Annotated in this window: 405 protein-coding genes, 16 tRNA genes, 3 rRNA genes, 1 other RNA gene, 6 pseudogenes, 4 riboswitches and 3 other annotated features (1 of these 438 running past the window's edge); of the genes and pseudogenes, 106 read left to right on the forward strand and 325 right to left on the reverse strand. The window is 53.5% G+C overall.

Annotated elements, in window-relative coordinates; all coding sequences use genetic code 11:
* The first annotated feature begins 95 nt into the window (after positions 1 to 95).
* The 5 genes from ACI48J_RS23425 to ACI48J_RS23445 all read left to right on the forward strand — a co-directional run bounded on the left by ACI48J_RS23425 (position 96) and on the right by ACI48J_RS23445 (position 4268).
* Positions 96 to 617: a DUF2179 domain-containing protein gene (locus ACI48J_RS23425; protein WP_326050931.1), complete on the forward strand. Its 522-nt coding sequence runs from the start codon at positions 96 to 98 to the stop codon at positions 615 to 617.
* A gap of 99 nt (positions 618 to 716) precedes the next feature.
* The gene (locus ACI48J_RS23430) at positions 717 to 1940 is read left to right on the forward strand and encodes an ABC transporter ATP-binding protein (protein ID WP_405080446.1); all 1224 of its coding nucleotides are present in this window, start codon (positions 717 to 719) and stop codon (positions 1938 to 1940) included.
* Complete coding sequence (locus tag ACI48J_RS23435; protein WP_009675169.1) at positions 1941 to 2609, forward strand: ABC transporter permease; 669 nt, start codon at positions 1941 to 1943, stop codon at positions 2607 to 2609. It begins immediately after the preceding gene.
* A 97-nt stretch (positions 2610 to 2706) separates the two neighbouring features.
* A complete protein-coding gene (locus ACI48J_RS23440; protein WP_326050929.1) occupies positions 2707 to 3606 on the forward strand; it encodes a glycine betaine ABC transporter substrate-binding protein in 900 nt (299 codons plus the stop codon).
* 32 nt (positions 3607 to 3638) lie between these two features.
* The gene (locus ACI48J_RS23445) at positions 3639 to 4268 is read left to right on the forward strand and encodes an ABC transporter permease (protein ID WP_009675182.1); all 630 of its coding nucleotides are present in this window, start codon (positions 3639 to 3641) and stop codon (positions 4266 to 4268) included.
* A 268-nt stretch (positions 4269 to 4536) separates the two neighbouring features.
* On the opposite strand, the gene ACI48J_RS23450 is transcribed toward ACI48J_RS23445, so the two are convergent.
* The 8 genes from ACI48J_RS23450 to ACI48J_RS23485 all read right to left on the reverse strand — a co-directional run bounded on the left by ACI48J_RS23450 (position 4537) and on the right by ACI48J_RS23485 (position 8215).
* Positions 4537 to 4956: a pyridoxamine 5'-phosphate oxidase family protein gene (locus tag ACI48J_RS23450; RefSeq protein ID WP_405080447.1), complete on the reverse strand. Its 420-nt coding sequence runs from the start codon at positions 4954 to 4956 to the stop codon at positions 4537 to 4539.
* A 106-nt stretch (positions 4957 to 5062) separates the two neighbouring features.
* A complete protein-coding gene (locus ACI48J_RS23455; protein ID WP_326050924.1) occupies positions 5063 to 6676 on the reverse strand; it encodes an alpha/beta hydrolase in 1614 nt (537 codons plus the stop codon).
* Between the two features lie 429 nt (positions 6677 to 7105).
* Positions 7106 to 7187 (reverse strand) — tRNA-Leu (locus ACI48J_RS23460).
* Positions 7188 to 7204: 17 nt separating this feature from the next.
* Positions 7205 to 7277: transfer RNA gene (locus ACI48J_RS23465), tRNA-Lys, on the reverse strand.
* A gap of 3 nt (positions 7278 to 7280) precedes the next feature.
* Positions 7281 to 7355, reverse strand: a tRNA-Glu gene (locus ACI48J_RS23470).
* Between the two features lie 196 nt (positions 7356 to 7551).
* Positions 7552 to 7642: transfer RNA gene (locus ACI48J_RS23475), tRNA-Ser, on the reverse strand.
* Positions 7643 to 7647: 5 nt separating this feature from the next.
* Positions 7648 to 7723: transfer RNA gene (locus ACI48J_RS23480), tRNA-Asn, on the reverse strand.
* A gap of 18 nt (positions 7724 to 7741) precedes the next feature.
* Positions 7742 to 8215 carry a SprT family protein gene (locus ACI48J_RS23485; protein ID WP_405080449.1) on the reverse strand — a complete coding sequence of 158 codons (474 nt, stop codon included), beginning with the start codon at positions 8213 to 8215 and terminating at the stop codon, positions 7742 to 7744.
* A 142-nt stretch (positions 8216 to 8357) separates the two neighbouring features.
* Between ACI48J_RS23485 and ACI48J_RS23490 the strand changes: the two genes are divergently transcribed.
* Positions 8358 to 8723, forward strand: coding sequence for a hydrolase/acyltransferase (locus ACI48J_RS23490; protein WP_405080451.1), 366 nt, complete (start codon positions 8358 to 8360; stop codon positions 8721 to 8723).
* 96 nt (positions 8724 to 8819) lie between these two features.
* A complete protein-coding gene (gene cmpA, locus ACI48J_RS23495; protein ID WP_085981306.1) occupies positions 8820 to 8966 on the forward strand; it encodes a cortex morphogenetic protein CmpA in 147 nt (48 codons plus the stop codon).
* Positions 8967 to 9012: 46 nt separating this feature from the next.
* Here cmpA and nagZ read toward each other — a convergent pair whose 3' ends face one another.
* The 7 genes from nagZ to ACI48J_RS23530 all read right to left on the reverse strand — a co-directional run bounded on the left by nagZ (position 9013) and on the right by ACI48J_RS23530 (position 17799).
* Positions 9013 to 10272 carry a beta-N-acetylhexosaminidase gene (nagZ, locus tag ACI48J_RS23500; RefSeq protein WP_405080453.1) on the reverse strand — a complete coding sequence of 420 codons (1260 nt, stop codon included), beginning with the start codon at positions 10270 to 10272 and terminating at the stop codon, positions 9013 to 9015.
* 192 nt (positions 10273 to 10464) lie between these two features.
* Positions 10465 to 12696 carry a Tex family protein gene (locus ACI48J_RS23505; protein WP_405080454.1) on the reverse strand — a complete coding sequence of 744 codons (2232 nt, stop codon included), beginning with the start codon at positions 12694 to 12696 and terminating at the stop codon, positions 10465 to 10467.
* Positions 12697 to 12874: 178 nt separating this feature from the next.
* Positions 12875 to 13225 carry a type II toxin-antitoxin system PemK/MazF family toxin gene (locus ACI48J_RS23510; RefSeq protein ID WP_009675190.1) on the reverse strand — a complete coding sequence of 117 codons (351 nt, stop codon included), beginning with the start codon at positions 13223 to 13225 and terminating at the stop codon, positions 12875 to 12877.
* Positions 13226 to 13229: 4 nt separating this feature from the next.
* Positions 13230 to 13511: a CopG family ribbon-helix-helix protein gene (locus tag ACI48J_RS23515; RefSeq protein WP_036740450.1), complete on the reverse strand. Its 282-nt coding sequence runs from the start codon at positions 13509 to 13511 to the stop codon at positions 13230 to 13232.
* Positions 13512 to 13726: 215 nt separating this feature from the next.
* A complete protein-coding gene (alr, locus tag ACI48J_RS23520; protein WP_405080456.1) occupies positions 13727 to 14926 on the reverse strand; it encodes an alanine racemase in 1200 nt (399 codons plus the stop codon).
* A gap of 182 nt (positions 14927 to 15108) precedes the next feature.
* Positions 15109 to 16536 carry a DUF4367 domain-containing protein gene (locus ACI48J_RS23525; protein ID WP_405080457.1) on the reverse strand — a complete coding sequence of 476 codons (1428 nt, stop codon included), beginning with the start codon at positions 16534 to 16536 and terminating at the stop codon, positions 15109 to 15111.
* 261 nt (positions 16537 to 16797) lie between these two features.
* Complete coding sequence (locus ACI48J_RS23530) at positions 16798 to 17799, reverse strand: serine hydrolase domain-containing protein (protein WP_405080458.1); 1002 nt, start codon at positions 17797 to 17799, stop codon at positions 16798 to 16800.
* Between the two features lie 241 nt (positions 17800 to 18040).
* Here ACI48J_RS23530 and ACI48J_RS23535 point away from each other — a divergent pair, with 241 nt between their 5' ends.
* Positions 18041 to 18502, forward strand: coding sequence for a MarR family winged helix-turn-helix transcriptional regulator (locus tag ACI48J_RS23535; protein ID WP_405080459.1), 462 nt, complete (start codon positions 18041 to 18043; stop codon positions 18500 to 18502).
* A gap of 48 nt (positions 18503 to 18550) precedes the next feature.
* Here ACI48J_RS23535 and ACI48J_RS23540 read toward each other — a convergent pair whose 3' ends face one another.
* Complete coding sequence (locus ACI48J_RS23540; protein WP_326051210.1) at positions 18551 to 19171, reverse strand: TetR/AcrR family transcriptional regulator; 621 nt, start codon at positions 19169 to 19171, stop codon at positions 18551 to 18553.
* A 229-nt stretch (positions 19172 to 19400) separates the two neighbouring features.
* Between ACI48J_RS23540 and ACI48J_RS23545 the strand changes: the two genes are divergently transcribed.
* Positions 19401 to 20150: a glucose 1-dehydrogenase gene (locus ACI48J_RS23545; protein ID WP_326051209.1), complete on the forward strand. Its 750-nt coding sequence runs from the start codon at positions 19401 to 19403 to the stop codon at positions 20148 to 20150.
* 226 nt (positions 20151 to 20376) lie between these two features.
* Here the strand turns inward: ACI48J_RS23545 and ACI48J_RS23550 are convergent, their stop codons facing one another.
* The 14 genes from ACI48J_RS23550 to ACI48J_RS23615 all read right to left on the reverse strand — a co-directional run bounded on the left by ACI48J_RS23550 (position 20377) and on the right by ACI48J_RS23615 (position 34957).
* On the reverse strand, positions 20377 to 20505 hold the full coding sequence (locus tag ACI48J_RS23550; protein WP_009675220.1) for a hypothetical protein: 129 nt from the start codon (positions 20503 to 20505) through the stop codon (positions 20377 to 20379).
* A gap of 62 nt (positions 20506 to 20567) precedes the next feature.
* Positions 20568 to 21989 (reverse strand): undecaprenyl-phosphate glucose phosphotransferase, encoded by a 1422-nt coding sequence (locus ACI48J_RS23555; RefSeq protein ID WP_405080460.1) that lies wholly within the window; start codon positions 21987 to 21989, stop codon positions 20568 to 20570.
* 140 nt (positions 21990 to 22129) lie between these two features.
* Positions 22130 to 23026, reverse strand: coding sequence for a glycosyltransferase family 2 protein (locus ACI48J_RS23560; protein ID WP_405080462.1), 897 nt, complete (start codon positions 23024 to 23026; stop codon positions 22130 to 22132).
* A 97-nt stretch (positions 23027 to 23123) separates the two neighbouring features.
* A complete protein-coding gene (locus tag ACI48J_RS23565; RefSeq protein WP_405080463.1) occupies positions 23124 to 24065 on the reverse strand; it encodes a glycosyltransferase family 2 protein in 942 nt (313 codons plus the stop codon).
* On the reverse strand, positions 24055 to 24906 hold the full coding sequence (gene rfbD / locus ACI48J_RS23570) for a dTDP-4-dehydrorhamnose reductase (protein ID WP_405080464.1): 852 nt from the start codon (positions 24904 to 24906) through the stop codon (positions 24055 to 24057). Before rfbD ends, ACI48J_RS23565 begins: the two co-directional genes overlap by 11 nt.
* 17 nt (positions 24907 to 24923) lie before the next feature.
* Positions 24924 to 25928, reverse strand: a complete 1005-nt coding sequence (gene rfbB / locus ACI48J_RS23575) for a dTDP-glucose 4,6-dehydratase (RefSeq protein WP_405080465.1) — start codon at positions 25926 to 25928, stop codon at positions 24924 to 24926.
* Positions 25925 to 26488, reverse strand: coding sequence for a dTDP-4-dehydrorhamnose 3,5-epimerase (gene rfbC / locus ACI48J_RS23580; RefSeq protein ID WP_405080467.1), 564 nt, complete (start codon positions 26486 to 26488; stop codon positions 25925 to 25927). Before rfbC ends, rfbB begins: the two co-directional genes overlap by 4 nt.
* 16 nt (positions 26489 to 26504) lie before the next feature.
* Complete coding sequence (locus tag ACI48J_RS23585) at positions 26505 to 27248, reverse strand: sugar phosphate nucleotidyltransferase (RefSeq protein ID WP_405080469.1); 744 nt, start codon at positions 27246 to 27248, stop codon at positions 26505 to 26507.
* Between the two features lie 74 nt (positions 27249 to 27322).
* Positions 27323 to 27805, reverse strand: coding sequence for a hypothetical protein (locus ACI48J_RS23590; protein WP_405080470.1), 483 nt, complete (start codon positions 27803 to 27805; stop codon positions 27323 to 27325).
* Positions 27802 to 28995: a glycosyltransferase family 39 protein gene (locus ACI48J_RS23595; protein WP_405080472.1), complete on the reverse strand. Its 1194-nt coding sequence runs from the start codon at positions 28993 to 28995 to the stop codon at positions 27802 to 27804. Before ACI48J_RS23595 ends, ACI48J_RS23590 begins: the two co-directional genes overlap by 4 nt.
* 34 nt (positions 28996 to 29029) lie before the next feature.
* Positions 29030 to 30109: a glycosyltransferase gene (locus ACI48J_RS23600; RefSeq protein WP_405080474.1), complete on the reverse strand. Its 1080-nt coding sequence runs from the start codon at positions 30107 to 30109 to the stop codon at positions 29030 to 29032.
* 16 nt (positions 30110 to 30125) lie between these two features.
* Positions 30126 to 32900, reverse strand: coding sequence for a methyltransferase domain-containing protein (locus ACI48J_RS23605; RefSeq protein WP_405080476.1), 2775 nt, complete (start codon positions 32898 to 32900; stop codon positions 30126 to 30128).
* Positions 32884 to 34110, reverse strand: a complete 1227-nt coding sequence (locus ACI48J_RS23610) for an ABC transporter ATP-binding protein (protein ID WP_405080478.1) — start codon at positions 34108 to 34110, stop codon at positions 32884 to 32886. Before ACI48J_RS23610 ends, ACI48J_RS23605 begins: the two co-directional genes overlap by 17 nt.
* Positions 34100 to 34957 (reverse strand): ABC transporter permease, encoded by an 858-nt coding sequence (locus tag ACI48J_RS23615; RefSeq protein ID WP_405080479.1) that lies wholly within the window; start codon positions 34955 to 34957, stop codon positions 34100 to 34102. Before ACI48J_RS23615 ends, ACI48J_RS23610 begins: the two co-directional genes overlap by 11 nt.
* Positions 34958 to 35085: 128 nt before the next feature.
* Here ACI48J_RS23615 and ACI48J_RS23620 point away from each other — a divergent pair, with 128 nt between their 5' ends.
* Both ACI48J_RS23620 and ACI48J_RS23625 read left to right on the forward strand, forming a co-directional pair.
* On the forward strand, positions 35086 to 37539 hold the full coding sequence (locus ACI48J_RS23620; RefSeq protein ID WP_405080481.1) for an O-antigen ligase family protein: 2454 nt from the start codon (positions 35086 to 35088) through the stop codon (positions 37537 to 37539).
* Positions 37540 to 37759: 220 nt separating this feature from the next.
* On the forward strand, positions 37760 to 39460 hold the full coding sequence (locus tag ACI48J_RS23625; protein WP_405080482.1) for an S-layer homology domain-containing protein: 1701 nt from the start codon (positions 37760 to 37762) through the stop codon (positions 39458 to 39460).
* A 53-nt stretch (positions 39461 to 39513) separates the two neighbouring features.
* Here ACI48J_RS23625 and ACI48J_RS23630 read toward each other — a convergent pair whose 3' ends face one another.
* The 4 genes and pseudogenes from ACI48J_RS23630 to ACI48J_RS23645 all read right to left on the reverse strand — a co-directional run bounded on the left by ACI48J_RS23630 (position 39514) and on the right by ACI48J_RS23645 (position 41702).
* On the reverse strand, positions 39514 to 40158 hold the full coding sequence (locus ACI48J_RS23630) for a DUF4352 domain-containing protein (RefSeq protein ID WP_405080483.1): 645 nt from the start codon (positions 40156 to 40158) through the stop codon (positions 39514 to 39516).
* Between the two features lie 166 nt (positions 40159 to 40324).
* On the reverse strand, positions 40325 to 40456 hold the full coding sequence (locus tag ACI48J_RS23635) for a hypothetical protein (RefSeq protein ID WP_405080484.1): 132 nt from the start codon (positions 40454 to 40456) through the stop codon (positions 40325 to 40327).
* Between the two features lie 170 nt (positions 40457 to 40626).
* Positions 40627 to 40946, reverse strand: a pseudogene (locus ACI48J_RS23640) (MFS transporter); the annotation flags it as partial.
* A gap of 14 nt (positions 40947 to 40960) precedes the next feature.
* A pseudogene (locus ACI48J_RS23645) lies at positions 40961 to 41702 on the reverse strand (glucose 1-dehydrogenase).
* 149 nt (positions 41703 to 41851) lie between these two features.
* Between ACI48J_RS23645 and ACI48J_RS23650 the strand changes: the two are divergent.
* Positions 41852 to 42070, forward strand: coding sequence for a MarR family winged helix-turn-helix transcriptional regulator (locus ACI48J_RS23650; protein WP_405080485.1), 219 nt, complete (start codon positions 41852 to 41854; stop codon positions 42068 to 42070).
* Between the two features lie 151 nt (positions 42071 to 42221).
* Here ACI48J_RS23650 and ACI48J_RS23655 read toward each other — a convergent pair whose 3' ends face one another.
* Positions 42222 to 42500 carry a hypothetical protein gene (locus ACI48J_RS23655; protein ID WP_405080487.1) on the reverse strand — a complete coding sequence of 93 codons (279 nt, stop codon included), beginning with the start codon at positions 42498 to 42500 and terminating at the stop codon, positions 42222 to 42224.
* Between the two features lie 214 nt (positions 42501 to 42714).
* On the opposite strand from ACI48J_RS23655, the gene ACI48J_RS23660 reads away from it, so the two are divergent.
* Both ACI48J_RS23660 and ACI48J_RS23665 read left to right on the forward strand, forming a co-directional pair.
* On the forward strand, positions 42715 to 44055 hold the full coding sequence (locus tag ACI48J_RS23660) for an S-layer homology domain-containing protein (protein WP_405080488.1): 1341 nt from the start codon (positions 42715 to 42717) through the stop codon (positions 44053 to 44055).
* Between the two features lie 216 nt (positions 44056 to 44271).
* Positions 44272 to 44733 carry a hypothetical protein gene (locus ACI48J_RS23665; protein ID WP_405080490.1) on the forward strand — a complete coding sequence of 154 codons (462 nt, stop codon included), beginning with the start codon at positions 44272 to 44274 and terminating at the stop codon, positions 44731 to 44733.
* 287 nt (positions 44734 to 45020) lie between these two features.
* Here ACI48J_RS23665 and groL read toward each other — a convergent pair whose 3' ends face one another.
* The 8 genes from groL to ACI48J_RS23705 form a co-directional block, all read right to left on the reverse strand.
* Positions 45021 to 46649, reverse strand: coding sequence for a chaperonin GroEL (groL, locus tag ACI48J_RS23670; protein ID WP_103997446.1), 1629 nt, complete (start codon positions 46647 to 46649; stop codon positions 45021 to 45023).
* Positions 46650 to 46786: 137 nt separating this feature from the next.
* Positions 46787 to 47068, reverse strand: a complete 282-nt coding sequence (groES, locus tag ACI48J_RS23675; protein WP_009675186.1) for a co-chaperone GroES — start codon at positions 47066 to 47068, stop codon at positions 46787 to 46789.
* A 406-nt stretch (positions 47069 to 47474) separates the two neighbouring features.
* Complete coding sequence (tatC, locus tag ACI48J_RS23680) at positions 47475 to 48230, reverse strand: twin-arginine translocase subunit TatC (RefSeq protein ID WP_326051171.1); 756 nt, start codon at positions 48228 to 48230, stop codon at positions 47475 to 47477.
* Between the two features lie 43 nt (positions 48231 to 48273).
* A complete protein-coding gene (locus ACI48J_RS23685; RefSeq protein WP_009675193.1) occupies positions 48274 to 48579 on the reverse strand; it encodes a twin-arginine translocase TatA/TatE family subunit in 306 nt (101 codons plus the stop codon).
* A 30-nt stretch (positions 48580 to 48609) separates the two neighbouring features.
* The gene (locus tag ACI48J_RS23690) at positions 48610 to 49698 is read right to left on the reverse strand and encodes a molybdopterin-binding protein (RefSeq protein WP_405083277.1); all 1089 of its coding nucleotides are present in this window, start codon (positions 49696 to 49698) and stop codon (positions 48610 to 48612) included.
* The gene (gene mog / locus ACI48J_RS23695; protein ID WP_405080492.1) at positions 49688 to 50188 is read right to left on the reverse strand and encodes a molybdopterin adenylyltransferase; all 501 of its coding nucleotides are present in this window, start codon (positions 50186 to 50188) and stop codon (positions 49688 to 49690) included. Before mog ends, ACI48J_RS23690 begins: the two co-directional genes overlap by 11 nt.
* A 36-nt stretch (positions 50189 to 50224) precedes the next feature.
* Complete coding sequence (gene moaC / locus ACI48J_RS23700) at positions 50225 to 50719, reverse strand: cyclic pyranopterin monophosphate synthase MoaC (RefSeq protein WP_405080494.1); 495 nt, start codon at positions 50717 to 50719, stop codon at positions 50225 to 50227.
* The gene (locus ACI48J_RS23705; protein WP_405080495.1) at positions 50703 to 51527 is read right to left on the reverse strand and encodes a 5-formyltetrahydrofolate cyclo-ligase; all 825 of its coding nucleotides are present in this window, start codon (positions 51525 to 51527) and stop codon (positions 50703 to 50705) included. The genes moaC and ACI48J_RS23705 overlap by 17 nt, the downstream gene beginning before the upstream one ends.
* Positions 51528 to 51857: 330 nt before the next feature.
* Here ACI48J_RS23705 and ACI48J_RS23710 point away from each other — a divergent pair, with 330 nt between their 5' ends.
* Positions 51858 to 53813 carry an ABC-F family ATP-binding cassette domain-containing protein gene (locus tag ACI48J_RS23710; RefSeq protein WP_405080497.1) on the forward strand — a complete coding sequence of 652 codons (1956 nt, stop codon included), beginning with the start codon at positions 51858 to 51860 and terminating at the stop codon, positions 53811 to 53813.
* A 189-nt stretch (positions 53814 to 54002) separates the two neighbouring features.
* Here the strand turns inward: ACI48J_RS23710 and ACI48J_RS23715 are convergent, their stop codons facing one another.
* From ACI48J_RS23715 to ACI48J_RS23760, 10 genes are all read right to left on the reverse strand, one after another.
* Complete coding sequence (locus ACI48J_RS23715) at positions 54003 to 55754, reverse strand: methyl-accepting chemotaxis protein (RefSeq protein WP_405080499.1); 1752 nt, start codon at positions 55752 to 55754, stop codon at positions 54003 to 54005.
* A gap of 46 nt (positions 55755 to 55800) precedes the next feature.
* The gene (locus ACI48J_RS23720; protein WP_405080500.1) at positions 55801 to 57552 is read right to left on the reverse strand and encodes an alpha-glycosidase; all 1752 of its coding nucleotides are present in this window, start codon (positions 57550 to 57552) and stop codon (positions 55801 to 55803) included.
* A 304-nt stretch (positions 57553 to 57856) separates the two neighbouring features.
* Positions 57857 to 59407, reverse strand: coding sequence for a 2-isopropylmalate synthase (locus ACI48J_RS23725; RefSeq protein WP_405080502.1), 1551 nt, complete (start codon positions 59405 to 59407; stop codon positions 57857 to 57859).
* A gap of 111 nt (positions 59408 to 59518) precedes the next feature.
* Positions 59519 to 59805, reverse strand: a binding site (T-box leader).
* A 246-nt stretch (positions 59806 to 60051) separates the two neighbouring features.
* Positions 60052 to 60398, reverse strand: a binding site (T-box leader).
* 237 nt (positions 60399 to 60635) lie between these two features.
* Entirely contained in the window at positions 60636 to 61682 is a 1047-nt protein-coding gene (locus ACI48J_RS23730) for a hypothetical protein (RefSeq protein ID WP_405080504.1), read from the reverse strand.
* Between the two features lie 193 nt (positions 61683 to 61875).
* Positions 61876 to 62901 carry a tRNA (adenosine(37)-N6)-threonylcarbamoyltransferase complex transferase subunit TsaD gene (gene tsaD / locus ACI48J_RS23735; RefSeq protein ID WP_009675233.1) on the reverse strand — a complete coding sequence of 342 codons (1026 nt, stop codon included), beginning with the start codon at positions 62899 to 62901 and terminating at the stop codon, positions 61876 to 61878.
* 52 nt (positions 62902 to 62953) lie between these two features.
* The gene (gene rimI, locus ACI48J_RS23740; RefSeq protein WP_231392150.1) at positions 62954 to 63397 is read right to left on the reverse strand and encodes a ribosomal protein S18-alanine N-acetyltransferase; all 444 of its coding nucleotides are present in this window, start codon (positions 63395 to 63397) and stop codon (positions 62954 to 62956) included.
* Positions 63398 to 63467: 70 nt separating this feature from the next.
* Complete coding sequence (gene tsaB / locus ACI48J_RS23745) at positions 63468 to 64472, reverse strand: tRNA (adenosine(37)-N6)-threonylcarbamoyltransferase complex dimerization subunit type 1 TsaB (RefSeq protein ID WP_405080506.1); 1005 nt, start codon at positions 64470 to 64472, stop codon at positions 63468 to 63470.
* Positions 64469 to 64942 (reverse strand): tRNA (adenosine(37)-N6)-threonylcarbamoyltransferase complex ATPase subunit type 1 TsaE, encoded by a 474-nt coding sequence (gene tsaE / locus ACI48J_RS23750; protein ID WP_405080508.1) that lies wholly within the window; start codon positions 64940 to 64942, stop codon positions 64469 to 64471. Before tsaE ends, tsaB begins: the two co-directional genes overlap by 4 nt.
* 15 nt (positions 64943 to 64957) lie before the next feature.
* Entirely contained in the window at positions 64958 to 65989 is a 1032-nt protein-coding gene (gene thiL, locus ACI48J_RS23755; RefSeq protein ID WP_405080510.1) for a thiamine-phosphate kinase, read from the reverse strand.
* A 165-nt stretch (positions 65990 to 66154) separates the two neighbouring features.
* On the reverse strand, positions 66155 to 66352 hold the full coding sequence (locus tag ACI48J_RS23760) for a hypothetical protein (protein ID WP_326053277.1): 198 nt from the start codon (positions 66350 to 66352) through the stop codon (positions 66155 to 66157).
* A gap of 191 nt (positions 66353 to 66543) precedes the next feature.
* Between ACI48J_RS23760 and ACI48J_RS23765 the strand changes: the two genes are divergently transcribed.
* A complete protein-coding gene (locus tag ACI48J_RS23765) occupies positions 66544 to 67410 on the forward strand; it encodes a Ku protein (RefSeq protein WP_405080512.1) in 867 nt (288 codons plus the stop codon).
* An 83-nt stretch (positions 67411 to 67493) separates the two neighbouring features.
* Here ACI48J_RS23765 and ACI48J_RS23770 read toward each other — a convergent pair whose 3' ends face one another.
* Positions 67494 to 68441, reverse strand: a complete 948-nt coding sequence (locus ACI48J_RS23770; RefSeq protein ID WP_405080514.1) for a DNA ligase — start codon at positions 68439 to 68441, stop codon at positions 67494 to 67496.
* Positions 68442 to 68624: 183 nt separating this feature from the next.
* Here ACI48J_RS23770 and ligD point away from each other — a divergent pair, with 183 nt between their 5' ends.
* Positions 68625 to 69518 carry a non-homologous end-joining DNA ligase gene (gene ligD / locus ACI48J_RS23775; protein ID WP_405080516.1) on the forward strand — a complete coding sequence of 298 codons (894 nt, stop codon included), beginning with the start codon at positions 68625 to 68627 and terminating at the stop codon, positions 69516 to 69518.
* A 193-nt stretch (positions 69519 to 69711) separates the two neighbouring features.
* A complete protein-coding gene (locus ACI48J_RS23780; RefSeq protein WP_405080517.1) occupies positions 69712 to 70128 on the forward strand; it encodes a hypothetical protein in 417 nt (138 codons plus the stop codon).
* A 78-nt stretch (positions 70129 to 70206) separates the two neighbouring features.
* Here the strand turns inward: ACI48J_RS23780 and cls are convergent, their stop codons facing one another.
* Entirely contained in the window at positions 70207 to 71637 is a 1431-nt protein-coding gene (gene cls / locus ACI48J_RS23785) for a cardiolipin synthase (protein ID WP_405080518.1), read from the reverse strand.
* 203 nt (positions 71638 to 71840) lie between these two features.
* On the opposite strand from cls, the gene ACI48J_RS23790 reads away from it, so the two are divergent.
* A complete protein-coding gene (locus ACI48J_RS23790; RefSeq protein ID WP_326053285.1) occupies positions 71841 to 72587 on the forward strand; it encodes an HAD family hydrolase in 747 nt (248 codons plus the stop codon).
* A 253-nt stretch (positions 72588 to 72840) separates the two neighbouring features.
* Here ACI48J_RS23790 and ACI48J_RS23795 read toward each other — a convergent pair whose 3' ends face one another.
* From ACI48J_RS23795 to ACI48J_RS23805, 3 genes are all read right to left on the reverse strand, one after another.
* On the reverse strand, positions 72841 to 74325 hold the full coding sequence (locus ACI48J_RS23795; RefSeq protein ID WP_405080520.1) for a glutamate synthase subunit beta: 1485 nt from the start codon (positions 74323 to 74325) through the stop codon (positions 72841 to 72843).
* Between the two features lie 43 nt (positions 74326 to 74368).
* Positions 74369 to 78958: a glutamate synthase large subunit gene (gene gltB, locus ACI48J_RS23800; RefSeq protein ID WP_405080521.1), complete on the reverse strand. Its 4590-nt coding sequence runs from the start codon at positions 78956 to 78958 to the stop codon at positions 74369 to 74371.
* A gap of 382 nt (positions 78959 to 79340) precedes the next feature.
* On the reverse strand, positions 79341 to 79970 hold the full coding sequence (locus ACI48J_RS23805; RefSeq protein WP_405080522.1) for a YdcF family protein: 630 nt from the start codon (positions 79968 to 79970) through the stop codon (positions 79341 to 79343).
* A gap of 247 nt (positions 79971 to 80217) precedes the next feature.
* On the opposite strand from ACI48J_RS23805, the gene ACI48J_RS23810 reads away from it, so the two are divergent.
* The 6 genes from ACI48J_RS23810 (at position 80218) to ACI48J_RS23835 (ending at position 86080) form a co-directional block, all read left to right on the forward strand.
* Positions 80218 to 80796, forward strand: coding sequence for a thymidine kinase (locus ACI48J_RS23810; RefSeq protein WP_009674701.1), 579 nt, complete (start codon positions 80218 to 80220; stop codon positions 80794 to 80796).
* 106 nt (positions 80797 to 80902) lie between these two features.
* Positions 80903 to 82009, forward strand: a complete 1107-nt coding sequence (locus ACI48J_RS23815; protein WP_326053290.1) for an MGDG synthase family glycosyltransferase — start codon at positions 80903 to 80905, stop codon at positions 82007 to 82009.
* Positions 82010 to 82257: 248 nt separating this feature from the next.
* A complete protein-coding gene (locus ACI48J_RS23820; RefSeq protein ID WP_405080524.1) occupies positions 82258 to 83241 on the forward strand; it encodes a M23 family metallopeptidase in 984 nt (327 codons plus the stop codon).
* Position 83242: 1 nt separating this feature from the next.
* Complete coding sequence (locus tag ACI48J_RS23825; RefSeq protein WP_405080525.1) at positions 83243 to 83683, forward strand: polymer-forming cytoskeletal protein; 441 nt, start codon at positions 83243 to 83245, stop codon at positions 83681 to 83683.
* Positions 83684 to 83767: 84 nt separating this feature from the next.
* A complete protein-coding gene (locus ACI48J_RS23830; RefSeq protein WP_326053294.1) occupies positions 83768 to 84646 on the forward strand; it encodes a DUF2935 domain-containing protein in 879 nt (292 codons plus the stop codon).
* An 84-nt stretch (positions 84647 to 84730) separates the two neighbouring features.
* Positions 84731 to 86080, forward strand: a complete 1350-nt coding sequence (locus ACI48J_RS23835; protein WP_405080526.1) for an FAD-dependent oxidoreductase — start codon at positions 84731 to 84733, stop codon at positions 86078 to 86080.
* A gap of 351 nt (positions 86081 to 86431) precedes the next feature.
* On the opposite strand, the gene ACI48J_RS23840 is transcribed toward ACI48J_RS23835, so the two are convergent.
* From ACI48J_RS23840 to ACI48J_RS23880, 9 genes are all read right to left on the reverse strand, one after another.
* Positions 86432 to 87481, reverse strand: a complete 1050-nt coding sequence (locus ACI48J_RS23840; protein WP_405080528.1) for an ABC transporter substrate-binding protein — start codon at positions 87479 to 87481, stop codon at positions 86432 to 86434.
* A 36-nt stretch (positions 87482 to 87517) separates the two neighbouring features.
* Positions 87518 to 88282: an ABC transporter permease gene (locus ACI48J_RS23845; protein ID WP_231392098.1), complete on the reverse strand. Its 765-nt coding sequence runs from the start codon at positions 88280 to 88282 to the stop codon at positions 87518 to 87520.
* On the reverse strand, positions 88215 to 89054 hold the full coding sequence (locus ACI48J_RS23850; RefSeq protein ID WP_009674680.1) for an ABC transporter ATP-binding protein: 840 nt from the start codon (positions 89052 to 89054) through the stop codon (positions 88215 to 88217). The genes ACI48J_RS23845 and ACI48J_RS23850 overlap by 68 nt, the downstream gene beginning before the upstream one ends.
* A gap of 308 nt (positions 89055 to 89362) precedes the next feature.
* Positions 89363 to 91717, reverse strand: coding sequence for a histidine kinase (locus tag ACI48J_RS23855; protein WP_405080529.1), 2355 nt, complete (start codon positions 91715 to 91717; stop codon positions 89363 to 89365).
* Between the two features lie 369 nt (positions 91718 to 92086).
* Positions 92087 to 92704, reverse strand: coding sequence for a potassium-transporting ATPase subunit KdpC (gene kdpC, locus ACI48J_RS23860; protein WP_405080531.1), 618 nt, complete (start codon positions 92702 to 92704; stop codon positions 92087 to 92089).
* 134 nt (positions 92705 to 92838) lie between these two features.
* Complete coding sequence (kdpB, locus tag ACI48J_RS23865) at positions 92839 to 94884, reverse strand: potassium-transporting ATPase subunit KdpB (protein ID WP_405080532.1); 2046 nt, start codon at positions 94882 to 94884, stop codon at positions 92839 to 92841.
* 20 nt (positions 94885 to 94904) lie between these two features.
* Positions 94905 to 96584, reverse strand: a complete 1680-nt coding sequence (kdpA, locus tag ACI48J_RS23870) for a potassium-transporting ATPase subunit KdpA (protein ID WP_405080534.1) — start codon at positions 96582 to 96584, stop codon at positions 94905 to 94907.
* Positions 96585 to 96644: 60 nt separating this feature from the next.
* A complete protein-coding gene (gene kdpF / locus ACI48J_RS23875) occupies positions 96645 to 96722 on the reverse strand; it encodes a K(+)-transporting ATPase subunit F (protein ID WP_103997486.1) in 78 nt (25 codons plus the stop codon).
* Between the two features lie 174 nt (positions 96723 to 96896).
* Positions 96897 to 97337 (reverse strand): hypothetical protein, encoded by a 441-nt coding sequence (locus ACI48J_RS23880; protein ID WP_405080535.1) that lies wholly within the window; start codon positions 97335 to 97337, stop codon positions 96897 to 96899.
* Positions 97338 to 97454: 117 nt separating this feature from the next.
* Positions 97455 to 97633: riboswitch (cyclic di-AMP (ydaO/yuaA leader) on the reverse strand.
* A gap of 108 nt (positions 97634 to 97741) precedes the next feature.
* Positions 97742 to 97936, reverse strand: a riboswitch (cyclic di-AMP (ydaO/yuaA leader).
* A 262-nt stretch (positions 97937 to 98198) separates the two neighbouring features.
* On the opposite strand from ACI48J_RS23880, the gene ACI48J_RS23885 reads away from it, so the two are divergent.
* The gene (locus ACI48J_RS23885) at positions 98199 to 100289 is read left to right on the forward strand and encodes a carbon starvation CstA family protein (protein WP_405080536.1); all 2091 of its coding nucleotides are present in this window, start codon (positions 98199 to 98201) and stop codon (positions 100287 to 100289) included.
* The gene (locus ACI48J_RS23890; protein ID WP_405080537.1) at positions 100282 to 100485 is read left to right on the forward strand and encodes a YbdD/YjiX family protein; all 204 of its coding nucleotides are present in this window, start codon (positions 100282 to 100284) and stop codon (positions 100483 to 100485) included. Before ACI48J_RS23885 ends, ACI48J_RS23890 begins: the two co-directional genes overlap by 8 nt.
* A gap of 173 nt (positions 100486 to 100658) precedes the next feature.
* Here ACI48J_RS23890 and ACI48J_RS23895 read toward each other — a convergent pair whose 3' ends face one another.
* The 17 genes from ACI48J_RS23895 to ACI48J_RS23975 all read right to left on the reverse strand — a co-directional run bounded on the left by ACI48J_RS23895 (position 100659) and on the right by ACI48J_RS23975 (position 120677).
* A complete protein-coding gene (locus ACI48J_RS23895; protein ID WP_326053306.1) occupies positions 100659 to 101555 on the reverse strand; it encodes a YitT family protein in 897 nt (298 codons plus the stop codon).
* Positions 101556 to 101879: 324 nt separating this feature from the next.
* Entirely contained in the window at positions 101880 to 102269 is a 390-nt protein-coding gene (locus ACI48J_RS23900) for an MmcQ/YjbR family DNA-binding protein (protein ID WP_405080538.1), read from the reverse strand.
* Between the two features lie 223 nt (positions 102270 to 102492).
* Positions 102493 to 104211, reverse strand: a complete 1719-nt coding sequence (gene ptsP, locus ACI48J_RS23905; protein ID WP_405080539.1) for a phosphoenolpyruvate--protein phosphotransferase — start codon at positions 104209 to 104211, stop codon at positions 102493 to 102495.
* Positions 104204 to 104476: a phosphocarrier protein HPr gene (locus ACI48J_RS23910; RefSeq protein WP_009674656.1), complete on the reverse strand. Its 273-nt coding sequence runs from the start codon at positions 104474 to 104476 to the stop codon at positions 104204 to 104206. The genes ptsP and ACI48J_RS23910 overlap by 8 nt, the downstream gene beginning before the upstream one ends.
* 97 nt (positions 104477 to 104573) lie before the next feature.
* Entirely contained in the window at positions 104574 to 106634 is a 2061-nt protein-coding gene (gene ptsG, locus ACI48J_RS23915; protein ID WP_405080541.1) for a glucose-specific PTS transporter subunit IIBC, read from the reverse strand.
* A 554-nt stretch (positions 106635 to 107188) separates the two neighbouring features.
* Positions 107189 to 107590, reverse strand: coding sequence for a 4Fe-4S binding protein (locus tag ACI48J_RS23920; RefSeq protein WP_405080542.1), 402 nt, complete (start codon positions 107588 to 107590; stop codon positions 107189 to 107191).
* On the reverse strand, positions 107587 to 109284 hold the full coding sequence (locus ACI48J_RS23925) for an FAD-dependent oxidoreductase (RefSeq protein WP_405080544.1): 1698 nt from the start codon (positions 109282 to 109284) through the stop codon (positions 107587 to 107589). The genes ACI48J_RS23920 and ACI48J_RS23925 overlap by 4 nt, the downstream gene beginning before the upstream one ends.
* Positions 109285 to 109353: 69 nt before the next feature.
* Positions 109354 to 110370, reverse strand: a complete 1017-nt coding sequence (locus ACI48J_RS23930; protein WP_405080545.1) for an ABC transporter substrate-binding protein — start codon at positions 110368 to 110370, stop codon at positions 109354 to 109356.
* Between the two features lie 77 nt (positions 110371 to 110447).
* Positions 110448 to 111299: an ABC transporter permease gene (locus ACI48J_RS23935; RefSeq protein WP_405080547.1), complete on the reverse strand. Its 852-nt coding sequence runs from the start codon at positions 111297 to 111299 to the stop codon at positions 110448 to 110450.
* A 15-nt stretch (positions 111300 to 111314) separates the two neighbouring features.
* Positions 111315 to 112187: an ABC transporter permease gene (locus tag ACI48J_RS23940; RefSeq protein ID WP_405080549.1), complete on the reverse strand. Its 873-nt coding sequence runs from the start codon at positions 112185 to 112187 to the stop codon at positions 111315 to 111317.
* Between the two features lie 18 nt (positions 112188 to 112205).
* Entirely contained in the window at positions 112206 to 112982 is a 777-nt protein-coding gene (locus tag ACI48J_RS23945; protein ID WP_326057184.1) for an ABC transporter ATP-binding protein, read from the reverse strand.
* A 302-nt stretch (positions 112983 to 113284) separates the two neighbouring features.
* Positions 113285 to 114187: a glucose PTS transporter transcription antiterminator GlcT gene (glcT, locus tag ACI48J_RS23950; protein ID WP_405080551.1), complete on the reverse strand. Its 903-nt coding sequence runs from the start codon at positions 114185 to 114187 to the stop codon at positions 113285 to 113287.
* A gap of 88 nt (positions 114188 to 114275) precedes the next feature.
* A complete protein-coding gene (locus ACI48J_RS23955) occupies positions 114276 to 115931 on the reverse strand; it encodes a polysaccharide deacetylase family protein (protein WP_405080552.1) in 1656 nt (551 codons plus the stop codon).
* Complete coding sequence (locus tag ACI48J_RS23960) at positions 115924 to 117138, reverse strand: MFS transporter (RefSeq protein WP_405080553.1); 1215 nt, start codon at positions 117136 to 117138, stop codon at positions 115924 to 115926. Before ACI48J_RS23960 ends, ACI48J_RS23955 begins: the two co-directional genes overlap by 8 nt.
* A gap of 5 nt (positions 117139 to 117143) precedes the next feature.
* Entirely contained in the window at positions 117144 to 118292 is a 1149-nt protein-coding gene (locus ACI48J_RS23965; protein ID WP_405080554.1) for an MGDG synthase family glycosyltransferase, read from the reverse strand.
* A gap of 64 nt (positions 118293 to 118356) precedes the next feature.
* Positions 118357 to 119526, reverse strand: a complete 1170-nt coding sequence (locus ACI48J_RS23970) for an MGDG synthase family glycosyltransferase (RefSeq protein ID WP_326054731.1) — start codon at positions 119524 to 119526, stop codon at positions 118357 to 118359.
* A 293-nt stretch (positions 119527 to 119819) separates the two neighbouring features.
* Positions 119820 to 120677 (reverse strand): glycosyltransferase family 2 protein, encoded by an 858-nt coding sequence (locus ACI48J_RS23975; RefSeq protein WP_326054733.1) that lies wholly within the window; start codon positions 120675 to 120677, stop codon positions 119820 to 119822.
* A 337-nt stretch (positions 120678 to 121014) separates the two neighbouring features.
* On the opposite strand from ACI48J_RS23975, the gene ACI48J_RS23980 reads away from it, so the two are divergent.
* Positions 121015 to 121713, forward strand: a complete 699-nt coding sequence (locus ACI48J_RS23980; protein ID WP_326054735.1) for a response regulator transcription factor — start codon at positions 121015 to 121017, stop codon at positions 121711 to 121713.
* 109 nt (positions 121714 to 121822) lie between these two features.
* Here the strand turns inward: ACI48J_RS23980 and ACI48J_RS23985 are convergent, their stop codons facing one another.
* On the reverse strand, positions 121823 to 123673 hold the full coding sequence (locus tag ACI48J_RS23985) for an ATP-binding protein (RefSeq protein ID WP_405080556.1): 1851 nt from the start codon (positions 123671 to 123673) through the stop codon (positions 121823 to 121825).
* A gap of 234 nt (positions 123674 to 123907) precedes the next feature.
* Between ACI48J_RS23985 and ACI48J_RS23990 the strand changes: the two genes are divergently transcribed.
* Positions 123908 to 124147 (forward strand): hypothetical protein, encoded by a 240-nt coding sequence (locus ACI48J_RS23990; RefSeq protein WP_326054739.1) that lies wholly within the window; start codon positions 123908 to 123910, stop codon positions 124145 to 124147.
* A 344-nt stretch (positions 124148 to 124491) separates the two neighbouring features.
* Positions 124492 to 125151 (forward strand): thiamine diphosphokinase, encoded by a 660-nt coding sequence (locus ACI48J_RS23995; RefSeq protein WP_405080557.1) that lies wholly within the window; start codon positions 124492 to 124494, stop codon positions 125149 to 125151.
* Between the two features lie 327 nt (positions 125152 to 125478).
* Here ACI48J_RS23995 and ACI48J_RS24000 read toward each other — a convergent pair whose 3' ends face one another.
* Positions 125479 to 126009, reverse strand: a complete 531-nt coding sequence (locus ACI48J_RS24000) for a YfiT family bacillithiol transferase (RefSeq protein ID WP_405080558.1) — start codon at positions 126007 to 126009, stop codon at positions 125479 to 125481.
* A 239-nt stretch (positions 126010 to 126248) separates the two neighbouring features.
* Positions 126249 to 126349: riboswitch (purine riboswitch) on the forward strand.
* A gap of 186 nt (positions 126350 to 126535) precedes the next feature.
* On the opposite strand from ACI48J_RS24000, the gene ACI48J_RS24005 reads away from it, so the two are divergent.
* The 3 genes from ACI48J_RS24005 to ACI48J_RS24015 all read left to right on the forward strand — a co-directional run bounded on the left by ACI48J_RS24005 (position 126536) and on the right by ACI48J_RS24015 (position 130410).
* The gene (locus ACI48J_RS24005) at positions 126536 to 127147 is read left to right on the forward strand and encodes a xanthine phosphoribosyltransferase (RefSeq protein WP_405080559.1); all 612 of its coding nucleotides are present in this window, start codon (positions 126536 to 126538) and stop codon (positions 127145 to 127147) included.
* Entirely contained in the window at positions 127131 to 128450 is a 1320-nt protein-coding gene (locus ACI48J_RS24010; protein ID WP_326054747.1) for a nucleobase:cation symporter-2 family protein, read from the forward strand. Before ACI48J_RS24005 ends, ACI48J_RS24010 begins: the two co-directional genes overlap by 17 nt.
* Positions 128451 to 128826: 376 nt before the next feature.
* Positions 128827 to 130410: an S-layer homology domain-containing protein gene (locus tag ACI48J_RS24015; protein WP_405080561.1), complete on the forward strand. Its 1584-nt coding sequence runs from the start codon at positions 128827 to 128829 to the stop codon at positions 130408 to 130410.
* 249 nt (positions 130411 to 130659) lie between these two features.
* Here ACI48J_RS24015 and ACI48J_RS24020 read toward each other — a convergent pair whose 3' ends face one another.
* The 4 genes from ACI48J_RS24020 to ACI48J_RS24035 form a co-directional block, all read right to left on the reverse strand.
* A complete protein-coding gene (locus tag ACI48J_RS24020; protein ID WP_326054751.1) occupies positions 130660 to 131115 on the reverse strand; it encodes a MarR family transcriptional regulator in 456 nt (151 codons plus the stop codon).
* 22 nt (positions 131116 to 131137) lie between these two features.
* A complete protein-coding gene (locus ACI48J_RS24025; RefSeq protein WP_326054753.1) occupies positions 131138 to 131617 on the reverse strand; it encodes a glutathione peroxidase in 480 nt (159 codons plus the stop codon).
* Between the two features lie 250 nt (positions 131618 to 131867).
* Positions 131868 to 132605, reverse strand: a complete 738-nt coding sequence (pyrH, locus tag ACI48J_RS24030) for a UMP kinase (protein WP_326054755.1) — start codon at positions 132603 to 132605, stop codon at positions 131868 to 131870.
* Positions 132606 to 132814: 209 nt separating this feature from the next.
* A complete protein-coding gene (locus ACI48J_RS24035; protein ID WP_405080562.1) occupies positions 132815 to 133258 on the reverse strand; it encodes an Lrp/AsnC family transcriptional regulator in 444 nt (147 codons plus the stop codon).
* Between the two features lie 159 nt (positions 133259 to 133417).
* Here ACI48J_RS24035 and ACI48J_RS24040 point away from each other — a divergent pair, with 159 nt between their 5' ends.
* Positions 133418 to 133972, forward strand: coding sequence for a cysteine hydrolase family protein (locus ACI48J_RS24040; protein WP_326054764.1), 555 nt, complete (start codon positions 133418 to 133420; stop codon positions 133970 to 133972).
* Positions 133973 to 134181: 209 nt separating this feature from the next.
* Positions 134182 to 134649 (forward strand): DUF2691 family protein, encoded by a 468-nt coding sequence (locus ACI48J_RS24045; RefSeq protein ID WP_405080564.1) that lies wholly within the window; start codon positions 134182 to 134184, stop codon positions 134647 to 134649.
* Positions 134650 to 134818: 169 nt separating this feature from the next.
* Here the strand turns inward: ACI48J_RS24045 and ACI48J_RS24050 are convergent, their stop codons facing one another.
* Positions 134819 to 136015: an MFS transporter gene (locus ACI48J_RS24050; protein ID WP_405080565.1), complete on the reverse strand. Its 1197-nt coding sequence runs from the start codon at positions 136013 to 136015 to the stop codon at positions 134819 to 134821.
* 144 nt (positions 136016 to 136159) lie between these two features.
* Positions 136160 to 136231: transfer RNA gene (locus ACI48J_RS24055), tRNA-Thr, on the reverse strand.
* Positions 136232 to 136480: 249 nt separating this feature from the next.
* Between ACI48J_RS24055 and ACI48J_RS24060 the strand changes: the two genes are divergently transcribed.
* From ACI48J_RS24060 to ACI48J_RS24075, 4 genes are all read left to right on the forward strand, one after another.
* Entirely contained in the window at positions 136481 to 137761 is a 1281-nt protein-coding gene (locus ACI48J_RS24060) for a radical SAM protein (RefSeq protein WP_405080567.1), read from the forward strand.
* Between the two features lie 313 nt (positions 137762 to 138074).
* Positions 138075 to 138737 (forward strand): NUDIX domain-containing protein, encoded by a 663-nt coding sequence (locus ACI48J_RS24065; RefSeq protein WP_405080569.1) that lies wholly within the window; start codon positions 138075 to 138077, stop codon positions 138735 to 138737.
* Between the two features lie 72 nt (positions 138738 to 138809).
* Positions 138810 to 139709, forward strand: a complete 900-nt coding sequence (locus ACI48J_RS24070; RefSeq protein ID WP_326052260.1) for an SDR family oxidoreductase — start codon at positions 138810 to 138812, stop codon at positions 139707 to 139709.
* A 143-nt stretch (positions 139710 to 139852) separates the two neighbouring features.
* Positions 139853 to 141325 (forward strand): basic amino acid/polyamine antiporter, encoded by a 1473-nt coding sequence (locus ACI48J_RS24075; protein ID WP_405080571.1) that lies wholly within the window; start codon positions 139853 to 139855, stop codon positions 141323 to 141325.
* 326 nt (positions 141326 to 141651) lie between these two features.
* On the opposite strand, the gene ACI48J_RS24080 is transcribed toward ACI48J_RS24075, so the two are convergent.
* The 3 genes from ACI48J_RS24080 to ACI48J_RS24090 form a co-directional block, all read right to left on the reverse strand.
* Complete coding sequence (locus ACI48J_RS24080) at positions 141652 to 143655, reverse strand: methyl-accepting chemotaxis protein (RefSeq protein ID WP_405080573.1); 2004 nt, start codon at positions 143653 to 143655, stop codon at positions 141652 to 141654.
* A gap of 199 nt (positions 143656 to 143854) precedes the next feature.
* Complete coding sequence (locus ACI48J_RS24085) at positions 143855 to 144181, reverse strand: multidrug efflux SMR transporter (RefSeq protein WP_326052257.1); 327 nt, start codon at positions 144179 to 144181, stop codon at positions 143855 to 143857.
* Between the two features lie 136 nt (positions 144182 to 144317).
* Positions 144318 to 145313: a metallophosphoesterase gene (locus tag ACI48J_RS24090; protein WP_326052256.1), complete on the reverse strand. Its 996-nt coding sequence runs from the start codon at positions 145311 to 145313 to the stop codon at positions 144318 to 144320.
* Positions 145314 to 146172: 859 nt separating this feature from the next.
* On the opposite strand from ACI48J_RS24090, the gene ACI48J_RS24095 reads away from it, so the two are divergent.
* Positions 146173 to 146373, forward strand: a complete 201-nt coding sequence (locus ACI48J_RS24095; RefSeq protein WP_016423801.1) for a cold-shock protein — start codon at positions 146173 to 146175, stop codon at positions 146371 to 146373.
* A gap of 128 nt (positions 146374 to 146501) precedes the next feature.
* Positions 146502 to 146708 carry a cold-shock protein gene (locus tag ACI48J_RS24100; RefSeq protein ID WP_009674668.1) on the forward strand — a complete coding sequence of 69 codons (207 nt, stop codon included), beginning with the start codon at positions 146502 to 146504 and terminating at the stop codon, positions 146706 to 146708.
* 322 nt (positions 146709 to 147030) lie between these two features.
* Here the strand turns inward: ACI48J_RS24100 and ACI48J_RS24105 are convergent, their stop codons facing one another.
* From ACI48J_RS24105 to ACI48J_RS24120, 4 genes are all read right to left on the reverse strand, one after another.
* On the reverse strand, positions 147031 to 148224 hold the full coding sequence (locus ACI48J_RS24105) for a cytochrome P450 (RefSeq protein WP_405080575.1): 1194 nt from the start codon (positions 148222 to 148224) through the stop codon (positions 147031 to 147033).
* Positions 148225 to 148340: 116 nt separating this feature from the next.
* Positions 148341 to 149282, reverse strand: coding sequence for an alpha/beta hydrolase (locus ACI48J_RS24110; protein WP_405080577.1), 942 nt, complete (start codon positions 149280 to 149282; stop codon positions 148341 to 148343).
* Between the two features lie 395 nt (positions 149283 to 149677).
* Positions 149678 to 150229 carry a DNA-3-methyladenine glycosylase gene (locus ACI48J_RS24115; RefSeq protein ID WP_405080578.1) on the reverse strand — a complete coding sequence of 184 codons (552 nt, stop codon included), beginning with the start codon at positions 150227 to 150229 and terminating at the stop codon, positions 149678 to 149680.
* 14 nt (positions 150230 to 150243) lie between these two features.
* Entirely contained in the window at positions 150244 to 150720 is a 477-nt protein-coding gene (locus tag ACI48J_RS24120) for a hypothetical protein (protein WP_405080580.1), read from the reverse strand.
* A 176-nt stretch (positions 150721 to 150896) separates the two neighbouring features.
* Here ACI48J_RS24120 and ACI48J_RS24125 point away from each other — a divergent pair, with 176 nt between their 5' ends.
* The gene (locus tag ACI48J_RS24125) at positions 150897 to 151283 is read left to right on the forward strand and encodes a DUF4183 domain-containing protein (protein WP_326052251.1); all 387 of its coding nucleotides are present in this window, start codon (positions 150897 to 150899) and stop codon (positions 151281 to 151283) included.
* A 22-nt stretch (positions 151284 to 151305) separates the two neighbouring features.
* Positions 151306 to 151734, forward strand: coding sequence for a DUF4183 domain-containing protein (locus ACI48J_RS24130; protein ID WP_405080582.1), 429 nt, complete (start codon positions 151306 to 151308; stop codon positions 151732 to 151734).
* 67 nt (positions 151735 to 151801) lie between these two features.
* On the opposite strand, the gene ACI48J_RS24135 is transcribed toward ACI48J_RS24130, so the two are convergent.
* Complete coding sequence (locus ACI48J_RS24135; RefSeq protein ID WP_405080583.1) at positions 151802 to 152707, reverse strand: polysaccharide deacetylase family protein; 906 nt, start codon at positions 152705 to 152707, stop codon at positions 151802 to 151804.
* Between the two features lie 64 nt (positions 152708 to 152771).
* Between ACI48J_RS24135 and ACI48J_RS24140 the strand changes: the two genes are divergently transcribed.
* Positions 152772 to 153014 (forward strand): TetR/AcrR family transcriptional regulator, encoded by a 243-nt coding sequence (locus tag ACI48J_RS24140; RefSeq protein WP_405080584.1) that lies wholly within the window; start codon positions 152772 to 152774, stop codon positions 153012 to 153014.
* 18 nt (positions 153015 to 153032) lie between these two features.
* On the opposite strand, the gene ACI48J_RS24145 is transcribed toward ACI48J_RS24140, so the two are convergent.
* Together ACI48J_RS24145 and ACI48J_RS24150 are read right to left on the reverse strand one after the other, a co-directional pair.
* A complete protein-coding gene (locus ACI48J_RS24145) occupies positions 153033 to 153338 on the reverse strand; it encodes a hypothetical protein (RefSeq protein ID WP_326052248.1) in 306 nt (101 codons plus the stop codon).
* A 142-nt stretch (positions 153339 to 153480) separates the two neighbouring features.
* Positions 153481 to 154242 carry a MerR family transcriptional regulator gene (locus ACI48J_RS24150; protein WP_405080586.1) on the reverse strand — a complete coding sequence of 254 codons (762 nt, stop codon included), beginning with the start codon at positions 154240 to 154242 and terminating at the stop codon, positions 153481 to 153483.
* 139 nt (positions 154243 to 154381) lie between these two features.
* On the opposite strand from ACI48J_RS24150, the gene ACI48J_RS24155 reads away from it, so the two are divergent.
* Positions 154382 to 155611 (forward strand): cation:proton antiporter, encoded by a 1230-nt coding sequence (locus ACI48J_RS24155; RefSeq protein ID WP_405080587.1) that lies wholly within the window; start codon positions 154382 to 154384, stop codon positions 155609 to 155611.
* Between the two features lie 87 nt (positions 155612 to 155698).
* Here ACI48J_RS24155 and ACI48J_RS24160 read toward each other — a convergent pair whose 3' ends face one another.
* Entirely contained in the window at positions 155699 to 156289 is a 591-nt protein-coding gene (locus ACI48J_RS24160; protein WP_405080588.1) for a DedA family protein, read from the reverse strand.
* A gap of 540 nt (positions 156290 to 156829) precedes the next feature.
* On the reverse strand, positions 156830 to 157849 hold the full coding sequence (locus tag ACI48J_RS24165; RefSeq protein WP_405080589.1) for an alkaline phosphatase family protein: 1020 nt from the start codon (positions 157847 to 157849) through the stop codon (positions 156830 to 156832).
* Positions 157850 to 158132: 283 nt separating this feature from the next.
* Here ACI48J_RS24165 and ACI48J_RS24170 point away from each other — a divergent pair, with 283 nt between their 5' ends.
* Genes ACI48J_RS24170 through ACI48J_RS24180 form a run of 3 tightly spaced genes read left to right on the forward strand, consistent with a single transcriptional unit; the run spans position 158133 to position 161687 of the window.
* Entirely contained in the window at positions 158133 to 159887 is a 1755-nt protein-coding gene (locus tag ACI48J_RS24170; RefSeq protein WP_405080590.1) for an ABC transporter ATP-binding protein, read from the forward strand.
* Positions 159888 to 159939: 52 nt separating this feature from the next.
* Complete coding sequence (locus ACI48J_RS24175; RefSeq protein ID WP_326052242.1) at positions 159940 to 160617, forward strand: response regulator transcription factor; 678 nt, start codon at positions 159940 to 159942, stop codon at positions 160615 to 160617.
* Entirely contained in the window at positions 160614 to 161687 is a 1074-nt protein-coding gene (locus tag ACI48J_RS24180; protein ID WP_405080592.1) for an ATP-binding protein, read from the forward strand. The genes ACI48J_RS24175 and ACI48J_RS24180 overlap by 4 nt, the downstream gene beginning before the upstream one ends.
* Before the next feature lie 265 nt (positions 161688 to 161952).
* Here the strand turns inward: ACI48J_RS24180 and ACI48J_RS24185 are convergent, their stop codons facing one another.
* The 9 genes from ACI48J_RS24185 to ACI48J_RS24225 form a co-directional block, all read right to left on the reverse strand.
* Positions 161953 to 162864, reverse strand: a complete 912-nt coding sequence (locus ACI48J_RS24185) for a winged helix-turn-helix domain-containing protein (protein ID WP_405080594.1) — start codon at positions 162862 to 162864, stop codon at positions 161953 to 161955.
* Positions 162865 to 163029: 165 nt separating this feature from the next.
* The gene (locus ACI48J_RS24190) at positions 163030 to 163995 is read right to left on the reverse strand and encodes an ABC transporter ATP-binding protein (protein ID WP_405080595.1); all 966 of its coding nucleotides are present in this window, start codon (positions 163993 to 163995) and stop codon (positions 163030 to 163032) included.
* Positions 163992 to 164972: an ABC transporter ATP-binding protein gene (locus ACI48J_RS24195; protein ID WP_326052237.1), complete on the reverse strand. Its 981-nt coding sequence runs from the start codon at positions 164970 to 164972 to the stop codon at positions 163992 to 163994. Before ACI48J_RS24195 ends, ACI48J_RS24190 begins: the two co-directional genes overlap by 4 nt.
* Positions 164973 to 164977: 5 nt before the next feature.
* Positions 164978 to 165907, reverse strand: coding sequence for an oligopeptide ABC transporter permease (opp4C, locus tag ACI48J_RS24200; RefSeq protein WP_326052236.1), 930 nt, complete (start codon positions 165905 to 165907; stop codon positions 164978 to 164980).
* Positions 165908 to 165919: 12 nt separating this feature from the next.
* Entirely contained in the window at positions 165920 to 166876 is a 957-nt protein-coding gene (locus tag ACI48J_RS24205) for an ABC transporter permease (protein ID WP_405080597.1), read from the reverse strand.
* Between the two features lie 75 nt (positions 166877 to 166951).
* Entirely contained in the window at positions 166952 to 168676 is a 1725-nt protein-coding gene (locus ACI48J_RS24210) for an ABC transporter substrate-binding protein (RefSeq protein ID WP_405080599.1), read from the reverse strand.
* Between the two features lie 386 nt (positions 168677 to 169062).
* Positions 169063 to 169542 (reverse strand): hypothetical protein, encoded by a 480-nt coding sequence (locus tag ACI48J_RS24215; protein ID WP_405080600.1) that lies wholly within the window; start codon positions 169540 to 169542, stop codon positions 169063 to 169065.
* A gap of 100 nt (positions 169543 to 169642) precedes the next feature.
* A complete protein-coding gene (locus tag ACI48J_RS24220) occupies positions 169643 to 169813 on the reverse strand; it encodes a hypothetical protein (protein ID WP_326052232.1) in 171 nt (56 codons plus the stop codon).
* A gap of 222 nt (positions 169814 to 170035) precedes the next feature.
* Entirely contained in the window at positions 170036 to 170938 is a 903-nt protein-coding gene (locus ACI48J_RS24225; RefSeq protein WP_405080602.1) for a LysR substrate-binding domain-containing protein, read from the reverse strand.
* Between the two features lie 177 nt (positions 170939 to 171115).
* On the opposite strand from ACI48J_RS24225, the gene ACI48J_RS24230 reads away from it, so the two are divergent.
* Entirely contained in the window at positions 171116 to 171859 is a 744-nt protein-coding gene (locus tag ACI48J_RS24230; protein WP_009675721.1) for an SDR family NAD(P)-dependent oxidoreductase, read from the forward strand.
* A gap of 416 nt (positions 171860 to 172275) precedes the next feature.
* Here the strand turns inward: ACI48J_RS24230 and ACI48J_RS24235 are convergent, their stop codons facing one another.
* On the reverse strand, positions 172276 to 173067 hold the full coding sequence (locus ACI48J_RS24235; RefSeq protein WP_016423796.1) for a formate/nitrite transporter family protein: 792 nt from the start codon (positions 173065 to 173067) through the stop codon (positions 172276 to 172278).
* Positions 173068 to 173238: 171 nt separating this feature from the next.
* Between ACI48J_RS24235 and ACI48J_RS24240 the strand changes: the two genes are divergently transcribed.
* Entirely contained in the window at positions 173239 to 173841 is a 603-nt protein-coding gene (locus ACI48J_RS24240) for a hypothetical protein (RefSeq protein WP_405080603.1), read from the forward strand.
* Between the two features lie 201 nt (positions 173842 to 174042).
* Here ACI48J_RS24240 and ACI48J_RS24245 read toward each other — a convergent pair whose 3' ends face one another.
* The 8 genes from ACI48J_RS24245 to ACI48J_RS24280 all read right to left on the reverse strand — a co-directional run bounded on the left by ACI48J_RS24245 (position 174043) and on the right by ACI48J_RS24280 (position 185154).
* Entirely contained in the window at positions 174043 to 174933 is an 891-nt protein-coding gene (locus tag ACI48J_RS24245; protein ID WP_326052228.1) for a transporter substrate-binding domain-containing protein, read from the reverse strand.
* 71 nt (positions 174934 to 175004) lie between these two features.
* Positions 175005 to 176993 (reverse strand): methyl-accepting chemotaxis protein, encoded by a 1989-nt coding sequence (locus ACI48J_RS24250; protein ID WP_326052263.1) that lies wholly within the window; start codon positions 176991 to 176993, stop codon positions 175005 to 175007.
* 346 nt (positions 176994 to 177339) lie between these two features.
* Positions 177340 to 178371: a Gfo/Idh/MocA family protein gene (locus tag ACI48J_RS24255; protein ID WP_405080605.1), complete on the reverse strand. Its 1032-nt coding sequence runs from the start codon at positions 178369 to 178371 to the stop codon at positions 177340 to 177342.
* Between the two features lie 29 nt (positions 178372 to 178400).
* The gene (locus ACI48J_RS24260) at positions 178401 to 179372 is read right to left on the reverse strand and encodes a sugar phosphate isomerase/epimerase family protein (RefSeq protein WP_405080607.1); all 972 of its coding nucleotides are present in this window, start codon (positions 179370 to 179372) and stop codon (positions 178401 to 178403) included.
* Between the two features lie 17 nt (positions 179373 to 179389).
* Entirely contained in the window at positions 179390 to 180214 is an 825-nt protein-coding gene (locus ACI48J_RS24265; protein WP_326052225.1) for a carbohydrate ABC transporter permease, read from the reverse strand.
* A gap of 57 nt (positions 180215 to 180271) precedes the next feature.
* Positions 180272 to 181225, reverse strand: a complete 954-nt coding sequence (locus ACI48J_RS24270; RefSeq protein ID WP_405080609.1) for a carbohydrate ABC transporter permease — start codon at positions 181223 to 181225, stop codon at positions 180272 to 180274.
* A 33-nt stretch (positions 181226 to 181258) separates the two neighbouring features.
* On the reverse strand, positions 181259 to 182614 hold the full coding sequence (locus ACI48J_RS24275) for an ABC transporter substrate-binding protein (RefSeq protein ID WP_405080610.1): 1356 nt from the start codon (positions 182612 to 182614) through the stop codon (positions 181259 to 181261).
* Positions 182615 to 182880: 266 nt separating this feature from the next.
* Positions 182881 to 185154, reverse strand: coding sequence for an Ig-like domain-containing protein (locus tag ACI48J_RS24280; RefSeq protein ID WP_405080612.1), 2274 nt, complete (start codon positions 185152 to 185154; stop codon positions 182881 to 182883).
* 238 nt (positions 185155 to 185392) lie between these two features.
* Between ACI48J_RS24280 and ACI48J_RS24285 the strand changes: the two genes are divergently transcribed.
* The 4 genes from ACI48J_RS24285 to ACI48J_RS24300 all read left to right on the forward strand — a co-directional run bounded on the left by ACI48J_RS24285 (position 185393) and on the right by ACI48J_RS24300 (position 190774).
* Positions 185393 to 187510 (forward strand): histidine kinase, encoded by a 2118-nt coding sequence (locus tag ACI48J_RS24285; protein WP_405080613.1) that lies wholly within the window; start codon positions 185393 to 185395, stop codon positions 187508 to 187510.
* Positions 187511 to 187529: 19 nt separating this feature from the next.
* On the forward strand, positions 187530 to 188588 hold the full coding sequence (locus tag ACI48J_RS24290; protein ID WP_326052219.1) for a helix-turn-helix domain-containing protein: 1059 nt from the start codon (positions 187530 to 187532) through the stop codon (positions 188586 to 188588).
* A 237-nt stretch (positions 188589 to 188825) separates the two neighbouring features.
* Positions 188826 to 189854 (forward strand): hypothetical protein, encoded by a 1029-nt coding sequence (locus tag ACI48J_RS24295; protein ID WP_405083278.1) that lies wholly within the window; start codon positions 188826 to 188828, stop codon positions 189852 to 189854.
* Between the two features lie 458 nt (positions 189855 to 190312).
* On the forward strand, positions 190313 to 190774 hold the full coding sequence (locus ACI48J_RS24300) for a hypothetical protein (RefSeq protein WP_405080615.1): 462 nt from the start codon (positions 190313 to 190315) through the stop codon (positions 190772 to 190774).
* A gap of 226 nt (positions 190775 to 191000) precedes the next feature.
* On the opposite strand, the gene ACI48J_RS24305 is transcribed toward ACI48J_RS24300, so the two are convergent.
* From ACI48J_RS24305 to ACI48J_RS24420, 24 genes and pseudogenes are all read right to left on the reverse strand, one after another.
* On the reverse strand, positions 191001 to 191456 hold the full coding sequence (locus ACI48J_RS24305; protein ID WP_405080617.1) for a DinB family protein: 456 nt from the start codon (positions 191454 to 191456) through the stop codon (positions 191001 to 191003).
* A gap of 900 nt (positions 191457 to 192356) precedes the next feature.
* On the reverse strand, positions 192357 to 192824 hold the full coding sequence (locus ACI48J_RS24310) for a DUF6985 domain-containing protein (RefSeq protein WP_405080618.1): 468 nt from the start codon (positions 192822 to 192824) through the stop codon (positions 192357 to 192359).
* A gap of 17 nt (positions 192825 to 192841) precedes the next feature.
* A complete protein-coding gene (locus ACI48J_RS24315; protein WP_405083279.1) occupies positions 192842 to 193579 on the reverse strand; it encodes an HNH endonuclease in 738 nt (245 codons plus the stop codon).
* Between the two features lie 1426 nt (positions 193580 to 195005).
* A pseudogene (locus ACI48J_RS24320) lies at positions 195006 to 195460 on the reverse strand (SMI1/KNR4 family protein).
* Positions 195461 to 195744: 284 nt separating this feature from the next.
* Complete coding sequence (locus ACI48J_RS24325; protein WP_405080620.1) at positions 195745 to 196338, reverse strand: hypothetical protein; 594 nt, start codon at positions 196336 to 196338, stop codon at positions 195745 to 195747.
* 3 nt (positions 196339 to 196341) lie between these two features.
* Positions 196342 to 197169: a hypothetical protein gene (locus ACI48J_RS24330; RefSeq protein WP_405080621.1), complete on the reverse strand. Its 828-nt coding sequence runs from the start codon at positions 197167 to 197169 to the stop codon at positions 196342 to 196344.
* A 16-nt stretch (positions 197170 to 197185) separates the two neighbouring features.
* Positions 197186 to 199909: a contractile injection system protein, VgrG/Pvc8 family gene (locus ACI48J_RS24335; protein WP_405080622.1), complete on the reverse strand. Its 2724-nt coding sequence runs from the start codon at positions 199907 to 199909 to the stop codon at positions 197186 to 197188.
* A 21-nt stretch (positions 199910 to 199930) separates the two neighbouring features.
* Positions 199931 to 200320 carry a DUF4280 domain-containing protein gene (locus ACI48J_RS24340; protein WP_405080623.1) on the reverse strand — a complete coding sequence of 130 codons (390 nt, stop codon included), beginning with the start codon at positions 200318 to 200320 and terminating at the stop codon, positions 199931 to 199933.
* Between the two features lie 28 nt (positions 200321 to 200348).
* Positions 200349 to 200885: a hypothetical protein gene (locus ACI48J_RS24345; protein WP_405080625.1), complete on the reverse strand. Its 537-nt coding sequence runs from the start codon at positions 200883 to 200885 to the stop codon at positions 200349 to 200351.
* A gap of 37 nt (positions 200886 to 200922) precedes the next feature.
* Positions 200923 to 201471: a hypothetical protein gene (locus tag ACI48J_RS24350; RefSeq protein ID WP_405080626.1), complete on the reverse strand. Its 549-nt coding sequence runs from the start codon at positions 201469 to 201471 to the stop codon at positions 200923 to 200925.
* The gene (locus tag ACI48J_RS24355) at positions 201468 to 202103 is read right to left on the reverse strand and encodes a hypothetical protein (RefSeq protein ID WP_405080628.1); all 636 of its coding nucleotides are present in this window, start codon (positions 202101 to 202103) and stop codon (positions 201468 to 201470) included. The genes ACI48J_RS24350 and ACI48J_RS24355 overlap by 4 nt, the downstream gene beginning before the upstream one ends.
* The gene (locus ACI48J_RS24360; protein WP_405080629.1) at positions 202100 to 203512 is read right to left on the reverse strand and encodes a contractile injection system protein, VgrG/Pvc8 family; all 1413 of its coding nucleotides are present in this window, start codon (positions 203510 to 203512) and stop codon (positions 202100 to 202102) included. The genes ACI48J_RS24355 and ACI48J_RS24360 overlap by 4 nt, the downstream gene beginning before the upstream one ends.
* A complete protein-coding gene (locus ACI48J_RS24365) occupies positions 203509 to 204108 on the reverse strand; it encodes a hypothetical protein (RefSeq protein WP_405080630.1) in 600 nt (199 codons plus the stop codon). The genes ACI48J_RS24360 and ACI48J_RS24365 overlap by 4 nt, the downstream gene beginning before the upstream one ends.
* Before the next feature lie 29 nt (positions 204109 to 204137).
* Entirely contained in the window at positions 204138 to 204914 is a 777-nt protein-coding gene (locus tag ACI48J_RS24370) for a DNA and RNA helicase (protein WP_326052205.1), read from the reverse strand.
* A 26-nt stretch (positions 204915 to 204940) separates the two neighbouring features.
* The gene (locus ACI48J_RS24375) at positions 204941 to 207592 is read right to left on the reverse strand and encodes a molecular chaperone (RefSeq protein WP_405080631.1); all 2652 of its coding nucleotides are present in this window, start codon (positions 207590 to 207592) and stop codon (positions 204941 to 204943) included.
* A 22-nt stretch (positions 207593 to 207614) separates the two neighbouring features.
* Positions 207615 to 208310 (reverse strand): iron-dependent peroxidase, encoded by a 696-nt coding sequence (locus ACI48J_RS24380; RefSeq protein WP_405080633.1) that lies wholly within the window; start codon positions 208308 to 208310, stop codon positions 207615 to 207617.
* Positions 208301 to 209587, reverse strand: coding sequence for a normocyte-binding protein (locus tag ACI48J_RS24385; RefSeq protein ID WP_405080634.1), 1287 nt, complete (start codon positions 209585 to 209587; stop codon positions 208301 to 208303). Before ACI48J_RS24385 ends, ACI48J_RS24380 begins: the two co-directional genes overlap by 10 nt.
* Positions 209584 to 211347 (reverse strand): serine/threonine protein phosphatase, encoded by a 1764-nt coding sequence (locus ACI48J_RS24390; protein ID WP_405080636.1) that lies wholly within the window; start codon positions 211345 to 211347, stop codon positions 209584 to 209586. The genes ACI48J_RS24385 and ACI48J_RS24390 overlap by 4 nt, the downstream gene beginning before the upstream one ends.
* A gap of 47 nt (positions 211348 to 211394) precedes the next feature.
* Positions 211395 to 212240 (reverse strand): PP2C family protein-serine/threonine phosphatase, encoded by an 846-nt coding sequence (locus ACI48J_RS24395; protein WP_405080638.1) that lies wholly within the window; start codon positions 212238 to 212240, stop codon positions 211395 to 211397.
* Positions 212240 to 212776, reverse strand: coding sequence for an FHA domain-containing protein (locus ACI48J_RS24400; RefSeq protein WP_326052198.1), 537 nt, complete (start codon positions 212774 to 212776; stop codon positions 212240 to 212242). The genes ACI48J_RS24395 and ACI48J_RS24400 overlap by 1 nt, the downstream gene beginning before the upstream one ends.
* 60 nt (positions 212777 to 212836) lie before the next feature.
* Positions 212837 to 213415 carry an FHA domain-containing protein gene (locus ACI48J_RS24405; RefSeq protein ID WP_405080639.1) on the reverse strand — a complete coding sequence of 193 codons (579 nt, stop codon included), beginning with the start codon at positions 213413 to 213415 and terminating at the stop codon, positions 212837 to 212839.
* A gap of 169 nt (positions 213416 to 213584) precedes the next feature.
* On the reverse strand, positions 213585 to 214016 hold the full coding sequence (locus tag ACI48J_RS24410; RefSeq protein WP_326052196.1) for a DnaJ domain-containing protein: 432 nt from the start codon (positions 214014 to 214016) through the stop codon (positions 213585 to 213587).
* A 196-nt stretch (positions 214017 to 214212) separates the two neighbouring features.
* A complete protein-coding gene (locus ACI48J_RS24415; RefSeq protein ID WP_009675650.1) occupies positions 214213 to 214638 on the reverse strand; it encodes a hypothetical protein in 426 nt (141 codons plus the stop codon).
* Positions 214639 to 214757: 119 nt separating this feature from the next.
* Positions 214758 to 216926 carry a transcriptional regulator gene (locus ACI48J_RS24420; protein ID WP_326052195.1) on the reverse strand — a complete coding sequence of 723 codons (2169 nt, stop codon included), beginning with the start codon at positions 216924 to 216926 and terminating at the stop codon, positions 214758 to 214760.
* 431 nt (positions 216927 to 217357) lie between these two features.
* Here ACI48J_RS24420 and ACI48J_RS24425 point away from each other — a divergent pair, with 431 nt between their 5' ends.
* Positions 217358 to 219412 carry a vWA domain-containing protein gene (locus ACI48J_RS24425; RefSeq protein ID WP_405080641.1) on the forward strand — a complete coding sequence of 685 codons (2055 nt, stop codon included), beginning with the start codon at positions 217358 to 217360 and terminating at the stop codon, positions 219410 to 219412.
* 92 nt (positions 219413 to 219504) lie between these two features.
* Here the strand turns inward: ACI48J_RS24425 and ACI48J_RS24430 are convergent, their stop codons facing one another.
* The 6 genes from ACI48J_RS24430 to ACI48J_RS24455 all read right to left on the reverse strand — a co-directional run bounded on the left by ACI48J_RS24430 (position 219505) and on the right by ACI48J_RS24455 (position 227310).
* Positions 219505 to 220494, reverse strand: coding sequence for a serine/threonine protein kinase (locus ACI48J_RS24430; protein ID WP_405080643.1), 990 nt, complete (start codon positions 220492 to 220494; stop codon positions 219505 to 219507).
* A 214-nt stretch (positions 220495 to 220708) separates the two neighbouring features.
* Entirely contained in the window at positions 220709 to 221887 is a 1179-nt protein-coding gene (locus ACI48J_RS24435; RefSeq protein WP_405080644.1) for a response regulator, read from the reverse strand.
* On the reverse strand, positions 221884 to 224067 hold the full coding sequence (locus ACI48J_RS24440) for a histidine kinase (protein ID WP_405080646.1): 2184 nt from the start codon (positions 224065 to 224067) through the stop codon (positions 221884 to 221886). The genes ACI48J_RS24435 and ACI48J_RS24440 overlap by 4 nt, the downstream gene beginning before the upstream one ends.
* A 52-nt stretch (positions 224068 to 224119) precedes the next feature.
* Positions 224120 to 224944 (reverse strand): carbohydrate ABC transporter permease, encoded by an 825-nt coding sequence (locus tag ACI48J_RS24445; protein ID WP_405080648.1) that lies wholly within the window; start codon positions 224942 to 224944, stop codon positions 224120 to 224122.
* A 14-nt stretch (positions 224945 to 224958) separates the two neighbouring features.
* Complete coding sequence (locus tag ACI48J_RS24450; protein ID WP_326053905.1) at positions 224959 to 225849, reverse strand: sugar ABC transporter permease; 891 nt, start codon at positions 225847 to 225849, stop codon at positions 224959 to 224961.
* Positions 225850 to 225969: 120 nt separating this feature from the next.
* Entirely contained in the window at positions 225970 to 227310 is a 1341-nt protein-coding gene (locus ACI48J_RS24455) for an extracellular solute-binding protein (protein ID WP_326053903.1), read from the reverse strand.
* 240 nt (positions 227311 to 227550) lie between these two features.
* Between ACI48J_RS24455 and ACI48J_RS24460 the strand changes: the two genes are divergently transcribed.
* The 5 genes and pseudogenes from ACI48J_RS24460 (at position 227551) to ACI48J_RS24480 (ending at position 233007) form a co-directional block, all read left to right on the forward strand.
* Positions 227551 to 228711 carry a Gfo/Idh/MocA family protein gene (locus tag ACI48J_RS24460; protein WP_405080650.1) on the forward strand — a complete coding sequence of 387 codons (1161 nt, stop codon included), beginning with the start codon at positions 227551 to 227553 and terminating at the stop codon, positions 228709 to 228711.
* Between the two features lie 299 nt (positions 228712 to 229010).
* Positions 229011 to 229868, forward strand: coding sequence for an AraC family transcriptional regulator (locus ACI48J_RS24465; protein ID WP_405080652.1), 858 nt, complete (start codon positions 229011 to 229013; stop codon positions 229866 to 229868).
* A gap of 342 nt (positions 229869 to 230210) precedes the next feature.
* Positions 230211 to 230903: pseudogene (locus ACI48J_RS24470) on the forward strand (Gfo/Idh/MocA family protein); the annotation flags it as partial.
* 105 nt (positions 230904 to 231008) lie between these two features.
* Positions 231009 to 231441: a sequence feature (23S ribosomal RNA rRNA prediction is too short), on the reverse strand.
* A gap of 73 nt (positions 231442 to 231514) precedes the next feature.
* Positions 231515 to 232375, forward strand: coding sequence for a sugar phosphate isomerase/epimerase family protein (locus ACI48J_RS24475; protein ID WP_405083281.1), 861 nt, complete (start codon positions 231515 to 231517; stop codon positions 232373 to 232375).
* 362 nt (positions 232376 to 232737) lie between these two features.
* Complete coding sequence (locus ACI48J_RS24480; RefSeq protein WP_405080654.1) at positions 232738 to 233007, forward strand: hypothetical protein; 270 nt, start codon at positions 232738 to 232740, stop codon at positions 233005 to 233007.
* 45 nt (positions 233008 to 233052) lie between these two features.
* On the opposite strand, the gene ACI48J_RS24485 is transcribed toward ACI48J_RS24480, so the two are convergent.
* Positions 233053 to 234318, reverse strand: a complete 1266-nt coding sequence (locus ACI48J_RS24485) for a glucuronate isomerase (protein ID WP_405080655.1) — start codon at positions 234316 to 234318, stop codon at positions 233053 to 233055.
* A 70-nt stretch (positions 234319 to 234388) separates the two neighbouring features.
* On the reverse strand, positions 234389 to 235156 hold the full coding sequence (locus tag ACI48J_RS24490) for an SDR family oxidoreductase (RefSeq protein WP_405080656.1): 768 nt from the start codon (positions 235154 to 235156) through the stop codon (positions 234389 to 234391).
* Between the two features lie 309 nt (positions 235157 to 235465).
* Here ACI48J_RS24490 and ACI48J_RS24495 point away from each other — a divergent pair, with 309 nt between their 5' ends.
* Complete coding sequence (locus ACI48J_RS24495; protein WP_405080657.1) at positions 235466 to 236320, forward strand: AraC family transcriptional regulator; 855 nt, start codon at positions 235466 to 235468, stop codon at positions 236318 to 236320.
* Positions 236321 to 236466: 146 nt separating this feature from the next.
* Here ACI48J_RS24495 and ACI48J_RS24500 read toward each other — a convergent pair whose 3' ends face one another.
* The 4 genes from ACI48J_RS24500 to ACI48J_RS24515 form a co-directional block, all read right to left on the reverse strand.
* Complete coding sequence (locus ACI48J_RS24500) at positions 236467 to 237567, reverse strand: YitT family protein (RefSeq protein ID WP_405080659.1); 1101 nt, start codon at positions 237565 to 237567, stop codon at positions 236467 to 236469.
* 82 nt (positions 237568 to 237649) lie between these two features.
* Entirely contained in the window at positions 237650 to 238891 is a 1242-nt protein-coding gene (locus ACI48J_RS24505) for a cation:proton antiporter (protein ID WP_405080661.1), read from the reverse strand.
* Between the two features lie 4 nt (positions 238892 to 238895).
* Entirely contained in the window at positions 238896 to 239390 is a 495-nt protein-coding gene (locus ACI48J_RS24510; RefSeq protein ID WP_326053874.1) for a cation:proton antiporter regulatory subunit, read from the reverse strand.
* Positions 239391 to 239718: 328 nt separating this feature from the next.
* Complete coding sequence (locus ACI48J_RS24515) at positions 239719 to 240078, reverse strand: hypothetical protein (RefSeq protein WP_326053873.1); 360 nt, start codon at positions 240076 to 240078, stop codon at positions 239719 to 239721.
* Positions 240079 to 240303: 225 nt separating this feature from the next.
* Between ACI48J_RS24515 and ACI48J_RS24520 the strand changes: the two genes are divergently transcribed.
* A complete protein-coding gene (locus ACI48J_RS24520) occupies positions 240304 to 240996 on the forward strand; it encodes a M24 family metallopeptidase (protein ID WP_405080662.1) in 693 nt (230 codons plus the stop codon).
* A gap of 32 nt (positions 240997 to 241028) precedes the next feature.
* Here ACI48J_RS24520 and ACI48J_RS24525 read toward each other — a convergent pair whose 3' ends face one another.
* Together ACI48J_RS24525 and ACI48J_RS24530 are read right to left on the reverse strand one after the other, a co-directional pair.
* Positions 241029 to 241790 (reverse strand): HAD-IIB family hydrolase, encoded by a 762-nt coding sequence (locus tag ACI48J_RS24525; RefSeq protein ID WP_405080663.1) that lies wholly within the window; start codon positions 241788 to 241790, stop codon positions 241029 to 241031.
* 451 nt (positions 241791 to 242241) lie between these two features.
* Positions 242242 to 243621: a PLP-dependent aminotransferase family protein gene (locus ACI48J_RS24530; RefSeq protein WP_405080664.1), complete on the reverse strand. Its 1380-nt coding sequence runs from the start codon at positions 243619 to 243621 to the stop codon at positions 242242 to 242244.
* 264 nt (positions 243622 to 243885) lie between these two features.
* Here ACI48J_RS24530 and ACI48J_RS24535 point away from each other — a divergent pair, with 264 nt between their 5' ends.
* Together ACI48J_RS24535 and ACI48J_RS24540 are read left to right on the forward strand one after the other, a co-directional pair.
* Positions 243886 to 244527: an iron-containing redox enzyme family protein gene (locus tag ACI48J_RS24535; protein ID WP_326053866.1), complete on the forward strand. Its 642-nt coding sequence runs from the start codon at positions 243886 to 243888 to the stop codon at positions 244525 to 244527.
* Between the two features lie 19 nt (positions 244528 to 244546).
* Positions 244547 to 244996, forward strand: a complete 450-nt coding sequence (locus ACI48J_RS24540) for a hypothetical protein (protein WP_405080665.1) — start codon at positions 244547 to 244549, stop codon at positions 244994 to 244996.
* 168 nt (positions 244997 to 245164) lie between these two features.
* Here the strand turns inward: ACI48J_RS24540 and ACI48J_RS24545 are convergent, their stop codons facing one another.
* The 3 genes from ACI48J_RS24545 to ACI48J_RS24555 all read right to left on the reverse strand — a co-directional run bounded on the left by ACI48J_RS24545 (position 245165) and on the right by ACI48J_RS24555 (position 249851).
* Positions 245165 to 247219 carry a glycerophosphodiester phosphodiesterase family protein gene (locus ACI48J_RS24545; protein ID WP_405080666.1) on the reverse strand — a complete coding sequence of 685 codons (2055 nt, stop codon included), beginning with the start codon at positions 247217 to 247219 and terminating at the stop codon, positions 245165 to 245167.
* Between the two features lie 230 nt (positions 247220 to 247449).
* The gene (locus ACI48J_RS24550) at positions 247450 to 249210 is read right to left on the reverse strand and encodes a fibronectin type III domain-containing protein (RefSeq protein WP_405080667.1); all 1761 of its coding nucleotides are present in this window, start codon (positions 249208 to 249210) and stop codon (positions 247450 to 247452) included.
* Between the two features lie 356 nt (positions 249211 to 249566).
* Positions 249567 to 249851: a GNAT family N-acetyltransferase gene (locus ACI48J_RS24555; protein WP_405080668.1), complete on the reverse strand. Its 285-nt coding sequence runs from the start codon at positions 249849 to 249851 to the stop codon at positions 249567 to 249569.
* Positions 249852 to 249959: 108 nt separating this feature from the next.
* Here ACI48J_RS24555 and ACI48J_RS24560 point away from each other — a divergent pair, with 108 nt between their 5' ends.
* Positions 249960 to 250409 (forward strand): GNAT family N-acetyltransferase, encoded by a 450-nt coding sequence (locus ACI48J_RS24560; RefSeq protein WP_405080669.1) that lies wholly within the window; start codon positions 249960 to 249962, stop codon positions 250407 to 250409.
* Positions 250410 to 250472: 63 nt separating this feature from the next.
* Here the strand turns inward: ACI48J_RS24560 and ACI48J_RS24565 are convergent, their stop codons facing one another.
* Positions 250473 to 251435: a DUF4097 family beta strand repeat-containing protein gene (locus ACI48J_RS24565; RefSeq protein ID WP_405080670.1), complete on the reverse strand. Its 963-nt coding sequence runs from the start codon at positions 251433 to 251435 to the stop codon at positions 250473 to 250475.
* Between the two features lie 210 nt (positions 251436 to 251645).
* Between ACI48J_RS24565 and ACI48J_RS24570 the strand changes: the two genes are divergently transcribed.
* Positions 251646 to 252062, forward strand: coding sequence for a hypothetical protein (locus ACI48J_RS24570; protein ID WP_405080672.1), 417 nt, complete (start codon positions 251646 to 251648; stop codon positions 252060 to 252062).
* A gap of 358 nt (positions 252063 to 252420) precedes the next feature.
* Here ACI48J_RS24570 and ACI48J_RS24575 read toward each other — a convergent pair whose 3' ends face one another.
* Together ACI48J_RS24575 and ACI48J_RS24580 are read right to left on the reverse strand one after the other, a co-directional pair.
* The gene (locus ACI48J_RS24575) at positions 252421 to 253284 is read right to left on the reverse strand and encodes an NAD-dependent epimerase/dehydratase family protein (protein ID WP_405080673.1); all 864 of its coding nucleotides are present in this window, start codon (positions 253282 to 253284) and stop codon (positions 252421 to 252423) included.
* A gap of 160 nt (positions 253285 to 253444) precedes the next feature.
* Complete coding sequence (locus ACI48J_RS24580) at positions 253445 to 255064, reverse strand: alpha-glucosidase (protein ID WP_405080674.1); 1620 nt, start codon at positions 255062 to 255064, stop codon at positions 253445 to 253447.
* A 568-nt stretch (positions 255065 to 255632) separates the two neighbouring features.
* On the opposite strand from ACI48J_RS24580, the gene ACI48J_RS24585 reads away from it, so the two are divergent.
* The gene (locus ACI48J_RS24585) at positions 255633 to 257210 is read left to right on the forward strand and encodes a M4 family metallopeptidase (RefSeq protein ID WP_405080675.1); all 1578 of its coding nucleotides are present in this window, start codon (positions 255633 to 255635) and stop codon (positions 257208 to 257210) included.
* A 176-nt stretch (positions 257211 to 257386) separates the two neighbouring features.
* Here ACI48J_RS24585 and ACI48J_RS24590 read toward each other — a convergent pair whose 3' ends face one another.
* From ACI48J_RS24590 to ACI48J_RS24600, 3 genes are all read right to left on the reverse strand, one after another.
* On the reverse strand, positions 257387 to 257758 hold the full coding sequence (locus ACI48J_RS24590; RefSeq protein ID WP_405080676.1) for a DUF898 family protein: 372 nt from the start codon (positions 257756 to 257758) through the stop codon (positions 257387 to 257389).
* A 45-nt stretch (positions 257759 to 257803) separates the two neighbouring features.
* Complete coding sequence (locus tag ACI48J_RS24595; protein WP_405080677.1) at positions 257804 to 258544, reverse strand: copper amine oxidase N-terminal domain-containing protein; 741 nt, start codon at positions 258542 to 258544, stop codon at positions 257804 to 257806.
* 263 nt (positions 258545 to 258807) lie between these two features.
* Positions 258808 to 264249, reverse strand: coding sequence for a glycerophosphodiester phosphodiesterase family protein (locus tag ACI48J_RS24600; protein WP_405080678.1), 5442 nt, complete (start codon positions 264247 to 264249; stop codon positions 258808 to 258810).
* A 380-nt stretch (positions 264250 to 264629) separates the two neighbouring features.
* Between ACI48J_RS24600 and ACI48J_RS24605 the strand changes: the two genes are divergently transcribed.
* On the forward strand, positions 264630 to 265025 hold the full coding sequence (locus ACI48J_RS24605; RefSeq protein WP_405080680.1) for a DUF4395 family protein: 396 nt from the start codon (positions 264630 to 264632) through the stop codon (positions 265023 to 265025).
* 133 nt (positions 265026 to 265158) lie between these two features.
* On the opposite strand, the gene ACI48J_RS24610 is transcribed toward ACI48J_RS24605, so the two are convergent.
* Both ACI48J_RS24610 and ACI48J_RS24615 read right to left on the reverse strand, forming a co-directional pair.
* Positions 265159 to 265647, reverse strand: a complete 489-nt coding sequence (locus ACI48J_RS24610) for a DinB family protein (RefSeq protein WP_405080682.1) — start codon at positions 265645 to 265647, stop codon at positions 265159 to 265161.
* Positions 265648 to 265709: 62 nt separating this feature from the next.
* On the reverse strand, positions 265710 to 266579 hold the full coding sequence (locus tag ACI48J_RS24615) for a DUF6597 domain-containing transcriptional factor (protein WP_405080684.1): 870 nt from the start codon (positions 266577 to 266579) through the stop codon (positions 265710 to 265712).
* 279 nt (positions 266580 to 266858) lie between these two features.
* On the opposite strand from ACI48J_RS24615, the gene ACI48J_RS24620 reads away from it, so the two are divergent.
* Positions 266859 to 270131 carry a S8 family serine peptidase gene (locus ACI48J_RS24620; RefSeq protein ID WP_405080685.1) on the forward strand — a complete coding sequence of 1091 codons (3273 nt, stop codon included), beginning with the start codon at positions 266859 to 266861 and terminating at the stop codon, positions 270129 to 270131.
* A gap of 340 nt (positions 270132 to 270471) precedes the next feature.
* Here the strand turns inward: ACI48J_RS24620 and ACI48J_RS24625 are convergent, their stop codons facing one another.
* From ACI48J_RS24625 to ACI48J_RS24645, 5 genes are all read right to left on the reverse strand, one after another.
* Positions 270472 to 271050 (reverse strand): TetR/AcrR family transcriptional regulator, encoded by a 579-nt coding sequence (locus ACI48J_RS24625; protein ID WP_405080686.1) that lies wholly within the window; start codon positions 271048 to 271050, stop codon positions 270472 to 270474.
* Between the two features lie 138 nt (positions 271051 to 271188).
* Positions 271189 to 272769 carry a copper amine oxidase N-terminal domain-containing protein gene (locus ACI48J_RS24630; protein ID WP_405080688.1) on the reverse strand — a complete coding sequence of 527 codons (1581 nt, stop codon included), beginning with the start codon at positions 272767 to 272769 and terminating at the stop codon, positions 271189 to 271191.
* Between the two features lie 152 nt (positions 272770 to 272921).
* A complete protein-coding gene (locus ACI48J_RS24635) occupies positions 272922 to 273887 on the reverse strand; it encodes a LacI family DNA-binding transcriptional regulator (RefSeq protein WP_405080690.1) in 966 nt (321 codons plus the stop codon).
* 159 nt (positions 273888 to 274046) lie between these two features.
* Positions 274047 to 277502, reverse strand: coding sequence for a GH36-type glycosyl hydrolase domain-containing protein (locus ACI48J_RS24640; protein ID WP_405083283.1), 3456 nt, complete (start codon positions 277500 to 277502; stop codon positions 274047 to 274049).
* Between the two features lie 21 nt (positions 277503 to 277523).
* Complete coding sequence (locus tag ACI48J_RS24645) at positions 277524 to 279683, reverse strand: glycoside hydrolase family 3 N-terminal domain-containing protein (protein WP_405080692.1); 2160 nt, start codon at positions 279681 to 279683, stop codon at positions 277524 to 277526.
* Between the two features lie 347 nt (positions 279684 to 280030).
* Between ACI48J_RS24645 and ACI48J_RS24650 the strand changes: the two genes are divergently transcribed.
* The 4 genes from ACI48J_RS24650 to ACI48J_RS24665 all read left to right on the forward strand — a co-directional run bounded on the left by ACI48J_RS24650 (position 280031) and on the right by ACI48J_RS24665 (position 283888).
* Positions 280031 to 281293, forward strand: a complete 1263-nt coding sequence (locus ACI48J_RS24650; protein WP_326056825.1) for a sugar ABC transporter substrate-binding protein — start codon at positions 280031 to 280033, stop codon at positions 281291 to 281293.
* A gap of 110 nt (positions 281294 to 281403) precedes the next feature.
* The gene (locus tag ACI48J_RS24655; RefSeq protein ID WP_405080694.1) at positions 281404 to 282291 is read left to right on the forward strand and encodes a carbohydrate ABC transporter permease; all 888 of its coding nucleotides are present in this window, start codon (positions 281404 to 281406) and stop codon (positions 282289 to 282291) included.
* 20 nt (positions 282292 to 282311) lie between these two features.
* Complete coding sequence (locus tag ACI48J_RS24660; protein ID WP_326056820.1) at positions 282312 to 283175, forward strand: carbohydrate ABC transporter permease; 864 nt, start codon at positions 282312 to 282314, stop codon at positions 283173 to 283175.
* A 134-nt stretch (positions 283176 to 283309) separates the two neighbouring features.
* Positions 283310 to 283888: a hypothetical protein gene (locus ACI48J_RS24665; RefSeq protein ID WP_405080696.1), complete on the forward strand. Its 579-nt coding sequence runs from the start codon at positions 283310 to 283312 to the stop codon at positions 283886 to 283888.
* A 178-nt stretch (positions 283889 to 284066) separates the two neighbouring features.
* Here the strand turns inward: ACI48J_RS24665 and ACI48J_RS24670 are convergent, their stop codons facing one another.
* The 8 genes from ACI48J_RS24670 to ACI48J_RS24705 all read right to left on the reverse strand — a co-directional run bounded on the left by ACI48J_RS24670 (position 284067) and on the right by ACI48J_RS24705 (position 292133).
* On the reverse strand, positions 284067 to 284678 hold the full coding sequence (locus tag ACI48J_RS24670) for a hypothetical protein (protein WP_405080698.1): 612 nt from the start codon (positions 284676 to 284678) through the stop codon (positions 284067 to 284069).
* Positions 284679 to 284889: 211 nt separating this feature from the next.
* Entirely contained in the window at positions 284890 to 285627 is a 738-nt protein-coding gene (locus ACI48J_RS24675) for a hypothetical protein (protein ID WP_326056815.1), read from the reverse strand.
* Positions 285624 to 286211: an anti-sigma factor family protein gene (locus ACI48J_RS24680; RefSeq protein WP_405080700.1), complete on the reverse strand. Its 588-nt coding sequence runs from the start codon at positions 286209 to 286211 to the stop codon at positions 285624 to 285626. Before ACI48J_RS24680 ends, ACI48J_RS24675 begins: the two co-directional genes overlap by 4 nt.
* Positions 286201 to 286695, reverse strand: coding sequence for an RNA polymerase sigma factor (locus ACI48J_RS24685; protein WP_405080702.1), 495 nt, complete (start codon positions 286693 to 286695; stop codon positions 286201 to 286203). Before ACI48J_RS24685 ends, ACI48J_RS24680 begins: the two co-directional genes overlap by 11 nt.
* A 179-nt stretch (positions 286696 to 286874) precedes the next feature.
* Entirely contained in the window at positions 286875 to 287705 is an 831-nt protein-coding gene (locus tag ACI48J_RS24690) for a carbohydrate ABC transporter permease (protein WP_405080704.1), read from the reverse strand.
* 12 nt (positions 287706 to 287717) lie between these two features.
* On the reverse strand, positions 287718 to 288614 hold the full coding sequence (locus ACI48J_RS24695) for a carbohydrate ABC transporter permease (protein ID WP_317954515.1): 897 nt from the start codon (positions 288612 to 288614) through the stop codon (positions 287718 to 287720).
* Between the two features lie 81 nt (positions 288615 to 288695).
* Positions 288696 to 289997, reverse strand: a complete 1302-nt coding sequence (locus ACI48J_RS24700; RefSeq protein ID WP_405080706.1) for an ABC transporter substrate-binding protein — start codon at positions 289995 to 289997, stop codon at positions 288696 to 288698.
* Between the two features lie 42 nt (positions 289998 to 290039).
* On the reverse strand, positions 290040 to 292133 hold the full coding sequence (locus tag ACI48J_RS24705) for a glycogen debranching N-terminal domain-containing protein (protein ID WP_405080708.1): 2094 nt from the start codon (positions 292131 to 292133) through the stop codon (positions 290040 to 290042).
* 247 nt (positions 292134 to 292380) lie between these two features.
* On the opposite strand from ACI48J_RS24705, the gene ACI48J_RS24710 reads away from it, so the two are divergent.
* A complete protein-coding gene (locus ACI48J_RS24710) occupies positions 292381 to 293397 on the forward strand; it encodes a LacI family DNA-binding transcriptional regulator (RefSeq protein ID WP_326056801.1) in 1017 nt (338 codons plus the stop codon).
* 231 nt (positions 293398 to 293628) lie between these two features.
* Here the strand turns inward: ACI48J_RS24710 and ACI48J_RS24715 are convergent, their stop codons facing one another.
* From ACI48J_RS24715 to ACI48J_RS24730, 4 genes are read right to left on the reverse strand one after another with little or no spacing between them, the layout of a single operon-like run.
* A complete protein-coding gene (locus ACI48J_RS24715; RefSeq protein WP_405080710.1) occupies positions 293629 to 294477 on the reverse strand; it encodes a MurR/RpiR family transcriptional regulator in 849 nt (282 codons plus the stop codon).
* 30 nt (positions 294478 to 294507) lie between these two features.
* Entirely contained in the window at positions 294508 to 295212 is a 705-nt protein-coding gene (locus ACI48J_RS24720) for a PIG-L deacetylase family protein (protein WP_405080712.1), read from the reverse strand.
* A 44-nt stretch (positions 295213 to 295256) separates the two neighbouring features.
* Positions 295257 to 296429, reverse strand: coding sequence for a serine hydrolase domain-containing protein (locus tag ACI48J_RS24725; protein ID WP_405080713.1), 1173 nt, complete (start codon positions 296427 to 296429; stop codon positions 295257 to 295259).
* On the reverse strand, positions 296419 to 297639 hold the full coding sequence (locus ACI48J_RS24730; protein WP_405080714.1) for an exo-beta-N-acetylmuramidase NamZ domain-containing protein: 1221 nt from the start codon (positions 297637 to 297639) through the stop codon (positions 296419 to 296421). The genes ACI48J_RS24725 and ACI48J_RS24730 overlap by 11 nt, the downstream gene beginning before the upstream one ends.
* Before the next feature lie 522 nt (positions 297640 to 298161).
* Here ACI48J_RS24730 and ACI48J_RS24735 point away from each other — a divergent pair.
* The 6 genes from ACI48J_RS24735 (at position 298162) to ACI48J_RS24760 (ending at position 305443) form a co-directional block, all read left to right on the forward strand.
* Complete coding sequence (locus ACI48J_RS24735) at positions 298162 to 299103, forward strand: N-acetylglucosamine kinase (protein WP_405080716.1); 942 nt, start codon at positions 298162 to 298164, stop codon at positions 299101 to 299103.
* A 65-nt stretch (positions 299104 to 299168) separates the two neighbouring features.
* Positions 299169 to 300083, forward strand: coding sequence for an N-acetylmuramic acid 6-phosphate etherase (gene murQ / locus ACI48J_RS24740; RefSeq protein WP_326057334.1), 915 nt, complete (start codon positions 299169 to 299171; stop codon positions 300081 to 300083).
* 32 nt (positions 300084 to 300115) lie between these two features.
* Complete coding sequence (locus ACI48J_RS24745; protein WP_405080717.1) at positions 300116 to 301429, forward strand: GNAT family N-acetyltransferase; 1314 nt, start codon at positions 300116 to 300118, stop codon at positions 301427 to 301429.
* Positions 301430 to 301744: 315 nt separating this feature from the next.
* Positions 301745 to 304354 carry a LuxR C-terminal-related transcriptional regulator gene (locus ACI48J_RS24750; protein ID WP_405080718.1) on the forward strand — a complete coding sequence of 870 codons (2610 nt, stop codon included), beginning with the start codon at positions 301745 to 301747 and terminating at the stop codon, positions 304352 to 304354.
* 9 nt (positions 304355 to 304363) lie between these two features.
* Complete coding sequence (locus ACI48J_RS24755; protein ID WP_405080719.1) at positions 304364 to 304771, forward strand: hypothetical protein; 408 nt, start codon at positions 304364 to 304366, stop codon at positions 304769 to 304771.
* A 243-nt stretch (positions 304772 to 305014) separates the two neighbouring features.
* Complete coding sequence (locus tag ACI48J_RS24760) at positions 305015 to 305443, forward strand: hypothetical protein (protein WP_405080721.1); 429 nt, start codon at positions 305015 to 305017, stop codon at positions 305441 to 305443.
* Positions 305444 to 305656: 213 nt separating this feature from the next.
* Here the strand turns inward: ACI48J_RS24760 and ACI48J_RS24765 are convergent, their stop codons facing one another.
* The 4 genes from ACI48J_RS24765 to ACI48J_RS24780 form a co-directional block, all read right to left on the reverse strand.
* On the reverse strand, positions 305657 to 306937 hold the full coding sequence (locus ACI48J_RS24765; RefSeq protein WP_405080722.1) for a DUF1963 domain-containing protein: 1281 nt from the start codon (positions 306935 to 306937) through the stop codon (positions 305657 to 305659).
* Between the two features lie 121 nt (positions 306938 to 307058).
* Positions 307059 to 308972, reverse strand: coding sequence for a threonine--tRNA ligase (gene thrS, locus ACI48J_RS24770; protein ID WP_405080723.1), 1914 nt, complete (start codon positions 308970 to 308972; stop codon positions 307059 to 307061).
* 376 nt (positions 308973 to 309348) lie between these two features.
* Entirely contained in the window at positions 309349 to 311949 is a 2601-nt protein-coding gene (locus ACI48J_RS24775) for a metallophosphoesterase (RefSeq protein ID WP_405080724.1), read from the reverse strand.
* A gap of 276 nt (positions 311950 to 312225) precedes the next feature.
* Positions 312226 to 312633 carry a GNAT family N-acetyltransferase gene (locus tag ACI48J_RS24780; RefSeq protein WP_405080725.1) on the reverse strand — a complete coding sequence of 136 codons (408 nt, stop codon included), beginning with the start codon at positions 312631 to 312633 and terminating at the stop codon, positions 312226 to 312228.
* A 430-nt stretch (positions 312634 to 313063) separates the two neighbouring features.
* On the opposite strand from ACI48J_RS24780, the gene ACI48J_RS24785 reads away from it, so the two are divergent.
* A complete protein-coding gene (locus ACI48J_RS24785; RefSeq protein ID WP_405080727.1) occupies positions 313064 to 314038 on the forward strand; it encodes a hypothetical protein in 975 nt (324 codons plus the stop codon).
* Between the two features lie 97 nt (positions 314039 to 314135).
* Here the strand turns inward: ACI48J_RS24785 and ACI48J_RS24790 are convergent, their stop codons facing one another.
* The 3 genes from ACI48J_RS24790 to ACI48J_RS24800 form a co-directional block, all read right to left on the reverse strand.
* Complete coding sequence (locus tag ACI48J_RS24790; RefSeq protein WP_405080729.1) at positions 314136 to 314786, reverse strand: hypothetical protein; 651 nt, start codon at positions 314784 to 314786, stop codon at positions 314136 to 314138.
* A 212-nt stretch (positions 314787 to 314998) separates the two neighbouring features.
* Positions 314999 to 316186, reverse strand: coding sequence for an MFS transporter (locus ACI48J_RS24795; protein WP_405080731.1), 1188 nt, complete (start codon positions 316184 to 316186; stop codon positions 314999 to 315001).
* 138 nt (positions 316187 to 316324) lie between these two features.
* Entirely contained in the window at positions 316325 to 316636 is a 312-nt protein-coding gene (locus tag ACI48J_RS24800) for a helix-turn-helix transcriptional regulator (protein ID WP_009675357.1), read from the reverse strand.
* 128 nt (positions 316637 to 316764) lie between these two features.
* On the opposite strand from ACI48J_RS24800, the gene ACI48J_RS24805 reads away from it, so the two are divergent.
* Positions 316765 to 317295 carry a cysteine hydrolase family protein gene (locus ACI48J_RS24805; protein ID WP_405080733.1) on the forward strand — a complete coding sequence of 177 codons (531 nt, stop codon included), beginning with the start codon at positions 316765 to 316767 and terminating at the stop codon, positions 317293 to 317295.
* 149 nt (positions 317296 to 317444) lie between these two features.
* On the opposite strand, the gene ACI48J_RS24810 is transcribed toward ACI48J_RS24805, so the two are convergent.
* The 3 genes from ACI48J_RS24810 to ACI48J_RS24820 all read right to left on the reverse strand — a co-directional run bounded on the left by ACI48J_RS24810 (position 317445) and on the right by ACI48J_RS24820 (position 319940).
* Positions 317445 to 318743, reverse strand: coding sequence for an arsenic transporter (locus tag ACI48J_RS24810; protein WP_405080735.1), 1299 nt, complete (start codon positions 318741 to 318743; stop codon positions 317445 to 317447).
* 195 nt (positions 318744 to 318938) lie between these two features.
* Entirely contained in the window at positions 318939 to 319622 is a 684-nt protein-coding gene (gene msrA, locus ACI48J_RS24815; RefSeq protein WP_405080736.1) for a peptide-methionine (S)-S-oxide reductase MsrA, read from the reverse strand.
* Between the two features lie 93 nt (positions 319623 to 319715).
* Entirely contained in the window at positions 319716 to 319940 is a 225-nt protein-coding gene (locus tag ACI48J_RS24820; protein WP_009672945.1) for a helix-turn-helix domain-containing protein, read from the reverse strand.
* A 277-nt stretch (positions 319941 to 320217) separates the two neighbouring features.
* Here ACI48J_RS24820 and ACI48J_RS24825 point away from each other — a divergent pair, with 277 nt between their 5' ends.
* Complete coding sequence (locus ACI48J_RS24825) at positions 320218 to 320544, forward strand: hypothetical protein (RefSeq protein ID WP_405080737.1); 327 nt, start codon at positions 320218 to 320220, stop codon at positions 320542 to 320544.
* Here ACI48J_RS24825 and ACI48J_RS24830 read toward each other — a convergent pair.
* The 10 genes from ACI48J_RS24830 to ACI48J_RS24875 all read right to left on the reverse strand — a co-directional run bounded on the left by ACI48J_RS24830 (position 320541) and on the right by ACI48J_RS24875 (position 327345).
* Positions 320541 to 320855 carry a DMT family transporter gene (locus ACI48J_RS24830; RefSeq protein ID WP_405080738.1) on the reverse strand — a complete coding sequence of 105 codons (315 nt, stop codon included), beginning with the start codon at positions 320853 to 320855 and terminating at the stop codon, positions 320541 to 320543. The genes ACI48J_RS24825 and ACI48J_RS24830 overlap by 4 nt on opposite strands.
* The gene (locus tag ACI48J_RS24835) at positions 320855 to 321205 is read right to left on the reverse strand and encodes an SMR family transporter (protein ID WP_326052118.1); all 351 of its coding nucleotides are present in this window, start codon (positions 321203 to 321205) and stop codon (positions 320855 to 320857) included. Before ACI48J_RS24835 ends, ACI48J_RS24830 begins: the two co-directional genes overlap by 1 nt.
* Positions 321206 to 321463: 258 nt before the next feature.
* Positions 321464 to 322927, reverse strand: coding sequence for a M56 family metallopeptidase (locus ACI48J_RS24840; protein ID WP_405080739.1), 1464 nt, complete (start codon positions 322925 to 322927; stop codon positions 321464 to 321466).
* On the reverse strand, positions 322924 to 323283 hold the full coding sequence (locus ACI48J_RS24845) for a BlaI/MecI/CopY family transcriptional regulator (RefSeq protein WP_405080741.1): 360 nt from the start codon (positions 323281 to 323283) through the stop codon (positions 322924 to 322926). The genes ACI48J_RS24840 and ACI48J_RS24845 overlap by 4 nt, the downstream gene beginning before the upstream one ends.
* A gap of 196 nt (positions 323284 to 323479) precedes the next feature.
* Positions 323480 to 323863: a retropepsin-like aspartic protease gene (locus ACI48J_RS24850; RefSeq protein WP_405080742.1), complete on the reverse strand. Its 384-nt coding sequence runs from the start codon at positions 323861 to 323863 to the stop codon at positions 323480 to 323482.
* Positions 323860 to 324117, reverse strand: coding sequence for a hypothetical protein (locus ACI48J_RS24855; protein WP_217560223.1), 258 nt, complete (start codon positions 324115 to 324117; stop codon positions 323860 to 323862). The genes ACI48J_RS24850 and ACI48J_RS24855 overlap by 4 nt, the downstream gene beginning before the upstream one ends.
* A gap of 228 nt (positions 324118 to 324345) precedes the next feature.
* Positions 324346 to 324708 (reverse strand): hypothetical protein, encoded by a 363-nt coding sequence (locus ACI48J_RS24860; protein ID WP_405080743.1) that lies wholly within the window; start codon positions 324706 to 324708, stop codon positions 324346 to 324348.
* A 302-nt stretch (positions 324709 to 325010) separates the two neighbouring features.
* Positions 325011 to 325937: a hypothetical protein gene (locus ACI48J_RS24865; RefSeq protein WP_405080745.1), complete on the reverse strand. Its 927-nt coding sequence runs from the start codon at positions 325935 to 325937 to the stop codon at positions 325011 to 325013.
* On the reverse strand, positions 325927 to 326466 hold the full coding sequence (locus ACI48J_RS24870; RefSeq protein WP_405080746.1) for an RNA polymerase sigma factor: 540 nt from the start codon (positions 326464 to 326466) through the stop codon (positions 325927 to 325929). Before ACI48J_RS24870 ends, ACI48J_RS24865 begins: the two co-directional genes overlap by 11 nt.
* A gap of 261 nt (positions 326467 to 326727) precedes the next feature.
* A complete protein-coding gene (locus tag ACI48J_RS24875) occupies positions 326728 to 327345 on the reverse strand; it encodes a TetR/AcrR family transcriptional regulator (RefSeq protein WP_405080747.1) in 618 nt (205 codons plus the stop codon).
* A 257-nt stretch (positions 327346 to 327602) separates the two neighbouring features.
* Here ACI48J_RS24875 and ACI48J_RS24880 point away from each other — a divergent pair, with 257 nt between their 5' ends.
* The 4 genes from ACI48J_RS24880 (at position 327603) to ACI48J_RS24895 (ending at position 331467) form a co-directional block, all read left to right on the forward strand.
* The gene (locus ACI48J_RS24880) at positions 327603 to 328559 is read left to right on the forward strand and encodes an ABC transporter ATP-binding protein (protein WP_405080748.1); all 957 of its coding nucleotides are present in this window, start codon (positions 327603 to 327605) and stop codon (positions 328557 to 328559) included.
* Positions 328525 to 329418: an ABC transporter ATP-binding protein gene (locus tag ACI48J_RS24885; protein WP_405080750.1), complete on the forward strand. Its 894-nt coding sequence runs from the start codon at positions 328525 to 328527 to the stop codon at positions 329416 to 329418. The genes ACI48J_RS24880 and ACI48J_RS24885 overlap by 35 nt, the downstream gene beginning before the upstream one ends.
* Before the next feature lie 13 nt (positions 329419 to 329431).
* The gene (locus tag ACI48J_RS24890; protein ID WP_405080752.1) at positions 329432 to 330217 is read left to right on the forward strand and encodes an ABC transporter permease subunit; all 786 of its coding nucleotides are present in this window, start codon (positions 329432 to 329434) and stop codon (positions 330215 to 330217) included.
* 65 nt (positions 330218 to 330282) lie between these two features.
* Entirely contained in the window at positions 330283 to 331467 is a 1185-nt protein-coding gene (locus ACI48J_RS24895; RefSeq protein ID WP_405083284.1) for a YhgE/Pip domain-containing protein, read from the forward strand.
* A gap of 220 nt (positions 331468 to 331687) precedes the next feature.
* Here ACI48J_RS24895 and ACI48J_RS24900 read toward each other — a convergent pair whose 3' ends face one another.
* The 4 genes from ACI48J_RS24900 to ACI48J_RS24915 form a co-directional block, all read right to left on the reverse strand.
* Complete coding sequence (locus ACI48J_RS24900; RefSeq protein WP_405080753.1) at positions 331688 to 333268, reverse strand: SagB family peptide dehydrogenase; 1581 nt, start codon at positions 333266 to 333268, stop codon at positions 331688 to 331690.
* A gap of 54 nt (positions 333269 to 333322) precedes the next feature.
* Entirely contained in the window at positions 333323 to 335266 is a 1944-nt protein-coding gene (locus tag ACI48J_RS24905; RefSeq protein WP_405080754.1) for a TOMM precursor leader peptide-binding protein, read from the reverse strand.
* Positions 335263 to 337221, reverse strand: a complete 1959-nt coding sequence (locus ACI48J_RS24910) for a putative thiazole-containing bacteriocin maturation protein (RefSeq protein ID WP_405080755.1) — start codon at positions 337219 to 337221, stop codon at positions 335263 to 335265. The genes ACI48J_RS24905 and ACI48J_RS24910 overlap by 4 nt, the downstream gene beginning before the upstream one ends.
* A gap of 297 nt (positions 337222 to 337518) precedes the next feature.
* Complete coding sequence (locus tag ACI48J_RS24915) at positions 337519 to 337803, reverse strand: heterocycloanthracin/sonorensin family bacteriocin (protein ID WP_405083285.1); 285 nt, start codon at positions 337801 to 337803, stop codon at positions 337519 to 337521.
* 609 nt (positions 337804 to 338412) lie between these two features.
* Here ACI48J_RS24915 and ACI48J_RS24920 point away from each other — a divergent pair.
* The 5 genes and pseudogenes from ACI48J_RS24920 to ACI48J_RS24940 all read left to right on the forward strand — a co-directional run bounded on the left by ACI48J_RS24920 (position 338413) and on the right by ACI48J_RS24940 (position 342246).
* A complete protein-coding gene (locus ACI48J_RS24920) occupies positions 338413 to 338787 on the forward strand; it encodes a DUF3888 domain-containing protein (protein ID WP_326052130.1) in 375 nt (124 codons plus the stop codon).
* Positions 338788 to 338908: 121 nt separating this feature from the next.
* Positions 338909 to 339307 carry a transposase gene (locus ACI48J_RS24925; RefSeq protein WP_405080756.1) on the forward strand — a complete coding sequence of 133 codons (399 nt, stop codon included), beginning with the start codon at positions 338909 to 338911 and terminating at the stop codon, positions 339305 to 339307.
* Positions 339262 to 340062 (forward strand): annotated as a pseudogene (locus ACI48J_RS24930) (IS3 family transposase); the annotation flags it as partial. The gene ACI48J_RS24925 and the pseudogene ACI48J_RS24930, both read left to right, overlap by 46 nt.
* A 653-nt stretch (positions 340063 to 340715) precedes the next feature.
* Positions 340716 to 341243, forward strand: coding sequence for a sigma-70 family RNA polymerase sigma factor (locus ACI48J_RS24935; RefSeq protein ID WP_326052131.1), 528 nt, complete (start codon positions 340716 to 340718; stop codon positions 341241 to 341243).
* Positions 341233 to 342246 (forward strand): DUF4179 domain-containing protein, encoded by a 1014-nt coding sequence (locus tag ACI48J_RS24940; protein WP_405080757.1) that lies wholly within the window; start codon positions 341233 to 341235, stop codon positions 342244 to 342246. The genes ACI48J_RS24935 and ACI48J_RS24940 overlap by 11 nt, the downstream gene beginning before the upstream one ends.
* Before the next feature lie 211 nt (positions 342247 to 342457).
* On the opposite strand, the gene ACI48J_RS24945 is transcribed toward ACI48J_RS24940, so the two are convergent.
* From ACI48J_RS24945 to ACI48J_RS24965, 5 genes are all read right to left on the reverse strand, one after another.
* Complete coding sequence (locus ACI48J_RS24945; RefSeq protein WP_326052133.1) at positions 342458 to 343033, reverse strand: zeta toxin family protein; 576 nt, start codon at positions 343031 to 343033, stop codon at positions 342458 to 342460.
* Positions 343026 to 343223, reverse strand: a complete 198-nt coding sequence (locus ACI48J_RS24950; RefSeq protein WP_054403700.1) for a hypothetical protein — start codon at positions 343221 to 343223, stop codon at positions 343026 to 343028. The genes ACI48J_RS24945 and ACI48J_RS24950 overlap by 8 nt, the downstream gene beginning before the upstream one ends.
* A gap of 157 nt (positions 343224 to 343380) precedes the next feature.
* Positions 343381 to 344043 carry a hypothetical protein gene (locus ACI48J_RS24955; protein ID WP_405080759.1) on the reverse strand — a complete coding sequence of 221 codons (663 nt, stop codon included), beginning with the start codon at positions 344041 to 344043 and terminating at the stop codon, positions 343381 to 343383.
* 467 nt (positions 344044 to 344510) lie between these two features.
* On the reverse strand, positions 344511 to 345926 hold the full coding sequence (locus tag ACI48J_RS24960) for a HAMP domain-containing sensor histidine kinase (protein ID WP_326052135.1): 1416 nt from the start codon (positions 345924 to 345926) through the stop codon (positions 344511 to 344513).
* Positions 345926 to 346639: a response regulator transcription factor gene (locus ACI48J_RS24965; protein ID WP_405080760.1), complete on the reverse strand. Its 714-nt coding sequence runs from the start codon at positions 346637 to 346639 to the stop codon at positions 345926 to 345928. The genes ACI48J_RS24960 and ACI48J_RS24965 overlap by 1 nt, the downstream gene beginning before the upstream one ends.
* A gap of 167 nt (positions 346640 to 346806) precedes the next feature.
* Between ACI48J_RS24965 and ACI48J_RS24970 the strand changes: the two genes are divergently transcribed.
* From ACI48J_RS24970 to ACI48J_RS24985, 4 genes and pseudogenes are all read left to right on the forward strand, one after another.
* The gene (locus tag ACI48J_RS24970; RefSeq protein WP_405080761.1) at positions 346807 to 347724 is read left to right on the forward strand and encodes an ATP-binding cassette domain-containing protein; all 918 of its coding nucleotides are present in this window, start codon (positions 346807 to 346809) and stop codon (positions 347722 to 347724) included.
* Positions 347721 to 348473: an ABC transporter permease gene (locus ACI48J_RS24975; RefSeq protein WP_326052138.1), complete on the forward strand. Its 753-nt coding sequence runs from the start codon at positions 347721 to 347723 to the stop codon at positions 348471 to 348473. Before ACI48J_RS24970 ends, ACI48J_RS24975 begins: the two co-directional genes overlap by 4 nt.
* Before the next feature lie 12 nt (positions 348474 to 348485).
* On the forward strand, positions 348486 to 349217 hold the full coding sequence (locus tag ACI48J_RS24980) for an ABC transporter permease (protein WP_405080762.1): 732 nt from the start codon (positions 348486 to 348488) through the stop codon (positions 349215 to 349217).
* 22 nt (positions 349218 to 349239) lie between these two features.
* Positions 349240 to 349589: pseudogene (locus tag ACI48J_RS24985) on the forward strand (YxeA family protein).
* 82 nt (positions 349590 to 349671) lie between these two features.
* On the opposite strand, the gene ssrA reads toward ACI48J_RS24985, so the two are convergent.
* From ssrA to ACI48J_RS25040, 11 genes are all read right to left on the reverse strand, one after another.
* Positions 349672 to 350037: a transfer-messenger RNA gene (gene ssrA / locus ACI48J_RS24990) on the reverse strand.
* Between the two features lie 165 nt (positions 350038 to 350202).
* Positions 350203 to 350682, reverse strand: coding sequence for an SsrA-binding protein SmpB (smpB, locus tag ACI48J_RS24995; RefSeq protein ID WP_405080763.1), 480 nt, complete (start codon positions 350680 to 350682; stop codon positions 350203 to 350205).
* A gap of 425 nt (positions 350683 to 351107) precedes the next feature.
* A complete protein-coding gene (gene rnr, locus ACI48J_RS25000) occupies positions 351108 to 354026 on the reverse strand; it encodes a ribonuclease R (protein WP_405080765.1) in 2919 nt (972 codons plus the stop codon).
* A 515-nt stretch (positions 354027 to 354541) separates the two neighbouring features.
* Entirely contained in the window at positions 354542 to 354778 is a 237-nt protein-coding gene (gene secG / locus ACI48J_RS25005; protein WP_326050983.1) for a preprotein translocase subunit SecG, read from the reverse strand.
* 182 nt (positions 354779 to 354960) lie between these two features.
* Positions 354961 to 355686, reverse strand: a complete 726-nt coding sequence (locus tag ACI48J_RS25010) for a M50 family metallopeptidase (RefSeq protein WP_405080766.1) — start codon at positions 355684 to 355686, stop codon at positions 354961 to 354963.
* A 58-nt stretch (positions 355687 to 355744) separates the two neighbouring features.
* Complete coding sequence (eno, locus tag ACI48J_RS25015; RefSeq protein WP_009674533.1) at positions 355745 to 357037, reverse strand: phosphopyruvate hydratase; 1293 nt, start codon at positions 357035 to 357037, stop codon at positions 355745 to 355747.
* 159 nt (positions 357038 to 357196) lie between these two features.
* A complete protein-coding gene (gene gpmI, locus ACI48J_RS25020; RefSeq protein WP_326050979.1) occupies positions 357197 to 358738 on the reverse strand; it encodes a 2,3-bisphosphoglycerate-independent phosphoglycerate mutase in 1542 nt (513 codons plus the stop codon).
* A gap of 1 nt (position 358739) precedes the next feature.
* On the reverse strand, positions 358740 to 359492 hold the full coding sequence (gene tpiA, locus ACI48J_RS25025; RefSeq protein WP_326050977.1) for a triose-phosphate isomerase: 753 nt from the start codon (positions 359490 to 359492) through the stop codon (positions 358740 to 358742).
* A 27-nt stretch (positions 359493 to 359519) separates the two neighbouring features.
* Positions 359520 to 360701, reverse strand: coding sequence for a phosphoglycerate kinase (locus tag ACI48J_RS25030; protein WP_405080768.1), 1182 nt, complete (start codon positions 360699 to 360701; stop codon positions 359520 to 359522).
* A gap of 362 nt (positions 360702 to 361063) precedes the next feature.
* Positions 361064 to 362068, reverse strand: a complete 1005-nt coding sequence (gene gap / locus ACI48J_RS25035) for a type I glyceraldehyde-3-phosphate dehydrogenase (RefSeq protein ID WP_326050973.1) — start codon at positions 362066 to 362068, stop codon at positions 361064 to 361066.
* Positions 362069 to 362119: 51 nt separating this feature from the next.
* Positions 362120 to 363148: a sugar-binding transcriptional regulator gene (locus tag ACI48J_RS25040; protein ID WP_317954467.1), complete on the reverse strand. Its 1029-nt coding sequence runs from the start codon at positions 363146 to 363148 to the stop codon at positions 362120 to 362122.
* 241 nt (positions 363149 to 363389) lie between these two features.
* Between ACI48J_RS25040 and ACI48J_RS25045 the strand changes: the two genes are divergently transcribed.
* A tRNA-Arg gene (locus ACI48J_RS25045) sits at positions 363390 to 363461 on the forward strand.
* Positions 363462 to 363534: 73 nt separating this feature from the next.
* Here ACI48J_RS25045 and ACI48J_RS25050 read toward each other — a convergent pair.
* Positions 363535 to 364185 carry a DedA family protein gene (locus ACI48J_RS25050; RefSeq protein ID WP_405080770.1) on the reverse strand — a complete coding sequence of 217 codons (651 nt, stop codon included), beginning with the start codon at positions 364183 to 364185 and terminating at the stop codon, positions 363535 to 363537.
* A gap of 353 nt (positions 364186 to 364538) precedes the next feature.
* On the opposite strand from ACI48J_RS25050, the gene clpP reads away from it, so the two are divergent.
* Complete coding sequence (clpP, locus tag ACI48J_RS25055; RefSeq protein WP_009676841.1) at positions 364539 to 365141, forward strand: ATP-dependent Clp endopeptidase proteolytic subunit ClpP; 603 nt, start codon at positions 364539 to 364541, stop codon at positions 365139 to 365141.
* A gap of 84 nt (positions 365142 to 365225) precedes the next feature.
* Here clpP and ACI48J_RS25060 read toward each other — a convergent pair whose 3' ends face one another.
* The 24 genes from ACI48J_RS25060 to ACI48J_RS25175 all read right to left on the reverse strand — a co-directional run bounded on the left by ACI48J_RS25060 (position 365226) and on the right by ACI48J_RS25175 (position 389955).
* Positions 365226 to 366983, reverse strand: coding sequence for a copper amine oxidase N-terminal domain-containing protein (locus tag ACI48J_RS25060; protein ID WP_326050969.1), 1758 nt, complete (start codon positions 366981 to 366983; stop codon positions 365226 to 365228).
* Between the two features lie 150 nt (positions 366984 to 367133).
* Positions 367134 to 367403 (reverse strand): HPr family phosphocarrier protein, encoded by a 270-nt coding sequence (locus tag ACI48J_RS25065; protein WP_016423762.1) that lies wholly within the window; start codon positions 367401 to 367403, stop codon positions 367134 to 367136.
* A gap of 269 nt (positions 367404 to 367672) precedes the next feature.
* Positions 367673 to 368614 (reverse strand): DNA-binding protein WhiA, encoded by a 942-nt coding sequence (gene whiA / locus ACI48J_RS25070; protein ID WP_405080771.1) that lies wholly within the window; start codon positions 368612 to 368614, stop codon positions 367673 to 367675.
* Positions 368615 to 368620: 6 nt separating this feature from the next.
* Entirely contained in the window at positions 368621 to 369607 is a 987-nt protein-coding gene (locus ACI48J_RS25075; RefSeq protein WP_326050964.1) for a YvcK family protein, read from the reverse strand.
* A 12-nt stretch (positions 369608 to 369619) separates the two neighbouring features.
* Positions 369620 to 370507, reverse strand: a complete 888-nt coding sequence (rapZ, locus tag ACI48J_RS25080; RefSeq protein ID WP_405080772.1) for an RNase adapter RapZ — start codon at positions 370505 to 370507, stop codon at positions 369620 to 369622.
* Between the two features lie 67 nt (positions 370508 to 370574).
* On the reverse strand, positions 370575 to 371522 hold the full coding sequence (locus tag ACI48J_RS25085) for an ROK family glucokinase (RefSeq protein WP_218230951.1): 948 nt from the start codon (positions 371520 to 371522) through the stop codon (positions 370575 to 370577).
* A 172-nt stretch (positions 371523 to 371694) separates the two neighbouring features.
* Positions 371695 to 372642, reverse strand: coding sequence for a thioredoxin-disulfide reductase (gene trxB / locus ACI48J_RS25090; RefSeq protein ID WP_326050959.1), 948 nt, complete (start codon positions 372640 to 372642; stop codon positions 371695 to 371697).
* Positions 372643 to 372774: 132 nt separating this feature from the next.
* The gene (locus tag ACI48J_RS25095; protein ID WP_405080773.1) at positions 372775 to 374526 is read right to left on the reverse strand and encodes a tetratricopeptide repeat protein; all 1752 of its coding nucleotides are present in this window, start codon (positions 374524 to 374526) and stop codon (positions 372775 to 372777) included.
* 72 nt (positions 374527 to 374598) lie between these two features.
* A complete protein-coding gene (locus ACI48J_RS25100; RefSeq protein WP_009676852.1) occupies positions 374599 to 375549 on the reverse strand; it encodes a ribose-phosphate pyrophosphokinase in 951 nt (316 codons plus the stop codon).
* A 319-nt stretch (positions 375550 to 375868) separates the two neighbouring features.
* Positions 375869 to 376546 (reverse strand): bifunctional phosphoribosyl-AMP cyclohydrolase/phosphoribosyl-ATP diphosphatase HisIE, encoded by a 678-nt coding sequence (gene hisIE, locus ACI48J_RS25105; protein ID WP_405080775.1) that lies wholly within the window; start codon positions 376544 to 376546, stop codon positions 375869 to 375871.
* Complete coding sequence (hisF, locus tag ACI48J_RS25110; RefSeq protein WP_042232324.1) at positions 376543 to 377301, reverse strand: imidazole glycerol phosphate synthase subunit HisF; 759 nt, start codon at positions 377299 to 377301, stop codon at positions 376543 to 376545. The genes hisIE and hisF overlap by 4 nt, the downstream gene beginning before the upstream one ends.
* Before the next feature lie 98 nt (positions 377302 to 377399).
* Positions 377400 to 378125 (reverse strand): 1-(5-phosphoribosyl)-5-[(5-phosphoribosylamino)methylideneamino]imidazole-4-carboxamide isomerase, encoded by a 726-nt coding sequence (gene hisA / locus ACI48J_RS25115; RefSeq protein WP_009676848.1) that lies wholly within the window; start codon positions 378123 to 378125, stop codon positions 377400 to 377402.
* A 42-nt stretch (positions 378126 to 378167) separates the two neighbouring features.
* The gene (gene hisH, locus ACI48J_RS25120) at positions 378168 to 378785 is read right to left on the reverse strand and encodes an imidazole glycerol phosphate synthase subunit HisH (protein ID WP_405080776.1); all 618 of its coding nucleotides are present in this window, start codon (positions 378783 to 378785) and stop codon (positions 378168 to 378170) included.
* Between the two features lie 2 nt (positions 378786 to 378787).
* Positions 378788 to 379519, reverse strand: a complete 732-nt coding sequence (gene hisB / locus ACI48J_RS25125) for an imidazoleglycerol-phosphate dehydratase HisB (protein WP_405080777.1) — start codon at positions 379517 to 379519, stop codon at positions 378788 to 378790.
* Positions 379512 to 380801 (reverse strand): histidinol dehydrogenase, encoded by a 1290-nt coding sequence (gene hisD, locus ACI48J_RS25130; RefSeq protein WP_405080778.1) that lies wholly within the window; start codon positions 380799 to 380801, stop codon positions 379512 to 379514. Before hisD ends, hisB begins: the two co-directional genes overlap by 8 nt.
* Before the next feature lie 90 nt (positions 380802 to 380891).
* Positions 380892 to 381527, reverse strand: coding sequence for an ATP phosphoribosyltransferase (hisG, locus tag ACI48J_RS25135; protein ID WP_217560189.1), 636 nt, complete (start codon positions 381525 to 381527; stop codon positions 380892 to 380894).
* A 219-nt stretch (positions 381528 to 381746) separates the two neighbouring features.
* Positions 381747 to 382970, reverse strand: coding sequence for an ATP phosphoribosyltransferase regulatory subunit (locus ACI48J_RS25140; RefSeq protein ID WP_405080779.1), 1224 nt, complete (start codon positions 382968 to 382970; stop codon positions 381747 to 381749).
* 191 nt (positions 382971 to 383161) lie between these two features.
* Positions 383162 to 383746 carry an acyltransferase gene (locus tag ACI48J_RS25145; protein WP_326050945.1) on the reverse strand — a complete coding sequence of 195 codons (585 nt, stop codon included), beginning with the start codon at positions 383744 to 383746 and terminating at the stop codon, positions 383162 to 383164.
* The gene (ppaX, locus tag ACI48J_RS25150; RefSeq protein ID WP_405080781.1) at positions 383743 to 384396 is read right to left on the reverse strand and encodes a pyrophosphatase PpaX; all 654 of its coding nucleotides are present in this window, start codon (positions 384394 to 384396) and stop codon (positions 383743 to 383745) included. The genes ACI48J_RS25145 and ppaX overlap by 4 nt, the downstream gene beginning before the upstream one ends.
* A 36-nt stretch (positions 384397 to 384432) precedes the next feature.
* Positions 384433 to 385365, reverse strand: coding sequence for a prolipoprotein diacylglyceryl transferase (gene lgt / locus ACI48J_RS25155; RefSeq protein WP_405080783.1), 933 nt, complete (start codon positions 385363 to 385365; stop codon positions 384433 to 384435).
* 48 nt (positions 385366 to 385413) lie between these two features.
* Positions 385414 to 386355, reverse strand: coding sequence for an HPr(Ser) kinase/phosphatase (gene hprK / locus ACI48J_RS25160; RefSeq protein ID WP_009676857.1), 942 nt, complete (start codon positions 386353 to 386355; stop codon positions 385414 to 385416).
* A gap of 189 nt (positions 386356 to 386544) precedes the next feature.
* The gene (locus ACI48J_RS25165) at positions 386545 to 387669 is read right to left on the reverse strand and encodes an ABC transporter ATP-binding protein (protein ID WP_405080785.1); all 1125 of its coding nucleotides are present in this window, start codon (positions 387667 to 387669) and stop codon (positions 386545 to 386547) included.
* Positions 387670 to 387770: 101 nt separating this feature from the next.
* Positions 387771 to 388886 (reverse strand): helix-turn-helix domain-containing protein, encoded by a 1116-nt coding sequence (locus tag ACI48J_RS25170; protein ID WP_326050938.1) that lies wholly within the window; start codon positions 388884 to 388886, stop codon positions 387771 to 387773.
* Between the two features lie 121 nt (positions 388887 to 389007).
* A complete protein-coding gene (locus ACI48J_RS25175) occupies positions 389008 to 389955 on the reverse strand; it encodes an MraY family glycosyltransferase (protein ID WP_405080787.1) in 948 nt (315 codons plus the stop codon).
* Positions 389956 to 390214: 259 nt separating this feature from the next.
* On the opposite strand from ACI48J_RS25175, the gene ACI48J_RS25180 reads away from it, so the two are divergent.
* The 4 genes from ACI48J_RS25180 (at position 390215) to ACI48J_RS25195 (ending at position 393410) form a co-directional block, all read left to right on the forward strand.
* Positions 390215 to 390607 carry a hypothetical protein gene (locus ACI48J_RS25180; RefSeq protein ID WP_326050936.1) on the forward strand — a complete coding sequence of 131 codons (393 nt, stop codon included), beginning with the start codon at positions 390215 to 390217 and terminating at the stop codon, positions 390605 to 390607.
* A gap of 5 nt (positions 390608 to 390612) precedes the next feature.
* A complete protein-coding gene (locus ACI48J_RS25185; protein ID WP_405080788.1) occupies positions 390613 to 391209 on the forward strand; it encodes a gluconate 2-dehydrogenase subunit 3 family protein in 597 nt (198 codons plus the stop codon).
* Positions 391206 to 392765 (forward strand): GMC family oxidoreductase, encoded by a 1560-nt coding sequence (locus tag ACI48J_RS25190; RefSeq protein WP_405080789.1) that lies wholly within the window; start codon positions 391206 to 391208, stop codon positions 392763 to 392765. Before ACI48J_RS25185 ends, ACI48J_RS25190 begins: the two co-directional genes overlap by 4 nt.
* Positions 392766 to 393101: 336 nt before the next feature.
* Positions 393102 to 393410: an MTH1187 family thiamine-binding protein gene (locus ACI48J_RS25195; RefSeq protein WP_405080790.1), complete on the forward strand. Its 309-nt coding sequence runs from the start codon at positions 393102 to 393104 to the stop codon at positions 393408 to 393410.
* Positions 393411 to 393658: 248 nt separating this feature from the next.
* On the opposite strand, the gene ACI48J_RS25200 is transcribed toward ACI48J_RS25195, so the two are convergent.
* The 49 genes from ACI48J_RS25200 to pth all read right to left on the reverse strand — a co-directional run bounded on the left by ACI48J_RS25200 (position 393659) and on the right by pth (position 438477).
* A tRNA-Lys gene (locus ACI48J_RS25200) sits at positions 393659 to 393731 on the reverse strand.
* Positions 393732 to 393741: 10 nt separating this feature from the next.
* A tRNA-Tyr gene (locus tag ACI48J_RS25205) sits at positions 393742 to 393827 on the reverse strand.
* 42 nt (positions 393828 to 393869) lie between these two features.
* Positions 393870 to 393945: transfer RNA gene (locus tag ACI48J_RS25210), tRNA-Phe, on the reverse strand.
* Between the two features lie 29 nt (positions 393946 to 393974).
* A tRNA-Asp gene (locus ACI48J_RS25215) sits at positions 393975 to 394051 on the reverse strand.
* Between the two features lie 15 nt (positions 394052 to 394066).
* Positions 394067 to 394142: transfer RNA gene (locus tag ACI48J_RS25220), tRNA-Val, on the reverse strand.
* A gap of 14 nt (positions 394143 to 394156) precedes the next feature.
* Positions 394157 to 394233 (reverse strand) — tRNA-Met (locus ACI48J_RS25225).
* Between the two features lie 7 nt (positions 394234 to 394240).
* A tRNA-Ser gene (locus ACI48J_RS25230) sits at positions 394241 to 394331 on the reverse strand.
* Between the two features lie 179 nt (positions 394332 to 394510).
* A 23S ribosomal RNA gene (locus tag ACI48J_RS25235) occupies positions 394511 to 397432 on the reverse strand.
* Between the two features lie 248 nt (positions 397433 to 397680).
* A tRNA-Ala gene (locus tag ACI48J_RS25240) sits at positions 397681 to 397756 on the reverse strand.
* A 31-nt stretch (positions 397757 to 397787) separates the two neighbouring features.
* A tRNA-Ile gene (locus ACI48J_RS25245) sits at positions 397788 to 397864 on the reverse strand.
* Between the two features lie 91 nt (positions 397865 to 397955).
* Positions 397956 to 398072, reverse strand: a 5S ribosomal RNA gene (rrf, locus tag ACI48J_RS25250).
* A gap of 148 nt (positions 398073 to 398220) precedes the next feature.
* A 16S ribosomal RNA gene (locus ACI48J_RS25255) occupies positions 398221 to 399774 on the reverse strand.
* The 16S, 23S and 5S rRNA genes sit together here with 9 tRNA genes alongside, the layout of an rRNA operon.
* A 288-nt stretch (positions 399775 to 400062) precedes the next feature.
* On the reverse strand, positions 400063 to 401559 hold the full coding sequence (gene lysS / locus ACI48J_RS25260) for a lysine--tRNA ligase (protein ID WP_405080791.1): 1497 nt from the start codon (positions 401557 to 401559) through the stop codon (positions 400063 to 400065).
* A 203-nt stretch (positions 401560 to 401762) separates the two neighbouring features.
* Positions 401763 to 402239 (reverse strand): transcription elongation factor GreA, encoded by a 477-nt coding sequence (gene greA, locus ACI48J_RS25265; RefSeq protein WP_042235239.1) that lies wholly within the window; start codon positions 402237 to 402239, stop codon positions 401763 to 401765.
* Positions 402240 to 402386: 147 nt separating this feature from the next.
* A complete protein-coding gene (gene dusB, locus ACI48J_RS25270; protein ID WP_326053465.1) occupies positions 402387 to 403397 on the reverse strand; it encodes a tRNA dihydrouridine synthase DusB in 1011 nt (336 codons plus the stop codon).
* A gap of 11 nt (positions 403398 to 403408) precedes the next feature.
* Complete coding sequence (locus ACI48J_RS25275; protein WP_009671865.1) at positions 403409 to 403621, reverse strand: helix-turn-helix domain-containing protein; 213 nt, start codon at positions 403619 to 403621, stop codon at positions 403409 to 403411.
* On the reverse strand, positions 403573 to 404109 hold the full coding sequence (gene folK / locus ACI48J_RS25280) for a 2-amino-4-hydroxy-6-hydroxymethyldihydropteridine diphosphokinase (RefSeq protein WP_405080793.1): 537 nt from the start codon (positions 404107 to 404109) through the stop codon (positions 403573 to 403575). The genes ACI48J_RS25275 and folK overlap by 49 nt, the downstream gene beginning before the upstream one ends.
* Positions 404106 to 404474 (reverse strand): dihydroneopterin aldolase, encoded by a 369-nt coding sequence (gene folB, locus ACI48J_RS25285; protein ID WP_326053460.1) that lies wholly within the window; start codon positions 404472 to 404474, stop codon positions 404106 to 404108. The genes folK and folB overlap by 4 nt, the downstream gene beginning before the upstream one ends.
* 89 nt (positions 404475 to 404563) lie before the next feature.
* Positions 404564 to 405394 (reverse strand): dihydropteroate synthase, encoded by an 831-nt coding sequence (gene folP / locus ACI48J_RS25290; protein ID WP_405080795.1) that lies wholly within the window; start codon positions 405392 to 405394, stop codon positions 404564 to 404566.
* 21 nt (positions 405395 to 405415) lie between these two features.
* Positions 405416 to 406294: an aminodeoxychorismate lyase gene (pabC, locus tag ACI48J_RS25295; protein ID WP_405080797.1), complete on the reverse strand. Its 879-nt coding sequence runs from the start codon at positions 406292 to 406294 to the stop codon at positions 405416 to 405418.
* Positions 406295 to 406882 carry an aminodeoxychorismate/anthranilate synthase component II gene (pabA, locus tag ACI48J_RS25300; protein WP_405080798.1) on the reverse strand — a complete coding sequence of 196 codons (588 nt, stop codon included), beginning with the start codon at positions 406880 to 406882 and terminating at the stop codon, positions 406295 to 406297.
* A 23-nt stretch (positions 406883 to 406905) separates the two neighbouring features.
* A complete protein-coding gene (locus tag ACI48J_RS25305; protein ID WP_405080799.1) occupies positions 406906 to 408504 on the reverse strand; it encodes an anthranilate synthase component I family protein in 1599 nt (532 codons plus the stop codon).
* A 293-nt stretch (positions 408505 to 408797) separates the two neighbouring features.
* Positions 408798 to 409736: a cysteine synthase A gene (cysK, locus tag ACI48J_RS25310; protein ID WP_326053449.1), complete on the reverse strand. Its 939-nt coding sequence runs from the start codon at positions 409734 to 409736 to the stop codon at positions 408798 to 408800.
* A 112-nt stretch (positions 409737 to 409848) separates the two neighbouring features.
* Positions 409849 to 410799 (reverse strand): peptidylprolyl isomerase, encoded by a 951-nt coding sequence (locus ACI48J_RS25315; protein ID WP_405080800.1) that lies wholly within the window; start codon positions 410797 to 410799, stop codon positions 409849 to 409851.
* 18 nt (positions 410800 to 410817) lie between these two features.
* On the reverse strand, positions 410818 to 411693 hold the full coding sequence (gene hslO / locus ACI48J_RS25320) for an Hsp33 family molecular chaperone HslO (protein WP_326053445.1): 876 nt from the start codon (positions 411691 to 411693) through the stop codon (positions 410818 to 410820).
* 23 nt (positions 411694 to 411716) lie between these two features.
* Positions 411717 to 412490 carry a type III pantothenate kinase gene (locus ACI48J_RS25325; protein WP_326053443.1) on the reverse strand — a complete coding sequence of 258 codons (774 nt, stop codon included), beginning with the start codon at positions 412488 to 412490 and terminating at the stop codon, positions 411717 to 411719.
* Positions 412487 to 413356 (reverse strand): carboxylating nicotinate-nucleotide diphosphorylase, encoded by an 870-nt coding sequence (nadC, locus tag ACI48J_RS25330; RefSeq protein ID WP_405080801.1) that lies wholly within the window; start codon positions 413354 to 413356, stop codon positions 412487 to 412489. Before nadC ends, ACI48J_RS25325 begins: the two co-directional genes overlap by 4 nt.
* Entirely contained in the window at positions 413337 to 414968 is a 1632-nt protein-coding gene (gene nadB, locus ACI48J_RS25335) for an L-aspartate oxidase (protein WP_326053439.1), read from the reverse strand. Before nadB ends, nadC begins: the two co-directional genes overlap by 20 nt.
* A gap of 40 nt (positions 414969 to 415008) precedes the next feature.
* Complete coding sequence (gene nadA, locus ACI48J_RS25340; protein WP_009671902.1) at positions 415009 to 415947, reverse strand: quinolinate synthase NadA; 939 nt, start codon at positions 415945 to 415947, stop codon at positions 415009 to 415011.
* Positions 415948 to 416160: 213 nt separating this feature from the next.
* Positions 416161 to 418137: an ATP-dependent zinc metalloprotease FtsH gene (ftsH, locus tag ACI48J_RS25345; RefSeq protein ID WP_326053436.1), complete on the reverse strand. Its 1977-nt coding sequence runs from the start codon at positions 418135 to 418137 to the stop codon at positions 416161 to 416163.
* Positions 418138 to 418232: 95 nt separating this feature from the next.
* Positions 418233 to 418772 (reverse strand): hypoxanthine phosphoribosyltransferase, encoded by a 540-nt coding sequence (gene hpt / locus ACI48J_RS25350; RefSeq protein WP_009671909.1) that lies wholly within the window; start codon positions 418770 to 418772, stop codon positions 418233 to 418235.
* Positions 418773 to 418812: 40 nt separating this feature from the next.
* On the reverse strand, positions 418813 to 420333 hold the full coding sequence (tilS, locus tag ACI48J_RS25355; protein WP_405080802.1) for a tRNA lysidine(34) synthetase TilS: 1521 nt from the start codon (positions 420331 to 420333) through the stop codon (positions 418813 to 418815).
* Between the two features lie 85 nt (positions 420334 to 420418).
* Positions 420419 to 421339 (reverse strand): protein kinase domain-containing protein, encoded by a 921-nt coding sequence (locus tag ACI48J_RS25360; RefSeq protein WP_405080803.1) that lies wholly within the window; start codon positions 421337 to 421339, stop codon positions 420419 to 420421.
* On the reverse strand, positions 421323 to 422042 hold the full coding sequence (locus ACI48J_RS25365; RefSeq protein WP_405080804.1) for a hypothetical protein: 720 nt from the start codon (positions 422040 to 422042) through the stop codon (positions 421323 to 421325). The genes ACI48J_RS25360 and ACI48J_RS25365 overlap by 17 nt, the downstream gene beginning before the upstream one ends.
* 263 nt (positions 422043 to 422305) lie before the next feature.
* On the reverse strand, positions 422306 to 424798 hold the full coding sequence (spoIIE, locus tag ACI48J_RS25370) for a stage II sporulation protein E (protein WP_405080805.1): 2493 nt from the start codon (positions 424796 to 424798) through the stop codon (positions 422306 to 422308).
* A 331-nt stretch (positions 424799 to 425129) separates the two neighbouring features.
* A complete protein-coding gene (locus tag ACI48J_RS25375) occupies positions 425130 to 425612 on the reverse strand; it encodes a S1 domain-containing RNA-binding protein (protein ID WP_016424266.1) in 483 nt (160 codons plus the stop codon).
* Between the two features lie 106 nt (positions 425613 to 425718).
* The gene (locus ACI48J_RS25380; protein ID WP_326053425.1) at positions 425719 to 426093 is read right to left on the reverse strand and encodes a septum formation initiator family protein; all 375 of its coding nucleotides are present in this window, start codon (positions 426091 to 426093) and stop codon (positions 425719 to 425721) included.
* 22 nt (positions 426094 to 426115) lie between these two features.
* The gene (gene yabQ / locus ACI48J_RS25385; protein ID WP_218231776.1) at positions 426116 to 426697 is read right to left on the reverse strand and encodes a spore cortex biosynthesis protein YabQ; all 582 of its coding nucleotides are present in this window, start codon (positions 426695 to 426697) and stop codon (positions 426116 to 426118) included.
* Entirely contained in the window at positions 426694 to 426975 is a 282-nt protein-coding gene (gene yabP, locus ACI48J_RS25390; RefSeq protein ID WP_009671862.1) for a sporulation protein YabP, read from the reverse strand. Before yabP ends, yabQ begins: the two co-directional genes overlap by 4 nt.
* A 120-nt stretch (positions 426976 to 427095) precedes the next feature.
* Positions 427096 to 427356 (reverse strand): RNA-binding S4 domain-containing protein, encoded by a 261-nt coding sequence (locus tag ACI48J_RS25395; RefSeq protein ID WP_326053421.1) that lies wholly within the window; start codon positions 427354 to 427356, stop codon positions 427096 to 427098.
* Positions 427356 to 427628, reverse strand: coding sequence for an HU family DNA-binding protein (locus tag ACI48J_RS25400; protein WP_326053419.1), 273 nt, complete (start codon positions 427626 to 427628; stop codon positions 427356 to 427358). Before ACI48J_RS25400 ends, ACI48J_RS25395 begins: the two co-directional genes overlap by 1 nt.
* A gap of 115 nt (positions 427629 to 427743) precedes the next feature.
* Positions 427744 to 429225, reverse strand: coding sequence for a nucleoside triphosphate pyrophosphohydrolase (gene mazG / locus ACI48J_RS25405; RefSeq protein ID WP_405080806.1), 1482 nt, complete (start codon positions 429223 to 429225; stop codon positions 427744 to 427746).
* Positions 429226 to 429346: 121 nt separating this feature from the next.
* A complete protein-coding gene (locus tag ACI48J_RS25410) occupies positions 429347 to 431146 on the reverse strand; it encodes an oligosaccharide flippase family protein (RefSeq protein ID WP_405080808.1) in 1800 nt (599 codons plus the stop codon).
* 43 nt (positions 431147 to 431189) lie between these two features.
* On the reverse strand, positions 431190 to 431732 hold the full coding sequence (gene spoVT / locus ACI48J_RS25415; RefSeq protein WP_405080809.1) for a stage V sporulation protein T: 543 nt from the start codon (positions 431730 to 431732) through the stop codon (positions 431190 to 431192).
* A gap of 158 nt (positions 431733 to 431890) precedes the next feature.
* Positions 431891 to 432433 carry a stage V sporulation protein T gene (spoVT, locus tag ACI48J_RS25420; RefSeq protein WP_009671922.1) on the reverse strand — a complete coding sequence of 181 codons (543 nt, stop codon included), beginning with the start codon at positions 432431 to 432433 and terminating at the stop codon, positions 431891 to 431893.
* A 232-nt stretch (positions 432434 to 432665) separates the two neighbouring features.
* Positions 432666 to 433826 carry a peptidylprolyl isomerase gene (locus ACI48J_RS25425; RefSeq protein WP_405080810.1) on the reverse strand — a complete coding sequence of 387 codons (1161 nt, stop codon included), beginning with the start codon at positions 433824 to 433826 and terminating at the stop codon, positions 432666 to 432668.
* Complete coding sequence (gene mfd, locus ACI48J_RS25430) at positions 433813 to 437334, reverse strand: transcription-repair coupling factor (protein WP_405080811.1); 3522 nt, start codon at positions 437332 to 437334, stop codon at positions 433813 to 433815. The genes ACI48J_RS25425 and mfd overlap by 14 nt, the downstream gene beginning before the upstream one ends.
* A gap of 127 nt (positions 437335 to 437461) precedes the next feature.
* The gene (locus ACI48J_RS25435; protein ID WP_405080812.1) at positions 437462 to 437692 is read right to left on the reverse strand and encodes an anti-sigma-F factor Fin; all 231 of its coding nucleotides are present in this window, start codon (positions 437690 to 437692) and stop codon (positions 437462 to 437464) included.
* A 215-nt stretch (positions 437693 to 437907) separates the two neighbouring features.
* Complete coding sequence (gene pth / locus ACI48J_RS25440; protein WP_405080813.1) at positions 437908 to 438477, reverse strand: aminoacyl-tRNA hydrolase; 570 nt, start codon at positions 438475 to 438477, stop codon at positions 437908 to 437910.
* Between the two features lie 230 nt (positions 438478 to 438707).
* Between pth and ACI48J_RS25445 the strand changes: the two genes are divergently transcribed.
* Entirely contained in the window at positions 438708 to 438908 is a 201-nt protein-coding gene (locus ACI48J_RS25445; protein WP_009671908.1) for a hypothetical protein, read from the forward strand.
* A 114-nt stretch (positions 438909 to 439022) separates the two neighbouring features.
* Here ACI48J_RS25445 and ACI48J_RS25450 read toward each other — a convergent pair whose 3' ends face one another.
* The 12 genes from ACI48J_RS25450 to ACI48J_RS25505 form a co-directional block, all read right to left on the reverse strand.
* Positions 439023 to 439652: a 50S ribosomal protein L25/general stress protein Ctc gene (locus ACI48J_RS25450; RefSeq protein WP_405080815.1), complete on the reverse strand. Its 630-nt coding sequence runs from the start codon at positions 439650 to 439652 to the stop codon at positions 439023 to 439025.
* 81 nt (positions 439653 to 439733) lie between these two features.
* Entirely contained in the window at positions 439734 to 441131 is a 1398-nt protein-coding gene (gene glmU, locus ACI48J_RS25455; protein ID WP_405083287.1) for a bifunctional UDP-N-acetylglucosamine diphosphorylase/glucosamine-1-phosphate N-acetyltransferase GlmU, read from the reverse strand.
* 115 nt (positions 441132 to 441246) lie between these two features.
* A complete protein-coding gene (spoVG, locus tag ACI48J_RS25460) occupies positions 441247 to 441531 on the reverse strand; it encodes a septation regulator SpoVG (RefSeq protein ID WP_009671859.1) in 285 nt (94 codons plus the stop codon).
* A 114-nt stretch (positions 441532 to 441645) separates the two neighbouring features.
* Positions 441646 to 442032 carry a RidA family protein gene (locus ACI48J_RS25465; RefSeq protein ID WP_009671871.1) on the reverse strand — a complete coding sequence of 129 codons (387 nt, stop codon included), beginning with the start codon at positions 442030 to 442032 and terminating at the stop codon, positions 441646 to 441648.
* 16 nt (positions 442033 to 442048) lie between these two features.
* Positions 442049 to 442873, reverse strand: a complete 825-nt coding sequence (gene purR, locus ACI48J_RS25470; RefSeq protein ID WP_009671872.1) for a pur operon repressor — start codon at positions 442871 to 442873, stop codon at positions 442049 to 442051.
* Between the two features lie 173 nt (positions 442874 to 443046).
* Positions 443047 to 443901, reverse strand: coding sequence for a 4-(cytidine 5'-diphospho)-2-C-methyl-D-erythritol kinase (ispE, locus tag ACI48J_RS25475; RefSeq protein ID WP_042235306.1), 855 nt, complete (start codon positions 443899 to 443901; stop codon positions 443047 to 443049).
* A 351-nt stretch (positions 443902 to 444252) separates the two neighbouring features.
* On the reverse strand, positions 444253 to 444432 hold the full coding sequence (locus ACI48J_RS25480; protein WP_009671894.1) for a small, acid-soluble spore protein, alpha/beta type: 180 nt from the start codon (positions 444430 to 444432) through the stop codon (positions 444253 to 444255).
* Between the two features lie 181 nt (positions 444433 to 444613).
* Complete coding sequence (gene veg, locus ACI48J_RS25485) at positions 444614 to 444895, reverse strand: biofilm formation stimulator Veg (protein ID WP_009671869.1); 282 nt, start codon at positions 444893 to 444895, stop codon at positions 444614 to 444616.
* 379 nt (positions 444896 to 445274) lie between these two features.
* Positions 445275 to 446153: a sporulation peptidase YabG gene (yabG, locus tag ACI48J_RS25490; RefSeq protein WP_326055263.1), complete on the reverse strand. Its 879-nt coding sequence runs from the start codon at positions 446151 to 446153 to the stop codon at positions 445275 to 445277.
* A gap of 62 nt (positions 446154 to 446215) precedes the next feature.
* The gene (gene rsmA / locus ACI48J_RS25495; protein ID WP_326055262.1) at positions 446216 to 447136 is read right to left on the reverse strand and encodes a 16S rRNA (adenine(1518)-N(6)/adenine(1519)-N(6))-dimethyltransferase RsmA; all 921 of its coding nucleotides are present in this window, start codon (positions 447134 to 447136) and stop codon (positions 446216 to 446218) included.
* A 48-nt stretch (positions 447137 to 447184) separates the two neighbouring features.
* Positions 447185 to 447730, reverse strand: a complete 546-nt coding sequence (gene rnmV, locus ACI48J_RS25500) for a ribonuclease M5 (protein ID WP_009671863.1) — start codon at positions 447728 to 447730, stop codon at positions 447185 to 447187.
* 106 nt (positions 447731 to 447836) lie between these two features.
* Entirely contained in the window at positions 447837 to 448958 is a 1122-nt protein-coding gene (locus ACI48J_RS25505) for a ubiquitin-like domain-containing protein (protein WP_326055260.1), read from the reverse strand.
* A 284-nt stretch (positions 448959 to 449242) separates the two neighbouring features.
* Positions 449243 to 449438, reverse strand: a riboswitch (cyclic di-AMP (ydaO/yuaA leader).
* A gap of 288 nt (positions 449439 to 449726) precedes the next feature.
* Between ACI48J_RS25505 and ACI48J_RS25510 the strand changes: the two genes are divergently transcribed.
* Positions 449727 to 450470, forward strand: a complete 744-nt coding sequence (locus ACI48J_RS25510; protein ID WP_405080817.1) for an ABC transporter ATP-binding protein — start codon at positions 449727 to 449729, stop codon at positions 450468 to 450470.
* On the forward strand, positions 450467 to 451729 hold the full coding sequence (locus ACI48J_RS25515; protein ID WP_405080819.1) for an ABC transporter permease: 1263 nt from the start codon (positions 450467 to 450469) through the stop codon (positions 451727 to 451729). Before ACI48J_RS25510 ends, ACI48J_RS25515 begins: the two co-directional genes overlap by 4 nt.
* Here ACI48J_RS25515 and ACI48J_RS25520 read toward each other — a convergent pair.
* Positions 451712 to 452479 carry a TatD family hydrolase gene (locus ACI48J_RS25520; RefSeq protein WP_405080821.1) on the reverse strand — a complete coding sequence of 256 codons (768 nt, stop codon included), beginning with the start codon at positions 452477 to 452479 and terminating at the stop codon, positions 451712 to 451714. The genes ACI48J_RS25515 and ACI48J_RS25520 overlap by 18 nt on opposite strands.
* 36 nt (positions 452480 to 452515) lie before the next feature.
* Complete coding sequence (locus tag ACI48J_RS25525) at positions 452516 to 453790, reverse strand: HD domain-containing protein (RefSeq protein WP_326055254.1); 1275 nt, start codon at positions 453788 to 453790, stop codon at positions 452516 to 452518.
* A 340-nt stretch (positions 453791 to 454130) separates the two neighbouring features.
* Between ACI48J_RS25525 and ACI48J_RS25530 the strand changes: the two genes are divergently transcribed.
* Entirely contained in the window at positions 454131 to 454385 is a 255-nt protein-coding gene (locus ACI48J_RS25530) for an AbrB/MazE/SpoVT family DNA-binding domain-containing protein (protein ID WP_009671874.1), read from the forward strand.
* Positions 454386 to 454753: 368 nt separating this feature from the next.
* On the opposite strand, the gene rsmI is transcribed toward ACI48J_RS25530, so the two are convergent.
* The 9 genes from rsmI to ACI48J_RS25575 all read right to left on the reverse strand — a co-directional run.
* Positions 454754 to 455587: a 16S rRNA (cytidine(1402)-2'-O)-methyltransferase gene (gene rsmI, locus ACI48J_RS25535; protein ID WP_326055278.1), complete on the reverse strand. Its 834-nt coding sequence runs from the start codon at positions 455585 to 455587 to the stop codon at positions 454754 to 454756.
* Positions 455588 to 455874: 287 nt separating this feature from the next.
* A complete protein-coding gene (locus ACI48J_RS25540; protein WP_326055253.1) occupies positions 455875 to 456672 on the reverse strand; it encodes a tRNA1(Val) (adenine(37)-N6)-methyltransferase in 798 nt (265 codons plus the stop codon).
* Between the two features lie 74 nt (positions 456673 to 456746).
* Positions 456747 to 457085: a DNA replication initiation control protein YabA gene (gene yabA / locus ACI48J_RS25545; protein ID WP_326055251.1), complete on the reverse strand. Its 339-nt coding sequence runs from the start codon at positions 457083 to 457085 to the stop codon at positions 456747 to 456749.
* A gap of 36 nt (positions 457086 to 457121) precedes the next feature.
* Positions 457122 to 457925, reverse strand: coding sequence for a stage 0 sporulation family protein (locus ACI48J_RS25550; protein ID WP_016424270.1), 804 nt, complete (start codon positions 457923 to 457925; stop codon positions 457122 to 457124).
* A gap of 1 nt (position 457926) precedes the next feature.
* The gene (gene holB / locus ACI48J_RS25555; RefSeq protein WP_218231789.1) at positions 457927 to 458904 is read right to left on the reverse strand and encodes a DNA polymerase III subunit delta'; all 978 of its coding nucleotides are present in this window, start codon (positions 458902 to 458904) and stop codon (positions 457927 to 457929) included.
* A gap of 20 nt (positions 458905 to 458924) precedes the next feature.
* Positions 458925 to 459371, reverse strand: a complete 447-nt coding sequence (locus ACI48J_RS25560) for a YaaR family protein (protein WP_326055248.1) — start codon at positions 459369 to 459371, stop codon at positions 458925 to 458927.
* 58 nt (positions 459372 to 459429) lie between these two features.
* Entirely contained in the window at positions 459430 to 459759 is a 330-nt protein-coding gene (locus tag ACI48J_RS25565; RefSeq protein WP_009671881.1) for a cyclic-di-AMP receptor, read from the reverse strand.
* A gap of 19 nt (positions 459760 to 459778) precedes the next feature.
* Complete coding sequence (gene tmk / locus ACI48J_RS25570; protein WP_009671873.1) at positions 459779 to 460444, reverse strand: dTMP kinase; 666 nt, start codon at positions 460442 to 460444, stop codon at positions 459779 to 459781.
* Between the two features lie 46 nt (positions 460445 to 460490).
* On the reverse strand, positions 460491 to 461373 hold the 3' portion of the coding sequence (locus ACI48J_RS25575) for an aminotransferase class I/II-fold pyridoxal phosphate-dependent enzyme (protein ID WP_405080822.1). It continues 641 nt past the right edge of the window; the window shows 883 of its 1524 coding nt (coding positions 642–1524); its start codon lies off the right edge, out of view; its stop codon occupies positions 460491 to 460493.

Genomic DNA, 461373 nt, shown 5'->3' on the forward strand with positions numbered 1-461373 from the left:
CCTTCTCTCTCCTGTTCCTGTTCGGCTGCGGCGATTGTGGGTAATACCTTTTTATAAGTTGAAAGCGCCAAACTCACATCGAAAGGAGCATCAGCATGATAAGCGCGCAAACCATTCTTACCATTATCGTCATCAATATCGCTTATGTCTCTCTCTCCACGATCCGCATGATTTTGGTGATGAAAGCACGAAGGCTGCTCGCAGCAAGTATAAGTACGGTGGAAATCTTCATTTATCTAATGGGTCTTAATATTGTGCTCAAGAACATCGACGATCCTGTCAATATTATCGCTTACTGCGTAGGCTGGGGGGCCGGCGTCTGGCTGGGGATCCGCATTGAAGGCTGGCTTGCGCTCGGATACACCACTCTGCAGATTGTCGTCGATTATACGGAAACGACTCTGCCTGATACCCTGCGGAGCAAAGGCTACGGAGTCACCCATTGGGTGGCGGAAGGACGTGACGGTCCCCGTCTGGTCATGCAGGTGCTAGCCAAGCGTTCTCTGGAAAAAAAGCTTCTGAGCACTCTTCATGAACTTGCTCCGAAAGCTTTTGTAATCTCTTATGAACCGCGTTTTTTCCGCGGCGGTTTCTGGACGAGGAGGCTGAACCCTTAACCGGTTGGTGATTCACTTTGTCTCCTCCTGTTTATATAAAAGGTTACATAAGTAAATTCCACGTTGTTACTTAGAGAAAAAAAAGGGGTGCTGCATAGGATGATTCGTCTGGAAGGTGTTATCAAAAGATACGACGATGGATTCGTCGCACTAAAAAATCTTAATTTAGAGTTTGCCGAAGGCCAGCTCCATGTCCTGATCGGACCAAGCGGATGCGGTAAATCCACCACGATGAAACTGATCAACCGCTTGATCAATCCCTCCGAAGGGAAGGTTACCATTAAAGGGAAGGATATTTCCCAAATGGATCCGGTCGAGCTGAGACGCAACATCGGCTATGTGATACAAAATATCGGCCTGTTCCCCCAGATGACGATCGCCAAAAATGTAGCGGTTGTTCCAAAGCTTCTGAAATGGGACCAGCAGCGCATAGATACACGGGTCGATGAACTGCTTCGCTTGGTATCCCTTGACCCGGACACGTTCCGCAACCGCTATCCATCCGAACTTAGCGGAGGACAGCAGCAGCGTATCGGCGTTATCCGCGCTCTGGCCGCGGAACCCGATATCATTTTGATGGATGAGCCTTTCAGCGCGCTCGACCCCATCTCCCGGGAACAGCTGCAGGATGAACTGGTACGGCTTCAACAGGATTTGAAGAAGACGATAATTTTCGTTACCCATGACATGGACGAGGCCGTGAAAATCGCGGACAATATTGTGCTTATGAAGGACGGCGAGATCATTCAGCACGGCAGTCCGGAGCATATCCTCCGTTATCCGGCCAATGAGTTTGTAAAGTCTTTCGTCGGTAAAAAGAGGCTGCAGGCGGATACCGGATTCGAGGAAATCCCTACCGTCGATGAGGTTATGGCCGAACATCCGATCACAGCCTATCCTTCACGCGGTCTTGCCGAAGCCATTAAAATCATGGAGAAAAACCGGGTCGATTCCCTCCTGATCGTAGATAGGCAGAATCGTCTGATCGGTACGACGTCCATCTTCCAGGTGCTCGATAAGTATAAACAGGAAAATATCACACTCGCCGATATCGCCAAGCCTTTTCATCATACGGTCGAGACAGGCACTTCCTTATCCGTGGCAATCCAGCTTATGAACGAGCATAACCTTCCTTATATTCCGGTTGTCCGCGAGAACAACACGTTCGCCGGGCTCGTTACCAAAGGAAGTGTAGTCCGTCATATCGCGGATGTGTATACGCCGACCGAGTCTGACGAATTTGCCGAAACGGCCGAAGCGGCGCTCCAAGCTTCAGCGGAAGACGGGACGCAAGTACCGGTCGGCGGCAGCGGAGGTGCTTAAATGGACTTCCTGAACAGCTACGGTCAATTTCTTAGCGACCGGTTGCCGGATATCCTGGTCGCTTTCCGGGAGCATCTGATCATTTCGTTCCTGTCTATCCTTTTCGGCTGTATTGTCGCCATTCCTATAGGCGTATATTTGGCCGGAAACCGGATTAAATGGATCAATTCGCTTGTTTTCGCATTATCGAATCTACTCCAGACCATTCCCAGCCTTGCGCTGCTCGCTATCCTGATCCCGCTGATCGGGGTTGGTATGAAGCCGGCCATCATCGCCCTGTTCCTGTATTCCCTGATGCCTATCATGCGGAATACGTTCACGGGTTTCCAAGCGGTTAACCCGCATCTGATCGAGGCCGCAAGAGGCATGGGCTACAGCTCCATCCAGCGGTTAGTGCGCATCCAGCTTCCCCTGGCTCTTCCCTACATCATGTCCGGCGTCCGCGTGACAACGGTTTATATTATCAGCTGGGCTACACTGGCGACCCTTATCGGAGCCGGCGGTCTGGGCCAGTTGATTGTAGCGGGGATGGGCGTGAACAAGAAGGAGCTTATTTTCACGGGCGCCATTCTGGCCGTCATCTTGGCTCTGATCGCCGATTTCGTGCTGGGGGCCTTGGAGAAATGGCTCACCTCCCGCACCAAAACATCAAGCGCTAAAGCGGCTTAACTTTTTTTGAAGACTATCATTAAACGAGCTGAATAAAAGCTTATCACTCACTATAAAAAACGGCCGCGCTGTGAAGGTCGTCTAAAGGGGATTTCGAATGAAACGTGTGAGAAGACGCTTACTGGCAGCAAGCCTTCTCGCTGCGGTTGTTGTGTCAGCAAGCGGCTGCGGACGGGGAGATACCATTCTGATCGGAACGCAGACTTTTTCGGAGCCGAAAATTTTGGCCCAAATGTACAAGCTGCTGATCGAGGACCGCACCGACCTGAAGGTGGATGTGCTCCCGGATCTTGCGTCAAGCGGAGTGATCATCGATGCCATGAAGAAGGGCGACATTCAGATGTCCACCCTTTATTCCGGCGAACTGCTCAACAAGCATTTCCCGATCGAAGACAAGAAAAGAAACCGGGAAGAAGTGCTTGCGGAAGCACAGGCCGGTTTCGATAAATATTTTAACTTTAAATGGTTTAATCCTTATGGATTTGAAAATACGTATGCCTTTACGGTACGCAAAGAATTGGCGGACGAGAAGGGCTGGAAGAAGATTTCGGACATTACTCCGGAAGCCGGCTCTATCAAGCTTGGCGTGGACACTACCTGGCTGGAAAGAGAAAGCGACGGGTACAAGGCATTCGCCAAACATTACGGGCTTCAATTCGGGGATACGCTCCCCATGGAGGTCGCACTCGTGTACAGTGCCGTAGCCAGCAAAAAAGTGGATATCGTATTGGCTTACTCAACGGACGCCCGGTTAAAAGAATACAATTTGGTGACACTGGAGGACGACAAACAGTTCTTCCCTCCTTACGATGCCTCACCGGTCGTGAAAAAAGAACTGCTGGCCGCTCATCCGGAGCTGAACGATATCATCGGACTGCTTATCGGGAAAATCGATGCCAAAACCATGATTGATTTGAACTATGAAGTTGACGTGAAAAAACGCAATGAGAAAAAAGTTGCGGAAGACTATTTAAAACAAATCGGACTGCTGAAATAAAGGTCCTGCAGGCCTTCTAAGGGGACATGAATATGGAGCTTTTCTTTCAATACGTTAGTGAAAACTGGCTTGATTTGCTGGGACTGACTTACGATCATATCGTAATGGTTCTCCTTGCCATTCTCATGGCGCTAATAGTCGGGGTGCCGCTGGGTATTCTGGCCGCGCGTTACCGCCGCCTCGGTTCCGTCATTCTTACGGCCGCGAACATTATCCAGGTGTTTCCGAGTCTGGCGCTGCTCGTGCTGCTGATGATCGTGTTCGGGCTCGGCTTCAAGACAGTGGTCATCGGCCTCTTCCTCTATTCCCTGATGCCGATCATCCGCAACACCTTTGTCGGGCTCACCCAGGTAAATCCGGCGATTACGGAAGCCGGACGCGGAGTCGGCATGAGCCAGCTTCAGCTGATGTGGAAGGTGCAGCTTCCGCTGTCGCTGCCTTTCATCGCGACAGGCGTACGGGTGGCCGCGGTCATTGCCATCGGCGTGGCTACCATCGCTCCGCTGATCGGGGGCGGGGGTCTGGGCCGGGAGATTTATTCCGGCATCAACATGGACAACTCCGCCCGTTTGTATGCGGGAGCTATCCCGGCGGCGCTTCTCGCGCTGCTGACGGATTTTGTCCTCGGCCAGGTGCAGAAGCGCATGCACATCAGCCGGTAGTGTAAAAGAACGCGGAAGACTGCCTTTGCAGCCTCCGCGTTCTTTTGATTTTCCGGCCGTGCTCCACCGCCCGTGTGTGGAGCACGCCCAACACGGCGGCGGCATATCGGGACGGAGCCGGTATCTTCCTGACGAACCGCTCTGTCGTTCGAGCTGGCCGAGCCGGGAAGATCCGGAAACAGACCGGATTCCCGTTCCTTCCGTTTAATTAAAAAGCCGAAAGGGTCCAGAGCGGACTCCTTTCGGCTTTGTGCTTTTATTCGCGGCGTTATTGCGCCTGCCATACCTGCCGCTCGGATTTACCGCTGTAATACTCGATACGGCCGGGAACAATCTTCAAGATGACATATTCCGGATCGTGCGGACCGTCAAACCATTCCTTGAAGTCGTCGCGCCATACTTTTTCGCGCAAGTTTTCATCGGTACTCACGCTGCCTTCCGCTTCGATTTGAAGGATATCGGAAGAAGGCTTGCCGTCAAAGCCCACCAGAATATGTACATGGGGATTGTCCCGCAGCTCTTCCACCTTATCGGTTTTACGGTTGGTCGCCAGATAAATCGTCAGGTCATCGTGAAATAAAGCCATATAGCGTACACGCGGTTTCCCATTCTCAACAGTACCGAACGAACAGAACTCGTTTTTATCCAGAACGCTTACGATCTGCTGTTCCAAAGACGGATTCGACATGCTCTCTCCAGCTCCTTTCGAGTAAACACGCTTCTCTTTCTCTTTTTAGATTACCCGAAATGATGAAGCCCCAAACGAAGGAGAGCCCCGCTTTGGCGAAGCGGGCTTATTCGACTTTTCCCGCCTCATTCGTCACGGCGAAATTGTAGTTCACGGAACGTGTAAAAGGTTCCTGCCGCTCGTTCACTCCGTTGATGTCGAATGAGATATTATAGACCCCGGGCTCCGTCGGCGCTTTGAAGTTTAAGAGAACTTCGTTCTTCGCGGTTTGCAGATTAACTTCTCCCGCTTGCTGGAGGCTCTTCACCTTTCCTTTGCCTCCGGAACGGGTCAGCTTCGCCTTCTTCGCTTTAGTGTCTTCCAGCTTGCCCGCTCCGTCGAACGAAACGGCAATTTGTGCATCCTCACCTTGTTTGTATTGTTTGCGGGCGTTCTTGATTTGTCCTTTTACACGGCCTTCCGGACGGGCCAGCATAAAGTATGCATCCCCTTGTCCCGACAGTTCCAGGGTCCAGTTCCCCTTCTCCGGGTTCTCAAGCGTCAGCGTATGATGAACGGCATCGGAGAACAGAACGGCATCGTCTTTCTCCGCACTTTTAGCCGGGTTAAGCGGGATCTTTTTGCCGGATGGGCTTGTCAATGTGACTTGCGTCGTTTCTTTAGCCGTCAATACATCCAGCGAGATCGTGCCCAGACCGCTTTCAAGCGGGAACACCTCTTTTGCGGATCCTTTGGCGAGACTGCCCCCTTTCATAATGAAAGAAGAATTCTCGGAAACCGCGGGAGCCGCTTGGGGAACTGCGGAAAGGTTCTCTTCTTGAAGCGCCGCCGCTGCAGCCGCCGTTTTGCCGAGTGCCAGTTTAGGCTGAACCAGGCTCCAAGTCTGGGAAGCCGTCGTCATCGCGCTGTGGGAGATGTTTTTTGTAAAGCTTTTAATGCCATAAGGCAGTCCAAGCGCGGAAGCTACGCTGACCGCACCGTCATCCTCGCCCGGAAGGACGGCATGAGCGAACCAGTAGGCAGTGAACCAGCCGTCATCGCCTTCTCCGCCGGACATGTAGGTCTTAGTAGCGGAGACTCCGGGCTTGCTGTCTGTCTGTGTCCGGAAATTGGCCATGTAGGAAGTTTGCAGCGAATAGACCGCATCATCTTTCTTGCCGAGAATGTCGGCCAGCCAGCTTGTCCAGTCGCTGTAAGCCATGTCAGCCAGCTCGGAGCCCTTATTCGGCGTAGAAAGCTGATGAACGACGTTCACATACGGCGCGGCGCCGTAATGCAGGAGAGCGGCTTGCGTGTCGATTCCGCCCTTGGAGTGAGCGATGATGTTAATCTGGGAGACACCATAATATTGGGCGACCTTCTTGATGACCTCGGCCAGCTTCGGACCGTTGGTCCACATGTCCCCGCCCGTACCGTCCGCATCTTTCAGTTGTACGAAAGCCGTGCGGTATCCGGCCTTATAAGCCGCCTCGTAGTATCCGTCCGTTTTGAGCCAGGTGTTATAGTTCGAGTGAAGACCCTGAACGAAAAGAATCACGGGCTTGTCATTGGAAGCCTGCGGCGGCACCGCTCCCGTGTACCAGTCCCCGAAATTGCCGGACGGGTTGTCGTCATGCAGAGCCGGAGCCGGCGGCTGAGCGGCTTGGACCACCGAAGAACACGCAAGAACGGCGGTAAGACCTAACAAGGGGATCATACGGGCACGAACTTTTTGAATCATTTAATTCCCTCCTCTGAATGGATAATAGCTTACTCCACCATTATATGGAAGGAATTACAATTCAGCATTAGCTGGATGTTAATTTTAAGAAAATAAAAAAACCCGGAACTATTTCCGGACTAAAGTAATTAGGACCAACCTATTTGACCGTCCGCCAACACAAATCTCCTTTTTCGGACTTCCTCTCCTATTCAAAAAGGAACAGTTCATCGACATCGGCTCCTTACTGCGTCCGGCTGGCGGTATATTTGTCTTAATTTCCTAAGCTTCCGGCCTTTCGACATCCGCATGATGTACTTGAATCCTTTGTCGATGAATCATCCGGCACAAATAGACACCCGTCTCACGGTTCGATATTTCTCGGGAAATATTTCTAAAAAAAATAAGAGACCCCGCTGTACTCAGCAAGGTCTCTTATTTAATGAGGTATGCGGTCGGAGGGATTTGAACCCTCACGCCCATTGGGCACTACCCCCTCAAGATAGCGTGTCTGCCGTTCCACCACGACCGCATGTGAGGTAAAGAATGTGAGCCATGAAGGACTCGAACCTTCGACACCCTGATTAAAAGTCAGGTGCTCTACCAACTGAGCTAATGGCTCTCATGGTGACCCGTAGGGGATTCGAACCCCTGTTACCTCCGTGAAAGGGAGGTGTCTTAACCCCTTGACCAACGGGCCATGTCAACTCTTAGAACATGATGTCGTTTTTGACGACAAGTGTTATTATAGCTTAACCTATTCAAAATGACAAGCCTAATTTGCAATGAATTTTCTGGCACAAAATCGTATTGCCCGGCACCCGTGCCGCTTGCGCAAAGGCCCTTAAAAAGCAAAAAAGCCGCTGTATCTAAGCGACTTTCTTCACAATACTTAATGGCGGAGAGAGAGGGATTCGAACCCTCGCACCACTTACGCAGTCTAACCCCTTAGCAGAGGGTCCCCTTGAGCCACTTGGGTATCTCTCCAGATATGGCTCCCCGAACAGGACTCGAACCTGTGACAACTCGATTAACAGTCGAGTGCTCTACCAACTGAGCTATCAGGGAAAGACAATAATTAATTTATCATGAACGTTTGGGAAAGTCAAGCGTGTAAAGTTCCAGCTTTCCCCGGCATTTTCCGCACGAGTATTTACGCACATCCATCTTTCTTTTCCGGTAATATTCGGTGCCGCAGGCCACGCACCGGAGCTTGTACTTGTAAGGCGCCGGTTCCTTGCGCTGAGGCAAAGCCCGGCAAAATCGCGTCCCGCCCACCTGCTTGAGCAGAAGTTTAAAGTCGGCGTCACGGTGCTGATAACCTCTTCTCTGCAAATGGAGATGATAGTGGCACAGCTCGTGCTTAATGATTTTTTCGACATCGTCCCTGCCGTAAGTCTCCCACTGGTGCCAGCTGATTTCAATATCGTGGGACTTCGTAAAATACCGACCGCCCGTGGCACGAAGCCTGCGGTTAAACCGCGCACGGTGACGAAACGGCCATCCGAACGCCTGCAGAGAAATCTGCTCCACCCACTCCTGAAGCTGCCCGTCGTCCATAGCAAGCGACTCCTTTCCCCGCTTCGGCACGGGATTTCCCGTATGCTCCCGCGGATAAGTCTCTCTTGAATTTGTACCTAATGAAGGGCTATACTGTCAAGTAGAAAACGAGAACGTGATGCGCGAGAGGAGCACCGCCGCTATGCCGACCAGCGTTATGAAATATGCCGTATTGAAACTGAAAGACCAGCTTGAATTTGTCGAAATGCCCGCTACGCACATGTACCAGCTTACGGCTTTGAACGGCCGGCTGCACAAAGAAATCGAGAAGCTGACCGCACACAATGTGCCTGAACTGCCGGTCGTCATCGCCGAATGCGACAACCTGGAGCCGGTGGGTACCGCTTATCCGGTAACCGGAGGCCTGGACTATATCAATAAGCTGGAAGCATCCTTTGCTTCCATTCAGGAATCCGCCTACCCGCTCGTATCGCTGCTCACCGAAATCCGGGCGCTGCAGGCCCAACTGGAGCAATGGTACGAAGAGTACGAGGAAGATCAGCAGTAAATCTCCGCTATTCCGATAAAAAAAGTTGCAGGACCTGCACGCCGGCCGCCTCTTCCCCATATGCTGTAAGTAGTCAGTCAGGAAGGGGATGGCGTTATGCCGCAATGGCTCTGCAACCAGCTGATGCGAGCGTTTCAGAACAAAAACCCTCGGCAGATTCGTTTACTTAACGACAGTTGGTTTTTTTACCGGACACGGAGATCACCCGACGAGCTGTCGGGATCCTTTGAAAAAAGCAGGTAGCTCCGCAGAGGCGGAATTACCTGCTTTTTTTGTGAGCTCCGGGCCGTTAAGGCAGACGGGCGTCCAGGACCCGGCCGATCTGCTCGTTGATCTTGCCGACGTCCGGCTGCGGAGCCGGGCGATCGGCTAACGTGTACTTGTATTTCAGCTTCAGAATCCGGTAAACGCTCTCGTCGATTCTCCGCTCCGAGAGAACGCCGGTTTCGGCGGCTTGCTTCAGCGCTTTTACGACCCGGACCGTGTTGTCGAATTCATGACAGACGAGGGCTACGTCCGTGCCTGCTTTCACGGCTTGAACGGCCGCCTCGCCGATTCCGTAGCTTTTGACGATGGCGCCCATTGTCAGATCGTCCGTAAACACGACACCGCCGAAATTCAGCTCTTTGCGCAGCAAATCGGTAATGACCGCCGGGGATAGGGAAGCCGGATAAGTGGAATCCAGCTTCGGAAGCAGAATGTGCGCAACCATGACCGCATCCGCCCCGCTCTGAAAGGCTTTGACGAAAGGGACAAGCTCAAAAGAACGCAGACGGCTCGCATCGTGCTCCACGACAGGCAGCCCGATATGCGAATCTACCGCGGTATCGCCATGTCCCGGGAAATGTTTCACGACGGGGATCACTTTCTGCGCGGCGATGGCTTTCATCATCTCGACGCCGAGATTGCCTACAAGCTCGGGCGTCGACCCGAAAGAACGGTCCCCGATGACCGGATTCTTCGGGTTGCTGTTGATATCGAGCACCGGAGCGAAATCCGTGTTAAATCCGAGGGAAGCCACTTCCCGGGCCAGAATATCCCCGATCTCCGCAGCGAAACGCAGGTTCTTCGTACTGCCGATCACCTGGCTCGCGGGTACGTTCATATACTCGTCCGGCATGCGGCTGACGCGTCCGCCTTCCTCGTCCACGCTCAGCATAAGCGGTATTTTGCTGCCCGTGCGGGCATTCTCTTCTTTCAGCGAATTCAGGAGTCCTGTCGCCTGGACCGCGCTTTTTACGTTCGGCTTGAATAAAATGAAGCCTCCGACCTTATAAGTATCTATCAGCTGCCGCGCGTGCTCGTCCATCTCCAGTCCGTCGACTCCGCTGATGACCATCTGCCCGATTTTCTGATCCAGCGTCATCCTTGCAATCTGATCCTTCAGCGGATCCTCGACCGTAGGAGTCGGACTCGGCTGCGAATCCTTGCCGCCGCTTTGACTCTTGCCCGGACCTGCTTGCGGTCCCGACGTGCTGCATCCGGCCGAAATAAACAGCAGAACGGCAAGCGCCAGCGTTCCTCCCTTGCGTAACCATGTGTGAAGCATGGACCTTCCCTCCGCTCTGATCGTCTGCCGGATTCCAGCGGCAGCTATCTTTTCTGTTTTTGCCCATTCGGGTAAGAGTTATTCCTGCCCTGCCTGATTGAGATGTCAGGACGGTACTAAGATGCCAAATTCGGAGTAAAAAAGAAACCTCAAGCTCTTTGGGATCTTGAGGTTCTTTATGGTCCGTTCCGTTTATTGCGGCTGTTTCATCGTCAGGCCGACACGGCCCTTCTTCACATCTACGTTCAATACCCAGACCGTTACGTTGTCACCGACGGATACCACATCCATCGGATGTTTCACGAACTTGTCGCTGAGCTGGGAAATATGGACGAGACCGTCGCTTTTGATCCCGATATCGACAAAAGCGCCGAAATCGATCACGTTGCGCACGGTACCCTGAAGCTCCATCCCGGGCTTCAGATCTTCGATCTGCAGGACGTCGGTCCGGAAGATCGGCGTTCCGAGTTCCTCGCGGGGATCGCGGCCAGGACGCTGCAGGCTGTCCAGGATGTCGCGCAGCGTAGGAACGCCGATGCCGAGCTTGGGCGCAAGCTCATCGGGCTCCTGGCGCTGAAGCAGTTCCTTCAGTTGCTGGGAGCCGATCCCGGCAAGCTCGACTCTCAGCTCGGCCAGCAGCTTGTCCACCACGTCGTATGTCTCCGGGTGGATCGGCGTGTTGTCGAGCGGGTTGCCGCTTCCGGGTACCCGTAGGAAGCCGATGCACTGCTCGAACGTCTTGGCGCCTAGGCGGGGAACCTTCTGCAGCTCCTTGCGGCTGCCGAACTTCCCGTTCTCCTCGCGGAACTTCACGATATTTTTCGCGATCGTGCTGTTGATTCCGGAGACGTAGGAAAGCAGGGACGGCGATGCCGTGTTCACGTCGACGCCGACATGGTTAACGGCGGATTCGACAACCGCTTTTAGGCTCTCGTCGAGATGCTTCTGCGAGACGTCGTGCTGGTATTGGCCGACGCCGATCGCCTTCGGCTCGATTTTGACAAGCTCCGCGAGCGGGTCCTGCAGGCGGCGCGCAATCGAGATGGCGCTGCGCTCCGCCACGTCGAGATCCGGGAACTCCGTCTGAGCAAGTTTCGATGCGGAGTACACGCTTGCGCCGGCCTCGTTCACGATGAGGTACTGGAGCTTGCGCGCTTTAAGTTCGGCGATCAGATCCGCCACGAACTGCTCGGTTTCGCGCGAAGCGGTACCGTTGCCGATAACGATGAGGCTGACATCGTATGTGTCGATCAGGCGCTTGAAGGCGGCCTTCGCTTCGGCGACTTTGTTGTTCGGCGGCGTCGGATACGTCACCGTGACCTCCAGCATCTTGCCCGTCTCATCCACGACGGCCAGCTTGCAACCGGTCCGGTAAGCCGGGTCGACGCCGAGCACGGTTTGGCCCTTAACGGGCGCCTGGAGAAGCAGATTCCGCAGATTGCCGGCGAAAATCTGGATCGCGTGCGTCTCCGCCCGTTCCGTCAGCTCTCCGCGGACTTCCCGCTCGATGGATGGCGCGATCAGACGCTTGTAGGCGTCTTCCACAGCCGATTGCAGCGCGTCGCGCGTCACGGACGGCCCCTGGATAACCTGACGGCCGATGAATTCGTGAATCCGCTCAACGGGAACGTCGAGCGCCACTTTCAGCACGTCCTCGCGCTCGCCCCGGTTAATCGCCAGCGTCCGGTGCGGCGGCATTTTTTTCAGCGGTTCCTGGTAGCTGTAGTACATCTCGTAAACGGACTCTTCTTCCCGCTTCTTCGCTTCCGTACGCAGAATCCCGTTGTCGTGCGTAAATTTGCGGACCCAAGCCCGGATTTTCGCATCGTCCGCGAGCTGCTCGGCGACGATATCCTGCGCGCCTTGAAGAGCTTCTTCGACGGTGGCGACGCCTTTGTCTTCACGGACATACTTCTCGGCTTCTTCCTGAAGAGAACCTTTCTGAGGCTGTTTCAGTATAAACTTCGCCAGCGGCTCCAGCCCTTTTTCCTTTGCGACGCTCGCGCGTGTTTTGCGTTTCTGGCGGTATGGACGGTATAGATCCTCCAGCTCCTGGAGCTTTACCGCTTTTTCAATGGAAGCCTGAAGCTCGCCGGTGAGCTTGTCCTGTTCGTCGATAAGACGCAGCACTTCCAGCTTGCGGTCTTCCAGGTTGCGGAGGTAATTCAGCCGCTCCTCGATATCCCGCAGGAAATTCTCGTCTAGTTCTCCCGTCATTTCCTTCCGGTACCGCGCGATAAACGGGATGGTGTTGCCTTCATCCAGCAGATTTACGGTCGTTTGGACCTGCGAAGCCTTGAGCTGAAGCTCGCCGGCGATTTGTTTGACGATCCGGGCAGCCGTAGCCGCCGTTTTTTCCTCGGTCCGTTCGTAGCTCTTAGGTGCTTGCTGCTTGTCTGCGTGCTGGACATCCGTGTTTGCCATCGTTATTCCCCCATGCGTTTTGTAGCTTTCATCCGGGCAGACTTGTACTTGGCCCGATTTTTCCCCGTAGATACCGGGTCCCGCCGCGCTCGCGCGCCTGAACTCCTCTTCCGTGCCGCCTTTGTAAAAGAAACGAAAAAACGAGGGCTGTTAGGGCCCCTCGCTCCTCATTTCATCGCTAAAAATCAATCAGTCCCACGCTGACCTGCAGCGCTTCGTCCACCTTGCGCATTGATTCTTCATCCAGATGCGTAATTTTGTCGGTCAGCCGCTGCTTGTCGATCGTACGGATCTGTTCCAGCAAAATGACGGAGTCCCGGTCAAAACCGTGCGTTTCCGCATCGATTTCCACGTGCGTCGGTAGCTTCGCTTTCTGAATCTGCGCCGTAATTGCGGCGACGATGACCGTCGGGCTGAAGCGATTGCCGATGTCGTTCTGGATAATCAGCACCGGACGGACGCCGCCCTGTTCGGAACCGACAACCGGTGAAAGATCTGCGAAGTACACATCGCCACGTTTTACAATCAAATTATTACACCCCGCTTACTAAGCGTACCAGCGTATTGTCCGCCTCTTCCTCCGCTTGAAAAGCTTCGTCCGCTATCGTTAGGTTGATTTTAGCCATCTCCATGTAGCCTTTCTGCATGGATTCGCGAAGGCTGCGTTTTTTGCGTTCAAGCAAATACAGCTTCATGGCCTGGCGAATAAACTCGCTTCGGTTGGAGTTCTCCTTCTCCACAATGCCGTCGACCTCCTGTAATAGGTTGTCTGGCAAACTGATCATGATCCTCTTCGTGTTATGAGCATTATTCACCGATTTCGCACCCCCAAGAAACATCCGAAAACACTTTACTACCATTATGTCGATGCCGTAGTAAATTTATACTACTTCAGTATATATGCGTGTGGTATATCATTTATGCCATACGCATCGTCAAGCTCCCTTGTAATCTATTCGAGGGCATACCCTGAAATCCTGTTTTTCCTTCGGGAAAAATTGTGGAATTTTGATTAAGTCCTGTCGATCCGTTAAAAAAGATGTCTGAACAGGGAGTTGACCGCCTTCACTCTGCGGCCGCCGCTTACGTAAACGCGGGGAACCCGGTGAGAGATCATGCAGGTTACTTCGTAATTGATCGTGCCCAGCTTAGCGGCGATTTCCTCCGCGGTTATTCGCTCTTCGCCCTGCTCGCCGAGCAGGACAACCTCGTCCCCGAACGCCGCCTCCGGAATATCGCTCGTATTCAACATACATTGATCCATGCAAATCCGGCCTACGACCGGAGCCCTTCTGCCCCGGACCAGTGCTTCGGCCTTGCCCGTCAGCAGACGCGAGAAGCCGTCGGCATAGCCGATCGGCAGTGTGGCGATTTGTTCATCGCCTTGCGTGTGATAAATGGTGCCGTAGCTGACGCCCGATCTGGGTGGAAGAGTCTTCAGATGGACAATCCCCGTTTTGAGGCTCAGGACGGGTTTCAGTCTGATCTGCTCTTTGTTTACCTCTTCGGAAGGATACAGGCCATACATCGCAATGCCCAGACGTACCATGTTGTAAGTAAGTTCGGGCAGATCAATGGCCGTCGCGCTGTTGCCGGCGTGAACGAAAGGAAAACGGGCTCCCGGCAGCTCACCGGCCTTCCGGACGATCCCGGCGAATTTCGCGTGCTGTTCGTACGTATACGCTTTGTCGGTTTCATCCGCATTGGCATAGTGGGTAAACAGCCCCTCTACCCGGATTCCCTGCGTCTGCAGCGCTTTCGCGATAAACGCGACCGCTTCGTCCTCGTCGTGCAGGCCGATCCGTCCCATTCCGCTGTCGATTTTAATATGAATGTTAAGCGGCGGTTTGTTCCCGCCCGCTGCGGCGTCACGCTGCGCGTACCCGGAAGCCGCTTCAAGCAGCTCTTCCGTATAAACGGTCAGCGTAATGTCGTGTTCCAGCGCAAGTCCGATCCCTTCCGGCGGCGTGTAGCCCAGAACCAGGATAGGCGCCGTGATGCCGGCGTTCCTCAGCTCCATCGCTTCGTCGAGAAAAGCTACGGCCAGATAGGTCGCGCCGCATTCCATTGCCACTTTCGAAACCTCTACGGCACCGTGGCCGTAGGCATCGGCTTTCAGAACCGCCATCATGTGTACGCTCCCCGGCAGCACGCGCCTGAAAGTCTCCAGGTTGCTGCGGAGCGCATCCAATGAAATTTCTACGTAAGTCGGACGGTAAAAAGCATCCACGTCAAAGTTCACCTTCTTCAAGACTGTACACGGGACAAGGGAGATCCCGAATAAGCAGGGTCTCCCTTCCCTAATTGGCCGGCACTTCCGCCGTCCTCCGATACACCCATGTTAAAGGCTCCGCCGGATGAAGTCAATGCATTGTCCCGGGCAAAATTCCCCAATCCATGAGGCTTTGCGGGTTATTTGCCCGCTTCTTCGGCAACGGACTGGGCGATTTTGACAAGCTCGTTGTGCGGCAGGTCGGCGGTCGCCAGCCGGAATTCGATGCCCTCGTACGTCCATGTCAGCGTCTTCTTCTCGTCGCCGGTGACCACGCCGAGCGTGTAGCCCAGGTCGACGATATCGCCGGGCAGGACGGATACGGTCTGCGTCTGCGGCGCTACCTCAAGCAGCGTGTAGTTGTAGGTCCCCTGGTAGCGGACCATGATGCCCGTGTTCTCGCCGAGCTTCACGTCCCGGATGTCCTGCTGCGCGACACCCTTGGGCATGTAGGACGGCTCGATGAGGCCGAAGCCCGCGCTGCTGTTGGCCGCGGCGGTTTTGTCCGCGCCGGCCGTACCGGTCGCGGCTGTGCCAGCCGCCGCTGGCGCTGGCTGCTTGGCGCCGGTGCCGCCGGCGGAGGCTGCGCCGCCCGCGGGAGCGCCTGCCGCGGCGGGCGTCTTGCCGGCGTCGGCCGCCGTGCCGCCGGAGCCCGGCGCCGCTGCCGGAGCCTTCGCGGAGCCGTCCGCGGCTTTGCCGGCAGCCGCCGCGTCTTGAGCGGGCGACGCGGCCGGGGCTTTGCCGCCGTCGGCGGTGGCGGTGGCGCTTGTGCCGCTCGCTGGAGCGCCGGCAGCCGCGTCCTTGCCTGCGGCGCCTGCCGCGTTCGGCGCAGTCCCGGCTGCGGCCGCTTTGCCGTCCGGAGACGCTGCGCCCGCGGCCGGCTGGGTTACTGCGCCGGAGACAGGCGCGTCCTTATCCAGCGATTTCAGATCCCAGCTGGTCATGTTGCGCTGCATGTCGAAGCTATCTTTTTCCAGTTTTTTGCCAAATTCGAACTGCGTGAAATCAAGCTTGACGAGTACGTTCGAGCTGCTGTCGGAAACTTCGACCTTCTGCGGCGCGAGGTTTTTTTGATCCAGCCATATCTTCTGTCTCGCCATCTGTCCGCTGTTGGCATAATTCGCCGCCACGTCGAAGACGAACGAATTGCCCTCTTTCGTAAACTGGCGCTCCGTGTCCAGCAGAATGCTTTGAGCCAAGGACTGGAACAGGTAGACCTGACCCTGATTCTCCGGCCAGTCGCTCTGGAACCGGAAGCTTTTATGCAGATGAGGCGTCAAAACAAAAACCCCGTCATCGTTTCGCAGCACAACCTGCGTGATGTCTTTTTTCTCATTGGTCAAGGAAATGCGGTAATAATGCGGCTGCTGGTACCACACTTCCACTTGGTATTCCTGCGGTTCCTGCCCGGTTTGAAGAACCATGCGTCCCGTGCCCTGATAACTTTCGAGCTTGCCGATCACATGATCCAAATCTTTTACTACCGATCCTGCATCCTTTTTTCCACAACCGGCCAGAAGCAATGCTGCACTCATCACGATGGCGAGTATCCATGTGACCCGACGCATGTCATCATCCCCTCATCCTTAAGTAAAATGTACTGATACATGTCTATGAAGGGACTTGGCCGATTATGCGGACTAGTTTGACAAGCCGTGATCCTGTCCTTTGCCGGCCTTAGTTTTTTTGGGGGGAGGAATCCTGCACCGGAACGGCGGGAAGTTTTCATGCGGAAAAGGAGGCCTTCTATAAGAAGACCTCCTTTTGTTACCCGGCTGCGGCCGCCATGTGTGTCAGGCTGAGCATAGAGCATATTCTAATCCTACTAATTAGGAAGCTTCGGCCCGGGCGGCAAGCTTGTGAAGCTCACCGGGCAGGACGGAAGGAGTTATAGAGGCCGTATTGCTGAGCACGATGACCGTGATCCCCCGCTTTAAGTCGCGGACGAACGAAGACGTGAATCCGTTAATTCCGCCGTGATGATACACGGTCCCGTCCGGCTCCGTCTGATTGAACCAGCCATACCCGTACCCGGTCGGATTGTGCAGCTGATACATGTCGGACTGGATGTCTTCCGGCAGAAGCCGATTTTCGCGCAGCGCCTTGTCCCACCGGTACAGATCTGCTGCCGTAGAGTATAAACCGCCTGCCGCAAACGCATTCGACATGTCGATATGGGAAGCGTTGCAAAGCATTCCGGATGCATCGAATTCATAACCGGCGGCGCGTTTTTTTAGCAGACTTCTATTATCATCAAGGCCGGTGGCGGTCATTCCCGCAGGTTCAAACACATGCTCCTTCATATAAGAAGAGTAGCTGTGCCCGCTTGCCGCTTCGATCGCTTTTCCCAGCAGGATATAGCCTGAATTGGAGTACTTAAACCGGGAACCCGGTTCGAATTCGATCGGCTTTCCACGGAATAAAGCGATAAGCTCATCCACGTTCCGGCGGGCCTTCGCCTGCTCCGCAAACGCGGGCTGCTCCGTGAGATTCGGGATTCCGGAGGTGTGCATCAAAAGGTGCCGCAGCGTGATCCGGTCCCCCGACGGAAATCCGGGCACGTATTCCGCCACGGGGTCGCCGGTGCGGAGTGCTCCTTTTGCCGCAAGCCGCATAACGGCCGCTGCCGTCAGAGGCTTCGTAACGGAACCGATCCGGTAGACCGTGTCCGGCCTGCTCGCCGCCTCCAGTTCACGGTTGGCCCAACCGTAGGCCTCGTGAAACAAAATGTCGCCGTTTACGGCCACAAGCACCGTTCCGTCAAAGCCTTCTCCACTTGCGGATAATCGTACTTTTTCATCCAATAGCCGGTTCAAGGTATTGCTTTTCATCCTAACCACCTCTTATCTTTGATTTCAGTAGACAAAAGGCATACGATTAGGTTGGGTTTCTATCATAAATTATTCACTCCCTAATTAGTAAATAATTATGTACTATTATTGAAACTAACATAACCGCCTTGGCCTGTCAAACGGGCGTAGGGCGGTATGATATACGGTTCGCACTCTTCGCTTCGCAACGACATCTGAATCCGTATCGGCCGCAACCGTTAAAGGAGGTTCAAACGAACTTATGAACGACAATAAGCATGAACAGCAACAACTCACAGATGAATTAATCGCCAGCTGGGCTTTGCTGATGCCTCTGCTGGAGAAAAAAATGATGAGATTGTTTGAGCGGCAGGTGAAACAAACCCTCGGTCCCCAGCAATTCTACGCCTTGGTCATGGTGGAGGAAAAAAAGACGCTCCGCCTGTCCGGACTCGCCGCCGAGCTGGGCGTTTCCAAACAGCAGTTGACGCCTATCGTGGACAAGCTGCTTCACTTGGGTTATATCGAACGCGTGCCCGATCCTCAGGACAGGCGGGCGTCTCTTCTCCATGCGACGGCGGAGGGAAAGGCTTTTATCGGCGCTTACAAGCGGGAGATCGGAAACCTGCTGCGGGCAAAAGCGGACGCTTTCAGCCATGAACAGCTTGTCCGGTTAAACGAGGCCTTGAAAGATCTCCATGACGTACTGGGCGCCATGGATTGAACCGCCACAATACAGGGTTTTGTTATCGTCGTCTGCCGGGAAACCGGCTTATTCTTTTGCCCCGGTAAAAGGATCGTCCACGTAAGGACCGCGGGTCGCCAGGCGCATTAAATTCTCCGCCATATAGGAGGCCGTATACGGCATGCCGCTTTGAAGCCACCACAGGATGACGCCGAGGATAGCCGAGACCACGTAGCTCACGAGCATCTCCCGGGGCACCGCAAGCTGCCGCTCTTCCGGAGCTATCGTTCCGACCCCTTTGGTCACAAACCCGGTAATCACGTCCGTCAACCCGCGGGTAAAATAAGGCATCCGCCGTTCCCCCAGAACCACTTGATAAAACTGCGCATGCCTGGCAATTTCCTCGAACAGCCAGACAAAGGTAGGGTGCGGCTTCCCGCCGTCAAAACGAAACTCCGACGCATCTTCGAATAGAGGCTGGAGTCCGTCCACCAGCTCCTTTAATGTATCATCCATGCTCTGTTCCATGAGATCCTGCTTGTCCCGGTAATGGAGGTAAAAGGTCGCCCGGTTCAGTGCAGCGCGGTTCGCTATATCCTGGACTGTAATTTTCTCGTACCCTTGCTCCCCGATCAAAGCAATCAGCGCATCCCGCAGCATCAGGCGAGTCCTTACCACTCTCGGGTCCAATTTATTTTTTATCGACATAACCGCTCTCCTTGTATAAGATGTCGCGTTTTTACAACAATGCGCCAGGCTTTGTCCACTAAGCGACAAATCCGCCAAAGCTGTTGGTTGAGCCTTCATGGCGAGCTCGTTATTATTATAATTAACAGGATGTCAATTAAACAACATCTTGTCGATAAGAGTTTGCGGGCATGGAAGTTCATCGCGATGAATGCGCTTCCAAATTTAGCCGGAAGGATGGTTATCCAAAATGGGACGCTTACAGGATAAAGTGGTCATTATAACGGGAGCCGCGATGGGGCAAGGGGAAACCGAAGCCAAGCTGTTCGCCGCGGAAGGTGCGAGAGTCGTCGCAACCGATCTGCAAGAAGAGCAGTTGAACCGGGTGGTGGATGAAATACGCCGTGCGGGCGGCCAGGCCATCGGCCTTAAGCATAACGTGGCTTTGGAAGAAGACTGGAAGCGAGTGGTCGGGAAGGCTGTCGAGCAGTTCGGCAAGGTCGATGTCCTCGTCAATAATGCGGGCATCAGCACAGACAGCACGCTTGATACGTTCACGATCGAAAACTGGGACAAGGTCATGTCGATTAACTTGACGGGCTGCGTCATCGGAATGAAATACGTCGTACCCGAAATGCGGAAAGCCGGCGGAGGCTCCATTGTCAACATCTCCTCCATCGCCGGCATTGTCGCCCTTAATTTCACCAACGGCTATACCGCGGCAAAAGGAGCTCTCCGCTCCTTATCGAAAGCCTCGGCTGTCGAGCTGGCTCCGGATAAAATCCGCGTGAACTCCGTTCATCCGGGCATTATCGTGACGCCGATGATCCAGGAAGCCCTCGATCAGGGCGCGGGACACATGTTCGAAGCGGGTACTCCGCTGCCCCGCCTGGGCAAGCCCGAGGACATCGCGTACGGAGTCCTTTATCTGGCTTCGGACGAGTCTTCGTTCGTTACCGGCACGGAGCTGATCATTGACGGCGGCTGGACGGCGAGATAAGACATGCTTGGGAGGTGGGAGTTTACACATAGGATTGAGCCGGGCTGGCCTTCTTCCTTTCCGGATCAAGCCCTGCCCTCCTATTCTCCCCCGCCTCCTTTTGGTCAGTGCCTTAGTCTGACCCGGCGCCGTAATGCACGAATAGCCTGCAGCAGACCTTGTCAAATGGAAAGCAGCCGAAACCGGGAAGACCCGCTCGGCGGCTTTTCTTTTATTTTTCCCCTCATTAGTTCACCAGGTAAAGAAACCCGCCGATAATGACCGCCCACATGACGGCTCCCATCAGCACTCCGATGATCAGGCCGCGCCCCATTGGCATTTGATCATCCCGGTAAGCGTCTTCATGATCGATCATAAAAAAACCTCCCCGTTACCAAGATATGATCCTAGTATCGGGAAGATGCGGGCGGAATATACTTAATAGGCATTTTTGTTCGTAAAGCCGTTTACGATCGTTTTCCAGATAATCTTGATGTCGAAGAGAAACGACCAATTTTCGATATAGAAAATATCGTGCTGAATCCGATCCGAAATCGAGGTGTCCCCACGGAGACCGTTGCTCTGCGCCCAGCCTGTAATCCCCGGACGAATATGGTGCTTCACCATATATTTCGGAATCTCTTCTTTAAACTGCTCCACGAAAAACGGCCGTTCCGGACGCGGTCCGACTACACTCATATGCCCGAAAAGCACATTGAAAAACTGCGGCAGCTCATCGAGGCTCGTTTTACGGAGAAAGGCGCCCAGCTTCGTTTTGCGCGGATCGTCGGCCGTCGTCCAGCCTGTGTCGGACGTGTTCGCCGTCTCCTGGCGCATCGAACGGAATTTGTACATATAAAATTTCCGCCGGTTTAACCCTACCCGTTCCTGCTTGAAAATCACCGGGCCGGGCGACGTCAGTTTGATTGCCGCGGCAATCACGATCATCACCGGCAGGGTGATCAGGATGGCCGTGAGCGAAAACGCGAGGTCGAAAGCCCGTTTGATCACGCGGTTGCTGATCATATCGAGCGGAATATCGCGCACATTGATGAGCGGCATGCCCGCGAAATTATCGAAAAACGGCCGCGCCGGCAAATAATCGAAGAAGTCGGGAATGATGAGCGTCCGCACGCCCGCCTTCTCGCAAGCCGCAATGATATGCGGGAACTTGTGATGAACGTCCAGCGGCAGCGCGATAATGACTTCATCGATCAATTTGTCCTGGAGGATTTCGTCCAGCTCATCCAGCCTGCCGATGACGGGCTTGTAGGGAGCCGCAGCCGCAAGAAGCTCTTTGTGCTCCGAATGCTCCCCATGATCATCGAGAAACCCGATAATTTCATAGCCGAGCTCCGGGTGCTGCAGCAGATTATCGTGAAAACGCCGGCCCAGCGTACCCGCTCCCAGAATGAGCACAAACTGCTTGTTGTACCCTTTCTCGCGAAGACGCTTGAGGCTTTCCTTCAAGACGTAGCGGTATACGGTGATGAGCACAATATCCAGCACGATATACATCGCCAGAAATTCACGCGAAATATGCACTTCTTTGAAGAAGAAGAGCAAGCTGAGCTGGATGAACAAGCTGATCAGATGCGTCTGGACGATTTTGATCAGCGCATCGGCAAACCGTTTCTTGCGGTTTGGCCCGTACAGCCCGACGAAAAAGCCGACCGCTACGGCGACCGCACCGTAAACCGCACTCCAAGCGGCATATACGGAGATGGGGATCGGCTGGTTGGCATCCAGCCAACCGCTCTCGAATTTAACCCACCAGGCGATCAGGAAGGCGGTCTGAATCACGGCGAAATCAAAAATCGCATAGACCTGGGTTAGAAATTGTTGATTTCTGCGAAGCATGGAAGATTCACCTCAAAAATCGTTGGTAGGAGACAACGCAATCGTTGCCGCATGATGAATACGATTGACTAAATCGGCACAGTTACCGGGGCCCTTTTATAACATCCTAACCCCATGCCGCTGTACGGCCTTCTTGTACGTTACGCTCCGACATCCGTTTGGTTCAAGGACTTCTTGACCGGCCGCGCCTTGTTTTTCAGCAGCGCCAGCCCGAACTTGACCGCTACCCCCATATAAACGGCGGCATTCGTCACGAACGAATAGTTACGCTTGTAATGTTTACGGTGGAACAGAATCATGGCCCTGTGAAATTCATAGATGATTTTATACGGCTTACGCCTGCTGCTGGCGCCTTTATAATGGATAATCTTAGTGCGAGGGTAATAATAAATTTGCCAGCCGGCTTCCTTGATCCGGTAGCACCAGTCCACGTCTTCCCCATACATGAAAAACTCTTCGTCGAGCATTCCGACTTCCTCGATCGCTTTCCTGCGGACCATCATAAAAGCTCCGACCAAACAATCGACTTCGTATTCCTCATCGGGATTCAAATACCCCAGCTGGTATTGATTGAACCGCGGACGATCCGGAAACAGCTTCGAAAACCCGAACGCATAGTAAAAAGACGCCGACGGCGTCGGAAACCCGCGTTTGCACGCTTTATCGAGAGAACCATCAGGCAGCACAACCTTGCAGCCGGAGGCGCCGATCTGAAGATGTTCGTTCATATAATCCAGCATGATTTGGAACGTATCCGGCTCCACAATCGTATCCGAGTTTAACAATAGAATATATTGGCCCTGCGCTATTCTTATGCCCTGATTGTTCGCCCGGGAAAAACCGACGTTTTCCTGGTTTGCGATCAAATCTACCTGCGGAAACTCGCTTCGAATGGAAGAAACGGAATCATCCGAGGAGTTGTTATCAATTAAAAGTACTTCGTATGTATACCCCGTAACGGAAGCATAAACCGAGTGCAGACAGTCAAGCGTCAGCCGGCGGGTGTTGTAATTGACGATGATTATGCTTAAGTCCATCTGAGTCTCCATCCGAATTTACTAGATATTCCTAGTATACCATGCAAGAATGGGAATGGGCTAAAACTAGCTTAAAATAAAAAAGACCTTTGCTGATTCAAGGTCTCTTAGACTTCCAATTGAGAAATAACCCCATATTCCGCGCAAATCCTATTTTATAAAACCCGTTCTTAAGGAGAGAAAACCGGCCCCTTACAAAAGAGCTATTCTCCAGCTCGATAAACTTCTTCAAGAGTATGCGCTTTTCTTCCGGGAGCCTTTTGGAAAACTGTTCTTCAAAAGCCCTCGCTTGACGTATATTCTTTTCCAGATAAACCGGTTCTAAAAGCTTAGTCTTGATGTAAGACATACCGAACCGCTTAGCTCCTACGCTGTTTTCACCGTGCTGCCTGTACAAAATCGTCGGCTCCGTCAAATAGCCGATGCTGCCGAACGCGCTGGCGGCCAAACCGATCCACCAATCATGCATAATAGCGTCCGCATGTACGGGAAGGCTGAGCTCGGCCAGCCGGCGGTTTATCATCATGGTGCAGCCCGTAATGACATTCTGCATGAGCAGGCGCGGAAACGAATCCTCAGCGGGATCCAGCTTCTGATAGTTCCAGAAAGACGGGTTAAGCTCCCGCTGTAGCTCGTTCACTACTTTTAAATCCGTGTGAATCAATAAGGGCCGCTGCTCATGTGTCTTTTCCAGCTGCTTCATTTTTGCCAAAGTCTTTTCAATTTTATCCGGAAGCCAGACATCGTCCTGGTCCGCGAACATAAAATAATTTGCCTTAGATCCTGAGAGGCCTTCCTGAAGCAGCCGGCCAAAGCTTAATTTCGACCCTTTGTTATCTTCTTGCGGCATCAATTGGACACAATCATATTGCGTTTCGTACTGCGTTAAAATATGTAAAGTCTTATCGCTTGATCCGTCATCCCTCACCAGGATGCTCGTATTTGAGTGGGTCTGGGATAATATCGAATCCAGTTGGCTTTCGAGATAGTTAGCCCCGTTATACGTAGATAAAAGAACAACGACCGAGTCATTCCCCATTCCGGTATTCCTTAAGAAATTCTCTCAGTCCTTCCTTCCAGCCTCTTAAATCCTGAAAGCCGTTGGAGCGAATCCCCATGTGATCCATAACAGAAAACTGCGGCCGTTCGGCAGGGCGCGGAAATTCATCCGTGGTGCAGGGATTCACGGCCACTTTCATGTCCGCTCCCTCGAATATCGCTTTGGCAAATTCGTACCATGTACACGTTCCGGCGTTGGAAGCATGGTAAATTCCGTACTTCTCCGTTTGTACAAGTTCCAGAAGAAAGGAAGCCAGATCCGCCGCATAAGTCGGGGAGCCCGTTTGATCGTGGACTACATTCAAGGAAATTTTCTCTCCGCCCAGCTTGAGCATGGTCTTTACAAAATTTTGCCCGGTCCGGCCGTATACCCACGATGTCCGCACAATAAAATATCGGCTGCTTAATGTCTGGGTAAGAACTTCTCCGGCCCTTTTGGACTTCCCGTAAATACTTTGCGGATTGGTATTGTCATACTCGTTGTAAGGTTTGTTTCCTCTGCCGTCGAATACGTAATCCGTGCTGACATAACAAAACTTCACGTTATATTTTTCCGCTTCCACAGCCAAATTACGCGTCCCGCTTGCATTCACCCGGTATGCCTCGTCGGGTTCGCTTTCCGCTTTATCTACGGCCGTATAGGCGCCGCAGTGAATCAGAACGTCCGGCATGATTTCCCGAATGATCCGTCCGCACGCCGTCTGATTCGTAAAATCCAGCTTTTCACGTCCGTATCCGTAGACTTCGTGCCCCTCAGCTTCAAACAGCCTGCAAACTTCGCTTCCAAGCTGTCCTTTTGCTCCGGTAACTAAGATTTTCATAGAAACCTCCCTATATCTTAAGAACCGTACTGCTGTTCATAATAGGATTGATAGGCCCCGGAACGTATCCGTTCCCACCACTCTTTATTGTCCAGATACCATCGTATGGTCTCCTGGATACCGGACTCGAAGTTATGCTTGGGCTGCCAGCCCAGCTCCGCCGTTATTTTGCTTGCATCAATTCCATATCTGCGGTCATGTCCGGGACGATCCTGAATAAACGTAATTAATTGTTCGGATTTGCCAAGTGCGGCCAAGATCGTTTGGATGATAACAAGATTGGTGCGCTCATTGTTCCCTCCGATATTGTACACTTCCCCATTTCGCCCGCTGTGCAGAACCAGATCAATCGCCGAGCAATGATCTTCCACGTAAAGCCAGTCCCGTATGTTTAGGCCGTCTCCATAAACCGGAAGAGATTTCCCATCCAGGGCATTGGCAATCATAAGAGGTATTAGCTTCTCCGGAAACTGATACGGCCCGTAATTGTTGGAACAGCGGGTAATATTAACCGGCAGCCCGAATGTTTCGTGATAAGCGCGAACCAGCATGTCTCCACCGGCTTTACTAGCCGAATAAGGACTGTTAGGAGCCAGCGGAGTTGTTTCCGAGAATAGTCCCGTCTCGCCAAGAGAGCCGTACACTTCATCTGTGGAAACCTGTACAAATTTAGTAATCCCACGGGCTTTGGCGGCATCAAGCAGCACTTGAGTCCCCATAACATTGGCTTGAACAAAAATACCGGGATCCAAAATACTGCGATCCACGTGAGACTCGGCCGCAAAGTTCACGACGACGTCAACGCCGTAGTCGAAAGCCTGCTCAACAGCATTCCAGTCGGAAATATCTCCTTTTAAGAACCGGTAGTTGGGATGGTTCTCCACTGTTTTTAGATTCTCTAGATTTCCGGCATAGGTTAAAGCGTCCAAATTGATGATCTGGTAGTCCGGGTATTTCTTAAGCATATACAGAACGAAGTTACTTCCGATAAAACCCGCTCCGCCTGTTACGAGAATTTTCATGACCCGACCTCCTCGTCAAAGTTGTTATCCGCATCCGCCAAGCGCGGGTGTTTTTCATCTTTTGCGGAAAGGATAGGGCTGGATGCGGGCCAATCGATCGCAAGTGCGGGATCATTCCACATGATCCCCCTATCATTTTCAGGAGAATAATACTCGTCTACCTTATACAGTACTTCCGTGTTGGGCACCAGCGTGCAAAAACCGTGAGCGAAGCCTTTCGGCACCAGAAGCTGACGCTTATTCTCCGAGCTTAGGATAAACCCCTGCCACTGGCCGTACGTCGGCGATTTTTTGCGTATGTCTACGATAACGTCGTAAATGACACCCGCAAGGACACGGATAAGCTTGGTTTGCGCTTTAGGATTGAGCTGATAGTGAAGGCCGCGAAGAACTCCTGTTTCGGCAGACAACGAGTGATTATCTTGGATGAAGCTGTAGGCGATACCCAGTTCTTCAAATCTTTTTTGGTTATAGCTTTCCATGAAAAAGCCACGGCTGTCGCCATGGACTGTAGGTTCGATTATTAGCGCTTCAGAAAACTTGGATTTGGTTAATTTCATTGTCCAAGCTCCTTTCTTACAGTTTTAGTTTTCCGAATTCATCACCGAAGGTAATTTCCTTAGCCAATTCGTTAGCTAACGCAAGAGATGAATGAGTTCCCGCATCCGTCCACCATCCCTGAAGGACATCATACGCCAGCTGCTTTTTAGCAATATACGCATTGTTCACATCGGTTATTTCCAACTCACCACGATTAGAAGGTTTCAGAGTTTTAATAATATCGAAAACTTGGCTGTCATACATATAGATTCCCGTGACAGCGTAATTACTTTTTGGAAGAATCGGCTTTTCTTCGATGGAAACGATCTGGTTACCGTCCAACTCGGGCACCCCGTATCTTTGGGGATCATGAACTTTCTGAATTAAAATTTTTGCGCCTTCGGATTGTATCTTAAAATTACTAACATATGCTGAGATATCGTCTTGAAATACGTTATCTCCCAAAATGACGACAATTTGTTCACCGGCAGCAAATTGCTCCGCTAATCCCAACGCTTGAGCGATACCTCCTGCATCGTCTTGAACTTTATACGTAAAAGAAATTTCCAAATCAGAACCGCTGCCGAGCAAATTGACTACATCTCCCATATGATCCTTACCCGTTACAACTAAAATATCCGAAATCCCCGCTTTTTTTAGCTTCTGTACGGAATAAAAAATCATGGGATATTTACCTACAGGCAGTAAATGTTTATTGGTGACTTTCGTCAAGGGAAATAGTCTGGATCCTGTTCCACCAGCTAGAATAACACCTTTCATATAAAGCACCTCTCTATCTTAAGATACAGGTAGAATTTTATGTTATTAAATATAGGAACCTTACAGAAGAAATTTTAATTATTGTAATACTTTTTTATCTTCACTTCTTTAATTTTAAATACGGCGTTAGGAACATTTCCGGGATCAATCCGAATTTGCTTTACATCTCCATCAGCTGCAAATTTTATGGGATCACGACTGTTGAAAGTTTTACTTCTTTGCTCTGAAAAATTTTCCTCGTCATTGCTTCTCCAAAAAATCTGTACTTGACTACTGGTGGAGTCAATTTCAATTTCTATAAGCGTTTGCTTCGCGCCCATATCATTTAATAGTGGACTAATTAAGATAGGATCATCATTGGTGGAAATCCATTGTTCCTTTTTATTGATGTTATAAGTGGTCCAGTTATCCATATTGTTGAAGCTTGATTCACCTGCAAGAAGCCATTGTTTTTGCTTCCATTTTAATTCTTCACTATCTCTACTAAAAAACAACAAACTGAATAAAATTAAACCCGCGTATAAGAAGAAAATAATTTTATAGAAAAAATGCATCATTTAACAGACCTCTTTCTAAATGTCTCCACAACAACAGAAAGAACAAAAGCAAACAAAATAATAATATATGGCATAATTGGAAAGGCATATCGAGGAATGGCAAGCATTATTTGATGCAAAAAGGTATAAACTATGATTATAATCGATAGAATTTGAATAGGATGCTTACGAGTTATACTTATACATATACCAATCCATCCTCCTATTACTAGTAGAAGATGCAGAGGTTTTCTAAGCCACTCAAAGAGGTGTGCAATTTCCCCATTTTCAACCCAAGGTAGCCTCCAAAAATAATTTAATTTTCCAATAACAAACCACTTAACAAATTCAGGTTGGTTAATCTGCGCAAAAAACATTTCTTTTGATTTTTCAGCCCACATGTTATTTCTAGTGATTTCGTCAGGATTAGTTTTATAGATAGCTTCGAATGTTTCTATTACCCCTACAAAATATGGGTGCATTCCCCAAAGTAAGGGATTAGACCCAGAAGTAGAAAATAGCACAACCTTATCGAACAGAAAGTAATTTCTAATCCACCATGGCAGCACTAGAATAAATGAGAAAAAGCCTATATAAGTCAAGGCACGTACATAGTTTTTTTTCGACTTTAGATGAAAAAAATAATAGATAATTATTGGTAAAACCAGTGTAGCCGGTGTCGGACGTATTAAAACACTTACACCAAGAAACAAGCCACTTAAAATAAATATAAATTTTCGATTATTTTCAATTCCCTCGAATAAAGTTAATAGGAATAAAGAAAAAAATAGTGTGAATGAGACTTCAGTGAGCAATAATCCATTTGCATAAATAAAACTTGGATAAATTGTCATTAAAACCGCAACAAACAATGAAGAGTTAAGACCCAGAAACTTTAAAGAAATTTGGTAAATAACCCAAATGGTTATCACACTAAAAATAACTTGAACCAGTTGAAAAGCAATCATCTTTGAACCAAAAATTAAATAGGTAAGACTAAGCAGGATTGGAAAACCAGGTGTTACAAATGCGTTAGGCTCCGTTTGGTTATAGCCTAAAACCCCCGTTTCCAGAAACTGTTTTGCCATTTTGTCATAAAATAAAGCATCTCCGGCAAGCGGGGGAAAAGAGATGCTGAAAATATAATAGGTCCTGATAATTAAAGCAACACCTAAAATTATGTATATCCAGTTATTTCGCTTATTCTGCATAACCTCAAGCCTTCCCTAATTTATCCACATTAATTTACTTATTAATCAATATACTTTTAACAACCTTTTTTATCCCTTTAACGAAATTTTCTTTTTTAACTATTTGTTCTGAAGTTGCATTTAACTCGGCATTACTATTGGTAAACGGGTCTTGAAACTTGTAAGGCATCTCCAGATTGTCTCTGTAGGCAATCCTTGTAGCTCTATCGATCTTTTCACCACTATTAAAATAATCATAAGACCACGGAATCGCGCCCAATTCCTCTTGACCCATAATGTTCATCTCATTAACATACTCATCTCTCAATGTATAGATAGCATTCTTTTTATCGGGTACGTATTTATTTATCATCCCTTCATTTGCACCGGAATCAAATCCTGAGAAGTGGAAAAATCTAAGAAACTTATCATTCACCCTGTACTCATCATTAGAATCTAAATGAATTTTTCTTTTGGATACATTCCACGGAGCTGCATTGTAACCAGGATGCTTTAATATATAGACATCAAAGAAGCACGGGGCTAAGTCCATCCATTTTTGATCCGTAAAAATCCCACGCGGAATGTCATCATAACAGAACATATTCAACCTCGAAGCCCACCATTCAATGAATCTTTTCGACTCTTCCGATCTACTGACGGCTAAAAACCCTAAATTGAACGCACCATGCTTTAATGCACTAAGTTCATTATCCATAACAGCATCCATTATATCCTCAGGGGTTGTTAAATGAGGAGTTAAAACAATAGGATTTGATTCTAGGGCTTCTTCTAGCTCGGTCAAAGGACTTAATACTTGGATATCTGGATCTAAATAAACAAATTTTGATTCTTCCTGATAATTTTCCATAAGATATAAGAACAATTGCCCTTTAACCGCTGTAGAGGCTTCAACTATAGAATGTTTAAAAATGAATTTTTCAAAATTTTCAAAACCCAAATCTTTCCCCAGAACAATATCATCAAAATATTCAAATGCCTGTGCTTCAGGGGTTACTTCTCTTTCCAACAAACTAACAACCACTTTTATAGTGGGATCAGCTTTTTTTATAGACTTTGCCAGCACCATAGCTTTGGGCAAGTAATTGGCACAAATAGAAGTAGTTATGATCATGCTTATCTTCTCCTTTTTAATCCAACTCATTATATTCTAGTTCATATAAGTTCCTTGTTCTATTCAATAAATTTAACATGCTATTATTATCTGATAGTAAACCCCATAGTTCTTTTTCACTATTAAGAACAATACCGATACTGTCAGAGCTATTCTGTACACTAAAGGCTATGTTGCCACTATTTTTATTAGTGATAATCGGAATACCGGCTGCTATGGACTCATAAAGAGTATACGAGTAACTTTCAGGCACAATGGACCATAAAAGAACTATATCTATGTTCTCTTTTTTTAAAAGATTTGTGGCTGCCATTCGCCCGTCCTTTATAAAAGAATATTCATGTGAACGTACATTTGTACTATAGTGCTCAGACGAACCGATATGATGAAATTCGTAAAAATCGGCAAATTGTTCGTTATTAATCATCTTTAGCCATGTAGACCATCCCTTGTTCTCCATCTTGTACCCAAGATAGGCGATTTTGATTTTCTCATTACTTCTTTCTCTTTTTATAGTTCCATCTTTTATGAGACGCAGGTGGCCATGCACAAGAAATTTATCTTCCCATTTGGGGTATATTAGCTTAAAAACCTCAAGCACGTATTGAGACGGCAAGACTATTTTTTCACATACGTTAAAGATATCGTTAAATATTTCTTTCCGCTTCTCCAAGTCCGTATAATGATCACATTTGATACAGACATTTTCAGTGCCGTGTATCATTAAATCAGGTATGCAACCTTTATGGCCATTCGAATCAGAATACATCATATGGTAACTGGAGCAACATGCGAAAAAATCATGTGCGACAAAAAAGGAAGGAATCCCCTTCGAACTAACTGCCTCAAATATATTTTTGAAATCAGAATATATCCAAAACAATAAATGATGTATATACGTTTTTTGGTATTTATAAGCGCTATCTTGAATGAATTCGACTATTTCTTGAGCTGTCAAATATCCCAGAAATGTATCTCCAACATTAATACCATAAAAACTCTCTTCTTCAGCATAAAAATCATATCTATTAGAAGGAAAAATTTGAACAGTCCCTATACCACTTCTTGCATTATAGCTGGCTTGCTCATAAATATACTTCTCGGTTCCGCCCATGGAATTTAAATAATTCGTATGAGAGAACACTAAAATATACCTTTCTTTATCCAATAGATTGATCATTTCTTTCTTATTGCTTTTTTTTTTATACTTTACGATCATGTTCTTGACTCTATGCTTTGCACTGTTTTTTAATTCTCTTAAGGCGTTCATACCTGCTCTAAAAAATCGGGTATATTTCCATGAAGTAGAATTCAGCAAAACTTGTAATTCATTTAAAACTTTTTCTGTAGCTTCTTCTCTCTTTTGTATCTCGCTCTCATAGTATATCTGTTGTGTTGTTATGTTCTTTCTGTGCTCCTCCAGGGTCACGTTCATTACTTCAAGTCGGGCTTCTAATTGCAATACTTTATTTTTAGATGTCTCTACATCTTTCGTATATTTTTCCTGCAAAAACTGCTTAATATGTTCTACCTCAAACAGTAATTTATCTTGTTTTCTCTGTTCTTCTTCCATACTCATATTGAGTAGCCCTAAGCGCTCTGCTTCTCTCTTTATCTTAAAATATTGTTGGTTCATTTCTTCGATAAGATCACTCATTTTAACAGAAACACTCATTTTAACTCTTATAAAATATGTTTTATCTTTTTTTATTTTAGTGGTAGGATTTAGTATAATATAAGGATCATTGTTTAAAGTTATAAGAGGTTCTCCGTCTCCATAATTCACAAGATTATAAAAGTGGCATCCTTCAAAATTATTTTCATTTGACCATTTGTGTATGTACGAAGGAGTGCCATTTTCAGTATCACACACGGTCTCTAATAAATAGATTTCAGATAGTTTTATTAAAGCTATTTCTGAAATGGGATCCAATCTTAATTTGTTTATCTCTTTATTAAGTGGAAGCGGTACGTCATATGTTATAGTGCTGCCGTCTATATGTAACGGCAAATAAGCCGAGTCATACTCTGTAAATTCTTCATTCTCGGACCAAAATAATTGAAGATAGTAATTAGATAACCTGTATCTTTGTTTTATCATTCCTTGGTTAAGTTTTCCTACATCCTCATTCTTTTTACCGACCGTTATATATTGGTAAACTTCCCCATCCGTTCGTTGTTGTAAGAAGTCCCTCACCAAAGGGTAATTTTCATAACTTTGCTTGAACTCTGTCTGCTCTGGCAGCATGTACGTCGCATACCATTCAATCGGTTGCAATCCGGCATGTTCATATAACTCAAGAATACTTGACTTTGTAAAGAATCTTAAATGGGTATTATCCAGCAAACCTAAAGTCTTATATTCAAATCTACCGGAAAGAAGTTCCATAATAACAGCGTTGTTTGAAATATTGGGTATTGAAGTGATTAAAGTGCCTTCCTCTTTAAGAAACTCAACAGCAATTTTCAATACTCTCCAGGGGTCTTTTAAGTGTTCAAGGACATCTACAAAAATGATATGATCAAATTTAATATCCTTAAATTTAGTTGCCCATGTTAAGCTTTCAACATCCCCTATTTCCATATCGACTGTAAATGCACTAGCTACTGTAGCCGCACTTTCTTCTATTTCTACCCCGTACACTTGACAATTAAGTTCATTGAACATGTACTCTGTCATATATCCGGTAGCCGTTCCAAATTCGAGGACCGTCGTTTCAGGCCTGATATGCTGGAGAACTATGGTGTGTGCATTCTGAATAGAAGTATTTATTTTAAAGTCGTATTTCATCGTACGCTTCCTTTCTTGAATTCCAGTTATGGGGAATACAAGTTATTCCTTCGGCAAAATATTCAGAAGTACTGATAGTGAAAAAATCCATTTTCTTTTTAAAATCAAGTCTTACAATTCCCGAACTTTCAAAGAAACCGACATCAACAAAGTAAGAACCAGGTAACAAATTCATTTGTTCATAGTTGAGAACCAACTGATAATCACCAGGTTCAGACGGTAAGGGATACTTATCTAATTTTGTATTTAATCCACAGATATAATTATCTTGGGAATCATAGAGAGCGATTCCTCCTACTATCCCTTCTACTTTTTTCTTTAACGTGTAATTAACTACAATAGAAAGCTTTTCGCCATAATTGAATCTTTTCTTATCCGAAAATTGTGTATCATAAAATTCAATTCCATTAATATTTAGCACATCATCTTGCTGATTTTCTTCAATTTCCTCTTCTTCTGTATGTTGGGATGGACTTGTTTTCATGAAATTTTCGTAGCTATTAGAAACTGAATGAACATCGCCGCGCATATGAATTTGTCCATCCATCATCCAAATGGCTTGATCACAAAAATTCTTTATAGAATACAAGTCATGGCTGACAAAGATAATAGTTTTTCCTTGTTTCTTAAACTCTTTCATTTTTTCAATACATTTTAGTTGAAATTGTATATCTCCAACAGCGAGCGCCTCATCGATAATTAAAATATCGGGATTCACATTTATAGCACACGCAAAGGCCAGACGTACAAACATACCGGATGAATAGGATTTAACCGGCTGATCAATGAACTTTTCAATTCCGGAAAAACTTATGATATCGGGTAATTTTTCTTTTATTTCTTCTGCATTCAATCCTAATATAGCTGAGTTCATAATTATGTTTTCTCTACCGGTAAAATCAGGATTAAATCCACTTCCAAGTTCCAGTAGCGCCGATATCCTTCCATTCACATCTACACTACCACTACTGGGTTGCAATGTGCCGACAATAATTTGAAGCAAAGTACTTTTTCCTGACCCGTTCTTACCGATTAGCCCTATCGTTTCGCCTCTGTTAACCGTTAGATCGACATTTTTCAGAGCCCAAAATTCCTTGTTAAATTTATTCTTGTTTGATGAAAAAAATTGTTTCAACCTGTCTTCAGGGCGATCGTAAAGTTTATACAATTTACTGACATCAGTAATTTTAACTGCCAAATCATAAGACATCAGCGAATCCTCCTTTGGTCTTAACAAACCAGATATACCCCAAAACAACCATTACTGTACTGAGGAGCAGGCTGGTGCCCATGAAGCTCCAATCGGGCATTTGTCCCCAAATCAAAATTTTTCGGATGTCTTCAACAACGTAGCTCATGGGGTTTAAGAATAGCAAAGCTCTAAATTTTTCGGGTACAGAAGAAACAGGATAAAAAATTGGACTTAGGAACATTAAACCCTGCATGAATAAAGTAATAATATGTCCTATGTCCCTAATGAATACTCCTAATGAAGCTAGGAACCAAGACAAACCAAGTGCAACCAATAATAAAGGCAATAAAACAAGTGGAAGAAAAATAATAGTCCAATGTATCGTTGAATAAGTAAACAAAATACCCAACAAGAGGATTAACAACTGGATCACGTAATGAAACAATGCGCTTCCAATCAAGGTTAAAGGAAGAATTTCAAGTGGAAACAATACTTTTTTAACATAATTTACGTTTCCTATAATTAAGCGTGGAGATTGAATTATAATCTCTGAAAACAAATTAAAAACACTAATGCCACAAAATAAAATAAGCGCAAACTCAATGTTATTGTCATTTGATGTTCCCCATCTTGCCTTAAAGACAATACTAAACACAAATGTATAGATGACTAGCATAAGTATCGGAGTTAAAAAAGACCAAAGCATTCCTAGTTTAGAGCCGCGATATCGAACAGCTATTTCTCTTTTGATTAATTGATAAATTAATAACTTGTTTAATTTTAATAGCGAAGCTAGTTTCTTAATCTGTAATTTTAAGTTCCTCATTAGAGGATTCGATTTTAAAAAAACATCTTGTTTGGACATAATATTTATTTCTTTCCTCTCGTTAATAAAAATCTCGTCCTCTAACTGTACCCCATCCAATCATAAATTGGAATATTTTCTCCGCTATGATAAAATATTGTCGAGATTTATCGGAGAGGGAGACTGTGATGTACGCGTATAAAAAGCCAAAGCTAGACGAAAGAGAACAGGCTGACAAGAGTTCCATCATCTTCTGGCTGTTGATCGGATTCGTAACCCTGTTTTTATTTTGGGCCCCTTTTCAGAAGGCCTTGTTTAACGGAAATTCGCTGAATTTCGAAAGACCTATTTATTCCGCCGTGATATGGGCTTCCATTTTTCTGTTCCTGACGGGAATCTACTTCTTCTACTTCTGGAAGCTGCGGGAACGCAAAGATCTTTTGAGTTTGTTAATCTTTTTAATTCCGCTCAGTTACCTGATTTCCTTGCTTCCGGCCGCTTCCAAATATTCGGCGGTAAACCTATTGCTTATTCAGATCGTGCTCGTAACGTTGTTCCTGATCGGGGCCTATCTGACTAAATCGGCATTGGGCAACAAAATTATTCATATCGGGCTCCTGACCAGCGGTTATGTCATTGTAATCTTCGGCCTCATGAACTGGCTTGGAAACGGCAAGCTGGCGGGCGCGATCGTGGGATGGTTCTCTACTATTGACGCTACCGGCATTTACAAAGACGCTGTCATGTCCGATTCCAACGGGCTGCGTTTAACATCCGTATTCCAGTACGCCAATACTTACGCGGGCTTCTTGGTCGCACTGTGGGGCACAGGATTGTTCCTGGTATCGAAGAACCGCGGTTGGTCCAAGGTTCTAGTACACGCACTGTTCCTCGTACCGGTCCTAGTGTCCTTTATGCTGACACTATCACGCGGCGCGATTGTCTTTCTGCCCATTATTTTCTTTCTTATTCTAATCTTTCAAAAGCCATCTAGGCAAATCTTGCTGCTTATCCATGCGGTATTGTCAACTCTAGCCTCCTTTGCCGTTTTAAGCAAGATTACAGCGATCGGTATCGATGTGAACAAGGAATTTTCAGCATCCCTTTCGGGAAAGGGATGGATGCTGCTTATCGGAGCCAGCGTGATTTACGGTATCCTTGCCTTGTTTGTTCAGCGATTCCTTGCTTCAGCTTTGGAAAGCAAGCTGGAGAACTTCTCGGCCAGAAAGTGGGCACCTTTTGCTATTCCGGCGGGCTCCATCATTCTGGGCCTTTTGGGCTTCTTAGTGATAATGGCCACTTCACTTAAAAACCTGCTTCCCGAAAATGTGCGGATCCGGCTGGAGACGATCAATTTCGGCCAGCACAGCGTGCTTGAGAGGATCACTTTTTACAAAGACGCTTCCAAGCTTTTTGCGGATTACCCGCTATTCGGTGCAGGCGGCGGCGCTTGGTCGAGCTTGTACGAGCAATACCAGAACAACCCTTACACAAGCCGCCAAGCGCATAACTTCTTCATGCAGTATCTGGTTGAAGTCGGGGTTGTCGGCATCCTGATCCTGGCTGTACTGCTTATTGCCATTTTTGCGATTTACATTCGTAACTATATCCGCAGCACAGAACAGGAACGCGACAAACATTTCGTTTATTTCATCTTTGTCATTGCTATCCTGGGACACAGCGTGCTCGACTTTGATATGAGCTATGTGTACATTGGCGCGCTTGTGTTCCTTTGCCTGGGGGCCATGATTGCAGACGCCAAAACAAAAGAATTTACCAAACAAGCTTCAACGGTAAGGTACGTGTATCCTTCGGCTATACTTGTTCTTTCAATCGTCACCCTCTTTGTTTCCGCACGCTACCTGAGTGCAAATAGTTCTTATAATAAAGCGCTGGAAGTGGCGAAAACTTCTCAAGATTATACACAGATCGTTGCACCCTTAAATAATGCTTTGGAGTTAAGACCAACCCATCCGGAATTTGCTTTATTGAAGGTTGATCTTCTCTCTCAGATTTATGAGCAGACCAAGGATGAACAATTTTATAAAGAAGAGCTCTCCTTAATTGAACAAGTACGCCAAAAGGAGCCTTACAATAAGTATTTGCTGGATAGACAAATCAACGCTTATGAAATCAAGAATCAGCGTGACAAAGCTTATGAGTTGATCCAGCTAGGACTGAAGCAGTATTCTTGGGATATCGATTTTTATGAAAAGAGCATTCAATACAGTGCCTCAGCCGGTTTTAAAAGCTATGCTGCCAAGGATAAGGCCGGTTCGGAAGATCATTGGGCTCAATCTCTTCAGGTCTATCACCAAGTTGAAGCAAAAATACAAGAGCTAGCCAAGCTGCCTGAAGGCCAACTGCAGGGAAGGGAATTCAATTTGTCGAATTCCATGAGGCTGAATATCGGCCAGATCGAATTAACTCAAGGCAAGTATAAAGAAGCTGAAGAGACATTAAAACCATTTGCTGCCTCTGAATTAAAGGACGGTACGGAACAAACCGGAATCCGCTATTATCTGGCTTCTCTAAAAATGCAGAATAAGCAAGATCCAGCTGCTTTTGATAAAGCCAAAGCGCTTAATACTTCGATCAACGAAGAAATTGATCAAATCATCTCTACTTCTAAGCCTCTTTAAGATATACCACAAAAAAGCCGCATTTTAATGTGGCTTTTTTATTTTTTCTAGTTCATTTTGCTTAGATCCGTTGCTTTTATCAGTGTCATGAACTTCATACTTATAGATTCTGGTACTTTAAGAGCATTTTTTGTTTCAGATAACTAGTAGATGGATAATTATTCTTGTTAATTACTTTCATAATATTATCCAATCTCTAAAGAATGGAGGTGAACAAAGATTGTTGCCAAACTTGACCCGTAAAAAAAAGAAAACTCTGAAAGAATGGAGCGTTGTCCAGATGAATCAAAGGTTCACTAAAACCGCACAGGTGCTGTGCTTATCTTTAATGCTTTCTGCTTTTTCCCCGGTACTTGCTTCTGCCGCTTCAACGTTTTCCCAAACTACTTACAACAATGGTACAGTTCAAGGCTCTGTATATCTAGACAACAAGACTGGAGATCATACGGAAGTTAGAATCTATGCCCCTAATGGTGACCTGATTAAGGTAGTTAGCGCTACATACGCAAACTATTATGACGAGTCATCCAAACAATATAAATATGATTTCTCTGCCGTAATGCCCGCGACCTATCAATATGTAGATGTCCAATCGGTAGTGGATTCCGTTTATACACGAACTAACAATGCCAACTATGACAGCAACAATAACGATGATACCAACACTGGTACGACACCTGGCGGAAGCACAGGCGGAACGGGTGGAGGTAATGGAAACGATAACGGCGGAGTAACCACTCCTAGTGACGGAAGCACAGCCGTGAATTCCATTAAAGCCGGCGCTGAAGGCTCTCTTGATGCGCAGGCGCTGAAAGATGCTCTTGCTAAAGGCGACACACTGGAGATTGTTCTAAGCGGAGACATGGTGAATATCCCGGCATGGGTGCTCAAGGAGAACAGTGACAATAAGCAACTTACAGTCAGAAACGGCAATGCCGTTTACTATGTACCGCTTGCTACGATTAACTATGACTCCCTTGCATCCTCTCTAAGCGTTGGAGCAAGTGACCTTTACATCCGTGTTACCGTGAAATTCGTTTCCGAAAGTATGCGCAGCACAATGCAAACTGAAGCGGCCGCAATGGGCGGCAAAATCATCGGTACACCGGCTGATTTTAATCTTGAAGCAGCTACTTCCGCCGGTAAAACAAGCATGATCAACACCGGCAATGTGTACGTGCCTCGCAGCCTGAACTTTGACACTGTTCTTAACCAGGCGAAAACAACGGCTTTCCTGTATAACGAAACGACTAAGACCATGACGTTCGTTCCCGCTTTCTACACGTTTAGCGACGGCAAAACTGACGTGATGGTGAAGCGTCAAGGCAACAGCATTTACGGTGTACTTGAGCTTAACAAGACCTTCTCGGATATCAAGGGACACTGGGCAGAATCCAACATTACGATGCTCGCCAATAAGCTCGTTGTCGACGGTGTAACTAACACAACCTTCCAGCCGGATCGCAGTGTAACCCGCGCTGAATTCGCAGCTATGCTCGTCCGTTCTCTGGGCATTCAGAACACCGGCGGAACATCTACGTTTAAAGACGTCGCTTCCAACCAGTGGTATGCGGATGTAGTAGCAACGGCAGCCAAACTGAAGCTGGTAGACGGCTATGAAGACGGAACGTTCCGTCCGAACAACCAGATTACCCGTGAAGAGCTTTCGGCCATGGTCGTTCGTGCTCTTAACTACGCGGGTGTAAATACCAGCATGGAGATCAGCAAGGGACAGGGTATGCTCACCAAGTTCAACGACTCCAACAAGATCGTCTGGGCTAAAGATGAGATTGCCGCAGCACTCAGCCTCGGTATCATCGATGGCATGACTTCGACTACTATCGAGCCTCTTCAGCAGGCTACACGCGCACAAAGCGCAACGATGCTGAAGCGTTTCCTGACGGCGGCTAAATTTATTTAAACAACCCAAAAAGACAGTTCCTGAAAAGGAACTGTCTTTTACTTTTTCTACGACTACTCCACTTTCAACTTGATCTTCTTGCCGGTAAACCCGCCGCTTGCTTCCAGAACAAAACCTTTGGCGTCCGCAGGTACGTCAAACACTACGTAACCGGTAGCGGATAGACCCGGATTCAACTTTTTCAAAAAAAATGAGTCTTTTTTATCTTTAATGGAAGATTCCAGAGCGATCTGTGCTTCCGTGGAGTAAGAAAATTCACGTTTTTGATCATCCATCAGTTTAAAACTGTTGCCATCGATCGTAATCGCGTCTTTTTGATTATTTGTAAGGGTAACTTTCACAATTTTAAAAGCACCTTGCGCTTTAGCTTTACTGAATTGGTTATCTCCAACTTCGGCTTTCGATTCGAAACCGTCTACTACGATTTTGACGTCAGACGAAACGCCCTCTTTGGACAATTCCTGCTGAACCGGTGCAGCATCCTTTTTAACATCTGTGCCCGCTTTCGTAGAGGCTTCCGTAGCCGGCTTATCCTTACCCATGTTTGCAATAATAGCTATCACGATAATAAAACCAACTACACCGAGAATAGCCTTTTTAAAAAAACCGGCCTTCAATTTTGCACCGCATCCCGGACAAACCTTCGCCGACTTTGCGACTTCTTTCGAACATGTCTTGCAAGTAACCATCTTTGCCATTTCTTTGCTCCCCTTTTGTACAGTTAAAATTTACCTCCTTCATTATATCACTTACATAATATTACACAATTCTTTTTTTTACGACTTAAGGGCACATAACAGGTCCTCAAAAATCATTTTTAATAGGTCTATAGTCACAAAAAAAGACCACCTCTATTCCGGCAGTCTAATTCATATTCTCTTCCCGCTGGGGCACCTTCCACTTGGTCTTGTCAATCTTCTTCTGCAAAAAGAAATGGCCTACGGCTAGCAGCAGATTGCTGATCAAGGGAATTATTCCTTTGATGATTTCCGTCATCCCTAGGCGCCTCCTCGACTTTCTTACTCCTTTTATTGTACCAGAAAAACCCATATAGGATGTAACCAAGCTGCAGCGTCACTTTATCTTTTTTACTCCCTACGCGAAATCTTCCGTTATCGTTTCACTTTGGGCGACAGAGAACCGCAAACTCAACAAAAAAGGCAGATTTCTATCAGCAGCCCAGATAAGGATGGGGCGATGGCAGGCGCGAACATGATGACGAGGCCGACGGAGCCCATCGCCGCGATCAAAGTGCCGGTTATCGAACTCACAAGCGAGATGATGAACAACTGCCTGGAGGTGAACCACTGCAGCAACAATCCGGTCATCGGCATAAGCATGCCGAGCGTCAGAAGGTAGCCTGTCGCTAGCCATTGCGCGGAGAGGCCGATATGTGGAAGACCTCCATCAGATGGCTGATGGCGATATTCAGCGCCGTCTCACTGAACATGCCGACGAAGCCGCAGACGAGCAAGGACGTCATCATAAGGTTTCGATGGTTTAATTCATTCCGCCGTTAACATGGATGGTCTGACCGGTTATCCAATCGGCTTTATCGCTCACTAGGTATTCAATGGCATTGGCGATATCCACAGGAGTACCCATGCGGGCCAAGGGAGTTCATGCCCTTCATGAACTCAATTTCTTCTTCTGACTTGCTGACGAAGAATTGCTCGGTTTGTATCGGGCCAGGTGCTACTGCATTGACGGTAATTTGTTTGGAACCGAATTCCTTGGCGAACTGACGAGTAAGGTGTTCAACCGCACCCTTGGTGCTCGCATAGACACTCATATCAGGGAAGGTTAGTTTCGTCCCTGCTGCAGAGATATTCACAATTCTCCCGTTGCTCTCCATATGCTTCCATGCTTGCTGACAAGCAAAGAAGACCCCTTTGACGTTAACCGAGAATTGATGTTCGAACTCCCTCTCAGTCACCTCGGACAGAGGGTTGTTCGTGATCACCGCCGCATTGTTGATCAGAATATCCACTTGGCCGAACTCAGCCATCGTCTTGGCGAACATCTCCTCAGTCTCATTTATTCTGCTGAGATCGGCGCGAACCGCCAACGCTTTTCTTCCATTGCTCAAGATCGTATCCACCAAAGCTAACGCATCCTCTGCGCTATTCGAATAATTGATGACCACCTTGGCCCCCAATTCCGATAACCGCTCGGCAATGCCGCGTCCAATTCCTCTAGAAGATCCGGTGATCAACGCTACTTTTCCATTCAACGAATTCATGTCTAATTCCCCGATGAGAGCATTAAAGAACTGGGCTTGAATTCTCAGCAGGGAAAATTAATAGCCTTCATCCATAAACATCAGGATCAAGGCCTTATTCAGAAAGACCTCTCCGAACGTTCCATGTGCGCGGAGCAAGCATCACAAGCATGCTTCAGGGACTTGAGAAGAAGGGATATATCGAACGGAAGATCCCCGCTCACAACGAAAGGCAGAAGAACATCTACGTTCTGCCCAAGGGACTTGCCTTGATCAAAGACTTCGAACTATCCTTCCAACGGGTAGAAGAGAAGATTGTTCAGAATCTCAGCGAAGACGATCAGCAAGTTCTTCAACAACTTTTGACGAAGATCAATCAAAATCTGTAGTCAATATTGAGATTATCCCCAGACAAATGCAACTTGAATATAAATTTCGCTGGGAGATGACGCGCCCGAAAGCAATAGCCTGTTTTTTTCATTATATGCATGTGATTTCCGTGTCCGCCCAACTCCCTTCGATTCCATCTAACGCAGCATTTCATAACAAGTGCTTCGTTGTGGTCGGGAAAGAGCGGGTTTCGGCGGTTGGCGTTTCATCGGGTAAACCGATCATGACACAAACCACAATGTTTTTTTGATGCACGTCCATACCTGCACAATGGGTAACAATCGCTTCCCAAATCAATCCACCTCTCAAATGGTTGTACCAAAGATAGGTGGATTTGCTTAAAGAGAACCATTTTTCCGTGCATGATCTTTGCTGTCCTCTCGGACAGGAGTCAACATGGAGGGCTTTCGACCCGTAGCGTACTTCCATCGTACAGAGGCGCTCCTTTTTTTACAAAGCTGAAATTGATCCATCTACAGGAATCTAACGCAGAACGCTAGTTAAACAGTGAAGGGCTGCCGCGTGGCAGCCATTCACCCCGCTAACGGGCAGGTTAGTTGAGTCGGAATTCCTAACTAAACTCGATTCATTAACTTGTCGATACATTCGTAGATACCTAAATTTACCGGATGGGGTGGCAGAATTGAAGGCAAAAATTATTATCACTTTTTTATTTATTTTTTCACTAGCATCCATGCCAAATGTAGGAGCAGCGAACACAGGAAACTTAAAAGACATTTCCGGGCATTGGGCTGAAGCGCAAATCAAATCAGCAGTCGTTAAAGGTTATGTAAATGGTTATCAAGATGGAACTTTCAAGCCTGAAGCTCCTGTGAGTGGAGAAGAGTTTTTGGCTATGATGGTGCGAGCGTTAAAAATCCCCACCGAATCCCAGCTCTCGGAGGAATCTTGGTTTTCCCCAATTTACAAATCGGCAGGTACAAGCGGTATTTATCAGGGGGATTATCAGAAAGGATGGGATCAACCACTCACCCGTGGTGACATGGCATTGACTTTAGAGAGGGCTACTCGACAAAGGAGTTTTAAGCAATTGGTTGAATCGTCCCCACAAAGTAGGATACAGGACATCGATTCGATGCACAAAAATATGGAATCCAAACAAATGGTGTATGAATCGGTAAGGCGAGGGCTGATGACGGGCACAAGCTCTACCGAATTATCACTTGATTCCGCCACAACTCGTGCTCAGGCTGTAGTAGTTATTGAACGAGTCATTTCTTATAATGCGGGGAAAAGTTTACCGATTGACCGACATACTTTGGAAGTCGCAGAAGTATTCTGGCATTCAACTAATCTGTTCACTGTTTGGTCGAATTTTCTCGGCATAGAAAATGCCAATAAATTTGATACGACAAAGTTACATATAGAGACCGATTTTTTCGTCGGTGACATTACCGGACTTTATATCATCGACGCTAATGACCCAGACTCACCATACTGGGATAAAATACAATATCCATTAAGTGAATTGTATAGAAATTCGTACAAAGAAGCTTATCCGGTAGAAGATATTAAAGATGCTTATTATATTGTTCACAGTATTTCTGAAAATGAAATAGAAAATTCTCAACATCGTGCACCTATAAATATCAACATACATGGGGTAGGAGAGGATCCTCTAACTTATTTCAATGCTGGGGACGTATCTGCCATGCGGGAAAGACTTGAGAAAGGGTCTTTTGAAGTAAAGGAAGTGCTCCTTTTAAGAAAACATACTGTACCCAAGGCTGGCGAAGCGCAGCATCACATAAACGGCAAATATTTTGATTCAAAGGCAGCTGTTCGCATCTACATAGTGCCCAAATACAACGTTCTTGTAGACAAAATAACGATCGATGTTTCTTCAACTATGATTGGCGATCGTAAAAATCAACGAGTCTTGAATATATGGCCTACTGGCATTCGTACTTTGAAACCAAATGCTAGTGATGTTGAGCTATACATGTTGGAGGAATTAAATTAAGGATTTGAATGACGTAACGCTTACTTACCCTTTCACACTCATTACCATTTAATACCATATTGTATGGGAGTATATCTAATAATGATAGTTGTTTTGTTACTTACAATGCCGAAAAATAAAAAGAAACTATTGGCCATTCTACTAGAAAATAGGCAATTTCGAAGCGAATTTGCTTGAAGCTTTGAAAGAGTGGATCAAGTTTAGGAGGTGATTTTTTTGTTAAGAAAAATCTGTATCATTCTCGTATTAGTTTTAAGCTCCTTGACTCTCGGGTGTTCACAAGAGGAATCAAAACCATTAGTTATACCAAGCGAATATCAACATGCTAAGGAGATGCTCGATCATTTATACAATGAGGGGCTCAACATTCAAGAAATTCATAACTCTAAGTACACTGCATTCTTTAATACAAATCCTAATAACTCGATGTACATTAAAACAGATATGGGAATATTCGAACTTGTACATCTTGAACGTAAGAACGGCAAGGAAATAGATATTGTAGTACAGGAAGCTACTGATAATGGGGAATATAAATATGTAGTTTCAGAAAGTGGTGTGGACCGACTATTAATCCTAGGCGCAGAAAACTATTTTAATAAATCGGACGAATACATTACTATTGCGAGAAATAAAGATTTAAATGAGAAAATTAAACAAGCTCTAAAAGCTCAATAAACCTAATTGTATATTCGGGAATCGTGTGCATTGGCTCAGTCCAAGCAAGTCTGTGCTCCCCTCTCCATGATTAAAGTTTGTTACGCTAACGAGAAACGATAGTGCAATCACCGCCCGTTCAAGAGGCGGTTTTCTTTTGCACAAAAATCAACACTTAACAATAACAGAGCCTAAATAATAGAAGACACCTTAGAGCGATTTCCATCACTCTAAGGTGTCTTCGTTTTACACAATGTGGGCAAACCTCCAAGGAGAAATCCTTGCCACTACAGGCTTTGCAGCCTATCTTACATCATGCCGCCCATTCCCCCCATGCCGCCCATGTCAGGCATAGCAGGTTTGTCTTTTTCAGGCTTGTCGGCGATAACCGCTTCGGTTGTCAGGAACATAGCCGCAACGGATGCCGCGTTTTGCAGGGCGGAACGCGTTACTTTCGCCGGATCGACGATACCGGCTTCGATCATGTTCACCCACTCGCCAGTAGCGGCGTTGTAGCCGATACCGGTCGTTTCTTTCTTCAGACGCTCAACGATTACGGAGCCTTCTTGGCCAGCGTTCGCGGCGATCGTGCGAACCGGCTCTTCCAGAGCGCGCAGAACGATGTTCACGCCTGTTTTCTCGTCGCCGTCGGAACCTACAGCGGCAACTGCATTGTACACGCTCACGAGGGCTGTACCGCCGCCTGCTACGATGCCTTCCTCAACCGCAGCGCGAGTAGCATTCAGTGCGTCTTCGATACGCAGTTTGCGCTCTTTCAGCTCGGTTTCGGTAGCGGCGCCGACTTTAATTACGGCTACGCCGCCGGCAAGTTTAGCCAGACGCTCTTGCAGTTTTTCTTTATCGAACTCGGAAGTGGTTTCTTCCAGCTGCGCTTTGATTTGGGAAACACGCGCATCGATGTCTTCTTTAGCGCCGGCGCCATCGACAACGATCGTGTTTTCTTTGGTTACACGGATTTGACGAGCCGTACCCAGTTGTTGCACCGTAGCGGATTTCAGCTCAAGGCCGAGTTCCTCGGTGATCACTTGGCCGCCTGTCAGGGCAGCGATATCCTGCAGCATAGCTTTGCGGCGGTCGCCGAAGCCAGGAGCTTTGACAGCCACGCAAGTGAACGTACCGCGCAGACGGTTAACGACCAGCGTAGCCAGCGCTTCGCCTTCTACGTCTTCAGCGATGATCAGGAGCTGCTTGCCTTGTTGAACCACTTTTTCAAGGACCGGAAGGATTTCTTGGATGTTCGTGATCTTCTTGTCGGTGATCAGAACGTAAGGGTTCTCCAGAACGGCTTCCATTTTGTCCGTGTCCGTAATCATGTACGGGGAGATGTATCCGCGGTCGAACTGCATGCCTTCAACCACTTCAAGCTCAGTCGCGAATCCTTTGGATTCTTCAACGGTGATAACGCCGTCTTTGCCGACTTTCTCCATCGCTTCGGCGATCAGTTCGCCAACTTCGTCGTCAGCAGCGGAGATGGCCGCTACTTGAGCGATGCTTTGCTTGCCTTCGATAGGCTTCGCAATGCTTGCAAGCTCTTCGACAGCCGCGCGAACGGCTTTGTCGATACCTTTGCGGATAACCATCGGGTTAGCGCCCGCGGTTACGTTTTTCAGACCTTCGCGAATCATCGCTTGAGCCAGAACCGTAGCCGTAGTCGTACCGTCACCGGCAACATCGTTAGTTTTGGTCGCGACTTCTTTTACAAGCTGTGCGCCCATGTTCTCGAAAGCGTCTTCGAGTTCGATTTCTTTCGCGATCGTCACACCGTCATTGGTGATGAGCGGGCTTCCGAATTTTTTCTCAAGTACTACGTTGCGGCCTTTAGGTCCAAGTGTTACTTTAACTGCGTTCGCCAGAGCGTCCACACCGCGAAGCATTGCACGGCGCGCGTCTTCACTAAACATAATGTCTTTTGCCATCGTTAAAACCCTCCCTGAAATGGTTGATTCTGCTTACAGGTTCATGTGCATCTATATCGATTCCGATAACCGGCCTTGGCCGAGGCTTCAGGCGGTAAGTATTCAAATGAGTGGCTTAAGTATGTGAATCCGCTAAATTAGGCTAAGATAGCGAGGATATCGCTCTCACGCATAATCAACAGCTCGCGGCCCTCGTATTTCACTTCAGTCCCTGCGTATTTGGAGAAAATAACGCGGTCGCCTTCTTTAACTTCCAGCTCAACGCGCTCGCCGTCTTTCAGCGTGCCGCTTCCAACTGCTACAACTTTGCCTTCCTGCGGCTTTTCTTTAGCTGTGTCCGGAAGCACGATGCCACTAGCAGTCGTCTCCTCTTTCGCAATGGCTTCAATGATAACGCGATCACCCAACGGTTTGATCATGGATAAATAGCCTCCTTCAGTTTAGTTTGTAGTCAATGGATTTTTAGATTTTAGCACTCAAACATCTCAAGTGCTAACAACACTTTTAATGATAATGATTTTGCCATCGTTTTGCAAGTGGGTTTTGTTAAATTTTATTGTTTTGCCGCAAAAAGCCGAATGGAAGCTGTTCCCAAGGAAACGCCTCCCCCATTGTTCCCCGACTGCCGGAATTTCATTCGTCTTGTAATCCGATTTTACCGGCCCGGGCGAAAAAACGGTTCCAACTTCGTATCCTATGCGCTGCCGGCTCTCTTAAGAAGAGGAATACGGCACTTTTCCGGCAGCATCGCGGTCATTCCAAGGAACGCTACCCCTTCCTCTTTGGCCCCGATCCGAAAAAAACGGGCCGTCTTCCGACAGCCCGTTACTTTTGTGCCCCGTATTCCGCTTCCCAGGCCGCGTCCTGGACAAGCTGTTTGCGATAAATAAAACCCGAAAGCAGGACGCTGAACTCATACAGCACAATCATCGGCAGCGCCACAAGAATAGCGGAGATTGCGTCCGGCGGCGTGATGACGGTCGAGAGGATGACCAGAACCATATAAGCGTAACGGCGCATTTTGGCCAGCCGCTTGGGGTTCAGAATGCGCAGTTTTGTCAGAAACATCACCACGATCGGAAGCTCGAACAGAACCGAAAGTGGCAAAATAATGTTAAACATGAACGAAAAATACTGAGCTGCCCCATAGAGCTCGGTAATTCCCATGGAGTGGCTGATCGCCGTCGTAAAGTAAAAAGCCATCGGAAACACGACAAAATATCCGAAAGCAAGACCAGCCAGGAACAGGACAACCGCTCCCGGAATGTAGAGAATCGACGCTTTCTGCTCGCTTTCCCGGAGCCCCGGACTTACAAACGCCCAGATATGGTAAAGGATCACCGGCAGTGTAATGAGCAGAGCCACGACAAAGCCGAAGTTCATGTATAAACGGAGCGCATCCCACGGTGAAAATACATGCCACGCGATTTTATCGGCCGGAGGCACGGATTTCAGAAAAAGGATGACGTTCTTGGCGAAAACAAGGCCGATGACGAGGCCGATGACCAGGACTCCCAGCACCCAGAAGATCCGCTTGCGCAGCTCCGCCAGATGCTCGACCAGAGGTTGTTCTTTATCCATGCAGCACCAACCTATCTACGTATAGCTTCACTGAACCGGAACCTTAGTCGGGAAGCCGGCGGGGGTTGTCCGAAACCGCCCGTTCACTGCTCGCCGCCGGTGCGGGAGCGGCTTGCGTTAAAGAGGCTGGCGCCGGAACTTCTTCGGGCGCTGCAGCGGCTGACTTGACCTCGGCCGCTTTCTTGTCCGCCTGGTCATGCTCGGACATCATATCGCGCGCGCCCTTCTTGAACTCGCTCAAGGTACGTCCGAAAGCTCTCCCGAGCTCGGGAAGCTTGTTCGGTCCGAACAACAGCAGACACACGACGGCAACCAGCAAAATTTCGGTAAAGCCTATATTTTGAAACATCCGGAATGTTTCCTCCTTCAAAATGTGTAATCAGCAGCCGAGCAGGCCGCCGTATCCCATCTCCGTAATATCTTCGCGGAAAATCTCTTCCCCGGCGCAGATACGCGGGAGAAGCACGTCGAAGGACGTGTACGGATCGTGCATCACGCAGCCCGGCAGTCCCATTACCGGGACGCTGCCGATGTAAGCCATCATCAGCATCGAGCCGGGCAGCATCGGCGTCCCGTAGCTGACGATGCGGGCACCCGCCCGGGATATGGCTCCGGGCGTGCGGTCGTCGGGATCGACCGACATGCCGCCGGTGACCAGGATGAGATCCGCACCGAGTCCGAGGAAATGCCGGATCTCGGTTACGATCGCATCCATGTCGTCCGGCGTGAACCGCTGGTCGATCACTTTCGAGCCAAGCGCTTCGACTTTGGCTCGCACGACAGGGCCGAATTTGTCCCCGATTCGGCCTTTGAACACTTCGCTGCCGGTGGTGATCAGACCCACCCGCAGGCTGCGGAACGGCTTCACGGCGACAAGCCCCGCCGCTGCCGCCGGAAGCGGCACCCTCGCCGCATCCGCCGGGCCGCCGCTCAGCGGCTCCAAACTCACGGCGTTCGAAGCCGGAGCGCTTCTCCGCTGCGCAGCAAGCCGTTCCACGCGGGCGACAGGCTCCTCCTCGATGACGAGCGGAATGACCCGGGTCCCCGCGAGAGGCTGCCCGGGCTTAACGACCGTATTCGTGCGGATGGTCGACATTACGATGCGGCCTATGCCGTTGACTTGATCGACGAACGCTTTGTCGATCTTGGCAAGCCCGTGAATCGCCGATTTCAGCGTCACCTTGCCTTCGTGCGGTTCCGTCCGTTCGGTATTCGCTCCCCGCACGGCGCTCGCCAGACGAAGAGCCGCCTCATCCTCGTGAAGGTAGCCTTCGGCAAGCTCAAGCACGTAAATATGCTCCTTGCCGATGCTTAGCAAAGCGGGAATATCTTCTTCCGAAATCTGGTGGCCTTTGCGGAACAAGCTCCCCTTGAACTCTCCCGGGATAATCCGGGTCAAGTCGTGAGCGAGGACCAGACCGACCGCATCCTCCACTTTTACTTCACGAAGCATCGGGTCAGCTTTCATCCGCATGCTCCTGCTCCCGGCCCGTTAGGATCGACAAGGCATGAGGGAGCACGTCAATAACGGCCATGAGACTTTCATGGACACCCTTGGGGCTTCCCGGCAGGTTAATGATCAGCGTAGAGCCCCGGATTCCGGTCACCGCTCGCGAAAGCATAGCCCGAGGAGACTTCTCGATCGATTTCATCCGCATGGCTTCGGCAAAACCGGGTGCCGAACGGTCGATGACGCTCAAGGTCGCCTCCGGGGTAACGTCCCGGGCCGCAAGACCCGTTCCGCCTGTCGTCAAGATGAGATCCGCCTGAAAGTAGTCGGTCATTTCTATAAGAGCCGCCATAATTTCGTCCATTTCATCCGGTACGACGCGGTATTCAATGATATCTCCTTGAATCTCTTCCTCTACCAGCTCGCGGATGACTTGGGCGCTCGTATCTTCCCGTTCTCCCCTCGATCCGCGGTCACTGGCAGTTAGAATCGCAACTTTCCAGCGCATTCCTCTCACCTCTTCCTCTACTGTAACAAAATTTGATTAAGAATGGGTATCAAATCTGTGAAAATCTCCATTTTTACCGCCGGTTTTGGTTACGAGCATCGTAGGCCCGATCACCATGTCCTTCTGGAGTGCTTTGCACATATCATACACGGTCAGGGCCGCGGCCGATACGGCCGTCAGCGCCTCCATTTCCACGCCGGTAGGCCCGGTTGTGCGAACTTCGGCTTCAATGCCGAGTTCCGTCCCGCTTTCGTATACGAAGCGGATGTCCACCCCGGACAGAGCGAGCGGGTGGCACATCGGAATCCAGTCGGCCGTTTTCTTCGCCGCCATGATGCCGGCCACCTGGGCGACAGCAAGCACATCGCCTTTGGCAAGCCGCCCTTCACGGATGCGCAGCAGCGTTTCCGGCAGCATCGTAACGCTCGTACGGGCAACGGCTGTCCGCTTGGTCTCCTTTTTATCGCTGATGTCGACCATTTTGGCGCGCCCTTGTTCATTAAAATGAGTCAGTTTATCCGTCTGCTCCATCCGATTCCTCTCCCCTCTTCCGGTCCGCTGCCGGATCCCGGGTATATGCGGCGCTCTCCGTAATCAGCACATCCAAACGGATATCGTGCGGTTCCACGGGAAGGCGCTCTACAAGCTGCACGTCAAAGGCTGCCGCCGCAAAGAGCGGAGCATCCCGTCCTTCCTCGCGAGCGGCCTGCAGCAGCTTTTCAAGAAAGCGGTCGTAATAGCCGCCCCCGTATCCGAGCCTTCCGCAAGCGGTATCAAAAGCAAGACCGGGTACGAGAACAGCGAAAGCGGCGAGGGGATCCTGCAAAGCGGGGCTCAGGGGGTCTGGCTCCATTATGCCGTGCATCCCTTTCTGCAGGTCTTTCCACTGCGTGATTTCGTGAAAAAGAAGCTCTCTCGATGCATGCAGCGAACGAGGCACAAAAACGCGGATGCCCGCTTCCCAGCAGGCTTCGATGGTCCTGTGAATCCCGCATTCCGTGCGGAAGGGGACATAAGCCAGAACGATCGGAATGTCCGGCAGACGGGTAGAGCCGCAGCTTCCGGCCGTATCCCGGCCCGCGGACAATTTTGTGCCGGAGTACTCGCGACTCGGACAATCTTCTTCCGAAAGAGCCGTTTCTTGCGGCTGCTTCAACGGCAAAGGCGCCGTACCGCCGAAGGTATCGGGTGAACGTTTCCGGCTGGCGATTACGCCTTTCAACCAGGCGGTCAGCCTTTCGTTAACGCGGAGCTCACGGCTTGCTCTCTCCGTAGGCGTCAATTCCGCCCGGAGCGTTTCGACGTGACGGCGGATTTTTTTTTTATCGGAACCGTTCATGTATTAAGCTGCAACTTCTTTCCGGCTGGGGCTGTTATTTTGGACTGACTGGCAGGATTTCGTAGATGGTTGTCTGCCTGCGGGGCAAAGGAGCTTATTTTAGATAGAAGGCATATGCAGACAGTCGTATACATTATTTTATCACATTGCCGGGAAGTTTGAAAAAAATGTGTTCAGTTTTCCTCGAGGCGTTTTTCCTGTACACTAAAAAGAGTCATTCTTATCCGCGGCAGAGCCTGCTTGCAAATCTCGCCAGGTTAATCCCCGGGACTTTGCAAAGCAGCCGTATTAATGAAGAAAATCGTGCAATCATGGAGGTAATAACGAAAGATGCTTCTCCAAGTAAACGGAATCGGCAAAAGCTACGGCACTTCGTCCGTGCTTTCTAACATATCCCTGCAAATCGAAGACCGCGAAAGAATCGGACTGGTCGGTGTGAACGGAGCCGGCAAGTCGACTCTGCTGCAAATTATTGCAGGCGACCTTTCTTATGATGAAGGCGACATTTTTAAAGCCAAAGAAACCCGGATCGGCTATCTCCGACAGAATGGCGGTCTGCAGACGGACAAAACGATCATCGAGGAAATGCGCACGGTCTTTACGGCGCTTTATGCCGTCGAGAGAGAGCTGCGCGAGCTGGAACGGCAGATGGCGGATCCGAAGCTGATCGATAACGCCAAGGCGTACGAGGACACGATGAACCGGTATTCCGCCAGATCCGAGTGGTTCCGTGAGCGGGGCGGTTACGAAATCGAAGCCAGAATACGCGGCATCCTGCACGGTATGGGGTTTGGGGAGTTCCCCCCCGATACGCTGATCCAGACGCTCAGCGGCGGGCAGAAAACCCGTCTCGCCCTGGCCAAAATGCTCCTGGAAGAGCCGGACCTGCTTCTTCTCGACGAGCCGACCAACCATCTGGACATCCGCACGCTGACGTGGCTGGAGTCCTACCTGCGCGGGTATCCCGGCGCTATTCTGGTCGTATCCCACGACCGCTATTTCCTCGACTCGCTCGTTACGGCGATCTACGAAATCGAGCGCACGTCGTCCAAGCGCTACACGGGCAACTATTCCCGCTTCGTCGAACTGAAGGAAGCGGACTATGAAATCCGCATGAAGCAGTTTGAGAAGCAGCAGGAAGAGATTGCCCGCATGGAGGACTTCGTGCAGAAAAATATCGTCCGCGCCACGACGACCAAGCGCGCGCAGAGCCGCCGCAAAGCGCTGGAGCGGATGGAACGGATCGATAAGCCTCTCGGCGATCTCAAGCGCGCCAGCTTCTCCTTCCAGATCGATCAGACCTCCGGCAAGGAGGTTTTGCAGGTGAAGGATCTGGCGCTGTCCGTGGGAGAAGGCAAACGCCTTCTCGATTCCGTCTCTTTCGAGCTGAGGCGCGGCGAAACGGCCGCCCTGATCGGCCCGAACGGTATCGGCAAGACGACCCTGCTGAAAACCCTGATCGGCAAGCTGTCCCCCGATACCGGCGCCATCCGCTGGGGAACCAACGTCAAGATCGGCTACTACGATCAGGAACAAACGACCCTGAACCCGCAGAAAACGATCCTGGAAGAGGTCTGGGACACGTTCCCTACTATAGAAGAAGCGCGCATCCGCTCCGTGCTCGGCAATTTTCTTTTCAGCGGCGAGGACGTGTTCAAAAAAATCGCGTCCCTAAGCGGCGGTGAGAAGGCGCGCGTAGCGCTCGCCAAGCTTATGCTGCTTAATGCGAATATGCTCATCCTCGATGAGCCGACCAACCATCTGGACTTGTACAGCAAGGAAGTGCTCGAATCGGCTCTGCTCGATTACGAAGGCACCTTGCTCTTCATTTCCCATGACCGTTATTTCCTGAACAAAATGGCGGAAAGCATGCTGGAACTGGAACGCCACGGCGTGACTCATTATCTCGGCAATTACGACGATTATCTCGAGAAAAAAGCGGAGCTCGCCGAAATGGAAGCCGAACGCGCCCGTGAACAGGCGGCCCGCGACAGCAAGGCCAAGGCCTCCTCGGCGTCTTCCACGGCGCAGCAGGCGGATAAACCTTCGTCTTACGAAGCGGACAAGCAGGCCAAGCGGGAAGAGCGCAACCGCCAGCGGCGGATCGAGCAGCTCGAGCAGGATATCGCCCGGCTGGAAGAGGAAGTGACCGCTCTGGAGGAGGAGCTGGCCGATCCGGCGGTCTACAACGATTATGTGCTTGTCCAGGAGAAGAACGCCCTCATCGAGCAGAAAAAAGGAAGCCTGCAAGCGTGTTACGAGGAGTGGGAGACTCTTGTGGGCTGAAATCAGCCCAGCCCGACAAAATAAACGCAAAAAAAGAGGCCTGACGGGCCTCTTTTTGTTATACCTGCGGTTATCCCGCTTCAAGCGATAATCAGGCTAACCGGAGCGGAATAATCAGCTTAGCCTGGTTAGTCCGACGGACCGGACGACAGGCCCTCTAGGGCCTCCTGTCGTTCGGAATTTCGCCGATTACAGCTTAAAGCGGCTGATGCTCTGCTTAAGCTCCCGGGACATATCGCTCAGCGCACCGGCCGAAGCGGAAATATCCTCCATGGAAGCGAGCTGCTCTTCCGAAGAAGCGGCGACGGTCTGGGAGCTTTCCACGGTCTGCTGGTTCATATGAGACAGCTCCGAGATGGACGCGGCTACTTCTTCCGTTCCGGCGGACATCTGCTGGGAGGACGAAGAAACCTCCAGTATCTGCTTCGCAAGCTCGTCCATATGATTCACGATGCGCTGGAAGGCTTCCCCGCTCTCGGAAACGAACTTGGTCATCTCCGTCACTTCTTCGGCCGTCTGGCTCATCGTGCCCACGGCCTGACCCGTACCGGCGCGGATCGTGACGACCAGCTCGGCGATTTTGTCCGAGGACTGCCTGGACTGCTCGGCAAGCTTGCGGATTTCATCGGATACGACCGAGAAGCCGCGTCCGTGTTCCCCTGCGCGTGCAGCCTCGATAGCCGCATTCAGCGCCAGCAGATTCGTCTGGTTCGCAATATCCGAGATCAGCGCCGTAATGCCGCCGATTTCCTCGGACAGCTGCGCAAGCTGGTTGATCGATTCCACGGAACGCTGCACCGTATCGTTCATCCGGCTCATCTGCTTCACATTGTGCTGAATCATCCCGTTGCCCCGGGCCGCCTCTTCGGAAGCGGATTCCGAGGATTGCGCCGCATAACCCGCGGATTCGGCAATCCGCTGGATACCCGTCGCCATCTCTTCCATGGCGTTCGAGCTTTCCTGCGTGCTCTGCAGCTGGCGTTCCGCTCCGGACGCTACCTGCTCGATTGCCGTCGCGATTTGATGCGTGGCCTGCGTCGTCTGTTTCGCGTTGGTATCCAGCACCTCCGCGGCATGACTCACCTGGTCGGAAGACTCCCGGATGCCCAGAATAAGGCTGTGGATGCTCGCCGTCATCGCGTTGAAATTCCGGGCCAGAGTTCCGAACTCGTCTTCGCTGCGGACCGGAATGGCCACGGCCAGATTTCCTTCCGCCACTTCCAGCGACAGGCGGGAAAGCTCCCCGATGGGCTTGAGAATTCTGCGGGAGAATATACCCAGAAGCCAGGCGAACAGCAGAGCAACGCCCACGTAAAAAGCCAAGCTCATCAGCAGCCTTTTGTTCAAATCCCAGGATAGCGTGCCGTAGTCAAAGTCGATGGCGACATAAGCCATTGTTTTGCCGGCCTCGTCCGTAACCGGGCTCAGAATGGTCACCCATTCCCCCGCCTGATCGGTATATACCGACGTTACGCCCTGGCCTCCGGTCTTTTTAACCGTTTCGAAAGCTTGGGTGTACTGATCGGAGAAGGTGTAGTCCGTCAATGGCTTGAGCCCCGCCTTATCCAGTGTCTCATTGGCCGCGACAACGGTCAGAGCCGTCTTGCCGTCCGCCGTCTTTTCCTCCGGATAGTATAGAGCGACGTTGGACATATCTCCGTCTTTTACATAATGCTCCATCATCGTGCGAATCGCTTCCAGCTCGGCTGCCGCGGCGTCCGGTTTCCCCGTGCTTTTCATCTGATCCATTGCTTTTGTAAGGAAAGGAAGCTGCTGCTCCCATCCCAATTCTACGACCCGCTCAATCGATTTGAGTCGGCTGTAGTAATCGCCTCTCTGCTGCAAATAAGTCAAGGTCATGATCAACGCGCAAAGAACCACCACCAGTGCTGCCATCATCGTGATCATTTTCGCCGTCACGCTTCGTTTTAAGTATTTCATAGTTCCCCCCAAATAATTAGATAGGAACTATATCGACAACATTCGACTATTTTTTTAACGATCTATATAAAATTCTGTAGCCCAGCTCCTCCAGCTCGATATGCATCACGCCGTCCACCGGTTTGACTTCTTCCTGCGACAGCGCATCGCGCCAATCTTCCGCCACCATAGGATGCTGCAGCGTAACCCGCTCCTCGGTATTGTTCATCCAGATCGTAAAATGCGTATGGGCGTCGATCCGCTCGTAAATGATGCAGGGATCGCCGTGGTCCGCTTTCAGAAACCGGAAACTCCCTTCACGCAGCGCCCGGTTTTCCTTGCGGAGATGGATCAGAAGCTTATAGAAATCCAGCAGCTCGCGGTCCTGCATATCGGGATGCCATTCCATGCACTGGCGGCAATCCGGGTCGCCTTCTCCTTGAAGCCCCACTTCGTCCCCGTAAAAAATACACGGCGTCCCCATGTACGTCATCAGGAAGACCACGCACAGCTTCAGTCTTCTTTTGTCGCCGCCTACTCTCGTCAATACACGCGGAGTGTCGTGGCTGCACAGCAGGTTGAAGACGACCTCGTTGGCCTGTTTCGGATACCGCATGAGCAGGAAACCCATGCTGCTCGCGAAGGAGTGGCCGTCCATGCCCGGCCCCGAGAAGAACTCCAGTACTTTGTCCGAGAACGGATAGTTCATGACGGAATCGAACTGGTCGCCCAGCAGCCACATCAAGGAGTCGTTCCATACCTCCCCGACAATGTAAGCTTCCGGATTGGCCGCCTTGACCACCTGCCTGAATTCACGCCAGAAGCGGTGGTCGATTTCATCGGCGACATCCAGCCGCCAGCCGTCGATTCCGATCTCCTCGATCCAGTACTTGGCTACGTCGAGCAGATACTTTCTCACTTCGGGGTTGGCTGTATTGAACTTCGGCATGCCTTCGAAAAAACCGAATGTATCGTAAGTGGGAATTCCGTTTTTTACGGCAATCGGATATTCGTTGATATGGAACCAGTCGGCAAAGGCGGACTCCTCCCCTTTCTCCTTCACATCCTGAAAAGCCGGAAACTCCAGTGCGCTGTGGTTGAAAACCGCATCCAGCATGACCCGGATTCCGCGCTCGTGGCAGGTCGCGACCACTTTCTTCAGCAGAGCGTTATCGCCGAAATGAGGGTCTACCTGCGTGTAGTCCAGCGTATCGTACTTGTGGTTCGAAGGAGACTTGAATACCGGGGTGAAATAGATCGCATTGATGCCCAGATCCACGAGATAGTCGAGATGATCGAGCACCCCCTGCAGGTCCCCGCCGAAAAAGTTCTCGCGCTCCGGCTTTCCGCCCCACGGCTGTACGCCTTCGGGATCGTTCCCCGGATCTCCGTTGGCAAAGCGCTCCGGGAAGATCTGATAAAAGATCGCATCCTTGGCCCAGGCCGGGGGACTGAAAAGGTCGATTTCATGAATATACGGGAATGCGTAATAGCCGCCGGGCGGATGAGGCTGTTCGGAATGAATACCCGTTTCCGTCATCCACAGCCGCTCGCTTCCTGCACTAAGCCTGAAGCAGTAGGACAGGCGTTTGTAGTCGGGCACGACTTCCGCCTCCCAGTAATCGAACAGCGAATCCGAAGCGGTATTAGTCATGGATATTTCCTGATAAAAAGTGTCCCAATCGTATTTATCGCTGGCGATCACCGTGATTTCTTCCACGTCATCCCTTTGTGTACGGACTCTCAAATGAATCGTTTGGTTATCATACGCATAAGCCCAGTTGCTTCTCGTTCCGTGATAAAAGGCTTCTTTATTCATTCAGGCTCACTCCCTGCGAATCGGTTTTTCCTTTTATATACACCTTTTTTTCCACGGCCGAACCACGTTTTTTATCCACATTTTCATCCACAGTCAAAATATAAAAAAGCGCCGGATTTTCGGCGCTTTAAGCACTTATAAACAGATTTATCCACATTATCCACAGATTCTGTTGAAAATGTTATCCGAGAGTTATACGGAAAAGGAACAAAAAGCGGAAGCCTGAAAAATACGGGGTTTTTCAAGTTATGCACATTATCCACAGGGGGTGTGAATAAGTTCTTCACATCATCCTGTTAATAATTTAAGCCATTAAGGTTACACCTTGTGAAGCACTCGGGTTGGCCCGCACGGCCTGGTTGCAGGCCGACAGGAAAGCTTTGGCGGCCGCGAACAGAATGTCGACATCCAAGCCGGAGCTTTTGTAGGTCTGCGTCCCGCAGGATACCGTCACGGTCGCTTCGCCGGTCGCCTTTTCGCTGGCGGACAAGGAGTACAGCTCCAGATCGGCGAACGTCACATCCATCGGAATCGCTTGACGGATGCAGTTGACGATCGCTTCGATCGGTCCGTCGCCGGTGCCCGACCAGGTCGCCTCTGCGCCGCTCTCGTTATCGCGGATGGTCGCCGATGCCACGCGGCTGCGGTCGCTGGAGCTGACGACTTGAAGCTGTACCAGCGAGAAGCGCTCCGCCGCGGAAGCCCCCGCGTCACCGACCAGACTCATCAGCTCGTCGTCCGTGACGTGCTTCTGCTCGTCGGCCATGTCCTTGAAGCGTGCGTACACTTCTTCTAAGGACCGGGCGTCCAGATCGACACCGTACTGGCCGATCCGGTGCTTCAAAGCGTGGCGTCCGGAATGCTTGCCCAGAATGATCATCGAACGCGGAATGCCAAGCTTTTCAGGCTCCATGATTTCGTAGGTATTGCGGTTTTTCAGCAAACCGTCCTGATGGATGCCCGACTCGTGCTGGAAGGCATTGCGGCCGACGACCGGCTTGTTGAACGCGATCGGCATATTCATCATCCGGCTGACCATCGTCGACGTATTGTAGATTTCCTCCAGAGCGATGCCGGTTTCCATGTTCAGCGTGTCTTTGTGCGTCTCGATCGCCATAACGATCTCTTCCAGGGAGCAGTTGCCCGCCCGCTCTCCGATGCCGTTCACGGATACTTCCACATAGTTCGCCCCGTTGCGGATGGCCGCCAGGCTGTTCGCAACCGCAAGCCCCAGGTCGTTGTGGCAGTGGGTGCTGAATTCCACTTTGTCGGCGCCCCTCGCATGCTTCCGTACATCCGAGAACATTTTGCCGTAATCTTCCGGCATCGCGTAACCGACGGTATCCGGCAGGTTGATGATCGTCGCGCCCTCGGCGATGACCGCTTCCACCAGCTCATACAAATACTCCCGGCCCGTGCGGCTGGAATCCATGGCCGTGAATTCGATCCGCTCGCAGAACTGCTTCGCGTAGGCAACCATCTGGCGCGCTTCCGCCAGCACCTGCTCGCGCGATTTGCGCAGCTGGAAGTCGAGATGAATATCCGACGAGGAGATAAACATGTGGATGCGCCGCAAAGCCGCGTCCTGAGTCGCCTTCACCGCCGCGTCGATGTCGATCTTGACCGCACGCGCGAAGCCGCAGATTTCCACCCCTTGCAGCTCACGGGAAATCTGCTGCACGGCGGCGAAATCGCCGGGACTAGAGATCGGGAAGCCCGGCTCGATCGTATCCACGCCCATTTTCACAAGCTGGCGCGCGATGCGGACCTTTTCTTCCGGATATAAGGAACATCCCGGTGCCTGCTCGCCGTCTCTCAAAGTCGTATCAAAAATTTTAATTTGCCGTTTTGTCATTTTCGTTATCCTCCTGATTACCCGTTTCGGGTTTATTTAAAACTCCGGTTGAAAGTTTTCGTGACAGCCTTTCTCAGCCGCCCCGAGCATGCAAAAAAGCCGCCGTCTCCAGAAAGAGACGACGGCTGTGCCGGCGCGGTACCACTCTTGTTGACCTTCCCCACGGGAAAGTCCGCTTACGGCAGCGAATGCGGAAGGGATGGAAGCTTAACATTCGCTGCGCGCCCGTTAACGGAGGCCAACCGTTTGTAAGCTTGAGTCACGGCCGCTCATACGGCATTCGTAACGTTCGGCTCCCGGCTCCCAAGCGAGTTCAGATCCCTTACGGACTGCGTCGCACCTTCCCGCAGCTCTCTGTACCGTTACCGGATCGTACTACTCTTGTTCATTGCCTTTTTGGATATGCATGTTGTTCGATGTTTCCCGGACAACCGCTCCTGCCTGAATGTCCGCTCGGTTATATTTGCGGTGATCGCAGGCTGTGCCCGCCCCGTTCTTGTTTCGCTTGTATGATCGACCGGTGGTCACCACCGTTCCGCCTTGCTTAGCCTATGCCCATCTATCTCACTGTTGTTTGTTTATCGATGCTGTCTGTTCATTTCCTTCTGCTGAAGAGGATGCAAAAAAGACCTGCCGTCTCTAACTTAAGAGACGACAGGCCGTTAGCCTTCCGCGTTACCACTCTCATTGACCCGCCGTAAGGCGAATCCACTCGATGCTTTCGGAAACAGGTCGGCCGGTATCCGGATACCGGGACGTTCCAATCGCTGCCCGATCACGGGGGCCAGCCGTTAAAACTTACTTCGCCGGGTGCTTCGAAGACTTCTGACCCGACCATGGGACATCTGTCTCACGGGTTCAGGACGGCTTGCCGGCGTTGTTCAGTTTTACCGCTCCCGGGCGAGTTCAGGGTTCATTCGGCTGCGTTGCACCAACCCGCAGCTCTCTGTGCGACATGAATGACCTTACTTTTCCCGTTCGTTGCGTGTACGTTTTGAACTTGTTGTGATTATAATATGCGCAAAAACGCAAAGTCAATACAAAATGTCAAAATGTTCAAAATTTTAAGCGAAAGCGGAAAAAATTCATTAAGGGAACCCGCCCGTTGCCGTAGTTTTCTCTCCTGCGTAAAAAACAAACAAAGACAGCCCCGGTAGCTTAAAGCTTCCCGGAAGTTGTCTTTGTTTGTTCGGCATCTTCACGTCATTCCCGAGTGTCTACCCTCGGGTTACTTGGAAAATAGCATAAATTGATTGATAAACCCTGCCTTTTGAATGAAAATTTCGTCCATTTTCTTGCTTCCAAAATCATAATAATAAATCCCTCTGGCCGATTTCGATTCGTCCGTACTACTGGAACCGAGCAGATAAATTCCTTTCGCCTCTTGGCTGAGAAAAGCACCGCTTCGCGCTTTTACCTGCAAATCCAGCTTTTCTCTTTTTCCCGATTTTAAATCGAGCATACTGTAATCCAACGGTTCTTTATTAAAATAAGGAGAAGTAGCCAAAAAAAGTTTATCTCCCCGCGCAGATAGAGTGAGTACATCCTCTTTTTCCAGTTCAATGACTTTCTTCGTTTCCTTTGTTACGTTATCGATCTCGAAGATGGTTCGCTTGGATGCAGTCATGGGGGTTTGGGACTGATTTGCAGACAAAAGATTGTTTCGGTCCTCTTCGTCCGAGAATCGGACTACGTAGGTCTTGTTGGTCTCCGGATTAACAGAGATTCTCGAGTTCTGGGTATTTTGATCGTCATCGTCCAGAACGGTCAATTTTTTACTCTCTTTATCGTAAAACATGGTTTTTAGCATTCGTTCCCCGTTCTTTACAGCCAGAAGTACCAAAGATCGATTGTCGGGAGTCGGCAAAATAAAATTGATGGCAAACAAATTGGAAGATAGTTGTTCGGTCGCAGCGGTTGATAAACGATAAACCGTTAATTGATCACCTTTTTGCGTATTTGAAGAAGCCGGGTAGTAGATCGAGCCATCGGTTAAAGAAAGAAAAGAGAGGGGTGATTGGGACGTATAAGGAAGATTGCCGGCGTTAGTCAACTTCTTATCCGCAATCCCATACGAGTAAATTTTCATGACCATCCCGTCTTTCGAATCCACACCGTTTACGTATTCCGTGTTTGTTAGGTTGATATAGTCATCCTGAGCTGTTTTTTCTTTACTTGAGGGTGTCGAAATAGCTTTTGGTGAATGTGGAGGTTGGCCGTCATCCGGTCTTTCAGCTGTACAACCTACCATTATTGCACTGGCAATTGTAAACAATGCGAAGCACGTCTTCGCGCGGTTCAACCGGATAAAAAGCATAATCATATCTGCCGTTTAAATTCAAACAACATTTCCCCTTCCTCTACCTTTTATGAAATAGTATAGCTGCATTTTTTCACAAAAAAAACCAGTCTTAAAAACGTGTATCGTTTTTAAGACTGGTTTTTCAATCTTTTATTACTTTCGGCAATCAGTATCCCCACTTCTCCAGGCTCAGCACCGGCTCCGCCTTAAACTCCGGCCCCGTGATATCCCCGCGGTTCCATTTCAGGAAAGCCGCGGCGCCGATCATGGCGGCATTGTCGGAGCAGAGATCCATCGGCGGCAGCAGCAGAGGCACGCCAAGCTCCGCGCAGCGCTTCGTCAGCTCTTCGCGCAGTCCGCGGTTAGCCGCCACTCCTCCCGCGAGCAGAAGCTGCTTGGCGCCGTATTCCCGGACGGCCCGTGCGGCTTTCTCCACCAGCACGTCCACCACGGAGGACTGGAAGCCTTTGGCGACATGGGCCGCCACCGGCTCCTCTCCGCGCATACGCGACTGGTTAAGGACGTTAAGCACCGCAGATTTCAAACCGCTGAAGCTGAAATCGTAGGAGTCGTCCAGCCAGGCACGGGGCATCGGAATTTCCCCGTCCGCTTCCTGGGCGAGGCGGTCAATATGAGGACCTCCCGGGTAAGGCAGTTTCAAGGCGCGCGCCACTTTGTCGTACGCCTCCCCGGCCGCGTCGTCACGCGTCTGTCCGATGATCTTGAAGCTTCCTTCGCTCTCCATATACACAAGTTCGGTGTGCCCGCCGGAGACGACAAGCGAAATCAGCGGATATTCCAGCTTGTGGACAAGCTGATTCGCATAAATATGCCCGGCAATATGATGCACGCCGATCAGAGGCAGGCCGAGCGAGAAAGCCAGCGCTTTGGCCGCCACTACGCCGACAAGCAGCGAGCCGACCAGACCGGGCCCTTGGGTGACCGCAATAGCGGACATGTCTTTCATCGCAAGGCCCGCCTGATCGAGCGCTTCCTGCAAAATCCAAGTAATGCTCTCGACATGCTGGCGGGATGCGATTTCGGGCACAACGCCGCCGAAGCGCCGGTGGGTTTCGATCTGGCTTGAAACCACGTTGGACCGGATAACGGTCCCGTTCTCTATCACGGCTGCGGACGTCTCGTCGCAGCTTGTTTCAATGGCCAGAATGTACACAGGCTTTGTAGTGTTCATGACTTTTTTTTCATTCCCTTTTATCGAATGCGAACAGGACGCTGCCGCCGCTTTAGGCGGGTTGATTCGTGTCGGGCAAATCCGCCCACATAATGATCGCGTCTTCGTTATTGTCGGTGTAATAGCCTTTGCGGACGCCGACGTACCGGAAGCCCATTTTGTCGTAGAGGCGCTGAGCCACGTAATTCGACGCGCGGACCTCCAGGGTCATGCGGACCGCCCCCAGCGATCTTGCCTTGGATTGCAGCTGGTGGACGAGCGAAACGCCCAGCTTGCGGCCGCGGAACCGGCCGGATATCGCGATGTTGGTTACATGGGCCTCATCCATAATGAGCCACATGCCCCCGTACCCCGCAATGACCCCGTCTACCATCATGACCGTATAATGGGCAAAATGATTGCTCGTCAGCTCGTTGTGAAAAGCTCCCGCCGACCAGGGTGTCGTAAAGGCTTCCTGCTCGATTTCGCAAATGTGGGGGATGTCGTCCAGCCTCATTACACGGAAAATCGGGGTTGAAACAGGCTGCTCCCATCTTCGTTCGTCCAAAGAGCCCCTCCCCTTTCCGTCAGGATTTGGCCTTAGCCATCAGATTCACTTCAGCTTCCGTAAGCTGCGTATAGTTCGGAACGAACGTATACTTGTCTATCGTTTCCCCGCGTTTTAAGCGGGACAAGCCAAGCAGACCCACTTCGGCCGCCGTCAAATCGTACGGAAGAACACGCACAGGGATGTTCAGTTCAGCCGAGGCCTGCCCGATCGTTTCTTCAAAAAAAGAAGTCTCGCCGACGAAAACGATTTCCTGGGGTTTTGCAAATCCGGAAGGCACGGCAAAAGTTCCGGCGTTGCCTACGGACTGCACCCCCGTCGTCCCGGCGGCTTCGGTTCCCGCCGCAGCGTCTCCAACGTGCCGCGTAAAATCCGCCACGAGGCGGATGCCGTCCGGCTGAAGGCGGGTCCATCTGCCGGTGTTATCCGGCGACGCCGCACCGCTGATGTCTTCAGCGCCCAAAAGCTCAACGGCCGGTTCATTCCCGGCCGATGCATAAAGCGCGGTAAATGCCTGTCCCCGCCGGGCATTCATCAGGGGCACGAACCAGCGCACGGCACCGTCCGAACCGGCATCCGCCGGTTCTGCGAGCAAAGCCGTCCGCGCACCCAGCGCCAGCGCCTCCAGACTGGAGACGGCCGCAGCCGGAATGCCGAGCGACCAGGCGAACGTTTTCGCTGCGGTAACCGCAATCCGTACGCCGGTATAGGAACCCGGCCCCTGGCCCGCCACGACGGCGCTAAGGTCGTTCGGCCGGATGCCGCGGGAAGCAAGCAGCTCCTGCAAATGAGGCATGAGGTGAATGGAATGATTGCGCTCCACGATCGTGTGCTTTTCGGCGACTACGCGGCCGTCCTGAAGCAGGGCAACGGCCAGCGAAGCCGTGGACGTATCCAGTGCAAGCACATACCCGTTTCCGTCGAATCCGGACCGGCTGCTTTCACGACCTTCACTATCCCCGGCAAGCGGAGAGTCCTTCACCTTTTCCCGCTCCTGCGTATTATTTCCGTTCCCGCTGCTCATACCAACCATCCGTTCTCTTTCAAATTTGCGCACCAGCTCTCGTAAGGCTGTCCGGACGGATTCAAGCGGAACACCCGCTCGTCTCCCCCGCTGTGCTCGATATAAATTTCAAGCCGGTTCGGCGGCAAAAGCTCCTCCACCAGACTCGCCCATTCAATCAAAGTCAGACCTTCCCCGTAAAAATATTCGTCCAGCCCCAAATCCTCGGCTTCTTCCAATGAAATCCGGTAAACGTCCATATGATAGAGAGGGAACTCTCGTCCCTCGTATTCTTTAATCAGCGTAAAAGTCGGGGAGTTGACAACGCCCTGCACCCCGATAAATTTAGCCACCGCCTGCGAAAAACGCGTTTTGCCCGCGCCAAGATCGCCGTCCAGCGCGATTACGGCGCCGGGACCGGCAAACATGGCAAGCTGGGCTGCCAAAGCTTCCGTGTCCCGTTCGTCTGCGGCTTTATATTGGTAAGCCATTTCCGTCGCTTCCTCTCATTTCGCAGCAAAGTGATTGTAGCCCCGCTTCGGCAGCGGCTGCACCGTCCCGTCCGGGCGCTGCAGCCGCACCCCTTCATCCGCGGCCGTCACACGTCCGATGACGTGCAAGGGCAGCCCCTCGCCCGCGAACGCCTCGCGCAGGGCTGCCAGATCCGCTTCTGCGGCCGTGCCCAGAAGCTGGTAGTCCTCGCCGCCGTACAGCACCCACTCCAGCGGGTCGGCGGCCAGCTTCTCCGCGCAGGCGCGAAGCCCTTCCGCCAGCGGCAGCTTTTCCTCCGCGATGAGGAGCCCGACTCCCGAAGCCTCGGCGATTTCGCCGGCTTCGCTCGCGAGCCCGTCGCTGATGTCGTTCAGCGCCCGGCACAAGCCCGTGCGCTGTAGCAGCTCCCCGGCCGCAGCCTGCGGCAGAGGCCGGGTGTGGGCGCGGACGAGCTCCGCGGCCTCCGCGGGCAGCTCGCCCCAATGATCCGCGTCCGTGCCGCGGTGCAGGAGGTAGCTCAGCCCCGCGGCCGAGCCGCCGAGCGGCCCCGTCACGAAGACGGCGTCGCCCGGCTTCGCGCCGCTGCGCAGCAGCGCCCGGCCTGCGGGGACTTCGCCCAGAATCGTGACGGTCAGCACGATTCCGCCGCGCGTGGACGTCGTGTCGCCGCCGATGACGGCCACTCCGAACAAGTCCGCGCACTCATACAATCCGGCGTAAATGCGCCGGATCTGTTCCGTGTCGGCATCCTTCGGCAAAGACAGCGCGACAAGCGCATAACGCGCCTTCGCGCCCATCGCGGCCATGTCGCTGATATTCGAAGCCATCGCCTTGAATCCGATGTCCTCATCCCGCATCGTTACAGGCAGGAAATGAATCCCTTCGGTCATCGTGTCGCAAGAGGCGACAAGCTGCATGCCGGGAGACAAAGCGGTAACGGCCGCATCGTCACCGATGCCGACCACCACTCCTTGCGAACGCATTCCGTCCGCCTGTTGTCTGTCCCCCGTCAGCAGGCGGATCAGGCCGAATTCGTCATGCTGCATAGATGCCGCTCCTCCGGTTTGGTTTGCCTCCTATTATAGCCCTCTATCCTCCCTCTAGCAACCGGGATATGCGTGCTGCGGCAAGGCGCGGGCGCTCTTCCGGCTCCTTCCCCGGCCCAACAAAAAAAGCGCCTGCATGTGCTTTCCTTCATGCAGGCGCCGTCCTTACAAGTCCTCATCCTCTATTACGGATTCGGGGTATCCCATCGTATCCGTGGTGGACTCCTCAATCAGACCGTTATGAACCGTAACCTGGCCGCCCCCGAGCCCTTCATTGATCATCCGGTCGATGTCCATGTAATAGTCGTCCCGGCCTTGATGGGTGCCGTCTTTGACTTCTTTTTGCCGCTTGTCGTCTCCCATTTCATTCACCTCCACTCCCCGGAGTAAACCTGGCTCCGGTTAGCGTGGCACAAATCCGCCAAAAGCATTCATATCCGGCGAATTTTTTGGACATACTGATGCTAAAAAGAAGTTTGGTCACAGAGCCGCCGGTCCCATGCGGATTCAATAAAATAAACCCGTTACGCGGGCTCCCCAGGAGGTTTTCCTTCATGCATACGGTCTGGAAAGGCGCCATCAGCTTCGGTCTGGTGCACGTTCCCGTCAAAATGTTCTCGGCTACGGAAGAGAAAGACATCTCCATGCGTTACATTCATAAACGCTGCACCACCCCGCTTTCTTACGTAAGAAAATGCACCACCTGCGACACGGAAGTCGAGTGGGCGGAAATCACGAAGGGCTATGAATACGAGCCTGGCCGCTTCGTTCTTTTTGAGAAAGAAGAACTGGAGAAAATATCCGGTGAAGCGACTAAAGAAATTAAAATCTTGGATTTTGTCAACTTGACCGACATCGACCCGATTTATTTTCAGAAGACGTATTACCTCTCCCCGGGAGATACGGGTGCCAACGCCTATAACTTGCTGCTGGAATCCATTAAGCAGACCGGCAAAATCGGGATCGCCACCATTTCCATCCGTTCCAAAAGCAGTCTGGCCGCCGTCCGGGTAATCGATAACTGCATCGCTCTGGAAACGATTTTCTACCCGGACGAGATTCGCGCGATCAGTCAGGTCCCCAATCTTCCGGAAGCCTCGAACGTGAATGACAAAGAGCTTACGATGGCCAAAATGCTGATCGAACAGCTGTCCACTCCGTTCGAGCCGGAGAAATACCAGGACGAATACCGCAGCGCGCTGATGGAAGCGATCCAGCAGAAAGTGGCCGGCGAAGAGGTCCAGGTCGCTCCGGAACAGAAACGCACCAACGTGATCGACCTGATGTCCGCGCTGCAAGCGAGCCTCGAAGCGGTCAAACCCGTGGCGGCGGACAAGTCGGACGCCAAGGCCAAAGCGAAGCCCAAAGCCGCGGCCAAACCGCGGAAGCCGAAAGAGAAGGCGAAGGAAACGGTATCCTGAGGACGCCTTCTTCAAGAAAACGACAGCAGAAACGAGCCCCGGCATCGGAGGCTCGTTTTTTTCGGGCTGTTTTCAGACTGTCTTCACTTTTCGCGCAAAAAGGTACATTCCTCGGGAGCGACGGATAGAAAAGCCTGGATACTCGGCTGCCTCAGGGTCAGATACCGGGTCCATTCCATGAACCGGATCTTCACGGTAAGCCGCGGCTGCAGCCAGGCGGCCTCCCTGCTCCGTTCCGGTTCGTTGATAAACGGCCTGTCCGGCACGATAAGAGGCTTCGTTAAAGCCGTCAGGTCGATCCAATCCTGGCGGCTCAGCTTGCCTGTCCCCGCGTGTCCGATGTACACAAGCCGCCCCTCTTCGTTATACAGACCGAGCAGAATCGCATTCACGACCCCTGACCGGTACGTCACTCCGCCGATAACGGCGTTCACGTCCAGATAGTTTTTATGCTTGCGCCAGCGGTGATCTTTGCCTTTGAGCGCGTAAGTGCTTCCCAAGTCCTTGTACACGACTCCTTCCAGACCGTGCGCCCGGGCAATGCCGAACAGTTCTTCCGTCTGCGTGAAGCTTTGGACGATTTGGACCCGGTCATCCGGGATGATCAGTTCTTCAAGAAGCGCCTGCCTTTCCGAAAGCGGCTTGTCGATGACCCATTCGTCGTTACAATACAAAATGTCAAACAGCATGTACACGACCGGTACCTTCTGTACCGAGCCCGCCAGGGATTTGCCGCTTCGCAGGCCGTCCCTTTTCATGACTTGATGAAAGGAAGGTTTCCCGTTTTCCAGCGCGATGATTTCCCCGTCCAGGATGACATTCCTCGCTTGGCAATAACCCGTGACGGCCTGATACTCCGGGTACTGGAGCGTTCTTTCGTTGAGCTTCCGGTTAAACAGCTGCACGCCCGTTCCGTCATAGTAGGTTAGCACGCGGACCCCGTCCCATTTGAACTGGGCAATCCATTCCTCGCCCGAAGGCGCCCGATCCGTGGAAACCGGCTCGAATGGAACAACCGGTGGTAGATTCATGTAAGGTGCCTCGCTTCCGGTACTTTTTATGTTCCATTATTGCCAAAAGCTCCACGCGGAATCCCGCTTAGGGCCTTGTTCTTCGGCCTCCTCCGGAAAGACGGCGCTGCCGCGAAGAATAGCCCGGCTCTTTTTCGTCCACAATGGGTATAAATGCTTGTACGTCCGGAAGGAGTGCACAGGATGCCCGCAGGGTACAAAAAAACGCAAGGCACAATCATGGTCGAAGGGCAGGAACTGACCATCACGAACCCCGAGAAGCCTCTCTGGCCTGAGGCGGGAATTACGAAGCTTGATTTCCTCCAAAAGCTGATTGAGCTGTCCCCCTATTTGCTGCGCTACTGCCGGGACCGGCATTTGACGACGATCCGTTTTCCTCACGGCATTCACGACAAATCGTTTTACCAGAAAAATACCCCGGAGCCCGTTCCGAATTTCGTGAATCTCGCTCCGCTGGACGGCATCCGGTACGTCAATCTGGATTCGCTTCCGACGCTGATCTGGCTCGGCAACTTGGCCTGTCTGGAATTTCATCCCTCGTTCCACCGCATCGGGGAGACACTGCCGGCCGAGTGGCTCATTGATATCGACCCCAGCCTGGAAGTCGAACCGCGGATTATGGAAGCGGCTCACCTGATCGGAGAGGTGCTCGATTCCCTTCATATCCAGTCCGTGCCCAAAACGTCCGGAGCGACCGGCGTGCAAATTTACGTGCCCATCCAGCACGGGTACACTTTCGAGCAGCTTCGCAAAATCGGCTATTTTATCGGCTCCTTCGTCGTTAAAAAATATCCGAAGCTGTTTACGATTGAGCGCCTTAAAAAGAACCGCGGCGATCTCATTTACTTCGACTACCTGCAGCACTGGTACGGCAAAACGCTTTCCGCTCCCTACACGCCGAGGGCCAAAATCCACGGAACTGTCTCCACCCCGCTGCTTTGGGAGGAAGTCGAGCGCCGCTGCGATCCGAGAGATTTTACCCTTCACGTCATCGTGGAACGGATCAAAAAGATGGGCGATCTGATCGAGAAGGTGCCTCCTCAGAACCTCGATGCCGTTTTGTCTCATCTGGAGTAGCATGGCCCGCCCCTTAGCCCCAGTAAGATCTTTCACTTTCCAGTGGGAGGTCTTTTTAGCATGAATTCTGTAAAGTTCTAAAATTTCTTTTCCAATGACTGCATATATGAGGTAAACTAACAACAACCATTAAATTACATTTATGGATTGTAAAAGTGCGGTTTATTGATTTATAAAATTTTATAGGGAGGCGATGAGTGCCTTGAACTTTAAAGAGGTATTGAGAGGCAGGACGTTCATGCTGCTCGGTTTGCTGTTTCTGATGTTCATTTTGTTTAAAATGGTTCCGCTGCCGGATGCCGGTCAGCCTGCCTTTTGGCCCACCCTAATCTTCGTGGTATGCATTCTAATGAACATGTCATGCGACATTTATTTATCCCCGCTCCTTAAAAAACCGGATGAACGGATGAAGGCAATCCGGGCTAAAGCTTATTTCTATTCCTATTTTGCCACTCTGCTTTATATTGCGGCGGCCGCGGTTCTTGTTCTCATGGAAATGACTCCAATTCCCATTCCCCTGATTCTCTTGGATCTGATCGCTTTTGCCGGCCTGACTCCCAACCTCCTCCTGATTCTGTTTTACAAACGGTCCGCAAAGCTCACATCGTGACGCTTCCGGATCTATGCACCAAAAAGCCCCGCTTCGCTTTTTCAAGGAAACAGGGCTTTGTTACATTTGCTTTGCCTCTTAAAACAAAGGCGACAGCAACCTTCCCAGCACTTCTTTGCCGCGCTGGAAGCGGGAGCGTTTTTCGAACTCCGACAGGATGATCCGCTTGCTGTTTTTCAGATCCTCCAGGAAATCATGCTCCAGCCGCTCGATCGATACTTTGTCGTACAGGATGGCGTTCAGCTCGAAGTTGCTGTAGAAGCTGCGCATGTCCATATTGGCCGTCCCTACGGTAGCGAACAAATCGTCAATGATGGTCACCTTCGCATGCACGAATCCGGGCTGGTACTGATAGAACCTCACCCCCGTCTGCATGAGCTCATGAATATAGGACAACGAAGCGTAATGAACGATCCAGGAATCGGGAATTTGCGGAAAAATGATTTTCACATCGACGCCGCTTATGGCTGCCGTTTTGAGCCCCATGATGAGACTCGCGTCGGGGATAAAGTACGGGGTCGTAATATAGATCCGCTTCTTTGCCGTCGTAATGCCCCCGAAATAGGATTCTAAAATCGAGTCCCAATGGGCGTCGGGGCCGCTCGCCACGATTTGAACGGGTTTGTGGCCCTCACACTCGTGCTCGGGAAAAAAGTTCGTGTCCACCAGCTTCTGCCGGCATACGAATTCCCAATCGGACAGGAACGTACTTTGCAAATAATACACGGAATCCCCTACCAGCTTCAGGTGGGTATCCCTCCAAAACCCGAGGACCGGATGCTTCCCGAGGTATTCGTCTCCTATGTTGATCCCGCCCACGAAACCGACCGTCCCGTCTACCACAATGATTTTGCGGTGATTGCGGTAGTTCATCCGCTTATCGAAAAAAGCGATAAAGGCCGGAAGAAAACAGTAGGTATCTATTCCGGCTTCGACCAATTCGCGTATGTAAGAAGAGGCAAGCTTGTAACTGCCGATTCCGTCATAAATGACGCGGACTTTAACGCCTTCGCGCGCTTTCCGGATAAGCAGTTCCTGAAACTTTTTACCGGTGTCGTCGTGCCGAACGATATAAAACTCAAAATGAATATGGTGCTTCGCATTCTCCATCGCTTCGAACATAGACTCGTAAGCCGCCTCAGCGTTGGTCAGCACTTCCACCTCGTTGTTACGGGTAATCGGCGAGCTGGGAATGTTGCTCAGCAGCCCGAACAGACGCGGTTCTTTGACAATGCTGGGGACGGGATAATCCCGGCCTTTTTTCGTGTTCTCCAGCTCCCGGCGCATTTCCCGCTGCATTTCACCGAGCACCCGCCGGTTTTTACGCTTTACGTGGCGCCTTTGCGAGTATTCTTTGGCCAGAAAATAGTACATAATAAATCCGATGACCGGCAGGATAAACAATATCATAAGCCAAGCGACCGTCTTGGTCGGGTTCCGGAATTCCACCACTACGATCGTGACGATTTGGAAAATAAATAACAGCAGCGCAATGACAAGCCACAGCATCGGCCGGTTCTCCCCCTTCTCTACTCCATGGTCGGCCCTTGCCGGCCGGGATTGCCGTATCTTTAGGTTTTACGTACTTTTAATCCACTATTCGGATCCTATAAACATAAGCCGATCACGTTGTCTTGTAAAGCTGGGTTATCTAAACCGGACATGGTATAATAATCGTTAAACCTATCTACAGAGACCAGGAGAGAAAGCACATGAGACAAACCATTTTGTTCGATCTGGATGACACCCTCATTCACTGCAACAAATATTTTAATGTCGTGATTCAGCAGTTCGTGGATACGATGCTGACCTGGTTCGCGGGTCACCGTCTTACGGATGAAGACATTAAACACAAACAGCTTGAAATAGATTTGGCGGGTGTGGAAATCCACGGCTTCAAAGCGGAGCGTTTTCCGCAGTCGTTTATCGAAACGTATCATTTTTATTCCGATTTTTATGAAAGAACTCCTCGGAAAGACGAGGAACAGTGGCTTTATCAGCTCGGTAACAGCGTCTACGAACATTCGATTGAACCGTATCCGATGATGGACACGACTCTTCAGTCCCTGACGGACCAGGGGCATGAGCTGTACCTGTACACGGGCGGCGACGCAACGATCCAGATGCGTAAAATCCAGGAAGCCGGGCTTCACCGCTATTTCGGCGAACGGATTTTCGTCGCGCTGCACAAAACCCGTGAATTTATGGAAACTCTTATCCATACCCAGCAGTTTGAGCGCGCCCGCACCTGGATGATCGGCAACTCCGTACGGACCGACGTCCTCCCGGCCATCGAGGCGGGAATCAATGCGATACACATTCCGGCTCAGCTGGAGTGGAAGTACAACATCGTCGATATTACCGCTACACCAAAAGGCGCCTTCTTCACGCTGCCTTCCCTGACGGAAGTTCCGAAGGTCATATCCGACTACAGCGGCAAACAGGCCGTCAGCCTGTAAAAAAGCAAACGCCCGCAAAGCAGCTTGATCACGCTGCCTTGCGGGCGTTTGTGCCGCTTAGGGGATGGAGCTTGGGCTGGCCACCGTCATGTGACGCCGAGCACGGCTCGCTGGGAGCTTTGCGGGAGACGGAAGAATCGTTTCCGTCAGGTAAGGCTGCGGAAACGGGTAGTGTCGCTTCCCGGACCGTTTCACGCCTATCCACCTTTCTTGCACGCAAAAAGGAGCCGTTCGGCTCCTTTTTTATTTTTCCTTACGGAAGGTTCGAGCTGCCCATCAGGAAACGGTCCACTTCGCGTGCCGCTTCCCGTCCTTCGTTAATGGCCCAGACGACCAGGCTCTGTCCGCGGCGTACGTCACCTGCGGCGAAGATGCCTTCCACGTTCGTCTTGTACTTGCCGTACTGCGCTTTCGCATTCGAACGCACGTCTCTTTCAATGCCAAGCTGGTCAAGCAAGTTCTGCTCGGGACCCGCAAAGCCCATGGCCAGGAAGACCAGCTGAGCCGGATAAACCTTCTCGCTGCCTTCCACTTCCTCAGGCACGAGACGGCCCTGGTCATCGCTTTTCCAGCGGACCTTAACGGTTTTGAGCCCCGTCAGGTTGCCGTTCTCGTCGCCGACAAAGTTTTCGCTTAGCGTCAGGTACTCACGCGGATCTTGTCCGTGGACGGCTTTCGCTTCCTCGTGACCGTACTCCAGCTTGTAAACCTTCGGCCACTCCGGCCAAGGATTGCTCACCGCGCGCGTTTCAGGCGGCTTCTCGCGGTATTGGAACTGCACGACGCTTTTCGCTTTGTGACGCACAGCGGTCGCCACGCAGTCGGTACCGGTATCGCCGCCGCCGATGACGATGACGTCTTTGCCTTCGGCGTTGATATACTCGCCGTCGGCCAGGTTGGAATCGAGCAAGCTCTTGGTGTTCTTATACAGGAACTCCATCGCCGGGTAGATGCCTTTAAGCTCGCGTCCTTTAATGTCCAGTTCACGCGGACGTGTGGCGCCGATAGCCAGAACAACGGCATCGAACTCGTCCTTCAACTGATCGACCGGCACGTTTTTGCCGATTTCCGCATTTGTAACGAAGTTAACGCCTTCCGCCGCCAGCAGATCGACCCGGCGCTGCACGAGATGCTTCTCGAGCTTCATGTTCGGGATGCCGTAGGTCAGCAGTCCGCCGATCCGGTCGTCACGCTCGTAAACGGTCACGGTGTGACCCGCTTTGTTGAGCTGTGCCGCCGCCGCAAGCCCAGTCGGACCGGAGCCGATGACGGCGACTTTCTTGCCCGTACGCGTTTTCGGCGGTTCGGGTACGATCCAGCCTTCTTCGAAACCGCGGTCAACGATCGCTTTCTCGATGTCCTTGATCGTAACCGGAGAATCGATCAGCCCCACCGTACAAGAGCCTTCGCATGGAGCGGGACAGACCCGGCCGGTGAATTCCGGGAAGTTGTTCGTCTTGTGGAGCCGGTCAAGGGCTTCGCGCCATTGACCGCGGTAGACGAGGTCATTCCATTCCGGAATGAGGTTGTTTACCGGACAACCAGTCGTTGATCCGGCAATAATTTTGCCTGTATGACAATACGGAATGCCGCAGTCCATACAGCGTGCTCCCTGAACCTGCAGTTTCTCTTCGGAATTTTTATTGTAAAATTCCTTCCAGTCCTGAATCCGCTGCAGAGGGGCGCGCTCGGTGGGCAGCTCGCGTTGAAACTCGATAAATCCGGTAGGTTTTCCCATTGCGCTTCCTCCATCGTATAGAATCTGTCCTGCTCGTTATGAATTAGTTGCCGCCGACACGGGCCAGATCGCGCGTGTTTTCCTCGAATGCCTTCATAACGGCATCCTGCTGGCTCAGTCCGGATCTCTTCATCCGCTCGATAGCATCGAACATCCGTTTATAATCCTTCGGAATGACTTTCACGAATTTCCAGATATATTCATCCCAACGGCTCAGCACGCGGTGTGCGATCGAGCTGTCGGTAAAGGTTGCATGATGCTGAATCATCAGCTTGAGTTCATTGATTTCGTAGATTTCTTCCACCTGCTCCAGCGACACCATCTCGGTGTTGCAGCGGCTGGCCATCGTGCCGTCCTCGTCGAGAACGTAAGCCACGCCGCCCGACATGCCCGCCGCGAAGTTGCGGCCGGTCTTGCCGAGGATGACGACGCGTCCGCCCGTCATGTACTCGCAGCCGTGGTCGCCCACGCCTTCGACAACGACGCGCACGCCGGAGTTGCGGACAGCGAAGCGTTCGCCCGCGATACCGCGGATATACGCTTCCCCGTCGGTAGCGCCGTAGAAGCCCACGTTGCCGATGACGATGTTGTCTTCCGGCACGAACGTCGATTCGCTCGGCGGGAAGATGACGACTTTACCGCCGGACAATCCCTTGCCGACGTAATCGTTGGCGTCGCCTTCCAGCGACAGCGTCACGCCCTTCGGCACGAATGCGCCGAAGCTTTGACCGGCGGAGCCGGTGAAATGCAGGCGGATCGTGTCGTGCGGGAGCCCTTTCGCGCCGTAACGGCGGGTCACTTCGCTGCCGAGAATCGTGCCGACAACCCGGTTCGTGTTGTTGATCGGCAGTTCGATGCGGACGTGATCCTGATATTCCAGCGCAGGTTTGCAGAGCGGAAGAATCTCGCGCATGTCGAGCGATTTCTCCAGCCCGTGATCCTGCCGCATCTGGTTGTAGCGGCCGACCTCTTCCGGCATTTCCGGCTGGTGAAGCAGCGGGCTCAGATCGAGGCCTTCGAGCTTCCAGTGGCCCGCCACTTCTTCCTGGACCAGGAATTCGGTGCGGCCGATCATCTCTTCCAGCGTGCGGAAGCCGAGCTCCGCCATCGTTTCGCGGACATCCTGCGCGATGAAGTGCATGAAGTTCACGACATGCTCCGGCTCGCCCATGAAATGCTTGCGAAGCTCCGGATTTTGCGTCGCTACGCCGACCGGACACGTGTCGAGGTGACACACGCGCATCATGATGCAGCCAAGCGAGATGAGCGGAGCCGTGGAGAAGCCGTATTCCTCGGCTCCCAGCAACGCTGCGACGATCACGTCGCGGCCGGTCATCATTTTGCCGTCGGATTCCAGCACGACGCGGCTTCTCAGGTTGTTCAGGATGAGCGTCTGGTGAGCTTCGGCCAGGCCCAGCTCCCATGGCAGTCCCGCGTGGCGGATACTCGTCTGCGGCGAAGCGCCCGTACCGCCGTCGTAGCCGCTGATCAGGATAACGTCCGCCTTGCCCTTGGCCACGCCGGCCGCGATCGTGCCGACACCGACTTCGGAGACGAGCTTCACGCTGATGCGGGCCTGAGGGTTCGCATTCTTGAGATCGTGGATCAGTTCCGCCAGATCCTCGATGGAATAGATGTCATGGTGCGGAGGCGGGGAGATCAGGCCGACGCCGGCCGTCGTACCGCGCACTTCCGCTACCCAAGGATATACTTTCTTGCCCGGCAGCTGCCCGCCTTCTCCCGGCTTGGCGCCTTGGGCCATCTTGATCTGAATCTCGTCGGCATTGACGAGGTAATTGCTCGTCACGCCGAACCGGCCGGAAGCTACCTGCTTGATGGAGCTTCTGCGCAGATCGCCGTTCTCATCCGGCGTGAAGCGGTTCGGATGCTCCCCGCCCTCGCCGGTATTGCTGCGGCCGCCGATACGGTTCATGGCGATGGCAAGCGCTTCGTGCGCTTCCTTGCTGATGGAACCGAAAGACATGGCCCCGGTCTTGAACCGCTTGAAAATCGCTTCGATCGGCTCGACTTCCGACACCGGAACCGGCGAGCGATCCGATTTCAGCTTAAGCAGGCCGCGCAGCGAAGCCGCTTTCTTCGATTGGCGATTGATAAGCTCGGCGAACTTTTTGTACATGGAATAGTCATTGTTCCGCACCGCGGTCTGCAGCGAGTGGATCGTCTCCGGCGTGAACACGTGATCCTCGCCGTCCTGACGCCATTGCAGTTCGCCGCCGGCATCCAGGACGCGGTCGCGTCCGTCGCGCGGAGAGTAAGCCCGCTGATGGCGCTGCAGCGTCTCCTGGGCCACTCCGTCGAGGCCGATGCCTTCGACAGGCGTGTAGGTCCAGGTGAAGTAACGGTCCACGAATTCCTGGCTGAGGCCGACCGCTTCGAAAATCTGCGCGCCCCGGTAACTCTGGATGGTCGAAATCCCCATTTTCGCCAGGACTTTGACAACCCCTTTGGTTGATGCCTTGATGTAGTTATAGGAAGCTTTCTCTTCCGTGATGTCTCTAATTTGACCGTTGCCGATCATATCTTTAAGCGTCTCGAAAGCGAGATACGGATTGATCGCTCCCGCTCCATAGCCAAGCAGCAGAGCAAAATGATGCACTTCGCGCGGTTCCCCGGACTCGACGATCAGGCTCGCTTTGGTTCTTGTTCCCTGACGGATCAAATGATGATGCAGGCCGGCAACGGCCAGCAGGGCCGGAATAGCCGCCTGTTCCCCGTCCATGCCTCTATCGGAGAGGATCAGGAATGTAGCTCCGTCTGCAATCGCTTCATCGGCAGCCGTATAGAGCTCCTCCATCGCCTGCTCAAGCCCTTCGCTTCCCGACGATGCCTGGAAGAGAGTCTTGAGCGTGACGGATTTAAAGCCTTCACGCTTGATGTGGCGCAGCTTCGCCAATTCCTCGTTGGAGATAACCGGAGTCGGAATACGGATCTGTCGACAGCTTTCCGCTTCCGGACGGATCAGGTTGCGCTCCGGTCCGATCGTCGTTTCCTGCGCGGTGACGATCTCCTCGAAGTTGGAGTCGATCGGCGGGTTCGTTACTTGCGCGAACAGCTGCTTGAAGTAGCTGTAAAGAAGCTGCGGGCGTTCCGAAAGAACGGCCAGAGGCGCGTCATAGCCCATGGAACCGATCGGATCGACGCCGGTTTTGGCCATCGGCTCAAGGAATTTGCGGAGATACTCGAAAGTGTATCCGAATGCCTGCTGGCGCTGAACGAGCAGATCGTGATCCGGCTGCGGCTCGGAAGCGGCTTCCGGCAGTTCCCCGATGGAAACGAGATGTTTCTTGAGCCATTCCTGGTAAGGCTGTTCGTTAATGATCTGTCCTTTGATCTCTTCATCGGTCAGAATGCGCCCCGCCACCGTATCGACGACGAGCATGCGTCCCGGCTGCAGACGTTCTTTGCGCGCAATGCGCTCCGGCTCGATGCTGAGAACGCCGACTTCGGACGATAGGACGATAAGATCGTCATGCGTGACATAATAACGGGCCGGGCGAAGACCGTTGCGGTCAAGCAGAGCGCCGATAATGCGGCCGTCCGTGAACGAAATCGCGGCAGGACCGTCCCAAGGCTCCATCAGGGTGCTGTGGTATTCGTAAAAGGCGCGTTTGGCCGGATCCATCGTTTCGTGCTTGGACCACGGCTCCGGAACCATCATCATGGCCGCGTGCGGCAATGAACGTCCGGAAAGCGTAAGAAATTCGAGCGTGTTATCGAGAATTTGAGAATCCGATCCGTCGGTATCGACGATCGGGAGCAGACTTTGGAAATTTTCACCGAACAAATCCGTTTGGATCATAGCTTGACGGGCGTGCATCCAGTTAACGTTGCCCCGCAGGGTATTGATTTCACCGTTGTGGATGACGTAGCGGTAAGGGTGGGCGCGTTCCCAGCTTGGAAAAGTGTTGGTACTGAAACGGGAGTGAACGAGGGCCATAGCTGTCTCGAAGGACGGGTCTTGCAATTCCGTGTAATAAGCGTCTACCTGCTCGGGAGTGAGCATGCCTTTGTATACGATGGTACGGCTGGATAAGCTGGGGAAGTAAAGCGGCGCGTTATCCAGGGCGCGGGTTTCATTCTCGATCCGCTTGCGGATGACATACAGTTTGCGTTCGAAGTTCAGTTCGTCCTGAATATCTCCGCTGCGGGCGATAAACAACTGACGCACGAAAGGCTCGGAAGCTTTGGCCGATTCGCCGAGGGTGGCATTGTCGGTAGGCACCGTTCTCCAGCCCAGGAACTGCTGGCCTTCTTCCTTGATAATCCGCTCCGCGATGCGCTCGCACTGCTGTCTGGCTTCCAGCTCCTGCGGGAGGAAAGCCATGCCGACGCCGTAAGTACCGGCTTCCGGCAGAGATATGTTTTCTTCGGCGCAAACCTTGCTGAGAAATCCGTGCGGAATCTGCAGCAGGATACCGGCGCCGTCACCCGTATTGGCTTCGCTGCCCTGGCCACCCCGGTGGTCCAGATTGCAAAGCACATTCAACGCCTGCCCGACGATTTCGTGGGAAGGCCTGCCTTTCATATTCGCAACAAAACCAATCCCGCAGGCATCATGCTCGAACCGCGGATCGTACAAACCTTGTTTGGAAGGGGAAGCGTTTCTGTTCATGATTGTGCAACCTTTCCTCTTGTTTATTTGGGTAGAGCAACGTTTCATGCCTGCATTAAAGGGGTGAAGTCCCGAAATACGCGCGTAACTTGCCAAATTCGCTTGTATTTGCCCAAAAACCGAATCTTTTAGCGATTCGCCTCGATATTTTTCTATTATATTAACATTAGACTTTCTAGAGTGCAATTTAAAAAAAGGTTATGGGTTGAAAAAAAATTTTAATGGGAAACCCTGGACAGGGCTTGAAACTCAGAGATTCCGGGGAAAAATATCGTTTTTTTCGAATCTACAAATCTACCATTTAATGTTAGTTTACAATATTTTCAAATCCGAAAGTTAACATGGACTTACCCTTCAAATGTTTGTGTTTGGACAAGGAGACTTATCCGATTCCGATCGTCTTTAAAAGGCGTTCGCCCGTAAAATATGTAATTCCGGCGCATTCGCGCAGCGTATAATAGTAGATCGCCACGGGTTTGATCCGGACCGGCTCAGCCGTTACGTTCATGTTTAGGCTCTTTGCCATAAGCAGGGAACGGTACGTATGAAAGCCGTGCGTTACGATAATCGCCGTCTCCCACTTCTCCCTCTCCATGATCTTACGGCTGTTGTCCAGATTCTCTATCGTGGATGTAGACTCATCCTCCAGAAAGACCGCCGACTCCGGGATGCCTTTGCCGACGAGGTAGCTCCGCATCACACTGGCTTCCGTCGGTTCGCTTGTCGTCGTTCCGCCCGTTGCGATGATGTTCTTGGCCAGCCCGCTCCGATAGGCCTCGACCGCGATATCCAGCCGCTCTTTCATCGCGTTGCTGGGCTTTCCGTTCCAGACGGCCGCGCCCAGAATAATGATCGTATCGCTCTCGGTTCCGCGGGAATTCTCTCCCACATAATAAATCCATCCGCTCATTCCTACTATATATAATAGGATAGCTCCCATGCAGGACAAAAATCCGTACAACCGTCGTTTCCACCGTTTGTTCATCCGTCTGCCTTCCCGTACGGCCTTCATTCCGCCTTCATCCTGCCTCTCTCCTCCGGTACCGCTCCAACCGAACGGAGGCCCGTCCCAAGCGGCCGTGTCTTTATTCTTCTATCATAACTTGCCGTGAGGAAGTTAGCTACACAAAAAGGCAGGTTTTGCCACTTTCCTCCAGAGCTTGGATCCCGCTTCCATCCATGCCCTTTTTTCCGACGCATAAAACATGCTATGATAGCATATACCTGATGGTTTATTGGTAACAGAGAGGACGACACCTGTGGCTAAATTATATTTCCGATACGGAACCATGAACAGCGGCAAATCCATCGAAGTGCTCCGCACTGTTCACAACTACGAAGAACAGGGTAAGAAAGTATTACTCTTCACCCCCTCGGTGGATGACCGGAGCGGAGTCGGTATCGTTGCCTCCCGCATCGGCATGCAGAAAAGCGCCATCGTCATTCAAGACGGGGTCAATATGAAAGAACTGGCGGCCAAAGAGCGGCCCAACTGCATTTTGATCGACGAAGCTCAATTTCTTAACGCCGGACAGATCGAGCAGCTTGCCGAAATCGCGGACGACCTTAATATACCGGTTATCGCCTACGGGCTGCGGGCGGATTTTATGGGACAGCTTTTCGAAGGAAGCGCCAGCTTGTTCGCCATCGCCGATAAAATCGAGGAAATCAAAACCGTGTGCTGGTATTGCGATAAAAAAGCTACGATGAACATGCGCTGCAAGGACGGCGTTCCTATTTTTCACGGGGAGCAGATCCAGATCGGCGGCAACGAGAGCTACATTCCCGTCTGCCGGAAATGCTACACAGATAAGAAAAGAGAGGCGGAGCAGCACTGACCGCCGAACACAGAATGCCCGATCCGGCGCCAGACCTCCATCCAGAATTCAGAGCCTGCACGCGCGCTTCCCGGCTATTTTGTCGATTAAGGAAAGGTGAGGTTTCTTGAGAAAAAAACGAATTCTGCTCCTTTCGGAGGGATTCGGATCCGGACATACCCAGGCGGCTCACGCATTAGCGTCCGCTCTGCGCAGGACGAATCCCGGGCTGATCATCCGCGTGCTGGAACTCGGTGCGTTTCTTCATCCGACGATAGCACCCTGGATCTTTACAGCTTATCGCAAAACAGTCGTTTCCCAGCCGAAGCTGTACGGGAAGCTTTACCGCTCCCAATCGAAAAAGCCGCTGAACGGTTTTTTGCAGCTTGCCCTGCACCGGATTTTCTACCGCAAGGCGGAAGCCGTGATCGAACAGCTGCGGCCGGACATTATTATCTGTACCCATCCTTTTCCGAACCTGATCGTGTCGCGCCTGAAAAAACAGCATGGGCTCCATATTCCGCTCTGCACGCTGCTGACGGACTATGATGCCCACGGGTCGTGGATCAACGATGAAGTGGACAGGTATTTCGTCTCGGCCCCCGACGTCAAACGCAGACTGGTGGCGAAAGGCGTTTCTTCCCGCAGAATTAAAGTGACGGGCCTGCCCGTCCACCCCAGTATCAGCGAGCAGTACTCGGTCGATGAGATTTACCTGGAGTTCGGACTCCGGGACATGCCGACCGTGATGCTGATGGGCGGCGGCTGGGGGCTGCTCGACGAGAAGCTGCTGAAGCGCATCGTGCATTGGCGCGACCGCGTCCAGCTGCTCTTCTGCCTCGGCACGAACGAGAAGGCGCGCCAACAGCTTCAGTCGAGCGAGCTGTACCGGCATCCGAACATTCATCTGTTCGGGTACACCCGGGAGATCGGCAAGCTCATGGAGGTGTCCGACCTTCTGATCACCAAGCCGGGCGGCATGACCTGCACGGAGGCTATGATCAAAGGCGTGCCGATGCTCTTCTATAATCCGATTCCGGGCCAGGAGGAAGAGAACTGCCAATACTTCACGGAGCACGGCTACGGGGAGGAATTGACTTCTTTGAGTGAGCTGGACGGCTATTTTACCCGCTTTATGGAAAATAGACGCGATAAAAATAAAAACACCCGTAAAAGCAGCAGCCGGCGCCTGTCCAGCCTGTTCGCCAAAAGTGTCATGCAGATGCTGCGCTGACGTACTTGTGTCTTGGAATTCACACTATACTCACATCATATGGAAGAGCTATGACCACTCCTTCAAAAGGGAGAAGTCAGGGCTCTTTTTCGTTTATTTTCCTTTTTTTCAGGTTCCGTTTCTAGCGTAAGAACAGGCATTTCCGTCTCTTTGCCCGTTATTTGTCCGAATTTATGCGGCATGTACGCCAAAAGTCCTGAATACAATTCGTTAGGGGTTCGGTTTCGCGCGAAAGGAAGGTTCATCGCATGAAGACCAAAGAGGACAAGAAAGAACTGACGCTTATGTTCATTCCCGGCGCCGACAAGCGGGTCGTCCGTTTCCGGATCCCCCGCATCAGCCTGTATGCCGTTCCATCCGCCGCCGCCCTTGTCATCCTCGGCTTCTCCCTGACCATCTACGTCCAGAACACCAGCCACCGGAGCACAACGGAGCAGCTTACCGAAACGTTTACCGGTCAGGAAAAGCAGCTTACCGAACAGTTGATGCTGAAAGATTCGGAGCTTGAAAAGCTTCAGATCGAACTGATCGATTTATCGAAGCAGGCCGAGCAGTTCAAAAGCAAGCTGGAGGAAATCCGCAAGCTGGAGAATAAGATAAGTCCGGGTACTGCGGCTTCTTCCGGAAAAGGTGCCGCTCCCCCGCCTTCGCCCGCCCCCGATGTCGGCGGCACGGAAGCGCCGGCCGGTACCCGCGAAATGAATGAACTGGCGGCGCAAACGCGGTCCAGCCTCTCCGGAATGATCGGCGATATCGACGGTCTGCTTGTCCAGCTGACGGAGAGCGAGCGAAAGCTGCAGGAAGCACGCCGGCTGAAACGAATCACCCCCACCATCTGGCCGTCGGATTCCCGCACGGTCACCTCGGGTTTCGGGGTGAGGCAGGATCCTTTCACCGGGAAGCCCAATGTGCACACCGGCCTTGACATCGACGGCGAGCTGAACGATCCCGTCTATGCCGCTGCCGACGGCACGGTCATTGCGGCCGATTACGACTCCCAGCACGGGAATCATATCCGCATCGACCATACGAGAGGCATCGAAACCGAATACCTCCATCTGAACAAAATGGAGGTACAGACAGGCGGCACCGTACGCAAGGGCCAAATTATCGGACGCGTCGGAACGACCGGACGAAGCACGGGAACTCATCTGCATTACGAAGTCCACAAAAACGGCACGAAAATCAACCCCTCTCCTTACCTTATTTCCGATCGAAAGGATGATAACTGACATGGTATTCGATAAAAAACGGAACACGGACAACAAAACGACCGACACGATCATCGGAGAAAGCACGGTCTGTGAAGGAAAGATTTTTTCGGAAGCCAGTCTTCGTATCGAAGGACAGGTGCTTGGCGACATCGAATGCGCGGGCGATATTGTTATCGGGGAAAATGCGGTCGTTCATTCGTCCATCCAAGGAAGAGACGTCATGATAGCGGGTAAAGTCAAAGGCAACGTGGCGACCAAAGGCAAGCTGACCGTAATGAGTACCGGAGAGCTGATCGGGAATATTCAGGTCCGGGCTTTCATCGTTCAGGAAGGCGGCGTTTTCCAGGGAACAAGCGCCATGACGGCTTCCGGACAGGACGACAAAGCGCCCAGTCCGATTTCCAGCGCTCCTTCGGCCAAAAACCGCAAAGAAGAGCAGTCAATGGCCAGCGCCAATTAATAGAAGAACCGCATCTCAACCGCACCGCCGCGCGCGAACCCTGCAATTACCGATCAGGCATACTTAAGAACGGGAGGTTTTACGGTGGCCCCAACACCCAAGCTCAGCGTATGGACGGAGCACCGTTTCTGGCTAGGCATTCTTTATGATCATGCGACCTTCGTATGGCAGGCCCTCGCACCGAGCGAGCAGCCCCTTATTCAGACGGCAAACGGATTCCGTCAGGCTTTCGCCGCCCTTGTCAAGCAAGTCGAGCTGACTCCGCAGGATCTGCCGGTATCTTCACCGGCGATGATCCAACTAGCCCGGGATATCCTTCCGGCCGCAAGCGGCTACTATCAGTTCGAAGGACATATCCAAAGCCTGCGGATAAGCAACAAAATCGTACTGGATCTGACTCCCTCCTACTTTAACGGAACGTTAATCGAGAACGAGGAATATCTCCGGCTGCTGTCGTTCTGGACCCGGGGCGTCGAGGCGGAAGAATTGACGCTGTACGGACTGCTGGATATGTGGCTGGAGGATCAGCTCGGCCATGCCGTTCTGCTCTGGGACCACCTGGACCCCGTAGAAATCGAATTGTCGGAGCAAGCCCGCCGGTATTCCAATACCTTTCAGGCATACATGGTCAAAAATCGCGCCATAGGCGGCTATCTCCGCTTCACCCCTCCGGGTTTCCCGGCCCAGCGCCGTTTCGCGGCGGATGTGGCGGTAGCCATCATCAAGTTCTATGACTTTGTCGTGCAAGTCATCGACATGTATGTCGATGAAGAACTTCTCAGCCGCCTGACGCTGCGGTTCCTGGACCATCACCTGCCGGAAAGCTGCTATTTCCTCAATAAACTGGCCGTCTATGAACCCAATCTGAAGATTCCGGGCAACTGCTTTCTCTACAAGCCGATAGCGCCCAACGAAAATATCCCGTATCCGGAGCTTACGCCTCCGCAGCCCCGGGAGGATTAATCCGTACTTCCCCCGGGTAAAGGGGTATAGATGCGGGTTAGGCAGGGGCCCCCGCTTACTTAGAGAAAAGAGGCGGTGGAGAAAGTGAACGATTCACAATTCGATACGCTTATTGTCGGCTCGGGCCTGGCGGGTCTCAGCTGCGCGTTTGAGCTCTCCGAACAAGGACAACGGGTACATATTATAGAAGCGGCGCCTTTCGCCGGAGGCCGCACATCGAACTGGTCGGATGCCGGCATGGATGTCGAATCGGGCTTTCATAAATTTATCGGATTTTATGAAGCGCTCCCGAATCTGCTGAAAAGAGCAAGGATTAAACCGAACAGCATGCTGACTTGGGAAAAAACGTTCGAAATCCGGCTCCCCGACGGGGAAACGGCCGGAGAATTCGGAATCGCTCCTTTGAAATCCCCCATTAAAACGATTACGGGAGCTTTCACCAACAACGATATTATTTCTCCGGCCGACAAAGCTTCCCTGATGCCCTTTGTGGCAGAGGGCCTCAAGCTGCTGTCGGAGAACCGGATGGAGCTGGATACGTACAGCGTGGCCGAATTCGCCCGCAAGCACGGCGTCAAGGACGAGGCGCTGCGTCATGTGCTGGGGCCGCTTACGTCCGGCGTGCTCTTCCTCCCGCCGGAGGACTATTCCGCGCTCGTTTTCTTCGGGCTTTTTGCGCCGGGGGTGCCGAAGTTTTACAAGATGCAGATCGGCGGGTTTAACGGCGGTATGACCGACGTGATGATCAACCCTCTGCTCGCGGCGCTTGAAAAGAGAGGCTGCCGGATCAGCCTGAGCACTCCGGCCGAGGGACTCAGCCTTGAAGACGGCCGGGTCACGGGCGTCTCTCTGCAGGAAGGCGGGACCGTGAGCGCCGCTCACGTCGTCATCGCCACGGAAATCTCGGCGGCCAAGCGGCTGCTCCAGCCGCCGTTCGGAGGAGAGGCATGGTATCAGCCTCTCCGGGAACTGCCGACGATGCCCGACGTGACGATTCAGCTGGAGCTCAGCGAGCCGCTCCTTCCGCAGGACTGGGTAACCTTCGGTCCCGGCACGTGCATCGGCAGCTTCAGCGAACAGTCGCGCACGACGTTCCCGCACGTACCCGGCCGCGTCTCCATGATCCTCTCACCCCCGGACGAATTCATCGAAATGCCCGATGATCTCGTCTTCGAGCGGGTGTGCGCGGATGCGGACAAGCTCGGCCTCGACCTGCGCGCGAAGGCCAAGGATTACCGGGTGATCCGCAGACCGGATCACTTCTATTCCGTCCGGCCCGGAAGCGAGAAGCTCCGCCCCGAGCAGCGCACGCCTGTGCCGGGCCTCGCCCTTGCCGGCGACTATACGCGCCAGCCGATGTTCGCGACGATGGAAGGCGCGGTCATTTCGGGGCGCAAGGCGGCCGAGGCCGTGCTGGGCCGGGAGCTGGGCTGAGCTTGGTTGGCCCGCCCGAGCTTGCCCTTGGCGGACTGAGCTTAGTTGGCCGAGCTTAGTTGACGATCGGCTTGGTTGGCTGACCGAGCTTGATGGCGGACCAAGCTGATTTACGCGCCGAGCTTGGCGGCTTCCGGGCTTGCCGCCGTTGTGCCCGGCTGTGTTGTGCGATGCTCTCAGCACGGCTAATTAGCCCGGCATCGTGCTGCTTATTGCCTGGCTACGCCCATTCTCCGCTGAGCATTGCTCAACCGGAGGGCAGTCTAAACGCTGCGGAGAGGACTACGCCCTCATATCAAAAAGGACAGCCGGATAACCGGCTGTCCTTTTTCCAACTCTTTTTCACAAGAATTATTTTTTCTCTTTTTTCACTTCGTCCAGAAGCGACAGATCCAGGAACTTGCTCAGATCCAGTTCTTCTTTCTTCACGTTCTTGATGAAACCGGCATCGATCGACACTTTTGCCATTTCTTCAATCGCTTCCTTGCTCACATCCGGCGTCAGATTGAGTCGGGAGAGCGCCGCTTTGATCAGCTCGTTATCCAGCCCTTTGCCGCTCAACTTTTTAAGCTGATTGTTGATCAAGTCGTATGACTTATCGGGATTGCTTTTAATGAAGTTAATGGCATCGATATTCGCCTGGATCGCGCCTTTGGCCAAATCGCGGTGATCATTCAGGAATTTATCGCTCGCGACCAGGATCGTCAGCGGGTAGTTGCCGTTGTTCGGCGGGATTTTGTCCCAATCTACCAGAATTTGTCCGATGCCTTCCTTCTCCATCTGGGTTCCCCACGGTTCAGGGATAAGCGTAGCGTCGACTTCTTTCTGGCGCATCGCTACCAGCGTATCCGCCGGAGCGCGGGCGATAATTTCCACGCCGGATTTATCCGTCGTCACTTTCAGCCCTTCCTGCTGGAGAAGCAGCCGCAGCGAAATTTCGTTCGTGCTGCCGCGTGTCGGGATGGCGACGGTTTTGCCGACAAGATCTTTTACGCTTGAGATCCCCGCGTCTTTACGGACAGCCAGTACGGCGCCGCCGTTGTTGGAACCGGAAATCACTTTGAAGTTTTTGCTTTTCAGGTATTGGTTGGTGGATGGCCCGGGACCGACGAAGCCAAGGTCAATCTGATCCGTAGCCAGAGCGGTCGAAAAGTCCGAGCCGTTATCGAAAGCCGTGACTTCCACTTTGACGCCCTCGCCCCAATATTTCTCGAAATATTTATTTTCGAGCGCCACATAACCGGCGGCATGCGTAACGTTTTTGAAAATACCGACGCGGACTGTTTCCGGCTTCTTGCCGTCGCCGCTTCCGCCGGAGCTTTTGGAATCCCCGCCGCCGCATGCGGTGAGCACCGTACCGACCAGCAGAATGAGCGCAAGCAGCCAAGCTGTTTTTTTCATCGTAAACTCCCCTTTATCTGTTCGTCTGTTTTTTGCTTATTTACCGCTTGAGGCAAGACCGTAGCGGAGCAGGATTTTATCCTCGAGTTTTTTGAAGCAGAGATGATCGGAAATCGTGCCGAGCACCGCAATGATAATGACGATGCAAAGCATAAGAGCCGTGTCCGCAATATCGCGGCCCTGCTGAAGCAGTTGGCCCAAGCCGACGCCTTTGGCGATGAGTTCCCCGGCTACCAGCGCCCGCCAGGCGAACGCCCAGGCTACCCGCACCCCGTTGATGAGATGAGGGAAGGCGGCCGGAACCATGATCTGCCAGAACATCCGCAGCCCGTTGCCCGTGCCCATCGTCTGGGCCGCTTTCAGATAGATCGGCGGAATGTTCATGATGCCCGTGCGGCTCGACATGGCCATCGTCCAGGTGGCCCCGAGGGCCGTAATGAAAATAACGGAAGTGTCCGTCAATCCGAACCAGATGATCGCGAACGGCAGCCAGGCGATGCTCGGAACCGTCTGCAGGGCAACGACGACAAAACCGAGCGTATCGTCCAGAAACCGGAAGCGGGCAAAAAGAAAACCGAGCAGAGTCCCTACAACGAGGGAGATACAGAAGCCGGTCAGCAGCCGTCCGAGCGATCTCAGCGTCGCTTCCACAAGCTGCCCGTCCGTAAGACCGAGGCGGAAAGCATCAAGGGTCTGGAACAGAGACGGGAATTTCCATCCCCAGTCGAAGATTCTATATCCCGCCTCCCACGCTATCAGCAGAATCACGAGAAAAATCGTTCTTCTTAAGGCTGTACTCATCGCCCATCTCCTCCTTTACCACTTTCTCGAGTTCCTCGGCAAGAACGTCCATGATCGCACTCTCGACATGATGGATAACGGAGTCGGCATTATCGCGCGGACGCGCGGCTTGTACGGCGAATTCCTTTTTGATTGTTCCCGGACGGGTCGACATCACGACGACGCGGTCGGACAGGATAACGGCTTCACGGATGTTATGGGTAATAAACAGGATCGTTTTGCCGGTTTTCATCCAGATTTCTTCGAGTTCTTTATGCAAAATGAGACGCGTCTGCTCATCTAGCGCCGCGAAGGGCTCATCCATGAGAAGAATTTCCGGGTCCATGGCAAGCGCGCGTGCAATAGCGGCACGCTGCTTCATACCTCCGGACAGCTCGTGCGGATAACGGTCCGCAAATTTGCTGAGGTGGACCGTCTTGATCTGCTCCATCGCTTTCTCGTACCGTTCTTTCTTCGGAATGCCCTTCTGCTTAAGGCCGAAGGCGACATTGTCGAGCACGGTCAGCCACGGAAACAGCGCATGTTCCTGAAAAACGACGACGCGGTCGGAGCCCGGTCCGGTCACTTTCGTCCCGTTCACTTCAATCGTACCTTCATCATAGCCTTCCAACCCCGCCACCATGTTAAGCACCGTCGACTTGCCGCAGCCCGAGGGACCGAGCAGAGACACGAACTCGCCTTTCCTGATGGTCAGCGAAACATCGTCAATAGCGGTAAATGATCCGCTGCTGCGCTGCTTGAAGGTTTTGCGAACATGCTTGATTTGTATCATCGCTTGATCTCTCCTTCAGGCTCGGACAAAAGCAAAAGCTTCGTATGTCCCGTTCCTATTCTTATACCAACTTATTTTATCGGAATTATGTTATTTGTCAACCTTTAATTGCATAAAGTCTAATAAAAAAAGCCCTTATTAAGGGCTTACAGGACTACTGTTAATAGGACACAGGCGGTTAACCCGCATGACGAGGGGCGGAGCATTGTGCAACTATCCGGGCCGCCTGTTGCCGACGGAGCCTACACCGCCGGCCCCGCCCGGCATCCTAAGCGCGGGACCTGCAGCCGCGGACGCGGAAGGCGCGCTTACCCGCGGGCTTGCCGCCCCCGCCGGGCTTTGGCGGACTCGGACTCCGCCACGACGAGCACGTCCATGCTGCGCGCCCCGCGCATGATCCGTTTCACGATGGACCCGTGAAACAGGCGCTCCCACAGCGACTCGCGCGCCTGGCCGATGATGAGCTGCGTAGCGCTCAGCTCCAAGGCCCGCGCGAGCAGCCCGTCCGCGGTGCGTCTCCGTCCCGCGGCGCCCAGCACTTCGAAGCGGCCGCCGAGCCGCTCCGTCAAGGTCTGCAGCGCGGCGATCCGCGCTTCCTCATCGCCGGCGGCCGGGCCGCTCCGGATGTAAGCGACGTGCCAGCGCGCCTTCAGCCGGTAAGCGATGCGGAAGCCGCGGCGGATGATGCGCTCCGCGTGCTGGTTCAGCTTCACGCAGACGAAGATCACTTCCTCGCGCCGCCAGGGGCCGCGCAAGGAGCCGACGCGTTCCCACGCCTCCAGGCGTTCGTCCACGTCGTCGGCGATTTCGCGCAGCGCGAGTTCCCGCAGGGCAATCAGATTGACGGTTTTGAAAAAGTGGCCGAGCGCCTGGTCCACTTTGTCCATTCCGTAAATCTTGCCCTCCTTCATGCGCTGCCGCAGCGTTTGCGGCGTGACGTCGATGAGCTCCACCTCATCGGCCAGCCGCAGGATGCTGTCCGGGACCGTTTCCCGGACCCGCACGCCCGTCAGCTGCTCGACGGAATCGTTCAAGCTCTCGAGATGCTGGACGTTCACCGTTGAGATGACCGAAATGCCCGCATTGAGAATCTCCAGAATATCCTCGTATCTCTTCTTGTTGACACTCTGCGGCACATTCGTGTGAGCCAGCTCATCCACAAGAACCAGATCCGGCATCCGGCGGATCACCGCCTCGGTATCCATTTCCTGCAGTTCGGTTCCCCGGTAGGTAATGATTTTGCGCGGAATCAGCTCCAGATCGCCGACCTGATCCGCCGTTTCTTTACGGCCGTGCAATTCGAGAAGTCCGATGACCACATCGATATTTTTACGCAGCAGATCGTTTCCTTCCCGCAGCATGCTGTAAGTTTTGCCTACGCCCGGCGCGGCCCCGATATAAACCTTGAAGCGTCCGCGCCGCGCTTTACGGATTTGACGTTCCATCTCCTGGGGACTCGGGCGCCGGTAAAGCTCCACCGGCTGCCGGGCATCGCTCTTCCGTTTAACCGGAAGAATCCGCTCTCCGTCCCGCTCCGCCCGGTCGGCAACCACGAACAAATCAATCCCTTGCAGGCGGCTCACCGCATCGTTAAGCACCGAGCCCTGCCAAAACTCCTGCCAGCGGCTGTGCTTGGAGTGGCCCAGCACGATCCGGGTCACTTTGCGGTCGATTCCGTAACGGATGAGCGCCTGGGCAAGCTTCCGCCTCCCCGGGAAAGGAAGCTCATCGAAAGTGCCGCCCACTTTCTCGACCAGTTTGATGATCGAACGGCGGAACGTAGCCGCATCCTTGGATAGAGCTTTCCCCGGGGCGGTAAAAGAAACGACGAACAAATCGCCGCTCAGCCGGTCCGCTATCTGCTGCCCCCGCCGGACATAAATCGACCCGTTCCAATGGTACTGGGCGGAAACCAATATCCGCTCGTCGGCCCCAGAAGGTCCGGTCATCCCCATTTCTCCCCGATGCTTCTCCAGAGATTCGTTGACTCCTTCCGCCACGAGCCGAAGGGCCAGCTCACGCAGCACGCCGATGTTCCCCCGTTCCAGTACCTTGCGCTCGTGCCACTGGCAGCCCCTCATCCCTCCCTCTTCGAGACGGTTAAGGATCGTTTCGGGCGTGGCGTCGATTAGCCTCACTTCATCGGCCAGCTCCAGGGTATCCGCGGGCACCGTATGTTCCACTACGATGCCCGTCATTTTACGGGCAAGCTCACGCACACCCTCCAATTCATACACGTTCACGGTTGCCAGCACGCTGATCCCTTTGCTTAGCAGAAATTTGATATCCTCCAGCCTCGTCGGGTAGAGAGCCCCCGGCCGGTTGCGATGGGCAAGTCCATCGGTCAGCACCACTTCCGGATTGCGGGCGGCAAGGTCATCAAGCGGCAAATCCTGCTGCCTCACCCCGTCCTTCATCCATTCGATGCTTTCAATCCGTTCCAGCCCGCCGGCCTGTTCCATCGTCTCGGGACGTCCCTCCATGGAAACCGCGCACAGCACGACATCAATTCCCTGTTCTCGGAGCGTCTGCCCTTCCCGCAGCATGTGATACGTTTTCCCCGAACCGCTGACGGCCCCGATATAGATTTTCAGCCGGCCCCGGTGGATTTCCGAAATCGACAGCAAAATTTCTTCGGGCGTTTTTCTCCGGAAATTGTCCATCCTCCGGCTCCTTTCCCGTTCTACGTCCCTTATACCTCACATTATTCCCCCACGGAATTCCCGTTGCCTTGTAAGCATCATGCAATCTTTTAGAGAGACAGAAACTTGATCCGGATGCGTGTTCGGTATGGCTACGCGTAGTTCCCTTCCGCCATCGTCACTCTGCCCCAAAGAAGGTATTTGTAATAGTAGAAACACAATTTTCCATTAGAGCCAATCCCGCTTTTCCGCACTCCGAAAACCCGCAAAACGCATGCCCTCCTTACCGGAACGAGCATGCGTTAATGATTGGCTGCCGGTTTCTGGAATCCTGCCCGGTCTGGCGCTTTTTTAGTTACCGTATAATGGCTCCCGATTTAGCGGTACCGTTTATTGCCCGGCTAATTTCTTCACATCCAGGTTCAATTCCAGCACATTCACACGAGGTTCGCCGAATAGGCCCAGATCGCGGCCGTCCGTGTTCTTTTTCACCAGTTCCTGAAGCTGGGCTGTTGATACTCCCGTTACTTTGGCAATGCGGGGGATCTGGACCAGCGCCGATTCCGGCGTAATATGAGGATCGAGACCCGAAGCGGAGTTCGTGAGCAAGGAAATCGGCACCTGATTGACGGGCACGTCCGGATTTTCCTTTTTCCATGAATCGATGGATTCCTGTGTGCGTTTTACCAGTTCCGGGTTGGACGGGGCATAGTTGTTAGAGCCCGAAGCTTCCGCTTTATATTCAATGGAAGAAACGCGGCCGTGGAAATACTTCGGGTCCGCAAACAATTGCCCGATCAGCTCCGAGCCGACGACTTCACCCTGTTCGTTCTTGATGACGCTGCCGTTGGCCTGTTTGGGGAAAATGACCTGGGCCAGCCCTGTAGATACGAGCGGGTATATAATTCCGCACAGGACGATTAACAATATGCTGATACGGACGGCGATAGTCAAGACCGATCCGTTCCACTCGCCGTTTTCTTTAGGTACCGAAGCGCCTGGATTCATCCTTTTTCAATCCTCTCTCTTGTACCGGGAGGAGCCTGCTAGAGGCATTCCCGGCTGTGGTTGCTTTGTTTACAGGGCATTTTCATGCCGTTTGCTTAAGCGTTTATGTGCTTCCGTTTCCACGAAACGGGTTCCTAGATCCAGACATGAACGACCAGATCAATGATTTTGATTCCGATAAAAGGAACGACTACCCCGCCCAGCCCGTAAACAAAAAGATTGCGGCTGAGCAGCTTTGTCGAGCTCATCGGGCGGTATTTAACGCCCTTCATCGCAAGTGGGATGAGCAACGGAATAATAACCGCGTTAAAGATGAGAGCGGACAGCACCGCCGACAGGGGCGACCCCAGCTTCATGATATTGAGGGCTTCCATCTGCGGGATCGCCAGCATGAACATCGCCGGAATGATCGCGAAATATTTGGCGATATCGTTCGCGATCGAGAAGGTCGTGAGCGCCCCCCGTGTCATCAGCAGCTGCTTGCCGATGCCGACCACTTCAATGATCTTGGACGGATCGGAGTCCAGATCGACCATGTTGGCCGCCTCTTTGGCGGCGATGGTTCCGCTGTTCATCGCCAGACCCACGTCGGCCTGGGCAAGCGCCGGGGCGTCGTTCGTGCCGTCGCCGGTCATCGCGACCAGCTTGCCCTCCGCCTGCTCTTTGCGGATCACGGCGATTTTATCCTCCGGCTTGCTCTCGGCGATAAAGCCGTCCACGCCGGCTTCTTTGGCGATTGTAGCCGCCGTCAGCGGGTTGTCGCCCGTGCACATGATCGTTTTGATGCCCATTTGACGCAAGGTATCGAACCGTTCCTTCATGCCGGGCTTCACGGTATCCTTCAAGTAGATCAGGCCGTATACCTTGCCGTCCACGGCTACGGCGAGCGGGGTCCCGCCTTCCGTAGCGATCGCGTCCCCGTTGGCCTTAAGATCGGCGGGAACCGTTCCGCCCTGCTCCTGCACCCAGCGGACGACGGCGTCTACGGCGCCTTTGCGCACTTTTCTGCCGTCTTTCAGGTCGATGCCGCTCATCCGGGTTTCCGCTTTAAAGTCGATGAACTCCCCGCCTTCCGCGAGTGAGGCTTCATAAACCAGGTTCTGCTTCTTCATCAGCTCCAGCACGGAGCGTCCTTCCGGCGTTTCGTCTTTGACCGAGCTGACGGCCGCCCAGGCAGCCGCTTCACCCGTGGAGGCACCGCCTACCGGGATAAATTCGCTGGCCATCCGGTTTCCGAACGTGATGGTCCCCGTTTTATCCAGAATGATCGTATTGATGTCTCCGGCCGCTTCGACCGCTTTCCCCGACATCGCCAGAACGTTGAACTGAGTGACCCGGTCCATCCCGGCGATCCCGATTGCGGACAACAGAGCGCCGATCGTCGTCGGAATGAGGCAGACGAGCAGGGCGATCAGAACGGCCGTATCCAGCTCGACATTCACGAAGCCCGCGATGGGCTTCAGCGTAACGACCACGATCAGAAAAATAAGCGTCAGCGTAATAAGCAGCGTGTTCAGCGCGATTTCGTTCGGCGTCTTCTGCCGGGACGCTCCCTCGACGAGAGAAATCATCCGGTCGATGAACGATTCGCCGGGATCGCTCGTAATCCGTACCCGGATCGCGTCGCTCACGACCCGCGTGCCGCCCGTAACGGAGCTGAAATCGCCGCCCGCCTCTTTAATGACCGGCGCGGATTCCCCCGTGATCGCCGATTCATCGACAGAGGCCAGCCCTTCTATCACTTCCCCGTCGCCGGGGATCATTTCTCCCTGGGCGACGGTAACGATATCGCCCTTGCGAAGCTCCGTGGACGGAACGACTTTAATGCCGCTGCCGACCACTTTGTTAGCCTGGATTTCTTGTTTGGACTTCTTAAGCGAGTCCGCCTGGGCTTTCCCCCTGCCTTCCGCCAGCGCCTCGGCAAAGTTCGCGAACAGCACCGTGAAGAGCAGAATCAGAAACACCGTCAGGTTGAATCCGATCCGGTCCTGAGTTCCGAAGTAGCCGGGAAGGACCGTCATCAGAAGTACGATGAAGGTTCCGATTTCTACCACGAACATAACGGGATTTTTCATCATCGTAACCGGATTTAATTTAAGAAAGCTTTGCGTGACCGCCTGTTTGACGATATCCCCGCTCAGCATCGATTTACGTTTCGCTTGAGAAGCATTTGAACTCATCCGTTTTCACCCCATCGTTTCTAACGCAATGTCAAATATTCGGCCACCGGACCCAGCACGATTACCGGCAGGAAGGTGAGCGCCCCAATGATGACGACCGTACCTACCACGATTCCGGTAAACAAGGCATTGTCCGTACGGAACGTACCGATTGTTTCCGGGACCCATTGTTTACGGCCCAGCGAGCCGGCCACACCCAGCAGGGCGATGATCGACACGTAACGGCCCAGCAGCATCACAATCCCCGTGGAAATGTTCCAGAACGGCGTATTGTCTGCCAGCCCCTCGAAGCCGGAGCCGTTATTGGCCGCCGACGACGTGAACTCGTACAGCACCTGAGAGATTCCGTGGAATCCCGGATTGGTGACGGCTCCTTTGCCAAGCTCCGTCATGAAGGCGATCGCTGTCGGAGCCAGGATGATAAGCGGATGCGCCAGAATCGCAACGGCGATCAGTTTCATCTCGCGGGACTCGATTTTGCGTCCCAGAAACTCCGGAGTCCGACCGACCATGAGGCCCGCCAGAAAAACCGCCAGAATCGCATACATGAGCATATTGACCAGCCCGACTCCGTCCCCGCCGAATACGCAGTTCAGCATCATTTGAGCGAGCGGAACCATTCCGCCCAGCGGGGTGAGCGTGTCGTGCATATTGTTGACGGTTCCCGTCGTCGCCGCCGTCGTTACCGTAGTGAACAGCGCGGACTGGGCGATGCCGAACCGCACCTCTTTGCCTTCCATACTGCCGATGGACGAATCCGCGCCAAGGGCATTCAAGGCAGGGTTACCGGCCTTTTCCGAGAAGAAAGCGACCGACAGAAAGACCAGGAACAAGGTCATCATCGCGGTGAAAATGACCCATCCCTGCTTCCGGTTCTTCGCAAACCTGCCGAAGGTATAGGTCAACGAGGCCGGAATGCACCACATGGACAGCATTTCGATCACGTTAGTCAGCGGAGACGGATTTTCAAACGGATGGGAAGAATTCACCCCGAAGAAGCCGCCGCCGTTCGTGCCCAGATGCTTGATGGACACAAGCGAGGCTACCGGTCCGATGGCGATTTGCTGTTCTCCGCCTTCAAGCGTCTTCGCGGCCACGGCCGGGTCCAGCGTCTGCGGCACCTTCAGGCCGACAAGCACCAGCGTGACCACGATAGCCAGCGGCAGCAGCAGGCGGGTGTGTCCTTTTACAAAATCCGTAAAAAAGTTGCCGATAGTATTGCCTCTGGACGTCAGTCCGCGGATAAACGCAATCGCAACAACGATTCCCGTTACGGCGGACGTGAACATCATCATCATGATGACCGCCATCTGCGAGAAATAGGACAAGCCCGTTTCCCCGCTGTAGTGCTGCAGGTTGGTGTTCGTCATAAAACTGATGATCGTATTAAACGACAGCGTCGCTTCCATATTGTCGATCCCGTTCGGGTTCAAAGGAAGAGCACGCTGCAGACGGAGGATCAGATACCCGGCCGCCACAAGCACAATGTTGGTCAGCACAAGACTTCCCGCATACTTCTTCCATGTCATGCCGTTCTCGCTGCGGATACCCGCAAGCTTATAAATGGGACGTTCCAGCCAGCCGAACCATTTGTCCGTCCGGTTTCTCTCATTCGAAAAAACATGATAGATATAAGTTCCAAGCGGCTTCACCAGCAGGCAAAGCACCGCGATTACGATTAAAATTTGCACAATCTCCATGGATTCCTATCCTCCTCAAGCAACTCCGCGCTAGTAGTTCACCGGCCGCCCGCAGGCGCCTTAAAATTTCTCGGGATGAATAAGCGCGTATATCAGATACAGGAAAAGCCCTGCCGTAAAAAGCGCGATAATCATCATGAACGGCCGCCTTCCGAGCCATCCACAACATGGTGGCACCAGATCAGAAAACCGTAAAAGATGAGATAAATAAATGCCAGCAGCAGAATCATATAAAGGTCCGTCATGCGGGTCGGCTCCTTTCTTTCCTATTTATAGGTTCATTCATTCTCGAACGCACAGCGAATTTAAATGTTAGCGCAAAACTTCCTCGGGCACTGGGCCCGGTGCTGCTCCAAGCAGGAAAGAGACCTGACGGGTATTCGTATGCACCACATGGTCGGCGCCGAGCGCTTTATAAATCAACCGCGGTGTGGCATTCGTTTTCACCACGAAAATCGTTCCGGTTGTCCAGCTGCGGACCATCTGAAGATACCGGCAGCAGAGCGGCAGGCTGTCTTCGAAAAGGTAAACGTCACCGATCGGAAGCTCGGGAACTTCCCAGGCTTCGTGGCGCACGGTATCCACTTCCACGATGTGCCGGACTCCCAGCTTCTTCATCCGCTGTCCTTCCGCGGGGTTGTTCACAAGAGCCGCGAAGGGTCTGCGGTAAATATTCAGCAGTTTAATAAAGTTCTCGCCGGTGACATTCGGTGCGGAAACCAACGTATAGGTTTGGATCTTTCTCTCGTCCACTTTTTATCCCTCTTTCATGTTTTGGGCAGCAAAAAAAGAAGCCTGCGGAAGAGGAACTCTTCACGCGGCTTCTTGACGGTCACAGCCTAAAAAGACTATAGCCGAAGCGCGATAGCAGTCGCCTCTCTCGGTACGCTTACGAGGTTAGCTGTCGGATTCGGGCGTGAGAGTCGCCCTACCATAACGGCACGGATGCCGCTTCTGGATTCACCCCATGAGGACCGGCCGTCAGGCCTGCAAGTCCTCGTTGGTTCCCCCGTTCTCCGCTTCACACGGAAACTCAGCGATAAAAACGCATGTTCATTTGTTTGGCACATTTTTCATTTTCGGATGTTTTTGAACATAACAAAACCACAGCGAAACGAAGTCCCTGTGGTCGATGCCGATCACAAGCTTCTTCAACCCCTCCCGAACTCATGCGCTTACGAGGTTAGCTGTCGGATTCGGGCGGTGAGAGTCGCCCTACCTGATTGCCGGGTCCATGGGTTCCGGCGCTTCAGGATTCACCCCTGCAGACACGGCTCCGGCTCTCACACCGGATCAATGCTGCGATGGTTCCCCCGCTTTCCCCGGATGGGGAAATTCAGCGAAAGCAAGAAACTGTTTTTTTCAATTGATGGAATGAATGTTACACCTCCGCACGTGCTTTGTAAAGATATGGAGAGATTGTTTTTAAACCGATTTAAGCCAAAGAAATCCCCTAATGCGCTTACATTTCTTCTTTTTATGCCCTAGCTTGTTAATGCGTCGAAAATCTCGCGTTTTTGAAAACGGTTTGGACATCCAGGCTCTTCCCTCAGCGGAAAAACCTGCTATACTACTTGTAAACGTTCCCATATTAACCAGTAAGGAGGCATGTTTATGAAAATCGGATGGAAATCAATCTTGCTCTGGGGGGTGATTTCCATTGTCGGCGCGTTCGCTTTCGGGCTTGTCGCACTTAATCGGGGGGAAACGATCAATGCCGCCTGGCTCGTAATCGCAGCCGTCAGCTGCTATGCGGTCGCCTACCGGTTCTACAGCCGTTTTCTCGCCCGCAAAGTCTTCGTGCTCGACGACAACCGGAAAACACCCGCAGAGCTGAACAACGACGGCAAGGACTATGTGCCGACGAACAAATGGGTGCTGTTCGGGCATCATTTCGCGGCCATTGCCGGCGCGGGCCCTCTCGTAGGCCCCGTACTTGCCGCCCAAATGGGCTATCTGCCCGGAACGCTGTGGATTATTCTCGGCGTTATTCTGGGAGGCGCCGTCCAGGATTTCGTGATACTTTTCGCTTCAACACGCAGAAACGGTAAATCGCTTGGCGATATGATCAAGGACGAAATCGGCAAGGTGACGGGCACGATTGCCATGCTCGGCATTCTGGGCATTATGATCATTCTTCTCGCCGTCCTCGGACTCGTCGTCGTCAAAGCGCTGATCGGCAGCCCGTGGGGCATGTTCACGATTGCCGCCACCATTCCGATCGCCCTCCTGATGGGCGTGTATATGCGCTACATACGTCCCGGCCGGGTCGGAGAAGCATCGCTCATCGGCGTCGTGCTGCTCGTTCTGTCGCTGATCGGAGGCAAATTCGTCGCCGAGAGCGCCGCTCTGGCCCCGCTTTTCTCCTTCAGCGGGGAAACCATCGCTCTGATGATGATCGCCTACGGCTTTTTCGCTTCGGTGATGCCGGTCTGGCTGCTTCTGGCGCCCCGCGACTATCTCAGCACGTTCCTCAAAGTCGGAACAATTATCGGCCTCGCGCTGGGTATTATTTTCGTTCTGCCGGACCTGTCCATGCCGGCCACGACCCGTTTCATCGACGGAACCGGTCCCGTCTTCGCAGGGAATTTGTTCCCGTTCCTGTTCATCACCATCGCCTGCGGCTCCGTTTCGGGCTTCCATGCGCTGATCTCCTCCGGGACGACGCCCAAAATGCTGGAGCGCGAATCGCACGCGCGTCCGATCGGCTACGGCGCGATGCTGGTCGAATCGTTCGTCGCCATCATGGCGCTGATCGCCGCCTGCATCATCACGCCCGGCACCTACTTCGCGATTAACTCGTCGGCGGCGGCCCTGGGCGGTACCGATGTGGCGACCGCGGCGGCAACCATCACGAGCTGGGGCTTCACCATCACGCCGGAGCAATTGACTACGCTGTCCAAGGATATCGGCGAGAGTACCATCCTCTCGCGGACGGGCGGCGCGCCGACCTTCGCCATCGGCATGGCGCAAATCTTGTCCGGCGTGATCGGCGGCAAAACGATGATGGCGTTCTGGTACCATTTCGCCATCCTGTTCGAAGCGTTGTTCATCCTGACGACGATCGACGCCGGCACCCGCGTGGGGCGTTTCCTCATCCAGGATCTGCTCGGCTATGCCAGCAAGTCGCTGGGGGATACCCGGTCCACGGTAGGCAATCTTATCGCCACGGCTCTCTGCGTAGCGGGCTGGGGCTATTTCCTCTACCAAGGCGTTGTGGACCCTCTGGGGGGCATCAACTCCTTGTGGGCGCTCTTCGGCATCGCCAACCAGATGCTGGCCGGCATCGCGCTTGTGCTGGGGACGACCATTTTGTTCAAAATGGGCAAGAAGGCGTACGCCTGGGTCACGCTTCTGCCCACGACGTGGCTGCTTATCGTGACCATGTCCGCCGGCTGGCAGAAGCTGTTCCACGAGAAAGCGAACATCGGCTTTCTTTCTCACACCAAACAGTTCCAGAACGCGCTGGACAGCGGCAAAATCGTCGCTCCGGCCAAAACGGCCGCGCAGATGAAGCAGATTGTGATGAACGATTACATCGACGCGGCCTTGTGCGGATTTTTCATGATCGTGGTGCTGATCGTGTTTATCTCGGCCATCCGCGTCTGGTTGAGGGCGATTTCGAACAAACCGCTGGATCTATACGAAGCCCCGTATATTCCGCGCGGCGGGCAGGGCAGATCCGAGGCCACGAAATATGTTTAAGCGCCTGAAACTCATCTGGAGCTACCGCAATCAGTTTATCCATCTGATGGTGGGCGTGCCTCACTACGAGACCTATGTGGCTCATATGAAAAGCGCCCACAAAGACCAACCCGTCATGAGCCGTGCGGAGTTTTTCCGGCAGGCTCAGGACAACCGATATGACGCCAAGGACGGGAAAATCTCCCGCTGCTGCTAGGTGTTTACGGCGGCACGCTGCGGCGGCACGCTGCGGCGGCACGCTGCGGCGGCACGCTGCGGCGGCACGCTGCGGCGGCACGCTGCGGCGGCACAAAAAAAACCAGCAGCCCCTTTGGGCCGCTGGTTTTTTCCTTTATCCCTGTATCTGCAGGGAAAGCTTTTTTGCAAGGATCAGTGAATATCCTTCTTCTTGAATTGTCCGCCCTTCACATCGTGAATATTGCCGACGGCAATAAAGGCGTTTTCGTCCCATTCTTCGACGATGGATTTCAGCTTCGCTTCTTCCAGACGCGTAATGACGGTGAAAATCACCTTCTTGTCGTCGCCGGTATAAGCGCCTTCTCCATGAAGGTAAGTAACGCCACGGCCCAGACGCTGAGTCAGCGCATCGCCGATTTCTTTATATTTTTCACTGATGATCCATACGGATTTCGACTGATCGAGACCTTCGATCGTCACATCAATCATTTTCATCGCAATGTAATACGCAATCAGGGAATACATCGCATGATCCCAACCGAACACGAATCCGGCGCTGCCGAGAATGAACAGATTGACGAACAAGACGATTTCACCGACGGAAAACGGTGATTTTTTATTGATCAGAATAGCTACGATCTCCGTACCGTCCAGGGAACCTCCCGAACGGATAACGAGACCGATCCCGACGCCGAGGATAACCCCGCCGAAAACGGCCGCCAGCAGCGGATCGATGGTAAAAGCCGGAACCGGATGAAGCAGAGAAGTGCCGACTGACATTGCGATAACACCGAACAACGTCGAAAAAGCGAACGTTTTACCGATTTGTTTGTAGCCCAGAAACAGGAAAGGAAGATTTAAAAGGGTTAAGAAAATACCGAGAGGGAGATGGAAGAAGTGGGACAGCATAATCGAAATACCGGTGATACCGCCGTCGATAATATTATTGGGAACGAGGAAAACTTCCAACCCGACCGAAAATAAAGCCGCACCTATCGAAATAAATACGATTCGTTGCAGCAGCTTTGCCGCAGTAGCCGTACGTTTACCTGATTTTTCGCCTTGAAAAGTCGATTTTTCTACACTCAATGGCCGACACCCCTTTTATTTGTATGTATCTAAAGTCTGCCTTAATCCGAAAAAGGAGCCTGTTTGCAACAGACTCCAGAATAGCGGCCGGCAAACAAACATCGAATACATGTATTATACCATATTATTCGCCTAGGATCACTGAATTTACCGAAATACGGTCAAAAACGGCAATCGACGTCCTTGACAAGCGTGCCCGGACCTCTCCTAATCCGCTTTAATTCTTCCGAAAAACAGAAAATACCGGGCAGGCGAATCATGCGTAACACCTGTTACATGGCCGCATGTAAGCTTTTGCAAGCTGAGCTTAGTTTTCCCGCCGTTCTAACTTTCATTCCACTCGGCGTCGCCGTATTGCAGAATGTGCTGCTGCATTTTCTTGCTTAGACTCCCTCGTACGAGCTGGTAGGAAACGTCCACCATATCCATGATTTCCTGCGGGTCCAAGCTTCCGTCCAGCCGGACGGTATTCCAGTGGCGTTTGTTCATGTGATAACCCGGCTTTACGGCCTCCGGGTACTGCATGCGCAGCAGCTCCGCTTCCTCCGGCGGACATTTTAACGTTACACTTCCTTCACCCGGAGCCGCTCCCGAAGGCAGCAGAGCGAACATTTTGCCTCCTACGCGCAGCACATCGGTCTCATTGTCGAAGGGACGGTCCGCGACAGCCCCCGGTTTGGATAAAGCATATTCCATAACCTCATTTGTATTCATAGCAGAAAAGCCCCTTTCGCGATAAAAGTTTTGTTTAACACCGGATTCGCTTCGTAAAGCGGAATTCCTTTTCGGCCAAACAAAAGAACACCCCTCGTCAGCCTCAGGCCTATTGCCTTTCGACGTGTCAGGGGTGTTCTTGCCGTTGACTTTCATCCTATCCTTGCGGATGTTATTTCAAATGCAGGCGCCGTTATAAGCTAGCCGTCTGCCGATCTTGGCATTACGCTTTCGGCTGATGCCCGTTTACGAGCGCCACGACTTCCTCCGCCGTCGAAAGCTCAATCGCGCGGGCGGCGAGCTCCCGCATCTCCGACAGGGAGAGCTTCACGATCTGGCTGCGTGCAGGCAGAATGGAAGTGGCGCTCATGCTGAACTCGTCGAGACCGAGTCCGAGCAGAAGCGGAATCGCGGTCGTATCCCCCGCCATCTCGCCGCACATGCCGGCCCATTTGCCTTCGCGGTGTGCCGCGTCGATCACCATTTTAACCAGGCGCAGAATGGCCGGATTGTAAGGCTGATACAGATAAGAGACACGCTCGTTCATCCGGTCGGCCGCCATCGTATATTGAATGAGGTCATTCGTCCCGATGCTGAAGAAATCCACTTCTTTGGCAAACTGGTCGGCCATAACAGCCGTCGACGGGATTTCCACCATGATACCGAGCTGAATCTCGTCGGATGCCGGTGTTCCCTCCTCCGCAAGTTTCGCCTTCTCTTCGAGTAGAAGCGCCTTCGCCTGGCGGAACTCGTCCAACGTAGCGATCATCGGGAACATGATCCGAAGCGAGCCGTGCACGCTGGCACGCAGCAGGGCGCGCAGCTGGGTGCGGAAGATATCTTCGCGCTCCAGACACAAGCGGATTGCCCGAAAGCCGAGGAACGGGTTCATCTCCTTCGGAAGCTGCAGGTAAGGCAGCTCCTTGTCGCCGCCGATGTCGAGCGTGCGGACCACAACCGGCTTGCCCTCCATTTTCTCGAGGACCGCCTTGTAGGCCTTGTACTGTTCTTCCTCCGTCGGCAGCTGGTCGCGCCCCATGTACAGGAACTCGGTCCGGTACAGGCCGACAGCCTCGCCGCCGTTCTCCAGCACGCCTGCCACGTCGGCAGGCGTGCCGATGTTCGCCGCAAGTTCGACATGGTGACCGTCCGGGGTCACCGTCGGCTCGTTGCGCAGCTTGGCCCATTCGGCGCGCTGCTCCGCGTAGCGCTGCTGCTTCGCGCGGTATTCTTCGACCACCGCAGGCTCCGGATTGATCAGAACGTCGCCGTCCAATCCGTCCACAATCAGCAGGTCGCCGTCCTTGACAAGATCCAGCACGTTTTTCGTCCCGACGACGGCCGGGATTTCAAGCGAGCGCGCCATGATCGCGGAATGGGACGTGCGTCCGCCGATATTGGTCGTAAAGCCTTTCACGTACGTGCGGTTAAGCTGGGCCGTATCCGACGGAGTCAAATCCTCCGCCACGACAACAGTCTCCTCCGAAATCGACGACGGGCTCACGAATTTGACGCCGAGCAGATGAGCAAGCACCCGCTTCGTCACATCCCGCATATCCGACGCGCGTTCTTTCAGATAATCACTGTTCATGTTCTCGAACATTTCGACGAATGTCATCGCCACTTCGTTCATCGCAAATTCCGCGTTGACCTTCTCGTCGCGGATTTTCGCTTTCACCGGATCGACCAGCTCGGGATCGCCGAGCACAAGCAGGTGAGATTCGAAAATCTCCGCTTTCTCTTCTCCCATCTCCCGGAGCGTCTGTTCCTTGATAGCCTCGAGTTCGGCGCTGGATTTCTCAAGAGCCTGCTCGAATTTGGCAACCTCGGCTTCCGTGTCCTCCACGGTTTTGCGGACGACGGTCAAGTCGGGGTGTTCCAGACGGAACGCACGGGCGATGGCAATTCCCGCCGAAGCGGCAATGCCACGTATATTAGCCATGAAGCTCGCCCAGCCCTTCTTTAGTCATAATTGCTTCCAAAGCCGCGATCGCTTCCGCCGCATCTTCACCTTCTGCGGAGAAAGTAATTACGTCGTTTTCTTCCAGCCCCAGAGAAAGCACGCCTAGAATCGATTTCATAGTCACTTTCTTGCCTTTGCTTTCGGCGAATACGTCCGCTTTAAATTTATTGGATGTATTGACAAGTGCTGTAGCCGGACGTGCGTGAATTCCTGTATCGCTGGTCACTTTAAATGTTTTTTGCATAGTTGGTCATCTCCACTCGTTAAATTAGTTTTGCTTATGTCTATCTTAACCGAAAAGGAGGGGAATAGAAAAATACAGCTCTATCCCCCGTTTCTTTTTACTTAATCGTAATGATATGTTTATCGCCCGATTTCACGTCGCCCTGCTTGTTCAGGAGAATTTCCGTACCTTCCGGCAGATTCGTGAAAATGACCGGCGAGATAATGGAAGGAGCGTGCTCTTTCACATAATCGAGATCGACTTTCATGATCGGCTGACCCGCTTCCACGATATCTCCTTCGGAAACAAGCACTTCAAAGCCTTGTCCTTTCAGTTTTACCGTGTTCACTCCGATATGAACCAGCAGTTCTTTGCCGGCGTCGGATTGGATGCCGATGGCATGCTTGCTCGGGAATACGTTGAAAATTTTGCCGTTTACCGGAGATACAATTGTTCCGTTTTTCGGCAGGATGGCAAATCCGTCGCCCGTCATTTTCTGGGAAAAGACTTCGTCCGGAACGAGCGTGATATCCATCAGTTCACCGTCTGCGGGAGCTACGATCGTTTCTTCCTTCATCAGCTCACTGCCCCCGACATCGGGAGATTCAACTGCCGGAACGCTCGCGGTGGAAGGAATGCGGCCCGCCATTACGTCCTGGATCTGATTTTTCAAAGAATCGGAACGGGTCCCGAAAATAGCTTGTACATTGTTGCCGACTTCAAGAACGCCGGAAGCGCCCAGTTTCTTGAGACGCTCTTTATCCACGGCGCCTTTATCCTTCACCTGAACACGCAGACGCGTGATACATGCGTCAAGGTTCGAAATGTTCGGCGCTCCGCCCAACGCCGCGAGAATGCTGCTCGGCAGGTCGCCCGTACCGCTTGCATTGCTTGCGCCGCTCACGGGAGCATCATCCGTGTCGGCTTCCGTTTGAACTTCTTCGCGTCCGGGCGTTCTCAGATTGAACTTCGTAATCGCGAAGCGGAACACCACATAGTAGATGACCGCGAAGACCAGACCGACCAGAATCGCGAGCCACCATGGCGTACGGTTCGGGAGGACTCCCAGCAGCAGGAAGTCGATCGCGCCGCCGGAGAACGTAAAGCCGAGCTTAACCTGCAGCAGCGTCATGATCGCAAACGACAGACCTGCCAGCAGAGCATGGAATACGTAGAGAAGCGGTGCCACGAACAGGAACGAGAACTCGATCGGCTCCGTAATCCCCGTGAGGAATGCCGTCAGAGCGGCGGAGCCCATAATACCGGCTACCAGCTTTTTGTTCTCGGGACGCGCCGTATGGTAAATCGCCAGACAAGCAGCCGGAAGACCGAACATCATGAACGGGAAGTTCCCGCTCATAAACGTACCTGCCGTAAGCGGTACGCCGTCTTTCAGCTGAGCGAAGAAAATTTTCATGTCTCCGCGGACCAGAACGCCCGACTTGTCGATATATTCGCCGAACTCGTACCAGAACGGCGCATTCCAGATGTGATGCAGACCGAACGGAATGAGGGAACGGACCCCGACTCCGAATACGAAGGAAGCCAGAACCGGATTCGCATCGAGTACGGAACGGGAGAAAGCGCTCAGTCCATGCTGAACCGGAGGCCAGATAAAGATCAGAATAAACCCGGTCAAGAGCGCGGCAAGGGAGGTGATAATCGGTACGAACCGCTTACCCGCAAAAAATCCGAGGTACGACGGCAGTTCGATTTTATGGTACCTCTTGTAGAGAAGCGCCGCTATGACCCCCATTATAATCCCGCCGAAAACGCCCGTTTGCAAGGTAGGAATGCCCAGCACGCTTGCGTAAGCAGGGTCTTTAAGCGTAAGCGAGAAAGGGGTTACACCCGCCAAAACGCCCATCGTGACGTTCATGATCAAATAACCGATCGTGGCCGCGATACCCGCGACGCCGTCTCCGCCCGCCAGACCGATCGCTACCCCGATTGCGAAAAGCAAAGCCAGGTTGGCGAAAATAATGTCGCCTGCGCTCGACATGAGGTGAGCCGCTACCTGAAACCCGTTTCCGCTGAGGAAAGGCATAAGCTCAATCGTATCCGGGTTTTGCATGGCCGAACCGAACGCCAGCAGAAGACCCGCGGCAGGAAGAATGGAAACCGGAAGCATGAGCGCCTTGCCTACTTGCTGGAGAGCGCCGAAAGTGCTTTTTAACATGTGCTTCACTTCCTTTATCTGGTCATAGTGTCTATGGATTATTCAACCCCACAGGCAAGGCCGAAACAGCAAAAAAGGCATAAGCAATCAAGGAATGCCGGAAATAGCTGCCGGATAAGGGTTAATATAACCCAACTCGGAGCGTTTCCATTCATTCTCTTTCTTGCTCATGCCTGATCGTATCAGTCACACGCGCATATCGCCTGTTCAGTTGTATAATTCCTAAGCTCCGTCATTATAGCATGACAAAACTCAACAGACAATACCATTTTTCGCACGTTCATCCCGTCAAAAAGGAGACCTCCCGAACGGGAAATCTCCGGTTATAAAACGGAAGTGGGTGCGTTCCGGGAAAGGAACGTCGCCCCTTCCAAAAGGGATATCGTTCCTATAAGATACTGCAAGATACCTGCAAGATACCTGCAAGATATCTGAAAGGCAGCTAATTAAGTCGTCTATGGAAGATAACTCGCGCAATGGCAAAAGCTTCGGTTCGGACAGGGCAACCCCGGCACCGGACCATTGACGGTTCGGCGGATTCGGACGGCATGAGCCTACCCGGCCGGTTTCGGAGGATAGTCCGGGTTCAGAATAAACGCCGTCTCCTCCGCATCCAAAGGGGGCTGCAGGGGAAGTACACGGTCGATAAACGGGGTCGTATCCAGCTTGGCAAGCTTGACGCGCCCGGGTCCCCAGCCGATCTTCTCTCTCCAGCTGCCGAGCACACCGGATTCCGCAAGGTCCCGCTCATCGACGCTTACCGCCTCGTCGCCGTATGGAGACACGTAAAGCGCGTCAACCGGGCAGTAAACCTCGCAGATAAAGCAGGTCTGACAGTCGTCCTGCCGGGCGATAACCGGTATCCGGTCCGGTCCTTCGTCGAATACGTTCGTGGGGCAGACCTTGACGCACATGCCGCAGCCTACGCAGCGGGCGGTACTGACCAGCTCGATCATGCCGGCGTCACCTCCTTCCGCACGGCTTCTCCGCCGGACGGCCGAAGCGGTTCATGTGCCCGCTGCCCCGGAGGCCCGGAATGCGCCGTCGGGGCAGCCGCCGTCAGGGGCGGGACTTCCCCGCCGCCCTCGAACTTGACGCGGATGTCGTCCAGCCCCGACACGAGCAGACGGCGCTGGTAGGCCGGATCGGTATGCGGGTATTCCGCGAGCGTGTGCATACCGCGGGTTTCCCGCCTCGCCAGTCCGGCGGTATGAATCCAGCGGGCCGCCGCCACCATGGCGGCCGCTTCCCTGGCACGGACGCGCTCCCTCGCATCGCCGCCGGGAATACCGCCCTGGACGAGGGGCCACAGTCCGTGCAGTCTTTGAAGAGACTCCCTGAGCACGGGCTCGCTCCGGAAGTAGTTGATCTCCAGCGGAAACACTTCCCGCTGGACAGCCTCGATAATCCCCGGGACATCCCTCATTGCGGATGTCCCCGGCGTTCCTGCGAGCCCGGCACCGCCTGCCGGGCGGAGATGGCGCTGCCCGGCCCGGCTGCCCAGGGCCAGCGCATACCCCGCGGCGGCTCTGCCGGACCAGGTCCCGGACGAGATCGCCCACGAGGCGTTGAAAGCGCCGCCTCCGGATTGAGCGCCCGCGACTCTCTCCCGGGTAGCCGCATCGCCGGCGGCATAGAGCCCGGCCACGGTCGTCGAGCAGTCTTCGCCGACGAGCCGGATGCCGCCCGTTCCCCGCACGGTTCCCTCGTACCGGAGGGTCAGCGGGAACGGCTGCGTAAACGGGTCGATGCCGGCCCGGTCGAGCGGCAGGAAGAAGATCGCGTGCGAGCTGCGGAGGATCGCCCGCTTCTCCGGGGTGTCCGCCTTGTCCATGACGGCGTACACGGGTCCTTTGCTCAGCATCTTCGGCAGGAAATCGTGCGGCCGGGGCCCTTCGGAGTGCAGAGGCGTGCCGTCCTCGGCATAGAAAGTCGCCCAGTTCAGCAGACGTCCGCGCGTGTTCGTGCCGAAGGCCGCGCTCGGCGCGTACTGACGGCTGAACTCCATGCCGGAAAGCTCCACGCCGAGCTCGGCGGCCATCAGCAGGCCGTCGCCGGTCAGAACGTTGCAGCCGAGGCCCTTGCTCAGGAAGGCGCAGCCTCCCGTGGCGATCACGACGGCTCCCGCCCGCACTTCCCAATCCCGGTTATCGAGCCGGGATATGCCTCTCGCTCCGCCGACACCGTGCTCGTCGACGAGAAGCTCCAGGGCCGGAGACTGGTCCAGGATGCGGGCTCCCGCCTTGATGACGGCCCGGCGCATAAGCCTCATGTACTCCGGCCCCTGGAGGTGATCCCTCATGGGCACTCCGTTCTCGTCCCTGCGGAACGGGTAGCCCCAGGATTCCACCAGTTCCAGGCTTTCGTATACCTGATCGAGCACGCCGTGAATCCAGGAAGGTTCCGACAGGAAGCCGCCTCCCTTCATCCGCTTTCTGACCGCTTCTTCCCTCAAAGCGGGATCGGGCGGCAGGTAAAGCAGATTGGTTCCTCCCGGCGCCGTCGCCCCGCTGGAACCGAGAAAGCCCTTGTCGGCCACGATTACCCTGGCACCGCGTGAAGCCGCGCTCCATGCGGCCCAGGCGCCTGCGGGTCCGCCGCCGATCACCAGGACATCGGCCGTCAATTGAAGCGGCTGTTTCTGACTCATGGTTCTCCCTCCCTGTTCTGCCGCTTATTTTGCCGCAACCGGTTTTCGTGCCCGGTTTCGATGACCGGTTTATTTCACCAGCCATTCGTCGACGCTGAAATCCGTATCGGCCAATTTATCCTGGACCAGAAAGTCTTTGGTCGCCTTTAAAGCTTGAATGCCGCTGTCCGTGAACGACTCCCTCTGAATACGGGAGACGGCGCTCGTTTTTTTAACCAAATCCAGAGAAGTTCCGGTATTCTCGACGACAAACGCATAATAAGCGTCTTCCTGCGTTTTCAGATCGTCCAGCGCTTTAATCCTCAGGTCATTCCACACTTTTGCGATATCCGGCACTTTCTTCAAATAGCTCTCCGATACCACCGTTACCCCCGCGCCTACGAGACCGGGATGATCCTTGGCCGCTTCGTCCAGAACGGGAAAGCCTTGCGGAATCATCTTGAGCCCGCGCACTTCCGTGGTGGCGATAGCGTCCACTTCTCCTCTGACCAGAGCGGCATCCGCGTCTTCATCCAGCAGATGAATCAGCTGAACGTCTTTAATGCCCTGCTCTTTGAGCAGACCCGCCAGATAGCGGTGCATGTACGAGCCTTTTTTCACGGAGACTTTCTTGCCTTTCAATTCGGCCAACGTTGCGGGACCGTTCTTCTTCCCGAGAATAAACGCATTGCTCCCGGAGGAATTCAGGGTGATGACTTTGGACGGCGCTCCTGCGGAACGGGCCAATATGGCCGGCGTATCACCCAGCGAGCCGATATCGATTCGTCCGCTGATCAGCGATTCGCTCAAATCCGGGCCGTTGGGAAAACCGACAAACTGCACGTCCGTGATCCCCCGTTTTTTCAGTTCCTCCTTCGCTCCGCCTTTATAGAACCCCCAGCCTTCGGCGCCGCTCGGAAGGTTCAGCTTGTTCGCGCCGATATAGCCCACGCGCAGCACGGAAGGCGTCTTGCCTCCCGGGTCCGCTCCCCCGGTCGGATCGGCTTCCGCCCGGCCGCAGGCCGAAGCCAGCAGGACCAGCGCTGCCAGAAGCAGAACAAAACCGATGAGATGCGTGTATTTTTTCGTGTGTGCCGGATGTGTCATGCTTATCCCCCTCTCTATGTAGAAATCCTTTCCGTCATGCTTTTTACCCCCACCCGGCTTTAAGCCCAAACGGCATTTCAGCCTTCAAAACTGTCTCTCCACTGCAGCAGCTTCGCCTCCAGCAGCCGGACGAACGTATCCACAAGCTTGCCGACGACCGCAAACAGAATGACCCCGACAAAAATTATTTCCGTCGCCGAGTTCTGTTTCGCGAAATTGATTAGGAAGCCGATGCCCGATTGGGAGCCGATCAGCTCCGCTACGACGAGCCCCAGCCACGAAACGGCCAACGAAAGCCGCAGCCCGAGCAGGATGTTCGGCAGGGAAGCGGGAACGATCAGCCGGAGCAGCTGTTTGTACGGACTGAACCGCAGCACCTTGGCTACGTCGAACAGTTTGTTGTCCACGCTCCGGATGCCGAGATACGTGTGGACATAGAGCGGGAAGAAAGCTCCGTTCGCGATAATGAGCGTTTTGGACGTCTCTCCGAATCCGAACCAGAGGATAATGAGCGGAGCCGCCGCCAGATGCGGCACGAGACGGATCATCTGCAGCGTCGGATCGAGCAATTGCTCGGCTTTGCGGAAATACCCGGTCAACAAGCCGAAAAACAGCCCGAGACTGCCGCCGAGCAGGAAGCCCGTCATAGCCCGCCAGAGCGAAATACCCACATGTTCCGTCAGTTCGCCGCTCGCGGCCAGTTCTTTGAATGCGGCGCCGATCATCAGCGGAGTCGGCAGAAAAAACGTCGAAATCCAGCCGAGGTCGCCTGCCGCCTGCCACACTATGAGCACAAGCACCGGAAGAACGGCACCCAGGGCAAAATCGCCCGTCTTGGCTTTCAGCAGCGTTTGCCCGTATTTGCGCAAGCTTCCGGGCTGTTCACGTGTCCCGGCGAGCCGTCGGAGCGCTTCCCCGCCACCGTTCATAGTCGCTCCCTCCTTTTATTTGCCTCCATAACTGTCCTGCCATTGCAGAAGGCGCCTTTCCAGCAGCCGGACCCCTGAATCCGCCGCCTTGCCGATCACGGCAAACAAGATAATGCCCACATACACCACGGCGGTTTTGTTGAACTGCCGGGCTTCCGACATCAGATAACCGAGCCCGGACGATGCCCCCATCAATTCGGCGACGACCAGTCCGAGCCAGGAGATGCCGAGCGAAACTCTTATGCCTAGGAAAATATTCGGGAGCGCCGACGGCACAATAAGACGCGCCAGTTGTTTGTACGTGCTGAATCCCAGCACCCTCGTCACTTCAAACAATTTTTTGTCCGCGCCCCGTATCCCCAGAAAGGTATTGATATAGAGCGGGAAAAAAGCCCCTTTGGCAATCAGCAGCACTTTCGAGGGCTCGCCGAATCCGAACCAGAGAATAAACAAGGGCGCAATCGCCAAATGGGGAATCATCCGGATCATCTGCACGGAGGGATCGAGCACTTTTTCCGTTCTGCGGAAAAATCCGACCAGCATGCCCAGCAGAAGACCGAGTCCTCCTCCGAGCGCAAAACCTGCGGCCGCCCGCAGCATGCTGATGCCCACATTCTCCGCAAGCGCGCCTGATCCCAGCAGACTGCGAAAAGACTTGGCGATGGTCCAGGGTGTCGGAAAAAGCAGCCGGGAGATGTAGCCCGCGTCACCCAGCACCTGCCACAAGATGAGCGCGGCCGCAGGCACGATCGCTCCCAGCAAGAACGATTCCAGCCGCTTCCTCCGTTTGGAAGAGCCGGCAGGAGCAGGTTCTGCCGGGACAGAATCAGGAGAAGCGGCCAATAAAGCCGAGCCTGTACCTTGCAGCAGATTTGAAGGCTTGCTCACGATACCGCACCTCCTTCGTCAGATTCCTGCGCTTTCAACGAGCTCGAGCTCATCCAGCTTCTCGAATTCGTTTAAAATTTTGTAGCGGATTTCCTGAAACGACGTGCTCGTTTTCTTCCTCGGAAAAGGCAGATCCACCGGAACGATATTCCGGATCGCGCCGGGGCGCGGTTTGAGAATCACGACGCGGTTCGCAAGGAAAATCGCTTCATCAATGTCGTGGGTGACGAACACCATAGTCGTCCGGTTGGCCTGCCAGATATCGAGCAGCACCTCCTGCATATGCGCTCTCGTAAAAGCATCCAGCGCCCCGAAAGGTTCATCCAGCAGCAAAATTTTCGGATTTCGGAGCAGGGCCCGGGCAATGGAAACACGCTGGGCCATTCCGCCCGAAAGCTCCCTCGGATAAGACTTTTCGAAGCCCTGAAGCTTAACCAGCCCGATCAGGTTATCCACCTTGGCGCGTACCTGCGGGTCTTTGAGCGAAAGATCGGCCGCGATATTCTTCTCGACCGTCAGCCACGGGAACAAGCGCGGTTCCTGAAAAATGAACCCTTTATCAATGCCGGGCCCCGTCACTTCCTCGCCTCCAAGCCGGACGTTCCCGTCGTGATCGGTATCCAGACCCGCCACGATTTTCAGCAATGTGCTTTTTCCGCATCCGCTCGGGCCGATGACCGTTATAAACTCGCCCTCTTTTATATCCAGATTGATATCGTGCAAGGCATGGACAAGCCCCTTCTTCGTCTCAAAAGCCTTGTTCAGCCTTCCGACTTCGAGCAGCAAATTTCCCATCGTGATCCCCCTTCGTTTTAAGAAAAAAAATAAAAAAAGCGCATGCCGTACGGACGATATCTCGCATCCGGATCGCAGGCGCTTCTAGTTGACTAGTCAGCAGGTTTCAATTGTTTTTTTATTTCATACTATTCTTATAGGATTAGACAAATATTATCACTATCGCCCGGATCGGTCAAGACTGTTTTTCAAATAAAAATGAACGCAAAAAACAGGCCGCACGCTGCCGCGCCAACCCGTTTTACTAACTCCGGTCTTTTAGGGAAAACAATTTTGCCCGAAAAATGCAGGCGCTCCGGGAATCAACTGTCTCCTGCAGGTGTTTCTTTCTCCAGGGATTCGTCTTTCTGCATCAGGCGGATCAGGTGCATGGTCAGGTAAACCGCCTCCGCTTCGTAAACCGGCTGACGCAGCCGGCGCTGCATGACTTTCATCAAAGTCCAGGCGATGGAGTAGATCTCCGGGTACTGCTGCTTAAGCAGTTCGCCGAGCTTGTCCGGCTCGTGAACCGCTTCTTTGCGCTTCACCCGTTCGATGGCGAAACGGAGATGACGCAGAAGCCGGGAGTACGCGATGGTGCTGCGGTCGATCGTAATATGCATTTGCCGTTCGATCAGGCCGATGAGCTCGCCGATCAGGCGGGAGTATTCATTGACCTCCGATACCGGCCGGTTCGTGATCGCGCCATGAATATGAAGCGTTACGAAACCGACCTCCGCCGGCGGCAGATGCACGTTCATTTTATCGTTAATCGTACGGATGACGTAGTCGGCTATAGCGTATTCCTGCGGATAGAGCTCGCGGGTTTCGAGCAGAAACGGATTCTGCAGCACGATGCCCTGCTCCAGCCGCTTAATCGCAAACGCGATATGGTCCGTCAGAGCAATATGAATATGTTCGTTCAGCGGCGCCCCGGCATGCTCCGAGATGTACAAAATCACCTCGTTCATGACCTCGATCAGCTTCTCGTCGATTTGGGGAATCAGCTGCTGGTATTGTTCTTTTTCTTTTTCATTGGTCAAAATGAAAAGCTTCTCGACCGCTTCCGAAGGAATGCGATCTTTGGCCTTCCGGTTAAACCCGATGCCTTTGCCGATCACCACAACTTCTCGATAGACGGGATGCGCTGCAATGATCACATTGTTATTCAGCACCTTGACCACTTCTATGCTGCTGTTCTTCACTTCCGCACCTCTTCCGTGCACCCTGTTGATTCCTCCAGATTACTAGAAAAAGGCGCTTACATCAAGTTGCCGGAACAAAAGCAGGCAGGCAATCCCCGGACTCCCGGAATTACCCGCCTTTTCCCGCCATTCCTTCCGGAAGCTCTTGAAGAACCGCACCGTAAGCTTCCTCCGGGTAATAGGCGCCGGAGGAAGGCTCTGCCGCGCTCAATCCGGGAGCATAACGTTTCTTCATCTGGCTGACCGACATCGCGATAATGCGCGGATTCAGCCGGGCCTTGTTCTCCTGCAGGCGTCCGAATCCTCCGGGATGAAGCATCCCGAGCAGAACACGCAGGTACAGCGTCGAGGACCAGCGCCACAGGCGGTTTTGCAGCGGCAGGACGGTAAATCCGAACTGCCTGGTGCCGCGGTGGATCATGGAAATGCCGTACACGCCCTTAAGATCGGCAAGGGCCGGGTCCGTCAGCAGTCGGTGCGCCAGTCTGGGCATGGAATTATCCATGGCCCGGATCATCTGCACGGCCAGCTTCATCATGGAGGAGCTTTGCGATCCGGCACGGCGCAGCCATTCGTTGTCGAGATGAAGCTCCGCCACTTTGTCGCCCGGGCGGATGATCTCCCCGTCCTCGAGAATCAGCTCCTGCCCGTGGTACGCCCGGATGCGGTAGTGGAGGAAGCGGTGCTCGGGATCTCCCGGCTGTACCCGGTACAGCCAGTGGAACAGCCGCTCCCACAGCATCCAAGCGCGCAGGGCCAGGCCCCGGCGCTTCTCTGGCGGCGGAGGCTGGCTTTGCGGCGCTTCGAGGGCGGGCGCCGCTTCCATCGCGGGCTGCGGGAGCTGCGAGCTCTCGCCCTCGCCCGCGGCCCGCGGGCTGTGCAGGGCCGCCTCGCCGGCAGCCTGCGGGTCCTGTACGGTCGCAGCCGCTTCGCCTGCGGTTGAGCCCCGCGCGGCAGCGGCTGCTCCGGCTGCTGCCTGCGATGCCTGAGCGCCCGGCAAGGACGCTGCCGGCAGAGCGGTCCGCTTCTCCGCGCTGCGGCGGACGAGCCGCTCCGGAAGCCTCCGGCCCGGGAAATGCTCGTCAATACGCGCAAAACGGATGCCCCGCCGGCGGGCATCCTCCAGCACATCCGCGAGTGCCTCGATCATATAACCCGGCGCGTCGGGGTTCGCGCCCAGTGTGTCCCCGCTGTCGTGCAGGAGAATGACGGCGCCGTCTTTCACTTTGCCGATCAGCTTCCGCTTGATCTTGTCGGTCCCCCCTCTGCTACGCCAGTCAAAAGCCGCCATGGACCACAAGACGATACGGAATTTGCGGATCAGCAAAAAATCGAACACGTTGAAAACGCCCCACGGGGGACGGTAATGAACCGGCCGTATCCCAGTTATGCGTTCGATCACGTCTGCCGAATGTTCCAAGGTGCGGCGCACCTTCCAGGGTGTCATGAGAGCATTGGAATGGTGCATATAGTTATGCAGCCCGACCAGATGCCCTTCCTCGTGCATACGCCGGATCAGATCCGGGTAGTGCTCCGCCTTGGCGCCCAGCACGAAAAAAGTGGCTCTCGTGCCTTTCCGGGCAAGCAGATCCAGCAGCTGCGGCGTATACTGCGGATCGGGGCCGTCGTCAAAAGTCAATGCGGCGCAGGGGCTCTCGCTTCTGCTTTTAAACACGCCGTATCCGAGGCGCCGGATCAGGAAGGTAGGCACAAGTGTGTAGATCAGGTAAAAAATAAAGACGATCCAGATAATTCCCTCAACCACGGTAGGTCACCCCCTTTACGGCGGTTTTGCCGTCTGTCTTAACTGCAGGCTGAAGCGGTACCAGTATGTACCAGAGGGCGATGGCTCCCAGCAGGACCGCGCTTGCCGAGATCACGAAAACCTCGCCGTACCGGTCGGCCAGCCAGCCCCCGAGAACCGGGCCTATAAAAGCGCCAAGTCCTTCGACACTGGAAAGCGTCCCCCAGCCCATCTCCTGGTGCCCTTTGGGAACGTAGAGAGCCATCAGGGCATTCCAGGCCGGCAGCACGCAGGCGTAGGAAACGCCAAGCAGCGCAGCCGTCAGCAGCGCAAACTCCAGTTCTTTTAGGAACGTCATGGCATACAAGGCCGCCGCCAGAAACGCAAACCCGAAAATCAGAAATCCGCGGAGCCCGAAGTGGTCGGAGAGTTTTCCCATCGGCATTAAACAAATGACCGTGCACAGCCCGCCGGCCAGCAGAACCATGGAATATTGCGCATACTGCAGGCCCATGACTCCGGAGGCGAACCCCGGAAGAACGGGGACAAGCAGACCCGCCGCAAGAGTCTGGAGCATCATCGGAGGCAGGAGCGGTTTCGCCGCGCCGAGCTGTTTTTTGAGTACGCCCGCCTGAACTTTCCACGTGACGGTTTTCCTCCGGGTCCCTTCGGCCCTGCCCCCCATTCCCATAGAAAGCAGGCACCCCAGTCCCCACAGTCCGAGCAGGATAAAATACGTGACCGATAGACTGTAATCCAGCACAAAATTGATAACGACGGGGCCGGCACCGAGTCCGGTGAGCCAGACGGTATACAGGACCCCCATTTGAAAAGCGCGCTGTTCGGCCGTTACGCGGCTCAGACAAACGAGCCAGATCGGGGAAATTCCGACCCCGAATAAAGCAGCCGACAGGAGAAAAATAAACACGTTGTGCGGTCCCTGCAGCAGAATAAGCCCGATCAGAGAGAAGAACATCCCTCCGCCGACGATAACCCGGGCGGGAAACCGGTCGAGAAGAAGCCCCGCCAGCCCTTTTACAATCATATCGACTACATAGTGAATGGAAATCGCCAGACCGACAACCGTAACGGGATAATGAAGAACATTCCCCGCATATACGGGCAAATAGGACAGCAGGTAAGCGCCACGGACGAATTCCACGACAAATAGAATGAATGCGTACCCGATTAATCGGGCGGAAAGCCGGCGCTGTTTGTTCTCATCCATCGTTCTCACCTCGCTTGTTCGCTGCTGCGGGCAGGATGATGCCCGATCTCTTCTAGAATATGCGAGACAATCGTCTGGCCCGCATTTTTTTTGTGCAGATTGCGGGCGGACGTGCGGGCCGACTCCGGCGGCCATTCTCCGCGGATCACCCGTCCGACCTGCCGGACAAGCTCATCCGGGTTAAAAGCGGCCAGCGCCGCACCCTTTTTCACGAAATAATCGGCGTTTTCTTTCTCCTGGCCCAAAAACGGGCGGTAAACGATAACGGGTACATCCAGCGCAAGCGCCTCGGACAAAGTAACGCCGCCCGCTTTCGTAATCATGCAGGCGGAAGCCGCCATCAGCCGGTGGATGTCCTCCACAAAACCGTGCACGCACACGCGCTCCTGTCCGGCGAAAGTCGTTTCAAAATACCGCTTCAAGCGCTCATTGCGGCCGCATACGAGAACGATCCTCACGTCAGGGACGTCCCGGAGGAGTTTGGCGCAGAGCCCGCGCAGACCCCTCAGCACGCCGTACGCGCCGGCCATCAAAAGCACAAAGGGAGCCGCCTGTTCGGCCTCTCCGCTTGTTAACGCGGCATTCCCGTCTCCTGCGGCCTGAAAGGAAGGCCGCAGCGGGATACCGCTGACTTTGATGTTATCCGCCGATACGCCCTTCGCGACCAGCAGCGTTTTCAGTTCCTCCGAAGGAACGAAATAATGCTGTACATCCGGGTGAATCCACCGGGAATGAAGATCGTAATCCGTCACGATCGAGAAAGTCGGAATCGTCTCCCCGGAGTGCCGCCCCGTATCCGGCATCCCTTTGAGGGGGAAGGTGTTCACCACCGCCGCCGGCTGATGTTCGCGGATCATTTGGCGGAGCTTGCGGTCTCCCAGGGAGTGAAGCCATCTGGAAAGCAGGGCGTCCGCCCGCATATCTTGGGTCAGGTAATAGCTGAGGCCATACAGGCCGATGGAAGATGTTTTCAGATACACGAAGCGGGTGAAGGAATTGAACCAGGGATGCGCCTGAGCGAACAAGTCCACAAGCTCTACGTTGCTGACGCCTTGAGTTTCAAAGCTCTGCCGCAGGGCCCGGGATACTTGCAGATGGCCGTCTCCGTAACTGGCATAGAGGATGAGTATTTTCGCATCGGGGTTCATGAGCATAACCACGCTTCCTGTTATGGAATAGGGTTATTATACGAAGTTTGCGTAAACATTATTGTCGCTTTTACCAAATTTCTTGTAAAGCCGCCGCATAGCGCCGTTCGCTGCGGGTTTCCAGCACGATTCGCACCGCCTCGGCCGATGCGTTGGACCGGCGCGTTCTGCCCAGGTTCTCCCGCATGGTATACAGCAGCGACGGACTTCTCAGCAGAATGCCCAACTGTCCGATCAAATCGTTCATGTTCTTCGCTTTTACGGCGATTCCTGCCTGCAGAAGGAAACGGGCATTGTCCTCTTCCTGGCCGGGAAGGGATTTGTAGATCACGATCGGCAGCTTCATGGCCATCGCTTCCGAGATGGTAAGGCCCCCCGGCTTCGTAACGAGTAAATCCGCCGCGGCCATCCATTCGTGTACGTTGTTCACGTAACCGGTGGCGAGAATCCGATGGCGGGAATAAGCCGCCAGCTCCGTAATCTGCGCGCGGAGCTTCTCGTTGTTCCCGCACACGACGACCAGCTGCGTCCGGACCGGCAGCTCCTCGAAGGCTTCGAGCCGGTTCGCCAGCTCGCCGCCCATCATCCCGCAGCCTCCTCCCATGAACAGGATCGTCGGCAGCTCGGGATCGAGTCCGAGCAGGCGGCGTGTCTGGGCGCTCTCGTAGGTGCCTTGGAATTCCGGCCGGATGGGAATGCCCGTTACTTCGATGCGCCCTGCGGGCACGCCCGCCTGGATCAGACCGTCCCGGACGGTGTCGGAGCCGACCAGATACTTGTCGGTCTCCGGGTAAACCCAGTAGCTGTGGTCCGTATGGTCCGTAATGACCGTGGCCGTAGGCACATCGTACAGCCCGTAAGCCCGTACTGCGGACATCGCTCCCGCAGCCGGAGGGAAGGTGGACACAACCACCGTCGGCTCCACTTCGCGGAGCAGCTTCATCATGCGGCCTAGGCCGAACCGGTTGAACTGTTTCAAAATGTACGAGAAAAAGTTGGCTTCTCTCGTTTTATTGTATACATATCCGTACGCCGACGGGAACGTCTGGAGTCCTTTCAAAAACATGTACCGCCCGATGGAATTCATGAAGGGATGCGTCCACTCCATAAAATCGAGCAGGACCGTCTCCGCTCCCGGATACCTCTGAGCGATCTCGCGGCGGATCGCTTCCGCCGCCTGTTTATGCCCGTCTCCATAGCTTCCCGAGAGAATCAATACTTTATGTCCGTTCTTTTTCATGGTCCGCAACCCTTTCCGTTAACCTTGTTCTTGTCACTATTCTACTCGGTCGGGAGGGGGAATCAGAACCGACTCACGACGGTTTTTATACCTGGTCTTAGGTCCAGGTAGCCCAGACAGCCCAATTCCCGTCCCGTCTCTTCGGACATCCGGCAAGACCGGACAACAAAAAGCCTTCCGGGCAGCAGCGGCTGCAGAAGGCTTCTGTTCTAAGAGGTTTCGCCTGGTTGAGTAAGCTTCTGTGCCTTCCATCCCTTATCCGTACCGTACGGGGATAACACGGATGCTTCCGGTTAAACAGACTCGGTTTGTTCCGCTAGACGCGAGATCACCGGCTCGCCGTCCCATATAATCGTGGACGGGGCTTCTCTTTGACGCATGTGCGGTTTGTCCAGCAGGGTGAAAAAGTTTTCGGAAGGCAGCTCACCCAGACCGTGCTTGGCACACAGCCTGCCGAGGTACGGGTTCCCTTCCTGCCGGTTTCCCGAAACGTTATCCCCTTTAGGCGAAAAAGCGTAGAGTACGCTCGCGGCGGGAACTCTGACGATTTTATAAGAACCGGCGGTGCGGAGGAAAAAGTCCCAGTCCCAATAATGGTGCACATCGGGGTCGTACTCGCCCAGGGTGTCGTGGATGGCCCTCCGGTACAGGGTGCCTGACGGCACAAACGTCGAAAATTTTCTCATCTCCGCTAGATCGAACTCGTAAGCGAACAACCGGCGGCTGACCGGAATACGCGTGCGGCCCTCCACCCGGTAATCAAACAGCTCCGCATCGGAATAGGCAAAGTCCGCTCCGGTCTCTTCGAGAGCGGCAAGCATGCGCCTGATATGCCCCGGCGTCAAGAGATCGTCGTCGTCGCAGAGCAGAATCAGCTCGCCCCGGGCAATCCGGAGCGCTTCGTTGCGGGCATGCACATGCTTTAAATTAACCGGCTGGTTAATGACCGTAACAGCCAGCTCCGGGTAAGCTTCCTTCACAAAATCCACGGACACGCCGGCATCGTTCACAACCAGCACTTCCAGATTCGGGTAGCTCTGTGCCGCCAGCGTCTCCAGCAGCTCGCCCAATACGTAAGGGCGGTTATATGTAGGGACAATAGCCGATATAAGCGGCTCTTTGGGTGTTGTCGGTGATTGCGGTTCTCTCACTCGGAATCCGTTCCTTTCCGTTACAGCAGGAGTCATCAATTCGTTTCCTCTTTACTATACATGATGAAGCCCGTCCGCGTCTGTATGTTCATATGCCTGTTGATAAGTATGCCGTTCTATGTCATTATGAATAAAGATTTTCGAAAATAGGACTTAGTGCCTATATATGATACCTAGTCATTTGCGAAACCAAGGATTTTTTCTTTCATTTTAGGCAAAAAAAGGATAGAATGTAGGGTATAAACCTTTTTTGTTAGGAAAAAAGTAACGGCTTGTCAAGTTACACTTGGAGTTTTTTTCCTTTTTCAAGCACGGGCAGCAGCTAGGAGGTTTCTTCATGCAGGCAAGTAAAATTCTTGTTGTCGACGATGATCACCATATTTTGGAGATCGTTTCCCTGTATTTACGGCGCGAAGGCTTCGAAGTCATTACCGCCGATCACGGGGATCATGTGCTTCAACTGGTTACGGAACAACGACCCGACCTTATTCTTTTGGACATTCTGCTTCCCGGCATGGACGGTATAGAATTGTGCCGCCAACTGCGGAAAACAAGCGACATCCCGGTTATTTTCCTGTCGGCGAAGAGCGAAGACATCGACATCATACTCGGTCTGAGCATAGGAGGAGACGACTACGTCACGAAGCCGTTCAGCCCCGCACAGCTTGTCGCCCGCGTGAAAGCGCTGCTTCGGAGATGCTCTTCTTCCCGCAATCCGGCGGACCAGCACGTGCTGAATTTTCCCGATCTGGAGATTGACCTGCACAGTCATATCGTGAAGGTTCAGGAGCGGCCTATCGCCCTGTCCGCCAAAGAATTCGATCTGCTCAGCCTGCTCGCGCAAAATCCGAACCGCGTCTACCGGATCGAGCAGCTTTTCGAACAGGTCTGGAGCCTGGAGAGCTTCGGCGATCCCCGGACTCTCATCGTTCACATCAGCAACCTCCGCAAAAAAATCGAACCGAACCCGTCGGATCCCCGGTATATCATTACCGTACGCGGAGTCGGTTACAAATTCAACGGAAGTCCCGTCTGACCGGACGCCGGTACGTTAACGGAGGGCACGACGGAAAGGTGCTCCACGGCGGTACGCCAAAGCGGTACGGCTTGGCACCACGGCACGACAAAGCGGCGTAACCGGACGGTTACGCCGTTTTTATATGGACAGGCAGTATGATATCAATGGTCGTCCCAAGACCCAAACGGCTGGAAACCCGCAGAATGCCCGCATGGTTCTCGATAATTTTATTGCTGACCATGAGGCCGAGCCCCGTCCCGTTTTCTTTCGTCGTAAAGAACGGTTCGCCGATCCTGGCAAGGTGGCCGGGCTCGATTCCTTTTCCCTGATCGGCGAAACGGATACCCACCTTGTTCTTGGGCAGCGCGGACACCGTAATGTGCAGCAGCCCGCCCTCCGGCATCGCTTCGATCGCATTTTTCACCATATTAATGAAGACCTGCTTAAGCTGGTTCGGATCGCAGTCTATCTTCGGAATCGCACCTTCTTCCTCAAGAATGGCGCTCACCCCCGCCTCTTTGCGCTGGTTATCGAAAAGCTGGAGCGTTTCCCTGAGCAGAGGTAGCACTTCGTGCCGGTCGAAACGGCTGTTTACAGGCTTGGACAGCAGCAGAAAATCGTCGATGATCTCGTTCATCCGGTTGACTTCGGAGCTCATCATGCCTAGGTAAGGCGCATCCGGCGCCTGTTTCCGCGAAAGCTGCAGAAAGCCGGAGATAATCGTCAGCGGATTGCGGAGTTCATGAGCCATTCCCGCGGCCATCTGACCGACGAGCGAAAGTTTCTCCGAGCGTTTGAGCTGAAGCATGATGTCCGCAAACTGGCGGATGAGCAGGACGATCAGCAGAAGGATAAAGACCGAGACGCCCAGATACGTCATGGGCGAGAACCGGATCATGATGTTCAGCCGGTTCTGGAAAATATCGATCAGGCCGGTCAGGCAGATGACCCCGATTCCGACCAGAAGCAGTTTCGCCCCCCGGTTTCCCTTCATTGCGCAGGCTGCCGCCCGGACGATCACCAGCGGCATGCTTAAAACGAGCAGCAGCTGGTACCAATCGACGATTTCCACGACGGAGACGACGCGGCATGCGTGCAAAAGCAAGACCCCCGCGCTGTATGCGAGATGCAGCTGCCAGGCTCTTCTTATGTATGCGCCCCTGCCGGAGCCGAGCAGATGCTCCACAAACATCAGGATGCCGATGACGCCTCCGAAGAGGGCGATCAGCTCCGCGTAGGTCAGTATGGCCGGGTGGTCGAAAACGAGATAAACGACCGACGAGCGGCAGATGCTGTAAATGCCGAAACAGAAGGAAAATAAGCTGAAATCGAGAAAAACTTTATGGCTCCGCAAACCGAGAAAAACACAAAAAGCCACGATTCCGGCCAGGATGTAGCTAACCCCCAGCACGGCCCGGAAAAATTCCTGCCGGACCATCTCCTTGATAAAACCGCTTTCGGAGCCGTACATGGCTCCGTCCTCTATCCCGATATTCCGCGACTCCGACTGGAGATGAACATATAGCATCCCCTGCGAATTTTCCGGCAGCGGGACAATTCTTCTGGGCGTTCCGTAATAACGGTATTTCCGCCCTTCCTGCCAATCCCCGAAGCGGTAGGCGAGCCCTTGTTCCGTGTACACTTCGACGTTGTCGAAGGCGCGGATAAGCAAGCTCGGATCAGCCGCCGGATGAGAAGGGAGCGGAACCCGCAGCCACAAATGGCTTCGGCCCATCCGGTCCTGCGGATTCAGCAGCTGAGCGGCCGTTTTCCAATTTCCGCCGCTGTGCGGCGGCTCTTCCGTTCGTCCGGCCCCCTCGTCCTCCGCCCAGCAGTACTCCCAGTTCTCCAGCAGGACGGGCGGGGCATTCACGCGCATAAGCGGAGAAGTTTCGGCCAGGACGTCTTTTACCCCGATGAATAAGAAAAGAGCCGCAAATACGAGCCCTATTCCAATAGCTTGAATGAGCTTAGTCATGTTCTACCCTCTTGCCAACCTCAATTGCCGAATTTTCGACAATTCTTGGTTTTTCTGTAAGTAGATGTGGTTCTTTACCTACTTTTCGATTCGAAAGGACGGTTTCCTGTCCCTCTATCAAATTTTTATGATTTTCAACAATTATCGACATATTATGCGAAAAAGATTAGCGTTCTCCCGAATTTTTTTGTCGAAATAAGGACCATATTATATGAAGAGAAAGGAGGGTGAGTCATGTCCAAAGACAAAACCATGGACCCTATGAGCCACGAAACGGTTGAAACGGACGGCATTTATGCGGATGAAGCCGGCCGGGAAGTCACGTTGAAACGGGGCGACAAGTTCCCTGCCGATCTTGTACTGGGCGAAACGACCTGGGAGATGAAAGGCTTTTCCCTGAACGAAGCGGAAATCGATCACCAGCAGAAAGAAAATACGCCGCCGCGCCTACATGTCAAAACCGGCGACCGGTAATTGCCGAACAGCGGGCCTCCGGGCCCGTTTTTTTGCATGCCTCTACCCAATACGGGCCAAAGCAAAATAGGTCGCAAGCGTCCGTGTACGCATTGCCCTACAGGAGTAAGCCCGACCGAAAGATTCGGCTGCCGCTCCGTTTGAGCCCAGGACTGCCGCTGGCCGTCCCCTTCCGCCATGCTCTGCCGGTACGCACTGCGCCAGTTGCGCGTCCCTGCGAATTTTGCCGCCGTGCCGCTGATTCCTTCAGGTGCTTCACGTGCTTCGCGTTCGTTTCCGGTTATCGGCCGCTGTGGTATAATAAAACTTCCATTTCAAAGAACGGAAGGAGCCGTTGTGCCGTTATGACGCTTACGCAGCAGCGGATTTTCATTGTCACCGGGGGAGCATTCGGCCCTTGGGCGGACGAGCATCTGAATACGCTGAATCCCGGGACGGATCTTCTCGTCGGAGCCGACCGCGGCGCTCTCCATCTGGTCCGCAGCGGTTACCGTCCCCGGCTGTCGCTCGGGGATTTCGACTCCGTCACACCGGAGGAACTCGCCGAAATCCGCCGCGGCAGCGAGGAATTAATGGCCTGCGACCCCGTGGACAAAAACTGGACGGATACGGAGCTGGCTTATACCTGGGCGCTTGACCGCAATCCGTCGGAAATCATTCTTCTCGGCGCGCTGGGCACCCGTCTCGATCATACCCTGGCGAATATCCACCTGCTCCGCAAAGGAGCGGAGGCCGGAATTCGCTCCCGCATCATCGATGATCACAACGATATCGAGCTGGTACGGGACCGCATTGAGATTACAGCCGGGCCTTATGCGCAGGTTTCGCTTCTCCCCTTAACGACGGAAGTAACCGGCATTACGCTGACCGGCTTTCAGTATCCGCTGGAAAATGCGACTCTCCAGATCGGACAGTCGCTCGGAATCAGCAATGTGCTTCAAGCCGGGCAGGGGTCGATCTCCATCCGCTCGGGGCTTCTCCTCGTAATCAGAAGCAGGGATTAAAGTCCCGGCCGGACCGTCAATGAACTCGCAGGCCCGCGATTGGTATCATATGTAATCTATTTGAAGGCAATCCGTCCTCAAATACTTATATAGCAAGCCTTCGGGCAGCATCCCAATTGGAACATTTTAGTACGTACCGGCTTAAAAATCAAACAAGCCCCGTAAGCGGCAGGGATTTTACCGCCGCTTACGGGGCTTGTTTAGGCAGGCTGCGCCCGGGTTTGTACACTTTCTTTGAAGAATGTGTCGTTTTCTTGAATGTGCGCAGGCCCGCAATTATCTTCCTATTAGGAAAAGAGCCCGCCTGTGCTTGCCTGCCGAGAACCGTCAGTGCCAGCTCATCCGCTCTCTGAGCGAGGTGATATGAGCGATGTGATGCTTGCCGTGCCAGACATACAAGCCGAGACCGCGCGCCAGTGTAGTCGGCCCGTTCTCCGGGTGCAGGAACGTCCGGGCCCAGACCGCTTCATCCAGAGTCCGGAGCCACCGCACCCAGCGGTCGTGCAGCGCGTCCAGCAGCACCAGCGAAATCTCCGGCGGAGCCGTCTTCCCGTCAGCGAGTTCCGCCCACAGCTGCTCTTCATAGGGCTTAATGACCGGCTCATTCTCCGTCGCGCCCAGCTTGAAGCGGACATAGCTGTTCATATGGCTGTCCGCCACATGGTGGATCACCTGGCGAACGGTCCAGCCGCCGGGGCGGTACGGCGCATCGAGCTGCTCCTCGGTCAATCCGGAAACGGCTCTGCGCAGCCGAGAAGGAGCGGACGCAAGTTCTTCGAGCCAGTCCTGAATTTGTTCCGCGGAAATCTCTCCCTCATAAGTATAAGTTCCAATCGGATAACGCAAATCTTCTCCCATGTGGTTAACGCCTCCTCCGCTTTTGGGCCATTATAGCACAAGCCCCTGCCCCTGCCCCCGCCGAACCATTTCCCCCTTTTCCCTGGACATTACAAGGGTCAATTCCCTCCTTGTCTGCCATGAACTGGCATATAAACGAACAAAGAAATCCCGTTTCCATCAAAAAGTTCGGCTTTTCGACATTTTCTTCTTTTCAACCCTCCGCTCACTGGAGTATAATGAAGCCATCATTCAACAAGCCAACCGAAAATCAGCCAGCTCGTATAAAGGCAGGAATAGGCCTGCCAGTCTCTACCCGGTCACCGTAAATGACCGGACTACGGGTGATGACAAATTCCGGATCCACGGACGGTTTTTATCCGCAGGAAGGCCTTTGCGCCCTCTCTGGGAGACTACCCGCTTCCGCGGCATTTGCGGTTATTTGCCTTTGTCACTCGATGAACACGGCCCTCCGGGGTCCGGTGCAGATTCGGGTTTTTTGCGTTTTTCGATTCAACTCATTATTTCATTTATGGGGGATGCCAGCATGGAGCTTTTAAAAAGAAAAATCGAAGATGAAGGAACGGTTCTGTCCGGACAAGTTCTGAAAGTGGACGCTTTCCTGAATCACCAGATCGACCCGGTTCTGATGTTTGAAATCGGCAAAGAATTCAGCCGTCTTTTCGCCGACGAAGGCGTAACCAAAGTTCTGACGCTGGAATCCTCCGGCATTGCCCCGTCCGTGATGGCGGCGCTCGAAATGAAAGTGCCCGTCGTGTTCGCCCGCAAGCAGAAATCGCTCACGCTGACCGACAACCTGTATGTGGAGCGTGTCTATTCCTTTACCAAACAGCAAACGAACGAAGTCACTGTCGCCAAAAAGTTCCTGTCCGCCGATGACCGCGTTCTCATTATCGACGATTTCCTCGCCAACGGCGAAGCCGCTCTCGGTCTGGCCAACATCGTCAAAGCGGCCGGCGCCGAAGTAGCCGGTATCGGCATCGTGATTGAAAAGTCGTTCCAGCCGGGCGCGGACAAGCTTAAAGCCGCCGGCTACCGCGTCGAGTCGCTCGCTCGCGTAGCTTCGCTGGATAACGGGAAAGTAACCTTCCTGAATAGCGGCGTCTCCGAGGAGGATACTCATGTTCAACTGGTTTAAGACCGGCTCTCTGGGACTCCAGCACGTTCTCGCCATGTACGCGGGCGCCGTGATCGTACCGATCATCGTGGCAGGCCAGCTTCATCTCCCGCCCGAGCAGCTCTCCTACCTGATCTCGATCGACCTGCTCACCTGCGGGATCGCGACTCTCCTCCAGGTGTGGGGCAACCGCATCTTCGGCATTAAGCTGCCCGTGATGCTCGGCTGCGCGTTCCAGGCCGTCGCTCCGATGATCGCCATAGGCGGCCAGCACGGCATGACGGCGATTTACGGCTCCATCATCGCGTCGGGCCTGATCATCTTCGTGTTCGGCGGCCTGCTCGGCAAGCTCGCCCGCTTCTTCCCGCCGGTCGTCACCGGGTCCGTTGTCACGATTATCGGCCTGACGCTCATTCCCGTCGCCATTCAGGACATGGGCGGCGGCCAGAACACCGCCGATTTCGGCAGCCTGCAAAATCTGGCCCTGTCTTTCGGGGTTCTGCTCTTCATCCTGATTATGAACCGCTTCTTCGGCGGCTTCATCCGGGCGGTTTCCATTCTGCTCGGCCTGATCTTCGGCACGATTGCCGCCGCCTTCATGGGCAAGGTCAGCTTCCAGGGCGTGCTTGACGCTTCGTGGTTCCACATGGTCCAGCCGTTTTATTTCGGCGTCCCGACCTTCCATCTCACGTCCATTCTGACCATGACGCTCGTGGCCATCGTTTCCGTCATGGAATCGACCGGCGTGTTCATGGCGCTCAGCAAAATTTGCGACAAAGACCTGACGGACCGGGACCTCGCAAGAGGCTACCGCGCGGAAGGGCTCGCAAGCATTATCGGCGGCCTGTTCAACTCCTTTCCTTACACGACTTACTCGCAAAACGTCGGGCTTGTCCAACTGACGAAAGTCAAAAAGAGAAGCGTGATCGCTGCCGCGGGCGTGATTCTGATCCTGCTCGGCTCCGTGCCTAAAATCGCGGCGCTCACCATGCTTATCCCGACCGCCGTACTCGGCGGAGCAACGATTGCCATGTTCGGCATGGTCGTGTCCTCCGGTATCAAACTGCTTAGCTCGGTAGACCTGAACCAGCATGAAAACCTGCTGATCGTCGCCTGCTCCGTAGGCATGGGCCTCGGCGTAACGGTAGCCCCGACGCTGTTCAGCCACCTTCCCGAGAGCGTGCAGATTCTGACCGGCAACGGCATCGTAGCCGGAAGCTTCACGGCGATTGTACTGAACCTGATTTTTTCCATCGGCAAATCCCGTTCCAAAGCTCCGGCAGCCCACAGCGCTCCCGATCGGGAAAAGCATGAATTCGCCTGAATCGTCCGGCTGATTGGAATAAATTAAACCCGATCCGGGAGTTCCGCGAACTTGCGAACTTCCAACGTGATCGATCAGAAACCGCTTCGCTCCACAGAGCCGAAGCGGTTTTTTTGGCGCTTAATCCGACGTCCGCCCCTCTGCTGCGGCTTTAGCGTCCGGTCCCGGCTGCTTCCCTCTGCTGAGGTTTTTGGCGTCCGGTCCGGGCTCCGTCCCTCATCGGCGGGGATTGGGTCCAGCCGGCGGCTCCCCTTTTCTAATAATTGCGGGCGCTGCGGCCGATATAAACGATAGTGAAACGAACCGCCGTGTCCGACGCTTATACGTATGTATACGTTTATACGCACCCATCACTCGATATGAAGAGGAACCCGATATGAAAACTAAACTTTTAACTTTGAAAATCATCCTGGCTATTTTACTCATTCTGCCGCTGTTTCCGGCAGGACCCGCGAGGGCGGGCTTAACCTCCACCCCGTTCCCGGATGTGGACAGCGCGAAATACAGCTGGGCCGTTCAGTCCATTACGTTTATGGCCCAAAGCGGGATTCTGCAGGGCTATCCGGACGGAACCTTCAAGCCGGGACGTTACGTAAACAAAGAGGAATGGGCGGTTATGGTCTACCGGCTGTTCGACAAATACCGGCCGAGCCTCAGATCGGACGCATTGAATTACAGCCGGCCGTCGTATGTCGATGTCCCTTCTTCCCACTGGGCTTACCGGGAAATCAGCGATACGTTCGTCGCGGTAGGAGATACGACCGTAACCGCACGCAACGGCAAATCTCTGTTCAATCCCGAATATGCGTTTACGCGCTGGGATTTGGCCATGATGCTGTACGGACTTTACGGGATAGACGGGGGACCGGAATCCACCAACGTATGCGGCGACATGAACCGGTTCAAGGATATTACGACCCGGCTGTTTAATACCGAGAACGAGCTGGAAGCTTTCCGGGGGACGGACAACCGCTACAATTCGGAACTCCCTCCGGGCACTATTTATCCGATTCTTTTCCTGAAGGAAGCGGACGGCACGTGCGACGCCAATTACGACGACTACAGCGCACTCGCCGCCGGCGCGCTGATTGAGATGAACAAAACGGGCATCCTGACGGCCGACGCGGCCGGAAAGTTCTATCCTTCGGCCAAACTGACGCGAGCCGAGGCGGTGACGGTACTCCACCGGATTCTCGACCACCTGAAGACGCGGGGAGTGCTCGGCAATTATTCCAGCATCAACCCGTCCGGCATTCTCCGTCCGGTTCCCATGCCGGCCCCCAAGCCCGGCGAAGCGGCGGAAGGACCGGGACCGTTCGACCGCGATCTCCAGCGGGACGGCGAGTTCAACACGATCGTTTACCCGAACGGGAAAAAATATATGCGGCTCGAGCTGACATCCAAAGATGCCGCAGATCTGTACCTGTACATGAACGGAGACATTGCGTTCCTCCGTCAGGAAGAGCTGCCCCGGTACGTCCAGGTAGACCGCGTCAGCCAGATCGGGATCAAGTCCCAGAGCCGCAATCCCGAGAAACGGTCCCCGCTGGCCGCCTACCCGGCTACGCTTAAGGTGACGTTCCACGACGAGATTCCCTCGGCGGGGACCGGAACCGGCACGGGCAAGCCGGGCAAAGACAGCGGCGGACAAACCGGCGGCGTAACGGCACCGCCCGGGGCGGCCGCCGTGCAGGACTTGAAGAGCCAAGGCGAGATCAATCAGACTTTTGCCCCGAACGGCTCGAAGTACATGAATATTAACCTGATCTCTCAGGATAAAGTCGATCTTTATGTGCAGCTAGGGACAGGCACCGCTTTCCTTAAGCAGGAGGAACTGCCGGGCAAGATCAACGTGCAAGGCATGTCTTCCGTTACGGTCAGAACCCAGAGCCGTAATCCGGAGAAACGCACCAGCCAGCAGACGTACAACGCTTACTTGTATGTGACTTTTTCCAACTGACAGCAGGTCCCCGAGGAGCGCGTGCCGGAACGAAAAGGCTCCCCCCTCCCGGCAAGAGGCAGGGGCAGTCATAAGAACTTAAAAAAGCCGTAAAACCCAAAAAAACGCAAGGTTCTCGAGAAGAGAGCCTTGCGTTTGTCATAGGTGGATTCGGGTTTGCCTCTAGTGTGGAGCGGCAGATTAAATGCCGTTCCGTTTTCGTTATGACAGGGAAGCCGCGGATTCCTGCCGGCGTTCAGCCTCATCCGCCTACTCCCCGCTGTTGCGGTTAGCGTGGTTCACCGCCGCCAGCAGCTCCTTCACCTGTTCCAGCAGTTCGCCGACCTGTTCTTCCGTTCCGCCCGCGCGGGTCATAAGCTGTGCCGGTATGCACGTGCTGGGCTGCTCCAGCGCGCGTCCTTTGTCCGTCAGCGAGATGACGACACTCCGCTCGTCGCGGCTGGATCGGGTACGCTTCAGGAGGCCGGAAGCTTCCATTCTTTTGAGCATAGGGGTCAGGGTGCCCGAATCGAGGAAGAGCCGTTCGCCGAGCTCTTTTACGGTCGATTCCTCTTTTTCCCACAGCACGAGCATCACCAGATACTGAGGGTACGTCAAGCCCAGCTCTTCGAGCATGGGATGGTACATCCGCGTAATTTCACGCGAACAGGCATATAGCGCAAAGCAAAGCTGATTCTCAAGCCTAAGCTTAGATGGTGAATTCATAGGGCCTCAATCCTTATTCTGCTTATTCCGCCAGCAGCTTCTCGATATCTCCGGAAATTTTGGACGGTGCGGTCGTCGGCGCATACCGGCTGACCACGTCGCCCGAACGGTTAACGAGAAACTTGGAGAAATTCCATTTGACCTCTTTGGACAAAATTCCTGCCGTATGGCGGGTTAAATATTGGAACAGCGGATGCGCACCGCTTCCTTTGACATCGATTTTAGAGTACATCGGAAACGTTACGCCGTAATTGACCTGGCAGAACTGCTCGATCTCCTCATCGGACCCCGGTTCCTGCTCCATAAACTGGTTGCTGGGAAAACCGAGTACGACAAGACCTTGGTCCTTGTAGGCGTCATACAGCTCCTGCAGTCCTTGATACTGCGGGGTAAAGCCGCACTTGCTCGCCGTGTTGACGATGAGCAGCACTTTACCCTTATAGTCTTCAAGCGATTGTTCTTCTCCGTTAATCCGTTGAGCCGTAAACTCATACACACCCATCTTCATAACCTCCCGGGTTCATTCGACTGTTCCATTTATTAGATTGTGCAAAATTAAAACATCTAAAATTAATATACGTCTGCGGGAAGAAAAAGTCAAATTCCCTTGGGAATGGATGTGCCTGGAGCGGGTGCCGGCTTTCCTTTCCTCGCGGGGTGCTGTTTCATTCAGAGAAAGAGACCCGGACCCGTGCCGTTCATATAAGTCCGGCGTGCCCCTGCCGTGCTCCGGCGACGCGTCAGCTCGTCAGCTATACGCTGAAAGTCAGCTTCGCGGCTTCATGGATCGTGGTGCCCGAATGAATGCCGGTCACGATCTTTTTCATGGAACCCGGCTTATCGAAGTTAAACACGTGAATGGGCATCCCGTAATCCCTTGCGAGGATAAAAGCGGACTGGTCCATTACCCGCAGATCGTTCTGAAGCACATCGTTGTAATGCAGCGATTCGTACATGCGGGCATCCCCGTATACGTTCGGGTCCTTGTCGTAAACGCCGTCCGCCCCCTGCTTCGCCACCAGAATGGCATCGCAGTTAACTTCGATGGCCCTCTGGACCGAGGGATAGTCCGTCGTAACGAAGGGTTGGCCGTTGCCGCCCGCGAAGATGACGATGTAGCCTTTTTCCAGATGGTGAATCGCTCTCAAACGTATATAAGGCTCCGCCACCGACGTAACGGGAATCGCGGTCATCACGCGCACCTCGGCATTCGTTCTCGCTTTCAGTACGCCGCGCAGCATAAGGCTGTTAATGACCGTAGCCAGCGTGCCGATGTTATCGGCCTCCGCCCGCTCGATGCCCCAGTTCTCTCCCATATTGCCGCGGAAAATATTCCCTCCGCCAATCACCAGCGACACTTCCACGCCGAGCTCCAGCACCGACAAAATTTCACGGGCGATATGCTCCAGCCTCTCCGGGTCGAATCCGAAATCGCCGCTGCCGGCTACCGCTCCTCCGCTCAGCTTGATCAATACGCGTCTGTACTTCATCCCTTCACCTCCGGAAAAATAAAAAACACCAAAGCCTGAACGGCCTCAGTGTTCCAAATAGGAAATAGGAAACGATGCTTGCTTCTGAACATTCCGGTTCCACCGCTTCATATCCCCACACCTTTCCCAATGTCTCAAGAAACTATTATAAACGTATGAGCTAAGATTGCAAACATGAACACGACCCGCCGGATTTCTTCATGAATTCTTTACAGGACCGACTCCTTCACAGGCAGAATCAGAGCCTGAGCGAGCGGCGAGGATAAGACCACAAGCGTGGACGGCTTCCCGAACTCCATAGACGCGTCGATAAAAGTCTCCAGCTCGCGGACGGAGCTTGTCACCAGCTTGGTCAAATAACTGTACGGTCCCGCGATGCGGTGACATTCGGCAACCTCCGGAACCTGACGGACAAATTCCACGTACCGGCGGCAGTGTTCCGTTTCCATCAGGATATAAGCGATGACCGCTTTACCTACGGCTTCCGGGGATACGACGGCGCGGTACCCCGTCAAAACTCCCTTATCCTCCAATCGCCGAACCCGTTCGGCGGCAGCCGGCGAAGTAAGACCCACCTGCTTGCCGAGCTCCGTCATGCTCATTCTCCCGTTCTCCTGAAGCAGCGCGAGTATGCTGCGGTCTGTCTGATCCAACTCTTTCTCCCCCAGTTCTTTCTTTTTTAAAATACGCCCGTTCAAAAGCTTTCAAAGTCAAGGCGAACGAACACTTTTCCTTTCAGTATACCCTGTAACCCGAGCGCATCGGCAAGTAAAATGAATAGCAACGACGAAAGGAGCTGTCAACCGATGCAACTGAACGATAAAGCGGTTCTGTTAGTTATTGATGTCCAGAAGGCGTTTGACGATCCGCGCTGGGGCAGGAGAAACAACCCCGAAGCGGAGAGCAACATCGCCCTTCTGCTGAAAGCCTGGAGAGAGACCGGACGGCCGGTTATCCATGTGCAGCATATCGGAGTGACACCGCAGTCCTTGTTCCAAGCCGGCAGCGCTTCGGTAGAGCCTAAGCCCGAGGCGCTGCCTATGCCTTACGAAGCCGTCATCCGCAAGTCGGTAAACAGCGCCTTCATCGGAACGGACCTGGAGGCGCGTCTCCGCGTGCTCGGCTGCACCGAGGTGGTCGTCACCGGCCTCACGACCAACCACTGCGTGGAAACGACCGCACGCATGTCCGGGAACCTCGGGTTCCGTACGATTCTCGCAGCCGACGCTGCGGCGACCTTCGATCGTACGGGTCCCGACGGACGCGTCCATGCGGCCGAGGACATCCACGCGATGACGCTGGCGAACCTGCACGGCGAGTTCGCCGAGATCGCGGACACACGCACCCTGCTAGAAGCGGTGAAGTGAGCGGGGCTGCGGCGGACGGACAGCGGAGCCCGTTCTTCTTTTAGGTGACAAAAAGTCAGCGGCGTGTATGATTAAAGCAGCAAATGTTTGGCGGGGCTGATGACTTGCATCTTCAACCATTTACAGGGTGAGATAGAAACACGCGATTCCCGAGTAAATACCGGTTCTTACAACCCGATGCATCTTTTTATTCCAAAGAAGGTGAACGTATGACAAGAGGGATCAGCTTTCTGCTGCCCGATCCTTACGGGACTCCGCTTGCCGACTTGCTGTCTCCCGTTGAGCTTACCGCGTACAATTGGCTGGTTGATGGCGTAGAATCGTATGTCCTTGAAGAAGACGGATTGGGGCCTCCCCTCTTCCCGAATCCCGTCGAAACGATGGACGGCGGCCGTTTCAAGGAACGGATCGGCGCCGGGAGGCATTACCTGATTTTCGTGGACATCAAGGCTTTCCCCGCAGGCTCAACGGTGCAGGAGGTTAGGAATTACGGGCAGTTTACGTCCTCCGGCTGTGAGCTTGCCCTGATTATCGCGGATTCGGTTTATGCCGATCTCTACTGTAAAGATCAGGAGCTTCTGGCGAGGCTAGAGGCAAACGCCGTGGAGCGGGGCTATGAAAATGTCGTCTCTATAACGGACGACAACGATTTCCGGACCAGATTGGCGGCGTTGTAATTCCGGAAGGTTCTTTCGATTGGCCGTGATACAGGAAAACGGCGGCAGGGCCGCTGTTCGTCGAAGAGGCAGTGTGCCGGATATTCTCGGCCGACGGCCGCCACCCGTACAGAAAAGAGGTTCCGGATAAACCGGAACCTCTTTTTCTTTTATATGAAGAGCACATGCACTATGCCGTATGGACAGTATTGGCCGTTTTGCCGCCCATTGCCTGAAGCGCCTGGAGGCCGATAAATCCGCAGAGCCCGATGAGCCCGTATATGACCCACGGCCAAACCGTGCCGCCATACTCGCCGATGAGCCACGTGCCCAAATAATTGCCGATCGTCCCGCCGACCGCGTAAGAGAGCCCGAAAGCCCCGTAGAAGGCACCCGTATCCTCGTTCATGCTGTACTCCGCAATGGCGATGTCCACCCCCGGCAGCACAAGCGTTTCGCCCGAAGTAAACAGCAGCACGCAAAGCAGGACCCAGAATACCGAGGGAACCCACGGAACCGCGAGAAGGCCGAGCCCGATAATAAGCATCCCGTATTTGACGATCACACCGGCCGGATTTCTCTGAAAAACGCCCCGTAGCAGAAACATAAACAGAACCGCATACAATCCGTTGAAAATTACGACGCTGCTGACCAGGCGCCCGTTTTCGCTCAGCCGGTAAACTTCGAGCGGCAGCGAGACGGATAACTGTGTGAACATGATCCAGAACATCACCATCGCACCGGAAAACGCGAGAAACGGTCGGTTTCGCAGCACTTTTTTGTAGCTGTCGAGCATTTTGGCCGAATGCCGGCCTTTCGGAAAGCTTTTGGCTTGGGTCAGAAGCAGCACCGAAACCAGGAGAAACAATATGCTTCCGAAAAGCATCGGGTACGACGTATGAAAACTGACAAGAATGCCTCCCGTTACGGCCCCCAGAACCGCACCCGCGTTCAGCGCCTGATTGAAGTAGGTGAACGCGCGTCTTCTCAGAACAGGCGGCAGGTTGCCGAACAGCGATTTGATGGACGGCTCGTACATGGCCGGGCCAATGCCGATAAAACAAGCGGCGAGCACAAGTCCGCCAAAGCTGTCCAGCGCATAAATTCCCAGATACCCCAGCGCAGCCAGAAACGTCCCGGCTACCAGCATCGTGCTGTAGCCGATCCGGTCCCCGATCATGCCGGAAAAGAGCGGGACCGCCTGGTTGATCAGCAGAGCGACCGTCAGGACGGTGCCGGACTGCCAGGCGGGGAATTGCAGCGTATGGGTCAAGTAGACGGCCAGAAACGTAAATACGGAAAACCGGCCCATATTGATGAAGACGGTAGCCGCTATGATTTTCCGGGCGAAACCGGGCAGGGTCATGTTGTTCTTGTCTTCTGGCATCGTGATCGTGTCTCCTTCCGGCTGATCGTGGAAATCCGGCTTACCGAGGTCGTGGGGCCCGTGAAACCGGCAAGTATCCGGACAATATAAAAACGCGACCCCTCGAAAGCGAGAAACCGCGTTATTCCAATGGTTGTATAAAGATGCTGGTGAAGGGAATTGAACCCCCGGCCTACGCATTACGAGTGCGTTGCTCTACCCCTGAGCTACACCAGCATATTCCGAAGCGAATCGTGCCGGGCAAAACCGACATGTATAAGAATATACCCGCCCGCAAAAATTGTCAAGACTCTTTCCGACCTCTTTCGGCTGACAAAAACAAGATCCGACAAAGCTTGTCCCGCTCCGGTAAACCAAGGAAAAAACAGCCATGTTCCTTCCCGTATGAAGACCGGTTCAGATATGCTATACTAAATACAAACATATGTTCTGTATTGCTATTCTAAAACGGGAAGGTAACCTGCTATGAACCCTGTCCACTATGAAAAGATTACGGCCAAACAAGTGCTGAATCCGGTGAAAACTCCGGCGATGCCTTTCGAACATTCCATCAATCCGTACCGCGGCTGCCAGCACGGGTGCAGCTTCTGTTACGCACGGGCGATGCACGCCTTCCTCGGGCTGAACGGCGATGATACCTTCCAGACGAATATCCTGATGAAAGAGAACGCGCCCGAGGCGCTGCGGGAGCAGCTCCGCAAAGCCGCGCGCTCCCGCAAAGGCCTGGCCGGGATCGGCCGCATCGCCATCGGAACGGCGACCGATCCGTACCAGCAGGCGGAAGGCCGCGCCAAGCTGACGCGCGGCTGCCTCGAGGCGCTCACGGAGTACCCCGTGCCGCTGACGATTACGACCCGATCTCCGCTGATTCTGCGGGATCTGGATCTGCTCCGGAAGCTGCCCGTTTACGCCGTGAACATCAGCCTGAACACGCTGAACCGGACGACCTGGCGCAACTTCGAGCCGGGCGCCCCTTCTCCGGCGAAGCGGCTGGAGACGGTGCGCGCATTGACCGATGCCGGGATACCGACCGGCATCTTCATGGCTCCCATGCTCCCTTACATTACGGACGGCCGGGATGAGCTCGAAGAGCTTGTTGCGGCCGCGGCGGAGCATGGCGCGCAGTTTGTGATGGCGTCGTACCTGCGCCTGAGCGCCTCGGACGTCAAGGTGTGGTTTTTCGAGACGATCCGGCGGCATTACCCGCAGCTCGTCGGCAAGTACGCCGGGCTGTATGCGGCCTCCGCATACGCGCCTCGCGAGTACCGCGATCCCGTCCGCCGGTTCGTCGACGAACTGCTGGAGCGGTACGGGCTGCGCGACATGGACGAGGAGGAAGAGGCGCCTCGTCCGGGGGAGCGGACTGCCGCCGGCGCCGCAGCCTCCGGCCGTTCAAGCGGGAAGCCGCTTGAAGTCGCCTGGGAGCCGCCCGCGTCCGTTCCCGGCGGCGGCTGCTGCGCTGCGGCCAACGCGGGTGCTGCCGCCGGCGATGCGGCTGCCGCCGTGGCCGGCGCGGGCTCCGCGGCAGCGGACGGCGCGGCAGCGGACGGCGGATTCACCGGTGCGGCCGGAGCCAGCGCAGGCCGCGGGGAATCCGCCGGCGGCTCGGGCACGGCGCGGCAGAACGCCGGAATTCCCGGCGCAGCCCAGGCAGGCGCCGCCGCGGCCGGCACGGAAGCCCAGGGGGGAACGTCGCTGGCGCCAGAGCCCGACTCGCCTCCGGCCCAGCTCGTGTTCTCCTTTTGAGCGCTGCCCTCTGAAGGGGCTTTACTTTTGTCGGCGGCGCTTTACAGTCCGGGTTGCTCCGGGCTCTTTTTTCGTTTACGCTTCAAGATATGACAACGGCTAAAGCCGCCATTCCGGGTAAAACCGGCCCGATACTCCCTCCGAAACACGGAGCTTATTTTACTGCCAAACGGGGCGGGTCCGCCCGACTGCCTCCCACAACCTGACGTGACCTGCCGAACCTTACGGACATCCCCAGCCCGCCTGGGAGCAGATAACACGGTTGTGCTCAGCGGCTTTAGCCTGCCTACTTTTTATAGAAAGAAGGAATTCCATGACGCCCGAGATGTTCGATATTTACGACGAAGACGCCAACCGGATCGGGACCGCTTCACGCGAGGAGGTCCATACGGCCGGATACTGGCATCAGACCTTTCACTGCTGGCTTGTCCGCCCTGAGGGAGAGCGCCGCATGGTGCTGTTCCAGCTTCGTTCGTCTTCCAAGGATACGTTCCCGGACAAGTTCGATATTACGGCGGCGGGCCATTTGACCGCAGGCGAAACGATCCAGGGAGCGTCCCGCGAGCTTCAGGAAGAGCTGGGCCTCTGCGTTCCGTTCGACAGGCTTTCCCTTCTGTTTACCGTGCGCACCGATGAGCGGGGAACCGTGCGCGGCAGAACGTTTATCGACCGCGAAATCAGCCATGTATTCGGCTATGCAAGCGATTGGCCCCTGGATGCGTACACGCTTCAGGAGGAAGAAGTCTCCGGGCTGTACGAGGCCGAGCTCCACGAACTGGCCGCTCTTTTCGAAGGCACGGCCGACTCCCTGGAAGTCCGCGGCGTTCTGGCGCAGCATAAGGACGGGGTCGGGATCGGGGGCTTGTCTCAAGCCGATTCGGGCGCCGTATCGGTCCGGACTGTCGCCAAGGAGGATTTCGTTCCCCATCCGGACGACTACTATCTGCGCGTATTAGAGCTGCTCGCGAAGATCTAGGCACTCGAACGGGCACGGAGGAATACGATGGAGCATGATAATCGCCTATCCTTATTATTCAGGAGGTTCAACATGCATCCCATCTATCCTTATGTAGGCAAAGAAACGAAATGCGAGGAACAGCCGATCGCGTTTCCCGCGCAGCATCAGCCCCGTCAGCCAGGCATCGAATCCGAAATGGTTCCCCGGCCGATCGCCGAGAATCCTTATTACACCGGCAGCGGCAAGCTGCTGGACCGCGTGGCCCTCATCACGGGCGGAGACAGCGGTATCGGCCGCGCAACGGCCATTTCTTTCGCCAAAGAAGGCGCTGCGGTAGCTATCGTATTTCTGTACGAATGGAGCGACGCCGAAGAGACGCGCGCCCGGATCGAGCAGCTCGGCGGACGCTGTCTCCTGATTCAAGCGGACCTGCGGGAGAAAGCCGCCAGCTGCGAAGTCGTTGCCAGAACGTTATCGGCGTTCGGCAGACTGGATATTCTGGTGAATAACCATGGAGTTCAATTCCCGCAGCAGAGCATCCTGGATATTTCCGAGGAGCAGCTTTACGATACGTACCGGACCAATATTTTTCCGTTCTTCTTCATGACCCAGGCGGCTCTGCCTCATCTGTGCTGCGGGTCTTCCATCATCAACACCGCCTCCATCACGGCTTACAGAGGCGAGAAGGATCTGATCGATTATTCGTCCACTAAAGGCGCCATCGTCTCCTTCACACGCTCTCTGGCACTGTCGCTCGTGGACGAAGGCATCCGGGTAAACGCGGTCGCTCCGGGTCCTATCTGGACGCCCCTCATTCCTTCCAGCTACTCGGCGGAAAAAGTCCGGACTTTCGGGACGGATGTGCCGATGAAGCGGGCCGGGCAGCCTTTCGAACTGGCTCCCGCCTACGTGTATCTGGCCAGTGACGACTCCAGCTACGTAACCGGGCAGACCATTCACGTCAACGGCGGAGGGATGGTCACATCGTAAGCCGGTAAAGCCGCCTCACCCTAATGGCGACGCGGCGGCTCCTAATCATCCAGGAATCCTTTATTGCTTTATCAGAGTAAAAGATCTATAATACTTCCCTACACTAAATTTCATGCACATAAGCAATAAAGGAGTCCTTATTTATGTCTAACGAGCCGCGCAAACTCGGTTTGCTCCCTCTCATTTCCCTTGTCGTAGGTTCCATGATCGGCGGAGGGATTTTCAGCATGCCTGCCGATATGGCGCAGGATGCGGGAAGCGGCGCCGCCCTGATCGGCTGGGCGCTGACCGGCATCGGAGTCATCATGCTCGCCCTGACCTTCCAGAGTCTCGCCAATCGGCTGCCAAGCCTGGACAACGGCATCGTCCGTTACGCCGAAACCGGCTTCGGCCGCTTCGTCGGTTTTATAAGCGCCTGGGGCTACTGGCTCGCCAATATGATTACAATCGTGGCAAGCTCGGTTCTGCTGTTCGGCGCCCTTGATTATTTCATTCCCGTATTCGACGGCGGCAACAATGTGCTTGCCATCGTATGCGCTTCGCTGCTCATATGGCTGCTCCATAGTTTACAGCTCTCGGGAATCCGGGAAGCGACTCTCGTCCATATCGTAACGACGATGGCCAAGCTTATCCCGATCCTGGTCTTCATAGCGGCGCTGGCGACCGTCTTTCATTCGCCGACTTTTATTGCGGACCTGTGGAAAACCGCAGCCGAAACCGCCCGTTCTCCCATCGGGTTATCGGACATAGGAAGCCAGGTCAAACAGGCCATGTTTATTACCGTCTGGGCGTTCCTCGGCGTAGAAGGCGCCGTCGTGCTTTCCGGCCGGGCCAAGCGCAAATCGGACGTAGGCAAAGCAACGGTCATCGGCCTCATCGGTACGCTTGTCCTGTATATGCTCGTGTCGCTGCTATCTTACGGGGCGATGAGCAGGGCGGCTCTCGCCTCCCTTCCTACCCCGTCGGCCGCCTACGTACTGGAAGCGGCCGTCGGCAAGTGGGGCGCCGTCCTGATCAACGCCGGCCTCATCGTCTCTCTGCTCGGGCTTCTGCTCGGCATGTCTCTTCTTTCCGCGGAAACGCTCTACGTAGCCGGGAAGCAGAAGCTCATGCCCGCCTGGCTGTCCGGCGAGAACAAGAACGGCGCCCCCAAAGGCGCCCTCTGGATGACGACGGGAGCGGTGCAGCTTTTTCTGCTCCTGGTCGTCACCGCCTCGTCCACCTACCATGCGCTTTACCTTGTCGCGACAACGGCGGCGCTTATGCCTTACCTGCTGTCTTCGCTCTTCCTCGTTAAAACGGCGATAAGCGGAAAAGCTTACGCTCCGCAGGATTCGACCGGCGAATCCCCCCTCTGGAACGGACCGCGCAAGCGCGAGCTGGCTTACGGGACGGCAGCTACGCTCTACTCGCTGTTTCTGCTCTATGCGGCAGGACTGACGAATCTGCTCTATGTGTGCATGCTGTACACGCTGGGTCTTGCCTTCTATTCCTTCTCCGGAAGGGAAAAGGGCATCCGGGCGATGTACGAGCCCGCCGAAGCTTTCGCCGCGGCGGCTATCGTAGTGCTGGGGCTCTACTCGGCTCTCCAGTTCATATCCGGAAATGCCGGATAAGCTCTTGCGGCGTGCATTCGGAGAAGAAAGGCTCTAATCGCGGCGCATAACCGGACAAACAACAGCAGGCCCCTTAATCGGGGCCTTATTTTTTTGAAGCGGCAGCTTACGGAAGAGATTTGCGGCGTCCCCTCATGTGACGCCAAGCGCACCGGAAGGTTTCGCGCGGAGCAAGCTTCTTGGTTCCGGTACGGATCGCACGGCTCTAAAACGCGATATTCCGACCGCGTGGCGTCAGCTAATCACATGCAAAAACCGCGCGGCCTCCGTAGAAGCTCGCGCGGTTTTTTCGGCAGGCCGCTTCGGCCCGCTTTTTTTGTAAGCGTCTATTTGATTGTAAAAGCGGAAGCCAGCTTCTGCATCTCTTCCGCCATGGAGCTTAGCGATTCGGCCGACGAGGAAATGTCGTTCATCGAATGAAGCTGCCCGTTCATGCTCTGGGCGACCTGCCGCATCTGATTCAGCGTCTGCTTCGAAATATCGACCATTTCCTGCGAAGAAGCGGACACTTCTTCCGTGCCTGCCGAGATTTCCTGGGTGGCTGCGGACACTTCCTCGATCTGAGCGGATACATCCAGGATTGCCGTCCGAATGGAACGGAACGACTGCTCCATCGCGTTCATCAGGTCCTCGCCCTGGGCCACCTCTTCCAGGCTGCTTTCGATGGACTGCGTGCTTTTGCCCGTTGCGGCGACGATCTCATCCAGAATCTCCTGGATCTCTACGGTAGAATGGCTCGTTTGTTCCGCAAGCTTCTTGACCTCGCCCGCCACGACGGCAAAACCCCGGCCATGTTCACCGGCTCTGGCCGCTTCGATGGACGCGTTAAGGGCAAGCAGATTCGTCTGGCGGGCAATGTCGGAAATCGTGCTTGCAATCTTCTGGATTTCCGCGGATTTCTCCCGCAGCGAATAAATCGTACCCGCCGAATCCCGCACATTGCTTCCCACGGCTTTCATCTGGTTCAGCGTCCGTTCGACCGTTTCGCTGCCCCGGTTTACCTCGGAGCGTACGCTGTCCGTCGTTTCGGCCACCTGGGTCGAGGAAGCCGCGATTTTCTGGATGCCGATCGCCATCTCCTCCATTGCCTGAGCGGTTTGCTGCGCCGCGTCATGCTGGGTTTCGGCCCCCACGGCCGTGGAGTTGGCCGTCTGGGACGTGCGGGAAGCCACGCCGGCCGATTCGGCGGAAATAGCCGTCAACTCTTCGCTGGACGACGCCATATGATCGATCGCGGTTTTCATCCGGTCCAGGATGGAGCTGAACGAATCCATCATGCCGTTGATATCCGCATTGAGCAGGCCCATTTCGTCCTTCCCCTTCACGTCCAGCCTTCCGGTCAAATCGCCGCCGGCGGCTTTGCGCATCATCCCGGAAATGTTCATCAGCGGGCGCAGGATAGCCCGGGAAGCGAAGATCGAAATCAGAATAACGAAAAGGACGGATACCGCGAGAATGACGACGGCCAGTGTTTTCGCCTTGGACACCGTACTGTAAACCTCGGTTTTCGGAGCGCTTATTAACAGCTTCCAGCCGGTTTTCTTCACTTCGGAGTAAGCCAGAGCAGCCTCTCCTACCTTCCCGTCGCCGGCGTACAAATAGCCTGTCTGGTCCGCGGAGGCCGCGAGTTTATTGTCCAGATCCGGCGCGATATCCTTGACGGGTTTTCCGATATCCGCCGGGTCCGGATGGAGCAGAATATTGCGGTTGCCGGACAGCAGGAAGGCATAGCCTTTTTCCCCGAAATGAATCCGCGACACGAGCGAAACGATCTGCTTCGGACTCACGATCGCTTGAATAATTCCGGCGTATTCGCCGTTCTTATCCACAATCGGCTGGTCGATAATGATAATATCCTCTTTGGAGCCGACATCTTTCAGAATATCCGAGACGGCCAGCTTTTTGGACGATTTCGCGTTTTTAATGTTCTGGAAAGCGGACACGTCCGTTACCCCGCCTTTTGTATCGTGGGAAACGTCTTTGCGGTCGATGTAGGCAAAAAAGAACATTTCCGGATCGCTGTCCTGCAAATATTTCAGATAAGGCAGCACTTCTTTCTCCGAAGACGCGGTCGCAAATTCAGGATGGGCCTTTACGAGTCCTTCCACGGCGTTTATTTTCTGTCCCATCCACAAGTCGATATCGGCAGCCCCCATTTCCGCCCGTATTCTCATGTTTTCTTCCGTTTGCTTGGATATGTAGCTATTGGAGTTCGACATCAGGATCAGGGTCGCCGCTATTAAGGGAACCGAGGTAATCACGAGCAAAAGCAGGGAAATCTTGATCCGCAAAGACAAATCGCGGAATTTGAAGGTTAAACCGGGTTTCATTAATTTCACTCCTTGACAGGTTTAATAATCTATGTCTCTCTGTCACCATTTTCGACAGTATTCTACACGCTTCCTCTCCAATAAGCTCCATTCCGTAAATTCGGATAAATTTTTCCGGCCACATCCGCCCCGCAGGCATACAAAAAACGGAAAGCCCTACAGGCCTCCCGTTTCGTAATCAAACTCGATTCGCCCGGTTTCAGGCATGCCCCTTGTTAGTCAAGTTAAGCAGCGCCACCCCGGCAATAATGAGAATGATGCCGATGACACCGGCTACGCTCAGTTTCTCTTTCCAGACCAGAAAACCGAGAATGGCGGTAAAAGCGGTCCCGACTCCCGACCATATCGCGTAGCTGAGGCCAAGCGGCAATGTTTTGAGCGCCAGAGACAAGCAATAAAACGCCGTTCCGTAGCCGAGAATGACACCCGCGCTCGGGAGCCATTTTGTAAAGCCTTCTGAAGATTTCAGCAGGCTGGTCGCAAAAATTTCCCCTATGATGGCAATGGCCAAGTACACATATCCCATTCCGGTCAAACTCCCCTGTCAAATTTATCTAACCGCTAATCCCCTTCATTATACCGTAAAATCGCGCAAAAAATGAAAACGGCACCAGCCGTGGTGGCCGATGCCGGTTCAATCCGTATTAATTCCGGTCTGTCCTTTATTTCCGGACGGGTATTTTAAATTGCGCTTCCGGAATCCACTTCTTGGCGTAAAAATCACGGCCTTGAATCGATACCCGGTCTTCATACACTTCTACGTACAAGCCTTCGCTTTCCTTGGCGTCCTTAAGTTTTTCTCCCCCTTGACCGTCGGAAGTCCACGGACGTTCCACGGAAGAGGAATTGACCATCGTAAACTTGTCCCTCACGAGGGTGTCCGGCTGCCTAAGCTCCCAATGCGTGTGACCGCTGAAAAAGATCACTTGCGGGTACTTCGACAAAATGCTTTTCAGCTCCTCATGCTGGACGACCGGACGCTTGTTGGAAGCCACCGACGTTCCCGCTACCGTTCCGGGAAGCGGCTGATGCAGGAAGACGAAAATCGGCTTCCCCGACTCTTGTCCATGCCTGGCGAGCGACTGCTCCAGCCAGTTCAGCTGCTCCTTGGAAAGATAAGCGTCCTCCATGTTGTCGGGATTGGTCTGCCGGTACTGCTCCGAGCCCAGAAATATAAACGGGTATCCCTTGACTTCCTCTTCATAGTAAACCTTCTTCTCCCCGGTAAAGGACAAAAACCTGCCGATGGACGCCGCTTCGGTTTCTTTATTGGGGAAGCTGTTCGGACTCCAGTTTCCTTTGGCGTTCAGCCAGGCGGAATAAAATTCATGATTGCCGATGGTTGCGAATGTTTTTTGCGGATGCGGAGTGCTCTTCATCAGTTCCTTAAGCCGCGTATAATCGCGGGCGGAACCGCCGGTCAAATCCCCGTTGATCACCAGAGCGTCGGCACCCGGATTGATCCGGTTGAGATCTTCCAGAGCTTCCGTAAATTTACGCTGGGAATCCTTCTTGGCGGCGTCGACATGCACATCGCTGATCACCGGAAAAGTCAGTACCGGCTTGTCCGCTCTCTCCTGTATCGCACCCGCGGGAACGGTGGAAAGTACGAGCAAACTCGCCGACAACAGAAGCGTCAAACCTGCTTTATTCTTCATACACATTCCCTCCATTTCATCTCTGGACGGGGAGAAAAGGTCAAGTCAGGAGGGGCGGAAACGTTTTTACGGCGGAAAAGAAAGAAGCACGTTCAAAAAAGACCGTGCCCCCATCCGGTTTTGTGCCGACGGCGTCTAAACAGCCTTGCAGGAATAGTCCTCGCCGTCTTCTATATCGTGAGACAATCTTTCTCTCTGACTCCGGTCCTGGTTCGTTTCTCTTTATTTCTCTCCAGCCGTCCGACTCGTCCATTCTGGTTAAGGTCTCTCTCCTACGAAACAACAGCGGCAGATCCGCTAAAATCGTGTCAGGCCTGACCTTTTCTCCCTTGTAATTGGAAAATCATAACTTTTAATACCCGCTTGGAATGAAAGATAAACCCTTCTATTCCGCGGGATGCGCACTTTCTCGCATCCAAATTGTTCCTTTTTCTGATTATATAGATTCCAGACAAAAAAAGACACCCTTGCGGGTGACTCTCAGAAAAGAATCTTTTCAAGAGCCGATCAACCTCCGAATCATACAAAGGTGAATCGCTGTCAGGAACATTAACCCCACTTTGTTAATCGGGATAATCGACCGCCTATTTTTCCAGCTCAAAAAAGCGCTGTTTCCGGGAAGGAAAACCGGCGCCGGCAAGCCGTAAACCGCCAAATATCAGGTTGGTCACCCAGCATTTGGGTCCCCCTAAAGTTGCTATAGAGGAAAATATATGGTAAAATGAATTATTCGTATATTTTTAGTTCTTAGTTCACATATTACAAAGGATATCACGGAATGGGTGCACTTTGTAATGTGTGAACTTTTTTCCTAAAAGGATATGGGTAAATCTTTAAATTTCCGGGAGGTTTTACAAGCATGGAAACAGGAACAGTTAAGTGGTTTAACGCAGAGAAAGGTTTCGGCTTCATTGAAGTTGAAGGCGGCAAAGACGTTTTCGTCCATTTCTCCGCGATCCAAGGCGATGGCTTCAAGTCCCTTGACGAAGGCCAACGCGTCCAATTCGACATCGCTCAAGGCAACCGTGGTCCACAAGCCGAGAACGTTGTAAAACTTTAAGCAACTACACAAACTTATAGAAGGAACTGCCTTTCCTAGGATCAGGCAGTTCTTTTTCATGAACTTCTATAACCTATACGGTCTTGCGTAGACTATAGAGAAGGCCGACTATCTGAAGGAGGGTCACTATGCATTATTCCAAGAAGAACATGGAACCTGTTCCAGAAGAAGAGATTACCGTTTGGGCGTGCAGCCAAGAAAGCTGCGTATGCTGGATGCGGGAAAATTTCTCGTTTAATCAAGTCCCTCTCTGTCCGATTTGCAAATCCGAAATGGTTAAGCAAGTCAAGATGCTTCCTGTGCTTACAAACCACAACCATAACGCCCTGGGTTAACACCGTCCCGTTTCATTAGAATCAGCCAAAAAAAGCCGAGACCTTGAGGTCTGGGCTTTTTTTGCGTCGTTTGGGCTGCTGCTCGATTTCGGCCGTTGCGATCAGGCCGTGACGTAGGCCGGGCCAGCCGGGCGGCCGTCAGTGCGGACAAGCACGCAAGCGGCCAGCCGGGTATGAACGGTCCCGGCTTACCGAACGCCGTGCGGGGCCGTAACGCGCGTCCGAATTCGCGCGCGCTGGGAAGCGAGTCCGTCCGGGCTGCTCGGCGTCACATGACGGTGGTCAACCCGGCAGGCCGGCTCCGATACGGCCTTCGGCCGGACTAGCCCAGCCGCTTCGTCGGCGTAAACGTGAGCGGCAGGCTGCTCACGCCGTGGACGATAAACCCGCGGGCGGGCGTCAGCGGATCTTGATCCGCCCGGGCCAGATCCGGCAGGCGCCCCAGGATAGCCTGAAGCGCTACACGCGCTTCCAGGCGGGCCAGCGGAGCGCCGAGGCAGAAGTGCATGCCGTGGCCGAAGGCGATGTGCGGGTTCGATTCGCGCGCGATATCGAACTTGTCGGCATCGGCGAATTTGGCGGCGTCGCGGTTCGCCGAGCCCATCCAGGCCACGACACGGCTGCCGGCCGGGATGACCTGGCCGCCGATCTCCACGTCCCGCGCGGCGGTGCGGAACATCGCCTGCAGCGGCGACCGGTAGCGCAGCACCTCCTCGATCGCGGACGGCAGAAGCTCCGGCCGAGCGCGCAGCTTCGCCAGCTGGTCCGGGCTCTCCAGCAGCGACAGCACGGCGTTGCCGATCAGGTTCGTTGTCGTTTCGTTGCCGGCCACCAGCAGAAGCGCGCAGAAGGAGAGAATATCGCCTTCGGACAAATGCGTGTTGGACTCCTCGGCGGCAAGCAGCGCGCTGATCAGATCGTTGCGGGGCTCTTCGCGGCGGAGGGCGATGATTTTACGGAAATAAGCGTTCATTTCCTCTTGCGCTTGCTGGGATTCGCTATTCGTCGCTCCGACGACGGAGTCGGCCGACGCGACAACCTCATCCGACCAGTGCTTGAACTGCTCGCGGTCCTCGCTCGGGATGCCGAGCATCTCCGCGATGACAATGACGGGAAGCGGATATGAGAAATCGCGGATCAAATCGATGCGTCCCGTTTCGGAAACTTGATCGAGCAGCTCGTGAGTAATCGCGGCAATACGTGATTCCAATGCCGCGACCGCCTTGGGCGTGAACGCCTTGCTCACCAGGGTCCGCAATTGGGTATGCCGGGGCGGGTCCATCGTAATGAGGCTGAATCCGGCTTCCCGGCTCTCCTGCTCCGTCCCTCCCTCAAACTTCGGGCGATGCTCGGAAGAAAATTGGGCATGGTCGAAAAGCACCTGCTTGACGTGTTCATAATCGAAAACGGACCAGATCCCGAGCGGTTCCATAAACATGACCGGCTGATTTTGGCGAAGCTGGGCGTACAGAGGATAAGGATTTCTCAAAAAATCGGGCGAAAAGAGCGTATTCATTGATTATACCGCCTCCAAATAAGGGTTAAAGAGAGCGACTCGCTCTCCCGAACGGGATCAAGAATGAACCAGCCGGACTTTACCGGTCTGCTTCCGCTTGTTGTCTTCCTATCTTGCTACCGATTGTCCGTGCCCAAGGCAAGCCGCAGCTGCGAGGCCATTTCATCCAGCGCTTCCTGCACTGCGGGAACGAATTTATGAAAGTTGGCGAAGCCGTGAATCAGGGTCTCGTAATTCTTGTACACCACTTCGACTCCCGCCTGGATAAGCTTGTCCGCATATGCCTTGCCGCTGTCCCGCAGCGGGTCGTACTGGGCAGTCACGATCATCGCGGGCGGCAGCCCGCTTAGATCTTTATGGTGGATGGGGTAAGCATACGGATTGCTCGCTTCTTCCTCCGTGTTCAAATACTGCTTCGAAAACCATTCCATCATTCCCGCGGTCAGCAGGTACCCTTCCTTGTTCTCGCGCAGCGATGCCGGGTCCTCCTCGAGAAAACCTGCAGCAGGATAACATAGCAGCTGGTAAACGATCTCCGGTCCGCCCGCTTCCTTCAACTTGATGCAGCTTACGGCCGCGAGCGTTCCTCCGGCGCTGTCGCCGCCGACGGCGATTCGTTCGGGATCGATGCCGAACTCGTCCGGATGGGAAGCGATCCATTGAAGGGCATCGTAAGCGTCGTCCACCGCCGCCGGGAACTTGTTTTCCGGAGCTAGGCGGTAATCCACGGAAATCACCCGGGCATGAACCGAGTTCGCCAAGTTCCGGCAGATGGAGTCATGCGATTCCAAATCTCCAACTACAAAGCCGCCCCCGTGAAAAAAAACGAACGCCGGCCACGGCCCCTGACCTTCAGGCGTATAAATCCGGACGGGAATATCCCGCCCCTTCAGCGGAAGCTTCCGGTCCTCCACCCGTTTGACCTCCTCCACCCCGAAGGTGAGGGCCGCATTCCCCGTACCTTTGCGGAGATCCTCCGGCTTCAGGTCCTCCAAAGACGGCAGCGGGTGTGAATTCATCTGTTTAAGCATCATAGCAATACGCGGTTCCACCGGCATAACACGACGTCCTTTCGAATTAAGCGTTCCCCCTTGAAACGGAAACTCTAGAGAGGGGGACAAAAAGGAACAAGGGTTCAATCGGATACGGCGTACGAAAATTAGTTTCATAGTGAAATATTTAAACACGAAACATTTCACTTATCTAAATGGTAAATGGCGGGGAACCGAAAGTCAAATTTAGCCGGCTTTCCTAGTTTCCAAAGGACTTTACATATTTTGGCGCCTACGCAAAACAACCCGCCTCCGCTTGTTCGGGACGGGCTCTATAGATTTCGGTGCGTATTCGCGGAAATATGCTTGCCGGGTATACGGGTAAAGCAGGGCTTCGCTGTAAGAATTCGTGTGAAGCAGCCGTGCTTCCTTCGCCCCTCCATCCAAGTCTTCACCGGGTGTTATTCGGCGACAAAACGCCACGGATAGTCCACCGCCTTGGTGATGCCGATCCGCGGCGTGACGAGAATCGGGCCCGCAGGAGGGGCTCCGGGCTCCAGCGCCAGTCCTTGCGGCGGTTCCGCAAGCAGATCGCAGCCGTTCTGCTCCCGGGTGATCCCGAGGCCCTGCGCCAGCTTGCCGGGACCGTTCAGCAGGTTCCGGTCCGGGGCGCCCCCGCGGTTTCCGCGGATCAGCTCCAGCCCCTCGAGGGGCCTGGCCGCACGCAGCAGCACCGCGCCCACTCCGCCGGGCTCGTGGGCCACGACGTTGATGCACAGGTGCATCCCGTAGATGAGGTACACGTACAACCGGCCGACCTCTCCGAACATAAGCCGGTTGCGCGGAGTGACGGCCCGGCTGGCATGGCTGGCCGGATCGTCGGAGCCTTTGTAGGCTTCCGTTTCCGTAATCGCCACACGAATAAGCCCCGCCTCTGTCTGCCGGACGAGCTCGCATCCGAGCAGTTCTTTCGCTACCGTAACAGTATCGCGTTCCAGAAATGACGCGTCCATTTTTCCGCCCCCTCTTAATTGCCGTATTTCTCCCGCCACGCCTCACTCCAATCCGGATAAGAAACGGAATGGACTTCTTCCAGCGTTTTACCGTCCAGCGACCAGCCTCCGCCGGCCGATCCGTATTGATCCTGAGGAAACGAGGTCCCGCCGAACGGCTGCCCTTCCGTCTCGTACACATAAACGTCGACCTTTCCTTTGGAAAGAGGATGTCCCTTGACGACGAATTTCCGGACACGGATCGTTTTACCCAAATACCGTTCCGGATCTACGGTTTGAAGGCCCCAGTACATCATCCCGGGCAATTGATTGAGTATATCCTTCGTCAGCTCGTAGCTTTGGACTTCGCCCTCGTAAGACAAAATGCGGTAGCCTTTGTCCTCCAGATAGCTTTTGGCCAAACTTTGTTCCCGCGGGACCTGGACTTCCCTGCCGTCTTGACATCCCGTCAGCAAAAGGAGAATCAAGAGCGCAGCCCATCCAGCTTTCATCGTGGTTCCTCCTTTCAACACTTTATGACCTTGACCGGCCTTCTTTTAGCGCTGCAAAAGTCAGCCCGCTGCACGACGGCGGCTCGCGGCCCGGCAGACGCCCGGTTTACGGCGGCCTCCCCTTTGCATATATAAACAGGAAGAAGAGTTTTCCTCTGAGGAAGGAGGCGGGCGCGGTGCGGCTAAAACGGAAGAAACGGATCCGCAAAACGAAACATTCGGGCTCCCTGCGCGTTCTTAAGGCAAAAACGGCCGTTTTTGTCACGTTTTCCGACGGAATCCGGCGCATTTACAGAAACCGCGACCAGGACCCCTCCTACGGCCGGGTACGAATACCGGATCCCCGCACCGTGTCCTACATGAACCTGTTCGTAAACGCGGTTCTCCAGCCGTCCAGCGTCTACCGGGTAAGCCGGGGGAAACTGAAACTCCGCTCGCCTGAATTGCCGGAAAAAGGCGTGCCGATCATGCTGCAATTCGTCACGATTTTGGGAAAGCACTCCCGCGGATGCCGGGGGCGAAAGACCGCGACAACCTGCCGTTCACCGCATAAGGTAAGGTAAACAAGCAAAGAGGTGATCACGCATGCCCCCATCTTTAATCAAACTGTTCGTTGCGGCGAGCAGCGTCATTACGGGAACCGTCACCACGACGACCACGACGGCCGTGGACGACAACGTCAGACGGTTCGATGCGGTCGTGACCGCGCCGATGATCGACGCGGGCGCAGGCACGACGACGATTCCGGACACAAGCTTCCGGGACGATTCCGGCACTGCCTTGGCCGCAGGCGCGCTCCCCGTTCCGCCGGCGGGCGGTTACTATAACCTGTATGCGAACGGAGTGCTGCAGGAAGGAGGCCTCTCTACGCTGTCCGCGACAAATCTTGTCATCACTACGGCCGCGCTGCTTCCCGGAACGCCCGTTATCGTGGAAATTCACGATTATACCGGCACGACGTCCGCTTCCGCTTCGACGCCGAACCTGACCGTAACGACGACGGTGAACACATAAACGGTTCCCCCTCTTCAGCGGGAAATATCGGTCCAGCAGTGGCCGTCCCCCGGATAGGGGGATTTTTTTAACGGGACGACCTCTGCAATCTTTGAAGCTCCGACCAGCCGATGAGACGGATTCCTTCGACGGCAAGCACTCCTTTTATTTCGGAATCGCGGAAAAGACGGAATTCCCACTCGCGCTTTTGCCAATGAGGGTTGATCGCTTTCAATTCCTCGGCGGGCAGAGCCGGATGTAGGATGAACTCCGAGACCCCGGGCTTAAGAGCCCTCAAAAGCCGTATGACGGTCCCCCGGAAGCTCTCGTAGGTCTCCCCTTTTTCCGTATGAAAAGAAAGACCCAGCAAATAATCCGGAATCACCACGCCTTTGGCGTCGGCCTGGGCCGCGCGCAGCCGGGCCATCTTGGCCGCTTCGGCCGGCACCTCCAGTCCCATATCCACGTACCGGGGAATCCGGAAAGGCAGCCCGTAGGCCGCGCAAATGTCAAACACGATGCCGAGAAAATCGCGGCCGGTGCCGAGGCCGTACAAACTTCCCATGTGATTGTCCAGATGAGTCGGCATAACGCCCATCCGCATCGCCAGCTCGATCTGGCTCACGATTTCCGTCCGCACCTCTTCGGGGTCGGCTCTGCGCTCGAATGACGCGGAATCCGCAGGGAAGTAACCTTCCTGCGTGACGAGCGACGCTACGCTTCCATGCCGGGTAACCGGCCCCCATTTGTAAGGGGACCATTCGCTCGTAAACGTCAGATGGACGCCCACATCCGTCTGGGGATGGGCCGCCGCCCAATCCGCGGCTTCTTTCGCCCAGCCGCACGGCATCATGACGGTCGCCGACGAGACCGCCCCTTCGGTCAGAAGCTGCGCGATTCCCTCGTTCGCGGCATGACACATGCCGTAATCGTCCGCATTGACGATAAGCAGTTTTTCGTCCGGGCGGCAGCCCAGCGCTTCCGCAAGACTCATCTTTTCCCCTTCTTTCCGAGAGTAATGACTGACCAGTCCATTTTTAGTACTATACAGTACTAGTATGAAAACGACTAAACGAACTTCCAACCGGGAGAAAGCCCTGAATACCGCCGAACACCTTTTTCTGACAAAAGGGTTTCTCTTTACCAGTATGGACGAAATTGTAGCCGAGAGCAAAGTATCCAAAACGAGTATCGTACTGGAGGGCTCGATCCGTAAAAGAACCGAAGCGGACCGGGTTGCGGAGGAGCTTGAGAACATCAGTGTCGCAAAGCTTTTAGAAGCGTTAATGCGGAGAGGTTAAGACTGCGGGTATATCGCTTTAATCAAGGAGCCTAAACCGCTCCAACTGATCGTGAATGCCTTCTTTCCGTAAGATTTCTTTCTGCTTGGGGCCGATCAGGTCAAAATGCGGAAACGGGGCCCGGTTATGAATGTACCGGGGATTCAGCCCGTGGGAGATGCACCAGTCGGACAAGCGGCCGAGGTCAGAACAGCCGACTTTCGTGACCGTCGTGATTCCGGGAAAGCGCGGTTCCAGCCAGTAATGCGTCAGGTAAGCGATGTCTCCCCGGGAAACCGCCGCTTTCCAGCGCTGCAGTTCCTCTCTTTTCACTCCAAAAGCCACCGGTTCTCCCCCTTTCCGGGTAATGATGTGTTTAAAGCGGCTAATAAGCGCCGGTCGCATGCCGCCGGCCAAGAAACTAATTATACCGCAAAAAACCGCCGGGCAACATACGCCCGGCGGTTGTCCGCAATCCATTGCGCCGTTATTGCGCAGCTGCCCATGATTCGGCGGCGGCGCGCAAATAATAAGCCAAACCGGTCTGCTGGCTCTCCAGCATCTGACGGTGAAAATCGTCTTCCATAAAAAACTTCGCCTGGTTGACGTAGTCTTGGGGTCCGAATGCGTGCCCCGCTTTGTTCAGGAAATCCAGATGGTCCCGGAGCAGCGTCCGCACGTCTTCGTGATCGAACTTCACTCCGTTTTTGAGGGCGCCGGCCATCCCGTCCGTAAACCGCTTTGCCTCCGCAGCCTGTTCGTTCAATGCCTCCACGTCGATCGTTTCTTTCTCCAGAAGATCGTACCCGTACGTTTCTTTCAAATACTCGTTCTGCTCCGTCAGCGCCTCTTTCCATTCCTCTTCTCTGCCGAATCCCTTGAACATGTCTGCCATTTCCATTCTTTCTCCCTCCGAGGCGTACCGGATGGACTGCCGCAGCGTCCGGAGAAGCTGTTCCAGCCTCACCTTCCGCGCCGTAAGAAGCTCCTCCTGCTCCGATAAAACAGCTGTCCGCTGCGGTTTTTCTTCCAGCACCCTCCCGATTTTTTCCAGCGGTACATCCAGTTCCCGGTAAAACAAAATCTCCTGCAAGCGCTGAAGCTCCTCCATCCCGTACAGCCGGTAGCCCGCTTCACTGATCTTCCGGGGCGGAAGAAGACCGATTTTGTGGTAATGATGCAGGGTCTTTACCGTTACACCCGACACCCGCGCGGTTTCTTTGACGGTCAAGAGCTTGTCGCCGAGCATGGTATTCCTCCTTTCCATTCAAAGTCTAAAGGCTCCTCCAAGAGGAGGGTCAAGACGAATCCGCAAAAAAATTTATACACTTTAACGGCAACCGGGTAATATTAGGGAATACTGATCAAAACGGAAAGTGAGGCGGATTATGCACCATTTTAACGAAATCTTTATCCAAATTCTTGTTCTTCTCGCAGTTTCCATGGCCGTTATTGCCGTCGCCAAAAAAGTAAACCAGCCTTACTCCATCGCGCTCGTCCTGACAGGGCTGCTGCTCGGACTTATCCGCGTACCCTTCCTGGAAGCGGCCGAATCCTTCATTACACAATCCCATGTGTTTCAGGCGATTATCATTTCCCTGTTTCTGCCGATTCTCCTGGGGGACGCAACGCTCAAGCTGCCCTTCTCCCATTTAAAAGAACAAAGCAAGCCCGTTCTCGCACTGGCCTTCGGCGGTACCCTGCTGTCCTTTCTGCTGATCGCCTTCGCTTCTTATTACCTGCTCGGACTGCCTCTCGTCGTGGCTTTTACCTTTGGCGCATTAATGAGCGCAACGGACCCGATAAGCGTCATCTCCATTTTCAAGTCCCTGGGAGTTCCTAAACAGGTCGTGACCATCATCGAAGGAGAGTCGCTGTTTAACGACGGGATTGCCGTTGTACTGTTTCAGATTTCTTCGGTGTACCTGCTGTCCTACATCGAAATGGGCTGGGCCGGAGCGGGGAACGGTCTGCTTCTGTTCCTTCAATTTGCACTCGGCGGCATAGCGGTAGGTGCCTTGATGGGCTTCGTTTTCTCCCAGCTCATCCGTTTTTACGACGACTATCCCCTGGAAATCGCCTTCTCCATGCTGCTTTTCTTCGGAAGTTACTTCATCGCGGAGCATTTCCACGTGTCCGGAGTAATCGCGGTCGTTGTTGCCGGGCTCATTTTCGGGAGCTACGGAGCCAAGATCGGCATGTCGGACAAGACCTTCATGAACATTCATTCCTTCTGGGATGTCATCACGCTCATTGCGAATTCGCTCATTTTCCTCATGATCGGGCTGGAAATCCGGAACATAAATTTTGCCGATAAATGGGGCATGATTGCCGCGGCTGTGATTCTCGTTCTGCTCGGCAGAACAATTGCCCTCTATGCGAGCGTCTTCTTCCTGAAAGATTTCCCGAGGGCGTGGAAAAGCGTGCTGAACTGGGGCGGGTTAAAAGGAAGCTTGTCCATCGCGCTCGCTTTAAGTCTTCCGCAGGATTTCGCGGGGCGGGACGACGTGCTCGTCCTTACTTTCAGTATCGTCCTCTTCTCCCTTCTTGTCCAAGGCTTGACGATCAAGCCCCTTGTCGTCAAACTGGGGCTGAGCCGGCAGAAGAATTCGTCCTGATACGGCGGCCGGCTGAGATGCCGGCCTCTTTTCTAATTGGATATTCTTCGCTTCTATGCAAAAAAAGCCGCCCTTCCACGGGCGGTTCTAAGTTTGTGACTTCTTCGCTCTGTTTCTCCAGAAGAGGAATAAAACCGCCGCGGCACAGCCGATAACGAGGACAAGCTTCGTTTCCGGAACGACCAGAAGCTGGGACAAATTGTAGCCCCACTGCCGCCCGATTCCGTAAAAAATGAGCGTCCATACCCAGGCTCCGCTATATGCGTACAGAGCGAATTTGGCATAGCGTGTGCCGTATGCGCCCATAAAAATCGGCACGATATACCGGACACACGGGATAAAACAGCTGATGCAGAGCGCTGCCGTGCCGTACTTATCGAGAAGCTGCTCGGAAGACGCGAAATACCTCGCGAATCTTTCCTTGCCGCGCAGCCGGTTAATCAGACGTTTGCCGAATACCCGGCCGATCACAAACCCGATCGTAACTGCCGTGATCAGCCCCAGAAAAATACACAGATAAACGAGCCAGGGATTAAGCAGCCCTTCGGCTCCGATAGCGCCGCCTGTCATCACGGTCACTTCATTGGGTACCGGAATGCCGAAAGGCCCCAGCGCCAGAGCCGCATAAAAAAACGTATATCCGTACTGGTCCACCAGCTCCAGGATGAGATCCCCCATCGCCCTCCGACCTCCTTCGTGTATATATTAGGTACCTTTACGACTCCGATTTTAATCTAAAATTGTTACGTTTTTTTGATGGAGGACCTGAGAAATACCGGGAATACCTCTGCCCGCAAAAAAAAGGATACAAATAAGCGAAACGTCACCTTGGGACAAGGATCGGATTCGCTTTGTTGTCGTTGTGATATAACCGAAAGCGGCCCGCTCCCGGAGATGCCATCCGAACGATGCCGCATTGGCCGTCTCAAGCCGCCGCAGCCGTTCATTCCACGTGTGAAAGCCTCAAGCTTCCGGTTAAGGGATCGCTCCGCAGGGACAGGCCCCGGACCGCCGTTCAAGGGGTCGGTCCGAACGGCTAGCGTCTAAGCGGTCACGTCCTTAGTCCGCTCCGTACCGATGTGGAAAATGATAAATTTTCCGTTTTTTGAGCAGATGTCCGCGGACATAAAAAAGATCGGGGATTCCTCCCCGACCTTGCTTCCACATCTTGTTCCTCATCGCGGTTTCGGCCGCTTTACTTCACTGCTTGAGCCGTTCTTACTGGATCAGCCCGACCGCGCGGCCGTCCAGGTTCCAGCTGCTGCTGATCGGCACGCCGAGATGTTTAAGAGCCGTTACCATAACGTCGGCCTGGTAGGTCGCTCCCGTCAGTTGTCCTTTAACGGTGCTTTCTCCGCTCGCGATCAGGAAAATGGTCGTTTCTTCACTGCTGCTGCCGCCGTGGGAAGTGCCCTTGCCTCCGTGATCGGTACTGACGAGAATGAGCCAGTCTTCCTGGACGTAAGTACTGCGGGCTTTGACCGCGTCCAGAATGGTGCCGATCTGGGCGTCCACGCCTTCGATCGCTTTTGTGTACTGGGACACTTTCGGACTAAAGCCGTACGTATGACCGGCGTGATCTATGTCGTCGAAATGAAGGAAAAGAAAGTCCGGATTACCGGTTTTCAGCAGATTTACCGTATCCGAAACCACTTCGGCATCGGTAGCGACGGTTTTCTCCAAGTCAATGCCTTCCACCAGCTTATCGTTGATCGGGCCCCAGTGTACGATGGACGCCGTCGACAGAGCCGGGTTGTAAAGCTCCGCGCGCTTCATCAGGGAAGGATACTGGCCGAATTTGCTGCCCGCCCACGTGTTGTCCTTAACGCCGTGCTTCTGGTACCAGACGCCCGTATGGATGGTGGACCAGCCGGTCGCACTCCACGTATAGTTGGAGTTCGCCTTCGTCGTCCAACTGTAAGCGCCGTTTGCGGCCAGCGCATCCAGATTGACCGCGTTGGCGGCTTGCAGAGCGTCCGGACGCGTGCCGTCCAGCCCGATCACGAGAACTTTCTTCTTCTTGGCCGTCGCCTCAAGAGCAGCCTGTCCGGCTTCCGGCTTCAACGAGTCATGCTGTACCACGCTGCTTTCCGGTCCTCCGGCGGCGTTCCCGGCGACGGAAGGCGCAGCATTCGTCTCCGGCGAAGCGGCGGCTCCGGCAAGCGATGCCGGAAGAAGCAGGCCCGCAAGCAGGGCGGCGCTCACCGTTTTTTTCCAATCGTTCAGTACGTTAAACATAAATTCCACTCCTTTATTCTTTTCATTTTTAACAAGAAAAAACATATCATTTTCCGGTTTTTTAATGGAATTACGTGTTTTTACTTGTTATTACCAGTATATGGACTTATTGTTAGCCCCGTGTTAGCCGGGTTTTAATCTTTCATGTAGTTGAGAAGGAGTCCCCTATTCAATTCCCAGTTAATATGGAGTTCATAAATGCATGATAAATTTACGGCATGGAACACAAACCACAGAAAAAGATTGTGTGGCCACACAGTTTTGCGGGAGGAGAACATTTGAGATGAAAGAAACTATACAAGACAAGAAACAAATGGGGAACTGGCGGCTGTTTCTCCGCATGATCCAGGATACCCATCCTTCGAAGCTGCTTTTGATCGCCGCTCTCGTAATGAGCGTGGCAACGACCGGGGTCGGCTTTATCGTTCCCCTATTTACGAAGAAGCTCGTGGACGGCTTCTCGATTCAATCGCTCGATCCGTGGCAGATCGGCCTGCTTGTGCTGGCATTCGTTCTGCAGGCGGTGGCCAGCGGCCTGTCCATTTACCTGCTTAACCGGGTCGGTCATCATGTGGTGGCGAATTTGCGCGACCGTTTGTGGAAGAAGCTGCTCCACCTGCCGATCTCGTTTTACGACACGAATGAATCCGGCGAAATGTTAAGCCGGGTAACGAACGATACCGCTGTCGTCAAAGAAGTCATCACGGAGCATCTCGCCAACTGTATCACCGGCATTTTATCCATTATCGGCTCGATCATCATCCTGCTTTTCCTCGATTGGAAAATGACGCTGGTCATGCTGCTGGCGGTGCCGCTGGCCATGGTCGTGCTCATGCTGCTCGGCAAAAAAATGTTCACCATTTCCCGCGGTATGCAGGAAGAAACCGCCAAGTTTACGGCGGTGCTCAACCAGGTTCTGCCCGAAACGCGTCTGGTCAAAGCGTCCAATGCCGAGGAAATCGAATACGAGCGTGGAAAAACGGGCATCACCAACCTGTTCCAGTTCGGCCTGCGCGAGGCGAAAATCCATGCGCTGATCAGTCCGCTCATTTCCTTCGTCCTGATGGCCGTGCTTGTCGCCATTATCGGATACGGCGGCGTCCGCGTATCGTCCGGAGCGCTGACGGCGGGTGATATGGTCGCCTTCATTCTGTATCTGATCCAGATCATTATTCCGGTCACCCAGCTGACCATGTTCTTTACCCATCTTCAGAAAGCGATGGGCGCTACGGAGAGAATGATGTCCGTCCTGAAGCAGGACGAAGAGAAACTTTACGACGGAGCGGTTTTGAAAGACGTCTCCCGGCCGATTCACGTCAAGGACGTCGATTTCGCTTACGGGGACGAGCGCATTTTAACCGGGCTGAACTTTACGATCGAGCCGGGCAAAGTAACGGCCATCGTCGGTCCGAGCGGCGGCGGCAAAACGACGACGTTCTCGCTGCTGGAGCGCTACTATAAGCCGACGGGCGGCGCCATTACGCTGGGAGACACGCCGATCGAGCAGTTCTCGCTGAATTCCTGGAGAAGCCATATCGGCTACGTCGCCCAGGAAAGCGCCCTGATCTCGGGAACGATCCGCGATAATATCTGCTACGGGGTCGACCGGGAGGTGACCGACGCCGAGCTGAACAAGGTCGTGGAAATGGCGTACGCGGGCGAATTCATCGCCGAACTGCCGCAGAAATTCGACACCGAAGTCGGCGAACGGGGCATCAAGCTGTCCGGCGGCCAGCGCCAGCGGATCGCCATCGCCCGTGCCCTGCTCCGGGACCCGCAGATTCTGATGCTGGACGAAGCGACATCGAGTCTCGACAGCCAGTCCGAGATTTACGTCCAGAAAGCGCTGGACAATCTGATGAAGGGCCGGACGACGCTCGTCATCGCCCACCGGCTCTCCACCGTCGTGGACGCCGACAATATCCTTTTTATCGAAAAAGGACATATTACCGGAAGCGGCACGCATGAGCAGTTGTTCCAGACCCACTCAATGTACAAGGAGTTCGCTTCGCAGCAGCTGAGGCTTCAGGAAGCGTAAATCCCCTTAAAACCATAAGGATAAAAAGTCTATTCAAAAGGAGGCACAGCCGATGGCAAACATTCTGGTGGTCGACGACGACGCGCATATCCGGGAGCTTGTGCTGATCTTTTTGCAGGCGGAGGGGCTTCAGGTGTTCGAGGCCGTCGACGGGATCGACGCGCTCTCCAAGCTCGAAACTAACAAGATCGACATGGTCATTCTCGATATTATGATGCCGAAGATGGACGGATGGCAGCTCTGCCGCGAAATCCGTTCCCATTACGGCGATCTTCCTCTGCTTATGCTGACCGCCAAGGGCGAAACGAGCCAGAAGGTCAAAGGCTTCAATCTGGGGACCGACGACTATCTCGTCAAGCCGTTCGAGCCGGCCGAGCTGGTGGTCCGGGTAAAATCGCTGCTGAAACGGTACCGGATTTCGGTCTCGCAGGCGGTGGAAGTCGGCTCGGTGACCATGAGGCGCAGCACCTACGAGCTTCTATGGAATAACGAGAGCCTGACGCTGCCCTTGAAAGAATTCGAGCTGCTGTTCAAACTGGGAAGCTATCCGGGCAAAACCTTCTCGCGCGACCAGCTTATCGAGGAGATTTGGGGCTACGATTACGCGGGCGACGAGCGAACCGTAGACGTGCATATCCGCCGGCTCCGGGAGCGGTTTCCCGAGGAGGACTGCGGCTTTAGAATCCGCACGATACGGGGGCTGGGCTATCGCCTGGAAACGGCGGAATGAGGAAAAGCTTCCTCGCCCGGACCCGTACGGTCGTTCTCATTCTGCTTGCCGCCGCGGCCATCATGCTGCTCTGCACCTACGCGGCTTACACCGCCTTGCCCTTCCTGTATTCCCTGCTCGGCGCAGAACCCGGCCCGTACTGGAAGCAGGCGGTATTCGCCACTGTCGTTTTCATTCTCTTCATCGGCTGTGTCGGCGCAATCTCTTCCTTAATGAGCAAAAAGCACATGCTCGTCTGGGATATGATCCAGGACGCCATGCGCCGCATGGCCAAAGGGGATTTTTCCGTCAGCATCGATTTGCCGATGGATGAGAAGGACCGGCTCCGCACCATCGTATCCAATGTCAATCTGATGGCGGCCGAGCTCGGAGCGCTGGAAAAAATGCGCCAGGAGTTCATCTCCAACGTGTCGCACGAAATCCAGTCTCCCCTGACTTCTATCCAGGGCTTCGCCAAGGCGATCAAGCAGGAAAATCTCTCGGCGGAAGCACGGCTGCGCTATATTACCATTATCGAGACGGAGAGCGAGCGCTTATCCAAAATCAGCGACAACCTGCTCAAGCTGACATCGCTGGAATCGAAGCATCACCCGTTCGAACAGGTTGCGTACAGGCTCGATAAGCAGCTTCGCAGCGTCGTGCTGGCCAACGAACCGAAATGGCTGGAACAGAAGCTCGACATGGAGGTCGAGCTGGAGCCGGTAACGTTCCGGGGAGACCGGGATCTGATGAGCCAGGTGTGGATCAACCTCCTGTCCAACGCCATCAAATTTACGCCGGACGGCGGTACGATCCGTATCGGGCTTTCCACCCGGGAAGGCCGTGCCCGCGTGACCGTAGCCGACACCGGGATCGGGCTGACGGAGGAAGACCGGCAGCATGTGTTCGAGCGCTTCTACAAAGCCGACAAATCCAGAACCGCCTCCGGCGGAGGAAGCGGGCTGGGCTTGTCGATCGTGCAGAAGATCATTGAGATGCACGGCGGCAAGATTTCGGTGGAAAGCCGGCCGGGCGAAGGCACCGTCTTCTTAGTGGAGCTGCCGTTGGAGACTCGGGAGCCGGACGCGTGAAAGCGCGAAGCTTGACGCCCGTGTCCTCGTGCCGCCCGGCTCCGGTTACCGGTCACGACAAGAAGCCACGACCCCGAAAAGAGCAAAAAAAGCCGAGACTCCCTAAAAGGAAACTTCGGCTTCTTTGCTTTTAATTTGGACTTCCGGGCTTTTCGCGGCGCATTTTACAGGCCTGGTTCGCGGTTGGCTCCAAGGCAAACGGCTCGCTCCAAAGCAGCCCGTTTGCTCTATGCCCCATACCGCACCCGTCATTCGGCGGCTCCGGCTAGTCTTCGAGGTACTCCAGCAGCAGCTCCTGCAGCTCGCCCACGGCCGATGTCCGCAGGCTGTAACCCGTGACGGTTTCCCCCGTCACATGGGCTTTGAGCAGACCCGCGCACCGCAGGCTGAACAGATGCTCGTGGGTAATCCCTTTGGATATGCCCAAGTAACGCACCACCTCGATAAAGCTATGGGGTTCGCTGCGCAAAAAACGGAGAATCCGCAGACGGCTTTTCTCGCTCAGGCTGCGGAGCATCCGGTACAATTTCGGCGACGGCCCTTCCTCGTGGTCGTGTCCGGGCAAACTGGCCGGATACTGGCAGAGCGTAACGGGCCCGAAGCTGTAAAACACATTCCCCGGCACAAAGTGAAACTGCGGGGTCAACACGACCTTCTCGAGGCTGCTTCCCGGCTCGAAATACATGCCGCTTGTCGTCCGCTCCGCCAGTTCTACGGCAGGCATCCGTCCGATGAGGGCGCGGTTCTTCTCCGCGTCCTCTTCGAGAGCGGTTACGAGGCCGGGCTCCACCTTGGCGAAGTACTGGCTGTTCCACTCCGACAGGAGATGGACAAACTTGTCCCGCACCGCCTGCATGTCGGCGGGAAAGTTCTGGATGTATGGCGACAGGAGAACGTACAGATCCCCGAGGGACAAGCCTTCAAGCCACCGCAGGAAGCCGGGCACGCTTTTCTTTTCGGGAGACAAATAGGCGAAAAGAAAGATCAGCCGCCACTCCGGCGATAAATCCGTCGAATCGAGCTCCCGCCGGAAATCGTCCGTGAGTCCCGTACGGATTTCGGGGGCCCAGTCCGGGCCGAGATCGATTCTTTTATACCAGATCTTGCACAAATACGTATGCAGACTGACGATCAGTTCGTTCGCAGGCTGAAACGAAAATTCAACTTCATAGGCCAATGCTGTTCACGCTTCCCTTCGAACCCAGGCTATAGCTGTCTGGTTGCCTGTACGGTATGCTCCGTTCAGAGGAGGGCGGTCAGACAGCTTGCACGAGATACCCGGCGGATAATCCAATCGAATTCCGCTCAAGTATACGGACTGCTAGAAGAAGTGTACATGGCGTCAAACCAAATGGCAAGCGACATAATGCTCGCCCCCCACATTGCGGTATTCCGGAACGGCCTCCTTGCATACCGCCTTCGCGAACGGACACCGGGTATGGAATTTGCAGCCGGAGGGCGGGTCTACCGGGCTTGGAATATCTCCGGTCAGCACGATTCTCTCCCGGCGGATCTCCGGATCGGGAATCGGAATGGCCGAAAGCAGCGCCCGCGTATACGGGTGAAACGGATTCGCAAACAGCTCGTCGCGCGGAGCCAGCTCCATCAGCGAGCCGAGATACATGACGCCGATCCGGTTGCACAAATGCTCCACGACACTGAGGTCGTGGGAAATAAAGAGATAAGTCAGATCCTTCTGATCCCGCAAATCGCTGAACAGATTAATAATCTGGGCCTGAATGGACACATCCAGGGCGGATACCGGTTCATCGGCGACGATGAAATCCGGGTTTAGAATAAGCGCCCTCGCAATACCGATCCGCTGTCTCTGCCCGCCCGAGAACTCGTGCGGAAACCGGTCGATATGATGCGGAGCCAGCCCGCATACCGACATGATCTCCAGCACCCGTTCCCGGATCTCCGCCTTGGAGGCAAGCCCGTGGTCAAGCACCGCTTCCCCGATGGCGTCCCCCACCCGGATGCGGGGGTTCAGGGAGCTGTACGGGTCCTGGAAAATGATCTGCATGTCGGTGCGGAGCGTGCGCATCTCCGGCTTGGACAGCGAAAAGATATCGCGGTCCTTGTAGATCACTTCACCGGCGGTTTTGTCCGTCAGACGGAGGATGGCCCTGCCGGTGGTGCTTTTGCCGCTTCCGGATTCTCCGACCAGGCCGAAGGCGTCGCCCTTGTTGATCGTGAAGCTGATATCGTCGACCGCCTTGACGTGGTTCACCGTCCGGTTAAGAAAGCCGCCGGAAACCGGGAAATATTTTTTCAAGCCTTTCACTTCAAGCAGTTTCGTACTCACCGGACTCCCTCCTCGTATAACCAGCAGGCCGTTTTGTGACCTGTGCCCGTATCGATCATCGGAGGCTGTTTCGTGCGGCAGATTTCCATACAGTGCTCGCAGCGGTCGCTGAAATAGCACGATTCCTGCAGATCCACCAGCTTCGGCACCTGCCCCGGTATCGTGTACAGCCGTTCCTTGCGCTGGTTGACGACGGGCTTGGCCCGCAGAAGCCCCTGCGTATACGGATGCTTCGGATTGCGGAACAGATCCAGCACCGGAGATTCCTCGATGACCTGACCGGCGTACATGACGACGACATGGTCGGCCATCTCCGCCACGACCCCCAGATCGTGCGTGATCAGCAGGATCGAGGTGCGACGTTCTTCCTTGATCTTGCGCAGCAGATCGAGAATCTGCGCCTGAATCGTCACATCGAGCGCCGTCGTCGGTTCGTCGGCGACGAGCAGGCGCGGGTTGCAGGAGAGCGCGATGGCGATCATGATGCGCTGCAGCATACCGCCGCTCAGCTCGTGCGGGTAGCTGTCGTAGATGGACTCGGCGCGTGCGATGCCGACCATCGCGATCAGCTCCAGCGCCTGCTTCTTCGCCTCCTTCCGGGAGACGAGCTGGTGCTCGATAATAGGCTCGATCATCTGCTCGCCTACTGTGAGCACCGGGTTGAGCGACGTCATCGGCTCCTGGAAGATCATCGCGATCTCATTGCCGCGCAGATGGCGGATGTCTTTGGGGCCCGCCTTCAGCAGGTCCTTGTCGTCGAACCAGACTTCCCCCGCGACCGTCTTCCCGCCCGGCTCCTGAACGAGCCTCATCAGCGACATGGCGGTGACGCTCTTGCCGCAGCCGGATTCTCCCACGATGCAAAGCGTCTCTCCTTCTTTCAGGCTCAGACTGACGTTGTCTACGGCTTTCACCGTTCCTTCATCGGTAAAGAAATGCGTACTCATTTGTTTAATTTCAAGCAATGGTTTGTTCATTGCGCTCACCTGCTTTTCATTTTCGGATCCATGGCGTCTCTCAGTCCGTCACCCAGCAAATTCACGGCAATAACCGTGATAAAGATCGCGAAGCCCGGAGGCGCCCACAGCCACGGCCGCTTCTGGAAATCGATCAGCGAATTGGCCGCGTCGATCATGTTCCCCCAGGAGGCCGTCGGAGGCACGACGCCAAGCCCGAAGTAGCTCAGCGTCGACTCGCCGATGATGGCCCCGCCTACCCGCAGCGTCGCGACGACAATCAGCAGCGGAACCGTATTCGGCAGCAAATGGTTAAACAGTTTGCGCCGGTCCCTCAGGCCGAGGGCATCGGCGGCCTGGATGAATTCACGTTCGCGCAGGCCCAGAATCTGGCTGCGCACCATCCGGGCGAGTCCCGGCCAGCCCACCAGACTGAGCATGATCATAACGATATACAGCCGGTAATCGGACGGCACTTTCCATTCCGACAGGACGGCGCCCATAATGAACAGCATCGGCAGTTCGGGAATCGTCATCAGCACATCGGCCACGCGCATAATGACTTGATCGACTACTCCCCGGTAAAAGCCCGCGAGGATACCGAGCACCGATCCGATCAGGACGGACAGCACCATGGACGCGAGGCCGACCGTAAGCGAGATGCGGCCCGCCTGCATAAGCCGGGTCAGAATGTCGCGGCCCAACTGGTCCGTACCGAGCCAGTGCTTCAGGCTTGGCGGCGCTTTAATCAGACCGGCATCCACTTTGCCGGAGCTGTACGGCGAGAAAAACGGGCCGATGAAGCAGAGCAGAAATATAAAAATAAGAACGCCCAGACCGAGCATGGCCATCTTGTTCTTCCTGAGCCTCAGAAACGACTGTTTCCACAAAGAAGACTTAGGAGCCGACGGCTGTCCTGCGGCCGGGTTTATCGTATGTTGAGCGCTGACTGGCATGCAAGAGCCCTCCTATTTCAATCTTACGCGCGGGTCCGCCACGCGGTAGAGCAGATCGGCGATCAGGTTGCTGATCACGGTCAAGGTCGCGATAAAGATCGTGAACCCCATCAGGACCGGATAATCCCGTACGGAAAAAGCTTGCATATACACCTGCCCGATCCCCGGCCAGTTAAAGATTTTCTCCGTGATGATCGCTCCTCCGAACAAGGAAGGGATCTCGAAGCCGAGCAGGGTGATGGCGGGCAGCAGCGCATTGCGCAGCGCGTGTTTGTAGACGACCGTCTTCTCCTTGAGCCCCTTGGCCCTTGCGGTCCGGATAAAATCCTGCTTGATGACCTCCAGCAGATTCGTCCGGAAATACCGGGTCAGCGAGCCGACGCTCAGCATCGTCAATACGGCAACCGGCAGAGCCATATGTCGAACGACCTCCCACGCGTAAGCCAGACCGGTCGACGTGCTGCCGGTCGTGGTTTTGCCTCCGGGCGGAAACCAGCCGAGGTCGACCGCGAGCAGCTTAATTATGAGCAGCCCCACGAAGAAGGCCGGAAGCGACATGGCGGCGAAGACCAGAAACGTAATCAGGGCGTCAAACCAGGAATACTGCTTCGTAGCCGAGAAAACCCCGACCGCTATCGCGATCAGCCACGTGAAAATCATGGAGGTGAACGCGATCAGAAAGGAATTGCCGATAAAGCTGACGACCAGCGAGGTCACCGACTGCTGGTACTGCAGCGAGAAGCCCAGATCACCCTTCAGCAGATTGCCGAGCCAGATAAAATAACGCTCGACGACCGGCTTATCCAGCCCGTACAGCTCTTTCAGCTCGATCTTGCGCTCCATGGACAGCTTCGGATTGGAATCGACGAAGTCGCCGGGCGTCAGCGCATACAGCATAAAAATGAGCATGGATGCCCCGATCAGGGTGATCAGCATATAAATCAATCGTTTGATTACGTAAGACTTCATTGTGTACCTCCCAAGAAAGATGCCCAGCCTGTAAGCTGGGCATGACTCTTTCCGCTATTGATAGGATAGAAAAGACTACTCGATCTTCAGCTTAGGCAGGCTGGAGGAAATGCCCGTGTAGCCGTTCGGTTTGAAGCCTTCGATTCTCGCGTTATGCGCGGAAATGATTTTCCGGTACGTCAGCAGAATAAACGGCGGATCGTCGGACAGTTCCTTGTACAGCTCTTTATAAGTCGCTTTTCTCTGCTCGATGTCAAAGGAAGAGATTCCTTTCTCGATCAGCTCATCCACTTTCGGATTCGCATAGCCGTTCGTATCGGTGAAGCTGCTTTTGTTCTTGGAGTAGAAGCTGATGACACCGTCGGACGGATCGGGCAGCATCGTGGTCGAGAAGGAAGCCAGATCGTGATCGCCTTTGCTTGTTCTCGCGAGCAGGGCATTGTAGTCCATCAGTTCCGTTTCGAGCTGGATGCCGATGTCCTTGTAATTTTCTTTGGCAATCGGTACGAGCACGTCGCTGAGCGGGCCTTTCGTCGTGAAGTAATGGACAACCAGCTTCGCGCCGTCTTTCTCCCGGATGCCGCCCTCTCCCGGTTTCCAGCCCGCATCGTCGAGAAGCTTCTTCGCTTTTTCCTGATTGAACTTGAATGTATTGACGCCTTCTTCGGTATAAGCCCAGGAAGCGGGAGAAATCGGTACGTTCGCTACCTGGCCGTAGCCCTGGTAAGCGGCTGCGACGATTTTGTCGCGGTCCAGGCCGTAAATAAACGCCTGACGGACGTTTTTGTCTTTAAAAATCGGCTTGCTGTGGTTGAACTTGATAAAGCTGTAAGCCGTCGAAGTATAAATGTTTACGTTCGCGTAGCCGAGACCTTTGAGAAGCTCCAGGCTGTCGTCGTTGGCCGGATAAGCGCTGTAATCCACTTCTCCGGTCTGGAAGAATTGCGTCGCGTCGCCGGAGGTCGTTTTATAAATGAAATGTTCCACGGACGGCTTGCCGCCGAAGTAGTGCTCGTTCGCGATAAAGCGGACTTCCTGTCCCGGAATGAATTTCTCCAGTTTGTAAGGACCCGTTCCTACCGGCTTGGTATGAAGCGTTTTTATGTATTCGAGATTGCCCGGCGTGTAATTTTTGCCGTAGTAGGCTTTGGAAAGAACCTGGCCGCCCAGCAGCTGAAGCGCTCTGGCGTTAGCTTTCTCCGTCGTGATTTCGATCGTTTGCGGATCGGTAACCTTGATGCCTTCGATTGTGGAGGCTTTGCCCTCTTTATAAGCCTGGCCGCCTTTCACGGCCGTTTCCGTAATATCCGTTTCGCCGTCGTAAGCTTTGTCGTAGAGCACGCTCAGGGTGAACGCTACGTCATCTGCGGTCAGCGGGGAACCGTCGCTGAATTTCAGGTCTTTTTTAAGATGGAACGTATACTTCAGCCCATCCTGGGAGATGTCCCATTTCTCGGCCAAAGCCGGGATCGGCTTACCGGTTTCGTCGATGTCGACCAGCGGCGAGAACATGACCGAGGTTACATTGCCGTCATAGCCGTTGTGATAGAAATAAGGATTGAACACCCCGCCGGGTTCCGTGAGCGTAACCACGACCGTATCCTTCCTTGCGGTAGCGGCGGCCGGCGACTTGGATTTGTCGGTTGCGGCAATAAATTGATCCGCACCCGTCTGCTGTTTGGCCTGGTCGTCCGTTTTCGGCGCTTCCGATGCGCCGGGTGTCCCGGAGCTGCTGCAAGCCGACAAGGCCAGTGAAGCGGCCAAAATCAGACTAACCGCGTATGAAGCTCTTTTTTTCATGATAGTTCCTCCCCGTTTTTTAGCTGCATCCCATCCGAATGCTAAATTCTTAATATCCCATTGGTAAACTAGGAATTAATCTTATCGCCATTATAGGAGGATTTTTCAGTTCTGTAAATAGGGAACTTAAAAATTTTTCTCCGAAAACAGTACCAATAAACCGTTTTCACATTTTATGACCGTTTGCGGCGGATGATGCCCCTATAAAAGCGCGCAAAAAAGACGCCCGGCCGGGCAAGCCGGGCGCCTTTGTATTGTCGTCAGGCGGTCTTGAAAGAGATCGCCTGCTTATTCAATTTGCGGATTCGGGGGGTCTGGGTAAACGTTCGGGCCGGTATTCCTCCCGGTATTCCTCCCGGGTTTCCGTCCCTGCCCCCGGTCAGCCGTTATCCCGCGGCCTCTTCCGAGCCGGGTGCAAGCTTGTTCCCGCCGCGCAAAAAGGCCGGCAGCCGCTTATCAACGAACTCTGCGGCCAGCAGCGTTACGGACAGCCCTGCCAGGGACAAGGCTACCGCGAGCGGAATATCCCAGATGCGGGGAGTCACCGTAAAAAAGGGAATTAGCGAAACGGCGAGAATCGGCGGCGCGTTCCACTTGGCCCTATTTAGCCAGATGATGACCAGCGTATTGACGAAAAGTGCGAAGATGCCGGGAATGAGGTGGTAAATGAGGGTGCCGATAACCGAGGCCAGCACCGCCCCCGCCGAAATGGAACTCTTGGCTTTCGCGGTGAAGGGCCGGGAAATAAACAGGAAGCTGAAAGCCCCCAGCGCCGGAAAAAACAGTCCGTGCATAGCCGGGTAGTGCTTCGAAATTCCGTAAACGAGCATGATGTAGAGCGCTACACCGATTATTTTTACATTCATGACGGACAGTTCCTCTCTCAAGCGAAAAACACCAAGTCCCCGAAGCGGGCTTGGTGTCTTCCTCTCCTTTATTGGCCATTTGCAAGGATTTCCGGAAGGTTCACGAGTTTCTTTGAAGTTCATATTCATTCTGATGCAGCTCTTTGATCATGGTTCTCAGAAAGCTGCTTTCCTGCATACCGAGACCTTTCGTATTGTCTTTTGCAATCATGTCTCCGATGGTACGCTTTAAAATCTCACTGCGTCTTCCCAACATTTTCGCATACGTCAATCCAAGTCAACTCCCGGTTCGTTTATTTCGTGTGTAAAAACACTCTTCTAAGTATATAGAATGAAGCCGGTTATGGAAAACGGACTCAGCCCCGCTGACGCAGGCTCACCCGCGCTCACCCCCGAAGAGCCGTACTGAGCCATGACGTTCGGAAACATCCTCCGGTATCCTCCCCTATCCTGCCACGAATCCCCAGATCCGGGATGCAAAGCGAGCCGGGTTTTACTCTAGACCGCTTCTCAGCCGTTCCACGAACGTTCTGGAAACCCGCGAGAAATGGCGCCCTTCCGAACGTACCCAGCCCAGGTAAACCGGCTGCCCCGCCTTGAATTCCAGCTCCGCCGTCATCATGTTGACTTCCGTGTACAAGGGAGCCCATTCCCGCCGGAAGGAATAATCCATCCCCACGGTGACCGCGTTCTGTTCTTCCACCGCCTTGCGGATGGCGTCCGTGTTGTTCGTCGTGAATAAAATGTCCACCTCGCCGTGCTCCGCGGCAAACCGGTTCATAAACCACCGCACATACTCGTCGTTATACAGTACGACCGGCTGGGTGCGGAGCATGTCGGGCGTAACGGCTCCCCTGTAAGCCAAGGGAGATTTATCGCTCATGCCGACGACCATCTTTCCTTCCAGCAATCGCTCGAAGGCCAGGCCCTCGCTTTTTTTCAGCAGACTCTCGAACAAAATGATAAACCCGATGTCCAGCCGGTTATGGCGGATGTCATCGAGAATTTCCTGCGAGCCTTTCTCCGCGATTTCCATCCGCACCAGCGGGTAATCTTTCTTGAACCCCGCGACGGCATCGACCAGAAGGGACATCGGCCCCGGAATGGTGCCCATGCGCAGCTCCCCGCTCAGCGTCTCGCCCCAGCCCCGCGCGGCTTCTTTGAGCTCGTCCAGCTTGCTGAGCACTTCGAACGCCTTGCGGATGATGACCTTGCCTTCGGCTGTCGGAACCGCGCCCATCCGCGAGCGTACGTACAGAACGACTCCGAGTTCGCCTTCCAGGTGAGCGATGGACTGGCTGACCGCGGACAAGGACACGTGCAGATTGCGTGCGGCGCTAGTGATCGATCCCGTTTTCGCCACTTCGACGATGTATTCCAGCTGCTCCAGATGCAAAATTCCGCCCCCTTCCTTAAGCACGGCTTAAGTATAGCTTACTAAGTTTAAATAGTTCTATAGGAATAAAAGCGATACAATAAAAGCAAGATGATGAGGACTTGCCCCAGGCAGGACCTCCTGGATTACACGGCCGAAACGACCGTTCACCCTACTTGAGAAACGGAGAGATACCTCATGAGATTTACGGACAAAGTAGCCATCGTAACCGGCGGCGCCAGCGGGATCGGGGAAGCGACGGTCCGCCTGTTCGCCCAGGAAGGCGCCAAAGTCGTAATCGCGGACTTTTCCGACCGCGGTCAGACCGTAGCGGACGAGCTGAAAGCGGAGGGCCGCGAAGCTCTGTTCGTCAAAACCGACGTCACCAAGGAAGACGACGTTAAACATATGGTTGCCGAAACGGTCAAACAATACGGCAAGCTGGATATTTTATTTGCCAATGCGGGCATTGCCAAAGACGGCCCAGCCGACAAGCTGAGCTGGGAAGCCTGGCAGAAGACCATCGACATCAACTTGTCGGGCGTGTTCCTCAGCGACAAATACGCGCTGGAGCAGATGCTCGCCCAGGGAACCGGCGGCGCGATCGTCAACTGCGGCTCCATCCACAGCCACGTCGGCAAAGCGGGCGTCACCGCGTACGCTTCCGCGAAAGGCGGCGTGAAGCTGCTTACGCAAACGCTGGGCATCGACTACGCGCAGCACGGCATCCGTGTGAACGCCGTCTGCCCCGGCTATATCGACACGCCGCTGATCGCCGGACGCACCCAGGCCATCACGGACCACCTGACGGCCCTGCATCCGATGGGACGTCTCGGCAAGCCGGAAGAGGTCGCGAAAGCCGTGCTGTTCCTGGCCAGCGACGACGCCTCCTTCGTGACCGGCACGACCCTGCTCGTGGACGGCGGATACACCGCGCAGTAACGCGCCGCGCGATTCACCGTATGGATATTTCCTGACGTTAACTATCCATACGGCTCAGTTAACCTTCAACCTCCTTAACCGTTTACCCGGTTAAGGAGGTTTTTTTGCGGGCGGGCCGGGTTCGCCCTCCCGGCTCGTGCACGCTCTCCCGGCGGGGCCGATTCAGCCGCGCCAAAAAAGGGCTCTCTCCCGCCAAAGCGGGGCGAGCCCCGGAAAGCGCCGGAGACAGCCGACGTATAAGAGCCCGGGCATTAGCCCCGGGCTTGCGATAAGGCGACTGCCTCCGGACATCCGCCCCGGCTTGCGGCGAGGCGGCAGGCCCTGACCTGCGGGAAGCTGTCGCATGACGGCGATGAGCCCGGGCTCCACCAAGCCTGCGCATGAAGGCTGGCGGCCCCATGGCCTTTTTTTGACGGCTAAGCTTCTTCGTGCTCGTCCATAAACGGTTTGTTCACGTAATGATACATAACCGCCATCAGAACACCGCCCCCGATAAGATTGCCGAACGTCACCGGAATCAGATTATGGAGAACCCCGCCCCACGAAATCGTATCCGGATGCTCGACCACCAGCGCAATCGCGAACGTACACATGTTGGCAATGCTGTGCTCGTAACCGGAAATGAAAAAACAGAAGACAAACAGCATCATGGCGAACAGTTTCGCCCCGTCCCCTTTGAGCGACATCGGAATAAAAAAGGCCAGACACACGAGCCAGTTACAAAGAATGGCCCTGAAAAAAAGCTCTAGCGAAGGCGCATTCATCTTCTTGGCCGCCACGCTCAGCAGGAATCCGTTCACGTCGTGCTCCCTGAAAAGCCCCGTCGCCAGAATGAGCAGCGCGAACGCCACGGCTCCGAGAATATTGCCTCCGTAGCTGGTCAGCCATAACCGGATGACCTCCGGCCAGCGCAGCTTCCGTCTTAACGCGGCAAACGTATAGTAGAACGTATTTCCCGTAAAAAGATCCCCGCCGCCGTACGAGATCAGAATGATCGCGGCGCCGAAAGTGATCGCGGCCATCGGATAGGTGAACGGGGAATGCTCCAAGTAGAAGAAACTTCCCGTCTTGAACGCGACGATCACTCCGAACCCGATAAACATGCTCGCCAGCGCGGAACGGGATAAATAGCGGAGCTTGCTCTGCTTATAAATTTTCATTTTTTTCATAGCCAGCTTCTCTACCTGCAGCAGCGGCTGTACTTCCATAGCCCGGTCTCTCCCTCCACGTCGAATCCACCCGTTGTGCATATTTTCCATTCCTAAGTAGCTTATTACGAATCCCGTTTTTAATAAAGCTCTTAATTAAATTTGTGTTGAGTCCGGTACGGCAGTATAGTCGGTTAAGTAATAAATTCCAGGAAATAGGAGACTATGTTTATGAAGCTTCTGCCTTTAGCTAAAGCGCCCCGCTTTCGAACTGTTTTTGCGTGTTTATTTTTGCTTTTTGCTTGTTATTATTTCTTTGTATACAGTTCGGTCAAAAACACGACTATCCGCACTTCCGGTAGTTATGTGGCTTTCGAATCGGCAGAGGACTTATACAAAGCCGCCGACCTTGTTGTATCCGGTTTTACTACCCAAAGCTTTGAGCAGAGAAAAAAGACGGTTACCACATTCTTAACCACAAATGCCATCCAAGACTTCTATACCACAACCGAATTTCGAACGGAACACGTATTTAAAGGGAATCTCGCTTCCGGAACAACGATCCAGGTCGGTGAACCGGTCAGCTACCATCAAAGTTTGACAGGACAAAGTAAAATAACCAGGGAGGATTATTCGGAATTAAAAAAATCCAGTAACTATCTTCTGTTTCTGAAAAAGAACAGCGCGGGCCTCTATTTCATCATGAATGCAGAGTTCGGAAAATATAACACGGACCATACGGATGCGGACGACGAGAAGTATGCCCCCAAACAAAAATTCAGAGAGCAAATGATTCAGGACAAAACGTACGCGCCGCTGAAGCTTGACCGCTAGACCCGGGCGCTTAAAACCTTTGGGTCATCCAGCAGAATGCGCGTAAACAGAGTGTAAAAAAAGAAAAAAGAGACCTTCGAAGGAAGGTCTCTTTCTCTCGTTCTCTGGGCTCTGCAAGGCCAGCGAAGCAGTCTTAGGGCACACGCCGCCGCACTGATTCGTCGGACCTTTTGCAGACAGGATCAACTGCTTAGCTGCCGCTTACTCTACCCAAGTTTTGCGAAGCTCGTCAAATTTGCCCTGCAGCTTCATTTCGTCCATCCATACGTCGAGGTAGTTCTCGAAGATGGTGTCGCCGCGCTGGATCATGAACGCTTTCTCGCTCTTCGTGAACGTATTGTCGGACAGAGCGGCATACAGACGCTTGTCCTTTTTCGCGTAGGTCAGCGCTTCGATGTTGTCGGTGATCATTACGTCATAGGTGCCGTCGGCAACCAGACCAGGGATGTCGAGGTTGTTTTGAACGACGGTCACGTTGGCGTTTTTCAGATGTTCGCGTACGAACACTTCGTTCGTGCCGCCCGGGTTAACGCCGATTCTTACCGTCGGTTTGTTGATATCTTCAACGGATTTGTACTTGTCTTTGTCTTCCAGACGGATCAGCGGGGACTTGCCGAACGTGATGTAGCCTTCCGTCATTTGAGCTTTCTTCTGACGATCGGTGTTGCGCGTTACGCCGCCTACGGCGATATCGAATTTGTCCGCCAGCATATCGGCCATCATGTTCGGCCAGGAAGTCTGTACGAAACGAACTTCAACGCCCAGGCTTTTCGCCAGCTGCTTCGCCGCGTCGATGTCATAGCCTTCGTACTGCTTCGTTTCCGGGTTCAGGTAAGTGAACGGACGATAGTCGCCTGTCGTACCTACACGGATATATCCTTGAGCCACGATTTGGTCGAGGCGGGATTCGTATTTTTTCTTGTGGTCTTTTTTGAGCTCTTTCGCTTCATTGTTGTCCTGTGCCGCGGCCGTTACCGGAGCTACCGCATGAGACACGCTGATCGTCGAACCGACGGCAATTCCTCCCGCAAGCAGAGATACCGCCAATGCCCCTTTTACCCATACGCCTGTCATGCTCTTCAACTGTTTCATCGTTTATCGTCTCCAATTCTATTAGATGTGTAAAAAAATGTGCAGCCGGAGATTTTCCGCAGCCGGGAGTTTTACAGCGTAAACTTGCGCAATTCCTCCCGCAGTTGCTTCATCATGCTGTCGAGTGAATGCATGGAACGGGCCATGTCCTCCATCGCCTGGAGCTGATCTCGCGTCGCGACGGCGACCTTCTGCGAATCGTCCGACGTATGCTTCGCGATTCCCTGCATCTCGTCTACGGATGCGGAAACCTCTTCCGCACCTGCGGACATTTCCTCCGAAGCCGCCGACACTTCCTGGATATTGGCCGCTACGTGCCGGGACGAGGACAGAATGTGCTGGAACTTCTCGCGCACTTCTTCAATCAGCTTAAGCCCGCCCTGAACGTTGCGGTCGCCGGCCGACATCGCATCGACGACGCGGTCGGTCTGGCTGCGGATATCGCCGAGAAGAACGGAAATCCGGCCTGCGGAGTCTTTCGACGCCTCGGCGAGCTTCTTCACTTCCTCGGCGACGACCGCAAAGCCGCGGCCGTGTTCGCCGGCCCGGGCCGCTTCGATGGACGCGTTCAGCGAGAGCAGGTTGATCTGCCCGGCCAGCTCCGTAATCGTGTCCACGATGCCGGAGATTTCGCCGGAGCGCTCATGCCACTGCTCCGCCGCCTGCAGGGCACGGGTCGTGCCGCTGCTGATCTCGTTCATCTGGCGCACCGTCTGCTCGACGACCTCGGCGCCCTCTTCGGCCTCGCGGGCCGCATCGGTAGCGGCTTCGGCCACAGTCGCGGACGTTTCCGCGATGCGGACGATCCCGCGCGACATCTCGCCCATGGAGAGCGTCACTTCGTGCGAGCTGCCGGCCTGCGCTTCCGCGCCCTGCGCGATCTGGGTGATCGCTTCGTTGGTCAGGCGGCTGGAATCCGCCGCAAGGTCGATCCGCTTGGCAAGATCGCTGCCCAGCTGAAGCACTTCGTTCGACGATTTCGACACGCCTTCGATCAACTGCTTGAGGTGACCGACCGTCTGATTGAAATCTTGAGACAGAACCGCGATTTCATCATTTCCGAGTACCTCGACGGCATTGCTGAGATTGCCTTCCGCCACCAGCTTAACGGCTTTGTTAAGACGCGTGATCGGACGGACCAGCCGTGCGGCGAAGAGGTAAATCAGCCCCACCGCGATAACGAGCGTACCGAGCGAAATCAGCACAAGCTTGGTGGACAATTGGGTAACCGGAGCAAACAGTTCGGATTCGGGAGCGGTGATGAAGATCCCCCATTTCAGCCCGGTAGGAGCATAGGAAACGTATTTCTTGTCTCCGTCCGTCGTGTAAGTGGCCGTTCCGCTTTCACCGGCGATGATTTTTTTATAAGCGTTTTGAAGCTCCGGGATCGGGATGTCCGATACGGATGTCTTCAGAATCATTTCTTTGTCCGGGTGCCATAAAAATTTGCCGGTTTTGCTGATCAGATAAGCGTAACCCGTCTGTCCGAACTTCTCCTCCGAGACGTACGTCTGGATTTCGTTGATCGGGATGGTCGAGCCCGCGTAGCCGATCTGCTTCTTGTCCTTCATGATCGGCACGATCAGCGTCACGATGTTATTGCCTGTCCGTTTGGAAACGATCGGCTCGGAAACGACGATCTTGCCTTCGCCCTTGCCCGCTTCCTGGTAGTGGACGCGGTCGCTGACGTCCGTAACTTCCCCTTTGAAGTTGATGACGTTCTTGCCCGTCAAATCATGAGAAAAGAAAAACGTCTCAAACTCGGGATATTGTTTCTGCGCCTGCTGGATCACTTTAAGATCCTGCTCCCGGCTTGCATCTTCCGAAAGCAGCTTGGTGACCGTTTCCACAATCGCGATTTTGTTCTCGAAAAACTTGTCGAGCTTCATGGCCAGTTGTTTGGATTGCAGGGCGGATTCCCTGTCCAGACTCGTGCTCAGCATCCTGGAAGCCGTCAAATAACTCGCCGTATACACGGCAGCCAAACTGACAATCAGAATCAGGCACATCAACCAAATCAGTTTTTGCTTAAGGCTGTTAAACTTCAGTAGAGCCTTCATATTCACCGTCTCCCCTCCTCTTCCGTTATGTCGTACCCATCCGTTATCCGGTATGATCCAAAAAGATCGTTGTCGGCCCGCCAACTCTCCAGTCGTCTCCGGATTTGTCGGTCTCCCCGCAAAGGAAGCCCTCTTTTTATATCGGCTAAAAGTCCTGGTTTTTTATACCTAATTTCGACATTAATTAAGAAATCTTTGTTGATATTTGTTGAACAATGATTGTTTATAACCATTTATTTGCATTAAAACGCCAACATTTCCTAATCCATCTTCTTCCACATGTAAAAAAATGAGACACCTCTTTCCGCCTTTTACGGCAGAAAAAAGGTGTCTCTTTAAGTAAAGCTTACCCGACCGGAGTGCCCTGGCACATGATTTCCTTGCCGGAACGGGAGGATTCGTAGGTTCCCAATATGATCTCCAGCGAATGCCTTCCCTCCGTTCCGGGCACGATGGACTCTCTGCCCTCCCGGACAGCGAGCGCCATGTCCCGGATCTGGATCCGATGGCCGTCGGGAATGACCTTGAACGGTTCGAATTCCGGGAGTTCCACAGGCTCCCCGTCGATTTTAAGCGCCACGATGTCGTCGTCTTCGATCACCAGGGAGCCCCTCTCCCCGTGAATTTCGATCCGGTGCACAGGCCCCAGATGCGCGGTGGTCGTAATTTCAAGCAGTCCCAGCGCGCCATTCTCGAACTGAAGCACCGATACCGCGGTATCTTCGACTTCGATATTTCTCAGAACGGCTTTGGCTTTGCCGTACAGGGAAGCCACGGGGCCCGCCAGCCACTGGAGGAGGTCCACCGTATGAATCCCCTGATTCATCATGGCCCCGCCCCCGTCCATCGCCCAAGTGCCGCGCCAGCCCGCGCTGTCGTAATACTCCTGGCTGCGGTAAATATTCACATAGCCCGAGCATAGGCTGAGCTTGCCCAGCCGGCCCTCCCGGATCAGCTCCCTGGCATACCGGGCAGCCGGAGACATCCGGCGGGGGAATACCGTCGAGAGGAGAACGCCGTTCTCGCGGCTTACCCGGATCATGTCGTCGAGGTCTGCCATCGTAATGGCCATCGGCTTTTCGACGAAGACATGCTTGCCCGCTTTGGCCGCCTGCACGGCCTGCCCGGCATGAAGCCCGCTCGGCGTACAGATGCAGACCACGTCCAGATCGTCGCGGGCCAGCATCTCTTCGAGGCTCTCGTAGACCGCGGCCGAGTAGGTCTGTCCGAAACGGGCCGCGGTTTCCGGCACGAAGTCGTACACCGCGGTCAATTCCGCTTCCGGTGTCTCCTGGATTCCCTTGGCGTGAATGTCGGCGATGATGCCGCATCCGATAAGGCCGAACCGGACTGGCTGCGCCGTAACCGGTGTTGTCATAAGAAAGTCACTTCCCTTTCGATGGTAGGCTAATTTCCGCCGGGAGCGGACACGGATGAAGAGGACGAAGATGCCGGTGTCGGCGATGCTGGCGATGCGGTCGGGGATGCCGGTACTGTTCTCGGTACCGTCGTCGGTGCCGCTGCCCACGCCGTCTCCCGGAGCAGCTGCCGGACCGCGTCGCGGTCATGGGCAAGCTGCTCCAGGGGCGGGTACGGGGCGAAGCATTCGAGCGTCACCCAGCCCCCGTATCCCGTCTCAGCCAGCGCCTCGAAGAGCTCCCGGTGGTCCACTTCCCCCTCGCCGAGGCGGCACTGGAGGAAATGCTCTTCCCCGTGGCGGGTGACGTTGCGGAACGTTCCCGGCCCGCCCGCCTCGGGGATTCTTTTCTCGTCCTTCACATGGACATGGAGCAAGCGGTTGCCCAGCCCCGTAACGGAAGCGCGGCCGAAATCGGTGTCGCTGATGTACATGTTGCCCGCGTCGTGAATCAGTCCGACATTGTCTTCGCCGATCATCTCCAGCAGACGCAGGGAGCTCTCTACGGTCTCGATCAGGCTCACATTGTGAATCTCCAGCAAAATTTTCTTCTCGTGCCTGCGGGCTTCCGCCGCACATTTTTTCAGCCAGTGGGCCGCCTTCTCATAATGGTAATCGGCAGCCAGGAAAGCGTTGGGCCCTCCCGGAAAAATACGGATCATGTCCGTCTCCAGATAATCCGCCCGCTCCAGCAAGCCGAGAAACTCGTCGTAAGCGGCTGCGCATTCGGGATCGCCCGATTCGGAAAACCGCCCCATGTAGCCTCCGAGCACGGGGATCTCCAGCACATGCTCGTCCGCGAGCATGCGGATCTCTTTAACTCTTGCAAGAGAGGTCTGAGGCGAAAGATGGGGCTCCCGGCACGCGATTTCGATCCCGTCAAAACCGAGATTCGCCGTGATTTTCATCGCTTCCTGAATACTGTACTCCATGAGAGCCCCGCTAAATGCCGCAATTTTCATAAGGGAGCCGTCTCCTTTCACTTAATGCCCGAGGCACTGTGGTTCTGCACGAAATATTTTTCCGCGAACAGGAAAACAATCAGAATCGGCACCAGGCTTAGCAGTGCGGCCGCAACCATCAGCTGCTCGTTGCCGAACCACTGGCCCCCGAGGGAAAGAATGCCGATCGGAAGCGTAAACTTATCGTTCGAGGTCAAATAAATGACCGGCGTCAAAATTTCGTTCCATTTGCCCATAAACGTAAAGATCGCCAGCGTGGCCAGAGTCGGCCTCGCCATCGGCATGAAGATCCGCCAGTACACCTGGATCGGGTTGCAGCCCTCCAGCTTCGCGGACTCCTCGTACTCCTTCGGAATGTTCATGAACGCCTGCCTCATCAGGAAAATGCCGAACGGCTGCGCGAGCCATTCGATCACCCACAGAGGCGTCAATGTATCGAGCAGTTGCAGCTTATTGAAAATAATAAAATGCGGGATGATGATGACGACCGGCGGGATCATCATCGTTCCGAGCACCATGACGAACAGCGCGTTCTTAAGCGGAAACCGGAGTCTGGCGAACGCATAGCCGACCATGGAGCACGAGAGCAGCGCCCCTATCACCGACAGCAGGGCAACGGTAAAGCTGTTCAGCGTGTACCCGCCGATATTGCCCAGCTTCAGCACCTCCGCGTAATTCGACCATTGGAAAATTTCCGGTATCCATTTCGGAGGCACGGCCGTGTACTCTTTATACGTTTTGAGCGAGTTCATCAGGGCCGTCGCAAACGGGACGATCATCACCAGCGACGACAAAATAATGGCCGTGTAACGGAGAATCGTCGGCAGCCTTTTATGTTTCATACGGGGTTCTCCTTTCCGGCGGCGGAATCGCGCCAGAGTCTATTCCGCAAGGCACGGTCAATCGTAGTGGACCCATTTTTTCTGCACCTTCATTTGAATCAGGGTGAGCGTGAACAGGATCATGAACAGCACCCAGGCGATAGCCGAGGCATAGCCCATCCGCATGAAGGTGAAGCCCTCGCGGTACAGATACAGCATCAGAACGAGGCTCGAATTGTTCGGACCGCCCGCGGAGCTCATTTCCCCGCCCCCCGTCAGAACATACACCTGCTCAAAAGCCTGGAACGTGCTGATCGTGCTCATAATGATGACCAGGAACGTGGTCGAGGAAATGAGCGGAAACGTAATCGACAGAAATTTACGCAGTGTACCCGCTCCGTCTATTTCGGCCGCCTCGTATAAATCTTGGGGCACGCTCTGCAGACCGGCCAGATAAATGACCATGATGTAGCCGATCCCCTTCCAGACGGCGATCAGAACCAGCAGCGGGATCACGAGCTTCCCGTCCTGCAGCCAGCGCTGCGGATCGAGTCCCAGCGAAGCCAGAATCGAGTTGGCGAAGCCGAAACGGGGATTGAAGATGGCGTCCGACACATACAAAATGACCGTCCACGAAGAGATCACGGGGATGAAATGGGCCATCCGGAACAGCTTCAGCCCTTTCAGCTTCTGGTTCAGCACGACGGCCAGGATCAGCGCCAGAATCGTCTGGGCCGGCACGAACAGAACCGCGAAATACAGTGTGTTCCACAGCGATTTCCAGAAGAGAGCGTCTCCGAACAGACGCCCGTAGTTGTCCAGTCCCGTCCATTTCGGAGGGTTCATCATGTCGTACTGCGAGAAGCTGAAATAGAGCGAAGCGATAAGAGGCCCGGCGACGAATACGATAAAGTGAAGCAGGTAAGGGGAGACGAGCAGCAGTCCCCACTTCCCCTCCTGATCAAGTTTTCCAAGCTTTCTTGCCGGGGTCTGAGCTTTCGCATAGGCTTTGCCGCTTACGGTCTCGTTCATAGAAAGCCCGACCTCCCTTCCGTAAATTGCGGTTTACTTCTTATAAAAATCATCCAGCACCTTCTGCACCGCCTTGTCGGCATCCGCCAGCGCGGCGTCTATCGGGGCGTCTCCGAGGAAAGCCCGCTGCGCGTTCTCGTTGAACTTCCCGACCCACTCTTCCCATACGGCGTTGTTGTCGAGCGTCTTGGCGAAGTCCAGGCTCTCCAGGAACGCCTTGCGGTTAGCCGGCTTCTCGCCCGCTTTCAGGAATACGTCGGAATTCGCGACGGATTTCTTCACCGGAATCGCTTCGCCGAGCGCCGCCCATTCTTTCTGGACGTCGTCTTCCGTCGCCCAGTATTTGATCCACTCCCAGGCTGCCTGCGCCTTGGCGTCCGCCGACTTCTGGTTCACGACCCAGGAGTTCGCGATAACCGGCGACACCCGCTTGCCGTCGGGCCCTTTGGGAAGCAGCGTGACATCGTAGTTCAGCTTCGCTTCGTTGGCGGCCAGCACGCGGGCGTAGATGCCGATGCGCATCGCAGCGGAACCGCTCGGGAATACCGCCATGGAGCTCTGGAAGCTTTTCAGATCCACCGGATCGGTAATAATGCCCTTCTTCATGCCGTCCACCATCCACTCGAACGCCTGCTTGTTCTGCGGGCTGTTAATGATCGACTTTTGTGCCGTCTCGTCCAGAACGCCGCCCCCGTAGGATTTCATCACGGAGAACCAGCCTTCCGTAATGCTGAAGAAGGTCAGCCCGAACTGGTTGACGTTCTTCGGATCGAAGCCGGATTCGTCCGCCTTCTTGCCCTTGGCGTCAAGCGTTAGGAGGGCCGCATTCTTCTTCAAGTCTTCCCACGTCCAATTCTCATTGGGGTAGGCCACTCCGGCTTTATCGAACAAGTCCTTGTTGTAGAAAAGCGCTCCCACCTGAATGCCCTGCGGCACGGCCCAGTACTTCCCTTTGGCGTCTTTGTTGAAATCCAGCCCGTAGTAATCGTCCTTCTTCAAATCTTTGCCGATCCATTCGGTGAGGTCTTTAACCGCGCCCCGCTCCGCGTATTTCATGACATAGACTCCGTCCGATAGCCATACGTCCGGCGCCTGGCCGGCCGCGATCTGCGTATCGAGCTTCTGGTAAAACTGCCCGTAAGGCGCGCTCTGGGTGTTTACTTTGATGTCCGGGTGCTTCTTCATAAACTTATCGATCAGTTCTTTCATCTTCGCATCCGACTTCCCGTCGGAATAATAACCGAGCAGAATTTCGACCGGCTTGCCGCCGTTGTCTTTGGAACCTCCGCCCGCCCCCGTCGTTTCCGCCGTTCCTTTCGAGCAGCCGGAACTTACCACAGCCAGTGTCAATGCCGATAGAAGCACGGTCGTCCAAGTCTTTCTTCTCATCTCTCGTTCAGCCCCTTGTCTCTTCAAAATGAAGTTGCTCAATCGGTGGTTGACCACCGTCATGTGACGCCAAGCACCGCGGGTCGGAAGGCTTCGCGCGGTAGTGTGGCATTCGCGCGCTGAAAGCAGTCCAATGGAACCTCCCGTCGTTTAGGTTCGTTCGTCAGCTCAATCGGCCTTAGGGAGTAGACCGTCCGCCGCGCAGTGCCGCAGCACACGCCCGGGATTCGCGCGGCGCTTAACGCCGGAAACCCGGCCCGCCTGCCCTACTCCTCCGCGCCGCCCCAGACGGCCGAAGCTTCACGGGGCTTATCGTAGGCATGCGCCCAGTAATAGCCGCCCGCCATCACCCGACGGGGCGCGAAGCCGATCTCGCCGGACGCCGCCTGGACAAGCTCCGACACCGCGGTGAAAGTTCCGTCGCCGGCGGACCGGCCGTCCACGTACTTGCCGCCCATCCGCGTGAATCGCCCGTGGACCGCGGCCGCGACGGGTTCACCCGTCCGCATGTCCGCCGTCTTCAGCCGGACCGTGGCTTTCGCGCCGTCATACGTCACCTGCATGCCGGCCACGATCATCGGCTTCAGGCCGGTGACGCCCGTCTTCGCGGAAACTTCCGGCGAGGCCGGACCTTCGTTGCCCGACGCGTCGACCGCCGCCACACGGTAGTAGTACACCGTGTCCGACAGGAGGCCGTCGTCCTTGAATGTCAGCCCGCGCGCGGTGCCGGCCAGCAGCTCCCGCGACGGCTTAAAGCCGCGCACGGTGCTCCGGTAAATCTTGTACCCCTCGATTTCCATGTCATCGGAAGCCCGGCCGTAGGTCAGATCGATCCGCTGGTAGTCGAAAGCGGCCGCTTGGGGCTTGCCCTTCACTGCCGAAGGAGGCCGTTTGTCGGCCGGAGGCTGCCAGAAGCGGGCGCCGGGCCCCCAGGCGGAAGGCAGCGCGCGCAGCGTATCGTAGTGATGCAGCGCGATTCCGCCGAAGGCGGCGTTCCCCTCGAACGCGGCGTACACTTTGTCCAGCTCCCGCTCCATATAGGAGCGCCCTTCTTCGCTGAAGGAGATCGTTTCCGGATCTCCTCCGTCCGCGATGTCTTTGGTCTCTACGCCGAGGATGACGGAGTTCGGCTTACCGATTTTATTGGCATAGTCGATCTCTCCCTGCGCCTGCTGGATGATGCCGACACTGCCCTCGGCCTGATCCCGGTAATCCATGATGGCGATATAGTCCGCCGTATCCTGGATATGCTCGGACAGCCATTTCGTCGAGCCGTTCCATGTAATGCTTTTCGCCGTGTCCGACGAATCGTACCATCTCGGGATAGCGGGACCGACCGGCAGAGACAGGCCCGACGCCTCTTTGCGCTCCATCAGCGCAGCGAGCATATCGAGGTATTGAATCTGAACGTCCGGATAGCCCGTTTTAAAATCCGGCAGCGAATACGGCTCCGTGTCCACGTTCACTCCGTCAAACTGTTCCTCAGACTCGGAAGCCAGGTTATAATTCAGCACTTTCTCGAATTCCCGGAGCGCTTCTTCCCTATACCTCGGATAAGTTCCGAAATACGGCGGAACCGTGCCTCCCGCTATCAGCGCCTGCACGCGGTAGCCCCGGGCATGAGCCCATCGCACGAAATCCCGCACCTCGGGTCTCTCGTCCTCCAGCATGTCCGTGCCCCCTAATTTGTCGACCCCGAGATAAAGCGTCGTAACGGGGTCCTGTCCGAACGTCTTCGTATCCTTCGCCATCGCATCGAGCACTTGGCGGGAACCCGGCGTCTGGATGAGGTTGTAGGACGCGTTCTCCCAGATCCACATGGAGCGGTCCTGGCGGGGCAGTACCGTGACCGGCTTCGTTCCTTCCCCGCCGCCCGTCTGAACGTAGGTCGTCAGGCTCCGGCCCGTATGGCCGCGGACGTCCGTTGCCCGGGCCTCGATGCTGTGCGTGCGGCTCCCCGCTTTCTTCGTGTCCCATTTGTAGATATAGCCGCTTCCCTTCTTCTCGGCCCGCTTCCAATTCCCGCCGTTTATGCGCACCTCCACGGATTTAACCGGACTCGCGCCGTAAACGTTCACTGCTACGTCGGCAGTGCCGCTCACCTTGTCACGATCCGCAGGGCTCAAGATCGTTACCTGCGGGACACCCGCGGCCGGATTATGCACCGTCAGCCGGGTGAAGGCCGACCAGGCGTTGTACCGGGTCGCCGTATCCTTCGCCCTGGCGATCAGCTCGACTTCCCCGTCGTAGGCGGTCGTATCCAGGTCATAATACCAGGTACCCGCATCATCTCCGTCGGGATCGTCCATGTGCGCATCCGCCACTTTTTGCCCGTTGATCACCAGCTCGACCTCGTAAGCTCCCGCATAAGAGCCGCCGATTCTTACCGTACCGACCTCCAGCCGGCCTCCGTCCCTGTGGGAATCGATCGTCAGCAGTGAAGCCGCATTCCCCCTGGACACCGGAAACGTCATTAAACCAAGCAGAAGAACCAGTGCGAAAAGAGAACCTTTTTTCCAGCCGTTCCATACGGATGTCACGGGATCAACCTCCTTGTCGGATTCATGTTCGTTTTATGGCCCCGGCAGGCGTATATCTTGTTTCGCGCATACCGGCAGTCTCTTTTTTAACGGGCCGATAAAAAATAAAGCGTTTTCAATGTGTAGTTGTAGTATACGAGATCAAAAAGCGGCCCCGCATGGTTTTTTATTTACAATTGGTGTTTTTTTGCTACACTATTTTTAACTTGGACTATGAAATCGGAAAAGGGGTGTGACGATGAAGACCCGGAATTCCCAACGCAAAATCATTTCGATCCACCGGCGGCTGTTTATTCTGATCATTTTCTTCATCGCTCTGCCCGTCTTGGTAATGGGCTGGCTCTGGTACGAATCCTCCACCCGCACGATCGAGCAGTCCGCCATCGAAACGAACCGGCGCTTTATCGAACAAACAGGTAAAAACCTGGACTTGTATATCAATAACCTGGAAAACTCCACCTATCCCATCGTAACCAGTCCCTTGACCCAGCAGTTTCTGGCGCCCGTTCTGCCCTCCGCTTACCCTTACTACCAGCTTACGGAAAAAGTCGAAAACGATCTGTTCGCGCAAATGATCTACGGGCGCTCCGATATTGTCGGTATTTCCCTGGTCGGCAAAAACAGCCTGCAGATCAACGATTTCAGCGAGGCGAAAGAAATTCTGGATATGAACACGATCCGCAGCCGCAACGCGGACCTGCTGAAAAGGCTGGACACCCTCGGCAATTTCGAGGTCCTCGGTTTAAACCGGGTCGGCTCCAGCCCCGTTCTGACCGTTGCGCGCAAGCTGCACAGCAGCTCGACCTATTTGTACGAGGGACTTCTGATCGTCGATCTCAATCTGGAGCAGATCGAAAATATATGCAAAGACGAATCGCAGGGAAGCTTCAGCGCCTGGATCTCCTCCGCGGACGGAGAGCTTGTTTACCACCCGGACGCCTGGAAAATCGGTACACGCATTTCCGGGGAGCAGCTGCTCCGGTTTCAGGGAGGGGAACACGCCCCCGCTTCCTTTTCCTTCCGGACGGAGACGCCTCAGGGAGAGGAGCTCGTCATTTATGAAACCTCCCGGGTGACCGATTGGATCGTCGGGGCCAACATTCCGATGGAGACCATTATCGGGAATCTGATCCGCCTGCGGAACATCTCTCTTGCGGCTGCGCTGCTGTTGTTCATGATTGCGCTTTCAATCGTGGGCGGCTACTCGCTCTCCATCACACGCTCCCTGACTTATTTGCAGCGATTGATGGCAAAAGTCGAGAACGGCGATTTTAATGTCCGGCTCACCTCCACGCGGGAGCGCAAAGACGAGATCGGGCTTGTGTTCCGCAGCTTTTCCAAGATGGTCAGTGAGCTGAACCGGCTTGTGAGGGAGGTTCATTCTTCCAAGCTGAAGGAGCAGGAGCTCATTATCAAGCAGAAGGAATCGGCCCTGCAATCCATGCAAGCGCATATCAACCCTCATTTTCTGTATAATTCGCTGGAAATCATCAATTCTCATGCGATTCTCGAAAATAACCGCAGCATCAGCAAAATGACGGCGGCCCTGGCGCATATTTTCCGCTACAACACGGGAAACGCCGGACCTCTCGTATCGCTCGGCGAGGAAACGGCGCATATCCGCTCCTATCTGGAGATCCAGACTTCCCGCTTCCGCAATCTCGAGGTGGAAATTGACGTCGAGGAACCGTGGACCCGCACCGTCCCGGCCGTCCGGCTGACGCTGCAGCCTCTGGTGGAAAACGCGTTTATTCACGGCTACCGCGACAAAAAGCCTACGTATATCGGCATTGTCGGCAAGCCCCGCGAAACGTACTACGCCGTCGAAATATCCGACCACGGCAGGGGCATGAGCGCGGAGGCGGCCGGGAGGCTCGTCTCGCTGCTTGCCGGTGTCTCCGGGGAGGGGCCGGCATACCCGGAACCGGGCGGCGCTGCTCCGGTTGGCCCGCGCGATGCTCCGACGGCCGCTCCCGTCCATGCCTCTGACGCAGCCCGGGAAGCGGGTGCGTCTTTCGCTGGCCGGGGAACGGGTGCCGCTCACGGGAGCGGCCCTGGAGCAGCCCCCGTCCCCGTAGACGATCCGGAGGCGCCGCAGAGACCTGCCGCCGGGAACGACCCGGCTGCCGAATCCTTGGGCGTCCCCGGGACGCCGCAGCAGCCTTCCGCCGGAAAGGCATGGCCGGATGCGGGCGGGACGCAGCCGGACGACGGCGCGCGCCAAGGCGGAATCGGCCTGCTCAATGTGCATCAGCGCATCCGGCTTACGTTCGGGAAGGAGTACGGAGTCTTCCTCCTCTCTTCCTCTCCCGGCGCCGGAACCTGCTTCGAAATCCGCCTGCCGTATACCAATTAAAAATCAGGGAGGTCTTGCCATGTACCGGATGATGATTGTCGACGACGAATACATGATCCATTTGAGCGTCCGCAAAATGGTGGAAATGTCCGGACTGGACATTATCATCGCGGGCGAAGCGGAAGACGGAGAGGAAGCGCTCCGGCTGCTCGGGAGCTGCTCCCCGGACATCGTCCTGACGGATATCCGCATGCCCGAGCTGGACGGGCTCTCCTTCATCGAAGCGGCGAAAAAGCGGAATGAACGGACCCAGTTCATTATTTTGTCGGGCTACAGCGATTTCGAGTACGCCCGGCAGGCGATCCGCTTCGGCGTTTCGGATTTTCTGCTGAAGCCCGTCGATCCCGACCAGTTCCGCGAAGCGCTCGGACGGGTGTACGATCAGCTCGCGAGTAGCGAGACGAAGCTGTCCCGCCAGCATGAATGGCTGCTGACGCTGCAGGGGCTGAGCGAGGAGCTGCTGGAGCAAATCTGGGCCGCCTGCGAGGACAAAGCGCAGCTTCTGGCCGGAGAGGCGCTCCGGCATTACATGAGCTCGGGCCCCGCCGAGCTCAGTCCCCCGCAGTTTGCCCACCATTTCACGGGCATGCTGGAGACGGAGCTGGGCAAACGGGATTTCCGGTTTGCCCGCTCCTACGCAGACCGCGAATGGCCGGGCCGTGCGGCGGATCTCGGGGAGGCCCTGCGCGATGCCTTGAGCGCCATGATCCGTGAAATCAAAGGGACCCGCAACCTCGGGTCCCGGCAGAACATCCACCGGGCGATGCAGTACATGCAGGAGCACTTTGCCCGCGAAGATCTCTCGCTGAGCGAGGTGGCGGAGGCCATCGGCATGTCCGATGCGTATTTGAGCCGCACGTTCAAGGAGGAGACGAACGTGAACTTCGTGAAATACCTCATCCGGCTGCGGATGGAGAAAGCCAGGGACCTCCTGGAGCATACGGATTGTCCGACGACGGATGCCGCGTACCAGGTCGGTTTCTCCGACTACTCCCATTTCAGCAAAACGTTCAAAAAAACGTACGGGCTTACGCCTTCCGAGCTTAGGAAACAAAGCCGGCAGCATCCGAACGGATAGTCCCGCATAAACAGAAGCCGCAAACGGACCCCGTCGCTTGCGGTTTTTTTGCATGGTTATACAGTGGGAACATCCAAAGAGAACGTCCCATTTCCTGGTATTTTGATTACATTTTCTGGTATATTCATTATTACTTTCTAATTAATTAGATGAAATTATTTACATTTTTACTAGAAGTGTTAAGCTTTTTTTGTAAGAACCCATAAAACTATAAAGGATGTGTGCCGTTTGAAGAAAATGAAGACCGCTCTCGCTTCCAGTCTCACTCTGCTGTCCCTTGTAGTCTCTCTCGCCCCCGTGTCCGCTTCGTCAAATAACCGGGACCTGGAGAAAGAAGTCGCCGCCGGAATTACCGGTCAGGAGCGTCAGATCATGATCGACGTCATGAAGAACCTTCCCAAAGAAGAGCGCGAAAATGTCATTTACATCGACGATAACGGGCAAATTCATGCCAACAAGACTGAATTGAAAGATGTCTTCGGCAAAGCAGCGGTATCGGAAGAGAATACCATAACCGTCAACAACAATGAAACCTTCACCCTGCCGAAAAGCACCGACTCGCCAACATTGAATAAGAGCGCTTCCATCACCCCGCTGGCGGGTTATGCCTGCGGAGAAGCGGGCGGCCCGTATAGACGCGTTTTCTCGAATCCCGGTTATTCCTGGTGGTCCGGCAATGTATACCTGCCTTCCAGCGCCAACAATGAAGTCTACGTGAACAACGCTTCTTCCAACGATACTCCTTACATTTATACGGGTGGACACGCCAGCAGCGGAGCCTCCGAAGTCGATGCCGGATTCCAGTACAGCAAAACGTACAACAACTGGGCCCACTCGATCTTTACCGGCGGCGTCTACTACCATAACAACTCGTTCCGCTTCAAGGCCGGACAAAATCTTACGTTTAAATTCTACGTACCGGCAGACGGACAAGTCGCTCTATATGCCGCAGGTATCCGGTATGACACGAACACGGCGGACAACTACACCGTTGTAACCAATGTGGCCGGCTGGAAAAAAAGCGGTGCCGGCAACGAACTCAAACGGATTACGGCCATCGCGAGCAACGCCTCTAAGCCATACAACACCGGCACCTATCTGAAAAACGTCAAATGGTCGAACTCCATGATCGGCACCAGCTCGACCAGCAATCATCAATGGCTCGCGGCAGATACGGGCGGCTACTGCACCTATCCGAACTCCACCCAGGTCAGCGTGAACTATGTCAACGCGGGTGAAGAGACCGTCAGCATCAACATGAACTAGCCTGATTATTTTCGTTTCCATTCGTTCCCGCACTCGTTCCCATAAATTAATCGCTTCAAACAGGGCTTAAATAAGATAATCGGCCCTCCGTACGTAAAGAGAAAAGGTATATCCCCCGTCTTGAGGAGGATGTACCTTTTTGCTGTTCGGCTGCGGCTAACACCTCAGCGAATGCGGATGCCTGTCCCGGCTCTTGCCCGTTGAATTGCGCCACGACAAGCGATTTGCATTCCTCTTCGTTGATACGACGCCAAGCTTTGCCGATATCTTTCGCTCCGGATACTCATCTGACTTTTCGGATAGCGGCCCGTTAATGAACGAAAGGCACCTCCGCAAAAAAATTATTTCTCTATTTGAGACCACCACGCGTATCTCCGCAGAATACCGCCCTCCCTATTCCCATATAGTGTAAACGCAACCTGATTTTAAATCCCACTAAAAACAGAGGAGATGAATTGATGAGAGTAAAAAAATGGGTGCTTGGTTTAATGACAGCCGTCCTGCTGTCGTTAACGCTGTTGATCAGCGGAGCAGCCGCAGCGCCGGTAACGAGCGTACACAGTATCTGGTCTACGAAACCTATTCAGGTCATAGACAACGGTACGGCTTACAAAACTAAAGCGGGAAATGTCATCATCAGTTGGACGAATGACCCCTTGTCCTCGGGTGATAGCGGTTTCTTCAACGCTATCGTTCAAGCGGGCGGCAGCCAGTATGAGTTCCGGCTTGTGTCGTTCGGCTCCAGCACAAACGATGAGATTGTAGGCAAATTCGACATTTACAAAAATTCCACCCTAGTCGCCTCCGTGGCCGGAACCGCTTACGGATTGAGCCAGCCGGTCGGAAGCTACTTCAAGTTCTACGACACGACCCAGCAGTGGCATGTCTCGGCTTATATTACGAGCCGGTTCGATTATTAAAATCCTGGTGAAAAAGGGAGCCGTGTAAGCCAGGCTCCCGTCACCGAAACAAGGACTGCCGTGAAAAAAGGTACACTTCCCTTCGTTTTAAGGGAGATGTACCTTTTTAAAATCGCGACATCTTGATAACCGGCTTCCGTTACTTGTTCATTTAATAAACGGAGTCCCCATCCGTTTCCACGTCCCATGTCCATTTAAAAAGCCTTTTAATTCTATCCGTTTCATCTTAGAGCCTCGCGAACGTGATGTAATCGACTTGGACAGGCTCTGCCGATTCGATCCGAAGTGCCCGGTTAATCTGTCCCCGGTGATATTGCCCATGTAAGAGGACCTGCAACAGGATGTCCCGGACGGACGTTCGGAACGGAACCCCGCTCTGGTTCGCATAGTCGATCATCTCGTCCAACTCGGATTCCTCGAGCCCTTCGATATAGACGCGATATTGCTCGGCGTTTTCTTCGAACATCGTCCGGATCACCGTCAGGTCTTCCGCTTCCTCCCACAACGAATATGGCGCGCTGCCCTTGCCCTGCAATCGGGACAGCCAGACTCGTTCCGCGACCGCGACGTGCCGAACCAGCTTCAGGAGTTCCTTGTTCTTCGTCTCACTCTCCTCGAGTGCGTCCAAGATGCGTCCGTCCGCCCAGTACAAGTGGTCCATCATGCACTTGATCGTCTTCATTTCGGCTTCCCCCTCTTCGTCTCATCGATTACTTGAACCTGCTGTTATCCGTTAGTTTAATCATTTGAATGAACTAAAACAACCTTTTTGGGGTGGATTCCTTGTTGCTGTAACATTTCCAAGGAGAAGCGTGCATTCTCAATTTATCAGGGTCAATCATGGTGGTATCTGACCATAATCAACCTGTTCAATGTAACGGAATAGCGATAATTAACGCTTCTCCAAACAACACCCCTTTCAAAAACTTCTTACCTGTTTGCTGAAGACTCGGTGGAAACAAAGAAAAAAACAGGTCAATCATAGCAGCAACTCACCATAACCGACCTGTATATTTTTGGTGTAGAGATTACTGGATTACTGGCAAGAATTTATTACACGTATTCGTTCAGAAATTAATTCAAAATTTGTTGATTAGGTACACTTTTCAAGCATTACTGTGCGTACAAACAAAATGACGAAATCTTTATACGGGCATTGTATGGGTTAAATGTGCTATTGGTTGAATGATGGTTTCTTTCGGCACTGGGTAGCCCCTATATTATGCTCATAAGTTGCGTTTGTTTTGGAAAATCCGCAAGGAAACGAAGATACCGAAAACAGGTCAATCACGGTAGTATCTGACCATAATCAACCTGTTTAATGTAATGAAATAGTGTTATTTAGGTTATAAGATTAAAGCATTTGATGTGCCTACAACCGAAACGGAGAAATATTTATACAGATATTACATGGGTTACATGTGTTATTGGTTGAATGATGAGTTCATTCCACACTGGGTAGCCCCACCTAATTGAATCCTGAAAACATGAAACTTCTAACTTATCGGGAATTTATTTATAAAAACTTGGTTTACTGGGTAAATCCATGTGATTACAGCAGATAGCAAACTTACTAAAAACTCTAAAGGGCAACATCTTGGTACCCTACCCTAGCAACTTCTTCATCGATTAGACGAATGCCAACCCCATTTTCCACGTCCCATCTACAGTCAAACGTTAGTCCAATATATCTGCCTTCAAATCGTCTCGCAGAAGGTACATAAATCCCTACTAGCCTAATATTTTTCAAAAGTTCGTCGATGTTTTCAATTAATGGGTAATTCTCATTGTATGAAACATCATATCCAAGCTCAAACCGTTTTTGTTTGTAATAATCTAATATCGGTTGCAAAATACTTTTTTGAAGATGCCCCCAGTTTTCTATTAAAGAATTATACGAAGCATACTGTTTCTCACTAAATTCACCATCGTCGTCTCCGTCTACCATCAAAGCAATATTGGCTTCTGTTCCACAAAATTCAATGGTAGTATCCCTGCTCCACACATAATCATATTCAAGTTCACCGAAAACCGCATCATTAATTTTCACTTCGAGAAAGCTCCTTTCTAATTGTTTGCAAATCCGCCTGGCTTAAACGCTCCTGCGTTTATCTCTCCTACGCCACCTAGATGTCCGAATTTGCTATTAATTTCTGATGGCACAAGTTGTATCGTTTTCCCATCATTTAATTCGTGCCATGTTAACTTAAATTCTTCACGAATATCTGCGATGTCTCCTGCTTCAATTTTTCCAGGGGTCAACCCAAATTGATTAGCCAGCTCAGGCGAGTTATTAAGTTGTTCAGCCAATTTTATATCTGCTTGTTTAAAATTAGCAGTTCTAGCTTTAGTTCCATTACTGCCAATTCCACCTACCATGTGGTCAATTTCCAACTGTGCTTTTGCTACAGGTGAAAAATCAGGTACAGCATTCCTATAATTTATACCATCAATACCAGCTTCGTCTAATATTTTCTTCAACTCAGGGTCAGGAGGTGGTTTTAAAATACATTTAGATTCTCCCCTTTGTCCTTCAAAACCAACCTTTGGATTCCCATGTGCAGGTGTTTGATTAAATCTTGCCTCATATGAACTGGCAAATTCAGTTTGCTTGAAGGCAGACGGAGTATCATCGATTTTACCCGTCCCCCCAGTTCCCCCGCCGCCAACCGCACGAGTCACAGCCTTCGAAGAACTTTGTAAGACATTCGCATTGTTTATAATGGATTTCCCTAAATGATTGCCTGTTTGATTGGCAAGCACTCGTGGACCATCAAAAGCCAATTCATAACCGAACCTTGGCATCTGGACACTATTCTTAATCTTCTGGCCCAGTTCTTTGCCCATCTGGCCTAAATCGGCAATGTCCTTGGTTAATCTGTTGACGGATTTATTCAGTGTTCCGGTTACCGAACCCGCTATACTTTGAGCAAATTGCTGGGTTTCCTTCATGTAGCCCTTGCCCAAGTTTGTACCCCAATCATTTAAATTCCCTACAAATTTTCCAAAACCTTCTCCTATTTTGCCAAATCCGTCCGCTATCCACTTAGGAGCTATTTTAGTGGCTCCCTGTGAGATATATTCGCCTATCGTCTTCTGAGCTATCTTGGCATCCAGCAGACCTGCCGTTCCAAACCCGACTCCTGCAGTGAACAGCACTTGTCCCCAGCTGAATCCCGGATCGCCGTCGGTAAGTTGACTGACGATACTTTCGGCGGCGCCTGAGACGCCCCCCACAACCATCTTGCCCAGTATCGGGGCGCCTGCGCCCAACGGTCCGAATACGGCTCCGGATACGGCTCCGATAACGGATTCTCGGAAAGCATCCGCCGCATAATCCCCAAAGTCACTGACTTCCCCGCGTGAGATATCCGAGATGGCCTTAGCCGCTACCGCCGCTGTTCCGGCCGCCACCGCTCCGGCCGCCACGGCGGCAATGACAACGGTACCTGCCCCTAATGTCGCTACCGTTACGGCCGCTACAACAGCTACGACCGCTACAATGGCTAGGGCACCGACAACATTTCCAAGGAGCTTCCCCCAACTGAACTTCTTCTCCGGCGGCGGAGGTGGCGGAGGTGGCGGCGTCCCCTTCTGCGGCTCATCGTTGTACGGCGGATACGCGGTTTGGTCCCTTCCCTCCGCAAGTACGTTCTCGCTGAGGAAGTGGTACTCGCCTTCAATGGCAAATCCGCTCTGCGCCGCCAGCTTCTTCGCCATCAACTGGCTCGTCGCCTTGATCACGATCCTTTTGGGCGTATACAGCGAGATGTCTTCTCCGGCATTCAGCGTCAGCTTCTTGTGGCTCGTAATGGTGACGCCGCTCGCATCGGTGCCGAATTTCGGCATGCAGTATTGTAAGGAAACGGACAAACAAAAAAACAGGTCAATCATGGTGGTATCTGACCATAATCGACCTGTTCAACGTATCAGAATAACATTATTTAGGATATAAAATTAAAGCATTGATGTGCGTACAACCATATTTAGTAAAATTTCTTATGGGGCTGGTAAGGGGTTACGTCTGATTGAGCATTCCCACCCGTTTCACTCGGCACAGTGTGGAGTCTACTCATTAACCGCTGATACAGAGAGAAGGGCAAAAACGACAACAATACGAGCGGCTAACTCGTATTGTTGTCGTTTTTGATTGTATTGTACGATCCTGTTATTGGAGTTGTAAATGGACTTACACAAAAACTCGATAGATCCTTTTTAGTTGATCCAGCATCTATTCAGTTAATATATATAGGAATTCTTCAAAACTGTCACTAGTAAAGTAAGTTACTGGATCTAAATCAGAGGACTCCTCGTGGTTCCAAACGCATACAGATGGCTCTGCTTTATCCGTATTTCGATAGTCTAAGCATACGAAATCACCTGCAAATAGAGCAGCAATTGGTAGCAACTCAGTACCTACTAAATTTTCGTCCGAAACAATTCTCTCGTCTAATTGAGTTCTAACAACACCAATATCTTAGAATTCATCATCCCTTTCCCCGGTTACTTTTAATATACATAAAAACCTATCAATTGCATAACTGTGGTTATTGCAATTAAAGCTATCTTTTACAAGAGAAGCACCGTTATAATTTTTTATAAATTCTTTATATGCATCTGGCAATTTAATTCTCCACTTTTCTCTTTTTCAGTTAACAAAGTATTATCTGGCAATGGATAAATTATGCTGGTTCTTCAACTCTTCTGCCCCTACTTGTTCACGTTTTACCATTCGTTTCATCCTCCTTTGATTTTGGCACGCAAAAAAAGCTCAATCCTACTCATGGTTCAAGTGGGAAAGAGCTTTGAAAGTTTATCAAGTGTTTGAATTATTTAGTGTTTGATTTCTTGGTTGTATTGTACGATTCTGTTGTTGGGATTGAAATCTGATTACACAAAATTTTAGGCAGACCCTGACAGACCCAGCTAACCCTAGAAATATTAAATTGAGATTTAGTTTGTCAAATCTGTTAAAACGTCATTAATAAACCTCGCTTCGCTTCTGTTGCATCTTTATAAAGGATTACGAGTTCGTCATAAGCCTCTATTAATTCTGAAAAAGATGCATGATATACTAAATCATTTGACGGCAAACCATTACTTATTAGGTTTCGTTTTAATTCAAGTAGTTCGTTATACATACTAGGTACGTCTTCAGCGTACACAAATCCCAGCCCCATTCCTCCTGGATCAAGAATAAACATTTCTGATTCTAATGGACGCCCGAGAATATAATAATTAGGATCAAATTTAGTAGGTAGCTTAATTAGTGCTTCAATCAGTGCATCCCACAAATAAGATAATCCCTGTTCTTCATCTGGAGAATAGTAACATGTCATAGCAAAATCAGCTAGTTCTTGAACCTCACCATTTTCTAATTCTTGTTCCCACTCTTTATCTAGCAGTTCCCCTGTGTATACAGATCTAACAATTCCCAAATGGTTAAAAATAAACTCCTTCAATAATTTAATATTATTCGTAGTACCCGAAGTAATGATAGTCTCACTTAATTCTTTCATAAAACCATTTGTATCAAATAAATAAGCTTTATGTTCCATACCCATCTTCTATTCGATTCCCCTTTCATTTTGGCGGAGAATCTGAATTGATTTTTCTAGTTCCTTTTTGACATCACCCTTTGCACGTCCATTCATAATAGGTTCTAACATTAAATAGGCATACTCAGGTGACAATGCTTTTGCAAATATTGCAATGATTTCTCTTGCATAAGAATCTATCTTCATTTTCAACACGTGAGTCCCTACTTCAACTAACTTTTCATTGTATTCAGGACCTAAACTCCTTAACAAGGAGCTATCTTCGGCTGCTGTCCAAAGTGCCTCTAATCCTTTAATTATCACATCTTCATATTCATCTTTTTTCATTTTTGCCATCCAGAATTCACTCTTATGAACATACGCTTTCAGTGCATTAATGATAAATTGCACATCATTCATAGTTAAAACTAAGTTGCTAGAATAATTATATAACAACCCTGTCTTAACAAGAGGAAGGATATCTCCCTTGAAAAATGCTTCTTCAGTGCCATTTGGCCCTTTTTCAAGACGTATGAGAACGGACTGGAGAATTGCCTTTTCACTTATCGGAGCGTTAAAATCATCCTCTAAGATCGCTTTCTCCTTTTCTGAAAGTATAGAGACACAGCCAATATCATTTAGACTTAGCAAACTATACATTGCCTCAATTCGTATCCGTTGTGTTTGATGAGAGAGAGCTTCAAGTAGTCTCGGAATATACTTTGTATCGTGTGAAGCACCCATAGCAATTATTATCTCAACAGGTAACTCTACCCCGTTTTTATGAAAAGCTTCATTCAATTGTTCATCTGTAACAATGACCTTATAATTGTTTTCGTTATAAACCTGATACTCCATAAGTTCCTCCTATACTTTATGGGATCTTAAAATCATTAGGATCATAGGTTTCACGACCAGCTGGAGCTCCTGTTTTTGGATCATATCGTTCTATTATTATCTGTTTAGGTGGTTCACCATACTTGATCTTATACGCATCAATAAACCTTCTTATTTCTTGTTTGTCTTTAGAAATTGGTCTACCTAGTGGCTTATCATCAATGATATTTCCTTTTGGTGGTCCTTGTACAGCATCGGGTATAGCTTTTTGAGTTTTCTTCGAAGGTCTGCCCTGCTTGTCTATTCTTTTTGGTACTTCAATTGTTCTTCCATCTTTATCTTTTAAAGGTTCATTAACCAAATCGTAATCGCCACTAGCACGACGCTCATCTGCCGTTTGCTTATGGACTTTCTTACCGGTTTTAGTGCTGCTAGTTTCACCAGTTATGTTTTTCTTCTCTTCACCCGGCCCCTCAGACTTAATGCCTGTTGCTTCTTTCGCCGCCTTATCCTGCGTTTCCTTCATGTAGGCCTTGTAATTTTCGTGTGTGTCCGAATAATAAGGTTTTGGACCTTGTTCTGCTTTGGATAATTGAATATTGGGTGTTGAGCCGATGCCAACTAACGCTGGTTGTCTCTGTCCAAACGAAATGCCGCTGAGTCCATCTATATAACTCTTGGCTTCTTGCAAATACTTTTTCCCGAGATTACTTCCTGCTTGGGCCAGATCGCCCATCTTTAGGTACAATTTTGTTCCAACTGAAAGAGCACCATCTTTCACCCACTTAACAGCTGGTCCAGCCGCTGCAAAAATACCTCCAAACAGGACCCCGTCTTTAAATGCGCCCATACCTCCTGCTAAGGTTGGCTCCCGGCCCTCCATAAGTTCAGATGCCATATAGCTTGTATAATTGTCTACACCGCCTATAAATAGCATGGCTCCAAGCCTCTGCGCGACCTGTCCGCCAGTCTGTGGCAATAGCGACCCACCGGCTCCCCCAAGGCTTCCAAAGGGACCGAATATCGCACCGCATACAGCTCCTATTGTAGCTCCCTTTAAGGCATTAAAGAGGTAATCGCCAACGCCACTGAACTCGCCTTTAGCAATATCGGAAGCAGCAGTACTTGCTATTGCTCCGACTGCTCCAATAGCAGCACCTATCGCTGCGCCTACAAGAACAGCTCCTACACCGAAGGTTGCAACGGATACAGCCACGACGGCCACGACCGCCACAACTGCAACAGCGGCCATAAGCAAGCCTCCCCAACTGAACTTCTTCTCCGGCGGCGGAGGTGGCGGGGGTGGCGGCGTCCCCTTCTGCGGCTCATCGTTGTACGGCGGATACGCGGTTTGGTCCCTTCCCTCCGCAAGTACGTTCTCGCTGAGGAAGTGGTACTCGCCTTCAATCGCAAATCCGCTCTGCGCCGCCAGCTTCTTCGCCATCAACTGGCTCGTCGCCTTGATCACGATCCTTTTGGGCGTATACAGCGAGATGTCCTCTCCGGCATTCAGCGTCAGCTTCTTGTGGCTCGTGATGGTGACGCCGCTTGCATCGTCGAAGCTCAGCTTCAGCGGCTCTTTGCTGCCGCCTGCCACGTTGACGGCCGTCGGCGTCAGCTCGACTTCGCTTCCGTGTTCCGTGCCGAAATACCGGTTGCTCGGATTACCCGTTTTGGCGCAGCTGTCTCCGTTCTTGCGCACGCAGTCGAGCACCTTCGCATTGCTGCAGCTGTCGTCGGGCAAATACAGGCTCGCATCGGTGCCGGCCTTCGGCATGCAGTACATTGCATTGCCCGTCGGCGGCGCAAAAGCGAACCAGTGAGCCGAGGCTTTCGGCTGCTCCTTGTCGATCGTCAGGTGAAGCTTGACGAGCTCCCCTTTCACGTCGAGCACTTTGCCCTCCAGCGAGATACCGGTCAGCTTGTCGTTATGCAGGCTCGGCTGGTACATGCCTTCCAGACGTGAAAGACGGTACGTGTATTTCAGCTGTCCCGCTTCCAGGCGGCCGGATGCCTCGCTGACCCGCATCGGTTTGTCCTTGAAGCGAAGCTCTTCCCCTATGGCATAGCGGATGCCGCTTTCGAACTCATAGCCGAAAAAATCCGTATCGTGCAGCCCCGCTCCGCTGCCGCCCGCTTTCTGATACGCCAGCAAATCCTTAAAGGCTTTATAGGATGTATCGGAAGGCAGCGTACGGCTTTTGAGCTTCGGGATGCCGAAACTGAATTTGGGCTGAACGCTCCAAATATCGCTGATCAGCACCGTGTGAAAACGGCTCGCCAGCCGCTTAAGCAGATCCCAATCCGTCTCATCGTACTGGATAACCGGAGCGCCGATAGGCACGCCCGCACCCGCTTCGCAAATGACATCGTGGCCGGGATAATCCGCCAGAATGGCGGCAATCAGAGCGGGATAATCCATATCCGCCTGCTGAAAAGAACGCCGTTTCCTGCGGACATCCAGCAGATAGCTGCCGGCCATCGCCTCGATTTCGAGGGTGTACACACCCTGGGTAAACGCGGCCTGAACGTCCGTGATTAAACCTTTGAAGATAGGCTCTTCCCCATCTTCGCCGTTTTCAACTACTTGTATTTCATCCTTTAAGGAAGCTTCGAGTACCGCGCCGACATGATCCGCATCATCCACGATGCCGCGCAGTTTCATCCGCCCATGCTCGCCCGGCTTCCAGGTAATCTCCACATGATCAATCCGCTTCATCCGGTAGGGAGATGTTACTCTGATTTGGTCGTACCCTATCATACTCCGTCAGCTCCGATCGGATTAATTGTCATGCTGTCCGTCGTTTAAGAATTTAATGACTCCCTGTAACTCGCAGTGCAGCTCGGAGTCTGTCGTTAAGGCCGGTTTGCCGGCCACCTTTGTAGTTTCTTTGGAGTGGGTCCATTTGGCCAAAATAGACGGCAGACACGGTTTCCCGGAGATGGTCTCCCCGCTCTCGCTGATCAAATAAATCGTTTCTCCGCTCTGATTGAGCGGACTTGTGCAAATGCCGAAATGGGAAATGTTATCCGGCTTAAAATCCTCTTCGTTCATCATAGGTTTCTCGTTCACGTAAGAGCCGTGGCTGTTAGGCAGATTGATGTGCCTTTTATGAGTTCCGTACTGGCATTGGATGTACGCTCCCCTGACCACATACCGGGGTCCTGTCATGACGTGCCGCCTCCTCGGTCAACATGGTTTATAACCGTTCTATCTGTAGTTTTTGCTTGGCTAAGGCCTCTACAGCCGCCCCGGCCCGTTCCCTGCCGAGCTTCTCGCTCAGCTTGTCCACAAATTCCGCGGACCCCACGCTCATTAGGGGAATCTTGATGGCTTGGCTCGTCCCCTGCAAAATAAAGCGGCCGCCGAAAAAACGGGAGTAGCCGACCTTCTCAATATCCGAAAAGGAGATCGTTTTACTTGCGAACCAGCTATGAGAACGTACTTCATGATCGGTCACGATCGTTTTAGACAACAGCAGGAAAATAGCAAAGAATCCGAGAATGAACGCACACGCCCCGATAATCGCTATGAACTGCCCGCTTTCTTCCGCATCCATTTCCATAGACGGCATCAGAAGCAGAGCACTTACCGCACATAAGAAACCAAGGCTCACCAGCCAGCGAAACATTCCCAATCTGACTAGTTTCAGGTCTCCTGCGGAGTTTCTTTTCGCGGGTCCGAACATGGGATTGAGCATTTTTTCTGTCATTTTTCTTACAATTGAGATATACATGGTCCCAAATTTCCCGCTTTCTATGAATAATTTTCGGTTATCCCAAGTTTTCCGTATCCTCTTCAACCGCCGCGCGCTCTAGCCGGATTCCGGCGAAATCTCTTCGCAGCAGGCTTTCGGCCACATCCAGACGGACGATGATCAGCGGCTTGGCGCTTTCTTTGATCTTGAAAATTTTGCGTCCCGCCAGCTTGCTTCTCTGAAGGACCAGCTTCTTGATCACGGTTCCGTCCCGGTTGAGCTCGCTGGAGGGGCTCAATACCTCCGCCTCTTCAAAGAGAGGCAGATAGTAATTGCTCTGCTTCCGCTGGACCCTGTCCATCAAGGGAATGAGCTTGACCGGCAGATCCGGCTCATAGGCGGCCGCGATTCGTTTCAGCCGGTCGGAGATCAGATACAACTGCCCGTCCAGCACATCCGGGTACTCGGTTTCCGGGGTCGACTTTACCTGCATCACAACGGTGTCGGCAATCCGGTGCGCTCTATCCGGACGAATATCCCGGAGATCGATCCGGCTTCTCACATCAAGAAGAACCGGCGCGTCCGTGCAGCGCTCGTCCTGCTTCAGCACAAAGTAATCCATCATCCGCTGAGAGCCTCCCCGCTCGCGCCGCTTTGCGATTCCAGCGAACCGTGCAGAAGCTGGCACTCATCCCGGTATTCACCGGCCAGTAAGGCGATTTCCGGAACCTTGTTCATCTGTCGATAGCTCTTGCAAGCAAGAAGCTGCGGCACCATATTCCTCATGAATTCCACGGTCAGCAGATGATATTTCACGGCTTCGATCTGCTTGATCCGGTCCAGATCTGCGGAAGTGACACGCCTTGCATAAGATTTCTTCGTCTCCTCCAGCTCTTCCATGCGCCGGAATAACGGAGTAAATATAAAATCCGCCCTCCACTCCGAGCGGCAATCCGCCGTATCCGTCAACCAGTTCTCATCGTAGGCCTCAATCCGGTAACAAGGGCTGTTCTCCATTACGCTTGTCCGCATAAGGGAAAAATAAATGTACCGGATAGTTCCCTTACATCCTCTGGCTTGAAGCTCGGCCGCTTGTCCGCAAACCGCTTCGAAAGCGGCAAGAAACTCCTCTTCTATGCGCTGCCGGTGTTCTTGATAGACGGCATCGACCGTCATCAGATCTTCCTGCCACTTGCCGAATATATGCTTCTCCAGGAAGTCCTCCAGCGCCGCCTCTTTATCCATCCGTCCGCTCATTCGATGTTAACCTTGGCGCCGCTGATTTTGACCTCATCCATGATGCTCAGGCTTGCGTCGGCCTGCTTCAGGTCAATGCCTTCTTCCCCTTGAATGAGCACCTTGCCGCCCCCGGTAATCTCGATGTCTTCCATCGCCGATATGGATATTTTTTTGTGGCTGTTGATCTCGATTCCGCCGTCGTCGGTAAGCCGCATCAAGAGGCTGCCGCTGCCGATAATTTCAACGGAGCCGGGCTTGAATACAATTTGCTTGCCGTATTTGGTGCTGATGCTCTTAACCGAGGGATCGCTGCGCTTCTGGGGATCGGAGGAATCGGTATCCACGGAACTGGCGGCATAAGCATTCTTCTCCTGCTCGTCCGGGAAGTACAGCCGGACCTCGTCCCCGACCTCGGGCATGCAGTACCAGCCGCTGCCGTCGGGAGACGAATAGACCGTCGAGTACGGGAACCACAAGGCTTCATCGGAAGATGATTTCCCGTCGATATGAAGCTTGACCTTCACCTTGTCTTTGGATACGTCCTTAATCGACCCGAACAGGGAGGTTCCGGCCAGCTTATAGGCATACAAAGTCGGGCAGCTGAAGCCCTGCTTGTCTCTTAATTCATACCGGCTGGTCAGCGTGCCGCCTTCCATCCGCGTGCTGGCACGGTATACATACAGCTTTCTCCGCTGAAACGCAACCGGACTGCCCAGCTCCAAAATCGCGCTGCTGCTGACCTCGTAGCTGATGCTGTTCTGTTCGTCGATGCCGGAGACGCCGTTCTCCGACTTCCGCTTGAAGTCCTTCAAATTTTTGCGGATGCTGTAGTTGTAGGCGTCGAGCTTATGGGGCTCTCCCAGGTCCGGCACGCCGACATAGCATTTCATGCCCTTCTGGGAACAAAGCGGAATCAGAGGCAGATGCAGACGGGAAGCCAGTCTCCTGGCGAATTCCCAGTCCGTTTCCTTGTATTGGACGACCAGTCCGCCAATGCTTGTTCCTCCGGCAGCCTCCACGACTACATCCGAATTCGGATAAGAACCCGCGATGCGGTCTAACAGCCCGCGATAGGTCATCTGCTTATTTTGAAAAGAACGGGTGACCTTCCGGATATCCATCAACAGTGTCGAGCTTTGGGCTTCGATGGTTAGAGTGCGGACATTGTGTACGGCCTTTACGGCCATATTCGTTACGATCCCTTGAAAAACGACCGTCGTACGCTCTCCGTCACGCACCGAAACGGCAATCTGTTCATTCTCATCGGCCTGCTCCACGTACCGGTCCAGCATCTCTTCCGGAACGATCCCGCTGATCGTCAGCTTGGCATGCTCATTGACTGCTTTCTCCAGATGGAGATCCATAATCCTCTCGAATTTGTACGGCGCAACGGAAATGTCGGCCAATGAAAACACCGTTTGGCTCATGCCGGATCCGCCCCTTCCTCGACTTGAACGACCCGGACGGCCCGCACGATCTGAAAAGCTACGTCCCTCCAGGCCTCATACTCGTCGTATTTGCAGCTGAAAGTTCCCATAAGGGTCTTGCCTCCCAGTTCCAGAAAAAACATCAGATTATAGAGAAAAGCATCCAGCGCCGGACTCTTGAACTCGAAATAGCCGACCTGTTTTCCGTGGATTTCCTCGATACCGTCCGTAAAAAACACGTTGGAGGGATTCACTTTTTTAAGGATCGTTTTCATCCCCTGAGTCAGTTCCTCGACCCATCCCTCCTCCAGGTCTTGATCGATCCGGTTAAGCGTAATATTGATGCTGCCGTCTTCATTGGTTTTGATCGTTTCCGGCCGCTGGGAATGAGGATATTTGATAGCACTTATCGCTTCGGGCATGTCTGTGAAATCTTTCGGGATAAATACCAGAAGCTTGTCATCGTAAAAAGCCTGCCGCTCAAACTCGTAATAACGTTGTCCGATCCGCACAGGCCCTTCTTCAATGGTGTTTGTTTTTTGGGATTCTTCCATCTTGTTCAGCATCGCAATAATCTTCTCGTCCGAAAACGCCACGGCACTTCCCGCCCTTTCTTCTTTCTGGATTAATCCACGATCATCCGCTGAGGGGCCCCGAATCTTCCCCCCGGTACCGGCCGGCCTCCGCTCCCCGCTTCCTCCAGAATGCGGGACAAATGGGTGTGGATCTGTTCATTGGTATAGGCTTTGTATTCCCTGCCCAGCCGTACCGCCAAGTAATGAAGAATCGCCTCCCGGTCAACGGGCCGCATATTCAGGCACTGCATGGCGAAGGCGAAATCTTGGGTGCCGGCTGCCCGGCTTTTCAACATCTCAGCCGCAAAATGCCGCATGATCTCCGGAAGAAGCGTACTCTGCCGGAAGCCGGCATATTGTGCATGAAGCCGGTTAAGCGTGTTGTACTCGGTCGCCAAGTCCGCGAAATTGCGGTAGTCCGAGCGCAGCCTCGCTCCTTCCTTCAGCTTGAACCGCGCCAGCTCCAGTTCCCCGGAAGAGACGGATACGTGCTCGTCCAGCAAGAGCTCGGCCCGGCAGACGGTAAAATCGCCCTCGGTTTCGGCAGGATGGAACCGGATTTTCAATACGGTCTCCCGTCCCGAAGCCTCGTAGGGAAGCTCAACCTCGCGAATCAGCGTGTAGATAAGCCCTCCGTGCTTAATAATTCCGGGTCCGATGCACAGGCTGTCTTCGCCAACCCCGATTTCGGTCCCGGCCACGATACCGTCTGAATAATCCCTTAGAAACAAATCCGTCAGCTCGCGAGGGTAATCCCTCAAATTTTCGAGCATCTCCGTTTTCAAAATCCGCCCTTTGGCGAAATTCGGATAGGTACGGGTAAACATGAACACCCCCCTTTCGTCCGCGCTTCTTACTTCAAGCCGTCGAAGAAATCAATTTCCGACAGATCATTTTCAAAGGCAAAAAATCGTTTGGCGCCCAAATACAGCTGTTCCTGGCGGCGCGCTACCGGCACGACGTGGAACCCCCAATTTTGGCCCCCTCCGAAGACGAAAAATTTCACTTCTTCATTGACGATGGAATCGGTCTCGTCCTGCGGTATGTTGCGGCCGTATGTCTCCGCGATGTCTTCATAAAGTACGGGTTGGAAACTGTCGGGCCGGCTCGGGTAGCTATATTTCTGCCGGAGCTTCCCGTTCATATCTTTGAGGCAGAACTCGATCTCGGCGGCTCCCCAAGGTCTGGAAATCGAGCCTTGCGCGGTATTGACGCGATCCAGTGTGCTGATCAGCACCTTCTCGCTGCGGCTGTGCGTATAAGCCGTGACCGCGTATGGGATAACGGCGGCCTGATGCGTCACATGAGTCTGGATGATTCCGGCCTTCTTGTCCCCCAGATAACGGATAGCGCCTCTCAGACAAGCCAGCTTCAAATCCGGTACTCGATCGGTTTCGCCTGCCTTTTGCGTAAATTGAATGGTTCTGCCAGGGACAAATTCTTTCAGCGCTTCCCGGAAGACATCGATCCGGCAGGACTGGCCCGTCAGCTTGATGATGGAGTAAGTCTGCAGCTCGCCGCTTTGGTAGAAATCTTCCAGAAACTTGCGTACAATTTCATAAATATCCGCTTTGATCAAATGGTTAATTTCCTGAATAGTGAACACCACATCGGGGAATTCATACCGGTCCTTGAACCTCCCCTGCTCACGCACGGACAAATACCACCGGTCCACTCCCGTGATTTTGAGATCGTGCTCGCGGACATCTCCGCTGCCGGAGTGAAACCGGTTCCTCAAGATGCCGGTTTTGCGGAAAAACTCCGTCTTCATGTTCTCCGCCATTTCCCACAGGAAATGAAAATTGTTACGAACCCGGTTGTAGTCCTCCCGGGTATGGCTGCCATACTCCCGAAAACGGGTAGGAAGCAGCAGTTCCGCTTCCCTGTACCGTTCTTCCAGCCGTTCGTATACCGACGCCACCCCAAGTTCATCGACATGCCGGAACACGTCTCCGCTCGGAACCCCGATAAGATTGTCGATGTCCGTCACCGTTTCTCCGCAGCTGTAATACTCGGCGAACACGATTTTCATGTACTGCATGATGCGGTAAGTCAGGTTATTGCCCCCGAAGTTGGTGTCGCCGTTCTCATACGTCGTCTGGACGTCAAGCCTGTAAGACATATGGCCGTCCTCGATACGGAACCGGCAGGAAGACAGGTCCGTCGTGCCTCCGCCGCAATCGATAACGAGAGCTTTGTAGGTTTCTCCGTCTTCAAAACGGTTCTGCTGGAAGCGGTCCGCGATCGTGTTATAAAGGACCGCCATCCCTTCATCCAGCGAATCTTCCGTTTCCAGGCGGTATTCCGGCAAAATATCCGTATACATGTCCAGAAACTGGGCTTTGAGCTTGACCGGGCTGGACATGTGCAGATTCCGGAAGCGGCATTTGAACTGATGCTCGGCGGTCTCGATAATATACGCGAGGTAGGCGCGGATAATATCGCTTCTGCGCACGTGCGTGCTGTTGCCGCTCGCATCGCTTACTTCCTCGGATCTCGCGTAATCGTTCACCCACCGTTTGATCCCGTGAAATACGGTCGCCTGCGTGCCGGATCCGAGTTTCTTCCGGTATAGGAGGGCTTCGTGTCCGAACTGGTACCGGGGATTCAAAGGATCGGAACAATCCGCCACGCGGACGACCGTCGGCAGAAGCTCGATCCATTGACCGTCCGGGGCGGCCGGATCGGGGAACGCCGCGTAGTTAATCGCATCGAGCCGGACCGTTCCGTTCAATAGGTCTTGGCTGCATGGCGTTTGAACATAGGCAGCGTCGAGATAAACCCCCGCCGTCGTATTGGAGGTGCCGAAATCAATGGCCAATACGGCTTCCGTCAGCTCCGGCTCCCGGATTTCCAGATCGGCTGCCGGCAGGCGGCAGTAATGCAGATTAACCGGGGGAAGGGGCTTGTTCTGGTGATAGATCCGGTACAGATAATCGGAGTCGTGCCGGTTGAAGAAGAGCAGGCTGTAGTTGCGGTTGGCCGAGCGCTTCAGATAGGCATCCCGGTTCCTCGTCAGACAGAGTGTGCCTGGCTTCGATACGCTTTCGACCACATTCAGTATGCCGCACAGCTCCATCTGCTCATTTACAAGGAGGGCGTTCGTTCCCGAGAAAGCGGCAGCCCCCTCCAGCCTGCAGCCGTCCCGCTCGTCGAGACGAAGTCCCTCATAGAGCGTGATTCTGGCCGGTACTTTGGTGCCCCTCTCTCCTAAAGGCGTACGCAAATAGCGCCGGATTGCCGTTTGCAGCCGTTCTTCGCCGCCCGGAACCGGGCTTTCGATCAACAGGCGTTCTTCCGTCCCCCTGTATTTGAGGATGGTGGCGATGAAGCCTTCACGGTCCAGCGTATTGGCAAACCCTTCAATCAGTTTCTCTTTACTGCAAATGGTCCGGAGCTGGTACGTCGTCATTTCCGTCAGCTCCTCGCGGCTGTAGCGTACGGCGCCCGGATCGGCCATTCTATCCTCCGGATGTTGATACAGCCTGTATGAGTATCCGTTCATCGTTGTCCTCCTTCACGGCTGGTCAATACATCGCAATGCGGTCCAGCCGCATAGTCTCTTCTACGCCCAATATGCCGAAATGCCGGTTCCAATACAGCTCGGTGTGAAAACGGACGGGGAGTAGCAGATCCAGCAGCAAGCTGATCTTGGCCCGGCCGGACTCGCTCTCCTCCTGGTTGATGTAGAAGAGAAGCTCATTCTTCTCCTCGCAATTTGCATAAATAGTGGACCCGGGAAACAAAAGGCGGGCTGTCCGCTTCAAGGTAAAAAGCGCATCCCCGGTCTGAACCGTCTGCAGGACGCTTGCCGCCACAATATCCTGCTCCTCCTTGCCGCAACTCTGAAAATTCCGCCGTACCTTGTTCCCGAAAATCCCGGCTTCTATGTCACGGCGGACAAACCGGATGTAAAATTCCCTTTTGTTCATTCCCTGGAGCAGATCGATCTCGCCCAGAAAATGAATGAGAATATCGAACAAGGCACGTCTGAATTCCGGGTACTCCGTGTAATTAATATCGAGCATCCCACGGAACATCTCGTCAAAACGATAGAACGGATTAATTTCAACCTGTTTCTCGACCTGACTTGCGTTCATATGTTCCAGGCTCAGTTCCATATACGGGGAGTACACGGAAGCGGCGGAGAATTGAATGTCTTTCTTGTCCAGACCGCACTGCTCGGCCCGGATCAACAGATCCCATATGTAATTCAAACCCATACCCCTTCGCATATGTATTCGGGCAGGTACATTTGAACCTCCGACACGACAAAGCTCATGAAGTCGTTTCTTATAAACTCATCCTTTCCGAACGAACGGCCGGGCCGAAAGCTCAGACACAGCGCGGCCCTGCCGCTTGACGCCCGCACCTGGTCGCTGATGAAAGGATTCATTTCGTACGTAACTGCCGTTGAATCCGCTTTGTCCACGATCCGGATATCCTCGAGCGTCAAATATTCGGAAGCTTCAAGGGAATGCACAATCCGCGCCACTTCCCCTTTGGAGCGCACAATCACGGCCTGCTTTCGTGCATACTTGCCGACAAAACTGCTGGCGCAGCGGTTTGAGACAAGTGCGTATTGAAGTCTCCCGATCTGGATATCAACCGGTTGTACAACCTTCAACACGTTCCAGACTCCCGCTTTCTCTTGCGGAGAAACGATCGTCAGCTCTTCGCCGGATCGTTTGATGTACCGGATATCGTCCGTGTGTCCGTCCACCAGATACCCATGCTCCATCCCCGTTTTTCTCAGTGACAGAACATGTTCGAAATTAACCTTGTCCGAAGCGGGGACCGGAAATCCGCTGTTCTTGATCTCAAGCCGTTCCATATTCCAAAGCGGAATCCGGTCTGTTCGCTTGTAAGCTTCGAACTCTTCCAAATTCACTGAAATTTCCGTAACGGTCTCATCTTCCCCGGGTATTCCGGCGCATTCCGTCAAGACGACGTCGATAAATTTATAGGCAAACGGATGGTTGATGGTCCGCCATGGAATTCCGTTTTTCAGGAATATCTGATACAGATTCTCGATCTCTTTGATGTACTTCTCGCAAGGCCGGAGTGCTACTTTAATCGGATAAGTTCCCGAAAGCGTCTTGAGATGCCCGTCGAACAGCCTGCCGCTCTTCGTCAGTTCCCGGATCCGCACGGAATCACATTCCAGGAACAGAGAGATCAGCCGCGCTTCTCTGCCGTCCCTCAGCCCTTCGATGACGTGAAGCATATCAATCAAAGTATTCTCCACATCCTCCGGGCACATGGGATACAAAAATTCATGGAGAGGGTCCCATTCATCCCGCGAACACAAGCTGGCATAAATATCAAACCGCCCTTCCCAATCTTCAATCTCGTCGAAAACCCGCTTTTCCAGCTGCCGGTTCATTTGCTCCTGATAGTCCACCAGATTCAGAAAAAGCCCCGTCATCAACTGCTTGAGCATACGGCGCTGCTCCAAATCCTCCATTTTGTTCAGCCGGTCCAAAATAATATCCTTCATGCGGGGGAATTCCCTCCTTCGCCCTTAGCGGGCCGAGCCTGCCCTTCTCCGCCGGTCGGTGACCCGGGTGCTCCCGCCGAAGAAGGCGAAGATTGTCCTCCTGCGGAGGGTGGCGTCTGCGGCTGAGCCAGCTGATTCGGTCCGGACGGATGATCTCCCGATCCTTGGCCCGGAAGAGCTTGTCCCCCTTGAGCCGCAGAAGCTGGGGGCGGTGCCGCCGGGACGGGATTTTGCTTTTCCTCGGCTTTGGTAATCTTCCTCTCCATGCCAAGCACCCGCTCCAGCATCTTGATTTCCTGATAAATCTCCTGGGCCGAAGCAAAAGCCGCGATCGCCCCGGCGTAGTCCTGGGCGGCCATGCTGCGGTCTCCCTTCTTGTCCAGCTTGTCCGCTTCAAGAAGCTTCGTCTCTTTCTCAAGGCCGGCGATCTTTTCCTGAGTCTCATCCAGCTTTCCCTTAATGAGCTTGTCCCCGTCCGGGAACGAAGCTTCCGCGGATGCCTGCTTCGCTTTCTGGTAAATCTCGAGAGCGCCTATGTAATCGAGAGCGGTAAACTTCTGGTCTCCTTCTTTGACCGTATTCATGACAGCCGAATAAGCCTGGACACGCCCTATGCGCTCTTCCAGATGCTGAGGATTAAAATCAGCCTGATTTTTGATCTCGGACTGGGCTTTAGTAAAACTCGCCGCGGCTTTATCGTAGTCCCCTTCCTTGAGGAAGGTGTCCCCGTCCACGATATACTGGGCCGCACGTTGTTTTTTGGTAAAGAGCACGGTGTGCACCTTATCTTTGATCTTCTGGGAATCGCTTCGCGCTTCGCTGTATTCCTTGAGCGCCTTGGCATAATCCCCCTCGGCCGCATAGTCGTCCCCGCTCTTGCCGTGCTCCAGCATGCCCTGGGCCGCTTCCGCTTTACGTGCGGCTTCTTTGGCCATGTACACATAAGCTCCGCCCCCGACCAGCAGCAGAGGAATGAGAATCAACGCGATCCGTTTGGCCCACTTCCGCTTTTTTCCCTTCACTTCTTTGTAGACTTTATTGACATAAACAGCCGCCGCCGTATAGTTCGGAACCATCCGCTTTTGCCTGCTCAGAAGAACTTCTTCCAGCAGATCCGTAAGCTCCGCCGGCCCTTTCGCTTCCTCGACGGCGTCCACCATCTCGGCGGATGCGACGTTTTCCCACATACCCGGAGTGCTCATCAAGAGCACATCCCCGTCTTCCAGCATGAATTTCGGAGAGACGTACGGCTCGAACACATCCGGCTTGCCTGCATAATTCAGCAGGTTATGCCTTTCTTCATGACGGTCCACCGCTTCAAGCGGAATACGTTCTTCATCCGCCCAGGATTGGGCCAGGCTCTGATCGCGGCTCCGTTCCACGAGCCTGCCTCCCCGGATCACATACAATCGCGCGCTGCCCGCAACGGCCCATACGATTCTTGTGTAATCCGTCACGACGATCAGCACGCTCGCCTTAAGGCGGACCCGGCGGCTTTCCTCATTCAGCCACTCGCTGGCTTCCTGCATGTATCGTTTAAGCCGGGCGGCCGACAAGGCGGGCTTATTCAAAAAGCGGGACAAAATACTGCGGACAACCATTTCCGCACTGTTTACCTCGCTGTCCGAATCAAGACCGTCCGCCAGCACCCAGCAAGCCATATCTTCAAGCTCGACAAAGGCAAAGTAGTCCCTGTTCTGCACAAAGGTCCCCGCTTCGGTAACGAAACCGGTCTTGAAATCGCTGTTTTCTTTTCTCATTCGTCCCCCCGCTCCCTTTGGTCCAAACCGGTTTCCTTCATCCGGCTCTACCAGCCCTTCTCCAGAATGATGACCGTTGCATTATCCTGCTTATGAAGCCCCTTGGCTTCGATCGCATCGATCATGCCCTGTGCGGATTCCTCCGGCGAGCTGCCGCCTGTCAAGATTTGCTCCATTTCAACCTCTGTTAACGTGTTATACACCCCGTCGCTGCAGAAAATGATTTTGTCCCCTGTCTTTAGCCGGAACGGCGTCTCACTGATTTCCATGTTCTGAAACTGTTCATACCCTAGGTAGTTAACCAGCTGTCTTCTCTTGGGGTTCGCGGCCATTTCATCCTTTGTAATCTCACCCGACAAATATTTCTGCTCCAGTACGTTCTCATACGTATGTTTAGGATTAACGGGAAGAAACTCCCCCTGCCGGAAAATCAGAATCACGCTGTCACCGACAGCGCCCCAATACAGGTTATCCCCGTTGATGATTCCCGCCACAAGAGTCGTACCGCCCTGAGCCCCTCTAAGCTGTTCCACTATCTCGGAATTCACCCGGCGAGCCGTTTCGCTTAAAAAATAGGGGATGTGCCGCACATGCTCCACATTCAAGAACTCCTTCAGGAACGTGGACACCGCAAGGGTACTGCACATTCTGCCGTTCGCCAGTCCGCTGATTCCATCTGCCAGTACGGCCAAAGTTCCGATAACCGTCGTGGTGCTGGCGAAATAATCATCCTGCTCGTTCCTGGCTCCGATGGTCTGCCCGTTCCCTATCCGTACCGCGGGCACTTCAGGCTTCCGCTTATTCAGCCGGCTCCGTACATACAGCATCAGCAAAATGAGGAGAATGGCGGCCCCGACCAAGAGATACGGTGTTCCATATGATCCCGCCGGCATTAGCCGATCCCCGCAGCGGCCGTATTATTCCACTCGAAATGCGCTCCGCACAGCGGAATGAAAACAAATTTGCTCCGCCCGAGCTGGAGCAGATCGTAAGCGGTTAATTCCACCGGCGAATAGACCGCCTCGTTATTGTGGTACGCCAGTCCCGATGCATCTCCGGGCAGCAGGTAAAAATTCCGCTTCTTCGGGTCATAGACAATGACCGCATGGTTCCGTCTGGAAATCGCGTTGTCTCCGATAATCCGGATGTGCATTTCTTCCGAACGGCCAATGAAATTTTTCTCGGCCATGATGCGGTAATCTTGTCCCATTTGAGGCCCTTCGATGCAAACCAGCCATCCCGCAACCGGTTCGATGCCGGTCGTCTCCCCCAGAAACGGCATCGTCTTATCGTCTTCCTGCATTCTCTGCGGCCTTGATTCCTCGGCTCGTGAAGCCGGCGGCTCGACCACAACGCTGCAGTAAGGGCACGTATTGCCATGTTTTCTGGTGCTGAACATGTGTCCGTTGGCGCATCTTGTCAAACTCATCCTGTTCATTCCTCCGTTTGTCCTATCGGATCGGCTGTCGGCTTCTTCTCCGCTTGCCCCTTATTTGACCAAAAGCCTCGTATTGGCTATGTATACAATATCTCCGACATCCAGCTTGTGAGGCTCCTCGACTTCTTGTTTATCTCTGGGACCCCTGCCGCTTTTCTGGATGCCCACACCGCTTTCGGAATCGACGTCCTCAATAAACCACTCCCTGCCGCTGCGGTTTAACACGGCATGTTCGCTTTGGATCAGCGATGCGTATTCGGCATCGGCCAGATCTATATCAACCTCGTTTTGACCGGAGCTTTTGCCGATCAGCAAGGACGTTTCCCCCTGGATATACCACTCCTTCACGCTTTCCCCGTCCTCATTAAGCAGAACAAGCTTCGCGATCGCCTCCCGTTCCGGCCTTTCTACCGGCATACGGTAGTATACGAACCCCAGAACGGACAGCCCTATCGCCATCAGAAGACTGACGAACATTTTCAGCGTATTGTCGGTATTGATAAAATAGACATAAATCAAGACGGCTGCCGCCAGTCCTGCAATGAGAACGTCTAGTAGAGTAATCCATCCGGATTTTCTGCCTTTCACGCCGATTTCCCCCATGTCCTTCGCATTATTGCGTAACACCATTCACGCCATCGGGAACGCAAAAAAAATTCCCTTCCTGACGGCAAGATGTCCCCGACACATCCCGTACACCGTAGAAGTGGAACCTACTGCTTCATTGGCACCCGCCAGCTTCTTCACCAGAGGGGCATCCCGCAAGCCGACTTTGCTTACGCGTTGTTACCGAAGCAGACTACTTCTTCTTCGCATCGAAGAACCGGTTAAAGAGGTCTGTCGTATCCATCGGATTTTTCTGAGATGGTTTGGCTTCCCCGCCTCCGGCTTTGCCGGCAAAACCGAAAAAGCGCTCAAAATTCTTTCTTACGTCGCTTGGATCAAATTCAGCCTGCTGCGCTCCGGCACGGCTGCCTGCCGCTTTTTCATTCGAGCCCTTGCCGCCGCCACCCCGCCGATCCTGCCCGTCAAGCTTATGATCGTAAGCGTTACGCGACGTTTCATCCTCCAGCGTCTGGAACGCTTCATAGATCTGCTTGAACTTGCGCTCCGCATCCGGATTGCCCGGATTGAGGTCCGGATGGTGCTTCTTGGCCAGCAGCCTGTACGCCTTCTTGATCTCCGCTTGCGGAGCGTTCCTTGCCACGCCAAGCACCTGGTAATAATCCATTCTGTCCTCGTCCCTGCACATATGAGATAAACCTCTGCCAAGGTCTTCCGAAAATAAACGACCGCGGTGTAGAGGTAGGTTTATTCGCCAATCAGGATCGCTTTCCGATGCATACATTTTACATGTAGGAAAATTCCGGAACAGAATTCAAGAGGCATAACGCCTCTAAAATTCTGTTCCGATGAACGGCCGGAATTTATACGGAGTAGCCGCCTTCGACTTTCGCGAATTCGGTTTTGTCCTTCTTCTGCTTAATAAACAGGCTGAAACTTCCAACGCCTTCGGTGTCTCCGAAATTCTCGGTGTAGTCCACTACGAAAGCATTCGGGAAATAAATCTTACGGACAACTTGGTCAGCCGCAATGACTTCAAGCGTCACTTTTCTGTAGCAGTCCGCTTTCTCGGCCGGAACCAGCGACCACAGACCCAGCTTCAGCGTGTCATCCGCGCTGTCCCCGTCCGTAGCCGTAATAATTTTGCCCGAGATTCGGAGCGTTGCCCCTACATCGGTCGATCTTGCATTGGAATCGTTTGGCGTGTCGGTATCGTAAGTTACCGTTTGAATATTATCCATGCCCAATTCGAATGTTTCTGCGCCTTCTACTTTAAGTCTGAAACCCATTTGTATTACCTCCTTGAAATTGGTTGATAAGGTTCCCTTCGGCAAGGATTGCTTACGGGATTTATGTATAAAGGCAGGTATGGGAAACCATGCCTTTACCATACGCTTTAGCGCACCGATCATACTTTGACCGGCGACGTACCCTTCGTAATCGTCACTTCCAGGTTCTTCACGTTGCCGTTAAACACAAGATCGATATGGCACAAGTTGCTCTTGTCGTCGATGATGTAGCTCATATCGTCTCCATCCTGAATGATCGAGTTTACGAATCCCCGGGTGCCGAGCCATTTGCTCTTCTGGCTGCTCGGATTGTTGCTGAAAAATTTAACGATATTCTCATGCTTGAAATCACCGGTCTGGAAACGAAGAATCCGCTCTATGTAAGTGCTGACCAATGTTTTATAAATGGAATCGAATCCGTCTTCCGCCATCGCAAGACTGCGGGCCTTATACACGGTAATTCGTTTGATATCCCGGTCCTGAAGCTGGGCATTCTCCGAAGAGAAAATGAAGCCGAAGTTTTTGCGGTTAATGGCATCCTTGATGTTGTTGGTGAAGCCGGATATTTCCTTGGCCATAGTGGATACGGCCCTCAGACTGTGGTCTCCCGCCTCGATATCGAAGCGTACGCCCGGATAGTCTCTGCTGACGCTCTTAAACTGCTCCCGCAAATATTCCGGGCACTGGTAAGCGGATACCAGACCGGCCGCCACGTAACTCGCGCCGATATAAACGCCTTCGATCCACAGCTTCAGAATGTCTTCCTTCTCCTGGGACAGACGCGCTCCGTCTTCGGTATGCAGCATACGGCTGTCGATCACCACCCCCGATTTGTCTTTCGGGATAATGGTGAAGTTCGGCACGCACGGGACAGCAAACTCGCTGTACTCTTTGCGGACAAGCACACCGCATTTATCGATATATTTATCGATTCCAGCTGTCGCCATGCTGTTGAAGGTGGTATCTTCGCCCGATTCGAAGCTGAAGAACAGCTGTACTTTATACTCCTTGAGAACTTGGAGCAGCATGGACAGCGATTCCATCGTGTTTCCGTCAGGCTTCATGACCTTCTCGTTGCCCTTGAAACGCTCCCGGCTGACTTTCACTTTACCGGCCGTTTCGAGTTCAACGGAAGGGACGATACCGAACCAGATCGTATCGCTGAAATCGTTCTTGGAGTTGACGGTGTTGAGATAGGTCTCCAGACGCGGAATATTGCTGCTCTTCACCGTCATGTCCAGCTTGCTGTTCGTCACGAGCAAAGTAGGCTGCATGCCTTTGTTCTTCGTGGCGTACTGTTCGAAAAACATTTTGACGCCCAGTATTTTCTCAACGAGAGGTTTTACCGTTTTGACGAAGTCGTCCTTGGCGTTTTTGTAGAATTCCAGATAGGTGTTGTAGTTCTGTACTTCCGTCTCCACATCCACGGTGCTCTGCACAGCGGGAAGCGGGCAGAACGTGCGGACAACCAGATCTTTCACATATCCCGACGGCGTTTCCGTGATGGATTCGTAATCTTCCTCGAACACGGAAACGAGCTCGTTAGAGCTGCTATCGTCGAGCAGCATAAGTTCCGTGCTTCCGCTCTTCGGCGCCTCGATAATTTTGAGCTCGCCGTTATTGCCGATCGTCAGCATGCCGATCTGGAAAGCCTCCGACTTATTCTCCTCTTGCGCGCTGCCGAGCAGAAGCCGGGTTTTGATATCCTCGATAGCAAGCGGAAGCATCGCCATGACGTTGTTGTAATTCTTGCTCGCATCCTCGAACATCCCGTTGAGCTTGTCGCCCAGATCGAATTTCTTCGGATCTCCTTCATCCAGCTTTTCGTACTGCCCGTATAAATAATGGATTTCTTTCCGGACCTGGCGGATATCGTCCATCACTTTTTTGGGGGAAATCATATCGAGCAAGTTCTCGAATTTAAAATCCACATTGGGGATACCCTGGCTGCGTTTGGTGTCGATCAGGGTGAAGAGCATTTTAAGAAAGTCGTTGTTCTGGTCGATCCTGATTTCAGAGATGGCGTCATCCGCCAATCCTTCCGGCTTCTTTAACGTGTACATCACTTTCTGATTAGCCGCATTGTAGAAGGAGTAGACCGTGGGAGAAAATTTGTCGAGAAACTCATCGAAATTACGTACAAGCAAATGTCTGTTAATTTCCTTGATTTTGTCATCGCTCAAGCTGTCAATGGCTTTGACATCTCCTACGATGGTCACTAGGTCTAATTTCTCAGGATTAATTTCCTCAAAAAGCATCGTTCGGTTCGTTTGATTGATAATGTCCATAGCGGTCGGCGGAAAGTTTACCCGATCAAGGCCTTAGGCAAGGCTTGTGTAATGGCGAAACAGTAAACCTGCCGCCCCCTCCTTCCTGTGAGTTTTGAACTAGTTTCTTCTAATTAAGTAGTAGTCATAAAGAACTATTTATGTAAAAACATGACTTCACAATCCGAGAATGGAAAAATATCCGGTTTGTGACTTTAGAAGTATCATAATGATCGATGTTTGAATTTGTCAATATTTATGAAAATAGGGATAGAACACCTTTTATATAAGTAAAAACGTAGGTTAAAAATAAAAATTTACTTTTTTTATCCACGATCTAACAAATTTTATTTCTAAAGCCGATGAACTATTTTGTGGAATAAAAGAAATTTTACCAATTATTTGTAACTTATTCGTAGTACAGTGCGATATCTCTACAAAAAGGTGATGTCATGTCTCTCGTCAGCAAGCTTATTCACTCTAAAAAATGGCTCCAGGCCGCACTGCTCATGTCTCTGGTTGCGGGTCTGTTGATTTATCCCCGGCCGCTTTCCGCCGCAAAAGTGGAAACCCCTCAAGGACTCGATGCCATGTTTGTGCTGGATACGAGTTTTTCCATGAATGAAACAGACAAAGACGGCATTGCCGCCGAAGTCGTCAAGATGTTCATGGATCTCGAGGGAACCGGCCATTCCCGGGTCGGCTACGTGGCCTACAACGATAAAATTGTCTCTTCGCTTCCGCTTTCGGACTTCGGATCGAGCGAACGCTCCAACGCCTGGAAATCAACACTGGACGGAATCAAACGCCGCGGGTATTCCGATATGGGTCTTGGTCTGCGCAAAGCGGCCGAGCTGATGGAAACCGGTTACGATTCCGCCCGGAAACCGTTCCTTATTCTGCTGTCCGACGGGGGAACCGACTTCGGCAAGCAACCGGGCGGCAGAAACGCGGACATTTCGGGCCGGGACGTTGAAGACTCTATCGGCATCGCCAGAAAGCTCGGCATCCCGATTTATACCGTGGGATTAAACCGGGACGGGTCCGCCCGTAAATCGGAACTGGAGAACATTGCCGCCGAAACCGGAGGCACCTCCTTCATGGCGGGCAGTGCGGATGATTTGCCGGAGATTTTCAATCTCATCTTCGCCAAACAACTGCAATCGTCCCTTATTTCCGTATCTGCCGTCTCGGCAACAGGCGAGCTTCAGGAAGTAACGGTACCCGTTGCGAACTCGAGCATAAGCGAGGCAAACCTTATTCTTTTGTCTCCGAATCCATTAACAGAGGCGCAAGTCTACTCCACCTCCAAAAATGTGCGGCTTTACAAGTCGGACAATTATACGCTTATGAAGGTGATCGAACCCCAGAAGGGCAGTATGCGGGTTATTTTCCGGGGGAAGCCGGGCGATCTTGTGAAGGTGAACCTCCTCGCCGGCTATAAGCTCCAAGCAGGGGTCGAACTACCGGAGGAAGCGCAAAAGGGAGTCGCCTCCCCCTTCACGGCGCGTCTATATCATCCCGACGGCAAGCCTCTTGGGGATTCCGACCTATACGGTTCTATGAAAACGGAACTAGTCGTGACAGATCCGCAAAAGAAAACAGAGGAGCGTTTTCCGCTTAAGCAGGAAGGAAACGGCTTCGAGCTTGCGCATATTTTCCCGGCAACAGGTACTTATCCGTGGAAAATCGTCATGACCGCTCCCGATTTTTACCGGGAAACCACGACGGCCGAGCTTAAAGTGCTCAATACTCCGCCTGAAGCGAAACCCGGAACGATCAAAATCAGCCGGGAGGACGGCGAGCAGAAGATTGACCTCGGGGAATATTTCCATGACGCGAACGGGGATAAACTTACGTATTCCGTTGCCGCTGGCGACGGCCGGAATTCTGTGGAAGCAAAATTCCAAGACGGCTTCCTGCTCCTGAACCCGCTGAATACCGGAGACAGCGAACTGCAGGTTACGGCTACCGACGAAGAGGGTGCGAGCGCAATGGTAACCCTGGCTGTGACCGTCGTTTCGATATGGACACTTATTACGAAAGTCCTGCTCGGAGCTGCGGCCGCGGCAGCCTTAGGCGCGATTCTTTACTTCACTCTTCGTCCGAAACCCAAATTCTCGGGACGCCTGGAAGGTTACTTTCTGCAAACCGCCAGCGGCAATGACATCCCGGTAAAATACTGGCCGTTGACTTCTTTTGATACGCGGAGCATCAGTCTCCAAGAGCTGTTCCACAGCCTGAATGTGAACGAATCGCTGCCCGAGGCCGACCGCATTTTCTTCGAGGCACGTAAAGACGGCAGCCTCCTGTTCCGTCACAGCACACGCTGTGCGGTGCAGAAAGGCTCGTCTCCGCTGGGCAAGAAGCAGAAAGACAAGCTGGAATACGGGGATAAACTCTACATCACTTTCGAAGACGGTGTTACGGAGATCGAGCTTCGTTATAAAGCCGTCAAGGCCAGTTACCGGCCGCAAACACAAGAAGCGCAGACCGTCCGGACATAACCGGACGGTTTGCGCTTCTACAAATTCGGGAGCAGGCGGCGAGTCACAAGGATCGTCTTTCATTGATAAAACCAGGCGGGCGTTAAGAAGAACTAGACATCTGACTTAACCAGATCCTTCTTCTTACCGGAGGCGGCAGCATCTCCCGGCGGGGAATTTCGCCCCGGGCGAAAGTTTGCACGTAAGCCCTCTACCGCTTTCCACAAAAGCGACTCCGCTTTTAACGCGGTTCTCAAACGCCGCACGCTCCCCCTCTGTCCCGCATCCATGGACAAGCAGTTTATAATGCGGCGGGACAGCAAAGGTGTCACTCTGCCGCCCCGCTTACGTAAAACTTGTTCAACCGGGTCATGGAACAATCTCCGACCAGCCTCAACCGGCGCTTCTCCGCACAGGCAGTAATACAGGGTTGCACCCGTGCTGTACAGGTCGGAGAAAGGACCTTGGCGGGATGCGGCCGAATAAAACTCCAAAGGAGAATATCCCGCCGATGTAAAAATAGGCTTGTCCTCACTCAGCGAGTGGACGGCCGATCCGAAATCAAGCAGCTTAGCCTGACCGTCCGGGCCGACGATAATATTGGAAGGTTTGATATCGCGGTGCAGCACGCCCTGCTCATGAATATACTCAAGAGCATCAAGGAGACTCGGGACCGTTGTCGCGTAAAACCGGTTTTTCGAGCGTAAACGGTTTTTACGGATACAGCGTTCCAACGACACTCCGCGGCATCGTTCGAGAATGATATAGGCCGTGCCGTTTTCCTCCACATGTCCGGTAAGCCTCACAATGTTCGGGTGCCGCAAGCGTCCCAGAATCACCGCTTCATTCAAAAAGACGGACTTCAATGTCTCGTATTTGCTTCTTAAAGAAGGAGTCCGGCACAGCACGGACCTTCCGTCCACATCTCTCAAAGCCAAACTTTTAGGAAAAAATTCTTTTACGACGCACGCCTCGCCTGTTCCGGTTTCCCGTGCCGCATAGACAATGGACAGCTCGCTGCAAGCAAGAACTCTGCCAATCCGGTAGGCTCCACCGTGAAGAAATGTCTTCGACGCCAGCCCGCAATCAATTCTTACCGACATACTCCCCGCTTCCCCGCTCCCCTGCCAATACGGCAGCATTCTAATCGATGCCATAAAGTCTCAAATAATATGCTCATATTAACATATAGCCCACCATCTGGATAATACTAATTTTGTTAAAAGAGCTGTCTGCCTAAAAAGGCTCCCTCCGGAAGAAGGGAACCCGTTAGATCGTCTAAAGTCCGGACTTGCTTGCCAACCCGCGAATCCCCGCTCATACCACCGTAACATTATGCTCCTGCCGGTATTCCGTAGGCGTCTGCATAAATTTCTTGCGGAACACCTGCGTAAAATGCCGCACATCCTGGTAGCCCACCCGCTCGGCGATTTCCGCCAGTTTCAGCTGCGGGTTGCACAAAAGCTGCTTGGCCTGATCCAGCCTCAGGCCCGTTACATACTCCTTGTAGCCCTGGCCGGTCTTCTGCTTGAACAGCTGGCTGAAATAGACCGGGTTCAGGAAAACGACGGACGCCATCTTCTCCAGGGACAAGTCCTCGGAATAATGCGCCTTGATGTATTGAAGCGCAACCTCGATGGATTTGTCCCCGCTTACTTTGATGCTGTCGTACTCGACCGCGGCGGAAGCCTGCCTCAGCCGGGTGACGATTTGCGGTACGCTTTTAAAATCATGATGCTGTCCCGAGTTCAAAATCTGGAACGGTACCTTCAGATAGTGCTTGAGATGACTTTTCAGCGCGTCCAGCAGGGTATCGATCCGGATTCCGCCGTTCAGCGCCACGAGGCCGAGCAGGCTCTGACGGTCGTAGCTGACGACAAACCCCTGGCCATGCGTCTCGATCATCTCGGAGAGGACATTTTCCACGATAAAATGCTCCAGATGAACGCTCTTGCTCCCGGCATCCATCTGGACGAACACGAGGTAATAGTCCGGGAAATCCTCCACGAACGACTGGATATCGAGGTTGCCGGTATCCAGCCCCGCCGCCAGCCGGAGAAAAACCGCTTCGCGCAAATATTTCAGGCTCGACTTCAGTCTCACGCTCTCTTTGCTTTGGAGGTTTTCGCGTCTGATCTCGCCGGTGAGGCTCTCGATCAACTCGATCAGCTTAGGCTTGCCGATCGGTTTCAGAAGATAGTCGCGGGCGCCGAGCCGGACCGCCTCCTGCGCATAAGCGAATTCGGAGTGGGCCGAAATGACGACCCACTTGATGGCCGGATGCTTCCGCTTCGAAATCCGCATAAATTCGAGGCCGGTCATGCCCGGCATAATAATATCGGTAAGCACGATGTCTATATGCTGTCCACCGAGGATCTTAACCGCTTCCTCGGTAGAAGCCGCCAAGAAAACGCCGTACCCGGGGTAAGCGTGCTCGATGGTGCGCTTGACCCCTTCCCGGATGACGCTTTCATCGTCCGCAACCAGTATATTCATCCGTTTCTCTCCTCCTTCGGAAGCGGGACCCTCACAATGACGGTCGTCCCCTCGCCCGCTGCACTTTCAACGGTGACGCCGTATGCTTCGCCGTACATGTGCTGCACGCGCCGGTGCAGATTCTGCAGTCCGATGCCTCCCTGGGACGACGCATCTTCCTCGCTGCGGCTTATGTCCGGCCGGGAAGGGAAACCCGCATCGGGCGTGGGAACCGGGGGCCCGGCATGTGCCGTAGCCTGCGCCGGGCCGGAAGCACCGGCGGCGGCGACAGTTCCGCAGGCGGACGCACCGGCGCCTGAGGCGGCCTTAGCGCCGCTGCCCGAGCCTGCTGCGCCGGCACCGCAGGCCGCTGCGCTGGCCGCTCCGCCCCCGGCTCCAGTGACGGCGGGTGCCTCAAAGGCTGCGCCATCGCCGTGACCTCCGGCGGCTCCGGCTCCGGCAGCTTCCCGGCCGTCCGGCTCACCTGCCGCAGCGGACGCGGCCGCTTGCGCCGCACCGCCGCCTGCGCCCGGACCGCCCGCGCTCTCGGCAGCGCCCGGCGCGCCTCCCCCGCTCCGCCTGCCTCCCGCGGCGCATTCGCCGTACAGCGATTCGCGCAGCCCGCGCAGCTTCTCCTCTTCGATGCCGACTCCGTTGTCCTCGATTCGGATCGCCAGCTCCCGGCCGCCCGCAAACGTCGAGATGGTGAGCATCCCCGGCCGGTTAAGCGGCTCCAGGCCGTGCTTCACGGCATTCTCGATAATGGGCTGGAGCGTCATCTTCGGGATGCGGATGTCCATGTACCGTTCATCCGTCTTCAGCTCCACTTCCAGACGTCCTTCGAGCCGGACGAGAATAATGGTCAGATAGTGGTGAATCTGCCGGAATTCTTCCCGCAGCGTAACCTCCGCTCCTTCTTCCCATTGGCTGCTGTAGCGGAACATATGGGAGAGGGAGAGCACGACTTCGCCCAGCTTGTCGTTGCCTTTCTCGTCCAGCATCCAATAAATCATATCCAGCGTATTGTACAGGAAATGGGGATTGACCTGGGACTGGAGCGCATGAAGCTCCGCGTTCTTTTCGCTGACCGACGAAATCTTCACCCGTTCGATAAGCTCCTCGATCCGGTTCACCATATGATTAAACGATCCGACCAGAATGTTGATCTCCCGGTAGGACGTCACATTCACGATTCCTTTGAAGTTGCCCTGCTCCACCTGCTTCATCTGGCGGATAAGCCGGATAAGCGGCATCGAAATCCGTTTGGATACGATGGACGCGATAAAAGCCGAGACGAGAACGAGAATCGTTCCGATCAGGATAATATAACGCTGCATCTGCACCAGCTCGACGTTCAGGTCTTTGTAGGGCGTAAGACTGACCACCAGCCAGTCGGCGAAAGGCAGCTTGGAAGCTACCGCCAGCCGCCCGTTCTTCTGATCGACGGTCATTTCCTGGGAATCGTCCGGCAGAGGGACGTCTTGGAGAGAAGGCAGCGCTTCGGCCGAAGCGGTGGAAGACACGAAACGCCCCTTGTCCGAGACGAGATATACCTCGCTGTGTTCGCTGAGCTTCAAATTATTCAATGCCGACAAAATCGCCTGCGGATTCGCCTCGTAAAGCACAATCCCGATCGGCTTATGCTCGTTGAGATCGTAAATCTGGCGGCCGAAGGCAAACACGGTCCGTTTCTCGTTCTGGTCGATCAGGGAATGCGGAAACACGCCCAGCCAGACCATTTTGCCCGAAGATTGACGGACGTCCCGGTACCAGTCGGAACTGCGGTATTCGGGATCGACCACATTCATGTAGTTGCCGTAGTTGTAGATCTTTCCCTTGTCCATGATGACATGGATGCCGATCAAATCTTCCCGGGAGTAGAAAATCGCCCCGATCATGTTAGTGACGGAGCGAGTGTTAATATAATCGAGCGCAGACTCTTGCGGCGATTCCGTCAGCAGACGGACCAGATCGAAATTGTTGCCGATCGTTTTGGACAAGCTGTCGTAGCCTTTGAGCAGCAGGTCGAAGAGGTCGACGGTCTGCGAGACGTTTTTCCGGGAAAGGTCGCTGATCTTCGTCTGAAACTGCTCGGTCGTGCGGCTGTAGAACAGCAGGGAGATGATGATCAAAATGCCGGACATGCAGAACAGGAACAGAAAAAACAACCGGTGGTGGATGGATTGGAAGCCGCGTCTCAAGGATTTATCCCCTTTCGTTGTTCGCCCGTTCCCGAAGCCGCTTCAGGGCCGCTTACCCTTTTACCGCCCCGGCCACCATGCCCTTCGTAATTTTTTCCGAAAGAATGAAATAAAGGAGAATGACGGGCACCGCCCCCATGACGAGAAAAGCTCCGATGTTGCCGTAGTTGACGGAATACTGGCTCACAAAGGTGTACACGCCGAACGGAAGCGTCTTCAGCTTCTCCGAGGAGATGAAAGTCGCCGCCAGGATGTATTCGTTCCAGATGTTGATGAACGTCAGGATGCAGACTGTCATGACCGGAGGAACGGAAATCGGGAGGATGATGCTCCGGAAAATGCGGTACACGCTCGCCCCGTCCATATAAGCGGACTCTTCGATTTCGTGCGGAACGGATTTCATAAAGCCGCTCAGGATAAAGACGGCAACCGGCGTCTGGAACGCGATATAAGGCAGAATCAGCGACAAGTGCGTGTTGAGTATGTTCATGTTTTTAAAAATAATCATTAAAGGCAGCAGCGTAGCCTGCAGCGGAATCATCAGCCCGATCAGGAAAACGAGCATGACCGCGGGGGCCAGCTTCCAGCGCAGCCGTGAAATGGCATAGGCCGCCATGGAGCTCAGCAGAATGACGCAAACCATCGTAACGACGGTGACGAACACGCTGTTGAACAAATATTGCAGATAGTGTCCCGCTTCGTACGCTTCTTTGTAGTTGCCCCACCTCGGCGATGCGGGCAGGGAGAAAAAGCTGCTGCCTAGAATCTCTTCGTTGGTCTTCAGGGAATACGTAAACAGCCAGAGAAGAGGATACATTTGAGTGACGATCAGAATCGCGAAAAGCGTATAGACGATTCCTTTTTTGACAGATTTCACAGGTGGTCCTCCTCCTAGCTTACCTTATTTTCCAGACGTTTGAAAACTACGTTAATCAACACCGTAAACGCCAGGCACAGGATGACCAGGAAGGTGGCAATCGCGCTGCCGTACCCGTATTTCTGGGACAGGAACGACATGTTGTACATATGCGTCGAGATGACGTCCGTGGAGTGTGCGGGCCCTCCGCCCGTCATGACCATCACGAGATCGAACGCCTGCAGGGAGCCGATAAACGCGAGCACGAGCGAGATTTTCAGAATAGGCACGATCATCGGGAACGTGATGTAGCGGTCGGCCGTGAAACCTTCCGCGCCGTCGATGCGGGCCGCCTCGTAGATCTCGGCCGGAATGTTCTGCACCCCGGTGAACTGGATCAGCAGATGGTAGCCGAAATACTGCCAGAGAGACACGATGTACAGACAGAACATGGCAATGGCGGGCTCGGTCAGCCAGCTGTGCGTCCATTCGGTCAAGCCAAACGCGGTCAGCATCCCGTTGATCATCCCGCCCATCGAAGCCGGATTGTAGACGGTTTTCCAGAGCTGCCCGATAATGACGACCGACAATATAACCGGCAGAAAGTAGATCGATACGAGTGAGTTGGCTTTCTTCACGTACCGGTTCAGCAAAATCGCCACCATCAGGCAAATCGGAATCTCGATCATGGAAAAGACCGCGTAAAGCAGCGTCCGGCGGACTGACGGCCAGAAAACCGGGTCGTCGAAAAACATCGTCTTGAAATTGGCCAGGCCCACGAATTTGGAGCCGGATATGCCGTTCCAGTCCAGCAGCCCGGTATAGAACGAGACCAGGATAGGGACGAACACCATGCAGACGTACAGCAGCAGGCTTGGAAGCACGAAGACGGCAATGGTTCGCGCAGGTACTTTTAACACATTCACTCTAGTACGCCTCCTGTAGACAAACGGCCGCTTGCTCTTTCTCTCTCCGCTGCGGCCCTTGCAAAAAAATGTCGATGAAAAAGGGGTCCGGTCCGAACCCCTCCATCGCAATGCCTCGTTTTATTTGATGTTGGCCTCGAAAGCGCTCTGATGTTCCTGTGCGACCTGTTTCGGATCGGCCTTCTGGATGAACAGATTCTGAATGCTGCCCAAGTGAACCTGAGCGGTGGCCGGGTTCATCGTGTTGTCGAACGCGAGGTCGCCGCCTTTGACGTTTTTGAACAGATCGAGGATGGAAATGGCCAGATCGGAGTAACCCGCGGCTTTAAAATCTCCCTCTACCTTCTGCCCGATGCCCACCGCGTTCTTCAATTCAAACTGGACTTTCGGCAGATTCAGCGTGAAGTAATTCAGGAAGTCTTTCGTCTCCTGCAGGTGCTTGCTGTTGGCCGAGATAGCGAAGGCGCTGCCCGGTGCGATCATGTACTGGTTCACGTCGCCCTTGCCGCCTACCGTCGGGAACTGGAACACGCCGACCTTGCCGCCCACGGAAGAAGCGTCGATGGCGCCCGTTTCCCATGTGCCTATGATGTGCATGGCCGCTTTGCCCGTTTTGAAAATGTTGCCGCCCGCGTTGTAATCGACGGACGTCGCGCCTTCGTTAAACGCTCCGGCCTGCACCAGCTCCTGGAACTTCGAAACGGCCTCCGTAAACGCCGGATCGTTGAACGTCTTCTTCTTGTCGAGCACGTCCTGGAGGAAGCCCGGACCGCCGTTTGTGCGGAGCAGCATATTCATAAACAGGAACGAACCCGTCCAGGAATCCTTCTCCCCGATGGCGATCGGCGTGATGCCTTTGGATTTCAGCAGCTTCACGTCTTCCAGCAGTTCCTCGAACGTCTTCGGCGTATCTTTGATGCCTGCCTGGGCGAACAAGTCCTTGTTATAGTAAACGACCTGAATGTTATTGCCGTCCGGCAGGGCGTACACGTTGTTGTTAAAGCTGTAGTAATCGAGCAGCCCGTCCTGGTAAGTCCCTTTCAGGCCGTTCTTGTCCAGCATGTCGTTCAGCGGGGCGAGCAGCCCGGCATCGACGAAAGGTTTCATCTGGGCCGCCGGGTTCACGATCGTGATGTCCGGGATCTCTTTGGAAGCGGCCTGGGTTTTCAGCTTCATTTTCTGCTGGTCGGTGTTCATGGAATCAAGCTCGATGTGAATGTTAGGGTTTTCCTTCTCATACTGTTCTACGATTTTATGAAGCATTTTGTACGTAGGCGTCGTCGGATCGGGGTAAATGTTCTGGAAGGTGATGGTGACTTTCTTGTCCCCTCCCTTTGACCCCGTATTCGTATCCTGCGTGTTCGTACCCGCGGATTGATCGGTGCGTCCGCAAGCCGTCAAGCCGACCGCCAAGACACCGACCAGAGCCGCGGCGGAGATGCGAGCTGTTTTTCTGCCCATTTTTCCTGACCCCCATTAAGTTCGAAATGTAAGTTTATTATCATCGTTTAGAGCGCTTTCAACAATGCAAGAAATTAAGGTTTGTGGTTTACTTTTTCAAGATTGTTAACTTTTTCAACTGAACAACCAGAGTCAAATCCTCCGGCCAACTGGCAAAGCGCAGTAAAACGTTCCCCGGTACAGCCGTGCTAAACTAATACAAAACGGCCTGGATCTATGCCGGGGAGGATGGTTATACAGATGGAAGTTGTCCGTATCGGAATCATCGGATTAGGCAATATGGGCTCTGCACACGCGAAATATTTGATTGAGAACAAAGTAAAAGGCGCGGTATTGGCCGCCGTGTGCGACCCGCGTACCGAGCGGCTGGAATGGGCGGCCCGGGAATTCGGGAACGCCGTGGCGCACTTCACCGGGATCGAAGAGATGTACGCCTCCGGCACAATCGACGGCGTGATCGTCTGCACGCCGCATTACGGCCACCCGGCGGAAGCCGTCGCGGCTTTCCGGCACGGCCTGCACGTGCTGACGGAGAAGCCGGCCGGCGTCTACACGAAGCAGGTCCGCGAAATGAACGAAGCGGCCGCGGCGTCCGGCAAAGTGTTCGGCATCATGTACAACCAGCGCACGCAGCCGCTTTACAAGAAGCTCCGGGAGCTGATCAGGCAGGGCGAGCTCGGGGAAATCCGCCGGATCAACTGGATCATCACCCTCTGGTACCGGTCCCAGAGCTATTATGATTCCGGCGGATGGCGGGCCACATGGGCCGGAGAAGGCGGCGGGGTGCTCATCAACCAGTCGCCTCATCAGCTCGACTTGTGGCAGTGGGTGACCGGCATGATGCCCAAGCGGCTGCGCGCCTTCTGCGCTTTCGGCAAGCACCGGGACATCGAGGTCGAGAACGAAGTGACCGCTTACGCGGAGTACGAGAACGGAGCGACGGGCGTATTTATCACGTCCGCCTGCGAAACGCCGGGTACGAACCGGCTTGAAGTGGTGGGTGACCTGGGCAGAATGGTCATCGAAAACGACAAGCTGACCTTCTACCGGCTGCGGCAGTCCGAGACGGAATTCAACCGTACCTATAAGGGCGGCTTCGGGGAGCCGGAGGTGTGGAAAATCGACATTCCCGTCGGAGGCGAACGCGGGCAGCATCACCTCATCACCCAAGATTGGGTGAACGGCATTCTTCACGGCACTCCCCTGATCGCTCCGGGCGAAGAGGGCTTGAAGGGGCTCACACTCTCGAACGCCATGCTGCTGTCCGCATGGACGGACGAATGGGCGGAGCTGCCGCTGGATGAAGACCGGTTCTACGGGCTGCTTCAGCAGAAAATACAGGCCTCCGGAGCCGTGAAAAAGGCGGAAGAGAAGACGCTCGATACGACGGGTTCGTACTGACAGGACGAATCGCAGAGTTTATCTATAAGCGTCGGCATGAGGAGCACACTCCGGCTTCGGGATTCATAGCGGGCTGTCGCTATGTGCAATACGGTTGCGGGCACCTGTCCCGTGCCCTGTGATTGTCCGTCGTCATAAAGGACGGCGCTTCATGGACACACCGTGTGCCGCAAACGTGCGAAGCTCTGGACGCGCATCGTCTGCGAATAGAAACGGGAAGCGCTTGCATGCTACACTGAAGACAGAAAGGCCGCTTCCGGGCGGCCCTTACATCCCGATAAAGCGTGGTGCTCTCCCGCATGTTCATGAACCTGCACGATCGCGAAGATATGCTCGGCCTGAGCTACCGCAACGAGGGGAAGGTCGATTCCGTTTTTCATTCCCATGCGTATTACGAAATTTATTACTTCCACGGCGGAAGCTGCAATTATCTGATCGGCGGCAACATCTATATGCTTCAGCCCGGGGATCTCATCCTCATGAACGGCATGACGCTCCACTGCCCCAAGGTCGACACTGCCGTTCCTTATATCCGAACGACCGTGCATTTTGAACCGGCGGCCCTCAAACCGTATCTGGAGCTGCCTCATGCGATCAATGTTCTCCAGCCTTTTCAGGAATTAAAAAACTGCCGCCTCACTCTCCGCGGCCCCGAGAAGGAAGAAGCCGAGCGCATCCTGCACGAAATGAGCGTCCACTGCAAAACGGACGGTTTGACCGCCTACAACCGCCTCCACCTCTCATTCCTGGACCTGCTGTATTTCGTTCACGAGCAGTGCCAGCGAACGCTGCGTACGGGGCGCGAATTCTCTTCCGAGAAAGAAAAACACGTCCAGCGCATCGTCAGCTTTCTCGAAGGGCACTTTGCGGACGATCTGCACTTGGAGCATCTTCAGGAGCATCTAAACTTCAGTAAATTTTATTTATCTAAAATCTTCAAAGAAATCACGGGACTGACCATCTTTCAGTTCGTGTACCGCCGCAGAATCAACGAGGCCAAAACACTGTTCCTGCACAATCCCGGCCACTCCGTTACCGATGTGTGCCTGCAGGTCGGCTTCAAGCATCTCGCTCATTTCAGCCGCTTGTTCAAGCAGCAGGTCGGACTGACGCCGGAAAAATACAAGAAAACGGTCCGCGATCAGCTTTCTTCTTAACGGCCGGTCACAGGGGATCGACTAGCGTCAATTCATTCGTCGTGAAGGTTGTCACAAGAGCCCCAGTCTCCGGTCGCCCATCATTCGAGAAGGGCTCTCATTGCGGCAGCAGAAGGATACGTCGCTCCACAACATCTCATACGGAACCTTTTCGTAAGGGGTAATCCTACCATTATCCTGAAAGGAGCATCTCTTTTGCACAAAAAAGACGGCATGAACTACGCCCCCGAAGGAAAACCGGCGCCGGTCGTCGCGCGGGGCGACTTTATTTTCGCCGCTGCGGGATTGGAGCACGGCCATATTTACGGCATGTGCAACGGACTGCGTGAAGCCGGGGGCGAGATGAAATGGGTCTACGACCCCGATCCGGTAAAAGTAAAAGCTTTCCTCGCGGCCTATCCCGGCGTACGCCCCGCCACGTCGCTGGAAGAGATTTTGCAGGACGAAGAAGTAAAGCTGGTAGCCGCCGCCGCGATTCCGTGCGACCGCGGGCCCCTCGGCGAGAAAGTCATGCGCAGCGGTAAGGACTACTTCACCGACAAAACGCCGTTTACCTCGCTGGACCAGCTTCATTCGGCCAAAAGGACGGCAGCCGAGACCGGCCGCAAATACGCGGTCTATTTCAGCGAGCGGCTGCATGTCGAGAGCGCCGTCTTCGCGGGGCAGCTCGTCCGCGACGGGGCGATCGGGCGTGTCGTGCAGGTGCTCGGCCTAGGCCCTCACCGGCTTAACGCCGCTTCGCGGCCCGGCTGGTTCTTCGAGCGCGCCAGATACGGCGGCATCCTGTGCGATATCGGCAGCCACCAGATCGAACAGTTTCTGTTCTTTGCCGGCTGCCGGGATGCACAGGTGCTGCACAGCAAGGTCGCCAACTACAACAACCGGGAGTATCCGGAGCTGGAGGATTTCGGCGACGCGACCCTGCTCGGAGACAACGGGGCGACCCAGTATTTCCGCGTCGATTGGCTGACGCCGGACGGCCTGTCCACCTGGGGAGACGGCCGCACGGTTCTCCTCGGCACGGACGGCTACATCGAGCTGAGGAAATACGTCGATATCGCCCGCAGCGCGCAGGGCGACAACCTGTACCTCGTGAACGGCGAGGGCGAACGCCGGCTTGAGCTGAGCGGCAAAGTCGGCTATCCGTTCTTCGGCGAGCTGATTCTCGACTTTCTGAACCGTACGGAGCATGCGATGACCCAGGAGCATACTTTCAAAGCGGCCGAGCTCTGCCTGCTCGCCCAGCAGAAAGCGGTAAGGGTCGAATAGCGGCACGGTTCCGGCCTTTTACGGACGTTGCATTTTCGGCGCAGAATCACTCGACCAGTAAAGCTATTGCCCTCTTTAATAATGGCTGCTTTTAAGTCCGCATCCCTGTTGTCTGTGCAACTCCACATTTTTCCCGCTTCAAACACACTTGGGGACAGCAGATGATCTGGGCTGTTTCCCTCTTAACTGTAGAGCTTAGCACTCACTGTGCGATTCCCCGGTACTGTGTGAGGCACCCAGAGTTTGACTGGACCTGGCAGCCCTCATTTCTAAATTCCATGATCAAAGACATGCGATGCCGCATCGAACGCTGGGAACGGCACGCGGTATGGCGTTTTACTCATAACCAACCTATCCGACCGGAGGTGTCCTACCGAATGAAACTGTCCGTGTTTACCGTCGCTACACCCGAGCTGTCCCCGGAACAACTGGCCGCCGCCGCAAAAGAAGCCGGAATCTCCGGCATTGAGTGGCGATACAAGGAGATTCCGCCCGAGATGGCCGGCGAAGCCCCTTCATTCTGGCGCAACAATCTCTGCTCCATTCCGCCGAACTGGGACGAGGCGGAGCTGAGCCGCTTCCGGGACGCCGCCGCGCGTCACGGGCTGCGTTCCCTCAGCGTGACGCCTTACCTCGACGCCGGGGATCTGGAAGGCACGGAGCGCGTGCTCGACGCCGCCCGGCGGCTCGGCGCTTCCTTCATCCGGCTCGGCGTGCACCGCTATGACCGGACGCGGAACTTCCGCGAACTGTTCGGACTGCAGCGGGCCTATCTGCGCGAGGCGGAAGCCTTGTGCCGGGAGTACGGCGTGAAAGGGCTTGTCGAGACGCACCACGTGACGCTTGCGCCGAGCGCCTCCGCCGCCTATCGCCTCGTGGAAGGGCTGCGGCCCGAGCATATCGGCGTGCTGTACGACCCCGGCAACATGGTCTACGAAGGCTTCGAGAATTACCGGATGGGGATGGAAATTCTCGGCCCTTACCTCGCCCACGTTCACGTCAAGAACGGGGGCTGGACGCCGGGTGCCGAAGAGGACGGCATGACCCGCTGGGTTTCCTCCGCCCGCCCCATGAACCGGGGGATGGCCGATTGGCGGCAGGTCGTCGCGGATCTGCAGGCGGTCGGCTATACGGGCTGGCTGGGCGTCGAGGATTTCAGCGGCGAACTGCCCGGCCCCGAGATGCTGAAGAAGTTCAGCGCTTTTATGAACGGGCTGATGCAGCCTTCCGAGGCGTAGAGCACCGTTCGAGCGATAAAAAAACCAGCCGGATTTTCAGGCTGGTTTTGCTTTTTCGGGGGCGGGAAAACAGGCGGCTTTATTCTTGCGGACCGCCCTGCTCTTTTTATCCAAACCATTTAAACTCCATTATTATCTATGTAAAATGAAGATAGCTCGATGCCTCTTTTGACGCTTATCGACCCGATACAATTCAATGTCATTAAAATTTTCCTAGGGAGGATCCCCGTGAAGAAAATTTTTTTATTAATCGTGCTATCTTTATTAGTAGTAGGGTGTGAAAAATCGAGAAAGTCATAAATCCGGAAATTGAAATGTCCCCAAAACCATTAGCGAATTATTTCCAAGGTGAGTGGGACAAAATGGATCGGATCGATATCCATAACGGTTCCACCGGTGAACTTAGAACATTTACCGAGAAAGAAATCGTTCGAAAATGGATCGACGAGGCCCGCACCATAGAGATAACCCCCGATCCTAACCAGGAACAGAGAACGGGTTTTAGATATTCAGCAAATTTATATGAAGGCGATCAGCAAAAGTTCGGCTTTACGGATGGCCACATCGGGAACGTGTACATACTCTCTTCGGAGCAGCTTTATAATCAGCTCAAGAATTTGTACGAGTCCTAAAATTTTCGGGCTCTAAAAATTACAGCACATCCGTTATGGATGCCCCTACCTCGCCTCCCTGCCCAAAAACCGCCAGAAATTGCGATGATACAGGTCGTCGAAGTCGCGCTGTATCTCTTCCTCCGTCACGTACCAGCCGCTGCCGTACAGCTTTTCGTACTTGTCCGCAAGAACCCTGCCGATGATGGAACGGGAATGCTCCCACTTGTAAATAAGCTGCTCGAGAACGCGGCAGTCCGAATGCTGCGGGATGACGGAGGTTCCGAGCAGCTCCACCCGGAAGCGGGTCATCTCCTCCACGATGGATTCCACGTGAAGGAACCACCAGCAGCCGAAAATCATCAGGTTGCGGAATTTGCGCGCAAGCACCGCAAGCTCATGCTGATTCTCGCGGGCCAGCATCGTGACGAGGAATTTCTGGTCCGGATAGCGCCGGCAGAGAGCTTCCACCGCGGTCACGTCCGAGTGCATGCTCATGTCGCCCGCCAGACGTAGGCCCGGATTGACCGAACGCCGCACCCCGATCATGAGCGCAAAAGGAATGCCGTGCTCGCGGCACACCGGGACCAGCGCTTCGTCGATCATCCGGCTGCGGTGATCGTCCGACGGATACACAAAGTCCCCAGGCATGGAGACCGCCAGATAGAGCGCATCCATCCGCCGGGTCCATTCCGACAGGAAGCGGCGGACTTCCCCACGCGTCTCCTCCGTCCATGCCTCCTCCACGCGGTATCCGAGCCGCTTCAGCTCACCCACTGCCTGCGGCCAGTTGTTCAGCAGCGCATCTACACGCAGAGCCGCGGAGAAACGCGGATCCGTATTGCCTCCGCGGTCCAGCCACACCGCCCGCTCGGCCGCATCGAACGGGTCGTTCGTCATGACGATGTGCTCCACCTTGGCGAGCTTCATGACCGTGTCGAGCTGTCCGCGCAAGCCCCGACCTTCCAGGCTGCGGCGGTAATCTTCCAGGTTCCGGCTGGAAACATCCAGTCCGAGCCGGTTCAAAATCGTGATCAGTCCGCTTGCCGCCTCGCTCACCGGAGAATGATCGACGAACAGATTTTTCCAGATTAGATCCGCCTGTTCCCTTTTCGACATCTCCCAGAAAGCATCGTATGAATCTTCCGACCAGCGGAAAGACTCCGAAATCAGATAATGATAAGTCAGCAATTCATCGATTCCCCAAAGCAGAGAGACTTCAAAATCCGCTGAATACAGATGGGTATGCATGTCGGTGACCGGGGTGGAAGCGGCCAGCCGACCGACGATTTTTCTCAGCTCCGCCGCGTTTTGGATCGTTTGTGCCTTCATCGTTCCACATCCTTTTTGATAGAGGGATAGTTTATGCAAAAAAACCTGCCAAGGAGCGCCAGGCCCGGTTCTAAATCGTCATGGCCCCGAATCCCCCGTCGACCCGCAGGATAGAGCCGGTTACGAAACCCGACGCCGCGGATGAGGACAAGTACACGGCGGCGCCTTGAAGCTCGCGCGCTTCACCGAACCGGTTCATCGGCGTATGGCTCATAATGGAGGAAATCCGTTCCTCCGAAAGAATTTTGCGGTTCTGTTCCGCAGGGAAAAACCCCGGCACGATCGCATTCACACGCACTCCGGCCGGAGCGAACTCCCTTGCCAAATATTTGGTCACGCTGTTCACACCGGCTTTCGAAGCGGAATAAGTGAATACCTTCGACAACGGCGGATCGGCCGATACGCTCGAAATGTTGACGATGCTGCCGCCGCGGCCGCTTTCCACCATATATTTGCCGAAGACCTGGCAGGCCAGCATGACGCTTTTCAGATTGACGCTCATGATGCTGTCCCACTCCTCTTCCGTGATCTCGAAAAAAGGAGTCGCGCTGTTTTTGCCCGGACAGTTGAGCAGGATATCCGCCCTGCCCGTCCAGTCCAGCACTTCGTCCAGAACACGCCGCAAATCTCCCGAGGATGTCGCGTCCGCCTGGAAGCAGCGGGCCTCGCCTCCCCCTTGCTCTATGCGGTCCCGGACCGCAGCGGAGGTATCCGGATTGCGGCCCACAACGGCCACCCGCGCTCCGTGACCCGCCAGTCCGGCCGCCATCTCCCCGCCCAGCGTGCTGTTGCCGCCGATGACGACGGCCGTTTTGCCCGTTAAATCGAATAGGTTCATATGAGTGTGACTCCTTTGGGGTGCTCCGGCTGTGACGGATTGTCCGATTACATATAATAAGGACACTAACTATCCTCTCCCACAATAAGCCGGGCCTTTTAGTGAGACAAACGGATTCGCTTTATGCATCTGCTTCTACCGTACCATGAGATGCTGTAGAACGCTTTCTTCTCGTTATGCGCTTGCCTTTACTTATTTATATGTGGTTGGTGTGATTTTCGGAGAGGGCATGCTAAACTGTGTGTAAGATTAGGTGGATTAATTAATTAACTAACTGAACAGATACCCGCAAACCCGGAGGACAGCCGTATGAGCCTGATGGAAACCTTTACGAGGCCGATAGAAGCCCTGTATAACACATCCCGCATTCCCGCCGGGTTTCATTCCCATCTTTATTATGAACTATATTATTTTCACAGCGGACAATGCAGCTACCTGGTCGGGGACCGGATTTATGATCTTTCTCCGGGCGATCTCCTTCTGATGAACGGCATGACTTTGCATTATCCCAAAATCAATCCGGCTTTCGAGTACTGCCGCACCATTGTGCATTTCGATCCGGCCTATGCCGGGGGGCTGTTCCGCGCGCCCTTTCACACTCCGGTGCTGAACCCGTTTAAAAGAACGGATAACCGGCTGATTTCTCTGGAGCCTGGCGAACGGGCGATTTTGGAACCCATGCTGGAAGAATTGTGCTCCCTGTCCGGAGAAAGCGATTGTTTATACCGCGACCGGTTCCTCGCTTCCTTTATGCGGGTTCTGCTTCAAGTGTATGAAATCGCCGACAAACCCCGTAACCGGAGCCACGAGCCCGCCGGACCCAGACAGCAGCATGTGCAGCAGCTCATTTCTTTTGTGGAAGCGCATTACACCGAGGATTTGTGCCTGGATGACATCGCCGCCGCCGTCCATTTGAACAAGCACTACCTCGTCAAAATGTTTAAGGAAACGACCGGTATCACCTTATTTCATTACTTGTACCGGCGCCGCATCAACCAGGCGAAAGTTCTTTTCACCCTGGAACCCGAAAAAAGCATCACCGAGACCGCCTATGAGGTCGGCTTCAAGCATTTGTCGCACTTCAGTCAGACGTTTAAAAAATTTACCGGCCTGACGGCGGACGAATACCGCAAACAGGTGCTGAACACCGATCCGAAGGAGTGAGGTGCCGTTTAGGGTCTGCTTCGCGTTAAAACACGAGAAGACACCGCAGTTCTTGCTGCGGTGCCTTCTTGTTCCGGCGGGTAAACCTCCCGGCAAAGGTTTTGCTCTTGCTCTTGCTTGCACAATTCAAAAACTCCCGCCGCCCGCTATTCCGCCAAGCTTCCGTCCCTTCTTCGCCCCCGCGAATCCGTCACGATACCGGCAGCCGGGTCGATCGCTTTCACAATCGCCTTCAAGCGGGCTTCCTCCATAAAATGAATGGTATAAGAAAGACTGCGCCCCCTGCTGCGACTTAAGTCTTCGCTCATCGCTTCATTCGGCGCTCCTTCGACCGGCCCGAGGCCGCTCCCGTTCGCCCCTTCCCCCTCAGACTCACGAGGCTCGATAGGCCGGAAGTTTGCCATGACCCGCCTGGATCGCCTGCTGAAAAAACGTTCGGCGGCCCGCTCCAGCCCGTAAGCGTGACGTTCTTCCGGCATCGCTCTTTTTGCAGCCGCCTCATGTTCTTCCGCCCTTTTAGCTTCGCAGTCAAATGCCTTTCGTCCCAGTCGGGCTTCCATCTCTTTCTCGATTTCGGCGCAGTGCCCGCTTACAATCGTAATCCGGCGGTGGACGGAAAACCCCCGCAGGCTGAAATGCACCGTTTCATACGCGAGCAGGTAAGCGAGAATAGAATACATCGCCTGCTCCCAGCCGTAAATAAAGCCCGCGCCCGCCAAAATCAAGCAGTTCAGCAGCATGAAATCCTGGTCTTTGAAGCCGAATTTCTGCAGTTTCTCGGTATGGTCCCGCGTTTCCAGCGTATCCAGGGTACCCCCGTAGCGGATGACCAGACCGATCCCCAGCCCCAGAGCGACTCCTCCGCAGAAGGCGGCCGTCATCGGATTTTCGATCAGAGCCGGTACCGGATGCAATATAAGGGCGCTGAGCGAAAATACGAGCAAGCCGAGAACCGTGAGCACCGCGAAATTTCGCCGGACCTGCCGGTACGAAAGCAGAATAAGCGGCAGGTTCAGCACGAACAGAAACAGGCCGAGCCTCATCTCCGTAAAATGGGCCGCCAAAGCGGAAAGGCCCGTCATTCCCCCGACCAGCATGCGGTTCGGGATCAGGAACAGCTCCAGCCCGACTGCGGCCAGCACGCTCCCGCAAATCACCATCAAGAGCTTGAAACACCACTGCGCCAAGGACCAGCCGCCCATTGTTTCTCCGGCCGGACCGATGCGGACATTTTGCAAAAGTTTCATCGGCATTCCTCCTCATCGCTTAGATTCCGTCCTTACAAGACCGTACAATCAGCCAGCGTCCGAGTGCGAATATCCGGCGGCATCACCCGCTTCCTTCCTTTTGCAGAACGGTCTTGCCCTCCTTCTTGCCGGACGCGTCTTTGAAAGGGATCACTTTATTCATCCACTTGTAAATGGTTTTGCTTTCCTTGGTAAGCAGCGGTCCGAGAATCGCCATAATGAGCACGTACAAAGCCGCGAAGGGCTGTAAAACCGCCAGCAGTCCGCCCGCTTTGCCCAGATTGGCCATAATAATGGAAAATTCGCCGCGCGATACGATGGTCAGGCCGATGTTGGCCGAAGCCTTCGAAGGCAGACCAGCGCTTCGCCCCGCCAGCAGTCCGGCGGCCAAGTTGCCGATCAGTGTAATCGCGACGGCTCCCAGCGACATCCAGACGGCTCCGCCGAGCGCCAGGGGATCGATGGTCAGCCCGAAGCTGAAGAAGAAAATAGCGCCGAAGAAGTCCCGGAACGGCATGATCAAATGCTCGATCCGCTTGGCGTGCTCCGTCTCCGCCAGGACAAGCCCGACGAGCAAAGCCCCGATCGCTTCCGCTACATGAATCGTTTCGGAGAATCCCGCTACGAGGAACAGCGCCGCGAAGATCACGAGCGCGAACAGCTCGTTGGAGCGGATGTTCAGCAGCCGGTTCAGGAGCGGAACGGCTTTTCTGCCCGCTACGAGCAGCACCAGCATAAATCCGAGCGCGATGAGCGCGGAGAGCAGCACGCCTCCCAGCGTTGTGGAACCGCTTAGGACGAGTCCTGACAGGATAGAGATATAGACGGCGAGGAAAACGTCTTCGAACATGATAATGCCGAGGATCATTTCGGTTTCGGGATTGGCCGTTCTTTTCAGATCGACCAGCACTTTGGCCACGATGGCACTGGAGGAAATCGTCGTAATTCCGGCAATCACCAGAATTTCAGCTAGAGGAAAACCGAGCGCCCAAGCGAATAAGACGCCCAGCGTAAAATTAATGAGGATATAAATCGTGCCGCCCACGGCGATGGAACGCCCCGACTTGATAAGCCGGCCTACCGAGAACTCCAGTCCCAGATAGAATAGAAGGAACAGGACCCCGATCCGGCCCATAAACTCGATCAGCGGCGCGCTTTCAATGAACCGGAAATCAAAATGCCAGAACTCCAGCGCGTGCGGACCTACGGCCATCCCGATCAGAATATAGAAAGGAATGACCGAGAAACGGAGTTTGGCCGACAACAACCCGGCCGCCGCAATAAGCGCGATGGCCAGACCTACCTCAAAAACCATGTGATTCATCTATTCAACCACTTCCATTCTTTAAAATGTGCCGGAACAATTTTTGCTGCTGTCTTTCCCCGACCACGATCAGAGTCGAGTCGGCGGACAAGACATAATCCGGTCCCGGATTGATCTGCTTGCCGTGATTTTTGTCGACCACCGCAATGATGGTCGCTCCCGAATTTTGCCGGACGTCCAGCTCGCCGATCGATTGGCCGATGCACGCATACTCCGGATCCATCTTGTACCATTCGATGATCAAATCGTCCAGAGCCACTTCAATCGACTCCAGCGCCTTCGGTTTATACGTCAATCCGCCTACGATTGCGGCAAGCTGACGGGCTTCATCGTCGTCAAGGGTAACCATGGACAAGCTCTCGTCGGGATCGTCATAATGAAAATGGTACATTTCACGTCTGCCGTCGTCATGAAGGATAACGACGATCTTATCTCCGCCGCGGGTATTTATCAGGAACTTCTTTCCTATCCCCGGCAAATCGGATTCTCTTACGTACATAGCGGAATAGCCTCCTATAAATGAGTGTAATCGGGGACCGTTCGGTCCTGCTTCAGACTGCCCGCGCGCTTAGCTCCCACAAGGAGTCAAGGAATTCGGGCAGACGGGGGCCTTGCCGCCCGGCTTATTTTTTCGCCGAGGCTCATCATCGTTTTCAATATCATCCACGTTATTTTTATACATGTTTATGCAATATTTATGCATTCAAGCAATAGTAGACAGACTCAAAGAAACCCTCAACAAGCGGCCGAAAAATTTGACAGCAGGTATTTTCGTTCAACATTCGGATGAATGGGACTCTACGTTGTGCCGGATAACGGCAGAGAACTTAAGCCACGTAATTCGACGTGAATTTGATGGGTAGAAGAAGTTGTTGGCGCCTTAACAGGCAGAAGAAGGGTTTGTACCGGAGCCCCGGAACGGGCGCTTTAAAGAGGGTAAACAGGCATAGCACGAATAAAACGACGAGGGTATTGGCCGCCTTCACCATTTTGGCAAAATGATGGGTAACGGCTTTGCGGATCACAAACTTGGATTTGTGTTCGCTAAGCGGAGGGACAGACTCATACGTAGAGGATGACTGGCTGGCCGCGGCCTCCTGAGTCAGAGGCACGGGCGCGGAGAAGCCCAGCAGGAAGGACAGCGCAAGAAACAGGCAGCAGCGAATGATCGCGTTCCTTTGCTTCATCGTCTCCCCCCTTTTGTAATCTGTTACAACTATGATAACACATTTCGCGCAATTACGAAACAGTCCGGCGCTTATTTTATGCACTTTTTTGTTTGATTATGCAAAATCTCCGGTGAACTGTCCTTAGTCTCCTGCCGGATCTGTAACTTCCCAACTTGTCCCTCAGCCCGTACAATAGAGAAGGAGATAATTGGAAACCTGTTAGAGAGAGAGGAGCAAACCACAGTGGCAGCAACAGAACAAGAGCGTCATACAAATTTACGCGAGGCGGAAAAGAAAGCCCTTGCGCTTTTCGAAACGGCCGAAGCAAACGGAATTCTGCGCAGCGGCATTACGGAAAAAGAATTGAACCGGGAAATTTATCAGCTCGCCTTCGAGCTTTACGGAATCAAGAAGTACTGGCACAAGCGGATCGTGCGTGCGGGAAGCAATACGCTTCACCCGTACCGGGAAAATCCGCCGGACAGGATGGTAGAGCCGGGAGACATTCTCTTTATCGATTTCGGCCCGATCTTCGAAGACTGGGAAGCCGATTTCGGGCGCACGTACGTGTTTGGGGACGACTCTCTCAAAAATAAACTGCGGCGGGACGTCGAACTCGCCTGGCATGACGGCAAAGCCTTCTTCGATTCTCGTCCGGACATAACGGGCAGCGAACTTTACGATTTTATGACCGCTTTGGCCCGCGATTACGGCTGGGAGTATGGCGGCCCTCACGCCGGTCATCTTATCGGGGAATTCCCTCACGAGATCGTACAAGGCGAAGAGGTCGAGAATTATATCCATCCCGACAATCACATCAAGATGCGGGATAACGATAAAAACGGCCTCCCCCGCGACTGGATCCTGGAAATCCATTTTGTGGACCGCGAGCGCGAAATCGGCGGCTTTTTCGAGCAGCTGCTGACTGTGGACTAATCATCCGCAAAAAAAAGGAGCCTGCACGGCACTCAAACGAGTACTGTGCCGAGCTCCTTTAATTTTTGCAGGATATTCTCCTCCGTCCGGTCGTCGACGGCGATTTTCTCCTTGGCGAGTTCAGCCAGCGCGTCATGGTCCCCGATCAACACCGAATGCTTCGCTTTCCGGAAAAGCGGCAGATCGTTGTTGTCGTTGCCGAAACAAATGAACTCCTCCAGCGGGAGCCCGCAGCCCCTCAAGGCCGCCATCTTATTGACGCCTTGGCTGGTTATATCGAGAATGCCCTCCGAGGAGTGATGATGGATCGTAACGTCCAAGGCTCTCAGTTTCGCTGACAGCTCCTCAAACCGGCTGCAGGAAAGCACAACGATTTTGACAAACGATTGAATGTCGTCCGGCTCCACGCGTCTCGCCAGCCCATGGGGGTCCACATTAGCCAGGAACGGGTGCCCGGGACTCAGACGGTAAGCATAGTTCCATGTATCGTCGATAAGATATTCGGCCTCATAATCATTCAGCAGGTTAACGATTTGTCCGGCTAACGGCCCGGGAATCGGCTGGTACGCCAGCGGCTGCTTGCGGTAAAACGTCATCGCGCCGTTCGCCCCGATCAGCAGATGTCCGCCGAATCTTTCGTCCAGGACGGGAAGCATATCCCGGCAGGGCCGCGCCGATGCGAAGCCCACAAAGTGCCCGGCATCCTCCAGCTCCAGCAAAACATCCAGAATACGCTTCGAAATCGGCTGTCCTTTGAAGCAAATCGTTCCATCCAGGTCAAAAATAAAGTTCATGTTCACGCCCACCTTACTCGGTTGATGTCCTAATCGTAACGGGTACGGTCCGTCCGTTAAAGGGACAGAACGCGCAAAGTGAGCAGGACACCCGGCAAGCTAGCGGGGCAGGTTCCGCCCGCCATGTAATGAACGTTCAGGCCCGTGAGCCGTAAGGGGCGTTACAGGTTTCGGGCAGTACGGCACAGCTGTGCCTTCCCGTAATGCGGTGTGAGGCCGGACGTACCGTGGACAGCCAAGCCCCTCCCGCAATGCGGTGCGAGGCCCGGTATGCGGTACAGCCGCCCCCCGCAAGGCGGTGCGAGGCCCGGTATGCGGTACAGCCGCCCCCGCAAGGCGGTGCGGTGCGAGGCCGAACGTTCCCCTGCCGCGCGTAAAGGGCGCAGCCCCGCCTTCCCGCCCAGAGCCTGCGCGGCGGGAACAAGCGTCCGCCGCCGTACAATCCGGCGGCTCAGAACCACGCTTCCGCCAGCGCCTTCACGCCGGCGGCAATTTCCTCCCGGCCCAGCGCCCCGTATCCGAGCAGCACTGTCGGATACTCGTCTCCGGGCCGCAGCCAGTACCGGGCGGTGCCGTACACCCGCACGCCCTTTTCCAGGGCCGCTTCGATCAGCTCGTCCTCCGACCGGTCCGCCCGTACGGTCAAGAAGGCGTGCAGCCCCGTATCTTTTCCCTCGGCCCACGCTTTTCCCGGCATATACCGTTCGAGGGCCTCCGCGAAATACCTCTGCTTCTCCTCGTAAAGCAGCCGCATCTGCTGCAGATGCTTGTACCAGTAGCCGTCGGACAAGTACCGCGCGAAGGTGAGCTGGTCCAGTCTGGAAACCGGCTGGTCGTACTCCGGGACCTTCGAGCGAAACTCGGAAAGAAGTCCGGAGGGCAGCACCATGTAGCTGAGATTGAATACCGGCAGCAGCGCTTTGGAGATCCGACCGATGTAAACCGCCTTGTCCGGGATCATGCTCTGAATCGCGGGAAGAATTCCTTCCTCGTATTTGAACTCCCACTCGTAATCGTCCTCGATGAGATATTCGCGGGAGCGGGCCCAATCCGCCAGCTCCGTTCTTTTATCGGCAGACATCGTCATCCGGTTCCTGAACTGCTGGGAGGGGCTTACATACATCACGTTGGCGCCGCTCCCCGTCAGCTCACGAAGGGAGACGCCGCTGCCGGTCAACGGAATCGGGTGGACACGAAACCCCAGATTCAAAAACGTATTCCGGGCCCCGTCGTATCCGGGATTCTCGACGCCGATCCTGTGCTTCTTCACGTCGAGAAGCTGGCTTAACAGCATCACGAGCTGCTGGGGGGCCGCTCCCACGACGATCTGGTCCGGTGTAGACAGAACGCCCCTGGATTCATACAAAAGCCTGGAGAGCTCCTTGCGGAGCGGATATTCCCCCTGATTCGTTCCTTCGACGGCATAACGGCTCTGATACTGCGAGACCAGGAGATTCCTCACCTTGTTCCAATGCCGGAAGGGGAACGTCCCCAGCTCAATATTGCCGTAACGGAAATCCGTCGCGACCGTCCGTTCGGAGATATTTGCCGCTTCCGCCCGGATAACCTCGCGCGAGGACGCATCCGGCTCGTACGTCACGCAGTAGCCTTTTTTGGGAATATTCCGCAGATACCCTTCCGATATCAGCAGCTGATATGCGTTTTCCACGCTATTTTTACTGACGCCGAATGACCGGGCACTGCTGCGAAGCGAAGGAAGATAGTCTCCGCTGCGCAGCCTCCCTTCCCGGATCCCGTTTTTGAAATAGGTATATAACTGGTGAAAAATCGGCTTTTTGCTGGCCGAAAAATCAAGTGTAAATTCACGCATGACGCGACGCACCTCCTAAGCTTGGATGCTTCCTCCGGCTAAATCGGAGAACGTTCGGCATACGGCATCCTTATCGTTAACGAGTGCCGCACCTCCTAATTTTTATCGTGCCTATCCTGCCTGTCCCGCCCACGATTTTCTCATATCTTCCCAAACTTCACTTGAATTTTCAAGCGAACATAATTTAACAGAATTTTGTCGTTATTTGTCTTAAAAATTTACATTATTTTACCGATATACTTGTAGAAAGGGGAGATTACCTGAATGACAAACGTAACCACCACCAAAGAGGAAGTCGTCGAAAGAATCAGCGGGATCATTTCATCTGAGCTTGAGCGTGTTAAGACACAAAATCCGTTCTTTTTGAATTTCCCGGCGGAGAAAGATCCGCAGTATTTTGTCTGGTGTAACAACCTCTATCATTTATCCAAACATTTTGGCGAGCTGCTGAAGCTCAGATGGGAACGGTTCCCGGATGTGGACCACGATGTTTTCTCCACTCACTATGACGAAGAGAAAGACCATGCCGAGATGCTCCGCAAATGGATGATCGGCATCGGCCTGGACGATCCCGAAAACCACACGGCCAATTACGAGACGGAACATTTCATCTCTCTTCAATACCGCGCCGTTGCGGCCATGGATGAGAATATGTCGCTGCTGATCATTAACAGCACGAGCGAAGGCTTCGCTCACGCCGTCTATCTTCACGCCTACAAAATTTTGCAGGAGACCGGCTTTACGGATCTCGAATACTGGGCGATTCACTGCGAGGCGGACGAGGAACACAGCCAGGTTTATCACCTCATCCAAAACATGACCGAAAAACAGCTGCAGGAAGCCGAACATCTCGTGAAGTATACCTGCAACACGCTGGACGTCATGCTTGCGTCTTGGTTTAAATAATTCGCGAAGGGGTATGTAAATGAGCGTTCAACTAAAAGATAAATTCAGCTCCAGCATGGATAAGGCCAACCTGGTTTTCGCCTGGCAGGTCGTTGACAATCTGACGGTCGAGGAAGCCCAGGAAGCGGCTCGCATCATTACCGAAACTGTGGCAAACAGCGCCAAAGCGGGCAAAGTCAAGCTGCTCGTCGACAACCGCTTTATGGAGCGCGACGGACGCCCGATCGTGTTCACACCAGAGGTCAACAGCATTTGGGAAGAAGCGCAAAGAACCGTATTCCCTCATGTTTCCCACATTGCCGTGCTGTGCAGCGGTTCGATCATGAAGATGCAGATGGACCGCATCTCCAGAAACTCGAACATTTCCGATATTCAAAAAAGCTTCTGGAATAAAGAAGATCAGGCTATGCTTAAAGAAGCTTTCGATTTCCTCGGCATAAGCTCCAACGATCTTGTCAAAAACAAGTAACGGCCGAACGGCCCGAGTCCCGCGTTTCCTCCCGAGGAAACCGGGGCTTTTTTCGTGCATCGTGCTTCCGTCGTCTCCGATGAAAAAAAAGCGCACAGATCCCGCAGGATTGTGCGCTTTTCCCCTAGCGTAAGCTTCCAACGCGCGGTTCGAAAGAACAGGTTCCGGTCAGCCCGGTTCTTTAATTTCCCGAACTTCCAGCGTGATGGGCTGTGTGTACAAGTCGTACTTGCTGCCGCCGTCGATGACCGCCGTATATCTCAGCAGCGCGTGAGCTTTGCCCGGTCTTTTTGCCGTAATCCGGCTTCCGTAAGCCTCCACGCTGCTTTCGCCGTCGAGCAGAATCACATCGGCCGCCTTCTCCAGCCGGTCGCCTTTGAACGTTTCCATCAGCACGGACAGGTCCTTGCTTTCGTAGTTGCCGATGACGATATGGTCCTGTACCGGTTTAACGTAGGCCGCCCAGTCCGAAGCCCAGAACGCATAGTCCGTCGTAATGCCGAACGCGCCGTAACAGAAAAATTTCGCAAAATTGCTTTTGTCGTTAAACGTCCAAGGAGAGATCAGAACTCCCCGGTGCTTGGCGGCTTCCATAAAGTTCGGCCCCAGCCCTTTGTAAGTGGTATTGAACGTCGTATTTCTCAGCTGCATCAGCCGCAGCGTGTTGGTTAGCGACCCGTCGATATTCGCCTCGTTGGCGGTTTCCCCGGTCAGCAGCCCCATCGGCATCTCGGGCATCAGCTCGGAGAGACGCTGTAGCTGGTCCGGATTGAAAGACATCGTGTTGATCATATCTTCGGCGCCTTTATCTTTAACCACCTTAACAAAAACATCCATCGCCATCGGGTTCTTCGATTTCATCTCGGCCATAATCATCTTGCCCTGGCTGCGGGCCAGATCGATCTGCTCTTCAAGCGTCGGCATCTGGACGTACGGGAATCCCGCCGGATGCGGTTTGTTGGCGTTCAGCTTTTTCAGCTGGGCCAGTGTAAAGTCCTCGACCTTGCCTTTGCCGTTGGTCGTGCTTTCGAGCAAAGGGTCGTGAATGATCACAAGCCGGCCGTCTTTTGTCAGGTACATATCGTTCTCGATAAAATCCGCTCCCGCCTCCAGGCCGAGACGGTTGGAAACGATCGTGTTCTCGGGAGCCTTCGACGGCATTCCCCGGTGACCGATAATGTAAGGCTTGCGGATCAGCGTGTTTCCGTGGGAATACACTTTAAGCGCTTTGTAGGCCGCCTTGGGCGAATCGGTCACAATCCCGTTAACCCCCGCCGTAATCAGCGTATGCAGACCCAGCTCCGGGCCGGCCTTCGTCCCCGCCTCCTTCGTCCAGACGACGATCAGCCTTTGCTGAAGGTACGCGACGGAGGAACGGGATGCCGAGGCCCCGGGCAGAATGGCGATCTTGGCCAGACTGGCCGTCGTTTTGCGGCGGATGTTCAGCAGATCGTCCGCCGACAAATTCCCGGCCGAGCTGAAATCCACGATGCCGCGCACGGCCGGGTACAGCGTTCTCGCCCGCTTGACGAGCTCGCCTTGGTCGGACACGACGAAAGCGTCCTCGATGCCGCTCTTCTTAAGCAGGCCGGCCACGCGATCCGCCGTCTCTCCGTCCCGGACGTAGAAAGCCGGGATCATCCGGCGGCCCAGCCCGTCCAGGACGGCCTCGAGCGTACCGAGCTCCGTTTTGCCGGAAGGGTCCGTAATGCGGAGTCCGCTGCTCACATGGAGAATGACCGTGGCGGGCTTCGCCGGACCGGACAGCTCCTCCAGCTGCTCCTTGCTGCGCAGCTCCGTCACGATAGTTGGCGCGATGGCGATGCCCGTCTCCGGCTCCGTGACCTGCACGAGCTTGCTTCCGGGTACCGGGGGCTGCTTCGCCGGCTGAGCAGCCGCTCCGGCCCCTGCCCCGGAGGATTGAGACGCCCCGCCTCCTCCGGTGGAGGCTGCCGCTGCCGCAGCTCCGGTTTGTTTCGTTTTATCTAACAGGATATTCGGGTGATCCGGGGTTCCGCCTGCAATCGTCGTGCCGTTTCCAAGCGCCTGACTTCCTGCATCGGCCATGTGAGCCTGCGGCATCCCCGCACGAAACGGAACCGCCATGCCCACCAGAGCCAACGTAACTCCCACATAGAAAATGTTCCAACGACGTGTCGACTGTTTGCGCTCTTTCCCTGTGGAAGGTTTCAGGTACTTGAAAAATCTTGCCGGTTGCTGCACGGCTCTCCCCCTTACATGCGGTGAACTATTCCCCACCCCGATAATCCCAAGTATATTTGCAGATTATGGTGGATACACCTCATTGTATCAAGTTCTCATTAGCGGGTAATCAATTCTTTATAAAGAATGTTTGAATTTTCCTTAAACTTTTCTTACAAAAATAAAAGACTTCCCGACGTGGATCGTCGGGAAGTCTTTAGAGCAAATCCGCGCTTACCTGAAAGCGGACATTAAGGCAGCTGGTTAAGGAAAGGTTTGACCGTTTTCGCGAAGTTGTAGCCGTTCATGCCGTCCCAGTTGATGGACCAGGTCATGGCGCCGCGAATGTCCGGATATTTCGCCACCGGCTTGTAGCTTCCGCAGCTGTTGCCGGTTGCCAGGCAGTTCAGCGCGTTGTTCACGACCGATGCGGATACATAACCGCCGCCCGCAGCCGAAGAGGTTGCCGGAACGCCGATACCGAGCTGGCTAGGCTGTACCCACTGGATAGCGAGGTCCGTAAGAGCCGTCAGGAAGTCGACGGTTCCCTGCGAGTAGCACTTGCCGTCACGGCCGAGCATACAGCCGGAATTGTAGAACTGGGTGTTGATAACCGTCGTAATGTCTTTCACATTGTTGTAGAACTGGATGTAGCTCGTCTGGTTGTTCTGCATGTCGATCGTTTGCGGAGCCATGGTCAGGACGAAGCCGGAGCCGACTTTCGCCTGAATCTGGCGAACCGCCGTGGTCAGATTCGGCACGTTGAAGCCGTGCTCCAAATCCACGTCGAGGCCGTCAAATCCATATTCCGTAACAAGGCCGGACATGGTGCTGACAAAGTTGGACACGTTCGGCGAAGCGCTGCTGAGATCGATGTTGCCTTTCTCGCCCCCGATGGAGAGGATGACTTTCTTGCCCTGCGCCTTTTTCGCTTTGATATCGTTAATCAGATCCGCGTTGGTGTAACCGCCGAGAGCTTTGGACAGATCGGGATCAATGCCGAAGGTGACGCCGCCCGGCTTGGTGCGGTCCATCTCCGCGAACGATACGGCAATGATGTCGTACTCGGCCGGCACTTCGCTCAGCTTGAGGTTCTTCGCTCCGTTAACGAAATTCTGCCAGTAACCGGTCACGATGTGCTTCGGCAGCTGACCGCCTCCGCCTCCTCCGGTCGGCTGGGTTTTGGCCGTAACTGCCGCACTGGCCGGAGATACGTTGCCTGCCGCGTCCTTCGCCTTCACTGTGAAGGTGTAGGAAGTATCGGCCGACAAACCCGTTACGGTAGCGGTCAAGCCCGTTACCGTCTGCGCCAGGGCGCCGTTGCTGTACACTTCGTACTGGGTGACGCCGACGTTATCCGTTGCAGCACTCCAGGACAAGGAGACGCTGGACGTGGTCGAGCCGGTCGCAGCCAGGTTGCCCGGTGCTGTCGGAGCCTGTGTATCGGAGCCTCCGCTCGAAGGCAGGGTGGTCACGCTGAGCGCGCTGCTTGCCGCCGACACGTTGCCTGCCGCGTCTTTCGCTTTCACTGTGTACGAGTAAGCCGTATTCGGCGTCAATCCCGTGTTCGTGTAAGTCAGCGTACTGCCGGAAACGCTTCCAACAAGCGTAGCGTTTCTGTAAATATCGTAGCCCGCAACACCGACATTATCGGTGGACGGATTCCAGGCCAGCGTGATACTGGTGGAAGTCGTCGTTCCGGAAACCTTCAGGCCTGTCGGCGCTGTAGGAGCCTGGTTGTCGACTGTTCCTCCGCCTTGAACTTCTTTCCACAGGGCGGGGACGTTAGGCGGTTCCCAGCCGTTTAACGACGTATGAGGCTGTACGACCTGATAAGTTTTGCCGCTGTATGTGACCGTATCGCCCACCGCGTAGGAAATCGATGCCGCCCAAGCTCCGCGATCGGCCGCCGAAGCCATTGCGGGTATTAAAGAGGCGAACAAAGTCGCGGTCAGCAGAAAACCGGCGGTTTTCTTCACAACCGATTTTGGACCGGTTAAAATCTTTTTCATAAATGAGATCCCTCCTGAATTGGTTGATCTGCGTTCCCGGGAACGCGGAATGGAATGCATGCTGCATCCGAAGTGCGGAGCGTCTTCCCACCTCCTCATGGATATAAAAAGCAGTTGGCGAAAGGAATGAAAGCCCTTTCCTACTTCCATTTAAACACGGGTAGATACCCAAAAGTAGGGATAAATCTATTGAATTTAGGGAGAAGATTAAAGAATCGGCCCACAAAAAAAGCGCCATTCCATCTGGAATGAACGCTTGCGTCAAATTGCCCGGGAACCATTCCCAAGGCTCCGTTCCAAATCCTGTCCCCAGGTGCAAAGTGCCCGACGGGTACCCATGCTTTCGCCGCTAAAGTCTACTCTTCTTCACGCCGCCAAATATCGTGATATTCCTTGTGCCGCTTGAAAAGCGCATGCGCGTACGAACAGGCCGGAACGACCGTTTTGTTCTCTTTCCTTGCCTGATCGACGACAGCCCGGACCAGCTCTTCGCCGACTTTCTGGCCCCGCAGGGATTCGGATACGAAAGTGTGGTCGATCACCAGCGACTTTTCGCCCAGGGGCTGATACGTAATTTCGGCGACCGCTTCCCCGTTTTCTATCACCGCGTAGCCGTTGCCTTGTTTGATAGTTTCTCTCATCGTATTGGCCTCCTCCTGATCTGTTCTTTTTATTATTAACCATTTTTTTGCCTTTCTATTTTCCGAGAATCCTGGCAAACTCAAATGAGAACGGGAGGCGGCGAAAAAATGAAAGAAAAAAAGGTCAGGGAGATCCGATTATCCGATTATCCGGCTATTTATTTGTTAAACCGAGACTTCAATCCGAACCTGCATTCATTTTCCGAACAAAAGGTAAAAGAAAAAATTGAAATCATCACCAAAAAAACAAACGATATCATTTTTGTTTGTGAACAAGACGAGGAAGTTATCGGATATATTCATGGAAGCCCCTATGAACTGCTTTTTTCCGATTCATTAGTCAACGTCTTGGGATTTGTAGTGAAAGAAACGTTCCGAAATCAGGGCGCAGGCAATATGTTGATCGAGAGTCTCGAAGCCTGGGGAAAGACCAACGGATTTTGTGGAATCAAATTATTATCCCATCCGAGCCGGACAGCGGCTCACAGATTCTATGAAAACCGCGGCTATGCGTTTACAAAGGACCAAAAGAATTTTATAAAAACGTTCGACTGCTAGCAAAAAAGCCTTAACCCATTTCCGGGTCAAGGCCTTTTTTTCGTGAATTATTAATGCCCCAAATCATTTCGCCAGCTGAAAATCGCCGGAACCGGTTCTTACTTTGAGCTTCACTTCGCCGCTGCCGAATTTACCTTTCAGCCGGTCTTTCTTGTCGTTCTTCTCTTCATAAGAGAAGGCTTCCCAGTCGACGCTTCCGTTTCCGCTGCCGCCCTCGAAGTCGACGGCCAGCGATTTGGGCTCCTCGGTCAGTTCTATCTTCACGCTGCCGCTGCCGGATTTGAGATCCGCGTCCCGCAGCAGCTCGCCCGCTTCCACGCGGATGTCGCCGGAATGCGTCTCCCCTTGCAGAGCGGCCTTGCCCTGCTTAAGCTCGACATTGCCGCTGTGCCCTTCGAATTTCAGGTCGTTCGCCGCATACTGTTCGGCTCTGATATCGCCGGAGCCCGCTTTTAGCGTAATAGCGTCTCCTTGAACGTCGGACACGTTAATACTGCCGCTTCCCGCATTCGCAACCAGCTTGGTGGATTTAATCTCACGGAAAGAGGTGTCCCCGCTTCCCGCTTTGGTTTCAACGGAATCTCCTTTCAGAGATTCGAGGTCGATATTGCCGCTCCCGGATTGTACCCGGATGGACTTCCAGTTTTTCTCGGGCAATTCCACAACCAACTCTACGTTGATAATCGTCACGCCTACTCCGATTTCGTTAGGTTCCTCGATTCCGACCGACAACGTATCACCTTTGGCATCGACCTTGAGCTGAAATTTCTCCGCCTGTTTTTTGCTGATACTCCCGTCCAGGCGTACGTTCACTTGGTCCCCTTCGCCTTTGACGATTCTGGTATCGGCGCTTCCTGTCTCTACGGTAATATTTTGTAAGGAAGCCGCTTCCGCCGTTTTTTCCAGATGTATGTCCTGCGTTTTGAAAGAAAGTCCGTTCCAGGAGAACACACCCACCGGATTAAAGTAATACAGCAGCGCCAGCACCCCAGCGCCAATCAGCAGAAAACCCATATTTCTTCTCATGTAATCGTTCCACTCCAATCAACCGACATTGTTCTTGAATCCAGCCGAGCCTTACCTCGCATTCCAAGTATATCACCAGATATTGACTGCCCGCATTGGACCTGCGAAGGTAATTGTTCCCCGTCTGAGGTCCAGGGGTAAGGCGGGACACCAACCCCCCCGATTTTTCATAAACTGAACAAAAGAACGACCGAAAAGGAGTCTGTAATCATGTACAGCCCCCCTTATCCTGTCCCGTATCCCTTCTATCCACCCGCGTTCGTAGCGGCCGTTCACGGGTTGCCTGCCGGACCGGGCCCATATCCCCGGTTTCCGGAAAATCCCGCTCCCGGATACCCGCCCGTCGAACCGAAGCAGCTGATCTCGTCAGCCGCTTCTTTGCGCAAGCTGCTCGCCGACGGCAATGTGGTCCTCGCCCGGCTGTCCGACGAGCCGTTCGCCCGCCGACTGATGACAGCGGCGCAGGCCGGCCGCAAGCAGGAGGTCGACCGGCTTATGAAGAGCATCGCCATTTCCTCCGTCCTGGCTGCCCGCTACACCCCGAGCGGACTTGTCATGACCGTGACTCCCGGCGATCAAGACCTCGCATGCTGCGTCCTTACGATGTCCCTAAAGTGGGGACAGTAAGGCTCTACCAGCATGAAGGCAAAGCGGGCCGGAGGGTTTCCGCGGACTTGGATGCGCCTGCACTCTCGCATCCCCGTCCGGACGCTCCGGCGGCTTTGACCGGGCGGCTCGAGTCGGTCCGGGCAGCTTTCAGCCCGGGCAAGCGGGGCTTGGCAGCTTTCGGACGGACCGGCAGCTTGCGGACCGGGCTAGTGCCGGGCCTGGCACGGCCTCCCGCCTGCGGACCGGACCGCCGAAACGCGGCGCCGCACGCTGTGTGCCCCGGGCCGGACGCGGTGCGGACACGGACCGCACCGCCGCACAAACCAAAAAGACCGGAGGCGCACACTCCTCCGGTCCTTCCTTCATCTGGCGCTGCTTAATTCCCTTGCGCCAGACTGGCTTTAAACCCTTCGCGCCAGCTCGGGTACACGGGCTCCCAGCCGTATTCGCGCCGGGCCTTGGCATTGGACGCTCCACGTTCGCCCCGGCCCTGGTCCGGCCGGAACTCCGGCTCGGGGGCTCCGAGCGCAGAAGCGTAAGCGGGCAGCCAGAGCGTGCCCGGGGCCGGCTCGTCGTCCACGATGTTGACCGCCCCCGAGGGCCACCCCAGCGCAGCCAAAGCGGCTCTTGCCGCATCTTCCACGTGAAGCAGGGAGCTGACGCCTTCGGTCGCTTTCACTTCGCCGCCGCGGACCTTGCCGGCGACGGCGCCGTCCCGGGCATACCAGGTTCCGGGGCCGTACAGCAGCCCGTAACGCAGAATGACGGACTCCGGCATCTCCGCCGCCGCACGCTCCAGGGCGGCTACGCCGTCCACCGTCGTTTTTCTCGGCTCCGGCGCCTCCAGATCAAGAGGCACATCTTCCCCGGCAGGCCCCTCCCCCGGCCCATACATCCACGAAATGCTCTGGGCAATCATTTTCCTGGCGCCCGCCTCCCTTGCGGCGTCCACCAGATTGCGCGTGCCCTGCTTCCTGATCCGGGCGTTCTCTTCCAGATTATAGCCGCTAAGCGCTGTAAGCTGATGAATCACGACCTCGGGCCGTACCCTCCGAAGCTGCGCAACCAATCCTTCCCGGTCGAAGGCATCCGCCTCCACCGGTACGCCCCCTTGCGCCAGCACAGCATCCTTCCCCGCCTCGCTGCGAACCATGGCGTATACGGTATGCCCTTCCTTTACCAAGAGCGGAAGCAAGAGGCGTCCGATTACTCCCGTAGCGCCTGCAACAAAAATTTTCATCTCCAGCCCTCCTGATACGAGTTCCCTAAACGGGACTCTTTTCCCTTGTTAGACAAAGGAAGGAGCGTTTTCGTGACAAGGCCGGACCTTTTAAGGTCATCAATCATTGAGCGGATGAAAAATCGGCCGCACATCGGCTATCGCGGTTTTAGCGACTCCGTTAGCTCTTTACCCGGTAAATCCGGGCCTCGTACGGCTTCATTTCGCCAAAAGAACCGTCCGGACCGTTCACCTTGTAATTCGCAAGAATCAGCTCTTTTTCCGCCGAAGCTACGGACCCCGGCAGCGCGCAAACCGTACTCTGATCCGAAATATTCAGCAGGACCAGCCATTTCTCGCCGTCCAACTCGCGCAGGAAAGCATAAATCCGGTCATCCTCTTCCAGAAGGGGCTCGTAAGTTCCGTAGATCATCACCGGGTTTTCCTTGCGGAGGCGGATCAGCTTCTGGTACGTGTAAAAAACGGAATCCGGATCGGCGAGCGCCTGCTCCACATTGATTTCCCGGAAATTCGGGTTCACCTTGATCCACGGGGTGCCCTCCGTAAAGCCGCCGTTGGCCGAGCCGTCCCACTGCACGGGAGTTCTCGAATTGTCTCTCGCCAGATGCAGCAGGCTCCGGAAAACTTCCTGCGGCTCGCGGCCTTTTTCCACTTCTTCCTTATACTTGTTCTTTAGCGCGATATCGTTGTAATCCTCGATCGAATCGAACCGCACTCCGGTCATGCCGATCTCTTCCCCCTGGTAAACGTAAGGCATGCCGGGAAGGGTGTGAAGCAGCACGGCAAAGCATTTGGCCGATTGTACGCGGTACTCCTTGTCGTTGCCGAACCGGGTGACAAGCCGGGTATGGTCATGATTGTTCAGGAACTGGGAGTTCCAGCCCCGGCCCCACATGCCGTCATACCACCTTTTCTGAATCGCCTTGAACTTGTCCATCTCCCAATGAGCCATATAATCGCAAACCTCGAAATGAAACAGGGTATTGAGCTCGCCGCGGTCCTCGCCTACATAAAGCAGGCCGTCCTCCGGCGTCACAAACGGGATTTCTCCTACCGTAAAAACGTCGTAATGCTTCAGAACCCGCTCGTGCATTTCCTGCAAATACTCGTGTATCCCCGGATTATTTCCCAGATAGGAGATATTCTCCGGATGCTCCGCATCGGGAAAACCCGCCTGCTTCGCGAGCAGATTAATGACGTCCATCCGGAAGCCGTCGATGCCTTTGTCGAGCCAGAAGCGCATCATTCCGTAAATTTCCTCGCGCACCTGAGGATTTTCCCAGTTCAAATCAGGCTGCTCCGTTGCGAAGGAATGAAAATAATACTCGCCCGTCCGTTCGTCGTATTCCCAGGCGGAAGGCGTGAAATAGGATCTCCAGTTGTTCGCTTCCCGACGCCAGATGTAATAGTCCCTTTTAGGGTTGTCTGCGGACGAGCGGGCTTCCGTGAACCAGGGGTGCTGATCGGACGTGTGGTTGACCACCAGGTCCATGATCAGCTTCATGCCGCGGGCATGAACTTCCCGGAGCAGTCTCTCGAACGTCTCCATCGTGCCGGCCTTGGCCATGACGGTCCGGTAATCCGATATATCGTACCCGTTGTCGACGTCCGGCGATCCGTAGATGGGATTGAGCCAGATTACGTCCGCACCGAGCTCTTTTATATAATCCAGTTTCCGGATAACGCCTTCCAAATCCCCGTACCCGTCTCCGTCCGTATCGTAAAAACTTCTCCAGTACACTTGATAGACAACCGCTTCTTTCCACCATGTTTTTTGCATGCACTCGCACTCCTCGCTGATAAAGGTCGGTTTCCAAATCTATAATTCGGCGCCGGGACACTCCACCCCTTCAAAAGCCGCCGGATGCCTTGCTCAATAAAGCGCCATCCCAACCAAATCCTTCCGGATTTATCATAAAAAAATATATTTATTGCGTAAAGCGTGACAGATGTGTGAACGGCGCTGTCAATATTATACCCGTGGTCAATAACCTTCGGTCCATTTTCAACTGCTTTATTTCGCCCACCTTTCACGGTTATTCCATCGTTAAAAATTGCTAATTTTAGTTAAATTTTATAAAAAATGTTTGACAAGATTGTGAACCCATTCTATACTACAGATACAAAAACAAGTTTTCCTACCCGTTTACTTGTATATTGATTTCGCCGGTCCCTTCAGAGTCCCGTCGTTTCCCGGACGGCAGCTTTTTCGATCCACTTGGAAAGGGGTGATGCCACTCGGTTTGTAAGGCTGTTTGCAAGGCCGCAGCTTAGATTAACCGGCTAACGCGTTTTGCCCAGGCGCCGCACAGCGGCCATCAACCATTTCCTAGGAGGGATTTTTTATTATGAAAAAGAAGCTGACTTCGCTCGTACTCGGAGGAACACTCCTGATTGCATCCGCTCTGCCTGCAAGTGCAGCAACCGCCGAGGTTGCAACGCCGAAATCCGTAACCCCTAAATTTATCGGGGAAACTTGGAAAGCGCCGGCAGGACTTTCAAACGATGAGAAAGTGTGGGGCTTCCTCGATCACAAGAAAGAAGCGTTAAGCCTTAGCGGCAGCTTGAAAGACAATCTGAAGATTGTCTCCAAGCAGACCGACGCTGCGAGCGGAACGAATCACTATCGCCTGAAGCAATACGTCAAAGGAATCCCGGTTTACGGAGCGGAGCAGACGGTGCATCTGGATAAGAGCGGAAACGTGACTTCTTATCTCGGAAGCCTGCTTGCGGATTCGGAGCAAGAAGTGGCTAACGGCGTTAAAGCCAAAATCAGCGCTTCCGATGCGATCAAAACCGCTATTGCGGACACCGAGAAAGCCGTCGGCAAGATCGGCCAGCAGCAGAAGCCCGCACAGGCGGAGCTGACGATCTATCCGCTGGAAGGCAAGAACGTGCTCACCTATGCGACAGAGGTGAACGTATTGGAGCCATCCCCGATCCGTACCCGTTACTTTATCGATGCGGTTGACGGCTCTATCGTGAAGAAGTACGACCTGCTCGATCATGCGGTCGGTACGGGCACAGGCGTGCTGGGTGATACCAAACAGTTCATTACGACACAGAGCGGCTCGACTTTCCAGCTGAAGGATACCACGCGCGGCAACGGCATTGAAACATACAGCGCCAACAACGGTTCCTCTCTGCCTGGAGTACTTAAAACAAGCACCAACAATACCAACTGGACCGACCGGGCGGCCGTAGACGCTCACGCTTACGCGGAGAAAGTCTACGACTTCTACAAAACCAAGTTCGGACGCAACAGCCTGGACGGCAACGGTAAGCTGATCAAATCAACCGTTCACTACGGACAAAACTATAACAACGCCTTCTGGAACGGCGTACAGATCGTGTACGGCGACGGCGACGGGGTCAACTTCCTGGCATTCTCCGGCGATCCGGATATCATCGGCCACGAGCTGACGCACGCCGTAACCGAATATACGGCCGGCCTTGAGTATTACGGCGAGTCCGGCGCCCTGAACGAATCGATTTCCGACATTTTCGGAAATACGATCCAAGGGACCAACTGGCTGCTCGGAGACGATATTTACACGCCGGGCAAACCGGGCGACGCGATCCGCTCCCTGTCCAATCCGGAGCAGTTCAACCAGCCTAACCACTACAGCAAACGGTACACGGGCACTTCCGATAACGGGGGCGTTCACACGAACAGCGGCATCAACAACAAAGCGTTCTACCTGATCGCGCAAGGCGGCACTCATTATAACGTTACCGTAGCGGGCATCGGCCGTGACAAAGCCATCAACATTTACTACCATGCCCTGACGTACTACCTGTCTCCGTACTCCAACTTCTCCAACATCCGCGCCGCCGCCGTACAATCCGCGGTAGACCTGTACGGAGCCGGCTCCGCCGAAGCCGTATCCGTGGGCAAAGCCTACGACGCGGTCGGCGTGAATTAAGCGGGCGGCTTAGCCTCAAAATTCAGCCCGCCGGGGGCATGACCGCGAAGTTTGCGGCTGCCGCACCGCCGGTCATAAAGAAACCGCAGTCCTCCTTAGGAGACGACTGCGGTTTTTCTTTTTCTGCGAAAGCAGCTGTACGACGGACAGGTAACGCCCGGCGCACCTGTTCTTTTTTACCGGAAATACGTGTGCTTGGTTTTCCACTGTTCCAGCTTGATGCCCGCCCAGAAGAAATAAATGCCGAACGTGACAATGCCGAGCAGGAACCACTTGATCCACGAACCGAAAAGTCCGACCGCCGTTCCTTCAAAGCGAAGACGGTGTCCTTCAATGACCGTGTGCTCAATCTTCCAGCGATAAATGATAACGAGGCTCCACGGATAACAAATCCCTGCGGTTAGAGCTGTGATGATGGCTCCCAGCAGATACAGGCCTATCAATTCCAGCAGGCCTCCGTCAAAATAAGATGCCCCGCCCTGCGGCTTCCGGTTGGACCCGAAATCGAAATCCTTCGGAAGAGTTACGTTGATCGTCGTATTGGCCATGTCTTTTGCGTTCTTCCCTTCTTAATATTCAGTTAAAAAAACCGTTTATTTGCCGGACTTCCACTTGTCAACTTCAGCGTTGGGCACTTCACCTGCAGGAACTTCTCCGATGTAAGCGGTAGACGTAGGTCCGTAGTAGTTGACCGGAAGCTCAAGAATGTCGCAGGCGGCTCTCATCGGAACATACGTCGTACCGTCGTAAAGAAACGTACTATCGACGATGCGCTCCCCATGCACCTTCACCTGCACACGATCCAGATAAACGTCGATGGTTCCGCCGCCCCGCACGAGCGTTCCGGCTGCCGCATCCGTACTCTCATCCGAGCCCTTCTTCTCCCATTCGTCGATAACCTCGTCGGGCACTTCTCCGGCGGGCAGTTGGCCGATGTAGGCCGTCTGGGCGGCCCCGTAATAGTTAACGCTTAATTCGAGCAGATTAGCCAAATCCCTTATAGGCAGATATGTAGTCCCCTCATACAAAATATTAGGCGCCACGAACTCTTTGCCGTTCACCTTGATGTTCATCCGGTTAAACTGGACATCGAGTCTTGCCTGCACGGCATTCTCTGCCGTCTCTTGCCCTCCGCTCCCTTGTCCGGAACAAACCGGCGTGTCCGGAAAGTCTTCGCAGAAATTTTGGCACAGCTGATCACCGGGATCTTCTTCGCAGATCTCGATATAAGCGCTGTGAGGCAGAAGATAATCTCTCGCCATTGCCGCCCCCGAGAAGCTTACCACGACAATCGCCAAAAGAAGCGCGGCCAAAAAAGATGTTTTTTTCAACAAGTTGTAATCCTCCTTTTTCGTTTCATAAACATTCCCCCACAAATCTTACAGTGGTTATAACAGGATTTTTCTCCTGTATTTATCGGTTTTTCCATTCTTATTTATGAGTCTTTAGGCCTAAATTTTTGAACTAAACATTTAACTAAATTCCTCCAGACAGTCCTTGTAACGTATAAGTCCCGTTAAGGGGAGAAAAAGCCCGTGAACACCAAAAACCTGCGCAGAAGTTCTGCGCAGGTTTGGGATCGGTGCTTTCGCTTGCGTTAGTTGATGAAGCCGGCGGTGACAAGGAACCGCCGCAGCATCACCGCGGACTGAGCGCGGGTCGCTTCGCTTGCCGGCGCCAGCGCGCCGTCCGTCATGCCGTTCATGAGACCGGCATGAACGGCTGCGGCTACTTCCGCCTGCGCCCAGCCGATCTTGCCCGAATCGGTGTACCGGGCAAGAATCTCTTCCTGCTGCGGCTTAGTGACAGCCGCAGCGGATGCCGCGCCCGCATAAGGCAGGGCGCGGACGAGCATGGCCGCCTGCTCCTCGCGGGTGATCGGGCGCTGCGGACGGAACGTGCCGTCCTCATAGCCGCCGATCAGACCCGCAGCCGCGGCGGCGGCCACATCTCCGGCGAACCAGTCGGCGGAGCCGACGTCGCCGAAGGCTGCCGGCCCGGCCGCTTCAGGCAGGCCGAGTGCCCGGACAAGCAGCGCCGCAAACTCGGCGCGCGTAACGCTGCGCTCGGCGTCGAACCGCCCGCCGCCGCTGCCTTCCACGACGAGCTTCGCCGCAAGCAGCTCGACATCGGCCTGCGCCCAGTGGCCGGCCATGTCGGCGAAGACCGGCGCGCCGCTTACGACCGCGTAGAAGCCGCTGCCGCTGCGCTTAAACGTCACGGCCGTCTTGGCCGTGCCTACCGGCGCGAAGAGGGATGGCGCGAATGAGAGTTTCTTCTCATTCGGGTAGGCGCGCACGCCGGTCGCTCTCTTCGCGTCGAATGTCCCGTCCAGGGTCAGCTCCAGCTGTCCCTGTGTCTCCAGCGCCGCAGAACCGCCGGACTGGACCTTTGCGGCGATTTCGAGCTGCACCGGCGTTCCAGCCGCCTGCAAACCTGCCGCTTTCACGGCCGCTCCGATCGCGGCCGCACCGCTTTCCGCCGCATAGCGGAGGGTGTAGCCCACAGTCATGCTGCCGCTTTCGCCTCCCAGCTTGCGCGCAGCTTCGTCCAGCTTCAAATCCGCGAGCTGTACGGTGTACTTGCCTGCCGGACCCGCGATGACGAGTGTCCGGCTGCCTTGAGCGTCGTCCCTCAGTGCGGACGCCGGGATTTCGACCGTATCGCCCGTGTAGGCGATTTCTACGGTCGAGTGGGTTGCGAGCGCTTCTCGCAGGGCCGAAGCGTCCACTTTACCCTCGAGGGCCGTCACCTTACCGGTAGAACCGCCATTGTTTCCACTTCCGTTGTTACCGTTGTTACCGTTGTTTCCGTTGTTACCGTTATTTCCTTCGCTTCCGTTGCCGCCGCTGCTGCCTCCATCGTTTCCGCCGCTGCCGCCTTTTACTTCCAGGGTAACCGGCTGAGTGTAGAGGTCATATTTGTTATTGGCATCCATAGAAGCCGTGTACCGCAGGAGAACATGAGCTTTTCCCGCCTTCTTGCCCGTTATTTTGCTGCCGCTTACGCTAACGACATCCTGTCCGTCCAGCAGGACGATATCCGGCGCCGCATTCGTTTTCGTCCCTCTGTAGGACTCCACTTCCAAGGACAGCGCCACGTTTTCGCCCGGAGACAGGGTGTACGCGCTCTTCCCCGGTTTAACGGAGGCCGCCCAATCCGCGGCCCAGGACGCATAGTCGGTCGTAATGCCGAAGGCGCCGAGTCCGAAAAACTTCATAAAATCGTTCTTGTTGTTAAATGTCCACGGAGAGATAATAACCCCCCGGTGTTTGGCGGCTTCCATAAAGTTTTTGCCGAGTCCGCCGTAGCTTGTGTTGAAGGTCGCGTTCAAAGGCTGAAGCACCTTGAGCGTTTCCCTCAGCGATTTGTTGACGCCGGCTTCGTTGGCATAGCCGCTAGTCAGCAGACCCGAAGGCATTTCGGGCATCAGCTCGGCAAGCCGCTTCAGCTGATTCGTGTCGAAAGACATCGCATCGACGAGATCTTCGGCTTTCTTTTCCTTGATGATTCTTACAAAAGCATCGACCGCGGCGGGCGTATTGGTTTTGATTTCGGCCATTACCATGCGGCCCTTCGATCTGGCCAGGTCGATCTGTTCATCCAGTGTCGGTATCTTCACATCGGGATACCCGGTCGGGAACGGTTTGTTCGCGTTGAGCTTTTTGAGCTCGGCGAGGGTAAAGTCTTCGACTTTTCCTTTACCGTTCGTCGTGTTTTCCAAGACAGAATCATGAACGATGACAAGATGGCCGTCTTTGGTCAAGTACATATCGTTTTCGATAAAATCCGCTCCGTATTCGAGGGAGAGCGCATTGCTTTCGATGGTATTCTCCGGAGCCTCGGAAGGAATGCCCCGGTGGCCGATAATATACGGTTTACGGATCAGAGTCGTTCCGTTGGAATACAGCTTCAGCGCCCCGATAGCCGCTTCCGGCGCATCCGTCACGATGCCGTTCGCTCCGCCCGTAATCAGATTGTGCAGGGACACGGTTTTGTCCGCTTGAGCGGACTGGTCCTGCGCCCATACCACTAAAGTCCGCTGCTGGAGATAAGCCATATGCTCGCGCGTAGCCCCTTTCTGGGAAAGCAGCGCGATTTTGGCGAGATTAACGGTCGTTTTGCGGCGTATTTCCATCAAGTCTTCGTTCGTATCCGCTTTGGCCTGGCGGAAATCCAGAATGCCGCGGATGATCGGATAGGCCAGACGCGCTTTTTTGACCAGCTCGCCTTTGTCGGACACGATGAACGCGTCTTCGATTCCTCTCGTTTTCAGCGCCTCGATAAGCTTGTCGGTGCTCGGCTCATCCCGGACATAGAAAGCCGGAATCACTTTGTTGTTCAACGCTCCCAAGATTTCATCCAGGGTGCCGATTTCGGCGCCACCGGGAGCGGTGATTTTCAGATTGCCGTTCACGTACAGCATGGCCGTCGCAGGCAGGGAAGTTCCCTGCAGCTTAACCAGGTCTGCGGAGGATTTCAGCTCCGTAACCACAGTAGGGGCCAGGGAAATCTTCGTCTCCGGCTCCACGACCTGTACGAAACGCTCGGAAGGCAGCGGAGGAAGCGCATCCTGCTGCAGGGTGACGCGGATATTGTCTACCTTCATGCGGCTTCCGTTCGCCTGGAGACCGATGCGGCCCTTCTTGTAAGCGCCGGCGTTATCGGTATCGACGAGAAGCTTGTCGCCTATCCATTCCTGTACCCGGTCGCCGTAGGCTTTGACGGTGTAATGGTACATTTTCGCAGGGTCGATCGCTTCGGTGTAAGAGCCGCGGTCCATGACGTTCCACTCGTTGGCTGAGGTCCGCTCCGCGAATTCAACCCCGTTGACGGCTGTCGCATTTTGCCGGACGGCCATCTGGTAATAGGGGACATTGTCATTTTGGATGCGGAACATAATCGAATGCCATCTCGCTGCATCGTTTGCGGAGAGATGTGTAATATCCGCCTCGATTTTGTAGTTCCCGAACAGTCCCAGATACTCGGGAAGCAGTACGCGTGAAGGGTTATCCGGAGCGGCGGAGGCGTTCAGTTCAAATGCGCCCGACTTGACGGCCGCCGCGGAAGCGGTCGTTCCTTCTTTACGCGTCCAATCCTTGGGAAGAGTGCCTTCGGCCGTTTGATCGAAGTTTTCCTCATAGAGGGTGTATTCCTTCTCCCCCGGATTTTTGGCAATGATCATCACGGTAAGCGACGCGTTATCCTTCTGAACCGTAACCGGATAAGCGCCTTTTTTATTCACCTGCAGAGTACCGTTTGCGATTGAAACCTCTTGACCTGCCGGTTTCCAGAGAAGATCTCCGCCTTTCAGCGTCCCTTTGGAGAAATCGCTGAATTCGGCCTGGAAGCTGAGCGTATTAAGGTCCAGCTGCCTACCGGTATCCGTCAGCACGTAGCCCTCCGCATGCTGCAGCTTAACGGCTTGCGCACCCGTCGCCGAAGGAGTGACGGTGATTTCACGCGCCGTTTCCGCATTGGCGTAGACGGCTTTTACGGACGCTTTGCCCGCTTTTACCGGGTAGAGCTGGTTATTCACGATTTTCACAATCGTCTCATCGGAAGAGTACAGGCGAATAGCGCCCTGGGCCGGCACTTCCGTTAACCCGTCCGAATAATACACGCTTCCCGTAACGGTCACAGGACCCGTCAAAGCTTCCAGCGTGCCCGGCATTGTCACATCCAGCCGGTCGGCCGTTACCCGCGTCACCTTCAGGTTATCGAACGAAACTTTGCTCTGATCGGCCTGAAAGCCGACTTTTCCTTTTTCCAGTAGATTGGAAGGGAAATTCTGATCCATGAGAAGCGTAAAATCCGCCTCGTCCTTGGCTTTGATGTATTCTTTGACGTTGTTTCCGACTGAGCGGACCTTCAACGTATAGTCCTTATTGAACTCCAGCGGTTTCCACATACCGCTTACGGGCGTAGGCGAAGCCCAGTTGTTATTGGGCATCCGGTAAGCCAGCTCGAAGGTTCCGTTGCGGCGGACCGCCATTTGGTTGTACGGATTTTTCCCGTCGGCCGCTCCCCTGAACATCAGGGCCGCCCAACGCGCATCGTTAAGCACCTCTTCAAACCGCATGTCCGCTTCGACGATATAATCGTCCCACTGGACGGGCGCGGTGATGCGGGACTGCTGCCCGGAGGCTTTGCCGTCGAATGCCATGCGGCCGTTGCCGTATGTATCCTGAACGACGGTAAAGGGAGCGCTTCCCGCATTCACATCGGAGATCCATCCGGCCGGAATTTGCCCCGGTGCATAGCCGTCGAAATTATCCTGAAGGAGCACGGGATCGATTTGAGCCGAAACCGGGTTCTCGTCTTTCAAGTTGAGAATTCCGTAGCCGGCCGTGTCGTTCCAGAACGATTTGGAGTTAAACGCGCTCCAGTAGCTTGTCCGCTGCTTGCTCGTGTCTGCTTCGTAACGGTCCGTTAAACCGATCTCGAATCCGAGCTGCTTCTTTAAGCCCGCGTCAAAATGGAGCATGTCCCACGGAATCGCGGTTTCCAGCGTCCATCCGCCCTGGTCGGTGCCGACTGCCCTCAAGATTTTCTTCTCGTCTTTGCCGCTGTGGTTGCCCAGCGCCGCCCCGAAATGAAATTCCGGCGTAGAGCCGGGTTTGTACACGAATCCCACCTGCATATCGTCGGCTGCAAAAGGCGCCGACTGATGCAGGGTCGGATCGAAGAACAAATTGATATTGTCCTGCTCGAACCAGTACCCCGTTCCGTTGTGGATCAGCGTGTCGTCCTCGGCTTTCACGCCGATATACAAATACTTGTTATCCCACAACAACCCGAACCGGGCGTTTTTGAACGTGCCCTCGCCTGTCCGGACATTCATCGTTTCGCTGATATTCCAGAGCGACTCGTCGAGCCTGCCGTCGATTACGGGCGGAGTCAGCGTCTTGCGGACATCCAGCGCCTTCCTCCCCGGGTCGGCAGCATATGCCGCCGCATCGAACAGGCCAAGCGGAGCCGTACCGCACAGTAAAGCGGCGGTTAGAAACAGGCTCAAAAACCGGGAGAATCTTCTCATTTCTGATCCATTCCTTTCGAATGAGATATCCGGATCGGTTCCGGACGGCCAATGGGCGAGAACAACAAAAAAACCCTCTATCCATCAAACCGGAAAATGCCGAAGCAAGACATTTATCGTTTGTGCATAAAGGGTTTTCTCCTGGACTCTTACCCTTGGATATTCAGTTGTTCCTGCATGTCCCTTACTCTACCAGTACTATGTCAGCGCTGCGTTAAGTATGCTTGAAGATTTTGTAAGCGTACGGAGCGGAAACGACGGGAAACACACTTGCACCGAAGGAATGGAAAGGATTGCGAATTGACTTCTTAAAACCTATCGGTTAAGTTGGTTATAAATCTTTGAAAACCCGTGAGGTGATCTTCTTGAAGGAAATCCCTATGTCCTATATCAAAGCGAATCAGGCCGGCATCGTCCTGTTCGTGGCGCTTACCTTCGCTGCCCGTCAGCCTTGGCTGCTCGGCCTGCTTCTTGCCGTACAGCTGGCGGGGCTGCTGCTTCGGTGGAACTTGTTCGTGCAGGCGGCCAAGCCTTTCCTCCGGACGGACGGCGAAACCCAGGCGGCGGAGCTTCAGCGCTTCAACAACGTGCTCGCCGTGCTGTTCCTCCTCCTGTCCGTGCTTTCGTTCGCTGTCGGCTGGACGGCTGCGGGCTACGTATTTGCCGGCATGCTGCTCGCGGCCGCCGGCACCGCTCTGCTCGGCTACTGCATCGGCTGCACGGTTTACTTCCAGTACAAGCAGTTCCTCGCGAGAAGACGGCTGAACCGCTCCTGATCCCCATAGCTGCCCAAAAGAAAGAACCCGCCGGTCAACCGGCGGGTCCCGCAATAAGACTTGACGATCCTTCCGCCGGTCTAACGGCGGCCGGACTGCAGGAAGGAGTGCGGCTCCTTCCTGTTTTTTTATTTTAAGCGTACAGCATAAAGAAGTTCAATTCATGACCGTTCTGCTTCAAATAATTGTACAGCTGCGAACGATGGTGGAAAAGATGCGTCACGATTTCGATCAGCCATTTGATTTGAGGCATGCCGTGCTCCAAATAGAAGGCTTTCGTCTCTTTGTTCAAAAGCTCGTCTTCGCTCAGCGAAACCATATATGCTTTCAGCGTATCGAAGTGAGTCCGCAGCCGCTTCGCCAGCTGTTCAGGGTCCGTTATGTCCTGCGCGCCGTTCTCGACAAGTTCAACCTCCGGCTGCGATTTTTCCTGCAAAATGGCCAGGTCCGAGGCGGGCAAAGCGGCAATATGATGGACGAGCTGCAGAAGCGTCCGCATGTTTTCTCCCGGGGCGAACCCCCACTCCTCCGGTCCGATCCGCCGGATCAGCGCCTCGCTTGTCCGGACCGACAGCTCCAGCTCGTCCAGAAGATGATCCCTGATTTGCATAACTCCGCTCATAGGTAATCCCATCCTTTCTTGTTCCATCCGAGATAGATATCAGTATAACCAAACCCGACCGCTTACAGATAGGATAAATCGGACATGCCCCGGTATTCCGCTGCCGCCTTTATCGGCGATGCCCCGTAAAATCTTTTGAACTCGCGGATCATATGAGCCTGATCGAAAAATCCGCGCTCTGCGGCCGCAGCCGCCCAATCGGTGACGGAACCGGCCTGAATGTCCCTGAGGAGCGTTTGAAACCGCACCACTTCAGCGAACTTTTTCGGGCTGAGGCCCACCCATTGATTGAACGAACGGTGAAGCTGTCTCGTGCTGATGGTTTCGGACCGCGCCAGCTCGCTTACCGTCTCCACGCCGCCCGAAATAAAAACGCGGTACAGCACGTTCTTCATCCGGACGTCCCCGTCCGTTCCCTTGTCACTCAGCTGCCGCACCAGACACGCTTCGACCGCTCCGATTCTTTCCCCGAAAGATCGGGCTTCCCGCACACGTTCCTCGGTCTCCGCCCCGATAACCGGGCCGATTTGCCCGGCCGCAACCGCCTGATCGTGAAACTCGGATACCGCCGTCTTCAGAAACGGATACGCCCCGCCGGGCAGAAAACGGATTCCGAACTTTCTCACAGGTGCCCCGTCCGCGTAGGAAATGGTAAAAGCTTGCTGGAAAGTCCCACAGTACTTTACATCCAGTTCACCCGTTATCAGATTCTCCGTAAATATGATATCCGTACATCCGTCGGGAAGAACCCTGTCCACCGCACCCGGCTGAAGGAGCAGCTGCTTCCCCCCGGTTCCGCGCGGTTCGGACTGCCAATAGCAGCATACGTACGGCTTGATAACGGGGGACGGCCCTTTTTCTTCATATATATAGGTAGAAACTCTTCCATTCGCCTGAACGGGCCGGAATAAGTCGTGCAGTCTCGCATCCATCTTCCCCCAGAGCCCCCCTCACCCTTGTATCCTCTATCTCCCACTATAAGCCCGCAAGAAAAGCCGAGCAAGGCTCATTTTAAAGGCAATTTCCAACCCATTTCTCACGAAAATAAAATATTTTCTGTAAAAAAACTAAAATTAGCCAGTTTTTATGGAATACACGACCTTTAGGAACTGTCTAACATATTGTACAGGCCTAATTTTGAAAAGAGAGGAGGTTCCGGATCGTTCACTAGCTCGTTTATTGTTCAAATATGAATGAAAAGAGGGAACTAGTTGAAAAATCGCCATCTCATCCAAAAATTATCCGTGATGTCGCTCGCGTTTGCATTCGTTGCAGGCACGGCGCTGCCTCATGCCAGTGCAGCCCAGTCCGGCAAAAGCATCCATCCGCGTACCCAGCTCAATGGTTCTCTGAATCCCGGTACAAACTCGCTCCCGGGCCAGGTCAAGGGGTATATTTCCCCGAAACTGAATACGGCCTCCACGAATTCCGTTCGTGTTATTGTCCAGCTGCAAAATCAGCCGGTCGCCGTAGGCAAATACGCCGCCAAGCTGGGCATGTCCGCTCTGGCAGCCGAATCTACCGAATCGGCCATCACGCAGGAGCAGACCGCTCTCGTAAGCGCTGCCAAAAGCAGCGGAATTAACCTTCAGGTCAATTACCAGTATAATACAGTGTTGAACGGACTGGAAGTAACCGTTCCGGCCAACAAAATTCCCGCGCTGGCAAAACTGGCCGGCGTTAAATCGATTCACCCCAGCGCCAACTATTTCCCTATCCCCGTAGACGAACCGAAAGGGCTCGATGTCAGCAGCCCCAATTTTGACATTACCCCGCTGAAACAGATCGGCGCGGATGTCGCCTGGGCCAAAGGCCTCACCGGCAAAGGCCTCAAAGTCGGCGTTATCGATACCGGAGTCGACTATCTTCACCCCGACTTGAAGGATGCCTACAAAGGCGGCTACGATTCCTTCGAGAAGGATAACGACCCATACGAAGAACCTCCGCTTACTCCGGAGGAAGACCCTTACGGCACCGGATTTGAAGGGACCTCTCACGGTACCCACGTATCCGGAACGATCGTAGGAAGAGCATCCAACCCAAGCTCGGACATCGTTCAAAAAGGCGTCGCTTACGAGGCCGATTTGTATGTATATAAAGTGCTCGGCCGGAATCCCGAAACGGGCAAATCGTCCGGCTCCTCGGCTCAGGTCATCGACGGCATCGAGCATGCGGTTAAAGACGGCATGAACGTCATTAACCTGTCGCTCGGCTCCGACGCCGAGAAAGATCCTAACTCTCCCGATGTCGTGGCTATCAACAACGCCGTGCTCGGCGGCGTAACCGCCGTTATCGCGAACGGCAACGCGGCGGACAAAGGGCCTTACTACTATTCGCTGGGCTCGCCCGCCACTTCGCAGCTCGCTATCTCCGTCGGCGCCGTAACCAGCCCGAAAACGCAGTACACGGCATCCGTAACGGAGGCGGTCTACACAGCGCCCGTCAGCGCCGGTGCGGCCGCAACTTCGCCGGTAACGCCATCGGCCTCCGGATACAGTCTCAACGTGATGGCCTGGGAAACCGGCCAGGAAAACTTCGCCTCCATTCTGGGCACCAATCCTAGGGACGTCGTATACGTCAACCTGGGTCAGCCTCAGGATTATGAAGGCAAAGACGTAACCGGCAAAGTCGTGCTGATTTCACGCGGCAATCTTGCCTTCGTGGACAAAATCGCCAACGCCAAGCAAAGAGGCGCGAAAGCGGCGATTATTTTCAACGGCAACACCGAACGCGGAGACGCGACTAAAGCCGATCTTTCTGAATCGGTCATCGGCCGGGACGGCTTCATCGGGTCCGCCGCTTACCTGGGCGACGGCTTCGAGTACATTCCGACCTTCGATATGAAAGGCACGGAAGGCCGCGCTCTCGCCAGAAAAGCCCTTGCCGCTCAAGGCCAGACGCTGAAGCTCGCTTTCGGGGCCAACTATCCGAAGAGCGAAATCCCGGGCGATACGATGGCGACGTTCAGCTCCCGCGGTCCGAATGTGGACGGCGACCTGAGCATCAAGCCGGATATCAGCGCGCCGGGTGTGAGCATTCTGTCCACATGGCCTGCCTACGGCAAGCAAAAACCGAACGCGAACTACAATACCGCCTACAGCCGCATCAGCGGTACCAGCATGGCCACTCCGCACGTAGCCGGACTTGCGCTGCTGCTGAAACAGCAGCATCCGGACTGGTCGCCGCTGGATATCCGCGCTGCGCTGGCTAACACGTCGGACAAGATCAGCGACCTGGACGGCAAGCTGTACGACGTCTACTCGCAGGGCGCAGGCCGTGCTAACGTGGGTACTGCCGTGAAGACGCAGGCGCTGCTCCAATCCGTGGAGCCGATCACCATTCTCGATAAGTACTGGCAGCCGCAAGCCGTGACGAACTACAACCCGTCCGTCAGCTTCGGCCTTCTGGCTCCGGGAACGAACGCCCAGAAGGAGCTTCAGCTGAAGAACGTATCGAAGCAAAGCGTGACATACTCGGCCAAAGTCGTGCTGCATCCGAACGTAACGTCGGATCCGAACGCTCCGACCAAAACACCGGATGTCAACAACCTGACCGCCCAGCTGCTCGGTCTGCAAAACGGTAAACTGACCGTTGCAGCCGGCGCTTCCAAAGGTTTTTATTTGTCCGTAACACCGAAGAACAATGCGGTTAAGGGCGTTTATGAAGGCGAAGTGCTTCTGGAAAGAAGCGGCCAGCCTTCGCTGCACCTGCCTTTCGCCGTTCACGTCGGCCAAGATAAGCCGGAAACCGGATTCGGTCTGCAGGAACTGGAGCAAACGGAAAATGCCATTTATCCCGATAATCGTGACGGCTCCCCGACCGCAACCGACCTTTCCTTCCGCCTGACGGCCAAGGACGTGAACGCGATTTCCCTCTGGGCTGTAGGACTCGATGACAAAGAAATCGGCATCCTGGACGAAATCACACAGACCGACGCTAACGGCCGCCTCAAGCTGATCGAGCCGGGCGTTTACTCGTTCGAAGGCATCGACGGTTCTTATGTGGACGGAGAATTGGATGCAAACGGCGACCTGAAGGTGAAACAGCTTGCGGAAGGCACCTACAAGCTCGCCGTAATCGCTCAGAAGATCGACGAGTTCGGCAACAACGTGGACGGCATCTCCTACACGGCTTACAGCTCCCTGCGTATCGCCAACCTGGAGAGCGACCGCGTCGCCAAAGCGAAGGACGATTTTAAAGCCAAAATCGTCAATACGCGCAAAATCAACCAGCCGGTTCTGCAGCTCCCTAAAACGGACGGAATCGTGTACAAGGTAACGAACAGCTCCAACAAAGCTTATGTCGACAACAACGGTGTTCTGAAGTTCGTTCCGAACAGCGGGGTCGTCAACGTCGAGCTGACCGTCACCATCTCATCCGCCAAGAACCCGGCCATCAAAACCACGGTCAAAGTTCCTGTCGTGCTGAGCAAATCGTCCATTCCGCAGCGTCAGACAGCCGATGAAGGCGTGCTCGGCGAATAAGGCGGATCGGCGCTTCAACGGAATAAGCTGGGCGTAGCGGCGTCAGCGGCGTCAGCGGCGTCAGCGGCGTCAGCGGCGTCAGCGGCGTCAGCGGCGTCAGCGGCGTCAGCGGCGTCAGCGGCGTCAGCGGCGTCAGCGGCGTCAGCAAAAAAAGCCATCTTCCGGTGCCTCAGGGCAGCCGGAAAGATGGCTTTTTTATAATTCGGCATGTGCCGCAGGCTGACTGCTTCAGCAAGGTCAGCTTTAGCGGCAGACGTCTTTTAGCGACATAGCCGTCAAATTTAACTTATGGAAAAGGGGCTGCCGGAACTCCGCGGTTCCTTGAGACGGGTACCCCGGTTCATTTAGTCAGAGGATTCCCTCCGCCGTTCCACCAGAGGCCAAAAAGCATGTCCGCCCATTCCTCGGTCGGCACATTCAGCCAATTCGGCGTGTCGATCGCATGAAAAAAAACCGCCGTGATCACCGGAAGAGGAATGTCCGCTCTCAGCGTGCCCGCTTCCTGGGCTTTTTGGAACAGAGCGGTCAGCTTTTTTTTCAAGTCCGCATGGCCTTCATTCAAAAATTCAAGATCCCGTCTCGCTTTGTCCGAGGCCGTTTCGTCGATTTTGGGGGCCGCCAGCATCAGCGTATGGAAGTTCGACAGCTCCAGAAAAATAAGCAGCACTTTTTTTATGGCCGCTACCGGTTCGAGCTGCTCGATCCCTTCGCAAGCCTCGATCGTCTGCTCCATCGTTCTGCGCATACAGGCCGCGACGATTTCTTCCTTGTTGGCGTAATATTCGTAGATTGTGCTTCTTGCGCCCGATAGCATTTCGGACAAGGCTTTCAGATGAAAGCCGTTATAGCCGCGCTCCATCAATAAGCGCTCGGTCGCGTCCAGCAGCTCCGATTTAGTAAACGCCCGTTGTCTCGCCATAACCCTCTTCCCCTTCCTCCCCCTATCTTATCACCGCGCGGGTAGCCAGACAAACCGGAAAGAGGTGTTCTCATAAATTAAAGAAGCGAACCTTTCATCATTCAAAAGGTTCGCCTTCAAAGAGGGTGGCAGGGCTATTTATTCTGGATATATATTAATCCGTTTCAGCAGTCTTTCCTTCGCATCGAAAAGAATAATATTCCCCTTGGCGGTGACAGTGAATTCCACCCCTCTTTTCAATTCCTTCAGCTCCGTCAGTTTCTCGCCGGTCCTTGAAGTATTCTCCGAGGGAAAGTCTTCCCAGCCGTCGACGCCGGGAACCATTTTTACATATGTTTTCGTTTTAGGGTCATACAAACCCTGATTAATCATTACGTCGTCCAATTTTACGTAATCCTCTGCTTTGCCGTTGATGTCTACCTTATAAAAGCCCTTGTCGTCGGCAATATAAAAGTACCCGCCTCTCGCAGCCGCCCCGTATATGTTATCGATCTTGACTTTGGCGACTTCATCCGCGTAACCGTCTTCTCTCAGACGGGAGATGGTTTTACTCTCCTGGTCCAGCAAATAGATCGAACCGTTGTGTATGGACGAGACGAGCTTCTGCACATAGCCTTCTTTTAAATAGCCGGTTGTTACGGCTTCTTTACCCGGCTCCACTTTGTATATTCTTTCCTTAAATGTGTTGCTGTAGAAGAACTCTTTTCCATTCAAAGTAGCAAAGAAATTGTTGGCATTATCCGTAACAACCTCATCATGATAGGTGATCAACTTTACATCAGGCATGATCTCGTAAAACACTGTGGTGATATCTTTTCTCTCCACATTGGCTATTAAATATAATTTGCCACTTGCCGCGTCGTAATACAGCTTCTTAGGGATGAGATTGCGGTAACTAATCGTTTCCGTCACATTCGTCTTATTCTTATATTGGATGTTGAACCTATCGTCTATCTTAACGGCCTGTTTCAGGCTCCGGTTGTCACCGTCTTTGGTATTGATTACGGAAACACCGTACTCTTCTCCCATGTTACGTTCCAAGTCCACATCAATGAGGTAGATATTGTCCGCGTTATCGGCTGTAAACCCCGATAAACTCTCCATCGAAAATGTGGTGGTTATTCCATTGGGGTCGTTTATAAATATAAACCGCTTTACGATTCCGGCCTTTAATGTGTCCACGGACGCATAATCCAATCTTTTAACTGCCTGCTCCGCGGGTTTTGGCACGCCCGGCAAATCACTTTCACCTTTGGCCGTAATCGTAATTCCTTTCGTATCCGGATCATACATGACAAGGCGGTCCAAACTCTCAGCTATAAAACGAAGCGGAACTAATGTGGTGTCTTCCACAATGGCCGCCGGGTGGTCCAGCGGACGGCTCGTCTCATTAACTGTTGCGGAAGGCTGGCCTACGGACAGCTTTACGCTTCGTCCCGGAACGGTAAGAGTGACCGTTCGGGTCGGCTGCTCCCATTTCACTTCCGCTCCCAACAATTCGCCGATAAAACGAAAAGGAACCATTGTAGTGTCCTTCATCAGTACCGGAGCAGTCGGCATGATAGCTTCTTTACCGTCTATGTAAGCCTTAGGATCGTTTACTTTCAAATAAATCTTCGTCGCTTGCTCGTTGGTCGCCGCAGAAGCTCGTTCATTCTCGAACAAACCCACCGTACATAATCCGAATACTAACATTTTTAATAAATTTCTAACTTTCATCCTGTAACCCCTTTTAAATCATAATATTCCCATAATTATATGACACTTTTGTTTTTTTCTCTATAATCTAAAGAAAATTTATGGAGGTTAGTGACTATAAAAAAAGCCCGGCTTTATAGCCAGGGCTTTTACATAAGCATCTTTCTCTCTTTCTACACATCCCCCACCGACTCGCCCTTCACCAGCGTGACGTAGATCCGTTCGTGTTCGACCTTCTCGCCGGCGATCAACTTCAAAAGCTGTTCCGCCGCCAGCGCGCCCCACTTGTGCTTGGAATAGTCGATCGTAGCCAGCCGCGGGCTGACGTAAGCCGACAGCTCGATATTATCGAAGCCGATAATATGGATGTGCTCGCCGATGCGGTAATCCGTTTCCGCCACGGTGTTATAGACGCCAACCGCCATCTCGTCGTTGAGACAAAGAACGGCGGCCGGCTCCTTGTATTCTTCCAGAATGCGACGTGCGGCTTTCTCTCCCGACTCTTTATCGAAGCTGCCCGGCAGCTCGCTGCAATCCACATCCTTGTAGCGCCCTACGGTTTGCCGGACGGCATGTAAGCGCTTGTCGGAATCGTAAGAATCTTGCGGCCCCGCTACCACATATAGCTTACGGTGACCTTTTTCCAGGACGTAATCGGTAGCCAGATTGGCCCCCGCCTTGTTGTCCAGAAGCACCTGATTGATGTTCGGGTGAATCAACTCGCGGTCGAGCACGACGATTTTATGGCCCCGGTCCGCATGCTGCAGCAGTTCTTCGTCGGTAAAAGCGGCATCCAGGATAATGGCCCCGTCGATCATCCGTTCCGGCAGGAAACGGTGGGACTGGGACCCGCTGCAGACGATAAGCTCGTAATCGTGCCCGTTTAAATACTCCTTGATTCCCTGCAAAAGATGTCCGTAGAAAGGTCCGCTGAAATCGGTCAGAAAGACGCCGATAATTTTACTTTCCCGCTTTTTTAGCGTACGGGCTGCCGCATTCGGAGTATAGTTCAGTTCTTTGGCGATCGCCAAAATCCGGGCGCACGTCTCGTCGGTTACCTTGGGGCTGCCGTTCAGCGCGTAAGATACCGTCGAAATGGATACGCCGGCTTTTTTTGCGATATCTTTAATGCTTACCACTATTCTCGCTCCTAACCTTGTTGCATTCGCTGTTTTCTCTGGTTTTGTTTACCCTTCCACACTCCGTACTCACGCTTCTATTTATTTACTATACCATTAAATGAACCGGTAAAAGAGATGCAAAAGGGCGATCCGTGAAGATCGCCTTTCGCTTCGCCTTTAGCTGTAAATTTCGATCACGTTCGGCCCTTCCTCGGTCAGGCTTTTCAACTGCTCGCCGCTCAGACGGAGTCCTCCCGTCCGGTAACGGTTTGGCAGTCTCTCGGCGGACGCTTCGTGTCCGTTTAGCGTGACGCGGGAAACTTCACGGCCGCTCAGGTGGTACACGAAGGTCACCGGCTGGTCCAGAATGCGGAACTGGAAGCAAAGACCGTCCAGCTCTTCGCCCAGCACAGGGTCCACGATGAGACTTCCGGCGTCCATCCGGATGCCGAGACCGTTCGAAATGAGCTGGTTCATGTAAATTCCCGGGCCGCTGGAGTAAATTCTCCAGCCGCCTTTGACCGGCACGCTGCCGTCGCGCAGCTCGTTAAAGCGCTTCTGCGCCTCATAGCGCGTGTTGAACTTCCCGTCGGAGCTGCTGAAATACGCGTTGCTCTGGCGGAGTTCCGCATTCGGTACCACGTCCTGCAGGCGGACAGGGTTGATCATCTGGAGCCCGCGCCATACTTCGCCGGTCTTGCCCAGCTTCGCCATCGCTTCGACGAAGCGGATGTGCGCGTGCACGTACTGGAGGCCGACTTCGCGGCCGAAGTTCGCGGCCTGCTCCGCACGCTTGAAGTTCGTGCTGACGCCCCCCGCGTAATTCGCGGGCCGGTTCATGAGCCGGACGCCGTCCGGACAGTACATTTCCGCCTTGATGAGGCGGTAATGGGCTTCCGCCTGCTCCGGCGTCAGGAGCTCGCTGATCATGCTGCGCGTCATCGGCAGCAGCCGGTAGGTGATCCCCGTCTTCTCATCCTCTGGATGGAGCATTTTCTCGGCTTTGCCGGGCTCCTCCATATACAAGAAGCCGGGGATCACGGATGCTTCGGACGGCAGCATATAGCGCATGTAATCGGCCTGGATGCCGTCCGCCATGCCGCGCAGCTCCGCCGCCAGCGCGCTGCGGCTGTCCGCCAGCACGCCGGAAAGCTGGCGGAAGACCTGATAGGTCAGCGACACGGTCCAGGAGCTGACCATAAACCGCTTCAGCTGGGCGTTAGCCGGCTGAAGGGTGTCGTCCCAATCTCCGTCCCCGTAGGAGGACAGATGGGTGTCGTGCAGGAAATGGCTGCGGATGTAGCCGATTTCCTTGACGGCATGCTCCAGCAGGGAAGCGGTCTCTTCCGTAAAGTCCCCTCCGTGGCGCTGCGTATACGGAAGCTGCTCGTCCAGGACGGAGAAATCCCCGGTGGCGCTCAAATAATCGGCTAGCACCTTAAGCGGCCAGACAATGACGTCGCCGTGGCTTTCTTCCTGCTGGATGCGGGAATACCGGTCGAACATGAACCACTGCGGCCAGCTGCCGTCGTCTTCGAACTGATGGGAAAACACGGTCCGGAGAATGTCCCGGACCTCGCCGTATTTCCCCGTCGCCAGGAAGTATTCGGACGGGCCTTGGCATACGTCGCGCGTTCCCCAAGCGGCTCCGCCGTACTGTTCCAGGCCGTGCGGAACGGAGTAATGAACGAGCATGTTGTGGGTGTACCACCAGGCCAGCACGTTCATTTTCGCCAGCTCCGGATCGTTTTCGCCGCCTGCCCGGTACAGGTGGAAGCCGTTCATGACAGAGCCGAGGAACGCACGGTAACGCTCCGCTTCCGCATCCGCTTCCCGGTCAGCAAACGCCCTCTCCTCCCCGCGCAAAAGACCTTGGACGATCATGCTCCAGGAGGCGCTTTTTCCCAGTTCCAGCACGGCCAGGGAAGCGGAGCCCGGCTCAGCCCTCGGGGCAAGACGCGTTTCGTCGGTCAAGCGCACCGGAGCGCCCGCGATCTGCATGCGGTAGGTAAGATCCGGCCATACCTGTGCACTGTCCGAGGCCGCATCCGCCGTAAATAGGAGCGTTTGACCGTCTTCTTGTACCGACAGATGAAACGGAGCTTCATATTCGTTGTTGTTCATCGAAACCTGATGAGTGACCAGGTAACGGTAGGTTTTGCCCTGGAAGGAACGAAGCTGGAGACGGATCTCCGGCGCGTCCGCCGCCGTAAAGACGGTTACGACGACCGTGTCATCGGCCAGCTTATAATACCAGCGGGTATAGTTGAACCCGATTTCGAACAGGGACGGCATCGTCAGCAGACGAAATTTCCCGCCGGTTTCGATATAGATGCGCTGCCCCGATGTTTTGGAGACGTTGAGAGCATTGCGGGCGTTCGTCAGCATTTTGTTAAACGAAGTATTGCCCACGGTCAGCTGGGAATTGAACAGGCCGTACATGTAGGCGGTCGATGTCAAAACGGATTCCCGGAGACGGGCGTTATCCCCGCTCATCAGAATATGGCCGTGGGGACGCTCGACGCGGAGCTCCTTGGCTTTCAGGACGACGTGCTCGTTAGTTTCCGTGAAAAAAGAAAGCAGCTCGCCCTCCAGTGATTCTTCCAGACGGCGGACGGGAAAATATCCGGCCACTTCTTCCGCAGTCATCGTCAAACCGGTAAGCGGAGGTCCGATGTCATCCGACAAACGCACCGGTTCCCGGGCGGTGGAGCCGCTTATGGTGCCGATGCCAGTTTCGGTGCCAGTGCCAGTGCCAGTGCCACTGCCGGTTCCGCTGACACTGTCGCCGTTGCCGCCGGCAACCGCGTTCAAAGCCTCGGCCTGCTCCCAGGCTGCGGAAACTTCCGAGCCGAACTCGAGAGCGGTAACGGCTTCCGGGTGATTCTCTTTGAATAGCCCGTAAAAAACGAACCGAACCGGCTCCACACCCGGAACGACACGAACGGATTGCAGCGCCGTATAAGCAAACTCGTACTGGTAAATCTCATTGGCGAGATGAGGACGGGCTAACGCTTCGGGCTTATCCGTTTCTTTATAGGAAAGCCCGTAAAATTGGAAGCCGTCGGTGGAGTATCCTTCCGCTCCGGTCAACGAACCCTGCTGCACATACGGAAAAGCCCCGCCCTGCGGCTGGTTCTGTCTGGAACAGACGGCATACCCGCGCTTTTCGTCCCGGTAAACGCTGTGGTCGATATATTGGGACATGTACGCTTCGTTGCTCCGGACCGCTCCTTTGTCCGCTAGACCGAGATCCTGCCCGTACAGGATATCAACCGGGGTATCCCCGGTTCCTCTCGTCAACAGCACGTCCCAAAACCAAATATCTTGCGGAGTCAGCGTAAACGTGACTTCGTAGGAAATGCCTTCGACCTCTCCGTTCCAAACGATGCCGGACTCCTTCCGGCTTATAAGGCTGGCCGAGCGGACTCCGAGCAGAGGATACGCCCGAATGCCTTCTTTACGGTGAAGACGCAGATACAGGTTGTTCATGGAGCCGTCCAGCGGATTTCCGATCCACTGGTTGATCAGGGTAGAACCGGATACAATTTCCGCGATATCCCCGCTGTTCAGGAAGGAGAAATGCAGGCTGCCCGATTTAAGTTGTAACGACCGATCCTTCAACTGGGTCATGGTGATGTTCACTCGCTTTCTTTACTTCGTTAGTCGGAACCGGAGCTCTGCGGCATCACGGCTGTTCGGGCCGACGAAGACGGCAAACTCTCCCGGATCGCTTGCAAAACTCAAGTCGGAATGATGGTAACGGAGCTGTTTTTCGGTCAGGTCGAACCGAACCTCGGCCGTTTCGCCCGGCTTCAGGAATAATTTCCGGTACGCCTTCAATTCCTTGACCGGACGGACAACCTCACCCGATATGTCACGTATATAGAGCTGTACGACTTCTTCTCCTGCGGTCTCTCCCGTATTGGTCACATTGACCCGTACCGTCAGAGGCCGCTCCGCCGTCATGCCCGGCGAGTCAAGTGCCGGAGTGTCGTAGGCGAAGGTCGTGTAGCTTAAACCGAAGCCGAAAGGAAGCAAAGGCTCGTTGGGAATATCCAGATATTTGGAAACGTAATGCTCCTGGGCGTCCTGCGCATCTTTGGGCCGTCCCGTATTAAAGTGATTGTAATAGACCGGCACCTGTCCGACGCTGTAAGGAAAGCTCATGGACAGCCTTCCGGACGGGTTTGCCCGGCCGAAGAGCAGATCGGCGATCGCCGCGCCGCCTTCGGTGCCCGGGAACCAGGCCTCCAGCACGGCGTCCGTCTGATCGATCAGGCCGTGCAGGTCGAGCGGGCGGCCGTTGAACAGCACGGCCGCCATCGGCTTGCCGAGCGTCCGCAGCTCGGCGACAAGCCTCAGCTGCGCTTCCGGCAGCCGGATGTCTCCGCGGCTGCAAGCCTCGCCGCTCATGCCGGAGTGCTCGCCCAGCGCCAGCACGATCACATCGGCGCCGCGCGCCGCTTCCAGCGCGGCCGCGGTTTGCTCCGGCGTGCCGCTCTCGATGCCGCAGCCTTCCGCAACCGTGATCCGGGACGGATCGGTGTGCGCGGCCAGGCCGTCGTACAGCGGCACCGCTTCGTCCTGCGAGCCGAGCCACGACCACGGCCCGAGAATGTCGCCGCTCTTGGCGAACGGGCCGATCAGGGCGATGCTGCGGTCCGGCTTCAGCGGCAGGACGCCTTCGTTCTTGAGCAGAACGCACGATTTCTGCGCCAGTTCTCTTGCCGCGCGGCGGTGATCGGCGCAGAGCACCACTTCCTGCTCGCGCTCTTCATCCGCGCCGCGGTACGGATCGTCAAACAAGCCGAGCTTCTGTTTGAGCCGCAGAATGCGGAGCACGCCTTCGTCGATGAGGGCTTCGTCGACTTCCCGCGAAGCGACTAATGCCGGGAGATGATGCACGTAGCACGCGGTCATCATCTCGATATCGACGCCCGCCTCGATTGCCCGGCGGGCGGCTTCGGCTTCATCCGCGGCGGTCCCGTGCGGAATCAGCTCCTTGACGGCTCCCCAGTCGGAGATCAGGACGCCGTCGAAGTTCCATTCCCCGCGCAGCAGATCGCGCATGAGGCGTTTGTTGCCGCTGGCCGGAATGCCGTCCACCGTATTAAAGGACGTCATAACCATCTCGCAGCCTTCCTCCAGGGCGGCCTTGTAAGCCGGCAGATACTGCTCCCGGAGCTGGCGTTCCGACATGTCCACCGTATTGTAATCGCGGCCGCCTTCCCCGGCGCCATAGGCGGCAAAATGCTTGACGCAGGCCGCCACCCGCTCCTTGTCGCCGGTCAGGTCCGCGCCCTGGAATCCGCGCACGAAAGCCCGCGCGAATTCCCCGTTCAGGTACGGGTCTTCGCCCGTCGACTCCATTACGCGTCCCCAGCGGGGATCGCGCACCAGGTCGGCCATCGGGGCGAAGGTCACGTGCACGCCGGATACGGCGGCTTCTCTCGCCGCGATTTCCGCGCTTTTCTCGGCCAGCTCCATATCCCAGGAGCAGCCGGTCGCCAGCGGTACCGGGAAGATTGTCCGGTATCCGTGCACGACGTCCGCCATAAACAACAGCGGAATCGCTTTCGGTCTGCGGCGCAGGTGAGCGTCCTGGACGGCCTTGACCTGCCCGGCACCGGCTACGCCCAGGACGGAGCCCGCGTTTGCCGTCATCTCGCCGGTAATGCCCATGGAAGCCATAGGGCCGGTAATCTGCCCGTCCGCCCCTTCAAAAAAAGGACCCGCCAGCTGCAGCAGCTGAGCGATTTTTTCCTCCAGCGTCATTTCCTTTATCCTAGCCAGCAGCTCTTGTTCCGTCATTCCGCCGCCTCCTCGCGCAGATTTTTTTGCTTTTAGTTGTAGAAGTTTTAATGGACACGAGTGCCGAAGCAATTCGCAAAATGCTTACATAGAACGTTAAGTGAAACGTTTCGATTTTCTTTGATTTGAATTATAACCCTCCTTTTCTAATGAAGTCAAACGGAATTTGACAAGAAATCGGGGATTTGTAAGCGGTTTACACTTCTCCAAAATAGAACTTGAATACGGTTCCAGGATGTTTTATAATGATTTCGAAACGTTTCGATTGCTTTTCAGCTAACATTTAACCTTTTACGATTAAGGGTAAACTATCACCATAATAAGGATTCCTACGGGAGGCAGACAGTATGAAACGGAAAAATTGGGCGGCGGGCATTGCGACTACGGTTCTTTTGACAAGCGTTCTATCGGGTTGCGGAGGAAGCGGCGCGGGCAGCAGCGATAAAGGCAGCGGAGAGTCCGGAGGAAAGGTGACGCTGAACGTATGGGGAATGGGCGAAGAAGCGAAATCCCTTCCGAAAATCGCGGAGCAGTTCGAGAAGGATAATCCGAACATCAAAATCAACGTGCAGGCGCTGCCTTGGGCCTCGGCTCACGACAAGCTGCTTACGGCGGTCGCTTCCAAGAAGGGTCCGGACGTTCTGCAGATGGGAACGACCTGGATCCCGGAATTCGCGGCGGCAGGCGCTCTGATGGACCTCAAACCGATGACGGACAAATATCCCGAAATCAAAGAAGACAATTTCTATCCGGGTTCGATCCAAACGACCAAATATGAAGATAAAACGGTAGGCGTACCGTGGTACATCGACACCCGCGTTCTCTACTACCGCACGGACCTTCTTAAAGAGGCGGGCTATAACGAGGCGCCGAAAACGTGGGAAGAGCTTCAGGACGCAGCCCAGAAGCTGACCAAACGCGGCAGCGGCAAGTACGGTATCTCGCTCGATCCGAAGGAGCAGTCCCTGACCTTCATGTTCGCCCGTCAAAACGGCTCCAAGCTGCTGGACGGCAAACAGCCTTTGTTCGATCAGCCGCAGTTCGTTGAAGCCGTGGATTATCTCAACAGCTTCTTCAAGAACGGCTCTGCACCGAAGGATCTCGGTATCGACGCCGTGCAGGGCTTGAGCGGAGACGGCATCGTGCCGATGTTCATCAGCGGCCCGTGGATGGTTAAGCTCATTAACGACAAAGCACCCGACCTGAAGGGCAAGTGGGCCACGGCCGTTCTTCCGAAGAAAGAAAACAACATTTCCGCGCTGGGCGGCTCCAACTTGTCGGTATTCCAGCATACGGAGCATAAAGAAGAAGCGATGAAATTCATTGCCTATATGAGCAAGCCGGAAACCCAGCTGAAATGGCTCGAAATGACGCAGTCGATGCCGGCCGCGAAGAAGGCCTGGGAAGATCCGATCCTGAAGGAAGATCCGAACTATAAAGTGATCGGCGAGCAGATGAAGGCTTCCGAGCCGATGCCGATGATCAAACCTTGGGAAGAAATCGCCCAGGCTTACCTGAAAAGCTTTGAACGCATCTACCGCGGCCAGGCGGAAGTCAAACCGGAGCTGGATGCCTTCAACAAGCAGGCTCAGCAAATCTTGAACAAGTAACCGCACGGAAGGAAAATAACCCGAAGCTGACCGGCCCGCAGGGGCCGGTCCGGCTATTAACGGTCCATCCTTTTTACCGGACTGGACGACAGTGAAAGAAGGGACATGAGATGAAGGGCTTCAGCAACAGCAAAGCACCGTACTTTTTTATCGCGCCGACTCTGATCCTGCTTACGGTTTTCTCGCTGCTGCCGATCTTTATTGCGCTCGTTATCAGTTTCACCGATATGGATCTCGCGGGTCTTGCCGATTATTCCACTATCAACTTCATCGGCTTCAAAAACTATATCAGTGTCCTTCAGGACCCGATTTTTATTAAATCGATTACCAACACGCTTTTTTACGTGATTATCGGGGTTCCGTGCGTCGTGATTTTATCGCTCGGTATCGCGCTGCTGATCAATTACGGAGCCTCCCGTGTTTTCAAAGTATTCCGGGTCATTTACTACCTCCCTTCCGTTACCAACGTAGTCGCGGTAGCTGTCGTCTGGAGCTATTTGTACAACCCGGCGTTCGGTCTGTTCAACTACGTGCTGGAATCGGCCGGTTTCGATAAGGTTCCGTGGCTGACCGATCCCCTGATCGCGAAAGTCTCCCTGATCCTTCTCGCCTTGTGGCGGGCGGTGGGTCTGAACATGATTATTTTCGTCGCCGCTCTTCAGGGCATTCCGAAAACGTACTACGAAGCGGCCCAGCTCGACGGAGCCAGCACCTGGAAGCAAATGATCCATATTACGGTTCCCATGCTGCGTTTCGCCATTTTCTTCGTGTCCATCACGACTATGATCGGCTGGCTGCAATTCTTCGAAGAACCGTTCGTCATGACGCAGGGCGGACCGCTGGACGGCACTACGTCCGTGGCTCTGTTCATCTATAACAACGGCTTCAAGCTTAGCAACTTCGGTTACGCCGCGGCGGGCTCGTTCGTCCTGTTCGTCGCTATCATCATTATTACGCTCATTCAATTCCGGCTTCAGAATAAAGATACGGACATGTAAAAAGAACGGAGGAAAAGCTTATGGCTGCAAAAGCTGCAAAATTACGTCCGGCTGGCGCAGGGACATCGGGATCGAGCCCCTTTTTCCAAGGACTCGTGTTTGTCCTGCTCGCCTTGGGCGGCATCGTCTTCCTCATTCCGTTCGTTTGGATGATTCTGTCGGCGTTCAAACCGGAAAGTGAAGTGCTGCGTATCCCGCCCACCCTGTTTCCCGAGACGTTTACGATGGAAAACTTCAAAAACCTGTTCGAACGGATGAACTTCGGCGTCTATCTGAAAAATACCCTGATCGTCGTGCTGTTCTCCTTCGTCGGCCTGTTCCTGAACGCAATGGCGGGCTTCGGCTTCGCCAAATACCGCTTCAAGGGACGCGAGGGTCTTTTCTACCTCGTGCTCGCCACGATGATGATTCCCGGACAGGTCACGATGATTCCCGTGTATCTGATCCTGAACTCCATCGAGCTGACGAACACGCTGGTCGGCGTCGTGCTTCCCGGCCTCGTCGGAGCGTTCGGCGTCTTCCTGTTCCGCCAGTTTATGTCCACGATTCCGGACGAACTGCTGGAAGCGACCCGGCTCGACGGCGCCAGCGAGCTGCGCACCTTCGCCCAGATCGTGCTGCCGATCTCCAAGCCGATTCTGTCGGTGCAGGCGATCCTGACCTTCATCGCGGGCTGGAACAGCTTCCTCTGGCCGCTCATTATCGCCAACGACGAGAAGCTGTACACGCTGTCCGTCGGCTTGTCGCTGCTGAAAGGCCAGTATGACAGCAACTTCGCCTTGCAGATGGCCGGTTCGGCCTTCATGGTCGTGCCGATTCTGATCATCTTCGCGATCTTCCAGAAGTACATCATCGACAACTATACGATATCGGGGATGAAATAAGCGGAGCCACTGAAAAAACACATATATTCGAAGATATAGCCGGTGCTGCTTGCAGTATCGGTTTTTCTTTTACCATTTTCTTGATGAATGCAGTAAAATTAGGTATGACTGTTTATGAGAAAGCGAGAACCGAAATGAAATTAATTAAATGGAGCATCTTATCCTTCTTTTTAATGGCCGTTTCCTGTTCATTTGTAGAGAAGCAGCCTTTCAAAATTGAAAAGAGGATGGAAGAGAACGAACTCACTCTTCTTTTAAAACAGGATGTGGAAAAAAGCCAAGGGCTTACCCTTGCGGAGTTTGAACCACAAGAGATTAAGCACGAAGGCGAGGATACGTTTGTTTATTTCTTTTTTACCAAAGACAATCAACTCCACGAGGGGCTGTCCTATCTCACGTTTAAGGATAATGCATGGAATATCATTCGTACGGAAACGGCCCTATCTCTTCCCGATATGGAAATAACCAATTTTCAAATAGGCGGAGCAACGGCGGGAGATGCAAAAAAGCCCTACTTCGTCATGGCAGGTTATTGCACCAATGATAAAATAAATGAAATTAAACTAACCGATTTCAAAAATGATTTGTTCGTTTTTAAGCTGAATACGGACAAAAGAACCTTTATACAGGTCAATATGAACAGCACAGTCGGGTTAAAAGAAATCCAAGGCCTTGACGCCGCCGGCAAAGTCATTTATCACAGAGGATATTGAATCGTTACAAGTTGCTTCAGCTTCAATCTTAACCAACAAAAAGGCCGATACCGCGGAGCATATATCCGCGATACTGGCCTTTTTACGTGCATAATTAAAACGGTTAACAGATTGGCTCCTTACCTTGCCGGATCGGCAGCTCAACACTGCGCGTCCAAGTTCCTTGGTTTAAGCTTCCTTACATAGAGCTTTTATGGATAGAGACTCCCGAAGCGCGCCCGCTGCGCTCCTTCACCGTGCCCGGCTCTTCCTGCTTCCCATCTTCCTGCTTCATTTCCCGCTCCAGCAGCAGGAGGAAGTACATCGCAAGCGTCATGAGCAGCCCGATCACCGCATGCCCGTGGAGAGGCAATTGAACCGGAGCGTGAAAAACCGCGCTCAACCAGGCCGTACCGGCCGCCGTCAGCAGAGTGTTCAGCAGTCCGCAGCTTATCCGCAGAACGGCTTCCTCCCCGGACACCGCCCTCCTGATCAGGGGACTAAGAAGCACCGTGATTCCAATCGAAGCGGAACCGTACCAGACGAGAGCTTCTTTGGATTCGGGCAACCCCAGCACCGGAAACGATTTGGCCAGAATAGTCCCGACGAACAAGAACTTGCCCAGCACGACCGCTACCGACAAAAGAGCGATCCCTGCCGCCTTTGCCGTTTGCATGAGCGGAATCGGCCCTTCCTCCCGCAAGCTCCCTTTTTTCCAGGCTTCCACTAACTCGCCCAGCATAACCAGCACAACGGCCGCCCCTATCCAAATCAAAGTACCGGCGGGCATTTCTCCGCGTACCAAACTCACAAAAAAAGCTCCTACCATTCCTATCGCTGCACTTAACATACTTCATTCCCCCTTAAGCTGTAACCGGATCGTATCGGGTGAACTCAGTATACCAAGGGAGACAGGACGAGTTTTGACCGTTCTTGCTTTTTCATAGGATTTTGGCGCCAAACACGGCAGCGGAATCGGCAGTACAGCGGGTTGTTCAATTGCCTATGCAAATCCGGGTCCGCTATTTCGTCACTTCCTCCACGTCCTTCGCGCTGACCTTCCCGCCTTTATCGAAGCGCGCGACGTATTTTACATAGCCGTACTTGTCTTTGCCCCCCTTGTCGACCATCACGTTCGCGTTAATCGTCACATGCCCGTAATCGTACCCTCCGGCATCCAGAACGGCCCCGAACTCACCCGCCGCTTCGGCAACCTGCTGCTTGGAAGCGCCCGCCGCATCCGTCATCACGTGGATGTACAGCGGTTCATCCAGCTTCAGGGACGGAGTCCAGGCGGCATTCTCCGCCAGCTGTCCTTTGACGACCTCAAGCTGGACAGTGACCTCCCTGACCGCAGGAACCCGCCGGGCAAAAGCAGCTTGAAGCTCCGCGGCCGCCTCCCCGCTCAGCCGCTCCATCAGAGCCGTATCGAGGCTGGCGGTTCGGATGCCGTCCACCCTCACCTTAGGAATCCAGCCTCCTACGGAAAATTCATACTCCGCCGGCTCTCCTTTGTCCGCGTCTGCTCCGATTTCCCTCACTCTGTACTCGTAATTCTTGAATTTGAAGTTATAAAATCCTTTCTCGATTCTCAGCCGTTTCTCCGGATAACGCTCCGCCAGGAAGTGCTGCAGCTCCCGTCCGGCCAGCCATTTGCTAAGCGGATTCCCGTTCAGCGAGTTATACAGCGAACCGACGAGCAGGGCAAGAAGCACCAGCAGCGCGATGTACATTCCCTTTTTCTTCTTACGTGTCTTCATTCGGACTCTTCCCCCGTCTTTCTGATCTTTAACACCAGCAGTCCCATCAAGCTTCCGATAAAGGCAAACAGGCTGTGAATGAAAGCCGTCACGACAGCCCCAAATATAGGCGCAACGACGATCATGCCTATCCCCCCGTCTCCCGAACCGTTTACGGCCGAGTAAATACTGTCCCCCAGCGACCATAGAAAAACAGGCGCAAACGAGAGAAAAAACACGATTTTCATCTGTTTATAAAACAGATACGTGACGAAGCCGAGCACGGCATACCACAAAACAAAGCCGAAGCTTTCGTTAAGCAGCGACGTGCGGATAGCCAGCACGAACGAAATCGCCATAAACAACAGCTGATAAAGAGACAGCTTCCGGTTGATCTTCGCCATCATCTTCGCATAGTCCTCGGACGGCTCCGGCAGTTCCGGTTTCGGCAGACTCTGTCCCGACAAGCGGACGAGCTTCTCGCAATCGGCGTCGTCCGCGGTCTGAGCTTCCAGCCACCTGGCCGTCTCTTCGCTCAGCAGACCTTCCTCGTAAAGCGGCAGCAGATCCTCGATAATGTGCCGTACCGTATGTTTATCGTTCATAATATCCCTCCAGCTCTTTGTGCAGTTGGAGCTTGATCCGGTGGAATCGTACCCGGACGCTGTTTTCCGTAGCGCCGATAATCTGTCCGATCTCCCGGAAGGACAATTCGGCATACATGCGCAGCGTGACGATTTCCTGAGAAACCTCATCCAACCGGAAAATTCGTTCGAGCAAAATATCGCGGTCCTCGCGGTCCAGCACCTGCTTCTCCGGCGTGACGGATTCGCGGCTTTCCGCCGCCAGTTTTGCCGCCAGTTCCTGCCCGTATTTTTTGGACCGGTAATATTTGCCCAGCTTATTTTTCGCGATGCCGAACAGCCAGGTCCGGACCGTCGAATCCCCCCTGAAGGAGCCGTGCCCCCTGACCGCCTCGTAGAACACTTCCTGGGTCAGGTCTTCGGCGGCCTCTCTGCTTTGCGTTTTCACATAGAAAAATGCGTACATTTGCGGTTGAATCTCTCGATAAAGCTCTTCAAGCCCCATGCGCCCTCCCTTATCCGAAGCCTCATCCGACGGGCGTGCTTTTGCCGTTCTTCTTATTTGTACCAGACAGCGTCCGTTCGTTACAGGATTCCGGAACTTTTTTCATTTTTGCGCAAAAAAAGCCCCGGAATCCGAATTCAAATTCGGTCCCTGAGGCTTTTAAAAGAAAGCGGAGGCTGTTATTTCCCGCCGGTAAACGTGACGCCTTTGATGAAAAAGCGGTTGAACACCGCGTAAATCAACAGGGCCGGAAGCGTGAAAACCATGGAAGCCGCCATGATGTAGTTCCAGTTGCTGATGTATTGGCCCTTGAACGTGTTCAGGCCCAGCGTCAGCGTGAACATCTTCGCATCCGAGATGAACATGAGCGGCTTCAGGAATTCGTTCCAGGCGCCCATGAAGACGAAGATCGTCTGGGCGGCCAGGGCCGGAAGGGCCAGCGGGAGCGCGATCCGGAAGAAGATGCCGAACCGGCTGAGACCGTCGAGCTGCGCGGCCTCCTCCAGCTCCTTCGGAAAGCTGACGAAGAACTGGCGCATCATGAAGATGAACGTGGCGTTCGCCATCATCGGCAGCGTGAGCGACGAATAGGTATTGAGCAGGTTCAGGTTCTTCATGATCAGATACGCTGGGACGATCGTCAGCTGCGCCGGAATCATCTGGACGGCCAGAATGAGCACGAACATCAGCTTGTTCCCGAAGAAATCGATCCGCGCCAGCGAGTAGCCGGCCATGGAATTGAACAGGATGTTGCAGACAGTGGCAATGACGGCGACGAGCGCACTGTTTAACATCCACCGGCCGAACAAAGGCTCTTTGACGAAGATGTCGTAATAATTTTGCAGGGTAAAATTTTTCGGTATGAAGTTAATGCTCCCCGACACGATCTCGCCCAGTGTCTTGAAGGACGAAGAGAGCGCCCACAGAAACGGAATGAGCGTAATGCACGCGTAGACGAACAAGATGGCGTACAGCAGCACCTTCATGGATTTGGATGATGAAGTCGTCATGAGTACGCCTCCCTAGTTTTTGTCTTCGGTGAACAGCCTGCGCTGGATCAGCGTAATGATCAGGATGACGGCCGCCAGGACGACCGCAAGCGCGGAGGCGTAGCCGAAGTCCAGATTTTTGAACGCGTACTGGTAAATGAGAAGCGCAACCGTCAGTGTGGAGTTATTCGGGCCTCCCGAACCGGCCGAGAAAATGTACGACTGGTCGAAAAGCTGGAACGTTCCGATAATGCCCATCACCACGGTAAAAAAAGTCGCCGGCTTCAGCAGCGGCAGCGTAATGGACCAGAACTGGCGCCATTTGCCCGCGCCGTCAAGCATAGCGGATTCATACAGCGCGTCGGGAATGTCCTGAAGCGCCGCCAGGAATACGACCATAAAGAACGGAGCCGTGGACCAGATGTTCATCATCATGATCGCTTTCAGCGCTACGGCGGGGTCCCCCAGCCAGTTGTAGCCGTGCAGGCCGACAGCTTCCAAGATTTTGTTCAGCAGGCCGTTCGTATTGAAAATCCACATGAAAATCAGCGTCAAAACCGCTGAGGATGTAACGGTCGGCACGAAAAATACGACCCGGAAGAAGTTCTTAAACTTGAGTTTGGCGTTCAGCACAACGGCAAGCAAGATCGCGAAAGCCGTCTGGACCGGCACGACGAAGAGCACGAACGAAGCCGTATTTTTTAGCGCGATCCAGGCCCGCTCGTCGTGAGCCATACGCGTGAAATTATCGAACCCGACCCACTTGTAGCTGACCTGGCCGAGCAGGCTGACTTTGTGGACGGATAAATACATCGAATAAAAGACCGGCAAAAATAAAAAGGTTCCCAGCACGAGCAGAGTGGGAAGCAGAAACAGATAACCGGTCACCGTGTTGCGGAGTTTCCGTTTCCAGGCCGCGTGAACGGTCATGAGCCTTACCTTCCTTTCGCGGAAAAGTGAAAGGGCGAGCAAGAAGGAGCATCGCGGCTCCTCCTCTCTTCCCTTCTTGCTTTACTTGGCGGCCGAGATTTCCTTGTTGGCCGTATCCTGGGCTTTCTTCATCGCGTCCTCCAGCTTCGCCTTGCCGGAATACGCTTCGATGAACTGGTTGTTGAAGTTGTTCATGATCGTCGGCAGGGTCGCTTTATCCACCCAAGGCGTAGCGTAAGAGGCGCCCGCCACGATAGCCGCGCGGAGCGGATCCTTGTCGTAGCCGAGCTCGGCCGCGACCGATTTGCGCGTCGGAAGCGCGAAACCTTTGCTGGTCCACGTTTTCATGCCTTCTTTTCCCGTCAGGTAGGAGAGCAGCTTCCAGGAAGCGTCCTTCTGCTTGGAATCCTTGTTCATCACGTAAGCGACCGGGAACGCCATCGTGCCTTTTTTGCCGTTTACCGTCGGAAGCTCGGCCGTGCCGTATTCAAGGTCCTTGTAGTTGGTTTGCAGGAACGGAATCGCCCAGTTGCCTTCGAATACGATGGACGCTTTGCCCTGGCCGAACATTTCGCCGGTCCACCCTGCGCCGACTTCTTTCGGCTCGCCGGACGTTTTCTCGACATTGTGCATATCGGTTACGAGCTGAAGACCTTTAAGCGCTTCGGGGGAAGCGAACGTCGCGTTGCCTTTGTCGTCCGAAACCTGGCCGCCGAACGCTTTCATCATGTACATTTGGCGGGCGATCTCCGGAGCGGCTCCGAAACCGTAACGGACCACTTTGCCGTTTTCGGTTTTGGTCAGCTTTTTGGCGGCGTCCTGAAGCTCTTCCCACGTCTTCGGCGGATTCGCTATGCCCGCTTCTTTAAAATCTTTCTTGTTGTAAAACATCGCCAGCGTCGAGAAATCCTTCGGGAAGCCGTACGTTTTGCCGCCGTTCTGGAAAGCCGCGAGAAGCGGCTGCTCGAAGTCGGCCGTATCGAAATCGGCCGTTACGTAGCCGTCCAGCGGTTCGACGACACCGGTCTGGATCAGGCCGGGCGCTTCGAAAGCGTCCAGATAGAACACGTCCGGTCCGTTTCCTCCGATCAGGCGGGTTTTCATGACGTCCATATACTGGTCCGCGATGACCTCGTAGTTGACTTTAATGTTCGGATTTTTCTTCTCGAACTCGTTTAGAGTCTGCTGCAAAAGCTCTTTCTCGTCCGCGCTGGACGTCCAGCCCGCCAGGGTAACGGTTACTTTCTCGCCGGAAGCGCCGCCGGACGGCGTTCCGCCCGGTGCGGGCGTTCCCGTGGAAGAATCGCCGCTGCCGCAGGCGGAAAGCACGACGACGGAACCGAGGAGCACGGACGTTAAGGTTGCGAAAGATTTTTTCATCATAAACAATAAACCTCCCTAATGTTCTGTAGGTATCTATTCGTTTTACAAGATTTCCAGCTCGTAGCCCGTATCGTTGCCCAGCACGCTCACATCCACGCGGCCTGTTTTCGCATCCCGCTTCAGCAGCAGATGCAGGCGGCCGCCGCCGATGCGCAGCCGGTCCACTTCCAGCTCGCTCATGTCAGGCAGAAGCGCCGGTTTCAGCGTCACGCGCCGGTTCAGCGCATCCGGTACGATACCGAGCATCGCCTGCACGAACGTCAGCGAGGTGCCCGCTGCCCAGGCCTGCGGCGAACAGGCGACCGGATACTTCACCGGGTATCCGAGCGAGTCGTCATAGCCGCAGAACAGCTCCGGCAGGCGGGCGTACTCGAAAGCCTGCGAGGCTTTCAGCAGCCCCTGCATGACGGTGAGCGCTTCCTCCCGGAAGCCGCTGCGGCTCATGCCGAGCAGGCAGAGGGAGTTATCGTGCGGCCAGACGCTGCCGTCATGGTAGCTCATCGGGTTGTAGCCCGCCGCCCCCGTGCTCATCGTGCGGATGCCGTAGCCGCTGAACATGTCGGCTGCCACAAGCCGCTTCGCGACCGCTGCGGCTCTCGCTTCCGATGCTATGCCGCTCATCAGGATGTGTCCGGCATTCGAAGTCACCGAATGCACCCGGCTCTTCGCTCCGTCCAGCGCGATCGCGTAGAACTGCTCGTCGTCCATCCAGAAATCGCGCTCGAAGCGCTCTTTAAGCTCAGCGGCCTGCGCTTCCAGCCGCTCCGCCCCGGCCTCCCGGCCAAGCGCGCGGAACAAAGGAGCCAGACGCGTCTTCGCCTGGTACACATAACCCTGTACCTCCACCAGCGCAATCGGAGCCTTCGCATACTCCCCGTCGGCATGAACCACGGAATCCGCCGAGTCTTTCCAGCCTTGATTCGCTATGCCTTTGGACGATTTCTGGACGTATTCGATGAAGCCGTCGCCGTCCTCGTCCCCATAGGAGTCCACCCATTCCAGCGCCGCCTCGATATGCGGCATCAGCTCTTCGATAAGCGGCGTATCTTCAGTCCAGTGGAAGTATTCCGCCGCAAGCAGCAGAAACAGGGGCGTGGCGTCGATCGTGCCGTAATACGGCGTAAACGGTACTTGGTTCGTTCCCGCCAGCTCGCCGTAGCGGATCTCGTGCATGATTTTGCCCGGCTGCTCGTCGCGCCATTCGTCTTCCTTCGTCCCCTGGTAGGAAGCCATCGTCAGCAGCGTTCCCTTGGCGATGGCCGGATTAAGCGGCAGCATCTGAAGTGCCGCGATCAGGCTGTCGCGTCCGAACGGAACCGCGAACAACGGCAGGCCCGCCACCGGAAACGGCCCGTGGCCCAAGTCCGTCAGCAGGACGCGCAGGTCCTGGACACTCCGGCCGTACAGCTTGTCGAAGGCCGGAAGGTCGCTGCGCACGCCGGTGCTTCCGCCGTTCCACTCCGCATAAGACGCGTCCAGTTTCGCCATCGCTTCGAGCGGATCGTGGAGCCGGGGCTGCCCGCCGTTAATCGAAGGACTCACGGTAAAGGCGATTTTACAGGATTCCCCGTGGTTAAGCTTGACGGGAAAGTGCAGACGTCCGTCGCCATCCACCGTATGGGCCGGGCCTTGCCAGCCAATCCGGGTTTCCCGCTCCACATTGTCCGCTCCCCGGTATGTGATGACCCGCCCGTTCGAAGAGAAACTGTCGCCGGTTTTGTGCCCGATCTCCCCATATTGGAAGCCTCGGACCACAAACATGTCTGTAAAATCGGCGTCCATCGCCACGGAAAAAACAAATTCAACCGCCTTCGGATAGTAGCTTGTGATCCGAAACGTTTCGTATAAAGATTCATCGTATATAAAGCGCTTTCTTTCAATTTCTACCGATTCTCTCCATAAAATCAGTTCTCCGTCCCGCTCCATATGCGGATTCGTAAGCCGGATGACGGCAATGTAATTTTCATCCGCGGCCGACGATAGCAGGATCGGCTTCTCCCCGTTGATTCCGATCTCGAAACGGCTTAAAAACCGCGTATCGGAAGTATACAAGCCGTGTCCCGTCTCGGGATTTATATCTCCGTTTATATCGGTAATCAGAAACAGATTGTTTTCTTTAATCACCCGGTAATCCAAAATATGACCTCATTTCTCTCGTTGACTTCGTGCCGTTTTGATTATCCGAAGCGTTTCGGATAATCGGCAAAAAAATACGAGGCCGCTGCCTCTTTTTCCTAATAAAGTCTTTCCAAAACGTTTCGGATCAACTATAATTGCATTATAAGCGAACATGTAAGCATTTACAACCCCAATTTTTAGTTGCCGGTTAATAATGTCCACCCGATAACGTCCAAAACGTTTCTGAATAAAAGGAGAACAACCATTGGTCACCATCAAAGATATTGCCAAAGCCGCACAGGTTTCCGTCACCACCGTATCCCGCGCGTTAAACGGCTATGACGATGTAAACGAAGAGACGCGCAAGAAGATCAAGCGTTTCGCCGACCAGCTCGGCTACAGCCCCAACATGGCGGCCCGCTCCCTCGTATCCAAGAAAACCAAGACGCTCGGCCTTCTGCTTTCCAATGTCACCCGGGCGAGCTCCAAAGATAATATCGCCTTCGAAGTGCTCTGCGGAATGAACGACCGGGCCGGAGAGCTGGATTACGATCTCGTGCTGTTCAGCACGACTCCCCAGAAGCAGAAAATCAAATCTTACAAGAACTTGTGCCAGGAACGGGGCGTCGACGGCGTCATTATTATGGGTATCCGGCTGGACGATCCCTATCTGGAAGAGATCGTTTCCTCGGACATTCCCTGCGTTCTGATCGATATTCCGCTCCAGGGCCCGAATGTCGGCTATGTTACCTCGGATAACATCAAAGGCGCCTATACCGCCGTGAAGCATCTGATCGAGAACGGCCACAGCCGCATCGGCATGATCAACGGCCACGCCCAGGCGGACGTCAGCATCCAGCGGCTGAAAGGCTACACGGACGCGCTGGAAAGCAGCGGCATTCCGTTCGATCCGACCCGCGTCCTGGACGGCTCTTTCTCCGAAGCGGGCGGCAAAGAAGCGATGTACAGGCTCCTGTCCATGCATCCGGAAACAACCGCCGTGTTCTGCTCCAGCGACCTTATGGCGCTCGGGGCGGTGCAGGCGGTCAAAGGGCTGGGACGGCGTGTGCCCGACGATATTTCGATCATCGGCTTTGACAATATCGACCTGACCGCGTACACGTCGCCCTCCCTCACTACCGTCAACCAGCACAAGTACGAGTCCGGCTATCAGGCCGCGCAGCTCCTGGTCGATTTGCTGGAAGGCCGGAATGTGAGCCACCATATCGTCCTGAATACGGAGCTGGTAAAAAGAGAAAGCGTCAAGCGCCTGCCGCTCTAAGGGAATGGGAGGCAAACACAAAACCCCCTTGAGGACCGATAAAGCATGAAGCTTTCATCGGTCCTCAAGGGGATTTTTGCTGCGGCCCGCCGGATCTTGCCGCTGTACTTTTAGCGCGCCGCGAGCGGTAACGGCTTCGGCGGATCGCCCGTATGTCAGGCGGCCCGCCGGCCGGCCGCTTGCAGCCGCACTCCGCGTAATTCACGCCGCCGATTCCACGGCCGGCGGCATTCAGCGGCCGGTCATGCGCCGGATGATATCGCGGCTTTTTTCCAGATAGCCCACGGATTTGTCGTACTCCCGGCTGGCTACGCCCAGATACAAAATATCAATGACATTCAGCTGCGTCATCCGTGATGACATGGCTCCGCTGCGGATTTCGTTCTCCGTCGAGGAGGTATACAGCGGATAATCCGCATGCGAGCTGACCGAATTGTTGCCGTATTTCGTGATGGAAATCGTTTTTGCCCCGCATAGACGCGCTTCTTTCAAACATTCGATGACATGATCCGTTTCGCCGGAATAAGAAATGCCGACCGCCACATCGTCCTCGTTCAGCATCACGGCGGAAGTCAGCTCAAGATGCGGATCGGTAAACGAGTAGCTGGTCTTGTTGATCCGCAAAAACTTGTGCTGGGCATCCTGGGCGATCAGATTCGAAGCGCCGAGGCCGTAGAAGTACGTCCGATTCGCCCGGCTGAGGGCCTCGACCGCTTTTCTCACCGTGTCCGCATCCAGAATGGTCACCGTATCGCGAATGGACTGGATGTTGTTGGCCGATACCGTATGGATAATCCGGTCGATGGAATCGTTCGGACGAATTTCCCGGTACTCGTATCTTTCCTCGTTCTGGTTCAAGTCACCGGCTACTTTGAGCTTCAGCTCCGGATAGCCTTTCACGCCCATCGACTTGCACAAACGGATAATCGCCGCCTGGCTGCCGCCGCTTTCGGCCGCTAATTGCGCTACGGACATTTCCAGCATTCGATGCGGATGACTGAGCACAAATTCCGCCACCTTGCGCTCCGATGGCGTGATATCGTCCAGAATCTCGCGCAGCCTGACTAATCCTCCGTTCATAATTCCTCTCCTTTGCCTGCGTGCCGCGCTTTAGAAAAATTGTACGCGTTTCGAAAGCGCGCCCGTCGGTACCGCGAACGCTTGAGCCCGCTTGAAGTTAGCCGGTGCGCCGCGCACGATCGTCAACGCTTTATAGTATTCGATGAACGGAAATCCGTAAGTTTCACCGCGTGCGTAGGCATACACATTCATCGCTTTAACCCAAGTCTCGTATGCTTCTTCAGGAATGTCAATAAAAATTTCAGGGTTGAAATCGTACGGATCTTCCCAGTTATCCGCGTAGTACAGATGGTTCGCATAGTGGGACGGAAGCTCGCGCTCGATCGTCTTCAATCCGGCGTAAAAACGCGCGTCATTGACAATATAATGCGTATTCGCGTGGTCTTTATGAATGCTGCCCTTCCAGTGGGTGAGAATGATATCCGGTTTCACTTCGCGGATCACATCCGCCACCTGATATTTCACTTCTTCATCGACGGGAAGCTCGGCATCTTTGTAAGCCAGAAATTTGACGTCGGCACCGACGATATCGGCGAATTTATGGGCTTCCTCGATTTTCTGCTTCGCATATTCTTCCGGAGTCAGGCGGGGATGCCCTTTCTCTCCCGGCGTCAGATGCAGGAAGGTGGCTTTATGGCCGGCCTGCGTATATTTCGCGATAACGGCGCCCGCCGTCAGATCCAAGTCGCCGGCGTGACCGCCGATCGCCAAAATATGATGCTTTTGCTCTGTCATGTGAAATCGCTCCTTTGGGTTGGACTACTCGGTTTACCGTCCGATCAAAATCTTTGCTTCGTCATGACCGCAGCCGCAAGCGCGTTATGCACGCAAGCGCGAAGCGCCTTCACCGTTTTGCCCCGTCCGTAGTAGACCCGGTTCGTCAGCAGCACGACGGCCAGATCCCGCTCGGGGTCCAGCCACAGGCTGGTGCCCGTGAAGCCCGTATGGCCGAAGCTGCGCGGCCCCATCCAGTCACCCGAGGCATCCAGCGGGTCGCCCTTGAGCGCCCAGCCGAGGCCGCGGCTCGCGCCGGGGATGCTCTCCGTGAAGCTGCGCACGGAGGCAAGGACCGCCGCCCGCGAGAGGAGACGCGGCCGGGGCGTTTCCTCTCGCGCCGCGCCGTGACGCGCTCCGGCGGCCGGGGCGGGGACGAGCCCGCAGCCCAGCCACATGCGAGCATAGCGGACCAGGTCGCCGGCCGCCGCGAACAGCCCGGCGTGGCCGCTTACGCCGCCGAGGGCGCGGGCGTTCTCGTCGTGGACGACGCCGTGCAGGCGGACTCCTGCGGAGGCGTCGTACTCCGTCGGCGCGATGTCCGCCTCCCGCCCGGCAGGCGGGCAAAAGAGGGCGCCGTCCATGCCCAGCGGCCCGAAGATTTTGGCGCGCGCCGCCTCGTTCAGCGGCACGCCCAGCATCTCCTCGGCTATGCGGCCGAGGATCATGTAGCCGACGTCGCTGTATGCCATCCGCGTACCGGGTTTGGCCTGGAGCGGTGTCCGGTACACCGTCTGCCACATCTCTTCCCGCGTCAGATGAGACGAGTACAGATTGACGAGCGGCGGCAGTCCCGACGTATGCGTCAGGAGCTGGCCTACCGTGACTTCTTCTTTGCCGCCGCTTGCAAACTCAGGCAGCAGGGATGCCGCCGGTGTATCCAGGGTCAGCCTGCCCTCGTCGATGAGCCCGAGCACCAGCGGAAGCGTTACCGTCACCTTGGTAAGCGAGGCGCAGTCGTACAGGGTCCCCGCATGTACCGGCGCCGGACCGTTACCGTCCGGATCGGCAGCTCCGGCCGCGTATACGAGTTCCTCGTCTCCGCGTACGATGGCCAGCACCGCTCCGGGAGTAACGCCTGCCGCAATCTCGCGGTCAACAGCCCGGCAGGCGGCGATTACCCCTTCCGGCGACAGGCCCAGTGCCGAAGCTCCGGTTGCGGCCGCCTCATACCCCATTGCCGCGGGCCTCCGTGGCGGAAGCCGCCGCGGCCGCTTCCGGTCCATAGAGTAGATACTGCCTGCGAATGCCGGCCCATTCCTTCCCGTCGCGTTCCCAGGAAGCGATAATCGCTTCCAGAGCGCCGGGCTCATGCAGGGTCAGGCGAATCCGGTCGCTGCCGCTCAGCAGGTCGATGAAGGTGGACTGGCCTTCCTTGAAAGGCGCCAGCCATTCGAATTCATCGGGATGAAGCCTTTGGATCCTACTCAACAAGTGAAGGCCGGCGATGGCCGATTTGTACACTTTCGGGTCCGTAACGAACGTCATCACGCCGTTGCACAGCTGACCGGCATGTTTCGAGAAGGTCGGCGTAAACGTGACCGGATGGAACCGGACGCCGGGAAGGTTCAAAGCATTCAGCTCGCGGCAGGTTTCCTCCGCCTTCAGCCACGGTGCCCCCACCTGCTCGAAAGGCTTGGTCGTACCGCGTCCTTCCGACAGGTTTGTTCCTTCGAACAGACAGTGTCCCGCATAGATCCGGACCGTATCCATGGTCGGCATGTTCGGGGACGGCGGAAGCCACGGCAGCCCCGTATCGGGATATTCCATCTCCCGCTCCCAGCCCTCCATTTTAACGACATACAGCTCGCAAGGCGTCTTCATTTGATCGGCCGCCAGCAGAGCGAATTCGCCGATGGTCATACCGGTACGGGCGGGCATTCTCCACGCGCCTACCATCGACAGCAGGCTTTCGTCCAGAAGGCCGCCTTCCCATTCAAGTCCGCCCAGCGGATTGGGACGGTCCAGCACAATCACGCGGACACCGGCTTCGGCGCAGGCTTCGAGCGTATAGATCAGCGTGCTGAGATACGTGTAAAACCGGACGCCGAGATCCTGGATGTCAAATACCATCGCCTGAAGCCCCGACAGCATATCGGCCGTCGGTTTTTTATGCTTGCCGTACAGGCTGTAGACCGGAATTCCCAGCTCCGGATCGGTTTCATCCTCGAACCGAACGCCTGCCTGGCGCTCTCCCCGGATACCGTGCTCGCAAGCGAACAAAGCGCCGAGCTCCGCTTCTTCCAAGGAAGCGCAAACTTGAATGGTGGACTGAAAGTCGCGGTTGATCCCCGTCGGGTTTGTCAGCAGTCCGAATTTACGGCCCTTGAGCAGCGCGGGCGCCATTTCCGGAAACCGGTCGGCTCCCGTTTTCACCTTCCCTTGCATGAGGTTCCCTCCCCTGTTGGATAATAAAATAGGGTCTTCTTTTTCCAATGATCTGTAACCGCTTTCTATGTGTCATTATAGCGTTTACGAAATTTTATTTCAATTATTTTTTACAATATAAAATTTTGTTCCCTTCCCGTTTTAACCCGTTTTAAAGAAACTTCCTTTTATTAAGCGATGATTTAGGGCCTTCGGAAAATGACCTGCCGGGCTCTTTTTGATCAAAATTTTATTTCAGAAATTTTAAAAATATATAAACTTTTATTTTACAATCTTCCCGTGCTTCCGCTATACTATTGTCAGGGACTCCAACTGCATTCCCTTTTTTTCCTCCAGTTTCCATGCCACGCATTTCTTTGACGGCTGGAACTTCTTTTTTATGTTTGCCTTACAGCCGTTCTCAACAGCGAATACCCCGAACCCGCCCGGCACTGACCGAGGCAGGCAATCGGGCTGAGTTTTATACATCATACTGGCATTCTTACAGTTTCTACAAAAATAACGGAAGAAAAGGTGACTCCCATGGATTATGTCATCGGCCTTGACGGCGGCGGCACCAAAACCGAAGCCCTCGCAATCGGCTTGAACGGCGCAGAGCTCGGCACTTGGACGGGCGGCCCGGGAAATCCTCACGCCGTTACTTTCGCAACCGCTTCGACGGAGCTCGGCCGCCTTCTCACCACGGTCAAAGATGCTCTGCCGGGGCGCAGATGCCTGGCCGTTTGCGCCGGCCTTGCCGGAGTAGACACCGCCGAGGAACGGAGCACAATGGAGCGGTATCTGAACCAAACCCTTACGGGAAGTGCTTACGAGGGTGTATCTCTTCTGATTAAAAACGACGCCGAAATCGCGCTGAAAGCCGCCCTTGGCTCCAGCAAAGGCATCATCGCCATTGCAGGCACCGGTTCCATCATTTACGCCTTCGATTCCGAAGGGAACAAGTACCGCGCCGGAGGCTGGGGGCATCTGCTCGGCGATCAAGGCAGCGGCTACGATATCGGGCTCTCCGTTCTTCAAACCGTCATGAAAAGCTACGACGGCGTACTTCCCGCGACCGTGCTTACAGAAGCCGTCCTTCAAAAACACGGCATCCGGGACGCGGCGGAGCTGCGCGGAGTCGTTTATCGGCCCGGCGTGCAGAAAGCGCAGATTGCCGAGCACGCGGAGCTCGCTGTCCGTGCTGCGGCGGCGGGAGACACACTTGCCCGGCAAATCATCGTGCGCTCGGCCGAAGATCTCGCCGACCTCGTCGTTGCGCTCCGGAACCGCCACCCCGGGCTTGACCGTCTGAAAATCGGCGCGGCCGGGTCGATTTTCGCGCACTGTCCGCTCTTCTACGATACCTTCCGGGTGAACGTATCGCGGGAAGACGATTTATCCGACGTCGTCTTGTCCGGCCGCCGCTCATCTGCAGGTGCCGCCGATTATGCCAGGGAGCTTGCGGCCTCCCAAGGGGTGAAGTAAGCGGCCGCCTAATATGCCGCGTTGCGACCGCATTTATATCCCTTTTTAACTACCGGAGGTACCTTATGAAAGAAAATATACACAGTCTCACGACCGAGCAGCAAAATCCCCGGACCCGCCAATTGGACCAGAGATCTGCTTTGGATATCGTCACGCTGATCAACCAGGAGGATTTAACCGTCGCTGAAACGGTCCGGCAGGTGCTGCCGGCCGTGGCCGAAGCGGTTGATTGGATCACGCAGCGGCTTTCCGCGGGCGGCAGACTCTTTTACTTCGGGGCGGGAACAAGCGGCAGGCTCGGAATTCTTGACGCATCCGAATGTCCGCCCACTTACGGAACCGATCCCAAGCTGATTCAAGGAATCATTGCCGGGGGACCCGATGCGATTTTGAAAGCCGTGGAGGGAGCGGAAGACAGCGAGCAGCTCGGACGCGACGATGCGGACGCCTGCGGCGTCAGCTCCAAGGATGTCGTTATCGGCATCGCGGCAAGCGGCAGAACGCCCTACGTGATCGGCGCCATGAAGCGCGCCCGCGAACAAGGGGCGAAAGTTATCGCCTTGTGCAATAATCACGGCACCCCGATGGCAGCAATCGCCGATCTGGCCATTGAGCCTGTTGTCGGTCCGGAAGTCGTGCTCGGGTCGACCCGCATGAAAGCGGGCACCGCCCAGAAAATGGTGCTGAACATGCTCACAACGGCCTCTATGGTACGTCTAGGCAAAGTTTATGATAATCTGATGGTGGACGTTCAGCCTTCCAATTACAAACTGGTCGAACGCGCCAAACGCCTCATTGCGATGGCAACGGGCTCGGACAGCGAAGAAATTTCCCGGGCTTACGCGGAATCGCAAGGACACGTCAAAACCGCTATCGTTATGATTCTGGCTAAAATGTCCTATGAAGAGGCTTCACGCAGATTACAGGAAACCGGCGGCAAAGTCCGCATGGCGGTTGAATCGTCCGAAAGTGCCTCATAAGCGTTTATTTCTCAGCGAAAGGTTGCATGCACATGAATGTCCGCTTAGTGAAACCTGATGAAATGACCGAAGCCGCGGCGCTTGCCGACTCGATTTTCCGGGACGGCGAGCAGGTATCGATGGCCGTCGGCTTCCCTTATTTGTTCTCCGCCGTCACTTCCTCCTCGTTCGGAGCTTATGGAGAAGACAGCCGCATGACGGCTTTTATGGGACTGCTCCCGTCCGCCGTCCGGATCGGCGCCTCGCGGCTGAACGTGTTCTCCGTCGGCGCGGTCTGCACGGCCCCCGAAGCGCGGGGCCACGGGGTTGCCGGCCAACTGCTCGATGCCGTGAAGGATCAAGTCGCCGCATCGGACGGCGACCTGATCCTCGTGTCCGGCACGAGAAGCTTGTACACGCGCGCAGGCTGCCGCGAGTTTGGGACGATCCGGCGCTACACGCTTACGCCGGCAATGGCCCCGGCGCTGCGGGAAACGGCGGCCGAGGCTGCGCAAGCCGGCGTAAGCGAGGGCCGCACGGCCTCGCTCACGGGTGCGGGAGCCTCTGCCCGTGCGGCCTCGCAGGTCGCCGCCGGCGCTTCCCGCGGCACGGATGCGGCCGGACCGCTCCGCTGCCGGGAATGGACGCGCAGCGACTTGCCCGCTCTGGCCAAGCTGGCCGCTTCCCGCGAAGTCGCCTTCGAGCAGAGCCAGTGGGACCTGGCCGTGCTCATTGACGCGCAGGCTTACGCGAGATGCGTGAAGCTGGGGCACCGCGTCTACGTTGCGGAACGCGGCGGCGTCCCCGCCGCGTTCCTGGTCGCCGCGCTTCCGGGAAGCCTCCGGCCGAAGATGACGCCGTTCGCCATCGAATGGGCGGGCGAGCCTTCGGCCGTGGCCGCTCTGCTATCGCATGCGCTGGAGACGGCGGCCACGGAAAAGCTGGACGTGCTCGCTTCCCGGCACGATGCCGGACTGGCCGCTCTGCTGCAGAAGCACGCTCCGTACGCGGACGAGCGGATTCTGGGCACCGTCTATGTGCCCGATGCGGCCCGCCTTTTCCACCGGCTGAAGCCGTACTTGGCTGCGTTTCAGCCGGAAAAAGCTCCCCTGCTGGAAGGCAGCTCCGGCGCGGCCGAACGCGGCATCCGGCTGTCTTATCCGGGGCTGAACGACCTGGAGCTGGATGCGGACGCGTGGATCGCGCTTCTGTTCGACGGTCCGTTCTTGCTGCCGGGAGAGGAGGCTGCCGCGGACGCGAATGCGGTGCCGGTCCTTCCCGAAGGTACACCGGCACAATGGCGCGAGGCGCTGACAGGTCTGTTCCCTGTCCCGTTTCCGTCGACCTCCGGCCTCAATTACATCTGACGCGCACTTTATCGCCTCCCTGCCGATACCGCAGTTTTCATTGGAGCGGCAGCGGGATATGCGTATTGTGCCGCCAATATAAAAAAGCGCCATCCCTTAACGGGCAGGCGCTTTTTTCCGTTCTTAACGTTCGGCACAAACATGTACAGGCGCTCGCCTTTTGTCCAATTTCCCCAACCGAAAGAGTTTTTTCGTGAACACATGTTTTGACGGCACTGCTTGTAGTGCTCCTTGTTAACTTGGAGCTTGTTTTTTAATATAATGATACAAAACAGATTGGAAACGACAGCGGCTGCTGCCGCTTCTGGAGGACTTATGACCGATACGGCTTCCGATGCCCCCGTCATTTTAAAAACCAAAATAGTCGTGCCTCTTCCAAAGGCGAATCTGGTTGCCCGCGAGCGGTTGACCGATTCTTTGTCCCGGGGAATAAACGGGCGGCTTACGCTTGTGTGCGCCCCCGCCGGATTCGGCAAAACGACCCTGCTTACCCAGTGGGTCCACAGCAGCGGGCATACCTGCGCCTGGCTGTCCCTGGACGCCAGAGATAACGATTTTATCCGCTTCTGGCGCACGCTCGTCCGCTCCCTGGCCGATAAGGCCGGAGACCCGGCCGGACAGCGGCTTGCGGGGCTTACGCTATCGCTGCAGGATATTTCCTCGTCCACTTTTCTGGATGCGCTTTTAAACGAGCTTTACGAGCTTCCCGGAAAAACGGTGCTTGTTCTCGACGACTACCACCTGATCGGAGACGCGCGGATTCACGACAGCCTGGCTTATTTTATCGAACACCTGCCGCCTGTGCTTCATGTGCTGATCGCAAGCCGCAGCGAACTTCCTTTTTCGACTGTAAAATGGACCGCCAAGCAGGAACAAAACGAACTGCACACGGCCACTCTTCAATTTACGGCCGATGAAACCGCGGCATTTTATCGGGATATCCACAATCACCCTTTGACCGATGAACAGATCCGGCGCCTCGCCGCACAGACGGAAGGCTGGGTAACCGGCCTGCAGCTGGCGCTGCTGTCTCTTCAATCCGGGGCGGACGCGGCCCGTTTTCCCGAGGAATTCCGCGTAGACCACCGGGTTATCTCGGATTATTTATTCGAAGAAGTTGCCTCGAAATTGCCGCCGGATCTCTATTCCTTCGTGCTGAAAACGTCCGTTCTTCAAGAGATGGATGCGGATCTGTGCGATGGGGTCACGGAAAGCGCCGACTCCGGGTTACTGCTCGAACGGGCTAAAAAATCAAACCTCTTCCTGGTGCCCCTGGACGAGCGCGGCGCCTGGTTCCGGTACCATCATCTGTTTGCCGGATTTCTGCAGGAGCTGCTTAAACGCAAGCAGCCGGAGGAATGGCGGCGGCTGAACCGGCTGGCAAGCGCGGGCTGCATTTCGCGCGGTTTTATGAATGAAGCGGTGGAATACGCCATAGCCGGCGAAGATTATCCTCTGCTGGAAAGCTGTCTGAGGACCCACATGCCCGCCGTATTGGAAAGCGGAGAACTGGGCAACCTCCTGCGCTGGTTCCGCAGCTTTCCTCCGGACTATGCCGTACCGCCCGCGTTGTCTTTGCGCCATGCTTTCGTCCTGCTCATGACGGGTCATGCGGAGCGGGCCGAGCGGCTGCTTAACCGGTTGGAGTCGTCTCCGGACGCTTCCATGGAGCCGGAAGAACGGAAAGAATTCCAGAGCGGGCTGCTCTTCGTGCGTTCGAATCTGATGTTTATGACAGGCATCTTCGATAAATGGTTCACTCACATCGGGACTCTGCTGCAAGAGATTTTACCGGCCGATCCGGCTTTTTACACGTTTAACTATAACCGGACCGAACCGCTGGTCAGACGGACCCCGCTCGGACTCAAAGGCGTCCTCTCGCCCGAGACGGAAAGGATCGGCACCTTGTTTACCAGTCTGCTGGAAGCCAGGGGATGGCACGGTTCCTACATTTATCTATACGTCATGCAGTCGCTCAGCGAGGGCTACTACGAGTGGAACCGGCTGGAAGACAGCCGCAGACTGGCAGTCCTGGTCTCCCGTTCCGCCCCAGCCAGGGAGCTGCCGGGCTTGTATGTGCCGATGCATTTGACGCAGGCCATGCTGGATGCGGCGGAGGGGCGCTTCGAGCTGGCCCATGCCGCTGTCGACGAAGCTCTCGAAGCAGCTTCCGGGCTGAGAGACAGCCGCTGGCGGCAGCTTTTGCAGGCGGCCAGAATCCGCCTGTATCTTAAAGAACACCGCTCCGCAGACGTGAAAAAGGCGCTGCCGCAGCTCGGTTTGTCCAGGAGGGACAAGCCCGGTTTCCGGCAGGAGTTCGAATACGTCACGCTGGCGCGCGCGCTCGGCAGCCAGCGCAAGGAGAAAGAAGCGCTGCGCCTGCTGGAGCTGCTTAAACCCCAGTGCGAGCGGGAGCGGCTTCTGTCCGGCATCATCGAAATCGGCATTTTGCAGGCGCTCCTGGAAAATCAGCGGGGTCAGCGTACGTCCGCTCTGCGCCATCTTCACGAAGCGCTGGAGCTGGGTGCCCGGAACGGCTACATCCGGAGTTTCCTCGATGAAGGCAAAGCCATGGAAACCCTGCTGCGGGCTTATGCCAGACAATACCGCTCTGCCCCGGATACGGCCGGCCAGGGAGGCGGGCCGCAGGCTTATGCTTTGAAGCTGCTCAGCCTGTTCATGCCCGCCTCTCCCCAGCGCAAAACTGCGGCCCCGGGGCTCGCGGACGAACTAAGCCGCAGCGAAATCAGCCTGCTCCGGCTTATCCGCCAGGGCGCTACCAACAAGCAGATGGCGGAGCAGTTGACGCTTTCCGAGGGGACGGTCAAGGTCTACCTCTCCCGCTTGTACGAGAAGCTGGGCGTCTCCTCCCGTACCCAGGCGCTCGTTGCCGCGCAGGAGCTTAAGCTGCTGGATGCGGAATAGCATGCCGGCTTGGCTGAAACGATGCTTGTTTCAGCTCTTCCCGGCCCCGCTGTGCGCCAAGGCCGCTGCGCCGTCAAACCCCTCCGGGTCATATCCGGAGGGGTTTTTGTGTGGCTCTTGGTTCTGCTCTTGGTTCTGCTCTTAGTTCTGCTCTTGCTCCTGCTCTTGCTCCTGCTCTTGCTCCTGCTCTTGCTCCTGCTCTCGCTTCTGCTCTCGCTTCTGTTCTCGCTTCTGCTCTTGGTTCTGCTCTTGCTTCTGCTCCCTCTGCCATTCGTCAGCCCGTTCTTGCCTCGCTCTTCTATCCGCACCTCACTCCCGTTCTCGAATTTACTTTCCCCGCTGCCCTATACTGCTTTTTGCGTTGCAGTCTCCCCTCAGATTTCAGAGCAGATTCAGGTTGATTTAATCCCGTTTTAAGAAGTGCCGGGTACAATAGGTTTAGAACAGCGGATCAAACGTTTGCCTTAAACCGTTTTAGAAGGAAATTTGCCGGGTAATAATTCCGGCCGCAACGGAAACCCGTGTGCTACGTATAAGACTTAGAAGACGTCCTTTCAACTTACATACGAATTACTCCATTCGCTTATCGCCTACTTATGCTTATAGATACCGTTGTTCGTCTGATCCCACCTATTCGTTTACAGAAAAGAGGAAATACACATGAGACCCAAACATATTTTAATCGCAGGCACTGTCGCTTTTGCCATCACAATCGGTGCGGGATTTTGGAATGAAGAAAGCACCGCGGAAGTACAAATTATGATCCCGGATAACCCGGCCGCCTTCGATAAAGCGAAGACAGCCGCCACGCAAACCGCAGCCGCGCCCGTCCGGGACGAACTGCATCAGGCCCTGGGCGTCGCTTCCGACGAAGAGATTTACGACGCTTTGTATAACGGGCAGTCTCTGGCTGAGGTAGCGGCCGGCCATTCGCGGGATGTGCAGGATGTCATTGCCCTGCAAACGGCGCAATTGTCCGCGCAGCTGGATGACCGTCTCGCCGGCGGAAGCTTGTCCCGGGAAGCTTATGAAGCCCACAAGGCAGAGCTGGTCGAGGTCATCACCCGAAGCGTCACGAGCGTAACTTGACCGGTCTTTGCCGGTTCACCGCCGCCCCTCAAGCATCACGCTGTTAAAAAGAAAAAAAGGCGCCCTCCGATTTTACGGGGGCGCCCTTTTTGATTCTGCCGCATGCCTCATCGGCACTTGCGGTTAATATTTCTCGCTGGCACGCGATTGATCCTGCACCGACGTAACCGCCCGGCAAAAACAGAGCCCGCCGCAGCAGCTTGACCACGAGACTTACGTCTGCTGGAAATGGGTTGCGGCGACTTGGCATTCCTTGCATACGAACGCATAGGTAATCCCTTCGCCGTAATCATCCGCATCCTCCCAGGAGAATTGGGCCAGGAAGGTCATTTTCCCCGAGCACCCGGGACAATCCGGGTACTCCACATCCTGAATCCACGTGGGATGGCCCCCCACCTGCGAAGCCGCCGCCGGCTCCTGAGTCCAGACGGCGGCGTAGTACGTTCCCCGCTCCTTCCCCGAGAACCGCAGAGCGGGCCGCCTTCCGGCCTCCAACGGCCCATCCTCTTCCAGCACCGGGGAAACCGCGGGGGCGGCATTGTACCGGCTCCACCGGCTCCCTCCCTTACCGTCTATATCGGTAAAAAGAAAGCCATAGCAGGTGCAGCTCAAGCAGGTCGCGATCTTCAACCTCTCGCCTTCCATACCCAGGAACCGAAGCGAAGAATGTCTGAGGTCCAGATCGAACAAAACAGTCATTTCGCGGCCGCAGCCTCTGCAAAGCTCTTCGGTTTCACCGAAAAGGGATACAGGCTCGCCGCCGGAGGCTGTGCCTTTTTCAAAAGTCCGGCACTCCTTGTAAAACAAGTCGCTTCTCAAACCCTTTCCGTTCAGCATCCATCCGGCCTCCAGCGAGTACTGGTGCGGAGGCACATACAGTTCTCCGGCCCAGACAGGCGGAGTTTCCCGCCATTGGTTAAAGCGGGCCGCCACCGCCTCATCCCCGATCCAGGCCAGCGCGAGCAGCAGGAAATTGCGGTTGTCCGCATCTTTTTCCACTTGGTCCAGCAGAAAGTCCCGGATAGCGGCGGGAGCCTGCTTGTAGAGAATTCCCGGGTAGTAACGCTTCTTCCGGATAAGCTCGGGCAGGCAATCGTGCACCGGTATTCCCGTGAAACATGCCAGCGATAACAGAATGTCTTCCGCGATATCCGGCTCGTCTTCCGATATCAGCGCCGCCGCGTAAGCTTTCATCCTCTCGGCATCCGGTGCGGACAAAGAGGCATACAGATCCTCGGCCGTTTTCTCGTATGCCGTATAGCGGATAAGAGGGTTCGGAACTCTCGGCTCGCACATGATTTTCAAAATCTCCACGGGGTCCGTTATCCCCTCGTAGAGATTCACATCCCTACGGTTGCGGCGGATGAACTCCTCCCGTTCCAGCCGCTGCCGGTTCTGTACGCAGGGCATACAGTAACCGCCCGTCTTCTCGGCTGTCCGGGGAAGAATCGTCGCCCGGCAATCCGCGCTTTTGCACGGAATACGCTCCGTCATCGCACTTCATCCTTTCACCGTCCGGCGGACTTACATGAAGAGCACCGCCGGATTTTTCGCTTGAAATTCTTCCCGGGAACAGGAAACTGCCTTCGGCGCTCCTATTCTTTCTCCCGGGCTCCTAAGCTTTACTGCGGATTTCTTCGAGAATCCGCCCGCAGATTTCCTCAATCGACTGCGGGCCCAAGTCCCCTTCTCCGCGCTTGCGGACGGCTGCCGTGCCCGAATTTTTCTCGTTTTCGCCGAGGACGAACATGTACGGCACTTTTTCCAGCTGCGCTTCACGGATCTTGTAGCCCAGTTTCTCGTTTCTCAGCTCGGCTTCCGCGCGGATGCCCGCTTCGTCCAGCGATTTCTTCACGAGCATGGCGTAATCGGCGTAATGGTCGGACACCGGCAGAAGCTTCACCTGCACCGGCGCCAGCCAGAGCGGGAAAGCGCCGCTGTAATGCTCGGTGATGATGCCGATGAAGCGGTCGACCGAACCGTACACGGCCCGGTGGATAACGACCGGCCGGTGCTTCAGGCTGTCCTCGCCGATGTACGTGAGGTCGAATTTCTCCGGCATTTGAAAGTCGAGCTGGATCGTGCCGCACTGCCAGCTGCGCTTGAGCGCGTCGAGAATATGGAAGTCGATTTTCGGCCCGTAGAACGCTCCGTCGCCTTCGTTCACGCGGTATTCGATGCCCCGGTTATCGAGCACGTTTTTCAGGGAAGCTTCCGCCTGATCCCACAGCTCCTGGGAGCCCATGGAGTCTTCGGGGCGCGTGGACAGCTCGATTTTGTACTCGAAGCCGAAGACGCCGTAAATATGGTCGATCAGTTCGATCACCCGGCCGATTTCTTCTTCGATCTGGTCGGGGCGGACGAACAGATGCGCATCGTCCTGACAGAACGTGCGCACACGCATCATGCCGTTCAGCGCACCCGACATCTCGTGCCGGTGCACCTGCCCGTACTCGGCAAGGCGGATCGGAAGTTCCCGGTAGGAATGCAGGCTGTTTTTATAAATCAGCATGTGGCCCGGACAGTTCATAGGCTTCAGCGCAAAACTCGTATCGTCCACATCGGTAAAATACATGTTGTCCTTGTAATGGTCCCAGTGGCCCGACTGCTCCCAGAGGCGTCTGTTCATCATGAACGGCGTACGCACTTCGTCATATTCCCGCTGCCGCTGCAGTCCGCGCGCGAAGCTTTCCAGCTCTGTGCGGATCGTCATCCCTTTGGGCAGGTAGAACGGCATGCCGGGGGCTTCTTCGGAGAACATGAACAGGCCGAGTTCCCTGCCCAGCTTGCGGTGGTCGCGTTTCTTGGCTTCCTCCAGCAGATGCAGATGCTCGTCAAGCTGCGCTTTTTTCGGGAAAGCCGTGCCGTAGATGCGCTGGAGCATCTTGTTGGCGGAATCCCCGCGCCAGTAAGCGCCTGCCACGTTCAGCAGCTTGAACGCTTTGATCCGCCCCGTCGAAGGCAGATGCGGTCCCCTGCACAGGTCGATAAACTCCCCCTGTTCGTAGACGGAAATTTCCGCATCCTCCGGAAGGTCGCGGATCAGCTCCAGCTTCAGGGGATCTTCCATGTCGCCGAAAATGCGGAGAGCCTCCTCCCGGCTTACGACCCGGCGGACGATCGGCAGGTTTTCGCCCGCGATCTTCTCCATCTCCTTCTCGATGGCGGCGAGGTCTTCGGTCGACAGGGGCTTTTCGAGATCCAGGTCGTAATAGAACCCGTCCTCGATTACCGGGCCGATGCCCAGTTTCACGGCTTTGGCGCCGTAAATCCGCTTGATGGCCTGCGCCATGAGGTGAGCCGTGCTGTGCCGGTAAATGTTCAGCCCATCGGCGCTATCCGGCGTGATAATCTCGACCGCGCTGTCCCGGTCGATAGACGTGTTCAGATCGACCGGTTTGCCGTTTAGTTTGCCGCCGAATGCGTTCTTACGAAGTCCCGGACTGATGGACTGGGCCACCTCTTCAATCGTCGTCCCTCTGGAATACTCCCGGACCGATCCGTCTGGCAAGGTTACTTGAATATTCATCGTCTATCCCTCCACGAGCAATTTTGTTGAACGCAAAAAAACGCAGCTCATCCACAAAGGGACGAGTGCGTTCAGCTCGTGGTTCCACCCTCATTTGATCTGCCTCGAAGCGCGCAGAATCCTCATTTGGCATCCGGTAACGGAGATGATCCGGTGTCATCTACTGCCGCTCGGACTACTTTGTGCGGGTTCAATGCCACGGCTGCAAAGGGGTAATTCCGCATCCGTCGGCAGGAGAAGCTTTCAGCATGCGCTTCTCTCTCTGGGCAGCCCGTGAAGGGAATCGTGTCTTTGGTCAATGCCTGTATGGGTAGAAATTATAGAATCGGCCGGGAAGGATGTCAAGCCGCCGATTTCTATTTTTCTCCATGCCAGGTCACTTCGTGCCGCTTGCCGTGCTGATTTCGACCGGTTCGGAATTATTTCTTCCCCCGACGGCTTTAACGACAAACTCATAGGTTTGCGAGGAGTCGGTGCCGCTCAGCGTATAGCTGTAGGCGGTCTGCCCGCTGACGGCCGGAACGTAGGCGCTCCAGTTGATGCCCGCCCTGCCGTTCTTCTCGTAAATGCGGTAGCCTCTAACCGGCTCGGATGTGCTGGCGGGAGCTTTCCAGGAAATAACCGCCTTGCCCGACTGTTTGACGGCACTCGCATTTTCCACCTTGGCGGGCTTGCCGTCCGTCCGCTTAATGCTGTAGGACTCATAAACAGCGATGGGTTTGTCTTTTACAGCCGTATAGGACGTGAATTTGAGCACATCGCCGGTGATCGACACATCCACGAACATCTTCTTGTTCGGCTGCTCGTTCTTGGCTGCGAAGAACGTATCCGCTTTCGGGTTCAGATCGTAGAACTTCGACGCGCCTGAGTTGCCCATCAGGTATACGGTGCCTTTCGGATTCACAACGTTGCCCTGCTCGTCGATAATGACATTTTTGATGGGAACGTTATTCAGCATCTGGTAGGATCTCATGTACATATGGTCATGTCCTTCGAAAACCATGTCCACGCCCAGCTCATCGAATACCGGAATCAGGTACTTGCGGTAAAACTTCACCCGGTCGTCTTCCGCCGTGGCGTTGTCTCCCGAGGAATAAGGTCCTTTATGCATGGAAACGAATTTCCATTTTTTATCCGACTTGGCCACCTGATTCCTCATCCATTCCAGCTGTTTCGTGAATTCGGGATCGGCTTTATACGGGGAAACCTCCCCTTCGTACTGGGAATTGATTTGCATAAAGAGCGCATCGCCGTATTCAAACGCATATACCGATCCGTCATGGGCGCCTGTCCCGACATCTTTGGGCAAATTGAAGTGGTTGTAAAAATTGTTGTTGGGATAGTCCTCCACCTCATGATTGCCGATAATCGGGGCGAACGGCACGTTGGCGAACTCTTTTTTCGGAACGCCCAGGAACCACTGCCACAGCTGCTCCAGATCCCCGTCATCCGTCAAATCCCCCGTCAGCAGGACGAATTTGGGATCTACCGTCTTCTCGATGGCCCTCTTGAACGTATCCTGCCACAGCTCGAAGTTGGATTTGCTGGAGCCCTGCGTGTCGGTCACGTACAGGAAGTGAAAGTCCTGATTGTCGGCCCGGTCCGTCGTAAAAGATCCGGTCTCGCTCCAGCCGTCCGCATCCCCGTTGCCGGCCCTGTAGACGTACTTCGTACCCGGCTTAAGCCCGCTTGCGGTCGCTTTGTGGCTGGCGAATTTCTTGTATTTCTTCGAGCTTCTGTCGCCCGCGGTCATCAGCGTGTCAATAACGGTGACACTGCCCGTGTAGCTCTGCGCCAAGTCAGCCGGGAAGGTGCCGCCCAGGGCTTTGGATGCTTCCACCACCTGGACAACCGTGCCCTTCACCGTTTCGGCCGTATACCAGTCGAACGAGAGGCTTGTTTTCGGGTCGCCGTTGAACGTCATGTTCAGTAAAGACGGCGTTTTGTTGCCGGAGTCCGGCAGCCTCGTCGTGAAGCTCCACGTAATGTCGGCGGACGGGGCCGCGCCGTCCTGGGCGCCTTTTACGAGTCCCTTGGGAACGGTGACCGTGTAAGTTTTTCCGGCCGCCAGATCGGGATGGCTGATTTTGAGGGTGCTGCCGCTCACCGCCGACGAGACGCCGGAAAGCGAAGCGCCGCCGCTGTCCGTGACCGCCGCTTTATACGCGTTGTCCTGCACCACGGCTTTGTTGAAGATCACGCTGATTTCGGTGTTCACAGCCGCGTCGGCCGCTCCCGGAGCGGGAGTTCTGCTTACAGCCGTCGTCGGCTGTTCCCCGGGTTCGCCGCTGCCGCGTTCGCCGGTCACGAGCACATCCTTGATCCGGCTGGAACCCGAGCTGGATACCGTGCCGCCGCTTACACTGGCGGTCGAGCTTACGACCCAGCGGATGTAAAGCACATCCTGATCGCCGGCCCCTTGCGGCAAGGAGAGATTCGTTAATTTGCAGGCATTGTTCGGACAGCTGAAATTATTTTGGGCCAGGACCAGCTTCCCGTTCGGAATGTCCGTCCACGTCTGCTGATCGGTGCTGAATTGAACTTTGAAGTCTCGCGGACCGGTGCTTGAGGAAGTCTGCTGCGATGACAGGGTAATGTTCTGGTACCCTTTGGTGGAGAGTGCCGCGAGCCAGTATTTCTTGCCGCTGCCGTCGTGCCATCCCTGATTGCGGATGCTGTTTTCGCCGGATTCGTATGTGTACTGGTCGGTATTGGTGCCTATGTCGCGGATCGAAGAAGCCGATTGGAACACACCGCCCGTGGCGGGAAATACACCGTTACTGCCTTTGTCCTTGAAAATCCACTGCGCCAGCGTTTCTTTAACCGCCGCCGCTTCCGTCCGTACGCCATTGCTTGCTCCCGCCGTACCGCTTGCCGAAACGGCTCCGGCCAAGTCTAGCGCCAGCAGCAGGAACACGACGAACAGACTGATGGAACGCGTCATTCTTTTGCCGGGAAAAGCTCGATCCTTCCGCATTTCGCTTCCTCTCCTCATGTGATCAGATGGGTAAAGCGGTGCATCCACAAAATTAAAGCGCTTTAATTTTGCTTTATTTATCTTATCACGTATTCCATTTTTTTGTAAATTATCAAAGATAAGCGAGTATATAAACAAAAGGGCGCCGACATGTTCGTACTCACAATGACGCAGCACAAAAAGCACGGGTCCTCGCGGACTCGCGCTTTCGACAAAACCGTGCAGGCCGTAAGGCTCCTCGTTCCTTCCCCTAAAACGAGCGGGCCGCCCGAGTCGTCAGCCTTTCATAACACTGTCGGAACTGTACGTATCCGAGTATTGCGTCTCGCCTTCCTTCAGCCACACATCCGCAAATTCGTCCGGATTTTGCTTAAATTGCTCCAATACGTACGAGCAGGCGGGAATAATTTTTCTGCCGTTCTCACGGGCCTCCGCAACGACATAATCCAGCAGCATTCGACCCAGGTTGCGGCCCCGGTACTTGGGCTCGATAAACGTATGGTTGACGATCCATGTGTCCACATCGACCATATGGTACGTCATTTCTCCCACTGTGCCGCCTATGCCTGTCAGGATATAGCTGGTTCCCTGCTTCTGGACCACAATGTCCACATATCCCTCTTCGCCCGTCTCGCGAGGGGCGGAATTCTTTTCCTCCGGCAGGTTCCGGTTCAATTCGCTCATTTTATCGCACCTCCTGAAAAGAGTTATCGTTCTAGGCAAGCGGATGAAACCGCGCTATAGGACCTCTTTACCCGAAGAGCGGGGTTGTGAAGCTGATTTGAACCGGTGACAGCCTTCCAAAACCTCTCTTCAACGCTATGAATGAAAGGGGGTTTTTGGCGAAAAAACGAAGGTTCCGCGCCTCTATTCCGCATTCCGTGTCGAATGGAGATAATTTCTACAAATAAGGACAAAAACTGAACAAAAATTGTCGATTACTTTTTTAATTGGTTATGGTACTATAATTTGTAAAATACTTTATCTAAGTAAAGTTTTAGGATTCTTGATTTTTGCAAGCGCTTCGATTATCTGAAAATCACGACTCTCCCCAATTAACTGTGAAAATGGATGAATGGACATCTTATTTTAGCAAGGAGGTGAAAACAGGACTATGTACCTTCCAAAATGGAGCGGCTTGTACGTCCACGTCAAATGGTTTACCGAAGACCACGTCTGGAATCCGCAGCCCATGACCAAAGTCATCACGCCCGCTTTTCTGCTTTGGCTCGGGGTTACGCTGGCCGCCCTGCTCGTCTGTGTCCTCTTCAGCGAATCGTTGGAGCGGATCGGTCTTGTGCGCCGGGTTCATCAGTTTTTGAACCGATTAAAGCGCTATCAATTGCTTATTCTGCGCGTCGGTGTCGGTTTGGGCCTGCTGATGCAGTTGTTTACGGGCACATATCTCGCGCCGGCTTTCGTATCGGACCACGTCTGGGTGTACGCCGTGCTGATTCTGGCTATCGCCGGGCTTCTCCACCGCAGGCTGTTGGTCGTGAGCGGTGCCGCTCTCGCTGTCCTGTATGGGTATTCCCTCGTTACATACGGGCTCTTCCACGGGCTTGATTATTTTTTCTACGCCGGCGTTATTTATTACCTGCTCGTCACCGAGAGCCGCTGGAAGCAATCGGCTACACCCGTTCTCTACCTATGCACGGGGCTGTCCCTCGCCTGGCTTTCCATGGAAAAAATGACACTGGCCAAGCTCGCCTGCTCGCTTATGCACGAGTACGGACTCCCTACGCTCGGCTTCACGGTTGAGGATTTCGTGCTGATCAGCGCGTTTATCGAAATGGGGCTCGCCTGGGCGTTTATCATGGGAATCATGAACCGCTTCACCGCTCTCCTGCTTACCGGCGTTTTTCTCATGACGACCACCTTTTTCGGGTTCAAAGAAATCGTGGGCCACACCATTATGCATACGATTCTTATTTTGTTCATTATCGAAGGGAGCGGTGCCGCCAAAACGTTATATCAGTTCCACCGTACACCCGTCATGCGATGCTTGTTCGTTGCCGTTAACTTCTGCATCGTCGTGTTTGGTCTGATGGGCCTTTACATCTGGCTGGGACAATTTAATCCACTCTAATTTTCGGAAAGAAGGAAACTGATAACTACTTCTCCCTCAACAAAGAAAGGACGCAGGCTGATCGGTTGGAACAGCCCCGTCCTCTTTTATATGTCCGTTATCGGCCTCGGTTGGCACGCAGCCCCAGACTCTCCAGCTCCGCCAGGGCGTCTTTCGCGCTCCGCTGCGGATTTAGCGCCGCTATAAGCTCTTCCGTAACAGCCGCACCCGCGAATAGCCCGCGTACCGCTTCAAGATCGACCGGTTTCTCGTAGTAGGACACGGCCCACTCCGCATGTTCTTCCGGTGTATTCATCAGATAGCCGAGCAGAAAATCGGACCCGTCGTCCTCCCCTTCGGCCTCCAGAAGATCTCCGGTCTTCCACGCGGAATCGCCGGCCTGCCGCCAGATGCAGAACGTAACGTCCTCCCGTTCGAACAGGTCGTTGTCCAGATAGGCCAACAGTCCGGCAGGTGCCGTCTCATACATGCCCGGCCATACGCCATACTCCTCGCGGGCATGCGGACTGAGAGGCGACATGTGGTCAAAGCCCTTAATGATGACCCCCTCTTCCGCGAAAACCACGTACACGTCATCGCCCGCCCCGTTCTCGACGATCCCTAGAGCGGCGTCTGCTTTCCAGTCCGGCACGTACCGGTACACTCTCAGCCATTCTTCCCCGTTCATGATGACATCCAAAGCGGCCATATGCAGCAGCTGTCTTTGCAGCTCAGCCGGTTCCGGCAGCGGACGTTCCCAGTTTTTCATTCGTTCTCCCCCTGTCGTCGATAAGGTTTCTCGGCTCCCCGCGCGAGCCTTGTGCATCCGAATCCTATTCCTCATTCTCTGTGCGGATCATCCTTATCGTACAAAAGTCTTCCTGCCTGTACAAGCCGCGAGGTCCCGTTGTGTTTATCCCCGTCCTATCACACCCCAGACGATCACTTCCAGACCTACACATTTAACGCTTGAAAAGCGCGTTATTCGGCCGCAGCCCGGTGTTCCGCCGATTCCGCCCGAGCACGGAATACGCTCATTTTAATCAGGATCAGGAAGAACGCCAAGGCAGCGAACAAGACCCCGCTCCAGACAAGCTGATGCACACCGAGCCGGGAAATAAACCAGCCTCCGGCCGCGCTTCCTATCGTAATCCCCAGATTCGAAAACGATACGAAAAGACTGTTCCCGAACTCGGGAGCTTCCCCTGATTCCTCCATCAGCCATGTCTGGCTGATAATGAGCCCGCCTGAGTGCACAATCCCCCACAAGACAATCATTCCGATCATCGGAACCAGGTACGGCCCGAGCCAGTAGTTCATCAAATAAATGACGGCGTACAGAAACGGAAACAACAGCACCGTCTTCGTTACGCTCTTCTGCAGCAGAACACCGAACAGAAAATTTCCCATAATCATAACGATACCGAACACCATCAGCATCGCGCTGATTAACGAACCTGTCATCCGGCTCACTTGGCCCAGATACTCCGCAAAGTAGCTGTACACCGAGAACATAGCCGCAAACAAGCACATAACGGCAGCAATATTCAGCCATAAACCCGGTTTCCGTAAAATACCGAGCTGTTTGCCGTACGACATTCTTTCCTTAACCGGCATGGACGGCAGCCAGAAAAGGATGCCCGTAAATGCGGCCCCGTTCACAAGGGCCCCGAACAGAAATGCCGCTTCCAGCGAAAGCTGCTCCGCCAAATAAGAAGTGAGGGGAACGCCGAAAGCGAACCCGACCGTAATGCCGGCAAAAACTTTAGTCACCGCTTGGCCGCTCTTTTCCGGGGGAACGAGCTTGGCTGCAGTCACCAGCGCTACCGAGAAAAACACCGGATGGAAAAACGCCGGGAGGATGCGGAACAGCAGCATTACATTGTAGCTGGTCGTCATCATGTAAACGAGGTTGGAAATCGTGAAGACAAGGACGGAAAGAAGCAAAATCCGTTTGCGATTTATTCCCGAGGCAAGCAGTGTCAGGAACGGTCCAGACACAGCCACCACGAGGGCAAACAAGCTGACCAGCAGGCCGGATTGGGAGGCCGTTACCCCGAATTTCTCCGTAATTTGGGGAAGCACTCCGACCACGCCTATTTCTGTCGTAATAATGCCGAAAACGCCCAAGGCGAGAATCACAATGAGCAGCGTGTTTCTCTGTTTCATGCAGCAAACACTCCTGTCTGACTCGTATTTTGTATCTATGTGGAATGAGAAGTGAATTCTCATGAATAAGTCGAATTCATACTTTTATTCAAATATCTAAATATATAGATTTATTTGAGCAAAAAAAAGCGCTCCCTCCTACAGTTCATTCCGGATATAATCGGCAAACTCCCGGATTGTTTTTTCATTGCGTCTGTAAAACGTCCACTTGCCTATCCGTTCCGATTCGACTAAACCTGCCTTCTGCATAGTAGCTAAATAGCTGGAGATTACCGATTGCGCGAGACCCGTCTTCCCCTGCATATCCGCTACGCAGACCCCCGTCTTGAATTCGATGCCGTGCTGGATATATGGCGCCGGGTCGAAATGCTCGGCAGGATTTTTGAGCCAGTCGAGAATTTGCCGCCTAGTTTCGTTGGCCAGTGCTTTGTAGATCAATAAAGGTTCCATGTTCCCTATTATATCTAGAATTATAGATTTGTAAACCGCCACTCCTTCCTAAGCCGCCAAAAACCCACTGTTCACCGGCTCCGCTGCGGGCTATACTTAGGAAAAAAGTGGTGAAGGAGCAATCTACGTTGAAAAAAGCACTTGTGATCGTCGACATGCAGGAAGTGTTCTACACATTGCCGGAGAATCACCTGTACCGGAAAGACGAGCTGGCCGACCGGATTAACGTCCTCATTGGCAAAGCCCGCTCCGCCTCGGTTCCCGTCGTATTCATCCAGCACACCAGTTCCGATCCCGGCGATGAATTTTATCCGGGCAGCCCGGATTGGCAGCTTTATCATGGATTGGCGCGGCATGAAAATGACACGGTGATCCGCAAAACGACGTGGGACGCTTTTCACGAAACGGAGCTGCCGGACTTTTTGCAGAAGCAAGGGGTCGAACAGCTCGTGTTTGCGGGCGCCCAGACCGAATTTTGCCTGGATACCACCATTCGTGCGGCTTACAGCCACGGGTACAAGCGCAATCTAGTCGCAAAAGATTGCCACAGCACCCTGGACAGCTCCGTTCTGCCCGCATCCAAAATTATTGAGCATCATGAAAATATTTGGAACGGGAGATTTGCTTCACTCCAGCCTATGGAAGCCATCGCTTTTTGAGCGCCTGCAAAAAGCAAAAAACCGCCGGCAGGTCAGCTTCGCGCTGGTCCGTTTCGGCGGTTTTGCTTTATTCGCCTATGGCGGGCGGCGATCCGCCCAATACGCTCCCCGATCTCTTTACGCATCCGCCGGAAAACATCCCGCTTCATTCACGCCAGAATTCTTAACCAGAAGTACAGGCCCAGTAGAGTAATAAACAACGTAGGAACGGTAAGAAGAATGCCCGTTTTAAAATAAGTGCCCCAGGAGATCTTCACTCCTTTGGAATTCAGGACATGAAGCCAGAGCAGCGTCGCCAGGGAACCGATTGGGGTAATTTTGGGTCCCAGGTCGGAGCCGATCACATTCGCATAGATCAACGCTTCTTTCGTGGCACCCGCCGCGCTGGTTGCGTCAATGGCGAGGGCGTCAATCATGACGGTAGGCAGGTTGTTCATGAGCGACGATATCAAAGCGGCCAGAAAGCCCATCCCCATCGTCGCCGCGAACATCCCCCGGTCAGCCGCCGCCTGAATAACACCGGCCAGCAGATCCGTTAAGCCTGCATTGCGCAGCCCGTATACGACCACATACATCCCGACGGAAAAAAAGACGATCGCCCACGGAGCGCCTTTTACCACTTCCCGGGCCGGAACGGCAGAGCTTTTACGCGCCATCAGCAGGAAGAAAACGGCGATAGCACCGGCGATAACCGACACGGGAATGTTCAGAAACCCGCTGACGAAATACCCGGCCAGCAGAACTCCCAGCACCGCCCACGACAACCGGAACATGGCGGGATCTTTAAGCGCATCCGCCGGTTTTTTCACCTGCTCCGCGTCAAAATGCCGGGGAATACTTTTCCGGAAGAAAAGATACAGCACCAGAATGCTGGCAGCCAGCGAAAATAAATTCGGCACGATCATCCGCCCGGCGTATTCCATGAAACCGATCCCGAAATAGTCTGCCGAAACGATATTCACCAGATTACTGACGACCAGCGGAAGCGACGTCGTGTCCGCAATAAAACCGCCTGCGATAATGAAAGGGAACACTTTCTTCTCGTCGAAACGAAGCGCCCGCACCATGGCCAGCACAATCGGAGTCAAAATCAACGCGGCTCCGTCATTGGCAAAAAACGCCGAGACAAACGCTCCGAGCACCGAGACATATATAAACATGCGAAGACCGCTGCCTTTGGCCGCTTTGGCCATGTGCAGCGCCGCCCACTCAAAAAAGCCGATCCGGTCCAGAATCAGCGAGATCAGAATAATCGCCACGAATGTCAGCGTTGCGTTCCAGACGATATTCGTGACATCCCACACATCCTGAAAGGTGACCACACCCACAAGAAGAGCCGCCGCAGCTCCGCCGCAAGCCGACCAACCGATAGACAAATTTCGGGGCTGCCAAATAATCAGCGTCAACGTAATCAAAAAAATGAGACAAGCCCACAGTACGGTACTCACTGCTCCAACCTCCACTTTAACGCTTCGTTCACGGATATCGCTACTTTTCGTTATATGAGCCCTATAATCCGGAATATTCTAAAACAATCTCGGGCCGACATTATTATATAACCATATACTTATATATACAACCTCTTTTTCTTGATCCCTGCCGAACCCGGAACTTTGCCTGCCTGGGCTTGCCCCGAAAGCTGCCTACCACCGGATCCGCCGGATCAGATCGAGAATCTTCTGCCGGGCCTCCGGTTCAACCGGCCACTGCTTGATCTCTCCGGCAACCCGCTCCAGGCTCGTGTAGCCTTTGGCCAGTCCGTTCAGCCGCGCCGCCAAAGTCGAATTCACCAGCTCGCGGTGAGAAGGATACAATGTGCCAAGCTTGTCGACGGCATCGGGAAATCTTTTCAAATAATATTTCTGATGCCGTTCCTCAGCCGGATAGAAAACCGAGTAGGGAGCCGCTTCCGTCTCCGTCTCCGTCTCCGTGCCTCCCTGCTTCTTACGCCGGGAAATCACCGCTTGTATGGCCTCCTGCTGCTCCCTGTTATGATACAAAATCAGCGACAAATACTGCCGCCCTTTATACCCGTTAATGTTGACGGGATTGTGGTTGTCCCAAAACACGTCCAGAATATCCTCAAACGTAATCACCGCGGGGTCAAACTCCAGCTCTACCGTCTCCGAATGGTCTCCCATTTCGCGATACGTCGGCTGTTCGGTCCTTCCTCCGGCATAACCTGTCCTTGTGCGGATTACACCGGGCAAATGACCGAACAAGGCATCCGGGCTCCAAAAACAGCCCATTCCGAGCGTTGCCGTTTGCAGATCGTTGTGCGGAAGCGTAAGCTCCGCCGTTTCCTTTCCGGCATGACAATCGTTCATTCAACCCGGCCTCCTTCGTATGATTAAGCTTATCCGGACTATTGTTCCCCACCCCGGGTGCAGCTAATAAAAAAACACCTATCCAGGTGTTTTTTACCGCTCCAACAGCTCGTCTATTTCCTTTTTCAATAAAAGGTACCTATGAACGCTTCTCATGATCGGCACCTTGGTCAGCGTGCTTTTATCTACATAAGTCTTCATCTGATCTTTGGACAGCCCCAGTAAATTTCCCGCTTCCGTGACCGTCAAAACAACCTCGTTACTCGTCGCATTGAACGTCTTTTTTACCTTTTGATTCCAATCCTGGAACGCTTGCATAGGATGGCAACCTTCCTAATCTTAGCCAGTACATTTCTTGACTGATTGTTTAAGTATACCACAAGAAAGGAGGTTTACCTAAGCTCATCGGAATTTGGCAAAGCCTATTTTACCTCTAGCCGGGCACCGTTTATGACAGAAGCCCATACAATACCAGGGTCAAATACCTAACCATTAGACAGGGAGGCAGCACATATGAGTTTTCACGGAGGTTTCGGGCACGGCGGCTTTGGACACGGGGGTTTTGGGCACGGAGGTTTTGGAGGCCCGTTCGGGTTTGGAAGTCCTTTCGGATTTGGAGGCTTTGGAGGATTTGGCACTCCGTTTGGGTTCGGGGGTTTTGGCACTCCGTTTGGGTTTGGAGGATTTGATGGCTTTGGAGGCTTTGGGACCCCCTTCGTTAGTCCTTTCTTTTTCCGCGAAAATAATCAAGGAACAGCTAATCCGTATTTCGCTGAACAATCAACCCCATCCTACCCAGGAGCTTCTCCCTACACATACCCCGGGCAGCAAACGGCCCCTCAATTTTATAACCATCAACTATGATCGCTTAGTGGAGAAAACAAAAAAAGGAGCTGCCGCCCCAGCTCCTCTAATCATTTAACCGGCCAATTTCAACCCGCAGACAGAAAATATAACGCCGAGAATACAACCGACCCGCATCCAGCCTCCCGGTTCCTTGAAAAATAACATCCCCACTACGGCGGCCCCGACCGTTCCGATTCCCGTCCATACCGCGTAAGCCGTCGCCAGAGGAATCGTTTCCATCGCCCGGACAAGCAGCTGGAAGCTTACGAGAAATCCCCCGATAAGGATAATGTTGTTGGTGACATTGTTATTTTGGGCGACCCGTTTAATCCCGATCACCCCGATCACTTCCAGCAGTCCAGCCGAAATGAGCAGCAGCCAATCCATCACGCCTCACTTCCTTTACCCGACAGTTTCAAACCGACGATACACGCCAGCAGAAGAAGTATAAAAACAATCCGTACCATGCTGACACCCCCTCCGGACATGACGATTTCCACAATCGTAGTCCCGAGCGTCCCCATACCTGCAAACACGGCATACACCGTCCCCACCGGTAAAACCTTGGCCGCTCTTATGATTAAATCGAAGCTCGTCAACAGGGCGATGAGGACGACAATACCGGGAACATTTTCATATTTGAATCCGCTTGCCCACACAATCTCCAGCAGTCCCCCCAGTATCACATAGGTCCATGCTCTGGCCTCACTCATCCGTACTTCCGATTTGGCTCCCATTCTACAACTGTCCCTCCTCCAAATGCTGTAAATGCCAGTCGACTATCCCGTTCTTATCGATTATGTTCATCTTCTTGGACAACTGTCCGATACTGTACATCCAAGTCCCTCCTTACCCCATAATTATAAGTCTCCAATATATGGGAGAGTCAAGGAGAGATTCGTACCTGTACAGCCTCTATATTGAAAAAACAGAACAACAAAAAGGCCCCGGCTTCTCTGCAGGGACCTTCCGGGTTGTCTCGCTTCGTCTTATGATTAAACCGTAAGCCCGGTTTCCTTGAAGTTCAGACGTTCCAACCGATCAATGAGCTGCCGCAGGCTTGTTTGGTCCTTGCCGTAGGACCTGACGTCCTCTCCCAGCATTTTTTCGGCCTGTTCTCTTGTGAGCGTAAAGCTGTACGCCGGGTCATCATTCGGACCAGAAGGATCCGCAATCGAATAGGTGATCCAATCGACGTTATCAATCAAACTTAACATCAGAATGGAATTCCGGTAAAAAGCTTCTCCACTGCTTGTCCCGTCTTTTAACACAGCCGTATCGTCGTTCACGACATAATAGACCGTAACTCCGTAAGGCTGCGCCTTCGTTTGAAGCTCTATGCCCCTGCCTTCCAAGCCGTTTGGCCTCGGCATTCCGCCGATGAGGCCGCCTACTTTTATATGGTTGCCGACGTAGAGCGTTTTGTTCTTCATAAGCTTTTCCATATCATACCCGGAATAGAGCGGCTGCGAGGATAGCTGGGGCGCATGCGCTAAAGGCTTGGGATTGGCTGAACAACCCAGCACCAAGGCTGCAATAACGAGCATAGAGCCTGCGGCCATCCAGGGGGAGGGCTGACGGTAGGCGAGAATATTTTTAATCCTTGCCTTAATATTCCCCTCTCCAAAAGCAAGCGGACTACCGGTCCCGAGCCCGCTCCTCCTTACCGCAAGTGAAAGCAAGGTCGCAGAGTAGCTTCCTTTAATCCGATCGCCCATCTCGCGCACCACACTCTCGTCACAGGACATCTCCATGTCCTTGCTCATGAGTGCATAAGACAGCCACATAAGGGGATTGAACCAATGGAGAGTCAGAATCACGAACGCCAGAGGTTTTATCCAATAATCCCGTCTCCGGATATGTGTCTCTTCATGCAGTAAAACGTACGACAGCTCTTGCTCACTAAGACCCGTCGGAATGTATATTCTCGGCTTCAGAAAACCGCATACAAACGGTGTGGTGATTTGGTCCGTCTCAAATAGTCGGTCTCTGACGAGAGTTGCCGTTCGGATTCTGGCTCGTATTCTCAAATAAGACAGGACACTGTAAAAGAGAAGAACGACGATGCCCGTTATCCAGATTATACTTGCAATCCACAGGATGATTTGTATGGGATTCGCGCTTGATGCCGGTACGGCAGCCGGAAGAGTCGAGTTAATAAAACGGCTTATTCCGCTTATTCCGGCATCCACCATAGGATTTTTTTGCATCCCCATGCTCTGCGGCACAAACTCCATGAAACCCGTTCCGGCTTTGCCTTGGGGCTCTACTAGCCCTAACAGGCTAAAGCTTGAAGTGAAGCTGACAGGGATGAGCAGTCTTACAGCTACGGCCGACCATAGGATGTAAGAGAATATTTTGGGAACCCGTTTCAAAAGAAATCTCGCAATCATAACCGCAAGAGCGACATAACTGGCCGTAATGCTCATAGTAAGGATCGTAAGAAATAGGCTCGTCATCGGGTCGCCTCCTCAATAATCCGCTTCAGCTCCTCAGCCTCCTTCTCCGACAATTTCTTTTCACCCAGAAAAGCGGTTAAAAACTGCGGCAAAGATCCGTTGAAGGCTTTATCTACAACCGTCCGGCTTTCGTATTTCTGCGCATCCGTTTTCTTAATGATTGCAGTGACCGTCGCTTCCTCGTTTCTGAGGATTCCCCGCTCACAAAGCTTTCTTAACACGGTATAGGTTGTGGACTTCTTCCAGCCAAGCTTTGTTTGGCTTAGCTTTACAAGATCGGTAGAATTGACCGGTTCATGATCCCAAACCAGACAGGCAAATTTGTATTCGGCGTCAAACAATTTGTACGGTTCCAATCAGATCGCCTCCTTGGGGGTTTACCAAGATAAACCTTGATGTAATGAGTTTATTGCAGTAAACCTCTGTTGTCAAGGTTCGGGGCAGCAAAAAGACCCGGCCGTCGGCTGGGTCTCTTGTATGTGGGGCGTTTCGTGAATTATAAATTCAAAATCCTTCGCCGCGTAAGGTTTGGGATATTCTGGGATAATGTAGCTAAACCCTCGCGCCTAAAGTCAATTCTTTAGAATTGATTACTAAGCCCGCTGCCCGGATGAAATCGAAACCAATGATTCCATCGATCTCCAATCCATAATTCATTTCTCCTATCTCTACTTCAAAAACTTCCAAAGAAACCTCGCCTGTCTTCACGAAGTCAAAATATTTGGAGTAAACAATTTCTACTCCCCCTACGCCCCTTATCTTATTCAGCACATCCTCAGGCTCAACCTTAACTCCGATGGCATCTACTACATCTGCGCTGAAAATCGTTCCCGCTGAACCAGTATCGAGCAAAACGTGCTTCAAATGAAGTTGTTCGCCCCGATAGCAAACCACAACTTCTACAAAAGGCAACCCGTACTTTATTTCAATATTCATCTAGGCCCTCTAACTCCCGCCCACTTCTCTCGAAGTTTCAGTTCTTCACGAGATGTGTGAAAGAACCCATACTCCCGGTAAGGCTGTTCCCGATGCAATTCATAATAACGCTTCATTGCCACTGTTGAGTCGGCAAAACGATCAATAAGTGCCACTTCATCAATGAACCAGTATCCGTCTTCTGAATGAGACTTTAAAGCCTCACAGACCACCCATTCGTCTGGAAATTGCTCTCTAACCTCTTCCCAACGCATCTTCGTCACCTCTGAAAGTTAGTACTTTTTTTACTGTCAGTATAGCACACAAAAGCTTTTGCCATAAAACAAGAGCATCTCCTTGCCAATTGTTTCATCATAAGGGGTGAACCTAAGAAGTTGGACAAGGCGGAAAGGGTGCTATTTTTGATCAAAGGAGCGTCTAAAGAGAGCATAAACTCCAGTCTTTTTGTGGCCAATACCACTTTATTTTTTGCCTTCCTCCCCTCATAACGAAAAATCGGTCACGCCCTTCTTGTAAGCATACTTCAGTGTGTAGGCGTCTCCGTTCTCATAGGGCATGGATGCAATTTTTATTCGGGTATAATCCAGCCTGTATTCTCTTAAAACTTTTTTGATCAAAGCGATACCGCGTGCTTCATCCGCAACGACGCAAAATATGTTAAGAGCATACGAAGTCGGGTCGGAAACACACTTTCCCATATCGAACCCGTCCACATGGCCAAGCCCCTCATCCGCTAAAAAAATCTCCAAGTACTCCATCACTTTGTCTTTTAACCAGTGGTCACGCTGGCTGCCTTTTACGCTTTTTAAGGGAAACTGCACGACCAGCCAACTTTTTTCACTCATCAAAGTCACCGCCTAAACGTTAAGTTAATTATCCCGCCTTACGCGGGAAAATACTTTCACCGAAGATTTCTATATTTTAACAAGGCTTATAGTCCAGTTTACACTCAAGCTATATTCAATGCGACCCGTTTTTCGAGTTTAAAAGATTTTGATCTCGCGCGTACTCCTCCCGACATTCCTTAAGAACAAAAAAAGGTCCCGCTTAATCGCTGAGACCTTTTACATGCTGTCAAAACGAGCCGCAACTCGGCAAGTCCATAAATTCGCCCCAGCCATGGCAAATGTCGAACTTCATCCGTTCCCTATTCGTGCACTTGACGGAACATGTCCGCTCCTGTGACATAGCGATATTTTTTCGTTCCACCCTTACCTGTGATCTGAAAAACTTGATTATCCGGATTATAAGTTACCGTATCTCCATATCCGGCCTTCAACGCCGCTTGGACATCGACCGATTGGATCTGGCCTTTTATGTTTTTGTAAATATAGATTTCTTTCGCATAGGTCGATGCGATAACCTCGGTTACTCCATCCTTATCCAAGTCTTGCTCGTTAATGGTCCATGCATCCATTTGTTCGTAGGCCATAACCTTATCTTCTTTTAAAGCAATCCAATACACACATCTTCTTTCGGGCCCGCATTTTCCATCCAGACGTAGATCCATCAAGCCAAAGGCATTACTCTTATGAAGTTTCGCTTCGGTCATTTTGCCATAGCCAATTTCATAAAATTCATCCTCGGCTGAGCCGGGATGGTTGAAAAGCTGAAATCCGAAATAAGAGATCGGATCCTCGTCCGGTTTAATGTAATCCATATACGTGCCGATACCCGCAATAGACACCGTTTCTTTTACATGCACAGACGCTAACGGCAGCCGCGACAAAGTATAACCCCTAATCCCCTTATCTGTATCAGGGATGGCAGACAGTTCCTTTGCAGGCTCGTAATTCAGGGTGATATCTTCGCTGGAAGCTCCGTTGGTTCCCATTATCCCCTTCTCCATTGTTTGAAAGGCAGCCGGCCAATTATCAAAGACAGGAAAGAGCAGGAGGCAGATCAGAAGACCTGTCAGCGGAGCAGCCATATAGACGAATGGTTTTTTCAGTTTCTTTCTTTGGTTCTGTTCAACCCGTGTAAGGACCGTCTGCTTCATCTGTTCAGTGAATATGCCCCTTCCAATAGAGCTTTCCTTAACCATTGCCGCCCAGTTCGTTTTCTCAGGATTCATGGTTTAGATTCCTCCATCTTCTTTCCACTTCTTTGCGTGCTCTGCTCATTCTTGACTTTACCGTTCCTTCAGAGATATGAAGCAATTCCGCTATTTCTTGAATAGTCAACTCATGCTCCAGATTCAGAACAAGAACCTCTCTTAGTTTTCGGGATAAACCCATAATAATTTTGCGGAGATCAGCAACCGCCTGATTCGCCATATAGTCACCCTCGGCTGACTGTGCTACTTGAGTACTTTTCACATTTCCAAACAACAGAATCCTCCGAAAATAACCGGATCTCAATTCATTAATCGCAATATTTCTCGTAATGGAAAAAAGCCAGGTTTTGAAAGAGGATTGTCCTCGAAAGGTAGACATTTTCAAATGGACTTTAAGAAATACTTCCTGCGCAATATCGTTGGATTGTTCGTAATTTCCGGTCAATGCATAGGCATACCTCCACACATCGTCCCCATATTGAGTCATCAAATTGTACAATTCCGTACTATCGACCTCTTGAAAATATTTCAGGTACTCTGTTTCCAATTTTTGACCCCCTCCCAACCTATTAGACAAGATACCGTCTTCAAAGTTCCCTTAATTTCGTTGGCACCAAATAAATATTTCCGAAATTAATTGGGTTAATAAGAATGCAAACGAAACTTATATGCACAGAAAAAAGGCCCAAGCCTATCTGCTTGGGACCTTCTAGCCAAGATTATTGTTGCTTCTCTGCCATGGCCCCAGTCTGCTTGAACACGAAATTAGCGGGGCATGAAACCTGTCGCTGTGGGTTTAAGAACACATTTACTTTTTCAAACCGGCTGCAACGAAAGGTCCCTTTACCGTTAATGTAGAGAGGATTAGAGCCATCTCTTCGGGAGATTCTTTCCCGTCACCATTCAACCATTGCTGTACAACCCCCATATGTGCCGAAGCGATATAAGAAACTAAATACTCACTAGGAACAAGCAGAGTCTCCTGTTTAATAAGTGGAAATTCATTTCTTACAAACAGTGTATTCCACATGAAATCCTTCAATTTAGTCAGGAAATTCAGATCCCCTTTGGGCCCCGAGACCGCTCTCATAAATTTCCGGTTCAGATTTAGATATTCAAAGATCGAAACCATAACGGTAAAAGGCGCCGTCGGGGAAACATTTGAGTCAAGGTCCGCAATAATATTGACCAAGTTCTGTTTTACGATTTGGGACAACCCGATCATAAACTCCTCTTGGCATTTGGCTATTAGGTCATATTTATCTTGATAATGGGCATAAAAGGTCCCCCGATTAATTCTCGCTTTCGTCGTAATATCCTTGACTGTAACGGCTTCGAAACCCTTCTCCTCTATTAAATCGATTAACGCTTCCCGGATAGACTCCTTCGTGCGAATGATTCGTAAATCCGTACTCGTTTCCCGCAAAGCCAGTCATCTCCTTTATTAATGATATCGGACACATTCCTAAGTTGTGTTGGATAACCGTCACATCGGCTATTTCTGATCATTGTTCCCTGTGTATTTTGTAATTATAATTGAATCAATAAACAACACGTTGTCCTTTTTCTTCAATTATATCTGGAAATGAAGAAGGGTTCAACATCCTGTTGGCACCCCATCATTTAAAGGTTTTGAAACAGAAGATGTTCCGAAAATGAGGGAAGCGGAAAGGGGAATGATAGATGCCGCTTATTGAGATTGAACATTTGACAAAGGATTATGGTCATAATCGCGGGATTTTCGACGTTTCCTTTAGTATTGAAAAAGGGGAAGTTTACGGATACTTAGGGCCCAATGGAGCGGGTAAGACGTCTACCATTCGCCATATTATGGGCTTTTCCCGCCCGCAGAAGGGGCACAGCTTAGTCAACGGACTTAATAGCTGGGAGCATGCCAGCGAGATCCAAAAGAACCTTGGTTATCTGCCGGGTGAAATCGCTCTGCCCGAGTCACTGACCGGCAATCAATTTATCAAAATGATGGCCGAATTACGGGGCATCACGGATATGACCCATACGAAAAACCTGATCAGGAAGTTTGAACTGGACCCGGCCGGCAGCTTGAAACGGATGTCTCTTGGGATGAAACGGAAGCTCGCTATCGTCACCGCTTTCATGCATGACCCCGCTGTACTTGTGCTTGATGAGCCTACAAGCGGATTAGACCCGATTATGCAGGCCCTCTTTATCGAGTTTATTAAGGAGGAGAAAGAGAAGGGCAAAACGATTTTAATATCGAGTCATATTTTTTCCGAAATCGACGCGACTTGCGACAAGATATCCATCATCAAGGATGGCCGATTAATCTCTTCATTCGTGGCAGATGATTTGCGCCATAACGAGATCAAAACATTTAAGATCGAATTCAAAACCGAAGAATCGTTTAATCGTTTTGACCGTGAAGGAAAGGCACATGAAAAATGGGAGGCCCTGTCTTTAACGCCTCACAAACATCAAGCCCTGCTGCGTATTCACGATAATGACATCAATGCTTTTATCTCTTTTATTGCCGACTATGAAGTAAAGTTCTTTTCGGAAATAAAGTTTACGCTTGAAGACTATTTCATGAAGTTTTATGACCGTCGTAACATCCAAGCAGCGGGAGGTGCCGAACCTGATGCCGTCTATCCAAATCAATAATTTAACAAAAAACTTTGGCGATGGAAAAGGTGTGTTCAACCTCAACCTAACGATCGAGAAGGGCGAGGTTTTTGGATTCGTAGGAACGAATGGAGCCGGTAAAACAACAACTATTCGCCATATGATGGGTTTCTTGAAACCCGAAAGCGGCACTGCGACGATCAAAGGAATGGATTGTTGGACCGATTCTGCCGAGATCAAAAAGTGGATCGGTTATATTCCGGGAGAAATTGCATTTCCCGATGCACCGACCGGTTCTGAATTTTTAAGAAGGCAAGCGGAATTATTGGGATTAAAGGATATGTCCTATGCGGAGAGCATAATTAAAAAACTGCAGCTTGATCCTACGGCCAACTTGAAAAGAATGTCCAAGGGGATGAAACAGAAAACGGCGATTGTCGCGGCTCTGATGGCCGATCCCGACATTTTGATTTTGGATGAGCCGACTACGGGATTAGACCCGCTCATGAGGGCCGAGTTCGTAGACATTTTGAAGGAAGAAAAGAAGAAAGGCAAAACGATTTTCATGTCGAGTCACATGTTTGAGGAAGTGGAGCACACGTGTGATAAGGTCGCGTTAATCAAAGGCGGGAAGTTGATTGCGGTCAAGCCGACAGCCGAGATAATGCACAACGAGAACAAAGTGTACAAAATCGAGTTCCTTTCCAGCAAGGATTACCGGCGCTTTTTGTCCGAGCCGTTTGATTTTGCCGAGAAACGGGAGAGCCGGAATCAGGTACTTGTCCGGATTAACGACCGTGACATCAATTTGTTATTTGGGACATTGAAGGGGTATCCAATCAGATTTATTGCGGAAAAGAAGTTTACGCTTGCCGACTATTTCAAGGAATTACTATAAGGAGGAAGCACCGATGCTCAGCAAACCGATTTTCAAACAAACATTGAAGGCGAATTTTAAATTATGGCTGATCTTTACCCTCATCATGACGGTGTTTCACATGGTTTTAATTGCCGTGTTCGATCCAAAAACCTTATCCGACATGTCGGGTATGGTCAAGGACACCCCGCTTGCCAATTTGCTCGGAGAAGCTTCGTTTCTCGGCATGCTGGCCAAAACCTTCTACGGCATTCAGGGTATCCTGCTGCCGGTCGTCTTCATTATTATGACCGCCAACAGTCTCATCGCCTCGCAAGTCGACAGAGGTTCAATGGCATACTTGCTCTCTACACCGACGAAAAGGAGCACGGTCGTTCTTACTCAAGCGGTCTACCTGATTACATCGCTTTTCGTTATGGTCCTGATCGTTAACTTGGCCGGTCTTGCTTCCATCCGTATTTTTCAAGGGGATCTCGACTTAAACAAGATGGATTATCTGAAGCTTAACATAGGTTTGTTTCTTTTAATGTTTGCAACCAGCGGTATTTCATTCTTTTTCTCCTGCTTATTCAATCTGTCTAAAAACTCTTTGGCGTGGGGAGCGGGAATACCGATGGCTTTTTTTCTCCTTAAATTGATGGGAGACGTGGACAGCAGCCTGGAAGGGTTAAAATATGTATCCATGAACGCTCTGTTCGATACGCATGCGATTTTAAACGGCGGCACTTACACGCTTCAATTTGTTGCGCTTGCTGTTGCAGGATCTGTGCTTTACATGCTGGGCATACGCGTCTTTAAACAAAAGGATTTGCCGTTATGATGAATTGGAAAAACAACTTTCGACAATTACGGGTTTGATTAAAAAAGGAGTGGTTTATTATGAACATGTTAAAAAACAAGCTCGCCTTATTAGCGCCAATTATTGCTTTCGTGGTCCTATTTATTTTTTCCCTTGCCCTTTTTCCATCCGTTCAAGTCCAGCCAAAGAACTTGCCCGTCGCCATTGTCAACGAAGACCAGGGAGTGGAAATTCCGAATCAACCCAAGATGAACATGGGGCAGAATATCGTGGATATGATACAGAAAACCCCTTCCTCAACAACCGGCGAGACCCCGGCCGTAAAATGGGTGACAGTCAATAATATCGAAGACGTACAACACGGCTTAAACGACCAAAACTATTACGCCGCCCTTGTGATTCCAAAAGATTTTAGTGCAAAGCAAGCTTCATTGCGCACCCCAACACCCACTTCGCCGGAAGTGCAAATCTTTATTAATCAGGGAATGAATACGGCAGCATCCACAATGGCAGGGCAAATCTTGAACGGAGTCGTCGATAATATGAACAACAATGTTCGTGCCCAGCTCCTTGCAGGATTTAAAAACCAAGGAGCGACGCTGACGACGGAGCAGGCTTCCGGCTTGGTAACCCCTATTGCCAAGAAGGTTACGAATGTCAATGAAATCGGCACGAATAGCGCAAACGGCAACGCCCCCATTTCATTGTTCCAGCCGCTTTGGATGGCAAGTATGGCGAGCGCGGCGATAATTTTCATGGCCGTCAGCAAGACAGCTTCTAAAACCCGAAAAGAGAACCTTGCCGTGAAACTAACGCAAATTGTATGGGGCGCTGTGGTTGCGGTAATCGCCGGCTTCGGATTAACTTGGCTTGCAGGGAGTATGGTAGGACTTCATATTCCACAATTTGCGGATACAGCACTTTTCTTAACCATTACCTTTTTCAGCTTTTTTCTTCTGATATCGGCCGTAATGTCATGGCTAGGCATTAAAGGAATTTCTCTCTTTGCCTTAATGCTCTTTTTTGGCGCTCCCTTACTCGCCTTGGCTCCAGAAATGATGTCCTCTTTCTATCGGGATTGGGTCTATTCTTGGCTGCCGATGCGTTATATGGTGGAAGGACTTAGAGAGTTGTTCTTCTTCGGTAAAGGGATAAGCTGGAATCATGCGGTATCCTCGCTTACTTGGATTGGGTTAGTGAGCGCCGTCGTTATCCTTGCTTCCGTTTTGAAGCCTCGTGCCGTACAAGAACAACAAAAACTTGAAGTCTAAACTAAAGCTGTGCGGATTGCGAAGTGGTCATTGTCCCGCTTCCTCGAACAACAAAAAGACCCGGTCTCTCGGCCGGGTCTTTTTGCTGTTGTATGGAGGCGACCGCGGCTTGTAAAGCCACAATTCGCCGCAACATGCTGAATTGGATGTTTTTCTAACGGGATCTCATTGGCTGTCTCTAAACGACTACCGGCATCACAGGAGCGTTACCCATGCTCTGCTAGCCATGCAACCCTCCCGTTAAGCGGGGGCTATGACGATAGGGTCCTATCGGGATTTGGATTAGGCTCGTTAATCCTTGCGAAGTCATCTTGTAGATCTCATCACATAATCGTGCATCGAATCCGAGGAGCGGATGTCCCCCTAATCCGACAGCCGTTGCCGCTAACAGCAGTCGCTGCAGCAGCATCCCCGCTTCCATCTGTTGGATGCGGTATCCCCTATACCCCATCTCTGCTACAAGATGATCCTTGTCTCCTGCAATATGAAAGCATAGCGGTACTTGGAACAGGTTCACATTATCCGAAGGCATTCCTTCCTGCAGTTGGAGCCGGTGATCCCCATGACGTACCAACCGTAACGCATGAGCAGCACTGTCATAATGGTAAGCGCCCTCCGGAATGCCTTCAACGTTATACAAACAGACGTACAGTGATACGCGGGAAACGGGGTTCTCACGGGCCCCATCCAAATCATTCCGATATCTGAAAGAAGCCGTGGCCTCCCGCAGCAGCAAGGCCAGCTGCTCTTGGCTTACCTTGCTCATCCTAAAATCACTGTCCGGTGAATACCGCCTCCGGCTTACTGACGCCAGATCATACAACAATCGCTTCACGTAGGGCAGCACCACCACATGACCCCCGCGGTGAGCGATCTTCTTCTCCCCTGCTCGCGGTATCGATCGAAGCGATTCCAATAGGGAGGCTTCGTTCATTTTGATCAGCATCGGAAATTCCTTAACCCTCCGGGAGCGGACGTAATGATGATGCCGAACCGTTGGCAGCTCCCGGCATAATTCGGCAGCGGAGACGCTCCCCTCTCCCTCTTTTCCATGGGCAAACCAAGGGATCGCCGGCTCCACCGACAGCGGAATCACCGCGTAAACACTCTCCTCTTGTTCGGATATTCCGAGAAGATGATTTGCGGCCCGATCAAGAAATTGGAAATACACTCGCGATGCAAAACCAAACCGTTTGGCCACCTCCAAGAGCTGTCCGATCAGCGCGCCTGCATCCAGTCCTTGCAGGCGGTAGGAAAAACTATGGTATTTAAAAAAGTTTTTCCAAAACATGGTCGATATAAAAACCGTCCCAAAGCAAGCCGAAGCGTCATAGCGATTACCCGTAGCCCCGGCTAAATATGAATCGAAGTCGCCTTCGCGCAGCAGCACCAAGCGGTGGTGTGCCGCATCATAATGATAGACCCCTGCAGGCAAATCCTCTATCTTCAAATACACGTATAATTCATTCGGATATAACGCTCCCCCGGAGGGAGCAAACCGTCGGTACAGCTGCAGCAGGCCCATGGTTTGTACCATGGAATTCGAGGCAAGAACGGACTGGGACAATTGAGTGAGCCCGAATACGTACCAGAGAAAATGACCCGTTCGACGAAGGTCGGGCTTCATTGGAGCCTCGCCGCCATCGAGCGTCAGCGGTATTTCCGGAGATAACGGAACCACAGGCAAGCCGCGATAGAGCTTATAGGCAAGCGGTCCGTCTTCCCAATCCACCTCCAAGTCCGGTGGTTTGGTCTCGTCAATGTCATAATGTAAATTGTACAGAAACGCCTCCAGACTCATCCTTGTCCCTCCTTATATGAACGAGGGTGGTCCACCACGTCCACGTTTTTACACCTATGGAAACGGATGCGGATATGGATTGAGATCTTCCAGTCTCAGCGGCTTCTCCGCATACCCGAGTTCCGCAGGTACCCGGAGCACCCGCTCCAGCCCTGCTAAACGGGTAAAGTGATGTCCGAATGTCATCGGCAGCATCCCGGGGATCAGCACCTTTACGCAATGCAGTCCATTTCGCATGATTTCCGGCGCTGTCACATCCACCACGATCACATCGAGATTCAGTCGGTGGAATGCCTTGAGAATATCCTTCAGATCATCCGTTAAATCGGCATGCCTTGCCTCCCGCTTGAATTCCTCTTCAAACGTTCGCAGCGGGCGATTGTCGTCTAGCAGAAATTGCAGGCGCTCCTCCGCTTGCGGCAATCCGTAAAGCAGTGAATGATCCTCCATCTGCTGGACCAAGGATGAATCATGGAACATTCGAACATACGTCTCTCGGTTCGCATCAAACTTCTCGTCAAGGGACAGCACCATGCCGGCCAGCTCGTGCACCGCGCTTTTCACGGCCCGTAACGGATCGGGATGAGCGCCGGCCGCACAGATGAGATTCACTCCGGTTTGTTTCCTGTTTTTCGCCACTCCCCATACACTTGGAATCCCGTTCTCCATCGTCGAGTTAAAGAAATGCACATCAAACCCCGCCACCGCCCGCAAACGATCGATCATCAACTGCAATTCTTGGTCGTTAGCGGAATAAAGGTCAAGGCGCGGGAGAGGCAGCTGCGCATACCAGGTCATCAGAAACGAATCCCGTTCCACCACTTCCAATATGCCGTAAAAGATAGCCTCCTCCAAACTTCCGCCTAACGCGCAACCGTTGGAAGTTTCAAACACAAAGCTGTGCCCGCAGCCCATACTGTAATAGGCAAGCTGTTCCGGAACTAGAATCGGACGCTCTTGCAAAAACGAATACCCCCATACCCAATTGATTGGGTGATCGGGATCAAACGTTGTATACGGAGCCCCCGGCTGAGCATACTGTTCCTCCGTGTGCGCCCCCACCTTGACGGGATCGAGCGCTTGATCTTTCAGATTGCGGAAGCTATCACGGACTACCGTCCGTTTGCTTCGGGGCGCCAGACCGCAGTACCGCTCCAACCCTTCCAATATGGCGGTCAGCTCGCTCACCGCATAGGAATGCGTCCGACCTGCCGTTCCCACGTCTTCTGCAAGCAGCGGCAGATTCACACTCACATCAGCAAACGGCGACTTGAGGTCAACCATTTTCCCGTTCAGAAAGCCGGTCCGGTAATCGAGATAGTCTTGGGCCAGAACTTTATTCAGCTCCTCCACCCTGCGGCAGCGGTAACTGTCTGCGCTGATCTTCGGACTTGGCTGCAACGAGATATGGGCTGCCGCCGGTGAATCGTCAAGCAATTGACTGCAAATCGGACACAGCGGGTCAGGGAGAACGAGGTGAAGTGTACTCTCCAGCGTTTTCAGGTTGATCAAAAACAACCTCTCTGCCGAGTGAACCGTTTGGCCTTGTAACACCTTCCGAGTTTCTACTGCCAGCAAGTGAGCCACCTGCAAAAGTCCCGTACGTGACGCCCATGCATCACGCTCTACTCCCCCGAGTGTCACCAGTCTCCGCTGCAGCTCCCGCATTTCCTTGCGCTCGCGTCCCGCCATGAGGCGCCGCGTGTCTGCACACCGGGAGCATCCACGTGTACCCGGACGAACCAGCGGTCCGATCACGCCCTCACCAAACGAAACGAAGCCACGCAGCCAAGGGATGCCGGCTGGCTGCAGCAGCTCTTCCGCCTTTTGATGAATATTTGGGTTCCAAGCATCGTCCAACACCAGAACCAAATCCACCGCTTCCGGTACTCCTGCCTCGAAATCGTTCTGACGAACGACCTCAAATTGGGTTAACAGTTCTCCGCACACGCAGTCCGCCAACACCCCTTCTCCAACAATCACAACGGCAGCGCTCACCGGGATCCCTCCTCTCGCAGCACTACACCAAATACCCCTGCCGCTCCCTCTTTCAAGAACGGTTCTACCGCCAGATCGAAGACCAGGAGCCTCTTACGGTTTCGATTCAAAACCTGCAAGGCGGATTGCAGAACCGCTGGTTGTGACATTCCTTCACATGCGGGGATCTCGAGATTTAGCGGCGCCTGTTCTTCCAAAAGCACGGACGAAAACTCCACTGCTTGCGATTTGAAGCCATCCGGTTGATTTTGTGCCTCCAGCAGAGCCTGTTGTAACGCCTTTCGCAACGCCAAGGTCACATTTAAGCCTACACCGCGATACCAGCAATCACTCGTACGGACCCACACCACAGGAAATCCGGATACTTCCTCTCCCAAGGCGATCACCGGCGTTCCCTTCATCGTCGTCAATGCTTCCAAATAAAAAAGACAGTGTTTATCTTCTACCGTACGCAGCTGTATCCGGGAGGCCAAAGGCAATTGAGACGCCTGCTGCTTGCCCAGCGCATCCTCCAAACACTTTTGCAGCCCTCGGCAGATACCTTCCGCAGACACCTCACCCGCTCCGATACCGATAAATTCCCGCGGTTCTATCCTGCCGGCCTCTTCGCCCTGATGGGCAGGAAGCATCGAAACGAGCAAACCGGCCATTCGCGACACATATGCTTCAATCCCGGCCAGTCCCGCTTCCCGCCGCGCCTCCTCATGCGTCAGATCGGCACAAATCATATCTGGCAGCAGCACAGCGGGTCCTTCCGATAGCGGATCGATGGCCTGAACGCGGCACTGAGAGAGCGGCAGCTGCGTTAAATCGCCCTCCTCCCAAACATGAAAAATCCCTGATTCCGCCGATGTCAGCCGGCTAAAATAAGGAATCGATCCATTCTCGCTTTTGTTTGGTCCCCGTTCGAGCTGAAGATCTAAATCATGAATCCATTCGGGTGCGCTAAGTCCGGTCACAAGCGGATGGGGCAGGAACGAATGCCATTTTCCTTCCAAAGTCTCCAGGTTAAGCAGAAAAAACCGGTTATTCTGTTCCGAATCGTCCGCTCCCGTAATCTTTTTAAACAGCTCAAACACGCTCACATTGGCCAACATGGCTCCCGCTGTCGAAGAAAAGGTGTGCAGCTGCGGGTCTTTAGAAATTGCGGATTGGTGCAGGCGGCGCCACGCCGACTCCCAGCACCCCTCGAAATCCGGGTGAACCAACGGTCCCGCCAGACCCGCCTGCTGCAGGCATACGGCAGGAAGAAACAACTTCTGCTCCTCCCGGCAAGCTGCATGAAGAATTCGAAGCTCCCGGGCATCGCCCTCCCGTGCCACAAACACAATCGAATCAAACGGTCTCACAGCCTGCCGCCACCAGCTCCCATCCCCCTTCGGCAAAGCAACCTCCTCTACTGCCACCTCGGAGTCTGTTATACGCGCATGTGCCACCAGCTCTGCCATCCGCTGCCGATCAGTCGACTCTGTGCCCGAGACCAGTACATGAAACTTGGGCAATCCGGATTCAAGCAGCGCGGAAATCGCCGAGATCAAAAATGGACCCGAACCGACCACCAATACTTTGGTCTGACGATAGCACTGAAACCGATAAGCGCCCGAATCACCGAAATGATCCAAAAATTCAATTTGAGAAGCATACTTTGTAAGAACCTCTTCCGGCAGTTGATGTGGTGTATCCTGGCTCACATCTCTGGCAAAGCCGTTACGATAAAAAACTTCCGCAATTTCATATACCTGGTTCCGGTGCTGGTCCGGCAGTCCGGCAGTCAAATCCTCCAATTTATGCTCCCCATTGAATATAGGTATCAGTGTTTCAATCCACTGATCGATCGCCTCCCCTTCCATGCGGAACGAACTTACATTATTTCGAAAATACACACCGCTTACATCAGGAAGAAAAAAGGTATCCCTTTTAACTTTTAGACGCATCGAAGGGTTCAAATTTGCCATTCTACTCCTCCTCCGTAGGCTGCTCTCCATCTGCTCCGACACTTCACAAGTAATCTTATGTACAGCTATTTGTCCCTCATGACTGTAACGTTGAGCTTTTGTCTTTTCGTCGTCAGGGCAAAACACCCCTAAATTAGATGAGATTAACCCAAGGGTTTTTCTAACATCTATTCTAGGGGTGCACATCAACATGATTCAGGGCCTTTCTCTTCTCATTAGACAACCGCTCTTTCAATGGAGAAATAAGTAATATTGGACCCAACTATTTACTTATCGGCAATAAATACCTTATTGTGCTCAACGGTGACAATTGGAGCACCTGAAGCAGCTGGAGCATCTGAAACAACTAGAACACCTGAAACAGCTGGAGCAATTGAAACAATTCGTACAATTGAAACAACTAGAACAACCAAAACAATTGAAGCAGTTGAAGAAGCACAAACGAGCCGATTCTTCGTTTTGAGCGTTCCAAGGAGTCACCTCACTCGCCGTAAATTGGGAAACATTCAATTTCGTTAAATCATTTTTGAAATCGTTCATAACCTTACCTCCATTTTTCATAAAAAATTTGATTGGCAGCATAACTCGCACTGGCAAGAAAAACTGAACCAAGATTATCAAGTAAAAAAGCTTCGGCGTCCTTTTCAAAGGGCGACGGTGTTTCTGCGAGAAACAATTGCCCTGACGTGATCCGCCAATTCTAATACTTCATGACAACATATGAATCGGGCTCCGCTCTTGTTACTGATCCAAATGCCTATATTTTATTTAATTTCGTCCATTCAAGTTTGAAAATCGCCTCTTAGCATTAGCTGAGACAGCAATATCAAAAAAGCTTGCCGGCTGAACAGCGTCATGCCGGGAAAATACAAAAAGAAGCTTCCCACCATTACAGTGACAAAGCTCCTTTGACTGGAACCATATCGTTGCCGCGAGCCCATGCGAATTCAAAGATTGATCGGTGTAGTGTTTACATCTTAGTGATCACTGGAAAGACATTTTGGACACAATGAATTTTGTATCCTTATTTTACTTACTAAATTGACCTGAAGATCTTGTTTTACTATAGTCTAAAGGGGTTGTTTAATGACTATCGGTGAAGCAACAAACTATTTTGCGGGAAATCCTATAGAAGTTAATAAACTGGGAATTATATTATAGCGGAGATCTTATATTGGGAATGATTAGAGCGTGAAAAAAATATCCAAGCTTCTATTGATGTGCGTTCTCAGCATTATGTTTTTGCCTTCACCAATTTCTGCGGAACCGCTAAAGGCTTCAGAACATAATATTACCGATGCATTTTTAGCAACTATTGCACCTGCAATTGGCAATGCTCTGACTGGTTATTATGGCGAACTTAAACAGTTCGAACTTTACGATGCAAAAGTCGTGAGTCTGGAAAGAAAAACACAAGGTGGGTTCGACTTCATTTGTAAAGTTGCAGTGACTACCTTTGAAGGAGCCCACAACCCTCCATATGGAGACGACATTCTTACATTGGATATTTCGGGAGGGAAAATACATGTAATAAAATTTGAGCATAAAGATAAAAGAAAAGGTTGACCAATATGCAATTAAATACAATACACAAAAAAACCTCCAAAAATCTGAAGTGCACCCCTTAGAATGGACATTGGATGAAACCCCTGGTTTATCCGATGTCCATTCTAAGGGGTGCATTTTTATGCCATTGAAAAAGGGGCAAAAGCTTCAAACGTACAGTTTCGAGACGAAGAAGCAAGCAATCGAGATGCGATTGCAAGGGATGACGAAGCAAAAAGTAGCGGAATTGCTGGGGATTGCAGACGTTGGAAGGTTAAAAGTGTGGATGCGGCGTTACAATCAGATGGGTGACTTTTGGCTTATGGATGGGCGTGGGAAACCAGAGGAATATTCTGATGCCAATCGCTATGTTAAACGATTAGAAATGGAGAATGCCGTTCTAAAAAAGTGGTTGGCGATTACGAAGGCGGAGGTGTACCAGAGAAATATAGGCTCGTCCATGAGCTCCGTGAAAGCTTTAGCGTTGCAGAGCTCTGTAAAGAGGTCGGCGTCTCCCGAAGTGGATACTACACTTACTTAAAGCGGATCGGTGAAGATAAGAATGCAGCGGATAAGCAACTCATCCGTGCCACATACGAACGTTACAACGGAATTTACGGCTACCGACAAGTTCAGTTGTTCTTATGGCAAGATGAGAAGGTCTGGATGAATCACAAGAAAGTTCAACGATTCATGCAAGCGATGGGGCTACGCTCCACCATACGTCGTAAATACCGCACTCAAGGTCGGATCTGGAACGTAGGCGATCGGGTCGTTAAGAACAGCTTGGATCGACAATTTCGAGCGGATAGCCCCAAACAAAAATGGGTCACGGACATCACCCAATATCGAATTGGGGAGGTATGGCTCTATCTCTCCGCGATTAAAGACCTCTGTCAGAACGAAGTCGTAAGTTACCATATGAGCCTTCGAAATGATACGGAGCTTGTCCTACAGACGTTTTCGAAAGCATTTGAAAAGGAGAAGGACGTGACCGGGATGATCGTACACAGCGATCAGGGAACCCAGTACACGTCCTACAAATACCACGACATGCTGCAGAAGGTTGGCGCCCAAATCAGCATGTCTCGCCGAGGCAATTGTTATGACAATGCCTCGATGGAGAGCTTCTTCTCGCATCTCAAAACGGAAGGGCTCTACCCCTATGATATTCGATCCGTCGAAGAAGCACAAAGACGAATTGAAGACTATATTCACTTTTACAACAACCGTCGACCGCAACGAAAATTAAACAAGCTGTCACCGGTCGAGTACCGGAAACAGCTTGTTGGATAGGGTTTTTCTTTAGTGTCCACTAATTGGGGGCTTGACCAATCGTTATAAACGATCATGGAGGTTTTTTCTCACTCTAAGTCGCGAGTGATTGGAAGCATCTCCTTGCTGCAGTGGCAAAATTATGTTTCAAGTCACACAGCCTCTCGGCTAGCACCTTTTGCTGTATGATGGAGACGAGGGGAGTACTGCAATCCTATCTAACCTGCTCACGCAGCACATCCTTCTGCCGACAACCCTAGCGGTAGATTGCAATCCCGTGCTCCTCCGCTTCGCTCCGTCCGCGCGGACTGAACCCGCGGGGTTCCCCTCCGGCCTCCCGGAACAGCAAAAAGGCCCCAGCCTCTCGGCTGGGACCTTGCTGTGTGTATGGAGGCGAGCCGTTGTGTAGTAAATCCACAATTTACTTGATTATAATTGTCGATTCCTTAATTTCGTTCATCATTGTTTCCACTCTTTCCCTGCGAAGCACCTTCACGCTTTCCTGCCCAGCCTCCAAAAAAACGAGGATAGGCAGCGGCTTTAATACTTGCAGGATGTACAACTCAATCTTTTTTTTGGAGTAATTATTCTTTTTAAAACTGAAACCAAATCCAACCTATGAGCATCTAACCATATATAAAACTTGCAAGTCGAAACTAAGGAGGTTCCTCCATATGGACATTGAGAAAATCCAAAAAGCAAGGAAGGGAGACGATCGCAGTTTTTACGAGTTGATTTCAGAGCGAAAAGAGCTTTTGTACAAAACGGCTTTTCTGTACGTCAAAAATGAACAGGATGCGATGGACATCGTAGGTGAAACGGTATTTCATGCTTACCGATCGATTAGAAAGCTTAACCACCCCGAATATTTTTCCACCTGGCTCATTAAAATATTAATCAACCAAGCACTAGTCTCACTGAGAAAAGCTAAGCCCACTCTTTCGCTTGAGCGAGAAAACGAATTGGCTCTGGGTATACCCGGTCCCTCGGTGGAAGACAAGCTTGATCTTCTAGGAGCTGTTGAGAAACTCAGCGATCCTTATAAGACCGTCATCATACTGAAGTACATACATGATCTGCCGAACCATCAAATAGCAGAGGTATTAGCAACCCCGATTGGGACCATCAAAACTCATTTACATCGAGCGATCAAGCAATTAAGAATGAGCATGCTGAGAGGAGAAATAAACAATGAATCTTGATATCAAAGTACCTGATAACTTGGACGCCGTCATCCTTGATGCAATGAGTCGAGCGCGCCGTAAAAAGCGCAATCGATTAAATATGGCGGTATCGGTAGCATCTGTTGTGGTAGTCGTTCTGCTAAGCTTGAATACGTCTTCTGTTTTCGCTTCTTTTTTTAAAAATCCTCTGAATTTCATTCATACGATCAATACTGAAATGTATAACAAACTTTCACAGTCCGTTAACCTGAGTCAAACCAAGGATAACCTGACCTTCACGATCAAGGAAATTGTATCGGATCCGCACCGTTTATATATCCCTTTTACAATGGAGACGAAAGCAGGTATGGAAAACAAACTCCGCTATAAGTTCACCGATGCTAACGGAAACGTGTTGTTTGAAGAAATAGGGTTTGACGATAAAGGGAATCATATCAGCGGACTTCAAAGCAATCATTTTATTGCCGGAGGGAGTAGCAGTATCGATGAGGAACAGCCTGGTGTGTACAGTGGTCATTTTGATCTACAGGCGTCTATGCACTATCAGTTTACGGAGAATATCAAACTGGAAATCGCTTTCTCTGACAATCCCGTCAAGACTTGGACATTTGATTTGATCAACAAGCCCAAAGACATTGAAATTTATGAGTATGCAATTAAACAGGATATCAATCTCCGTGTGAATGACAAGACATATAATCTGCGTGCCGAAAACCTGGTCTTTTATCCGACCACGACTACACTTTACTTGACGACAGTCAAGGACGGACATAATGTAGAGTTCATAGAAAAAATGCACTTGGAAGATGAGCAAGGAAACCGTGCGGAATATAGAGGAGACTTTACGGAATTGGACTCTAAAGGGGACTACGTGACTCGAAAGACCTTTGACAGTTTGCATATGTTCAAACCCAAAGAACTTTATCTGGTGATTGAAGAGATTAGGGACTTAAATTGGATTTCCAAAATCGGAGAAGCGGAACCAACCTTTAAAGTAATGAAACGCGTGAAGCTTCAATAATTTTGGGGTGATCTCGATACACCATAAACTGTTATTTCGACAATGATCGCTAGAATTACAAAAAGAGTCCTAGTCATGTTAAAACATTGGCTAGAACTCTTTTTCATTGTTGTGGATTTACCATATGGAGGTGAAGGGAGTCGAACCCCTGTCCGCAGATAACGACACATAAGCTTCTACGGGTGTAGTCACGGGTTTGATGTCAACCCGGTCATCTGTGCTCGGTAATAGCATTCTCAGACCAAGCAGGTATTGACTTTACACAAAAAATTAGCTTACCGTGCATCATTTCCGCAATAATCGAGGGTACATATGTATTATCAATGATGATAACCTGATCTGCGATGGCTAAAGCAGGTTTTAGATTTTGTAAAGACTGACCGTATCGAAAGCGAATGTCCTCTTCTGCGATCCAATGCCCACCCTGCTCGACACGAGAAGCTACACGGTCTATATGCATCTGGACGTCTTGGAGACCGATATAGTACATGACAATATCATATCCGTTTTCTTTAGCAATTTGCATATGTTTCAGAACAAATGTACCTGATAACGTCGTTTCAATAGCAAAATGTTGACCTCTTTGAATGAGAGACCGGATTCTTCTAACAGCTTCCCTTCCAGCAGACAGGTCGGCACCTCTGGGATCATCGGGCTTTAATTCCCGTGCAATCTGGTCTGGGTCAATCAGTTCACCTAACCATTCTCTCATTTGCAAGCTGATTGTGCTTTTGCCAGCTCCATTGGTACCAGCAAAAACGGTCATGATTGGTTTGGTGTCACTCATGATATTCAAATTCCTGTCGTTTTCCGGTTGCATCAAAAACGATCTCGAACTTATTTCCTTCTGCGTCTTCACGAACACGTTTGTTATTCTTTATATAATAGATAGATGCACCTGACTCTCTGGCTTGCTTCCGTGCATGTTGATTCGCTTTTTTCAAAACTTCTTGGAGTTGTTCTCGATTTGCAAACATCTTCAATCCCCCTCCAGTTTTAAAATTATGCTTATTATATCACAAATTGAAATGCCACCAACCAGAACACTGGTTGGTGGTTTTAAGTACCTTAATGTAAGCGAGAGAACGAAGCTTATGCAAAAACAGCAACTTCTTTCGTCAATCCCAACCTAATTTAATCGCCCTTTGAAACTTCATCCAGTGTGTAGATCTTTGCATTCTCAATTTGAATAAAAGCTGATTGAAGTTCCTCATCCTTTTTCCATTGTTTTATTAACCCTTTTGAGTAGTCCCAGTAACTCTTCACTTCCTCCGCTTCAAAGATTTGATAGCCATTAATCCATAATTCAGGACGCATCTCTTTATTATCGTATATATAAAGAAGTGCCTTCTTAGGTAAATAACTAAGTCGATAACTTATCGTGAATCCCCTAGACCTTTTCCTTAAATTATCTACTTCTCCCCAAGCCTCGAAATTAAAATATGTTACATGACTCCTCTTCTCCGAATGGGTAAAACAATCACCACATCCATTACAAGTTAGCTCAATTGCATTATCTTTTTCATAACTTCGCCCAGTGCAAATCCTAAAATTATATGGTTGATGGCATTTCGTGCATGTTAAGCAATCATCAGTTACCTCTTTTAATAGGCTCAGAATGTCAACAATTCTCTTTTGTGTGAAGTCTGGTTCATCATCAGCAGTTAACTCTCGTATCATTTCAGTTTGAAGTTTGAATAAAGTAAATAAAGATCCCTTCTTAATTAGTTTTTTTAATAAATCCTTATAATCTGCAATTTGAATTTCCTCTTCCTTTTCAGTAGCCATTAAGGTCATTATTCTCACTCCAAATCTAATATTATAGTAATTAGTTTTACCAAAATAATAGATTCATATACAAAAAGACACCATGATGGTGTCTTTTTTAGGAGTCATGGGAGCTAGGGGAGTATTGCAATCCTCATTCAATCTGCTCACGCAGTACCCCTCCGCCAACAACCCGTTGATTGCAATCCCGTGCTCCTTCGCTACCGCTCCGTCCGCGCGGACTAAAGATCAGGGTGTTGAAATTCCTCTGCCATTTCCTCAGAATCGCCCACTGCTGGAAGCTCTCTGTGAACGGAGGCTTGCCGATAGACTCAAGTTCTTTCAAAACCTTGTCGTTCCCTCGCCGTTTCGCCTCTTTCTTAATCCATTCAAGAGAAAGCTTATCGTTCACCGTCCAGCTTACAATCTGAGAGAAAGCCAGTGTAAGAGTAAAACTTATCCTGGGATCTGGCTGCTAGATTAACCCTACCACCTGATCAGATCTTCTCTTTGTATAATTTCTTGTGCTGTGGCAGTACAGGGAATTCCATAACTGTTTCTAGACCTCTGTGGTCCGCGCCACTTACAAGATTAAGGCGACCATGATGTGCCTGCGCAATCCTTGCCACCATCGGAAGCCCCAGACCGTGACCTTGTTGGACAGACCTTCTTCTCCTTGATGAATAAGGCAATTCGGTAATCTCCGCCAATTGCTCCTGCGGGATTCCCCGTCCATTATCCCTTACGATAAAGCGGTATTGGGAACGATCCTTGGATAGAGAGGTTTCCAGTATGATTTCGCAACCCTGCGGGTTATGACGCATACTGTTTTGGACAAGATTACTGATTGCCCGAAGCAGCAATTTCTCGTCTCCATTGATCTGAACCGCTTCATCGGTCAGTTTCAATTCAATGACATACCGGCCATCCAATCCGTTATTTAAAAATTCCGTGGCAACCTGTCTCGCCAGAACAGTAAGCCGGATATTCTTTAGATGTACAGGTTGCATTTCATATTCGAGCATGGAGACCAGATTCAAATCACTTACAAGTGAGCGCAGCTTCTCGCCTTGGCGACGGATGATGCTGGCCTGATGCCTCTGCTCCTCCGGCAAGTCCGAATTATCTTCCATTTCACTTGCATAGCCGAGAACCATCGAAAGCGGAGTTCGGATATCATGAGAAATTCCAGCAATCCAGTTGGAGCGTGCTTCATCTCGTGCCTTCAACGCGGCAGTCTTCTTCTGAAGTATAGCGGATGCGGAGTTAATGCTCCGGGCTAAATCACCGAATATATTTTTGGAGTCCAACTGGACCGCTTCCTCCCTGGCAATGTTGTGGACTCCAGCCACAAGAGGACGTATCCCTCTCATAAGACGCGTTCCAATCACGACAGAGATCAGCAGGGCAACTGCTACATTAAGGAGCAACAGCATCACAAGCCGCAGGGGCAAAGAACTTATCCAGTCAGAAAGAAAATCAAATTGATATTTCCAGTGGCTTTTCTTAGGATACCCTACCACAACTAGGCCATCCTCATGCTCCCAAATATAGACCGGATATTCCATGAGATAATAACGTGAAAACAAGGCTACCTCGACTAGATTATAGGTTCGCGGAACATCATTAGGCAAATGGTAGTCCCATTGTACTTGGCCATCTTCACCGAGTAGCATGGCCCAGACTTGATTGTGTTGCAGAAGTCCGGCGACGTGCTCGTCCAGATTATAACTTTCGTCCTGTCTGCTCAAGCCTTGAGCCACTTGCTTAAGCACGCCTTCCGGAGACGGACGCTGGTTAATCTCCTTGAATACCAGCGTGCCTAGTACTACGAAGTTAAAAATAACTAGAAATATCGAGACGAAGATGGTTGTCGCGACAAACCCGCGTAATAGACGAATAATCCCCCCCATCAACGTATCTCCTTCACCAGCAGCTTATATCCCAGTCCCCTGACCGTTAGAAGGTGGATCGGGTTGGAGGGATCCGGCTCGATTTTTTCACGTATTCGCCTGATATGGACCATTAATGTATTTTCGTAGCCATAGCTGTCATCTCCCCAGACGGCCTGGCATAAGGCATCGCTTGTGACGATTCGGCCCTGGTTCTCGTACAACTTCACAAGAATGGCATGCTCCTTTGCCGTCAATGGCAGCTCTTTCTGATTCCTGTGAACTACAGCACTATCCAGATCAATGGTATGTTCCCCTAATTGGAAGGCAGATAGACGCTCTGCCATGGGGGAGGAGTAGACTCGCTTTAAAATGGCCATCAGCCGTAGTACCAACTCACGCGGCAGGAACGGCTTCACAATGTAGTCATCTGCCCCCAAACCCAATCCGAGTAACCGGTCTTCATCCTCGCCCCGGGCGGATAGAAATAGAATCGGCGTGTCCAAGAACTGTTTAATAGAAGAGAGAAGTGAGAATCCGTCACCATCAGGCAGCATGACATCGAGAATCGCGATATCCGGCTTGCCCGTACGGCAGATCGATAGAGCTGAAGTGCAGTCGGCGGCTGTGTAAATACGGAAAAAACCCTCTTTTCTTAAAAAGCTTTCAATCATTATTCTGATTTCAGGTTCATCATCCACAATTAATATTTTTTTGTTTTTTAAATTGTCCATATCGCATCACCTGACTTTTATTATACATGAACTAGAGAATTACCTGTGTTCCCCAGTTCTATTTAAGGTTGATGTAAGGTTCTCTTTAGACTGGAGAAAGATGGATTCATTACCATTGAAACAGAGGAGAAATACCTAAAAAAACTTGAATGGAGCTGAATTTTCATATGAGTGTTTCGACTATTGTGCAAACGCAAAACCTGTCCAAAACGTATGAGGCTGTTAACCGTGTAAATAAAGTTGATCTTCATGTTCAGGAAGGAGAAATCTACGGGTTTCTGGGTCCAAACGGTGCGGGGAAAACGACCACGCTAAAAATGTTGCTCGGACTCATCAAACCTTCTGAAGGGACAATCAAAATTTTCGGGGAAAGCCTGAGCAAACATCGCCCTGCCATTCTGCAACGTACCGGATCGCTGATAGAGTCTCCCTCCTACTATGGACATCTAACGGGGCTTGAGAATATGAAGGTTATGCAGCGCCTGCGTAACGTGCCAGATAAAAATGTAGATGAGGCGCTTCGTATCGTACGATTGGAAAATCAGAAAAACAAAAAAGCTGAACAATATTCGCTAGGAATGAAGCAGCGGCTGGGGATCGCAATGGCCCTGCTCGCCTTCCCCAAGCTGCTGATCCTTGATGAGCCGACGAACGGTCTAGATCCCGCAGGCATTGGTGAAATCCGGGAGCTCATCAAATCATTACCTGCACGTTATGGAATAACTATATTGCTCTCCAGCCACCTGCTCTCGGAGATCGAACAAATCGCTACCTCGGTTGGCATTATCAGTGAAGGGAATCTGCTGTTCCAGGGAAGTATGGCAAGCCTGCAGCAAAAAAGCAGAACCTCCATCTTTCTAACAACCGGAGACAATACTAGAGCAGAGAAGCTACTTCTCACTCAAGCCTACAGTCCGGGCCAAATCGGCAGCCGGCTTAAGTTCGACAATATTGAGGACACGGCGGTGGCGGAAATGAACAGACTGCTTGTTGAACATCATATTCCAGTCACCCGAATCGAGGAGCAGAAGAAAAGTCTGGAGGATATTTTTCTGGAGCTGACGGGGAAGGAGCGGAGCTTGTGATTAAAACATTAGGATTGGAATACTTCAAAATCCGCCGCAAAAAAATATGGACTATGATTATATTATTTCTTGTCGTGGAGATGTTGTGGGCCTTCATGTCCATCAGTCGGTCTATTGCCGGTAATCCGGATCTAGCCGTCTGGGAATCTGTCTTTTTTAGTATATCCTCCATGAATGGACTTTTTATGCCGATTATTTCGGCCATTGTCGTCTCCCGGATCTGTGATATGGAGCATAAAGGAGCGACCTGGAAAATGCTTGTTGCTACCAATGTGGGCCGCGGCCATCTCTACGCAGTGAAGTATATTTGCGCGAATAGTCTTCTCCTGTATGGCATCCTTGCCCAGGCCGTACTTATGATCGTGTTCGGTTTGATAAAGGATTTTCCCGGCGCTCCCCCTATCGAATTGTTGATCCGGTTCATTGGCGGTAGCCTGCTGACGACTCTCGCGGTTACGGCTCTTCAGCAATGGATTTCTATGGCCATCAAAAATCAAGCCTTTGCGCTGTGCCTGGGCATGCTGGGCGGTTTCATCGGAATGACCGCCGGTCTGTTCCCGGATGCTGTCAGACGGATTTTTATCTGGTCTTATTATTTGGATCTCAGCCCGGTTACTTATCTATACGCTGAGCCTTCGGGCAGCTATATGGCGCAGCTTGTAAGCCCTGGAATCGTAGTGGCTGCGCTGATTATGACCATCTTGTTCTATATCGCCGGAAGCATCCATGTCACCCGGCAGGAAATTTGAGGAGGGAATCTGATGAAACGAAGTATTTCTGCTGAATTGCTCAAATTGCGGCATTCCCGGATAGGTTTTGTACTCGCTGTACTTCCTATCATAAGCCTGCTGATTGGATGTGCAAATTATTATGCTAACCAGGGTGTCCTGCAAAACGGCTGGTACAGTTTGTGGACCCAGGTCAGCCTTTTTTACGGTGAGTTTTTCCTGCCTATCCTGATTGCCATCTGCTGTTCCTATGTATGCAGACTGGAGCATCAGAATCGAAATTGGAATATGGTTTTGTCTTCTCCTGTATCGGTCGCTAGTGTGTATTTTGCCAAATTGATTGTCGTTAGCATTTTAATCTTGCTCGCACAAGCGCTATTCATGGGACTTTATTGGCTTGCAGGCACCCTGTTCTCCTTACCCGGTCCTTTCCCTCTAGAGACTGTAGGCTGGACGTTACGCGGATGGTATGCTTGTATATCCATTGGCGCTTTGCAATTGGGGCTGTCGCTGCGGATCCGCAGCTTCGCTACGCCTATCGGCATTAGTCTGTGCGCAGTTTTTATCGGTCTGGGCATGTATATTGTTAAAGTGGGTATATTTTTCCCGTTCTCGCTACTCACCATTGGCATGAGCGTGCTGAGCCAAGATAAGTTGACTATCGTACAAAACATTCTGTTTTGGGTGATGAATATGGCTTTCATACTTATTTTTGCGTCGATGTCTATTCGACGGTTAAAGAACAAAGATATTGTCACATCCTGATTGCTCTTAGGAGGAACTTTTGATGAAAAAAATATGGCTAGTGTTGGGGCTTATTATCGTTATTGTAGCATGCTTGTGGATGTTCTTCTTCACCCCGGAGAAGCTGACACCTGGAAATCCTGCAGGAAAAACCGTCTATTATTCGATGATTATCGGCCCCGGCGTACATGATGGTAATGGACGTTACGACTATGAGTTGACCGCCTATAATGGGAAGGAAAGGAAAAGAAGCTTGGTTTTTCGGCTGGGAAACAATTGAGAGAAGGAGCTTATGTCCAGCTGTATAACACGCTGATTCGAGGCGTCACGCACTGGCAAGAGGTTTCCATCGAGGATCTTCCGGAGGCGGTGCAACAGCAATATCAAAAATAAACTTTTCGAACTTTGGCCGACAGTTCACTGTAACTATCGTGGAAAAGCAAAATCCACAACCTCTTGCGGTTGTGGATTTACATGGTGGAGGCGAGGGGAGTCGAACCCCTGTCCGAAGATAACGACACATAAGCTTCTACGGGTGTAGTCACGGGTTTGATGTCACCCAAGCAAGCGCCCCGTAACCGGCTCTCGCTAAGGTCAGCCTGATTGTCTTCTTCAGCACACCCCAGGCGGAGATGTGACAGCGTATCCCACTAAAGGTTAGCCCCTACATCCGGCACATGGGCGATACAGGAGAGGAGCACGCTCACAGGTTATTAAGCTGCGAAAGCGTAGTTTTGTTGTTGTTTGCCGTTTAATAGGCTTTAGCGTTGATGAAGCGGACGCGTCCCCACTACCCGCTACCCATGCTCGAACTACCCCCGTCGAATCCAAAAACGCCCCCGTAATAGAAAAGGAACTCGGATGCAACGGCTCATCGAGCCGGATGCTGTGTTCTTCTTACTCTTTTATTATACCACATTTCCCGTCAAAAGCAGGTGCTGATCCATGGAAGTCCAGGTTCAGTTTCCCACCCGCTCCGCAAGGAGCAGTTAATAAACATAATCCGTTACCTGGCGACCTTCTGCTTCTCACGCAGAGCCCGCTGAATATCGCGCTGAGCATCGCGTTTAGCGGCCGTATCGCGCTTGTCGTACTGTTTCTTACCTTTACCGAGTCCGACCAGCAGCTTCGCATAGCCGTTGCGGATATAAATCTTAAGCGGGACCAGTGTATAGCCTTCCTGTTTGGAAGCGCCGATCAGCTTGTTGATTTCCGCTTTCTTCAAGAGCAGCTTTCTCGCTCTCGTCGGATCGGTCGGATTGTTCCGGTTTCCTTGTTCAAAAGGACTGATGTGCATGTTGTGCACGAATGCTTCGGCATTGCGAATGGTTGCGAACGAATCCGAAAGATTCGCCCGGCCGTTCCGCAGGGATTTGATTTCCGTACCCGTCAGCACAAGCCCGCACTCGTAAGTGTCTTCAATAAAATAGTCATGCGAAGCTTTCTTATTCTGTGCCAGCACCTTGCCGTCCGCTTTCTTGGTCACGGTCATCCCTCCAGTCGTCCATGCTATTAATACCCCATCCGAGCCTTTTTGAAAAGGCGGAGTGTTCTTTATTGTAGCAATTTCCCTGCCAAAAATCAAGAAACGCCCAAGCCATGGCATGTCCGATAAAAAGACGTGCGCACGGTTAGGCCGTTTCCTTGATTCCCATTTATTTATTTGCCGTTGTAAGTATTTAACGGACCAAATTTTTAGGCATCTCAAGCTCTGTTTATGCAAAAGGTAAATCTCACCGGCGGCGTACGACCCGCCCATTGGTTGTAGGCTATACCGTACCGCCCGGCGTGTGGATTTCGCCTAGATTCCGCGTGCATCCTGCGTCGCCCTAAGCCCACTGCAAATCACAGCGGGCTTAAGACCAGCTGCGCCGCGATGCGCAAGCTCCTACGCGCCGCTCCTCGCGCCTGCTACCGGCGCGGACGTCCCCGCCGGCCGCCCGGCTCGGACGGATCGCGCCCGTCCGGCGTGTGCCGGTCGCCGCGGACCGTCTTCGTCAGCGCGTTCACGGACGACGCCCAGTTGCCGGAGTACGTCGACTCCGTCCGCGCGCCGCCGCTCTCGCGGCCCGATCCCTCGCCCGCATCGCGTCCCCGCCGTCCGCGGCCGCCTTGGCCGCCGCCTTCGCCGGACTCGCCGCGCAGCGATACGCCGCGGGCCGGAGCGGCACCTTTACGGCGTTTGCCGCCGCCCTCGGTGCTTGCAGCCGGCGTTACAGCCGCTTCGCCTTCGCCGCCCTTGCGCTTCCGGCGCCGGCCGCCGCCATCCTCGCCGGATTCGGTCACGAGTCCGTTCTCGCGGCCTGTATCGGGCGCTGCAGCCGGATTGCCTCCCTTGCGGCGCTTACGTCCTCCGCCGGCTCCCGGAGCCTCCTGCGACAAGCTGCCGCCCTCAGACGGCGTGCCGCCCGTTGCCGCTGCCGGCGTGATTCCAAGCGGCGCTTCACCCGATGCGCCTTTCTTCTTCCGTCTGCGGCGCTTGGTTCCGCCGCCCTCGGGTGCTCCTGCCGCATCGGCGGCACCGGCTGTTCCACCCGGCGAACCGGGCTTCACGATGACATCCCGCACCCGGCCGCGGTCTTTACCGCGTCCGCCTTTGACAGGACGTCCGCCCGCAACGCGCTTCTTCTGGCCGCCGCGGCCGCCGGACTTGCTGCGGTCAAGCATGCTGAACTTATTGGACCGAGGCTTCATATCCACCATTTCGAAGTCGATGGTTTTCTCGTCCATATTGACCCGGCCTACACGGACTTTAACTTCGTCGCCGATCCGGTATATTTTCGAAGTGCGTTCTCCGATAAGGGCATGCTGCATTTCGTGATAGTGATAGTAATCGTCCGTCATATCGCTCAGGCGGATCAGGCCCTCGACCGTGTTCTCCAGCTCCACAAAGATACCGAAGCTCGTCACGCTCGAAATAATGCCCTCGAATTCCTCGCCGACTTTATCCAGCATGAACTCCGCCTTCTTCAGCGCATCGGTTTCACGCTCGGCATCAACGGCCACACGCTCCCGCTGGGAGGACTGCTCGGCAATATCGTCCATCCGTCCGCGCAAATATTCGCTGCGCTTATCGGTTAAAGCGCCATTGTTCTCCAGCACTTCCCGGATCACACGGTGTATGATCAAATCAGGATAACGCCGAATCGGAGACGTAAAGTGGGAATAGAACTCAGCCGCCAGACCGAAATGCCCGATGCTGTTGGAATCGTAACGGGCCTGCTTCATGGAACGGAGCATCACCGTGCTGATGACGGTCTCTTCCTTCGTCCCTTTGATCTCTTCAAGAAGAGACTGGAGCGCGCGCGGGTGCACGCTATTGCCGCGTCCGCGTACCACGTAACCGAAATTCGTAATGAATTCCATGAAATGCGCCAGCTTCTCCGCATCCGGGTCTTCGTGAATCCGGTACAGGAACGGCACCTTCAACCAATGGAAATGTTCGGCAACCGTTTCGTTGGCCGCCAGCATAAACTCTTCGATGATCATTTCCGCGATGGAACGCTCACGCTTGACGATATCGACCGGGGTTCCGTCCTTGTCGACAATGATTTTCGATTCCTGGAAATCGAAATCGATCGCTCCGCGCTGAATACGCCGGTTGCGCAGCTTCATGGCGAGCTCTTCCATCAGCTTGAAATCGTCCACCAGGTAGCCGTAACGCTCCAGAAGGTCCGCATCGGGCTCTTCCTCAGTCAGCAGCTTACGGACGTTGTTATAGGTCATTCTTTCGCTTGTTTTGATGACGCTCGTAAAAATGTCGTGTCTCACCACGTTAAGCTCGGCATCGAACTCCATCTCGCAGGACATAGTCAGGCGGTCTACCTGCGGGTTGAGCGAGCAGATTCCATTGGACAACCGGTGCGGCAGCATCGGTATGACGCGGTCCACCAGATAAACCGAACAGCCGCGGTTGTATGCTTCGCGGTCCAGTGCGGAATTTTCCGTCACATAGTAGCTTACGTCCGCAATGTGGACGCCCAGCAGGTAGTTGCCGTTCAGCAGCCGTTCCACGTTTACGGCATCATCGAGATCCTTTGCATCCTCGCCGTCGATGGTCACGATGCGTTTACCGCGCAGATCCCGCCGCTTCTGGCTGATAATTTCCTCTTCCGTAATGGAATCCGGCACACTTTCCGCTTCCGCGATCACTTCTTCGCTGAACGCTTCCGGAAGCTGGAACTTGCGAATGATAGATAAAATGTCCACACCGGGGTCATCCTTGTGGCCGAGAATTTCGATCACTTCGCCCTGGGCAGCCGCACGGCCCTCGGGATATTGGACAATGTTAACGACGACCTTTTGTCCGTCTGCCGCACCGAGGAAAGCGTTTTTCGGAATAAAAATATCCCGCTGCACACGCTTGTCATCCGGCACGACGAATCCGTAGCTTTCGTGATTCTGGAACGTTCCCACGATTCTCGTATTGGCACGTGTGACGACGCGGTCCACTTCCCCCTCGAGCTTGCCTCCGGCGGCGCCTTTGCTCGTAACGCGGACGAGAATAATGTCATTATTCATCGCCGTATTCATGTCATTGGCATGAATGTACACGTCGGGGTGATCCCGGTCGTCCGGAATCAAGAATCCGAAACCTTTGGGATGGGCCTGCAGCCGGCCGCGGATGAGATTCATCCGTTCCGGCACTCCGTAACGGTCGTTGCGCGTGCGCAGTACGTGTCCGGATTGCTCCAAGTCGTTAAGCAGCTTGACGAAATCTTTGAATCCCGAAGCGCTCTCAATGCCGAAATGCTTTTCAAGCTCCTGGTACGTCATCGGCTTGTACGCATTCTCGTGCATAAAATTTAATATATCCTGCTCTGTCACCATAGTTGTCACCTTCTTATTAGGTTGAGCTTCTCCGTATTCATACCCGATAACCATTTCTTTGAACAGGCTTAGCCGCTGCTGCAAATCGCATCCTTCGCCCGTTGCGGGAATATCAAGGAGATTTCCAGGTGCCTGTTCTTCCGCTTTTCCCCCTGCCTGCGGGGCATCTCGGTCCGGCGGATGTATGATTGTGTGCGAGTGTCCCTATCGGCCTGTACAGCCGCGGGTAACGGGAGTGCCTTCGTTGGGTCTTCTTGCAGCTTTCCGGTCGTTGATTCGTTTAAGCTTCTGCCTTATCATTCCTCACGGTTCCCGGCGAGACCCACAATTAACCGGTTGACAAGCAGGTGCAAGTTACTAACCAGTATATCCTGAAAAGACAAAAACATAAACCAATCAATTCTTTTCACCGCTGCATCCCTCGATGCATCCACAATCGGCAAAACTCCATGAAAAAACAGCAGGAGTAGCATCCCCCTGCTGTTTGCGATTTATGTGTACCGTCTGTTCAGTTGTTATGACTTCACTACGTAGGCCACTATGACCGTCAATACAATAAAAATAGCCGCCAAAACCACGGTAATCCGGGCCAGAACCAGGTCCATGCCTCTAGCTTTCGTTTTGCCAAACAGATGCTCGGCACCGCCGCTGATCGCACCGGAAAGTCCCGCACTTTTACCCTTTTGTAGTAATACCGTTACAATTAAGCCCAGCGAGGCGATAACCAACAAAACTTTTAACAGGATAACCAATTCGACACCTCATTAGCATGTTCTTATTTTTAGAATGTGCATAAAAATTCTATCATAAAAGGCCTTTTTCTGCAAGATTCTGGTTGGACAACCTCACTTATTTTCCCCGCTTTATAAAAGAAAACCCGCCGACGGAACACATCTTCCATCCAGCGGGTCGTTGATTTCATAAATAACGGAAGCTAACGTTCCCCCGGTCCCATCGGGTAGGCTCTTTCGGACCTTCGTGCTTTCCTTCGCCTGTTTGCGTCGCCGCCCAGAAAATACTGAATGGCCGCTTTGGCGCACCAGAGAGAGAAAATCAGGAAAACAACGCCCCAGATCAGAGCAGGTACCGGCGTAATGGAAGCCAGATTCGTTGCGTCTCCCGCTTTGTCCGGGTTACCTGCTGCCAGCAGGGCTAGCGTCAGCGGCCCATAGACCGACTCCTCCAGACAAAGGAAGGCGACGAGCAGATAATAGGCGTTGCGGATAAACCCGCTCGTAAAAGCGAGCACAATGATGTTCAGCGCGATGAAGCCGATCAGCCAGCCCACACCGAATTCATTGCGTACGAACAGCACCAGAGACAGCACGGCGATCACCGTCGTTACCTGGAGTCCCAATCTCTGCTTTCCCCGGGCATAAGCCCAGAAAAGAAAAACCGCAAACAAGGACGCCGTCACATAACCTGCGATCGAAATCGGCAGGAGTTTCCACGAGCCGCTGACCGACGAGTAAGTAACCCCGCTGTGATCGGCATTGAGCACGATAGCCATGACTTTTCCCGACAGGATCATCGTCACGGCTGCGTGCCCGAACTCATGGACCATGGTGTCCAGGTTGCGGAAATAGGCCGAGAAGGGGATGAACTGAGTTAACAAGGCCGAACCGATTAACAACAAAATCGTTTTTACCCAAGCACTCATATTCATGACCCTCCCCGACGTTTAAAAGGCTAAATCATTAACTTTGCGAAAGGTTTTCTTACTTGAATTTTTTCAAGTTGTAGAAAGCTTCTTTGCCGGCGTATTGAGCGATGCCTTCCAGTTGGTCTTCGATGCGAAGCAGCTGGTTGTATTTCGCCACACGGTCCGTACGGGACGGTGCGCCTGTTTTGATTTGGCCTGCGTTGGTTGCCACGGAGATGTCGGCAATCGTGCTGTCTTCGCTCTCGCCGGAACGGTGGGAAATAACAGCCGTGTAGCCTGCGCGTTTCGCCATTTCGATCGCGTCGAATGTTTCGGTCAGCGTACCGATTTGGTTTACTTTGATTAGGATGGAGTTACCGATGTTCTCGTTGATGCCTTTGGACAGACGCTCGGTGTTCGTTACGAACAGGTCGTCGCCGACGAGTTGTACTTTGCCGCCCAGCTTCTCGGTCAGCAGCTTCCAACCTTCCCAATCGTCTTCGGAACAACCGTCTTCGATGGTCAGGATCGGGTATTTGTCTACCCAGGAAGCGAGCAGGTCGACGAATTCAGCCGGCGTAAAGGATTTGCCTTCGCCTTCGAGCTCGTATTTGCCGTTCTTGAAGAACTCGGTGGAAGCTACGTCCATACCCAGGAATACGTCTACGCCCGGCTTGTAGCCAGCACGCTCGATAGCGGTGATGATCGTTTGGATCGCTTCTTCGTTGGAGCTCAGGTTCGGTGCAAAACCGCCTTCGTCGCCGACAGCCGTGTTCAGGCCTTTATCTTTCAGTACGGATTTAAGGTTATGGAAAATCTCTGCGCCCATGCGGAGAGCTTCTTTGAATGTAGGGGCGCCTACCGGAAGTACCATGAATTCTTGAACGTCAACGTTGTTGTCGGCATGCTCGCCGCCGTTGATGATGTTCATCATCGGAACCGGAAGAGTTTTAGCGTTGAATCCGCCCAGGTATACGTACAGAGGCAGTTCCATTGCTTCAGCGGCAGCGCGGGCAACAGCCATGGATACCGCGAGGATCGCGTTGGCGCCAAGCTTGCCTTTGTTGTGCGTGCCGTCCAGCTCGATCATTTTCTTGTCGATGGATACTTGATCCAAGGAGTTCAGACCGATAATTTCAGGCGCGATGATCGAATTGACGTTGTCAACGGCTTTCAGTACACCTTTACCCAGGTAACGGCTTTTGTCTCCGTCGCGGAGCTCGACAGCTTCGTGAGCGCCTGTGGAGGCACCGGAAGGTACGATTGCACGGCCTACAACGCCGGATTCCAGATATACTTCAACTTCAACAGTCGGATTGCCGCGGGAGTCAAGTACTTCGCGAGCATAAACGTCGGAAATGATAGTCATTGTGTGTGAACACTCCTTAACAAGGTTATGTGTATGAAAAACTTCGGGAACTCATTCCCATAAAGGGCAGCGGCGCACCTTACCGATCAAAATAAGATGCTGTATTCCAAGGAATGGTTCCCGAAAACTTGCTGTCTTAATCAAGAAACGAGCGGGTTACTATTTCTTCTCTTCAATGATCGACAGTCCTGTCATTTCCGGTGGCTGCGGCAGCTTCAGCAGATGCAGCAGTGTCGGGGCGATGTCGGCCAGAACGCCGCCTTCGCGCAGAGTGACGTCGTTCGATGTAACGATGAACGGCACCGGATTTGTCGTATGAGCCGTGAACGGACGTTCGGCATCGTCCAGGACGAGGTCCGCGTTGCCGTGGTCGGCTGTAATGCAGACAACTCCGCCCTTCGCGAGAATGGCTTCGACGACTTGGCCCAGGCACTCGTCCGTGGCTTCAACGGCTTTGATGGTCGGCTCCAGCATGCCGGAGTGGCCTACCATATCCGGGTTGGCGAAATTCAGAATGATAACGTCCTGCTTGTCCTCATTGACTTCCTTCACCGCTGCCGCGGCAACTTCGTACGCGCTCATTTCCGGCTTCAAGTCGTAAGTCGCGACTTTCGGGGACGGAATGAGGATACGGGTTTCGCCCGGCAGCTCCACGTCACGGCCGCCGCTGAAGAAGAAGGTAACGTGCGGGTACTTCTCGGTCTCGGCGATACGAAGCTGTCTCTTGTTATTCTGAGCCAGAACCTCGCCAAGCGTGTTATCGAGATCTTTCGGTTTATACGCGACGTATCCTTCGACCGTTTCACTGAACAGCGTCAGGCAGACGTAGTACAGATCTTTCGGGAAAAGCTCGCCGCGGTCAAAACCGCGGAAATCTTTATTCGTAAATACCTGCGACAATTGAATCGCACGGTCCGGACGGAAGTTGAAGAAAATAACCGCATCGCCGGATTCAACGAGTCCCACCGGCTTGTCGTTCTCATCCGTGATGACAGTCGGCATCACAAATTCATCGAATACGGACTTCTCGTACGATTCGGTAATCGCTTTGACAGGGTCGGTGTAGTGCGGGCCGTCCCCGTACACCATGGCACGGTAAGATTTCTCGGTCCGCTCCCAGCGCTTGTCCCGGTCCATCGCATAGTAGCGGCCTTGAACGGTCGCCACTTTGCCGACGCCGACTTCGGCGATTTTGGCCTGGAGCTGCTCCATGTAGTTCTTCGCCGAATCGGGCGCGACATCGCGTCCGTCCAGGAAAGCATGGATGTAAACATCTTGCAGATCCTCTTTCTTCGCCAGCTCAAGCAGCGCGAACAAGTGCGCGATGTGGCTGTGTACGCCCCCGTCGGAAAGCAGCCCGTACAGATGCAGCTTCTTGTTGTTCTGCTTCGCATGACGTACGGCGCCGATCAACGTGTTGTTGTCGAAAAACTCACCGTCCCGGATCGACTTGGAAATACGAGTCAGGTCCTGGTAAACCACACGGCCGGCACCGATGTTGAGGTGCCCCACTTCAGAATTACCCATTTGGCCTTCCGGCAAACCTACGGCTTCGCCGCAGGCAGTCAGCGTCGTATGAGGGAACTGGTTCCAATAGCGGTCGTAGTTCGGTTTCTTGGCTTGAGCCACGGCATTGCCGTGAACCTCGCCCCGAAGTCCGAAGCCGTCCAGAATAATCAGCGCTACCGGTTTAGTCGCCATCTTACTTCGCCCCCTCAACGAGTTGGATATAAGAAGCCGGCTCCAGGCTGGCGCCGCCGACGAGAGCTCCGTCGATATCCGGCTGAGCCATGTACTCGGCGATATTGCCCGGTTTTACGCTGCCGCCGTATTGGATGCGGACCGCATCGGCTACGGAGGAATCGTACAGGGAAGCGATCAGCTGGCGGATGTAAGCAATAACTTCGTTGGCGTCTTCAGCCGTGGAGGATTTGCCTGTACCGATAGCCCAGATCGGCTCGTAAGCCACGATGACTTGTTTCGCCTGATCGGCGCTGAGGCCTTTGAAAGCCGCTTCCGTCTGTACGCGGCAGACTTCTTTCGTTTGTCCCGCTTCGCGCTCTTCGAGCTTCTCGCCCACGCAGACGATCGGCGTCAGACCGTAGTTGAAAGAAGCGAGGACCTTTTTGTTAACCGTTTCGTCGGTTTCGTTAAAATAAGCTCTGCGCTCGGAGTGACCGATAATCACATACGTTACGCCCAGATCTTTAAGCATAGCGCCGGAAATTTCCCCGGTGTATGCGCCGTTTTCTTCCCAGTGAAAGTTCTGTGCGCCGATTCCGATCGACGTGCCTTTCACAGCTTCGACAAGCGCGGGCAGATTGGTGTAGGGAGCGCAGATTACGCTCTCCACCCCTGCCACTTCCGCCTTGCCTTTTATATCATTCACGAAGCTTGCCGCTTCGGAAACGGTTTTGAACATTTTCCAGTTACCTGCAATAACGGGTTTTCTCATGATCTTCAAAACTCCTCTCTGTATCTCTTACTTGTCGTTAAGAGCGACTACGCCAGGCAGAACTTTGCCTTCCATGAACTCCAGGGAAGCTCCGCCGCCTGTGGAGATGTGGTCCATCTTGTCGGCGAGGTGGAACTTCTCGGCTGCCGCCGCGGAATCGCCGCCGCCGATGACGGTGTAAGCGGATGTGTCGGCGCAAGCTTGAGCCACCGCACGCGTACCGTGGGAGAACGGCTCGATTTCGAACACGCCCATAGGTCCGTTCCAGACGACAAGCTTGGAGTTCTTGATGACGTCGGCGTAAAGTTCACGCGTTTTCGGACCGATGTCGATGCCTTCCCAATCGGCAGGAATGGAATCGATGTTGACGATGTTCGTGTTGGCATTAGCACTAAAGTCATCGGAGATGACGATATCTACCGGCAGAAGGAAGTTCTTGCCGAGCTTCTTCGCCTTTTCGATAAAGCCGAGAGCCAGATCGAGCTTCTCGTTGTCTACGAGAGATTGCCCGATTTCGTGGCCTTGCGCTTTAAAGAAGGTATAGGAAAGGCCGCCGCCGATGAGGATGTTGTCGGCGATTTCGAGCATTTTATTGATAACGTCGATTTTGTCTTTAACTTTGGAACCGCCGACAATCGCGGTGAATGGGCGCTCCGGATTGTTGAGCGCTTTGCCCAGCACGTCCAGCTCTTTCTCCATCAAGAGCCCGGAAACCGCCGGAAGCTGATGAGCGATGCCTTCCGTGGAAGCATGCGCACGGTGAGCCGCTCCGAAAGCATCGTTCACGTATAGGTCGGCCAGCGCCGCGAATTGTTTCGCAAGCTCCGGATCGTTCTTCTCTTCGCCCGGGTAGAAACGGACGTTCTCGAGAAGCAGCACGTCGCCGTCTTTCAGCTCGTTTACTTTCGCTTGAACCGCTTCGCCGACAGCTTCGTCCGCTTTCGCTACCGGCTTGCCGAGAAGCTCGGACAGGCGGGCTGCTACCGTAGTCAGACGAAGGTCTTCGTTGACTTGGCCTTTCGGGCGGCCCAGATGGCTGGCAAGGATAACTTTAGCGCCTTTGTCGATCAGGAACTTGATCGTCGGCAGCGTTTCACGAATACGTGTATCGTCCGTAATTTGGCCGTTTTCGAGCGGCACGTTGAAATCGACGCGTACAAACACGCGTTTACCGTTAACTTCTACATCGCGAACACTTTTCTTGTTCATGAAATATCCTCCTCAGAGCTTTCTGTAAGAAAGCTGGCGTCGTAAGCATTAGCTGAGCTTCCAATAAAGCTGTCGTTGTAAACTTAGGCCGAGCCTTTCCCTTGCACGGGAAGGACGGCAAGCGTATAACGGTCCCGGACTCTCCGCATGGACCAACCGGGACCGCATACGGGCACGCCGGCCAAAACCGGCGATCGAAACGGAAAAGCTTTCGTTCAGGAAAACCTTCTTCGCAAGACCTTTGGGGCCAGGCTTTCCTGAGGAAAGCTTCGTACATTCCGGGGACTTATGTAAAATTCATGCCCCGATAAGCAATGGGAAGAGGAGAATTTCTTCTCCTCTTCTTGCATGCTTATTTAGGATTACAGACCTTTATTAGCGATGAAAGCGGCCAGGTCAACGACACGGTTGGAGTAACCCCACTCGTTGTCGTACCAGGAAACGACTTTCACCATGTTGTCGCCCACTACCATAGTCGACAGAGCGTCGATTGTGGAGGAAGCAGGGTCACCGTTGTAGTCGCTCGATACAAGCGGCTCGTCGGAGTAGTTCAAGATGCCTTTAAGCGGGCCGTTGGCAGCTTCTTTAAGAGCATTGTTCACATCGTCAACGGTTACGTTAGCGTTCAGCTCGACAACCAGATCCGTTACGGAAACGTTTGGAGTCGGAACGCGCATAGCCATACCGTTCAGTTTGCCTTTAAGCTGCGGCAGAACCAGGGAAACGGCTTTAGCTGCACCCGTAGTGGAAGGAATGATGTTCTCGGCTGCCGCACGAGCGCGGCGAAGATCCTTATGAGGCAGGTCAAGCACTTGCTGGTCGTTCGTATAGGAGTGAACAGTCGTCATCATGCCTTTTACGATACCGAACTTCTCATCCAATACTTTCGCGAAAGGAGCGAGGCAGTTAGTCGTACAAGAAGCGTTAGAGATGACGGTATGAGCGGAAGGATCGTATTTCTCTTCGTTAACGCCCATAACAACTGTGATATCTTCGTTCGTAGCCGGTGCGGAAATGATAACTTTCTTCGCTCCGCCTTTCAAGTGAGACTCGGCTTTCGCTTTGTCTGTGAAGATACCAGTGGATTCAACGACGATTTCAACGCCGTACTCAGCCCAAGGAAGGTTTCCAGGGTCACGCTCTGCAAATACCTTGATGGATTTGCCGTTTACTTTCAGTTCGCCTTCGCCGGCTTCAACCGTTGCGTTAAGTCTGCCGTGAGTCGTGTCATACTTGAGCAGGTGCGCAAGCGTGCTTACGTCCGTCAGATCGTTGATTGCTACGATTTCCACTTCAGCGTTGTTCAGAGCGGCGCGGAATACGTTACGTCCGATACGACCGAAACCGTTAATACCCACTTTAACCATTGTAATTCCTCCCAGTAGAAAGTTTATATTTCAAGACGTGCCTGTGGCCCGTCAAGATAACGTGTGGTTCAACATCTCCACGGCTGCAGCCTCGTCCGTCACCAGGATGTCCTCCTGGCCGTATTTTAAAACCGAAGCTACAGCCGCACCCTTGCTTTTGCCGCCGGCTACGCCGATCACGACTTCGCAGTGCTGGATATCTTCCAGCCGGAGTCCTACGGTCGGCATCTTATGGACAACCTTGCCCTCGGGGTTAAAATAGTAGCCGAACGCTTCGGCGAGCGCCCCTTCGCCTCGCAGGCTGTCTATCGTCTCGGAGTCTACCTTGCGCCTCTGCGCCATGACGATAGCATCTCCAATGCCGTGAATGACGATGCGGCTGCTGCGGACTACGTCCATCATTTCCTGGATGTTCGGTTCCTGGATCAAAGACTGATAGGCCTCCTCGCGGAGATGATCCGGAACATGCAGCAGGCGGTACTGTCCGCCGGTCTTCTTCGCCATCTTGGAGGCGATCATGTTCGCCTGCAGCTCCACGCTTTCGCCGAGCCCTCCGCGGGCCGGGACAAACAGGCTGCCCTTGAGGGCGCTCGTTGTGGACAGGTGCTCCGCCACTTCGGCCATTGTGGAGCCGCCGGTAACCGCGATCACGTCATGCTTCGTGACGTGCTTGCGCAGCATCAGTGCGGCCGCCCGGCCCAGCTCCTTCTTCGCAAACAGCGAAGAATCCGAATCACCGGGAACGACTACGACCTGCTCCAGGCGGAAGTGGTCGCGGATCCGCTTCTCCAGTTCGTTAAGCCCGAGCATCTCCTTGATAAGCGGCTGAAGCTTCTCCAGCAGTTCCCTGCCCGATTCGCTGATGCGCATGCCCGATGTTTCCGTTTCAATCAGGCCTTGGCCCTTCAGAAACTCCACTTCGCTGCGCAAAACCCGCTCCGTCATATCGAGAGCGCCGGCCAGGGTTCTGCGTCCCACGCTTCCCAGCAGAAAAATATGCTGCAGAACGGTGTAACGCTTGTTCAGAACCTCCAGCAAGTCCGGCAGGAGCTGTTTCTGGACGTCGAGAATATCTCTCATGCCATACACTCCTATTGATCGTGTTGGGACTCAATACGTCCCGCGAGTGCATTTTAAGTCCCACCTGGATCAAAAAAAACTTGCCTTGCACAACCCCATTATACCCCAGTTCCTATAAAAGAATCAATGTGTGCAAAGTTTGATTTTTGTAAATGGGCGTCGAAAAAAAATCTGAGCCATAGGACTTGCTTTTTTCAGACCCCTATCATATAATAACCATTGCTGTTACTTAATGAAACATGCGCCCGTGGTCCAATGGATATGACGTAGGCCTCCGGAGCCTGAGATCGAGGTTCGATTCCTCGCGGGCGCGTATAAGGTTGCACAAGAGAAAGCTCCCGTCTTCGGACCGGAGCTTTTTTCTTTTCCCCTCAAGGTTGAGCCGCTTATTCCGCCGAGCCCATAAACATCTTCTGAATACCGGCATACCGGGCGCGAAGCCAGCCCAAAACCGCTTCTTTGTTTCTTTTTACAACCAGGAACCCCGTCAAAGCGATAGCGGCAGCAATAATCGCAATCGTTGAGTATTGGGAAATCACATGCAGCAGCTGCTGGATTTTCGTGCCGAACAAAAAACCTACCATCACGTACGTGAATACCCACAGAACGCCGCTCAGTCCGTTAAAAATCAGAAAAGTTTTCAGGCGGATTTTCAAAATTCCCGACACATACCCCGTAAAATGCCTCAGTCCCGGCACAAAGTAACTGACCAGAATAATTTTGTCCCCGTATTTGTCAAACCATTTCTTAATTTTAAGAAGCCTATCCGGATTGAGAAGCACATACCTGCCGTACTTCTCAAAAAAAGGCGTCCCCAACTTCCGTCCAAGCACATAAGTAAAGATGGTTCCCGCAAAAGCTCCCGCAAATGAAACACCCATAACGCCAGCCATATTAAACGTGTTCACGTGCACCATATGTCCCGAAATCATCATAGCCAGTTCCCCGGGAAAAGGCAGGGCCACCGATTCTGCGAAGAGGCCCAGGAAGAGCACCAGATACCCGTATTGTGCGAAAAGATCACTAATCCACTCCATAGTCCGCTCCTTATTCCACTTAATTTCCTGTCTTTGTTAGCCAGTATACCTTTTAAGGAGGAGTTTCATAATGGCCCCCGGTTTAGTTTGGAAACTGGACTTTGGTCGTGGCTGGAACCAGACCCCTGTAAATTTATGGGTTAATCCTACGGATTTTTCGAGCAGCTTATTATACGTGAACCTTGCGGGAGCATAAAATGTTTCACCAAATCCGCTTGAGGGGAAAGAACGAGAGAGGTTTTTCCAAATAAGTTTGACCTTTCTTGACCTTTTGACGTTTTTTCGTTATCATATTTGTAGATACTGAAAATTAACGCAGTTATAGCGGCGTATTATCGAAGGAGGTAACATTAATGAGTTTTATTCCAATGGTTGTCGAGCCTGATGCAAGAGGAGAACGCGCTTACGATATTTACTCCCGTCTTCTTAAAGACCGTATTATTTTTCTGGGTACCCCGGTGAATGATCAGGTCGCCAACGCGATTATCGCCCAACTGCTGTTCCTAGATGCGCAGGACCCCGACAAGGATATTCATTTGTACATTAACAGCCCCGGCGGTTCCATCACAGCTGGAATGGCGATTTACGACACCATGCAGTTTATCAAATCCGACGTTTCCACGATCTGCGTAGGGATGGCGGCTTCCATGGGCGCTTTCCTGCTTGCGGCGGGCGCCAAAGGCAAGCGTTACGCCTTGCCAAACTCCGAAGTCATGATTCACCAGCCGCTCGGCGGCGCGGAAGGTCAGGCGACGGACATCGAGATTCGCGCGAGACGCATTCTCAAAATGCGCGAGAACCTGAACAAAATTCTCGCGGAGCGTACAGGCCAGCCGCTGGAGCGTATCGACAAAGATACCGACCGCGACTACTTCATGAGCGCGGCTGAAGCCAGCGCCTACGGTCTTATCGATAAAGTGATCGAGAAGACGACCGAAGGCGGCAAAGAAGCTTAATCAGCCCAAAGAAAAACCCCGGATCATCGACTCTCGTCGGTAATCCGGGGTTTCTTTTTTTAATGCGGGCGAAATTAGAACAAATTAGTCCAGGTCCGCAAGCGGATAGAAAATCAGATCGATCGGGAAAGCCGAACCGGCCGGAGGCGTAAACTCGATATCGAGCGACTTCTCCGTCCCTGTGGTGCGGTGGAGAATTTGCATGCCGTCAAAAGCGGTAATCACACCGGAATACGGAATTGACTGGATTTCTCCGTTGATCTTGATCGGCCCTTTGAAAACACCGCCGCGGGCAAGCAGCATAATCGCCATTTTGCGCGGTTTGTCCGCGTGAATTTTGTAGACAACGCCGTAGTTGCCCCCATTCTTCACGTTTTCCTTACGCATCACGTCGTAACCGTCCACGAAAGGATCGGTTTTTCCGTCCCCAATAACCAGCTTGGAAGCTTTCGTGAAGGAAGAAGCATCAATATTCCAGTTCACCTCGGAAACATCGAATGAGCCCCTTACGTGCCCTGTAAAGCCGAGCAGCTTGCTTTCGGACAGCGTCGTGTTCGTCAGCTCGTCAGCCGCCAGGAAGGAGAACTGAACTTCTCCTGAAGTTTCAAGATCATAGAACAGATTCACGCCTTGGCCCGGATAGAAATCCGGAAGCTGGCGGTACACGAGCGTATCATGCGGCGGAATGGTCAGTTTCTCGTTATATGTATTGCCCAGCAGGAAGTCTACGGAAGCCTCGCTGCCGATCAGGTTCGCATATACGGAAGGCCATACCTCGCCTTTGTTGGTCGTTTTGACCGTAACCGGCTTATCCGTCGTATTCGTTGCCATAATGGCGAACGTCACTTTGTTCTTCGTTCCGTTGATGTGGTCCGCATACAGACGGCCTTTGCCGTTGATCATGTCCTGATACAGGATGCCCGGCTCCGTAAATTCTTCGGGGCTGTCGCTGACGAGCAGCTTGCGGCCCGGTACGTTGGTCGCCTCTTTAGGGAGCATCGGCAAGTTATAGAAGTGGGAAGTCAGCGTATCCCAGCTCAGTTTGTAGAAGCTGCCGATCTCGTTGTGATATACCGGATATTCGGCTTCCGACACAAGCGGTATATCTTCGACAATGACATTTTTGGTGAACACCTTGCTCACGTGTCCGTGCCTGTCGTAGACCTTAAGACTAACCGGGTAGGAGCCCGGCTTGAAGAATGCGTCTTGTTTGCCCGTCCAATCGTACTTGGCGATCCCTTCCGCATCCGGATCATAGCAGAGGTCAATGTACTTGACGGTCTCGCCGAGACGGTATTTCTCTTTGTGGGTCGTAAATTTGGCAACGGGATTCGAATTATTCGCTCCGTTGTCGTAAATGCCCTCCGGCTTCGGAACGTATACGATTTCCACTTTGCGCGATTCGTGGTAGTACGTATACTTGGCGCCCATATAATCGGCTACCCAGGTCAGCTTGACGAGCAGCTTGCCTTTTACGATGGCCGCAACCGAATCGAACGGCACTTCCTCGCCATTGATATAGGCTTTTTTCAGATCGCTGCTCAAGACGATATTATAGCCCGGAGGCTGCATTGTGATCGTTCTGGCCGCATTGTCCCACGTAACGGGGAATCCCAGACTGTCACCGATGAATTTAGCCGGAACGAACGTTTTGTCCTTGATGATGGTGGCCGGCGACTCCAGCTCCACCTGATCTTCATTGACGAACGCCTGCTTGTTATCCAGGTACAAAACAATTAACGACGATGAGGACGAGATTGCACGCGCCTGGATCGGCATCAGGAAAGCTGCGAACAGCACCAGCGCCATCAGAAGCGAAACCTCTTTCTTCCATTGAATCATGCTCCTACTCCTTTTCCTTCCTTTTTCTAAAAACGACATGACAAAAAAGCCTTCTCCCGAAAAATCGCCCAATCTTTAGACGTTTTTTGCTGGAAAAGGTTTCTGTTTGACAAAAAATAAAAAAGCTCCCTTGGCAGGAAGCCTTTGCTCTTACTGATTTTCAAGTTCTTCTTTGCTGACCAGCGTGACTAAAGCGTTTACAGCCTGTTCAGCGTCCGAACCTTCTGCACTTATGTAAATTTCGGTTCCCGTGCTGATCGCAAGGCTCATAATTCCCATAATGCTCTTGGCGTTTACTTTCTTCTCGTCCTTCTCCACAAAAATTTCAGACGAAAATTTATTCGCTTCCTGGACAAATAAAGCAGCGGGTCTGGCGTGAAGGCCGGTTTTCAATTTCACCACTACTGGGCGTCTCGACATGGATTGGATTCCCCCTACGTTCTTAATTTGCAGTCTATCATGCATCCCCGGCAATATCGCTCGGAGGTTCCCCTTACGTGTAACTTATGTCGGTTAAGCATCAGGCATGATGATTTCTATCCAATTCATGTTGGATGTTCATCGAACGGGGACCTGGCACCGGGCTGCGCTTGTCCGTTCAAGAACCGCGAGTGCCGTAAAATGCGTAATCTGCTTCATATTATACCATTTTACGGCGAAATACTCTAGGAAAAAGTTCCCGTATAGGTCTAACGGATGGCTGCGCCGTTGCGAATTTTGTCAGCCAGTTCGTCTATTTTACGAAGACGATGATTGACGCCCGACTTGCTGACGCTGCCCTTCAGCATGTCCCCGACCTCTTTAAGATTCAAGTCGGGATGCTTCACACGGATTTCCGCGACTTCGCGGAGTTTTTCCGGCAGGCTCTCCAGGCCGACTTCCCGTTCGATGAGACGAATGTTATCGATCTGCCGGACAGCCGCGCCGATGGTTTTATTAAGATTCGCCGTTTCGCAGTTTACGATTCGGTTCACCGAATTTCGCATATCCTTCATGATCCGGACATCTTCGAAACGCAACAGGGCCTGGTGTGCGCCAATAATGCTGAGAAACTCAATAATCCGTTCGCCTTCCTTGATGTAGAAAACGAATCCCTTCTTGCGCTCGATGCATCTGGCGTTCAAATCGAAACGGTTAGCAAGCTGGCACAGCGACTGGCAGTGTTCTTCATACATGGAAGCAATTTCGAGATGATACGAAGAACCCTCCGGATTGTTGACGGAACCTCCCGCAAGAAAAGCCCCCCGAAGGTAGGCCCGCCGGCAGCAGTTTGTTTTTACAATGCTTTTGTCTATGCCCGGAGTAAACTGGAAGCCTTCCGACACGATATAAAGGTCGGAAAGCAGTTCCTGCACCTGGTTCGGCACGCGGACGATATAGACATTGTTCTTCTTAAGACGCATTTTCTTACGGACGAGCAGCTCGGTGTGAAGCTTATACCGCTTTTTAAGCAAAGAGTAAATCCTCCTGGCAATAGCGGCGTTTTCCGTTGAAATATCAAGAACGACGCGCTGATTCGTCAGCTGGACGGAACCGTTCATGCGGATAAGAGCCGACAATTCGGCTTTCTCGCAGCAATCCTCCGCTTCGATTAGGGTCAATTCCTTCTTCGTTTGCGCCGCAAAAGACATGGGGACTCACCTCTTCCTGAGCATCCAGCTCTCCACGATCTGATAGATATGCTCGCTTAATTTATCCGCATCGTGGCGCAGATAGGTCCGAAAAAGCACCAGCTTGTCGGCGATGACGCGGTACCCCCGCTTCGTCACCTCGTCCAAATCCAGATGGACGGCTTTGGCGCCCTTCTCGGCATATTTATTCTGTACCTGGGGAGGAATCTCCCCGTTGTTAACAATGACATAATCAAACAAATGATGGCCTATATGGTTATGAATGGCCGTCAGATGATCCCCGACGGAGTAATCGTCCGTCTCGCCCGGTTGGGTCATCACGTTGCAAATGAACATTTTGACCGCTTCGGATTTAAGAATCTCCTCCGCTATTCCGGGCACGAGCAGGTTAGGAAGAATACTCGTATACAAGCTGCCGGGACCGCACAGGATGGCATCCGCATCACGGATGGCTTCGATCGCTTCCTCCAGCGGTTCGATATCCGCCGGCTCCAGCATAACCCGCTTGATGCGCCCTCCGGCCAGTGGAATCTTCGACTCCCCTTCCACAATCGTGCCGTCCTCCATCAACGCCCGCAAATAGAGCTCCTGCCTCGAGGCGGGCAGCACCCGGCCGCGAACCGCGAACACGCGGCTCATCTCGCGAATTCCGGTGACGAAGTCACCGGTGATGTCCTTCATCGCCGCGAGAATCAGGTTCCCGAGACTGTGCCCCGCGAGCCCGGTTCCGGCCGGAAAGCGGTACTGCAGCATCTCGGAAAGCAGCGGCTCCACATCCGCGAGCGCCGTAAGCACGTTGCGGATATCGCCCGGCGGAGGAATTTGCAGCTCGGAGCGCAGAATGCCGGAGCTGCCTCCGTCGTCGGCTACCGTCACGATAGCCGTGATATCCAGCGGCTTCTGTTTCAGCCCCCGGAGCATGACGGACAATCCTGTTCCGCCCCCTATGACGACTATCCGGGGGATATCGGCAGGGCGGTAAACTTTAGACATGGTTTCACCCTCTTATGGTCGGTCGCGTTCCGCATCTCGATGATTGACTCTGACGATCTCCGTCTCGCTGTTTCCCATAACCTTGCCCAAATACTCGGCAATAGCCACGGACCGATGCTTGCCGCCCGTACAACCGATGCCTACGACAACCTGGCTTTTGCCTTCTTTTTTGTACTGAGGAACAAGAAAGTGAAGCATATCGAGCAGTTTCGTCAGAAACTCCTGCGTCTCGTTCCACTTCATCACGTAGTCGTATACATCCGCATCCTGCCCCGTATTCGGGCGAAGCGTCTCCACATAATGCGGATTCGGCAGGAAGCGTACGTCAAAAATCAGATCGGCATCAATCGGGATGCCGTATTTAAAGCCGAAAGAGATGACATTTATAGATATGCCGCCGCTACCCATATTGGTGAAGCGGGAGGCGATTTTTTGTTTGAGCTGTGCCGGTTTCAACGCGCTAGTGTCGATCACCTGCGAAGCGTGGCCCTTTAATTCTTCCAGCAGCTTGCGTTCCAGCAAAATGCCCTCTAGCGGCGCATCGTTGGGAGCAAGCGGATGGCGGCGCCTGCTTTCTTTGTAACGCTGAACCAGCGTGGAATCCGTTGCGTCGAGAAACAATATCTCGTACGTCAATGTGTAGTCTTCCTTAATGGAACGCAGCGATTCCTGCAGCGCCGTGAAAAATTCCCGGCCGCGGAGGTCGATCACCAACGCCACCTTGCCGATTTTGCCATGGGATTGCTCGATTAATTCCGCAAATTTCGGAATCAGAACAGGCGGCAAGTTGTCCACACAGAAAAATCCGAGATCCTCGAGACTTTGTACGGCAATTGTTTTCCCTGCACCGGACATGCCGGTAATAATGACAAGCCTGGCCGCCGCTTTGCTTTCTTCCATGAGTTCACCTTCCTCATCCGTTATAGGGTACCCTTCCGGGTGGAAGCCGCATTGTAAGCTTTGGTTGCTAATGCAGGTTTAAACCCGCCGCTCCTACGATGCCCGCATCGTTGCCCAGGGTGGCCGGCACGATTTCAACGCCTGTATAAGCGCGTTCCGGAGTCAGCTTGCGGAATGTCTCGCGGATCGGGTTGAACAGGATTTCTCCCGCTTTCGATACGCCTCCGCCGATAATGAACCGCTGCGGATTAACGGTTACCGCTACGGCCGCCATCGACTTGCCGATATAATAGGCGGCACGGTTAACGATGCGCACAGCGACCTCGTCTCCCGACTTCGCCGCATCGAATACGTCCTTCGCCGTAATCTTCTCGATCAGCGCAAGACTCGTGCGGTCGCCGCGTTCTTTGGCATCGTTGGCCATTCTGACGATACCCGTGGCGGAAGAGACCGTTTCCAGGCATCCGGATTGTCCGCAGTTGCAGGCGATCGCTTCAATATCCGGAACAACGGACATATGTCCGAGCTCGCCTGCCATCCCGTTGAAACCTTGATAAATTTTTCCGTTTATAATAATGCCTCCGCCCACGCCGGTTCCAAGCGTATAGCAGACCAGGTTCGGGATTCCCCGTCCGGCTCCGCCCCACGCCTCACCAAGCGCCGCGACATTGGCGTCATTGTCGATTTTTACGGTTTTGCCAAGCTTCTCCTCAAGCGTCTTCTTGACTGCGACATTGCGCCAGCCCAGATTAGGCGACAATTCCACAAAGCCTGTCGGAATGTCCATAAAGCCAGCGATTCCGGCTCCGATCCCCGCTACTTGTTCCCATTCGTATGGCGATTCGTCTACGATCCTGTGGACGTACTCAACAATACGGTCAAGCACAAAATCGGGACCGTGCTCGGCTCCGGTAGGACCTTCGTAAGTCTGAATCAATTTTCCTTCTTCGTCGCAGAGGCCTACCTTGATGCTGGTGCCCCCTAAGTCCACTCCGACATAAATCCGTTGTGTCATGCTAAATGTCACCTCAGTGAAGAGTTAAGTTATTTCCAAATCTTTCGCGATGGGTGTTGCTCCTGTACCCACTATAAGCGAACCCCATAGGAAGGTCAAGGACGGCAAATTGAAAAAACGTGGAAGGGTGTAGGCCGTTCCACGTCTTTGCGTATGAGTCTAATAATCCGTTTTACAGGGACTTGCTCCAATCGTGAACCATGTGGCCCTCGAGGAACTTTTCGCAGTCCAGAGCCGCCATACAGCCGCTGCCCGCCGCCGTAATGGCTTGACGGTATTTCAAATCCTGAACGTCTCCGCAAGCGAACACGCCAGGGATGTTGGTTTCCGTCGTTCCCGGTTTAACGAGGATATACCCCGTTTCGTCGGTCGTGATTTGTCCGCCGAGGAACTTCGTGTTCGGAGTATGGCCGATCGCCACGAAAATACCGTCGGTTTCAAGAACCTCTTCCGCTCCGGTCTCGTTGTTAAGAACTTTAAGGCCGGTTACGCCTTTGTCTCCCGCAACGACTTCAAGCGGAGTGGAGTTCAGGCTCCACGTGATTTTCTCGTTCTCGCGCGCACGATCCTGCATAATCTTGGAGGCACGGAGTTCGCTTCTGCGGTGAACCAGTCGAACTTCGGAAGCGAAACGTGTCAGGAAGTTCGCTTCTTCCATCGCAGAGTCGCCGCCGCCGACGACGATGATCTTCTTGCCGCGGAAGAAGAATCCGTCGCAAGTGGCGCAAGTGCTCACACCGCGTCCGATATTCTCGCGCTCGTTCGTGATGCCGAGCAGCTTAGCGGAAGCGCCGGTGGAGATGATCAGAGATTCCGTCTCGATCTCGCCGAGACCTTCCACATTGAGCTTGAACGGACGTTCCGTAAGCTCCACGCTGTTCACCCAGCCGGTTTTGAACTCGGCGCCGAAACGCTCAGCCTGCTTGCGCATGTTAGCCATAAGCTCCGGCCCCATGATTCCTTCCGGGAAGCCAGGGAAGTTTTCGACCTCGGTCGTTGTCGTCAACTGTCCGCCCGGTTCCGGACCTTCAATAACCAAAGGGTTGAGATTCGCGCGTGCCAGATAGATGGCTGCTGTTAATCCGGATGGTCCGGTTCCTACCACAATTGTTTTATACATGGATCGATCTCTCCTCCTTGGGAACAAATCAGAATTCGTATGATCGCGGGCTGAGTGTTGAGTCATCACTGCCTGCAATCATTCTCTATTTATAATAATTCTAATTAAAATTATTCTAATTTGCAAGTGTGATTAATCCCGGCCCTTCTTTTCCACGTTCCAGAGCTTCGGAAGAATCGCATCCATCTTCTCCTTAAGCCCGCATGCTTCGTCAATCAGCTTCACATTCTTGCTTACGGTCGAAACGGTCGTATGGTAGCGGCTGGCTACCTCGTGATAGGAAATCGACCTGCGGTGCATTTTGGCGACCAAGTATTCGAGAGCGGCGGACCAGCCCTCCACTTTCGTAATCCTCGGCACGCTCGGATACACCCTGCTCAAATATTCTACCCATAGAGTTTGAAGGTCATGCTGCTGGATCATGTCGTACCGCTGGTGCATATGCCGGTGAGCGGTTTCCATGACGGTCTGCCATTTGGGCTCCCATTTCGGCAGGTCGGTCGTATGCACGGAGTTTTCCACGGTTTTTACGGCACCGTCCAAGTGAGCTTTCAAAGGCTCTTCGACTCCGATGGTCCGCAAAACGAAGATAGCTACCTTTTTGAGGTAGTCGTCCTCTTTAGGGTCGCCGATAAACTCGATGAGGGCTTCTTTCACTTCATTGTCGCCGATATAAACGAACGTCTGAAGCACCTGCAGCTTCGTCTCAACATCTCCGTGGCGCAGCGCCCAGAAGAAGGAGCTGCGGACAAGCGGGTCCTTCGCAATCTGGTCCGGGATCGATTCGGGAGACTGCTCCAATTGGCGGAACTGTTCCTCGAACGGAAGGTTATAATGGTAGCTCAAGGAAAGCGGGCGGTCATCGGAACGGCGGTTCAGCTGCTCCAAATAAAAGCGGGCGATTTCCGACCCGTTCTCCAGCTTATCCACCTGATTCCAGAGAACCCGGGCTTCCTGAAATCTGCCGATATTGCAAGCGGCCACGGCCGCATAATGGTAAACGCACGGATCAAGACCGCTGTCGTTGGAGCGGGAAATCCTCCTGAAAAGCTGGTAGGCTTTCTCGTGATCGCCAAGAATCCCCATGGTGGTCGCAAGCTTGAAGACATGCTCCTGCTGGAAAGGATACGTTTTGCGTAAAGTTCCCATCAGTTCGGCAAGTTCTTCCTTGCGTCCGAGATGCTGGTAGAAGATCGCCATATTGCACAGTGCGTGAAGGTTCCCGGGATCTATGTTCAGCACCTCGACAATAGCATCCAGCGATTTCTGAAAATGACCGGTGTAATAATAAGCCAGCGCCAGGTTATTGCGGGCCGCCAGAAAATCGCCATGCTCTTCGACGAGTTCTTCCAGAACACGCACCGCTTCCGCGAACTTGCCTTCTTCCAAAAGCAGACGCGCCTGGTCGTGCTCGTATAAGCCCTCGCGGGATTTGATGGTCTTGAGTTTGGCGGGACGCTCCAGCTCGTAGCTGAGAAAATCAAGCATCTCCTCGGCTTCTTCCAGGTAATGTCCGTTTGTATCGTTCTCCAGATAACGGACAAGAGCGCCCTCCGCCTGTTCGTACTGGTCCATGTTGGCGTAATTGTTCGCCATATAGAAGTAGCATTCGGTCATCGAGGGATCGATCCGGTCGAGAACATCTTTTAAGATGTCGTTGGATTCCTCGTACTTGCCCAATTCGGAGAGAACCCCTGCAAGGTTGCAGTGGTTCACGGGATTATCGTATTCGTATTCTACCGCTCGCCGGAAATATTTCAACGCCTTATCGTAATGGAAACGATCGAGCGACTGAACCGCTCTTTCAAAAAAGAACGTGGCATCCATGCTGATGGGAATAATTTTCGGTTCCGGCTTTACGGAGACACGCTTTTTCTTTTCCATGACTAGGCACCTCCGGTACTTTGAGATCTATGATCAAGTATAGCACAGTCCCCGAGGTTTCAAAAACACGATTTAAACGCCGCCGTATTTAAATAGCGAAGAGAGAGAGCCGCCGTCGCTGACGATACGTACCGCATGCGAGAGCAGCGGAGCAACGGAGAGCACCTTGAAACGTTCCGCGTGATCGTCCGGAATCGCCAGGGAATCGGTGATCACGACTTCACGAATGTTCGGGTGATCCAGACGCTGGAGCGCAGGACCCGAGAATACCGCATGAGTGGCGCAAACGTAGATGTCGTTGGCTCCGCGTTCCTTCAAACCTTCCACAACGTTCACGATCGTTGTGCCAGTGTCGATCAGATCCTCGATGATGATCGGCGTACGGCCTTTAACGTCCCCGATCACGTGAGTCACGACCGCTTCGTTGTGAGCGGGACGTTTCTTGAACATCATCGCGAACGGAGCATCGAGAATGTTGGCAAGACGCTCAGCCGTCGTAGCGCGGCCGGCATCCGGAGATACGATGACCGGATCGACGATGTTTTTCTTCGTGATGTAATCGCTGATAAGATCAAGAGCGGTCAGGTGATCGACCGGAATGTCGAAGAATCCTTGAATCGCCGGTGCGTGAAGGTCGATGGTAATAACACGGTTCGCTCCTGCGGCACTGACCAGATCGGCGACAAGTTTCGCGGAAATCGGTTCGCGCGGCGCGGCTTTTCTCTCTTGACGGGAGTAACCATAGTAAGGCAGGATCAAGTTGATCGTGCGGGCGGATGCACGCTTGGCCGCATCCATCATAACCAATAGTTCCATAAGGTGTTCATTGATCGGATGGGAGAACGTTTGTACTAAAAATACATCGCAGTTACGGACACCTTCTTCATACAAACAATAAATTTCCCCGCTCTTGAAGCGAGACAGCTTGATTTTACCGAGCGGAACGCCCAGGTCGTCGCAAATGCTCTGTGCCAGCTTCGGGTTGGAAGAGCCGGAGAAAATTTTAATGTTGTTGAGATCCATGGTTATGGTTACCTCCGAAATGTTTTTGATTATTGGGACTGCAGACGGGTCAAACTTCTGTATAGAACGCTTCGCATACGTTTTCATACGAAAGCGCTTTTTAGCATGTAAGCGAGAAAAAAGATGCCCCCTCTGTCTAGTATCTAGGACCAGGGACATTCTCCTACCCCACCATTATACATGAAACTTGTCGAAATGAAAAAGCACAGAGGGACGCCAAATCGAGGTAATTGTGGCTAGTTTATGAACTTCGGAAACAAAAATCGGCACCCGTTCCTCTAGATGGCATATTTGCCTCTAGAGTCGGATGCCGATCCCTTTATTTGGATTTGCTCATGTGGCGCCGCTCCAGCTCCGCCATTACATCGTCCAGCGGAAGCTTGGACTCGCGAAGAAGAACCATCAAGTGAAAAATCAGATCGCTCGTTTCGTACCGGAGCTCGTCGTGATCCCGGTTTTTGGCCGCGATGATGACCTCTGCCGTTTCCTCGCCTACTTTTTTGAGAATTTTGTCGATTCCCTTCTCGAACAAGTAAGTCGTGTAGGCGCCTTCGGGTCTTTCCGCTTCGCGGGAAGCGATGACGGACTCCAGCCTCGACAAGATGCCGAACCGGTCGGCGGAAGCTGTCACGGCCTCAGATTCACCGGTTTCAGCGGAGTCTGCGCCGGCCACCGGAATTTCACTGCCGAAGCAGGTGTAGGATCCGGTGTGGCAAGCGGGTCCGGTCTGCTCCGCCAGCACCAGAAGCGTGTCCGCATCGCAGTCATAACGGAGAGATACCACACGCTGCGTGTGCCCCGAAGTCGCCCCCTTGTTCCAGAGCTCCTGCCGCGAGCGGCTCCAGAACCAGGTCGTGCCGGTGGCTACCGTTTTTTCAAGCGATTCTTTATTCATGTAAGCCAGCATCAGAACGTCTTTGCTGATGGCATCCTGTACAATAGCGGGAACGAGACCCTGCGAATCGTAGCGGATGCTGTCCAGTTGTATGCCTGTCATCGAATCTCCACTCCTTTTTTCTTCAAGCTCTCTTTAACGCCCTGCACCGTCAGTTCTTTATAATGAAAAATCGTCGCGGCCAGACCCGCATCGGCACGGCCTTCGGTGAACACCTCGTAGAAGTGTTCTTCATTTCCTGCACCGCCGGACGCGATGACGGGGATTCCGACAAATCCGGATACCGCCTTGGTCAAAGCCAGATCGAACCCGTCCTTCGTCCCGTCCGCATCCATGCTGGTAAGAAGCAGTTCGCCGGCGCCCGCCGTCTCCATCCGCTTCGCCCACTCGACAGCCCGGATGCCGGATGCCGTCCGGCCGCCGTGCGTGTAGACTTCCCACTCGCCCCAGGCCGGGTTGAACTTGGCGTCAATGGCGACGACGATGCACTGGGACCCGAATTTGCGGGCTCCGTCCGATACAAGCTGCGGATTCTTGACCGCCGCCGTGTTGATGCCGATTTTATCCGCTCCGGCACGGAGCAGACGCTTCATGTCATCGGTAGTCGAAATTCCCCCGCCGACCGTGAACGGAATCGTGATTTCGCCTGCCGTTTTCTTCACGACCTCCACCATCGTCGCCCGTCCTTCAACCGAAGCCGATATGTCCAGGAAAACGAGCTCGTCGGCGCCTTCGCGGTCATAAATGGAAGCAAGCTCGACCGGATCGCCCGCGTCTCTCAAATTTACGAAATTTACACCCTTGACGACCCGGCCGTCCTTTACGTCCAGACAGGGAATAATCCGTTTAGCCAGCATTCTGACTTCCCCCTTCAACTCTGTACCACTTTATATCGGAGCATCTTGATGCGTGAACGTATGCTTGAATGCGTTATTCTAGTGTCAGCGCATCCGGCCTAAACCAGCTTCAGTGCTTCCTCCAGGCGGATGCTGCCTGTGTAGAGCGCCTTGCCGACAATCGCGCCGCCCACGCCATTGGCAGCCTCGGCGGCAAGCCGCTCCAGGTCTTCCGGCCGGCTCACGCCGCCGGAAGCGATAACCGTCCGGCCCGAAACCTTAGCCAGGCGTACGATAGCCTCCACATTCGGCCCGCCCATCATGCCGTCCCGTGAAATATCGGTGAAAATAAACGTCTTGGCCCCATGCTCGGCAAGCTGAACAGCCAAATCCTCCGCTTTTACCGAGGAAGTTTCGAGCCAGCCCCGGGTCGCGACGAAACCGTCCCGCGCGTCCAGGCCGATGGCGACGTTCTCGCCGTGTTTGGCCAGCAGAGACTGGACAAAAGCCCTGTCCTCGATGGCGGCGGTACCGAGAATGACACGGGATACGCCCAGCGACAGCAGACGATCCACATCCTCTTCCGTACGGAGACCGCCCCCCACCTGGACCGGAACTTTCACCGTGCGTGCGATTTCGCCTATCAGCTTGTCGTTAACCGGCCGGCCGGCTTTCGCGCCGTCCAGATCGACCAGATGAATCCACTGTCCGCCTTGAGCTTCCCAAGCTTGGGCAACCTCAAGAGGATTCTCGTTATAAACTGTTTCCTGATTATAATCGCCTTGAACGAGACGAACGCATTTGCCGTCCCGGATATCGATTGCCGGATAAATAATAAAGGACATTTTTCGTTACCTCCACCTGATAGGCCGCAGGGCCGGTTAATCTTAGGACCCCGCCTTGCTTTGACAAAGCCCTACGAAATTTTGAAGCAGCCGCATACCCAGCTCACCGCTTTTTTCCGGATGAAACTGCATGCCGAAGACGGAATCTCTTCCTACTACAGCCGTAACCGGCTGATGATAATCCGTGACGGCCAGAAGGTCCCCTTGACGCTCCGGTTTCACGTGATAAGAATGAACAAAATAAACGTGGCCCTCTTCAAGCCCTTCCAGAAGAGGGCTGGCCTGCTTGAACTCCAGCCGGTTCCAGCCCATATGAGGCACCTTGTAGTCCCCTCGGAATCGCACGACTTGACCGGGAAGCAGATTGAGGCCTTCATGCTCTCCGTATTCTTCGCTGGAGGTGAAAAGCAGCTGCATGCCGAGGCAAATACCGAGCAGCGGTTTGCCCTGAGCGGTCTGTTCCCGCAAAAGCCGATCGAGACCGAGCGAGCGGAGCTGCTCCATCGCGTCGCCGAACGCTCCTACTCCGGGCAGAATGAGACCTTCCGAATCCGCGAGAATATCCGGATCGGATGTAACCGTGGACTCGCATCCCAGACGTTCCACGGCCTTGCTTACACTATGCAGGTTGCCCATGCCGTAATCGATGATGGCAATCATGCTTAGAGAACTCCCTTCGTCGAAGGTACTCCCTTAACGCGGGGATCGATGGAAGTGGCTTCATCCAGAGCGCGTCCTAGCGCTTTGAACACCGCTTCGATCATGTGATGCGTGTTCCGGCCGTAATGAACAATGACATGAAGGGTAATCCGGGCCTCCAAGGCAAACTTCCACAAGAACTCGTGAACCAGCTCCGTCGTAAAACTTCCGACCTGCTGGGACGGATACTCCGCCCGGTATTCGAAATGAGGCCGGTTGCTGACATCGATAATCACCTGCGCCAGCGCCTCATCCATCGGGATAAATACGCTGGCGTAACGCTTAATGCCCTTCTTGTCCCCAAGAGCTTCCCTAAGCGTCTGACCGAGACAGATTCCGATGTCTTCTACCGTGTGGTGATCGTCTATGTCAACGTCTCCGCGAGCTTGAACTTTAAGATCGAACTGTCCGTGCTTGGCAAAAAGATCGAGCATATGGTTCAGAAAAGGAACATCCGTCTCCAGCTCCGAGACACCGGTTCCGTCCACGCCGAACGAAAGCTCGATGTCGGTTTCGTTCGTTTTGCGCGCTACACTGGATGCGCGCCCACGGGAAACGGGATCCGTGACGGACAAGCCTTCACCTGCGCCAGTATCTATCGCATCCGCATTTACTGCATTCGCGTTTACCGATCCACCGGGGGATCCGCCTTCCAGCCCCGCTTGTTTTGCGTTCTTGTCCACTTGTTCAGCCATGAAAGTTCCCTTCTTTCTGCAATCGAACTTGTATCGCTCTGGCATGCCCTTCGAGCCCTTCGTTGCGGGCGAGCGTCATAATTTGCTCTCCGTTCGCAAGAAGAGCTTCCTTACTATAGGAAATCACACTGGATTTTTTAATAAAATCGTCGACGTTCAGCGGCGAGGAGAACCGGGCCGTACCGTTCGTCGGCAGCACGTGGTTCGGTCCGGCGAAATAGTCGCCGACCGGCTCCGGGCTGTATGCGCTGAGGAAGATCGCCCCGGCGTTCTCGATCCGCGGCAGCACCGCGAACGGGTCGTCCACGAGCAGCTCCGCATGCTCCGGAGCAATCGCGTTGACGACGCGGATGCCCTCGTCGAGATCCCCGACGAGGACGATCGCGCCCTTGTTCGCCGTGGACACCTCGGCGATCGCTTTGCGCGGCAGCGCCTGCAGCTGCCGCTCCACCTCTCCGCGCACCTGCTCGGCGAGCGCGCGTGACGGCGTCACCAGTATGGCAGGTGACAGCTCGTCATGCTCCGCCTGGGCCAGCAGGTCCGCGGCGATGTATTCGGGGTCCGCCGACTCGTCGGCCAGGACCACGATGTCGGTCGGTCCGGCAATCATGTCGATATCGACGACGCCGAATACGGCGCGTTTCGCGAGTGCGACGTAAATATTGCCGGGTCCGACGATCTTGTCGACGGCACGAATCGTATCCGTGCCGTAAGCGAGCGCCGCGACGGCCTGTGCGCCGCCGACGCGGTAGATCTCCCGCACGCCGGCCTCGGCTGCCGCCACCAGGATGTGCGGGTTAATGCCCTCTTCCCCGGCTGTAGCCGGCGGCGTCACCATCACGATCTCGGGAACGCCGGCGACGACGGCCGGGATGGCGTTCATGAGCACCGATGAGGGGTAAGCCGCCTTCCCTCCGGGAACGTACAAGCCGACGCGCTGCAGCGGCCGGATGATCTGGCCCAGCAGGGACCCGTTGTCCTGCAGGTCCATCCAGGACACGCGTTTCTGCTTTTCGTGAAACGCGCGGATGTTGGCGGCGGCTTGACGCAGCGCCTTCAGAAACTCGGCGTCCACCCGATCGTACGCCGCATCGATCTCGGCTTCGTCCACGCGGAGTTCGTGAAGGTCGACGCCGTCGAACTCCTTGGACAGCCGCCGGAGAGCCGCATCGCCCTCGCTGCGTACAGCGGCGATGATCGATTTTACGGCGTCGTTCTGCTCCGCCGTCCCGTAGTCCACTTCCCGGGCGAGTTTAAACTCTTCCGCAGGCACGATTTTCATGCGCAATCACCCTTTCATAACGCCGGCTTCCGCCTGCTAATCGTTTCGTTTTATAACGCTTTAAGTTATCCGCCAGGGAGTAGCAGCCTCTTACTCCGGCAACGCAATCGTTGCCTGCAGAGCGTCGCAAAGCTGCTGAATCCGGTCGTTTTTCATCCGGTAACTGACGCGATTGGCGATAAGCCGGCTCGTGATCGGAAATATTTCCTCATATTCGACCAACCCGTTTTCTTTCAGAGTCTGGCCGGTTTCGACCATATCCACGATCCTGTCGGCCAAGCCGATCAGCGGCGCCAGTTCAATCGAGCCGTTGAGCTTGATGACTTCGACCTGCTGCCCTCTTTCCCTGAAATACTGGGAAGCTACCCGGGGATATTTCGTCGCGACGCGGGGATTCAGAACGGGCTGCCAGTCCGGCAGCGCGATAACGGACATCCGGCAGCGGGCGATCCCGAGATCAAGCAGCTCATAGACGTCCCGGTTTTCTTCCATCAGCACGTCCTTGCCTACCACTCCGATATCTGCCACGCCGTACTCGACATAAGTCGGAACATCGACGGGTTTGGCAAGAATGAATTCCATGTTGGCTTCCGGAAAGGTAACGATCAGTCTCCTGGAATCGTCACCGCTATCGTCCGGCATCGGCAATCCCGCTCGGCGGAAAAGCTTGAATGCCTGTTTATATATACGCCCCTTGGGCATGGCTACCTTAAGCATTTCCTGCATGCCTTCAGCCTCCTGTCAACAGCCTCTGTCGAAGCTAAATGATTGCGGGACCCCGTACGGCGCGAAGCCGCAAGCAGAGCCCGCCGTATAACCGCGAAGGCCGGTTTGAACGGCCTGAATCGTTTGTTTTATCGCATCGTCTACCGGTTTGGCTGCCGCATTCGTATGATTTAACAGCTCTATACCGGCCGGTGAATTTATCAGCTCGGACGCTAAAAACTAGTCCGTCAGGTAGAGCAGGACGTCCGAGTACACGTTCCCTTCGTACCGGTAACGGCCCTGTCCCAGTTCGTGCAAAGCTGCCGGATCCCACGACGCACAGGGTCCGGTTCCATTGCCGGCGTGGCGTGTCACAACGACCTTTCCGGGAAGGGTTCTCAGCTCCCGGGCTTTGCCCAGCGCTTCGCCGCGGCGGGATTCCCCGTATACGATCAGGACCCGTTCCTGCTGCTTGCGGACCGCATCTCCCGCCGCTTCCAGAATGCGGTTCGTCTTCAAGGCAAAGCCCGTTGCCGGTGCGGGACGTCCGAACTGAGCGAGCAGATTGTCGTATCTGCCCCCGCTGCACAGCGGGAATCCGAGATCCGCCGCGTACCCTTCGAACGTAAGACCCGTGTAGTAAGAAAAATTCCCGATCATCGCCAGGTCAATCAGCACATGCTCGCTGACTCCGTAAGCCTCCAGAACGTTCCATACCTCGCACAGATGGGCGATGGCCGCCTGGGCCGTCGGATCGGAAGTGACGCCGAGTGCCTGTTCGCAGATGTCTTTGCCTCCGCGCAGCCGGAGGATGCTCTCCAGTTCGCCGCGCCGGGCTTCGTCTACACCCATGCGCCGGACGGCCGTGCGGTAACCGACGTAATCCCTGCCGAGCAAGCAGCTCTTGAGCTCTTCCTGAGCTTCGGGATGGTCTTTGAGCGTTTCGCCGAACAAGCCGTGTAAAAACCCGACATGCCCCAAGGCAAACTTAAACGTTTTTACGCCTGAGGCCTGTAAGGAAGCAATCGCCAAAGCCACTACTTCGGCATCCGCTTCCGCGGACGGGTCGCCTACGAGCTCCACACCCGTCTGCACGAACTCCGAATCGCGCCCGGCTTCTTCCTCCATCGCCCGGAAAACATTCCCGTGATAGCTAAGACGGAGCGGAAGAGGCTCATCCCCCAGAAGAGAGGAAACCACCCGTGCGATAGGGGCCGTCATGTCGGAGCGAAGTACAAGCGTTTTCCCGTTGCGGTCCAGCAGCTTGAACTGTTTCCGGTCTTCAATGGAGCTGGCCATCCCTACCGTATCGTAAAATTCCAGCGTCGGAGTCACGATTTGGCGGTAGCCCCACCGTTCCATGCAGTCCAGCACGCTGAATTCGATCTCACGTATTCTCGCTACCGATTCCGGAAGCAAATCTTTAAAACCCGTAGGCTTTTCAAACACTTTCGGTTTAGACATTCATGTTCCTCCTTGCCCTGCCGGTAAACCTCTATTTTCAAAACGCTTTAGCACGCTACCATACTACCAAATTGAAGGATATCCGTTAGTTTATCACGGAATGTCAGAGGCGTCAATTTGCAGATTCATTCCCATTCGTTTCTCTGCAGCCAATGTCCTCTTTGCTTCAAACAAAAAAACAGTTCATCTTCTTAAGAAGATGAACTGTTTGGATTGGTTCCTCCGCCGGAAGCCGACTCCGGTCCGGATATTTCCGCTGACGCTCCGAAAGTCCGGGCTTCTGCGGAATCGGAAGTTCCCGTGCGGATAACCTGAAGCGGATTGCCCGCTACGAAGCTGTATGGCTCCACATCCTTGTGGACGACAGATCCTGCACCGATTACGGCGCCATCCCCTATCGTAACACCGGGCAGAATGGTCGTGTTCGCCCCGACCATCACATTCGATCCGATCCGCACTTCACCCAGACGATACTCCTTGGTCAAATACTCGTGAGCCAGAATGGTTGTGTTGTACCCGATGATCGAGTTGCGGCCGATCTTTATTTTTTCCGGAAAAAATACATCCACCATCACCATCAAAGCGAAAGCGGTGTGTTCTCCCACCTCCATGCCCAACATGCGGCGGTAGATCCAATTTTTAACCGGAAGCGAGGGGCAGTAGCGGCTGATTTGTATCCAGACGAAATTTTTGACCGCTTTCCATTTGCTGACCGTCCGGTAAATCTGCCATAGGGCGTTAGGTCCGTCGACCGGGTATCTGTCGGTTTTCCTCAAACACTTTCCTCCATAATCCCGAAAATCATATACAGCTCGCGCATATCCGCGATCATATGCTCCGGATGGTACTGTTCCAGGTAGGCCTGGCCCTTAAGAGACCAGTTGACGGCCACGGCTTCAACGCCTGCGGCTTTGGCCGCTTCGATATCGTAATGGCTGTCCCCCACCATGACGGCTTCCTCCGCTGTTGAGTTCAGTTCATGGAGAGCCTTCCGGATTCCTTCCGGGTCCGGCTTAGCCTTCGTGACATCATCGACGGTCACAATACTTTGGATATACGGCAGCAGTTCGCAAAGTTCCAGGCCCAACATGGTTGTCAGCCTGATTTTGCTGGTTACGACGCCGATTTTGACTCCGTAGGCATGCAGCTTGGCCAATACCTCTTTTACATAAGGAAAAGGTCTCACCAGCTCGTCGTGGTGCTTAAGATTATACGACCGGTAAAGAGTCAGAAGATCCGTCACTTCATCCAGGCCGCTGAAAAACTGGAGTTGCTCGATGAGAGGGCGCCCCATGTGGGGAATGATGTTTTCTCTTGTAAACAGCTCGGGCGTCTTTCCTTCCAGCGCATGCAGGAACGACTGGATAATGAGCTCGTTGGTGTCCAGAATAGTGCCGTCCAAATCAAACAATACCGTATGCTTCATGCTGTGCTCCTTATTATCAAGAGTTCTGTCCTGTTTTCAATGGCTTGTATCGGCCGAAGCCGGTGCCCCGCCGATTTTCTCGATGGGATCGCTGTACTTGGTTTTCGCATAGCCCATACGGCGGCGCAGGACGATGATGACGATAGCCGCGATGATGATAAGCACGGCAAGAAGCTGGGAAATACGGATGTTGCCCCCGTATGTCATCGTGCCCGCTTCACCGAACAGCAGGGACATCGGCGACCACAGTCCGTTCAGCAGGGAAGCCAGCCATGCCGGTCCCGTGAAATCGAGGCTGTCCGTACGCAAGCCTTCGATGAAGAAACGGCCCAGCGAGTACCAGATAAAATAGCTCATAAACAACTCGCCCGCACGAAGGAACGGACGGCGGCGCAGCCAGAAGAGCAGCAGCAGACCGACGAAATTCCACACCGATTCATACAGGAAAGTGGGATGATAGAAAATGCCTTCGATGTTCATCTGGTTCACGATCCAATCCGGCAGATGAAGCGTGTTTCGCAGGAAAGATTCGCTGACCGGACCGCCGTGGGCCTCCTGATTCACGAAGTTTCCCCAGCGGCCGATCATTTGGCCGACGATGAGTCCCGGAGCGCAAATGTCCGCGATCCGCCAGAACGAGTATCCTTTGCGGCGGACATAGATGACCGCTGCGATAATAGCCCCGATCAGAGCGCCGTAAATGGCAATTCCCCCGTGCCAGATGGCGATGATTTCGCTCAGATTGTTTTTGTAGTTTTCCCACTGGAAGGCCACATAATAAATACGAGCGGCCACAATGGCAGACGGGACTCCGATCAGCAGCAGATCCATAAAAAATTCGGGCTGTAGCTTGAAGCGTTTGCCTTCCCGAATGACAAGCAGCAGCCCGATCAGGGCCGCCGTCCCTAATATAATGCCGTACCAATGCACGGAAATCGGGCCTAGCTTAAAAGCGACTGGATTTAGCATAAACGGTCGATATCCTCCTATTCCTTACCTGTGGGTATGAACCGGCTCTCAGTCCATGTCGTCCAAATCTTCGGCCAGCGTTTCCGTCAGCTTATTGGTGAACTGCAGGGCCGCGTTGAAGCCCATCCGCTTGAGCCTGTAGTTCATCGCCGCAACTTCGACGATAACCGCCAAGTTTCTTCCCGGACGGACGGGAATGGTGATCAGCGGCACATCCGTTTCAATAATCCGGGTCGTTTCTTCGTCCAGTCCGAGGCGGTCGTACTGCTTATCCTGCTGCCAAGTTTCCAACCGGGCAACGACGGATATTTTCTTGACGTTCCGCACCGCTCCCGCACCGAAGAGCGTCATCACGTTAATAATGCCGACGCCGCGGATTTCAAGCAAATGGCGGATCAGGTCGGGAGCGTTTCCGTACAGCATATAATCGGCTGTCTGGCGGATTTCAACGGCATCGTCCGCTACCAGACGGTGGCCGCGCTTGACCAGTTCGAGCGCCGTCTCGCTTTTCCCGATTCCGCTGCCGCCCGTAATAAGCATTCCGACGCCGTACACATCCACCAGTACACCATGAATGGTAGTGGAGGGAGCAAGCTTGTTTTCGAGGAAGTTGGTCAGCCGGCTGGCCAGAATGGTGGTCGCCACCTGGCTGCGGAGAACCGGGAGCTGGTGCTTCTTCGCTTCTTCCACCAATTCCGCCGGAATATCCAATCCGCGGGTGACGATAATGCAGGGCGTTTCTTCGCTTGCACAAAGCTGCTCGGCCCGATGCAGCCGGACCGTTTCATCCAGCGTTTCGAAGAAGGACATCTCGGTGCGTCCCAGCAGTTGAACGCGTTCCTGCGGATGATAATTGAAATAGCCCGCCATTTCCAGACCGGGCCGGTAAAGATCGGCTACCGTTACAGTCCGCTTAAGACCGTCTTCGCCGCAAATGACTTCCAGGTTGTAATGCTCAACCAGCTCAGACACTCTCACTTTTTTGCCCATCGTTCATTCCCCTTTGTTTTCCCAATAGTTCCATCGTAATTCAACTGCCGGGTGAAAATCAACCTGCCGCCCGGGCCAGCCGGTATGCTGTAGAGGTGCAATTACTGCAGCATACCCACGGGCCGCCTCATCATTCCCTAATACGTCAAAAAAGCCAGTCACGATGGACTGGCTTTAAATTGATGATTCTTACGAGTTCAGAAGAATGGAGTTCGTTGTTTCTTTATCGAAGAAATGAACTTTGTTCATGTCCAGAGCAAGCTTCACGTTAGCGCCGTCTTTCAGACCGGAGCGGCCGTCAACACGCGCTACGACTGTACCTTCGCCGATACCGGCAAGGTGAACCTGCATCTCGTGACCCAGGTTCTCGGACACTTCGATCAGGGCGTTAACCACTGTCTTAGCGGAAGCTTCAAGGAACACAGGCTCATCGTGGATATCTTCAGGACGAATACCCAGAATAACTTCTTTGCCCGCGTAGCCTTTATCGCGAAGAACTTGAGCTTTGCCTTGCGGAATAACAACGTCTACGCCTTTGGCTTTGAAGTGAAGCTCTCCGCCTTGGTCGCTCAGCGAGCCGCTTACGAAGTTCATGGAAGGAGATCCGATGAAGCCCGCTACGAACATGTTGACCGGGAAGTTGTAGATCTCTTCTGGAGAAGCCGCCTGTTGGATGATGCCTTTGTCCATAACGACAATCCGGCTTCCCATTGTCATAGCTTCGGTTTGGTCATGCGTTACGTAGATGATCGTTACGCCAAGACGTTTGTGAAGTTTGGAAATTTCGGCACGCATTTGTACACGAAGTTTAGCGTCCAAGTTGGAAAGCGGTTCGTCCATCAAGAAGACTTGCGGTTCACGGACGATTGCGCGGCCCAGGGCGACACGCTGACGCTGACCACCGGAAAGTGCTTTCGGTTTGCGGTCCAGAAGGTGTTCAATATCGAGAATTTTAGCCGCTTCGCGCACGCGTGCGTCGATATCGGCTTTTTTGAATTTACGGAGTTTAAGGCCGAACGCCATGTTCTGGTACACGTTCATGTGCGGGTACAGGGCGTAGGACTGGAATACCATCGCGATGTCGCGGTCTTTAGGAGCCACGTCGTTCACGAGACGGTCGCCGATGTACAGTTCGCCTTCGGAAATTTCTTCAAGACCGGCAATCATCCGCAGAGTTGTGGATTTACCGCAACCGGATGCTCCTACCAATACGAGAAACTCTTTATCTTGAATATCGAGATGGAAATCCTTAACGGTTGCTTCTTGGTTGCCTGGGTACCTCTTTACGATATGGTTAAGACGAACGCCTGCCATAGTTCATTCCCCCTGGTTCTTGAATGTTCTTAATTGGAATCTGTACATTTATCTTAGCTTAAATGCCCGAAGACTGACTATGCACAATCTTCACAAAAAACTCACTTTCTTTTTGTTACTTTGTACAATACGAGCGCCAGCTTTACCAGGACGGCGTCGTGGAAAGTCCTTACGTCCAGCCCCGTCTCGTTTTTGAACTTGTCCAGCCGGTATAAAAGCGTATTGCGATGAATATACAGCTTTTTGGCCGTCTCGCTCACGTTGCAGTCCAGTGCAAAAAAACTCTCCAGTGTGGACTGCGTCTCGGCATCCATGGAATAGTCCTTCAGCACATGCTCCAGAAACTGATGTTTCTCGGAATCGGGGATCGGATGGAGCAGCTTTTCCATTTGCAAATGCCACGGCGTGTGTATGTTGTTCGTCACCTTGTATAACCGGCCGAGCATAATCGTCGAGCGCAGAGAAAGCATGGCCGCCAGAAGCGTCTGGGCAGGCTGGATAGGGTAGTGAACCCCCAGATGGCTTTCTCCTACCCATTCGGTAGCCAGCATGTCATGGAGTCCCGATGCCAGGGCATCGAGCATCTGCTCGGTGCTCTCTTCCTGGGCGTCCGTCTTGTCTTCCTGCCCTACTGTGAGCAGATAATCCGGCGCGAGAATCAGCCATTCTTTATCCAGCAATGGAATCAATACAATTTCCGCGTCAAAAAACGTCTCCAGCAGCCTTTTCAGCTCCCGGTAAGACGCCCGTACGTTCGAAGAATAATCTCCATACAGGAGAAAAGGTATTTTGGTCGAATAAAGTCCGGCCTGGGAAGAAATCGTGTCGGGAACCTCCGCTTGAGAGTCGGTTTCGGCATGCTGCAGCAGCCATTCCCTGAGCGCGGAAAGCTTTTTCTCTTCTTCGAGCAGAAGAGTGCCGTTTTGCCTTTTCTCCGGCTGTGCGGATTCAATGAGCCACTCGACCAGATGACGTTCGTCTCCGGCCAAGTTCCCCGCAGGTATAGACAGAACATGGACTTGATTGCCTTCCCTGCCCAGCAGGAAATAAACATCTTTGCCGATCAGCATGCTGCTCTTATTCAGGGCCTGCCTGTCCCCGTTATTCTTACCCGCGTTTCTTGTAAGGGCTTCCCACTCTTCCGGCGTCTTTGCAATCAGTTGGACCGGCCCTTTGCCGATCGATTCCAATTGTTCTTTCAGCCTTTCCCAATCCATCCGCATAGCTCCCTATCTGTGTAATATCGAGGCTGCCATGGTGCTTCCTATTATTGTAACACAGCTAAGTAAGCGTTTCACTTAAAGATGGCTGTAATAAGCCTCGGAAGCGGGACGCGGTTCATACGCCCATGAGCACCACAATAATAGAAAGCAGGGAGAACAGAGCGCCGACCAAGTACAGGAAAGAAACGGTTTGGGTTTGGGACAGCCCCCACTGCATAAGGCTGTGATGAGTATGAAGCTTATCGGCCCGGTGCAGCCCTCCGCCTTTTAGGAGCCTTCTTGTAAACACGATGACCGTATCCAGAATAGGAACGCCCAGCGCCAGCACAGGAACCAGAAGGGAGATAAAAGTCGCGCTTTTGAAAGCTCCGTCCACAGCAACGACCGCAATCGTGTACCCCAGGAAAATCGCACCGGCGTCACCCATGAAAATTTTGGCGGGATAAAAATTAAACGCCAGAAAAGCCAGGCAGGCTCCGACCAGAATGCCCGCAATCAATGCGGAATCCTCCTGCCTTTTGACTAGGGCCGCCACAAGCAGCGCCAAAGAAGCGATCGTTACGATCCCCGAGGCGAGACCATCGACTCCGTCAATGAAATTGATCATATTCGTGATCCCGAAAATCCAGGCCATCGTGCCGAGCCAGACAAGCCAGACCGGGAAAAAAATCATGCCGCTGAAATGGAGATTCGACACCCCGATTATTTGAATGCCGAATAAAAGCGGCACCGCGGACACCGCAATATAGATGATCAGCCTGGGCCAGACGGGAAAGTCCTTGCTCCGGGTTTTAAACCAGTCGTCGGTCAAGCCGGTCAGCATAAGGACCGTCCCGCCGATCAGTACCGCATAGGAAAGATTGCCGTTACTGCTGAACAATAAAATAGCCGCCGCGCAAGCGATGTAAATCGCCACTCCTCCGAGCAAGGGGATGGGAGCGGCATGAATTTTGCGGGTAGACGGCCGGTCGACAAACCCTGCTTTAACAGCGATTCGCTTCATAACGGGTACCAGCAGCGCCACCAGAATAAAGCTCGTCAGCATAGGGATTAGATAGTGCATACGCTCGATTCCTCCTGCCTATCGTTACCCTTACGGATGACGATGGGTAAATGGCTTTTTAACCGCATCTGTTAGCGTCTCCCAATCGAATTCCGCCCATACTTAACCCGTTTGGTAAAGGTTTGGTCGACTAACCCGCCCAAAATCTTGAGAACATTTTGACGGAAGCGAGTTAACTCCTCCCTTTATGGAAAAAATAAGAAGAGCGCTCAACAATTTAAGCGGGAGTTCAAAACGAAACAAAGGAGATCCCCCTACGATGATCTGGAACACCTGGACGTTAGACCGGTCCGTTATTTTGTTTACGGCTTTCGCTTATTTATTTATTGCGGCTCAAGTGACCTTGTCCCATTACCGGCAAAATTTTCACCGCAAAGTCATGCTGATTCCCGTTATTACCGCCCCGCTGTACTTTCTGGTCGGGCTGCTCGCGGTTCTCCTTAACCGGCCCTGGTTTCTCCATCTTTTTCATATGGGCATGTGGCTGGGGATTTTGACGGGCTTATACGGGCTGTCCCTTCACATCCGGGGAGTGGGCAAACGTGTCGGGTCTTATGCGTTCCGCAATTTCCTTATCGGGCCTCCCGTCCTGATGCCTCTGCTGTACTCAGCTCTCGGTGTCCTCGGGTTAATCGCTGTTTATGGAAGGTGACTTGTATGAGAAAAATGCCGAAATACCCTTCTTTCGATGTCATGAAGGAGCAAAACCACTGGGATCCCCACACGCGGTCCATCGTCAGCTCCCGTATGAGGCGGCGCCGTGAATATCGGCTGTTAACGCTGTTAGAAGCGGAACAGCTCAGAAGCATATGCTCTCTTCTTGTCGACGACGACAGATCCGAAATCCTGACTTACGTGTTGGAGCATATAGATGATACTTTGTGCGGGCAAAAGGAAGAAGGCCAGAGAGGTCCCGATATTCCTCCTCAGTCCGAATTAATCCGGGAAGGGCTTGAGGCGCTTGAGACGATGTCGCACGGGTTTCATACGAGGCCCTTTCAACAGCTATCTCCGGCGGAACAGAAAGAGATTCTCACGTATGTAGCTGAGGTTCGCTTATCCCTGAGAGGCGAATGGCCGGCCCCCGTGCAGAGAGCCTTCTTCAACAGGCTGCTCGCGCTTACCGTGGAAGCTTACTATTCTCATCCCCAAATCTGGTCCGAAATCGGGTACGCAGGTCCTGCGTATCCAAGAGGCTACATCCGGGCAGACCGGGGGCATCTTGATCCGTGGGAGGCGAAACCGGAACGATGAAATGGGACACTCAATCGGAAACCGTTGATGTGGTCATTATTGGCGCGGGAGCGGCAGGCGGTGTGCTTGCACAGGAACTTAGCGAAGCCGGGCTGCAGGTCGTGGTAGTGGAAGCCGGACCGCTGCGGGATCCCCAAAGGGATTTTGCGAGCGACGAGCTGTCCATGCAATGCCTGGGCTGGCAGGATACCCGTCTTGTGGACGGAGAGCATCCCCTTGCTATGGGGCACAACAATTCGGGCTGGGGAGTGGGGGGCGGAACCCAGCATTTTACCGGAGTGTTTTTGCGATTCCATGAATCCGACTTCAAAACGAGATCGATCGATGGAGTCGGCGAGGATTGGCCGATCCACTATAAAGATTTGGAGCCGTATTACTCCCGGATTGAAAAAGAAATCGCGGTTTCTGGCCCCCGCCATTTTCCATGGGGAAACTTCCGCGGGCCTTACCCTTATCCCGAACGGGACCCTCTAAGCCCCAACGCCTATTTGTTTCAAAGAGGCTGTGAGAGTTTGGGAATTCGCTCCGTTACGGCTCCCCTCGCGATTCTTTCTGCGCCTTTTGAGGGCAGGCCTCCCTGCATTAACCGTGGTTTCTGCGAGCAGGGCTGCATGCCTAACGCCAAATTCAGCACCCTCATTCAGCATATCCCGAAAGCTGTACAAGCAGGCGCTACTGTGCTTACCGATAGCAGGGTCACTCAGATCGAGACAGGGCCTGACGGAAGGGCTTCAGGTGTGCTTTTTATGAAAAAAGGAGTCGAATACCGTCAAAAAGCTAAACTCGTGATCGTATCAGCCTATGCGGTCGAAACACCCCGATTACTGCTGAATTCTGCGAACAGCCGTCATCCGGACGGGCTTGCCAACAGCAGCGGCTGGGTAGGCAAAGCACTTATGACGCACAGCAGCCATGACGTGTATGCCAAGTTCGAGGAGGAAGTGCGGCTGTACAAGGGGACCCCTGTGCTGGCTACTACTCAGGAATTCTACGAATCCGACCGCAGCCGCGGCTTTGCGCGCGGGTATTCCCTGCATGCCCATGGAACGCGGCCTCTCGCTTTCGCCCAAGGGATCGTCAAAACAGGCGAATTTCCCGTATGGGGAGCCCCGTTACGCGAAGCTATGCTGGACTACAACTTTTACGGCCGCGCGACACTGGTCGGGGAAGTCCTTCCTCAAGAGCACAACTGTGTCACGTTATCCCGGGAGAAAGACGCTTTCGGTTTGCCCAGAGCCCAAGTATCCTTCAGTTTCGGGGAAAACGACACCAAGCTCATCGAGCATGCGGTCTCGAACATGAAATCTATCCTTCAGGCTGCGGGAGGAACACCCGAATTTGTGGTGCCAGATACCGCCCACCTGATGGGAGGCTGCCGGATGGGGAGCGATCCGTCGCGATCTGTCACAAATTCATTCGGGCAAACGCACGATATCCCGAATTTATTCGTATGCGATGCGAGCCTATTCGTCACGTCCAGCGGAGTGAATCCCACTAACACCGTAATGGCTTTAGCAGCGCGAACAGCCGATTACATCGTAAGTGAAATCATCTAATCACCAAAACGAAGATGTATGGAGACATTCAGCCTTTATCATGTGAACTGTTCATTTATGTATACTGAGCTACGAACAAGCTCTAAACTCGTATATGCCGGCTGGACTTGGCCAAGTTCCTGATAACGCTTATAACCACCCGAGGTGCCTGTTGTTCGTGTACTTGATGCGGCAGTCTCCGATCGGGCGTTTGCCTCAGCTTCCCTTTTCTTGTTACAAATGCGCTGACGGTAACCCAGGCGCTTCCGCCTTTTCCAAGCAGCAAGTAGCCACCGGGCATCGTTTCCATTACAATTAAAGACAAAGCTATCTCGAACAAAGGAGGATCACTATTATATGGCTATTGCAGAAATTACGGTTGTCCCTATAGGTACAAGCTCTACAAGCTTAAGCGAATATGTAGCTCATCTCCAAAAGGTGCTGGACAACCAGCCTCTCCATTATGAGCTTACTCCAATGAGCACCATCATCGAAGGCCCGCTGGATCAACTCATGGAAGTCATTCTTAAGCTTCACGAAAGCCCCTTTGACAACGGCGCTCAACGCGTCTCCACCTCCATCAAGATAGACGACCGCCGTGATAAAACGGCATCCATGCAGCAAAAACTCCAGTCCGTGGCCGAAAAACTGGAGCGGCTTCAATAGCTCGGGAGCTATACTCTACTCAATTACTCGCTGGAAATTTTTTTCGTTCACCTTGAACGCTGCGAGTCCCCTAAAAAATCGAATTCCACACCAGCGGGTACCAGGAGATTTCCCAGCACGGCTAGATCGCGAGAGCTGGACTCCTGCAGCAATTTAAGACATTTTCCGTCCGCCATGCTAAAAGACAACAACAAAAAAAGAGACCGTTAAGGTCTCTTTTATATGAAGAGAATTGTTCACATGGCATGTGAGCCATGAAGGACTCGAACCTTCGACACCCTGATTAAAAGTCAGGTGCTCTACCAACTGAGCTAATGGCTCTTGGAAAAACTGGTGGAGGCTGATGGATTCGAACCACCGAACTCGTCAGAGAACAGATTTACAGTCTGCTGCGTTTGGCCACTTCGCTAAGCCTCCACATTAATGCCAAGCGCCGTTATGGACTAACTTGACTAAAAGTGGTGGCTCGGGACGGAATCGAACCGCCGACACGAGGATTTTCAGTCCTCTGCTCTACCGACTGAGCTACCGAGCCATACTATGAAATTGTTATACAAACTAAAATGGCGGAGCTGACGGGATTCGAACCCGCGGTCTCCTGCGTGACAGGCAGGCATGTTAGGCCTCTACACCACAGCTCCGTGCATAAGATTGTATGGTGGACGCTGACGGGATCGAACCGCCGACCCTCTGCTTGTAAGGCAGATGCTCTCCCAGCTGAGCTAAGCGTCCTTATGTAGTTGTTATGGTAGCGGCGGAGGGGCTCGAACCCCCGACCTCACGGGTATGAACCGTACGCTCTAGCCAGCTGAGCTACGCCGCCTTAAAACTGGCGGAGAGAGAGGGATTCGAACCCTCGCACCACTTACGCAGTCTAACCCCTTAGCAGAGGGTCCCCTTGAGCCACTTGGGTATCTCTCCAATGTGTAAACAAACTTTTCAGGTTGCTCCCTGAAAACTAGCAGCGAAACAAGCAGTCGATCCATCCAAAGATCTTGTGGTGCCTACGCTTAACGCGTACGCCTTTCGATGCGGCATTTTCCTGTCGGAAAAGCCTAAGCATATGCTTTCGATGTAACCTGTACGGTCGTACAGATTTGTAGGTCAAGCCCTCGACCGATTAGTATTGGTCAGCTCCACACATTGCTGTGCTTCCACCTCCAACCTATCTACCTCGTCGTCTTCAAGGGGTCTTACATACTGGGAAATCTCATCTTGAGGGGGGCTTCACGCTTAGATGCTTTCAGCGCTTATCCCTTCCGTACATAGCTACCCAGCTATGCCTCTGGCGAGACAACTGGTACACCAGCGGTACGTCCATCCCGGTCCTCTCGTACTAAGGACAGCTCCTCTCAAATTTCCTGCGCCCGCGACAGATAGGGACCGAACTGTCTCACGACGTTCTGAACCCAGCTCGCGTACCGCTTTAATGGGCGAACAGCCCAACCCTTGGGACCTACTTCAGCCCCAGGATGCGATGAGCCGACATCGAGGTGCCAAACCTCCCCGTCGATGTGGACTCTTGGGGGAGATAAGCCTGTTATCCCCAGGGTAGCTTTTATCCGTTGAGCGATGGCCCTTCCATGCGGTACCACCGGATCACTAAGCCCGACTTTCGTCCCTGCTCGACCTGTATGTCTCGCAGTCAAGCTCCCTTATGCCTTTGCACTCTTCGAATGATTTCCAACCATTCTGAGGGAACCTTGGGGCGCCTCCGTTACTCTTTAGGAGGCGACCGCCCCAGTCAAACTGCCCACCTGACACGGTCCCTCTACCGGTTGACGGTAGTAGGTTAGAACTCCGATACGATCAGGGTGGTATCCCAACGGTGCCTCCACCCAAGCTGGCGCTCAGGCTTCAAAGGCTCCCACCTATCCTGTACAGATCGTACCAAAGTCCAATATCAAGCTGCAGTAAAGCTCCATGGGGTCTTTCCGTCTTGTCGCGGGTAACCTGCATCTTCACAGGTATTAAAATTTCACCGGATCTCTCGTTGAGACAGCGCCCAAGTCGTTACGCCATTCGTGCGGGTCAGAATTTACCTGACAAGGAATTTCGCTACCTTAGGACCGTTATAGTTACGGCCGCCGTTTACTGGGGCTTCGGTTCACAGCTTCGGGTTACCCCTAACCGCTCCCCTTAACCTTCCAGCACCGGGCAGGCGTCAGCCCATATACTTCGCCTTGCGGCTTCGCATAGACCTGTGTTTTTGCTAAACAGTCGCTTGGGCCTTTTCACTGCGGCCCCCTCGTGCTATTCACACTACCGGGGCACCCCTTCTCCCGAAGTTACGGGGTCATTTTGCCGAGTTCCTTAACGAGAGTTCTTCCGCGCGCCTTAGAATTCTCTTCTCGCCCACCTGTGTCGGTTTGCGGTACGGGCACCTTCGCCTGGCTAGAAGCTTTTCTCGGCAGTGTGAGATCAAGACCTTCGCTACTGTAATTTTCGCTCCCCATCACAGCCCAGCCTTACGATGTGCGGATTTGCCTACACATCAGCCTCACTGCTTGGACGGACATCCATCAGTCCGCGTCCCTACCCTGCTGCGTCACTCCATTGCTCGTAACGGCTTACGGTGGTACAGGAATTTCAACCTGTTGTCCTTCGACTACGCCTTTCGGCCTCGCCTTAGGTCCCGACTTACCCTGAGCGGACGAACCTTCCTCAGGAACCCTTAGGCTTTCGGCGGATCAGATTCTCACTGATCTTTTCGTTACTCATACCGGCATTCTCACTTCTGTACAGTCCAGCAGTCCTCACGATCTACCTTCACTCCATACAGAACGCTCCCCTACCCCAAGACATCTTTAGATGTCTAAGTCATAGCTTCGGTGGTGTGTTTAGCCCCGTTACATTTTCGGCGCAGAGTCACTCGACCAGTGAGCTATTACGCACTCTTTAAATGGTGGCTGCTTCTAAGCCAACATCCTGGTTGTCTGTGCAACTCCACATCCTTTCCCACTTAACACACACTTGGGGACCTTAGCTGATGATCTGGGCTGTTTCCCTCTTGACAATGGATCTTAGCACTCACTGTCTGACTCCCGGGGTAATGTCTGTGGCATTCAGAGTTTGACTGGACTTGGTAACCCTTGGCGGGCCCCGCACCCAATCAGTGCTTTACCTCCACGACACATCCCCCGAGGCTAGCCCTAAAGCTATTTCGGGGAGAACCAGCTATCTCCGAGTTCGATTGGAATTTCTCCGCTACCCCCACCTCATCCCCGAATTTTTCAACATTCGTGGGTTCGGGCCTCCAGTGCGTGTTACCGCACCTTCACCCTGGACAGGGGTAGATCACACGGTTTCGGGTCTACGCCTGCATACTATAGTCGCCCTATTCAGACTCGCTTTCGCTGCGGCTCCGCCTTTTCAGCTTAACCTCGCATGCAAACGTAACTCGCCGGTTCATTCTACAAAAGGCACGCCATCACCCATTAACGGGCTCTGACTTCTTGTAGGCACACGGTTTCAGGTTCTTTTTCACTCCCCTCCCGGGGTGCTTTTCACCTTTCCCTCACGGTACTGCTTCACTATCGGTCGCTAGGGAGTATTTAGCCTTGGCAGATGGTCCTGCCGGATTCCGACGGGGTTTCACGTGTCCCGCCGTACTCAGGATCCGTCTAGGCATACGTTCACTTTCGGCTACAGGGCTGTTACCTCTTCCAGCGGACCTTTCCAGATCGCTTCACCTAATGAACTTTTGCCACATTGACGTCCTACAACCCCAAGGAGCAAGCTCCTTGGTTTGGGCTAATCCGCGTTCGCTCGCCGCTACTGACGGAATCACTATTGTTTTCTTTTCCTCCAGGTACTTAGATGTTTCAGTTCCCTGGGTGTGCCTCCAATGCAGCTATGTATTCACTGCATGGTAACTGCGCATTACCACAGCTGGGTTCCCCCATTCGGACATCCCCGGATCAAAGCCTGCTTACGGCTCCCCGAGGCATTTCGTCGTTCGCCACGTCCTTCTTCGGCTCCTAGCGCCTAGGCATCCTCCGTGTGCCCTTATTAGCTTGACCAAATGCTCCGTTATATCCTGACTCGTGCTATTAAGCTGCGCTTAAAAAATCACTTCTCAGCATATAACTTCGCTTTACATCAAACCATCAAGGTTTTGGATGATTCTAGTTACATGTTTCGCTATCTAGTTTTCAAGGATCAACTGACTTCGTTACCGCTCAAAGCGGCAAGAAGTATCTTACCACATCACGCATCTTCAGATCAACCCGTAATTTACTGGAAATTACGACCGTTTGGAAGAAGGTTTTGGTGGAGCCAAGCGGGATCGAACCGCTGACCTCCTGCTTGCAAGGCAGGCGCTCTCCCAGCTGAGCTATGGCCCCAAAAGGTATCCTTATGTGGTTGTCAGGAAAATGGTGGGCCCTAGTGGACTCGAACCACCGACCTCACCCTTATCAGGGGTGCGCTCTAACCAGCTGAGCTAAGGGCCCGTATGCTGTGAGTTCTCACTCACTTTGGTCTTGCGTGCTAGCAAGCAACTGCCTGCTCTTTTCGCAAAATAAAAACCCACAAAGTGGGTTCGCTTGGCAACGTCCTACTCTCCCAGGACCCTTCGGTCCAAGTACCATCGGCGCTGGAAGGCTTAACGGTCGTGTTCGGGATGGGTACGCGTGGTTCCCTTCCGCCATCGTCACCAAACGAATTGCGTGGTTTCCGGAGTCGCCAAACTCCAGAAAGGGTTTGTAGCTTGAAAGGTTCTTGCCCTTTCAAAACTGACAACGAGTGATTGAAGGTTGAAGGCGATGCCTTCTTGACTGGGTCCGTTTCAGGACCCGAGTCTCCATAGAAAGGAGGTGATCCAGCCGCACCTTCCGATACGGCTACCTTGTTACGACTTCACCCCAATCATCTACCCCACCTTCGGCGGCTGGCCCCTTGCGGTTACCTCACCGACTTCGGGTGTTGTAAACTCTCGTGGTGTGACGGGCGGTGTGTACAAGACCCGGGAACGTATTCACCGCGGCATGCTGATCCGCGATTACTAGCAATTCCGACTTCATGCAGGCGAGTTGCAGCCTGCAATCCGAACTGAGACCGGCTTTTCTAGGATTGGCTCCGGATCGCTCCTTCGCTTCCCGTTGTACCGGCCATTGTAGTACGTGTGTAGCCCAGGTCATAAGGGGCATGATGATTTGACGTCATCCCCGCCTTCCTCCGGTTTGTCACCGGCAGTCAACTTAGAGTGCCCAGCCTTACCTGCTGGCAACTAAGTTCAAGGGTTGCGCTCGTTGCGGGACTTAACCCAACATCTCACGACACGAGCTGACGACAACCATGCACCACCTGTCTCCTCTGTCCCGAAGGAAAGGCTTATCTCTAAGCCGGTCAGAGGGATGTCAAGACCTGGTAAGGTTCTTCGCGTTGCTTCGAATTAAACCACATACTCCACTGCTTGTGCGGGTCCCCGTCAATTCCTTTGAGTTTCACTCTTGCGAGCGTACTCCCCAGGCGGCATGCTTACTGTGTTAACTTCGGCACCAAGGGTATCGAAACCCCTAACACCTAGCATGCATCGTTTACGGCGTGGACTACCAGGGTATCTAATCCTGTTTGCTCCCCACGCTTTCGCGCCTCAGCGTCAGTTACAGGCCAGAAAGTCGCCTTCGCCACTGGTGTTCCTCCACATCTCTACGCATTTCACCGCTACACGTGGAATTCCACTTTCCTCTCCTGCACTCCAGTCTCCCAGTTTCCGGTGCGAACCGAGGTTGAGCCTCGGGATTAAACACCAGACTTAAAAAACCGCCTGCGCGCGCTTTACGCCCAATAATTCCGGACAACGCTTGCCCCCTACGTATTACCGCGGCTGCTGGCACGTAGTTAGCCGGGGCTTTCTTCTCAGGTACCGTCACCCAAAGAGCAGTTACTCTCCTTGGCGTTCTTCCCTGGCAACAGAGCTTTACGATCCGAAAACCTTCATCACTCACGCGGCGTTGCTCCGTCAGACTTGCGTCCATTGCGGAAGATTCCCTACTGCTGCCTCCCGTAGGAGTCTGGGCCGTGTCTCAGTCCCAGTGTGGCCGTTCACCCTCTCAGGTCGGCTACGCATCGTCGCCTTGGTGAGCCGTTACCTCACCAACTAGCTAATGCGCCGCAGGCCCATCCGTAAGCCACAGATTGCTCCGTGTTTCACGATCTCTCCATGCGGAGATACCGGTTATCCGGTCTTAGCTACCGTTTCCGGTAGTTATCCCGATCTTACAGGCAGGTTGCCTACGTGTTACTCACCCGTCCGCCGCTAACCATCCGAGAAGCAAGCTTCTCTTCAAGTCCGCTCGACTTGCATGTATTAGGCACGCCGCCAGCGTTCGTCCTGAGCCAGGATCAAACTCTCCGATAAAGTTGTGCCGGCCGAAGGCCAGCGGTTTATCTCAAGCTGATTAAGCTCAAACATTCAAAGCTGACGAGAATTTCTTCTCATTTAATGTCTCGATTTCTCGAGACGCTTCAATCACTCGTTGTTCAGTTTTCAAAGGACAATCTCGGCTTGTCAGCCTCGTTGTTGGCACCGTGTTTCAGCGGCGACTTAAATAAGATACCACGCTGAGAAACAGAATGCAAGCCCAAATTTTGGACAAGCCCAAAAAAATTAAAAAGGCGCCAAATCGGCGCCTCTTTACCCAAAACTCTATTCTCCCTGACGCTCGCGCATATGAGGGAACAACAACACATCACGGATAGACGGAGCGTTGGTAAGCAGCATAACCAGACGATCAATCCCGATACCAAGTCCGCCTGTCGGCGGCATGCCGTATTCAAGCGCACGAATGAAGTCGTCGTCCATTTCATGGGCCTCGTCGTTGCCGTGTTCACGCTCAAGCAGCTGCGCTTCGAAACGTTGACGCTGGTCGATCGGATCGTTCAGCTCTGTGAAGGCGTTAGCGTGTTCACGCGCTACGATAAAGAGCTCGAAGCGATCGGTGAAACGCGGGTCTTCCGGATTCTTCTTCGCAAGCGGCGAAATTTCAAGCGGATGCCCGTAGATAAACGTAGGCTGAATAAGCGTTTCTTCCACAAATGTTTCGAAGAATTGGTTCACGATGTGGCCGAAAGTCATATGAGGCTCAACCGGAACCTTGTGTTCTTTTGCCAGACTCTGAGCTTCTTCATTGCTCATGTGTACGCTGAAGTCAACGCCAACCACTTCTTTAATCGCATCTACCATGGAGATCCGTTTCCAAGAAGGCGCAAGGTTTACTTCATGTCCTTGATACTGAACCGTAGTCGTTCCCAATACTTCCTGTGCGATATGGGCGACCATATTCTCCGTTAGTGCCATGATATCTTTGTAGTCCGCGTAAGCCTCATACAGCTCAATCATGGTGAATTCGGGGTTATGACGGGTGGAAATACCTTCGTTACGGTAAACGCGCCCGATTTCGTACACTTTCTCCAAGCCGCCTACAATCAGGCGTTTCAGGTGCAGCTCAATAGCGATACGCATGTAAAGCTGCATATCAAGCGCATTGTGATGCGTTATAAAAGGCCGTGCGGCCGCGCCTCCGGCAATAGCGTGCAGAGTCGGGGTCTCCACTTCCAGATAGCCGAGGCCATCCAGATAACGGCGCATGGACTGAATGATTCTTGAACGCAGAATAAAGGTCTCCTTCACTTCCTGGTTCATGATCAGATCGACGTAGCGCTGGCGGTAACGGGTTTCGACATCCTTGAGGCCGTGATATTTCTCGGGCAGAGGAAGCAGTGATTTCGTCAGCACTTCCAGCTCTTGTACCTTAATGGAGGTTTCGCCGGTTTTCGTTTTGAAAACGGTACCTTTCACGCCTACCATATCGCCGATATCCAGCAGATCAAAAGCGCTGTACTTCGTATCGCCAAGGGCGTCCTGACGAACGTATATTTGAATTTTGCCCGTGATGTCCTGAAGATGAGCAAAGCTCGCTTTACCCATTGCACGCTTCTGCATGATACGTCCGGCAATGCTGACTTCAACGGTCTGCTGCTCCAGTTCTTCCTTAGGCGTTTCTTCGTAAGCGTCCAAAATTTGTTTGGCCGTGTGCGTCCGTACATATTTATCGCCAAACGGATCTACGCCCAGACCACGAAGCTCGTCCAGTTTGTCGCGGCGAATTTGTAACAATTCGTTTAATTCGAGTTCCTGACTCATGCTTTCAACTCCTATATGTTATAGCTCCGGTTTGCGAAGCCTTTAGCATGCCCTTCCCGCTCCCAATGATGCTCCCAAGAGGAGAAAAGCAGCGCTTATTATGCGGGCTGCCCGTAATTATACGGTCTATTTTACGCGAAAAAAGCTTCCAAAGGAAGCTTTTCCTGCAATCGCAGTTTCGGATGATCTCCGAAAGAGCGGTTTTATTTTTTGATGTCCATGATTTCGTATTGGATAACGCCGGCTGGTACCGTCACATCGACTTTAGCGCCCTTCTGCTTGCCAAGGATCGCTTTGCCGACAGGACTTTCGTTGGAAATTTTGTTCAAGAAAGGATCGGACTCGGCTGTACCGACAATCGTATACTCGACAAGATCGCCGAATTCGAGATCTTTGAGCGTTACGATAGAACCCACGCTGACGGTATTGATGTCAACTTCGTCCAGATTGACGATACGGGCGTTGCGGAGCATTTTCTCCAAAGTGATGACGCGGCCTTCGATAAAAGCCTGCTCGTTCTTCGCATCCTCGTACTCGGAGTTCTCACTAATATCCCCGTAGCCGATGGCTACTTTAATCCGTTCGGCCACCTCGCGGCGTTTCACCGATTTCAAATGTTCGAGTTCTTCCTCAAGTTTCTTGAGGCCTTCCTGGGTAAGGAGCACTTCTTTTTCACTCATACAAACCTATCTCCCGTCGTGTAAATTCAAGGAAATGCTATACGAATTCACTCATTTATTCAAAAAACTTAACGTAAAGATGCAACTTATTGCCTGATTATAGGGCAACCAATTGCAATTGTCAATGTAACCCAGCGCCCCCTTTACTTAGTGCAAAGCAGGCTGTTCTTCCTGATTATCGGACATATTGTCGAAAGAACTCGCATATTCGTCCAGGATGCGGACCATACCGTCGCGGGTCGTCTGTTCCATAATGGCGTCCTTCAGACGGGCGGCGCCTTTCATGCCTTTGAGATACCACGCCATATGCTTGCGCATTTCCTTGATGGCCACGTTTTCGCCTTTGAGCTTGATCAGACGATCCATATGGAGGGTCGCGATTCGCATTTTCTCTTCGGCTTCCGGCTCCGGAGGCAGCTCGCCTTTGGTCAGATACTGTACGGTGCGATACAGCATCCAGGGGTTGCCCAGCGCGCCGCGGCCGATCATGACCCCGTCTACACCGGTTTCATCGATCATCCGCTTGGCATCTTCGGGTGTTACGACATCCCCGTTCCCGATAACCGGAATGGAGACGGACTGCTTGACGTCGCGGATGATGTTCCAGTCCGCTTTGCCGGTATAGAGCTGTTCACGCGTACGGCCATGCACGCTGACGGCGGAACCGCCGCCGCGCTCGACCGCCCTGGCGTTCTCGATCGCGTAAATATGCTCGGAGTCCCAACCGATCCGCATTTTGACCGTAACGGGTTTGTTCACGGAGCCCACTACCGTCCGAACCATTTCTTCGATTCTCGAAGGGTCAAGCAGCCAGCGTGCCCCCGCATCGCATTTCGTGATTTTGGGCACCGGGCAGCCCATGTTGATATCGATAATATCGGCATTCGTATTGGCGTCGACATATTTAGCGGCTTGCACAAGCGTTTCCGTATCACCGCCGAAAATTTGCAGGCTGAGGGGCTTCTCGCGTTCGTCCACGTAGAGCATCTCCATCGTACGGGAGTTGCCGTGCACAATCGCTTTGTCGCTGACCATCTCAGCGCAGACCAGGCCGCATCCGAATTCTCTGGCGATCAGACGGAAAGCGGGGTTGCATACGCCTGCCATCGGTGCCAGTACAACGTTATTCGGGGCGACGACGTCGCCTATTTTTAACATGTGTTCTCCTCCTATTTGCCGGAGGGCGGAAGAAGCTCCTCCGGTTCAATGCCCAGGGCATTGGATATTTTCTGAATCATCCGGGTGTCCGGTTTACGTGTTCCCCGTTCGATGGAACCGAGAACGGCTATTGAAACGCCGAGCAGTTCGGCGAGTTGGTTCTGGGTGTATCCTTTCAGCTTACGGAATGCCCGGATTCGCTGGGCCACTGCATTTTTTTCCACAACATAACGCCTTCCTTTCCATCCAGTTTAGCCAACTGTTTCTCTATGGATGCAAACGATGTGTTCGGTATATGTGAAAAAAGATCTGCCAAGGGGACTAACACAAACGCTCGCTCCTGCATACGGGGATGCGGGACAATCAAATCCGGCGTACGGATCTCCCGCTCCCCGTAAAGCAGCAAATCCAAGTCAATTGTTCGGGGACCGAAGCGAATGTCTCGGACTCTACCCAGCACTTGCTCGATGTTCTGCATGACTGCAAGCAGCCCTTCCGGAGAAAGGCTCGTACGAACGGCTGCAGCCATGTTTAAAAAGGCATCCTGGTCCACATACCCGACCGGATCCGTCTCATAAATGGCCGAACAGGCCAGCACTTGAACGTGCGGATGTTCGTCCAGCTTCTTAAGCGCTTCGGCTAAATACCACTCCCGGTCTCCGATGTTGGAACCAAGCGCGATGTATGCGGTCGTGATGTCGGCAGGGTTCATGATTGCGCCCGTTTCCGGCTTATCTCAACGGTTACGCCTGCAAAATGAATATCGAAAGGCGGATGTGGTTTGATTACCCGCACCGTCACTTCTTCGATACTAGTATAAGTTTCAAGAAGGGAGGATGCAACCTGCTCCGCCAGAGCCTCGATCAATTTAAAGGTTCTTTTCTCTACGACCTCTTTAATAACGGCATAAGCCTCCGCATAGTTGATGGAATCTTCTATGTTATCGGTACGGCCGGGTTTGTCCAGCGGCATGTGCAGTTCGGCATCCACATAAAAACGCTGTCCCAATTTATTTTCTTCGGCAAAAACGCCGTGATACCCGTAAAACTCCATACGTGTCAGTATAAGTTTGTCCATTGCACGTCTTCCTCCTCAAGCCTCAAAATCAGAATAGGCGCAAAACTGCCGGTCCGTAATCCAGAAGACTAACCGGTCAGATTCAGGCTCTACATACTCCCGGGTCCGCGAACGATCGCGTCCGTCATGGCGGCTACCCGCTTCATTGCCTGAACATCGTGTACACGGATGATATCGCAGCCCTGCGCAATTCCGAGCGCCGTTGTAGCCGCCGTTCCTTCAATGACGTCATCGGGCGGCAGTCCGAGCGTCGTGCGGATCATGCTTTTGCGGGAAGTGCCAAGCAGGACGGGATACCCCAGTTCCGCAATAGCCTCCAGCCGGTTCATCAGCCATAAATTCTGCTCATAGCTTTTGGCGAATCCGATACCGGGGTCGAGGATGATATTCGTGTTCTTCACTCCCCCGCTCAAGGCAAGATCAATGCTTTCCTGGAGATCCTGCAGAACTTCCGGCAGAAAATCCGTATATACGGCCTCCGGGCGGTTATGCATGAGAATAACCGGACAGCCGACTTGAGCCGCCACGCCAGCCATGTCGGGGTCCGCTTTGAATCCCCATACATCGTTGATGATATGGGCGCCCGCTTCGATCGCCTGCCTCGCGACCTCCGCTTTGTAAGTATCCACCGAAATCGGAACCTGAACGTGCCGGACCAGTTCCCGGATAACAGGTACGACTCGTTCCAGCTCCTCCCGGAGCGAGACAGGCGCGTGTCCCGGGCGGGTCGACTCTCCGCCGATGTCGATCATATCTGCGCCTTCCTCCACCATGCTCAGCGCGTGTTGTACCGCCTGCTCCACAGTAGTGTAGGAGCCTCCGTCGGAGAAAGAATCCGGCGTGACGTTCAGAATTCCCATTATGAGAGTCCGGCGTCCGAGTTCAATGCTTGTCTCTCCTGCTGCCAACGTTCGAATCATTGGAAAAGTCACTTCCTAAGGCTAGAGTAATCTCGTGCATTCCCGATACAACTGAGCCAGGCGGCTCGCAACTGGTCCGGCCGTTCCCCGTGAGACGGTAATCGAGCCGCCGCGTTCATCAAACAGTCCATTTATAGAGACAATTTCCTGAACGGAATTCGTCACAAAAATTTCGTCCGCCTCAACCAGCTCGCTCCAGGCAAATAAACCCTCGCATATTTCCAAGCCTTCCTCATCTGCAAGCTTAAGGACAAAAGCGCGTGTAATGCCGGGAAGAATGCCCGTAGTCAAAGAAGGAGTAAAACACACGGCTCCTTTGATCCAGAAAATATTGCTGACGATGCCTTCCGCTACATACCCGCCGTTATCCGTAAGAAAAAGTCCTTCCGCCCCCTGCGCCCACGGATAGTTCATCATTTCTCTTTTGGCGAGGATATTATTCATGTAATGGAATGACTTGTGCCTGCGTCCGCTTTCCGGCGTATTTCTCCGCAGATTCAGCAGCTGAAGGGGACGTGAGGCAGGCTGATCCGCGTTCCGCTGCGGAAGGCTTTTGACGTAAATAATCTCGCTGGGATTCTCATAAAAAGCGCCTCCCGGCAAACCGAGCATGTCCACTCCGGCCGAAACGGCATACCGGAAGTAGGCGTCCTCCAGTCCGTTAGCCTGAAGAAGCTCCTCCACTCTGGCCCTCATCCCTGTCTCGTCCGTATGAAACGGAATGCCCAGTTCCGCACAACCCTCGCGGATTCGCTCCATATGCTCCCGAAGTAAAAAAGGGTGTCCGTTGTACGTGCGAAACGTCTCGAACAGCCCCATGCCATATAAAAATCCGTGGTCGTAAACGGAAACGACCGCTTCTTTTTCTTCTACCAGATTTCCGTTCATCCAAATCTTCATTTAAGCTCCGGTTCCCGCCGGTACGGTACGCTCCAGGAAATTGCGGAGCAAAGTCAGACCGTGGTCCGTAATGATGGACTCGGGATGAAACTGCACACCCTCGATCGGGTACTCTTTGTGACGGAGCCCCATAATCTCTCCTTCGTCCGAGGTGGCGCTAATTTCCAGACAATCCGGCAGCGTTTCTTTGCGGACGATCAGGGAGTGATAACGCGTTGCCGTGTAGGGAGAAGGAATGCCTTCGAAAATCGTTTTGCCGTCATGGTGAATCGGAGATGTTTTACCGTGCATCAGTTTGCCAGCCCGGACCACGTCGCCGCCGAAAGCCTGACCGATAGCCTGATGGCCGAGACAAACGCCCAGAATAGGGATGCGGCCTTTGAAATGGCGAATCACGCCAAGGCTGATGCCCGCTTCGTTCGGGGTACAGGGTCCCGGCGAAATTAGGATGTGATCCGGCGACAGCTCCTCAATGCCCGACAGATCTATGGCATCGTTGCGTTTCACGACGATCTCCTGCCCTAACTCACCCAGATATTGTACCAGATTGTACGTAAACGAATCGTAATTATCAATGACAAGAATCATGCTTGCCTTCCTCCTCTACTCTTCTACAGGACTTCTGTCCCTGCTCGGCTCATGCTGTGCTCGCTAAACTGGATTGCTTTCCATAACGCTCTCGCTTTGTTCAGAGCCTCTTCGTATTCACGGTCCGGCACGGAATCGATCACTATTCCCGCACCCGCCTGAATATAACCGCTGCCTCCGGCCGCCACGAGCGTTCGTATAAGTATATTAAATTCCATATTCCCGTTGTAGTCAATCCATCCCATCGATCCTGTATACGGTCCGCGCCGGACCGGCTCCAATTCTTCAATGATCTCCATCGTCCGGATTTTCGGCGCCCCGGTTATCGTTCCTCCCGGGAATGCGGCCGCGATGACGTCGAACGCGTCCAGGCCTTCCCGCAGCTCGCCGGTTACCTCCGAGACGAGGTGCATCACGTGAGAGTAACGCTCGATCACGAAAAACTCATCGACCTTGACGGAGCCGTACCGGGCGATCCGTCCAAGGTCGTTGCGCTCCAGATCCACGAGCATCACGTGCTCCGCACGTTCCTTCTCGTTGGAGAGAAGCTCGTCCGCAAGCCGGGCGTCCTCTTCCGGCGTGCGGCCTCTGGGGCGCGTGCCCGCGATGGGCCGGGTGCGCAGGTGCCTGCCCTCAAGCTGGACCAGCAGCTCGGGCGAACCCGACACAAGCGCGAAGCCGGGGAACCTCATCAGCCCCATATAGGGCGACGGGTTCACAATGCGCAGCGCTTCGTAGATCTGCTCGGGCGATGTTTGGAGCGGTCTGCTTTGGCGGACCGACAAATTCACCTGGAAAACATCCCCCTGCCCGATGTAAGCCTGAATCCGCTCGACGGCGCGGATGAAAGATTCCCGCGGGAAGGCCCGGCTGGCGCCTTCCGCCGCTTCCGCCTCCAGCGTGGTGTCTTCGCCGGCGCTCACAAGCGCCTGCCACTCCGCTTCACGCTGGAGCCGCTTTGCGCCGGCCTCGGCGTCCCCGGCCAGCCCGTGCCAGAGCCGGAGCATGCTCACCGAGCGCTGAACGGCGGCCTGGTAGAGCCGGGAGAGGTCGGAGGCGGAAGGCTCCGCCGGCAGCGGGGTATGCACGGCCGCGTAAAGCCGGCCTTCCTCGCGGTCGAAGACCCAGACCTCGTCGTAGCGGGCGAAGCTGTATTCCGGCAGCGGAAGGTCGTCTTCCGCCAGCTCCGGAAGCTTCTCCATGCTCCGCACGACATCGTAGCTCCAGAAGCCTACGCAGCCGCCTGTGAATTTGGGGGCCCCGGCTATATCCGGGGAGCGCCAGGGGGCCATCCACCGCTTGACGGTATCCAGCGGAGCGCCTTGCATAGGAACGGAACGCCAGCCGTTCGGGAAGGCTCCGTCCCGTTCCGCGGCTTCAGCCGATGCCGCACTGCCGCATATGGCCGCAACCGGGTGCAGCCCGAGGAAGGTATATCGGCCTCCTCTGCCGCTCTCCAGTACGAATGCGTGTGTGCCCGCCGTTCTCCATGCATGCTCCCAGGTGCTGATTTCTTCCGTCCACGGGATGCTTGTTATATAAGGAACGGAGGTATAGGCGCCTGCTTTCGCCCATTCCGTCCAGTCAGCCAAGGTGGTTAACGTTATTGTTGTCGCAGACATGCAGCCAGCTCCTCATTCTGCTCTATACTCGTGCGGTAAGGTAAGATAAGTTAGCGTTTAATCGAACCGGTACGAAGGGTGTTTTTCGGCAAATTCCGTATGCTGCACGCCACGATCTTCCTGTTCGAAGACCGAAAACATTTCACTTACAGGATTAAAGCATCATGTAAAATTGACCCGATGGTTCGGTTCGCGCCGGATTTGTCCCTTAGTATACTTGAATTGGCCCAAAATAAAAAGCCTCCAGCAAGATCTGCTGAAGACTTTTGGAACGTATCCGATATTATCCGGTTCTATTCGTCGAACTGGTAAAGCGGAGTGCTCAAGTAACGCTCGCCGTTGCTCGGAATGACGGCAATAACACGTTTGCCGGGTCCGAGTTCTTTGGCAACTTTAAGGGCAGCGAAGATCGCCGCACCGGAAGAAATACCGCCCAGAATCCCTTCTTGACGGGCAACGCGGCGCGATGTTTCGAAAGCGTCCTCGTTGTCGACCGGGATGATCTGATCGTAGATTTCCGTGTTCAAAATGTCCGGTACAAAGCCGGCGCCGATCCCCTGGATCTTATGCGGGCCCGGCTTGCCTCCCGACAGAACCGGCGAAGCGCTTGGCTCTACCGCTACGATTTTGATGCCCGGGAAGTTCTCGCGCAGCACCTCGCCCGTACCGGTGATCGTTCCGCCTGTTCCGATACCGGCGATAAAAGCATCCAGCTTGCCGTCATGACCTTTGATGGCTTCGACAATTTCCGGACCTGTCGTTTCACGGTGGATTTTGACGTTCGCCTGGTTCTTAAACTGCTGAGGAATAAAATAGCTAGGGTTCTCCGCTTGAAGCTCTTCCGCTTTGCGGATAGCCCCCTTCATGCCTTCGGCTCCCGGTGTCAGAACAAGCTCGGCGCCGTAAGCGCGCAGCAGATTGCGGCGCTCCATGCTCATCGTTTCCGGCATAACCAGAATGGCACGGTACCCTTTCGCTGCCGCTACCATGGCCAGACCGATCCCCGTGTTGCCGCTCGTCGGTTCTACGATCGTGTCGCCCGGCTTCAGCTTGCCTTCCTGTTCAGCGGTTTCGATCATGCTGATGGCAATCCGGTCTTTTACACTTGCTCCCGGGTTCTGGAACTCAAGCTTTACGTAAATTTCCGCGCTATCTTCCGGAACTACCCGGTTTAATTTTACAAGCGGAGTATTCCCGATTAACTGTGTAATGCTTTCCACCAATTTAGCCATTCGTGTCACCCTCCCAGGTTTGGAAAAAAAGGATTTATATCCGAGTTATTAGGTTGGTATTATAATCCTATATTATCAGTGCCTAAGACCCTTGTCAACACCTTACAATTCTCTAAGAATTCGGGTTTAATCCCGGGTCGGCAACGGTCGCTTTCCACTTTTGGCGGAGGGACAGCAAATACTCGTTAAGAGGAGGCGCTTCCTGCAGGGCGAGCTGTTTCCGTACACTCTCCCGGATTGCCGCTTCGTCGGGACCGGTATTCATTTTTTTCTCCGTGATTAAAATAAGGGCATATCCTCCCGCGGTCTTGATTGGCGCACTCAATTGGCCGACCCCTAATTTACGGGCCGCCTTCATGATCTCCGCCGGCTGGAACGGATCGTCCTCCTGCATCCAGCCCAGATCTCCTCCCTGGCTCCCGGAATCGTCCAAAGAACGGTCCCTGGCCAAAGTCGCGAAACTCTCTCCGCCCTGGTAGGCGGCCATCGCCTTTTTAGCCTGATCCAGAGTGGACACGACCATTTTGTGAAGATGAATTTGAGCGGTCTGCTTGAATTCGTCAGGATGCCCCTGTATGTACTTGGTAATCCGGTCGTCTGCTATCTCGACATCATGCGTCGCAAGCTTCTCGAGCAAAAGTTTATAGAGCACGTCTTCTCTGACATCCTCTCTGTTCATTCCGAGCTGTTCTTTCATCGAGTCGTAAAAGTTTTGTTCGTTCTCGTAGCCCTGCTGCATCCGCTTCAGCTCACGGCTGATTTCCGCTTCGTTGATGTCCACTCCCTGCTCCTGGGCTTCCAGCCGGAGGGTCTCGCGGTCCAGCATTTGATTGAGCATTTCGGCACCGTAGTGTTTGGTCAACTTCTCCGTCAATTCGCCTTGTGTAAATTCACGGCCCGTAATCCGGGCCACGATGTGACCGTCGGCAGGAGTTTCCCCGGAACGTCCGCCAGCCGCCGACTTCTTCCCTAGTCCCGTTTCCGACAATTGTAGCGACAAGAGGACAATGACTCCTATCGACAAAGCGAGGATAGCTCCCCACAACACTTTTACATTGTGCATGCTCTCTCCCTCGATTTGTTACTTGTTGATGGAATCCAACATAGTTTGCAGCTCTTCGCGTTCAAACTGGTAAGCTTCGTTGCAGAAATGGCAGACGACTTCCGCCCGTCCGTCTTCATCGATTAAAGATTGAAGCTCATCACGGCCCAAGCTGATGATAGTCTGCTCCACTCTTTCCCGGGAACATTTGCATTGAAAAGATACGGCAGACCGCTCCATGATTTCTACGGAAGGCAGCACTTCTTTCAGCACTTCTTCAAGCGATGCGCCGCGATCCAGCAGGGTAGTGATCGGCGGGATCTGTGCCAGCGTCTTTTCGATTTCAGTGATTTCATCGTCCGTCAGTCCCGGCAGAAGCTGAATAATGAACCCTCCGGAGACTTTGACCGTCCGGTCGACGTCCACAAGCACACCAAGGGCAACAGCCGAAGGCGTCTGTTCGGACTTGGCGAAATAGTAGGTAAAATCTTCGGCCAGTTCACCGGAGACGATCGGGATGCTGCCGCGGTAATTTTCTTTAAGCCCAAGATCCTTCGTTACATATAAAAAGCCTTCCGTTCCGACCGCGCCCGCCACATCCAGCTTGCCCTTGGCGTTCAATGGCAGATCTACATTCGGATCGTCTACATATCCGCGTACCTCGCCCTTGGAATTCGCGTCAACGACGATAGAACCGATAGGTCCGCCGCCCTTAACCTGCAGGGTCAGCTTTTCTTCGCCCTTCAGCATTGCGCCCATCATAAGACCGGCTGCGGCCGTTCTCCCGAGGGCAGCCGTGGCTGTCGGTGTCGTATTGTGCCGTCGGCGGAGTTCTTCCGTAATGGAAGTCGTCAGGACGGCAAACGCCCGGACCCTTCCTTCCAGGGCGGTCCCCCGGATTAAATAATCACTCATCACGTTACCCCGTTTCTTGTAAGCTATTCCTGCTTCGCATTTTTAACATAAATAAGGCGCAGGCCCTCCAGCGTCAGCATCGGATCGACGACATCGATCGTACGGGATTCGCTTGCAATCAGCTCGGCATGTCCTCCAGTCGCGATAACCTTAGGCGCAATGCCGAATTCCTGCTTGACCCGGTCCACGATTCCGTCTACCTGGCCGACATAGCCGAAAATGATTCCGGCCTGCATGGACGATATCGTGTTGCGTCCGATAACGCTCTTGGGCTTGATCAGTTCGATACGCGGCAGTTTGGCCGCCCGCTGATACAGAGCCTCGGTTGATATTCCAATACCGGGCGCAATCGCACAGCCGATAAGCTGTCCGGCCTTGTCTATATAATCGTACGTGGTCGCCGTACCGAAATCAACAATGATGCAAGGAGAGCCATACAGCTCGAGCGCAGCCACGGCATTGACGATCCGGTCCGCCCCCACTTCCTTCGGATTATCGACCCGGATGTTGAGCCCCGTCTTGATGCCCGGCCCTACGATAAGCGGCGTTCTCTTCACATATTTTAAACAAAGGTGTTCCAGCGCAAACATCAGAGGCGGAACAACGGATGAAATAATGACCCCTTCAATCTGCTGGATATCAATGCCGGCATATTGAAAGAGGTTATGAAACATCATCCCGTACTCGTCCACGGTCGCAGAGCGATTCGTGCCGAGCCGCCAGTGATGAAGCAATTCGGTACCCTGATAAATGCCCAGGACTATATTGGTGTTGCCAACGTCTACGACTAAAATCACAAGGAAACTCCTTTCTGCTCGTTAAGATCCAGACTGATATCAAGCGCAGACACGGAGTAGGTCAGTCTTCCGACGGAAATCACATGTACCCCTGTTTCCGCCAGCGATTTGATCGTTTCCAGCGTAACGGAACCGGAGCCTTCCACCAATACATGGGGAGCCTGGCTCTTTACGATGGAAACGGCTTTGGCCATATCGGCCGCTTTCATATTGTCCAGCATAATAATATCGGCGCCAACCGCAATGGCTTCGTCCAACTGTTCGAAGTTCTCCACCTCTACTTCAATTTTCATCGTATGAGGGATTCTCGAACGAGCCGCACGGACTGCCGCCGTAATGCTACCTGCACCCTTGATGTGATTATCTTTGATCATGACGGCATCGTACAGGCCGTAGCGGTGATTAAACCCGCCGCCGACTCGTACGGCGTATTTCTCAAGCATCCGGTGCCCCGGTGTCGTTTTCCGTGTATCGACGAGCCGGGTAGGAAGACCCTCCAGCGCGTTCACATATTGACGCGTACGCGTGGCGATACCGGACATCCGTTGAAGAAGATTGAGAGCAAGCCGTTCTCCCTTCAGGATACTCCGAGTGTTTCCAGTCACGATGGCTATTACCGTCCCCTTGGAAACAAACTCCCCTTCCTTTACCTGCGGCGAAAACACCAGGTTCTTGTCCACTTCCGCGAATACTTCCTGAGCTACGCGCAGGCCCGCCACAATTCCGGATTCTTTCAGATGAATGATCCCTTTGCTCTGCTGGTCCGCGGGGATGGTGTACATCGTGGTCACATCGCCCGTTCCGATATCCTCGTCGAGCCACAACTTGATGTTCTGCCGTATTTGTTTAAAGTTTAATTCCATCATTAAGTATCCACTCCTCCGTCAGACCACATTCACGGTTTAATACGGTATGTTTAAGCCACTGCTCGTCTCTCCGCTGCGGAAAGTCTTCCCGGTAATGCCCGCCGCGGCTTTCTTCACGACGCAGCGCGGCTTCGGCTGTCAGCAGCGCACAGGTCAGCAAATTAGCGAATTCATAATCTTCCCTGCGGGTAAGGCATGAGTCGAAGGACGGCAGATGCCGTTTAAGTTCGTCAAGTCCCCGCTGAAGCCCGGCCGCATCCCGGCGGACTCCCGCATAACGAACCATGACCTTCTGCAACTTCAATTTTTTCTCTACCATTGCCTGTTTCGGCAGCTCCGTACGGGCAGCGGTTTCCTGACCCGTCTGAGGCACCTCGTTCAGAAGCGGGGCAAGTGACCGGATACGATCTATAATCCGGCGTCCGAAAACAATCGCTTCAGATAACGAATTGCTCGCCAGCCGATTGGCTCCGTGTACACCCGTAGAGGATACTTCCCCGCAGGCGAACAGCCTCTTTATGTTGGTTTCCCCATGCAGATCGGTCTTTACCCCTCCCATCATATAATGGGCGGCAGGGGCGACGGGAATCCAATCGCTTGTCAAGTCCAGTCCGAATGACAGACAAGTTTCATAGATGGTAGGAAACCGGTGCCGGATCATCTGTTCCGGCTCATGGGTTATATCCAGGTAGATGAAACTGGAGCCCGTCTCCTCGATTTCGCTGACGATCGCGCGGGCTACTACATCTCGGGGGGCAAGCTCGAGCTGGGGATGGTATTTCTCCATAAACCGCTCCCCTTTGATGTTGCGCAAATAAGCGCCCTCACCGCGGACCGCCTCCGAAATCAGAAAACGCGGCGCTCCCGGGTAAACAAGCACGGTCGGATGAAACTGGATAAACTCCATATCACGTATGTCAGCTCCGGCACGGTAAGCGATCGCCACCCCGTCTCCGGTCGCAACGTCCGGATTAGTCGTGTAGCGGAACAACTGACCCGCACCGCCTGTGCAAAGCACGGTCGCGTTGCCCTGGACATATACACGCTGCCCATCGGGCTTTTGAACCAGAGCCCCGCAGCATTCCCCATCAACCGTAATCAGATCAATCACAATATGATCATCCCAAATTTCAATGGACGGGTTATTCTTGGTATTTTCGGAAAGCGCCCTCACAATCTCAGCGCCGGTCGCATCCCCGTTCGCATGGAGAATTCTCCGCTGGCTGTGAGCGCCTTCTTTGGTCAGGGCGATTTCCCCGTTTTCCAAATCAAACTGCGTCCCCATCCGGATCAGGTCCTGTACGCCCTGCGGTCCTTCATGAACCAGTACGTCCACGGCATCTCGCGAACACAAGCCCGCGCCAGCGACAAGCGTATCCTGCAGATGATACTCAGGCGAATCTTCATCGGAAATTACAGCGGCAATTCCACCTTGGGCATACCGGGTGTTGCTGTCCAGAAGCGATTTCTTCGTAATCAAAAGCACGCGTTGAGAAGCGCTGGCCTGCAGGGCCGTGAATAAACCGGCAATTCCTGCGCCGATAATGATTACGTCGGTTTTATAGTGCGGAATGGCTGTCAAATCCGTATCCGTTAAGTATCTAGGTATCATGGCGGTTCACCCGTGCCTTCAACAAAGAGAGTAGCGCATGCTACTTTACTTGTAACATGCGCTCTAAGGAAAGCTTTGCTTTTTCAGCCACTTCCGGTGCCACATAGATTTCAGGCTGCATGGTTTCCAGACACCGGACGACTTTTTTCAAGTTGTTTACTTTCATATTCGGGCATACCAGGTATTTTGTGGCAAAATGAAAGGTTTTATTAGGGCTGTCTAAACGAAGCTGATAGCCTGTTCCGTCTTCCGTTCCGACGATAAACTCCTGGCAATCAGATTCACGGCAGTACTTGATGATGGCCGTCGTGCTGCCTACGAAATCTCCGAGCTTCACAACCTCCGGTCGGCATTCCGGGTGAACCACGAATTGCGCGTTGGGATGAGCCGCCTTCATTTCCTCGACATCTTTGACGGTCAGCATATCGTGGGTGTTGCAGTAGCCTTCCCAGATGATCATTTTTTTGTTTGTGAATTTTGATACATAGTCGCCTAAATTTTTATCCGGTACCCAGATAATCTCCTCGGCATCGATCGATTCGATGACTTTTCTTGCATTTGCGGATGTGCAGCAGATATCCGTTTCGGACTTCACTTCCGCTGACGTGTTGATGTAGGCAACAACCTTCGCATTGGGGTGCTCTTTCTTCAGAGCCCGCAATCCTTCCACGTTCACCATGTCGGCCATTGGGCAGCCGGCCCGTTCGTCGGGAATAATCACCGTCTTGGTAGGAGCGAGAATTTTAGCGCTTTCCCCCATAAAGTGTACTCCGCAAAAAACGATAACATCTGCATCGGTTTCAGCGGCTTTCTGAGCCAGAAGAAATGAATCCCCGCGGAAATCGGCGACTTCCTGAATCTCGTCACGCTGGTAGTAATGAGCGAGAATAATGGCATTGCGTTCTTTCTTAAGCTCTAAAATTCGCTCTTTCAGCAGTCTGTTCTGCTCGGCTTTTCTTTCGAGAGCCAATGCCTCCATGAATGCATCCTCCTTATATGAAGCGGCACGCCCTATGATGAATAGCTATGGCGATCGCCTTCTCACCCTTGTGAACTCTTTGTAAAAGGCAATTCAAGTATCACAACTAAATTTACACAACATGCTTGGACGTGTCAATCCGCAAATCCGGCCGCTAAAATGAAAAAACCGGACGTCCGCGGGGACATCCGGTTGTATACTCAGTTCTATCGGCTATGCCTGGTTGTTGCCTTCATCATCCGGTTTATCCGGATTCAGTTTGGTCCGTTCAGGCGTTTCGGTTTTCAGTTCGATTTCAGGCGCAGGTTCCGGCTTAACGCTGTCATCCTGTCCCTGGATCGTCACTTTAATATCCTCATTGCCCGAAATTTGACCTTTCTCAAGAAGCTCCACGATCTGTTCCTTATCGAGCGTTTCTCTTTCGAGAAGCGTTTGAGCGACAAGGTGAACTTTATCCTTATGAGTATTCAGGATCTGCTTCGCCCGGTCGTAGCACTCCCGGATGATCAGCTGCATTTCCTGGTCGATTTCATAAGCGATCGCATCGCTGTAGTTCTGTTCATGACCGATATCGCGGCCTAGGAATACTTGGCCTTGGCTGCTGCCGAACTGCATCGGGCCGAGCTTGTCGCTCATACCGAATTCCATGACCATCTTGCGAACGATTCCGGTCGCTTTCTGGAAGTCGCTGTATGCTCCTGTCGCGATCTCGCCGATGAAGATTTCTTCGGCAACGCGACCGCCAAGAAGTCCGGTGACCTTGTCGAGCAGCTCGTTCTTGGTCTGCATCATCCGGTCTTCGCCTTCTTTAGGAAGCATCATCACGTAACCGCCTGCGCGGCCGCGTGGAACGATCGTTACCTTATGAACCATGTCCGCATTCTCGGCATAGTAACCGATGATGGCGTGACCGGATTCATGGTAAGCTACCGTACGCTTCTCGCGCTCGCTGATTACACGGCTTTTCTTCTGCGTACCTACGATAACACGGTCGAAAGCTTCTTCGATCTCGGCCATCGAGATATCTTTGCGGTTGCGGCGCGCTGCGATAAGCGCCGCTTCGTTAAGCAGGTTCTCCAAATCGGCACCCGTAAAACCGGTGGTGTAACGCGCGATGGAGTCCAATCTTACGTCATTGGCCAGCGGCTTGTTGCGTGCGTGAACCTTGAGGACCGCTTCGCGGCCTTTCACATCCGGACGGTCAACCGTAATCTGACGGTCGAAACGTCCCGGACGAAGAAGCGCCGGATCCAGAATGTCCGGACGGTTGGTAGCCGCGACGATGATGATTCCCTCATTCGCCCCGAATCCGTCCATCTCGACGAGCAACTGGTTGAGCGTCTGCTCGCGCTCGTCGTGTCCGCCTCCGAGGCCTGCGCCCCGCTGACGGCCGACGGCGTCGATCTCGTCGATAAAGATAATACAAGGCGCGTTCTTCTTCGCATTCTCGAAGAGATCCCGTACACGGGAAGCACCGACACCGACGAACATTTCCACGAAGTCGGAACCGGAGATGGAGAAGAACGGAACTCCGGCTTCACCCGCGACAGCACGGGCAAGCAAGGTTTTACCGGTCCCCGGAGGACCGTTGAGAAGCACGCCTTTCGGAATGCGGGCTCCCACTGCAGAGAATTTGCGCGGATCTTTAAGGAATTCGACGACTTCGACCAATTCCTGTTTCTCTTCGTCCGCACCGGCTACGTCTTCGAACGTGACGCGCTTTTTCTCTTCATTATATAAGCGTGCACGGCTTTTGCCGAAATTCATGACTTTGCCGCCGCCGCCCTGAGCCTGGTTCATCAAGAAGAAGAACAGGACGAAGATGATCACAAACGGAATGATGGACGTCAGGAACGAAATCCAAACGCTGTCGCCTTCCATTTTCAGATACTCTTCTTGAACCCCCGCTGTTTCGATCAGCTCTACTACACGTGAATCAAATGGACCACGGGTAACGAATGTAGATTTATCCGCCGCCTTAGGATTCTTGTATTGCCCGTTGATCAGGTACGTGCCCCCGTCGACTTTAATTTGAAGCTTCTCGACGTTCTTGGACGTTAATTCCTGCCGGAACTGGTTGTAGGTAATCGCTTCTTTTTGATCGTTCTGCGTACTAATGAAATGCACAATACCGACTGTTACCAGGAAAATCAATAAATAAAAACCGGTATTCCGGATAAAGCGATTCATCCGCTACCTCCTCTCAAACGACACACTTTTTATATTTTACCACAGCATGTCTTAGCATCACAACAAAGCCGGCCGTGGGACATACCCGGGTGTTCTTAAGAAGAGTAAATCTCTGGTTTCAGAACACCGATGTAAGGAAGATTGCGGTATTTCTCGGCATAATCAAGCCCGTAGCCTACGATAAACGCATCCGGAATTTCAAAACCGGCATAATCGGGCTGCAGATCGACGGACCGTCTGGCAGGTTTGTTGAACAGAGTAACCACAGACACGGACTGGGCATTTCTTCTCTCAAGCACGTCAATGAGGTAGCTCAGGGTCAAACCGCTGTCGATAATATCTTCGACGATCAGTACGTGACGTCCTTCTACGGAGACGTCCAAATCTTTAATGATTTTGACGACGCCCGACGACTTGGTCGATTGTCCGTAGCTGGATACTGCCATAAAATCAAGCTCAAGCGGAATCGTAACCTGCTTAACGAGGTCCGCCATGAAAATAAAGGCTCCTTTAAGCACACAAATCACAAGCGGATTGCGGCCTTCGAAGTCTTTGGATATCTGGGCTCCAAGCTCCTGTACCTTAGCTTGGATTTGTTCCTCCGAGTAAAAAACTTCTTGAATGTCGTTAAACAAGGATGCTCCCCCTACTTAATAATATGAAAACTGTGACAAATCATTCTCCAAGGCCGTTTCCCTCAGTCACCGGGGGCTCAATCCGGATGTGCAACCAACGTACGGTTCCCGGTCCGACAAGCGCATGGCGGGAACGACGAACGCCCGGTATCCACAGAACCCTTCCTTCTGCATCCATAAGCAGCGGAAGCCGGTCTCTGCGGCTGGGCGGTATTTTGGCATCCATGAGAATATCTTTTACTTTTTTGGTGCCGTTTAAACCAAACACGTCCAAACGGTCCCCGGCTTGCCGGTTTCTCACCGACAACGGCATCCGAAGGGCATCAAGGTCAAACCAAGCCTCGTCGGGGCAGGCTGCCGCCGGAATATCGGCGCCGCCGACTCCATCCCGCTCCTCGGCCTTAAAACCAAAGGTCACTCCGGCTTCCGGAATAGGCAGAAACGGCTGCTGCAAGTCCACTTGATGCAAAAAAGCCGCATCCCCCGACCTGGCTGATGTCTCGGATCGAAAGCAGATACGTTCGTACTCACGAATCAAGGCAATGCGTCCGTCGATTGGCCATGTGAGATTGGAGGGACTGTCCTGCACAATTACCGTACGAATCGCCTCTAATCTTGCATAATCGACGTTTTCCTCTTGAAAAGCGAGATAATTTAATATTAGTTTAATCACACGCCTTTGTAAAGCGACGTGCAAGTGAACAAAATCACCCCGATCCAAACTCGCTGCACCCGCCTCGTCCTTGACGACGGAAGCATACACGCGGTCAGCTTCGCGGTCCATATAATCGTTCTCGGCCGTCATGATTTCGCCCAGCCGGTTCAAGGACTCCGGAAGCTGATCGTTATATTGGCGCAAATATGGCATCGCATCCAGCCGTATCCGATTCCGGAAATACTTCCGGGAATCGTTGCTGCTGTCCCGGCAGTAAGCGAGCCCCAGGAAATCACAATAACTAATTACCTCTTTCTTGTATATACGAAGCATAGGCCGGACGAGTTCCACTTTTTTTTCGGCTCGCCGCTCGGGTATTCCCGTTAATCCTCCGGGCCCGGTGCCCCGTAAAATCCGCATCAGAATCGTCTCGGCCTGATCGTCCGCGTGATGGGCGAGCGCGATTTTGCTTGCGCCATACTTGCGGGCCGTCTCAAAAAGGAACTCATACCGTTTCCGCCGCGCCGCGACCTGAGAGTTCAAGGCTGTTTCTTCTATATAAGCAGGCACATCGATAAAAGCCGACTCGCAGGGCAATCCGAGACGCTCCGCAAAGGAAGCGACGAATGCCGCTTCTCTGTCGGATTCCTCTCCCCGGAACCGGTGATTGACATGCGCTACGATGAGGCGCCAATTCCTTGAACCCGACATCCCGTACAGCAAATGAAGAAGCGCAACCGAATCGGGCCCTCCCGAAACGGCTACAACGATGGTATCGCCCGGTTCCAGCAGCTTCTCTTCGGCTATACGGCTCTCGACGGCCGCACGGACCCGGAATCCCGGGTCCAATCCTTTGTTGCCGGGCTCCCTATGGTCAGCCTCTCTGGGCAGCCGCTTCCCTTCCATGATTGTTTCCCCGCTTTCCGTCAACTGCTGCAGCACCCTTTTTAATCGGCCCTTGTAACGAAAGGGCGGAAGTCCTGACCTTTTTTCAGTCCAGATAAAAGTAAACGATCGTTCCCAGCAAAACAATCAAAGATATCGTCAAAAACAGAACGATCCCGGGGGCTTCTTTGCGTCCGGCCGGGACTTTGATACCGCGCGCCCTCTTCGCTTGTTCCCTCCATACGGCCAGCGCTTCTTCGGAAGAAGCAAACCGGTTATTCAGAGCCTTCAGCAAAAAAGGGGCCAAGCCTCTCATCCGCTCGCTGCTTTTGACGATATCCTCCAGCATGGAGATATTCCGGTTCTGAGGAAGGGCCTGCAAGGCAGGGCGGAATGCGTCGCGTTCATCCAGCGTTTTGATGATCAGAACGGCGAACGAGAACAAATCGTAGCTCTCCTCCGCAACCCGTTCTCCCGCACACCAGTAGCCGCGGTCAAAAATTTCCGTAAACTGCTTAACCGCACGCCCCTTGGCCGTCATTCCGCCGAAATCTATCAGCTCCACGCTTCCATGCTCCGTAAGAACAAGATTGTCGGATTTCAGATCCCCGTAGATAAACCCGCTGCGGTGCAGCTCCGTAAGCTTTTTAAGCAGATTCGATCCGATCACGTAAATCCAGTCCTTGCCGTAGGTCCGTATGTATTTCGATAAAGAAAGGCCCTGTATGTAAGGCATGATAAAAAACGACAAGCGGCGTCCCTCGAATTCCGCATCGTCGGCATCCAGCAAAAATCGGCTGAACGACGTATCCGTTTTGGAAAGGGACTGCAGGGCGTTTACTTCGAACTGATGGTCGAGAGGATCGTATCCGATCTTCATCGCATACCGGCGCTCGCCTCTGCGTACAAGCAGCACTTGGCCGTTCGCTCCCGAACCCAGTCCGCGCACAACCGTATAAGTTCTGCCGTTCCAGATCCCCTTAAGGGTCGTACCGAGCGGCAGGGCAGGCTCATACGACGTAGTCACGCAGCATCCCGTCCTCATCGTCTGAATAGATAGGTTTACCCGCTACGTACGCCGCCACTTTCAGCATGGCAGGTCCGGTAGGGGTGGTGCCCTTCATGTTTAATTTATAGAACATCTTATCCAGATTTGCAAGATTTGACGTCCAGCCCGAATCCATTTCCACATCAGGGTCACCGTCATGCCGTCCCGGAAAATGAAAAACCGCCAGTTCGCTTGTCCCGCTCCGCGCCTTGAGACTCAGCAGCAGATCGGAGATGGCCTCGCGCACCGCGGCCATCTTCGGCTTCATGCTGGCGCTGGCATCCACCAGCAGCGCGACGCGGAGGGAACCGCTCTCCGCAAGCTCGTCTATGACGCGCACGACCTCGGAGCGCTGTGCAGGAGGCAGCTCGGTCATGTCCCCGCTGCCGAGTATGCTCTGCAGCTCCCGGCTGACCGCCTGCTGCACCGTCTGCGTCACGGTCTTGCGCGTCATCATCTGCACGGTCTGCGACAGCTGCTGCGGGGTTGCGATCCGGCTCATGCCGCCGCCGGCTTTCGCAATCTCGCGGATTTCCTCGGCGCCGAGCAGTCCGAGCTCGCCCTGGTCAACGACACCGATAACGTTGACGGTAATACCTTCCGCGCGGGCTTCCGCCGCAGCGGCCGCCGGGCTGATTCCGACGTTCGAACAGCCGTCGGTGATTAGTAGGATCTGTTTCATCTCTTCCGCCTCCAACCTATGAATGTTCTTACTAGTTTCGCCAAGTCTGCGAGATTCTAATCATAGAGGCGGAAGAATTCAGGCGCCGGTCAACCGGCGGGCGTAAGGTCGGCGGGCTGGTTTAGCGCGGAACCTTTTTTCAAGAGAAAACAGCGGGGCACCCTCTAGGATACTCCGCTGCACGGCTGCGCATGTTGAAATCCAGCATTCGGCCTCCTTTCTGTCCATATGGGCAGGTCACAGCTCCATAGCAATTCCGTCTCTCAGCTCACCACCTTCGGCCGTTCGATCCGGTTGACGCCGGGCCAGCGGAATGTCGCCCATTCCGGCTGATGCTTTTCGACACGCGCCGCGACCACGGTCATGTCGTCGATAATCTCCCCATGATGGCAGCGCATAACGCGATCAAGAAGCCTATCGGCAAAATCCTGCGGAATGTCCGTATCGATTTCCTGGATCACCCGCTTCATCCACATTTCTTTGTTGACCGCATGCCCGGGTGCGTCGTAAATGCCGTCAGTCATCATAATCAGCAGGTCTCCGTGCTGAAGGGATCGCGACAGCAGGTCCACTTCGATGTCCTGCAGAATGCCGACCGGCAGGTTATTAGCCATCACCGGAATCACTTCGCTGCCTCTTTTAATGAAGCTCGGTGTGGACCCGATTTTCATAAAGGTCGTCTCTGCGCTGTACAAATCAATTAGAGCCATATCCACCGTCGCATACACTTCGTCGGAAGAACGCAGAAGCAGAACGGAATTGACCGATTTGATCGCGATTTTCTCGTCCATGCCCGATTGAAGAAGCTGCTGCAAAATAGTAAGCGCAGCCGAGCTTTCCGCCCTGGCCCTCTCGCCGTTGCCCATTCCGTCGCTCAGCGCCACGACGAATTTGCCGTTGCCCAGCTCCGCTACGGAAAAGCTGTCCCCGGACAGCAGCTCCCCGCCCTTGGCTGCTCCCGCGATACCCGTTTCCACTTCGAATTCTTTGGCCGAGCCGAACAATACCGTGCTGTAGCCCTCACCCCTCGGGAGCATTTCCTCATTTTTCACCGCGATATGTTCTCCGAGAATTTCACTTAACAGAGGCGCTATGATTTTGCGGCACTCATCGAAGCCTTTTGTATATTGGTGGATGATCTCAATCTCCACGTTACCTTCGTCCAGCGAAATAACATCAATGCTGTGTATGGAAAGCCCGAGATCCTCCAGAGCCTCACGAATCTGCTCCTCCTGCAGAAAGAGTTCCTGGCCCTCCCGCTTGATCTCCTTCGCCAAATCCTCCATGACCTGGGACACACCGCTTAATTGATCCGCCACAATCTGACGGCTGTCCGAAATCTGCTTTTTCCAGTGCATATCATTCTGGTATTTCGCATACTGGTTTTTCATAACATCCAGCACCTGATCCGGCTTCGTACAAGCCTGCTTCCAATCTATCGGAATCTGTTTCCGCGAGAAATTCGGATTCAGCTCGATTTCCGTCATCATGCTCGTCATAAACTGATACGTTTGATAGAAACGCTGGTCCCAACAGCGGACCCGCTTCGGACACATCTGACAGGTCTGGCAGGAAACGGCCTCCATGAAATGGCTGATCTCCTCTTCCTTAGGCACCGGTTGGCTCTCGACCGTAAGCTGTTTGAAACTCCGGGCCAACTGCATAAACACCTGTGAAAACTGCTCGACCCGGCCGGCCGTAATATCCCTGACGCGTTTGGCGTAATCCTGCTGGGATTTGAGGTTCTCCTGGGTGCCCGGCACGTATTTGGCCAGCGTCTGGAGAACGCTCTTGGGTGTGAGCAGGAAAAGCGCTACCGCCGCAACGGATTCCCAGGTGGAGTTCATGACTTCCCCCTGCGTCCCGATATAAATGGAGAGGATCGACGAGCCGAGCAGCATGCCGAAGGCTACTGCCATCCGTCTGCCTTCCTTAAGCAGACCCGCCAGCATGCCCGAAAAGGCCAGCAGACTCATCTGGTAAATCGCATTTGTATTGGCGAGACTTAAGATAAGACCCGTCACCACACCGACCGAAGCTCCGAACGGCGCGCCGCCCACCAGTGCGAATAACAGAATCAGGTAACGGGAGACAACGTGCTCAACCGTAACCGGTCCGAGCGTCCAGCCCACGGTGCCGGTCATCATGGACGCCAGCAGAATGATCAGACAAATGATCTCTTCATGCTTGAGCTGATAATTTTTGCGGGTCAGCGTGAAGACGGGGACCGCTTGTACAAAAATAAGCGTAAGCACCAGACTCAGCACCGACTCCACTCCCGTCATTGTCAAGGAGTACCAGGAGAGGTCCGAATTAACCATGTGAGCGAACATCTGCACGAGCAGCGTTGTGATGAAGACGAGCACCGGCGCCAGCGAGATATCCGAGCGCTCATACTTTTCCAATCCTTTCTGGATGAGGAGAAACACGATCATCTCGGTCAGGATAAACCCGCTCTGAGGTTGTACGGCCAGTAAACTTCCGGCAAATAGAAACACGCCTGTCCATAGAAGCAAATCGCGGCGCTGGAAATACATGACCGCAAAAAAAGCTATCGAAAACGGAGCAAGCTCCTCAAGGATCATGGCTCTCCCCAGCAGAAAGGCCATCAGCAGGAGCAGGATAGACCATTTCTTGGCTACAAACGATTGAATGAGTCTGTTTTCCGCCACTCTGCCCTGAGCTGCCGACTTCGTCCGCTGCACCGCGCCTGCCCATTGCAGACCGATGGAAAGTGCACCATTTCGTTTTTCCATGTTCAGACACCACCATTTCTCTTAGTGGTGTTTATTATAGGTGGGTTCTATCATAGATTTTGTCACAATGAGTTGCTAGAGTTTAAGAAATTTCCGACAAAAAAGGGGGGCCTGTCAGGTCGGCGCAAATGCCTACCCCATGGGGGCTTGGCTTCTCCCTTCCGAACAGCCGTTCCGAAGCTGCGGGAGCTTGTCGCCGGTAAATGGGATGCGTATGCGGTAAGGTTGTGTCGATTCCCCGAACAACCGCATGTTAATCGACGCAAAAAAACCACATCCGCCGAAACGGAATGTGGTTGTAGATTTGTGTAAATAGTAGAGCGAGGAACAATTAGTCGCGGCGTCCGCCACGTCCACCACGCTTGGAGTCCTGCTTCTTCAGCGAAGAAATGCGCTCTTCACTGTCCTTGAGGAAACGGTTCATCTTGTCTTCGAAAGACAATTTGCCGGGTGCGTTACGGAAGCCGCCACCGCGTCCGCCGCGGTCTCCGCGGTTACCGAATCCGCCACGATCTCCGGAACGAGGGGAGTCGAACTTGCCATTGCCTTGTCTTTCAGGGCGAGCAGGTTCAGCGGGCTTTTCAATCGTCTGCTTGATGGATAAGCCGATTTTCCCGTCCTTGTCCACGTTGATGACCTTGACCAGAACCTTGTCTTCCAGCTTGAGATGGTCGTTGACATCCTTCACGTAGTTGTCGGCAATCTCCGAGATATGCACCAATCCGGTGACACCTTGTTCAAGCTCGACAAATGCCCCAAAGTGAGTGATCCCGGTCACTCTTCCTTCTAATTTGCTGCCCACTTCTATTGCCATAAAATACAATGTTCCTCCCTTAAATTGTTCAAAAGAATGGCTATGCCGATTATACCCCATTGCTGAATAGACGGTCAACATGGAGAAAAGCCCAAATAATCCGGTTTTACGGATTTTGTGATTTGGACGTCGGTATAAAAAAACGCGTTTCTCCTGCGCGGGCATAATTCAACTCGCTGCGGATGACTTGCTCCAAATACTCAGGGTCGTGCAAACGGGCAATCTCCTGCTGAAGGTCCGCTTTACGCTTCTGTTCATCGGTTAATTCCTGTTTGATCTGCTGCATTTCTGCACGCTTCTCGCTGATCTTGCCATGTTGTCCCCAGAATGTAACTCCCGCCCACGTTAGAAAACCGAGCAGAATGACGGCGGCAATACGGAATCTGCGGCGCGTGCCTTTGCTATTCGATTTAGGTTGCGTCTGCGTTGATTTGGGTGGAACAGGCATTAATCTCTGAGCCTCCTGATCGTGCAGGGCCATATACAATTCGACCCATGCCCGGTTACTTACCCTTGCGGAACCACTTCTGAAACAGCTGCTTTAAAAAATTTACCCACCGCAGCACTCGGGCAGGTACCCGTAAATGCTTGTACAGGGGACGTGTCAGCCAAAGCAGCAGTTTCCACACAGGGTAAACCAATTGTACCACAACTCGGAACAGGAACATAGCCAGCGCCGCCAAAAAGCCAAGGAGCACCCAGGCCAGCTTGTATAACCCGATCGCAGGTTTGATAAAGAGCAGCGTAAACATTCGCCTGAAAAAGCGGAGGAGCCATTTAACGGCCCGGATCAGGACCGCAATAACCTTACGTACGGTACGGCTCAGTGTCATCATGTAAACCAGCAGGCCGATAATTAACCCGACAAAGACGAAGAATCGGACTTGTCCCTGATTGCTGTGCACGAGCGTCCCGAACACGCAGACGGTCGCCGTAATCCAGTAAACCACATCCGCAAGCGGGAAAGTCCAGCGCGGCAGCCGCAGCTGCACGAACACCACCCGGAAGGCGTCGTAGAGCATCCCCAGTCCCATCCCGCTGACGAACATGAACCACAAGGTTAAAAACTGTACGTTCAGTGTCACTTGAACAGCTTACCCAGAAATCCCTTGTTTTTCTCCGGGGAATTCGCGTCCACATAAGACAAGGCGTTGACGTATCCTTCTATCGCAACCAGTCCCTGCTCCAGACTCAAATTCTTGATATGCAGATTCTGGCCCTTAATGAGCAGAAACCCGCAGTCCGTTTCCAGCAAAAATTCCTCGCTGTCAAAGCTCTCCACATTCTTCACCCCGGAGATCTCGAGCAGCTTGCGGTTAAGCATTTTCACTTCCTGCCGTTTGGTCTTTCCGGCCTCCATCATGGCGAGTCCCCCCTACAGCTTTTCCTACCACTACGATATGGGGGGATGTCCGTTTTTAGAACACCCGGAAACACGTAAAAAAGAGGCCTAGTCGGCATGAGCCGCCTTTCAGCCTCTTGGTTATTCGTTGTTCGCTTCTTCCCGCAGAAGCGTGTACATATGAGCCGCGTCCTCTTTACGAGTCGACTCCGTCAGTTGTTCCACGCGAACGGTCACTTTCTTCTGCCCGAATTGAATGGTAAGCTCGTCGCCTACTTTCACCGCCGAGCCCGGTTTCGCATCCCGCCCGTTGATCCAGACACGCCCCTGATCGGAGACGTCTTTGGCCACCGTACGGCGTTTGATCAGCCGGGATACTTTTAAAAACTTGTCGAGTCTCATTATTTTACGGCTTCTTTAAGCTTGTTGCCCGCTTTAAAAGCAGGAACATTCGATTCCGGAATAGAAATTTCTTGACCGGTTTGCGGGTTGCGGCCCGTACGTCCGGAGCGTTTGCGGGTTTCGAATGTACCGAAGCCGATCAGCTGAACTTTATCTCCTGTGGACAGCGCGTCCGTAATTTCACCGAGGAAAGAGTTAAGGACGGTTTCCACGTCTTTCTTGGTGAGTCCGCTCTTCGTGGAAATGTTGTTGACCAGATCTGTTTTGTTCATGATTCGAATACCTCCTAAAGTGAATGACAAGTATGTAGCTGGTTTTGAATCTCGCAGGTAAGTCGCTTCCGAAACTAAGTATTCTTGCTCAGCTTGGGAAATCCTGCTGAAAAACCTACGTGGATTGAAGTTTTTTTGCTTCCTGCCACAATTCTTCCATCTCTGCCAAATCCGCCTCCGCCAGGGACTTGCCCCGAGCTTCCAGGCGCTCTTCGATGTACTGGAAACGGCGTACAAACTTACGGTTAGTCGAAGCCAGCGCCTCTTCCGGATCGATTTTCAGGAAACGCGACAGATTGACGACGGCGAAAAGCAGATCCCCGAGTTCGTCCAGGCGCTCTGCCGCCGCACCGGTTTCCATTGCTTCCTGCACTTCACCGAGTTCCTCGGTGATTTTGCCGATCACTTCTCCAACCTCAGACCAGTCAAAACCGACGACAGCCGCTTTCTTCTGAAGCTTCAGGGCTTTCATCAGAGCCGGCAGATCCTTGGGCACTCCCGCCAAAGCAGACTGCTTCGAAGGGTCGATCCCTTTGCGGCGCTTCTCCTCGTCCTTCATCTGCTGCCAGTTGGCAAGAGCCTCCTCCGCGTTTTCCGCACCTTCCGTACCGAACACGTGGGGGTGACGACGGATCAGCTTCTCGTTGAGCCCCGCGATTACGTCATAGACGGTAAAAGCGCCGGTCTCCTCTTCCATCTGGGAATGAAGCATCACCTGGAGCAGCAGGTCGCCGAGCTCCTCGCACATATGGTCGGGATCGTCTTCATCAATCGTCTCCAGAACCTCGTAAGCCTCTTCGATGAGATTTTTACGGAGGCTGGCATGCGTCTGCTCGCGATCCCACGGGCAGCCTTCCGGGCTGCGGAGAATCGCCACAATTTCATGCAGCCGCTCCATTGTACGGTTGCGGAGTTCGTCCCGGTCGCTGCGCGGCACCCAGACAAGGGAAAGGTTGCCGTAGCCCTCGATCCGGTCGAGCTCGTAAAGAGGAACCCGGACAACCGATTCTTCCCCCGCAACGCCAAGGGAGTGACCCGCATAGACGGTGTAATCGTCCGGATAAAGCTCCATCAGTGTAAGCTTCACATCCGACGCCGTAAATGTATCGTACACTTGTCCGATCACCGTATGCAAGCGGGGGTTCAGCATGCCGGGCCGCAGGTCGGTCGCATCCAGAAGCTGCATCCCTTCGATAGGATCGAAGCCGAACCGGAGAAACGCCTGGTCGAGGAAGCTTTCCCCGCCCGCGATCTCCAGCGGAATGCCCGCTTCCGGACATTTCGCCCTCAGCAGCTGCACGGTGTACTCGGCCACCATAGGATGTCCGGGAACGGCGTACACGACAGCTTCCGTACGGGCCGACTCCAGCAGCGAGGCCGCTATCGCTTCATATGTGTCGTCAAAGCGGTTCTTCGCTTCGTAAATCGCGTCAAAGGTCTCGTACCGGATCCCCTCTGCCCGGAGATAGGCGGCGACCGGGTGATGATCGGTACGGAGAATCAGCTTCGGAGCCTGCTGCAAACGGCGCAGCACGCCGAGCGTGAGCTGGTTTTCGTCCCCGGAACCGAGTCCGAGAACCGTAATTCCTTGCGTCATAGTCCTTGCCTCCCACGCGTATTCCGGTTCCCGCTTAAGCGGAGCCGGTTGATTCGCAGCTATTTTACGCCGAAACGGCGCGGTCTATCACGGGTCGAGGGCGCCTTCTCGCGGCTAACTCCTAGAGCCGCTCCCCCTGCGGGAGCAGGCGCAGCTTCGTCAGCGCCGAAGCCAGCTTGCCGCCGCCGGGGAGCTGCTCAAGCTCCGCGCGGTTCACGGCGCGAAAGCGCAGCAGCGCGATCGCGTACACGGCCGCGCCGAGCGCCACCCCGGCCAGCGCCAACACGCCGGCCTGTCCGCGCGAGCCGAGGCCCGGCGCCGCGGCGCCAAGCAGCGGCCCGCCCGCGAGCTGGAGCGCGCCCAGAGCGGCGCACATGAGCGCCGCTGCGGCAAGCGGCGCCAGGGCCGAGGCGCGCCAGCGCTGCGGAGCGCCGGTCAGCCGCCGCACCTCGGCGAGGCCGAGGGCGGACGCGGACGCGAACGCGAGCACAGCCGACACGGCCGCGCCGGCGATCCCCCAGCGCGGCACGAGGAGCAGGCTGCCGCCGATCTTGACGGCGGCTGCGGCGAGCAGATGCAGCGCGGGAGCGTTCACGGCGCCGAGGCCCTGCAGCACTCCGGCAAGCACGATGTTGAGCGTGCCGAACAGCGCCGTGAGCGCGAGCAGAGCCATCGTGCCGGACGCTTCTTCGCTCTGATAGAGCATCACGTTCACCGGCACGGTGAGAGAGGCCAGGCCGGCGGCCGCAGCCAGGCCGAGCAGGCCCGTCATCCGCACGGTCCGCTCCGTGCGCGCTTGCAGCTGCGCCGGATCGGCCGCCTTAGCTGCGGCGATTGCCGGCACCAGCACGGCCGTCAGCGAGGACGCGACCATCGTCACGGCCTGAACCAAGGGGAGGCCGTGGTTGTACAGGCCGAATTGGCGCATCGCCTCGGCCGCGTCCGCTCCTCCGCCGAGCAGCAGGCGGGGGATGGTGAAGGCGTCGATGAGATTGAGAATCGGCGTCATGATTGAACCGAGGCAGATCGGCAGAGCGTAAGCGCCGATAGAGGCCATGAGCCGGCCAAGCGGTTCTTTGGTCCACACAGGGCCGGTGGCTTCAGCTTGGGCAGCCTCTCCTATACAGGGCGGTTTCTCAACACCCGATCGTTCAAGCCTCTTTCCCGGGCTATGAGGGGCTTCACAGGATTCGGAATGATCCGCGGTTTCCGCCGGTGTTAATTCAGCCGGATTCCCAGCCCTTCTTTCCTTGCTTCTCTGCCAATAGAACAGAAGCAGAAGCAAAGCCCCCGCTGCCCCCGTTACGGAACCGAATGTCGCTCCGGCGGCAATATCGCCGTCTCCCGCACCTTGTTCGGTCAGGTACAGCAGAAGAAGAACCATCGTAAGCACGCGCACCGTCTGCTCGACTACCTGGGACACCGCGGTGGGGACCATGTTCTGATAGCCTTGAAAATAACCGCGGAGAACCGAGAGTACGGGAACCAGCAGAAGCGCGTACGAAATGCTGCGGATGGCCGGCGCCGCTGCCGCTGTTCCTATCCAGCCCGCAAGCGCATCGGCTCCGAAATACAGCAGGAGAAAGCAAAGCACGCCGGTTCCTGTCAGGAGCAGAGCGGAAGCTGCCGCCACCCGCCTTGCCCCTGCATGATCGCGTGCGGCTGCCCGGTCCTGGACGAATTTGGCGACCGTGATCGGAAAACCCGCCGTCGCCAGAAAAAGAATCAGGAGGTACAGCGGATAGACGGCATTATAAATGCCGAAAACCCCGTCTCCGGCTATATTCTGCAGCGGAATTTTTTGGAGGGTTCCGAGCAGTTTGGAGAATACCGCCGCGGCGGCCAGTAACGCGGCGCCCTTAAGGAGCCGGGAGCTTCCGACCGTCACAGTCTGTTCCTGCGTTCCCTTTTCCGTGGACATGGACGTCTCTCCTGCATAAAAGATTAAATGTGCCTGTGTCTATCTACACTTCCATTTGCTTGGACAAGAAGGAAGCGGCCGTTTCGGCCATGATCCGCTCGGTTTTTCCCATGACCACATCATTTTCCTTACTGACCAACAGAACGGCGCCGATGGCATCCCCCTGGTGAATGATCGGTGCAATGACGAACGAGCCGTAAGTATCCGCCGCATCCTTAACCAGCTCGTAACTGCCGGCCGTTTCTTGCACGATCGTCTGTCTTCCGTTCAAGGCGCTCTCCAACTGCTCGCCCACCCGTTTGGCGTCATATTCTTTACGTCCGCGGCCTGCCGCTGCGATGAAGGTCTCCCGGTCCGATATAACGGCCTGATATCCGGTGCTCTCGTTTAACGATTCCGCATATTCCAGCGCAAAATCTCCAAGTTCACCGACCGGAGAATATTTCTGCAAAATGACTTCGCCGTCGGGGTTCACGAATATTTCCATGGGATCGCCTTCCCGGATGCGCATGGTGCGCCGAATCTCCTTCGGAATGACTACCCGTCCTAAATCGTCTATGCGTCTTACTATACCTGTCGCTTTCATACTGCTTAAAGCCTCGCTTTCCTTCTGGGGGTTTACACTAGGATGTTTGAAAAAATACGGATTAAAGAGGACTCTTCCCATTATATATAAATTTCCTCATAAAACAAAAAAAGCCCCCTTACCTCCGGAATTGGTTTCCAAGTAAGGGAAGCTTTCGGTTACTGCTCCATTTGTTTCGCCAAAAAACCGGCTGCAGTCTCCACCATTTTCGATTCCATATTGCCCATCTTGACTTCTTCGTCCTTGCTCATCAGAATAACCGAACCGATCGGATCTCCGCCCGCAACAATCGGAGCGATGACGAAAGAGCTGTAAGTTTCGGGATTGTCTTTGGAGATTTCGTATGTACCCGAACCGCTCTCGATTGTCGGTTTACGGTTTTCCATGGTGGTCTCCACGATCTGCCCGATCTGCTTGTCCATATACTCTTTCTTCGAACCGCCCGCTACCGCGATAACCGTATCCCGGTCCGTAATCAGTGTGATATGATTGGTGCTCTCATAGAGAGACTCGGCATATTCTTTGGCAAAATCCCCTAATTCGCCGATCGGGGAATACTTCTTCAAGATAACTTCACCGTCGCGATCGACGAATATCTCGAGCGGGTCGCCTTCCCGGATGCGCAGTGTGCGCCGTATTTCCTTCGGAATGACAACCCTGCCCAGGTCATCAATGCGACGAACGATTCCAGTTGCTTTCATGACTCTTGTTGCCCCACTTTCACTTGAAGTTTTGGATACGACTGGACGCCGATCTGCGTGTATTTAAAAGAGAAGGGTGTAGCGATTCGATTCTGACCATAGTATTCATCCGCCCCCATATTCTTATACATTTCCCTCTTTCCATCCACGTAAAATAAAAAGCCATCCCGTCCGGATGGACGAGATGGCTTTCGTGACATCAATGATCTGCCGCCAGGCTTCGCAGACCCGCTTACTTCGCCGCCGGCGAAGGGCTTGCGGCCGGAGGCGTCGCTCCAGGCACGTCGGTCGGCGCCGCGGTCGGCGTCGTCTGTGGAGACGGACTGCCTGTCGGAGCCGGCGTGCCGCTTGGTTCCGTGCTGCCGCCAGGTGCCGGGCTCGGATTGGCCGATGGAGCCGGAGTCGGAGTCGGCTTAGGAAGCTTGTTCGTTTCGATCAAGCCGGGAAGCTCCTTCGTTACGAACTCCTGCATCTTCACTTGCGCCAGGTTAGAGGCCAGCTCTTTCTTGGCGTCTTCTACGGTTTCGGTTTTACGGGATTCCACTTTCATGACGTGGTAGCCGTAATCGGTCTCAACGGGATCGCTGATCGTATTCAAAGGCAGCTCGAGAGCCGCTTTTTTGAATCCCGCTACCCACTGGCTGACTTTAGCGTTCTCGTACTTGCCGCCTTTATCTTTCGAACCCGGGTCATCCGAGTATTCTTTGGCAAGAGCGTCGAAGTCTCCGCCGTTTTTCAGCTTCTGCTGCACTTCTTTTGCGCGCTTCAGAGCTTCTTCTTTCGTGCGGAGCTCTTTATTCGTATTCGGATCGTTAAGACCGATGAGAATATGACGGACAGTCGCTACATCGTAGGCGTTCGGGTCCGCTTTTTTGGCCTTCTCGTATTCCGCTTTGATTTCATCGTCGGTGACCTGCTTCTCCAAGTGGCTCGTGGAATACACGCTGAGTCTCAAGAGGTCCTCAATGTCCTTCTCTTCCAGTTTCGCGTCTTTCAGCTTCTTCTCCAGGCCGCCTTCTTGCGCGCCCACGAAAGTTTTCAGCTGCGTAACCTGCTCGGTTACCTGCTTGTCCGCTTCTTTTTTCACGTCATCGCTTGCACGTCCGGAAAGAACCTTCAGCATGATATACTGCTCCAGCATGCTTTGCTGGTAGGCCGGGTCGGTTTCGAACTGCGCGTATTCCGGATACAGAAGACGGTTGAAGGAAAGCAGCTTATCAAACTCTCCACGGGTCACTTTACCCCCGTCTTTGTAAGTGGCGATAACCTCTTCCGGCGTACCCGCTTTTCCTTCGTCCTTCTTGCCGCATCCGCTGGCCACGGCCAAAACAAGGACTAGTACGGCAAGCAGCAGCCACTTGCTTTTGGCCCAACCTGATTTATTGTGTTGCATTCTGCAATTCTCCCTTCGTTTTCAAGGCTTCCCTGTATTGTAACAGAAAACGCTCCACCAATGCGATTGTGTCCTCGGGGGACAGCCCTTTGCCGCGGATGTGGACATGAATCTGAGGCCCGGCAATCAGCTTGACGCGCCCGTCGAAGCCGTTCGAAATCGTAAACAGCTTCTGACCGTCCAGCCTTTCCGTCTCGTCCGGAGAAATCTTGATCTGATAGTCGTCGCCCTTCTGGGAGATGGATTCGATTTTATATTCGGCTCCATACACCTTCAATCTGGCTACGGCCAAAAGATTGGAAACGGCAGGCGGCAAATCGCCGAACCGGTCCACCAATTCCTCATCCAGATCTTCCGCTTCCGCGAAGGAGCGGATATTCGCCACTTTCTTGTAAATCTCGATCTTCTGCATACTGTCGTAAATGTAATCCGACGGCAGGTAAGCATCCAGGTGAAGGTCAAGCTGCGTGATCCATTCCTTCTCGGGCTCCGCCTGCTCTCCGTCCAGCTCCAGCTTGCGCTTGGCGATTTCCTCGCTCAGCATCTGAGAGTAAAGGTCGAATCCGACGGAAGCGATAAATCCGTGCTGCTCGGCTCCGAGCAGATTACCGGCTCCGCGGATGGACAAGTCCCTCATGGCAATTTTAAATCCGGACCCAAGTTCTGTAAATTCTTTAATTGCCTGGAGACGTTTCTCCGCCACTTCGTTCAGCACTTTGTCGCGCTGATACGTAAAGTACGCGTAGGCGATCCGGTTGGAACGGCCGACCCGGCCACGCAGCTGGTACAGCTGGGATAAGCCCATCTTGTCGGCGTCATGCACGATCAGCGTATTCACGTTCGGGATATCGACGCCGGTCTCGATGATGCTCGTGCTTACGAGCACGTCGAACTCGCCGTCCAGGAAGTCGAGAATCGTTTTCTCGAGTTCCTGCTCCGACATTTGCCCGTGCGCAACGGTCACGCGGGCTTCCGGCACGAGCATAGAGATCTGCTCGGCCATCTGGTTGATCCCCTGGACGCGGTTGAACAGGAAATACACCTGTCCTTCACGCGCCAGCTCGCGTTCGATCGCTTCCCGTACGAGCGTTGTGCTGTATTCCAGCACGTAGGTCTGTACCGGGAAGCGGTTCTCCGGCGGCGTCTCGATGACGGACAGGTCGCGAACCCCCAGCATCGACATGTGGAGCGTGCGCGGGATCGGCGTGGCGGTCAGAGTCAGCACGTCGACATTCGTTTTCAGCCGCTTCAGCTTCTCTTTGTGCGAGACGCCGAAACGCTGCTCCTCATCGACGATGAGCAGCCCCAGGTCCTTGAACTTCAGGTCCTGGGATAGCAGGCGGTGCGTTCCGATTACGATGTCGACGGTACCGGCCTTGACGCCCTTGGTCGTTTCATTCTGCTCTTTCTTCGAACGGAACCGGCTCAGCACCTGGATGTTGAACGGGTATCCCGAGAAGCGCTCGCGGAACGTCTCGTAATGCTGCTGCGCCAAAATCGTCGTCGGCACCAGGACAGCGACCTGTTTGCCGTCGATAGCCGCTTTGAAGGCGGCGCGGATAGCCACTTCCGTCTTGCCGTAACCGACATCTCCGCAAAGAAGCCGGTCCATCGGACGCGGTTTTTCCATATCCTTCTTAATTTCCCCAATTGCCCGGAGTTGATCCGTCGTTTCGTCATACGGAAACATGCTTTCGAATTCCTGCTGGTAGGCGGAATCGGAGCTGAAGCCGTACCCCGTCGTCGCTTGACGGTCCGCGTAAAGTTTGATGAGATCGTCGGCGATGTCCTTGACGGAGGTCCGCACTTTGTTCTTGACGCGGTTCCAGTCGGCCCCGCCCAGCTTGTATATCTTCGGCTCTTTCTCTTCCGAACCGACATATTTCTGAATGAGATCGATCTGGTCGATCGGGACGGACAGCTTGTCGCCGCCCGCATAGACAATATGCAAATAATCTTTATGAATGCCCCCGACTTCAAGAGTGCCGATCCCGACATACTTCCCGATCCCGTGATTAACGTGAACGACGTAGTCTCCGACTTTAAGCTCCTGGTAGCTTTTGATTCTCTCGGCATTCTCGATTTTCTTGTCTACTTTGCGCGCTTTCCGCTGCTTCTGCGTAAACATCTCGCCTTCCGTAATCACGACGAGATGAATGGACGGCAGCTCGAAGCCGGTCTGCAGGTTTCCGTTCATAATCTCGGGCTCATCGATTTGATAATCCCCGAGCACACGGCGGACGCGGTCCATCCGCTCTTCACCGTTGGCTAAGATGATAACGCGGCTGCCCGTCTTTTTCCAGCGCTCCATTTCCGCTTTCAGAAGGTTCATCTGCCCGTGGAAATTCTGCATGACCCGGGACATGAAATTGACAATGTTCTGCGGCTGGGTCTGCGGGACCTGGCGCAGGAAGAGCGACATATAAAGCGTCGGATAAGTGCGGCGCTGCATAAGGGTCTCCAACTGCTTCGAAAGCGTGAGGGCCGGGAGGGCCTTCCCGTCTTGAAGGGAACTCGTCACCCACTCCGCCTCTTCCCGCTCCAGCTGCTTGGAGGTTTCCACGAGCCGGGCCGGCTCGTCAACGAGCAGCACCGTATCCTCCGGCATGTAATCGGATAGAGTCTGCCGCTCCGGATAGAGCAGGGAGACATACTTGAACAGCCCCTGGAAGGTGTTCCCCTCTCGGAGCAGTTCAATGTCATGTCCGATTCCTTCCAGCAGCCTGTCCTTGGCCTGACGGTCCGTCATTTTGGCAAGCTGGGTTTGAAGAAGTTCGTAGGCATGATGAGCGGCACTCTGAAAACGCTTTCTATTTAAGAGTACTTCCCGGCACGGCTGGATCACGAACGAATCCAACTTGTCTATGGAGCGCTGGTCCGATACGTCGAACGTACGGATAGAATCCACATCCACATCGAATAACTCGATCCGGACGGCCGTGGAAGAAGTCAGCGGAAATAAATCCACGATGCCTCCGCGGACGCTCATTTCCCCCTTCGCTTCCACCCGCTCCACACGCTCGTAACCCAGCTCGGTCAGACGGGTCAGAAATTCCTCCAGGTCAATTGTATCCCCCAAACGTACGGTGAGCTGGGCTTCCTTGAACGTTTCCTTCGTCGGAAGCAGACGGCGGAATCCGGCATACGGCACAATGACCGCTCCCCGGTATCCGCCGGCCAGTTTGGTCAGCACATCGATCCGCTGCGCCAGCATTTCGGGACTGGCAATAGCCGCTTCGGCGGCAAGCAGCTCTTGTGCGGGATATAAGAGAACCCCGTCTTCCGGAAGACATTCGCTTAAATCCTCGAAGATCTTCTGGGCGGAGAACATATTATGCGTAACGATGAGAAGCGGACGCTCGAGCTGCTGCATCAGTGCGGCAAGCATTACCTGACGAGAGGAGCCGGTTAATCCGGCGATCAACTGCTCTTTCATGCCGGAACGAATACCCGTAATCACACTTTGAAAATCGCGGTCCGTTGAAAAAGCTTGTATTAAAGCTTGCAAATCAAGTACACTCCTCTCACAAAAAGAAGCCTCGGCGCTTGCCTAGGCTGTCATGACACAATTTTTGCACATGTCCGGAGTACGGGATAAGCGCCCTAAGCAGCGCGCAGGCAGCGGCCGGAATCGGTCACTGCAGCGGGCTGCCGATCAGGTTAAGCTCCGGGTTGGCGTCCAGTGCCTGCTTGCAGTAATCGCAAACCACCTTGACCGTAACGCCCCCGTCCATGTTATACGCTATTATATCGCTCCGTTCTTCGGGGGTCAAGAAATGGAAACCGAGCTGGTATTCGCTCACTTGATCCCAGTTGATTTCCCCGATAGACGATTGGCAATGACGGCAAATATATTTTACTGACATCAATGTATGCCTCCCTGCAGGTTTCGATTACTCCTTAGTATGGCCCTATTTTTAAAATCCTAGCCACCTCTGGAAGTAATTTACCAGCCTATGCATGGCATACAATGTGTCTTGGAGCGGCCGATATCCCCGAATCATTATTCCGGAAGCCGGGCACACGAGAGAAAACCCCCGTTTGCCGCAACTCCGGATATTGCATGTACCCGAGATCCGGACTAATTCCCGCTTCCGTTGAAAACCGCCATCGTTTTCTCGAAAGGCTCGCTTAGGCAGTGCTCCATCGCTTCGCACGTTTTGTCCAGAACGGCCGGCAGCGCCCCCGTTTCCGCCTTGTTGAAATTCGACAAGACATAGTCGACAATCGGATAGCCCGGATTCGGTCGATTGATTCCCATACGGATGCGGTTGAACGTGGACGTGCCCGTATGGGCTATGACGGATTTGATCCCGTTATGGCCGCCGGCGCTCCCCTGGTAACGCAGTCTGATATTCCCGAACGGCGTATCCATGTCATCGTACAAAATGACGAGATCCGACACGTCGACTTTATAAAAGTCCATAAAAGCCCGGATCGACTCCCCCGACAAATTCATATAGGTCATAGGTTTCAGCAAATAGGCCTTTGTACCGTTCACACGCACCTCGGCCAGATGGCCTTTGCACTTATTCTGGAACGAAGAGACCCCCCATTTCTCGGCAAAACGGTCAATCGCCATGAATCCGATATTATGGCGTGTATGCTCGTACTGTTTCCCAGGATTGCCTAAACCGACAAAACATTTCACGTTTCATTCACTCCCAAAATTTTTTACTTTTTTTAACTAGACACCGTAACGATTCCCTGCCGAAACTTGTCTATTATATACAGGCATTTTGCGCGGTTCCGGGCATAGGCCTGCGGCTTTTCGGCCGCTCGGCTCATTTGCCGGTCCCGGCCGCAAAGATAAAGTCATAAATTGGCGCAAATCAGCATGATTTACGCTTCAAAAAATATGGGTAGCAGGTGATGAATCTTATGTACGACAACGGCCAGCAGCTTTACCAGGACGATCATTTTCAAGATCATTTGGAAGCGGAGGTTCCTGTCCAAGTATACTATCTTAACGCCCACAAAGATATAGGCTTCGTCTATCTCTATTCTTCCCACTTCATCAAGATCAACAACACGTTTTACAACCGCGGCATGTTCACATTCGTATCGAGACCGGGTTATTAGGCGCAATTTGGCAAGCGCTTACATGGCTTGTCAACTTATTCGCCCAGCGGGTAAGGATAAAAAGGCTGCTGCCGGATAACCGGCAGCAGCCTCTCATTTTGTCCGAAGGACGTGTTATTCTTTCGATTCCGCCGTTTCTTCAGCCGTAGGATCGGCTTCGGCCGCAGGCTCGTCCGCAGTCGTTTCTTCGGCTTCCTTCTGCGGTTGAAGCACGGTAACCACAACGTCCTGAGCTTCCGTTTTCACTTCGACGTTCTCAGGCAGCTTCAAATCGGATACGAGGATATTCTCCCCGATGCCGAGATTGCTGATATCCACCTGCACGGAGTCCGGCAGATCATCAGGCAGACAGCGGACGTCGAGCTGTGCCGTCTCCACTTGGAGAATGCCGCCTTCCTTCACGCCTGCCGCTTCTCCCACGATCTCGATGGCCACCGTAGCCTTAACCGGCTCGTTCATATTGATCTGATGGAAATCAATGTGGATGACATCCTGGCTCAGGCTGTCTCTCTGTACTCCGCTGATAAGTACGGGGCGTTTGCCCACGCCTTCGATATTAAGATCAATCACCGCATTCGGGTGGCTTCTCAGCAGCGGCACGAGTTCCTTCCGCTCCAGAACAACCGTGAGGCTGTCCGTGGTTTTCCCGTAAACTACGCCAGGGACCTTACCCTGTCTGCGCAGCTGCTTGGCCTCCGACTTGGTGGCATTGGTTCTGGTATTTCCTTTAAGAGCTACTCCCATACAAAAAGAACCTCCCTTTTAGATGGCTAAAGATAAATTACCCATCCGGGGGAGGTTTAAATCAATTATTTTAAAAAAACTTTACGAGTGCTTGTTTTCTTTCTTCGCTTTCATCTTGCTGCGAATGCGATCGGCGTAGCCTTTTTTATTCGTCTGGCGCTCGCGGGCGATCGCCAGATCGTTGTCTTCCACGTTGTGCGTAATCGTCGAGCCCGCCACCACATAGGCTCCGTCGCCGACTTTAACAGGGGCGATCAGGTTTACGTTGCTTCCGATAAAGGCATCGTCGCCGACTTCCGTCAGGCTCTTGTTAAAGCCGTCGTAATTGACCGTGATGGCTCCGCAGCCGAAATTGACGTTTTTACCGATAACGGCGTCTCCCACGTAACTGAGGTGCGACACTTTCGATCCCTCGCCGAGCTTGGCGTTTTTGATTTCCACAAAATCGCCGATTTTCACATGCTCGCCAAGATCCGTTCCCGGACGCAGGTAAGCGAACGGCCCCACATTCGCGTGGCTGCCGACTTTGGCATCCTGAAGCACCGATTGCTTGACGGTTACTTCGTTGCCGAGCGTACTATCGCAAATCTCGGTGTTCGGTCCGATCACGCATTCCGATCCGATGACCGTTTTGCCCCGCAGAGCAGTTCCCGGATACAGGACAGTGTCCGGCCCGATCACGACGTCTTTCTCGATATACGTTTGAGAAGGGTCGATGAACGTTACCCCGCCCACCATGTGGCCGCGGTTGATACGCTTACGCATCAGCGTCTCCGCTTCCGAGAGGGCGATCCGGTCGTTAACACCAATGGCCTCCGCCTCGTCCGGCGTGCAGTATGCTTCGACGATCTCGCCGGCATTTTTCAGAATCCCCACGACGTCCGTCAAGTAATACTCGCCCTGGGCGTTCTCGTTCTTCACGTTCTCCAGCGCTTCGAACAGCTTGCGGTTATCGAAGCAGTAGGTGCCCGTGTTGATTTCGCGCACAGCCGCTTCTTCCGGGCTGCAGTCCTTCTGCTCGACGATCCGGTCCACCCGTCCGCCTTCGCCGCGGATAATGCGTCCGTAGCCCGTGGCATCCGTCATTTCCGCCGTCAGAATAGTGCCCGCCGCGCCTTTTTCCCGATGCAGGCGAAGCATTTTCTCCAGCGTCTCCGGACGGACCAGCGGCGTATCTCCGCATACGACGAAGGTAACGCCGTCTTCCGCTCCGATAACATCTTTCGCCTGGAGAACGGCATGTCCCGTTCCGAGCTGCTGCTCCTGAAGAGCGTATTCCGCCCGGTCTCCCAAGTAGCCTTTAACGGCTTCGGCCCCGTGGCCTACAATTACGATCGTTTTCTCCGTTTGTATATGTTCAAGTGTATCCAGTACGTGTCCCACCATCGGTTTTCCGCAGACGGAATGCAGCACTTTGTACAGCTTGGATTTCATTCGTTTTCCTTGTCCCGCGGCCAGTACAATCGCCATCAGCTTCAACTTCAATCCACTCCTTCTTCTCCTCTGGGTTTCATCCATGACTATATCTTATCTGCCGGAAAAAGAAAAGAGAGCCCTGCAGGAACAGGACTCCTTCTGCCAAAACCGGCGTTGATTATGCGCCTTCTTCAATAACTTCCTCTTCCGCAGCCGCACGGTCGTACTCAGACAAAACCGCCGCTTGAATCTTCTCGCGGGTTGTGGATGAAATCGGATGGGCAATATCACGGAACTCCCCGTCCGGAGTCCGTTTGCTAGGCATTGCAACAAACATTCCATTATTGCCGTCAATAACACGAATATCGTGTACGACGAATTCGTTATCGATAGTAATGGAAGCAATCGCCTTCATTCTTCCTTCGGAATTCACCCGGCGAAGTCTGACATCTGTAATTTGCACTGTGTTCACCACCTTTTTCCATTCGCAGGACTTGGTGTATACTTCCACATTTTCGTGCAAATTCCTTCTGGATAAAGAGGAAAAATTTAGATTTTCCTTAAATTAAATGTGCTCTTAAACGTTTTCGACAGCTATCGCCGCAATCAGTTCGATTTCGACAAGCACATCTTTCGGAAGCCTTGCCACTTCTACGGTGGAGCGCGCCGGCTTATGTTCGCCGAAGTAGGAAGCGTACACTTCGTTAATGGCTCCGAACTGGTTCATATCCTTGATGAAGACGGTCGCTTTAACCACGTTCTGAAGAGTTGCTCCCGCTTCTTTGAGTACCGCCTGAAGGTTCCGGAACACCTGATGCGTCTGCTCCGTAACGCCGCCCTCTACGAGCTGTCCCTCGGCATTTAATGGAATTTGTCCCGATGTAAAAACGAGATTGCCCACCTGTACCGCCTGGGAATACGGCCCGATGGCAGCCGGTGCTTCATTCGTTGAAAGGATACGCATAACTTAAATCTCTCCTTTATTCGGAATCGAAATAATTTCCAGGAACGACGGTTACCTGTTTGGTTTTGGAATCGACGCCGGTCAGCTTGGCGAGGGAGATATAATCTTTCACAAGCTCCTCCTCGACCTCGTTCGATTCAATAAATACGCCTACACCGCCAACGGTTGCTTTGAATTCGCCCAGCAAGTCCACCATTCCTTGAATCGTGCCGCCCGCCCTTTTGAAATCGTCAATGATCAGAACCCGCGCTCCTTCCTGGAGCGTGCGTCTGGCCAGCGACATCGTTTGTATGCGTTTGCTGGAACCCGAAACATAATTGATGCTTACGGCCGATCCTTCCGTAGCGTTGCTGTCGCGACGCACCGTCACGACCGGCAGGTTCATAAAGGAAGCCGTTGCGTATGCAAGCGGGATGCCTTTGGTCTCCACCGTCATCACGACGTCCAGCTCTCTGCCCGCAAAAGCGGTAGCGAACGTTTTGCCGATTTCGTTCAATACTTGCGGCCGCCCCATAATATCGGCCATATACAAAAATCCGCCCGGCAGCACGCGTTCCGGCTGCTCAAGCTGATTGCACAAATCCTGCACGAACGAAAGAGACGCTTCCTTGGCGACCTTCGGAATAAATTTCACGCCTCCGGCAGCGCCGGCGAGTGTATGGAGTTCTCCGAGTCCCTCGTCCTCGAATACTTCTTTTATAATCGCCAGATCCTCACTGATCGAAGATTTGGCCGAACTGTAACGTTCCGCGAATGTAGTCAGCGGTATGAGCGTATGCGGCCGAAACAACAAATACTGCGTCATCTCAACCAACCGAGCGCTTCGCTTCAATTTTTTCATGACGCACCCCTAATAAAAACCGAATATTATAAAGAGAATATACCATTTTTGTCCGTCTTTGTACAACCTATACAAGGAAAACGTCACATTCGCGACAAGGCCGCCCCCGCCATGGCAGAAAAAAAGCTCCTCACGGGAGCTATGCTATCGCACGGATCTCGAATGCTCGATGCCTATGGGAGCATCCGTACCGCGTATACGTCCTTGCAGAACCCTCTTAGCCCGTTATAGATCCGGGCAACCTTAGCTTCCTTCGATACGAGTCCGAATACGGTCGGACCGCTGCCCGACATAAGCACTCCGTCGGCTCCCAGCCTCTCCATCACTTCTTTCATCTGCCGGACTTGAGGATACAGCTGGAGCGTCACCTCTTCGAGCACGTTGCCGAGACTTCCGCACAGCTCGTCGAACCGTTTATGCCGGATGGCTTCCAAAACTCCCTTGGTATCCGGGTGATGGTTGATTCCCGCAGCATTCAGCTTGCCGTACACCTCGGAGGTGGACACGTTGATGGGCGGCTTGGCGAGAATGACCCAGCACTGCAGGGGGTTGTCCACCGGGTGAAGAATCTCTCCGCGGCCGGTGGCGAGCGCAGTTCCTCCCGTTACGCAGAAGGGAACGTCTGAGCCCAGCTCGCCGCCAAGCTTCTGCAGCTCCTCCGTGGGGATGCCGAGCCCCCACAGCCGGTTCAACCCGCGCAGCGTAGCCGCGGCGTCGCTGCTTCCTCCGGCGAGCCCTGCGGCCACCGGAATCTTTTTATCCAAATGTATATAGACGCCCTTGCGGACGTCGTACCGATCTTTTATGAGCCTCGCGGCCTGGAAAGCGAGGTTCTTCTCATCAAGCGGAATGTAGCCGGCCTGACTTGAAATGATGATCGTATCCCGCGGGAGCTCCTGCATTTCAATCCGGTCGGCCAGGTCGACCATCGTCATAACCATTTCCACTTCGTGGTAGCCGTCTTCCCGTTTCCGTAACACGTCCAGGGACAGGTTGATTTTGGCCGAAGCTCTTTCGTATATTTTCACAACGGTCACCTTCTTTTGGGCGCTTTGCCGATAATAGCTTCACATATTATAGCAAATGCCTCTAAGAAAAGCTAAAGCTTCCGCACGGTTCAAATACAAGCGGGGCGGGCATTTTCCATTTGTTCACTTATTTATTAACAATTGTATTTAAGTGCGATTATCCGGTACTATCTTACCTTCCATAAGAGGATAACCTGCAAATCCCCATCCGACGTTTACTTCGGATCGGAACTTCCAGGCAAATTTGATAACTCCATTCCGAAGAATGTGCTGTATCTTTTTAAACTAAACATGTCTGATGAAATTCAGCCCTACGCCACCTTGCCATTTAACCGGCGCGGCTTTTCCCGCTTACGGACGGCGTTTTAAGTTCTGCTCGGCGATCTGCAGAGCTCTTTTCACCATATTTCCCGCATCCTTGCTCCGTATTCCGCCCCAGCCTTCACGCTCGACTGTCTCATAGAAACCGAGGTCTTTGGCGAGCTCATACTTAAAATCCTCCGACATGACGCCCCTTCTTCTTCTGCTCATCTTAGTTCCTCCTTTGGAGTGCGATTGCGGTAGGTTGCCCCCAGTAGTATGCGTCGGGAACGGAATGTCATTCACCCGCACCGGGACTGGACAGGAACGTATCACATATACCATGCAATCTTTGCACGAAAGCACCCCGGAAAAGCAAAAAACGGCAGCTCCCAAAGGAGTGCCGCTGTTCTTAATGCTGTATATACGTGATGCGGAGTTCTTCTGCTGCGTCATCGTCACAAACCGTAACTTCAACGGATTCGGTCAAAATATCCGCGTAGCTGTACGAGACCCGCTTAAATGATTGTTGTTCTTGGTCTAGCTTTACGATAAAAACAGAAGGGTAGGTTTCTTCCAAAACACCGAAACGCTCAATGGTTTTCCGACGGCCGCCATTTGCTTTCAACATGATTTTCTGTCCAACATGAGGCTCAAGACTGCGTTTGATTTCCAACAGCGCATTTTTAGCCATTGTGATCTACCACCTCTTTCTCTGTTTATTATACCTCAAAACAGTGCGTTTGTCAAACAAGCCAAATATTATATCAGCCAGACAAATACGTTGTCAACGGTATAAAATCCTATTTTTAATTCTTTTCACAGACTTAGCTTTTGTCAAAACCTGCAGAATTATGCACCGCTGCCTTTTCCTAAGATCCGCCCGATTCATAAAGCCCCGTTCTCCGCTTTAATCCGCAACGTATAAAAAAGCGTACAGCCCCTTGTATCCAAGATACATGGTTCTGTACGCTTATCTTTAAACGCCAAGCAGGTGCTAAAAAACCGCATCCTTTGTCCGAAGCCCCAGACCTCTTTAAGTCCTCGGCCTCATTAGCCGCCCTGCCAGAAGCTTATACGGTGGCTTCCGCAGTCAGGTTCACAAGCCTGGGCACACCCATCCGGTAGCTCCCCCTGGTTTCAATGCCGCCGACTCCGTCCAGACCCGTTACCGTAACGCCGGCCAGATCGCCCATGGACACGGTTTCGCGGATCGATGTGTAGGAAGCTTTGGCGGCTATACATAGGGGATCCAACGCATGAATGAGCACCCGGGCGGGAGAGCTTGCGAAATTCGCCCCCGCCTGCAGCAGCGCCTCGAAGTGGGACTGGCAGGCACCCGCCACGATCGTCAGCGCATCGCGGTTGTTCTGATACTGCCGCGCGACTTGGACGGCCCTGACGAAATGAAGCGAGTTTTTATAGCTGTCGAGCTGATGTACGTCCAGCTTCTTTCTATTTTTCAGCAGACCGTCATGTCCCGTGACAACGACGATATCGGGCTTCACCTGCGGCAGGAGACGCTGCAGGGTAACAGCCATCTGAGATTCGCTCACATAGAAGCCCTCCGCGGGGATGCGAAGCTCTCCGTACAGGTTCATGCTTTTGCGCAGATAGTTCGGATCGCCGTCCAGATGCAGGATTTTGCCCGGCATCTCGAAATATTGCGTATTCTCGGGCAGCTTATTACGCACCAGATTATCGTTGAGCTGATACAGCTCCTGACGAAACTGGCGGATGCTGCGGATTGTCTCGCCTACCCTCGGCAAATTCACTCTCGGAAAATCCGAATCGCGGGCGGCCGTTACGCGGGATAGATCGGCAATGGGAGCGTCCGCCAGCAGGCGAAAATCGACGCCCCGAAGAATCGCCCTTGTCGTATCGATCTCCTGGATTCGAAAAATGATATCGTTGCCGTAGGATTTGCGGGTCGCCAGATCGCCTTGCCTCATGAAGCCATCCCCTCCTAAGCCTATCGTATGGCAGGGATGGGCAATTGGTGATTAGCCCGCTTCTATTTGCTGCATGTCGGGCAGTTCCGCAGAGCTTCCGCCACGCGGCCGTATTCCTCCATGCTGAGCGTTTCGCCTCGGCGGCTTGGCTCGATGCCCGCCTCCAGCAGAAGAGCCTCCAAATCGCGTTTGTTCTCTTTGGAGAAGAACCGGGCTCCGAGGTTGTTATAGATCGTTTTGCGCCGCTGCGCAAAGCTGGCCTGTACCACCTCGAAGAAGAAGTCTTCGTCCGCTACTTCGACGGGAGGTCCTTTGCGCAGACGCAGACGGATTACAGCCGAGTCGACGTTCGGCTGCGGCACGAAAACGGTGCGCGGAACGATCGTAACCAGTTCCGCTTCGCAATAGAATTGTACGGCGATGCTGAGGCTGCCGTACTCCTTGCCGCCCGGCTTGGCCGCCATCCGGTCCGCCACTTCCTTCTGGATCATCACGACGATGTTTTCGAGCGGAAGCTTTTCTTCGAGCAGCTTCATGATGATCGGCGTCGTGATGTAATACGGAAGGTTGGCGACGACACTGATTCCGGACAAGCCGGAGAATTTCTCCTCGATCAGCTGCCTCAGATCGAGCTTCAACACGTCGCCGTGGACGACCTCGGCCGTCGGATAGGGCGACAGTGTCTCCCGCAGGATGGGGAGCAGACGCTGGTCGATCTCCACCGCCACGACGCGGCCGGCCTCTTTCGCCAGCTGCTGGGTCAGGGCGCCGATTCCGGGCCCGATTTCCAGCGCCCCCTTCTCGGGAGAGAGCTCCGCCGCGGAGATGATGTTGCGCAGAACGTTGCCGTCCGTAAGAAAGTTCTGTCCCAGACTTTTTTTGAGCACCAGATTGTGCCGGTTTAGAATATCTTTGGTCCGTTTGGGCGTTGCCACATCTTCAGAAGCAAAGGACGGGCCGCTGCCTTGTTCATTTAATTTCATAGTCATCCTCCAAGCTTCCGTCCCTGACGAAAGCTGCCTGTGCGTGAATTATTGATCCGGACGGTCCAACTGCTCTACCGCAGCTTCGAACTCTTCCCGGGAAATTTGAAAAGCGGCGCAGCGCTTGTAAAACTGCTTACCATTACAATACCCGATTCCGAGCTTTTTTCCTACTTCCAGCCGTCTGGCTGCTGCATCGGGATGAACAACGAGGCCGGCGGCGATCAAATCCTCCCATGTCAAAAGAGACGCGGCGCCCTCATATTCGGTCTTTACGTTCGCTAGAGCGGACCGTATAGCGTCCGGAGTCGCGTTCTCGACTCCGATGTCCCCCCGCTTCTCGGCAAGTTCCTGGGGGAGAAAAGCATGTTTGCAGCCGGGCACCTTGCCCGAAATGATTTTACGGATGCGCTCCCCCGCATGATCCGGATCCGTGAAGACAATGACCCCTCTGCGCTCCTGGGCCAGCCGGATACGATCCAGAATTGCCCGATTGATTGCCGATCCTCCGGTTTCGATCGTATCCGCTTCAACTGCCCGCTTGATGGCGGTTGTATCGTCTTTTCCTTCGACGACAATGATTTCTTTGATCATGTTCTTTATCCTCTCTTAAGCGCACAAAAAGAAGAGGGTGTCCCTCTTCTTTTTGCATACGGTTTGTTACCGGTTTGTAAATCTTCGTTACAGGTAACATGTTATCCTAATCTTGTGTCGGTTTATTCGGACCGATGACGTAAACGGTATATCCCCGTTTCACACCGAAAGTCTTGGCATAACTCATACTGTCGAAATAAACGTCCATTTTCTGGCCTTTAATAGCACCGCCCGTATCTTCTGCACGGCGGTATCCGATGCCTTCAATGTACACCCACCAGCCTAACGGCACGACTGATGTATCTACGGCAATCGTCTGGCCTTGAACAGGTTTCGTTCCGCTGGCGGTCCGGTTACCTACGCCCGGCTCTTGGGAAGAGTAAGCGGTCAAGGTAACGTTCTTTAATATTTTCTTCGCGTCTATGTCGGTACCTGCTTTAGTTACCTGCTTAGGCTTAACCGGTTCGGATGCGGCTGCCACCGTAACGACCGGATTTTTTGTGCCTACAGCCACAATCTTATCCACACTTGCGTTTTTGACTGCTTGATCGATAACTTGCTCGGATACGAGTTTTCCGTTTTCGTAAATCTTCTCTTTCTTTTTGACCAATACGCCTTCCTGGCCTTCCTGTACGACCTGCTCTTTGCCTTTCAGCAGATCCTCATCGGATTTCTTGACCACACCGAATGCGATGGGCTCCGAAATTTCTTCCGTTTCTTTCTTCACCCGGACAACTTCGATAGCCGCATTGGCTGAAAGCTCCGTGTCTTTGGCCGGAGTCACTTTGTCGTGCTCTCCGAGCGAAATATTTGAATCTTGCAGAACTTGATCTACCGTTTTCGCAGTGGTATGCACAGTTTGTGTCTGCCCGTCGGCAGTTAGCTGTACGGGTGATGCATGATCGATGACAATCTTCTGACCGTCTTGAATCTTGCCGTCAAGCGGCATAGATACCTGATCGTGCTCACCGATTGTAATGGCTTGTTCATCCAGTAGGCGCTGCAGGACCCATTGTCTTGTTTCCACAACGGTTTCTCGTCCGTTTACCACCAATGATACGCTTTTACCAGCCGTACCGTATAACAACACCAAAAACATGAAAGTCAAAGCGAATGAAATGATAGCTGCAAGGATGATCATACGCAAGTTTTCATGCTTCCATCGCAATGCGAAGGACATGCTGGATGATCGCTTAACATGGGTCTCTGATTGCGAGATATTGCCCACTTCTTCGGTCCTCCTTCAAAGCCTCGCCTCTGTGATACGCATGATGATTTGGACGCGACTTAGGTTTATTTGGCGGTTCCTAACGGAACCCTTGCAATTGGCTCTTTCCCGCCGGCTGATCGGTTGCTCTCAGTCTCTACGGGGTCGGCATCACCTCCGCTTGATGTTTACCTGTATGCGGGTCGAATACCCGTCCGATATGGAACAAAAAAGGCCATCGGAAAGAGAAAGCTTCCCGGTGGCCTGTGTGTGAGCGCGACTAAACAGAATGACACGACAGTTGGTTATCTCTCCCGGTACGCTTACGAGGTTAGCTGACGGATTCGGGCCGTGAGAGCTGCCCTACTCGCCGGCGGTGCTGCCTGCACCTGCCATTGAGATTCACCCCAAATTGTTTCCTGTTGTATCGGCCCAAAGCTGTTCCGACCTTGACAGCGGTTCCCCCGTTTTCCTTTTACGGAAACTCAGCGTTAAAACTTGGCGTTTATTAAGTTATCATGAAAGTATATTACGCTCAAATATCCAACCTGTAAAGGGGGCATATTCCCTAAAAATAAGCAAATTTAACCAAACCACTGGCATTTATCTAATTATCTTGCAGTCGTTCTCCTTTTTTCTCCCGTTATCTCGCTTCTAGTTTTCCCCATTTCCGCCGTTCCGCTTGGACATTGGGCTTCCAGGCATTTTTTGACTATAATAAAAGATACGGCAATCCGCCCGAAAAGGCCGAAAGCCGCAATAACCGATTGAAGAAAAGCAGGTGAAGGCATGGATCCGATTCTTCACATTTCCCGTCTCAGCGGAGGCTATTTGCCCGGAAAACCGATTCTCCGCGATCTCGAAATTACAGTCGGACAAGGTGAAATGGTCGGTCTGATTGGACTCAACGGGGCGGGAAAAAGCACGACCATCAAACATATCCTCGGGCTCCTGAAGCCACAGGAAGGCAGCGTCCGCATCCGTAACCGGACTCTGGAGGAGGATCCGCTCGGCTACCGGTCCTCGTATTCTTTCGTCCCGGAGTCTCCCGAATTGTACGACGATCTCACGATTGAAGAACATTTGGAACTGACGGCGATGGCTTACGATATTCCGAAGGAAGCGTTCAAAGAACGTGCCGGCCGCCTGATGAGCGAGTTCCAGATGGAGCCTAAACGCAAAAGCTTCCCGGGCCAGCTATCCAAAGGGATGAAGCAGAAAGTCATGATCATGAATGCGTTTCTTGTCGAGCCCGCGCTTTATGTCATTGACGAGCCGTTCCTCGGCCTTGACCCGCTGGCGATGCGCTCTCTTCTCGACATTATGGCGGACTTCAAGAGCCGGGGCGCCAGCTTCCTGATCTGTTCCCACATCCTGGCCACGATCGAAAGATACTGCGACCGGTTCGTCGTTCTCCATCAGGGACGGATTCTTGCCCAGGGCACACTCGACGAGCTGAGACAACAAACCGGGCTGTCCGATGCGACCCTGGACGAGCTGTTCTATGAGCTGGTGCGGAGGAATCCGGCATGAACCAAGAAGCAGCCGTTCACAGAGAGGGCACGGCAGGGGATGTCCGTCAGCTGTGGAAGCGCAGATTCGACCATTACCGTCAAGAAACGTCCCGCTACTGGGCTTATGTCGCAAGAAGCCAGTTTTTCGGTTTTCTTTTCCTGATTTTTATCGTTTCTTCCTATTATTATGCAAAAATACTTCAGCAGCTTCCGACATCTTTTCCCTACATTTGGATCGTTCTGCTCGTCCTCGTTCCGGCCCTCGCAGCCGGCTCAGTGCGAACCCTTCTAAAGAATGCGGACCGGGTGTTTCTGCTTCCTCTGGAACCCGTTATGAACGTATTCTTCCGGGCGGCTTTCCGCTACAGCCTGGGAATCCAGGCCGCACGATCCCTCGTTCTGATGCTGATTGCGTGGCCTTTGTACAAACACTGCACGGGTACGGAAGGACAGCCTTTGTGGCTGATGGCGATTTTTGTTCTTCTAATAAAAACAGCCAACCTGCTCGGCTCGTGGCAGGAAGGCCGTTTTTCATCCCCCGGATGGCGTCTGATCTCAGCGGGGTACCGCTGGGTCTTAAGCGCAGCCGTCGTTTTCGCCTTGTTCGGTACGGGGCCGCTTCCGGGCGGGGTCGTTCTATTGGCGGGACTTGTCGTCTGGGCGGTCATATACAGGCTTGGGCCCGGTCGGCAGGCAATCGGCGTAGCCTGGGATTACCTCATCGACAACGAGCGCAAACAGCAGTACCGCCTGTACTTGTTTTTTAGCGGCTTCGCCGATGTGCCCCAGCTTCCTGTGCGCGTAAAACAGAGACGATGGCTGGCCGGAATTACGAACCGGTATTCGTTCCGGTCTTCCTCGCTTTATCTGTATCTCTTCACGAAGACGTTTGTCCGTTCGGAGCTGCTCGGCATCGTCGTCCGGATCACGCTTGTCGCCGGTCTGGCGGCCGCGGCCGTTCAATCCGCACCGGTGGCCGCCGCGGTCTGCCTCGTGGCCATGTTCATTTCGCTGATTCAGCTCACCTCGCTGGAACAGTCGCACCGCTACACGTTCTGGCTGCAGACTTATCCGGTAGATCCGCGCCGGAAAGTGGACGCCGTGGTGCGGATCATCGGCGCGGCTTTCACCCTGCAGGGTATCGTTCTTACCCTGCTGATGGCGCTAAGCGGGGCGGACGTTTATGCAGCCGCCCCGCTTGCGGGGCTAGCGCTGGGCCTCGTGCTTTGCGCTACGGTCATGAAGCGGAAATTTACCGCTTCATTTGAGGCCGAGTAAGCGCACGGCATTGTCCGTCGTCACTTTGGCCAGTTCCTCCAGGCTCATGCCGCGCAGCTCGGCCGCCGCTTCGGCAACGAGACGCACGTAAGACGTTTCGTTGCGCTTGCCCCGGAACGGATGAGGCGTCAAATAAGGCGCATCCGTTTCGATAAGCAGGCGGTCAAGCGGCACCTGCTTGAGGACTTCCTTGGGCTGCTTGGCGTTTTTGAACGTAATGGGACCGCCGAAGGAAATATGGAAGTTCATATCCAGACACTGCTTCGCCGTTTCCCAGCTGCCGGAATAGCAGTGCATAATGCCGCCGACTTCGGCGGCTTTTTCTTCTTTCAGAATATCGACGATATCTTGGTGAGCTTCGCGGTTATGGATCACGATCGGAAGCCCGACCTTGCGTGCAAGGCGGATCTGTTCGCGAAACACTTTCGCCTGCACATCTTTCGGCGACGTATCCCAGTGATAGTCCAGCCCGATCTCCCCGATCGCCACTACTTTCTCGTGCTTGCACAGCTCCTCGATCCATTCAAGGTCGCCGGGCCGCATATCGATCGCATCGGTCGGGTGCCAGCCTACTGTCGTCCATATAAAATCGTACTTCTCGGCAAGCTCGATGGAAGAAGGAATGGTTTCGCGGTTGAACCCTACGTTAACAATCCGGGTTACCCCGTTGTCCCACGCCCTTTGGATAGCATCATCACGGTCTTCGTTGAAAGCTTCATTGTTCATATGAGTATGAGTATCGGTCAGCATAACGGGAACTCCTTTTGTTTCGTCTGTTTTTTTGAATTAGGCGTCGAACAGCTTCTTACGGAGAGCCGCAGCCCTGGCACCCTCTTTTTCAAACAACTCGGCGGGATAATATATACGGTGCTGCCCCATATGAATGCCCGAGATCGATTTGACGATTTCGGAGCGTGCCGAAATTTCCGTCAGTTTATCCTGGCCGTCAAGCAGCAGAATGGGTTGTTTGTCTTCCTTGCCGGTATCGGGCCGATATACATCGTACGACTGGTCCGACGGGAAATCCAGCTCCAGATAATAATCCGCATCAAACCCGGCCTCCGTCAGAGCGTCACGGAATTCCGTCAGAAGTTCTTTGTCCCACTCTTCCACGGCCGAGAATTTGAACAAGCGGCGGTGCAGAAAGCGGCCGGACAAATCAGCCAGCACGGGGTCTTTTTCCAAACTCCAATACATCAGAACCGTCTGCATCAAAGATTCGTCCAGGAGGAAATAATCCTCCAGCGACAATTTTCCTTGGAAAAGATGAAGAATCGGCCCCGGCATAAATGTAAACGAGTAGCCGTCTTCGAACAACGCTTTGGCGCACTCCAGCACTTTCCCCAGCAAAATTTCCGCACTCCGGGTAACCGGATGAAAATAAACCTGCCAGTACATCTGGTAACGGGACATCAAATAATCTTCGACGGCATGCATCCCGCTCTCTTTTACGACAATTTTCCCTTTATAAGGCCGTACTACCCTCAGAATACGCTCCAGATCGAAAGTTCCGTAATTTACGCCTGTAAAATACGCGTCCCGCAGCAAATAATCCATCCGGTCGGCATCGAGCTGGGACGAGACGAGACTCGTTACGATTTCCTTGCGATAGGTTTTGCAAATGACACCGGCAACGTCGTGGGCAAACGTCGGCGACACTCTGGAAAGCACCTGGTTTACTTCACTGTCACCCAAAATGATCCGGCAGGACCAATTTTCGTGATTCGTTCCGAATACTTTTTCAATAGAGTGGGAAAATGGCCCGTGACCGACATCATGCAGCAGGGCGGCGCATAAACAAAGCAGCCTTTCCTCCTCCGGCCAGTCGGCATATGAATTTCTTTCGAACTGAGAAATAATCTTTCTCGTAATCTCGTAAACGCCGAGCGAGTGGGAAAAACGGCTGTGCTCCGCGCCGTGAAAGGTCAGGAATGAAGTGCCCAGCTGGCGGATACGCCGCAGCCGCTGAAATTCCTTGGTGTTGATCAGGTCCCAAACCGTACGGTCCTGCACATAAATATATTTATGGACAGGGTCTTTAAAAACTTTTTCTTCTATCATTTTCCCGCCTCCTTTTCGACATAAAAGCCGATTATTTGATCAATTAAACAAGGAATTTGTCGAATAATGTTTCTGGCCATTTTCCAAACCAAGTGGTACTTGTCACAAAAATAAAACAATTGTCAGTTCGTAGGAAAGCGGTTAACTGCAAAAGATCCACTTATTTTTAAGGGTTAAGGAGGAATTCGGCATTTCACAAAGAATTCATTAAATATAAAAACTGCAATTAGAGACCAATTTTGGGTTGACTATTTTGGGAATGCTTGGTATCATGAATATCGAAAACTATGTCGAATAATGACGATTAATTATTTCAGTAGATTGGAAGGAGCTTTTATATATGATGAAATCCACAGGTATTGTAAGAAAAGTTGACGAATTGGGGCGTGTCGTTATTCCAATCGAACTTCGCCGTACACTCGGTATCGGTGAAAAGGACGCGCTGGAGATTTATGTAGACGGCGAACGCATCATGCTCAAGAAATATGAGCCTGCTTGTATCTTCTGCGGCAACGCTGAAAATGTGACTTATTTTAAAGGAAAAATTGTTTGTCACGAATGTTTAAATGAAATGCCAATACCTGTGACAAAATAAGAAAAATAGTATATAATAAGAACTAGCAAAGTTCCCATTGGTAATTCTAACCTTTTTCATATCTCCTCTACGTCTCTGATCCCGGCGGACCACCGCCATGGATTAGGGACATTTTTTTGTCCGGAAACGTGAAAAAGCTTTCTGCTGCCAGGTACAAGATGACGCACCGTACGTTTCCGGCGCTCAGTGCAGCATCGCAACAGCAGTCATTGTCTTTTCGGAAGCAGATGGCGGCTGCTGAACTCCTTCACCGCTTGCATCGAGTCTCGTTTGGAAGGGAATCACCCATTCCCTGGTCCGCCCGGTGATACCGGAGCCTCTGCAATCATATCCGCAAGCCCCGGTATAATTTCTCTTGGACCGGCAGCTTAATTCTGAAGCAGCTCGTTGTAGACGTCCCGCTTCGGCAGCCCCCGGTCGGAAGCGGTCTTTTTGATCGCTTCCTTCTTGCTCAGCCCCTGTCCCATGTAATGGGCGGCATGCTCCTCCAGTGAAAGCTCCTTCCACCAGGCGGCTTCCGCCTCCGCCGTTTCGGCCGCGCTCCGTCCCTCCACGAGGACGACGTACTCGCCCTGCGGCGGATGCTCGCCGAGATGGGCCAGCGCCCCGCTGATCCGGCCGCGCCCGAATTCCTCATAGCGCTTCGTCAATTCGCGCGCCAGGCAGATCTCCCGATCCCCCCATGATTCGAGCATCTGCTCGAGCGTACGGACAACCCGATGGGGGGATTCGTAGAACAGCAGCGTGCCCTGCGCAGGCGCCAGCCTCGCCAACTCCCGCTGCTGATCTTTCTTATCGCGCGGCAGGAACCCGATGAAGGTAAATTCATCGGTAGGCAGCCCTGAGGCGATAAGGGCCGACAAGGCCGCGTTCGCTCCTGGGATCGGCACGACCGTAACCCCGGCTTCAATTGCCAGCCGGACAAGATCGTGCCCGGGATCGGAGATGGCCGGCAGCCCCGCATCGCTGACGAGCGCGATGGTCTGCCCCTCGCTCATGAGCCGGACCAGCTCCGGGCCGCTCGCCTGCTTGTTGTGCTCGTGATAGCTGACGAGCCTTCCGGAAATGTCGAAGTGAGTCAGCAGCTTGCGAGTCTGGCGCGTATCCTCGGCGGCGATAAGGTCCGCTTCCTTCAGGACACGGACAGCCCGGTAGGTCATGTCTTCGAGATTGCCGATCGGAGTGCCGACCAGGTAAAGCATTCCCGCACCGGCCGTCTTCTCCGTTTCCCGGTTGCGGCCCCTTCCCTTAACCTGTTCCGGCAGAGATGAGATCGCATTCTGGCCGTACATATCTTTGCGGATCGCTTCGGCACCAGCCTGCCTTTCCATGTTCGGTGAATCTTTCTGTTCTAACGGTTCTTGTTCCTTTGCTTTCTCTGTCCAGTACTCTGTATCAACCGCAGCAGCCGCATCTCCCTCCCTCCCGATTATGCGCTGATCGCCTTTCTTCATTATATAGCTTCGCTGTATATTAAAATTCATGCCGGTTATCCTCTGTTTCTTTCGTTTTCCGGGCTTTTTTGCCCGCCTGCTTCCAGCTCGCTCTTCTCCCCGTAGAATACGGCGTGAAGTTCGCCGCAGTACCGACCGCCCTCCTCATGAACGAAGAGCGGCGGAAGAGTTCGCATATCCGCTTTACCGTCGCGGATACCTTCGATCAGTACCATCATCGCCTCTTCCCCCTGCCGCGGGTGAACGAAACGGACTCTTTTGGGCTCGACGCGGTACTGTCTCATTAACGTGCAGATATCGACCAGCCGGTTCGGCCGGTGTACCATGGCCATCTTGCCTCCGGCTTTCAGCAGTTTAGCGGAAGAGGCTACCACGTCCTCCAGGGTGCAGAAAAGCTCGTGCCTTGCGGCAGCTACATGTTCGTTGCGGTTTTGTTCGCCCGCCGGGACCGGCAAATAGGGCGGATTGACCGTCACCAGATCATACTGCGAAGCTCCCAGCGTCCGGTGAATCTGCTTGAGATCGGCATGTACCATGTGAAGCCTCTCCTGCAAACCGTTGAGCTCGATATTGCGCTTCCCCATACCTGCCAAGCGCTCCTGGATTTCGACTCCCCAGATCTCGGCTGCGGGTGTCCTTGTAGACAACAGAAGGGGAATAACTCCGTTTCCGGAGCACAGATCCACAATCTTGCCCCGTGGAGGCACCGTGCAGAACCTTGCCAATAAAACCGCATCCAAAGAAAAGGCAAATACCTCTTCGCTTTGGATGATTTTCAAATCATGTGTCAGCAGATCGTCGATCCGCTCCGTTTCATGCAGTGCAACCTGCACGTGGACTCCTCCTTTATTTTAACCGGAATGCTCATATGGAAAAAACCGTAGAGAAAAGTTCCCTACGGCTTACGTTATTTATTTAAGAAAGACAGGCAGAACAAACAGTCTCCTTCCGTCCGCAGGTGTCCGTAATAGACATTGCAGATATGGAAGCCTTCATAATACAGACGGGCCAGATTGTCGTATCCCTCGCCGATTACAGGCTCAACGCCTTTCTCCGGTTCGGAGTCCGTCTCCTCGGCATCCCCCTGCTTCAGCAATTTGCGAAGCTGTTGATTTTCCATCATCAGCCTTTGGTTATCCTCAAGCAAAGAAATGATGGTTTTCTTCAAATCGCCAAGCTCCGCATATGCTTTTCCGATCTGCTCTTCCAAACCGTCGATTTGCGCAAACATTTCATGTTTCTCCACTGTCTCACCTCAAGTAACGCTTCCTGCATCCGTTAACTAATCTTGCTCCGCTACATCGTCAAAAGGAAGATCCATTATTTTGCCGATATCGTACAGCTGAACCTTGCAAGTTTTTTCGTTCATGTTCAGTGAAAGCACCTTGCCGTTGCCAAGTGAGGTAATCACATAAGTTCCTACGGAAGGCACGCTGTCTTTGGCGCTTTCGTAGTTGTCATGCTCGAACTTCAAGCAGCACATAAGCCGTCCGCACAATCCGGAAATTTTGGTCGGATTCAGGGACAGGTTCTGGTCCTTGGCCATCTTGATCGACACCGGTTCGAAATCGCCCAGGAATGAGGAACAGCATAAGATCCGGCCGCACGGTCCGATACCGCCCAGCATTTTGGCTTCATCCCGTACCCCGATCTGACGGAGTTCGATACGCGTTCTGAAAATGCTCGCCAGGTCCTTAACCAGCTCCCGGAAGTCAACCCTTCCCTCAGCCGTAAAATAAAAAATAATTTTATTCCGGTCAAATGTATATTCCACGTCCACCAGCTTCATTTTGAGCTGATGATCCTTGATTTTATTCAAACAAATCCCGAAAGCATCTTTGGCCGCTTTCTTGTTCTCTTCAACAAGCTGGGCATCCGTCGGATTCGCAATCCGAATGACTTTCTTAAGCGGAAGGACCACATCGTTCTCTTGAACGGTTTTCTTTCCGATGACCACTCTACCATATTCGATGCCTCTGGCGGTCTCAACGATTACGGCGTTCTCTTGTTCCACAGGAAGGTCAATGGGATCAAAATAATACACCTTGCCCGCCTTCTTAAAGCGGACACCTACGACGGAATACATGTTACACCCCCTGTATGTCCACTAGCATTTTCTCGACAACCAGCTGTGGATTGGCATTAAAACGCAGCCGTTTTTGAAGTTCAACCGCTTGGGCCAGCAAACGCACCCATTCTCCGGTCTCCCTCTTGAACGACAGTGGCCCCATCCAATCCATCTGGTCGATATATACGAAATTTTCCTTGCGACCGATTCGCAGGGAAACCATGTCTTTCAACCATAAAATCATGAGATCGAAAAGCAGAGCCGTATGATCGGCCAGCCCGGCTTTGATCCACTTCTGCTGCAGCGTAACAAAGGAAGACGGATAGCGTGTCAGCGTTTCCCTCAACAATTGTATCATTGTGCTGCGGATTTCGGCAAACCCATTTGTCTGAATCATTTCTTTGGCCGCTTGTATGCCGGCCGTCAAATGAATGGCAGGCTGCACCAGGGCAGCAGGGTGACCTTCTTCCAGCAGTACTCTCGCCATCTCGGCCCGCGGCATAGGTGTGAAAGAAATCCATTGAGACCGGGACTGGATGGTCGGCAGCAGAGCATGTCCATTCTCGGTAACGAGTACCGCAACCACTTTCGAGTTCGGTTCTTCCAAAAACTTAAGCAGGCTGTTGGCAGCCTGGACAGTCATTTTCTCCGCTTGATTCAGAATATAAATCTTCGTGCCCGAACCTGCGGAGCGGTAGGCAAACTGCTTCTGCAGCTCGCGAATCTGGTCGATCTTGATGGAAGCCCCATCGGGCTCAATTTGGTAAAGATCCGGATGGTTGCCATGCTCGACCTTCCTGCATTCCAGGCATTCCCCGCAGGCGTCATCCTTGAGGTTCGTGCAGTAGATCGCTTTCGCAAGCATAAGGGCCGTCTGCTTCCTCCCCGTACCTACCGGACCGCTAAATATATAAGCGTGCGATATTCTATCCTGCCGCAAGCCGCTTTGCAATATGCGTTTGGCCGTCTCCTGGCCTGGGATCGTTTGAAAAGACATTTGTATATTCTCCACTGTCTTTAAAATAAAAAGTGGATCAGCATGCCCCGTATCTCGCCTATTCGCTGCAAAATTTCCAGCCGTCCCTGCTCGGTTTCAAGCAGATCGTCCGCCATGCTAAGCAGAGCGCCGTCTACTTCCTCCAGCAGCTTGTACCTCTTCGTCCGGCCTCTCCTGTCCCATCCGCGAGTTTCGCGCAAGCCGACTCCCTGACGGGCCGTTTCCTCCAGAAACTGCTTGATCAGCAGCTTGTACTCCCGAAGTTCCCGCAGCTTCATGGATCTGGAAAGACGGTCACCCTGGAGCCCGATCTGCTGAAGCATCCGGTTAAGCTGCTCCATGGTGACCTTCTCGTCATGCTTGAGCATAAAGGCGGAAAAGTCTTTGGGAGGCGATTGAAGAGTCGGAGCCGTTTCCGGAACCTTTACGTTCTTACCGATCGGCTGCCACCCCGGGTTGATTTTCAAGCTTCATGCTCCCCTTTTGTTGCGTATTGGCGGGTTACGTCGGTCGGTCCCTGCCGATTTAGAAGTGCTCAAAACGTTCGACCGGAAGCAGGAATACGGCTGCACCGCCGACCTGTACTTCTACCGGGAACGGAATATATGAATCTGTCGTACCGCCCATCGGCGATACCGGCGTAACAAGCTGATCACGGACTTTGCAGTTAGCCTTGATCACTTTGAAAACTTCCGGAACCCGCTCATCCTCGATACCGATCATGAACGTCGTGTTGCCTGCCCGCAGAAAACCTCCGGTACTGGCCAGCTTGGTTGCACGGAACCCTTCCTTGATCAAAGCATTGGAAAGACGATTGCTGTCTTTGTCTTGAACAACGGCGATTACGAGTTTCATCGCAGATCCCCCTCTTTCATTATACCTCAGGCTTTGGAAAAAAGACACGATCTAACAGTTGTTTACAATCCTGCAAAATATCATGAGCGATTTCATCCTGGGTACGGTCTGCATCAATCAGGCAGATCCGCTTGGGATTCTGTTCCAGGATCTTCATAAACCCTTCCCGCACCCGGGTGTGATAGGCCTCGCCCTTCTGTTCAATACGGTCAAGACCTTCTCCGCCGGCCGACTGCGTCCTGGCCAAAAGCCTCCGGCGGCTCGTTTCAACCGGAACATCCAGCAAATATGTGCGTGTAGGCTCCAGTCCTCCGGTCGCAAAACGGTTAATGGCCGCCACCTCATCGAAGCTGATTCCAAGACCGTAAGCCTGATAAGCCAGGCTCGCATCGACAAAGCGGTCGCAAAGCACGATGCGGTTCGCTTTCAGCGCCGGTACGATAAATTCCCGGACGTGCTGGGCACGCGATGCGGCATAGAGCAGGACCTCCGTATGATCCGCCATCTCCTTGTAATCCGGCGTAAGAACAAGACTGCGTATGTGGTCGCTGATCGGTGTGCCTCCCGGCTCCCGTGTTACGACTGTATCATATCCGAGCGCCTGCAGCGATTCGGCCAGTCTCCGCAGCTGCGTCGTTTTACCCGAGCCGTCAGGACCCTCGAATGTAAGAAATAGTTCTTTCACATTACCCTCCTAAAAATAAAAACGAAACCAACCTTCCGGCCGGAAGTTATTCTATGTTGCTATTATGAGCATCCTCCGGAGTGTCCGTCAGAACCCTCAGGCTGCCTTTCGCCGCCTCCCGGCTTCCGTGAAATCTCGCTCCCGATTCGGCCAGCCGCTTAAGCTCTGCCGCCGTATCCTCTTGAATAAGCTCTCCAGGATACAGCAAAGGAATTCCGGGAGGATAAGGGACCACCATTTCAGCGGATCTTTTTCCGGCGGAACTCTCAATCGGCATGACGCATACAGGGTCCTGTACGCTGTTCTTCATGTCTCGGGTAACGGGTATGTTCATGGGAACGGGTTTGGAAACGGAGTTAAGAAGAGGCTTATACATACTATTCGGGCTGATGCCCGGAAGTTCCTGCTTATTTGTCAAGTATTCCTTGGAAATGGCTTCACAAACTCCCAAGGCTCTCTCCGCATCCTTAACGGTCGAGGCGGGCGTCAGAAGAAGCAGAACGGCTTTATCCGCGGCAAGCTCCACAAAACAACCGGCTTCTTCTAAAAAACCTTGCAGTTCGGAGCCGCTCAACGTTCCCGTCCCGTCGTATATCGTCACTTTGAAAGGGTCCATATGCTCGTATGCGGCTTGTGCCGAATGATGTTTCAACTGCCTGAAACCGTATATGTCCTCCAGACCGTCACGAAGTCTTTGAACGGCTTTCAGCCCTTCTCCGACCAACCTTTTCCCATGGAGGTGCATCTGTCTCCTGGCTAGGTCGAGAGAAGCCATGATCGGATAGGACGGGCTGGAGCTTTGCAGCATCGCAAGCAGCATCCGTATCCTCTCCCGGTCCATCCGGTCATGCCGGAGATGAAGCATCGCCCCCATCGTCATCGCCGTAAGCATCTTGTGGGTGGATTGGACCACGGCGTCGGCTCCGCAT

The sequence above is a fragment of the Paenibacillus chitinolyticus genome, assembly GCF_045038035.1.
In the GTDB taxonomy this organism is placed as follows: domain Bacteria; phylum Bacillota; class Bacilli; order Paenibacillales; family NBRC-103111; genus Paenibacillus_F; species Paenibacillus_F chitinolyticus_A.

Excerpts from the sequence above, each read along its gene's own strand:
- kdpF (WP_103997486.1), bottom strand. The coding sequence starts at position 96,722 with ATGATGATTATCGCGCTTTTTACGGCAGGGCTTTTCCTGTATCTGATA.
- ACI48J_RS24015 (WP_405080561.1), top strand. The coding sequence starts at position 128,827 with ATGAAAACTAAACTTTTAACTTTGAAAATCATCCTGGCTATTTTACTC.
- ACI48J_RS24925 (WP_405080756.1), top strand. The coding sequence starts at position 338,909 with ATGCCATTGAAAAAGGGGCAAAAGCTTCAAACGTACAGTTTCGAGACG.
- hisA (WP_009676848.1), bottom strand. The coding sequence starts at position 378,125 with ATGTCCTTTATTATTTATCCGGCAATCGATATCCGGGACGGCAAATGC.
- ACI48J_RS24585 (WP_405080675.1), top strand. The coding sequence starts at position 255,633 with ATGAAAAAGAAGCTGACTTCGCTCGTACTCGGAGGAACACTCCTGATT.
- lgt (WP_405080783.1), bottom strand. The coding sequence starts at position 385,365 with ATGCTAAATCCAGTCGCTTTTAAGCTAGGCCCGATTTCCGTGCATTGG.
- ACI48J_RS24695 (WP_317954515.1), bottom strand. The coding sequence starts at position 288,614 with ATGACCGTTCACGCGGCCTGGAAACGGAAACTCCGCAACACGGTGACC.
- ACI48J_RS24775 (WP_405080724.1), bottom strand. The coding sequence starts at position 311,949 with ATGCGGAAGGATCGAGCTTTTCCCGGCAAAAGAATGACGCGTTCCATC.
- ACI48J_RS24395 (WP_405080638.1), bottom strand. The coding sequence starts at position 212,240 with ATGCCGGCGGGATCATATGGAACACCGTATCTCTTGGTCGGGGCCGCC.
- ACI48J_RS24580 (WP_405080674.1), bottom strand. The coding sequence starts at position 255,064 with ATGCAAAAAACATGGTGGAAAGAAGCGGTTGTCTATCAAGTGTACTGG.
- rfbB (WP_405080465.1), bottom strand. The coding sequence starts at position 25,928 with ATGAAAATTCTCGTAACAGGCGGAGCGGGTTTTATCGGAAGTAACTTC.
- ACI48J_RS24535 (WP_326053866.1), top strand. The coding sequence starts at position 243,886 with ATGACAAACGTAACCACCACCAAAGAGGAAGTCGTCGAAAGAATCAGC.
- ACI48J_RS23485 (WP_405080449.1), bottom strand. The coding sequence starts at position 8,215 with ATGGACGACGGGCAGCTTCAGGAGTGGGTGGAGCAGATTTCTCTGCAG.
- ACI48J_RS24115 (WP_405080578.1), bottom strand. The coding sequence starts at position 150,229 with ATGGACGCGTCATTTCTGGAACGCGATACTGTTACGGTAGCGAAAGAA.
- ACI48J_RS24455 (WP_326053903.1), bottom strand. The coding sequence starts at position 227,310 with ATGGGCAGAAAAACAGCTCGCATCTCCGCCGCGGCTCTGGTCGGTGTC.
- mazG (WP_405080806.1), bottom strand. The coding sequence starts at position 429,225 with ATGACGCAAGGAATTACGGTTCTCGGACTCGGTTCCGGGGACGAAAAC.
- ACI48J_RS24265 (WP_326052225.1), bottom strand. The coding sequence starts at position 180,214 with ATGAAACATAAAAGGCTGCCGACGATTCTCCGTTACACGGCCATTATT.
- ACI48J_RS24860 (WP_405080743.1), bottom strand. The coding sequence starts at position 324,708 with ATGAGTGAAAAAAGTTGGCTGGTCGTGCAGTTTCCCTTAAAAAGCGTA.
- ACI48J_RS24560 (WP_405080669.1), top strand. The coding sequence starts at position 249,960 with ATGAAAGAAAAAAAGGTCAGGGAGATCCGATTATCCGATTATCCGGCT.
- ACI48J_RS24765 (WP_405080722.1), bottom strand. The coding sequence starts at position 306,937 with ATGACGGAGCGTATTCCGTGCAAAAGCGCGGATTGCCGGGCGACGATT.
- ACI48J_RS24760 (WP_405080721.1), top strand. The coding sequence starts at position 305,015 with ATGAGACCCAAACATATTTTAATCGCAGGCACTGTCGCTTTTGCCATC.
- ACI48J_RS24275 (WP_405080610.1), bottom strand. The coding sequence starts at position 182,614 with ATGAGAAGAAAGACTTGGACGACCGTGCTTCTATCGGCATTGACACTG.
- ptsG (WP_405080541.1), bottom strand. The coding sequence starts at position 106,634 with ATGTTAAAAAGCACTTTCGGCGCTCTCCAGCAAGTAGGCAAGGCGCTC.
- ACI48J_RS24315 (WP_405083279.1), bottom strand. The coding sequence starts at position 193,579 with ATGCCAAGGTTCGGTTATGAATTGGCTTTTGATGGTCCACGAGTGCTT.
- ACI48J_RS24630 (WP_405080688.1), bottom strand. The coding sequence starts at position 272,769 with ATGAAAGTTAGAAATTTATTAAAAATGTTAGTATTCGGATTATGTACG.
- folP (WP_405080795.1), bottom strand. The coding sequence starts at position 405,394 with ATGATTCGAACGTTGGCAGCAGGAGAGACAAGCATTGAACTCGGACGC.
- ACI48J_RS24655 (WP_405080694.1), top strand. The coding sequence starts at position 281,404 with ATGAAGGGCTTCAGCAACAGCAAAGCACCGTACTTTTTTATCGCGCCG.
- ACI48J_RS24405 (WP_405080639.1), bottom strand. The coding sequence starts at position 213,415 with ATGGTGTTACGCAATAATGCGAAGGACATGGGGGAAATCGGCGTGAAA.
- ACI48J_RS24495 (WP_405080657.1), top strand. The coding sequence starts at position 235,466 with ATGAGCCTGATGGAAACCTTTACGAGGCCGATAGAAGCCCTGTATAAC.
- rapZ (WP_405080772.1), bottom strand. The coding sequence starts at position 370,507 with ATGGAAGAAAGCAAAGCGGCGGCCAGGCTTGTCATTATTACCGGCATG.
- ACI48J_RS24465 (WP_405080652.1), top strand. The coding sequence starts at position 229,011 with ATGTTCATGAACCTGCACGATCGCGAAGATATGCTCGGCCTGAGCTAC.
- ACI48J_RS23885 (WP_405080536.1), top strand. The coding sequence starts at position 98,199 with ATGAAAATCGGATGGAAATCAATCTTGCTCTGGGGGGTGATTTCCATT.
- ACI48J_RS24070 (WP_326052260.1), top strand. The coding sequence starts at position 138,810 with ATGCATCCCATCTATCCTTATGTAGGCAAAGAAACGAAATGCGAGGAA.
- ACI48J_RS23855 (WP_405080529.1), bottom strand. The coding sequence starts at position 91,717 with ATGGACAATTTCCGGAGAAAAACGCCCGAAGAAATTTTGCTGTCGATT.
- nadC (WP_405080801.1), bottom strand. The coding sequence starts at position 413,356 with ATGATGGAATTAAACTTTAAACAAATACGGCAGAACATCAAGTTGTGG.
- ACI48J_RS24245 (WP_326052228.1), bottom strand. The coding sequence starts at position 174,933 with ATGAAACAGTTGAAGAGCATGACAGGCGTATGGGTAAAAGGGGCATTG.
- ACI48J_RS24305 (WP_405080617.1), bottom strand. The coding sequence starts at position 191,456 with ATGAAGACGATCAAGTGCATGATGGACCACTTGTACTGGGCGGACGGA.
- ACI48J_RS23610 (WP_405080478.1), bottom strand. The coding sequence starts at position 34,110 with ATGTCTTATGATTTGGCAGTTAAAATTACTGATGTCAGTAAATTGTAT.
- ACI48J_RS25190 (WP_405080789.1), top strand. The coding sequence starts at position 391,206 with ATGAAATGGGACACTCAATCGGAAACCGTTGATGTGGTCATTATTGGC.
- ACI48J_RS25515 (WP_405080819.1), top strand. The coding sequence starts at position 450,467 with ATGAACCAAGAAGCAGCCGTTCACAGAGAGGGCACGGCAGGGGATGTC.
- ACI48J_RS24960 (WP_326052135.1), bottom strand. The coding sequence starts at position 345,926 with ATGGGGGGGATTATTCGTCTATTACGCGGGTTTGTCGCGACAACCATC.
- ptsP (WP_405080539.1), bottom strand. The coding sequence starts at position 104,211 with ATGGCTAATATACGTGGCATTGCCGCTTCGGCGGGAATTGCCATCGCC.
- ACI48J_RS25030 (WP_405080768.1), bottom strand. The coding sequence starts at position 360,701 with ATGAACAAGAAAAGTGTTCGCGATGTAGAAGTTAACGGTAAACGCGTG.
- ACI48J_RS23760 (WP_326053277.1), bottom strand. The coding sequence starts at position 66,352 with ATGGGAGACGACAAGCGGCAAAAAGAAGTCAAAGACGGCACCCATCAA.
- ACI48J_RS25450 (WP_405080815.1), bottom strand. The coding sequence starts at position 439,652 with ATGGGAGTAGCTCTTAAAGGAAATACCAGAACCAATGCCACCAAGTCG.
- ACI48J_RS24570 (WP_405080672.1), top strand. The coding sequence starts at position 251,646 with ATGTACAGCCCCCCTTATCCTGTCCCGTATCCCTTCTATCCACCCGCG.
- ACI48J_RS24980 (WP_405080762.1), top strand. The coding sequence starts at position 348,486 with ATGAAACGAAGTATTTCTGCTGAATTGCTCAAATTGCGGCATTCCCGG.
- tatC (WP_326051171.1), bottom strand. The coding sequence starts at position 48,230 with ATGGATAAAGAACAACCTCTGGTCGAGCATCTGGCGGAGCTGCGCAAG.
- ACI48J_RS24045 (WP_405080564.1), top strand. The coding sequence starts at position 134,182 with ATGACAAGAGGGATCAGCTTTCTGCTGCCCGATCCTTACGGGACTCCG.
- ACI48J_RS24215 (WP_405080600.1), bottom strand. The coding sequence starts at position 169,542 with ATGAATGTAAAAATAATCGGTGTAGCGCTCTACATCATGCTCGTTTAC.
- ACI48J_RS24785 (WP_405080727.1), top strand. The coding sequence starts at position 313,064 with ATGTACCTTCCAAAATGGAGCGGCTTGTACGTCCACGTCAAATGGTTT.
- ACI48J_RS24890 (WP_405080752.1), top strand. The coding sequence starts at position 329,432 with ATGCTCAGCAAACCGATTTTCAAACAAACATTGAAGGCGAATTTTAAA.
- ACI48J_RS24180 (WP_405080592.1), top strand. The coding sequence starts at position 160,614 with ATGAGGAAAAGCTTCCTCGCCCGGACCCGTACGGTCGTTCTCATTCTG.
- ACI48J_RS24750 (WP_405080718.1), top strand. The coding sequence starts at position 301,745 with ATGACCGATACGGCTTCCGATGCCCCCGTCATTTTAAAAACCAAAATA.
- ACI48J_RS25305 (WP_405080799.1), bottom strand. The coding sequence starts at position 408,504 with ATGTCTGCGACAACAATAACGTTAACCACCTTGGCTGACTGGACGGAA.
- ACI48J_RS23890 (WP_405080537.1), top strand. The coding sequence starts at position 100,282 with ATGTTTAAGCGCCTGAAACTCATCTGGAGCTACCGCAATCAGTTTATC.
- ACI48J_RS24385 (WP_405080634.1), bottom strand. The coding sequence starts at position 209,587 with ATGAAGGATATTATTTTGGACCGGCTGAACAAAATGGAGGATTTGGAG.
- ACI48J_RS23595 (WP_405080472.1), bottom strand. The coding sequence starts at position 28,995 with ATGCAGAATAAGCGAAATAACTGGATATACATAATTTTAGGTGTTGCT.
- ACI48J_RS23505 (WP_405080454.1), bottom strand. The coding sequence starts at position 12,696 with ATGGCAAACACGGATGTCCAGCACGCAGACAAGCAGCAAGCACCTAAG.
- ACI48J_RS24255 (WP_405080605.1), bottom strand. The coding sequence starts at position 178,371 with ATGACAACACCGGTTACGGCGCAGCCAGTCCGGTTCGGCCTTATCGGA.
- spoVT (WP_009671922.1), bottom strand. The coding sequence starts at position 432,433 with ATGAAAGCAACTGGAATCGTTCGTCGCATTGATGACCTGGGCAGGGTT.
- ppaX (WP_405080781.1), bottom strand. The coding sequence starts at position 384,396 with ATGAAGCATACGGTATTGTTTGATTTGGACGGCACTATTCTGGACACC.
- greA (WP_042235239.1), bottom strand. The coding sequence starts at position 402,239 with ATGAGTGAAAAAGAAGTGCTCCTTACCCAGGAAGGCCTCAAGAAACTT.
- ligD (WP_405080516.1), top strand. The coding sequence starts at position 68,625 with ATGCCCGCAGGGTACAAAAAAACGCAAGGCACAATCATGGTCGAAGGG.
- ACI48J_RS23710 (WP_405080497.1), top strand. The coding sequence starts at position 51,858 with ATGCTTCTCCAAGTAAACGGAATCGGCAAAAGCTACGGCACTTCGTCC.
- ACI48J_RS24435 (WP_405080644.1), bottom strand. The coding sequence starts at position 221,887 with ATGAATATACTGGTTGCGGACGATGAAAGCGTCATCCGGGAAGGGGTC.
- pabC (WP_405080797.1), bottom strand. The coding sequence starts at position 406,294 with ATGAAGATTTGGATGAACGGAAATCTGGTAGAAGAAAAAGAAGCGGTC.
- ACI48J_RS25435 (WP_405080812.1), bottom strand. The coding sequence starts at position 437,692 with ATGTCAGTAAAATATATTTGCCGTCATTGCCAATCGTCTATCGGGGAA.
- ACI48J_RS23550 (WP_009675220.1), bottom strand. The coding sequence starts at position 20,505 with ATGATCGATCATGAAGACGCTTACCGGGATGATCAAATGCCAATGGGG.
- ACI48J_RS24745 (WP_405080717.1), top strand. The coding sequence starts at position 300,116 with ATGAATGTCCGCTTAGTGAAACCTGATGAAATGACCGAAGCCGCGGCG.
- ACI48J_RS23725 (WP_405080502.1), bottom strand. The coding sequence starts at position 59,407 with ATGACAAAACGGCAAATTAAAATTTTTGATACGACTTTGAGAGACGGC.
- ACI48J_RS24140 (WP_405080584.1), top strand. The coding sequence starts at position 152,772 with ATGAAAACGACTAAACGAACTTCCAACCGGGAGAAAGCCCTGAATACC.
- tilS (WP_405080802.1), bottom strand. The coding sequence starts at position 420,333 with ATGGAAGGGAAGCGGCTGCCCAGAGAGGCTGACCATAGGGAGCCCGGC.
- ACI48J_RS24850 (WP_405080742.1), bottom strand. The coding sequence starts at position 323,863 with ATGAATATTGAAATAAAGTACGGGTTGCCTTTTGTAGAAGTTGTGGTT.
- ACI48J_RS24880 (WP_405080748.1), top strand. The coding sequence starts at position 327,603 with ATGCCGCTTATTGAGATTGAACATTTGACAAAGGATTATGGTCATAAT.
- hisH (WP_405080776.1), bottom strand. The coding sequence starts at position 378,785 with ATGATTGCCATCATCGATTACGGCATGGGCAACCTGCATAGTGTAAGC.
- ACI48J_RS24840 (WP_405080739.1), bottom strand. The coding sequence starts at position 322,927 with ATGACGAGCCTATTTCTTACGATCCTTACTATGAGCATTACGGCCAGT.
- hprK (WP_009676857.1), bottom strand. The coding sequence starts at position 386,355 with ATGGGCAAAAAAGTGAGAGTGTCTGAGCTGGTTGAGCATTACAACCTG.
- ACI48J_RS23910 (WP_009674656.1), bottom strand. The coding sequence starts at position 104,476 with ATGCAAAAAACATTTAAAGTGACCAGCGATACAGGAATTCACGCACGT.
- ACI48J_RS24800 (WP_009675357.1), bottom strand. The coding sequence starts at position 316,636 with ATGGAACCTTTATTGATCTACAAAGCACTGGCCAACGAAACTAGGCGG.
- hisD (WP_405080778.1), bottom strand. The coding sequence starts at position 380,801 with ATGAAAATCGTGCCTGCGGAAGAGTTTAAACTCGCCCGGGAAGTGGAC.
- msrA (WP_405080736.1), bottom strand. The coding sequence starts at position 319,622 with ATGAACGATTGTCATGCCGGAAAGGAAACGGCGGAGCTTACGCTTCCG.
- ACI48J_RS23795 (WP_405080520.1), bottom strand. The coding sequence starts at position 74,325 with ATGGGAAAACCTACCGGATTTATCGAGTTTCAACGCGAGCTGCCCACC.
- cmpA (WP_085981306.1), top strand. The coding sequence starts at position 8,820 with ATGCCGCAATGGCTCTGCAACCAGCTGATGCGAGCGTTTCAGAACAAA.
- ACI48J_RS24240 (WP_405080603.1), top strand. The coding sequence starts at position 173,239 with ATGAAGCTTCTGCCTTTAGCTAAAGCGCCCCGCTTTCGAACTGTTTTT.
- ACI48J_RS23425 (WP_326050931.1), top strand. The coding sequence starts at position 96 with ATGATAAGCGCGCAAACCATTCTTACCATTATCGTCATCAATATCGCT.
- ACI48J_RS25050 (WP_405080770.1), bottom strand. The coding sequence starts at position 364,185 with ATGGAGTGGATTAGTGATCTTTTCGCACAATACGGGTATCTGGTGCTC.
- ACI48J_RS24130 (WP_405080582.1), top strand. The coding sequence starts at position 151,306 with ATGCCCCCATCTTTAATCAAACTGTTCGTTGCGGCGAGCAGCGTCATT.
- ACI48J_RS23540 (WP_326051210.1), bottom strand. The coding sequence starts at position 19,171 with ATGTCGATAAAAAATAAATTGGACCCGAGAGTGGTAAGGACTCGCCTG.
- ACI48J_RS23930 (WP_405080545.1), bottom strand. The coding sequence starts at position 110,370 with ATGACACATCCGGCACACACGAAAAAATACACGCATCTCATCGGTTTT.
- ACI48J_RS24170 (WP_405080590.1), top strand. The coding sequence starts at position 158,133 with ATGAAAGAAACTATACAAGACAAGAAACAAATGGGGAACTGGCGGCTG.
- hisIE (WP_405080775.1), bottom strand. The coding sequence starts at position 376,546 with ATGACAGGCATACAACTGGACAGCATCCGCTACGATTCGCAGGGTCTC.
- pabA (WP_405080798.1), bottom strand. The coding sequence starts at position 406,882 with ATGATTCTTGTCATTGATAATTACGATTCGTTTACGTACAATCTGGTA.
- ACI48J_RS24335 (WP_405080622.1), bottom strand. The coding sequence starts at position 199,909 with ATGATAGGGTACGACCAAATCAGAGTAACATCTCCCTACCGGATGAAG.
- ACI48J_RS24340 (WP_405080623.1), bottom strand. The coding sequence starts at position 200,320 with ATGACAGGACCCCGGTATGTGGTCAGGGGAGCGTACATCCAATGCCAG.
- ACI48J_RS23445 (WP_009675182.1), top strand. The coding sequence starts at position 3,639 with ATGGAGCTTTTCTTTCAATACGTTAGTGAAAACTGGCTTGATTTGCTG.
- holB (WP_218231789.1), bottom strand. The coding sequence starts at position 458,904 with ATGTCTTTTCAAACGATCCCAGGCCAGGAGACGGCCAAACGCATATTG.
- ACI48J_RS23655 (WP_405080487.1), bottom strand. The coding sequence starts at position 42,500 with ATGGAAGTACGCTACGGGTCGAAAGCCCTCCATGTTGACTCCTGTCCG.
- ACI48J_RS23980 (WP_326054735.1), top strand. The coding sequence starts at position 121,015 with ATGCAGGCAAGTAAAATTCTTGTTGTCGACGATGATCACCATATTTTG.
- ACI48J_RS23635 (WP_405080484.1), bottom strand. The coding sequence starts at position 40,456 with ATGACGGAAATCATCAAAGGAATAATTCCCTTGATCAGCAATCTGCTG.
- ACI48J_RS24100 (WP_009674668.1), top strand. The coding sequence starts at position 146,502 with ATGCATTATTCCAAGAAGAACATGGAACCTGTTCCAGAAGAAGAGATT.
- ACI48J_RS23900 (WP_405080538.1), bottom strand. The coding sequence starts at position 102,269 with ATGAATACAAATGAGGTTATGGAATATGCTTTATCCAAACCGGGGGCT.
- ACI48J_RS24375 (WP_405080631.1), bottom strand. The coding sequence starts at position 207,592 with ATGAACGGATACTCATACAGGCTGTATCAACATCCGGAGGATAGAATG.
- cysK (WP_326053449.1), bottom strand. The coding sequence starts at position 409,736 with ATGGCTAAATTGGTGGAAAGCATTACACAGTTAATCGGGAATACTCCG.
- lysS (WP_405080791.1), bottom strand. The coding sequence starts at position 401,559 with ATGAGTCAGGAACTCGAATTAAACGAATTGTTACAAATTCGCCGCGAC.
- ACI48J_RS25445 (WP_009671908.1), top strand. The coding sequence starts at position 438,708 with ATGTACGACAACGGCCAGCAGCTTTACCAGGACGATCATTTTCAAGAT.
- ACI48J_RS24400 (WP_326052198.1), bottom strand. The coding sequence starts at position 212,776 with ATGAGTTTGACAAGATGCGCCAACGGACACATGTTCAGCACCAGAAAA.
- ACI48J_RS24530 (WP_405080664.1), bottom strand. The coding sequence starts at position 243,621 with ATGCGTGAATTTACACTTGATTTTTCGGCCAGCAAAAAGCCGATTTTT.
- rimI (WP_231392150.1), bottom strand. The coding sequence starts at position 63,397 with ATGAGGCTGGACGACATCCCCCACATTTGCGAAATCGAGCAGGAAGCC.
- ACI48J_RS24715 (WP_405080710.1), bottom strand. The coding sequence starts at position 294,477 with ATGAACGGAGGATTAGTCAGGCTGCGCGAGATTCTGGACGATATCACG.
- ACI48J_RS24615 (WP_405080684.1), bottom strand. The coding sequence starts at position 266,579 with ATGGATGCGAGACTGCACGACTTATTCCGGCCCGTTCAGGCGAATGGA.
- ACI48J_RS23455 (WP_326050924.1), bottom strand. The coding sequence starts at position 6,676 with ATGATTCAAAAAGTTCGTGCCCGTATGATCCCCTTGTTAGGTCTTACC.
- ACI48J_RS24600 (WP_405080678.1), bottom strand. The coding sequence starts at position 264,249 with ATGAGAAGATTCTCCCGGTTTTTGAGCCTGTTTCTAACCGCCGCTTTA.
- ACI48J_RS24295 (WP_405083278.1), top strand. The coding sequence starts at position 188,826 with ATGAAGACCGCTCTCGCTTCCAGTCTCACTCTGCTGTCCCTTGTAGTC.
- ACI48J_RS24500 (WP_405080659.1), bottom strand. The coding sequence starts at position 237,567 with ATGAAACTTTTGCAAAATGTCCGCATCGGTCCGGCCGGAGAAACAATG.
- ACI48J_RS23590 (WP_405080470.1), bottom strand. The coding sequence starts at position 27,805 with ATGATGCATTTTTTCTATAAAATTATTTTCTTCTTATACGCGGGTTTA.
- veg (WP_009671869.1), bottom strand. The coding sequence starts at position 444,895 with ATGGCTAAAAATGCGCTGTTGGAAATCAAACGCAGTCTTGAGCCTCAT.
- rsmI (WP_326055278.1), bottom strand. The coding sequence starts at position 455,587 with ATGCTTTACCTGGTCGGCACTCCGATCGGCAATCTCGAAGACATGACC.
- rnmV (WP_009671863.1), bottom strand. The coding sequence starts at position 447,730 with ATGATCAAAGAAATCATTGTCGTCGAAGGAAAAGACGATACAACCGCC.
- gpmI (WP_326050979.1), bottom strand. The coding sequence starts at position 358,738 with ATGGCGACTAAACCGGTAGCGCTGATTATTCTGGACGGCTTCGGACTT.
- purR (WP_009671872.1), bottom strand. The coding sequence starts at position 442,873 with ATGAAAAAATTGAAGCGAAGCGCTCGGTTGGTTGAGATGACGCAGTAT.
- ftsH (WP_326053436.1), bottom strand. The coding sequence starts at position 418,137 with ATGAATCGCTTTATCCGGAATACCGGTTTTTATTTATTGATTTTCCTG.
- moaC (WP_405080494.1), bottom strand. The coding sequence starts at position 50,719 with ATGGAGCAGACGGATAAACTGACTCATTTTAATGAACAAGGGCGCGCC.
- ACI48J_RS24160 (WP_405080588.1), bottom strand. The coding sequence starts at position 156,289 with ATGGGGGATCTCATCCTGGAGCTGGTGGACCAGTACGGATATACGTTT.
- ACI48J_RS24900 (WP_405080753.1), bottom strand. The coding sequence starts at position 333,268 with ATGAGTCTGGAGGCGTTTCTGTACAATTTACATTATGACATTGACGAG.
- ACI48J_RS25315 (WP_405080800.1), bottom strand. The coding sequence starts at position 410,799 with ATGCACAATGTAAAAGTGTTGTGGGGAGCTATCCTCGCTTTGTCGATA.
- ACI48J_RS23525 (WP_405080457.1), bottom strand. The coding sequence starts at position 16,536 with ATGCGTCGGGTCACATGGATACTCGCCATCGTGATGAGTGCAGCATTG.
- ACI48J_RS25530 (WP_009671874.1), top strand. The coding sequence starts at position 454,131 with ATGATGAAATCCACAGGTATTGTAAGAAAAGTTGACGAATTGGGGCGT.
- ACI48J_RS25140 (WP_405080779.1), bottom strand. The coding sequence starts at position 382,970 with ATGTCTAAACCGAAAGTGTTTGAAAAGCCTACGGGTTTTAAAGATTTG.
- ACI48J_RS23850 (WP_009674680.1), bottom strand. The coding sequence starts at position 89,054 with ATGATACAAATCAAGCATGTTCGCAAAACCTTCAAGCAGCGCAGCAGC.
- ACI48J_RS24050 (WP_405080565.1), bottom strand. The coding sequence starts at position 136,015 with ATGCCAGAAGACAAGAACAACATGACCCTGCCCGGTTTCGCCCGGAAA.
- ACI48J_RS23945 (WP_326057184.1), bottom strand. The coding sequence starts at position 112,982 with ATGGGAAATTTGCTGCTCGAAGTCGGAAGGCTGAACAAGGCTTTTGAG.
- ACI48J_RS24350 (WP_405080626.1), bottom strand. The coding sequence starts at position 201,471 with ATGATGGATTACTTTGTGCTGAAGCAGGACGAGCGCTGCACGGACGCG.
- ACI48J_RS25175 (WP_405080787.1), bottom strand. The coding sequence starts at position 389,955 with ATGCACTATCTAATCCCTATGCTGACGAGCTTTATTCTGGTGGCGCTG.
- ACI48J_RS23490 (WP_405080451.1), top strand. The coding sequence starts at position 8,358 with ATGCCGACCAGCGTTATGAAATATGCCGTATTGAAACTGAAAGACCAG.
- ACI48J_RS25165 (WP_405080785.1), bottom strand. The coding sequence starts at position 387,669 with ATGGCAGGCGTTCGTCTTAACCATATCGTAAAGAGGTACCCAGGCAAC.
- ACI48J_RS23560 (WP_405080462.1), bottom strand. The coding sequence starts at position 23,026 with ATGGACTTAAGCATAATCATCGTCAATTACAACACCCGCCGGCTGACG.
- ACI48J_RS25075 (WP_326050964.1), bottom strand. The coding sequence starts at position 369,607 with ATGTCTAAAGTTTACCGCCCTGCCGATATCCCCCGGATAGTCGTCATA.
- ACI48J_RS23960 (WP_405080553.1), bottom strand. The coding sequence starts at position 117,138 with ATGGATGAGAACAAACAGCGCCGGCTTTCCGCCCGATTAATCGGGTAC.
- rfbC (WP_405080467.1), bottom strand. The coding sequence starts at position 26,488 with ATGAAATTAACCAAATCCAAGTTTTCTGAAGCGCTAATAATCGAACCT.
- ACI48J_RS23435 (WP_009675169.1), top strand. The coding sequence starts at position 1,941 with ATGGACTTCCTGAACAGCTACGGTCAATTTCTTAGCGACCGGTTGCCG.
- ACI48J_RS24000 (WP_405080558.1), bottom strand. The coding sequence starts at position 126,009 with ATGGGAGAAGATTTGCGTTATCCGATTGGAACTTATACTTATGAGGGA.
- spoIIE (WP_405080805.1), bottom strand. The coding sequence starts at position 424,798 with ATGGAAAAACGAAATGGTGCACTTTCCATCGGTCTGCAATGGGCAGGC.
- kdpB (WP_405080532.1), bottom strand. The coding sequence starts at position 94,884 with ATGAGTTCAAATGCTTCTCAAGCGAAACGTAAATCGATGCTGAGCGGG.
- ACI48J_RS23450 (WP_405080447.1), bottom strand. The coding sequence starts at position 4,956 with ATGTCGAATCCGTCTTTGGAACAGCAGATCGTAAGCGTTCTGGATAAA.
- ACI48J_RS24325 (WP_405080620.1), bottom strand. The coding sequence starts at position 196,338 with ATGGGTATGGAACATAAAGCTTATTTATTTGATACAAATGGTTTTATG.
- ACI48J_RS23555 (WP_405080460.1), bottom strand. The coding sequence starts at position 21,989 with ATGCTTCGCAGAAATCAACAATTTCTAACCCAGGTCTATGCGATTTTT.
- ACI48J_RS23780 (WP_405080517.1), top strand. The coding sequence starts at position 69,712 with ATGAGTGCCTTGAACTTTAAAGAGGTATTGAGAGGCAGGACGTTCATG.
- ACI48J_RS24685 (WP_405080702.1), bottom strand. The coding sequence starts at position 286,695 with ATGGGGCTTGAAGAGCTTTATCGAGAGATTCAACCGCAAATGTACGCA.
- ACI48J_RS23440 (WP_326050929.1), top strand. The coding sequence starts at position 2,707 with ATGAAACGTGTGAGAAGACGCTTACTGGCAGCAAGCCTTCTCGCTGCG.
- ACI48J_RS23840 (WP_405080528.1), bottom strand. The coding sequence starts at position 87,481 with ATGAAAAAAACAGCTTGGCTGCTTGCGCTCATTCTGCTGGTCGGTACG.
- ACI48J_RS24075 (WP_405080571.1), top strand. The coding sequence starts at position 139,853 with ATGTCTAACGAGCCGCGCAAACTCGGTTTGCTCCCTCTCATTTCCCTT.
- ACI48J_RS24420 (WP_326052195.1), bottom strand. The coding sequence starts at position 216,926 with ATGGACATTATCAATCAAACGAACCGAACGATGCTTTTTGAGGAAATT.
- ACI48J_RS23770 (WP_405080514.1), bottom strand. The coding sequence starts at position 68,441 with ATGAATCTACCACCGGTTGTTCCATTCGAGCCGGTTTCCACGGATCGG.
- ACI48J_RS25400 (WP_326053419.1), bottom strand. The coding sequence starts at position 427,628 with ATGAACAAAACAGATCTGGTCAACAACATTTCCACGAAGAGCGGACTC.
- ACI48J_RS24675 (WP_326056815.1), bottom strand. The coding sequence starts at position 285,627 with ATGAAGACACGTAAGAAGAAAAAGGGAATGTACATCGCGCTGCTGGTG.
- ACI48J_RS23650 (WP_405080485.1), top strand. The coding sequence starts at position 41,852 with ATGCTTCAGGGACTTGAGAAGAAGGGATATATCGAACGGAAGATCCCC.
- ACI48J_RS23805 (WP_405080522.1), bottom strand. The coding sequence starts at position 79,970 with ATGAAGGCCGTACGGGAAGGCAGACGGATGAACAAACGGTGGAAACGA.
- ACI48J_RS24290 (WP_326052219.1), top strand. The coding sequence starts at position 187,530 with ATGTACCGGATGATGATTGTCGACGACGAATACATGATCCATTTGAGC.
- ACI48J_RS24945 (WP_326052133.1), bottom strand. The coding sequence starts at position 343,033 with ATGAGTGACACCAAACCAATCATGACCGTTTTTGCTGGTACCAATGGA.
- eno (WP_009674533.1), bottom strand. The coding sequence starts at position 357,037 with ATGACTATCATTTCCGACGTTTATGCTCGCGAAGTACTTGACTCCCGC.
- ACI48J_RS24150 (WP_405080586.1), bottom strand. The coding sequence starts at position 154,242 with ATGCTCGGCGACAAGCTCTTGACCGTCAAAGAAACCGCGCGGGTGTCG.
- ACI48J_RS24525 (WP_405080663.1), bottom strand. The coding sequence starts at position 241,790 with ATGAACTTTATTTTTGACCTGGATGGAACGATTTGCTTCAAAGGACAG.
- ACI48J_RS24020 (WP_326054751.1), bottom strand. The coding sequence starts at position 131,115 with ATGAATTCACCATCTAAGCTTAGGCTTGAGAATCAGCTTTGCTTTGCG.
- ACI48J_RS23430 (WP_405080446.1), top strand. The coding sequence starts at position 717 with ATGATTCGTCTGGAAGGTGTTATCAAAAGATACGACGATGGATTCGTC.
- spoVT (WP_405080809.1), bottom strand. The coding sequence starts at position 431,732 with ATGAAAGCGACAGGTATAGTAAGACGCATAGACGATTTAGGACGGGTA.
- rfbD (WP_405080464.1), bottom strand. The coding sequence starts at position 24,906 with ATGAAAATCTTAGTTACCGGAGCAAAAGGACAGCTTGGAAGCGAAGTT.
- ACI48J_RS25180 (WP_326050936.1), top strand. The coding sequence starts at position 390,215 with ATGATCTGGAACACCTGGACGTTAGACCGGTCCGTTATTTTGTTTACG.
- ACI48J_RS25365 (WP_405080804.1), bottom strand. The coding sequence starts at position 422,042 with ATGAAACAGATCCTACTAATCACCGACGGCTGTTCGAACGTCGGAATC.
- ACI48J_RS25195 (WP_405080790.1), top strand. The coding sequence starts at position 393,102 with ATGGCTATTGCAGAAATTACGGTTGTCCCTATAGGTACAAGCTCTACA.
- gltB (WP_405080521.1), bottom strand. The coding sequence starts at position 78,958 with ATGAACAGAAACGCTTCCCCTTCCAAACAAGGTTTGTACGATCCGCGG.
- ACI48J_RS25170 (WP_326050938.1), bottom strand. The coding sequence starts at position 388,886 with ATGGATTGGGAAAGGCTGAAAGAACAATTGGAATCGATCGGCAAAGGG.
- ACI48J_RS24950 (WP_054403700.1), bottom strand. The coding sequence starts at position 343,223 with ATGTTTGCAAATCGAGAACAACTCCAAGAAGTTTTGAAAAAAGCGAAT.
- ACI48J_RS25550 (WP_016424270.1), bottom strand. The coding sequence starts at position 457,925 with ATGTATTCCGTCGTAGGTGTCCGCTTTAAGAAGGCGGGCAAGGTGTAT.
- ACI48J_RS24410 (WP_326052196.1), bottom strand. The coding sequence starts at position 214,016 with ATGGATTATTACCAGGTGCTTGGCGTGGCAAGGAACGCTCCGCAAGCG.
- ACI48J_RS23765 (WP_405080512.1), top strand. The coding sequence starts at position 66,544 with ATGCATACGGTCTGGAAAGGCGCCATCAGCTTCGGTCTGGTGCACGTT.
- folK (WP_405080793.1), bottom strand. The coding sequence starts at position 404,109 with ATGAACCCTGCCGACATCACGACCGCATACATCGCGCTTGGTTCCAAC.
- ACI48J_RS24735 (WP_405080716.1), top strand. The coding sequence starts at position 298,162 with ATGGATTATGTCATCGGCCTTGACGGCGGCGGCACCAAAACCGAAGCC.
- ACI48J_RS24565 (WP_405080670.1), bottom strand. The coding sequence starts at position 251,435 with ATGAGAAGAAATATGGGTTTTCTGCTGATTGGCGCTGGGGTGCTGGCG.
- ACI48J_RS24060 (WP_405080567.1), top strand. The coding sequence starts at position 136,481 with ATGAACCCTGTCCACTATGAAAAGATTACGGCCAAACAAGTGCTGAAT.
- ACI48J_RS23965 (WP_405080554.1), bottom strand. The coding sequence starts at position 118,292 with ATGCTCATGAACCCCGATGCGAAAATACTCATCCTCTATGCCAGTTAC.
- ACI48J_RS24575 (WP_405080673.1), bottom strand. The coding sequence starts at position 253,284 with ATGAAAATTTTTGTTGCAGGCGCTACGGGAGTAATCGGACGCCTCTTG.
- ACI48J_RS25100 (WP_009676852.1), bottom strand. The coding sequence starts at position 375,549 with ATGGATCTCAACAACATTAAAATTTTCTCCGGCTCTTCCAACCCGAAG.
- ACI48J_RS24725 (WP_405080713.1), bottom strand. The coding sequence starts at position 296,429 with ATGGGGTATGAGGCGGCCGCAACCGGAGCTTCGGCACTGGGCCTGTCG.
- ACI48J_RS25395 (WP_326053421.1), bottom strand. The coding sequence starts at position 427,356 with ATGAGACTCGACAAGTTTTTAAAAGTATCCCGGCTGATCAAACGCCGT.
- ACI48J_RS24380 (WP_405080633.1), bottom strand. The coding sequence starts at position 208,310 with ATGGGTTTGAATTACATATGGGATCTGTTGATCCGGGCCGAGCAGTGC.
- ACI48J_RS24195 (WP_326052237.1), bottom strand. The coding sequence starts at position 164,972 with ATGAACAAACCATTGCTTGAAATTAAACAAATGAGTACGCATTTCTTT.
- ACI48J_RS25040 (WP_317954467.1), bottom strand. The coding sequence starts at position 363,148 with ATGAGAGATATTCTCGACGTCCAGAAACAGCTCCTGCCGGACTTGCTG.
- ACI48J_RS24955 (WP_405080759.1), bottom strand. The coding sequence starts at position 344,043 with ATGACCTTAATGGCTACTGAAAAGGAAGAGGAAATTCAAATTGCAGAT.
- tsaE (WP_405080508.1), bottom strand. The coding sequence starts at position 64,942 with ATGGCTTACCAATATAAAGCCGCAGACGAACGGGACACGGAAGCTTTG.
- ACI48J_RS25375 (WP_016424266.1), bottom strand. The coding sequence starts at position 425,612 with ATGGCAATAGAAGTGGGCAGCAAATTAGAAGGAAGAGTGACCGGGATC.
- ACI48J_RS23715 (WP_405080499.1), bottom strand. The coding sequence starts at position 55,754 with ATGAAATACTTAAAACGAAGCGTGACGGCGAAAATGATCACGATGATG.
- pyrH (WP_326054755.1), bottom strand. The coding sequence starts at position 132,605 with ATGAAGTACAGACGCGTATTGATCAAGCTGAGCGGAGGAGCGGTAGCC.
- dusB (WP_326053465.1), bottom strand. The coding sequence starts at position 403,397 with ATGTTAAAAATAGGCGACGTCGTCGCCCCGAATAACGTTGTACTGGCA.
- ACI48J_RS25060 (WP_326050969.1), bottom strand. The coding sequence starts at position 366,983 with ATGATTCAATGGAAGAAAGAGGTTTCGCTTCTGATGGCGCTGGTGCTG.
- ACI48J_RS24165 (WP_405080589.1), bottom strand. The coding sequence starts at position 157,849 with ATGTTTAACGTACTGAACGATTGGAAAAAAACGGTGAGCGCCGCCCTG.
- ACI48J_RS24540 (WP_405080665.1), top strand. The coding sequence starts at position 244,547 with ATGAGCGTTCAACTAAAAGATAAATTCAGCTCCAGCATGGATAAGGCC.
- ACI48J_RS25465 (WP_009671871.1), bottom strand. The coding sequence starts at position 442,032 with ATGCGTATCCTTTCAACGAATGAAGCACCGGCTGCCATCGGGCCGTAT.
- ACI48J_RS23995 (WP_405080557.1), top strand. The coding sequence starts at position 124,492 with ATGACGCTTACGCAGCAGCGGATTTTCATTGTCACCGGGGGAGCATTC.
- ACI48J_RS23935 (WP_405080547.1), bottom strand. The coding sequence starts at position 111,299 with ATGAACGGTGGCGGGGAAGCGCTCCGACGGCTCGCCGGGACACGTGAA.
- ACI48J_RS24425 (WP_405080641.1), top strand. The coding sequence starts at position 217,358 with ATGTCTCTCGTCAGCAAGCTTATTCACTCTAAAAAATGGCTCCAGGCC.
- ACI48J_RS24345 (WP_405080625.1), bottom strand. The coding sequence starts at position 200,885 with ATGTATATCTCAATTGTAAGAAAAATGACAGAAAAAATGCTCAATCCC.
- gap (WP_326050973.1), bottom strand. The coding sequence starts at position 362,068 with ATGGTTAAAGTGGGTATTAACGGTTTCGGTCGTATCGGACGTAACGTA.
- ACI48J_RS24915 (WP_405083285.1), bottom strand. The coding sequence starts at position 337,803 with ATGCTGCCAATCAAATTTTTTATGAAAAATGGAGGTAAGGTTATGAAC.
- ACI48J_RS24835 (WP_326052118.1), bottom strand. The coding sequence starts at position 321,205 with ATGGGAGCCAAATCGGAAGTACGGATGAGTGAGGCCAGAGCATGGACC.
- ACI48J_RS24910 (WP_405080755.1), bottom strand. The coding sequence starts at position 337,221 with ATGGCAAATTTGAACCCTTCGATGCGTCTAAAAGTTAAAAGGGATACC.
- ACI48J_RS24250 (WP_326052263.1), bottom strand. The coding sequence starts at position 176,993 with ATGAAGGCTCTACTGAAGTTTAACAGCCTTAAGCAAAAACTGATTTGG.
- ACI48J_RS24505 (WP_405080661.1), bottom strand. The coding sequence starts at position 238,891 with ATGAATCACATGGTTTTTGAGGTAGGTCTGGCCATCGCGCTTATTGCG.
- ACI48J_RS23845 (WP_231392098.1), bottom strand. The coding sequence starts at position 88,282 with ATGAGTACAGCCTTAAGAAGAACGATTTTTCTCGTGATTCTGCTGATA.
- ACI48J_RS24550 (WP_405080667.1), bottom strand. The coding sequence starts at position 249,210 with ATGAAAAAGATTTTAACCGGTCCAAAATCGGTTGTGAAGAAAACCGCC.
- ACI48J_RS25010 (WP_405080766.1), bottom strand. The coding sequence starts at position 355,686 with ATGAGTGCTTGGGTAAAAACGATTTTGTTGTTAATCGGTTCGGCCTTG.
- ACI48J_RS24700 (WP_405080706.1), bottom strand. The coding sequence starts at position 289,997 with ATGATGAAAAAATCTTTCGCAACCTTAACGTCCGTGCTCCTCGGTTCC.
- ACI48J_RS24230 (WP_009675721.1), top strand. The coding sequence starts at position 171,116 with ATGAGATTTACGGACAAAGTAGCCATCGTAACCGGCGGCGCCAGCGGG.
- ACI48J_RS25410 (WP_405080808.1), bottom strand. The coding sequence starts at position 431,146 with ATGTCCACGGAAAAGGGAACGCAGGAACAGACTGTGACGGTCGGAAGC.
- ACI48J_RS24155 (WP_405080587.1), top strand. The coding sequence starts at position 154,382 with ATGCACCATTTTAACGAAATCTTTATCCAAATTCTTGTTCTTCTCGCA.
- ACI48J_RS24330 (WP_405080621.1), bottom strand. The coding sequence starts at position 197,169 with ATGGAGTATCAGGTTTATAACGAAAACAATTATAAGGTCATTGTTACA.
- ACI48J_RS25085 (WP_218230951.1), bottom strand. The coding sequence starts at position 371,522 with ATGACACAACGGATTTATGTCGGAGTGGACTTAGGGGGCACCAGCATC.
- ACI48J_RS24865 (WP_405080745.1), bottom strand. The coding sequence starts at position 325,937 with ATGAATCCTGAGAAAACGAACTGGGCGGCAATGGTTAAGGAAAGCTCT.
- ACI48J_RS24790 (WP_405080729.1), bottom strand. The coding sequence starts at position 314,786 with ATGAAAAACTGGGAACGTCCGCTGCCGGAACCGGCTGAGCTGCAAAGA.
- ACI48J_RS23705 (WP_405080495.1), bottom strand. The coding sequence starts at position 51,527 with ATGAACGGTTCCGATAAAAAAAAAATCCGCCGTCACGTCGAAACGCTC.
- ACI48J_RS24480 (WP_405080654.1), top strand. The coding sequence starts at position 232,738 with ATGGATCGGATCGATATCCATAACGGTTCCACCGGTGAACTTAGAACA.
- thiL (WP_405080510.1), bottom strand. The coding sequence starts at position 65,989 with ATGCAGCATGACGAATTCGGCCTGATCCGCCTGCTGACGGGGGACAGA.
- ACI48J_RS25520 (WP_405080821.1), bottom strand. The coding sequence starts at position 452,479 with ATGCTGACCGATACTCATACTCATATGAACAATGAAGCTTTCAACGAA.
- ACI48J_RS24300 (WP_405080615.1), top strand. The coding sequence starts at position 190,313 with ATGAGAGTAAAAAAATGGGTGCTTGGTTTAATGACAGCCGTCCTGCTG.
- ACI48J_RS24080 (WP_405080573.1), bottom strand. The coding sequence starts at position 143,655 with ATGAAACCCGGTTTAACCTTCAAATTCCGCGATTTGTCTTTGCGGATC.
- hisB (WP_405080777.1), bottom strand. The coding sequence starts at position 379,519 with ATGGCTGAACAAGTGGACAAGAACGCAAAACAAGCGGGGCTGGAAGGC.
- kdpC (WP_405080531.1), bottom strand. The coding sequence starts at position 92,704 with ATGAATCCAGGCGCTTCGGTACCTAAAGAAAACGGCGAGTGGAACGGA.
- yabG (WP_326055263.1), bottom strand. The coding sequence starts at position 446,153 with ATGAGGCAAGGCGATCTGGCGACCCGCAAATCCTACGGCAACGATATC.
- ACI48J_RS24025 (WP_326054753.1), bottom strand. The coding sequence starts at position 131,617 with ATGGGTGTGTATGAGTTTACGGCTCAACGGATTAACGGAGAAGAACAA.
- ACI48J_RS24730 (WP_405080714.1), bottom strand. The coding sequence starts at position 297,639 with ATGCAAGGGAAGGTGAAAACGGGAGCCGACCGGTTTCCGGAAATGGCG.
- ACI48J_RS23565 (WP_405080463.1), bottom strand. The coding sequence starts at position 24,065 with ATGGGGAATGACTCGGTCGTTGTTCTTTTATCTACGTATAACGGGGCT.
- kdpA (WP_405080534.1), bottom strand. The coding sequence starts at position 96,584 with ATGGAGATTGTGCAAATTTTAATCGTAATCGCGGTGCTTTGCCTGCTG.
- ACI48J_RS23925 (WP_405080544.1), bottom strand. The coding sequence starts at position 109,284 with ATGAGTCAGAAACAGCCGCTTCAATTGACGGCCGATGTCCTGGTGATC.
- ACI48J_RS25185 (WP_405080788.1), top strand. The coding sequence starts at position 390,613 with ATGAGAAAAATGCCGAAATACCCTTCTTTCGATGTCATGAAGGAGCAA.
- hisF (WP_042232324.1), bottom strand. The coding sequence starts at position 377,301 with ATGCTGGCTAAACGGATTATTCCCTGTCTGGACGTAAAGGACGGCCGG.
- ACI48J_RS24085 (WP_326052257.1), bottom strand. The coding sequence starts at position 144,181 with ATGGGATATGTGTACTTGGCCATTGCCATCATAGGGGAAATTTTTGCG.
- ACI48J_RS23685 (WP_009675193.1), bottom strand. The coding sequence starts at position 48,579 with ATGTTTCAAAATATAGGCTTTACCGAAATTTTGCTGGTTGCCGTCGTG.
- ACI48J_RS23690 (WP_405083277.1), bottom strand. The coding sequence starts at position 49,698 with ATGAAAGCTGACCCGATGCTTCGTGAAGTAAAAGTGGAGGATGCGGTC.
- ACI48J_RS24490 (WP_405080656.1), bottom strand. The coding sequence starts at position 235,156 with ATGAACCTATTCGATTTAACGGGCAAAACGGCCGTCGTCATCGGCGGC.
- ACI48J_RS24065 (WP_405080569.1), top strand. The coding sequence starts at position 138,075 with ATGACGCCCGAGATGTTCGATATTTACGACGAAGACGCCAACCGGATC.
- ACI48J_RS23985 (WP_405080556.1), bottom strand. The coding sequence starts at position 123,673 with ATGACTAAGCTCATTCAAGCTATTGGAATAGGGCTCGTATTTGCGGCT.
- ACI48J_RS24270 (WP_405080609.1), bottom strand. The coding sequence starts at position 181,225 with ATGAACGAGACCGTAAGCGGCAAAGCCTATGCGAAAGCTCAGACCCCG.
- ACI48J_RS23535 (WP_405080459.1), top strand. The coding sequence starts at position 18,041 with ATGAACGACAATAAGCATGAACAGCAACAACTCACAGATGAATTAATC.
- ACI48J_RS23790 (WP_326053285.1), top strand. The coding sequence starts at position 71,841 with ATGAGACAAACCATTTTGTTCGATCTGGATGACACCCTCATTCACTGC.
- ACI48J_RS24370 (WP_326052205.1), bottom strand. The coding sequence starts at position 204,914 with ATGTTTACCCGTACCTATCCGAATTTCGCCAAAGGGCGGATTTTGAAA.
- ACI48J_RS23615 (WP_405080479.1), bottom strand. The coding sequence starts at position 34,957 with ATGTCCAAACAAGATGTTTTTTTAAAATCGAATCCTCTAATGAGGAAC.
- ACI48J_RS25510 (WP_405080817.1), top strand. The coding sequence starts at position 449,727 with ATGGATCCGATTCTTCACATTTCCCGTCTCAGCGGAGGCTATTTGCCC.
- ACI48J_RS24795 (WP_405080731.1), bottom strand. The coding sequence starts at position 316,186 with ATGAAACAGAGAAACACGCTGCTCATTGTGATTCTCGCCTTGGGCGTT.
- ACI48J_RS23720 (WP_405080500.1), bottom strand. The coding sequence starts at position 57,552 with ATGAATAAAGAAGCCTTTTATCACGGAACGAGAAGCAACTGGGCTTAT.
- ACI48J_RS24590 (WP_405080676.1), bottom strand. The coding sequence starts at position 257,758 with ATGGCCAATACGACGATCAACGTAACTCTTCCGAAGGATTTCGATTTC.
- ACI48J_RS25065 (WP_016423762.1), bottom strand. The coding sequence starts at position 367,403 with ATGTCGAGACGCCCAGTAGTGGTGAAATTGAAAACCGGCCTTCACGCC.
- opp4C (WP_326052236.1), bottom strand. The coding sequence starts at position 165,907 with ATGCCAGTCAGCGCTCAACATACGATAAACCCGGCCGCAGGACAGCCG.
- ACI48J_RS23630 (WP_405080483.1), bottom strand. The coding sequence starts at position 40,158 with ATGGCAAAGATGGTTACTTGCAAGACATGTTCGAAAGAAGTCGCAAAG.
- ACI48J_RS24360 (WP_405080629.1), bottom strand. The coding sequence starts at position 203,512 with ATGAGCCAAACGGTGTTTTCATTGGCCGACATTTCCGTTGCGCCGTAC.
- ACI48J_RS24680 (WP_405080700.1), bottom strand. The coding sequence starts at position 286,211 with ATGAACGATAAACATACGGTACGGCACATTATCGAGGATCTGCTGCCG.
- ACI48J_RS24665 (WP_405080696.1), top strand. The coding sequence starts at position 283,310 with ATGAAATTAATTAAATGGAGCATCTTATCCTTCTTTTTAATGGCCGTT.
- ACI48J_RS25565 (WP_009671881.1), bottom strand. The coding sequence starts at position 459,759 with ATGAAACTCGTAATCGCCGTTGTTCAAGACAAAGACAGCAATCGTCTT.
- ACI48J_RS24235 (WP_016423796.1), bottom strand. The coding sequence starts at position 173,067 with ATGGAAGTACAGCCGCTGCTGCAGGTAGAGAAGCTGGCTATGAAAAAA.
- ACI48J_RS23605 (WP_405080476.1), bottom strand. The coding sequence starts at position 32,900 with ATGAAATACGACTTTAAAATAAATACTTCTATTCAGAATGCACACACC.
- ACI48J_RS24610 (WP_405080682.1), bottom strand. The coding sequence starts at position 265,647 with ATGAGCGGAGTTATGCAAATCAGGGATCATCTTCTGGACGAGCTGGAG.
- whiA (WP_405080771.1), bottom strand. The coding sequence starts at position 368,614 with ATGTCTTTTGCGGCGCAAACGAAGAAGGAATTGACCCTAATCGAAGCG.
- nadB (WP_326053439.1), bottom strand. The coding sequence starts at position 414,968 with ATGATACCTAGATACTTAACGGATACGGATTTGACAGCCATTCCGCAC.
- ACI48J_RS24430 (WP_405080643.1), bottom strand. The coding sequence starts at position 220,494 with ATGTCGGTAAGAATTGATTGCGGGCTGGCGTCGAAGACATTTCTTCAC.
- ACI48J_RS24110 (WP_405080577.1), bottom strand. The coding sequence starts at position 149,282 with ATGCCGGTGGAACCGCGTATTGCTATGATGCTTAAACAGATGAATTCA.
- ACI48J_RS24820 (WP_009672945.1), bottom strand. The coding sequence starts at position 319,940 with ATGCAAGCGTTCCAGGATTGGAATCAAAAGGTAAAAAAGACGTTCAAT.
- ACI48J_RS24650 (WP_326056825.1), top strand. The coding sequence starts at position 280,031 with ATGAAACGGAAAAATTGGGCGGCGGGCATTGCGACTACGGTTCTTTTG.
- ACI48J_RS24640 (WP_405083283.1), bottom strand. The coding sequence starts at position 277,502 with ATGACCCAGTTGAAGGATCGGTCGTTACAACTTAAATCGGGCAGCCTG.
- ACI48J_RS24415 (WP_009675650.1), bottom strand. The coding sequence starts at position 214,638 with ATGGGTTTCAGACTTAAAGTAGAAGGCGCAGAAACATTCGAATTGGGC.
- ACI48J_RS23545 (WP_326051209.1), top strand. The coding sequence starts at position 19,401 with ATGGGACGCTTACAGGATAAAGTGGTCATTATAACGGGAGCCGCGATG.
- ACI48J_RS24515 (WP_326053873.1), bottom strand. The coding sequence starts at position 240,078 with ATGAAGCAAAGGAACGCGATCATTCGCTGCTGCCTGTTTCTTGCGCTG.
- ACI48J_RS24625 (WP_405080686.1), bottom strand. The coding sequence starts at position 271,050 with ATGGCGAGACAACGGGCGTTTACTAAATCGGAGCTGCTGGACGCGACC.
- ACI48J_RS25095 (WP_405080773.1), bottom strand. The coding sequence starts at position 374,526 with ATGGAAAAGAAAAAGCGTGTCTCCGTAAAGCCGGAACCGAAAATTATT.
- ACI48J_RS23530 (WP_405080458.1), bottom strand. The coding sequence starts at position 17,799 with ATGAAAAGCAATACCTTGAACCGGCTATTGGATGAAAAAGTACGATTA.
- ACI48J_RS24970 (WP_405080761.1), top strand. The coding sequence starts at position 346,807 with ATGAGTGTTTCGACTATTGTGCAAACGCAAAACCTGTCCAAAACGTAT.
- ACI48J_RS24940 (WP_405080757.1), top strand. The coding sequence starts at position 341,233 with ATGAATCTTGATATCAAAGTACCTGATAACTTGGACGCCGTCATCCTT.
- ACI48J_RS25425 (WP_405080810.1), bottom strand. The coding sequence starts at position 433,826 with ATGCAACACAATAAATCAGGTTGGGCCAAAAGCAAGTGGCTGCTGCTT.
- ACI48J_RS24390 (WP_405080636.1), bottom strand. The coding sequence starts at position 211,347 with ATGAGAAAAGAAAACAGCGATTTCAAGACCGGTTTCGTTACCGAAGCG.
- ACI48J_RS23970 (WP_326054731.1), bottom strand. The coding sequence starts at position 119,526 with ATGAAAAAGAACGGACATAAAGTATTGATTCTCTCGGGAAGCTATGGA.
- thrS (WP_405080723.1), bottom strand. The coding sequence starts at position 308,972 with ATGAATATTCAAGTAACCTTGCCAGACGGATCGGTCCGGGAGTATTCC.
- ACI48J_RS24090 (WP_326052256.1), bottom strand. The coding sequence starts at position 145,313 with ATGAAGAATAAAGCAGGTTTGACGCTTCTGTTGTCGGCGAGTTTGCTC.
- ACI48J_RS24720 (WP_405080712.1), bottom strand. The coding sequence starts at position 295,212 with ATGACAGAGCAAAAGCATCATATTTTGGCGATCGGCGGTCACGCCGGC.
- ACI48J_RS24095 (WP_016423801.1), top strand. The coding sequence starts at position 146,173 with ATGGAAACAGGAACAGTTAAGTGGTTTAACGCAGAGAAAGGTTTCGGC.
- ACI48J_RS24120 (WP_405080580.1), bottom strand. The coding sequence starts at position 150,720 with ATGAAAGCTGGATGGGCTGCGCTCTTGATTCTCCTTTTGCTGACGGGA.
- ACI48J_RS24935 (WP_326052131.1), top strand. The coding sequence starts at position 340,716 with ATGGACATTGAGAAAATCCAAAAAGCAAGGAAGGGAGACGATCGCAGT.
- groES (WP_009675186.1), bottom strand. The coding sequence starts at position 47,068 with ATGATCAAACCGTTGGGTGATCGCGTTATCATTGAAGCCATTGCGAAA.
- ACI48J_RS24210 (WP_405080599.1), bottom strand. The coding sequence starts at position 168,676 with ATGAAAAAAAGAGCTTCATACGCGGTTAGTCTGATTTTGGCCGCTTCA.
- ACI48J_RS24260 (WP_405080607.1), bottom strand. The coding sequence starts at position 179,372 with ATGAAAATTGCGGCATTTAGCGGGGCTCTCATGGAGTACAGTATTCAG.
- tsaD (WP_009675233.1), bottom strand. The coding sequence starts at position 62,901 with ATGAACACTACAAAGCCTGTGTACATTCTGGCCATTGAAACAAGCTGC.
- ACI48J_RS23825 (WP_405080525.1), top strand. The coding sequence starts at position 83,243 with ATGGTATTCGATAAAAAACGGAACACGGACAACAAAACGACCGACACG.
- ACI48J_RS24005 (WP_405080559.1), top strand. The coding sequence starts at position 126,536 with ATGGAGCTTTTAAAAAGAAAAATCGAAGATGAAGGAACGGTTCTGTCC.
- ACI48J_RS24780 (WP_405080725.1), bottom strand. The coding sequence starts at position 312,633 with ATGAGCGAATTGAACCGGAACCTGCCGGAGGAAAAGAATTCCGCCCCT.
- ACI48J_RS25480 (WP_009671894.1), bottom strand. The coding sequence starts at position 444,432 with ATGAGCAGAAGAAGAAGGGGCGTCATGTCGGAGGATTTTAAGTATGAG.
- ACI48J_RS24690 (WP_405080704.1), bottom strand. The coding sequence starts at position 287,705 with ATGACGACTTCATCATCCAAATCCATGAAGGTGCTGCTGTACGCCATC.
- ACI48J_RS24010 (WP_326054747.1), top strand. The coding sequence starts at position 127,131 with ATGTTCAACTGGTTTAAGACCGGCTCTCTGGGACTCCAGCACGTTCTC.
- rsmA (WP_326055262.1), bottom strand. The coding sequence starts at position 447,136 with ATGAAATTAAATGAACAAGGCAGCGGCCCGTCCTTTGCTTCTGAAGAT.
- ACI48J_RS24660 (WP_326056820.1), top strand. The coding sequence starts at position 282,312 with ATGGCTGCAAAAGCTGCAAAATTACGTCCGGCTGGCGCAGGGACATCG.
- nadA (WP_009671902.1), bottom strand. The coding sequence starts at position 415,947 with ATGGAGGCATTGGCTCTCGAAAGAAAAGCCGAGCAGAACAGACTGCTG.
- ACI48J_RS24485 (WP_405080655.1), bottom strand. The coding sequence starts at position 234,318 with ATGAAGGCACAAACGATCCAAAACGCGGCGGAGCTGAGAAAAATCGTC.
- ACI48J_RS24855 (WP_217560223.1), bottom strand. The coding sequence starts at position 324,117 with ATGCGTTGGGAAGAGGTTAGAGAGCAATTTCCAGACGAATGGGTGGTC.
- trxB (WP_326050959.1), bottom strand. The coding sequence starts at position 372,642 with ATGTATAAAACAATTGTGGTAGGAACCGGACCATCCGGATTAACAGCA.
- ACI48J_RS23585 (WP_405080469.1), bottom strand. The coding sequence starts at position 27,248 with ATGAAAGGTGTTATTCTAGCTGGTGGAACAGGATCCAGACTATTTCCC.
- ACI48J_RS24175 (WP_326052242.1), top strand. The coding sequence starts at position 159,940 with ATGGCAAACATTCTGGTGGTCGACGACGACGCGCATATCCGGGAGCTT.
- ACI48J_RS23600 (WP_405080474.1), bottom strand. The coding sequence starts at position 30,109 with ATGATCATAACTACTTCTATTTGTGCCAATTACTTGCCCAAAGCTATG.
- ACI48J_RS23620 (WP_405080481.1), top strand. The coding sequence starts at position 35,086 with ATGTACGCGTATAAAAAGCCAAAGCTAGACGAAAGAGAACAGGCTGAC.
- hslO (WP_326053445.1), bottom strand. The coding sequence starts at position 411,693 with ATGAGTGATTATTTAATCCGGGGGACCGCCCTGGAAGGAAGGGTCCGG.
- ACI48J_RS25525 (WP_326055254.1), bottom strand. The coding sequence starts at position 453,790 with ATGATAGAAGAAAAAGTTTTTAAAGACCCTGTCCATAAATATATTTAT.
- ACI48J_RS24895 (WP_405083284.1), top strand. The coding sequence starts at position 330,283 with ATGTTAAAAAACAAGCTCGCCTTATTAGCGCCAATTATTGCTTTCGTG.
- ACI48J_RS24555 (WP_405080668.1), bottom strand. The coding sequence starts at position 249,851 with ATGAGAGAAACTATCAAACAAGGCAACGGCTACGCGGTGATAGAAAAC.
- ACI48J_RS24355 (WP_405080628.1), bottom strand. The coding sequence starts at position 202,103 with ATGAGCGGACGGATGGATAAAGAGGCGGCGCTGGAGGACTTCCTGGAG.
- ACI48J_RS24965 (WP_405080760.1), bottom strand. The coding sequence starts at position 346,639 with ATGGACAATTTAAAAAACAAAAAAATATTAATTGTGGATGATGAACCT.
- ACI48J_RS24830 (WP_405080738.1), bottom strand. The coding sequence starts at position 320,855 with ATGGATTGGCTGCTGCTCATTTCGGCTGGACTGCTGGAAGTGATCGGG.
- ACI48J_RS25380 (WP_326053425.1), bottom strand. The coding sequence starts at position 426,093 with ATGGCCCTGCACGATCAGGAGGCTCAGAGATTAATGCCTGTTCCACCC.
- tpiA (WP_326050977.1), bottom strand. The coding sequence starts at position 359,492 with ATGAGAAAACCCGTTATTGCAGGTAACTGGAAAATGTTCAAAACCGTT.
- nagZ (WP_405080453.1), bottom strand. The coding sequence starts at position 10,272 with ATGCTTCACACATGGTTACGCAAGGGAGGAACGCTGGCGCTTGCCGTT.
- tsaB (WP_405080506.1), bottom strand. The coding sequence starts at position 64,472 with ATGAGCAGCGGGAACGGAAATAATACGCAGGAGCGGGAAAAGGTGAAG.
- ACI48J_RS24645 (WP_405080692.1), bottom strand. The coding sequence starts at position 279,683 with ATGACGGAACAAGAGCTGCTGGCTAGGATAAAGGAAATGACGCTGGAG.
- ACI48J_RS24205 (WP_405080597.1), bottom strand. The coding sequence starts at position 166,876 with ATGAAGTCTTACGTAATCAAACGATTGATTTATATGCTGATCACCCTG.
- ACI48J_RS24105 (WP_405080575.1), bottom strand. The coding sequence starts at position 148,224 with ATGAATACGCTCTTTTCGCCCGATTTTTTGAGAAATCCTTATCCTCTG.
- ACI48J_RS24460 (WP_405080650.1), top strand. The coding sequence starts at position 227,551 with ATGGAAGTTGTCCGTATCGGAATCATCGGATTAGGCAATATGGGCTCT.
- cls (WP_405080518.1), bottom strand. The coding sequence starts at position 71,637 with ATGCTGTGGCTTGTCATTGCGCTGCTGTTATTTATTTTCCAAATCGTC.
- ACI48J_RS23820 (WP_405080524.1), top strand. The coding sequence starts at position 82,258 with ATGAAGACCAAAGAGGACAAGAAAGAACTGACGCTTATGTTCATTCCC.
- hisG (WP_217560189.1), bottom strand. The coding sequence starts at position 381,527 with ATGCAGGAAATGCTTAAGGTAGCCATGCCCAAGGGGCGTATATATAAA.
- ACI48J_RS24605 (WP_405080680.1), top strand. The coding sequence starts at position 264,630 with ATGTCCTATATCAAAGCGAATCAGGCCGGCATCGTCCTGTTCGTGGCG.
- ACI48J_RS23920 (WP_405080542.1), bottom strand. The coding sequence starts at position 107,590 with ATGATCGAGCTGGTCAGTACCGCCCGCTGCGTAGGCTGCGGCATGTGC.
- ACI48J_RS24285 (WP_405080613.1), top strand. The coding sequence starts at position 185,393 with ATGAAGACCCGGAATTCCCAACGCAAAATCATTTCGATCCACCGGCGG.
- folB (WP_326053460.1), bottom strand. The coding sequence starts at position 404,474 with ATGGACAAACTTATACTGACACGTATGGAGTTTTACGGGTATCACGGC.
- ACI48J_RS24135 (WP_405080583.1), bottom strand. The coding sequence starts at position 152,707 with ATGAGTCTTGCGGAAGCGCTGGGCTGCCGCCCGGACGAAAAACTGCTT.
- groL (WP_103997446.1), bottom strand. The coding sequence starts at position 46,649 with ATGGCAAAAGACATTATGTTTAGTGAAGACGCGCGCCGTGCAATGCTT.
- ACI48J_RS23990 (WP_326054739.1), top strand. The coding sequence starts at position 123,908 with ATGTCCAAAGACAAAACCATGGACCCTATGAGCCACGAAACGGTTGAA.
- rnr (WP_405080765.1), bottom strand. The coding sequence starts at position 354,026 with ATGGTGACAGAGCAGGATATATTAAATTTTATGCACGAGAATGCGTAC.
- clpP (WP_009676841.1), top strand. The coding sequence starts at position 364,539 with ATGAGTTTTATTCCAATGGTTGTCGAGCCTGATGCAAGAGGAGAACGC.
- mog (WP_405080492.1), bottom strand. The coding sequence starts at position 50,188 with ATGCGCTGGAAAGTTGCGATTCTAACTGCCAGTGACCGCGGATCGAGG.
- ACI48J_RS24475 (WP_405083281.1), top strand. The coding sequence starts at position 231,515 with ATGAAACTGTCCGTGTTTACCGTCGCTACACCCGAGCTGTCCCCGGAA.
- murQ (WP_326057334.1), top strand. The coding sequence starts at position 299,169 with ATGAAAGAAAATATACACAGTCTCACGACCGAGCAGCAAAATCCCCGG.
- ACI48J_RS24510 (WP_326053874.1), bottom strand. The coding sequence starts at position 239,390 with ATGTACGTAAGAGAATCCGATTTGCCGGGGATAGGAAAGAAGTTCCTG.
- yabP (WP_009671862.1), bottom strand. The coding sequence starts at position 426,975 with ATGATGGAGGCCGGAAAGACCAAACGGCAGGAAGTGAAAATGCTTAAC.